At 41.6% G+C, this 461,373-nt stretch carries 489 protein-coding genes, 1 tRNA gene, 4 pseudogenes, 2 riboswitches and 2 other annotated features (2 of these 498 only partly in view); of the genes and pseudogenes, 339 read left to right on the forward strand and 155 right to left on the reverse strand.

Features of this window, described 5'->3' with window-relative positions:
• The 3 genes from helD to G6R08_RS16605 all read left to right on the forward strand — a co-directional run.
• Positions 1–1,119, forward strand: partial view of an RNA polymerase recycling motor HelD gene (gene helD, locus G6R08_RS16595; RefSeq protein WP_240339755.1) — the end only. The gene continues 1,152 nt to the left of window position 1, outside the view; the window shows 1,119 of its 2,271 coding nt (coding positions 1,153–2,271); the start codon falls outside the window, past its left edge; its stop codon occupies positions 1,117–1,119.
• A 66-nt stretch (positions 1,120–1,185) separates the two neighbouring features.
• Positions 1,186–2,010: an aldo/keto reductase gene (locus G6R08_RS16600; RefSeq protein WP_163529443.1), complete on the forward strand. Its 825-nt coding sequence runs from the start codon at positions 1,186–1,188 to the stop codon at positions 2,008–2,010.
• 154 nt (positions 2,011–2,164) lie between these two features.
• Positions 2,165–3,679: an FAD-dependent monooxygenase gene (locus tag G6R08_RS16605; protein ID WP_163529444.1), complete on the forward strand. Its 1,515-nt coding sequence runs from the start codon at positions 2,165–2,167 to the stop codon at positions 3,677–3,679.
• A 92-nt stretch (positions 3,680–3,771) separates the two neighbouring features.
• On the opposite strand, the gene rlmN is transcribed toward G6R08_RS16605, so the two are convergent.
• On the reverse strand, positions 3,772–4,857 hold the full coding sequence (rlmN, locus tag G6R08_RS16610; protein WP_163529446.1) for a dual-specificity RNA methyltransferase RlmN: 1,086 nt from the start codon (positions 4,855–4,857) through the stop codon (positions 3,772–3,774).
• 1,082 nt (positions 4,858–5,939) lie between these two features.
• Between rlmN and G6R08_RS16615 the strand changes: the two genes are divergently transcribed.
• The 7 genes from G6R08_RS16615 (at position 5,940) to G6R08_RS16645 (ending at position 14,762) form a co-directional block, all read left to right on the forward strand.
• Positions 5,940–7,685, forward strand: coding sequence for an ABC transporter ATP-binding protein (locus G6R08_RS16615; RefSeq protein ID WP_163529448.1), 1,746 nt, complete (start codon positions 5,940–5,942; stop codon positions 7,683–7,685).
• Positions 7,682–9,712, forward strand: coding sequence for an ABC transporter ATP-binding protein (locus G6R08_RS16620; RefSeq protein ID WP_163529450.1), 2,031 nt, complete (start codon positions 7,682–7,684; stop codon positions 9,710–9,712). Before G6R08_RS16615 ends, G6R08_RS16620 begins: the two co-directional genes overlap by 4 nt.
• 33 nt (positions 9,713–9,745) lie before the next feature.
• Positions 9,746–10,576: a S1C family serine protease gene (locus G6R08_RS16625; RefSeq protein WP_163529452.1), complete on the forward strand. Its 831-nt coding sequence runs from the start codon at positions 9,746–9,748 to the stop codon at positions 10,574–10,576.
• Between the two features lie 373 nt (positions 10,577–10,949).
• Positions 10,950–11,687, forward strand: a complete 738-nt coding sequence (gene sigI, locus G6R08_RS16630; protein ID WP_163529454.1) for an RNA polymerase sigma factor SigI — start codon at positions 10,950–10,952, stop codon at positions 11,685–11,687.
• Positions 11,684–12,865: an anti-sigma factor domain-containing protein gene (locus tag G6R08_RS16635; protein ID WP_163529456.1), complete on the forward strand. Its 1,182-nt coding sequence runs from the start codon at positions 11,684–11,686 to the stop codon at positions 12,863–12,865. Before sigI ends, G6R08_RS16635 begins: the two co-directional genes overlap by 4 nt.
• Before the next feature lie 80 nt (positions 12,866–12,945).
• Positions 12,946–13,344, forward strand: coding sequence for a DUF1499 domain-containing protein (locus G6R08_RS16640; protein ID WP_163529458.1), 399 nt, complete (start codon positions 12,946–12,948; stop codon positions 13,342–13,344).
• A complete protein-coding gene (locus G6R08_RS16645) occupies positions 13,341–14,762 on the forward strand; it encodes a dihydrolipoyl dehydrogenase family protein (protein ID WP_163529460.1) in 1,422 nt (473 codons plus the stop codon). The genes G6R08_RS16640 and G6R08_RS16645 overlap by 4 nt, the downstream gene beginning before the upstream one ends.
• A 33-nt stretch (positions 14,763–14,795) precedes the next feature.
• Here G6R08_RS16645 and G6R08_RS16650 read toward each other — a convergent pair whose 3' ends face one another.
• On the reverse strand, positions 14,796–15,395 hold the full coding sequence (locus G6R08_RS16650; RefSeq protein ID WP_163529461.1) for a TetR/AcrR family transcriptional regulator: 600 nt from the start codon (positions 15,393–15,395) through the stop codon (positions 14,796–14,798).
• Positions 15,396–15,569: 174 nt separating this feature from the next.
• On the opposite strand from G6R08_RS16650, the gene G6R08_RS16655 reads away from it, so the two are divergent.
• The 3 genes from G6R08_RS16655 (at position 15,570) to G6R08_RS16665 (ending at position 19,288) form a co-directional block, all read left to right on the forward strand.
• On the forward strand, positions 15,570–17,132 hold the full coding sequence (locus G6R08_RS16655; protein WP_163529463.1) for a GNAT family N-acetyltransferase: 1,563 nt from the start codon (positions 15,570–15,572) through the stop codon (positions 17,130–17,132).
• A gap of 99 nt (positions 17,133–17,231) precedes the next feature.
• Positions 17,232–18,650, forward strand: a complete 1,419-nt coding sequence (locus G6R08_RS16660; RefSeq protein WP_163529465.1) for a GAF domain-containing sensor histidine kinase — start codon at positions 17,232–17,234, stop codon at positions 18,648–18,650.
• Between the two features lie 2 nt (positions 18,651–18,652).
• Positions 18,653–19,288: a response regulator transcription factor gene (locus G6R08_RS16665; RefSeq protein WP_163531374.1), complete on the forward strand. Its 636-nt coding sequence runs from the start codon at positions 18,653–18,655 to the stop codon at positions 19,286–19,288.
• 60 nt (positions 19,289–19,348) lie between these two features.
• Here G6R08_RS16665 and G6R08_RS16670 read toward each other — a convergent pair whose 3' ends face one another.
• Positions 19,349–19,582, reverse strand: coding sequence for a YhdB family protein (locus tag G6R08_RS16670; protein WP_163529467.1), 234 nt, complete (start codon positions 19,580–19,582; stop codon positions 19,349–19,351).
• Between the two features lie 179 nt (positions 19,583–19,761).
• Here G6R08_RS16670 and G6R08_RS16675 point away from each other — a divergent pair, with 179 nt between their 5' ends.
• The 5 genes from G6R08_RS16675 to G6R08_RS16695 all read left to right on the forward strand — a co-directional run bounded on the left by G6R08_RS16675 (position 19,762) and on the right by G6R08_RS16695 (position 24,155).
• Positions 19,762–20,229 carry a hypothetical protein gene (locus G6R08_RS16675; RefSeq protein WP_163529469.1) on the forward strand — a complete coding sequence of 156 codons (468 nt, stop codon included), beginning with the start codon at positions 19,762–19,764 and terminating at the stop codon, positions 20,227–20,229.
• 171 nt (positions 20,230–20,400) lie between these two features.
• Complete coding sequence (locus G6R08_RS16680) at positions 20,401–21,000, forward strand: YhcN/YlaJ family sporulation lipoprotein (RefSeq protein WP_163529471.1); 600 nt, start codon at positions 20,401–20,403, stop codon at positions 20,998–21,000.
• Between the two features lie 175 nt (positions 21,001–21,175).
• The gene (locus G6R08_RS16685; RefSeq protein ID WP_163529473.1) at positions 21,176–22,597 is read left to right on the forward strand and encodes a SpoVR family protein; all 1,422 of its coding nucleotides are present in this window, start codon (positions 21,176–21,178) and stop codon (positions 22,595–22,597) included.
• Positions 22,598–22,794: 197 nt separating this feature from the next.
• Positions 22,795–23,685, forward strand: a complete 891-nt coding sequence (dat, locus tag G6R08_RS16690; RefSeq protein ID WP_163529475.1) for a D-amino-acid transaminase — start codon at positions 22,795–22,797, stop codon at positions 23,683–23,685.
• Between the two features lie 32 nt (positions 23,686–23,717).
• A complete protein-coding gene (locus tag G6R08_RS16695) occupies positions 23,718–24,155 on the forward strand; it encodes a hypothetical protein (protein WP_163529477.1) in 438 nt (145 codons plus the stop codon).
• Positions 24,156–24,351: 196 nt separating this feature from the next.
• Here the strand turns inward: G6R08_RS16695 and G6R08_RS16700 are convergent, their stop codons facing one another.
• Positions 24,352–24,990, reverse strand: coding sequence for a YczE/YyaS/YitT family protein (locus tag G6R08_RS16700; RefSeq protein ID WP_163529478.1), 639 nt, complete (start codon positions 24,988–24,990; stop codon positions 24,352–24,354).
• A gap of 132 nt (positions 24,991–25,122) precedes the next feature.
• Here G6R08_RS16700 and G6R08_RS16705 point away from each other — a divergent pair, with 132 nt between their 5' ends.
• On the forward strand, positions 25,123–25,890 hold the full coding sequence (locus G6R08_RS16705; protein ID WP_079529225.1) for a (S)-benzoin forming benzil reductase: 768 nt from the start codon (positions 25,123–25,125) through the stop codon (positions 25,888–25,890).
• A gap of 58 nt (positions 25,891–25,948) precedes the next feature.
• Positions 25,949–26,941, forward strand: coding sequence for an aldo/keto reductase (locus tag G6R08_RS16710; protein ID WP_163529480.1), 993 nt, complete (start codon positions 25,949–25,951; stop codon positions 26,939–26,941).
• A gap of 515 nt (positions 26,942–27,456) precedes the next feature.
• Here the strand turns inward: G6R08_RS16710 and G6R08_RS16715 are convergent.
• On the reverse strand, positions 27,457–28,422 hold the full coding sequence (locus G6R08_RS16715) for a S66 family peptidase (RefSeq protein WP_163529482.1): 966 nt from the start codon (positions 28,420–28,422) through the stop codon (positions 27,457–27,459).
• A gap of 158 nt (positions 28,423–28,580) precedes the next feature.
• Here G6R08_RS16715 and G6R08_RS16720 point away from each other — a divergent pair, with 158 nt between their 5' ends.
• Positions 28,581–29,141 carry a GNAT family N-acetyltransferase gene (locus tag G6R08_RS16720; RefSeq protein ID WP_163529484.1) on the forward strand — a complete coding sequence of 187 codons (561 nt, stop codon included), beginning with the start codon at positions 28,581–28,583 and terminating at the stop codon, positions 29,139–29,141.
• Positions 29,131–29,469, forward strand: coding sequence for an ASCH domain-containing protein (locus G6R08_RS16725; RefSeq protein WP_163529485.1), 339 nt, complete (start codon positions 29,131–29,133; stop codon positions 29,467–29,469). Before G6R08_RS16720 ends, G6R08_RS16725 begins: the two co-directional genes overlap by 11 nt.
• A gap of 57 nt (positions 29,470–29,526) precedes the next feature.
• On the opposite strand, the gene G6R08_RS16730 is transcribed toward G6R08_RS16725, so the two are convergent.
• Both G6R08_RS16730 and G6R08_RS16735 read right to left on the reverse strand, forming a co-directional pair.
• Complete coding sequence (locus G6R08_RS16730) at positions 29,527–29,691, reverse strand: hypothetical protein (RefSeq protein WP_163529487.1); 165 nt, start codon at positions 29,689–29,691, stop codon at positions 29,527–29,529.
• 24 nt (positions 29,692–29,715) lie between these two features.
• Positions 29,716–30,318 (reverse strand): TetR/AcrR family transcriptional regulator, encoded by a 603-nt coding sequence (locus tag G6R08_RS16735; protein ID WP_163529489.1) that lies wholly within the window; start codon positions 30,316–30,318, stop codon positions 29,716–29,718.
• Positions 30,319–30,595: 277 nt separating this feature from the next.
• Here G6R08_RS16735 and G6R08_RS16740 point away from each other — a divergent pair, with 277 nt between their 5' ends.
• The 8 genes from G6R08_RS16740 to G6R08_RS16775 all read left to right on the forward strand — a co-directional run bounded on the left by G6R08_RS16740 (position 30,596) and on the right by G6R08_RS16775 (position 37,297).
• Entirely contained in the window at positions 30,596–31,654 is a 1,059-nt protein-coding gene (locus G6R08_RS16740; RefSeq protein WP_163529491.1) for an ArsR/SmtB family transcription factor, read from the forward strand.
• A 1-nt stretch (position 31,655) separates the two neighbouring features.
• Positions 31,656–32,891, forward strand: coding sequence for an MFS transporter (locus tag G6R08_RS16745; protein WP_163529493.1), 1,236 nt, complete (start codon positions 31,656–31,658; stop codon positions 32,889–32,891).
• Between the two features lie 157 nt (positions 32,892–33,048).
• Positions 33,049–33,714: a reverse transcriptase-like protein gene (locus tag G6R08_RS16750; RefSeq protein ID WP_163529495.1), complete on the forward strand. Its 666-nt coding sequence runs from the start codon at positions 33,049–33,051 to the stop codon at positions 33,712–33,714.
• A gap of 43 nt (positions 33,715–33,757) precedes the next feature.
• Positions 33,758–34,342 carry a histidine phosphatase family protein gene (locus G6R08_RS16755; protein WP_163529497.1) on the forward strand — a complete coding sequence of 195 codons (585 nt, stop codon included), beginning with the start codon at positions 33,758–33,760 and terminating at the stop codon, positions 34,340–34,342.
• A gap of 28 nt (positions 34,343–34,370) precedes the next feature.
• Positions 34,371–34,988, forward strand: coding sequence for a YdbC family protein (locus G6R08_RS16760; protein WP_163529499.1), 618 nt, complete (start codon positions 34,371–34,373; stop codon positions 34,986–34,988).
• Positions 34,989–35,600: 612 nt separating this feature from the next.
• The gene (locus G6R08_RS16765; RefSeq protein ID WP_163529501.1) at positions 35,601–36,032 is read left to right on the forward strand and encodes a hypothetical protein; all 432 of its coding nucleotides are present in this window, start codon (positions 35,601–35,603) and stop codon (positions 36,030–36,032) included.
• Positions 36,033–36,197: 165 nt separating this feature from the next.
• Entirely contained in the window at positions 36,198–36,530 is a 333-nt protein-coding gene (locus tag G6R08_RS16770) for a PadR family transcriptional regulator (protein WP_163529503.1), read from the forward strand.
• On the forward strand, positions 36,527–37,297 hold the full coding sequence (locus G6R08_RS16775) for a DUF1129 family protein (RefSeq protein ID WP_163529505.1): 771 nt from the start codon (positions 36,527–36,529) through the stop codon (positions 37,295–37,297). Before G6R08_RS16770 ends, G6R08_RS16775 begins: the two co-directional genes overlap by 4 nt.
• A 47-nt stretch (positions 37,298–37,344) precedes the next feature.
• On the opposite strand, the gene G6R08_RS16780 is transcribed toward G6R08_RS16775, so the two are convergent.
• The 4 genes from G6R08_RS16780 to G6R08_RS16795 all read right to left on the reverse strand — a co-directional run bounded on the left by G6R08_RS16780 (position 37,345) and on the right by G6R08_RS16795 (position 41,106).
• On the reverse strand, positions 37,345–38,445 hold the full coding sequence (locus tag G6R08_RS16780) for a DUF2515 domain-containing protein (protein WP_163529507.1): 1,101 nt from the start codon (positions 38,443–38,445) through the stop codon (positions 37,345–37,347).
• 159 nt (positions 38,446–38,604) lie between these two features.
• Positions 38,605–39,099 carry a L,D-transpeptidase family protein gene (locus tag G6R08_RS16785; RefSeq protein ID WP_163529509.1) on the reverse strand — a complete coding sequence of 165 codons (495 nt, stop codon included), beginning with the start codon at positions 39,097–39,099 and terminating at the stop codon, positions 38,605–38,607.
• 118 nt (positions 39,100–39,217) lie between these two features.
• The gene (guaC, locus tag G6R08_RS16790) at positions 39,218–40,201 is read right to left on the reverse strand and encodes a GMP reductase (protein WP_163531375.1); all 984 of its coding nucleotides are present in this window, start codon (positions 40,199–40,201) and stop codon (positions 39,218–39,220) included.
• 107 nt (positions 40,202–40,308) lie between these two features.
• Entirely contained in the window at positions 40,309–41,106 is a 798-nt protein-coding gene (locus G6R08_RS16795; RefSeq protein ID WP_163529511.1) for a helix-turn-helix domain-containing protein, read from the reverse strand.
• A 526-nt stretch (positions 41,107–41,632) separates the two neighbouring features.
• Between G6R08_RS16795 and G6R08_RS16800 the strand changes: the two are divergent.
• From G6R08_RS16800 to G6R08_RS22165, 3 genes and pseudogenes are all read left to right on the forward strand, one after another.
• A pseudogene (locus G6R08_RS16800) lies at positions 41,633–42,424 on the forward strand (DUF2935 domain-containing protein).
• 230 nt (positions 42,425–42,654) lie between these two features.
• A pseudogene (locus G6R08_RS22515) lies at positions 42,655–42,744 on the forward strand (alpha/beta fold hydrolase); the annotation flags it as partial.
• 16 nt (positions 42,745–42,760) lie between these two features.
• On the forward strand, positions 42,761–43,213 hold the full coding sequence (locus G6R08_RS22165; protein WP_240339756.1) for a hypothetical protein: 453 nt from the start codon (positions 42,761–42,763) through the stop codon (positions 43,211–43,213).
• 352 nt (positions 43,214–43,565) lie between these two features.
• On the opposite strand, the gene G6R08_RS16810 is transcribed toward G6R08_RS22165, so the two are convergent.
• Positions 43,566–43,778, reverse strand: a complete 213-nt coding sequence (locus tag G6R08_RS16810) for a DUF3006 domain-containing protein (protein WP_163529513.1) — start codon at positions 43,776–43,778, stop codon at positions 43,566–43,568.
• A 168-nt stretch (positions 43,779–43,946) separates the two neighbouring features.
• On the opposite strand from G6R08_RS16810, the gene G6R08_RS16815 reads away from it, so the two are divergent.
• The 5 genes from G6R08_RS16815 to G6R08_RS16835 all read left to right on the forward strand — a co-directional run bounded on the left by G6R08_RS16815 (position 43,947) and on the right by G6R08_RS16835 (position 46,118).
• Positions 43,947–44,813, forward strand: coding sequence for a ComEC/Rec2 family competence protein (locus tag G6R08_RS16815; protein ID WP_163529515.1), 867 nt, complete (start codon positions 43,947–43,949; stop codon positions 44,811–44,813).
• Between the two features lie 195 nt (positions 44,814–45,008).
• The gene (locus tag G6R08_RS16820; protein ID WP_240339757.1) at positions 45,009–45,197 is read left to right on the forward strand and encodes a hypothetical protein; all 189 of its coding nucleotides are present in this window, start codon (positions 45,009–45,011) and stop codon (positions 45,195–45,197) included.
• A gap of 162 nt (positions 45,198–45,359) precedes the next feature.
• Positions 45,360–45,563, forward strand: a complete 204-nt coding sequence (locus G6R08_RS22520) for a hypothetical protein (RefSeq protein ID WP_163529519.1) — start codon at positions 45,360–45,362, stop codon at positions 45,561–45,563.
• A 68-nt stretch (positions 45,564–45,631) separates the two neighbouring features.
• Positions 45,632–45,739, forward strand: coding sequence for a hypothetical protein (locus G6R08_RS16830; protein WP_163529521.1), 108 nt, complete (start codon positions 45,632–45,634; stop codon positions 45,737–45,739).
• A complete protein-coding gene (locus tag G6R08_RS16835) occupies positions 45,732–46,118 on the forward strand; it encodes a pirin family protein (protein ID WP_163529523.1) in 387 nt (128 codons plus the stop codon). Before G6R08_RS16830 ends, G6R08_RS16835 begins: the two co-directional genes overlap by 8 nt.
• Positions 46,119–46,314: 196 nt before the next feature.
• Here G6R08_RS16835 and G6R08_RS22390 read toward each other — a convergent pair whose 3' ends face one another.
• Positions 46,315–46,611 carry a hypothetical protein gene (locus G6R08_RS22390; RefSeq protein WP_338035442.1) on the reverse strand — a complete coding sequence of 99 codons (297 nt, stop codon included), beginning with the start codon at positions 46,609–46,611 and terminating at the stop codon, positions 46,315–46,317.
• 286 nt (positions 46,612–46,897) lie between these two features.
• Positions 46,898–47,083: a hypothetical protein gene (locus G6R08_RS16840; RefSeq protein WP_163529525.1), complete on the reverse strand. Its 186-nt coding sequence runs from the start codon at positions 47,081–47,083 to the stop codon at positions 46,898–46,900.
• Between the two features lie 104 nt (positions 47,084–47,187).
• On the opposite strand from G6R08_RS16840, the gene G6R08_RS16845 reads away from it, so the two are divergent.
• Positions 47,188–48,021 carry an STAS domain-containing protein gene (locus G6R08_RS16845; protein WP_163529527.1) on the forward strand — a complete coding sequence of 278 codons (834 nt, stop codon included), beginning with the start codon at positions 47,188–47,190 and terminating at the stop codon, positions 48,019–48,021.
• An 852-nt stretch (positions 48,022–48,873) separates the two neighbouring features.
• A complete protein-coding gene (locus G6R08_RS16850; RefSeq protein ID WP_163531376.1) occupies positions 48,874–49,827 on the forward strand; it encodes a calcium/sodium antiporter in 954 nt (317 codons plus the stop codon).
• Between the two features lie 141 nt (positions 49,828–49,968).
• On the opposite strand, the gene G6R08_RS16855 is transcribed toward G6R08_RS16850, so the two are convergent.
• Positions 49,969–50,517, reverse strand: coding sequence for a P-II family nitrogen regulator (locus G6R08_RS16855; protein ID WP_240339758.1), 549 nt, complete (start codon positions 50,515–50,517; stop codon positions 49,969–49,971).
• A gap of 621 nt (positions 50,518–51,138) precedes the next feature.
• On the reverse strand, positions 51,139–52,005 hold the full coding sequence (locus G6R08_RS16860; protein ID WP_163529529.1) for a DMT family transporter: 867 nt from the start codon (positions 52,003–52,005) through the stop codon (positions 51,139–51,141).
• 155 nt (positions 52,006–52,160) lie between these two features.
• Here G6R08_RS16860 and G6R08_RS16865 point away from each other — a divergent pair, with 155 nt between their 5' ends.
• Positions 52,161–52,439 (forward strand): hypothetical protein, encoded by a 279-nt coding sequence (locus tag G6R08_RS16865; RefSeq protein WP_163529530.1) that lies wholly within the window; start codon positions 52,161–52,163, stop codon positions 52,437–52,439.
• A gap of 64 nt (positions 52,440–52,503) precedes the next feature.
• Here G6R08_RS16865 and G6R08_RS16870 read toward each other — a convergent pair whose 3' ends face one another.
• On the reverse strand, positions 52,504–53,961 hold the full coding sequence (locus G6R08_RS16870) for a SulP family inorganic anion transporter (RefSeq protein ID WP_240339759.1): 1,458 nt from the start codon (positions 53,959–53,961) through the stop codon (positions 52,504–52,506).
• Positions 53,962–54,166: 205 nt separating this feature from the next.
• Here G6R08_RS16870 and G6R08_RS16875 point away from each other — a divergent pair, with 205 nt between their 5' ends.
• Entirely contained in the window at positions 54,167–54,658 is a 492-nt protein-coding gene (locus G6R08_RS16875) for a hypothetical protein (protein WP_163529534.1), read from the forward strand.
• 41 nt (positions 54,659–54,699) lie between these two features.
• On the opposite strand, the gene G6R08_RS16880 is transcribed toward G6R08_RS16875, so the two are convergent.
• From G6R08_RS16880 to G6R08_RS16890, 3 genes are read right to left on the reverse strand one after another with little or no spacing between them, the layout of a single operon-like run.
• Positions 54,700–56,352, reverse strand: a complete 1,653-nt coding sequence (locus tag G6R08_RS16880) for a putative ABC transporter permease subunit (protein WP_163529537.1) — start codon at positions 56,350–56,352, stop codon at positions 54,700–54,702.
• A complete protein-coding gene (locus tag G6R08_RS16885) occupies positions 56,345–57,067 on the reverse strand; it encodes an ABC transporter ATP-binding protein (protein WP_163529539.1) in 723 nt (240 codons plus the stop codon). Before G6R08_RS16885 ends, G6R08_RS16880 begins: the two co-directional genes overlap by 8 nt.
• Before the next feature lie 59 nt (positions 57,068–57,126).
• The gene (locus G6R08_RS16890) at positions 57,127–57,633 is read right to left on the reverse strand and encodes a GNAT family N-acetyltransferase (RefSeq protein ID WP_163529542.1); all 507 of its coding nucleotides are present in this window, start codon (positions 57,631–57,633) and stop codon (positions 57,127–57,129) included.
• A 93-nt stretch (positions 57,634–57,726) separates the two neighbouring features.
• On the opposite strand from G6R08_RS16890, the gene G6R08_RS16895 reads away from it, so the two are divergent.
• Both G6R08_RS16895 and map read left to right on the forward strand, forming a co-directional pair.
• Positions 57,727–58,281 (forward strand): sugar O-acetyltransferase, encoded by a 555-nt coding sequence (locus G6R08_RS16895; RefSeq protein ID WP_163529544.1) that lies wholly within the window; start codon positions 57,727–57,729, stop codon positions 58,279–58,281.
• Between the two features lie 94 nt (positions 58,282–58,375).
• Positions 58,376–59,128 carry a type I methionyl aminopeptidase gene (gene map / locus G6R08_RS16900; RefSeq protein WP_163529546.1) on the forward strand — a complete coding sequence of 251 codons (753 nt, stop codon included), beginning with the start codon at positions 58,376–58,378 and terminating at the stop codon, positions 59,126–59,128.
• Positions 59,129–59,172: 44 nt separating this feature from the next.
• Here the strand turns inward: map and G6R08_RS16905 are convergent, their stop codons facing one another.
• The 4 genes from G6R08_RS16905 to G6R08_RS16920 all read right to left on the reverse strand — a co-directional run bounded on the left by G6R08_RS16905 (position 59,173) and on the right by G6R08_RS16920 (position 61,691).
• Positions 59,173–59,373, reverse strand: a complete 201-nt coding sequence (locus tag G6R08_RS16905) for a cold-shock protein (RefSeq protein WP_079529278.1) — start codon at positions 59,371–59,373, stop codon at positions 59,173–59,175.
• 232 nt (positions 59,374–59,605) lie between these two features.
• Complete coding sequence (locus G6R08_RS16910; RefSeq protein WP_079529279.1) at positions 59,606–59,806, reverse strand: cold-shock protein; 201 nt, start codon at positions 59,804–59,806, stop codon at positions 59,606–59,608.
• Positions 59,807–59,996: 190 nt separating this feature from the next.
• Positions 59,997–60,848 (reverse strand): hypothetical protein, encoded by an 852-nt coding sequence (locus G6R08_RS16915; RefSeq protein ID WP_163529548.1) that lies wholly within the window; start codon positions 60,846–60,848, stop codon positions 59,997–59,999.
• Between the two features lie 18 nt (positions 60,849–60,866).
• Positions 60,867–61,691 carry an alpha/beta fold hydrolase gene (locus tag G6R08_RS16920; RefSeq protein ID WP_163529550.1) on the reverse strand — a complete coding sequence of 275 codons (825 nt, stop codon included), beginning with the start codon at positions 61,689–61,691 and terminating at the stop codon, positions 60,867–60,869.
• 96 nt (positions 61,692–61,787) lie between these two features.
• Here G6R08_RS16920 and G6R08_RS16925 point away from each other — a divergent pair, with 96 nt between their 5' ends.
• Positions 61,788–62,555, forward strand: a complete 768-nt coding sequence (locus G6R08_RS16925) for a cobalamin-binding protein (RefSeq protein WP_163531377.1) — start codon at positions 61,788–61,790, stop codon at positions 62,553–62,555.
• Here G6R08_RS16925 and G6R08_RS16930 read toward each other — a convergent pair whose 3' ends face one another.
• Positions 62,556–63,386 carry an MBL fold metallo-hydrolase gene (locus G6R08_RS16930; RefSeq protein WP_163529552.1) on the reverse strand — a complete coding sequence of 277 codons (831 nt, stop codon included), beginning with the start codon at positions 63,384–63,386 and terminating at the stop codon, positions 62,556–62,558.
• 150 nt (positions 63,387–63,536) lie between these two features.
• Positions 63,537–64,946, reverse strand: coding sequence for a Na+/H+ antiporter NhaC (gene nhaC, locus G6R08_RS16935; protein WP_163529554.1), 1,410 nt, complete (start codon positions 64,944–64,946; stop codon positions 63,537–63,539).
• 433 nt (positions 64,947–65,379) lie between these two features.
• Here nhaC and G6R08_RS16940 point away from each other — a divergent pair, with 433 nt between their 5' ends.
• From G6R08_RS16940 to G6R08_RS16955, 4 genes are all read left to right on the forward strand, one after another.
• Complete coding sequence (locus G6R08_RS16940) at positions 65,380–66,117, forward strand: AzlC family ABC transporter permease (RefSeq protein ID WP_163529556.1); 738 nt, start codon at positions 65,380–65,382, stop codon at positions 66,115–66,117.
• On the forward strand, positions 66,114–66,407 hold the full coding sequence (locus G6R08_RS16945; protein WP_163529558.1) for an AzlD domain-containing protein: 294 nt from the start codon (positions 66,114–66,116) through the stop codon (positions 66,405–66,407). Before G6R08_RS16940 ends, G6R08_RS16945 begins: the two co-directional genes overlap by 4 nt.
• A gap of 64 nt (positions 66,408–66,471) precedes the next feature.
• On the forward strand, positions 66,472–66,876 hold the full coding sequence (locus G6R08_RS16950; RefSeq protein WP_163529560.1) for a hypothetical protein: 405 nt from the start codon (positions 66,472–66,474) through the stop codon (positions 66,874–66,876).
• 81 nt (positions 66,877–66,957) lie between these two features.
• A complete protein-coding gene (locus G6R08_RS16955; RefSeq protein ID WP_163529562.1) occupies positions 66,958–67,491 on the forward strand; it encodes a GNAT family N-acetyltransferase in 534 nt (177 codons plus the stop codon).
• 172 nt (positions 67,492–67,663) lie between these two features.
• Here the strand turns inward: G6R08_RS16955 and G6R08_RS16960 are convergent, their stop codons facing one another.
• The gene (locus tag G6R08_RS16960; RefSeq protein WP_163529564.1) at positions 67,664–68,536 is read right to left on the reverse strand and encodes a cation diffusion facilitator family transporter; all 873 of its coding nucleotides are present in this window, start codon (positions 68,534–68,536) and stop codon (positions 67,664–67,666) included.
• A 314-nt stretch (positions 68,537–68,850) separates the two neighbouring features.
• Here G6R08_RS16960 and G6R08_RS16965 point away from each other — a divergent pair, with 314 nt between their 5' ends.
• Positions 68,851–69,093 (forward strand): IDEAL domain-containing protein, encoded by a 243-nt coding sequence (locus G6R08_RS16965; RefSeq protein ID WP_163529566.1) that lies wholly within the window; start codon positions 68,851–68,853, stop codon positions 69,091–69,093.
• Between the two features lie 177 nt (positions 69,094–69,270).
• Positions 69,271–70,146 (forward strand): M15 family metallopeptidase, encoded by an 876-nt coding sequence (locus G6R08_RS16970; RefSeq protein ID WP_338035443.1) that lies wholly within the window; start codon positions 69,271–69,273, stop codon positions 70,144–70,146.
• An 87-nt stretch (positions 70,147–70,233) separates the two neighbouring features.
• Here G6R08_RS16970 and G6R08_RS16975 read toward each other — a convergent pair whose 3' ends face one another.
• Positions 70,234–70,854: an NAD(P)-dependent oxidoreductase gene (locus G6R08_RS16975; RefSeq protein WP_163529569.1), complete on the reverse strand. Its 621-nt coding sequence runs from the start codon at positions 70,852–70,854 to the stop codon at positions 70,234–70,236.
• A gap of 89 nt (positions 70,855–70,943) precedes the next feature.
• Here G6R08_RS16975 and G6R08_RS16980 point away from each other — a divergent pair, with 89 nt between their 5' ends.
• Positions 70,944–72,239 carry an MFS transporter gene (locus G6R08_RS16980; protein WP_163529571.1) on the forward strand — a complete coding sequence of 432 codons (1,296 nt, stop codon included), beginning with the start codon at positions 70,944–70,946 and terminating at the stop codon, positions 72,237–72,239.
• Between the two features lie 44 nt (positions 72,240–72,283).
• Here the strand turns inward: G6R08_RS16980 and G6R08_RS16985 are convergent, their stop codons facing one another.
• Positions 72,284–73,201: a zinc dependent phospholipase C family protein gene (locus G6R08_RS16985; protein WP_163529573.1), complete on the reverse strand. Its 918-nt coding sequence runs from the start codon at positions 73,199–73,201 to the stop codon at positions 72,284–72,286.
• Positions 73,202–73,501: 300 nt separating this feature from the next.
• Here G6R08_RS16985 and fumC point away from each other — a divergent pair, with 300 nt between their 5' ends.
• Both fumC and G6R08_RS16995 read left to right on the forward strand, forming a co-directional pair.
• Positions 73,502–74,893, forward strand: coding sequence for a class II fumarate hydratase (gene fumC, locus G6R08_RS16990; RefSeq protein ID WP_163529575.1), 1,392 nt, complete (start codon positions 73,502–73,504; stop codon positions 74,891–74,893).
• 126 nt (positions 74,894–75,019) lie between these two features.
• A complete protein-coding gene (locus G6R08_RS16995) occupies positions 75,020–75,217 on the forward strand; it encodes an alpha/beta-type small acid-soluble spore protein (RefSeq protein ID WP_079529295.1) in 198 nt (65 codons plus the stop codon).
• A gap of 130 nt (positions 75,218–75,347) precedes the next feature.
• Here G6R08_RS16995 and G6R08_RS17000 read toward each other — a convergent pair whose 3' ends face one another.
• Positions 75,348–76,445 carry an ABC transporter ATP-binding protein gene (locus tag G6R08_RS17000; RefSeq protein WP_163529577.1) on the reverse strand — a complete coding sequence of 366 codons (1,098 nt, stop codon included), beginning with the start codon at positions 76,443–76,445 and terminating at the stop codon, positions 75,348–75,350.
• Positions 76,446–76,567: 122 nt separating this feature from the next.
• The gene (locus G6R08_RS17005; RefSeq protein WP_163529579.1) at positions 76,568–77,467 is read right to left on the reverse strand and encodes a PucR family transcriptional regulator; all 900 of its coding nucleotides are present in this window, start codon (positions 77,465–77,467) and stop codon (positions 76,568–76,570) included.
• A gap of 114 nt (positions 77,468–77,581) precedes the next feature.
• Here G6R08_RS17005 and G6R08_RS17010 point away from each other — a divergent pair, with 114 nt between their 5' ends.
• On the forward strand, positions 77,582–77,863 hold the full coding sequence (locus G6R08_RS17010) for a metal-sensitive transcriptional regulator (RefSeq protein ID WP_163529581.1): 282 nt from the start codon (positions 77,582–77,584) through the stop codon (positions 77,861–77,863).
• Positions 77,864–77,913: 50 nt separating this feature from the next.
• Here G6R08_RS17010 and G6R08_RS17015 read toward each other — a convergent pair whose 3' ends face one another.
• Positions 77,914–78,093: a hypothetical protein gene (locus tag G6R08_RS17015; protein ID WP_163529584.1), complete on the reverse strand. Its 180-nt coding sequence runs from the start codon at positions 78,091–78,093 to the stop codon at positions 77,914–77,916.
• Positions 78,094–78,248: 155 nt separating this feature from the next.
• On the opposite strand from G6R08_RS17015, the gene G6R08_RS17020 reads away from it, so the two are divergent.
• From G6R08_RS17020 to G6R08_RS17030, 3 genes are all read left to right on the forward strand, one after another.
• Positions 78,249–79,385: a DUF445 domain-containing protein gene (locus G6R08_RS17020; protein ID WP_163529586.1), complete on the forward strand. Its 1,137-nt coding sequence runs from the start codon at positions 78,249–78,251 to the stop codon at positions 79,383–79,385.
• Between the two features lie 84 nt (positions 79,386–79,469).
• Positions 79,470–79,829, forward strand: coding sequence for a YlbF/YmcA family competence regulator (locus tag G6R08_RS17025; RefSeq protein ID WP_163529588.1), 360 nt, complete (start codon positions 79,470–79,472; stop codon positions 79,827–79,829).
• A 125-nt stretch (positions 79,830–79,954) separates the two neighbouring features.
• A complete protein-coding gene (locus tag G6R08_RS17030) occupies positions 79,955–80,725 on the forward strand; it encodes an enoyl-CoA hydratase (RefSeq protein ID WP_163529590.1) in 771 nt (256 codons plus the stop codon).
• Positions 80,726–80,758: 33 nt separating this feature from the next.
• Here G6R08_RS17030 and G6R08_RS17035 read toward each other — a convergent pair whose 3' ends face one another.
• Positions 80,759–80,944: a YhzD family protein gene (locus tag G6R08_RS17035; RefSeq protein ID WP_163529592.1), complete on the reverse strand. Its 186-nt coding sequence runs from the start codon at positions 80,942–80,944 to the stop codon at positions 80,759–80,761.
• 155 nt (positions 80,945–81,099) lie between these two features.
• Here G6R08_RS17035 and G6R08_RS17040 point away from each other — a divergent pair, with 155 nt between their 5' ends.
• The 4 genes from G6R08_RS17040 to G6R08_RS17055 all read left to right on the forward strand — a co-directional run bounded on the left by G6R08_RS17040 (position 81,100) and on the right by G6R08_RS17055 (position 85,136).
• Positions 81,100–81,999 (forward strand): ABC transporter ATP-binding protein, encoded by a 900-nt coding sequence (locus G6R08_RS17040; RefSeq protein WP_163529593.1) that lies wholly within the window; start codon positions 81,100–81,102, stop codon positions 81,997–81,999.
• Positions 81,992–83,236, forward strand: a complete 1,245-nt coding sequence (locus tag G6R08_RS17045) for an ABC transporter permease (RefSeq protein WP_163529595.1) — start codon at positions 81,992–81,994, stop codon at positions 83,234–83,236. Before G6R08_RS17040 ends, G6R08_RS17045 begins: the two co-directional genes overlap by 8 nt.
• A gap of 117 nt (positions 83,237–83,353) precedes the next feature.
• Positions 83,354–84,289 carry a WD40/YVTN/BNR-like repeat-containing protein gene (locus G6R08_RS17050; RefSeq protein ID WP_163529597.1) on the forward strand — a complete coding sequence of 312 codons (936 nt, stop codon included), beginning with the start codon at positions 83,354–83,356 and terminating at the stop codon, positions 84,287–84,289.
• Positions 84,270–85,136: a hypothetical protein gene (locus G6R08_RS17055; RefSeq protein WP_163529599.1), complete on the forward strand. Its 867-nt coding sequence runs from the start codon at positions 84,270–84,272 to the stop codon at positions 85,134–85,136. Before G6R08_RS17050 ends, G6R08_RS17055 begins: the two co-directional genes overlap by 20 nt.
• Positions 85,137–85,369: 233 nt before the next feature.
• Here the strand turns inward: G6R08_RS17055 and G6R08_RS17060 are convergent, their stop codons facing one another.
• Together G6R08_RS17060 and G6R08_RS17065 are read right to left on the reverse strand one after the other, a co-directional pair.
• On the reverse strand, positions 85,370–85,675 hold the full coding sequence (locus G6R08_RS17060) for a monooxygenase (RefSeq protein ID WP_163529601.1): 306 nt from the start codon (positions 85,673–85,675) through the stop codon (positions 85,370–85,372).
• A 33-nt stretch (positions 85,676–85,708) separates the two neighbouring features.
• A complete protein-coding gene (locus G6R08_RS17065; protein ID WP_163529603.1) occupies positions 85,709–86,635 on the reverse strand; it encodes a DsbA family protein in 927 nt (308 codons plus the stop codon).
• Between the two features lie 171 nt (positions 86,636–86,806).
• On the opposite strand from G6R08_RS17065, the gene G6R08_RS17070 reads away from it, so the two are divergent.
• The 4 genes and pseudogenes from G6R08_RS17070 (at position 86,807) to G6R08_RS17085 (ending at position 88,967) form a co-directional block, all read left to right on the forward strand.
• On the forward strand, positions 86,807–87,361 hold the full coding sequence (locus G6R08_RS17070; protein ID WP_163529605.1) for a TetR/AcrR family transcriptional regulator: 555 nt from the start codon (positions 86,807–86,809) through the stop codon (positions 87,359–87,361).
• Positions 87,362–87,523: 162 nt separating this feature from the next.
• A pseudogene (locus tag G6R08_RS17075) lies at positions 87,524–87,610 on the forward strand (YnfA family protein); the annotation flags it as partial.
• A 55-nt stretch (positions 87,611–87,665) separates the two neighbouring features.
• Entirely contained in the window at positions 87,666–88,178 is a 513-nt protein-coding gene (locus tag G6R08_RS17080) for an RDD family protein (protein WP_163529608.1), read from the forward strand.
• A gap of 66 nt (positions 88,179–88,244) precedes the next feature.
• Positions 88,245–88,967, forward strand: coding sequence for a class I SAM-dependent methyltransferase (locus G6R08_RS17085; protein WP_163529609.1), 723 nt, complete (start codon positions 88,245–88,247; stop codon positions 88,965–88,967).
• Positions 88,968–89,194: 227 nt separating this feature from the next.
• Here G6R08_RS17085 and G6R08_RS17090 read toward each other — a convergent pair whose 3' ends face one another.
• Positions 89,195–89,494 (reverse strand): hypothetical protein, encoded by a 300-nt coding sequence (locus tag G6R08_RS17090; protein WP_163529611.1) that lies wholly within the window; start codon positions 89,492–89,494, stop codon positions 89,195–89,197.
• A gap of 629 nt (positions 89,495–90,123) precedes the next feature.
• Here G6R08_RS17090 and G6R08_RS17095 point away from each other — a divergent pair.
• The 10 genes from G6R08_RS17095 to G6R08_RS17140 all read left to right on the forward strand — a co-directional run bounded on the left by G6R08_RS17095 (position 90,124) and on the right by G6R08_RS17140 (position 101,087).
• Positions 90,124–90,525 (forward strand): nuclear transport factor 2 family protein, encoded by a 402-nt coding sequence (locus G6R08_RS17095; protein ID WP_163529613.1) that lies wholly within the window; start codon positions 90,124–90,126, stop codon positions 90,523–90,525.
• A gap of 80 nt (positions 90,526–90,605) precedes the next feature.
• Positions 90,606–90,864, forward strand: a binding site (T-box leader).
• Between the two features lie 97 nt (positions 90,865–90,961).
• Complete coding sequence (locus tag G6R08_RS17100; protein ID WP_163529615.1) at positions 90,962–92,194, forward strand: MFS transporter; 1,233 nt, start codon at positions 90,962–90,964, stop codon at positions 92,192–92,194.
• Positions 92,195–92,273: 79 nt separating this feature from the next.
• Entirely contained in the window at positions 92,274–92,813 is a 540-nt protein-coding gene (locus tag G6R08_RS17105) for a GNAT family N-acetyltransferase (RefSeq protein WP_163529617.1), read from the forward strand.
• A gap of 46 nt (positions 92,814–92,859) precedes the next feature.
• Entirely contained in the window at positions 92,860–93,414 is a 555-nt protein-coding gene (locus G6R08_RS17110) for a GNAT family N-acetyltransferase (protein ID WP_163529619.1), read from the forward strand.
• 236 nt (positions 93,415–93,650) lie between these two features.
• Positions 93,651–94,898, forward strand: coding sequence for a metallophosphoesterase family protein (locus G6R08_RS17115; RefSeq protein ID WP_163529621.1), 1,248 nt, complete (start codon positions 93,651–93,653; stop codon positions 94,896–94,898).
• Positions 94,895–97,819, forward strand: coding sequence for an AAA family ATPase (locus tag G6R08_RS17120; protein WP_163529623.1), 2,925 nt, complete (start codon positions 94,895–94,897; stop codon positions 97,817–97,819). Before G6R08_RS17115 ends, G6R08_RS17120 begins: the two co-directional genes overlap by 4 nt.
• 80 nt (positions 97,820–97,899) lie before the next feature.
• On the forward strand, positions 97,900–98,460 hold the full coding sequence (locus tag G6R08_RS17125) for a GbsR/MarR family transcriptional regulator (RefSeq protein WP_163529625.1): 561 nt from the start codon (positions 97,900–97,902) through the stop codon (positions 98,458–98,460).
• Positions 98,461–98,598: 138 nt separating this feature from the next.
• Positions 98,599–99,543, forward strand: coding sequence for a 3'-5' exoribonuclease YhaM (gene yhaM, locus G6R08_RS17130; RefSeq protein WP_163529627.1), 945 nt, complete (start codon positions 98,599–98,601; stop codon positions 99,541–99,543).
• 24 nt (positions 99,544–99,567) lie between these two features.
• Positions 99,568–100,833 carry an MDR family MFS transporter gene (locus tag G6R08_RS17135; RefSeq protein WP_163529629.1) on the forward strand — a complete coding sequence of 422 codons (1,266 nt, stop codon included), beginning with the start codon at positions 99,568–99,570 and terminating at the stop codon, positions 100,831–100,833.
• Positions 100,834–100,889: 56 nt separating this feature from the next.
• Positions 100,890–101,087 (forward strand): sporulation YhaL family protein, encoded by a 198-nt coding sequence (locus G6R08_RS17140; RefSeq protein ID WP_338035444.1) that lies wholly within the window; start codon positions 100,890–100,892, stop codon positions 101,085–101,087.
• A gap of 68 nt (positions 101,088–101,155) precedes the next feature.
• On the opposite strand, the gene G6R08_RS17145 is transcribed toward G6R08_RS17140, so the two are convergent.
• A complete protein-coding gene (locus tag G6R08_RS17145; RefSeq protein ID WP_163529631.1) occupies positions 101,156–102,169 on the reverse strand; it encodes a peptidylprolyl isomerase in 1,014 nt (337 codons plus the stop codon).
• A gap of 196 nt (positions 102,170–102,365) precedes the next feature.
• Here G6R08_RS17145 and G6R08_RS17150 point away from each other — a divergent pair, with 196 nt between their 5' ends.
• On the forward strand, positions 102,366–102,449 hold the full coding sequence (locus G6R08_RS17150; RefSeq protein WP_079529326.1) for a YjcZ family sporulation protein: 84 nt from the start codon (positions 102,366–102,368) through the stop codon (positions 102,447–102,449).
• A gap of 51 nt (positions 102,450–102,500) precedes the next feature.
• Here the strand turns inward: G6R08_RS17150 and G6R08_RS17155 are convergent, their stop codons facing one another.
• Together G6R08_RS17155 and G6R08_RS17160 are read right to left on the reverse strand one after the other, a co-directional pair.
• Positions 102,501–102,683, reverse strand: coding sequence for a hypothetical protein (locus tag G6R08_RS17155; protein ID WP_079529327.1), 183 nt, complete (start codon positions 102,681–102,683; stop codon positions 102,501–102,503).
• Positions 102,684–102,895: 212 nt separating this feature from the next.
• On the reverse strand, positions 102,896–103,444 hold the full coding sequence (locus G6R08_RS17160) for a DUF3267 domain-containing protein (RefSeq protein WP_240339760.1): 549 nt from the start codon (positions 103,442–103,444) through the stop codon (positions 102,896–102,898).
• Between the two features lie 233 nt (positions 103,445–103,677).
• Between G6R08_RS17160 and G6R08_RS17165 the strand changes: the two genes are divergently transcribed.
• Complete coding sequence (locus G6R08_RS17165) at positions 103,678–104,010, forward strand: DUF1878 family protein (protein ID WP_163529633.1); 333 nt, start codon at positions 103,678–103,680, stop codon at positions 104,008–104,010.
• A 481-nt stretch (positions 104,011–104,491) separates the two neighbouring features.
• On the opposite strand, the gene G6R08_RS17170 is transcribed toward G6R08_RS17165, so the two are convergent.
• Positions 104,492–105,007, reverse strand: a complete 516-nt coding sequence (locus G6R08_RS17170; protein WP_163529635.1) for a GbsR/MarR family transcriptional regulator — start codon at positions 105,005–105,007, stop codon at positions 104,492–104,494.
• 277 nt (positions 105,008–105,284) lie between these two features.
• Here G6R08_RS17170 and G6R08_RS17175 point away from each other — a divergent pair, with 277 nt between their 5' ends.
• The 3 genes from G6R08_RS17175 to G6R08_RS17185 all read left to right on the forward strand — a co-directional run bounded on the left by G6R08_RS17175 (position 105,285) and on the right by G6R08_RS17185 (position 108,324).
• Positions 105,285–106,487 (forward strand): quaternary amine ABC transporter ATP-binding protein, encoded by a 1,203-nt coding sequence (locus tag G6R08_RS17175; protein ID WP_163529637.1) that lies wholly within the window; start codon positions 105,285–105,287, stop codon positions 106,485–106,487.
• Entirely contained in the window at positions 106,471–107,322 is an 852-nt protein-coding gene (locus G6R08_RS17180) for an ABC transporter permease (protein ID WP_163529639.1), read from the forward strand. The genes G6R08_RS17175 and G6R08_RS17180 overlap by 17 nt, the downstream gene beginning before the upstream one ends.
• 72 nt (positions 107,323–107,394) lie before the next feature.
• Entirely contained in the window at positions 107,395–108,324 is a 930-nt protein-coding gene (locus tag G6R08_RS17185) for a glycine betaine ABC transporter substrate-binding protein (protein WP_163529641.1), read from the forward strand.
• Between the two features lie 90 nt (positions 108,325–108,414).
• On the opposite strand, the gene G6R08_RS17190 is transcribed toward G6R08_RS17185, so the two are convergent.
• The 3 genes from G6R08_RS17190 to G6R08_RS17200 all read right to left on the reverse strand — a co-directional run bounded on the left by G6R08_RS17190 (position 108,415) and on the right by G6R08_RS17200 (position 110,099).
• A complete protein-coding gene (locus G6R08_RS17190; protein ID WP_163529643.1) occupies positions 108,415–108,819 on the reverse strand; it encodes a YtxH domain-containing protein in 405 nt (134 codons plus the stop codon).
• A 171-nt stretch (positions 108,820–108,990) separates the two neighbouring features.
• Positions 108,991–109,521, reverse strand: a complete 531-nt coding sequence (locus G6R08_RS17195; RefSeq protein WP_163529645.1) for a tryptophan transporter — start codon at positions 109,519–109,521, stop codon at positions 108,991–108,993.
• Positions 109,522–109,664: 143 nt separating this feature from the next.
• Positions 109,665–110,099 (reverse strand): HIT family protein, encoded by a 435-nt coding sequence (locus G6R08_RS17200; protein WP_163529647.1) that lies wholly within the window; start codon positions 110,097–110,099, stop codon positions 109,665–109,667.
• 150 nt (positions 110,100–110,249) lie between these two features.
• Between G6R08_RS17200 and G6R08_RS17205 the strand changes: the two genes are divergently transcribed.
• From G6R08_RS17205 to G6R08_RS17215, 3 genes are all read left to right on the forward strand, one after another.
• Entirely contained in the window at positions 110,250–110,993 is a 744-nt protein-coding gene (locus G6R08_RS17205) for an ABC transporter ATP-binding protein (RefSeq protein ID WP_163529650.1), read from the forward strand.
• Positions 110,986–112,200, forward strand: coding sequence for an ABC transporter permease (locus G6R08_RS17210; protein ID WP_163529651.1), 1,215 nt, complete (start codon positions 110,986–110,988; stop codon positions 112,198–112,200). The genes G6R08_RS17205 and G6R08_RS17210 overlap by 8 nt, the downstream gene beginning before the upstream one ends.
• A gap of 313 nt (positions 112,201–112,513) precedes the next feature.
• Complete coding sequence (locus G6R08_RS17215) at positions 112,514–113,221, forward strand: EcsC family protein (RefSeq protein WP_163529654.1); 708 nt, start codon at positions 112,514–112,516, stop codon at positions 113,219–113,221.
• Here G6R08_RS17215 and G6R08_RS17220 read toward each other — a convergent pair.
• Together G6R08_RS17220 and G6R08_RS17225 are read right to left on the reverse strand one after the other, a co-directional pair.
• Positions 113,218–114,393 (reverse strand): M20 metallopeptidase family protein, encoded by a 1,176-nt coding sequence (locus tag G6R08_RS17220; protein WP_163529656.1) that lies wholly within the window; start codon positions 114,391–114,393, stop codon positions 113,218–113,220. The two genes, G6R08_RS17215 and G6R08_RS17220, sit on opposite strands and share 4 nt — an antisense overlap.
• A gap of 212 nt (positions 114,394–114,605) precedes the next feature.
• Positions 114,606–115,046: a ferritin-like domain-containing protein gene (locus tag G6R08_RS17225; RefSeq protein ID WP_163529658.1), complete on the reverse strand. Its 441-nt coding sequence runs from the start codon at positions 115,044–115,046 to the stop codon at positions 114,606–114,608.
• Between the two features lie 319 nt (positions 115,047–115,365).
• Between G6R08_RS17225 and G6R08_RS17230 the strand changes: the two genes are divergently transcribed.
• A complete protein-coding gene (locus tag G6R08_RS17230) occupies positions 115,366–115,791 on the forward strand; it encodes a disulfide oxidoreductase (RefSeq protein ID WP_163529660.1) in 426 nt (141 codons plus the stop codon).
• Entirely contained in the window at positions 115,791–116,282 is a 492-nt protein-coding gene (locus tag G6R08_RS17235; RefSeq protein WP_163529662.1) for a thioredoxin family protein, read from the forward strand. Before G6R08_RS17230 ends, G6R08_RS17235 begins: the two co-directional genes overlap by 1 nt.
• A 33-nt stretch (positions 116,283–116,315) precedes the next feature.
• On the opposite strand, the gene G6R08_RS17240 is transcribed toward G6R08_RS17235, so the two are convergent.
• Positions 116,316–116,825 carry an antibiotic biosynthesis monooxygenase family protein gene (locus G6R08_RS17240; RefSeq protein WP_163529664.1) on the reverse strand — a complete coding sequence of 170 codons (510 nt, stop codon included), beginning with the start codon at positions 116,823–116,825 and terminating at the stop codon, positions 116,316–116,318.
• Positions 116,826–116,918: 93 nt separating this feature from the next.
• On the opposite strand from G6R08_RS17240, the gene G6R08_RS17245 reads away from it, so the two are divergent.
• From G6R08_RS17245 to G6R08_RS17265, 5 genes are all read left to right on the forward strand, one after another.
• Positions 116,919–119,087 carry a transglycosylase domain-containing protein gene (locus tag G6R08_RS17245; RefSeq protein ID WP_240339761.1) on the forward strand — a complete coding sequence of 723 codons (2,169 nt, stop codon included), beginning with the start codon at positions 116,919–116,921 and terminating at the stop codon, positions 119,085–119,087.
• Between the two features lie 153 nt (positions 119,088–119,240).
• On the forward strand, positions 119,241–120,275 hold the full coding sequence (hemE, locus tag G6R08_RS17250) for a uroporphyrinogen decarboxylase (RefSeq protein WP_163529669.1): 1,035 nt from the start codon (positions 119,241–119,243) through the stop codon (positions 120,273–120,275).
• A gap of 14 nt (positions 120,276–120,289) precedes the next feature.
• Positions 120,290–121,225 carry a ferrochelatase gene (gene hemH / locus G6R08_RS17255; RefSeq protein ID WP_163529670.1) on the forward strand — a complete coding sequence of 312 codons (936 nt, stop codon included), beginning with the start codon at positions 120,290–120,292 and terminating at the stop codon, positions 121,223–121,225.
• Positions 121,226–121,228: 3 nt separating this feature from the next.
• Positions 121,229–122,638, forward strand: a complete 1,410-nt coding sequence (gene hemY / locus G6R08_RS17260; protein ID WP_163529672.1) for a protoporphyrinogen oxidase — start codon at positions 121,229–121,231, stop codon at positions 122,636–122,638.
• Between the two features lie 253 nt (positions 122,639–122,891).
• Complete coding sequence (locus G6R08_RS17265) at positions 122,892–123,917, forward strand: LacI family DNA-binding transcriptional regulator (RefSeq protein ID WP_163529674.1); 1,026 nt, start codon at positions 122,892–122,894, stop codon at positions 123,915–123,917.
• A gap of 547 nt (positions 123,918–124,464) precedes the next feature.
• Here the strand turns inward: G6R08_RS17265 and yhfH are convergent.
• On the reverse strand, positions 124,465–124,593 hold the full coding sequence (yhfH, locus tag G6R08_RS17270) for a protein YhfH (protein WP_176142493.1): 129 nt from the start codon (positions 124,591–124,593) through the stop codon (positions 124,465–124,467).
• A gap of 116 nt (positions 124,594–124,709) precedes the next feature.
• On the opposite strand from yhfH, the gene G6R08_RS17275 reads away from it, so the two are divergent.
• The 3 genes from G6R08_RS17275 to G6R08_RS17285 all read left to right on the forward strand — a co-directional run bounded on the left by G6R08_RS17275 (position 124,710) and on the right by G6R08_RS17285 (position 128,184).
• A complete protein-coding gene (locus tag G6R08_RS17275) occupies positions 124,710–125,456 on the forward strand; it encodes an MBL fold metallo-hydrolase (RefSeq protein ID WP_163529676.1) in 747 nt (248 codons plus the stop codon).
• A gap of 57 nt (positions 125,457–125,513) precedes the next feature.
• A complete protein-coding gene (locus G6R08_RS17280) occupies positions 125,514–126,515 on the forward strand; it encodes a lipoate--protein ligase (RefSeq protein WP_163529678.1) in 1,002 nt (333 codons plus the stop codon).
• A 139-nt stretch (positions 126,516–126,654) separates the two neighbouring features.
• Positions 126,655–128,184: a fatty acid--CoA ligase family protein gene (locus G6R08_RS17285; RefSeq protein ID WP_163529680.1), complete on the forward strand. Its 1,530-nt coding sequence runs from the start codon at positions 126,655–126,657 to the stop codon at positions 128,182–128,184.
• A gap of 419 nt (positions 128,185–128,603) precedes the next feature.
• Here the strand turns inward: G6R08_RS17285 and G6R08_RS17290 are convergent, their stop codons facing one another.
• Complete coding sequence (locus G6R08_RS17290; RefSeq protein ID WP_163529682.1) at positions 128,604–129,068, reverse strand: DUF3939 domain-containing protein; 465 nt, start codon at positions 129,066–129,068, stop codon at positions 128,604–128,606.
• 212 nt (positions 129,069–129,280) lie between these two features.
• Between G6R08_RS17290 and G6R08_RS17295 the strand changes: the two genes are divergently transcribed.
• Complete coding sequence (locus G6R08_RS17295; protein WP_163529684.1) at positions 129,281–129,808, forward strand: competence protein ComK; 528 nt, start codon at positions 129,281–129,283, stop codon at positions 129,806–129,808.
• Between the two features lie 26 nt (positions 129,809–129,834).
• Here G6R08_RS17295 and G6R08_RS17300 read toward each other — a convergent pair whose 3' ends face one another.
• A complete protein-coding gene (locus G6R08_RS17300; RefSeq protein WP_163529686.1) occupies positions 129,835–130,203 on the reverse strand; it encodes a YhjD family protein in 369 nt (122 codons plus the stop codon).
• A 210-nt stretch (positions 130,204–130,413) separates the two neighbouring features.
• On the opposite strand from G6R08_RS17300, the gene G6R08_RS17305 reads away from it, so the two are divergent.
• The 6 genes from G6R08_RS17305 to G6R08_RS17330 all read left to right on the forward strand — a co-directional run bounded on the left by G6R08_RS17305 (position 130,414) and on the right by G6R08_RS17330 (position 139,956).
• On the forward strand, positions 130,414–131,061 hold the full coding sequence (locus G6R08_RS17305; RefSeq protein WP_163529688.1) for a TVP38/TMEM64 family protein: 648 nt from the start codon (positions 130,414–130,416) through the stop codon (positions 131,059–131,061).
• 43 nt (positions 131,062–131,104) lie between these two features.
• Complete coding sequence (gene lepB / locus G6R08_RS17310) at positions 131,105–131,659, forward strand: signal peptidase I (RefSeq protein ID WP_163531380.1); 555 nt, start codon at positions 131,105–131,107, stop codon at positions 131,657–131,659.
• 406 nt (positions 131,660–132,065) lie between these two features.
• The gene (gene addB / locus G6R08_RS17315; RefSeq protein ID WP_163529690.1) at positions 132,066–135,584 is read left to right on the forward strand and encodes a helicase-exonuclease AddAB subunit AddB; all 3,519 of its coding nucleotides are present in this window, start codon (positions 132,066–132,068) and stop codon (positions 135,582–135,584) included.
• Positions 135,568–139,287, forward strand: a complete 3,720-nt coding sequence (gene addA / locus G6R08_RS17320; protein ID WP_163529692.1) for a helicase-exonuclease AddAB subunit AddA — start codon at positions 135,568–135,570, stop codon at positions 139,285–139,287. Before addB ends, addA begins: the two co-directional genes overlap by 17 nt.
• Positions 139,265–139,558, forward strand: coding sequence for an HNH endonuclease (locus tag G6R08_RS17325; protein WP_205439436.1), 294 nt, complete (start codon positions 139,265–139,267; stop codon positions 139,556–139,558). Before addA ends, G6R08_RS17325 begins: the two co-directional genes overlap by 23 nt.
• Positions 139,559–139,602: 44 nt before the next feature.
• Positions 139,603–139,956: a DUF1516 family protein gene (locus G6R08_RS17330; RefSeq protein ID WP_163529696.1), complete on the forward strand. Its 354-nt coding sequence runs from the start codon at positions 139,603–139,605 to the stop codon at positions 139,954–139,956.
• Positions 139,957–140,369: 413 nt separating this feature from the next.
• On the opposite strand, the gene G6R08_RS17335 is transcribed toward G6R08_RS17330, so the two are convergent.
• Positions 140,370–140,792, reverse strand: coding sequence for a hypothetical protein (locus tag G6R08_RS17335; RefSeq protein WP_163529698.1), 423 nt, complete (start codon positions 140,790–140,792; stop codon positions 140,370–140,372).
• A gap of 353 nt (positions 140,793–141,145) precedes the next feature.
• On the opposite strand from G6R08_RS17335, the gene G6R08_RS17340 reads away from it, so the two are divergent.
• Positions 141,146–143,944 (forward strand): pullulanase, encoded by a 2,799-nt coding sequence (locus tag G6R08_RS17340; protein WP_240339762.1) that lies wholly within the window; start codon positions 141,146–141,148, stop codon positions 143,942–143,944.
• Between the two features lie 295 nt (positions 143,945–144,239).
• On the opposite strand, the gene G6R08_RS17345 is transcribed toward G6R08_RS17340, so the two are convergent.
• The 3 genes from G6R08_RS17345 to G6R08_RS17355 form a co-directional block, all read right to left on the reverse strand.
• Positions 144,240–144,650, reverse strand: a complete 411-nt coding sequence (locus G6R08_RS17345; protein ID WP_163529699.1) for a hypothetical protein — start codon at positions 144,648–144,650, stop codon at positions 144,240–144,242.
• Between the two features lie 101 nt (positions 144,651–144,751).
• Positions 144,752–145,162 (reverse strand): DUF3021 domain-containing protein, encoded by a 411-nt coding sequence (locus G6R08_RS17350; protein ID WP_163529701.1) that lies wholly within the window; start codon positions 145,160–145,162, stop codon positions 144,752–144,754.
• Positions 145,159–145,617, reverse strand: a complete 459-nt coding sequence (locus G6R08_RS17355) for a LytTR family DNA-binding domain-containing protein (protein WP_163529703.1) — start codon at positions 145,615–145,617, stop codon at positions 145,159–145,161. Before G6R08_RS17355 ends, G6R08_RS17350 begins: the two co-directional genes overlap by 4 nt.
• A 392-nt stretch (positions 145,618–146,009) precedes the next feature.
• Here G6R08_RS17355 and G6R08_RS17360 point away from each other — a divergent pair, with 392 nt between their 5' ends.
• The 5 genes from G6R08_RS17360 (at position 146,010) to G6R08_RS17380 (ending at position 150,603) form a co-directional block, all read left to right on the forward strand.
• Positions 146,010–146,726 carry an FAD-dependent oxidoreductase gene (locus G6R08_RS17360; RefSeq protein WP_163529704.1) on the forward strand — a complete coding sequence of 239 codons (717 nt, stop codon included), beginning with the start codon at positions 146,010–146,012 and terminating at the stop codon, positions 146,724–146,726.
• A 212-nt stretch (positions 146,727–146,938) separates the two neighbouring features.
• The gene (locus G6R08_RS17365) at positions 146,939–147,508 is read left to right on the forward strand and encodes a hypothetical protein (RefSeq protein WP_163529706.1); all 570 of its coding nucleotides are present in this window, start codon (positions 146,939–146,941) and stop codon (positions 147,506–147,508) included.
• A gap of 28 nt (positions 147,509–147,536) precedes the next feature.
• Positions 147,537–148,742, forward strand: a complete 1,206-nt coding sequence (locus G6R08_RS17370) for a hypothetical protein (protein WP_163529708.1) — start codon at positions 147,537–147,539, stop codon at positions 148,740–148,742.
• An 84-nt stretch (positions 148,743–148,826) separates the two neighbouring features.
• On the forward strand, positions 148,827–149,876 hold the full coding sequence (locus G6R08_RS17375; RefSeq protein WP_163529710.1) for a DUF1835 domain-containing protein: 1,050 nt from the start codon (positions 148,827–148,829) through the stop codon (positions 149,874–149,876).
• 55 nt (positions 149,877–149,931) lie between these two features.
• Positions 149,932–150,603 carry an HAD hydrolase-like protein gene (locus G6R08_RS17380; RefSeq protein ID WP_163529712.1) on the forward strand — a complete coding sequence of 224 codons (672 nt, stop codon included), beginning with the start codon at positions 149,932–149,934 and terminating at the stop codon, positions 150,601–150,603.
• A gap of 104 nt (positions 150,604–150,707) precedes the next feature.
• Here G6R08_RS17380 and G6R08_RS17385 read toward each other — a convergent pair whose 3' ends face one another.
• Positions 150,708–152,234, reverse strand: coding sequence for a BCCT family transporter (locus G6R08_RS17385; protein WP_163529714.1), 1,527 nt, complete (start codon positions 152,232–152,234; stop codon positions 150,708–150,710).
• A 393-nt stretch (positions 152,235–152,627) separates the two neighbouring features.
• On the opposite strand from G6R08_RS17385, the gene G6R08_RS17390 reads away from it, so the two are divergent.
• From G6R08_RS17390 to betB, 6 genes are read left to right on the forward strand one after another with little or no spacing between them, the layout of a single operon-like run.
• Positions 152,628–153,698 carry an amidohydrolase family protein gene (locus G6R08_RS17390; RefSeq protein ID WP_163529716.1) on the forward strand — a complete coding sequence of 357 codons (1,071 nt, stop codon included), beginning with the start codon at positions 152,628–152,630 and terminating at the stop codon, positions 153,696–153,698.
• A 1-nt stretch (position 153,699) separates the two neighbouring features.
• Positions 153,700–154,059 carry a Rieske (2Fe-2S) protein gene (locus tag G6R08_RS17395; protein ID WP_163529718.1) on the forward strand — a complete coding sequence of 120 codons (360 nt, stop codon included), beginning with the start codon at positions 153,700–153,702 and terminating at the stop codon, positions 154,057–154,059.
• Positions 154,060–154,080: 21 nt separating this feature from the next.
• Positions 154,081–155,082, forward strand: coding sequence for an NAD(P)/FAD-dependent oxidoreductase (locus G6R08_RS17400; RefSeq protein WP_163529720.1), 1,002 nt, complete (start codon positions 154,081–154,083; stop codon positions 155,080–155,082).
• Between the two features lie 3 nt (positions 155,083–155,085).
• The gene (locus G6R08_RS17405; RefSeq protein ID WP_163529722.1) at positions 155,086–155,670 is read left to right on the forward strand and encodes a chromate transporter; all 585 of its coding nucleotides are present in this window, start codon (positions 155,086–155,088) and stop codon (positions 155,668–155,670) included.
• Positions 155,671–155,675: 5 nt separating this feature from the next.
• Positions 155,676–156,206, forward strand: coding sequence for a chromate transporter (locus G6R08_RS17410; RefSeq protein WP_163529724.1), 531 nt, complete (start codon positions 155,676–155,678; stop codon positions 156,204–156,206).
• A 16-nt stretch (positions 156,207–156,222) separates the two neighbouring features.
• Complete coding sequence (gene betB, locus G6R08_RS17415; RefSeq protein WP_163529726.1) at positions 156,223–157,689, forward strand: betaine-aldehyde dehydrogenase; 1,467 nt, start codon at positions 156,223–156,225, stop codon at positions 157,687–157,689.
• Between the two features lie 290 nt (positions 157,690–157,979).
• Here betB and G6R08_RS17420 read toward each other — a convergent pair whose 3' ends face one another.
• The 6 genes from G6R08_RS17420 to G6R08_RS17445 are packed head-to-tail and all read right to left on the reverse strand — an operon-like array spanning position 157,980 to position 159,866.
• Positions 157,980–158,198, reverse strand: a complete 219-nt coding sequence (locus tag G6R08_RS17420; RefSeq protein WP_163529728.1) for a spore germination protein — start codon at positions 158,196–158,198, stop codon at positions 157,980–157,982.
• A 48-nt stretch (positions 158,199–158,246) separates the two neighbouring features.
• Positions 158,247–158,621 carry a spore germination protein GerPE gene (locus G6R08_RS17425; protein ID WP_163529730.1) on the reverse strand — a complete coding sequence of 125 codons (375 nt, stop codon included), beginning with the start codon at positions 158,619–158,621 and terminating at the stop codon, positions 158,247–158,249.
• Positions 158,611–158,820, reverse strand: coding sequence for a spore gernimation protein GerPD (locus tag G6R08_RS17430; protein WP_163529732.1), 210 nt, complete (start codon positions 158,818–158,820; stop codon positions 158,611–158,613). The genes G6R08_RS17425 and G6R08_RS17430 overlap by 11 nt, the downstream gene beginning before the upstream one ends.
• A complete protein-coding gene (gene gerPC, locus G6R08_RS17435) occupies positions 158,817–159,356 on the reverse strand; it encodes a spore germination protein GerPC (protein ID WP_163529734.1) in 540 nt (179 codons plus the stop codon). The genes G6R08_RS17430 and gerPC overlap by 4 nt, the downstream gene beginning before the upstream one ends.
• Positions 159,357–159,404: 48 nt before the next feature.
• Positions 159,405–159,635 carry a spore germination protein GerPB gene (locus G6R08_RS17440; RefSeq protein WP_163529736.1) on the reverse strand — a complete coding sequence of 77 codons (231 nt, stop codon included), beginning with the start codon at positions 159,633–159,635 and terminating at the stop codon, positions 159,405–159,407.
• A gap of 12 nt (positions 159,636–159,647) precedes the next feature.
• On the reverse strand, positions 159,648–159,866 hold the full coding sequence (locus tag G6R08_RS17445; RefSeq protein WP_163529738.1) for a spore germination protein: 219 nt from the start codon (positions 159,864–159,866) through the stop codon (positions 159,648–159,650).
• 92 nt (positions 159,867–159,958) lie between these two features.
• Between G6R08_RS17445 and G6R08_RS17450 the strand changes: the two genes are divergently transcribed.
• Genes G6R08_RS17450 through G6R08_RS17460 form a run of 3 tightly spaced genes read left to right on the forward strand, consistent with a single transcriptional unit; the run spans position 159,959 to position 162,862 of the window.
• The gene (locus G6R08_RS17450; protein WP_163529740.1) at positions 159,959–161,149 is read left to right on the forward strand and encodes a DUF418 domain-containing protein; all 1,191 of its coding nucleotides are present in this window, start codon (positions 159,959–159,961) and stop codon (positions 161,147–161,149) included.
• Positions 161,150–161,162: 13 nt separating this feature from the next.
• The gene (locus G6R08_RS17455; protein WP_163529742.1) at positions 161,163–162,353 is read left to right on the forward strand and encodes a DUF2157 domain-containing protein; all 1,191 of its coding nucleotides are present in this window, start codon (positions 161,163–161,165) and stop codon (positions 162,351–162,353) included.
• Entirely contained in the window at positions 162,350–162,862 is a 513-nt protein-coding gene (locus G6R08_RS17460; protein WP_163529744.1) for a GDYXXLXY domain-containing protein, read from the forward strand. The genes G6R08_RS17455 and G6R08_RS17460 overlap by 4 nt, the downstream gene beginning before the upstream one ends.
• A 283-nt stretch (positions 162,863–163,145) precedes the next feature.
• Here the strand turns inward: G6R08_RS17460 and G6R08_RS17465 are convergent, their stop codons facing one another.
• A complete protein-coding gene (locus G6R08_RS17465) occupies positions 163,146–164,339 on the reverse strand; it encodes an ornithine--oxo-acid transaminase (RefSeq protein WP_163529746.1) in 1,194 nt (397 codons plus the stop codon).
• 161 nt (positions 164,340–164,500) lie between these two features.
• On the opposite strand from G6R08_RS17465, the gene G6R08_RS17470 reads away from it, so the two are divergent.
• The 3 genes from G6R08_RS17470 (at position 164,501) to G6R08_RS17480 (ending at position 169,233) form a co-directional block, all read left to right on the forward strand.
• Positions 164,501–164,860, forward strand: coding sequence for a YisL family protein (locus G6R08_RS17470; protein WP_163529748.1), 360 nt, complete (start codon positions 164,501–164,503; stop codon positions 164,858–164,860).
• 252 nt (positions 164,861–165,112) lie between these two features.
• Complete coding sequence (asnB, locus tag G6R08_RS17475) at positions 165,113–166,957, forward strand: asparagine synthase (glutamine-hydrolyzing) (protein WP_163529750.1); 1,845 nt, start codon at positions 165,113–165,115, stop codon at positions 166,955–166,957.
• Between the two features lie 764 nt (positions 166,958–167,721).
• Complete coding sequence (locus G6R08_RS17480; protein WP_163529752.1) at positions 167,722–169,233, forward strand: alpha-amylase family glycosyl hydrolase; 1,512 nt, start codon at positions 167,722–167,724, stop codon at positions 169,231–169,233.
• 57 nt (positions 169,234–169,290) lie between these two features.
• Here the strand turns inward: G6R08_RS17480 and G6R08_RS17485 are convergent, their stop codons facing one another.
• On the reverse strand, positions 169,291–170,151 hold the full coding sequence (locus G6R08_RS17485; RefSeq protein WP_163529754.1) for a DegV family protein: 861 nt from the start codon (positions 170,149–170,151) through the stop codon (positions 169,291–169,293).
• 187 nt (positions 170,152–170,338) lie between these two features.
• On the opposite strand from G6R08_RS17485, the gene G6R08_RS17490 reads away from it, so the two are divergent.
• Positions 170,339–171,190: a YitT family protein gene (locus tag G6R08_RS17490; protein ID WP_163529757.1), complete on the forward strand. Its 852-nt coding sequence runs from the start codon at positions 170,339–170,341 to the stop codon at positions 171,188–171,190.
• A 131-nt stretch (positions 171,191–171,321) separates the two neighbouring features.
• Positions 171,322–172,140 carry a BsuPI-related putative proteinase inhibitor gene (locus G6R08_RS17495; RefSeq protein ID WP_163529758.1) on the forward strand — a complete coding sequence of 273 codons (819 nt, stop codon included), beginning with the start codon at positions 171,322–171,324 and terminating at the stop codon, positions 172,138–172,140.
• A gap of 53 nt (positions 172,141–172,193) precedes the next feature.
• Here G6R08_RS17495 and G6R08_RS17500 read toward each other — a convergent pair whose 3' ends face one another.
• Positions 172,194–172,457, reverse strand: a complete 264-nt coding sequence (locus tag G6R08_RS17500; protein ID WP_163529760.1) for a NifU N-terminal domain-containing protein — start codon at positions 172,455–172,457, stop codon at positions 172,194–172,196.
• Between the two features lie 133 nt (positions 172,458–172,590).
• On the opposite strand from G6R08_RS17500, the gene G6R08_RS17505 reads away from it, so the two are divergent.
• Entirely contained in the window at positions 172,591–173,418 is an 828-nt protein-coding gene (locus G6R08_RS17505; protein ID WP_163529762.1) for a DUF2785 domain-containing protein, read from the forward strand.
• A 49-nt stretch (positions 173,419–173,467) separates the two neighbouring features.
• Here G6R08_RS17505 and G6R08_RS17510 read toward each other — a convergent pair whose 3' ends face one another.
• The 3 genes from G6R08_RS17510 to G6R08_RS17515 all read right to left on the reverse strand — a co-directional run bounded on the left by G6R08_RS17510 (position 173,468) and on the right by G6R08_RS17515 (position 174,748).
• A complete protein-coding gene (locus tag G6R08_RS17510) occupies positions 173,468–173,680 on the reverse strand; it encodes a DUF3813 family protein (RefSeq protein WP_163529764.1) in 213 nt (70 codons plus the stop codon).
• A gap of 2 nt (positions 173,681–173,682) precedes the next feature.
• Entirely contained in the window at positions 173,683–173,823 is a 141-nt protein-coding gene (locus tag G6R08_RS22000) for a hypothetical protein (protein ID WP_176142496.1), read from the reverse strand.
• A 100-nt stretch (positions 173,824–173,923) separates the two neighbouring features.
• Entirely contained in the window at positions 173,924–174,748 is an 825-nt protein-coding gene (locus tag G6R08_RS17515) for a Cof-type HAD-IIB family hydrolase (protein ID WP_163529766.1), read from the reverse strand.
• 191 nt (positions 174,749–174,939) lie between these two features.
• On the opposite strand from G6R08_RS17515, the gene G6R08_RS17520 reads away from it, so the two are divergent.
• The 5 genes from G6R08_RS17520 (at position 174,940) to moaD (ending at position 177,421) form a co-directional block, all read left to right on the forward strand.
• Positions 174,940–175,704 (forward strand): alpha/beta fold hydrolase, encoded by a 765-nt coding sequence (locus G6R08_RS17520; RefSeq protein WP_163529768.1) that lies wholly within the window; start codon positions 174,940–174,942, stop codon positions 175,702–175,704.
• 75 nt (positions 175,705–175,779) lie between these two features.
• Entirely contained in the window at positions 175,780–176,091 is a 312-nt protein-coding gene (locus G6R08_RS17525; protein ID WP_079529396.1) for a metal-sulfur cluster assembly factor, read from the forward strand.
• A gap of 115 nt (positions 176,092–176,206) precedes the next feature.
• A complete protein-coding gene (gene mobB, locus G6R08_RS17530; RefSeq protein ID WP_240339763.1) occupies positions 176,207–176,731 on the forward strand; it encodes a molybdopterin-guanine dinucleotide biosynthesis protein B in 525 nt (174 codons plus the stop codon).
• On the forward strand, positions 176,724–177,191 hold the full coding sequence (locus G6R08_RS17535; RefSeq protein WP_163529772.1) for a molybdenum cofactor biosynthesis protein MoaE: 468 nt from the start codon (positions 176,724–176,726) through the stop codon (positions 177,189–177,191). Before mobB ends, G6R08_RS17535 begins: the two co-directional genes overlap by 8 nt.
• Complete coding sequence (gene moaD, locus G6R08_RS17540) at positions 177,188–177,421, forward strand: molybdopterin converting factor subunit 1 (RefSeq protein ID WP_163529774.1); 234 nt, start codon at positions 177,188–177,190, stop codon at positions 177,419–177,421. Before G6R08_RS17535 ends, moaD begins: the two co-directional genes overlap by 4 nt.
• A 68-nt stretch (positions 177,422–177,489) precedes the next feature.
• On the opposite strand, the gene G6R08_RS17545 is transcribed toward moaD, so the two are convergent.
• Together G6R08_RS17545 and G6R08_RS17550 are read right to left on the reverse strand one after the other, a co-directional pair.
• Positions 177,490–178,296 carry an undecaprenyl-diphosphate phosphatase gene (locus G6R08_RS17545; protein ID WP_163529776.1) on the reverse strand — a complete coding sequence of 269 codons (807 nt, stop codon included), beginning with the start codon at positions 178,294–178,296 and terminating at the stop codon, positions 177,490–177,492.
• Positions 178,297–178,447: 151 nt separating this feature from the next.
• Positions 178,448–178,621 carry a YjzD family protein gene (locus G6R08_RS17550; protein WP_163529778.1) on the reverse strand — a complete coding sequence of 58 codons (174 nt, stop codon included), beginning with the start codon at positions 178,619–178,621 and terminating at the stop codon, positions 178,448–178,450.
• A 137-nt stretch (positions 178,622–178,758) separates the two neighbouring features.
• Between G6R08_RS17550 and G6R08_RS17555 the strand changes: the two genes are divergently transcribed.
• Entirely contained in the window at positions 178,759–179,310 is a 552-nt protein-coding gene (locus G6R08_RS17555; RefSeq protein ID WP_163529780.1) for a hypothetical protein, read from the forward strand.
• 77 nt (positions 179,311–179,387) lie between these two features.
• Positions 179,388–180,344, forward strand: a complete 957-nt coding sequence (locus G6R08_RS17560) for a BMP family ABC transporter substrate-binding protein (protein ID WP_338035445.1) — start codon at positions 179,388–179,390, stop codon at positions 180,342–180,344.
• A gap of 380 nt (positions 180,345–180,724) precedes the next feature.
• Here G6R08_RS17560 and G6R08_RS17565 read toward each other — a convergent pair whose 3' ends face one another.
• A complete protein-coding gene (locus G6R08_RS17565; protein WP_163529781.1) occupies positions 180,725–180,934 on the reverse strand; it encodes a hypothetical protein in 210 nt (69 codons plus the stop codon).
• Between the two features lie 245 nt (positions 180,935–181,179).
• Between G6R08_RS17565 and G6R08_RS17570 the strand changes: the two genes are divergently transcribed.
• Positions 181,180–182,121 (forward strand): beta-ketoacyl-ACP synthase III, encoded by a 942-nt coding sequence (locus G6R08_RS17570; protein WP_163529784.1) that lies wholly within the window; start codon positions 181,180–181,182, stop codon positions 182,119–182,121.
• Positions 182,122–182,139: 18 nt separating this feature from the next.
• Positions 182,140–183,381 (forward strand): beta-ketoacyl-ACP synthase II, encoded by a 1,242-nt coding sequence (gene fabF / locus G6R08_RS17575; RefSeq protein WP_163529785.1) that lies wholly within the window; start codon positions 182,140–182,142, stop codon positions 183,379–183,381.
• 80 nt (positions 183,382–183,461) lie between these two features.
• On the opposite strand, the gene G6R08_RS17580 is transcribed toward fabF, so the two are convergent.
• Positions 183,462–184,445, reverse strand: a complete 984-nt coding sequence (locus G6R08_RS17580) for an LCP family protein (RefSeq protein WP_163529787.1) — start codon at positions 184,443–184,445, stop codon at positions 183,462–183,464.
• Positions 184,446–184,607: 162 nt separating this feature from the next.
• Between G6R08_RS17580 and G6R08_RS17585 the strand changes: the two genes are divergently transcribed.
• Complete coding sequence (locus G6R08_RS17585; RefSeq protein ID WP_163529790.1) at positions 184,608–184,820, forward strand: YuzI family membrane protein; 213 nt, start codon at positions 184,608–184,610, stop codon at positions 184,818–184,820.
• 78 nt (positions 184,821–184,898) lie between these two features.
• Positions 184,899–185,660 carry a DUF3603 family protein gene (locus tag G6R08_RS17590; protein WP_163529792.1) on the forward strand — a complete coding sequence of 254 codons (762 nt, stop codon included), beginning with the start codon at positions 184,899–184,901 and terminating at the stop codon, positions 185,658–185,660.
• Positions 185,661–186,406: 746 nt separating this feature from the next.
• Here the strand turns inward: G6R08_RS17590 and trpS are convergent.
• Positions 186,407–187,402, reverse strand: coding sequence for a tryptophan--tRNA ligase (gene trpS / locus G6R08_RS17595; protein ID WP_163529794.1), 996 nt, complete (start codon positions 187,400–187,402; stop codon positions 186,407–186,409).
• A gap of 55 nt (positions 187,403–187,457) precedes the next feature.
• Positions 187,458–187,686 (reverse strand) — a binding site (T-box leader).
• A gap of 65 nt (positions 187,687–187,751) precedes the next feature.
• Positions 187,752–188,120 (reverse strand): DUF3899 domain-containing protein, encoded by a 369-nt coding sequence (locus G6R08_RS17600; RefSeq protein WP_163529796.1) that lies wholly within the window; start codon positions 188,118–188,120, stop codon positions 187,752–187,754.
• A gap of 189 nt (positions 188,121–188,309) precedes the next feature.
• Here G6R08_RS17600 and G6R08_RS17605 point away from each other — a divergent pair, with 189 nt between their 5' ends.
• The 9 genes from G6R08_RS17605 to spxA all read left to right on the forward strand — a co-directional run bounded on the left by G6R08_RS17605 (position 188,310) and on the right by spxA (position 199,025).
• Positions 188,310–189,977, forward strand: coding sequence for a peptide ABC transporter substrate-binding protein (locus G6R08_RS17605; RefSeq protein WP_163529798.1), 1,668 nt, complete (start codon positions 188,310–188,312; stop codon positions 189,975–189,977).
• A gap of 293 nt (positions 189,978–190,270) precedes the next feature.
• Positions 190,271–191,953: a peptide ABC transporter substrate-binding protein gene (locus G6R08_RS17610; RefSeq protein ID WP_163529800.1), complete on the forward strand. Its 1,683-nt coding sequence runs from the start codon at positions 190,271–190,273 to the stop codon at positions 191,951–191,953.
• A gap of 161 nt (positions 191,954–192,114) precedes the next feature.
• A complete protein-coding gene (opp3b, locus tag G6R08_RS17615; protein ID WP_079529412.1) occupies positions 192,115–193,041 on the forward strand; it encodes an oligopeptide ABC transporter permease in 927 nt (308 codons plus the stop codon).
• An 8-nt stretch (positions 193,042–193,049) separates the two neighbouring features.
• Positions 193,050–194,180: an oligopeptide ABC transporter permease gene (opp3C, locus tag G6R08_RS17620; RefSeq protein WP_163529802.1), complete on the forward strand. Its 1,131-nt coding sequence runs from the start codon at positions 193,050–193,052 to the stop codon at positions 194,178–194,180.
• A 15-nt stretch (positions 194,181–194,195) separates the two neighbouring features.
• Positions 194,196–195,254 carry an ABC transporter ATP-binding protein gene (locus tag G6R08_RS17625; RefSeq protein ID WP_163529804.1) on the forward strand — a complete coding sequence of 353 codons (1,059 nt, stop codon included), beginning with the start codon at positions 194,196–194,198 and terminating at the stop codon, positions 195,252–195,254.
• Positions 195,251–196,195, forward strand: a complete 945-nt coding sequence (locus tag G6R08_RS17630) for an ABC transporter ATP-binding protein (RefSeq protein ID WP_163529806.1) — start codon at positions 195,251–195,253, stop codon at positions 196,193–196,195. The genes G6R08_RS17625 and G6R08_RS17630 overlap by 4 nt, the downstream gene beginning before the upstream one ends.
• A gap of 183 nt (positions 196,196–196,378) precedes the next feature.
• Complete coding sequence (locus G6R08_RS17635; RefSeq protein WP_163529808.1) at positions 196,379–197,587, forward strand: putative glycoside hydrolase; 1,209 nt, start codon at positions 196,379–196,381, stop codon at positions 197,585–197,587.
• A 155-nt stretch (positions 197,588–197,742) separates the two neighbouring features.
• Positions 197,743–198,321: a GNAT family N-acetyltransferase gene (locus tag G6R08_RS17640; protein WP_163529810.1), complete on the forward strand. Its 579-nt coding sequence runs from the start codon at positions 197,743–197,745 to the stop codon at positions 198,319–198,321.
• 308 nt (positions 198,322–198,629) lie between these two features.
• Positions 198,630–199,025, forward strand: coding sequence for a transcriptional regulator SpxA (spxA, locus tag G6R08_RS17645; protein ID WP_079529418.1), 396 nt, complete (start codon positions 198,630–198,632; stop codon positions 199,023–199,025).
• A gap of 105 nt (positions 199,026–199,130) precedes the next feature.
• Here spxA and G6R08_RS17650 read toward each other — a convergent pair whose 3' ends face one another.
• Positions 199,131–199,793: a TerC family protein gene (locus G6R08_RS17650; RefSeq protein ID WP_163529812.1), complete on the reverse strand. Its 663-nt coding sequence runs from the start codon at positions 199,791–199,793 to the stop codon at positions 199,131–199,133.
• A 280-nt stretch (positions 199,794–200,073) separates the two neighbouring features.
• Here G6R08_RS17650 and mecA point away from each other — a divergent pair, with 280 nt between their 5' ends.
• The 3 genes from mecA to pepF all read left to right on the forward strand — a co-directional run bounded on the left by mecA (position 200,074) and on the right by pepF (position 203,910).
• On the forward strand, positions 200,074–200,778 hold the full coding sequence (gene mecA, locus G6R08_RS17655; protein WP_163529814.1) for an adaptor protein MecA: 705 nt from the start codon (positions 200,074–200,076) through the stop codon (positions 200,776–200,778).
• Between the two features lie 93 nt (positions 200,779–200,871).
• Positions 200,872–202,035: a competence protein CoiA gene (locus G6R08_RS17660; RefSeq protein ID WP_163529816.1), complete on the forward strand. Its 1,164-nt coding sequence runs from the start codon at positions 200,872–200,874 to the stop codon at positions 202,033–202,035.
• 66 nt (positions 202,036–202,101) lie between these two features.
• A complete protein-coding gene (gene pepF, locus G6R08_RS17665) occupies positions 202,102–203,910 on the forward strand; it encodes an oligoendopeptidase F (protein ID WP_163529818.1) in 1,809 nt (602 codons plus the stop codon).
• Between the two features lie 466 nt (positions 203,911–204,376).
• Here pepF and G6R08_RS17670 read toward each other — a convergent pair whose 3' ends face one another.
• Genes G6R08_RS17670 through G6R08_RS17680 form a run of 3 tightly spaced genes read right to left on the reverse strand, consistent with a single transcriptional unit; the run spans position 204,377 to position 206,299 of the window.
• Positions 204,377–205,264 (reverse strand): ClpXP adapter SpxH family protein, encoded by an 888-nt coding sequence (locus G6R08_RS17670; RefSeq protein ID WP_163529820.1) that lies wholly within the window; start codon positions 205,262–205,264, stop codon positions 204,377–204,379.
• Positions 205,261–205,662 carry a globin domain-containing protein gene (locus tag G6R08_RS17675; protein WP_163529822.1) on the reverse strand — a complete coding sequence of 134 codons (402 nt, stop codon included), beginning with the start codon at positions 205,660–205,662 and terminating at the stop codon, positions 205,261–205,263. Before G6R08_RS17675 ends, G6R08_RS17670 begins: the two co-directional genes overlap by 4 nt.
• A 55-nt stretch (positions 205,663–205,717) precedes the next feature.
• Positions 205,718–206,299: a CYTH domain-containing protein gene (locus G6R08_RS17680; RefSeq protein ID WP_163529824.1), complete on the reverse strand. Its 582-nt coding sequence runs from the start codon at positions 206,297–206,299 to the stop codon at positions 205,718–205,720.
• Positions 206,300–206,468: 169 nt separating this feature from the next.
• Here G6R08_RS17680 and yjbM point away from each other — a divergent pair, with 169 nt between their 5' ends.
• The 3 genes from yjbM to G6R08_RS17695 are packed head-to-tail and all read left to right on the forward strand — an operon-like array spanning position 206,469 to position 208,807.
• On the forward strand, positions 206,469–207,107 hold the full coding sequence (gene yjbM / locus G6R08_RS17685) for a GTP diphosphokinase (RefSeq protein ID WP_163529826.1): 639 nt from the start codon (positions 206,469–206,471) through the stop codon (positions 207,105–207,107).
• A gap of 15 nt (positions 207,108–207,122) precedes the next feature.
• Entirely contained in the window at positions 207,123–207,932 is an 810-nt protein-coding gene (locus G6R08_RS17690) for an NAD kinase (RefSeq protein WP_163529827.1), read from the forward strand.
• Positions 207,929–208,807: an RluA family pseudouridine synthase gene (locus tag G6R08_RS17695; RefSeq protein ID WP_163529829.1), complete on the forward strand. Its 879-nt coding sequence runs from the start codon at positions 207,929–207,931 to the stop codon at positions 208,805–208,807. Before G6R08_RS17690 ends, G6R08_RS17695 begins: the two co-directional genes overlap by 4 nt.
• 214 nt (positions 208,808–209,021) lie before the next feature.
• Here the strand turns inward: G6R08_RS17695 and prpE are convergent, their stop codons facing one another.
• Both prpE and G6R08_RS17705 read right to left on the reverse strand, forming a co-directional pair.
• Complete coding sequence (gene prpE / locus G6R08_RS17700) at positions 209,022–209,762, reverse strand: bis(5'-nucleosyl)-tetraphosphatase PrpE (protein WP_163529832.1); 741 nt, start codon at positions 209,760–209,762, stop codon at positions 209,022–209,024.
• Positions 209,763–209,841: 79 nt separating this feature from the next.
• Positions 209,842–211,014 carry an FtsW/RodA/SpoVE family cell cycle protein gene (locus tag G6R08_RS17705; protein WP_163529834.1) on the reverse strand — a complete coding sequence of 391 codons (1,173 nt, stop codon included), beginning with the start codon at positions 211,012–211,014 and terminating at the stop codon, positions 209,842–209,844.
• Between the two features lie 180 nt (positions 211,015–211,194).
• Here G6R08_RS17705 and mgtE point away from each other — a divergent pair, with 180 nt between their 5' ends.
• Positions 211,195–212,559: a magnesium transporter gene (gene mgtE, locus G6R08_RS17710; protein WP_163529836.1), complete on the forward strand. Its 1,365-nt coding sequence runs from the start codon at positions 211,195–211,197 to the stop codon at positions 212,557–212,559.
• A gap of 50 nt (positions 212,560–212,609) precedes the next feature.
• Here the strand turns inward: mgtE and G6R08_RS17715 are convergent, their stop codons facing one another.
• On the reverse strand, positions 212,610–213,614 hold the full coding sequence (locus G6R08_RS17715) for a DUF3231 family protein (protein WP_163529838.1): 1,005 nt from the start codon (positions 213,612–213,614) through the stop codon (positions 212,610–212,612).
• A 27-nt stretch (positions 213,615–213,641) separates the two neighbouring features.
• Positions 213,642–214,709, reverse strand: a complete 1,068-nt coding sequence (locus tag G6R08_RS17720) for a DUF3231 family protein (RefSeq protein WP_240339764.1) — start codon at positions 214,707–214,709, stop codon at positions 213,642–213,644.
• 253 nt (positions 214,710–214,962) lie between these two features.
• On the opposite strand from G6R08_RS17720, the gene fabI (G6R08_RS17725) reads away from it, so the two are divergent.
• From fabI (G6R08_RS17725) to G6R08_RS17740, 4 genes are all read left to right on the forward strand, one after another.
• Complete coding sequence (fabI, locus tag G6R08_RS17725; RefSeq protein WP_163529839.1) at positions 214,963–215,739, forward strand: enoyl-ACP reductase FabI; 777 nt, start codon at positions 214,963–214,965, stop codon at positions 215,737–215,739.
• A gap of 299 nt (positions 215,740–216,038) precedes the next feature.
• Positions 216,039–216,572: a CotO family spore coat protein gene (locus tag G6R08_RS17730; RefSeq protein ID WP_163529841.1), complete on the forward strand. Its 534-nt coding sequence runs from the start codon at positions 216,039–216,041 to the stop codon at positions 216,570–216,572.
• Positions 216,573–216,717: 145 nt separating this feature from the next.
• Positions 216,718–216,939: a hypothetical protein gene (locus tag G6R08_RS17735; protein WP_163529844.1), complete on the forward strand. Its 222-nt coding sequence runs from the start codon at positions 216,718–216,720 to the stop codon at positions 216,937–216,939.
• Between the two features lie 487 nt (positions 216,940–217,426).
• A complete protein-coding gene (locus tag G6R08_RS17740) occupies positions 217,427–217,816 on the forward strand; it encodes a spore coat protein (protein WP_240339835.1) in 390 nt (129 codons plus the stop codon).
• A 721-nt stretch (positions 217,817–218,537) separates the two neighbouring features.
• Here G6R08_RS17740 and G6R08_RS17745 read toward each other — a convergent pair.
• On the reverse strand, positions 218,538–219,023 hold the full coding sequence (locus tag G6R08_RS17745) for a CotY/CotZ family spore coat protein (protein ID WP_079529437.1): 486 nt from the start codon (positions 219,021–219,023) through the stop codon (positions 218,538–218,540).
• Positions 219,024–219,220: 197 nt separating this feature from the next.
• On the opposite strand from G6R08_RS17745, the gene G6R08_RS17750 reads away from it, so the two are divergent.
• The 5 genes from G6R08_RS17750 (at position 219,221) to G6R08_RS17770 (ending at position 221,379) form a co-directional block, all read left to right on the forward strand.
• On the forward strand, positions 219,221–219,454 hold the full coding sequence (locus G6R08_RS17750) for a hypothetical protein (RefSeq protein WP_163529846.1): 234 nt from the start codon (positions 219,221–219,223) through the stop codon (positions 219,452–219,454).
• 66 nt (positions 219,455–219,520) lie between these two features.
• Complete coding sequence (locus G6R08_RS17755; protein ID WP_163529847.1) at positions 219,521–219,847, forward strand: DUF1360 domain-containing protein; 327 nt, start codon at positions 219,521–219,523, stop codon at positions 219,845–219,847.
• 74 nt (positions 219,848–219,921) lie between these two features.
• Entirely contained in the window at positions 219,922–220,059 is a 138-nt protein-coding gene (locus G6R08_RS22170; protein ID WP_240339765.1) for a hypothetical protein, read from the forward strand.
• 73 nt (positions 220,060–220,132) lie between these two features.
• Entirely contained in the window at positions 220,133–220,438 is a 306-nt protein-coding gene (locus G6R08_RS17765; RefSeq protein WP_163529851.1) for a hypothetical protein, read from the forward strand.
• 35 nt (positions 220,439–220,473) lie between these two features.
• Entirely contained in the window at positions 220,474–221,379 is a 906-nt protein-coding gene (locus G6R08_RS17770; protein ID WP_163529853.1) for an MBL fold metallo-hydrolase, read from the forward strand.
• Here the strand turns inward: G6R08_RS17770 and G6R08_RS17775 are convergent.
• From G6R08_RS17775 to G6R08_RS17790, 4 genes are all read right to left on the reverse strand, one after another.
• Positions 221,366–222,040: a DUF421 domain-containing protein gene (locus G6R08_RS17775; RefSeq protein WP_163529855.1), complete on the reverse strand. Its 675-nt coding sequence runs from the start codon at positions 222,038–222,040 to the stop codon at positions 221,366–221,368. The genes G6R08_RS17770 and G6R08_RS17775 overlap by 14 nt on opposite strands.
• 104 nt (positions 222,041–222,144) lie before the next feature.
• Entirely contained in the window at positions 222,145–222,573 is a 429-nt protein-coding gene (locus tag G6R08_RS17780) for a GNAT family N-acetyltransferase (RefSeq protein ID WP_163529857.1), read from the reverse strand.
• Positions 222,573–223,088, reverse strand: coding sequence for a YjcG family protein (locus tag G6R08_RS17785; RefSeq protein WP_163529859.1), 516 nt, complete (start codon positions 223,086–223,088; stop codon positions 222,573–222,575). The genes G6R08_RS17780 and G6R08_RS17785 overlap by 1 nt, the downstream gene beginning before the upstream one ends.
• Before the next feature lie 46 nt (positions 223,089–223,134).
• Positions 223,135–223,857, reverse strand: coding sequence for an alpha/beta hydrolase (locus G6R08_RS17790; RefSeq protein WP_163529861.1), 723 nt, complete (start codon positions 223,855–223,857; stop codon positions 223,135–223,137).
• 227 nt (positions 223,858–224,084) lie between these two features.
• On the opposite strand from G6R08_RS17790, the gene G6R08_RS17795 reads away from it, so the two are divergent.
• Positions 224,085–224,157, forward strand: a tRNA-Val gene (locus G6R08_RS17795).
• Positions 224,134–224,661, forward strand: a complete 528-nt coding sequence (locus tag G6R08_RS22175; RefSeq protein ID WP_240339766.1) for a nucleoside hydrolase — start codon at positions 224,134–224,136, stop codon at positions 224,659–224,661. Before G6R08_RS17795 ends, G6R08_RS22175 begins: the two co-directional genes overlap by 24 nt.
• Positions 224,662–224,835: 174 nt before the next feature.
• Here G6R08_RS22175 and G6R08_RS17805 read toward each other — a convergent pair whose 3' ends face one another.
• The 3 genes from G6R08_RS17805 to G6R08_RS17815 form a co-directional block, all read right to left on the reverse strand.
• A complete protein-coding gene (locus tag G6R08_RS17805) occupies positions 224,836–225,945 on the reverse strand; it encodes a M24 family metallopeptidase (RefSeq protein WP_163529863.1) in 1,110 nt (369 codons plus the stop codon).
• A gap of 29 nt (positions 225,946–225,974) precedes the next feature.
• Positions 225,975–226,736, reverse strand: coding sequence for an arylamine N-acetyltransferase family protein (locus tag G6R08_RS17810; RefSeq protein ID WP_163529865.1), 762 nt, complete (start codon positions 226,734–226,736; stop codon positions 225,975–225,977).
• A gap of 107 nt (positions 226,737–226,843) precedes the next feature.
• Entirely contained in the window at positions 226,844–227,443 is a 600-nt protein-coding gene (locus tag G6R08_RS17815) for a trimeric intracellular cation channel family protein (protein ID WP_163529867.1), read from the reverse strand.
• A gap of 147 nt (positions 227,444–227,590) precedes the next feature.
• On the opposite strand from G6R08_RS17815, the gene G6R08_RS17820 reads away from it, so the two are divergent.
• The 3 genes from G6R08_RS17820 to G6R08_RS17830 all read left to right on the forward strand — a co-directional run bounded on the left by G6R08_RS17820 (position 227,591) and on the right by G6R08_RS17830 (position 231,620).
• Positions 227,591–228,742, forward strand: coding sequence for an ArgE/DapE family deacylase (locus G6R08_RS17820; RefSeq protein ID WP_163529870.1), 1,152 nt, complete (start codon positions 227,591–227,593; stop codon positions 228,740–228,742).
• A 399-nt stretch (positions 228,743–229,141) separates the two neighbouring features.
• A riboswitch (glycine riboswitch) is annotated at positions 229,142–229,221 on the forward strand.
• A gap of 102 nt (positions 229,222–229,323) precedes the next feature.
• On the forward strand, positions 229,324–230,406 hold the full coding sequence (gene serC / locus G6R08_RS17825; protein ID WP_163529872.1) for a 3-phosphoserine/phosphohydroxythreonine transaminase: 1,083 nt from the start codon (positions 229,324–229,326) through the stop codon (positions 230,404–230,406).
• Between the two features lie 14 nt (positions 230,407–230,420).
• Positions 230,421–231,620, forward strand: a complete 1,200-nt coding sequence (locus tag G6R08_RS17830; RefSeq protein ID WP_163529874.1) for a phosphoglycerate dehydrogenase — start codon at positions 230,421–230,423, stop codon at positions 231,618–231,620.
• A gap of 252 nt (positions 231,621–231,872) precedes the next feature.
• On the opposite strand, the gene G6R08_RS17835 is transcribed toward G6R08_RS17830, so the two are convergent.
• Both G6R08_RS17835 and G6R08_RS17840 read right to left on the reverse strand, forming a co-directional pair.
• Entirely contained in the window at positions 231,873–233,561 is a 1,689-nt protein-coding gene (locus tag G6R08_RS17835; protein ID WP_163529876.1) for a GMC family oxidoreductase N-terminal domain-containing protein, read from the reverse strand.
• A 6-nt stretch (positions 233,562–233,567) separates the two neighbouring features.
• The gene (locus G6R08_RS17840; protein ID WP_163529878.1) at positions 233,568–234,170 is read right to left on the reverse strand and encodes a hypothetical protein; all 603 of its coding nucleotides are present in this window, start codon (positions 234,168–234,170) and stop codon (positions 233,568–233,570) included.
• Positions 234,171–234,627: 457 nt separating this feature from the next.
• Between G6R08_RS17840 and G6R08_RS17845 the strand changes: the two genes are divergently transcribed.
• The 3 genes from G6R08_RS17845 (at position 234,628) to G6R08_RS17855 (ending at position 235,954) form a co-directional block, all read left to right on the forward strand.
• A complete protein-coding gene (locus G6R08_RS17845; protein ID WP_163529880.1) occupies positions 234,628–234,825 on the forward strand; it encodes a hypothetical protein in 198 nt (65 codons plus the stop codon).
• Positions 234,826–234,829: 4 nt separating this feature from the next.
• Positions 234,830–235,396 carry a nucleoside/nucleotide kinase family protein gene (locus G6R08_RS17850; RefSeq protein ID WP_163529881.1) on the forward strand — a complete coding sequence of 189 codons (567 nt, stop codon included), beginning with the start codon at positions 234,830–234,832 and terminating at the stop codon, positions 235,394–235,396.
• Positions 235,397–235,465: 69 nt separating this feature from the next.
• Positions 235,466–235,954 carry a DinB family protein gene (locus G6R08_RS17855; RefSeq protein WP_163529883.1) on the forward strand — a complete coding sequence of 163 codons (489 nt, stop codon included), beginning with the start codon at positions 235,466–235,468 and terminating at the stop codon, positions 235,952–235,954.
• 126 nt (positions 235,955–236,080) lie between these two features.
• Here G6R08_RS17855 and G6R08_RS17860 read toward each other — a convergent pair whose 3' ends face one another.
• On the reverse strand, positions 236,081–236,347 hold the full coding sequence (locus G6R08_RS17860) for a hypothetical protein (RefSeq protein ID WP_163529885.1): 267 nt from the start codon (positions 236,345–236,347) through the stop codon (positions 236,081–236,083).
• Positions 236,348–236,505: 158 nt separating this feature from the next.
• On the opposite strand from G6R08_RS17860, the gene G6R08_RS17865 reads away from it, so the two are divergent.
• Positions 236,506–237,381, forward strand: a complete 876-nt coding sequence (locus G6R08_RS17865) for an AraC family transcriptional regulator (protein ID WP_163529887.1) — start codon at positions 236,506–236,508, stop codon at positions 237,379–237,381.
• A gap of 54 nt (positions 237,382–237,435) precedes the next feature.
• Here the strand turns inward: G6R08_RS17865 and ymzB are convergent, their stop codons facing one another.
• Entirely contained in the window at positions 237,436–237,792 is a 357-nt protein-coding gene (gene ymzB, locus G6R08_RS17870) for a protein YmzB (protein WP_240339767.1), read from the reverse strand.
• Between the two features lie 198 nt (positions 237,793–237,990).
• Between ymzB and G6R08_RS17875 the strand changes: the two genes are divergently transcribed.
• Together G6R08_RS17875 and G6R08_RS17880 are read left to right on the forward strand one after the other, a co-directional pair.
• A complete protein-coding gene (locus G6R08_RS17875; RefSeq protein ID WP_163529889.1) occupies positions 237,991–238,920 on the forward strand; it encodes an MBL fold metallo-hydrolase in 930 nt (309 codons plus the stop codon).
• Between the two features lie 69 nt (positions 238,921–238,989).
• On the forward strand, positions 238,990–239,511 hold the full coding sequence (locus G6R08_RS17880) for a nitroreductase family protein (protein ID WP_163529891.1): 522 nt from the start codon (positions 238,990–238,992) through the stop codon (positions 239,509–239,511).
• A 315-nt stretch (positions 239,512–239,826) separates the two neighbouring features.
• Here G6R08_RS17880 and G6R08_RS17885 read toward each other — a convergent pair whose 3' ends face one another.
• The gene (locus G6R08_RS17885; protein ID WP_163529893.1) at positions 239,827–241,203 is read right to left on the reverse strand and encodes an aspartate aminotransferase family protein; all 1,377 of its coding nucleotides are present in this window, start codon (positions 241,201–241,203) and stop codon (positions 239,827–239,829) included.
• 174 nt (positions 241,204–241,377) lie between these two features.
• Here G6R08_RS17885 and G6R08_RS17890 point away from each other — a divergent pair, with 174 nt between their 5' ends.
• On the forward strand, positions 241,378–242,238 hold the full coding sequence (locus tag G6R08_RS17890) for a MurR/RpiR family transcriptional regulator (protein WP_163529895.1): 861 nt from the start codon (positions 241,378–241,380) through the stop codon (positions 242,236–242,238).
• Between the two features lie 50 nt (positions 242,239–242,288).
• Here G6R08_RS17890 and G6R08_RS17895 read toward each other — a convergent pair whose 3' ends face one another.
• Positions 242,289–242,492 (reverse strand): hypothetical protein, encoded by a 204-nt coding sequence (locus G6R08_RS17895; protein WP_163529897.1) that lies wholly within the window; start codon positions 242,490–242,492, stop codon positions 242,289–242,291.
• Positions 242,493–242,980: 488 nt separating this feature from the next.
• On the opposite strand from G6R08_RS17895, the gene G6R08_RS17900 reads away from it, so the two are divergent.
• From G6R08_RS17900 to G6R08_RS17910, 3 genes are read left to right on the forward strand one after another with little or no spacing between them, the layout of a single operon-like run.
• Positions 242,981–244,237 (forward strand): DNA polymerase IV, encoded by a 1,257-nt coding sequence (locus G6R08_RS17900; protein ID WP_163529898.1) that lies wholly within the window; start codon positions 242,981–242,983, stop codon positions 244,235–244,237.
• A gap of 14 nt (positions 244,238–244,251) precedes the next feature.
• Positions 244,252–244,479 (forward strand): WYL domain-containing protein, encoded by a 228-nt coding sequence (locus G6R08_RS17905; protein WP_163529900.1) that lies wholly within the window; start codon positions 244,252–244,254, stop codon positions 244,477–244,479.
• Entirely contained in the window at positions 244,479–244,817 is a 339-nt protein-coding gene (locus G6R08_RS17910) for a YolD-like family protein (protein WP_163529902.1), read from the forward strand. Before G6R08_RS17905 ends, G6R08_RS17910 begins: the two co-directional genes overlap by 1 nt.
• Before the next feature lie 15 nt (positions 244,818–244,832).
• Here the strand turns inward: G6R08_RS17910 and G6R08_RS17915 are convergent, their stop codons facing one another.
• On the reverse strand, positions 244,833–245,507 hold the full coding sequence (locus G6R08_RS17915; RefSeq protein WP_163529904.1) for a DUF421 domain-containing protein: 675 nt from the start codon (positions 245,505–245,507) through the stop codon (positions 244,833–244,835).
• Between the two features lie 169 nt (positions 245,508–245,676).
• Here G6R08_RS17915 and G6R08_RS17920 point away from each other — a divergent pair, with 169 nt between their 5' ends.
• Genes G6R08_RS17920 through G6R08_RS22005 form a run of 4 tightly spaced genes read left to right on the forward strand, consistent with a single transcriptional unit; the run spans position 245,677 to position 249,700 of the window.
• Complete coding sequence (locus tag G6R08_RS17920; protein WP_240339768.1) at positions 245,677–247,236, forward strand: spore germination protein; 1,560 nt, start codon at positions 245,677–245,679, stop codon at positions 247,234–247,236.
• Entirely contained in the window at positions 247,233–248,339 is a 1,107-nt protein-coding gene (locus tag G6R08_RS17925) for a GerAB/ArcD/ProY family transporter (protein ID WP_163529906.1), read from the forward strand. The genes G6R08_RS17920 and G6R08_RS17925 overlap by 4 nt, the downstream gene beginning before the upstream one ends.
• Positions 248,332–249,513, forward strand: coding sequence for a Ger(x)C family spore germination protein (locus G6R08_RS17930; RefSeq protein ID WP_163529908.1), 1,182 nt, complete (start codon positions 248,332–248,334; stop codon positions 249,511–249,513). The genes G6R08_RS17925 and G6R08_RS17930 overlap by 8 nt, the downstream gene beginning before the upstream one ends.
• 19 nt (positions 249,514–249,532) lie before the next feature.
• Positions 249,533–249,700: a hypothetical protein gene (locus G6R08_RS22005; protein WP_205439437.1), complete on the forward strand. Its 168-nt coding sequence runs from the start codon at positions 249,533–249,535 to the stop codon at positions 249,698–249,700.
• 44 nt (positions 249,701–249,744) lie between these two features.
• Here G6R08_RS22005 and G6R08_RS17935 read toward each other — a convergent pair whose 3' ends face one another.
• A complete protein-coding gene (locus G6R08_RS17935; RefSeq protein ID WP_163529910.1) occupies positions 249,745–250,047 on the reverse strand; it encodes a hypothetical protein in 303 nt (100 codons plus the stop codon).
• 175 nt (positions 250,048–250,222) lie between these two features.
• On the opposite strand from G6R08_RS17935, the gene G6R08_RS17940 reads away from it, so the two are divergent.
• From G6R08_RS17940 to ilvA, 10 genes are all read left to right on the forward strand, one after another.
• A complete protein-coding gene (locus G6R08_RS17940) occupies positions 250,223–250,516 on the forward strand; it encodes a holin (protein WP_240339769.1) in 294 nt (97 codons plus the stop codon).
• A 427-nt stretch (positions 250,517–250,943) separates the two neighbouring features.
• Complete coding sequence (ilvE, locus tag G6R08_RS17945; protein WP_079529482.1) at positions 250,944–251,849, forward strand: branched-chain-amino-acid transaminase; 906 nt, start codon at positions 250,944–250,946, stop codon at positions 251,847–251,849.
• A gap of 391 nt (positions 251,850–252,240) precedes the next feature.
• Positions 252,241–253,956: a biosynthetic-type acetolactate synthase large subunit gene (gene ilvB, locus G6R08_RS17950; protein ID WP_163529912.1), complete on the forward strand. Its 1,716-nt coding sequence runs from the start codon at positions 252,241–252,243 to the stop codon at positions 253,954–253,956.
• Positions 253,953–254,474 (forward strand): acetolactate synthase small subunit, encoded by a 522-nt coding sequence (ilvN, locus tag G6R08_RS17955; protein WP_079529484.1) that lies wholly within the window; start codon positions 253,953–253,955, stop codon positions 254,472–254,474. The genes ilvB and ilvN overlap by 4 nt, the downstream gene beginning before the upstream one ends.
• 238 nt (positions 254,475–254,712) lie before the next feature.
• On the forward strand, positions 254,713–255,744 hold the full coding sequence (gene ilvC, locus G6R08_RS17960; protein WP_163529914.1) for a ketol-acid reductoisomerase: 1,032 nt from the start codon (positions 254,713–254,715) through the stop codon (positions 255,742–255,744).
• Positions 255,731–257,272: a 2-isopropylmalate synthase gene (locus G6R08_RS17965; RefSeq protein ID WP_163529916.1), complete on the forward strand. Its 1,542-nt coding sequence runs from the start codon at positions 255,731–255,733 to the stop codon at positions 257,270–257,272. Before ilvC ends, G6R08_RS17965 begins: the two co-directional genes overlap by 14 nt.
• Positions 257,273–257,285: 13 nt before the next feature.
• Entirely contained in the window at positions 257,286–258,392 is a 1,107-nt protein-coding gene (gene leuB / locus G6R08_RS17970; RefSeq protein WP_163529918.1) for a 3-isopropylmalate dehydrogenase, read from the forward strand.
• A 23-nt stretch (positions 258,393–258,415) separates the two neighbouring features.
• On the forward strand, positions 258,416–259,834 hold the full coding sequence (gene leuC, locus G6R08_RS17975) for a 3-isopropylmalate dehydratase large subunit (RefSeq protein WP_163529920.1): 1,419 nt from the start codon (positions 258,416–258,418) through the stop codon (positions 259,832–259,834).
• 3 nt (positions 259,835–259,837) lie between these two features.
• Positions 259,838–260,425 carry a 3-isopropylmalate dehydratase small subunit gene (gene leuD, locus G6R08_RS17980; protein ID WP_163529923.1) on the forward strand — a complete coding sequence of 196 codons (588 nt, stop codon included), beginning with the start codon at positions 259,838–259,840 and terminating at the stop codon, positions 260,423–260,425.
• Between the two features lie 20 nt (positions 260,426–260,445).
• Entirely contained in the window at positions 260,446–261,435 is a 990-nt protein-coding gene (ilvA, locus tag G6R08_RS17985; protein WP_240339836.1) for a threonine ammonia-lyase, read from the forward strand.
• A 98-nt stretch (positions 261,436–261,533) separates the two neighbouring features.
• Here the strand turns inward: ilvA and desB are convergent, their stop codons facing one another.
• Entirely contained in the window at positions 261,534–262,589 is a 1,056-nt protein-coding gene (gene desB, locus G6R08_RS17990; protein WP_163529924.1) for a Delta(10) desaturase DesB, read from the reverse strand.
• Positions 262,590–262,940: 351 nt separating this feature from the next.
• Between desB and G6R08_RS17995 the strand changes: the two genes are divergently transcribed.
• The 5 genes from G6R08_RS17995 to ppsA all read left to right on the forward strand — a co-directional run bounded on the left by G6R08_RS17995 (position 262,941) and on the right by ppsA (position 270,580).
• Positions 262,941–263,933 carry an ABC transporter substrate-binding protein gene (locus G6R08_RS17995; protein ID WP_205439438.1) on the forward strand — a complete coding sequence of 331 codons (993 nt, stop codon included), beginning with the start codon at positions 262,941–262,943 and terminating at the stop codon, positions 263,931–263,933.
• 145 nt (positions 263,934–264,078) lie between these two features.
• Complete coding sequence (locus G6R08_RS18000; RefSeq protein ID WP_163529928.1) at positions 264,079–266,106, forward strand: iron ABC transporter permease; 2,028 nt, start codon at positions 264,079–264,081, stop codon at positions 266,104–266,106.
• Positions 266,107–266,154: 48 nt separating this feature from the next.
• Positions 266,155–267,114, forward strand: coding sequence for a diaminopimelate epimerase (gene dapF / locus G6R08_RS18005; RefSeq protein WP_163529930.1), 960 nt, complete (start codon positions 266,155–266,157; stop codon positions 267,112–267,114).
• Between the two features lie 21 nt (positions 267,115–267,135).
• Entirely contained in the window at positions 267,136–267,534 is a 399-nt protein-coding gene (locus G6R08_RS18010) for a secondary thiamine-phosphate synthase enzyme YjbQ (protein ID WP_163529932.1), read from the forward strand.
• 430 nt (positions 267,535–267,964) lie between these two features.
• Entirely contained in the window at positions 267,965–270,580 is a 2,616-nt protein-coding gene (gene ppsA, locus G6R08_RS18015) for a phosphoenolpyruvate synthase (RefSeq protein ID WP_163529934.1), read from the forward strand.
• Between the two features lie 147 nt (positions 270,581–270,727).
• Here ppsA and G6R08_RS18020 read toward each other — a convergent pair whose 3' ends face one another.
• Positions 270,728–271,966 (reverse strand): YeeE/YedE family protein, encoded by a 1,239-nt coding sequence (locus G6R08_RS18020; RefSeq protein ID WP_163529936.1) that lies wholly within the window; start codon positions 271,964–271,966, stop codon positions 270,728–270,730.
• 195 nt (positions 271,967–272,161) lie between these two features.
• Between G6R08_RS18020 and G6R08_RS18025 the strand changes: the two genes are divergently transcribed.
• Entirely contained in the window at positions 272,162–272,401 is a 240-nt protein-coding gene (locus tag G6R08_RS18025) for a hypothetical protein (RefSeq protein ID WP_240339770.1), read from the forward strand.
• Positions 272,402–272,637: 236 nt separating this feature from the next.
• Here the strand turns inward: G6R08_RS18025 and G6R08_RS22525 are convergent, their stop codons facing one another.
• Together G6R08_RS22525 and G6R08_RS18035 are read right to left on the reverse strand one after the other, a co-directional pair.
• Positions 272,638–273,114, reverse strand: a complete 477-nt coding sequence (locus G6R08_RS22525; protein ID WP_163529940.1) for a 3D domain-containing protein — start codon at positions 273,112–273,114, stop codon at positions 272,638–272,640.
• Between the two features lie 172 nt (positions 273,115–273,286).
• Positions 273,287–273,796, reverse strand: coding sequence for a hypothetical protein (locus G6R08_RS18035; protein ID WP_163529942.1), 510 nt, complete (start codon positions 273,794–273,796; stop codon positions 273,287–273,289).
• A gap of 664 nt (positions 273,797–274,460) precedes the next feature.
• On the opposite strand from G6R08_RS18035, the gene G6R08_RS18040 reads away from it, so the two are divergent.
• The 3 genes from G6R08_RS18040 to zupT all read left to right on the forward strand — a co-directional run bounded on the left by G6R08_RS18040 (position 274,461) and on the right by zupT (position 277,559).
• Complete coding sequence (locus G6R08_RS18040) at positions 274,461–275,432, forward strand: FxLYD domain-containing protein (RefSeq protein ID WP_163529944.1); 972 nt, start codon at positions 274,461–274,463, stop codon at positions 275,430–275,432.
• 11 nt (positions 275,433–275,443) lie between these two features.
• Positions 275,444–276,580, forward strand: coding sequence for a S1C family serine protease (locus G6R08_RS18045; protein WP_163529946.1), 1,137 nt, complete (start codon positions 275,444–275,446; stop codon positions 276,578–276,580).
• A 172-nt stretch (positions 276,581–276,752) separates the two neighbouring features.
• Complete coding sequence (gene zupT / locus G6R08_RS18050; protein ID WP_163529948.1) at positions 276,753–277,559, forward strand: zinc transporter ZupT; 807 nt, start codon at positions 276,753–276,755, stop codon at positions 277,557–277,559.
• 41 nt (positions 277,560–277,600) lie between these two features.
• On the opposite strand, the gene G6R08_RS18055 is transcribed toward zupT, so the two are convergent.
• From G6R08_RS18055 to yfkAB, 3 genes are all read right to left on the reverse strand, one after another.
• On the reverse strand, positions 277,601–278,185 hold the full coding sequence (locus G6R08_RS18055; RefSeq protein ID WP_163529950.1) for a YgjP-like metallopeptidase domain-containing protein: 585 nt from the start codon (positions 278,183–278,185) through the stop codon (positions 277,601–277,603).
• 453 nt (positions 278,186–278,638) lie between these two features.
• A complete protein-coding gene (locus tag G6R08_RS18060; RefSeq protein ID WP_163529952.1) occupies positions 278,639–278,752 on the reverse strand; it encodes a YjcZ family sporulation protein in 114 nt (37 codons plus the stop codon).
• A 102-nt stretch (positions 278,753–278,854) separates the two neighbouring features.
• Complete coding sequence (gene yfkAB, locus G6R08_RS18065; protein WP_163529954.1) at positions 278,855–279,973, reverse strand: radical SAM/CxCxxxxC motif protein YfkAB; 1,119 nt, start codon at positions 279,971–279,973, stop codon at positions 278,855–278,857.
• Positions 279,974–280,119: 146 nt separating this feature from the next.
• Between yfkAB and G6R08_RS18070 the strand changes: the two genes are divergently transcribed.
• Both G6R08_RS18070 and G6R08_RS18075 read left to right on the forward strand, forming a co-directional pair.
• Complete coding sequence (locus G6R08_RS18070) at positions 280,120–280,986, forward strand: SDR family oxidoreductase (protein WP_163529955.1); 867 nt, start codon at positions 280,120–280,122, stop codon at positions 280,984–280,986.
• A gap of 12 nt (positions 280,987–280,998) precedes the next feature.
• Positions 280,999–281,733, forward strand: coding sequence for an alpha/beta hydrolase (locus G6R08_RS18075; protein WP_163529957.1), 735 nt, complete (start codon positions 280,999–281,001; stop codon positions 281,731–281,733).
• A gap of 232 nt (positions 281,734–281,965) precedes the next feature.
• Here G6R08_RS18075 and G6R08_RS18080 read toward each other — a convergent pair whose 3' ends face one another.
• From G6R08_RS18080 to G6R08_RS18095, 4 genes are read right to left on the reverse strand one after another with little or no spacing between them, the layout of a single operon-like run.
• Positions 281,966–283,426: an aldehyde dehydrogenase family protein gene (locus G6R08_RS18080; protein ID WP_068446345.1), complete on the reverse strand. Its 1,461-nt coding sequence runs from the start codon at positions 283,424–283,426 to the stop codon at positions 281,966–281,968.
• A 56-nt stretch (positions 283,427–283,482) separates the two neighbouring features.
• Positions 283,483–284,412 (reverse strand): NADP-dependent oxidoreductase, encoded by a 930-nt coding sequence (locus G6R08_RS18085; protein ID WP_068446343.1) that lies wholly within the window; start codon positions 284,410–284,412, stop codon positions 283,483–283,485.
• A 29-nt stretch (positions 284,413–284,441) separates the two neighbouring features.
• On the reverse strand, positions 284,442–285,476 hold the full coding sequence (locus G6R08_RS18090) for an NADP-dependent oxidoreductase (RefSeq protein WP_163529959.1): 1,035 nt from the start codon (positions 285,474–285,476) through the stop codon (positions 284,442–284,444).
• Between the two features lie 7 nt (positions 285,477–285,483).
• On the reverse strand, positions 285,484–285,909 hold the full coding sequence (locus G6R08_RS18095) for an organic hydroperoxide resistance protein (protein WP_068446338.1): 426 nt from the start codon (positions 285,907–285,909) through the stop codon (positions 285,484–285,486).
• Positions 285,910–286,059: 150 nt separating this feature from the next.
• On the opposite strand from G6R08_RS18095, the gene G6R08_RS18100 reads away from it, so the two are divergent.
• From G6R08_RS18100 to G6R08_RS18110, 3 genes are all read left to right on the forward strand, one after another.
• The gene (locus tag G6R08_RS18100; protein ID WP_068446336.1) at positions 286,060–286,506 is read left to right on the forward strand and encodes a MarR family winged helix-turn-helix transcriptional regulator; all 447 of its coding nucleotides are present in this window, start codon (positions 286,060–286,062) and stop codon (positions 286,504–286,506) included.
• Positions 286,507–287,405: 899 nt separating this feature from the next.
• On the forward strand, positions 287,406–287,756 hold the full coding sequence (locus G6R08_RS18105; protein WP_068446334.1) for a DUF952 domain-containing protein: 351 nt from the start codon (positions 287,406–287,408) through the stop codon (positions 287,754–287,756).
• Between the two features lie 319 nt (positions 287,757–288,075).
• A complete protein-coding gene (locus G6R08_RS18110; protein ID WP_163529961.1) occupies positions 288,076–288,351 on the forward strand; it encodes a hypothetical protein in 276 nt (91 codons plus the stop codon).
• A gap of 156 nt (positions 288,352–288,507) precedes the next feature.
• Here the strand turns inward: G6R08_RS18110 and G6R08_RS18115 are convergent, their stop codons facing one another.
• Positions 288,508–289,611 (reverse strand): IS4 family transposase, encoded by a 1,104-nt coding sequence (locus G6R08_RS18115; RefSeq protein WP_163529962.1) that lies wholly within the window; start codon positions 289,609–289,611, stop codon positions 288,508–288,510.
• Positions 289,612–289,887: 276 nt separating this feature from the next.
• On the opposite strand from G6R08_RS18115, the gene G6R08_RS18120 reads away from it, so the two are divergent.
• The 6 genes from G6R08_RS18120 to G6R08_RS18145 all read left to right on the forward strand — a co-directional run bounded on the left by G6R08_RS18120 (position 289,888) and on the right by G6R08_RS18145 (position 293,116).
• Positions 289,888–290,079 (forward strand): DUF6366 family protein, encoded by a 192-nt coding sequence (locus G6R08_RS18120; protein ID WP_163529964.1) that lies wholly within the window; start codon positions 289,888–289,890, stop codon positions 290,077–290,079.
• A 114-nt stretch (positions 290,080–290,193) separates the two neighbouring features.
• The gene (locus tag G6R08_RS18125; protein ID WP_163529966.1) at positions 290,194–290,988 is read left to right on the forward strand and encodes a phosphotransferase; all 795 of its coding nucleotides are present in this window, start codon (positions 290,194–290,196) and stop codon (positions 290,986–290,988) included.
• 210 nt (positions 290,989–291,198) lie between these two features.
• Positions 291,199–291,567, forward strand: coding sequence for a hypothetical protein (locus G6R08_RS18130; RefSeq protein ID WP_163529968.1), 369 nt, complete (start codon positions 291,199–291,201; stop codon positions 291,565–291,567).
• 26 nt (positions 291,568–291,593) lie between these two features.
• The gene (locus G6R08_RS18135; RefSeq protein ID WP_163529970.1) at positions 291,594–292,124 is read left to right on the forward strand and encodes a hypothetical protein; all 531 of its coding nucleotides are present in this window, start codon (positions 291,594–291,596) and stop codon (positions 292,122–292,124) included.
• Positions 292,125–292,247: 123 nt separating this feature from the next.
• On the forward strand, positions 292,248–292,457 hold the full coding sequence (locus tag G6R08_RS18140; RefSeq protein ID WP_163529972.1) for a hypothetical protein: 210 nt from the start codon (positions 292,248–292,250) through the stop codon (positions 292,455–292,457).
• Between the two features lie 437 nt (positions 292,458–292,894).
• A complete protein-coding gene (locus G6R08_RS18145) occupies positions 292,895–293,116 on the forward strand; it encodes a hypothetical protein (protein ID WP_163529973.1) in 222 nt (73 codons plus the stop codon).
• 85 nt (positions 293,117–293,201) lie between these two features.
• Here G6R08_RS18145 and rpsN read toward each other — a convergent pair whose 3' ends face one another.
• Entirely contained in the window at positions 293,202–293,471 is a 270-nt protein-coding gene (gene rpsN, locus G6R08_RS18150; protein WP_240339772.1) for a 30S ribosomal protein S14, read from the reverse strand.
• A 163-nt stretch (positions 293,472–293,634) separates the two neighbouring features.
• Positions 293,635–293,735: riboswitch (TPP riboswitch) on the forward strand.
• Between the two features lie 77 nt (positions 293,736–293,812).
• Between rpsN and thiT the strand changes: the two genes are divergently transcribed.
• From thiT to G6R08_RS18190, 8 genes are all read left to right on the forward strand, one after another.
• Positions 293,813–294,385 (forward strand): energy-coupled thiamine transporter ThiT, encoded by a 573-nt coding sequence (gene thiT, locus G6R08_RS18155; RefSeq protein WP_163529975.1) that lies wholly within the window; start codon positions 293,813–293,815, stop codon positions 294,383–294,385.
• Positions 294,386–294,510: 125 nt separating this feature from the next.
• Positions 294,511–295,380, forward strand: coding sequence for a DUF1028 domain-containing protein (locus G6R08_RS18160; protein ID WP_163529977.1), 870 nt, complete (start codon positions 294,511–294,513; stop codon positions 295,378–295,380).
• A gap of 18 nt (positions 295,381–295,398) precedes the next feature.
• Complete coding sequence (locus G6R08_RS18165) at positions 295,399–296,160, forward strand: sporulation protein (protein ID WP_163529979.1); 762 nt, start codon at positions 295,399–295,401, stop codon at positions 296,158–296,160.
• 136 nt (positions 296,161–296,296) lie between these two features.
• Positions 296,297–296,884: a DUF2087 domain-containing protein gene (locus G6R08_RS18170; protein WP_163529981.1), complete on the forward strand. Its 588-nt coding sequence runs from the start codon at positions 296,297–296,299 to the stop codon at positions 296,882–296,884.
• Between the two features lie 57 nt (positions 296,885–296,941).
• Positions 296,942–298,120, forward strand: a complete 1,179-nt coding sequence (locus tag G6R08_RS18175) for an MFS transporter (protein ID WP_275897939.1) — start codon at positions 296,942–296,944, stop codon at positions 298,118–298,120.
• A gap of 194 nt (positions 298,121–298,314) precedes the next feature.
• Positions 298,315–300,267: a methyl-accepting chemotaxis protein gene (locus G6R08_RS18180; protein WP_275897940.1), complete on the forward strand. Its 1,953-nt coding sequence runs from the start codon at positions 298,315–298,317 to the stop codon at positions 300,265–300,267.
• A gap of 361 nt (positions 300,268–300,628) precedes the next feature.
• Entirely contained in the window at positions 300,629–303,580 is a 2,952-nt protein-coding gene (fdhF, locus tag G6R08_RS18185) for a formate dehydrogenase subunit alpha (RefSeq protein WP_163529986.1), read from the forward strand.
• The gene (locus G6R08_RS18190) at positions 303,573–304,040 is read left to right on the forward strand and encodes a helical membrane plugin domain-containing protein (RefSeq protein WP_163529988.1); all 468 of its coding nucleotides are present in this window, start codon (positions 303,573–303,575) and stop codon (positions 304,038–304,040) included. Before fdhF ends, G6R08_RS18190 begins: the two co-directional genes overlap by 8 nt.
• A 44-nt stretch (positions 304,041–304,084) precedes the next feature.
• On the opposite strand, the gene G6R08_RS18195 is transcribed toward G6R08_RS18190, so the two are convergent.
• The gene (locus tag G6R08_RS18195; RefSeq protein ID WP_163529990.1) at positions 304,085–304,567 is read right to left on the reverse strand and encodes a DUF456 domain-containing protein; all 483 of its coding nucleotides are present in this window, start codon (positions 304,565–304,567) and stop codon (positions 304,085–304,087) included.
• 163 nt (positions 304,568–304,730) lie between these two features.
• Positions 304,731–305,738: an aldo/keto reductase gene (locus G6R08_RS18200; protein WP_163531390.1), complete on the reverse strand. Its 1,008-nt coding sequence runs from the start codon at positions 305,736–305,738 to the stop codon at positions 304,731–304,733.
• 192 nt (positions 305,739–305,930) lie between these two features.
• Between G6R08_RS18200 and G6R08_RS18205 the strand changes: the two genes are divergently transcribed.
• Positions 305,931–306,824, forward strand: a complete 894-nt coding sequence (locus G6R08_RS18205; protein WP_163529992.1) for a TetR/AcrR family transcriptional regulator — start codon at positions 305,931–305,933, stop codon at positions 306,822–306,824.
• A 64-nt stretch (positions 306,825–306,888) separates the two neighbouring features.
• Here the strand turns inward: G6R08_RS18205 and G6R08_RS18210 are convergent, their stop codons facing one another.
• From G6R08_RS18210 to G6R08_RS18225, 4 genes are all read right to left on the reverse strand, one after another.
• Entirely contained in the window at positions 306,889–308,121 is a 1,233-nt protein-coding gene (locus tag G6R08_RS18210) for a cytochrome P450 (protein ID WP_163529994.1), read from the reverse strand.
• 104 nt (positions 308,122–308,225) lie between these two features.
• The gene (locus G6R08_RS18215) at positions 308,226–308,462 is read right to left on the reverse strand and encodes a ferredoxin (RefSeq protein WP_163529995.1); all 237 of its coding nucleotides are present in this window, start codon (positions 308,460–308,462) and stop codon (positions 308,226–308,228) included.
• A 279-nt stretch (positions 308,463–308,741) separates the two neighbouring features.
• Positions 308,742–309,071 (reverse strand): ArsR/SmtB family transcription factor, encoded by a 330-nt coding sequence (locus G6R08_RS18220; protein ID WP_163529997.1) that lies wholly within the window; start codon positions 309,069–309,071, stop codon positions 308,742–308,744.
• Positions 309,068–309,496 carry an SRPBCC family protein gene (locus G6R08_RS18225; protein ID WP_163529999.1) on the reverse strand — a complete coding sequence of 143 codons (429 nt, stop codon included), beginning with the start codon at positions 309,494–309,496 and terminating at the stop codon, positions 309,068–309,070. Before G6R08_RS18225 ends, G6R08_RS18220 begins: the two co-directional genes overlap by 4 nt.
• A 267-nt stretch (positions 309,497–309,763) precedes the next feature.
• On the opposite strand from G6R08_RS18225, the gene G6R08_RS18230 reads away from it, so the two are divergent.
• The 5 genes from G6R08_RS18230 to G6R08_RS18250 all read left to right on the forward strand — a co-directional run bounded on the left by G6R08_RS18230 (position 309,764) and on the right by G6R08_RS18250 (position 313,809).
• Positions 309,764–310,519: an AAA family ATPase gene (locus tag G6R08_RS18230; RefSeq protein ID WP_163530001.1), complete on the forward strand. Its 756-nt coding sequence runs from the start codon at positions 309,764–309,766 to the stop codon at positions 310,517–310,519.
• A 707-nt stretch (positions 310,520–311,226) separates the two neighbouring features.
• Positions 311,227–312,144, forward strand: a complete 918-nt coding sequence (locus G6R08_RS18235; RefSeq protein ID WP_163530003.1) for a DMT family transporter — start codon at positions 311,227–311,229, stop codon at positions 312,142–312,144.
• A gap of 138 nt (positions 312,145–312,282) precedes the next feature.
• Complete coding sequence (locus G6R08_RS22530; RefSeq protein WP_420810426.1) at positions 312,283–312,426, forward strand: DUF3953 domain-containing protein; 144 nt, start codon at positions 312,283–312,285, stop codon at positions 312,424–312,426.
• 58 nt (positions 312,427–312,484) lie between these two features.
• The gene (locus G6R08_RS18245; RefSeq protein ID WP_163530007.1) at positions 312,485–313,057 is read left to right on the forward strand and encodes a nucleotidyltransferase family protein; all 573 of its coding nucleotides are present in this window, start codon (positions 312,485–312,487) and stop codon (positions 313,055–313,057) included.
• Between the two features lie 95 nt (positions 313,058–313,152).
• Positions 313,153–313,809 (forward strand): HAD family hydrolase, encoded by a 657-nt coding sequence (locus G6R08_RS18250; protein WP_163530009.1) that lies wholly within the window; start codon positions 313,153–313,155, stop codon positions 313,807–313,809.
• A 293-nt stretch (positions 313,810–314,102) separates the two neighbouring features.
• Here G6R08_RS18250 and G6R08_RS18255 read toward each other — a convergent pair whose 3' ends face one another.
• A complete protein-coding gene (locus G6R08_RS18255; protein ID WP_163530010.1) occupies positions 314,103–314,972 on the reverse strand; it encodes an SDR family oxidoreductase in 870 nt (289 codons plus the stop codon).
• A gap of 96 nt (positions 314,973–315,068) precedes the next feature.
• Between G6R08_RS18255 and G6R08_RS18260 the strand changes: the two genes are divergently transcribed.
• The 5 genes from G6R08_RS18260 (at position 315,069) to G6R08_RS18280 (ending at position 320,335) form a co-directional block, all read left to right on the forward strand.
• Positions 315,069–316,031, forward strand: a complete 963-nt coding sequence (locus tag G6R08_RS18260; RefSeq protein ID WP_163530012.1) for a helix-turn-helix transcriptional regulator — start codon at positions 315,069–315,071, stop codon at positions 316,029–316,031.
• Between the two features lie 118 nt (positions 316,032–316,149).
• The gene (locus tag G6R08_RS18265) at positions 316,150–317,616 is read left to right on the forward strand and encodes a protein adenylyltransferase SelO (protein WP_163530014.1); all 1,467 of its coding nucleotides are present in this window, start codon (positions 316,150–316,152) and stop codon (positions 317,614–317,616) included.
• Positions 317,617–317,968: 352 nt separating this feature from the next.
• Positions 317,969–318,559, forward strand: coding sequence for a DeoR family transcriptional regulator (locus G6R08_RS18270; protein WP_163530015.1), 591 nt, complete (start codon positions 317,969–317,971; stop codon positions 318,557–318,559).
• A 54-nt stretch (positions 318,560–318,613) separates the two neighbouring features.
• Positions 318,614–319,228: a copper resistance CopC family protein gene (locus G6R08_RS18275; protein WP_163530017.1), complete on the forward strand. Its 615-nt coding sequence runs from the start codon at positions 318,614–318,616 to the stop codon at positions 319,226–319,228.
• A 3-nt stretch (positions 319,229–319,231) separates the two neighbouring features.
• Entirely contained in the window at positions 319,232–320,335 is a 1,104-nt protein-coding gene (locus tag G6R08_RS18280) for a copper resistance D family protein (protein WP_240339773.1), read from the forward strand.
• A 34-nt stretch (positions 320,336–320,369) separates the two neighbouring features.
• Here G6R08_RS18280 and G6R08_RS18285 read toward each other — a convergent pair whose 3' ends face one another.
• Positions 320,370–321,290, reverse strand: a complete 921-nt coding sequence (locus G6R08_RS18285) for an SDR family oxidoreductase (protein WP_163530019.1) — start codon at positions 321,288–321,290, stop codon at positions 320,370–320,372.
• Positions 321,291–321,439: 149 nt separating this feature from the next.
• Here G6R08_RS18285 and G6R08_RS22010 point away from each other — a divergent pair, with 149 nt between their 5' ends.
• The 13 genes from G6R08_RS22010 to G6R08_RS18345 all read left to right on the forward strand — a co-directional run bounded on the left by G6R08_RS22010 (position 321,440) and on the right by G6R08_RS18345 (position 334,857).
• Complete coding sequence (locus tag G6R08_RS22010; protein ID WP_205439439.1) at positions 321,440–321,613, forward strand: hypothetical protein; 174 nt, start codon at positions 321,440–321,442, stop codon at positions 321,611–321,613.
• A 638-nt stretch (positions 321,614–322,251) separates the two neighbouring features.
• Positions 322,252–323,091, forward strand: coding sequence for a sulfurtransferase (locus G6R08_RS18290; protein WP_163530021.1), 840 nt, complete (start codon positions 322,252–322,254; stop codon positions 323,089–323,091).
• A gap of 18 nt (positions 323,092–323,109) precedes the next feature.
• Entirely contained in the window at positions 323,110–323,532 is a 423-nt protein-coding gene (locus tag G6R08_RS18295; RefSeq protein ID WP_163530022.1) for a DUF1801 domain-containing protein, read from the forward strand.
• Between the two features lie 233 nt (positions 323,533–323,765).
• The gene (locus G6R08_RS18300) at positions 323,766–324,200 is read left to right on the forward strand and encodes a MarR family winged helix-turn-helix transcriptional regulator (protein ID WP_163530024.1); all 435 of its coding nucleotides are present in this window, start codon (positions 323,766–323,768) and stop codon (positions 324,198–324,200) included.
• A gap of 6 nt (positions 324,201–324,206) precedes the next feature.
• A complete protein-coding gene (locus tag G6R08_RS18305) occupies positions 324,207–325,415 on the forward strand; it encodes an MFS transporter (protein WP_163530026.1) in 1,209 nt (402 codons plus the stop codon).
• Between the two features lie 152 nt (positions 325,416–325,567).
• Complete coding sequence (locus G6R08_RS18310) at positions 325,568–325,999, forward strand: DUF2935 domain-containing protein (RefSeq protein ID WP_163530028.1); 432 nt, start codon at positions 325,568–325,570, stop codon at positions 325,997–325,999.
• A 549-nt stretch (positions 326,000–326,548) separates the two neighbouring features.
• The gene (locus G6R08_RS18315) at positions 326,549–328,027 is read left to right on the forward strand and encodes an MFS transporter (RefSeq protein WP_240339774.1); all 1,479 of its coding nucleotides are present in this window, start codon (positions 326,549–326,551) and stop codon (positions 328,025–328,027) included.
• Between the two features lie 140 nt (positions 328,028–328,167).
• Positions 328,168–329,013 (forward strand): AraC family transcriptional regulator, encoded by an 846-nt coding sequence (locus G6R08_RS18320; protein ID WP_240339775.1) that lies wholly within the window; start codon positions 328,168–328,170, stop codon positions 329,011–329,013.
• 22 nt (positions 329,014–329,035) lie between these two features.
• Positions 329,036–330,196, forward strand: coding sequence for a Gfo/Idh/MocA family protein (locus tag G6R08_RS18325; RefSeq protein ID WP_163530031.1), 1,161 nt, complete (start codon positions 329,036–329,038; stop codon positions 330,194–330,196).
• Between the two features lie 61 nt (positions 330,197–330,257).
• Complete coding sequence (locus tag G6R08_RS18330) at positions 330,258–331,268, forward strand: Gfo/Idh/MocA family protein (protein ID WP_163530033.1); 1,011 nt, start codon at positions 330,258–330,260, stop codon at positions 331,266–331,268.
• Positions 331,265–332,125: a sugar phosphate isomerase/epimerase family protein gene (locus G6R08_RS18335; protein ID WP_163530035.1), complete on the forward strand. Its 861-nt coding sequence runs from the start codon at positions 331,265–331,267 to the stop codon at positions 332,123–332,125. The genes G6R08_RS18330 and G6R08_RS18335 overlap by 4 nt, the downstream gene beginning before the upstream one ends.
• Positions 332,126–332,164: 39 nt before the next feature.
• Positions 332,165–333,238, forward strand: a complete 1,074-nt coding sequence (locus G6R08_RS18340) for a Gfo/Idh/MocA family protein (protein WP_163530037.1) — start codon at positions 332,165–332,167, stop codon at positions 333,236–333,238.
• 401 nt (positions 333,239–333,639) lie between these two features.
• The gene (locus G6R08_RS18345; protein ID WP_163530039.1) at positions 333,640–334,857 is read left to right on the forward strand and encodes a helix-turn-helix domain-containing protein; all 1,218 of its coding nucleotides are present in this window, start codon (positions 333,640–333,642) and stop codon (positions 334,855–334,857) included.
• Positions 334,858–334,902: 45 nt separating this feature from the next.
• On the opposite strand, the gene G6R08_RS18350 is transcribed toward G6R08_RS18345, so the two are convergent.
• The 4 genes from G6R08_RS18350 to G6R08_RS18365 all read right to left on the reverse strand — a co-directional run bounded on the left by G6R08_RS18350 (position 334,903) and on the right by G6R08_RS18365 (position 338,694).
• Positions 334,903–336,567 carry a M4 family metallopeptidase gene (locus tag G6R08_RS18350; protein WP_163530041.1) on the reverse strand — a complete coding sequence of 555 codons (1,665 nt, stop codon included), beginning with the start codon at positions 336,565–336,567 and terminating at the stop codon, positions 334,903–334,905.
• 49 nt (positions 336,568–336,616) lie between these two features.
• Positions 336,617–337,210: a CalY family protein gene (locus G6R08_RS18355; RefSeq protein ID WP_079529571.1), complete on the reverse strand. Its 594-nt coding sequence runs from the start codon at positions 337,208–337,210 to the stop codon at positions 336,617–336,619.
• 76 nt (positions 337,211–337,286) lie between these two features.
• Entirely contained in the window at positions 337,287–337,844 is a 558-nt protein-coding gene (gene sipW / locus G6R08_RS18360) for a signal peptidase I SipW (RefSeq protein ID WP_163531393.1), read from the reverse strand.
• Complete coding sequence (locus tag G6R08_RS18365) at positions 337,819–338,694, reverse strand: DUF4047 domain-containing protein (RefSeq protein ID WP_163530043.1); 876 nt, start codon at positions 338,692–338,694, stop codon at positions 337,819–337,821. The genes sipW and G6R08_RS18365 overlap by 26 nt, the downstream gene beginning before the upstream one ends.
• Before the next feature lie 359 nt (positions 338,695–339,053).
• Here G6R08_RS18365 and G6R08_RS18370 point away from each other — a divergent pair, with 359 nt between their 5' ends.
• Entirely contained in the window at positions 339,054–340,850 is a 1,797-nt protein-coding gene (locus G6R08_RS18370; RefSeq protein ID WP_163530045.1) for a M3 family oligoendopeptidase, read from the forward strand.
• Positions 340,851–341,114: 264 nt separating this feature from the next.
• Here the strand turns inward: G6R08_RS18370 and shc are convergent, their stop codons facing one another.
• Positions 341,115–342,989 carry a squalene--hopene cyclase gene (shc, locus tag G6R08_RS18375; protein ID WP_163530047.1) on the reverse strand — a complete coding sequence of 625 codons (1,875 nt, stop codon included), beginning with the start codon at positions 342,987–342,989 and terminating at the stop codon, positions 341,115–341,117.
• 97 nt (positions 342,990–343,086) lie between these two features.
• Between shc and G6R08_RS18380 the strand changes: the two genes are divergently transcribed.
• The 7 genes from G6R08_RS18380 to G6R08_RS18405 all read left to right on the forward strand — a co-directional run bounded on the left by G6R08_RS18380 (position 343,087) and on the right by G6R08_RS18405 (position 350,110).
• Complete coding sequence (locus G6R08_RS18380; protein ID WP_240339776.1) at positions 343,087–344,232, forward strand: DUF2515 family protein; 1,146 nt, start codon at positions 343,087–343,089, stop codon at positions 344,230–344,232.
• 16 nt (positions 344,233–344,248) lie between these two features.
• Positions 344,249–344,605 carry a CBO0543 family protein gene (locus tag G6R08_RS22535; RefSeq protein ID WP_420810410.1) on the forward strand — a complete coding sequence of 119 codons (357 nt, stop codon included), beginning with the start codon at positions 344,249–344,251 and terminating at the stop codon, positions 344,603–344,605.
• 335 nt (positions 344,606–344,940) lie between these two features.
• Complete coding sequence (locus tag G6R08_RS18385) at positions 344,941–346,116, forward strand: MFS transporter (protein WP_163530048.1); 1,176 nt, start codon at positions 344,941–344,943, stop codon at positions 346,114–346,116.
• 254 nt (positions 346,117–346,370) lie between these two features.
• Entirely contained in the window at positions 346,371–346,601 is a 231-nt protein-coding gene (locus G6R08_RS18390) for a hypothetical protein (RefSeq protein WP_163530050.1), read from the forward strand.
• Between the two features lie 459 nt (positions 346,602–347,060).
• Positions 347,061–348,800 carry a M14 family metallopeptidase gene (locus tag G6R08_RS18395; RefSeq protein WP_163530052.1) on the forward strand — a complete coding sequence of 580 codons (1,740 nt, stop codon included), beginning with the start codon at positions 347,061–347,063 and terminating at the stop codon, positions 348,798–348,800.
• Between the two features lie 489 nt (positions 348,801–349,289).
• Positions 349,290–349,649 (forward strand): hypothetical protein, encoded by a 360-nt coding sequence (locus G6R08_RS18400; protein ID WP_163530054.1) that lies wholly within the window; start codon positions 349,290–349,292, stop codon positions 349,647–349,649.
• Between the two features lie 152 nt (positions 349,650–349,801).
• Positions 349,802–350,110, forward strand: a complete 309-nt coding sequence (locus G6R08_RS18405) for a DUF3892 domain-containing protein (protein WP_163530056.1) — start codon at positions 349,802–349,804, stop codon at positions 350,108–350,110.
• Between the two features lie 150 nt (positions 350,111–350,260).
• Here G6R08_RS18405 and G6R08_RS18410 read toward each other — a convergent pair whose 3' ends face one another.
• The 4 genes from G6R08_RS18410 to G6R08_RS18425 are packed head-to-tail and all read right to left on the reverse strand — an operon-like array spanning position 350,261 to position 352,728.
• Positions 350,261–351,277 (reverse strand): TolB-like translocation protein, encoded by a 1,017-nt coding sequence (locus tag G6R08_RS18410; protein WP_163530057.1) that lies wholly within the window; start codon positions 351,275–351,277, stop codon positions 350,261–350,263.
• A 10-nt stretch (positions 351,278–351,287) separates the two neighbouring features.
• The gene (locus G6R08_RS18415) at positions 351,288–351,530 is read right to left on the reverse strand and encodes a hypothetical protein (RefSeq protein WP_079529580.1); all 243 of its coding nucleotides are present in this window, start codon (positions 351,528–351,530) and stop codon (positions 351,288–351,290) included.
• 14 nt (positions 351,531–351,544) lie between these two features.
• Positions 351,545–352,408, reverse strand: coding sequence for a permease prefix domain 1-containing protein (locus tag G6R08_RS18420; protein WP_163530059.1), 864 nt, complete (start codon positions 352,406–352,408; stop codon positions 351,545–351,547).
• On the reverse strand, positions 352,405–352,728 hold the full coding sequence (locus G6R08_RS18425; protein WP_163530061.1) for a PadR family transcriptional regulator: 324 nt from the start codon (positions 352,726–352,728) through the stop codon (positions 352,405–352,407). The genes G6R08_RS18420 and G6R08_RS18425 overlap by 4 nt, the downstream gene beginning before the upstream one ends.
• Positions 352,729–352,946: 218 nt before the next feature.
• On the opposite strand from G6R08_RS18425, the gene G6R08_RS18430 reads away from it, so the two are divergent.
• The 11 genes from G6R08_RS18430 (at position 352,947) to G6R08_RS18475 (ending at position 362,077) form a co-directional block, all read left to right on the forward strand.
• Positions 352,947–353,159 (forward strand): helix-turn-helix transcriptional regulator, encoded by a 213-nt coding sequence (locus tag G6R08_RS18430; RefSeq protein ID WP_163530063.1) that lies wholly within the window; start codon positions 352,947–352,949, stop codon positions 353,157–353,159.
• Between the two features lie 2 nt (positions 353,160–353,161).
• Positions 353,162–353,461, forward strand: a complete 300-nt coding sequence (locus tag G6R08_RS18435; RefSeq protein WP_163530065.1) for a permease — start codon at positions 353,162–353,164, stop codon at positions 353,459–353,461.
• 98 nt (positions 353,462–353,559) lie between these two features.
• Complete coding sequence (locus G6R08_RS18440) at positions 353,560–354,663, forward strand: IS4 family transposase (RefSeq protein ID WP_163530067.1); 1,104 nt, start codon at positions 353,560–353,562, stop codon at positions 354,661–354,663.
• Positions 354,664–355,175: 512 nt separating this feature from the next.
• Complete coding sequence (locus G6R08_RS18445) at positions 355,176–356,279, forward strand: endonuclease (protein WP_163530069.1); 1,104 nt, start codon at positions 355,176–355,178, stop codon at positions 356,277–356,279.
• 157 nt (positions 356,280–356,436) lie between these two features.
• Positions 356,437–357,987, forward strand: coding sequence for a multicopper oxidase family protein (locus tag G6R08_RS18450; RefSeq protein ID WP_163530071.1), 1,551 nt, complete (start codon positions 356,437–356,439; stop codon positions 357,985–357,987).
• 275 nt (positions 357,988–358,262) lie between these two features.
• The gene (thrC, locus tag G6R08_RS18455; protein ID WP_163530073.1) at positions 358,263–359,369 is read left to right on the forward strand and encodes a threonine synthase; all 1,107 of its coding nucleotides are present in this window, start codon (positions 358,263–358,265) and stop codon (positions 359,367–359,369) included.
• Positions 359,370–359,441: 72 nt separating this feature from the next.
• Positions 359,442–359,711 carry a hypothetical protein gene (locus G6R08_RS18460; protein WP_163530074.1) on the forward strand — a complete coding sequence of 90 codons (270 nt, stop codon included), beginning with the start codon at positions 359,442–359,444 and terminating at the stop codon, positions 359,709–359,711.
• A gap of 427 nt (positions 359,712–360,138) precedes the next feature.
• Positions 360,139–360,540, forward strand: a complete 402-nt coding sequence (locus G6R08_RS18465) for a hypothetical protein (protein ID WP_163530076.1) — start codon at positions 360,139–360,141, stop codon at positions 360,538–360,540.
• 452 nt (positions 360,541–360,992) lie between these two features.
• Complete coding sequence (locus G6R08_RS18470; protein ID WP_163530078.1) at positions 360,993–361,481, forward strand: hypothetical protein; 489 nt, start codon at positions 360,993–360,995, stop codon at positions 361,479–361,481.
• A gap of 39 nt (positions 361,482–361,520) precedes the next feature.
• A complete protein-coding gene (locus G6R08_RS22395; RefSeq protein ID WP_338035446.1) occupies positions 361,521–361,715 on the forward strand; it encodes a hypothetical protein in 195 nt (64 codons plus the stop codon).
• Positions 361,694–362,077, forward strand: coding sequence for a GNAT family N-acetyltransferase (locus G6R08_RS18475; protein WP_338035447.1), 384 nt, complete (start codon positions 361,694–361,696; stop codon positions 362,075–362,077). The genes G6R08_RS22395 and G6R08_RS18475 overlap by 22 nt, the downstream gene beginning before the upstream one ends.
• A gap of 219 nt (positions 362,078–362,296) precedes the next feature.
• Here G6R08_RS18475 and G6R08_RS18480 read toward each other — a convergent pair whose 3' ends face one another.
• From G6R08_RS18480 to G6R08_RS22310, 4 genes are all read right to left on the reverse strand, one after another.
• Positions 362,297–364,399, reverse strand: a complete 2,103-nt coding sequence (locus G6R08_RS18480; protein WP_163530080.1) for an SA1320 family protein — start codon at positions 364,397–364,399, stop codon at positions 362,297–362,299.
• The gene (locus tag G6R08_RS18485; protein ID WP_163530082.1) at positions 364,392–365,345 is read right to left on the reverse strand and encodes a DUF1672 family protein; all 954 of its coding nucleotides are present in this window, start codon (positions 365,343–365,345) and stop codon (positions 364,392–364,394) included. The genes G6R08_RS18480 and G6R08_RS18485 overlap by 8 nt, the downstream gene beginning before the upstream one ends.
• Positions 365,346–365,598: 253 nt before the next feature.
• Entirely contained in the window at positions 365,599–366,153 is a 555-nt protein-coding gene (locus G6R08_RS22305; protein WP_163530084.1) for a DUF1672 family protein, read from the reverse strand.
• Entirely contained in the window at positions 366,129–366,494 is a 366-nt protein-coding gene (locus G6R08_RS22310) for a DUF1672 family protein (RefSeq protein WP_163530086.1), read from the reverse strand. Before G6R08_RS22310 ends, G6R08_RS22305 begins: the two co-directional genes overlap by 25 nt.
• A 427-nt stretch (positions 366,495–366,921) precedes the next feature.
• Here G6R08_RS22310 and G6R08_RS18500 point away from each other — a divergent pair, with 427 nt between their 5' ends.
• The 6 genes from G6R08_RS18500 (at position 366,922) to G6R08_RS18525 (ending at position 372,999) form a co-directional block, all read left to right on the forward strand.
• A complete protein-coding gene (locus G6R08_RS18500; RefSeq protein WP_163530088.1) occupies positions 366,922–367,479 on the forward strand; it encodes a DUF488 domain-containing protein in 558 nt (185 codons plus the stop codon).
• A 495-nt stretch (positions 367,480–367,974) separates the two neighbouring features.
• On the forward strand, positions 367,975–369,564 hold the full coding sequence (locus G6R08_RS18505) for a Vga family ABC-F type ribosomal protection protein (RefSeq protein WP_163530091.1): 1,590 nt from the start codon (positions 367,975–367,977) through the stop codon (positions 369,562–369,564).
• A 490-nt stretch (positions 369,565–370,054) separates the two neighbouring features.
• Complete coding sequence (locus G6R08_RS18510) at positions 370,055–370,990, forward strand: ketopantoate reductase family protein (RefSeq protein WP_163530092.1); 936 nt, start codon at positions 370,055–370,057, stop codon at positions 370,988–370,990.
• Between the two features lie 181 nt (positions 370,991–371,171).
• A complete protein-coding gene (locus G6R08_RS18515; protein ID WP_163530094.1) occupies positions 371,172–372,188 on the forward strand; it encodes a DUF3231 family protein in 1,017 nt (338 codons plus the stop codon).
• 165 nt (positions 372,189–372,353) lie between these two features.
• Entirely contained in the window at positions 372,354–372,584 is a 231-nt protein-coding gene (locus G6R08_RS18520) for a nucleotidyltransferase domain-containing protein (RefSeq protein ID WP_163530096.1), read from the forward strand.
• 64 nt (positions 372,585–372,648) lie between these two features.
• Entirely contained in the window at positions 372,649–372,999 is a 351-nt protein-coding gene (locus G6R08_RS18525; protein WP_163530098.1) for a nucleotidyltransferase substrate binding protein, read from the forward strand.
• A gap of 95 nt (positions 373,000–373,094) precedes the next feature.
• On the opposite strand, the gene G6R08_RS18530 is transcribed toward G6R08_RS18525, so the two are convergent.
• On the reverse strand, positions 373,095–373,253 hold the full coding sequence (locus tag G6R08_RS18530) for a YfhE family protein (RefSeq protein WP_163530099.1): 159 nt from the start codon (positions 373,251–373,253) through the stop codon (positions 373,095–373,097).
• A gap of 241 nt (positions 373,254–373,494) precedes the next feature.
• Here G6R08_RS18530 and G6R08_RS18535 point away from each other — a divergent pair, with 241 nt between their 5' ends.
• On the forward strand, positions 373,495–374,598 hold the full coding sequence (locus G6R08_RS18535; protein WP_163530101.1) for an NADH:flavin oxidoreductase: 1,104 nt from the start codon (positions 373,495–373,497) through the stop codon (positions 374,596–374,598).
• Positions 374,599–374,682: 84 nt separating this feature from the next.
• Here G6R08_RS18535 and G6R08_RS18540 read toward each other — a convergent pair whose 3' ends face one another.
• Together G6R08_RS18540 and G6R08_RS18545 are read right to left on the reverse strand one after the other, a co-directional pair.
• Positions 374,683–375,699, reverse strand: a complete 1,017-nt coding sequence (locus tag G6R08_RS18540; protein ID WP_163530103.1) for an HAAS signaling domain-containing protein — start codon at positions 375,697–375,699, stop codon at positions 374,683–374,685.
• Positions 375,686–376,045 carry a PadR family transcriptional regulator gene (locus G6R08_RS18545; protein ID WP_163530105.1) on the reverse strand — a complete coding sequence of 120 codons (360 nt, stop codon included), beginning with the start codon at positions 376,043–376,045 and terminating at the stop codon, positions 375,686–375,688. The genes G6R08_RS18540 and G6R08_RS18545 overlap by 14 nt, the downstream gene beginning before the upstream one ends.
• A gap of 241 nt (positions 376,046–376,286) precedes the next feature.
• Between G6R08_RS18545 and G6R08_RS18550 the strand changes: the two genes are divergently transcribed.
• The 9 genes from G6R08_RS18550 to G6R08_RS22015 all read left to right on the forward strand — a co-directional run bounded on the left by G6R08_RS18550 (position 376,287) and on the right by G6R08_RS22015 (position 385,130).
• On the forward strand, positions 376,287–377,033 hold the full coding sequence (locus tag G6R08_RS18550) for a gluconate 2-dehydrogenase subunit 3 family protein (RefSeq protein ID WP_163530107.1): 747 nt from the start codon (positions 376,287–376,289) through the stop codon (positions 377,031–377,033).
• Between the two features lie 18 nt (positions 377,034–377,051).
• Positions 377,052–378,791, forward strand: a complete 1,740-nt coding sequence (locus G6R08_RS18555) for a GMC family oxidoreductase (protein WP_163530109.1) — start codon at positions 377,052–377,054, stop codon at positions 378,789–378,791.
• A gap of 114 nt (positions 378,792–378,905) precedes the next feature.
• Positions 378,906–379,124, forward strand: a complete 219-nt coding sequence (gene tatA, locus G6R08_RS18560; protein ID WP_163530111.1) for a twin-arginine translocase TatA/TatE family subunit — start codon at positions 378,906–378,908, stop codon at positions 379,122–379,124.
• 20 nt (positions 379,125–379,144) lie between these two features.
• Positions 379,145–379,888 (forward strand): twin-arginine translocase subunit TatC, encoded by a 744-nt coding sequence (gene tatC / locus G6R08_RS18565; RefSeq protein WP_240339777.1) that lies wholly within the window; start codon positions 379,145–379,147, stop codon positions 379,886–379,888.
• Between the two features lie 670 nt (positions 379,889–380,558).
• Positions 380,559–381,266 (forward strand): MerR family transcriptional regulator, encoded by a 708-nt coding sequence (locus G6R08_RS18570; protein WP_163530113.1) that lies wholly within the window; start codon positions 380,559–380,561, stop codon positions 381,264–381,266.
• A gap of 166 nt (positions 381,267–381,432) precedes the next feature.
• Positions 381,433–381,873, forward strand: coding sequence for a hypothetical protein (locus G6R08_RS18575; RefSeq protein ID WP_163530115.1), 441 nt, complete (start codon positions 381,433–381,435; stop codon positions 381,871–381,873).
• 419 nt (positions 381,874–382,292) lie between these two features.
• A complete protein-coding gene (locus G6R08_RS18580) occupies positions 382,293–384,632 on the forward strand; it encodes a penicillin acylase family protein (protein ID WP_163531396.1) in 2,340 nt (779 codons plus the stop codon).
• Between the two features lie 97 nt (positions 384,633–384,729).
• The gene (locus G6R08_RS18585) at positions 384,730–384,921 is read left to right on the forward strand and encodes a hypothetical protein (RefSeq protein WP_163530117.1); all 192 of its coding nucleotides are present in this window, start codon (positions 384,730–384,732) and stop codon (positions 384,919–384,921) included.
• A 41-nt stretch (positions 384,922–384,962) separates the two neighbouring features.
• Positions 384,963–385,130: a hypothetical protein gene (locus G6R08_RS22015; protein WP_205439440.1), complete on the forward strand. Its 168-nt coding sequence runs from the start codon at positions 384,963–384,965 to the stop codon at positions 385,128–385,130.
• Positions 385,131–385,138: 8 nt separating this feature from the next.
• On the opposite strand, the gene G6R08_RS18590 is transcribed toward G6R08_RS22015, so the two are convergent.
• Positions 385,139–385,921, reverse strand: a complete 783-nt coding sequence (locus G6R08_RS18590) for a helix-turn-helix domain-containing protein (RefSeq protein WP_163530119.1) — start codon at positions 385,919–385,921, stop codon at positions 385,139–385,141.
• A 356-nt stretch (positions 385,922–386,277) separates the two neighbouring features.
• Between G6R08_RS18590 and G6R08_RS18595 the strand changes: the two genes are divergently transcribed.
• Positions 386,278–386,604 carry a DUF4181 domain-containing protein gene (locus tag G6R08_RS18595; RefSeq protein WP_163530121.1) on the forward strand — a complete coding sequence of 109 codons (327 nt, stop codon included), beginning with the start codon at positions 386,278–386,280 and terminating at the stop codon, positions 386,602–386,604.
• Positions 386,605–386,670: 66 nt separating this feature from the next.
• Here G6R08_RS18595 and nfsA read toward each other — a convergent pair whose 3' ends face one another.
• Positions 386,671–387,408, reverse strand: a complete 738-nt coding sequence (nfsA, locus tag G6R08_RS18600) for an oxygen-insensitive NADPH nitroreductase (protein WP_163530123.1) — start codon at positions 387,406–387,408, stop codon at positions 386,671–386,673.
• A gap of 152 nt (positions 387,409–387,560) precedes the next feature.
• On the opposite strand from nfsA, the gene G6R08_RS18605 reads away from it, so the two are divergent.
• Positions 387,561–387,911, forward strand: coding sequence for a hypothetical protein (locus G6R08_RS18605; protein ID WP_163530125.1), 351 nt, complete (start codon positions 387,561–387,563; stop codon positions 387,909–387,911).
• Positions 387,912–387,920: 9 nt separating this feature from the next.
• On the opposite strand, the gene G6R08_RS18610 is transcribed toward G6R08_RS18605, so the two are convergent.
• Complete coding sequence (locus G6R08_RS18610) at positions 387,921–388,172, reverse strand: hypothetical protein (RefSeq protein WP_163530127.1); 252 nt, start codon at positions 388,170–388,172, stop codon at positions 387,921–387,923.
• Positions 388,173–388,435: 263 nt separating this feature from the next.
• Between G6R08_RS18610 and G6R08_RS18615 the strand changes: the two genes are divergently transcribed.
• From G6R08_RS18615 to fabI (G6R08_RS18690), 17 genes are all read left to right on the forward strand, one after another.
• The gene (locus tag G6R08_RS18615) at positions 388,436–390,451 is read left to right on the forward strand and encodes a penicillin-binding transpeptidase domain-containing protein (protein ID WP_163530129.1); all 2,016 of its coding nucleotides are present in this window, start codon (positions 388,436–388,438) and stop codon (positions 390,449–390,451) included.
• A gap of 195 nt (positions 390,452–390,646) precedes the next feature.
• Positions 390,647–391,663 carry a ribosome small subunit-dependent GTPase A gene (gene rsgA, locus G6R08_RS18620; RefSeq protein WP_163530130.1) on the forward strand — a complete coding sequence of 339 codons (1,017 nt, stop codon included), beginning with the start codon at positions 390,647–390,649 and terminating at the stop codon, positions 391,661–391,663.
• Between the two features lie 328 nt (positions 391,664–391,991).
• The gene (locus G6R08_RS18625) at positions 391,992–393,605 is read left to right on the forward strand and encodes a long-chain-fatty-acid--CoA ligase (RefSeq protein ID WP_163530132.1); all 1,614 of its coding nucleotides are present in this window, start codon (positions 391,992–391,994) and stop codon (positions 393,603–393,605) included.
• Positions 393,606–393,708: 103 nt separating this feature from the next.
• Positions 393,709–394,779 (forward strand): tartrate dehydrogenase, encoded by a 1,071-nt coding sequence (locus G6R08_RS18630; protein ID WP_163530134.1) that lies wholly within the window; start codon positions 393,709–393,711, stop codon positions 394,777–394,779.
• Positions 394,780–394,942: 163 nt separating this feature from the next.
• Positions 394,943–396,166 carry a bacillibactin exporter BcbE gene (locus G6R08_RS18635; protein ID WP_163530136.1) on the forward strand — a complete coding sequence of 408 codons (1,224 nt, stop codon included), beginning with the start codon at positions 394,943–394,945 and terminating at the stop codon, positions 396,164–396,166.
• Between the two features lie 21 nt (positions 396,167–396,187).
• Entirely contained in the window at positions 396,188–396,415 is a 228-nt protein-coding gene (locus tag G6R08_RS18640; RefSeq protein ID WP_163530138.1) for a DUF421 domain-containing protein, read from the forward strand.
• A 300-nt stretch (positions 396,416–396,715) separates the two neighbouring features.
• Positions 396,716–398,428: a M4 family metallopeptidase gene (locus G6R08_RS18645; protein WP_163530140.1), complete on the forward strand. Its 1,713-nt coding sequence runs from the start codon at positions 396,716–396,718 to the stop codon at positions 398,426–398,428.
• 173 nt (positions 398,429–398,601) lie between these two features.
• Entirely contained in the window at positions 398,602–399,594 is a 993-nt protein-coding gene (locus tag G6R08_RS18650) for a nucleoside hydrolase (protein WP_163530143.1), read from the forward strand.
• A gap of 244 nt (positions 399,595–399,838) precedes the next feature.
• Positions 399,839–399,916, forward strand: coding sequence for a putative holin-like toxin (locus G6R08_RS22540; protein ID WP_420810427.1), 78 nt, complete (start codon positions 399,839–399,841; stop codon positions 399,914–399,916).
• A 373-nt stretch (positions 399,917–400,289) separates the two neighbouring features.
• The gene (gene rfbA / locus G6R08_RS18655; protein ID WP_163530144.1) at positions 400,290–401,222 is read left to right on the forward strand and encodes a glucose-1-phosphate thymidylyltransferase RfbA; all 933 of its coding nucleotides are present in this window, start codon (positions 400,290–400,292) and stop codon (positions 401,220–401,222) included.
• Positions 401,215–402,243, forward strand: coding sequence for a dTDP-glucose 4,6-dehydratase (rfbB, locus tag G6R08_RS18660; protein WP_163530146.1), 1,029 nt, complete (start codon positions 401,215–401,217; stop codon positions 402,241–402,243). Before rfbA ends, rfbB begins: the two co-directional genes overlap by 8 nt.
• A complete protein-coding gene (locus tag G6R08_RS18665; RefSeq protein WP_240339778.1) occupies positions 402,240–403,181 on the forward strand; it encodes a glycosyltransferase family 2 protein in 942 nt (313 codons plus the stop codon). Before rfbB ends, G6R08_RS18665 begins: the two co-directional genes overlap by 4 nt.
• Positions 403,178–403,861 carry a GNAT family N-acetyltransferase gene (locus G6R08_RS18670; protein ID WP_163530150.1) on the forward strand — a complete coding sequence of 228 codons (684 nt, stop codon included), beginning with the start codon at positions 403,178–403,180 and terminating at the stop codon, positions 403,859–403,861. Before G6R08_RS18665 ends, G6R08_RS18670 begins: the two co-directional genes overlap by 4 nt.
• 4 nt (positions 403,862–403,865) lie before the next feature.
• Entirely contained in the window at positions 403,866–404,231 is a 366-nt protein-coding gene (locus G6R08_RS18675; RefSeq protein WP_163530152.1) for an EamA family transporter, read from the forward strand.
• 11 nt (positions 404,232–404,242) lie between these two features.
• Entirely contained in the window at positions 404,243–405,376 is a 1,134-nt protein-coding gene (gene rffA, locus G6R08_RS18680; protein WP_163530154.1) for a dTDP-4-amino-4,6-dideoxygalactose transaminase, read from the forward strand.
• Positions 405,339–407,033 (forward strand): DUF6044 family protein, encoded by a 1,695-nt coding sequence (locus G6R08_RS18685; protein ID WP_163530156.1) that lies wholly within the window; start codon positions 405,339–405,341, stop codon positions 407,031–407,033. Before rffA ends, G6R08_RS18685 begins: the two co-directional genes overlap by 38 nt.
• Before the next feature lie 277 nt (positions 407,034–407,310).
• Positions 407,311–408,090, forward strand: a complete 780-nt coding sequence (gene fabI, locus G6R08_RS18690; RefSeq protein ID WP_163530158.1) for an enoyl-ACP reductase FabI — start codon at positions 407,311–407,313, stop codon at positions 408,088–408,090.
• 62 nt (positions 408,091–408,152) lie between these two features.
• Here the strand turns inward: fabI (G6R08_RS18690) and G6R08_RS18695 are convergent, their stop codons facing one another.
• Positions 408,153–409,625: a flavin monoamine oxidase family protein gene (locus G6R08_RS18695; RefSeq protein ID WP_163530160.1), complete on the reverse strand. Its 1,473-nt coding sequence runs from the start codon at positions 409,623–409,625 to the stop codon at positions 408,153–408,155.
• 124 nt (positions 409,626–409,749) lie between these two features.
• Here G6R08_RS18695 and G6R08_RS18700 point away from each other — a divergent pair, with 124 nt between their 5' ends.
• From G6R08_RS18700 to G6R08_RS18760, 13 genes are all read left to right on the forward strand, one after another.
• Complete coding sequence (locus G6R08_RS18700; RefSeq protein ID WP_163530161.1) at positions 409,750–410,358, forward strand: DedA family protein; 609 nt, start codon at positions 409,750–409,752, stop codon at positions 410,356–410,358.
• Between the two features lie 113 nt (positions 410,359–410,471).
• On the forward strand, positions 410,472–411,398 hold the full coding sequence (locus G6R08_RS18705; RefSeq protein WP_163530163.1) for a manganese-dependent inorganic pyrophosphatase: 927 nt from the start codon (positions 410,472–410,474) through the stop codon (positions 411,396–411,398).
• Positions 411,399–411,484: 86 nt separating this feature from the next.
• Complete coding sequence (locus G6R08_RS18710; protein WP_163530165.1) at positions 411,485–412,192, forward strand: class I SAM-dependent methyltransferase; 708 nt, start codon at positions 411,485–411,487, stop codon at positions 412,190–412,192.
• A 210-nt stretch (positions 412,193–412,402) separates the two neighbouring features.
• Positions 412,403–413,002 (forward strand): hypothetical protein, encoded by a 600-nt coding sequence (locus tag G6R08_RS18715; RefSeq protein WP_163530167.1) that lies wholly within the window; start codon positions 412,403–412,405, stop codon positions 413,000–413,002.
• Positions 413,003–413,159: 157 nt separating this feature from the next.
• Positions 413,160–413,945 (forward strand): alpha/beta hydrolase family protein, encoded by a 786-nt coding sequence (locus G6R08_RS18720; protein ID WP_163530169.1) that lies wholly within the window; start codon positions 413,160–413,162, stop codon positions 413,943–413,945.
• Positions 413,946–414,069: 124 nt separating this feature from the next.
• Positions 414,070–415,860, forward strand: coding sequence for a M3 family oligoendopeptidase (locus G6R08_RS18725; protein WP_163530171.1), 1,791 nt, complete (start codon positions 414,070–414,072; stop codon positions 415,858–415,860).
• Positions 415,861–415,970: 110 nt separating this feature from the next.
• Positions 415,971–416,768 carry an alpha/beta fold hydrolase gene (locus tag G6R08_RS18730; protein ID WP_240339837.1) on the forward strand — a complete coding sequence of 266 codons (798 nt, stop codon included), beginning with the start codon at positions 415,971–415,973 and terminating at the stop codon, positions 416,766–416,768.
• 666 nt (positions 416,769–417,434) lie between these two features.
• The gene (locus tag G6R08_RS18735; RefSeq protein WP_163530173.1) at positions 417,435–417,659 is read left to right on the forward strand and encodes a hypothetical protein; all 225 of its coding nucleotides are present in this window, start codon (positions 417,435–417,437) and stop codon (positions 417,657–417,659) included.
• Positions 417,660–417,746: 87 nt separating this feature from the next.
• Complete coding sequence (locus tag G6R08_RS18740; protein ID WP_163530175.1) at positions 417,747–418,217, forward strand: DinB family protein; 471 nt, start codon at positions 417,747–417,749, stop codon at positions 418,215–418,217.
• A gap of 476 nt (positions 418,218–418,693) precedes the next feature.
• Positions 418,694–419,011, forward strand: a complete 318-nt coding sequence (locus G6R08_RS18745; RefSeq protein WP_163530178.1) for a YqfO family protein — start codon at positions 418,694–418,696, stop codon at positions 419,009–419,011.
• 356 nt (positions 419,012–419,367) lie between these two features.
• Positions 419,368–419,928 carry a GNAT family N-acetyltransferase gene (locus tag G6R08_RS18750; protein ID WP_163530179.1) on the forward strand — a complete coding sequence of 187 codons (561 nt, stop codon included), beginning with the start codon at positions 419,368–419,370 and terminating at the stop codon, positions 419,926–419,928.
• A gap of 239 nt (positions 419,929–420,167) precedes the next feature.
• Positions 420,168–420,497, forward strand: a complete 330-nt coding sequence (locus tag G6R08_RS18755) for a DUF3862 domain-containing protein (protein WP_163530181.1) — start codon at positions 420,168–420,170, stop codon at positions 420,495–420,497.
• 445 nt (positions 420,498–420,942) lie between these two features.
• Positions 420,943–422,550: a catalase gene (locus G6R08_RS18760; protein WP_163531398.1), complete on the forward strand. Its 1,608-nt coding sequence runs from the start codon at positions 420,943–420,945 to the stop codon at positions 422,548–422,550.
• A 123-nt stretch (positions 422,551–422,673) separates the two neighbouring features.
• Here the strand turns inward: G6R08_RS18760 and G6R08_RS18765 are convergent, their stop codons facing one another.
• The gene (locus tag G6R08_RS18765; protein WP_163530183.1) at positions 422,674–423,369 is read right to left on the reverse strand and encodes a Dph6-related ATP pyrophosphatase; all 696 of its coding nucleotides are present in this window, start codon (positions 423,367–423,369) and stop codon (positions 422,674–422,676) included.
• 405 nt (positions 423,370–423,774) lie between these two features.
• Between G6R08_RS18765 and G6R08_RS18770 the strand changes: the two genes are divergently transcribed.
• The 3 genes from G6R08_RS18770 to G6R08_RS18780 all read left to right on the forward strand — a co-directional run bounded on the left by G6R08_RS18770 (position 423,775) and on the right by G6R08_RS18780 (position 427,401).
• On the forward strand, positions 423,775–424,212 hold the full coding sequence (locus tag G6R08_RS18770; protein WP_163530185.1) for a cell wall hydrolase: 438 nt from the start codon (positions 423,775–423,777) through the stop codon (positions 424,210–424,212).
• Positions 424,213–424,447: 235 nt separating this feature from the next.
• The gene (locus G6R08_RS18775; protein WP_163530186.1) at positions 424,448–424,819 is read left to right on the forward strand and encodes an ArsR/SmtB family transcription factor; all 372 of its coding nucleotides are present in this window, start codon (positions 424,448–424,450) and stop codon (positions 424,817–424,819) included.
• A gap of 59 nt (positions 424,820–424,878) precedes the next feature.
• A complete protein-coding gene (locus tag G6R08_RS18780) occupies positions 424,879–427,401 on the forward strand; it encodes a heavy metal translocating P-type ATPase (RefSeq protein WP_163530188.1) in 2,523 nt (840 codons plus the stop codon).
• A 43-nt stretch (positions 427,402–427,444) separates the two neighbouring features.
• On the opposite strand, the pseudogene G6R08_RS18785 reads toward G6R08_RS18780, so the two are convergent.
• Both G6R08_RS18785 and G6R08_RS18790 read right to left on the reverse strand, forming a co-directional pair.
• Positions 427,445–428,358, reverse strand: a pseudogene (locus G6R08_RS18785) (cation diffusion facilitator family transporter).
• Between the two features lie 133 nt (positions 428,359–428,491).
• A complete protein-coding gene (locus G6R08_RS18790) occupies positions 428,492–429,064 on the reverse strand; it encodes a GNAT family N-acetyltransferase (RefSeq protein WP_163530190.1) in 573 nt (190 codons plus the stop codon).
• 131 nt (positions 429,065–429,195) lie between these two features.
• On the opposite strand from G6R08_RS18790, the gene corA reads away from it, so the two are divergent.
• Positions 429,196–430,143 (forward strand): magnesium/cobalt transporter CorA, encoded by a 948-nt coding sequence (gene corA / locus G6R08_RS18795; RefSeq protein WP_163530192.1) that lies wholly within the window; start codon positions 429,196–429,198, stop codon positions 430,141–430,143.
• A 444-nt stretch (positions 430,144–430,587) separates the two neighbouring features.
• On the opposite strand, the gene G6R08_RS18800 is transcribed toward corA, so the two are convergent.
• Positions 430,588–431,148, reverse strand: a complete 561-nt coding sequence (locus G6R08_RS18800) for an FAD-dependent oxidoreductase (protein ID WP_163530194.1) — start codon at positions 431,146–431,148, stop codon at positions 430,588–430,590.
• Positions 431,149–431,223: 75 nt separating this feature from the next.
• A complete protein-coding gene (locus tag G6R08_RS18805; protein ID WP_163530196.1) occupies positions 431,224–431,556 on the reverse strand; it encodes a hypothetical protein in 333 nt (110 codons plus the stop codon).
• Between the two features lie 388 nt (positions 431,557–431,944).
• Here G6R08_RS18805 and G6R08_RS18815 point away from each other — a divergent pair, with 388 nt between their 5' ends.
• The 3 genes from G6R08_RS18815 to G6R08_RS18825 all read left to right on the forward strand — a co-directional run bounded on the left by G6R08_RS18815 (position 431,945) and on the right by G6R08_RS18825 (position 433,221).
• Positions 431,945–432,472 carry an HD domain-containing protein gene (locus tag G6R08_RS18815; protein ID WP_163530198.1) on the forward strand — a complete coding sequence of 176 codons (528 nt, stop codon included), beginning with the start codon at positions 431,945–431,947 and terminating at the stop codon, positions 432,470–432,472.
• Between the two features lie 362 nt (positions 432,473–432,834).
• Positions 432,835–432,975 carry a YrzI family small protein gene (locus G6R08_RS18820; protein ID WP_163530201.1) on the forward strand — a complete coding sequence of 47 codons (141 nt, stop codon included), beginning with the start codon at positions 432,835–432,837 and terminating at the stop codon, positions 432,973–432,975.
• A gap of 105 nt (positions 432,976–433,080) precedes the next feature.
• A complete protein-coding gene (locus tag G6R08_RS18825; protein WP_163530203.1) occupies positions 433,081–433,221 on the forward strand; it encodes a hypothetical protein in 141 nt (46 codons plus the stop codon).
• Between the two features lie 61 nt (positions 433,222–433,282).
• Here G6R08_RS18825 and G6R08_RS18830 read toward each other — a convergent pair whose 3' ends face one another.
• The gene (locus G6R08_RS18830) at positions 433,283–434,635 is read right to left on the reverse strand and encodes a dihydrolipoyl dehydrogenase family protein (protein ID WP_163530205.1); all 1,353 of its coding nucleotides are present in this window, start codon (positions 434,633–434,635) and stop codon (positions 433,283–433,285) included.
• 156 nt (positions 434,636–434,791) lie between these two features.
• Between G6R08_RS18830 and G6R08_RS18835 the strand changes: the two genes are divergently transcribed.
• The 4 genes from G6R08_RS18835 (at position 434,792) to G6R08_RS18850 (ending at position 439,126) form a co-directional block, all read left to right on the forward strand.
• Positions 434,792–436,069, forward strand: coding sequence for a molybdopterin molybdotransferase MoeA (locus G6R08_RS18835; RefSeq protein ID WP_163530207.1), 1,278 nt, complete (start codon positions 434,792–434,794; stop codon positions 436,067–436,069).
• Between the two features lie 18 nt (positions 436,070–436,087).
• A complete protein-coding gene (gene moaA, locus G6R08_RS18840; RefSeq protein WP_163530209.1) occupies positions 436,088–437,098 on the forward strand; it encodes a GTP 3',8-cyclase MoaA in 1,011 nt (336 codons plus the stop codon).
• Positions 437,099–437,282: 184 nt separating this feature from the next.
• Positions 437,283–437,708 (forward strand): YwpF-like family protein, encoded by a 426-nt coding sequence (locus tag G6R08_RS18845; protein ID WP_163530211.1) that lies wholly within the window; start codon positions 437,283–437,285, stop codon positions 437,706–437,708.
• Positions 437,709–437,770: 62 nt separating this feature from the next.
• Positions 437,771–439,126, forward strand: a complete 1,356-nt coding sequence (locus G6R08_RS18850; RefSeq protein WP_163531399.1) for a TrkH family potassium uptake protein — start codon at positions 437,771–437,773, stop codon at positions 439,124–439,126.
• 37 nt (positions 439,127–439,163) lie between these two features.
• Here G6R08_RS18850 and G6R08_RS22315 read toward each other — a convergent pair whose 3' ends face one another.
• Together G6R08_RS22315 and G6R08_RS18860 are read right to left on the reverse strand one after the other, a co-directional pair.
• Positions 439,164–439,298: a YjcZ family sporulation protein gene (locus G6R08_RS22315; protein ID WP_163530213.1), complete on the reverse strand. Its 135-nt coding sequence runs from the start codon at positions 439,296–439,298 to the stop codon at positions 439,164–439,166.
• A gap of 63 nt (positions 439,299–439,361) precedes the next feature.
• A complete protein-coding gene (locus G6R08_RS18860; RefSeq protein WP_163530214.1) occupies positions 439,362–439,574 on the reverse strand; it encodes a hypothetical protein in 213 nt (70 codons plus the stop codon).
• Positions 439,575–440,085: 511 nt separating this feature from the next.
• On the opposite strand from G6R08_RS18860, the gene G6R08_RS18865 reads away from it, so the two are divergent.
• The 3 genes from G6R08_RS18865 to G6R08_RS18875 all read left to right on the forward strand — a co-directional run bounded on the left by G6R08_RS18865 (position 440,086) and on the right by G6R08_RS18875 (position 440,761).
• Positions 440,086–440,310 carry a DUF1659 domain-containing protein gene (locus G6R08_RS18865; RefSeq protein WP_163530216.1) on the forward strand — a complete coding sequence of 75 codons (225 nt, stop codon included), beginning with the start codon at positions 440,086–440,088 and terminating at the stop codon, positions 440,308–440,310.
• A 22-nt stretch (positions 440,311–440,332) separates the two neighbouring features.
• Positions 440,333–440,545 (forward strand): DUF2922 domain-containing protein, encoded by a 213-nt coding sequence (locus tag G6R08_RS18870; RefSeq protein ID WP_079529651.1) that lies wholly within the window; start codon positions 440,333–440,335, stop codon positions 440,543–440,545.
• Between the two features lie 78 nt (positions 440,546–440,623).
• Positions 440,624–440,761 carry a YvrJ family protein gene (locus G6R08_RS18875; RefSeq protein WP_163530218.1) on the forward strand — a complete coding sequence of 46 codons (138 nt, stop codon included), beginning with the start codon at positions 440,624–440,626 and terminating at the stop codon, positions 440,759–440,761.
• A gap of 39 nt (positions 440,762–440,800) precedes the next feature.
• On the opposite strand, the gene lepB (G6R08_RS18880) is transcribed toward G6R08_RS18875, so the two are convergent.
• Positions 440,801–441,322 (reverse strand): signal peptidase I, encoded by a 522-nt coding sequence (gene lepB, locus G6R08_RS18880; RefSeq protein ID WP_163530220.1) that lies wholly within the window; start codon positions 441,320–441,322, stop codon positions 440,801–440,803.
• A gap of 217 nt (positions 441,323–441,539) precedes the next feature.
• Between lepB (G6R08_RS18880) and G6R08_RS18885 the strand changes: the two genes are divergently transcribed.
• Positions 441,540–441,707, forward strand: coding sequence for a Spo0E family sporulation regulatory protein-aspartic acid phosphatase (locus G6R08_RS18885; protein WP_338035448.1), 168 nt, complete (start codon positions 441,540–441,542; stop codon positions 441,705–441,707).
• Between the two features lie 161 nt (positions 441,708–441,868).
• On the opposite strand, the gene G6R08_RS18890 is transcribed toward G6R08_RS18885, so the two are convergent.
• A complete protein-coding gene (locus G6R08_RS18890) occupies positions 441,869–443,047 on the reverse strand; it encodes an aminotransferase A (RefSeq protein ID WP_163530222.1) in 1,179 nt (392 codons plus the stop codon).
• 108 nt (positions 443,048–443,155) lie between these two features.
• On the opposite strand from G6R08_RS18890, the gene G6R08_RS18895 reads away from it, so the two are divergent.
• The 7 genes from G6R08_RS18895 (at position 443,156) to G6R08_RS18925 (ending at position 446,520) form a co-directional block, all read left to right on the forward strand.
• Positions 443,156–443,302, forward strand: coding sequence for an FbpB family small basic protein (locus tag G6R08_RS18895; protein ID WP_163530230.1), 147 nt, complete (start codon positions 443,156–443,158; stop codon positions 443,300–443,302).
• A gap of 244 nt (positions 443,303–443,546) precedes the next feature.
• Complete coding sequence (locus G6R08_RS18900) at positions 443,547–444,368, forward strand: MBL fold metallo-hydrolase (protein ID WP_163530232.1); 822 nt, start codon at positions 443,547–443,549, stop codon at positions 444,366–444,368.
• Between the two features lie 98 nt (positions 444,369–444,466).
• Positions 444,467–445,024, forward strand: coding sequence for an isochorismatase family protein (locus G6R08_RS18905; protein ID WP_163530234.1), 558 nt, complete (start codon positions 444,467–444,469; stop codon positions 445,022–445,024).
• A gap of 106 nt (positions 445,025–445,130) precedes the next feature.
• Positions 445,131–445,301 carry a hypothetical protein gene (locus G6R08_RS18910; protein WP_163530237.1) on the forward strand — a complete coding sequence of 57 codons (171 nt, stop codon included), beginning with the start codon at positions 445,131–445,133 and terminating at the stop codon, positions 445,299–445,301.
• Positions 445,302–445,480: 179 nt separating this feature from the next.
• Positions 445,481–445,675 carry a helix-turn-helix transcriptional regulator gene (locus G6R08_RS18915; RefSeq protein WP_163530239.1) on the forward strand — a complete coding sequence of 65 codons (195 nt, stop codon included), beginning with the start codon at positions 445,481–445,483 and terminating at the stop codon, positions 445,673–445,675.
• 2 nt (positions 445,676–445,677) lie between these two features.
• Entirely contained in the window at positions 445,678–446,154 is a 477-nt protein-coding gene (locus G6R08_RS18920) for a hypothetical protein (RefSeq protein ID WP_163530241.1), read from the forward strand.
• Positions 446,155–446,244: 90 nt separating this feature from the next.
• Complete coding sequence (locus G6R08_RS18925) at positions 446,245–446,520, forward strand: hypothetical protein (protein ID WP_163530243.1); 276 nt, start codon at positions 446,245–446,247, stop codon at positions 446,518–446,520.
• Positions 446,521–446,665: 145 nt separating this feature from the next.
• Here the strand turns inward: G6R08_RS18925 and G6R08_RS18930 are convergent, their stop codons facing one another.
• Both G6R08_RS18930 and G6R08_RS18935 read right to left on the reverse strand, forming a co-directional pair.
• Positions 446,666–447,961, reverse strand: a complete 1,296-nt coding sequence (locus G6R08_RS18930; RefSeq protein ID WP_163530245.1) for a hemolysin family protein — start codon at positions 447,959–447,961, stop codon at positions 446,666–446,668.
• A 186-nt stretch (positions 447,962–448,147) separates the two neighbouring features.
• Positions 448,148–448,537, reverse strand: coding sequence for an SET domain-containing protein (locus tag G6R08_RS18935; RefSeq protein WP_163530247.1), 390 nt, complete (start codon positions 448,535–448,537; stop codon positions 448,148–448,150).
• Between the two features lie 342 nt (positions 448,538–448,879).
• Between G6R08_RS18935 and G6R08_RS18940 the strand changes: the two genes are divergently transcribed.
• The 3 genes from G6R08_RS18940 to G6R08_RS18950 all read left to right on the forward strand — a co-directional run bounded on the left by G6R08_RS18940 (position 448,880) and on the right by G6R08_RS18950 (position 451,011).
• Positions 448,880–449,569 (forward strand): Type 1 glutamine amidotransferase-like domain-containing protein, encoded by a 690-nt coding sequence (locus G6R08_RS18940; RefSeq protein ID WP_163530249.1) that lies wholly within the window; start codon positions 448,880–448,882, stop codon positions 449,567–449,569.
• Between the two features lie 55 nt (positions 449,570–449,624).
• Positions 449,625–450,119: a hypothetical protein gene (locus G6R08_RS18945; protein WP_163530251.1), complete on the forward strand. Its 495-nt coding sequence runs from the start codon at positions 449,625–449,627 to the stop codon at positions 450,117–450,119.
• Between the two features lie 112 nt (positions 450,120–450,231).
• Positions 450,232–451,011 (forward strand): class I SAM-dependent methyltransferase, encoded by a 780-nt coding sequence (locus G6R08_RS18950; RefSeq protein ID WP_163530253.1) that lies wholly within the window; start codon positions 450,232–450,234, stop codon positions 451,009–451,011.
• Between the two features lie 283 nt (positions 451,012–451,294).
• On the opposite strand, the gene G6R08_RS18955 is transcribed toward G6R08_RS18950, so the two are convergent.
• Positions 451,295–451,480 carry an H-type small acid-soluble spore protein gene (locus G6R08_RS18955; protein WP_163530255.1) on the reverse strand — a complete coding sequence of 62 codons (186 nt, stop codon included), beginning with the start codon at positions 451,478–451,480 and terminating at the stop codon, positions 451,295–451,297.
• Positions 451,481–451,651: 171 nt separating this feature from the next.
• Here G6R08_RS18955 and G6R08_RS18960 point away from each other — a divergent pair, with 171 nt between their 5' ends.
• The 4 genes from G6R08_RS18960 to G6R08_RS18975 all read left to right on the forward strand — a co-directional run bounded on the left by G6R08_RS18960 (position 451,652) and on the right by G6R08_RS18975 (position 454,694).
• Positions 451,652–452,506 (forward strand): patatin-like phospholipase family protein, encoded by an 855-nt coding sequence (locus G6R08_RS18960; RefSeq protein ID WP_338035449.1) that lies wholly within the window; start codon positions 451,652–451,654, stop codon positions 452,504–452,506.
• Positions 452,507–452,521: 15 nt separating this feature from the next.
• Positions 452,522–453,232 (forward strand): DNA alkylation repair protein, encoded by a 711-nt coding sequence (locus tag G6R08_RS18965; RefSeq protein ID WP_163530257.1) that lies wholly within the window; start codon positions 452,522–452,524, stop codon positions 453,230–453,232.
• Positions 453,233–453,287: 55 nt separating this feature from the next.
• Entirely contained in the window at positions 453,288–453,689 is a 402-nt protein-coding gene (locus G6R08_RS18970; protein WP_163530259.1) for a hypothetical protein, read from the forward strand.
• Positions 453,690–453,788: 99 nt separating this feature from the next.
• Positions 453,789–454,694, forward strand: a complete 906-nt coding sequence (locus G6R08_RS18975; protein WP_163530261.1) for a chemotaxis protein — start codon at positions 453,789–453,791, stop codon at positions 454,692–454,694.
• A gap of 13 nt (positions 454,695–454,707) precedes the next feature.
• Here G6R08_RS18975 and G6R08_RS18980 read toward each other — a convergent pair whose 3' ends face one another.
• From G6R08_RS18980 to trhA, 5 genes are all read right to left on the reverse strand, one after another.
• Positions 454,708–454,929 carry a hypothetical protein gene (locus G6R08_RS18980; protein ID WP_163530263.1) on the reverse strand — a complete coding sequence of 74 codons (222 nt, stop codon included), beginning with the start codon at positions 454,927–454,929 and terminating at the stop codon, positions 454,708–454,710.
• A 109-nt stretch (positions 454,930–455,038) separates the two neighbouring features.
• Positions 455,039–455,506: a YkyB family protein gene (locus G6R08_RS18985; protein ID WP_163530265.1), complete on the reverse strand. Its 468-nt coding sequence runs from the start codon at positions 455,504–455,506 to the stop codon at positions 455,039–455,041.
• Between the two features lie 76 nt (positions 455,507–455,582).
• Positions 455,583–456,161, reverse strand: coding sequence for an SCO family protein (locus G6R08_RS18990; RefSeq protein WP_163530267.1), 579 nt, complete (start codon positions 456,159–456,161; stop codon positions 455,583–455,585).
• 76 nt (positions 456,162–456,237) lie between these two features.
• Positions 456,238–457,095, reverse strand: a complete 858-nt coding sequence (locus tag G6R08_RS18995) for a metallophosphoesterase (RefSeq protein WP_163530269.1) — start codon at positions 457,093–457,095, stop codon at positions 456,238–456,240.
• A gap of 239 nt (positions 457,096–457,334) precedes the next feature.
• Entirely contained in the window at positions 457,335–457,970 is a 636-nt protein-coding gene (gene trhA, locus G6R08_RS19000; RefSeq protein WP_163530271.1) for a PAQR family membrane homeostasis protein TrhA, read from the reverse strand.
• 254 nt (positions 457,971–458,224) lie between these two features.
• On the opposite strand from trhA, the gene cbpB reads away from it, so the two are divergent.
• The 4 genes from cbpB to G6R08_RS19020 form a co-directional block, all read left to right on the forward strand.
• On the forward strand, positions 458,225–458,674 hold the full coding sequence (gene cbpB / locus G6R08_RS19005; protein ID WP_163530273.1) for a cyclic-di-AMP-binding protein CbpB: 450 nt from the start codon (positions 458,225–458,227) through the stop codon (positions 458,672–458,674).
• A 75-nt stretch (positions 458,675–458,749) separates the two neighbouring features.
• Positions 458,750–460,240, forward strand: a complete 1,491-nt coding sequence (locus G6R08_RS19010; protein ID WP_163530275.1) for an MDR family MFS transporter — start codon at positions 458,750–458,752, stop codon at positions 460,238–460,240.
• A 72-nt stretch (positions 460,241–460,312) separates the two neighbouring features.
• The gene (gene dapD, locus G6R08_RS19015) at positions 460,313–461,032 is read left to right on the forward strand and encodes a 2,3,4,5-tetrahydropyridine-2,6-dicarboxylate N-acetyltransferase (protein WP_163530276.1); all 720 of its coding nucleotides are present in this window, start codon (positions 460,313–460,315) and stop codon (positions 461,030–461,032) included.
• Positions 461,033–461,092: 60 nt separating this feature from the next.
• Positions 461,093–461,373: the beginning of an N-acetyldiaminopimelate deacetylase gene (locus G6R08_RS19020; protein WP_163530278.1), read on the forward strand. 838 nt of this gene lie beyond the right edge of the window; 281 of the gene's 1,119 nt are visible here — the first part of the coding sequence; it begins with the start codon at positions 461,093–461,095; the stop codon falls past the right edge of the window.

Consider the following 461,373-nt stretch of genomic DNA (forward strand, 5'->3'; position numbering starts at 1 on the left):
GAACTGAGACGAAAGAAGAAAATCATTCTTGATAATATAGCCGCCAAATATGATGACGAGCTGGACAAAGCGCTATTCGGGATGAAGGATAAAGCGAAACGGAAAAAGAGAGTCAGTTTCCTGATTACGAGAAAAGAAGAGCGGCTAAAAGATCTAAAGAAACAAGCGCGTACTGCGGTCTCTCGCTATATGAAGCAATTTCCCAAGCACAAGCTGACAACCCTCTACCAAACGATGTTTGAGGAAGAGACGTTTCGTTCGTTAATAAATGAAGATTCCGAGCAAATGGAGTACCTGCGCAAGATGACTCGGCGCTATTTACAGATGAAGCGGCTCCATTCAGAAGATTTGGCTCCATTGCTATATATATTTACTTTTCTAAAAGGGCTGCATGCTGAAGATCAAATGAAAAAAGTAGTCATCGATGAAGCTCAGGATTATAGCTTTCTTGAATTTTATAGTTTGAAAAAGGTTTTTCAAACGGACTTATTTACAATTGTGGGCGATCTTGCTCAGGGAATCTATCGTTATAGAGGCTTAAGAAGCTGGGAATCTCTTAATGAAGTTTTTAGACAGCCAAATTACTTAACGCTGCAAAAAACGTATCGAACGACAATAGAAATCATGGATTTAGCGAATAGGCTGCTAACCTTGATGCCGGAAGACCTGCCCACAGCCGAACCGGTAGTAAGACATGGTCCGCTCCCAACTTTTATAGAAAAACAACCAGGGTGGCAAGAGGCTTTTCTCAATATTGTCAACCAGCTAGGTGAAGAAGGGATGAAGAGTTTTGCCATCGTCACGAAAACGATGAAAGAAACAGCTGCAGTTCACAGCATTCCAGAAATTCGTTCATTACAATTTGAACCGTTGAATGAAGAAACGGAGATGGGAGAGCGGATGATTCTGCCAGCTTACCTGGCTAAAGGATTGGAATTTGATGTCGTCTTTTTGTTCAGTGAAGATGCTCCTTTCACACGAAATGAACTGGATATCAAAGTATTATATGTTGCCATGACAAGGCCGCTTCACCGGTTATATATGATCGGAAATCACCCGGATGATTTTTTATTACATCACTTGAATGAGCCGCCCTATCAGCAGCATTTACTTAACTAAACAAGTTTCAAATGAGTCTGAACGGGGTAAAAATGGTTATGGAAAAAGTAAAGGAGTGTATGGCAGATGAGTCTAACAGATACAACTCAATTATCGAATGGTGTACATATGCCGTGGGTCGGCCTTGGGGTTTATAAAATGGACAGTGGCGATGAAGTGGTCAGTGCTGTTCGTTCAGCTCTTGACCTCGGGTATCGCCATTTAGATACAGCATCTTTTTATGATAATGAAGAAGGGGTAGGTCAGGCTATTCGTGAGAGTGATCTTCCGCGTGAGGAACTTTTTGTAACGACGAAGGTTTGGAATGATGAACAAGGGTACGAGGAGACAATGAAGGCCTTTGACCGCAGTCTGCGTAAATTAGGACTGGATTACCTTGATCTTTACCTCATACATTGGCCGATTGAAGGAAGTTATAAAGATACGTGGAAAGCGTTAGAGAAGCTTTATAAAGATGGCAAAGTGAAGGCAATTGGCGTCAGCAACTTTATGACGCACCATTTGGATGACTTGCTGCAGGATGCGGAAGTGACGCCGATGGTCAACCAGGTTGAATTTCATCCTGAACTTTATCAGGAAGAGATCCTTGACTACTGTAAACAACGTGATATTCAAGTGGAAGCGTGGTCGCCGATTGGCCGTGGCACATACTTGGATAACCCTGTTTTACAGGAGCTAGCGGAAAAATATAAGAAAACACCAGCGCAAATTATTTTAAAATGGGACTTGCAGCATGGAATTGTGACCATACCAAAATCCACCCGCAAAGTGCGTCAAAAAGAGAACGCTGATGTCTTTGATTTTGAGTTGACGGCAGATGAAATGGACAAAATCAATTCCTTAGACAAAAATAATCGTTTAGGACCGCACCCTGATGAAATGGGTAAATAACGACCCTGGATAACCTCACTCTTTGATTAGAAGTGGGGTTATTTCTATTTATCGGTTAAAATAAATATATAGAAGTTACATAACATTCGGGGTGTAAACACTTATAGCATTTGCGGCGCAACTGGCAGGAATTGAATGATAGAGGAGGGGTTGTATGAAGCCTCAAATTTTAATTGCAGGTGCCGGCCCGACTGGTCTTGCCTTAGCATTGAGCCTGGCGAAGCAGCAGGTACCTTTTAAAATTATTGACCAAGAATCTGGACCCGGGGAGGCGTCAAGGGCGATGGCCGTGATGCCGAGAACGCTTGAGTTTTATGATCAATTTAATTTCGCTGATGAATTCGTAACGGGCGGGATCAAGATTGAAGGCGTCCATGTCCATGTAGATGGTAAAGAAAAGGCCCATCTTGATCTTGGGTCGATCGGGGAAGGAATAAGCCGCTTCACGTCGCCTTACAGTTTTCCACAGGATGAGCATGAGAAAGTTTTACTGAAGCAGCTTGAGCGATATGGAGTAGAGGTTGAGTGGAACACAGAGCTGTTGTCTTTTCATGAGACCGATGAGGGGACGATGGCAGTATTGGTTTGTGACGGTGAAGAAAGCGAACAAGAATTTCTTTATATATGCGGATGTGATGGCGCGAGCAGTGCGGTTCGTCATCAAATTCAGGCAGGTTTTCCAGGCGGGACGTATGAACAGGAATTTTATGTGATGGATATGAAGGCCGTAGGAGCGCCTATTGGCTCTCATAAATTAGCGATGTGTATGCACGGGGAAGAGTTTGTTGTATTGTTGCCTGTTCGCAGTAGCGATACCACGAGGGCGATTGGTGTGTTTCCCGATTACATGACAGCAGCTGATAAAGAGATTACGTCTGAAAATCTGGTAGATTACATGCAATCTGCTTTCAGTATAGACGTAAAAGAAGTCAATTGGTTCTCGACATACAAAGTTCATCATCGGGTGGCGGAAGTCTTTAGAAAAGGAAGAGCTTTTCTAGTTGGTGATGCAGCCCATATTCATAGTCCAGCAGGCGGCCAGGGAATGAACACGGGAATTGGAGATGCCATGAATCTTGGCTGGAAACTGGCAGCCGTCGTGCAAGGAAAAATGAAACAAGAGGTGCTTAAAACGTATGAAACCGAGCGAAAGGCCTTTGCGGAACGTCTAGTCGATACAACAGACCGTGTGTTTACACGAGTAGTCTCTAAGAAGAGAGCCAATCGACTGTTTCGAAAAAGAATTGCTCCTCTGCTGATCCCATTAGCGAATCGATCAGATCGAGCCAGAAAAAAGCTGTTTATGACCCTATCTCAAGTGCAGATTGAGTACACAAAGAGCCGGCTGAGCAGGGGAAAAGTAAACGAACTCCAGGCTGGTATTCGACTCCCATATACAGGGGAGAACTATGAAGCTTTACGTGCGTGGGATTGGCAAGTACATGTATATGGTGGAGCCAACTCTGAGCTTCGGGATTTTTGTCAGGACCGCGGGTTGGTGCTTCATACATTCAAGTATGATTCTGCCGCAGAAAAAAGAGGATTTAGCGGAGGAGCCATTTATTTAGTGCGACCGGATGGGCACATTGGTTTTGTGCATCCTGATCGGGACGTGCAAAGGCTTCAGAAATATATGGATGATTGGGGGATCGTCCCTTTCCACGGTTGATGTTGTTTTACTAAGAGTGTGGCTAATGCTTTTAGAAAATAGGAGTTGTAGAACAATAAAAAGAAGCATGAGGCCGGCGCCCCATGCTTTTTTTAATTTGCCTGTAAATTTTTCTTTTTACGAGCTTTTTCCTTTTCGATCTGTTTACTTCGAAGCTGACCGCATGCTGCATCAATATCGGTTCCGTGCTCGGTACGGACGCCGCATCTTATTCCGCGATCCATCAAAGTCTGATAGAAGGTAAGAATGGCTTCTTTTTCACTGCGCTCGTACGGATTATCAGCGACCGGATTGTACGGAATTAAGTTAACGTACGATAAATGGCGCTTATCTTTTAGTAAAGCGGCTAACTGTTCCGCTTCTTTCTTATGATCATTCACATCTTTTAATAAAATATATTCAAAGGTAATACGCCGATTTGTTTTTTCTAAATAGTAATCAATAGCTGGCATTAGTTTCTCTAATGGATAGGCGCGATTGATCTTCATAATTTTCGTACGGAGTTCATTGTTCGGTGCGTGGATGGATAGAGCCAGATTAATTTGGATGCCTTCATCCGCAAACTCGTACATTTTTGGCGCGATTCCACTTGTAGATACAGTGATGTGACGCGCTCCAATCGATAATCCTTTTTGATCGTTTACAACACGCAGGAAATCAATCAAGTTGTCATAGTTATCGAATGGTTCACCGATTCCCATCACGACAATGTGGCTGACACGTTCGTCCTGGCCTTGATCATCCAGATGGTGCTGTACTTGCATAATTTGTTCAACAATCTCGCCGCTTGTTAAGTCACGGTTTTTACGCAGAACGCCACTCGCACAGAATGAACAGCCAATATTGCAGCCGACCTGTGTGGTGACACAAACTGATAGGCCATAGTTAAAGCGCATCAAGACGGTTTCGATCACGTTGCCGTCGTCTAATTTAAATAGGAATTTAACCGTTCCATCTTTTGATTCCTGTTTAATTTCTTCCTTTAATGTCTCTATCGTAAAATGCTGATCGAGAAGATCGATACAGGACTGATTCGCATTTTTCATCTCTGCAAAATCGGTGACACGCTTCTGGTAAAGCCAGTTCCAAACCTGCTTTGAGCGGAACTTCTTCTCACCGTGCTCGATCATCCACTCCGTCAGTTGGTCAAAGGTTAATCCGTAAATGGATTGTTTCATATATACGCTCCTCTATAAAAAAATACGCTATTCCTATAATAATGGATATACAGGCTGTAAACAACCAGTATGGGAAAGTCAGAATCTTATTTTAACTTCCAGTACAAACATTTTAGCAGCTGCGTCATTGGAATAGAAGAAGGTGGTCGGGGAAATAACTCGCTTTCCGTGGGCGTACGGTGAGCTTCCTCAGGCTTCCGCCTTCCGGGATCTCACCCTGTACTATAATCCCACAGGAGTCTCGTCATTTCCCCGACCACCTTACCTAGTAAAAGAAACGGAACGGGTACCTGTCAGTGTAGGAACACTACATAACCATTAATTATGACAGCTTTTATAGGTCTACCTTCATGAATGAACAGTACCGTTAAATTCAATCTCCGTTAAAGGAAGGCCCGATGCTCGTCTGGAGAAGTATCTCCGATTTTTTACTAAATGGTTCCGTAGAGCTCATTATCGAAATGGGAAACTGCGAGACTCCTACGGGAAAGGAAAGGCTGGCGAGGCCCCGGAGGTCGGAGACCGAGGAGACTTGCCGTCTTCCCCGTGGAAAGCGAGTGGTTTTCCATCCCCATCCTCATATTAATAAATACGGAACCTTTATCAATCAGGACAATTTCATAATGACGGAACAGTTAAAACAGTAGAAAGGAATTAATTTCCTTAATAATCTGTTGCATTAATTTTCCGAAAATTGTATAATATATAATCATTGAGAAAAGGAGGTCACGACCATGAAAAAACGAATTGTACGATCCCAGTCCAATTTCATATGGTTCGTGGCCAGCCGGTAAACCTAGTTTATTCCATGAGAATAGGTTCATAGCGGGCCACGTATGTTCGTGGCCTTTTTATGTGTTTGGAAAGCATACGTCACGTACGTATGCTTTTTTTGAGTTTTTAGGCGTCTGTCATAAAGGACAGATCTTTATTTTCTTGGTGGCAAGCGGCTGTGACCGCTTCACATAAATACATGATTACAGGAGGTTTTTATGAAATGAGTAACAAATGGACGCACAAAGAATGGAACGAAGGTTGGAAAGAGAGTGGTTAGCTAGTGAACAGATGAAAGGATGATAGCGATGTTTAGTGTGTTAGTGAAGTTACGCTGGTTTTTTAAGCAATATTGGAAAAGGTACACATTTGCCATTATCGCCTTGATTATCGTAAGTGCGATTGATTTAATCCCGCCAAAATTGGTTGGGATGGCGATTGATGAAATACAATTTAATACGTTAACAATGGAACATCTAATTGATGTGCTGCTTTTATATGGCGGATTGATTATTGCCAGTTACACGATCTCATATTTATGGGATTATACGTTATTCAGCGGAGCGGCTATTATGGAGCGCAGTATGCGTTCAAGACTGATGGATCATTTTCTCAAAATGACTCCGAGATTTTTTCAACGTAATAAGGCTGGCGACTTAATGGCCCGCAGTACAAATGATCTTAAAGCCATTGAAATGACGGCTGGGTTTGGAATACTAACGTTGATCGACTCGACGATCTTTATGATCTTAATCATTGCGATGATGGGGTTGACGATCAGCTTTAAGTTAACCTTAGCAGCTTTGATTCCGCTGCCGATTATGGCGTTTGTGATGAATAAGTATGGCGGTGTGATTCATAAGCGTTTTATGGAAGCTCAGGAAGCTTTCGGGGAATTAAATAATTATGTGCTGGAATCAGTGAGAGGGGTTCGGGTAGTCAGGGCTTTTGTCCAGGAACGACAGGACCAGCATAGGTTTCAGAATATAACTGAAGATGTGTACGGGAAAAATGTCAAAGTAGCCAAGGTGGATGCTTTGTTTGAACCAACCATAACCGTTCTCGTAGGAATCTCTTACACCATCGGCCTTGGGTATGGGGCCTCACTTGTTTTTCACAATGTGATTACGCTCGGTGAGATGGTTTCTTTTAACGTATATTTAGGCATGTTAATTTGGCCGATGTTTGCGGTTGGCGAGCTGATCAATGTGATGCAGCGTGGGAATGCCTCACTGGATCGAGTAAATGAAACGCTGCAGTATAAGCCTGACGTTCTGTCCCCTAGTCATCCGAGAAGGCTCGATTATCCAGATACGATCGAGTTTAAAGGGGTAGATTTTCAATACCCAGGGGCGGAAGTTAAAGGGTTAAGTCAATTGGATGTGTCGATCAAACGCGGTCAGACGATTGGCATTGTAGGGAAGACTGGTGCTGGAAAAACCACACTGTTCAGACAGTTGCTCCGTGAATATCCGGGGCTTCAAGGCTCTTTGCAAATTAATGGCATCGATATCAAAAACTTGGACTTAGATACGACACGATCCTGGATTGGTTATGTCCCACAAGAGCAAATTTTGTTCTCTAAGTCCATTCGCGAGAACATTCAGTTTGGTAAAAAAGGGGCGACGGATGAGGAGATTTATCGAGTCATGCGCTTAGCCCACTTTCTAGAAGATATGAAAATTTTACCGAAAGGGCTCGACACGATGGTGGGAGAAAGCGGGGTTACCCTGTCTGGAGGGCAAAAACAGCGAGTTGCGATAGCCCGGGCTTTCATCATGGACCCGGAAATTCTCATGCTTGATGATGCAATGTCAGCTGTGGATGGAGAGACAGAGGCAGCCATTATCGAACATCTTCGTAAGGAACGAGAAGGAAAAACAACGCTGATTGCTGCGCATCGATTGTCTGCGGTGACTCACGCTGATCATATTCTAGTGCTTGAAGATGGCCGAATTGCTGAGCAAGGTACTCATCAGGAGCTGATGAAGCAAAAAGGCTGGTATCAGACACAATATGATCATCAGCAGCTTGATCGGGAGGTGAAGGAATGAGGAAGCCTTCAACAGAACGTAAATTATTTAATTTTGCTTTATTGTATCGAAGGAATATTGTTATTGGGCTTGTTTGTTTAGTTATTGCGGTTGCTTTAGAGCTTACAGGGCCATTTATTGCCAAGCGTCTGATTGATGAACATATCGTCGGCATTGAGGACCAATGGCATGAAGTTCAGCAGCCTGATGCCTACACGGTTTCTTATAACGGAGAACTGTATAAACGGGCCGACCGTATTGAGGAAAATGATGAAGTAACCGATACGGCAACTATTTTGCAAGTAGGCCGGAATTATATGTTTATTCCTTCTGATGTGCCTCTGACGGGCAGTCGCTCCTATCAAGATGGAGTCGTTACCATTACTTTAAATGGGGAAACGATGAAAGCTGAAGCAGAGCAACTGTCTTTGACAGAGCTGTATCGTTTCTTCGAGCCTGAACAGCGCTCGATTTACTGGCTGCTTGCCATCTATCTCGGGCTTCTGCTGATTGCAGCTGTTTTTCAATTCATTCACACATTTATTCTTCAAAAGACGTCTAATCGTATTATTAAGCGAATGAGAGATGACGTATTTGCTCATATTCACCGTCTGCCTGTGAATTATTTTATCGATCAGCCGGCGGGGAAAATCGTGGCGCGCGTTACAAACGATACAGAAGCGATTCGGGAGCTTTACGTCAAGGTGCTGGCCACATTTGTTACAAGTATTTTTTACATGGCGGGGATCTATGTCGCTCTGTTTTTGCTAGATGTGAAGCTTGCTTTGATGTGTTTGCTGCTGATTCCGATTATTCTGGTATGGATGAGGCTGTATAAGCATTATGGGGGCAAGTACAATAGCGTTGTGCGATCTACCGTTAGTGATATGAATGGGAGTATAAATGAAGCGATACAAGGCATGTCGATTATTCAAGCCTTTCGTCAGGAAAAACAAACGTCGGAGGATTTTGAACGTCTGAATACGAGACATTTCAATTACCAACGTAAACTTGTACGATTGAGTGCTTTAACTTCGTTTAATTTGGTAAATGTATTGAGAAACATCGCTTTTGTTGCGTTTCTTTGGTATTTCGGTTCCTCATCAATTGGCGTGGAAGGAATTGTAACAGCCGGTGTACTTTACGCATTCGTTGATTATTTGAACCGGCTTTTTCAACCTGTAACGGATCTCGTTAATCAGCTGCCGCAGCTTGAGCAGGCTCGTGTCGCTGCTGGACGCGTATTCGAGCTGCTTGAACAACCGGTGGAATCTCAAGACCATGAGCCTGTGTCCCGTTATCGTGGAAAGATTGCCTTTAAACAGGTAACCTTTGCCTATACAAAAGGAGAAGACGTGCTCAAAGATATTAATTTCGAAGTACAGCCGGGACAGACGGCAGCCTTTGTCGGTCACACAGGTTCTGGAAAAAGTTCAATTATGAACTTGTTATTTCGTTTTTATGACCCTCAAACTGGTGAGATCACGATCGATGGCCACTCTACAAAAGAATGGTCACGGCAGCAGGTACGTAGTCACATGGGGATCGTGCTCCAGGATCCCTTTATTTTCTCGGGGACGATTTTGTCGAATGTAACGATGAATGATGAAAAAATTTCCCGGGAAATGGCTATCAATGCCTTGAAAGCTGTAGGGGCAGATCGCTTTATAGAAAAATTACCAGATCAATATGATGCCGTTCTGCAGGAAAAAGGAGATTCTTTATCAATGGGAGAGCGTCAGTTGATTTCTTTTGCCAGGGCACTCGCGTTTGATCCAGCTATTTTAATCCTGGATGAAGCGACGGCGAACATTGATACGGAAACCGAGCAGATCATTCAGAAAGCCTTGGAAGTATTAAAGCAAGGCCGGACGACACTTGTGATTGCCCACCGATTATCCACCATTCAGCAGGCAGATCAAATTTTCGTATTAAATCGTGGTACAATGATAGAGCGAGGAACGCATAGTGAACTTCTGGCTGAAGGCGGCCAGTACTACCAGATGTATCAAATGCAGCAGGGTGCCGTTAAAGCAGGTGCTATGTAGTTCTTATTCTAATGGCTTATGAGGTGTCGACGCATGAAAGACCATGATGATCAAAAGCCGGATATCATTGATGATGATTTATATGAAGAAATAGATGATGAAGAATTATATGAACTTATTCAAGAGGAAAAAAGGCTGGCTTGGGAACGCGAACGGGAAGAGAAAGAGGAGAGAAAATCTAAGCGTCCGTTTCCAAGGTGGCTGTTCTTTCTGATCGCCTTTATGATGATAGCAAACATCATTGCTGTCATTCCGAAAACGTTCTCGATTCCCGCGATTGACTTTTTAGTCACGTCCGCAAAACTCTCTACTAATCCAGACATTGATCGATACCAGGAAGCAGTCGTTGTCGTGGAAGCAGGGCAAAGTAAAGGGACGGGATTCGCGATCGATAAAGAGGGAACGATTATTACAAACCACCATGTGATTGAAGGAAAGAAACGGATCTCTGTCGCTTTCCCTGACGAGGGATTGTTTGAAGCCAAAGTTGTGGAGAAGTTTCCTGAAGTTGACTTAGCTGTATTACAAGCCGAAGGTAGCGGTTTTCCCCATCTTACGTTAGCAAAACAAACGTCTTTTGAAGAAGGGGAGCCTTTTTATTTTATCGGAAACCCGTTAAGCTTCACAGGAATCGCGAATAAAGGGAGGATTATCGACTCTATTACATTAGAAGATTGGAAGCAGCCTGTTTTAATGCTTGATGCACCAATCTATCGGGGCAATTCGGGGAGCCCAGTCATTAATTCTCAAGGAAAAGTGATGGCTGTGGTCTTTGCCACCTTAGATCATGAGGAAAAAGGGCGGGTCGGACTGGCCATTCCTATCGATTATTATTATGAGCGAACAAACCAAGAAACCCCCTAAGTAATAGCTGACGTTTTACTTAGGGGGTTAAATAGGTATTATGAATCATTGTTTTATGGTTCGTAAGACTTATTTTGTGGGCATATTTACGTTCTTAACTTGATAATGGTTATTGCGTAATTCTAAATACCTGTTTTTTGAAATGATTATTTAATAAAATGTAAATCGTGTGTGGTGGAATACAAGTCGAATATTGAGTAAAATTGTCTTGCTCTATACAATATCCACATACCTGCCTTATACAATTAGTGAAAACTACTTCAGTTTTATATGGTTGATACAAAATTGTAATAAAAATGAAACTTTTATTTAAAATACGCCCAAATAGATGAATTTTGAAACGAAAATATTTATTAGCTGGAGGTGATGAAGGTTGATCAGAGGTCTTTTTCGAACGAAGGACACCTCCCTTGATGAACTGGTAGCAGCTGCAAAACAGGGAGACGACAACATTAAAAATGAAATGCTTAAACAGTATCAACCTTTTATCGCCAAAAGTGTTTCTGAAGTATGTAAGAGATACATTGACCCAACGAAAGATGATGAATACAGTATTGGTTTGCTCGCTTTTAACGAGGCCATTGACGCTTATTCCTGTGACAAAGGCAGCTCGTTCTTATCCTTTGCGAAGCTTGTCATAAAGCGTAAAGTGATTGATTATATCCGAAACGAGCAAAAGCGTCTTAAAGTAGTTTCTCTTGACGAAGATTATGTTGAGGATGAACAAATGGAAAATCCTTCAGAGGTAAGAGCAGCGAAAGACCGCTATGTTCTTGAGACCGAAGCGTGGTATCGCAGGGAGGAGATTCGTGAATTTCAGGCTCATTTGCGAAAGTACAAGCTTTCCTTTGCTGAATTAACAGAGGCTTCTCCTAAACATGTGGACGCAAGAGAGTCTGCTATTCAGGTGGCGCGTATCGTTTATGAAAACGATGAGCTTCGTCAGCAAGTGCTTGAAAAAGGTCGGCTGCCCATTAAAGACCTCGTTAATAAAGTAGAGGTCAGTAAGAAAACATTGGAGCGAAACCGTAAATTCATCATTGCTATGGTACTCATCTTTTCTGGTGACTATGTGTATCTAAAAGATTATCTAAAGGGGGTGGGTATGTGAGAAAAGGTATTGTCATGGAGCAAAGCAGATCGTATACGATCGTGATGACAAATGATGGGAATTTTCATAAAGCGAAACTCTTAAAACGGGCTGAAGTAGGAATGGAAGTGTATTTTCAACCTGCCGTCGTTAAACACAAAGGTTTTGCCCAGGTGTTTACGCTGCCCAGGATGAAATTTGTCGCTGTTGCGTTAGCTTTATTGATTGCCTTATTTCCAGCCTATCTATGGTATGGGAGTAACAAAGCCTATGCTTTTGTAAATATTGATATGAACCCTAGTGTTGAACTTAAGCTTAATAAAAACATGCAAGTCATTGATGTGATTCCGCTGAATGAAGACGCGGAGGTCCTATTATCAAAGCTTGAGGATTGGCAGAACGACCCTGCCTCCGAAGTCACCTTTGACATGATTACATTAAGTCAGGAATTAGGTTATATCAATAACCAAAATCAGGTGCTGATTGGGGTAAGCTATGTAAATAAGCATGATGAGGACTTTTCTGCCAAAATTGAGAGCTATTTAGCTAAACAATCTTTTAATTTGTCAATAGCCTCCTATAATGTCCCCAGCCAGTTGAGGAAACAGGCGAAAAAAGAAAAGGTATCGGTTAATGAATTGATGGCAGATTCACTTAGTGAAGCAAAAAACGGTAAATCAGCGAAAGTTACGATTGAGGCTGACGATAAAGCCATTATACAATCCTTTTACAACCAATCAGAATCGTCAAAATCAAACGGAAATAAAATGGAAAAGCCGTCTCAGCAGATCAACCGTGATTCTTCCAAAGAAATGTTCATTGTCCCGAAGGATGAATTTAAGCCTAAACCTTCTCAAGCGAAAGACAAGCAGACTCCTCCGGGCCATGCTAAAAAAAAGGACCATTCACCTCACCCGGGTCAGGCAAACAGAAGTGACCAAGCAGATAAGCGTGCTAATGATCGTCCTGCTTCGGACAAAGAAAAAGCGAACAAGAATCATTCAGCAAAAGCAAAGAATAATCAACATAGCAAACCTGACCCCTCTAAACGAGCTGATGATCATAAACCGGATAAAAAAACGAAACACGATCACAAAAACCAGAAGAAAAGCAAAAATCATAACGGAAATGGCCCTGGCAAAAAGCATAACAATGGCAAAGCGAACAAACAAAAGGGTAATGGTAATGGATCTCACTAACACTTCGGCAGAACGAAGTGTTTTTTTGTTGTTCATTCGGTGAATAGATAAGGGAGGACAGAAAAAGGAGAAGGGTAATCATGACTAAGGAATGGCTGGGAGTTCGAAATGGAGAGTTAGCACCGTGCCCAAATTCTCCAAATTGCATATCTACACAGGCACAGCGATCTAAGCAGAAAATGAAGTCTCTTCCTTTTTTTCGCGATAAAGATGGGGCAAAAAACGTCATCCTGAATATCATCGGTGCAGAGAAACGGACCGAGATTCAAAGCCAACAAGAGGATTATCTGCATGTTGTTTTTACATCAAAGTTTCTTAAGTTTAAAGACGATGTGGAGTTTTACTTTGATCAACTAGAGGAAAGGGTTCATTTTCGCTCTGCTTCAAGAGTTGGCTACATAGATTTCGGGGCGAATCGTAAGCGAATGGAGCAAATCTCCAAGGAATATCTCGACCAAATGAAAGGGGTATCTTCATGAAATTTGATTATCAACTGGCCGTGATCGGCGGCGGATCGGGAGGTTTGACTGTTGCGGCGGGCGCAGCAAGTTTAGGGGCCTCTGTAGCCTTGATCGAACGCAAAACGGAGTTAGGTGGTGACTGTTTACATTATGGATGTATGCCCTCAAAAGCCCTAATTCACAGCGCAGCAGAAGTGCATGTGACAGCAGAGCTGACTGAGCTTTCCAGTGAGCAGTATGATCATTTATTTGCTGTAGCGATGGATAAAGTTTCAAAGGCGGTTGGTGAGGTCCAGGGCCATGATTCTAAAGATCGCTTTCTTAAGTTAGGAGTAGATCTGTTTGAAGAAGAAGCAAGTTTCGTGAATGAGCACACCCTTCAAGTCGGAGAAGATATCATCACGGCAAAACGCATCGTGTTAGCTACAGGGTCATCGCCGGTGGTGCCGCCGATAGAAGGGATGGAGCAAGTCAGCTATTTGACGAATGAATCGATTTTTAACTTAAAGAAGCGCCCTCGGTCACTCGTGGTGATCGGCGGCGGGGTCATTGGGCTGGAATTAGCTCAGGCGATGGCACGGCTGGGGGTGAGTGTTACGATCGTGGAAGCCGGGGATCAGATCGCTGGACAGGAGGATCGTGAAATCGCCCAAATAGCGGAACAGGTAATTGGTGAAGAAGTCTCGATCTTAACGAATGCGACTGTAGATCGTGTTGAACAAGAAGCAGAGCAGGTTGTAGTTCACTTTTCTCAAGACGGAATGCAAGGAAGTATCGAAGCCGATCAGCTGCTGCTAGCAACAGGACGCCAGGCAAATATTGAACGGCTTTCTCTTGAACGCGCAGGAATCAAGACAAAAGATGGTGCCGTTGAGGTTGATGATTGTTTGCGAACAAATCAGAACCATGTTTATGCTATTGGGGATTGCAACGGCTCGATGCCATTTACTCATGCAGCCGGCATGGAAGGGAGACTTGTCGTTTCAAATGCAGTGCTTGGACTTTCAAGGAGAGTTTCTTATCAAAAGGTTCCATGGGTGATCTATTCGTCCCCAGAAATCTATCACTTGGGTCTGACGGAAGAGCAGGCGAGAGAGAAATACGGTGATCAGCTGCTAACATTTAAGACAAAGCTTTCTGATAATGACCGATTTATGGCCGAGCTACAGACTGCAGGATTGGTAAAAGTACTAACGACGAACAGTGGAAAAATTGTAGGCGCCCATGCTGTCGGTCCAGGTGCCGGGGAGTGGATGCAGGAAGTGGGAACGATCCAGAGCTTAAATAAAAAATTTCAGTCCTTATCCAATGTCATACATCCTTATCCAGCACGAAATACTATCGTTTCCCAGACAGCCGATATCTATTGGCGGGAAAAGCTGTTTGACAGTAATCTAAATAGTTTGATCCGCTGGTATGTAAAGAAGTTTAGATAGAAGCTGCCCCATTTTTGTGAAAAAAGGCCAGCTTTAAGAAGGGTCGCCCAGCAATCCGTAGAAGAATAAGTGGGTAAACTCATCGGTGAATCGTTTGATGTCTTCTTCTGTACGATAAAGTTCTTTATGTTTTCGTAAAGCCTGTGCATACATATCGATATAAATCATAATCGATTGATAGGAGAGCTCGTCAGAAATGTATCCTTCATCCTTCCCTTGTTCAATCAGTTCGATGAAAAGCGGGATCGATTCCTCGTTCGTAAAAGAACTGATAAACGCTTTAATTTCAGGATGCTCTGACATGATCGACTGGATAAAGTCAGCGTCCATGTGAAAAAAACTTTCTTTCTCACTGTGGATCATGTGATCGAGTTTCCCTTTGAAATCCAGAGCGGAGCTGTGGAGAATAGCGCGGGAGGATTCCAGTAGATCATAGGCGAATGATTTAATGGTTTCCAGCAGGAGCTGATCTTTCCCGCCAAAGTAATTATAAATGGTTACTTGGGAAACGTCGGCTGCTTTTGCAATTTGCTGGATGCTGACTTTCTGCACGCCATACTTTGAAAAAAGTTCAAACGAGGCTGTAATAATATTATGTTTCTTCCGTTCTTTTCGTTTTTCAAATCCGTTCATAGGCTTCACCTCACTTTTACTATACAATCAGTTATGAACTTAATCAAAACATTCATTTCATAATGTTATAAATAAATCGTAAAGAACGATGATCGAACTAGACAGTTTAGTCCATTATTCAGTACGATAGAAGTGTTTCGCTTCGTAAGACTTTTCATAGAAAGGAACGAACTTATGTCTAAACTTGATTTATCACAATTTGAGAAAAAAATGATTGTACGTAATATGCAAGAGAATGATATAGAACAGATTTTTACGTTGCAGCAGTTGTGTTTTCCAAATATGGACCCGTGGAAGAGGGCTCATCTTGAAAGTCACCTCAGGCATTTCCCTGAAGGGCAGTTTGTGGTCGAATATGATGGCGATATTATCGGAAGCTGTTCAAGTCTGATTGTTAATTTTGACGAATATGATGATAAACATACATGGGATGATATTACGGATGAAGGATATATCACAAACCATGACCCGGATGGGTACAACCTGTACGGAATTGAAGTGATGGTGCACCCGGAATTTCGCAGGATGAAGATTGGCCGGAGGTTGTACGAAGCTCGAAAAGAGTTGGCACGCGAAATGAATTTAAAGAGTATCATCATCGGGGGCCGCATTCCGAACTATCATAAATATGAGCAGGAGATGTCTCCAAGAGAATATGTTGAAGAAGTGCGCAATCAAAACATCTATGATCCTGTCTTAACGTTTCAAATTATTAACGGGTTCACGGTGATGCGTATCAACCCGAATTACTTGCCGGATGATAAGGCTTCATCAAAATACGCTACGTTAATGGAGTGGAATAATATTGATTACCGGGCGCGGACGAAGCGCCACTTTAAGACGAGTCATCCTGTGCGCATAATGGTGATCCAATACATGATGAAAAATATCGACTCTTTCGAAGAGTTCAGCAGACAGTGTGAGTACTATGTTGATGTTGCGGCCGATTATGGATCAGACTTTGCTGTGTTTCCGGAAATTTTCACGACGCAGTTAATGTCTTTTCTCGAGGAAAAGGTGCCATCTCAGGCAGTAAGAAGATTATCTGACTTTACGGAGGACTATATTCGGATGTTTGAACACCTTGCCGTGAAGTACAATGTGAATATTATCGGTGGATCGCATTTCGTTGAAGAAGATGAGCAGATTTATAACATCTCTTATTTATTCAGACGTGATGGTACGATTGAGAAGCAATACAAAATTCATGTCACACCGAATGAGCGCACGTGGTGGGGGATTCAGCCTGGCGATGCGGTGAAAGTGTTTGATACCGATTGTGGAAAAATTGCCATCCAAATTTGTTATGACATTCAATTTCCTGAACTGGCTCGCTATGCGGTGGATCAAGGAGCTAACATTATTTTTGTTCCATTCTGTACAGATGATCGCCAAGGTTACTTGCGCGTCCGCTATTGTGCTCAGGCCCGCGCGGTTGAAAACCAGGTGTATACGGTTATTGCCGGCACGGTTGGCAACATGACACAAGTTGAAAATATGGATATCCAATATGCTCAGTCCGGAATTTTCACACCGTCTGACTTTGAATTTGCACGTGACGGTGTGGTTGGGGAGTGTAACCCTAATGTGGAAACCGTTGTGGTCGGTGATGTTGACTTGGAAGTTTTACGAAGACAGCGAAAGTCGGGTACGGTAAGACAGCTTCGCGATCGCAGGCGTGATTTATTTGAATTGAATTATCATATTGATACAGAAGTTAAACCGGATCGGACGTAATTTTAACTAAAGAGGCGAACCAGCACATGGTTCGTCTTTTTTTTATGTCGTGTTATAATCATTTTAATGAATTTTCACAAATAAGAAAAGGTGATGGTCATGCACGATTCTTCATCGCAGCTGGAAACGTTAAAAAATATAGCTGAATTGTTGAATGAGTCTACAAATAAACAGGTACTCGGGGATGTGTTGAGGAAGTTCATTTCCATGACTGACTTTGAGACGGGGTGGATTTTTCTTGAAAATGAATCGGTAGTGCAGCTTGTGGCGGATGATGGGCTTCCTCCTGCGTTAGCCCGCAATCAGAAGCAACGCATGTGCGGCGAGGACTGTCATTGTGTATCGAGATATAAAAATGGCCGGCTGACAAAGGCGACGAGTATTATTGCCTGTAAGCGGATTGAACAGGTATTGGAAGAAGGGATAGAGGGGACGGAAGGTATTACGCACCATGCGACAGTGCCCTTGCAAACGCCAGAAAGATCGTTTGGCCTATTCAATGTCGCGATGAGACATAAGACAAGTTATTCGGAAGATTTGCAGTTGTTAGAGTCGATTGCGCTGCAGATCGGCACAGCGCTCGAACGAATCGAACGGTTTGAAGCGGAAGAAGAATGGAGCAAGCTGCTCATGAAATCTCATCAGTTGACGAAAAGCATTCAAGAGGCGGATACATTACATAGTTTACGAACCACTGTTGAAGATGGATTACGAGCACTATATCCGGGAGGTTTGATTCGGTGGGCAAGCGTGGAATCAGACGAAGCGGCTGATTCGCCCGGCAGTATAAGTCCGCAACTGATCGGCCTAGAAGGGCGGTCTTTTTCTAAAGCAGAACTGGAGATTTTTGAGCTGGTGAAGGAATATAACAGGGTAGCAGAACGAAAGCTGTTGCTTAGTGAAAAAGAAAAAGCGATAGCCAGGAGAGAGGAAAGGTCGCGGTTTGCCCAGGATTTACATGATTCCGTCAATCAATTACTTTTTTCAATCGTGCTCACTTCAAAGGCCGTGAGCCGTTCGGCTGTCACGGTTCCCACATTAAAAGAGCAAGTAGATTACATTCATGATATTTCCTCACAGGCGTTGAAGGAAATGCGCGCACTCGTTACTGAGGAAAAAGGCGGCCGATTTAAGAAAGGGGTCTTAGCTGAATTACGGTCATACGCGAGTACGATTGGGCTTCGGTGTACCATTGATTCAGAGGGTACGACCTCAATACCTTATGCTATAGAAGAGGGCTTGTTCAGAATTGGACAGGAAGCGCTGCATAATGTTTGGAAGCATGCAGCAATCGGTGAGGTTGAGGTAACGTTACAAAAACTCCCCCATCAAGTGGTGCTTGAGGTCCGTGATGAGGGCACAGGTTTTACGAATGCAGATTGTCACGGTCGCTCCTTCGGGTTATCAGGGATGAGGGAGAGAGCATCGCATCATCGGGGGAAGGTTACGATCACGAGTCAGCCTGAAGGCGGAACGACAGTTCGAGTGGAGATACCTGTAGAAGGGGGAGATAGTTGAAGATGATTAAAATTGTGATTGCGGATGACCATCAGGTCGTGCGAAAAGGACTGGTGTTCTTTTTTCAAACACAGGAAGATATTAAAGTGATGTATGAGGCGGCAAATGGTCAAGAAGTTATTGATTATTTACGTGATCATCCTGTTGATGTCGTACTTATGGATATTCAAATGCCAACGATGGATGGCATTGAAGCAACAAAACAACTTCGCGAACAATATCCGGACATAAAAATAGTCATGCTGACGAGTTTTTCCGACTACGATACTGTCATTCCGGCGATTCAGGCTGGCGCTAATGGCTATCAAATGAAGGACATTGACCCAGACCAATTAGTTAATGTGATCAGGCGTGTTTATGAAGGTGAGACCATGATTGATGCAAAAGCAGCTACTCAGTTGATGACACACGTTACAGGGGCTGGTCAACAGGAAGAGGAGAAGAGGATACAAGATCTCACACGACGTGAGAAGGACGTACTGAAGGAGATTATGAAAGGGTGCAGCAATAAAGAAATTGCCGATCATTTGTTTATCACTGAAAAAACTGTGAAAACGCACCTGTCGAATATCTTCTCAAAATTAGAAGTCCACGACCGAACCCAAGCTGCCCTGTTCGGAGTAAAATATATGCAATAATCGCTGACAATAAATACCACCTCAGGTCATCCAGAAAATGGATGACCTGAGGTGGTTATTTTATACATATTGGGTTGGTTGTGTCGTAGCTTGGGCGTGGTCGATATAGTGTAACAAGCTTTCATGGCTTTCGAGCAGGGTGGTTTCATGTCCTGGGTAGTGAAACGCATGGAGAAATGCTTCTATTTTCTTAGAGAGAAAATGGTCACGGGTTCTTACCATGAGAATAAGCAGTTCATCCCACTCTCCCCAGATCATGTAATGCAATGCTTTGTCATAATCTTGATAATACATGATTTTTCACTTCATCCTTCCTTAGAAAGGATTGTTTTTATTGTCTCCATGAAGGGTAAGAATGAATCAGAAAGTTCTTCACAGAAATGGAAAATTCGACACTATTCATTTTTTCAAAAAGGATTGGTATGATGGTATGGAAATGATTTACTTGGTAAGGATGGAAGGAGAAATCAGTCATGGATGAACGATATTGGCTATGGATTAACCTTGGAGGAGTAAGCGCATTTGGATTGTTTATTTTGATCAGTCTATGTACAGCTATTAACGGACCTGCCCAGGGCGCCCTTGTTATTATCAGTGAGATCATCGCTTTACTTAGTTTTATTTTTGCTGGAGTGACGTTGTATTACATAAAAGATCGGCAGCGCTGGTTTGCGGTTTCGGTACTTTCGTTTATCGGTGTTTGGATCGCATTTGGAATCGGATACGAAGTTGGGGTAGACCAAGACACGAATAATGGCTGGATTTGGTTTTATTTATATTATGTTGTGTTTATTGCCAGCTTGGTCTTGCTGCGATATAGTTACGCCAAAATAAAAGGATTGTTTAAATTGGCGCCGGTATTTTTTATATTTTTTAATGCAATGCTGACTTTATACATGGTAACCATTCACATCTGGTTCATGCTTCCAACAAATGATTGATCACAGCAGTCCTTTCCGGAAAGAAAGGGCTGTTTTTTTATTCGTTTAGGAAAATAATTCAGCAAAACCTTCCTTGCGCCTTGAAGAACTGTGAAATTACATCCATGCAAATTAGTATATAAGTTCTTTCAAGACACATACTACAAATAAGCTTGGAAGGAGGAATACACCATGAAAATAAAAGCAGTTGCGCTTGGTCTGCTCGTTGCTTCTTCTCTTGTTGCTTGTCAAGCTGATGAAGAACAAGGTAATGGCAACAATGAAGGTGCTCAAAACACGAGTTTTGAACGCATGGCTGACGATATGAATGACCAAGGAAATAATAACAATGCAAACCGCGACGATAATAACCGTATGGGTGATAACAACGATGACAACCATATGGGAACTAGCAACGACAATAAGAATGGTGCTGACCAGCATGAGTATGATGTAGCGGAGAAAGCTGCGCAAAACATCGAAGCTAACGTGAAGGGCATTAACGAAGCGTATGTGTTAACGACAAATGATAATGCCTACGTGGCAGCGGTTCTGGGTAACCAGAATGGTGAGGCGAAAACAGAAGTTAGTGACGAGGTGGAGAAGCAAATCACAAAAATTGTTAAGGGTGCAGATAAGGATATTAACAACGTGTATATTTCCACAAATCCGGACTTTGTTGACTTAACAAATAACTACGTGGATGACGTAGGAAATGGTGAACCGATTCAAGGTTTTTTCCGTGAATTTGGCCGCATGACTGATCGTCTGTTTCCAGATGCACAGTCATAATATAAACGGGATTCTCAGCCGAGAGAATCCCGTTTTTTTATGGAAAAAAAATGATATTTAAACACTTCCCCCTTCAGAATTGACCATTCCTCTTCTAATAAAGACAGTTACATTTTCATGTTCCTGGCTGTTCTTTCATATAGTAATGTAGGCAAAGCTTAAGGAGGGGGCATTTTTGAAACAAGAAGAACATCGTAATCTGGAAAAAGCGATACGAGAAATTACAGAAATTGCTGAAGGATTCGGACTCGATTTCTACCCGATGCATTACGAGGTATGTCCAGATGACATTATTTATACATTTGGTGCTTATGGGATGCCGACTCGGTTTTCGCACTGGAGTTTCGGAAAACAGTATTACAAAATGAAGCTGCAATATGATCTCGGGCTAAGTAAAATATACGAGCTTGTCATTAATTCTAATCCGTGTTACGCCTTTTTATTAAATTCAAATAGTCTGATTCAAAATAAACTGATTGTAGCTCACGTGCTAGCTCACTGTGACTTTTTCAAAAACAATGCGCGCTTTCAAAATACGAAGCGTGATATGGTGGAAAGCATGTCAGCTACAGCTGAGCGAATTACGGCGTATGAAAAATTATATGGAAAGGAAGAGGTCGAAGAATTCCTTGATGCTGTACTCGCGATTCAAGAGCATATTGACCCCTCACTTGTAAGGCCGAAGCTGTCCTGGAGTGTGAAAGAGGAGGCAGAAGAAGAGGAACTGAAGGGGCCAAAGAAACCGAGAACCCCCTACGATGATTTATGGAAAATCGGTGAATCGCCGGACCAACAGCCCGCTTTTAAAAAACGTAAAAAATTCCCGCCACAGCCGGAGAAAGACTTGCTTTTATTTATCGAAGAATTTAGTCGGGAACTGGACGATTGGCAGCGTGATATCTTAACGATGATGAGGGAAGAAATGCTTTATTTCTGGCCGCAGATTGAAACGAAAATTATGAATGAAGGCTGGGCGTCGTATTGGCATGCGAGGATCCTAAGGGAGCTGGATTTGACGAGTGATGAGGTTGTGGACTTTGCGAATTTAAACGCGAGTGTTGTCCAGCCGTCTAAAACTCAGTTGAACCCCTATTACTTGGGATTGAAGATTTTTGAAGACATTGAAGAAAGGTATAATAATCCAACTGATGAGATGAAGAAGCATGGGATCGAGGAAGGAACAGGACGGGAGAAAATATTTGAGGTTCGAGAAATAGAGTCTGACCAGAGCTTTATTCGAAATTATTTAACAAAAGACTTAGTCAGACAGGAAGATATGTATTTATTTCAAAAGCAAGGACAGAAATATAAAATTACCGATAAAGATCATGAGTCCGTAAGAGATCAGTTAATTACGATGCGTGTCAATGGCGGCTTCCCTTATCTGACGGTCCAAAATGGCGACTACATGAAAAATGGAGAGCTGTATTTGAAGCACCACTTTGAAGAGGTTGAGCTGGATATATCGTATTTAGAAAAAACGCTTCCTTATATTTATCAATTATGGGGGCGCCCTGTTCATATGGAAACCATCATCGAAGACCGCAACGTAGCCTTTAGTTACAGCGGCAAAAAGATCCAGAAGAAATATCTGTAAATGATAAATTCCCAATAAATCCAATAAAACCCACCTCAGGTCATCCAGAAACTGGATGACCTGAGGTGGGTTTTATTGGGATATTGCCTGGGTATATTGTAGGGTATTGGTGAGATTTTTGATTTTGTTCCTATACGTTATAATTTTTTGGTAAACTAGTCGTTAAACAAGAAGTGAAACTTTAGGAGGTTAAAGTGATGAGTGTATACGATTATGTGCTGACCGAGTCCGATTTTGTTCATAAAGATGATTTGCAATACCCTTTTGAAGAAAGAGGTCTTCAATTTGGGGATGGAATATATGAAGTTATTCGTGTTTATAATGGCAAGTATTATTTAATTGATGAACATGTGGACCGGCTGTACCGTTCAGCTGAAGCCGTCAAATTAAAGATGCCATTTGCAAAAGAGGAGATGTATCAACAGCTGGATGCACTGCTGCAGAAAAATCAAATTCAAAATGACGCTAAAGTGTATATGCAGATCACTCGTGGCTCAGCGCCGAGAGACCATGTTTTCCCTCTTAACGTCAAGTCTAATTTGTATGCTTACGTTCAGGATCTGTCCAGAAAAATGGATTTTATGGCAGAAGGGGTATCCGCTATTACGAGACCTGATATCCGCTGGGATTGGTGTTACATCAAAAGCCTGAATTTGCTGCCAAACGTAATAGCGAAGCAGGAAGCGAGTGAACAAGGCTGCTTTGAAGCGATTCTTCATAAAGATGGGGAAGTGACAGAATGCAGTTCCTCGAATGTGTATCTAGTTCGTGATGGCAAAGTTTTCACATACCCTGCTAAAGAAAATATTCTCCACGGCTGTGTCCGCACACGCATCAAACAGTTTTGTGAAGATGAAAGCATTCCATTTGTGGAAGAATCGTTCCGTGTGGAAGATGTTCAATCCGCTGATGAGTTGTTTTTAACAAGCAGTACGGCAGAAGTGATGCCAATTGTGCAAGTGGATGGAAAAGCTGTAAAGGATAAGCAGGTAGGGTCCATCACAAGAAAGCTGCAGCAGAAGTATGAGCAGGATGCAGGCATTAAAGAATCTCAATCCATGTTTACGCATGTGAAAGCCAGTAAATAAGCAAGCATTCCTGTAGTAATGGAGGTCATTTTTTGAAAAAAATTAACTTGGAAATGAGTCAAGATCAATACGAAAAGCTGGTAGAGACGGTATTTCTAGGAACGTGGGTCGTCAATTCAACACAACTAGAATTGGATGAATCATTTGAAGACGTCCGCAACCTGGTTCTTTCAAAATACAAAGAGGCGGGACTTGAGAATAAGATAACGTATCAGGAACCGTTCGACGTCCATGATCTGGCAGTGGAATATGAGAACGAGCTGCTTGATAACTACGTGGAGGAATACGACGAATTCAGCTTTTGGGATAAACTGGTCGAAAAATTAGCGGAGAAAGAATTAATCAAAGAATTTGGTCCGCTTCCTGAATCGTTAACGGAAGAAATGATGGCCAAACGCGTCCAATACGAAGAAAAAATAGGAAAAGAGCTGGAGGAGCGAGGTCTTACAAACCTTAATCTGAACGCATAAAAAAAAGCGTGAACCCATCGCACAGGTTCACGCCTTTTTTTGCCCCACACGACGTGGGGTAGTTCGGCGTTGAAACATGCCCCACAGGATGTGGGGTAGTTCAGTGTTGGCACAGGACGTGCCGGTTTTAACCGAACTTCCTTGAATGCCGAACTTAGTCGAACTTCCTCTGTTCCCGGTCTTAATTCATAACTTTCTATCGAGGCGATTGCGCTTTTGCACGCCTAGGTTGACTCCAGAGGTTAGCAATCGGCCGGGCTCCTTGATAAGCCGTCTGGATAAAGGGACCTAACAATAAGGCGACGATTAATGTACCGATGCCTACGGGAGCACCCAGCAAAAACCCAATCAAAGCCATTCCAGACTCCGTGAAAATACGGACAGAGCTTTTGGATTGCTTCGTTTTTTCATTCATAATCATCATAAAATGGTCAAGCGGAATACGTGGGAAGGGAGTTCGTAAATAGATCGCAATTCCAACGGCTGTTGCGATCAATCCCAGGGTAAATACGCCCCACTGTGTCCACCATACTTCAAAGGAAGCGTGATCAAGTGTTCCATAAAGAAAAATATCAAGTGTTCGTCCACGTAATATAATGGGGAGTAATGACTCAAATTGAGGCCGCTTCCGTTCAATCCAGGCATTCACGAGAAGCAGAATAACAAATGCAATGATCATTACGCTGCCCACAGTAATCGGTGCGTGTCTCGATATTCCAACGGCCACACTGTCTCCAGGACCTACGCCTAAACCTGATTTAATAATCAGTGCGAGCCCTAGACTTGAAATGACCAGCCCCGCAACGTATATAATAAATAAATAAAAGTATTTCATCGTTGCCACCTTCAGTCTACACTGTACTTTTTTAATCATATACGTTGATTTCCCCAATGTAAACCGTTCATGTTTTTGAACTGAGATAGAAGGGAAATTTAAGAGCAGATAAATGTTAAGGAGGACGACTACATGCAATATGCAATTGTTACAGGAGATTCGAGAGGACTTGGCGAGGCGATTGCCCAACAGTTTTTGGAAAAATCGATTCGCGTTATTGGGGTGTCCAGACATGCTAATAAGAGGCTTCGCCAATTAGCTGAACGGTTGGAGGTGGACTATACACATGTGCCTTGTGATTTTAGTGACCAGGATGAACTCGGGAGAGGGATCAAAGAAGTGATGAGGCATGCTGCAAAAGGGGATGCCCACTTCATTTATCTTGTTAATAATGCTGGAGTCATTGAGCCGATTGAAACGGTGGGAAATTTTCATGTGAAAGATGTGAACCGGCACTTGATGGTTAACGTCACAGCACCTATTATGTTCACCAATTCCTTATTGAAAGAAGCCAATGAGCACGAAATAAATACGTCGATTATAAATATCACTTCAGGAGCAGCGGAAAGATCGGTCCACGGTTGGAGTGTCTACAGCAGTTCCAAGGCTGCCATCAACCGCTTTACCGAAACCACGGCCTTAGAGCAGGAAATGGCCGGACATTCACACAAAGTGTTTGCCTATAGCCCTGGTGTGATTGATACAGATATGCAGAAGGAAATCCGCTCTTCGAAGGAATCGGCATTTGCGGATCTTGATAAGTTTAAGTCCTTGAAAGAGGAGGACAAACTGAATTCTCCTAAAACAGTGGCAGCGGTTTTAATGGATTTGCTAAACGATTATGCTTCCATTGAAAGTGGAAAAGTGTACAAGCTATATGACTTGATTAATAAATCTTAACGTGAGCTGTGTAAACACCGAGTAGATGGACAATTATTTTGAGGAGGGGACGATCGCTATGAATAATTTGCACAAAGCATTAAAAGAAAAAATCGGCTTCGGAACAGCACCTCTAGGAAATATGTATCGCGAGGTTTCAGAGGAAGAAGCTCAAGAAACGATCAAAACTGCTTGGGATCAAGGTATTCGTTATTTTGATACAGCACCTTTATATGGCGCTGGCTTATCGGAAATGCGATTAGGCAGAGCTTTATCCAACTATAATCGAGATGATTATATGATAGGCACAAAAGTGGGCCGTGTCATTTCAAATGAAGTGGAAGAAAAAGAAGGGCTGTTTGAAGACGCACGTAAAAACAAAGTGATTACTGACTACACTGAAGATGCAACGCTCCGCTCGATTGAGCAAAGTCTAGAGCGTCTAAAAACGGATTACCTGGATGTGGTATATGTACATGATATATCGCCCGATTTTCACGGAGATGAATGGATTTCGAAGTTTGATGAGGCAAGAAAAGGAGCATTTCGCGTGCTAACGCGGCTTCGTGAGGAAGGGGTCATTAAATCCTGGGGCATCGGAGTGAATACGACAGAACCGATAGAACTTGCGTTGGAGTTAGATGATGCAAATCCTGACCTATGCTTGCAGGCCACTCACTACACACTTCTTAACCATGATCGCGCCTTACAGCGATTAATGCCTACTGCACAAGAAAAAGATGTAGGCATTGTAGTCGGCAGCCCGTACAATTCAGGCGTCTTACTCGGAGGTTCTCATTACAACTATGAAAAAGCACCTTCCGAAATTATAACGCAAGTAGAGCAATTAAATGAGATCGCCAAGGACCACAAGGTTAGTTTAAAGGCTGCTGCTCTTCAATTTTCAACAGCCCATCCAGCGGTCACAGCCGTTATCCCTGGTTCCTCTCGTCCAGATCGAATCAAGGAAGACCTGACATCTATGAAAACAGAGATCCCGGCTTCCTTTTGGCAGGAATTAGTAGAGAAAGGTTATATCTCTCCGAAGGCTCCGCTGCCAAATAAAAAGTGAGTGATGGAGGTAATTGTTTAATAGCTGAACGACGATAACTCGATTAAGAGGCTGGAACAAATTTGAATAAAGCATATAGTAATCCGAACTATTTTATCAAAATCAGTTCGGATTATTTGTGTGCCAAAAGGATTTACTTCCATCGCTACGTCAAAACACTTCGATTTCTGCGGCCCTCGCGCGTAGTGGGGTCGTTCGGTGTTGGCATATGCCCCACACGATGTGGGGTAGTTCGGCGTTGAAACAGGACGTTTCGATTTTAGCCGAACTTCCTCTTTCCCCGTTTTTAACCGAACATCCTCTAAAAGACGATCTTCCTCAGGCTGTTGCCTTGCGGGATCTCCCCCTGTACTTTAGTCCCGCAGGAGTCTACATATTTTGACTACGCTATTTATCTGGCGTTTATACTATTCAATTTTATTGTTCGATTTTTAACATCATTGCTTTATATATGTCCTGGACTCTGTTCGGGTTTCTTGTGTTTAAAGCGTTTCTGATAGGAGAAACTTCCACAGCTAGTGATGAGTGATAGTAACCGTTACTTTCTCAGCTTTTGCTTCGAGCGAAACTTCGCCACCGATTGGAAAAGTGAATTGCGGTGTCGTATGCCCGAAGCTGGCTTCGGCTACAACAGGAATTCGTGAAAGTTCAGGCTTGGAATGGATGATTTGTGTAAGATCGTGCAGACTGATGTTTGAAGCTTTTTGAAAACGACCAATCACGAGTCCGCGAACTTGATCGAAATGGGGCTGATGGATCAATGATTGTAGATCACGATCGAAAGTAGGAACATTCGTCAGAAAATCATCTTCCAGGAATAATACTTTTCCTTCCAGGGGAGGCATGTATTCCGTACCCTGCAACAGATTTAGTGTACATAAATTTCCACCCATGCTGATCCCCTCAGCTCGTCCTTCATGAATGACAGCATATCCCTCATGGAGATGAAAGCAGCGATTCTCCTGATCCATGAACCATTTATCATCACTCCAGTGATTTGCAGGATTAATATCTACAGGGTTCGAGTTTAAGAACATTTTCTTGAAATATTCTTCGGTGTACTCTATCCCTTTTTCCATTCCAAACGTTGAAAAATGAGGGCCGGAGTAGGTAACTAAGCCCGTTTTTTTGTAAATGGCGTTGGCAAGCGCTGTGATGTCCGAAAATCCACATAATATCTTAGGATTTTCAGCAATGAGCTCATAATCTAAGTATTGTAGCAGCTGATTGCTGTTATAGCCCCCGATCGTTGTCAGGATAGCTTTTACTTCTGGATCTCTAAAGGCATCGTGAATGTCAGATACGCGTTGTTCAATAGCGGCATTTTCATTATAGGCATGCTGGCTGAAGGAAATGGTAAGCCCCATTTGCTTAAAGCGCTGAATGGCAAGATCGCGCTGGTCGTCCGCAATCATAGCCATACTTTCAGCCGGGGAAATAATACGGATCTCGTCACCTTCTTTAAGTTTTGGCGGGATCATCTCTCATCACTCGCTTTCAGTTTTTTTGGAAAATTAATACTATACGTTTAACTATTAACATCATATAATAAGTCTAACTTGTTTAGAAGGACTATTTATTTTTATAGCAATGAGGTACAGACGGTGTTGATTGCCGGAGTAGAAGGGAGAGGATTTTTATGTTTACGATGCAAATAAAGGAAGAGCTATCACTTAAATTACTTGAAAAAAGAGATACAAAAGAATTATTTTCTCTGGTGGAAGAATCAAGAGATTACTTGAGAGAGTGGCTGCCGTGGGTAGATGACATGCAACGTGAAAAGGAATATGAGCCCGTTATTGAACTGTGGTTGAAACAATTTGCCTCTCAGGAGGGACTTCAGGCAGGAATAATTTATAAAGGCAAATTAGCAGGAGTTGCTGGCTTTAACAGCATTGATTGGGCAAACAGAAAAGCGAGTATTGGGTACTGGTTATCAGAAAAATATCAGGGGCTCGGAATCGTTACAAACGTTGTGAAGGCACTAATAACCTGTGCTTTTGCAGAGTATAATCTCAATCGTGTGGAAATAGAATGTGGGGTTGAAAATATGAAAAGTCGCGCTATTCCCGAAAGAATTGGTTTAAGGCAAGAAGCAGTTATAAGGGAAGGGGAATATTTGTATGATCATTTTCATGATTTAGCTTTGTACAGTATTCTTGCAAAGGAATGGAGAAAAGGAGACAGAAATGATACATAGAATGGGGTTATATAGCGAATATTTTAAACTGATAAGAGAAGGAACAAAAACTGTTGAGGTAAGGTTATTTGATGAGAAGAGAAGAAAAGTCAATATGGGGGATGTTATTGAGTTCATGAAGATACCTGAGAAAAATGAAACGATTAGAGTCAACGTTGTAGGGTTAAACAAGTATGAAACATTTAAACAGTTGTATGAAGACATCCCCTTTGAAGACTTTGGAAATAAAGGATCGACTTTGGAGAGCATGGTAAATGGTACATATGAAATTTACACACGGGCACAGGAAAAGCAATGGGGAGCACTAGCCATAAGAATTGAACAGTAAGAAATTCGCGGAAACCCGAAATCAAAACATCCATCCGGGCTTCCACACACGAACCAATCAACTTAACTCGTTGATTGGTTTTTCAGCCTTCTTATCCTTTTTATGAGAAGTGATAAAATGCTCAATTTCTTTCTTCGAAAAACCAAGTGCTTTGGCTATCGTCAACAACTGTACCCACTCGTGATCGAGCTGCCCCGATCGTTCTTTTTTCAAAGATTCCATTTGTTCACATATCCCCTAGATTCCTTATTTTGTTTCCCTTGGCACCATTCCATATAGGAAAAAGTCAACGATCTCCTTGGCTAAACCAACAGCTGTCGTTTCATTGGAAAATAGTTTCGTAATGGTGAGTCGCTCGATCGCACCTACTAACACCTGTGCAATTAACTCCATTTTCAATTGGCTGGAAAAATAGTTGTTTTGTTGCTCGAAAATCAAATTTTCGCGAATCTGATCCACCATTGCTGCCTTGATGTTTGTGGATTCTTCTGATTCGTAGAAACCGATTTTCGTCAAATGCGGGTGATCTGCGAAAAATTGTAGAATGGAAGATAGACTGCTGGTGATTCGTTCTGGAAGGGAACCCGTCTCCAGTTCTGGTTCTAACCGACTGTCTGCGGTGAGTTGCTCCAATTTTTCCTGAAAAGATTGGACTAGCTCACTATAAATATGCTCTTTACTTGTGAAATATAAGTAAAAAGTGGGCTGAGTAAAACCAGCTCGTTTTACGATGGTACTGATTGTGGTTTTGTAATAGCCTTTCTCAGCGAATTCTTCTGCCGCAATCGATAACAAGCATTCTTTGCTTTCCACTCCGACTGATCCCTTTTTTCTCCCTCGCGTCCCCATGATGCATGCTCCATTCAATCATATTCGAATAATTCTGTTATATTACTTAGTAGTATTATAATGAGTACTGGTGAAAAAATCAACTATTTTTTGGAAAATTTCACACGTAAATAAAGCGAGTAATCCGCCTTAATAGTGGATTAATTTTTATGCCTCTGAAGCAGTTTGACGAGTACGTTCCTTCAATTACAGGAAATTTCGCTTTTGTTTATAAAAAAGTTCCATAATTATTGAATCTTACGTTCTATATATATAGAATAAAAGCAGAGGTGATAACATGGAAACATTTTCTACAAGTACAAAGGAAAGAGAAACATATCAAGTAGAGCTGAAGCAATCATTGTTATGGGAGTGCGCACTTGGGATAGCAGCCATTACAAATCAATCACTGATTCAAACATTGGATCAACCAGATGATTATTGGAAAGGGATAAAAGATTCGCTGTCTCAAGAGATGAGAGACCACCTTGATTATGTTCAAATGAATAATACATGGAAAACGTTGCTCCAACTATTGCATGAGAAAGATTTCACGACCCTTTCTTCTTTTACCACGTTCATAAACACGTTATCCGACGAGGATTTAAGATTTATTGCTATTCCGTTTTTAGGAAGTGATAAACAGAACTTAAGGTATAAAGCATCAGTTGGGGAAGAAAAGGCGATTGAAACATTAAAAGCTGATACACAAAAAAATACCTTTTTTCCTGCCTACATTGAATTTATTTGCAACACAAAATCAGCTACATTGAAAAGACATCTTATAGAAGTGATGTCAGGGTGGTATCATGCGGTTATTACGCCAGAAGAAGACACCCTTCATGAGTATTTAAAAAGAGATTTAGAAGTTAAGAAGAAAGCAGGAGTAAATTTCAATCCTGAACAGTTTGTGGAATGGGTGACGAATGGGGTTTCTTATCGACCGGAACCGAGTGTTTATAAAGTCCTTCTCATTCCTCACTATATTTACAGGCCTTGGAATGTTGAGTCAGATCTTGAGGGAGTAAAAGTATTTTACTATCCAATAGCCAATGAAAGCATTCACCCTTCTGACAAATATGTTCCGAATCAAATGCTCGTGCAAAGGTATAAGGCTTTAGGTGATGAGGTTAGGTTAAGAATTATCAAGATTCTAGGTGACCGTGAGCTGTCGTTGCAGGAGTTAACAAACGAATTGCTAATGGGCAAGACAACCGTCCATCATCACTTAAAGATATTAAAATCAGCAAGGTTGGTAGCTGTGGAAAAATCAAAGTATTGCGTTAAAGATCAGGTATTAATGTCATTACCTAAGGAACTTGAACAATTTTTAGGGAGGGAATACAGGGGGGATTAATATGGAGAAGTCTACCGTACCATGGTATGCAAAAAAGGAACCTCCTGAGTTTAAGAAAAATGGACAAGTGTTTAGATTCATAGGTGGAAATTTGATTTCTTTTTTTGGGAATCAAATCTATATGATTGCTATTCCTTTAATTGTGTTATCGATAACGGGATCTCCATTGAGTATGGGTATCGTTGCAGCTCTGGAACGTCTTCCTATTCTAACTCAGCCTTTTATTGGTGTACTGGCCGACCGATTTGATCGTAAACTGATTCTTCTATCGTGTGAGTTTGGCAGGTTTATGATTGTTTGTGCTGTAGGTGTTTTGTATATAATGAACTTATTACTTATTTGGGAAATCTATGTAGCATCCTTGCTTGTGGGGATAGTAAGTCAGATTTATAATACATCCCAGTTTGCTTCCATTCCTCGCTTGGTCCAAAAAAGAGATTTACAACTAGTGAACTCCATTAATACCGGAGTTTTTAATTTGGCTGTGTTTGTGGCACCCGCTTTAGGCGGCCTACTCATCAGTCTTTATAACCCGGGTCTTGCTTTACTCTTGAATGGTATCAGTTTTCTCATTGGTTTTATCATTCTGTTAAGCTTGAAAATCGATCAAGATGGCAGCGTATCTAATGGTAATAAGAAGTTTTTCTCTAACATACAAGAAGGTTTTATGTTCGTTTTGAAACAGAAGCCTATTTTTTATACGAATTTGGCCATGCTATTCTCCATTTTTGGAACAACTCTGTTTCTGACCATGTTAATCGTTCACCTCAAATCCACGATCAGTTTGAATGCAGCTGAAATAGGGTGGCTGCTGTCTGCGGGAGGTATAGGTGCTATAGGAGGGTCCTTAGCTTCAAATATTTTGAGAAAAATATTCACTTACAGAACTATATTATTTGTAGCTGGCATAGTTGGCGGCTTCTCCATCATATTGTTCAGTATTTCAGATACATATATATGGTTGGTTATCATGAATGCGATTGGCACGGTCGCAGCTTCTATTATGAGTCCTTGCATTGTAACGATACGTCAGAATTTGACCCCTGGGGACTTATTGGGAAGAGTCCAGGCTTCAAGCCGATTTATGACATGGATCCTAATGCCAGCTTCAGCTTTTCTTTCCGGGGTTCTAGCTGAATATATTGGAACATCCTCGACGATATTTATAGGCGGTATTATATCAATGGCTGCTTCATTGATTTATTTACATCCCTCGTTAGGAAAGGACTGTTCTTGACCATTTTTAAATTGTGTTCCATATACTCCAAAATCCTTTAAGCTCGTCTTAAATCTCCCTGCGTCTCATGAAATAAAATAGTGATTGAATGGGCACAATGGTCTTAGTTAAAAAAAGCCGATGAGCGAAAACTGGTACTATGTAAGGAGGTCCATTAATGAAAGTGAGAATCGAATTCACCTATAAAACACCAAAAGGAACAAACGCCACATTCAGCTCCGAGGAAATGAACGCTGGTAAAGGGATATTACTTGCTGAGGATCTGGAACGTACGGAGCGCGGCAAAAACTTAACCTTTATCGACAGCATGGAAAACTCATGGACTTTAAAAGAGTTGAAAGAATTTATGAAGGAAATCGAAACAGAACCCCACAATATTACGATTTATTTTGACGGCGGCTTTGACCTTGATACAAGAAAGTCTGGCTTAGGCTGTGCGATATATTATGAGCAGAATGGAAAATCACTACGGCTTCGAAGAAATGCTTTAGTGCAGGAACTTAATACGAACAACGAAGCGGAATATGCGGCCCTTCATCTTGGGTTGCGGGAATTAGAACACATGCAAGTCCATGATCTTCCTGTTAGATTAGTTGGGGACTCTCAAGTGGTCATCAATCAATTAAATGGGGAGTGGCCGTGTTTGGAAGAAGAATTGTCCAAATGGGCGGATCGAATTGAAGCGAAACTTAGTCAATTACGGATTCAACCAGAATATGAATTGGTCTCCAGAAAGAAAAACCGGGAAGCGGATCGGTTAGCCACACAGGCATTAAAGGAAATTGAAATAACGAGTACAATTGAGACCGCATCCGATAAGTAATAGTGGATTAAAAGATCTTATTATAGCTAATGGGGAGCTTGAGATGGAAATTTCATTAATAAGACACGGCAAATCTAAACATATAGATAACACACGAATAACCTGCATGGAATATAAGCGCTGGATTGAAAAATATGATGATAGCGGGGTGGCGGAAGAAGAGATTTATCCCGCCTATACTATTGAAAAGGTGAAAGAAGCGAATATCGTGGTGACGAGTCACCTTATCAGGTCAATCGAATCTGCTAAACTATTACATTCTTACAGTAACGTTATTTCGGATTCTATATACATGGAAATCGCATTGCCGACTATTTCCGCAAGCTTACCAGGTGTAAAATTCACTCCCGCAATCTGGACGGTGATCACAAGGTGCTTGTGGTTTGCTGGTTACTCTAAACAATGTGAGTCATTACGAAAAGTGAAGGTGAGGGCTGAAGAGGCAGCTCATCATTTAATCAGCTTTGCAAAAGAACACAATTCTGTTGTTTTAGTGGGTCACGGCTTTTTCAACCTGTTTATTGGAAAGGAGTTACGAAGAATGGGGTGGAATAGTTATACAAAACAATCCAAAACACACTGGAGTTGTACGACATTCTTTTTAAGCGACAAGAAAAGTGGAGAATAGTCTGCTCACGAGCTTCAAGGGGGATGCCATGATAATCAAGTGGATTGTTTGTAACGTGCCAGAATCTAAAAAAGAAGAATTTTCATATGCTCAATCACGATGGAAATCATTGTCTTACATCAAAGGGTTTCTAGGGCAAATAGGAGGATGGGATTCGCAAATGTCATCGAAAGCTGGGATCCTTTCATTTTGGAAGGATTTCAAATCTTACCGTGCTTTTATGGAGAATGATCATGATAAGATTTTCGAAACGATTCGTCAAGCTAATACATACAGAAATATTTCAGTAGAAATCTTTTCAAAAACAGTGACTTTATCCGGCGCCGACATTATAGATTCTTTAAAGCGTGCAACATTTGCGAGGGTGGCAACGTATACAGTTCCTATAACTATGACTGGTCATGTTGAAGAAATGCAAGAAAAATTAGAAGAGGGGCTTTCATACCAGGATGTGTTCGCAAGTGTTTCCAGTAAAGATAAGGAAAATAAGTGCCTCTTGGCTTCCTTTGGGAGAAGCAGGGACTCCTATCAGAAACACGTGGATCATACCTTTTCCTTGTTAAGGAGGCAACCAAATAGCAGCAAAGAATCCCTTGAAATCGCAGAAACCTTACTAGAGTTAGAAGAGGATTGGTTGATTATCTAGCAGAACTTGGCTTAACCATGAATTTGGACATAGAGGAAGGCTTATTAAAGGCAAAGATGTTTGTTCATTATTCTGATTATTGGTATAATTTTACTTACGATAAATCGATTCATCCGGAGGGGAGTGATGAACATCAACTTGGTAATCGCGTTATTAGGAATTATATCTTCTGCTATGTTTCTCTATTATTGGGGAAAATCGGGTTACGATTATGATGGGAAGAAGGAAGAAAATGATTAGTTATCTGTGCTTTGCGCTTTGAGTTCAAAGATATGCTCTTTCAAAATCTCAATGAATCGGGGTGTAAGAATGGGGCTGGCTCTAGGAATCTTTATTACCTTTGTCCTTATCGGGGTCATTCGTGTTTTGCTTGGGATCCCTTCTGCACGCAGTAGATCAAAATCATATCACGATCGTGACTATTCTTAGTTTTTCTAGTTCAAGGGAGTCTTCTTCGTTCAGGCACCATTAGTTTGCGCAAACCTTCTCTTCCCAACTTAATCCTTTCAAAGAATCTGTCTTCCCCTCATTTCACTTTTGGCTCGTCATTTATGAAGAAAGGACAGCATATGCGTATAGAAAGGTCAGGTGAAAAGTTGAGGAGGGGACTCGATGGAAGGAGTTATTTACGTTTTTATCGTTTTCCTGCTTATTTTATTGTTGAGTGATAAGTATGTGAACGGATGGTTAAAGCTAACCCTATTTATGTACTATGGTGTGGTTATTTTTTACTTCTCCAGGGGATATAGCAAGATTATGAGCGATCGAATACAGTATGCTTCAAACAATGAGTATGATTTTAGAGATAAATCGGATGTAGAGGCCTTATTTTCCTTTTGGGAAAAACGATCGGATTTCGTTGATGGTTTTCTGGCGTTTTATTTTCTTCCGCTGCTAGTCTTTCTTGTGTATTCATACTATAAACGTATTACTCATAGTAAAAATGGAAAACAGACGTTTTTGACCTACGTAAGTATGATTCCTGTTACGGTTGTTTATCTTTTACTGCTTCTGTTTTTTGGAATGCTGGGATATCATCCGTAATTATTAGAGATTATTTGGGTATAGTGCCCTTTTTAAAATAAAGGCTTGCTAAAAGCACAGCAGTTCATTAAACTGTAACTATATTGCATTACAATGTAGTTTATTTTTTTGATCAACTATATTGCATAACAATATAGTTGGGTGATCGTAAGGAGAGAGATTAGATTGTCTTCTAGTCAGATTTTAAAGGGGATCCTTGAAGGTTGTTTGTTATCGATAATAAGCAAAGGGGAGATTTACGGTTATGAAATGAGTGAGAAGCTGAATCAATATGGTTTCTCGATGGTTAAAGAGGGCAGCATTTATCCTCTTTTGCTTCGAATGAAAAAGGAAGGATTGGTTATTACTTCACAGAAGAAACTCCCTTCTGGAGGCCCGAAACGAAAGTATTATAAGCTGACGGACAAGGGAGCAGAGGAACTAAATGAGTTTGTTCAAAGATGGGAGCTTATTTCATCAAGCGTGGATCGTTTGTTAAGGGAGGAGGATCAGGGTTGACATTATCAAATCAGAGTCGTGAGTTTCTGGAAAACTTAAGGTTGTATTTAGTCTCCAGCGGAAAAAATGAAGAGGACATCGAAGATATTGTGAATGAACTCGGTGATCATTTATCAGAGGCCGAAAAGCAAGGTAAAAGTGTCCAGGATATTGTGGGGCAGTCACCTAAGGAATATATGGAACAGCTGGGTGGAGAAATGCGCATTGATAGCAAATCAATTGTTAAATATGGAATTTTCCTATTAGTGGGTGCACTATCCTACATTCTGCTTGGCGATGTCATTAATGGAGGAGTCGAGCTATCTGTCATGCAGGCAGTTGGTTATCCGATTATTTTTTGTTTATTTGTCGGACTGATTGTAGGTGTGTTTCGCAATCTTGCCAGCTCTCAACCGGGCAAAATAAAACAATGGACCTTACTTGGCATTCTCGGTATAGTGCCGCTCCTTTTATTATTATGTTTAATCATGTTAAATGAAGCTTATAAGACCCCAACCATTCAGTTTAGTGATGCTGCCAATATTTTAACTGCTGTTATTGCGGTGGCTGTTTTTATAGGAATGTCTTTGTGGAGCAAGACATGGATTTTAATCATTGTACCGCTTTTCACCTTTGGGCCAGACCTTCTGCTGGGTGAAACAAATCTTCAGGAGAGTACACAGCTCGTTCTGTCCAGCCTGCTTATGTTTGCGGGAATAGGCAGCTACGTTTTCTATGTTTATAAGAAAGAGAATCGGCTTCAGAAAAGGAACGACACGTTCGCTTAGGTCATCTGCAGGGTCAGATTATGAGGAGCACATTTCTGAGTGGCAAATTAGTTTCTTTTATGAAAAAGTGCTTTAGTAGAAGCGGCACTTTCCAGCTCTTTAATGGCCTTGCAGTAGGTCTTCTGAATATTTCCTTTCAACATCTTTACCGGCTTTTTTACAAAATGAAGCATTTTCTTATTCGTAAACCAGTCACCAGGGATGACCGCTTCTTGCTCGAAATCCTCCCACACGCTCGTTAGCGGAGGACTGTAAATCTTAGGCGATATCGGCTTTAGCGAACAAGGATTGCTTGTTAACTCGTGCTTCTCGTCAGGGGCTGTTTCTTTTATAGGATGAAACAGATGCGGCCAAAAGTCACAGCGTGATCCCGTATGGGGATTTGCTTCTGCCCAGTGGACCGTATGCTTCAGACGGCTTTGTGCCGAGAATAATAAAGCGTATAACCCTTTGCCGAGGGTGATGCGTTCATTAACCGAAGAGAAATGATGAACGGCACCTCCTGCTAACGCAGTTTTCTTTTGAGTTGGCGTGTAAGGGAATAAGATATGGTTAAATTCGAACACATCTTGCAGCTTAAACAGGATCGAATCCAGTACGGTTTCTCGATACTGTTTATGTTGAACGACTCGTTCCTCAATGTATTGCTGTTCATTAATAATCAATGCAACAGTCAGCACTTCTTTTGTAGACTCTTCCCAGAATTGACACCAAAAAGGTTCCATGAATGTAGATATTTCCATGAAAGACAGCAGATGAAAGAGAGGGAGGCCGCGTTTTTTACTTTCTTCATACAGCAATAACTGTGGGTAAGCATCTTGAAAAATCAGCCAGTTGCCTCGTTCCAGAAAGGAAAAAAAGTCAGTTTGTTCTTTTCTGGATAGCAGAAAAGGTAAATATTCACCTTTAAGGTCTGTCATATTCCAGCCGGCATTGCGTGAAACCATGTGAGCTAAAAGCGCCCAATGAATTTCGGGATGCTTTTGATAAAAATCGAAGTAGGCCTGAGTACGGGTAACATTATTTCGGTTGTGTTTACGAGTAGCGGTACGGATCTTTTGGATCAATTCTTCTTCCTCAATTGTGAGCTCATGGTGTTTAATAGATCCGGGCTTTTTAATGGTTTTTTTCAATTGATTCGTTACCATCTTCCTCTGCTTCCGTGTCCTATTAAAGATAATCTTCTCCTCCTCCCAACAGTGTTGTATTTATTCACCTGATATGCCTCATGGAAAATAATTGTAATGTTAGTATTCACGTCTCTATTTTCACTTATACAGACAATGGAATCGGAACACAAACTGTGATTATGGATGTATAAAAACAGGGGTACCAATCGGGATGATACTAGCCAGTTCCTCCACATCTCGATTGTACATACGGATACACCCGAGAGATACAGCGTTGCCAATTGAGCTTGGATCATTGGTTCCGTGAATGCCGTAATGCTGTTTGGATAAACTCATCCACATGGTTCCGAATGGCCCGCCTGGATTGGGAGCTTTGTTGATGATAATGTAATGGCCGGTTGGAGTGCCGTGTAACATTCTCCCCACTGCTATGGGATACTGTTTTTGCAGTACACCATTTCTGAATAACTTAAGCTGACGATTCGTTAGCGAAACGTCAATTTGATAAGGAATCGTTTCAATTGGTGGAAATCCTGGTATTACGAGGGGTTGCCCAGGATAAATGAGGTTTGGGTTGATGGAAGGATTGGTGTTTATAATCATTGCGAGCGGTGTCCGATAATCTCTTGATATCTGAGTGAGTGTTTCACCTGGTTTAACTGTGTGAATCAATAGTAACACCTCCATAGAATGTACCGATAATGTAGATTATGAGAAGTGTTACACGAGAGTTAATGGTTATTTCAACTATAAAAAAGGGGCAGCTGTAAATAGCTTGCCCCATTGTCGACTAATAAACTTTGTCCCCATTAAAAATGGAATTTTTCACAACGACATAATCGACATTTCGAATCGCCTCAAGTTTGCTTCCTCCAGCGTATGAAATAGCCGACTGTAGATCTTGTTCCATTTCTTCCAGTGTATCTTTTAAGGAACCTTTGTGCTCTACATACATTTTTTTACCTTCAACATTTTTCTTTTCACCTTTTTGAAATTCAGAGGCAGAGCCGAAATATTCTTTGTACAGCTTCCCCTCTTTTTCAGTAGTTTCACCTGGAGATTCCTCGTGGCCCGCAAACAAGGATCCGATCATGACTATGGAAGCGCCAAATCGAATCGATTTCGCAATATCTCCATGTGTACGAATGCCGCCATCTGCAATAATCGGTTTGCTGGCCGCTTTTGCACACCAGCGTAACGCTGCTAATTGCCAGCCGCCTGTTCCGAATCCAGTTTTAATCTTCGTAATACATACCTTTCCAGGTCCGATGCCGACTTTCGTTGCATCTGCTCCCGCATGTTCCAATTCTCTTACTGCTTCTGGAGTCCCGACATTGCCGGCAATTACAAAGGATTGAGGGAGTTGTGCTTTAATATATTGAATCATCTCGATTACGGCATTGGAATGACCGTGGGCAATATCAATCGTTATAAATTCAGGAGTGATGTGTTCGGCTGCCAGCTGCTGGATGAATTCGTATTCTTCTCGCTTGACGCCGACACTGATTGAAGCGATTAAGCCTCGTGATTGCATATCTTTAATAAAAGCAAGACGTTTTTCTGGTTCAAAACGGTGCATCACATAGAAGTAGCCGCCTTCCGCTAAAGACAGAGCGACTTCCTCATCGATGATCGTTTGCATATTGGCTGGCACGACAGGTAATTTAAATGTATATCCGCCAAAGCTTACTGATGGATCACATTCAGATCGGCTATTTACCACACATTTTGCAGGAATTAATTGAATATCTTCGTAATCAAACACATTTTCCATCATTCACACCCCTAAAAACGAATGTTTTATTGTTTTGGATAAAAATTGTTCGTACATTAGTTAATTTACACGATACAAGTTAAAATGTCAAAGCTATGAGTTAAAAATTACTGCGCATCGTCCAGCCAGTTGTAATAAAGGGTTGATGAATCGGCCATGACTTCTTTTCTCACAATTTGAATAAACGCCTCTTTGAGACCTCCGTAAAAATAGCCGAGGAATGTTTTCTTAATGGTGCCTTGGCGCTGTGCGAACACTGCCCGCTTAAATGTACGATTGATCTGTTCGATGTACCATTCGATAGGCTGCGTAAGGTTTACTTTTTGATAGGCGTGTTGAGCACTTTTCCAGGCTGATAAAATATCGTTTGGAGTTAAAAAAGGTCGGGTAACGGTAAGGAAGGATTCAGGTATGTAAGAGGGAAGGTAATCAGCATCTATGACTGGCGGGCACTGTTTGATTTCCTCTTCTGCGGGTATTTCTTCAGGAGCTGCTTGTTCGTTTGAGGGTGTATCGTGAGAATTGTTTACTGAAGAAGGGGCTGCAGTTTTCGTTTCTACTTCCGGTAATTCCTCAATTCCTTCTGCCTGAAACACGAGGATATTAACGCCGCGTTTTCCGTTCGTCCTTAGGGTGGGTACTCGCTTGAGCAGGCCATTCTTTTCCAAACAATTAATTGCTCGTATCACTGTACTGCGGCTTTTATTTGTTTTTTTCTGAATGGTTTCCACTTTTGCAAAAGATACCCCAGGAAACTTAACTGAATGACGCCATATATATTTTAAAATAGTAAGAGTTCCTTCTGATAACGATTGTTTGTGATGAAACAGGAAGGCCCGTACACGGAGGTCAAGTTCTTTTTTACTGGGGAAAGATTGAAGGCTGCGGATTTCTGCTATATTCATTTCTGGAATTCCTCATTTCGACTGTTCTTATATCTATAATCGAAACAGGTGTAGTAGTAGGTGTCGTGATCGGTCATTTTTTTAAAAAATCTTTGGGATTTATGGTGGTTGTAGTTGTCTGTATTTACTTCAAATCTTTTTATCATCATTGTTTACTCTATGTTTCCGAGCATATTTTTGCCCTATAAGTCCTTATATAGCAGTGTTTTTCGCAGGTTGGTACCGTGTCATCTAGGGTGTCAGATTAGGTGTCAAAGGATAGGGAAAGATGTTTGGAAATTCGCTTTACAGATAGGATGGAGTTGTTACATTTTCGAACAAGTTCAAGTTTTTATAGTCTGCCGGAATTTTTTAGGTTGTGGATGATCCAACTGTTGATTGACAATATAGTTGCTCCGCAATCGGGCAAGATTCTGGAATAACTGTGTTAAACATACAGACGAAATTTCAAAGAATAATTAACTTCACATACAGTTTGCGTTAGTCGAATATAATTTAACTATTGAAACTAACTAGGGGTGAATATATGGCTAATGCGTTTGTTTCACGCTCACTGGATGAAATTCGTTTCTGGTCCAGGATTATGAAAGAGCATGCTTTATTTTTAAGTCTCGGATTTAACTTTAATGATACAAAGTTAATCCAAGAAGCACAGCAATTTATTGATTTATTTGAACGAATTGAACAAGAATTAAGTAGCTTTTCCTAAAATTCCGAACCCCAACGAATCGCAAATTTCAATATTCAAGTGTATCAAGCCGCTACTTCCATATGGGCATATAAACGGAAGGTTCTAGGTTTATCATTACGTTGTGAGGTTAGATCCAACAACTATCCGTTATTACTTGATCACACAAGCCGTGAAGCAGCATACTTTGCTAAACGATTAAAGGATTTAAATGAAGGGAAGTTGCAACCGCTGCCTGAAACTATTATAAAAGAGAATGTTTTCTTTCTAAGAATAATGGCAGACCACTCTAAGTTCATAGGTCACCTTCTCGATCCTTCTGAAAGGAAATTAGTTGATCAAGCTCGGGAATTCAGTCATGATTTTGATCAACTAGTATTTCAAGCCATAGATATGGACTCAATGCGACCTCAATCAGAAACAGTACCACTTTTAGACCAATTTTTAGATCAAAACCGTGTTTCAGTAGCCTCTTTACGTGAGTTCAAGAAAACCGCAAGTGAATTAATAGAGGAATGTAAAATTAAAAGTAATATTCACCCACTTCTAGCAGACCATGTATTCCGTGAAGCTGACAGATTCTTGCACATTATTGATATGTTTGACGAAAGCCTTACTTCAGATAAATAGTAGGTTATTAAGCTAATAGAAGTATCTTGCTTTTTTAAGAACGGGCGCATTTCCGTAAATAAAGGATTTGCGCTTTTTTTGCATGAATGGACCATATTGTGGAATAAGCAGGAATTTTAAAAAGGAAAGCAGAAGTAATTGTAGTTAGGGGAAACATTTAATCTAAATGTGATTCGAATTCCTTTCGTAATCTTGTTGATTATCTAAAAGTTGATTTTCAACTTATTTTTTTGGATTGTCCCGGTCACGGGAAAACACCGTCTTTAAACCAGGAAGAAGATTATATCTTTTCTGCTTTGGTTAAGGGGATTGACCAAGTAGTTAAACAGATAGACAATGGACCAATTTATATGCTGGGACATTCTTGGGGAGCAGAATATAGCACTAAATTACGCAAAAAAATATCAGGAAAAGGTAGAAGGTCTAATATTAATCGACGGGGGTTACGTGTTTCCTGAGCATGAAGAAGGAATGACGAAAGAGAAGGCGCTTACTGCTTGGGAGGAATATATTGAATCTGGTGTTTATTCTTCTTGGGAAGATGTTGTTGACACTTATAAAACATATAAAACATATAAAACATATAAAACAAGAAAATGGGACGACCAGCTTGACCAAATAATAACCTCAAACTTTATCAAGCGAAATGGTAAATTTACTTTAAAAGCAAATAGTTTTAGTCTTTTGTCAACGATAAAAAAAGGGATTGAAAGAATTAAAGTTGTAGGGCTAATAACACAAAGCACAATTTGCATTGGGACTCACCAAAAAAAGTATCAGATGAAATAATCGAGTGGATATCGAGTTTAAAATCAACATAAATGTTATAAACAATAGTGCGCTATTGTGAAACAAAAGTAAGAGAAATGGTACATATTAGTCATTATAATAAGTAGCATCCCTTATTTTTTAATATTTTACGCTTGAGGATCGATAATAAAGCTGTTTAAAAATAGACACGTAAACCCCCATACTGTCGTTTTTTAACAATTTTACTTCCGAAATGACACAGTCTCGACAATACAGAATGAAACAAGGCTGCCGAGACTTTCTCGACAGCCTGAAATTAGAGATTCTGTTTCTGGTTTTTTGCTTTGTTATCTGAAATGGGTGCAGATTCTAGGAGCCAAGTTTGCAAACATTACTTGTTTCTTTTTAACTTCTCTTTAAGTGAATTTAACTCAGCTTTTCTCTCTTTTGTCCTTTTTTTATCTGATCTAATTGTAAAATCAAGGACATCGCCTTCCACGACATTCTCTGGAATTAACGCTAGAGGTACCTGAAATGTCTTCTTATCGTATTCAATTGTAGCCAAATCATCTTCTATCCGTTCTAAAATAATCAATTTGTTCATGGTAACAAAGGACCCTCCTTTATATCTCCTCGAAACAAGCATAGCAAAACAAAGTAAATGTTATAACTTAAAACCTTATAATTATTTTAACATTCCTGTCTTTGAAAGCTCACAAACAAATAGTAACTTTACTAGTGTAGTGAACAATATAAAAAGGAGGACGTTCAAATGAAACTGAATTGTCAAGGAAAATTTTTATTGGCCTTATTTTTAGTTTTGGGATTCTTTTTTCCAATGCAAGAGGCTTACGCTGCTTCTAATCTTCAGGTGCATTTTATTGATGTCGGTCAAGGCGATGCCTCTTTAATTGAACTACCGAATGGGGAGAACTTACTTATTGATGCTGGTGACAACTATGAAGGGGACACCGTTGTCAACTATATTCAACAGGAAGGTGTTTCTCATCTAGAATATGTTGTTGGTACACATCCTCACGCCGACCATATTGGGGGGTTAGATGATGTTATTTATTCAATAAGCGTGGAGAAGGTGTACATGCCAGATAAAACTTACACATCTCAAACCTATGAAGACGTCCTTAATGCTATGGATGACAGAGGTGTTTCGCTATATGAAGCGCAAGCAGGAGTGGCTTTGGTCAATCAAAGGGTCGACGGTAAGAACTTAAAGGTATACATGGTCGCTCCAGTTTATGAAGACGATTACTCAGATACTAATAATTGGTCAACTGTCATTAAAGTAGAGTATGGGTCCACTTCTTTCCTATTTACAGGAGATGCAGAAGAAACAGCAGAAATAGATATGATTAACACGGGACAGAACTTGAATGCGGATATCTTAAAAGTTGGTCACCACGGTAGTGATTCGTCTTCATCGAAAGCATTTTTGGATGCAGTGGATCCTTCAGTAGCCGTCATTTCAGTCGGTGTAGGCAATTCATACGGCCATCCTGAGTCAACCGTTATTAATCGACTCAAAAATCATGTGGATAGCATTTATCGTACAGATGTAAATGGAACAGTTGTCTTTACGACTTCTGGCAGTGGCTGGTTAGTTAACAAACAACCTTGGTGATAGGTGGTCAGCCAACAACGCAATTTTATATTCTATATTAAATGGCAAGTAAGAATTATGCTCTTTATTTATGAATACGATAGGGGCGCTTTTCCCTAATAAGGATAAGCGTCAATTTCACATATAAAGGTTATATTGTGAAATAAGCAGGATTTTTGTTCAGTAATATAGAAAAAGCCATTTGAGAAAAAAGGAGTGGATAACTTGAACACTGAAAAACACTGTCCGAATTGCAATGGAAATGAATTTGAAGAAGCAATAGATTTTATGCCAATTAAACCTAAAAAGACCTCTTTGAGCGGATCTAATAAAATCTATACTTTTTGTTTGAATTGCGGGGAAGTTGCTTCAATAAGAATAGAAAATCCAGAAAAATTTAGATAATGATGACTTTAAATTCGGTTATACCAGCTAATTGCAGAAAAAATATTCCGTAAAAGGGTGCAAATCGGCAATAAGTGAAGAGGTTTTTTCTTCTGCTAGTAAAGTGAGACAATTGCAACTAAGAAGAAAAACTTCAAAGTAAGATTTAAAGGACGGTTCTTGATGAAAAATCATATAAAGGTAAATGGGAAGCTTCTTCAGACAAACAAACGTTTTTCACAATTGAAAGAGAGGCAAAAAAACTGGATCCCTTATGGTGAAGTGAAAAAGTACGTTTTTCGTAAAACCACGAAGATAGTAAAATCCTTTGAAAAACAATACCCCGAGTTGAGTGCGGAAATTGAAGCTGATCATACGGAGAAATAATGTAAAACAGAGTAATAAGTCCTGTTAGGAAAACCAAGTAATACCAGAATGAGGAGATTTTAAGTTATATGTGGAAAGGAGAAATGCTTCATAAAGATTCAACGGGACAGGAAGTGATGGTTTCTCCAGTCAAACACATGATGATGGGAGCAGGAAAAACCTTTTTCCATGACTGAAAAGGCAGAATTTGAGCCTGAAGTTCAGTTTTCCAATGTTCAGGTCAAGGAAAGTGGCGAGTGGAATCTAGTTGCCGAACCCAAGGAAATGAAAGCACCACTTATCGTTAGACAAGAGGTAGCAGTATATGATGTCCATGGCAATAAAGGGGATGTGCTCAATTTGCCAAAAGCCGATGGTATGACACCGTGGTTATATATCATGGATGGCAATGCTGAAGTTGAAGGGCATTCATTAGAAAAAGGTGATGCAATAACGGGAGAGAAAGATGAAGTTTCAACTGTTACTTTATTGGAAGATACAACACTTGTCCTATTTCTTGTTAACTTAAATGCAGAAATGACCTTTGCGGGTAACTTTAGTGGGATAAAAAAATAAGGTATTAATTAACCTAGTGGGGTTACTTCATGACCCCATTATCAATTGCCTCACTGATTTATGTTAGGAGAAATACGAAAGGGATCTACCGGTGCTTTGAGTGTTGTCCTGTTCGTGTTCATAACAAATTTATGCATGTTCCGCGGGCGCGTTTATCGAATAACGCGTCTATTTAAATGGACCAGATTGAGAAGTTTTATTTTGGAATGGGAGGATCAAATATTATAAATAATAGTGTAACGCTTAATGCAGCTAAAAGCCACGCTACCCAAGGCTTCCATTGATGAATAGGTAATATAGAGAATGTTATTAGGTTGAAAATAAAAGACCAAGTAAGTGACCATCCGTAATGATGGGTAATACTTTGGTTATAATAAGCTATTGTTTCAACGGCTTGGTAAACCAGAGACCAAACGATTATCCAACATACTTTTTTTAATATTGACTTAGGAAATCTCCCTAAATACACAACAATGACGAAAGGGCTAATCAAAAATGTTCTTGACAGTACACAAAAGAAAGAATAAATTCACATATTTTGAATTCAAGTCTTAAACATAGGGCGCAATACTGAAGTAACAAGGGTTGTGCCTTATTGCTAAAAAAAGGAAAAAGAACGAAACCTTATCGAACTGAACGATACAACATAAAATTAGGCAAGGGAGGTAGTTTGATTTGAAGATTTATGATGGGAAGCAGATTTATGAATTATGGGTATAGGCTTGGAATGAAAATGTTTCTTTACTTGATGAAATAACATCTTCTGATTGCATGGTTCATCAGGAAAGAACTGATGGGAAATATTCGGATGATAGAAAAGGTTCAGAAGCATTAAAGGGAATCATTACGGATGGATGTGCGTTTTTTGATGATGTAAGAATGACGATTGAAGTGGATCCTATCGTAGAGAAATCATACGTATCAGCACGTTGGAAGGCCAGGGGGACTTTATTGATCCGGTCCACAAAACTGTTCCTCCCTACAGTTAAAAACATCAGTAGGTTCATTCATTGTTCAACATCTATTATGGTATAATTTAAAAAATGAGAATGAGAATGGGGCGATTCATATGGAACTGACTTATAACTATTCAGATCAACTCAAAGAATTTTTCGAGAAAAATAGTCAAATCTTTGAACAAACCCTTTTATACGAAGCGGTGAATGTCAAAGATAAGATTGATGAAATCCTGAGAGTGGGTAACATCGACCTTGTTCACAATGCCCATATCTTAGTTGTTTATGTCATTAATGGTGAAGATGAATCATTGAAGAAGTTCGCCGAACAAGAGGGGATTGCCTGGGCTACCCACTCCATCGCTTTGTCATTCAAATTAGAATGGGTCCATGCTATACGTAGAACGTTGTGGGGATTTATTGAAAAATACTATAAATGGAACGAAAATAAGGAATTGGCCGATTTTTTTCAGCTGGAAACAGATATCAATAATCGGGTGGATGAATTTTTGAATACTTTCTTCATTAGTTATTCCACATATAAGGACTCATTGATCAATGCTCAACGAGAGTTGGTCGAAACTCTTTCCGTACCTATTATTCCTATCGATCCCTCCATTTGCATTCTTCCTCTAGTAGGTTCAATGGATTCCAGTCGTGTAGCAATCCTTAAAGATAAAGTTTTAACAAAGGTTTCTGATTTGGGGATAGAAACATTAATCTTGGATTTATCCGGAATCGCAACGATGGATAATGAAATTATCATTGAATTAATGAAGTGTATAGACGGCATAGCTATGATGGGTTGCAAAACGGTCATCACTGGTTTAAGGAAAGAAATAGTCAAAGAGATGACAAATACGTGTATCAAGTTCAATTACCATACCGAAACCTTAGGTACCTTGCAGAAAGCGTTAAGTGAACATTTCCCCATCCAGCATCATTAGATAAAAATGGCCTCCCCCCCCCTTTTTTTTTAAGACACACAAGGATAACAGGTGCAAAAGTTAAACATCGTTTTAACGTTTTTTCCCAAAGAAGTCTCCCTCTTCAAGCGTGTGAAGGGTGTAGCCCAACGGAAGAACCGTCCCTACGTATTCCTATTATCTATACAGTGAATAAAAAGTTTTTCGGACTGTCGAGACTTTCTCGACAGTCCGAAAAACCTTTTTTACCTATAGTTCTAGATCAAACCTTTATGGCTGACGTTTTCTAGGTTGTTTTTCTTCTTTCCTATCATGTTGCTGTGCGTTTTTATTTGAAAGCTTTTTGTTTCCTTGAGCCATGATTTTCACTCCCCTCACGTTTATTATTTCAAAAACCAGTCTTTTTATTGATTGAAATGAAAGAAAACCTAATAATTTGAGACTGAATAAAACACCTTTTGAGGCTGCTGGTGGGTTTCATATGGGAACTTAAATACTTAAATTCAAGAAAGGACTGGGAAGTTATTTTGTTGAACAAGCTTTCAGCTGAACATATAATAGTTCTTACCTCTTTTTTAAAAGGAGGGCTATAAAAAGGTAACCTCTTTTTTGTTTAAGGCCATCAGCTGATAAAAGCTCTTTGTTTATAAAAAAAGGACGCGCTCCTGAATAAGTATCGGCGTCCGTACCGAACATAAGAGCAATATAATGGAATAAGGAATAGGGGTTAATTTGAATTTTTACATTTGCGAGCCATTAACACTTTTTCACAAGTCCAATCGCAAAAAATCCATCCGGTATAAAAAATTTGCGTCTGAGTAGTGGCTGTAAGAAAATAATAAAAAGATACTATTTGAAGAAGGAGCACAGATGATGGCTTATGTTTTATTAATTGTTGGATTTGCGTTATTGATCAAAGGGGCTGACCTTTTTGTTGATGGGTCTTCCAATATTGCAAGACTTCTCAGGGTTCCGCCCATTTTGATCGGGTTAACGATTGTGGCATTTGGAACAAGTTCGCCTGAGGCGACTGTCAGTATTATTGCAGCATTAGAAGGAAGTGCGGATGTCTCACTGGGTAACGTAATTGGAAGTAATATTTTTAACATTACCCTTGTTGTAGGGGCTGCTGCTTTTTTATTTCCGTTGAAAGTCGAAAATGAAACCATCAAAAAAGAAATCCCATTTACATTACTTGCAAGTGTTGCTCTGCTCATTCTTATGAGTGATATTGCATTGCAGGGCCTTGACAGCAATATGCTTACACGCAGTGAAGGATTCATCTTTTTATTGTTTTTATCCATTTTTATGTATTATGTCATTGAGATTGGCCTAAAAAGCCGGAGAGAAACAGGGGATGAACCGGCCTCTGAAGACATTACCTGGGGTAAAAATATTTTGATTACTATTTTAGGTCTGGCGGCAATTATATTTGGGGGGAATCTGGTAGTAAATAATGGTACGGAAATTGCTTATTCCCTTGGTATGAGTGAAACATTGGTAGGGTTGACGATTATTGCGATAGGAACATCACTTCCTGAACTGGTGACATCTATTTCTGCAGCTCTGAAAAAAGAAAGCGAAATCGCGCTGGGGAATATTGTGGGGAGTAATATTTTCAATATTTTATTTGTACTCGGTGCATCTGCTACAATTTCACCATTAGCAGTGAATGATAAGGTGTTTATTGATGTTATTCTTATGATTGTACTGACTGTTTTATTATTGATTTTCTCAAGGACCAGTTTCAAGATTGGAAAGAGAGAAGGATCGGTGCTTGTTGTCGCGTACATTATTTATCTGGTTTATATTATATTAAGGAATTAATCGAAATAACCGGTCAGCACTTCATAGGCTGACCGGTTTTCTGCTGACGATTATTTATTTAAATACGGTCGACTAGCCATTAATGTTTAGTCACCTGCTTGATATTTTTATTGAAAGAGTGGATGATTAACTGTAACTAAATCACTGATACAAGCCATAAGTATTGTTGATATCCTGAATGAAAATAATTCCGTTACCCGGGTCATCTATCTTGAGCTTTTTTCTAATGGAGGAAACAATCGCATCGGTGCTGTCCCGCTCAGAAAGAATCAGTACTAATTCCTTTTCAGGCTCAATTTCCATCGAAAAAACTTTGCTCGTTTCATGAATTCCAGAGCCTCTGGCATTAATGATTGTGCCGCCTTTTGAGCCGGCTTCTGTTGCTGCGTCGATTACCTCTTCTGCATTTCCTTTTTCGATAATTACTGTAATAGCGTGATACATTTTGTCTGCACCTCTACTTTCCTTCGAACGATCATTCTTAAAACTTCTTGCACCGAAAATTTGATTGATTGAGATAGTAAAAGCTATGCCGTGGTTTGGCTTGTTGAATTTAAATTTCTCACTTAACTTTTCAAGCGCATGATTCGCAGTTGTTTCACTGGATCCCATTAAGATGATTTCTTTTTTTACACTGCTCAATCCCAACATGTCAAGGATACGGCTTTTTACTGTACCTCTTCCAAACAAGCACCGTCCCTCCTGAGATCCCGTACTTTTTAGCTGATTTCATAATCTTACTTCCAAGTCCGGTGTTAGCGATAACGCAAACCAATTCCAGGTCCGTCGTTTCAGTTTTACTCGACACTTCGCTTCACTCCTCCTTTATCTTTTTTCGACTTTAGCTTAAACGCAAGCCCCAGGATGCGATTTAGATCTTTCCCATGAATAATGATATACAGTTAAATAGGGTAACGAGCAGCTTTATTGGAATATGGTGGTATTATTTTGGGTGGAGAATGAATTGAAGATGAAACCCCCGTAGACTAGATCGTAGAAAGTAAAAAATCACAAAAGATTATTCAATCAATAAAGTTTAGAAATAGAGAGGGAACTTGATGAAGAGCCAGGGCACGATATTAAGTATTATTTGTGGTAGGCGGGCTGTTTTCAGAACAAGCTCCAGGAAGCATGTTGATTGTAAAAAAGCCGACTGGTTTTTTAGAAAAACCAATCGGCTGTGTGGATCTATTTATTCAAACTGACCTTACCTTCCTGGCTTGCGTGTAGTTTTTTCATGGCAAATCTTGCTATGGGTTGGGCAATCAGGGCAGTAAAGACTTTTCAAGACTTTTGTATTAGTCGCATGCATTAGGAAGCGGCAGGCTTCGTCTCTTTATTATTTTTTATAAACATATAAAAGGAGGCTCCGAAAATAATAATGTAGCCGAGAAAGCTCATCCAGTCAGGCACCTGATTAAATAAAAAGATACTAATCACGGCAGTGTAAACGACCGTCGAGTAGAAAAAGATTGAAATTTCTCGTGCTGGTGCAAACTTATAGGCGATTGTTAAGCCAAACTGGCCGATCGTAGCAAATGCTCCTGCACCTAACAGGTAAATCCATTGCTTCGTTGACATCGGCTCATAAAACGCAATGGTAAAAGGCAGCAAGGAGACCGTCGTGAAGAAGGCAAAGTAGAAGACAATTGTATAAAATTGTTCCTTGCTCCCAAGTACACGGAGCAGCGTATACGCTCCAGCAGCAAATACCGCCGATAATATTCCAATAATATAAGGGATGACCTCCACAGAGAATTGTGGTTTAATTACAAATAATGTACCGACAAATGCGACCAGGATCGCGGCGATTTGATACGTACGTGCTTTTTCTTTAAGGAAAATCGCTGAAAAAATAATCAAAATAAACGGACTTAGTTTGTTAAGCATTTCAGCGTCTGACAATACCATATGATCTATGGCATAAAAAAATAAGACCATTCCAATGGTACCTAGTGCTGATCGGGAAAGCAGCAGACCTTGATTCTCCTTTTTACCAAAGATCCTCTCCTTATTATAGACGACTAAGATAAATGCAATGACCGCAGAAACGATGTTTCGCATAAACGTTTTCTGTACAGTAGGCACGTCTCCAGACAGCTTGACGAGTGCTGCCATCATGGAGAAACCAAACGCTGATATTAATAGTAAAATAATTCCTTTGTTACGGTCGCTCATAAATTCTTCCTCCATTACGTCCTATCATTGGCCAGATTCACCTTTCCTATCCTAATATAAGTAAGGGAAGAAAGAAAGTATTGTGTTTCTACAAGATAAAGTGAGGGAAGGTTAACTACATACTAAAGTATAGGACAGGGAAAGGAAGACGGCGATTGATTTGTTCTCATCCTGTGTTTACAACTAAAAGAGTTATTGACCATAACCAGCAGCATTTCGTTGAAGAGGAAGCTTACATCGAATTATATGAAGATGCCGTTATCACGCCAACTGCCAAGTTTAAGATAGAAGATGTACACGATGTATCTTATCGGAATTTAACAGGGACGTATGGTTTTTTTTATTTGCACACGATTAAAGGAGTCTATCCATTCAAAGTAAAAGGATCTCCGGATGTGTGGATGAAAGAATATAAGCGTGTGCAGGTTAAATAATAACGATTAAATTACTAAAAAAAACGGCCTCACAGTCAATCTGTGAGGCCGTTTTGCATATAGGCTAAGAGGCTTTTGCCTTATTTTGATAAGCAGCCAGTCGATTGACGAGGTCCGAACTAGCTTCGTTGAGACCGATGATTTGGACAGATTTATCATTTTCTTCAAACTTAGTAACCAGCTTATCTATGGCTGCGACAGCAGAATCATCCCACACATGGGCTTTGGTAAAATCAATGTGGATTTCTTTCGCGTCTGCTTGAGGGTCGATTTGAGTCATTAAACTTTCAATAGAAGCGAAGAAAACTTGTCCGCTGACGAAATAAGTCATGGTTTCAGCCTGTAGACTCTCCTCCACATGCACTTTGGAAATCTTGGCCACGAAGAAGATGGCACTTAAGATAACACCAGCTAAGACACCGATGGATAAATTGTGGGTCAATACAACCGCGATAACGGTCACGACCATAACCACAGAGTCGGAGATTGGGTTTTTATGAAATTTCGTTAAAGAACTCCAATCAAATGTGCCGATCGATACCATAAACATAACGCCGACTAGAACGGCCATTGGAATCTGGACAAGCAAGTCATTAAACGAAATTATCAAGAGCATCAGGAACACTCCTGCAACTAACGTTGATAAACGCCCGCGTCCGCCTGAGGACACGTTAATAACGGATTGTCCAATCATGGCACAGCCCGCCATGCCTCCGAAAAACCCTGAGGTAATATTAGCAATTCCCTGGCCGCGAGCCTCTTTGTTCTTGTCACTCACAGTGTCTGTAAAGTCATCAACAATTTGCGATGTGAGTAAAGACTCGAGTAAACCTACGAATGCTAAAGCCAGAGAGATCGGAAAAATAATTTGCAGCGTTTCAAATGTTAAGGGAATATCTGGAATCAGAAAGATCGGCAGCGTACTCGAAAGCTCACCCATGTCTCCTACTGTTTTCAGAGATAACCCTCCAGCAACTGTGATGATCGTCATTAAGATAATCGCAATAAGTGGGGCAGGTACAGCTTTTGTAAATCTCGGGAGAATATAAATAATCGCCAGAGAACCAGCTACCATTGCATACATTACCAAATTAGCCCCTTCAAAATGCGGGAGCTGAGCTGTGAAGATTAAAATCGCAAGGGCATTCACAAAACCAATCATAACGGACCTCGGGATAAACTTCATAAACTGACCGATTCGCAATACTCCTAAGAGAAATTGAATGATCCCTGTTAAAATCGTTGCGGCCAGAAGATACTCCAGTCCATGATCTTTGACCAATGTGACCATAAGCAAAGCCATGGCCCCAGTAGCGGCAGAAATCATCCCAGGACGGCCGCCCATAAAAGCAATAACGACAGCGATACAGAAGGAAGCGTACAAACCTACCATGGGGTCGACTCCAGCTATGATAGAGAAAGCGATTGCCTCAGGGATAAGCGCCATAGCGACAACCATGCCTGAGAGCACATCGTTTTTTACGTTTCCAAACCATTGTTGTTTAATTGTAGCAGTGTTCAATGCTACACCTCTTTCCATAAAAATTGACACGATCGCATTCGTGCCTGAATCCGACAAGAACGAGACAAATTATATCATGTATGACAGCAGATGCCTAGCTGAATTTGAATAATTTTGTTAGAAATATGTCCCAAAAAAACGAAAGGTTTGAGGTTTATGAAAGCTGTTCATGTGATATGAAGAACAGTAAAGGAGGCTTCAAAAAATGAAAGCATTATTGTTAGGTGTTTTGACGTTATCCATTTTTCCTTTAGGCAGTTTTGATGATGCGGAAGGAGACTCAACAGAGGCAGAGCTAACGAAATCAGAAGCTAAGCAAGTACTTGCAGATTACGAAGAGGCGTTGAAGCATACCATTGAAGTCACATCCGATGAAAATCAAAACAATGACTACAATTCTATTGAGGAAATGGAAGAGTATCTTCACAACTATATGTCTGTTGATATGGCTGAAGGGTTTACAGACAGATTCTTTAAAGAAACGAATGGCGAAGTAACCGTGATCCCCCAAGATGGACCGATGACATTTAATCATTCAGAACCTATCGACTTGATGCAAATGGAAGAAGGCGAGTACCAGGCGGCCCAAGAGCAAAACAGTGAGCTCAGTGGACACGTAAATAATACATTTACCTTGGAATTTGATGGAGAAGGATGGATCATCCAGGACATGAAAACGGAAAGATTGGGAGAATAGTAGACAAAAGCTAGCCCCTCAAGACGAGGAGGCTAGCTTTTTTATGAAGAGAATAACGAATAGAAATGTTTCTCAATCATTGTCTTCAATATTCGATTGCTGATTAAGATAAGAAGAGTTAAGGTGCCAAACAATATAACTGTCGTCATCCATATCCCTTCAATTCCGTCTGCATTCCACAGGATCAAAATCAGCGGGGCGAAAATAACGACTTCGACAGCAAGGGCTAGAAGACCGATGAAACGCCCTTTGAAAACCTCCCGTTCGTCTGTCCAATGTAGATTTGGTGTATATAGGTCGAGAATTGTTCCTATGATGCTCGTAAGCCAATTGATCAAAAGCGAAAGTATGATCCAAATCAAGGTGATCATGGCGGGGATGTTAAAAAGGAAAGCCATGATCAGCAGGATGACGAGGCTGAGAAAGTTGATGAAAAAGGACGCTAGAATTTTGCTCAGCATGACTGACTCTGCGCGAATCGGCATGTATAAGTGGTTAAACCAGCTCTTCCCATCTCGTGAAACAGAGGAGATGGCAGCAGGATTAATGCCCAGAATGAACACTGTAAAGCCAACCATGGTTAATATAATGGTTTTTCCTTGCCACGAATTAACCACTGTACTGATGCCTTGAATGGAGCCGCTTGTATCCATGATAAGAATGATAACGAATAATACCGGCAGCAGCAGCGACTGCACGATAATCTGTGTGAAAAAGGTGGGGGTACGAAGCATGATTTTCATTTCTCGTACCCAGCTAGAATAAAGCACGTTTTTCTTCTGGATTTTCTTGGACATCTTTGCCGGACTGATCGCTTTCTTAGTTCCGCCGGAAAGGCCCAGAACTCCTTTGAAGTACAACTTTTGCCCTGTTGTCATCATGAAGATGAGGGCGACAATAGAGAGAGCACAAGTTAATAAAAAATATCCTGCCCCTGCGATACTCATCGGTTCGGTTAAACTGATGGAGCTGAAATAGGCAGGTGGATAAAATTTTGTCGTCATCTGCAGTAAACCATTTTGTTCGGCTAACAGTTGGGCCAAGTTGGAGCCTGGATTTGTCTCAGAAGAATTGAGGCGGATGACGATGTTAATTCCTATCACAAAAACAAATGTTAACAAACCGGCGAACACTTTTATTCGGTCTTTATTTTTAGACAGGTTAAGAAAACGCATGACAAACATAATAAGGACCGCTGTTACCACAAACGGAATAACTGGTGTAAGCAGCCAGAGGATGAAACCGAACAGGTAATACACTACCCCTGCATGGCTGTGCAATCCGTATATAACCAGCGAAGGGGCTAATACAACCAAGTTAGTCAGATATAACGTTAAAAAGGGAACCGCTGACTTGCCCAGTATAATTTGATAGGGCTGAAAGGGCAGTGCCACAAATGATTCTACGTCTTCAGCAAAATAAAATGAGCTTAAGATCGTCCCAACGCTAATAAATACGAAGAGAATCGATGTGATCACAAACAGCAGGCCAAGAATGACACTTTCGTTTCCGCTGGGGGCTAATACACCATACATTGAACTGATGAGGCCGTTTACTATGTATAAGATAAATAATGCAGCAGGAATCGCGAAAATCCCTAGAAATACATATCCCAGTTTTTCATTAGTGCTTTTGCCCACTAGAGAAAGCTGCATTTTGACCATAATTCGGATCAGTTTCCACGTTTTAGCCATTTTGCGTCAGCTCCAAGAACACTTTTTCTAAGTTGTCATCCTCTTTGAACTGTTGCTTCATGTCAACCATATTTCCGATGAAATCAAGCTGCCCATTCTTAATAATAGCCACTTCATCACACAACTGCTCAACGACTTCAAGTACATGAGTTGAGAAAAACACGGTCTTTCCTTTGCTGGCATGTTCACGCATCATTTCCTTTAACGTATAGGAAGCTTTCGGATCAAGTCCAGTGAGCGGTTCATCGAGAATCCAAACATCGGGATCGTGAAGTAAAACGCCGCAGACAACAATTTTCTGTCTCATGCCATGGGAATAGGTGAGGATATGATCGTTTAACGCCCCGTAGATACTGAACTGTTTCGTATAGTAGTCGATTCTTTCACGTCTGACATCAGTCGGGACTCCGTAAATATCCGCCACAAAGTTTAAGTATTCGATTCCTTTTAAACGTAAAAAGATATCCGAACGGTCGGGGACATAGCCGATCGTTGTTTTGGCTTTCATAGGGTCTTTGGTTACGTCAAAACCGTTAACGTTAATTCGTCCGGTCTCCACTGGGAGAATGCCTGTCATCATTTTAATGGTGGTGGATTTTCCAGCTCCATTTGGTCCAAGAAATCCGAAGATCTTCCCGTCTGGAACTGTAAGTGATAGGTTGTTTACAGCTCTGTGGCCTGGGAATTGTTTCGTTACTCGTTCGATCTCAATCATAAAGAACGCTCCTTTTCATTTCCATCTATTAGAAATACGAGTGAAGGAGGGGAGATGTTTCAATCTTCAAGAAAATACTCCATTTGAATTTCATCTAAATAGCGGTCCTTGATTTTAATGGCTTTATGTTCTACCCCATATTCATGGAAACCGACCTTTTCGTAGAGCATTTTTGCGGGCAAATTGTCTTTGACAACACTAAGCTGAAGTACTTCAATTCCAATCCCTTTGGAGAATTGGATAGCTTTCTCAAGCAGCTTTTCTCCTGCTCCCTGCCCTCTGCATTCGGGATGGACATACATAGCAAGAATAGACGCCTTATGAGCAAACTTTTGATGAGATTCCTTTTGCAGCGTGACATTCCCGACAAGCTTCTCCTCGATAAACACACCAAAAGTATGGGCTTTGTCCGAGTTAAGCCGTTGAGCAGTCGTCTCAATCGCATTTGGCTTGTTCTTCTCTTGTTCGTAAGTGGTGATAAACGCATCGGGATTCGTTTGAAGGGCTTCTAACCTTAAAGTTCGATATGCATTGGCGTCACTTCCTGAAAGTGGTCGAATAATCATTTGCAGATTCCCCCTTTGATTTCAAATAAGAATAGCGAAGTTGTATGATAATGTAAAGAGGGAATAGATATTTTATAAGAAAAAGGTGATCGTATGACGGAAAAGGAAAAGATGCTGAAAGGTGAACTTTATCAATCATGGGATGAAGAGCTTGTTCTCGAGCGAACACGAGCGAGACAAATTGTGTATTCCTTTAATCAATCAAAGCCAACAGAGAATCATCACAGGGAGCAAATGCTTGAGAGCTTGCTTGGACGTGCAGGGGAAGAAGTCTTTATCGAGCCATCATTCCATTGCGATTATGGCTATAATATTAACGTTGGAGATCAATTTTTCGCCAATTTCAACTGTGTTTTTCTGGATGTTTGTCCGATTACAATGGGTGACCGCGTGATGCTTGGACCGAACGTACAAATATACACGGCGACACATCCTATGGACCGGGAAACGCGGGCCAGCGGTCTTGAGTATGGCAAGCCTGTTACGATTGGCAATGATGTATGGATTGGCGGCAGTGCCATCATTAACCCAGGTGTAACGATTGGTGATAATGTAGTCATTGGTTCAGGAGCGGTCGTGACAAAAGATATCCCAGCAAATGTATTTGTCGGCGGCAACCCAGCTAAAATTATTCGCGAAGTAGAGTAAGGGCGAATACTGGTCGAAGCCGGGTTTTTTCGTTATCATATGATAGGATGAAAGCATATATTTATTGTGAAATATCAGGAAAGGGTTTGGAGCTATGATTAAACGAAAAAGTAAGCGTGAAATAGAGTTAATGCATGAAGCAGGTAAGCTGCTTGCTAACGTGCACAAAGAGCTTCGTCAGTTTATTAAACCAGGCGTTACTACGATGGAAGTTGAGAACCTTGTAGAACGTTATTTAGCAAAACATGGAGCAACTGGAGAGCAGAAGGGATATCAGGGATATGAGTTTACAACCTGTGCCTCCATCAATGACGAGGTCTGTCACGGTTTTCCGAGGGAAGAAAAGCTTCAAGAAGGAGATATTGTAACCGTCGATATGGTGGTCAATTTAAATGGAGCACTAGCGGATTCGGCCTGGACCCATCCGGTTGGTAAAATTAGTGAAGAGGCAGAACGGCTGCTGGAGGTTACGAAAACATCTCTTTATAAATCGATTGAGCAGGCACAGGTCGGTAATCGGATCGGAGATTTAGGCCATGCTATTCAGTCTTATGCAGAAGGGGAAGGTTATTCAGTTGTCCGCGATTTTACGGGTCACGGCATAGGAGAGACGATTCATGAAGATCCATATATTCCACACTTCGGCCAGGCAGGCAAAGGAGCGCGACTTAAGGAAGGAATGGTCATTACGATCGAGCCGATGATTAACATTGGCGGCTACCAAAGCAAGATGGATCAAAATAATTGGACAGCACGCACGGTTGATGGCTCCCTTTCGGCTCAATATGAACATACCATTGCGATTACGAAAGACGGACCGCTGATTTTAACCGATCAGGATCAATAAACTAACCAAAAAAAGCTCCCATTTAAGGGAGCTTTTTTCATATATTACTGCTTTTGCACGTTAGCAGCTTGTGGTCCACGCTGACCTTCTTGGATTTCGAAGTTTACAACTTGACCTTCTTCAAGAGACTTGAAACCTTCTTCTTGAATAGCGGAGAAGTGAACGAATACATCGTCTTGACCTTCTACTTCGATGAAACCGAAACCTTTTTCTGCGTTAAACCATTTTACTGTACCTTCAACCATGAAAAATACCTCCTGAGTGGATCTTTAGCCACAATGTATTACTATTCTTGCTCTTCACATTCAAGACGAAAATTACTTTGAAGCAACTTCTGTTCTATGAATCGTTTCCGAACAACAATAACTGCTATCAGTATAACAAATGCACTAAATAAATGATACTCCTAACGGCAATTAATTGAAAATATTTGTAAAACAAAAAGACTCCCAAATAGGGAGTCTTTTAAAAGCTTACTTACGCTTTTTGAACGTTAGCAGCTTGTGGTCCGCGTTGACCTTCTTGGATTTCGAAGTTTACAACTTGACCTTCTTCAAGAGACTTGAAACCTTCTTCTTGAATAGCAGAGAAGTGAACGAATACGTCGTCTTGACCTTCTACCTCGATGAAACCGAAACCTTTTTCTGCATTAAACCATTTAACTGTACCTTCAACCATGAAGAATACCTCCTGCGTGGATTAGATCCACAATGTATTACTATTCTTGCTCTTCATATTCAATCAAGACGTATCGTTATGACGCATCTTCTCTGTTATGAATCATATCGAACAACAATAATTAATTTTTATTATATCAGATGGTTTTAAAAAAAGAAAGCCCCTCGAGAAATTTTTTTGGAGGTGGTCTTTACGGCTGAACAAAATAAGCGTTATCCAGCACATCATAAAGGGTTTCTTCCATGAAATTTGTGACACGCTCATCCGAAATAGCAGAAAGTTCACATAATGTGTTTCCTTGAGTTAGCAGGTGCTTCACGGCTGTCCATCCTACAAATATAGCTTCATTGAAATAACCGGAGGCTCCTCGACCTTTCGTAAAGGAGTATAAAGCTTCGTAATCATCCCGTTGAATATGAGGGAGCAGGTTAATCATAATTCGGTTTGGCTCTTGATTGCATACTTCCAGCCAGGAATAAGACGGCGCTGGCAGAGCCAGCGTTGTGTGAACTTTTTCAGCCGTATGTAACGCTATTCCTTCCTGAAGTGTAATGTGCCCAATACTTTTTGCCAGCGGATAGGCGGTCCCCGATTTCTGGCAATGGATGACTCGTGCGAGTTCTTTTGCAAGATCCATTTGCTGCATCTCTCTCTCAATTGGATAATAAAGAGTTAAGTGCTCTTCCTCATCTGTTTCAAAAAATGGATCCGATTCGAAATTCCCTACAAAAAAGACGATCGACATGTGAAGGGCAGAGTCGTAATCTAATTCTTCTTTAACGGCTTGCAGAAGAGAGAAGATTTCTTCATGACTAGGTTCGAAATGTTCAATGTGGTCAACAGCTTGAGCATACTTGGGGAAAGCATAATCTAACATGTCACGCGCAAGCTGGTCGTCTTGCATATCTGGCTGCGTTACCGAATAACCGTAAAGCTCTTTCCATAGTTCAAACCTGGTATCAGGGGCTGCGTCTGATGTGACAGCTTGATGATAAAAAGCTAAGAATTCATCTCGTAAATGGGTGATCTTGATGATATCCAACGGTTCTCCTCCTTTGGTTTAGTGACTTAAAAAGTCTAAACGTTTTGCCCAGACATTTGGAGCTTTAGGGCCAATCCAAATTAAGTGGCTATCAGATGGTGCATCATAAATTTCACAGTTCTGTGTGTTCGACTTCAGTAGAATGGCTTGTGAATAAGGAACACTTTTGTCTTTGCGTGCGTACATGCCGAGTATGGGAGCTTTGATTTTACTCATATCTGCTAAGTCATGTTTGATATCAAGTGAAAAACCATGGCCTGATTGGGAATCAGCCAGCATGTTATAGATGAATCTGCGGTCATTTAGGGAGAGACGTTTATAGAGATCATCTACTTCTTCTGTAGTTAGAGAAGCGAGTATATTTTTCATAACCATATCTGGACAAACCTTTAATAAAAATTTAATGATTCCCCAGGTAGCTTTCTCACTTGGCCCAAACAATAAGCTAGCACGCGTTTTTGTTCCGAATTCCCAGGGGGCTGTTACAGCGGCTTCCATAACCAATTTCTCCACCCGATCAGGGTAGTAAGCAGCTAACGCAATTCCCGTAGGTCCTGCTGAGGAGACGGCAATGACAGCAACCTTTTCTATGTGTAAGTGATCTAAAACGCTTACAATTGTTTCAGCAAATTCGGCTGCAGTCCGTCCGGCAGAAACTTCGGTTGAATCATAGCCAGGTCGGGAAATGGTTAAAAGCGAAAACCCTTCATAAATTAAACTTCGGTGGGATAAGTCAGTATCTCTTGAGCAATGCCCACCTTTGAGGAGCAGGATGGTCGGGCCGGTTCCTTCATATGAGAATTCTACGATCCCTTTTGCTGTATCGAATAATGTGGCGGCCACGTGATTCATCCTTTCTTAACTTTTTTCTTAACCTAAATATAAGCTATAATGGAATAAAATGAAACATCAGAGGATTCTGAAAAAGGGAGTGATTGTATTCGAATTGTGTCGATTTGCCCCAGTAACACTGAAATTGTCGCGTATTTAGAGCAAGAGGAGATGTTGGTTGGTGTCGACAATTATTCTGATTTTCCTGAACAGGTGATGCAATTACCGCGCCTTGGGCCGGACTTATCTATCGATATAGATGCAGTAGCTCAATTAAAACCGGACCTTGTACTGAGTTCGCTAAGTGTGCCGGGAATGGAAAAAAATATTGAAGGATTGCGGGAACATAACATTCCACAATTGATTTTAAATCCGGGATCTCTACAGGAAATTGCCGCAGATATTGAGGAGGTAGGAAAGGCTATCGGATTGCCAGAGCACGGGGAAAAGAAGGCAAAAGAATTTTTACAGGAAATTGAAACGTATCGTGCTAAAAGCAATGCCAAGGAGAAAAAGCCGAGTCTTTACTGGGAGTGGTGGCCTAAGCCTATTTTCACTCCTGGACAAGGAAATTGGTTAACAGAAATAAGCGAATTAGCTGGCGGTGTCAATTTATTCGGCGAAGAAAAGGAAGCAAGTGTGAAGACCGATTGGGAGGATGTAAGAGAACGGAATCCAGATCACATTTGTATGGTGTGGGTCGGAGTGAAGGAAGAAAAAATGAATCCGGACCTTTTAAGAAAAAGGCCCGGATGGCTTGAGATGAAAGCGATCAAAGAGGACAAAATCCATGTCCTCGAGGAATCGTTATATTGTCGTCCGAGCCCAAGGCTGCTGGAAGGGTTAAGAAAAATACACAGTATCCTTCAACCATAGTTAGTGTGGTTTATTTTGATGAGCGGGAATGGCATAATCTTTAAAGTTGATTGCTAGTTGTGAAAGCTGCTCCTGCATAAGTTCTCCTTCCATAGGCAGACCATGTCCGGAAAGAATCAATTTCGGGTTTAAGCTGGCTAACTTTTTAGCGGATTTCTCGGCTTCAAGCCAATCGTGAGTAAAATAAGCTGGCGGTCCGTGAATGTGCTGGTGCTGGATGAATACAGCCATACTTGACTCTTGTTTGACGGTAATAACGGCATCACCTGAAATCAACGTGCGGTCACGATCTCTGAATAAAGAAACGTGACCAGGTGTGTGACCTGGTGTGTGAACAATTCTCCAGTCATCCATATGTGGAACCGTACCATCCTCGGGAAGCGGATTAACCCACTTACCTAAGTGGACGGGGTCTCTCGGAAAAAAGGGGGACAATAGAGAAAAGAGTCCACCCCCGATTGTTGAGTTGGGGATAGGATAGGTTTTTTCTCCCGTAATATATGGCATTTCATTGGGATGAGCATAGATCGGAACATTCCATTGTTTAGCGATCTGTTTCGCGGAACCTATATGATCAAAGTGGCCATGAGTCAGGATGATCGCTTTAGGCGGATGGGATCCGAATCGCTTTTCAGCCGCTTCGATAATGCGTTTGCCATAGTGAGCGACACCACAATCGACTAAGACCCAGTCATTTGATTCTTTTTGCCCTATAAAGACGACGTTTGCGATTAAGGTTCTGTAAAAAGCAAGGTCGTCTAAAACTTGTTCGGCCTCTGCATGGGCCATGTGCCAGCCATCGTCCATGAGGGACTGTTGCTCTTTATCCATAACAAACCGCTCCTTTTTGATTAGTCTGCTGTTACAGGGGCGGTTCTATTCATCAGATGAGGGCAGGGTATGAATTTAGTGATTTAGCAGAATTGCTGCCGCGTTTGAAGACAAAATAAAAGCAGACCGCTTTGTGGGCGGTCTGTTCTTTTAGTTGGCATTTTTAAATGATTTAGCTGAAGTAGAGGCTGTGTGCGTCAGCGTTTTACCAGTAAGACCAAATAGCATCGTTAAAATAGGGGAGAGCAGGCAGAAAAACGCGAACGGAAGATAGTCCAGCACCGGGACTCCCAGAACTCCGGATAAAAATACACCGCATACGCTCCAAGGAACGAGCGGATTGATGACGGTTCCTGCATCCTCAAGAGTTCTTGATAAGTTTTTCTTAGCTAAATGAGCCTTTTCATAAATAGGCTGATAAGCTTCCCCTGTTAATAAAATCGATAAATATTGTTCTCCTACTGCTATATTTACGCCGATTGCTGTAAGAGCCGTTGATATTGTGATGGATCGGGCCGATTTCAAGGCTCCCTTAATTTTTTCCAAAATGGAAGGGATTACTCCTGTTGCGAAAAAAAGTCCGCCAAGAGCTAAGGCTAATAGAACGAGCGACACAGTAAACAGCATGCTATTCATACCGCCTCTCGATAAAAGTTCGTTGACGGCTTGATGGTTTGTTTCTGCCGTGTACCCGTTGAACCATGTTCCCCATAAATCACCCCATGGCAGAACGCCCCTGATTCCAGCGATAATTGTAGCTGTAAGGCTGGTAATGGTTAAGGATATAAAGGCAGGCTGTTTGCTGATCGTTAACAGGACGAGTATGACTAATGGAATCCATGAGCTCCAATGCATTAAGTTAGAGGCGACTAAGCCCTGCTGAAACGATGATAATTCATTTCCTGACGAACTTTGCGCAGGGGAGAGCACCGCAAATAAAATAAAACTGATCACGAAGGCCGGTACTGTCGTCCAGGCCATATTTTTGATATGTTCAAATAAATCTACTTTTACAACAGTGGAAGCCAGGTTTGTTGTATCTGATAAAGGCGACATTTTGTCACCGAAAAACGCACCAGAAACGACTGCACCAGCTGTTATAGCAAGTGAAATATCTGTGGACTGTGCAACTCCCATCATGGCGACACCCACTGTGGCAGCTGTCGTAAACGAACTTCCCAGAGCTATCCCGACCACGGCTGTTATGGAAAAAGTAATGGCAAAAAACCATGGTCCGCCTGCGATGAGGAAGGAGGCGTTCATTAGAACAGGAATGGTCCCGCTGGCCATCCAGCTGGCGATCAGAATTCCGATCAGGAAGAAGAGCAGGACAGCAGCCATTCCTGATTGCGCCCCTTGAATCATGCCATTTTGGAGCTCACTGAAGGACATTTTCTTTAGGAATCCGTAAGCCAGCGTAACGATAACTCCTAGCAGGATGGGAATATGAGGAACACTTTGTAATTCAATAATAAAGAAACTGATAAGAGCAATAATCCCAAGAAGTAATAACACGGATTCAAAAACTCCTGGCAACTTCTTAGGCTGTAGATGAAGCATCGATAAACCTCCTTTATATAGTCAACGTCAAATTAATATCTTTTTTACTTAAACGCTTTTAAGTGATGAAGTATACGGATACTATATGCTAGGAAACGTGTTTATGTCAACCATTTGAGCGGATCAGCTTACTTTTTTAGTATGGCGGATGAGTCCTGAATCATGTGGAAGGTACGAATCATTCTGTGATTGGGTAGAACTCGTGAAGGTTAGGGCCGAACCTTTCCTTGCAAAGTCAGAAGCCTGCGCCTCAAGGGCCGAATCATTAGATCCTACGGCCGAATTATCGATAGTTAGGGGAGAATCTAAATAAGAGTCGCTCGCCAAAATGCCCTTCATTAAGACGACTTACCGATAAATGAATGTGAATAACTTTATCGTAGCTTCAAAATTGTGTATAATAGTGGAAATTTTCAAGATAGGAGATAGAACAATGGGAACTCAAGTGATAGAAGCCGCCACAGGTACAACGCGTTTACATATGGCCAAACGCGGCATGATTGCAGGTCTTCCTATTATGTTAGGGTATCTGCCGATTGCTTTAACATACGGTGTATTGGCTGGACAATCGGGCATGACAAATATGGAACTTACCCTCATGAGTGTGCTAGTTTTCGCAGGTGCCTCTCAGTTTCTTGCCGTGGGGATGGTGGCGGCGAGCACAGGGGCAATGGAAATCATTATAGCCACATTCGTTCTAAATTTCAGGCATTTTGTAATGAGCTTGTCATTTATGAATCGGTTGAGGGGGATTGCGCTTAGAGCTAAGATACCATTGTCATTAGGGATTACAGATGAAACGTTTGCGGTGTCGATGTTGTATCGAAAAGAAAGCAAAGAGGCTCATGCTTCGTGGTTTTACGCTGCCTTGATTTTGACAGCCTATGTATCTTGGGTGGGAGGTTCCTACCTTGGCGGTGTGCTGGGAGACATTATACCTAGCAGGCTGAGTCAAAGCATGGGAGTCGCTTTATATGCGATGTTCATAGGGCTGCTAGTCCCATCAGTGCGCAAACATTATCGGATTGCACTTGTGGCCATTTTTGCGATGTTGATTAACTTTCTTTGTCAGTGGTGGGGAATGGATCAAGGATGGGCGATCGTGCTTGGGACCCTGATTGGCGGTCTGAGCGGAATATGGATATTGCAAGATGAGGAGGAAGAATCATGATCATTTGGATGATTATCGGCATGGCCGTGGTTACCGCAATTCCACGATTTATCCCGGCGTTCATCATTGATCAAGCTCATTTTCCCAAATGGGTGGATCGTTGGCTGAATGCGATTCCTTATGCTGCTTTAGGGGCCTTGATTTTTCCAGGTGTTTTATCTGTAAAGCCTGATGCCCCGCAAATTGGGGTCATTGCGGCTCTAGTGGCCATTTTATTAGCTTGGGTGAATGTTCATATCATTGGAGTGGTGCTCGGGGCGATTGCGGCTGTCTTTTTCATGACCTTGTAGCACGGTATGGGTGTTTGTGTCATAACGTATAGGGACACTTTTTTTGAAAGGAATTGATGGCGTTATGTACAGACAACTAGGCTTCCCATGGGGATCTCCCGGAGGTGGGCAAGGTCAAGGTGGTCCAGGCGGATTCCCAGGTTTAGGCCCCCCGCCAGGTCGTCCACCACAGGGAGGAACGCAAGGTGCGCCGCAAAATTATCCCCCTGGGCCCCCGCCGGGTGATATAGAGTCATACCCTGATGCACAAGGGTTTAGTGGTCCTGGAGTATATGCTGTGGATCCAGGTTCCATGTATGGATGCTTGTTTCGATTCACCAGAGTACGTTTAAACAACGGACGACGGTTTTGGTTTTATCCCATCTTTATTGGTCGGACATCTGTAGCTGGCTATCGTTGGCGCCCGAACCGCTTTTCCTGGGAATACTTCGGGATTGATACGGATCGGATTTCAAGTTTCAGTTGTTAAAAAAGATGGTGCCACGAGCGTGGTGCCATTTTTTCTGCTACACTATGAATAAATAGATAGATGAAAAAGGGGAGAAGAGAAATGACCCATGTTAGAGTGGCTCGATTTGAGGATGCGAAAGATATTGCTAATATTCATATTCAAAGTTGGAAATCTACATATAAAGACTTGATCGATGAAAGGGATATGAGTAATATCACTCTCGAAAATCGAGTCGTTCTGTGGGAAACCATTTTACGCGCTCCGGTTAATGGACAGATTGCCTATGTGATTGAGAATGATCAACAAGAAGTTATAGGATTTGTGTCCGGTGGAAAAGAACGAACGAAGAATTATGGATATGATGGAGAAATCTATGCCATTTATTTATTGGATGAGTATCAGCGTAAAGGCTATGGGAAGAAGATGATCGCAGCGTTCGTTGCGGCTATGAAGGAAGCGGGATATCAATCATTATTAGTCTGGGTGCTCACGCGTAACCCATCGAGCAATTTTTATCGTGTTTTAGGTGCTCAGCCCGTTGAAGCGGAAGAAGTGACAATTGGTCAAGGCACCTATGAAGAGACAGCCTATGGATGGGAGCATATTAACTCGTTGTTACAGCATTTTTCCTGAAAAAAGGATATTAAAAAAGCTAATCCTCACTTAGTTCAAAACTAAGTGAGGATTTTTTATCTTATATTATAGGAGTAGATGTTATCTGTGATAAATTAAGAATTACCGAGATATATCCGCGAATAGCCTTAGGGGGAAAAACGGTTAGTCTCTCTGACTGCAGGAAGGCTTCTCATTGTTCTTCATAAGGTTCGATATGGATATGAGCATAATAAATCTTCATTTCCTGCTTAAGAAGGTCTTCCACCTCATCCGTAATATCATGGCCTTCCTGAATGGTCAGATTAGGATCAATGTTAATGGTAGCATCTACGAAAATCTGGTTCCCCTGCAGGCGAGCCTTCACATCATCAACGGTTAAAACGGATGGATGGCTAGCAATTACATGGCGAATATCATTAACTTCTACTTTGTTAAAACCGTCACTAAGAGTGTGACTGGCTTCTCTGAAAATATCCCAAGCGGTTTTGCAAATAATCAGTCCTACAATTAAGCCTGCTAATGGGTCCAGCCAATACACCCCTAACTGGGCGCCGAAAATACCTGCTGCAGCTCCGATACTGACGAGCGCATCTGAGCGATTATCCTGGGCGGCGGCATAAAGTGCTTGACTTTTTACCTGGGATGAGAGATTCAAGTTGTAACGGTACACGCCAAACATAAATATAGCTGCCAAGATGGCTGTCCACCCCGTTAACTTAGAGGGTTCGCTGGTTTGACCCTGTATGATGCCCTCAATAGTTCCAATGATAACTTCGATTCCCACGGTCACCATAATGAAGGCAGCCACTAAGGAGGCTATGGTTTCTGCCCTGAAATGTCCATAATGATGGTCTTCATCAGGAGGTTTGCGGGAAATTTTCAACCCGATGAGCACGGCAATGGATGCAATGACATCTGTTGTATTATTAAGGCCGTCAGCTCTGAGAGCCTCTGAGTTTCCGATGGCCGCCACAATAAGCTTAACGGCAGCAAGGACCAAATAAGCGATAATACTTACCCATGCCCCTTTCTCACCACGTTTTATATTTTCGTATTCTCCCATAACATGAGCCCCCGATTTGTGTTTTACAGCATGTTATAGCTTACCAAAGCTAGTTACATTGGGTCTAGAGAAAAAAATCTACCCAGCTGCACATAGCTTGCGGACGGTAAGAATCTTTGTACAAGGTAAACTTTTGAACAGTTCCAGTGTAGCCATGACTACGCTGTATTATTTAATTTTTTTCAGATAAATTTGTTCAAAACAAGGTTTATATTTTAAATTAAAGGGAATTATATAACTAAATATTCAGAAAAATCATTGCGAAATACATTAAAATCCTTCATAATGAAAAAAAGCAATAAGGGGGTATTCTCATGAGAAAGCAAAAGGTTATATACGTATTGCGTCGAAACCCTGGATTCAGGAACCGTGAAGTCACTGCCAAAAGAGAATTGTCCTTCGGGATTCGTTTAGCCTCAAGACTGCTTCTGGATGAATTAAGCTATCAATTTAATAAAGAACAGATAGACAAACAAATTAACTTAGCCATTGATAACGATGATAGACAAGAATTTCACCGTTTGAGTGAAAAATATCAACCCTATACTTGGGAATAGATGATAAAGTGCCACTTATTCAGTGGCGCTTTTTTTGCCCTGCAGGCCTTCATGTCGACCTTTAGGAGCCTTTTCTTTCGTGACTGACCGCATACTCGTCATTATAAATTTGCGTGTACAGGAACTTCTTGAAAATGTTATAGTGAATAAAGATTAAAGGGTTAGGAAGGTATGACAATGATGAAATGGAAGTATATTGTACTAGGTGTGGGCTTAAGCGTGATGCTGTCAGGTTGCTCCCTCGATCAATCCACCAGTTCAGACAATGAGGATAAACAGTCAACGTCAACTGAGCAGACTCCATCAAAAGATGAAGATTCCGCTAATGAACAGAAGCAATCGAATGAAGAGCAAAGCGAGAATTCTGAACCATCCAAAGAACAACAAAAGGAAGAGTCTGAAGAGCCTAATGTTCCAGCTGCTGGGGATAAAGCTGAGGAAAAGAAAGATAGTGATGGATTGACTGTCGTTAACGAACCTAAAAGTATGCATGTTGTGGTTAATAAGCAGCGAAAACTGCCTGACGGATATACACCACCTGACCTGGTGGTTCCGGATGTCCCTTTTTATTTCACTGAGTTTCATCCTAAAAAGCAGATGCGTAAAGAAGCGGCTAAAGCTCTCGAAGAATTGTTTGCTGCTGCCAGCCAAGACGGAATTGACTTAGTTGCTGCTTCGGGGTACCGCTCCTATGAGAGGCAAAAAAGTATTTATCAGCAAAACGTGGCTGAGCGAGGAGAGAAGGAAGCGAATCAATTTTCCGCAAAACCTGGAACCAGTGAGCATCAGACAGGGTTAGCTATGGATGTAACTTCGGCCCAAATGGCGTTTAAATTAAAGCAATCCTTCCGACAGACCGATGAAGGAGCATGGCTTGCGAAAAATGCCCATGAGTACGGATTTATTATTAGATATCCAAAAGGGAAATCCGATATCACTGGGTATTCGTATGAACCGTGGCATTTAAGGTATGTAGGAACGGATATTTCTACAGAGATACACAAACAGGAGGAGACCCTGGAAGAATTCTTTGGATTCCATCCTGCTTCCTAATTTATACATGACAAGTAGGAGCCTGATATGAACGGCGCGTTAGTCACTGTCTAGCGCACTGTTCAGAACGAGGGCTCCTTTTTTCATTCACTCACTTAATCCGACACGTACTTGAGGAAATCGTGCTTTTTTTATTTCGTCAAAGGCAAACTGAGCTGTATCGCCAACGGTTATTTTCTTACCGTCAGCAGGCAGGTAATTGACTTCATGGCGGATACTCCCGGCAGCCTCGCCATCAGGGAGGTATGTAGGACATAAGATCGTCCATGACAGGCCGGATTGGGATAAAGCCTTGAATGCAAATAAATGTTCTTCAGCAGCGAATGTTTGACGCCGCTTCGATTCACTGGTTTGAAACCGATAACTTTTTTCCTCGATACGACTATTTAAAATACCTGCAGTGCCGATAGTTATAATTCTTTCTACATCGTATTTGTCCATGGTCCGAATAATTACAGGCATTGCTTGAGATAGGGTAGTGGTTTTATCCGTGCCGAGTCCACTGAAAACGATATCGCAACCATGTATGGTGGCTTCCACATCCTCGGGGTTGAGCACATCGCCTTCAATAAGATGGGCGCTCGGGATCATTTCCTGAGCCTTGGTACGGTCTCTTACTAAAGCGTTGACTTCAATTTTTTCTTCGGCAGCTTGATTGACCACACGGTTTCCTACTCTTCCGGTGGCTCCAAAAACGGCAATTTTCATCAGTAACACCTCATTATTATGAATTTTGTAAAAATTGAACTATAATCCAGACTGATTTGATAAACTTAATCAAGGGGAGGTGGCATGGAATGAAAAAGAAACCGGTCTTAAGCTGGATGTTATATGATTTTGGGAACTCAGCCTTTGCTACAACCATTTTGGCTGCCGTATTGCCTGTTTTCTATTATGATGTAGCTGCAAAAGGGGTTGAGGATTCCTTGGCCACCAGCTATTGGGGATATTCCCAGTCTATAGCTGTCTTAATCATCGCAATACTTGCTCCGATTCTTGGTGCTATTAGTGATTTTTCAGCAGCCAAGAAAAAGTTCTTAATGTTTTTTGCCTTCATGGGGATGACGGCAAGTGTGCTGTTAGCCTTTGTAGGGGAAGGAGATTATCTTCTAGCTTCCCTGCTTCTGATTGTAGGTACGATCGGGTTCTCCGGCGGCAATGCATTCTATGATGCCTTCTTACCAGAGGTTAGTGATGAAAAATCCATTGATAAAGTATCCTCCTGGGGTTATGCTTTCGGCTATCTTGGAGGTGGAGTACTGTTAGCCATTAACTTGATGATGATCTTAAATTATCAATGGTTTGGCTTGCCCGATACATTGACAGCTACACAGCTTTCGTTCGTATCTGTTGGAGTATGGTGGCTGATTTTTGCCATTCCGTTATTTAAAAATGTGAAAGAAGAGAAAAAGCAGAGGCCCCGGCGCACTTCATCCTACGCCAAAATCGGCTTTAAACGAGTGAGCAGAACGATTAGAGAACTGCCACAATTTAAACATCTGCTTATTTTCTTACTAGCTTTCTGGCTGTACAATGATGGGATATCCACGATTATTAAGATGGCTACCATCTATGGCAGAGATATAGGGATCAACAGTAATTCACTTATTCTGGCCTTATTAATTACTCAATTCGTCGGGATCCCATTTGCCTTTTTATTTGGGTATATCGCTGATAAAATCTCCGCAAAGCGTGCCCTTACACTGACCTTATATATTTATTTAGCGATTGTGGCATTAGGATATTTTATGACCTCTGCTTTGCACTTTTACCTGTTAGCCATCTGTGTAGGGATGGTACAGGGCGGGGCGCAGTCATTGAGCCGATCTATTTTTGGCAAAATGGTTCCGGCTGACCGCCACGCTGAATTTTACGGATTTTATGGAATTTCTTCTAAATTCGCCGCCATCTTCGGTCCGTTCGTTTTTGCACTGGTCGGCCAATTAACGGGATCTAGCCGACTCGGTATTTTGTCATTAATGGTCTTTTTTATCGGTGGAATTGTGTTATTGAAATTTGTTGATGTTGAAAAAGGGATGGTTCAAGCCCGAGAACATACAAAAAACCAACAAAAGACGATAGTTAAAACATAGAAGAGAGCCCCGCGTGCAGCGGGGCTCTCTGAGCTTATTCTGCCTTATACAATAGGATCACTATAGTAATTGTCCAGTTCAAGCGTCAATGGTTTTCCCGTATCATAAGAAATATCCCCGATCAAAGCTTCGATCTCCTCCAGGCGATTTTCCTTCGTACTGCTCCAATACTGCAGAATTCTTTCTATGACCACACAAGCCTCCGCAAAGGCCTTTTCATATAAATCAATAAAAGAAGAAGTGGAAATTTCACCGGTGGCTGAATGCATCCATTCTTGGTTTGTTTCATTTAAGTAGTCAACTTCCTTATCGATCGGTCTGTGTGAAAAGGGAGAAACGAGTGTACCTAACAATTGATTCTTCCATCCAACCGGATCAAATAACAAACGCTGAGCGAGAGCGATGTCCATGAAGGACTGGACCATATAATTCGAAGGGACAGTCTGAACCGCTTGGGGAAATTGAATATAGATTTCCTGCTCGATCCATTGCGCCAGCTTTTTTGCTTCTTGTTTACTCAATCGAATCTGCTTGTGAGCGGGTGTTTTCCATGTTTTCCGATCCCGATAACGGTCCAGTATGATGGTGTCAATGATGACTTCAAGTATTTGATGTTTATGGCCTTCATAGCCAGAACGATAGTGAATATAAGGATGTGTAATACGGTCAAGAATATGATGGGTAACGAAACCGAGAATATAGGCTTGGGACTGATTTTTTTCATGTTTGCCACGTTTAATGATGTTGTGTAAGAAGGAACCGCATTTTTCTGTATGCAGCTTCATTCCAATGTCGGGAACATTTCGATCATTGAGTTTAGGCCAAAAATTGTAATAGAAGAACGGATCGGGTCCTTGAGCACCGAGAGCTAAAAACCGCCCGGATGTTTCGATAATATCGTGGCGCTCAAGCTTGGCACAAACGTCTTCTGCAAACAAAATATGTGTCCAAATATTCGGCATGTCCACACCTCGTTTTTCCTTTATTATAAACTAACATAGAAAAAGAGCCCCGAGGACTCTTTTTCACCCATTTATTTACCCATTGGAAAAGACCAAGCTAAAACTGCATCTCTTCTTGAGAGATCAGCCTGCTTTTCAACTGGTAGCCTTATTCTATAATATGATCAGAAAAATGTAAATAATCAGATAAATTTACTGTGGCATTTTTCAACAAATTCCCCATGCTGATTAATGAATGTTTATAAGAAAATTGATACAATTAATAAGGGATGTTTACACAAGATATAAAGGAGGAGCATCATGGACTATCGAATTGAAAAAGATACATTAGGTGAAATAAAAGTCCCGAGTGATAAGTATTGGGCAGCTCAAACGCAACGGAGTAAAGAGAATTTTCCGATTGGCAATGAGAAAATGCCGAAAGAAATTATTGAAGGGTTTGCCATTCTTAAAAAGAGTGCTGCCAAAGCCAATCATGAACTTGGTTTACTTGAAAAAGATAAAGCGGATGCGATTGGACATGCAGCCGATCAAATTCTTGAAGGTGTTTTAGAGGAACATTTTCCGCTTGTTGTCTGGCAAACGGGCAGTGGTACACAATCTAATATGAACGTGAATGAAGTGATCGCTCATGTGGGGAATAAGTGGCTTGAGGAGCAGGGGAAAGAAACACGTTTGCATCCTAATGACGATGTAAACAAATCTCAAAGCTCTAATGATACATACCCTACAGCACTGCACATTGCGTCAGTCAGAAAGCTTGAGGATGTATTACTTCCAGGTTTAACACAATTAAAAGATACATTAGAAGAAAAGATGGAAGCGTTTAACGACATTGTTAAAATTGGACGTACTCATTTACAAGATGCGACACCGCTAACGCTCGGTCAGGAAATAAGCGGATGGCACCGTATGCTTGAAAAAACCGAAAAAATGCTGATTGATAGTACAAACTATGTAAAAGAGCTTGCGATTGGCGGGACTGCTGTCGGGACTGGTCTAAATGCGCATGTAGATTTTGCGGATCAAGTCGTTTCCAAAATTAATGATGAAACACAGAAACATTTTATTTCTGCACCGAATAAATTTCATGCGTTAACATCTCATGATGAACTGGTTCATGCTCACGGAGCTATCAAGGCATTGGCAGCTGACGTTATGAAAATTGCCAATGATGTCAGATGGCTGGCCAGTGGACCGCGTTGTGGAATCGGTGAAATTACAATTCCGGCCAATGAGCCTGGCAGCTCGATTATGCCTGGTAAAGTCAATCCGACTCAGAGTGAAGCGATCACAATGGTTGCTGCACAGGTGATGGGGAATGATGCAACGATTGGATTTGCAGCCAGCCAAGGTAATTTTGAATTGAATGTATTTAAACCTGTCATTGCTTATAACTTCTTGCAGTCCGCGCAATTACTTGCTGACAGCATGGTTTCCTTTAATGAACGCTGTGTCGTTGGTTTAGAACCAAACCATGAGCAAATTGAAAAGTATCTACGTGATTCATTAATGCTCGTGACAGCATTGAATCCGCACATTGGCTATGAAAATGCAGCTAAAATCGCGAAAACAGCTTTTGAAAAAGACCAAACATTGAAGGAAACAGCTGTTGAACTTGGTTTGCTTACAGAAGAGCAATTCGAGGAATATGTAGATCCAAAGGCGATGACAAAGCCTAACGCCAAGTAACTATATAACGTTTTGCCATGTCCATTCACCTCTAAATAAATTTCCGTATATTGGAATGAAATTTCTGTGATAAAAATAGCAGTACCCGATCATACTACTATTACACAGGACAGGAGGTGAGACAACATGGCTAACAACAGTTCAAACGAGTTAGTAGTACCTGGCGTACAACAAGCTCTAGACCAAATGAAAACTGAGATTGCACAAGAATTCGGAGTACAACTTGGTGCTGATTCTACTTCCCGTGCTAACGGTTCTGTAGGTGGAGAAATCACTAAGCGTCTTGTGTCTATGGCTGAACAACAGTTCGGCGGACAAAAATAATTAAATAATCTGAAGGAGGAGAAAGGGTGCGCCCTTTCTCCTCTTTAATTTTAACCTTCTTTTTAGAACACAGCCTTAGAAAAAAGACGCAGCTGGCAAAATCAGCTGCGTCTTTTAATTGAGTTTAGTTTTAATGGATACGCTGTTCCGTTTCTTTATCGAAAAAGTGGACTTTGTTCATATCAATCGCAAGTTCGATTTCATCTCCACCGTTAATATCAGAACGGGAATCAACCCTTGCAATGAACTCTTGATCATCCAGTTTAGAATAAAGATATGATTCAGATCCCATTAGCTCAGCTACTTCGATGTAGGCTTTAATTTTCTTATCTGGGTTCGCATCGATAAATAACGGTTCATCATGCATATCTTCCGGGCGTACACCGAGAACGACTTCTTTATCAATATAATTCTGATCACGCAATGTCTTTAACTTTCCTTCTGGCACAGCAAGATTTACATCGCCTATTTGAATATGATCCTCACGAAGGGTTCCGGCAAAGAAGTTCATGGCAGGAGATCCGATGAAACCACCGACAAAAACATTTTCCGGCTTGTCATATACTTCTTTAGGTGCCCCAACCTGCTGGATGATCCCATCCTTCATAACGACAAGACGTGTAGCCATCGTCATGGCCTCTGTCTGGTCGTGGGTTACATAGATCGTTGTCGTTTGCAGACGCTGGTGAAGCTTTTGAATTTCGGCTCTCATCTGAACACGTAATTTCGCATCAAGGTTGGATAATGGTTCATCCATTAAGAACACTTTCGCATCACGTACAATCGCACGTCCAAGTGCCACACGCTGACGCTGTCCACCTGAGAGTGCTTTCGGTTTACGATCTAATAAAGCTTCAAGTCCCAGGATATTGGCTGCGTTGTTGACGCGCTGCTCGATTTCTTTTTTATCCATTTTACGTAATTTAAGGCCGAATGCCATATTATCATAAACGTTCATATGCGGATAAAGAGCATAGTTCTGGAACACCATCGCAATGTCGCGGTCTTTAGGTGCCACATCATTCATGCGCTTTTCATCAATTATGAAATCACCGCCCGTTATTTCCTCAAGCCCGGCAATCATTCTTAAGGTTGTTGATTTACCACAGCCAGATGGACCTACAAAAACGATGAATTCTTTGTCATTAATATGTAAGTTGAAGTCATCAACGGCTTTTACTTTCTTGTCATACACTTTTTCAATATTATTTAACTTTAACTCTGCCATGAAAGGTGCCTCCCTGTTTTTTTGAAATCGCTTTCTTTGGTTAATATAAGTTTACCGCAGTGAACAGGAAGGGTAAATGGACAACGTGCACAAAGAATGCTTTCGTAATTTGTGCACGTTGTTTATCGGTCTGCCTCAAGTAAAAAAAGATACGTAATAATAGCGCCCTGAAACTGTTTTATATCAACACCGGTTTTTTCGATAAATTTATCAACGCGATATTGTAAACTGTTTCTATGCATATAAAGCCGTTTAGCTGCCAAAGTCGCATTCGAGCCGGACTCGAGAAAGACTTGAATTGTTTGAAGCAGATCTTGATCATCGCGAACAGTGGAAAATAATGAATCAGAAATCATGGTTCGTTCCGCTTCGGGCATGGATTCAATGTATAGAGATGGAATCACTTCTTGAAAGGTTGCCACAGGACCGATGCTGTTTCGCATGGAGATATGAAAGCATTTCTTTGCCCACTGAAAAAATGAGGGACCTTCAAGTGGTGATTCACTAAATTCACTAAGATAAAAATGAATTTTTGTATAAAAGTCACTCATTAATACATCAATCAGTGGCTGAAACGTAATCGTTTCCTGATTGTTTTCCATGATTTCTTCAATAATGACACCTTGCTGATGATCCTCCCATAGCAGCGGCATCACGCGTGGAAAAAAGGATTGCAATGCTTCCTGAAACGTTTGACGGTCAATGTTTGGATCAGATAAGCAGAAAAATACAAACCTGAACTTTTGAGGCAGTGGTTCGGCCATTAATTCATCTGAATGACCCTGAAGAAAACGGGACCAGGATCGCTCACGAGCCGTTGTTTGATCATCCCGTTTAGAAATAGGAGTTAAAATCAGCTGGAGAAGCTGAACATCTTTTTGGTTGAGCTCTGTTTTTAGAATGGCAATTACCTGCTCATCGCCCGTACGAAAAAGTTGGTACTTATTGGATAGTTCTATACTTTGCTCTTCGACAGCGATTAGCGAGGGGTAGATTTGTTTAAGTTGCTCGATTTTAGTCATAGCGTCCTTCCTTTTTGAAGAAATCTCTACTATTATAGTAATACAAACAGTTATTTCAGCAAACAAAGGATTTTGTATAAAAATACAGGGAGAGAATTGAAGGAGGTTATGGATATGGATCAAGTACAGGAAAGAAGTCAATATGGACCAGAGTCTAAAAATCGATTGAAACGAATTGAAGGGCAGGTTCGCGGTGTAATCAGAATGATGGAAGAAGATAAGGAATGTAAAGAAGTTGTGACCCAGCTGGCGGCTGCCCGATCAGCTATGGACCGTGCTATCGGTTATATTGTAGCAAGAAATTTAGAAACCAGCATAAAACAAGCTCAAGAAAAAGACGATGATTCTCAGGAATATATAGAAGAAGCCGTTAAGATGATTGTCAAAAGCCGATAAAGGATAAGCGCTGTGCCTGGTGCAGGCTTTCAGCGCTTATCCCGTCCACCCTACGATTCTGACTCCGATTGGTTGCCCTCCTCAGGGATCGGATGAGTTTCTCCAATCTGCTCTCTGCCGTAAACTGGCCAAGTAGGTTTCCCTCCAGCCATCCCTTCATTAATCATACGATCCACGTCCAGTTCCAAGCGTTTTTTCCCTTCCGGATCGTAATTTTTCTTATTATGCATGTGATCACCTCGTTTTTATTTTGTCCTAAAATGTTTTCCCTCACTAAGGCAATAATTGGACGTTACTAAGGCGCTTGCACTTTAGTTGTATTGGCATCAGTTGTTTAAGTCATATATAATTGGATCAGTTCTATGACTGAAAAGAGGGAATGCCAATGAATGTTGTTGTTTTAATAGTGGGTATGATGCTAATAGGAGCTGCAATCGGAGGGGTGACGAACCACCTCGCCATTAAAATGCTTTTTCGTCCATATAAACCGATCAAGATCGGGAAGTTTCAAGTTCCCTTCACGCCTGGGCTGATACCGAAACGACGCGATGAACTATCTCGTCAGCTTGGTGAGATGGTTGTAAATCATCTTCTAACGGCAGACGGGCTGCGAAGGAAAATCGAGGGGCCTGCCTTTGAAAACCAGCTAACCACATTTGTTCAAGAAGAAGTAGAGAAGCTGCTGAACAATGATGATTCGATGCAGGCGATCCTATCTTCCCTTGATATCCATCTCGACCAGGAACGTCTGGAAGACTCGATTTCCAGCTGGGTGGAAGAACGATATGATTCGATGATGAGTGGTGTGAGAGAGCGGTCAGCAAGTGAACTGCTACCTGAGGAGTGGAAATCAAAACTTGAGAATAGTGCTGACGAATTCGCTGTTTACATACAGGAACGTGTGAGAATCTACCTGGATAGTTATGAAGGAAAAGAGCGAATCGCTGATCTTATTGACGATTATTTGGACAACCAGGGGTTTCTCGGAAATATGATTTCCTCCTTTATGGGTTCAGAGCGACTTATCGATCGCATCCATCCAGTCCTCCTTAAATATGTTTCAGCCCGGGAAGCTACAGATTGGCTGCAAACCATGATTCAAGCTGAGTTAAGCAAAGCATTGAATCGTCCTGTGGTAGAATTGGAAGATAAGATTGGAAAAACAACTATATCTGAAGCACTCGGTAAGATTGTAAGTAAAGGACTGCCGATGGAGCAATGGCTTAACCGCTCCTTATCCGATTGGTCAAAACCCATTCAATCAAAAATCATTCTCGATGTGATTCCAGCAGTCACGCCTAAGGTGACAGAGCTGCTGGCTTCACAAATGGAGCGAATGATGAACTCGATGAATTTATCCGGGATTGTCGAAGAACAAGTTTCGTCATTTCCCGTTGAACGCTTAGAAGATATTGTTCTTGGTATTTCCAAACGAGAGTTTAAGATGATTACGTACCTAGGTGCACTGCTTGGGGGCTTGATTGGGTTCGTTCAAGGAATAATCGCAGTTCTACTGGGATAAAAAGCTTGTCCTATACATGACTAGACGAGTTTGTTATAGTGGGGAAGGAGTTACTCACTCAATATCTAGGAGGTACGTGAATTTATGGCTAATATTTATGACAATGCTTACGATCTTGAAAAAGCAATTCGTAATAGTGAAGAATTTCAAGGACTGAAGGAAGCTTATGATGCAGTCATGAGCGAAGAGTCTGCGAAGAAAATGTTCGAAGATTTCCGCCAAACTCAAATCACTTTGCAGCAAAAGCAGATGCAAGGCGAAGAAATTAGTGAAGAAGAAGTGGAACAAGCTCGTCAGGTTGTTGAACTGGTACAGCAGCATCCACAAATTTCAACACTGATGGAACAAGAACAGCGTCTGAACACAGTGATTAACGATGTCAGCCAGATTATTACGAAGCCTCTTGAAGAGCTGTACGGTAATCCAGAAGAACCACAACAATAATTATTTTTGCTAAAAAAGTCGTCCCGAGGGGCGGCTTTTTCTTATGTTTATTTAGCGATTTTTGCAGGAATTTTCAAGATATAGACGAATTTTATAGAGTAAGCAAAAAAGCTAAGGAGGATATCATGCGCTTTATAGAAATAGAGCAGAACGATAATGTCATCCATTTACGCCTTAATCGCGGGGAAAAATATAATGCTTTGCACGTTGAAATGCTGCAGGAGCTTGCTGGAGCCGTTCAACAAGTAAAAGAACAGGATGGACAAGTTGTCGTTCTTTCTGGAACCGGAGCTGGCTTTTGTGCCGGCGGTGATATTACAATGATGAAAGAAATTCATAATCCCGACGTTTACGAACAAGTGATGAATGATATCGAGACCATTGTAACAACGATCTATAACATGCCTAAACTTGTGATTGCAGCCGTACATGGTCCGGTGGTCGGGCTGGGACTGAGTTTAGCTTTGGCTTCGGACTACTTGATTGCTGAGGCTGATGCAGATATCTCGATGAATTTTATCGGTATCGGCCTCGTCCCTGACGGTGGTGGTCATTTCTTCTTAGAGCAGCGCCTTGGAACTCATCGTGCCAAACACTTTGCGTGGGAAGGACGAAATCTGCGGGCAAAGGAAGCCTATGACCTTAATATTGTAGATGTTGTCGTCAACGGAGAACTCCATCAGGAAGCGGCTGATTTGGCGTTAAGATGGAGTCAGAGTCCCTTAAAGTCGATGGTGACGACGAAGAAAATTTACCATCAATATCGTCTCGATCAACTCTTGCAGTATTTGGCAAAAGAAAGACAAGCTCAGTGGGAACTGCGGCAATCCGAAGACCATAAAGAAGGGGTAGATGCGTTTTTAGAAAAGCGTAAACCACACTTTAAAGGAAAATGAAAAAGTCGCGTGAGAGCGCGACTTTTTGTAACATTACCTATGGAATAAAACCAGGTGTCCTTCAGGGGCTACACAACGGTGGGTATAATCACTGAATCCATGTTCTTCAAGTTTGTTTCCCCCGATATCCTTGGCCTCTGCATCATTTTCAGCTTCAAATGATTCATCTAATACATTAGTTCCGTCTTTTTCGAATACAGTTAAAAAGTATTTCTTCATTATCGACCCTCCATGAACAAGTCTTCACTACTATATAATTTGTCATGAATGGTCGTTTTTCCTGCCTGATTCTGCATTTTCAAAAAAAGTTCATGAATTATTGAAACTACTGTAAAGATAATTCGTATGTTAAATGGGAAGAGAGGAGAATGATCGTGACGTTAAGATTAAATCATGTAACAAAGAAATTTGGTTCGCATACCGCGGTGAACCAGTTATCGCTAGAGATTCCAGAGAAACAAATCTTTGGGTTTCTTGGGGCTAATGGGGCGGGTAAAACTACGACATTTCGAATGATTCTCGGGTTATTGCAGGAGACGGAAGGGTCGATTTCCTGGAATAACGGAGAGATCGGTTATGATCAAAGTCATTTGATTGGCTATTTACCTGAGGAGCGAGGCCTTTATCCAAAAATGAAAGTGCGTGACCAGCTTGTTTATTTAGCAAAACTTCGCGGGATGAATAAATCTGACTCGCTAAAGGAACTCGATTATTGGCTGGATCGTTTTAAAGTACCGGACTATAAAACGAAGAAAGTAGAAGAACTTTCTAAAGGGAATCAGCAAAAAATTCAATTCATATCAGCCGTTTTACATAAACCAAAGCTGTTGATCTTAGATGAACCGTTCTCAGGACTCGACCCTGTGAATGTGGAAATGCTCAAAGAAGCGGTTGTTGACTTAAAGGAGTCCGGGATGTCGATTGTATTTTCGTCCCACCGCATGGAGCATGTCGAGGAGTTGTGTGAGAACCTGTGTATTCTTCATCATGGGACGCCAGTTGTCCATGGCCACTTGAAGGATATAAAGCGTTCTTTTGGCAAAAAAAATGTTCGGGTGAAAGCTGACTTTGACACGGAATTTTTAAAACGAATACCAGGAGTCACCAAATATAAAGCTTTTGGAGAAGGCTGCAATTTGCAGGTAGAGAGTGAAGACATTTCGCAAAAAATTTTCACGGAGTTAAATGGAAAGGGATTTGTCAGGTCATTCATTCTTGAGGAGCCGTCTCTAAATGATATTTTTATCGAGAAAGTAGGTGCCTCTTATGAATAAATTCTTCATTATGGTCGGTCATACGTTCATGAATCGAGTGAAAACAAAATCTTTTCTGATCACAACGCTTATTACGCTCATTTTAATTACCGCTCTGTCGAATATTCAAACGATTATTGAAACCTTTAGCGGGGAAGATGAGGCTAAGAAAGTTGCTTTAATTAGCGACAATGACGAGTGGAGCAGCACACTTGTCGAGATGGTATCCGTAAATGATGCGTTCACATTAGAACGAGTTGATCAATCTTTAGAGGAAGCAAAACAAGCGGTGAAAGAAGGAACGTATGAATCGGTCGTGAAAATTACAGCAGGAGAAGATGGGCTTCCAAAAGCTGACTATTACGCGGAGCAAATTGCTTCTACTGAAAACAGTGAACCAATCAAGCAAGCACTTCAACAAATTAAAGTAGAAATCGCTACCGAGGAAGCAGGGGTAGATCAAGCGACCTTACAGCAAATCTCCTCCCCGGTAACATTTAATACCATAGCTTTAGAGGAAAGTGCAAAATCAGAAGCAGAACTGGCCCAAACACGTGGGTTGGTATACGTTATGTTGTTCCTGTTATATATGTCTGTCATTATGTATGGAAGTATGATTGCGACAGAAGTAGCCACTGAAAAATCAAGCAGGGTCATGGAAATTTTGATTTCAAGTGTTTCGCCGGTATCGCAGATGTTTGCAAAAATCATTGGAATAGCTCTAGTCGGAATTTTGCAGTTTTCCTTAATTCTGCTAGTGGGGTACCTTGGAATCCAGCAAGGCGGCGGAGGTTCAATGATGGAAGGGTTTGGTTTATCTAATATCCAAGGCTCCGTCATCGCATACGCTGTACTATTCTTTATTTTAGGCTATATGCTTTATGCTACCTTAGCAGCAACACTTGGCTCGCTAGTCAGCCGTTTAGAAGATGCCCAACAGATGATTTCACCAATGATATATCTCATTTTAGCGGCTTTCTTTATTTCTATTTTCGGTCTGAATGCACCAGATTCTACTTTTATAACCGTAACTTCGTATATCCCATTTTTCTCGCCATTAATCATGTTCTTGCGCGTCGGAATGCTGGATATTCCAGTTTGGGAAGTTATCCTTTCGGTCGGAGTCCTTGTCGGATCGATTGCGTTGCTCGCCTGGTTTGGCGCCCGTGTTTATAGTGGTGGCGTACTGCTTTACGGAAAGTCATCATCATTCAAGGATATTAAGAAGGCTATCCAGTTGTCGAAGAAAGAAGGATAAGGTAATGAAAGCCTCCATCTTTAAAGGGTGGAGGTTTCTATTTTTTATTTTGGATAAAGTGACAGAGGTTAACTGGTGCTTTTTAACATATAAATAATAACAGGGTGGGAGACAGAAATGAAGAAATTAATCCTAGGACTAGCTACGATTATAGTGGTTGGCCTAATCACTGGTACTTTCATTTACCAAAATCAAAACCAGAATTCATTGCTACAATTAAATAAGAAAAATGATAGGCTGGAAAAAACTAAATCCCCAAATCAAGTAGAAAAGCCTCAACCTAAGACATTAGAACCAGTAAACAATGACAGAGTCAGCTATACTTTGCAAAACAACGAGTTAAATATTACTTATGACAAAGGAAATAATTGGGTAAAAGTCCCGATTGAGAAAGATTTATTATTTAATGGGGAATACAATGGGAATGAACGAGAATTGATAAATGGGAGTTACATACTGACGGAAGAACGTGCAGCATTTTTATATAAGCAGGAAAAGGTGTTATTAAAATACTCTCTTGATCAAGGAACAACGTGGGAAGAAAGTGAGGTTACAGAAGCATTACCTGCCCTGCGCTTTAGAAAAGTAGACTTTTTAAATGATCGATTTGGATATGTTGTTCTTTCAGGTAATCGAACGATGTCACAAGAGCTTTCTACAGTCTTTTTAACTCACGATGGTGGGGAGACTTGGAAAGAGACAGCATCTCCAGAAACAACGAGATTAATTGCGGATGGTGGTTTTGTAGATGAAAGTACAGGATTTATGTCCTATGGAACGATTAATCCCCAGGAGCCAAGTCTTTATGTTACGCAAGATGAAGGAAGGACGTGGAATAAAGCAGTCATCCATATTCCTGAGAAATATGATAAGGTTTTTGTCCAAGCCGAGTTTCCGGTAAAAGAATACAATCATTTATCTGTTTTACTTAATCAAGGGCCTAATGGTGATTATGCAGGTGGTAAAGTGAAAGGAAAATTTATTTCAAAGGATAATGGGTTAACGTGGGATTTTTCGATGGAGGTACAGCCGAATGGAACAAAACAAGGATAAACTGATTAAAATAAGTGGATGGACTCTATTTATTTTTGCGATTGGGTTTTTCTGTTTACAAGCAGGATATTTACTCGCACATGAAAGATTTCAAGTAGAGTATATTGACAACCGACTATTTTACATCATCAATATTTTATGTGTGATTTGTTTATTTCTTGCCATATTACTATTACTTAGACTAACGAAAAGACTACTATTAATAGTAGCCAGTGTTTTGGGCCTATTTGTTATAGTTCAGGGCGTACTGCTTGTTGACAGTAACCAAGTAATTAAAAATATAACAAGCGTATCACCTGACTTCGAACATGTTTTTTCGATTAAAGAGAATGTGGAGAGTGGAGAGGCGATTTATTATAGATCGTATTATGGTATATTAGCTCGCCCCAAAGAAACTTTGCCAAATGAAATAGGCGGAGAATATAAAGTGGAATGGTTAGCAGATGATATTGCAGCCTTTACCTATAAAGCAGACGATAATACGGTTCAGCAATTCATTGGAACTTACGGCGATCGGGGTAGTGGCAGGTCTTACTATTATGTGGGGCCGGAGATTCATGGAATATGGGAAGGTAATAACATCGAAGTGATAAGCAATACGGATGGAATTTTCGTTACTGAAAATGGTAAAACGGAGTCTTTTGGTTGGGATAACATCGTTCAGTTCGGTACGCTTGCTGTTGTCCTAAAGAAGAGTAATGAAGCTGTTTGGACCATCTCCTTAGATAAAAACTTTGAAGTTCATTCCGATGCTTCCGAACAAACTGTAGGAAACATTAGTTTATATAAAGCAACAATGGAAATGAATCAGTCAACAACTCTGTATTATAAAACTTCTAAAAGATAGGACAAGCTATTTCTCTAACAAGGCTTGTCCATTTTTGTTACAGTATCTATTTTGTAAATCAAATATCATAATGGAGAAGTATGAAAAGCTGAAGAAGCCATGAATTATTACCATGGAACGATATTATGGGGGGCTCGCGGGACATGGATTATGTCTGTGTTACCTGAAAGAGTCTGGGACATATCTAAACCTCTTAAGTGAAAAACACTTTTGTCCCAGACTCTTCCACTCCATTATTCAACAGGGCCATGGGTGATGTTGGTTAACGGTTCATTTACTTCGAAAATTTTCCCGCGGGCGTCTGTAATCCCAAAGCTTGATAAGCGTTCCGTGTGCATGGTCAAATAGTTTTCGGCAGCTTGTTTTGTTTCAAATAAATAGATTCCGCCGGCTTCTTGCTCTGCCTTATTTTCAGTCCAAATTTTCCATATGAAACCCGGTTCGTCATTGATACTGTTCGCTAAGTCAGTGAATGCCTTTGACATTTCCTCGCCAAACGGCCCATCCATTTTAAAGTCGATTTGTAGTACATAACTCATCACTGCACCTTCTTCCTGATAAAATCATCTTATTTATTGTTTCACATAATATTTCTCGTCAAGGACTTCCCGCGCTTCGTAGCTTCCTGGTGTTAGTTCTTTTTCAACAAATGCTTGAAGGTCAGAGGGTTCCACATCATACATCACTTCGATTTCTTTTGCGAAAAGAAGACCTTCTTTATTAAGCAGGTATGATAAGGAAGCTGGTTGACTTGGCTTTGGATCTTCTCCATTTAAGATTTGGGATAGTCCGGAAACGTAGAAATCCAACGGACGATTCCCAACCATTTTTACACCTTTCTGTTCTTCATTGACGATGATAAGGGTTGGAAAACCTCTGACACCCAATTTTGCTGCAAGCGCAAAGTCTTCTTCTAATAATTGCTGTCCCATTTGTTCTTCTGCCTCTTTTACAATTGCCTCTCCATCGAGACCAAGATTATTAACAAGTTCAATCATAACGGACTTCTCGGCAATATTTTGATTGAATGCAAACAGCGCTTCTCTTGCCCGGCGTAAATATTCATAGGCCCTTTCATCATCGTGATATTTTTGAATGACTTTATAGACGCGTGATGGAGGGAAGGATGATTGCACTGGATTGTCAATCATGAGTGATCCATCAATGGGCATGCGCGAATGTTCGCCAATCTCTCTCCAATGTTCTGCAACATCTGCAGGTACTGATATTCCGTTTGCAGGGTCGATTGGTCCGTCATGCCATTTTTCCAACAAACCGCCCATGACGGTATGGAAGTTGAAGTAATGACCATACTGCTCTTTAAAGCGGTGCAGGATAGGTTCAAGTGCCCAGCAATGAGAGCAGATAGGGTCTGTCACATAATAGAGATCAATGGTTTTCTTTGGTTGGTTCAAATCAATAGCCTCCATTGCTTCTTCTTCAGCCGGACCACACACACCAGTCTCTAAATCACAAATCATACTATTGTTTTTCGTCATTTGATGTTCCTCACTTTCCTGGCTTAAGCGAAACCTGTTAGTAAGCCTTCTGTTTGCTTCGTAATTATAGTTTAGTACATAATGAAAAGCATCCATACCAATAGTTCAGTGAATATGTTGTCTATACAACACATTGAAGAAATTGTTGAAAAAGCAGGAGGGATTTCCAATATGAGCGGTTCAAAAACAGATCCCCGAATTTTAAGGACACGTAAATTAATCATGGATGCTTTTATAGGCTTATCGAGTAAAAAGGAGTTCAAAGATATAACGGTTAAGGATATTACAACGGAAGCTATGATTAATCGTGCTACGTTTTATTATCATTTTGAAGATATTTATGACTTGCTGGAAAAGGTATTATCAGAAGAATTGTTAATTAATTTGGATGGTGATATCTATGAGAAAAGCGAATTGAACGAAGAAGTGTTTGTTAGTATTTTTAAAGCCATTACTAATTTTCAAAAGTCTTTATCGTATCGCTGTCATCGAGGTTACGAAGACACGATAGCTCGTATCATTAGAGATCAGCTGGAAATCATCTTTTATAAAATGTTGCTAAAACAACACGTAACGGATGATGATCATGCCCTCAAAGTTACGGCAGTCATGTTAAGTTGGGGGATCTATGGAGCTTCAGTAGAATGGAGGAGAAGCAGCTATACCATTTCCCCGGAGGAATTCATCAAAACTGCCGTCCCTTATTTGAAGAATGGGATTGGGTGAGTCATAGTTGTTGAAAAAGGCGATGCTGTTGTCGAAAAAAGCAGGATAAGGAAATGGAGGTCTCAATCTTGTTAAGGTGGAGGCTTTTGTTATTGTTCGGTCTTTTTTCGCAATTTGTGTGATAAAATTTATGTAATAAAAGGTGGGGGAGTGTGAGGGATAATGACAATCCTATTATTCCTTTTAGCCGGTTTAGCTGAAATTGGCGGCGGTTACCTAATTTGGCTTTGGTTAAGAGAAGGAAAACCATTAAGAGCTGAGGAACACTGAAGTTTGTCAAAACAAATTAGGAGGTTTTGCTCGTATGCCTTACGCTCCATTCAAACTTCGTATATACGCCTTTTTGTTAGATTATATCCTCATTGCAGCATATGGTATTCTCGTTCTAGGCAGCCTTTCCTTCCTATTCGGATCGTATTTTCCTTCTTTATTTTCGAATTCCCCAGTTACAGCTCAATTGACAGGCTTCTTAGTCATGACGCTCCCCGTCTCCCTTTACTTTATTCTGAGCGAATATTCTAAATGGAAAGGGACATGGGGAAAAAGAAAAATGGGCGTCCGTGTTGTGGATGCTAGTGGTCGGCGTATTGACATGAGTCGTTCTATTATTCGAACAGCTGTCAAATTTCTGCCCTGGGAGGTCGCCCATTTTTGTATATGGCGATTAATGCTTCCTGCAGACTTTTCCGAAAGGACGCTTCTGATTATGTTGAGTGCTGTAAATGTCTCCATCCTTATTTACTTTCTTACACCTTTTACAAATAAAAAAAGGAAAAATGTTTATGATTGGGTCTCAGGGACAGCAGTCGTTAAGTAGCAACTCCTCGCTATTTCGTTCGTTTTCTTTCGTACTATGAGTCAAGATGTTGAAGGAGGAAATGAAATGAACAACCCTACAAAAGAAACTTATAACAAACTAGCTCATACTTATCAAAACGATATTGATGAAGCAAGTCCATATAACGCTTTGTATGAACGCCCCGCTGTGATGGCGGCTTTGCCCTCATCATTACAAGGAAAGAAAGTGCTTGATGCAGGATGCTCGGCTGGATGGTATTCTTCTCAATTCATGCAGCGTGGAGCGGAGGTTACCGGAATTGACGTGAGTTCTGAAATGGTGAAGGCTGCGAGTGAACGTGCAGGTGGAAAGGCGACATTTTTCTGCCACGATCTTCAAGAGCCCCTGCCATTTGAGGATGATTCCTTTGATGTAATTGTAAGCTCGCTTACACTTCATTATTTACAAGATTGGACTTCCACTTTTCAAGAATTCAATCGTGTGCTAAAGGTAGGCGGATCGTTTATATTTTCGGTTCATCACCCATTCATGGACTACACCAGACACGATTGTGAGGATTACTTTAAAACCCAATACTTATCCGAAACCTGGAACAAACCTACTATTACAATTGACGTTAGCTTTTATAGGAGACCTATGCAAAGCATCGTGAACGAAACCACTTCCTGTTTCCATCTTGATCAACTGATTGAGCCTCAACCGCAAGAAAAGATGAAGCACGTGAAAGCAGAAGCTTATCGCTACCTTATGACCAGCCCGCATTTCCTCATCGTAAAAGCTGTGTCAAAAAAATCTATGGAAGCATAAAAAAATTCCTGGCCACTGTGCACGTGGTCAGGAATTACACTAACTCTTCATGATGAAACGTTAGATGGATTATTGTTTTCTATTAAAGAAATCAGTGAAAGCATGGAAAATCTCTGTACCTTGGTAAGTAAACAAAGAAATAGCTGTTAATGAAAACGCTGCAATCATAATCAGTCTAAACCATATCATAGTTCATATCCTCCTTTGAAATATATAATGTCTATACTTCAAAGGGAATGGATCAGGAAGTTTGATTGATAAAAGACTGGGTTAAGAAAAAGTAGTCTTCTAATCAATGGTACTAGCGTAATTAGAAAATTCGTTAGTAGAATGATTACAAGAATAAATGGCATGATCACACTAATCGAATAATCATTCCCAGTATTATCAACTGATGGGAATGTGCTATCCAATGTAATGCTCTCCTGAACATCACCTGGAACAAACTGCTGCGTGGTGTCCTGCATGCATAAGAAGGAATAGCTGAGTATGAATAAAAGAAGTGAGAAAGTAAGATATCTTTTCATACACACACTCCCCTCTATAGGTAATATTCCAATTATACATCAGTCGGGTCACGATTAAAAGATGTAAATTTATAACGTCAATGGCTGGCAGAATATAAGGCTCTCTTAGAAAAGGTTCAAAATGGGTTCTTTTAGGTTCTGGGTTTTTTGAATAATTGTATTAATAAACGGCAAGTGGAAAGTTCATTTCGAGATGATTACGAAAAAACATATGGCAAGGGGATTCCTGTGGGGGATGTGCCAACACTGAACGAGGACAGGCAAAAACTAAACATCTAAGGAAAAAGACGAACGATGTGCTGTTTTAGCGGAGAAAATATACGTAGACTCCTGTGGGAGTAAAGGCCTAGGTGAGACCTCGCAGTGCGTCAGCACAAGAAGGCTCAACAGCCGCCCGCGGAAAGCGAAGTATATTTTCGTAGTGGTATATAGGTGCCAATTATAGTTTTTACTTAGTCCGGATTTTCATTTGTTAGAACTATTTTTTCCCAACCTCACGGAAAGCGACTCTATCCCTGCCTCCCCTTAGACATTCGGAATCGAGACGTTTTGAATTCATTGGGCAAAAAGACCTAAAATATGAAATTGATTTAGGCATTAACAGTCAGATTTAAAAGGAGTGAGTCATAATGGGTTATAGCAATGGAGAAAACCGAGATCTAATTATAAGATGTGCGGAAGACTGTGGAAACTCGCCTAAAAAGCAGCAACTAAAGAAATTACATATCGCTGTTGCTGACAATAATACAAGTTTTATTATGGATAGTGTGGCGGAGCAAGTGACTTGGAATATCGTCGGTCATAAACCGGTCAAGGGTAAGGATAGAGTGAAAGAAGCTCTGAAGCAAGAGATCACTGACAACGTGACAGAGATCGAACTCAAGAACATCATCACTCACGGAAAAACTGGTGCTGTTGACGGCACTTTATTATTTGGGGATGGAAAAGTCCTGTCATTCTGTAATATATTCAATTTCACTGGTGCAGGGAAAAACTCAAAAATTATCGAAATAGCTTCATATGTTATATAACCATCCTTTATCCATTATAAATTTTTTTTGGATATAGGATTTACATTTTTTGTTTGTTCATGGATACTATATAGAAATATATACGCGCGATGAAGAGAAGAGTAGGTAAAAAGAATTCTTTAATAGAGAGCTCCAGCTGGTGAAAAGGAGTAAGAATTTGTTTGCTGAACCAAGTCTCTGAGCTTCACATTGGAACCTGAGAGGGGGATAGTGTGACGGGCGCTCCCGTTACTGAGCCAGGGTATAAGCAGACAGCATTGTTTGCCGTACCTGATAAGTTTGGCATGGCGACATGTTAAAAAACTAGGGTGGCACCACGATATCAATCTCGTCCCTGAGACTACAGTCTTGGGGGTGAGATTTTTTATGTTTTTAGCCAAGTAGTTTTAATATGTGTTTTTAATCATTATGTCACAACTTATTGGGGAGGGTCGCCATGTATTTAAAACGAAAATGGATGTCGTGGAAATACCCGTTTCTTCTATTGTTTGGAGTTGGTTTATCTAGCGTAGGCGATTGGATCTATTTAATTGCATTAAATCTTATTATCCTGGATATGACGGGATCTCCGCTTGCAGTGGCCATGCTATATATTCTGAAACCAGCTGCTGTATTGGTTACGAACTTCTTGGCGGGGGGTATGATAGATCGATTGCATCAACGAAATCTCATGGTAAGACTGGATATTCTACGGGCGATTTTAATTGCCCTTTTACCCTTGTTTTCATCTATTTGGGGTATTTATGTGCTTGTATTATTCATAAACATGGCCGGTTCAGTGTTCGCTACAACTTCTATGGTCTACATAACAAAATTAGTGCCGTCTGGAAGCAGGAAGCAGTTTAATTCATTAAGAAGCTTAGTGGATTCTGGAGGATTTCTGATCGGTCCGGCTATAGCTGGTATGTTATTTCTGATCGGGTCCCCCTGGATGGCGATCTACATAAACGCTGTGACCTTTCTAGCCTCCGGTCTAATTATGCTCTGCTTGCCTGAATTGAGGAAAACACCGAAAGCACAATCCGATCGGAAACTACTTTCGTTTGAACTTGTTAAAAGCGATTGGAAGGTTGTTTATAAGTTTAGCAGGAACTATTTCTATGTGATGGCTGTTTATCTATTATTTGGCCTCATGATGGTGATGGCTGCGGCATTGGATTCTTTGGAAGCAGCCTTTTCCAAGGAAGTATTATCTCTGTCAGACGCAACATACGGTTTTCTGGTAAGTATAGCTGGTGCCGGCATTGCCTGCGGCGCGGTTGTAAACACGCTAACGGTTAGAAAGTTGAGCACACAAGTCATGATTGGGGCAGGTTCATTAATGGTGTCAGGAGGATATATTATTTATGCTTTTTCAAGTACCTTTAATACGGCGGCGGTAGGATTCTTTATCCTTTCATTTTCGCTGGCCTTTGCGAATACCGGTTTTCATACTTTCTATCAAAGTAATATCCCGATCGATGTTATGGGCAGGGTTGGCAGCGTGTATGGTTTGTTGGAGGCTGTCTGCATCATTTGTGCAAAAGCAGCATTCGGTGTGGCTGCTCAGTTAATTTCAATCCAAAGCGTTGTGATCGCCGGTTCATTTCTAATGTTAAGCACGACGGTTATTTTGTGGCTCGTAAGCTTTCAATCTGCCAAAAGAATAGCTCATGCATTCGTTAAGTGATTCAATAGATTGGATCATTTGAAAAAAGGACAATAGGTGATTTAGTCGAATTAGGTAAGGGAAGGGAGGAGGCCCCATAATGATGGAAGGAAACCATATTCATATTAGAGAACTGAAGTCCGAGGATGCAGAAGCATTGTTGCATTTGCAAAAAGAAAACCGTGCATTTTTTGAAAAATATTCGATGTTACGTGAGGATAGTTTTTATACGACCAAAGCTCAACTAGACAGGATAAAGAAATTTGAAAAGGGCATAAAGCAAGACAGTGAGTATAACTTTGGGATCTTCAAAAATGAGGACCAGGAGTTAATAGGTACGGTAAACCTTTTTCAAGTCCTGCGCGGCTCATTGCAGAGTGCGATCATTGGATATTTTTTAGACAAACAGCATAATGGGCAGGGCTTTACAACTGAAGCGGTACAGCTGCTGGTGAAATATGCGTTTGAGGAGCTGGACTTGCACCGTGTTGAAGCCGGGGTCATGCCCCATAATATTGGGTCACTGCGGGTATTGGAGAAAGCTGGTTTCCATAAAGAAGGGATCGCCAGGAAGAATGTTAAGATAAATGGTCAATGGGAAGACCATCAAGTATTAGCGGTTCTTAATCCGGAAGATTAGTTTGGACTAGAACTGAATTCATGGGTGAACGTGGGAGGAAGAAACTTTGCTATTTCAAAAAGGAAAACTAGCTGTTCGTAAATTGCACGTACGTGATAAATCATTGTTGATCAAATGGCTTTCTGACCCGAAAGTTCTCAAGTATTATGAAGGAAGAGACAGGTCGTTTAATTTAGATGCGGTCAATCATGAGTTTTATCATGTAAGCGATAATGTAATGAGATGTATCATTGAATTTGAAGCGAACGAAATAGGTTACATCCAATACTATAAGCTGGATAAACAAACAAAAGGCTACTATGGGTATGACGAAAGCCAGTCATTAATTTATGGGCTGGATCAGTTTATAGGAGAGGTTAATTGCTGGAATCGTGGCATCGGCCAATTACTAGTAAATTCGATGGTTGAGTATCTCATTCATCAAAAACAAGCAGATATCATTGTTATGGATCCGCAGGTAGTCAACAAACGGGCGGTTAGGTGTTATGAGAAATGTCATTTTCGTAAGGTGAAAATTTTGACTGAACACGAATTCCACGAAGGAAGATATCGTGATTGTTATCTGATGGAATATCAAAAGACAGACTTTACGAAAAGATAAGATAGTATAAGTACATGTGTTACGCTTTTTTAAATGGGCTACTACTTGAGTCCCAAGGCACGCTTCTTTTTCAAGAGGTGTATCCATTTTTAGTTTCTTATTAACTGAATAAGCAGAAAACATACATGTTCCATTTCTTCAAATTGTGTCATTCTAAGTGTAATTGATTATACGAACGTGCATTCGTTTATTTCTTCTGATAAAATAGAGGAAAATAGTGACGGTGGAGGATAAACATGAGTACAGTTCGATTTATACATAGTGCCGATTTGCATTTGGACAGCCCTTTTAAAGGAAGAAACCAGCTTCCGGATTTGTTGCAGGAGCAAATGCGTGAGGCGACATTTGAAGCGTTTGATCGGTTAATCCAACAGGCGATTCAACATAAGGTTGACTTTGTATTGCTTGTTGGTGATTTGTTTGATGAAGAGACGAGGAGTTTAAAAGCGCAAGTCCGGCTCCGCGAAGGGTTTAAGCGATTAGCGCAGCACAATATTGCTGTGTATCTCAGTTATGGTAATCATGATTATATGCAGGGGATGCGCTACCCCATCACGTTCCCGGACAATGTTCATAGTTTTGAACAAGAGACGGTTCAGGCTCTGCCTTACTACAAGCAGGGAGAGCAAGTGGCTGCGATTTATGGCTTCAGCTATGTGAACCGTGCTGTAGAAGACAGGAAAGCTGAAGAGTTCATCAAGCAGGGAACTTGTCCTTTTCATATCGCCATGCTTCATGGAAGTCTTGAAACAAATAGTGAACATGACGTGTATGCTCCGTTTAAACTTGATGAGTTGCGTAACCGGCACATGGATTATTGGGCACTCGGACATATTCATAAGCGGCAGCAGCTGTCTGATCAACCGCCGATTGTGTATCCAGGCAACATTCAAGGTCGTTCCAGAAAAGAAACCGGGGGAAAGGGATGCTCGCTGGTCGAATTAAGTAAAATGGAAGCGAGACAGACGTTTATTCCGCTTCACAGCTTTACATTTGAGGAAGCAACCTGTTCTGCCGTAGATGTGAACCAGCCGGAAGAATTAGAAGGCTTATTTGCACGAGCTAAACATGAAGCCCGTGCCGAAACTCCCGTAATGTTAAGCATTGTTGTTAAGGGAAATAAAGGACTTTTACAAAAGTGGGAACTGGAAGGGATCGTAAAGGAATGGGTTGAGCTTCTTAACGATTCAGAAGACCTTGAGGGGAAATCATGGGTCTGGATTGATCAAGTTACGATCGTTGACCGCCCTGCTTTTGATATGGAAGAACTTAAGTCCGGGCAGCATTTTGCTGGGGAATACTTGCGACATGCTGACGATCTGACGACAGATGAATTATCCCGACAGTTGTCCCCGTTATATGAGCATCGGCTCGCCTCGAAATATTTAGATTCTCTGACGGACGAGGAGCTGGATGACATTTTATCCCGGGCGAAGCAGTTAGTTGTAGAACAGCTCTTGTCTGAGGAGGAGTCAAAGTTATGAGAATCCTGGACTTCCATATTTACGGATTTGGAAAATGGCGTGATTATTCCATGACATTACCATCCAATAACCTTGTGGTGATTGCTGGTGACAATGAAGCTGGTAAGTCTACCATACGAACATTTATCTTATTTGTTTTATTCGGTTTGCCCCCGAAAAAGCGGGTGCTTTACCAGCCGAAAATGGGCGGCCCCGTTGGAGGGAAACTCACGTTACAAACGGAAGAGTACGGAGAAGTGACAGTAGAACGCGTTCATGACCGTAATCAAGGCGCTGCTGTCTGCCGGATTGCTAATGGCGAAGAGAAGGACGAACATTTTCTAAGAAGCATCACTTCCCATATGTCTCAGGCAGCGTATCAGTCTATTTACAGCTTCGACGCAGAAGATCTGACAGAATTGCATGGCTTAAATGGACAGGAATTAGGAGAGGTGCTGATTAGTGTTGGACTGACAGGATCTGACCTAATCTATCAAACCGATAAACGTATTGAAAAGGAACTTGACAGCCGCTTCAAGCCAAAGGGCAAGAAACCGGTTCTAAATCAGCAGCTTGATTCCTTGGATGCTGCTAATAAACAATGGCTCACTTCTGAACGTGAAGTGGGGCAGTATCAGCAGCTGTTAGATGAACAGCGCGAGTTGACGATGAAGCGAGAGGCATTAGAAGAACGGCTGCATCAGCTTCGCTTAAAACGATCAAGTTTTCAACAGTTGAAAAAAGTGCTTCCTGTTGTTCAGGAGTACTATCAGCTCGTTGGGAAGCTGAAAGAAAAACAGCACAGCTATTTTCCTGAAAACGGTACAGATCGGATGCACCAACTTCAGGAAAAACTATTGCCGTTAGAGAGCGAACAGCAATTTGTTCAGGCGAAACTGTCTGAGGCCAGGCAAAGCCAGGAGCATCTGCAAACCGCTTCTTCAACCGTCCTAAACGAAGCGACAACAATAGCTGAAACGAAAACTGTCTATCATCAAGTTGAACAGGATATTGAGCGGCTGCAGAGCAGTATCGAGACGTGGGAGAAACGAATCCAGTCAGAACTCAATGAATTACATCTAGGTATGGATGCAGCAGCCTTTCGTGAGTTTGATTTTCCCTTTTATATAGAAGAAACGTGGCGAAGCGTCAAACATGAGGCCGATCACATAAATGAAGAAGCGGCTGCGATTGACAAAGAAATGAACGCTTTAGATGCTCAGCAACGGCGTCTCGAAGATCAAATGGAGAATCTCGAGCAAGATCAGCTTGATGCAGAACAAGTAGCGGACTGCCAGCGGGTTGTCCATTCCTATGTGCCATCAGCGTCTGAAGCAGCGGGAGGTTGGACCTCCACCGTGCAGCAAAAACAGAGCGCGAGCCGTCGCATGTTCATTGCCTCCATCGTAGTTCTCGCAGCAGGAGCAGCAGTTGCTTTCATGATCTCGAGCTTTCCGATAATGTTAGTTGGCTTAATCATAAGCGGAATTTGTGCGGGTACGGGTCTTTTCTTCAGGCAAGCAGCTCGTGATTACGAACAGATGCTTGCCAGAATTGGTCAGCAGCCTACACATCGTATAAGTGAGTCGGATTTCTTACATGCTAAAGAGGTAGTTGAACAGTATGAGCGGACAAAAGGGGAGTATGCTCATATCAAGGAGCGCTGGAAGCAAGTAAATCATGAGTCGCTGCTAGTTCATGAGAAACAGCGTAATGTATCTGAGCGGAGAAAACGTTTAACGACACGAATCACCGAACAGACGACAATGTATCCTTTTTTATCCTCATTGAAGCCCACCCATTGGGAGCAGCTCTTTCAGTTGTTAAAACAAACAAAAGAAAAGCAAAAAGACATGGATGCATTGAAGGAAGAGCTTACAGCGGCCCTGCAGAAGAAACAAAAGATCGAACAGGATGCGAAAGCTTTTTTAACAGCGCTGAACTTTGAGGATGTACATACAGACATGTCCGAGAAATATCGTCAACTTGAGAAGTGGATCAAGACACAGCAAGCGTCCATTTCAGAGAGCAAACGTCTTCAAGAAGAGATAGGCCGCTTAGAACAAGACCTTGACTATCTCGACCATCAAATAACACCGTTTGCTGCAGAAAAAACAGAATTGCTTGCAAAGGCCGGTGCACATGACCTGGATGATTTTTATGAAAAAGCGCAAGTGGCAGAGAATAATAGGGAAAGAATGCGGCGTAAGGAGCAGTTAGTTGTTCAAATAGAAGGGGTGTTGAATAAACACGACCAGGAGGCATTTAAGGTCTGGGAAGAGGCAAAAGACCCTTCAGAGCTCGAAGTGGAACTAGAAGAAACTGATCGAGAATTTCAGGCGGCTGTTGAGGAGCAGAACACTCTCATGCAGGACATCGCAGCGAGAAAGCATCGTTTGGATTTACTTGAAAGTTCAGAGCAGCATTCCAAGCATTTGCATCAGCTGGCTAATCAGCGTGATGCCTTTCAGGAACAGGCAAAGGAATGGGCAGTTTATCAAATGGCCTCCAGAATCTTAAAGACCACCAAAACGCGTCATCAGGAGAATCATTTACCATCTGTCATCAAGCGGGCAGAGGACTTTTTTGGACGGCTGACGTTTGAAAAGTACACGCGATTATTTATCGATCCTGAGCTTGGCGGGCTCAACGTTGAAGATCACCTGGGCCATGTGTATGAGACCAGTGAATTGTCGAGAGGTACCGCTGATCAATTGTACGTAGCTCTCAGGCTGGCTTTAGGAGATACCATGTCTGCAGCGATACAGGCGCCATTTATTGTCGATGATGCGTTTGTGCACTTTGATGAGGGAAGACGTGAGGTGATGATGAACCTGCTGGAGTCGTTATCTCATAGCAGTCAAATTATTCTGTTTACTTATCAAAAGGAGCTTGCAGAGAAGTGGCATGGATCCTTTTTGCCTTCTAAACGATATATATGAAGGATAAGGTCGCAAATTGCTAATATTAATGATAAAATGTGTTCAGATTAAAAGATGATATAGCAAATGGAGGGTTTCCATTGCCAGAACAGCATAAACAAGACTGGACAAATTATGAAGAAACCATTGAAAAATTTATTCAGGTGATAGCAAAAAACATGAGCCTTTATGGTGTGACTCCATCTATTGGACGCTTGTACGGGGTGCTTTATTTTGAAGAAAACCCGATGACACTTGATGACATGCGCGCGGCTCTTGAAATGAGTAAGACGAGTATGTCTACAGGTGTACGAGCTTTATCTGATATGAAGATGGTGGAGCCAGCCTTTAAAAAAGGGGTGCGGAAAGATTTATACAAATCGGAGGAAGATTGGTATAAGTCGTTCACTTCCCTGTTTGGAAGCCGCTGGAGGCACCATACAGAAACGAACATTGAAGAAGCGGATGAAGCGATTCAAGAATTATTGCAAATTAAAGAGCAGACAGAGGATGTATCTTTAAAGGAAAAAATAGATCAGGACATTGACCGTCTTCATTATGCCCAGAATTATTATCGCTGGCTTATGCGGTTTATTCATGTTGTAGAGTCTGGGGAAATTTTTCAGTATGTACCTAAGATTGATCAAAAACATAGCGAGTAAAAAGAGGTGTCTAACACCGAGGCAGCCTCTTCTGAGTACATGATATGCAAGACTGTTCCAACTTCTAATCCAAGAATGAGCGCGAGCGGATAGAAGCCTTTTTTGGAATGGTCTTTTTATTTAGGGAGGAGAGTCCATATGAAGAAAGGAATTGCACAGCACAAATTAGGGGAGACATTTGATTATTTTCTATTAATAAAAGCAGCTGCAAAAGGGGTAGCGAGCAACAATAAGCCATTTCTTACATTAATATTAGCTGATACATCAGGAGAAATCGATGCAAAGCTCTGGGAGGCAACCCCAGAGGATGAAGCGCTTTTCCAACAAGGAGAGCTAGTCAAAGTGCAAGGAGATGTAGGTCAATTTCGTAATAAACCGCAGTTGAAGATTCAAAGTATCAGACCCGTGCAGCCGACGGATGGTGTGCAGGCCACTGATTTTATGGCAAAAGCTCCGGTGAATAAGGAAGACTTGATGGAACGATTAACGGAAGCAATTTTTGAGATGAAAAATCCATCCATTCAACGTATTACGAGGCATTTTTTAAAAACCTATCAAGACGATTTGTTAAGCTATCCTGCGGCGGTAAGAAACCACCATGAGTACGTATCTGGGCTGGCGCATCATATTGTCTCAATGTTGAATATAGCGAAGCAATTGACGATCCTTTATCCGGATATTAATCAGGACTTGCTGTACGCGGGAATCATTCTGCACGATCTTGGGAAACTCAAGGAGCTTTCAGGACCAACATCCCCGAGCTATACACTTGAGGGAAAGCTGATTGGACATATTCCAATGATGGTAGAGGAAATTCGTGTGGCTGCTGATGAATTGCAAATCGAAGGAGAAGAGGTCACCATTTTACAGCACATGATCCTAAGTCACCATGGTAAATCTGAATGGGGCAGCCCGAAGCCTCCATTAGTACGAGAGGCTGAACTGCTGCACCAAATTGATATGCTTGATGCAGGTATGAACATGTTAAATCGGTCGCTTAAAAAAGTAGGTCCAGGAGAGTTTACAGAGAAGATTTATGCTATGGATCAGCGTTCCTTCTACAAACCAACGTTTGAAGAATAGATAAAGAATATAGGGGATAGAGAGATGAAGTGGCGGGATTGGGATAGAAATTTGAAGATTCGTTTGTTTGGCGAAGGAACGATGAATATATTATTTTGGGCGTTCTTTCCGTTTATGACGATTTATTTTGAACGATCATTTGGGAAGGATTCAGCAGGATTGCTGTTGGTCTTATCTCAAGTATTTTCAGTAGCCGCAAGTTTAATTGGAGGATATTGTGCGGATCGGTTTGGCAGAAAAAGAATGATGGTGTTTGCGGCTATTGGGGAAAGCGCATCGTTTATTTTGTTTGCTGCGGCCAATTCCCCGTGGCTTAGCTCGCCCATTCTGACCTTCTTCTCTTTTAGTCTGCTCGGTGTGTTTGGGGCACTGTACTGGCCAGCGTCACATGCTATGGTGGCAGATGTTGTGGAGGAGAAACATAGAGCAAGTGTATTTGCTGTTTTCTATACATCGATTAATATAGCGGTGGTTATCGGTCCCATTATAGGAAGCTATATCTTTTATACCCACCGTTTTGAAATGCTCATCAGTGGCGTGATTGTGACAGCTATACTAGCGATGGTGCTGGCTTATTTCCTTGAAGAAACGACCACCGTTAGAGAACGGGTTCAGGAAAAAGGGAAGAAGTGGACAGCTGCATTGTGGCAGGAATTAAGAGATTACAGGGTGATTGCCAGTGATCGAACGTTTCTGTTATTTATCGTAGCAGGGGTACTTGTTTCACAAACGTTTATGCAGCTAGACATTCTAATTGCTGTTTATACAAGTGAGGTCGTACAGGAACAGCCATTCATTCATATTGGCGAATTTACTTGGACAATTTCGGGAGAACGGGCTTTTGGCCTTATTTTAGCTGAAAATGGGTTGCTTGTTGCATTATTTACAGTCCTTGTGACGAGGTATATGAATCGCTTAAAGGAGAAGCGCGTATTTATATCATCGTGTCTTCTGTATGCGTTCGGCATGACACTTTATGGGCTGACACAGAATGTTTGGGTATTTATTGCAGCTATGGGGATCTTCACATTAGCTGAGTTAATGGTAGTCGGTATTCAGGAGAGCTTTATTGCCAAGCTTGCGCCGGAGAACATGCGTGGACAGTATTTCTCGGCCGCATCGTTACGTTTCACATTAGGGAGACTGTTAGCACCCTTCTCGTTAGTCGCTACAAACTATGTAAGTTATCAAACGGTATTTATTTCGATTAGTTTGTTAGCCGTTGGGGGCGCCGTAACCTACGCAATTATGTTTGCGAAAATAGAAAAAGAGGCCTTGTCTAATTCTTGATCATATCAGAGAACGTTGATTCATAGAATAGTGATAAATGGGACAGGGAGGATATCATGATGATCTTTGGTATTCCAGTTTGGGTATATTTCTGTATTGTATTTATTTTTGTAAGTGGTTTTATGGCTTTTCGGGCGATGAGGGCTGAGCAAAAGGTGGAACAGCAATTTATTGAGCGTGAAGGACGAGTCTATTTGAAAAGAATGTATGAGGAGAAAGAAAAGCGTAACAAAGGAGCAAGGGACGTTGGCTAAGCGTTACTTGAGCAGTTGAATAGAAATAAGAAAAGCCAGGTGGGGGATCCCACCTGGCTTTTTTATGCTTATTCACTTGATTTATTTTCTTCAGAGGAACTTTGCTCTCCTTCAGAATTAGATGATTCTTTCTGACCTTCAGAATTACTTTTTTCTTTATTGCCTTCAGAGCTATTTCCTTGTTCAGATCCTTCAGAAGAGTCTCCGCCGCCTTCGCTCTTAGGAGGTTCAGGCTGCTTAAATAAATCTTTGAATTGATCAAGCTTCACATCGATTTCTGCTTCTTGCATGAGTTTATCGATTTTCGCTTGTAATTGCTGCTGGTTTACTTTTTGACTAACGAGTGTACGCTTAATTTCTTTCTTCGCTTCTTCGTACGATTTCACATCTTCAACTTTACGCTTGTCCGTTACTTTAATAATATGATACCCAAACTGTGTCTTAACAGGATCACTTATTTCACCAACTTCTAAACCGTAAGCAGCGTCTTCAAACTTAGGAGCCATTTTACCAGGCCCGAAGTAACCTAACTTGCCGCCTTTTTTGGCTGATCCATCTTTTGAATATTCGCTGGCCAGTGTTCCGAAATCTTCACCGTCTTCAAGCTTTTGCTTCACTTCTTTAGCTGTTTCTTCGTCAGACACTAAAATGTGACTCGCCTGTACTTCGGTCTTCATACGTTCGTAGTATTGTTTCATTTCTTCTTCTGATATATCTACTTCTTCAGCCGCAGCTTGTTCTTGCAGAAGACTTAAACGAATAACTTCCTTAAAGGCTTCTTCATCTGTAAAGCCGGCTTGCTGAAGCACCATCTCAAACTTATCACCGTATTGTTCTTTAAGGTTTTCTAACTCCGCATTGACGGCCTCATCAGAAACCTCATAATTAGCCGCTAATACTTCTTCCATTACTAGCTGTTGTAAAACTTGGTCGCCATGCTTATTTTTAAGCTCTTGATAAAATTCTTCCTTTGTTACTTCTCCTCCGCTTGTTTCTACCACTGTTTTTGAATCTCCAGAGGAACAAGCAGATAATGTAAACACACTTGCTGCAAGGGCAGCCGTTATAGCCAATTTCTTCATGATACGTACACTCCTCGAACAATTTGGTAGTCTTTCTTCACGTAGAGGTTTAACAGCCCATGAGTTAATATAACATATTTTACCTCAGCTATTCCACAAGAAGTGTAAAAAATCAGAAGAAGTCTAGGTGCAGGCCCATTCACATCTGATTTTTATCGCATAGGATGTCATATGTCTCAAGGTTGGGGGTGAGTTTATGAGTTACGGATATGGTGGTGGATTTGCGTTAATCGTAGTTTTATTTATCTTGCTCATCATCGTAGGTGCAGCATGGATGTAATTTGATATGAAAAACAGGCTATGTTTTATATTTGGAACATAGCCTGTTTGATTACATATGGTTGAGTACATCTACATATGAAGTGATCAGCAGAATCGTGATCAATACGTTGATTGTTCGAAATACCCGTGATTGCTTTTCAGTGGACATCTTAGTTTTTAAACACAAGGAATGAGTGAGAGAATTGAATACAAATAAGACGATTAGTCCGTAAATAATAAATACGAATGCCACGATGAAGAACCTCCTTTATTCCTATTAACCTACTCTATCAAAATTTTGTCACCTTGAACAGAAGAAACCTTTAAAGGGCTAGTCCCAAAAATTTAATGGATGGTATATCGCGGATAACTTAATGAATGATATGCTGTTCTCTACGTATAGTAGACAAGCATCTGAAAAAAAGCGCCTGCTCTTATCATTATAAGAGCGGCGCTTATCAATTATTACAACTCTGGTCTTTGAATCAGAATATCGTAGCCGTTTTTAGAATTGGCAATCACGCAGCGGCGCGGTGCTCGCGCAAACTGGTTTAAATAAAGAAAGTCGGGGAGTGAAAGTCCAATATTAACAGCGGCGAATATTACCAGGTAGGCAAAGTAGCCTGGAAAAATCACGCTCATCATTAAAGCCGGTACAGTAATCAGCAAAGTAGGTGCCATAGCCATAATGATTGAAGTTTGTTTAGAAAGCTTTGACGTACATTGATACGTGAAAGTTGGTGTAATTCTGTTTCTGAATTTAAACGTTACGCGAACTCGTTTATATAGTAATACCAATGGTAAAATATGCATAAGCCGATGTATCGCAGGTAAGAGAAATAACCCTATCAATAAGGGAATAAATCCAAGATCAATCATCTGGGTCGTTTTATGGATGATGGATAATGGAAGATAGATTACTAGAAAAGACATTAGTCCAGTTAATAGTGATAGTAAGCAGACACGGTTGAAACCGAACTCTTTGTTAATATTTACTGATTTCCAGCAATTCATGATAGAATCCTCCTTTGCGAAACAAAAATACTGTGAATTGTTTTAAAATATCGGTATGATTAAACTCGTAAGTGCTGTAGAGCTTTATAAGCACAAGACGTATATTAGTATGTTTCGTATGAAAAATCAATAGGTTTTTTACTAAAAAAACATTAATTTTTTTATCCATTTAAAAAGGCTTATAAATACAGTAAAATATCACTGCTGTTGTGGAAAAAGGAGGCAAGAAAAAAGTGGGGAGAGAGGATTCTTATAAAGACCTTCATTTTCAAGTTCATCTCCTTTTGAATGTAAAGGAAATGAAGCATTATCCTTTTACTCAAATGGTCGTCAACCATGGTTTAACTGAAGCGGAATATCTGGAAACGATCAGGTTATTTGAGGAACTTGAACATACATATGAGCAGAACCAGGAGGACGGGTTAATCGATCATTCTCCTCTACTTATTCATTTCGCTGGAATGTTGTGTTATAAAATGCCGGTCGAGGCCACGATCATGGCAATGTATGAAGAGAACATACACCCATCTCTTACTGACCGATTATTAAAGCTAATCCGCATATAAGATGAAGCTGGGACGAATTTGAATTAAGCATAAAGTAATCCGAACTATTTTATCAAAATTAGTTCGGATTATTTGTGTGTAAAGAAAGGACTTTCTACCATCGCTGCGTTTATACTATTCAATTTTATTGTTCGATTTTTGGCATCATTGCTTTATATATGTCCCAGCCTCATCAGCTTATGGAGAAACCCTGGTATTCCGCACCAACTAAACAGAATCTTATCAATAGGATAATTAATGAGCGCGGTGAAAAATGAAAGAAGTAAGAAAAAAATCAGGCTGTCGAGACTTTCTCGACAGCCTGAAGAAGCTGGGCCATAACTAAATTCCTTGAGTGACGAATGAAGTGCTATTTTCGTGGTGGGTCGTATGCACCAATTATAGCCTTTAATTAGTTCAGGTTTTCATTTGATAAAAACACTTTCGTCCAAACCTCTTCTTTATTGATATTAAATTGAAGTGGAGCATAGGCTTGAACATGTCAGGTAAAAGGTATTTTATTAGTAGGTTTGATTTCTTGAAACGTTTTAGAAATAAGGTGATGAAAACTGATCATATCTTCTATACGTTTCTGTAAATGGGTGGCTTCGGTCCCGAGTTGGTCCTGATGAGAGCCGCTTTCCATTTGGTGATCAATAGCCTGAAGGGCAGCCATCTGGTCATGACTGGCATCAAGCCACTTTTGTATATAGGAAGACATAAACTTTCTATATAAATTTTCATCCGCTTGATAAAGGTCTTTTCTAACCCCTTTCTTCCACACACGCTCGACTAATCCTTGATCAACTAAATATCGGACACCGGTGCTCATGGATGTTTTACTTTTCCCGAGGGACTCGCTCATTTCATCTAGTGTCATAGGACGATGATGCAGGTAGAGAGTCACAAACAGGCGGGAATCTGCCAGGGACAGGCCAAACATTTCGAGTGTTTTAGAGAACTCTTGGATAACCTTGGTGTTAAAATGTTCAATAGTCTGATTAGAAGTAAGCACCATTCGATCTCTCCTTGCCAAGTTAGGTTAATTTTACATTACTATACATACCAAAAATTGAAAAATTGCGGATAAAACAGAAAAACGGAGATATTTGTCGGAATCTATAGTGATTTCGTGTTTAAATTACATACAGAATAAACTGTATGTAATTTTTGAACTTATTTTTAAGAATTTATCGTTTGAATTTTATATTGCAAATAGGTTACAGTATATAAGGCGATGGAATGAGTACGTTGGTCGTACAATGATTGAACAATAAAAATATGAGGTGAGAGATGTGCCGATCATTGAAGTGAAGGACCTCTCTAAGATCTTCGGAAGAAATGCGAAGAAAGCAACGAAGTATCTGGATGAAGGTTTATCTAAAGAAGAAATATTAGAAAAGACAGGAAACACAGTGGGTGTTAATCGAGCATCCTTTGATGTAGAAGAAGGTGAAATCTTTGTCATCATGGGCCTTTCTGGAAGTGGTAAATCTACTTTAGTTCGCTTGATTAATAGATTAATTGAACCAACAGAAGGCAGTGTGTACATTGATGGGGAAGACTTGGCGAAAATTGATAAGCAAAAATTAAGAGAAGTGCGCCGGCAGAAATTGAGCATGGTCTTCCAACGTTTTGCTCTGTTTCCTCATCGAACTATTTTGGAAAATGCCGAGTTCGGTCTGGAAGTACAAGGTGTCGATAAGGAAGAGCGGAAGAAAAAAGCGAAAGAATCGCTGGAAATGGTAGGACTTGGAGGTTACATCCAACAATTTCCGGGACAGCTATCAGGTGGAATGCAGCAGCGTGTCGGTTTAGCCCGTGCTCTTGCCAATGATCCGGAAATACTATTGATGGACGAAGCTTTCTCAGCACTGGATCCACTTATTCGAAAAGAGATGCAGGATGAACTGCTCGAACTGCAAGAGTCAATGAAGAAAACGATTCTATTTATTACCCACGATTTAGATGAAGCACTGCGAATCGGGGATCGAATTGCGTTGATGAAGGACGGACGAATTGTACAAGTTGGAACTCCAGAAGAAATTCTGGTTAATCCTGCGAATGAGTATGTTGAGAAATTCGTTGAAGATGTCGACCGTTCCAAAATCTTAACAGCAGAACACGTTATGAAGCGTCCGGAAACGGTAGATGTTGAGAAGCACGGTCCGAGAACTGCACTTGAACGCATGCGCAAAGAAGGCCTTTCAAGCATCTATGTTACTGATGCGAAGAGAAATCTTCATGGTTATGTGACGGCTGACGATGTAGCAGAGGCAGCTAAAAAAGAAGAAAGAAGCTTAAAAGCGATTTTGCGATCAGAAGTTCCACAAGTACAAAAAGATACTTCGATGCAAGATATCTTTACGATTATTCACGATTCAGCAGTTCCTGTTGCAGTCGTTGAAGAAGGAAAGCTGCTCGGAATTATTGTAAGAGGTTCCGTGCTGGCAGCACTAGCTGGAAATGAGGTGAATGTAGATGAAAATAATTCCTAAGTTACCAGTAGCTGAGTGGGTTTCTACAGCTACGGAATGGACAACAGATACATTTGAATTCCTATTTGATTTTATTAAAGAAGACTTTGGACGTTTTATCGAGTTCTTTGCAGAAGGACTGCTAATGGGAATTCCTATTTGGTTATTTATTGTCGTTGTTGGACTTATTGCCTTCTTTATTTCAGGCAAAAAAATCGGACTCACAGCCTTTTCTGTGATTGGACTTTGGTTTATTCAAAACCAGGAGCTATGGCCAGAGCTGATGAACACCTTTACCTTAGTTATATTTGCTAGTTTAATCTCGGTCATCATCGGTGTTCCATTCGGAATCTGGATGGCGAAAAGTAAAGTTGTAGAAAGCATTTTGACACCAATTTTGGATTTCATGCAGACGATGCCAGCCTTTGTTTACTTAATACCGGCTGTTGCTTTCTTTAGTATCGGGATGGTCCCTGGTGTATTTGCTTCTGTTATTTTTGCGACACCGCCAACTGTACGTTTTACAAACCTTGGGATTCGCCAGGTTTCTCATCAGTTAATTGAAGCGTCTGATGCCTTTGGAACAACAGGCTTTCAAAAACTGTTTAAAGTCCAGCTGCCTATGGCTAAGAAAACAATTATGGCAGGTATCAACCAAACGGTGATGCTGGCACTGTCCATGGTCGTTATCGCATCTATGATCGGTGCCAAGGGACTGGGTCAGACAGTTATTACAGGTCTTCAGCGTGCTGAAGTAGGTACAGGTTTTGTTGCGGGTCTTGGTATTGTTATTTTAGCGATTATCATTGACCGCTTCACGCAGAATCTAAATACGCAACGCGGAGATCAAGCTTAATCCATTTGGTTATAGAGGCTTAGACAGCCTTTTGACAATAAATATATTTTATTAAAGGGGAGAACATATTTCATGTTTAATTTAAACTTGAAACGTCTAGGAATTGCCGCAGGTCTTTCACTTACACTTGTGGCAGCAGGTTGCGGATCTTCTGAAGAAGATAGCTCAAACCCAAGCGGAGGAGAAGGTGAAGGCGAAGCAAATTATGGGGAACAATTAGATTACACCATCACAGGTATTGAAGCAGGTGCTGGTGTAGTAGCAGCAGCTCAGAAAGCTGTAGAGGAATACGACAGTCTTGCTGGATGGGAAGTGTCCACTTCTTCCTCAGGCGCTATGGCGACAGCTTTAGGTGACGCTATTGAAAGTGAAGAGCCAATTGTCGTAACAGGCTGGTCACCTCACTGGAAATTTGAAAAATATGATTTGAAATATCTAAAAGACCCTAAAGGTGTATTTGGGGAAGCAGAAAAGATTAAAACAATGGTTCGTAAAGGACTAGAAGAAGATAAACCGAATGCTTATAAAATTCTTGATCAGTTCAAATGGTCTTCAGAAGATATTCAAAGCGTAATGCTTGATATTAATGAAGGAACGGCTCCAGAAGAAGCTGCTAAGGCATGGATTAAAGAAAATCAAGATAAAGTAAGCTCTTGGACAAAAGGTACTGAAAAAGTAGATGGCAAGAGCGTTGAGCTTGTATATGTAAACTGGGATACTGAAATTGCGTCAACGAACGTTGTAGCAGAAGTGTTGAAACAACAAGGATTTGAAGTAACGATTACACCACTTAATAATGGTCCAATGTGGGAAGCTGTTGCGGAAGGTGAAGTAACAGGAATGGTAGCAGCTTGGCTTCCAGGAACTCACGGAGACTTATATGCAGAATATAAAGATAGCCTAGTTGATTTAGGTCCTAACCTGAAAGGCGCTAAAATTGGCCTAGTTGTACCAGCATATATGGATGTTGAGTCTATTGAAGACTTGCAGCCAAAAGAATAGAAACTATTTAAAAAAGCAGCACTCCCATCGAGTGCTGCTTTTTTGAGTTTGAAAGCTGGCATAGTGCAGCTATTATTGTTGAACGTTACCTTATTGATGGTTAACTACTTCATGGCTTGGCTGCGTATCTGAACTCTGTTCAGCTTTCGCTTTTTCCTCAAGGTCTTTTAAGCTCTCTTCAATTTGTTCAAGATAACTTTGAATTTTCTTCTGGTGAGGCTCAACAGTCTGTTTCCAGCTTTCGATCGATGTTTTCACATCTTCTGATAATTCTTTGATAAGTTCAGCGCCTTCCTTAGAGGTTTGGGCAATTTGATCCTTCAGCTGAAACCCTTCTTCTTTCAAGGTCAGGATCGTTGTTTTCAAGTTCTCGCTTTTTAACTTGGCATTTTCACGGAAGTCGCGTCCAGAGGATGGTGTGTTGAGCAATGTATAAGCAGCCCCAGTGACTCCGCCTACTATCATTCCGAGTACAAGTGATTTTGCGTTTGGCATAAAAAAACCCCTTTCCATTCCATATCCTATTTATTATTTTCTCTTAATACACAAGATTGAAACCTAAAATCATGAAAAATGTTTAAAATAATAATCTCCTTAGAGAAAAAGACCACTACAAATGATGTAGCAGTCTTTATATGAATAAATGCTTTGAGACCTTAATTCATTTTATGGCTGTACGGGTAAAGATTGACTGATTCTTGAACGTTTCATAACACGTTGGGCGATCGGATAAATGACCGTCATTAAGACCGTATTGACGACAGCAGTTGGAAGAACAACTGTAGCAAACATTACTGTAAAGCTTGCATCCATAAGTCCGATCACAAATAACACACAGCTTAAGAAAATAGTGCCGCTAATAACTGTTCCTACTGCTGTGAGAACAGGGGCCGTAACCTTCTTAAGTAATTTCCCTAGTGCGATATATAATCCAAAGAAAGATAATGCAGTCAAAGGTTTATCAATTAAGTTAGCTATCTGTCCTCCTGGTACGGTTGTGGTAAGGGCTGAAATAAATCCAGTTGCTACAGATAAAAGTAAAACATACGGCAGTTTTGGAAATAACATAATCCCTAAAAACATCATCGCAAGCATCATATCTGGCCGCATCCCGAAGAAAAACGGCGGCATAATAACATGCAGCACCGCACCAATTCCAATTAACAACGACAGCATAACTAATACACGAGTATTCATTTTGTTCATCTCTCCTCATCTCTTCTAATCTCATCTAGTGGTAGTTCAAAAATTCACTCTTCAGACGTACCCTCTTGGCCGCCTGCAAAAGTATAGCTTTATTATAGCAAAAATTAAGCATCATGCAAAGCTTTCGCAAGTCTCTAATTCTGAATTTTTTGACTAATATTATTCGCGATATGCTGCAGGTCCTCACTCGTATAGTCGTCTGTGTGCACAGTCCATTGAGGTTCAAAACCATCCTCCGCTCCATACCTAGGAATAAGGTGGATATGTAAATGAAAAACAGACTGTCCGGCAGGCTCTTCATTGTTGTTCAAAAGGTTTAAGCCAATGGGTTCAAACGATTGCTTAAGGGCATTGGCGATCTTAGGCACACGTGCGAACAGCTTTTCTGCTACACCTGAATCAGTATGATAAATGTCTTTCGTATGTTCTTTCGGAATAATTAAAGTGTGCCCCTTGGTGACCTGGCTGATGTCAAGAAAGGCATAAACCTCGTCATCTTCGTACACTTTGGCAGAAGGGATTTCACCGTTAATAATTTTGCAAAAAATACAATCATCTACTTGGGTCATGTCCTTCACTCCTTGGTCATATTTGTATAATTATATCATATTTTAAGGCGTTTTCACGAGATCCGTCCTTCTATAGCAGAAAGGTGCAACCCTCTGGAAAAGTGTGATAAAATTTGTGAAGAATGTACGCAATGGAAAAGAGGGAAAACCATGAAATCCTTATTACATATTGATAACCTCCATGGAGGCTATACACATAAAAATGTATTGCATGGTATATCGTTTGACGTGTTTCCAAATGAGATCGTCGGATTAATAGGTTTAAACGGTGCCGGCAAAAGTACGACGATTAAACATGTGATTGGCATGATGCAGGCTAAAAAAGGTGAAGTGGCCATAAATGGCACGACATTTGAACAGAACCCTGAAAATTACAGGCAACAGCTGGCTTATATTCCTGAAATGCCGATCTTGTACGATGAATTGACGTTGTACGAGCATCTTCATTTAACAGCCATGGCTTATAATGTGCCAGAGGATCTCTTTAAGAAAAGACTTGATCCATTGCTAAAAGAATTCCGTTTAGAGAAAAGACTCAATTGGTTTCCTGTCCATTTTTCCAAAGGGATGAGGCAGAAGGTGATGATCATGTGTGCCTTTCTGATTGAGCCTGAGCTGTATATTGTGGATGAACCTTTTGTGGGTCTTGATCCGCTCGGAATTCAATCATACCTGCAATGGATGGATGAAATGAAGGAAAATGGAGCAGGTGTATTAATGTCTACTCACATTTTAGCGACAGCCGAGAAGTACTGTGATCGTTTCGTTATTCTGCATGATGGAAAAATACGCGCTACCGGGACGCTCGATGAACTGAGACAATCGTTCGATAATCCGGGAGCTTCTTTGGACGATATTTATATCGCTTTGACGAAGGAAGAAAACCATGATTGATGCAAAAAAGTTTTGGAATCAGCGCTTTCAGGAACATATGAAGGAAACAAGCCGCTACTTGCGTTATATATTCAACGGGCATATCGCGATTGCGATGATTTTCTTTATATCGGCTCTAGCCTATTACTATCAACAGTGGCTCATGAATTTGCCGGAGTCATTTCCAACCGCATGGATTGTAGGAATCGCCTTCGGGCTTGTGGCCAGCTATAGCCCGGTTCGGACCTTGTTGAAGGAGCCGGACTTAATTTTCCTGCTGCCGGCAGAACATCAGCTTGGGAATTATTTCAAACGTTGTCTGCTCTACAGTTTTGTTATCCAGTTATATTTAATTTTCATTGTGGCCGCCGCATTGGGACCACTATATTTTGCTTCATACCCTGCCCTTGGGACACAGCACTACTTAACGATGATCATTGTTATCCTGATTGCAAAAGGGTGGAACATGCTGGCTAATTGGTGGATGCTGAAGGAACGCAATGCGAATATTCGCCTGACGGATCAATTAGTTAGAGGCGTAATCAGTGTACTGCTGTTTTATTTTTTGGCTCAAGGAGAGTGGGTCTTCGCAAGTGTTGTGACGATATTATTAGTTGCGATCATGTTGTATGCCTACTACTTATCACGAAAAAAAGCCGGACTGGCCTTTGATTTACTAGTCAGTAAAGATCAGGCTCGAATGCGTACTTTTTACAGGATCGCTAACATGTTTACAGATGTTCCTCATTTGAAGAACACCGTGAAGAAAAGGCATTCACTCGTTCGGCTCTTGCTGGCACCAATCAGCTATCGCCAGGATCAAACCTTTACGTATTTGTACCGCATCACGTTTGTCCGCAGCAGTGATTATTTAGGGATGTACTTACGGTTAATGGCGATCGGCGGCCTGGCTATCTGGTTTGTACCGAATTTATGGGTAAAGGTGGCTTTCGCGATTTTGTTTCTGTATTTAAGTGCGTTCCAAATGATGTCACTTTGGAATCACCATCGTACAGTTGCGTGGCTGGATTTATATCCAATTAAACAGGAATGGAAACAAACGGCTATGCTCAAAGGGCTTACCCAGCTTATGGTCGTTCAAACCGTTGTCTTTACGTTGTTATTCGTGATTCAAGCCAACTGGTTAGGAGCGGTAATCGTATTGGCAGGCGGAATCGTGTTTAGTGCAGCCTTTATTCAGGGCTATGTGAAACAAAAGTTAGTGTAGTGAGGCTGGGACATAAATAAAGCAATAATATCAAAAAACGAACGATGAAAAAGTGAATTGTATAAACGCAGATCATTAGCGTAGTTAAAATACGTAGACTCCTGCGGGAACAGCGCGAGTCGAAGATCCCGCAGGAAAGCATCCTTTGCTTTCCGAGGAAGCTGAGGCCGTGCCCGCGGAAAGCGAAGTGTTTTAACGAAGCGATGCAAAAATCCTTTCTTGCCACACAAATAATCTGAGTTGATTTCAATAGAATTGTTCGGATGATTAATTTAATTTTGTCCCAGCTTTATTTTTAGTAGGAGGCAGTTCAATGGGGTATGAAGCAGATGTGTATAAAGAAGCAATGAGATGGAGCAGATCACTGGAGAAGCGCTCTTCCATTATCCAAAGATCATCCAAACGACTACAATCGTCTATTAATGATCGAATCCCAGATCGTGTCCATTCCATTGTTACCGAAAGTGTACGTAAGATGATTGAATTGGCTTTAACTTCTTCCAAATATATTCGTCCGATTGATGTCGAGGAATCGTGGAACTTTCAGAAGCGGGAGGAGCTTGTTTCACAGCGACTGCAAGAATATAAAGGAGCGGCCTCCTGGGAAGGGGCAGGTACAGGTTTTGGAGGATTCTGGCTTGGGGCCGTTGATTTTCCATTGCTGCTCAGTATTAAAATGAAGTTTCTGTTTGATTCGGCTCAGTACTATGGATTCGATGTAAATAAGTATGAGGAGCGGGTGTATTTACTGCATATTTTTATGCTCGCTTTTTCAAGTGATGAAGAACGGGTGAAGGTACGGGATATCGTATTGAATTGGGAAGAAGCACCTGTAGAGCGCAAAGAAATAGACTGGAAGACGCTGCAGATTGAATATAGAGATACGATTGATCTTGCTAAATTATTTCAGCTCGTTCCTGGCTTTGGAGCGATCGTAGGTTATGTAGCTAATAAGCGATTTCTTGAACAATTAGGGGAGACGACAATGAATGCTTATCGTCTCCGCATGCTGAAAGATTAATTATCTTGTTCTTGGAATGAACGAAAGGCTTGCAGCAGTGTTTTAGCTGCATGTAGAAGAGCACGCTCGTCAAAATCAAATTTCGGATGGTGATGAGGATAGGCATGCCCAGGAATTTGCGCTCCTGTAAAGTAGAAAGCACCTGGTTTCTTTTGTAAGTAATAGGCAAAATCTTCGCCTGCCATGGATGGATCCACCTCTTCGCTTTGAAGGGAGGCATCAGCTTGCGGTGCTTCCTGCAAGATCAATTCGGCCTGGGCAGCGTGATTGATCACCGGCGGGTAGCCTTTCTCGTAATCGAATTGGTAGTCGGCACCAGCACTAATACAAGCACCTTTAACGATTTTCTCCATTTCCTCAATAATCAGTTCTTGAACTTCAGAGTCAAATGTACGAACGGTTCCGGTTAAAGTGGCCGTGTCTGCGATCACATTAAACGTTTGACCTGATTCAAACGTTCCGACAGTGAGGACGGCTGTTTTAAGTGGATCAACTTTACGGCTGACTACTTGCTGCAGGGAAGAAACGAGCTGTGAGGCAATCACGAGAGCATCTTTAGTGAGGTGTGGCTGAGCTCCATGGCCGCCTTTTCCCTGGATTTTAATTGTAAAACTATCGGCGCCTGCCATAAAGGGACCTTTAGATGTTTGGATAACGCCCAGAGGTGTGCTTGCCCATAAATGTGTTCCGAATACTGCATCTACGTCATCAAGCACTCCAGTATCGATCATCGCTTTAGCACCGCCCGGAGGAAGTTCTTCTGCATGCTGATGGACAAAAACTATAGTGCCAGGGAGCTGATCTTGAAAAGGCAGCAGAGCTTCAGCTACGCCCAAAAGAGCAGCCGTATGACCATCGTGGCCGCAGGCGTGCATGGTACCATCATTTTTTGACTTATAATCTACTTCATTTTCTTCCTGGATCGGCAGGGCATCGAAATCTGCTCGTAAGGCAACTTTTTTACCGGGCTTTCCTCCAGTTAGTGTCGCAACGATCCCATTTCCTCCGACCTCTTTCTGATAAGGAATGCCGAGTCGTTCATATGTATCTGCGATAAAAGCCGCAGTTTCCGTCTCATGGAAGGAAACTTCAGGATGTTGATGTAAATACCTTCTTGTCTTCACCATGTTGTCATATTGATCGTCAATGGCTTGAAAAATGGAGTCCCACATCTTTATTCCTCCTTCTTGTTCTTTAGTATTCAATATATCAGGGATTCAGAAAAAAATGAAACAAAATAAGCTCGCCATCCGTGCGGTGACTTCAGTTTGTAGAGTAACCTCATTTTTTTAGCACAAATGAACGCTTTCGAAAAGAAAAGGAATGAAAAAATCAGGCTGTCGGGTTCCGACAGCCTGATGCTCGGCACGTAGTGTGCTTATTCTTATGCTTCATGTAAGCGGGAATCTTTTAACAGACGATCAATCTCTTCCATATGGCCTGTTTCATCGGCGATTAAATCGTCCAATTTAATGGATAATTCAGTAAGGTTTAATTCATCAGCTTGTTCTTTACGAATTTCATAGCGTTTAATCGTATCGTATTCAGAATTTCTTGCTTCGACCAACATTTCTTTAACCTCAGATAAAGGTTTAACCTCAGCTGGTTTAGTTGTTGGAGTACCGCCAAGGATACTGATTTTTTCAGCCAAATAAACGGCATGTCCTTGTTCATCGGCTACTTCACTTTCAAAAAACGGTTTAAGAACAGAACGATAAAGCCCGGACACTACTGCAGCATTGTATGTGTACATAATAGAAGCAGCATATTCATGAGCTAAGTCTTCATTTAATCCATCGATTAGTTTCTTCATTTTTTCATCCATTGATTATCATCCTTCCAGGTAAATGATGTCTCCACTAAAATCTATTCCCTGTTCTTTATTCTTTAAACCTCGTTATTACATTATCTTTGTTCTCAAACATAGGATCCATCTACAAAAGGTAGAGAGGAAGGCCGATGGGTTGACCAGCTTCACTATTATTTCCTCGGGAATAGACGATACGGGTTTTGGTAATTAAACTTGGTTTTGGACTTTTTTTGACAATTGGGAAAAGGTGGCTATTTATAAGGCTTATTTAGTTTAATTTCTAAGCAATAACTTGTATAATAACATGTGGAGAGAAGGAGAAGGGACGATCAAAATGAAGAAACAAAGTGAGACTTTGTTATTTATTGCCTGGGCTGGGGCACTTGTGGCTACACTTGGGAGTTTGTTTTATTCAGAAATTTTAGGATACACTCCGTGTGAGCTTTGTTGGTTTCAACGAATTCTCATGTATCCGCTAGTCATTATTTATGGAGCCGCTCTCATTAAGCGGAAAGCTGAAGTGGCTATTGCTGGATTGATTTTGAGTGGGATCGGTATGGCTGTATCGATTTACCATTATTTAATTCAAAAAGTACCGGCTTTTCAATCAGCAGGAGATTCTTGCGGACTAGTTCCGTGTAATGCGGAATACGTGAACTACTTAGGCTTTATTACCATTCCCTTTTTAGCGGGAACAGCTTTTATTATTATTTTCATAAGTCATATCATGATCATTCGGTCAGAGAGGAAGAGCAGCTAATGAAGAGAAATATGATTATATTTGGAACGATATTAGTTGGGTTATTAGTGATCCTGGCTTTTGTGGTCAACTACCAAAACTCCCAGAAAGCTGAAGGGAATCCATACGAAAAGAGTAACTTAGAGCAGGCGACGATCGAACAGCTTGATGATCCTAACTACCAGAATCAGATTCTGCCGGACGAGCTGAAAAAACAAATTAGTTCAGGTGAGCCTACGACGGTTTATTTTTACAGCCCGGAATGTGTGCACTGTCAACGAACGACTCCGGTATTAGTTCCATTGGTACAAGATCTTGGTGTCGATATGAAAAAGATGAACCTGCTGGAATTTGAAAATATGTGGCAGGAGTATGGTATTGAGGCAACACCAACTCTCGTCCATTATGAAAATGGAGAAGAGGTAGCTAGAATTGTTGGATCACAGAAACCTTCTACGTTTGAAGAGTTTTTCCAACAAGAAGTGCTGGACGATGAAAAGCAAGAGTCATAAGAAAAGTGAGCGGCCTAAAGCTGCTCACTTTCTTTATGATTCATCAAGTTGGGTCATATGATATTTAGTGATATATGGCTTGCCATCAATAAAGGACGGTTTCTGTTTGTGATCGGGGCCAGAGTTTTGATGGGCTTTCTCAAAGGCTTGAGAATTCTTCCAATCTTCAAAGCTCTGTTCATTGCGCCATTGTGTAAAGACGACATATGTGTTTCCTTTTAAGGGGCGCAAAATACGAATGGCCTGGAATCCATCCATTCCTTCAACTGTCCCCACCCGTTTCTTGAAGCGGTCCTCAAATAAAGGGCGTCCTTCAGAAGAGACAGGAATGTTATTCATGACTACATAACCAGTGTTTTGTACGTCTCCGGCGGAATCAACGATTTCATAATCGCGGCCTTCTTCAAAGATGGAAGGTTCGTCTCCTTCGTAGTAGGCGACGGTTTTGTCCTGAGCCTGCATGAACAACAGATTGGCTTCTTTGTGCTGTTGATCTAGCTTTGCTAAATAGTTTAATGTACCATTTGTCATAGATACGATCATTTAGAAATGTCCCCTTTCCTGCTTCAGCTTAAGTGTAGCAATTGTGCAGGATCAATCGCAAGTTTTAACGTGATAAGAAAGGATGCACGACGTGTGAACATCAAAGAATACCTAAAAAGCCGTCCAACCTGGATACTCTCTCTTAAATGGCCGGCCATTGCTATAGGCGCTATATTCTTATTGGCTTTAGCCGGGTACTTATTTATTGTTTTTGGCGGAAGATTTGTCGTCTCAGAAAAAGAACTGGTTTTAGATGTGGCCACAACAGTGGAAACAACCGAGGGTGAAGTCATTGAACGTATTTATACGAAGAACCGTACGTTAGTTGATATTTCAGAGGTTCCAGAGCATGTGCAGCAGGCTTTTGTGGCGATAGAGGACAGTCGTTTCTATGAACACGCAGGGGTCGATTTTAAATCGGTTCTGCGTGCGGTATACCGCGATGTTATTGCCATGGGAAAAGTCGAAGGGGCCTCTACCATCACCCAGCAGCTGGCTAAGAATTTATTTCTGTCGAACGATAAATCTTGGATGAGAAAAACAAAAGAAGTAATGGCGGCCATCTACTTAGAAAGAAATTTTACAAAAGATAAAATCTTAGAATTATATTTAAATCGCATTTATTTTGGCAATGGAGCTTACGGAATCGAAGCTGCTTCGCAAACTTACTTTAATAAGTCGGTTTCAGAGTTGACGGTGGCTCAAGGGGCCCTGCTTGCCGCATTGCCAAAAGCCCCTAACAACTATTCACCATTTGAAAATCCCGAGCGGGCTGAGGACCGGAGAAACATCGTGCTTTCCCGAATGGAGGCGCTTGGAATGATCGAGGCTGAGAAAATGGTCAGCTTGCAAGGCGCGACACTTGGGGTCGAAAAACCAGAGGAAGATACGGAAACATGGTCAAACAGTTATGTAGATCTTGTGATCAAAGAGGCAGCAGAGGAGTACCACTTATCCCGTGAGGAATTGAAGCGGGGCGGCTATCGCCTCATTGTCAACATGAATCCCGAGATCCAGGAAATCGCTGCTAACGAAATGAAGCACGGTGAATTTGTTCCAGGTTCAAAAGGCAATGTCGAAGGAGCCTTTACGTTAATGGAGAATGATAGCGGAGCTCTTGCAGCTGTAGTTGGCGGTCGCAATTTTACGCACGGTGATGTGAACCGTGTGACTGTTAAGAAGCAGCCAGGGTCTGTCATCAAACCTCTCGCTGTGTATGGTCCTGCTTTAATGAGTCCTAAATATATTCCATATTCCCTGCTCGTTGATGAGAAACGATCTTATGGTGAGTACACTCCTCGTAATTATGATGGAGAATACGCTGGACTCACATCACTTTATCAGGCGCTCGTTGAATCTAAGAATGCTCCTGCTGTTTGGCTGCTTGATCAGATGGGGATTTCTTATGCCAAAGAGTATTTGAAAGCACTAGGCTTGCCGACAAAAGATCAAGGATTAGCGATTGCCCTTGGCGGATTATCGAGAGGATATTCGCCGTTGCAGCTGACAGAAGCATATCGAAGTTTTGCTCGGGAAGGAAAGGTCACCAATGCTTATACGATTGAAAGAATTATCAATCGGGACGGTGAGATGATTCATCGACATGAGCAGGAAGAACGGCAGGTTTTTGACAAACAAACAGCCTGGTATATGACAGAAATGCTTGAGACGACCGTGTCTGAAGGTACTGCAAAAGCAGGCAGCTATCCGAAAGCCTTAGGGGGAAAAACAGGTACTCAACAGCATCCGACCGTTGAAGGAAAGAATAAAGAGGTGTGGTTTGCTGGTTATACGCCAGAATATACTGGCACACTATGGATGGGATACGACAAGTCAGGAGATGAGTATTATCTATCAGGCGGCAGCTCTTATCCGGCCAAATTAATGAAGTCGATTTTAACCAAGATCGATCGTAAACAAGATCTGGCTGATTCTTTTGTGAAACCTGAAGGGATGAAACAGCTGCCAAAACCGATCTCGCTACCCGTTCTGACAGATGTCGAAGGTTCGATCGGGTTTGGCGGTATTGGCCTGATTCGAGGCACGCTGTCTTGGACACCTGGTAAAGATGATAGAGTTGTTTATCGAATTTACCAAGGAACAGGCGAGGAGAAAACATTAGTGGATCAAGTGACGGGGAAAGGTGAATATCACGTCGGAGTATTGGATGTATGGGATGAGCCGACATTTACTGTCGTTCCTTATGACCCGCTGACAGGACTCGAAGGGAAGCCTTCAAATCCTGTAACCTTAGAATGGTAAAAACGTTTAGTAAAACGTACAAAATCGTGACAATAGGTTCGTTTTCCTATACACAAAGTCCATTAATCGGTATAGTGGAAAACGGATGAAGATGCTCGTGTGGAATGGAATGTTCAAAGGGTTTGAACGCGCACTATAAAGGAGTTATGAATCATGAAGAAAGAATTGAATGATACGATTTTAAAGGCTTTTAGAGGAGAGGAAACAGATTACACGCCAGTGTGGTTTATGCGACAGGCCGGCCGGTCGCAGCCAGAGTATCGTAAGTTAAAAGAGAAGTACTCTTTGTTTGAAATTACCCATCAGCCAGAGCTGTGTGCTTATGTCACACGCCTGCCTGTGGAGCAATATGGCGTTGATGCAGCTGTTCTGTACAAAGATATCATGTCACCATTGCCGGCTATAGGGGTGGATGTTGAAATTAAAAAAGGTATTGGTCCTGTCATACACAATCCTATTAAGAATAAAGCGGATATTGCTAAACTTGGGACGATCGAACCGGAAATGGATGTACCTTATGTACTCGATACAATCCGTCTGCTGACAAGAGAACAACTGAACGTTCCATTGATTGGATTCAGCGGAGCGCCGTTTACGCTGGCGAGCTATATGATTGAGGGCGGGCCATCAAAGAATTATAATAAAACTAAATCACTGATGTACAGTGATCCTGAAGCGTGGTTTATGCTGATGGACAAACTGGCGGATATGACCATTACGTACGTTCGTTCCCAAATCGCAGCAGGAGCGCGTGCGATTCAAATTTTCGACTCATGGGTAGGTGCCTTGAATGAAACAGATTATCGGGCATTTATTAAGCCGGTGATGGAACGGATTTTTAATGAATTGCAGCCTGAAGGCGTACCGCTCATTCTCTTTGGCGTCGGAGCAAGGCATTTAGTCGGGCAATGGGATGACTTGCCAATTGATGTATTAGGGCTCGACTGGAGAATGTCGATTACAGAAGCACGAGAGATGGGCATTACCAAGCCGCTGCAAGGAAATTTGGATCCATCAATTTTACTGGCTGACTGGTCTGTTATTGAGGAACGAACGAAACAAATTCTTGATGAAGGACGCCAGCATCCTGCGCATATTTTTAACCTTGGACACGGTGTCACGCCAGATATCAGTCCAGAAACGCTAAAACGGTTAACCCATTTAATTCATGACTACTCCAAATCATAAGAGGTGGAAGAAAGATGGCAAAAAAACAAATCGGCCTGCTCGTGATGGCCTACGGAACTCCCTATAAAGAAGAAGATTTAGAGCGTTATTATACACACATTCGTCATGGCCGAAAGCCGACAGACGAGATGCTGCAGGACTTGCGCGATCGATATGATGCCATTGGCGGCATTTCTCCTTTAGCGCGCATTACGCAAAATCAAGGCGAGGAATTAGCCAAAGCATTAAATGAGCAGCAAGATGATGTGGAATTTACGTTATACTTAGGACTTAAGCACATTGAACCTTTTGTCGAAGATGTAGTGGAGCAAATGGCAAAAGACGGTATTGAAGAAGCGGTATCGCTCGTATTGGCCCCTCATTACTCCACGTTCAGTGTGAAATCTTACAATGGACGTGCGAAAGAAGAAGCAGAAAAGCATGGGATCACCATTCAATCAGTCGAAAGCTGGTATGATGCTCCCGGTTTTATCGATTACTGGAAAGAACAAATCCTTAAAGAATATGCCAAAATGGATGAAGCGGAACAGGAGAAAGCGTGCTTAGTCGTATCTGCCCATAGTTTACCAGAAAAAATCTTGGAGGGCGGCGACCCTTACCCTGATCAACTTCAGAAAACAGCCGAACTGATTTCTGAAGCGGCTGGGATTACCCAGTATGAAATTGGCTGGCAAAGTGAAGGAAATACGCCAGATCCTTGGCTCGGACCTGATGTGCAGGATTTGACGAGAGAGCTGTATCATGAGAAAGGGTATAGATCGTTTGTTTATGCTCCGGTAGGTTTTGTGTCGGACCACCTGGAAGTCCTTTACGATAACGACTATGAATGTAAAGTCGTTTGTGAAGAGCTTGGTGCGAATTACTATCGCCCGGAAATGCCGAATACCCATCCAGACTTTATCGGCACTTTAGCTGGTGTAGTCCTGGATAAAGTCAACGAACGGGTGTAGCTGATGGCTGAAACTAATAAAGTAGTCATAATAGGCGGCGGAATCTCCGGATTAACCGCTGCTTATTATTTACAAAAAGAAAAGCAGCAGCATAAGCTCCCATTAGATGTCCAGTTAATCGAAGCGTCAAGCCACCTAGGTGGAAAGATCAATACGCTGAAGCAGGATGGTTATACCATTGAGCGAGGCCCAGACTCTTTTTTAGAACGAAAAAAGAGTGCGACACGGTTGGCTAAAGAAGTAGGCTTAGAGGACGAGCTCGTTCCGAATGGAACCGGACAGTCTTACATTTTAGTCAATGAAAAACTTCATAAAATGCCACAAGGGGCTGTCATGGGGATCCCGACAAGAATTCGACCTTTTCTGTTTTCCGGGCTATTTACCCCTGCTGGAAAAATTCGCGCGGCCTTTGATTTAGCCAAATCTAAACAGCAGGCGGGGGATGATCAATCGCTTGGCTTGTTTTTTAGAAGAAGGTTAGGGAATCAAGTCGTTGAAAATCTTATCGAGCCGCTGTTATCTGGCATCTACGCTGGCAACATTGACGATTTAAGCCTGCAGGCAACTTTTCCCCACTTTTATGAACTTGAGCAAGATTATGGCAGTCTCATTAAAGGCTTACGGAAAACGAGAACTCGGCCGCCTAAGAAAGCGAAAAAACCAAGCATGTTCCGGACGCTGCAGCACGGTCTTAGCTCGCTCGTAGACGCCACAGCTGACAGTCTCCCGCCGGGGACGGTTCGGAAAGGACTTCAAGTCGACCATATTGAGAAAAAACAAGATCATTATCACCTTCTGCTTAGTGATGGAACCGTAGAAAAATGTGATGCTGTAGTCATCGCCGCTCCATTTTTTGCGGCACAGCGCATGCTGTCTCAATATGCGTTTATGGATGCTTTCAAAGAAATGAAAGCAACATCTGTCGCCAATGTCGTAATGGCTTTTGACAAATCGGCCATTAAAAAAGATATTGACGGAACCGGGTTTGTTGTTTCGCGAAATAGCAAATTCAGAATTACCGCGTGTACGTGGACCCATAAAAAGTGGCCCCATACAACACCGGAAGGAAAAGTCATGCTTCGCTGTTATTTAGGGAAGCCTGGCGATCAGGAAGTCGTGGACTTACCAGATGAAGAGATTGTTGCGATTGCCTTAAAAGACCTGAATCAAACGATGAATATTACAGCACAGCCTGACTTTTCTCTCGTAACTCGCTGGCATAACGCCATGCCGCAGTATTCCATTGGTCATAAGCAGCGCTTGCAGACAGTAGAGGACGATATGCGTCGTGAGCTTCCAGGTGTTTATTTGGCGGGGGGATCCTATAAAGGAATTGGCTTGCCGGATTGTATCGATCAGGGCGAAGCTGCAGTGGAGGATGTTCTGCACTATTTGAATCTGACTTCGCGTTAGACTAGGCGGCTGCAATCGTGCAGCCGCTTTTTTGCTTGTGAATTTGCTGGGAAAGCCCTAATTGTTCTCTAACTTGGAAGGATTGTTCCGCAGCCAACAGCGATTGTTTCCTAACGCAATGGGATTTTTCCCGATCTCCTCAAGATTGTTCTTTATCTAATGAAGCAGATTTAATTCTTGCATCTTTTGGAATGAATTAGTATCCTTTTGTTATGTAAGCGATTTCAGAATAGATAATTGCAGGAGGAATAGTATGGCTACGATTGAAGATGTAGCAAAGCTTGCGGGGTTATCAAGAACAACAGTGTCCCGTGTGATTAACGATCAACCTTACGTTACAGATGACAAGAAACAGCGAATCATAGATGCTATGAAATCTTTAGGGTATGTCCCCAATTCATCAGCAAGAAGATTACGAAGGCGGTGCACGGAAACGATTGCTGTCCTGCTCCCGCGAGTTACGAATCCGTTTTTCGGGAAACTGATTGAATCCATGGAAAAAGAAGCGTCCAGGAACGGCTATCAGGTGATTGTCTGTCAAACACATGATGATAAACAGAAGGAACTTGATTATTTGCAGTTACTTAAAACGAAGCAAGTAGACGGAGTGGTCATGGCTTCGCTGATTAACGATTGGCAGGATATCGAACCCTATCTCGCTTCAGGACCCATTGTTTTGTGTAATGAATACAGGCCGGACCGTGGAGTAACTATGATTCATATTGATCATAAAAAAGCCGCTTATGAATCCACAGCTCATCTCATTCGTGAGGGATGCGAACATCTCGCTTATGTAACGGGCGGCCATGACACTTTCATAGCCTCAGAGCGGAAAGCGGGTTTTTTAGCAGCACTTGCTGAAAATGATCTTCGGTTTGACCCGAAAATGCAGGTGGACTGGGCTCTTGATGTTGGCGATGGCCAGAAAGTTTTCCAATACTTAATGGAACATCATCCGCATGTGGATGGCGTGTTTACTGGATCGGATGAAGTAGCAGCTGGGATTGTATATGCTGCTAGTCAATCTAAGTGGAGCATCCCAGAAGATCTTGCCGTTATCGGCTTTGACAATCAGATGCTTTCCCTGCTTATGGTTCCTGCCATAACAACGATCGAACAGCCTGTCGAGGACATAGCAGCCAAAACAATCGAAGTATTAGTCGCGAAAATGAATGACAAAGGCCCCGCTCAGGAGCGTCGTTTTGTTTATCCACACGAATTAATTATCAGGTCGTCTACAAACCGAAAACAAATGGTCTCTCAATCCGCACCTTTATAAGCGTGCGGATTTTTAAATGTTAAAATCAATTGGTTTTTGGGAAGAATGAGAAGAGGTTAGGTCCGAATCTTTATGGTTATGGGTAGAATATTTTTGAATATGGGGGAGAACCAATCTGACTTTGGGTAGAATCACTTTGAGTTGGGTCCGAATCATTTATAGGGTAATGAGTTCAATGAAGTTCTGGGAAAAACCGGGAACAAAGGAAGTTCGACTAAAATCCAACGTCGAACGAGGCTGGGACATAATTAAACTTAGTAATTAAAAAGACAACAATGTGCTGTTTTAGCGGAGAAAATATACGGAGACTCCTGCGGGAGGAAAGGCCTGGGTGAGACCTCGCAGTGCGCTAGCACAAGAAGGCTCAACAGCCGCCCGCGGAAAGCGAAGTATATTTTCGTAGCGGTTTATAAGCACCAATTATAGTTTCTATAGTTCGGACTTCCATTTGATAAAACACTTTTGTCCCAGTCTCAAAAAAATAGCAGCTTAGGCAGCTGCTCAGATAGAGGATGTTCCAATTGTATAATTTTGTGGAATAGGACCTTTAACGAGCAGGGGAATTACATTCATCGCATAAATTACTGTAGCAGTCTGCTTGCTCTTGAATGACATTGCCACAGCTTGAACATTGCTTTTTTGGAAGATTACGAAAGAACTCGATAACATTCATCATGATAGATCGCCTCCAAATGTTTATTGTGAATTCATTGTATTATAACAATATGCAAAAATCAATAGGCTGTTATACGACAAATGAAAAATAGTCAAAAAGTTGGAAGGAGTGGGAAAATGAAAGTAACAGTTATCGGATATTGGGGTGGATATCCTGCATCAGGCAGCGCTACATCCAGTTATTTGGTTGAAAAGGATGGATACTCTTTATTGGTGGATTGTGGAAGCGGGGCTTTGTCGAGGCTGCAGCCATTTAAAGAAATCATGGACTTGGATGCGGTGATTCTATCCCATTACCACCAGGATCATATCGCGGATATAGGGGTGCTGCAGTACGCTTGGCTCGTGCAAAATACGATCAATGAGAAGGAGCAGGTCCTGCCTATTTACGGTCATACAGGTGATGAAGCAGCATTCGATAACCTCACACATCAGTATACACGCGGGACGGCTTACAATCCGGAGGAAACCCTTTATCTAGGGCCATTTTCGATTGAATTTAATAAAACGAGCCATCCTATTCCTTGTTACGGAATGAAAATCTGTGATAGTACAGATACAGTTGTGTACACTGCTGATACGAGCTACAACGACGGTTGGGCCTCTTTTGCGAGGCGAGCGGATTTGCTGATCACGGATACTAATTTTTATAAAGGAATGGATGGGAGCGGACCGGGTCATATGACAAGCGAGGAAGCGGCCACCATCGCAAGGGATGCCGGTGTGGAAGCCCTTTGGCTGAGTCATTTGCCGCATTTTGGCCAGCACACGCGGCTGAAACAAGAGGCGGAGGATGTTTTTCAAGGATCGATTCAATTAGCAAAAGAGGGGTTAACGTGGAAGAAGGATCCTAATAAATTGTGAATTTGTGTCGAATCTCGTACAATAGAAGGTGGGTATAAAGCAGGAAAGGATGATTGGATGCTAGTAATCAATCATGATACGAAAAGTAATGATCCCCGCATTAATTTGGCGGTGGAAGAATATGCTTTGAAGAATTTAGATATTGATGAGACTTATTTGCTTTTTTATGTGAATGAGCCTTCGATTATCATTGGGAAAAACCAAAATACGGTTGAAGAGATCAATACGAATTATGTGGAGGAGAACGGAATTCAGGTGGTTCGCCGATTATCTGGCGGCGGCGCAGTTTATCACGATCTTGGGAATTTGAGCTTCAGTTTTATTACGAAGGATGATGGCGACAGTTTCCATGACTTCGCGAAGTTTACCGAGCCTGTTACGCAAGCTTTGAACAACCTTGGGGTAGAAGCAGTGCTGTCCGGGCGTAACGATATTGTAGTGAACGGGAGGAAAATTTCCGGCAACGCGCAGTTTACCACAAAAGGCCGTATGTTTAGCCACGGCACTCTGATGCTTGATTCTGAGATCGAAAATGTTGTTTCAGCTCTTAATGTTAAAACAGAGAAAATCAAGTCCAAAGGGATAAAATCGATTCGCAGCCGTGTGGCAAATATCTCGGAATTCCTTGATGAACCGATCACGATCGAAGAATTTAAAAACCTGATTATTCGTTATATATTTGATGTAGAGGACGAGAAAGATGCCCCTTACTATCACTTAACGGAAAAGGACTGGGAAGAGATTCACAAAATCGCCGATGAACGTTATAAGAATTGGGATTGGAACTACGGCCGGTCACCGAAGTTTAACATTCAGCATACTAAGCGGATTGAAGGAGCAGGAAGCTACGATATTCGCCTTGATGTAGCAAAAGGCTATATCCGTAATGCGAAAATTTATGGAGACTTCTTCGGAATTGGAGACATCGCTGATATTGAAAATGAATTGGTGGAAACAAAATATGAACGCCAAGCAATTTCTGACGCTGTTGCCGATATGGATATTTCTCATTACTTAGGGAAGATCACTAAACAAGACTTTTTAGATATGGTTTATTAACACAGGGACCGACGTTTTAACGAACGTCGGTTTTTGTAATTAGCCATTGTTGCTAATTAATTGTCAGTATTTTATAATAAGAGGGAATATTTAAAATAAAAATGAATGAATACTCATTCACAACAAAGGGGAGCAGTACATGAACTTAAGTGATCAGCTGTCTGTTGTAGCTTCAGCACACCCTTCAAAGCAGGCGTATTTGTTTCAGGGAGAGGGAGCAAGCTACCAGGAGTTTGATGAATCTGTAACAAAATTTGCATGCAGCTTACGTAAACTTGGTTATGGGAAAGGAGATCATATTGCTCTAGTAAGTGGGAATAGTCCGTTGTTCATGATTGGTTTATATGGAGCTTTACGAGTGGGAGCCACTGTAATCCCGATCAACCCGACATATACGGCCGAGGAAATGCGCTATATTTTGAAAAATGGTGATGTGAAGGCTGTCATGACAATGGATGTATTGATGGAGAAATTTGAGCAGATGGATGATGATCTGACTATCTCGCATTACTTTGTAGCTGAAACGAAACTTGGCAGTGCGACTTCTTCTTTATCCGGAAAAATGAAATCGTTTACAAAGACGGTGGAAGAAGGTGACCTTTCTTTTTCAAAGCCTGAATTATCGGAAGACAGCGTAGCCGTTATTCTATACACTTCAGGCACTACCGGTAAACCGAAAGGCGCTATGCTTACCCACAAAAATCTTTATTCAAATGCTAAAGATGTTGCTGATTATTTAAAGTATACCCAGGATGATCGGGTCATTGCCACACTTCCCATGTTTCATGTGTTTTGTTTGACGGTGTCTTTAAACGCTCCGCTTATGAATGGCGGGACAGTCTTGATCGTACCGAAGTTTTCTCCTCAGGAAGTTTTTGAGATTGCCAGTACGCAAAAGGCCACGATATTTGCTGGTGTTCCGACGATGTACAATTACTTAGCTCAAACAGGAAGCGGGCAAACGGAAGCTTTTAAACATATGAGAATTTGTGTGTCGGGGGGATCGTCAATGCCTGTGGCACTGCTGAATAAATTTGAAGAGCAGTTTAATGTGCAAATTTCCGAAGGGTATGGTTTGTCTGAAGCTTCGCCTGTAACAGCGTTTAACCCGCTGGACCGTCCTCGTAAACCAGGATCGATTGGCACGAACATCGTTCATGTAGAAAATAAAGTGGTGGACGAGCTTGGAGAGGAGCTGCCTCCGGGAGAAGTTGGTGAATTAATCGTACGCGGTCCTAACGTGATGAAAGGTTATTATAACATGCCGGAAGAAACAGCTGTGGCACTAAGAGATGGGTGGCTGTACACGGGAGATATGGCGCGGATGGACGATGAGGGCTACTTATATATCGTTGATCGAAAAAAAGACATGATCATTGTTGGCGGCTACAATGTGTACCCGAGAGAAGTGGAAGAGGTTCTGTATGATCACCCTGATATTTCCGAAGCAGCCGTTATCGGCACCCCGGATCCAAATTCTGGTGAAATGGTGATCAGTTTTGTGGTGTCGTCGAATCCAGCTTTGAATGAATCCACTTTAAAAGAGTACTGCAAAGGATATCTAGCTAAATACAAGCAGCCTGCAAGAATTCATTTTATGGAAGAATTACCGAAAAACACTACAGGAAAAATATTAAGAAAAAATTTACGGGAAAAGCTGACAAACTAGCAAATTGTTGGGTTCCAAATCGATGCGTTTTGGGAATCCCGAAAGAGGTTAGGATGTCATAAACTAGTAATGACGCAAGGTTTTGCGGTCTTCCGCAAAATCTTTTCGGTGAATAGGGCAGGAAGATGTATTACAATAGATTTAGATAAGCGATCGCGCTTATTTATTACACACCATTTGTGGTAATGACATCACATTTGGGGGTCAGTAATCATTACTGATGAGTGTAGTTGTGAAGGAGCTATAATCTAGTTTCTTCATACAATTAATTCCCTCACTCAAAAGTTAACCAGTCGTCTCATTGGCCAATGCTCACTAGAGCATTGGCACTTTTTTTGAATTTGAAATGATAAAAATACTCAATTGTAGATGAGATTACTTGAGGTTGGCACATAAGCCCTCAAGGATGCGGGTCAGTATTAGTCCGGTTTTTTGTACGTAATCATAAACTCCTCATTTGTTAAATAAAAATCACGTTCAGGACGCTCTGGTAAAAGTCCTAACCCTTCAAGCTTAAAATAATTGATCTTTTTATAAGGGTCGTTCTCAATCACAGGAGTTTCTTGTGTTTGCTGCATATACTGGTCTACCGCGTGTTGGACGGCATCAATATCATAGGCCAGTTGTTTGTCTTCTTCGGTGAATAGTTCGTAGGTTTCCCGCGACATGTAATAGCGATGTCTAGGGATGCCGTGCAAGTAGGGTGCCAGCAATTGATAATCGAGTGTTAAGTCGTGATTGATTAACACGCTTAGCGGGATTTCGGTTGGTTTATCATCTGCATACTTATGAATGGCCTTCCGTACTTGATCTAATGATAATTCTTTTACCTCAAGGGACTGCTCTTGTTTTGACCGGTCTTTCTGCCTCTTTTTTTTCCACATACACTAGCCCTCCTTTTTAATTTCTCAGGTACAGATCATATTTTAAAAATACCCTTATTCAAGGAATCGTACTCCTGCTAAAAAAGTTTCAATATTTTTGAAAGAATATTTAGACTTTCGGTGAGTTTTTTGGTAAATTTAAGAAGTATAAGTTACTAGTTCCATTTTACAGTGGAAAAAGTCACATGATTATGGAAAGGAAGTTGAGGAATTTGGATTACATTCAAAACAGAGAATATGAGGTAAACCCGCAAACCATGGCTTTAGTCGCCAAGTACGATCGGCATGGGCAGGTGGTTACAAGAGTGATTGAAAGCGAGGAGCAATTTGATTTACCTTTTCATCCTGGTCAAATTATTGATCAATCCTGTCGATATTTTGCCAGCAGCCTTGAAGGACGTATGGCCGGGACTAAGCAAGTAGCTGGATTTACGCATAAGCCTCCCATTGTCATCTCCCAGAAGATGGGCATGTATTTCTTCCCTATTATTTCCCCAAAAAGAAAAGAATGCTCCTGGATCGCCCACAAGTATATTCGTTCTTATAAAGGAGAAAACGATCATACTACGACCATCCATTTTATAAATGGTGTTTCTGTTAATGTTCCGGTTTCTGCAGGGATGATTGCGAACCAAGTCCAGCGAACAGCGCAATTCCGTTTCATCCTTGAGGATCGTCTCAGCCATACGCCAGCAGCCTCTATCTCTCAGCCTGATCGAGTTGCTGAAAATTTAGCTTAAGTGACAAGTACACAGTGTACCCGTAATCACTCGGCAAGCTTATGAACATCTTCCATTAGTTTAAATAAAATACTTTCTACTCTTTTTCGAATGGCTGGATTAAAGTAGTTGCGTTTTTCTTCATAGCCGTGGGCTAGAAATAAAAAAGAAGTAAATGAATCATTGCGTCCTGACTCGATCACTTGCAAGTGCTGATGGTCCATTTGAGCTTTAAGCTTCTGTCGTTCCTTTCTAGCCTTGAGCTCCATTTTGTTCAGCAGCTCCATATATGGTTCTTTAATTTTAAATGATCCGCGCTCGAAATGTTTACGGTCCTGACGAATGACCGCAATGGCCATTGTCAAAAATAAATGATGTGAGGCAATCTCCAATTCTTCTTGTTTTAAGTGCCGCATGAGGCTCCCTCCATGTAATGAGAACGTTTGTTCTTGTTTTATTATATCACGATTTTGAAAAAAGTATGCAAGAATATTTTTCAAAGGTTAAACATGGCAGTGGAGGGGGAAACTGTAGATGGGTTCATCTTTCAGTAGGCAGGAGCCCGTGTATCTATTAAAATAGAAGAAGCATCTGCTGATTTTTCGGTAGGAATAAGGGGCGCCATCATGTATTTATTGAATATAACCGTAGATAAAATAAAAAAATTAGCTGAAGATGATCGCTTGTTCGATTATGTGCTTAACCAATTGGAGCAATTACAGAGTTTCGGGCCGCTGCCTGGAATTATACTGCCTATGTTTGAAGCCTTCTTACCGATCTTGCCGCTTATCGTCTTTGTCCTGGCAAATTCGGTCGTATATGGACTGTTTAAAGGATTTTTATATTCCTGGATAGGGACGGCAGTTGGTTCTATTCTTGTCTTTATGCTCGTTCGTCGTCTAGGTCAGAAGAGATTCTTTAAAATAATTAGAAAAAATAAGCAAGTTCGGCGGGTCATGATGTGGCTTGAGGAGCATGGATTCGGGCCTCTCTTTCTATTAATGTGTTTCCCATTCTCGCCTTCCTCTATCATTAATGTTGTAGCAGGTCTGTCTACGGTGAGCCGCCAGCAATTTATCCTGGCTGTTCTGTTAGGGAAATCTGTTATGATCTTTACGGTAGCCTATGTGGGCAGCAGTATCGCCTCGTTCGCGCAAAACCCGGTCAAGTCGATCGTAGTAGGTGTCTGTATTCTATTGTTCTGGATTCTTGGGAAATTTATTGAAAAAAGACTGCAGCACAAAGCAGAAAAACGTAAAGATCAGAACGGTTAGATTTCTGTTCAGAAGGGTAAAATAGTAGGATAAGAACATGTGGCTGGAGGATAGAATGATGAAAAAATTCTATAAGATCATTCAGGCTGTGCTGGTGGCGTTTCTGTTGGCATTTGTGTTTAAATCTTATTTTTTTGCAAGTTATGTAGTCGATGGGGAGTCAATGGAACCTACTCTCGAAGACGGAAATCTATTGATGGTAAATAAAGTAGTCTATGACTGGCAAACCGTGAACCGTGGAGACGTGATCGTATTTCATGCCAATGAGAAGGATGATTACGTGAAACGGGTCATTGGTGTCGAAGGTGATCACATCGCTTTCCGGAATGATGTATTATATGTAAACGGACAACGCGTGCCCGAACCTTATTTGGATCAATTAAGGCCGGAGGATGGGAGATTATTTACAACCAATTTCACGCTTGAAGAAGTCACCGGGGAAAGTGAAGTTCCTGAAAACCAATTATTTGTGATGGGAGACAACCGAAGAGACAGCTTGGATAGTCGATATTTCGGCTTTGTGCCGACTGAGAGTATTGTTGGAAAAGTAGATGTCTGTTATTGGCCGGTTTCTCAAGTAGATTTACAATTTAACTAGCAGGATCAAACACTGTCCGTGTTCGGGTGGTGTTTTTTTGTGGAAAAATTATTGCAACTGAAAAGGGGGGCAAGAATGAGATAAGGCCGAACATTAGGAGTTAGGGGAGAATTCCCTGGCGTTAGGGCCGAATGACTATGAGTTAGGGAAGAATCCGAATGAGTTACGGCCGAATTCCACCTCGTTAGGGTCGAACCTCCCGGACTCACGGCCGAATTCCACCTCGTTAGGGTCGAACCTCCCGGATTCACGGCTGAATCCCGCATCGTTACGGCCGAACTCACACGAATCCCACATAGCCACGAAGCCGCCCCGCTGAGAGTTCACAACCGCAATGATTGACCAGTACCTCCCAAATGAAGGATACTAGAATAAGAGATAAAATTATCGAAAAGGGGTACATGACATGGCGATACAGTTTTTGCTTGGACGCTCCGGAGCAGGTAAGGGCGTGCGAGTGCTTGAAGAGATTGAAGCAAAATTAAAAGCTGATCCTAAAGGACGGCCGATCATGTATATCGTTCCCGATCAAATGACCTTCCAGCAGGAGTATACGCTGCTGAAACGAGACGGGGTAGAAGGATCGATTAGGGCTCAAGTGTTCAGTTTCTCGCGTCTGGCGTGGCGTGTTTTTCAAGAAACAGGCGGCGGAACGAAGAAGTTTATCAGCTCGACCGGCATACAAATGATGCTGAGAAAGATTGTGGAAGAGCGGACGTCAGAGTGGAGAGTTTTTCAGAAGGCTATTGAAAAACAAGGCTTTATTGAACAGCTTGAAGGGATGATTACGGAGTTTAAGCGTTATAACATCTCGCCGCAAACCTTGCAGTTGCAAATGAATGCTATGGATCAGATCGTCCATAAAACAAGTCATGAAGAAGGATTGCGAGATAAGCTTGATGATTTATCCTACATTTTTGATCACCTCACTGATGCATTGAGAGAACAATACATAGATGGGGAGGATCAACTGCAGCTGCTTGCTGATAAAATTCCAGAAGCCCAATTTTTAGAAGGGGCTGAGGTTTATTTAGATGGCTTCCATAGTTTTACACCGCAGGAATATACGGTTATCGAGGCGCTCTTGAAAAAGGCTGCTCGTGTTGTCGTGTCATTAACGACAGAAATGCCTGAGCTTGAAGAAAATCAAGAGTTGGATCTGTTTCACGAAACGAAAGAAACGTACTTTACATTAAAGCAAATCGCTGAAGAAACAGGGACAGAAATTGAAGGCATTGTGGAGTTGGATCATAATTATGGGCGTCTACATGGTCAACCAGCTTTGCTGCACCTTGAGCGTTATTTTGATCAGCGGCCGGCTCCTGAATTTGAGAGAGAAACACCAATTCAAGTTGCCGAGGCGGCTCATCCCCGGGCTGAGGTGGAAGGGGTTGCCCAGGAGATCCTTCGCTTAGTAAGGGATGAAGGCTATCGTTATAAAGATATGGCAGTGCTGATTCGGGAGCCAGAAGTCTATCATAGCTTACTCGAGACTTTATTCGAAGATTATGGGATTCCGGTATTTATTGATGAAAAAAAGACGATGCTGAACCATCCTGTTATGGAATTGATTCGATCAGGTCTTGACGTGATCGAAGGGAATTTTCGTTATGATGCGGTGTTCCGTTTACTGAAAACAGGACTGATTCCGTCGAATAACCCAACCTTTCCGTTAACAGAGGATGCAATTGATGAACTTGAAAACTATGTATTGGAATACGGGATTCGCCGGCGTGATCGCTGGTTTAGTGAAGAACCATGGATTTATCAGCGGTTTAGAGGATTCGAACAATCTTCTCAAACAGATGAAGAAAAGCAGAAGCAGAAGCGAATAAATGCTTATCGCAGGCAAGTCACGAGAGTGCTGGAACCCTTTGATGAACAACTACGAGGGGCGAAGACGGTTGAAGAGCGCTCCCGAGCGGTTTACAGCTGGCTTGAAACAATGGAAATTCCGACACAATTGGAGACATGGCGTGATCGCTACGATGAAAGAGGAGAAATTGAGAAGGGACGCGAGCAGGAGCAAGTCTGGGACGCGCTGCTGCAGCTGTTAGATGAGATGGTTGAGATGGCTGGAGACGAGGGAATTTCGCTTCAAGTGTTTAGAAGTATTATCGAGAGCGGTCTCGAGTCCCTGACATTCGCTCACGTTCCACCGAGCATGGATCATGTGATAGTCGGAAACGTGGATCGTTCTCGTATCACTGGCATCAAAGCATCTTTTTTATTAGGGGTTACAGATGGGGTCTGGCCGATGAAACCAACGGCAGATGGCATGATCTCAGAACGGGAACGGACGCTGTTGGCCGAAGGCGGTATCAAACTGGCCGACGGTACGAACCGCCAGCTGCTTGATGATCGTTTCTATATGTATTTGGCGCTGACGATGGCCACGGAACATTTATGGCTCAGTTATCCATTAAGTAATGAAGAAGGAAAGTCTAAAGTCCCTTCGCAGATCATTCAGCGGCTCGATGAGTTATTTCCAGCTTTACGCGACAGCCGCGTGCTGCTGAAAGATGCAGATGATGAAGAAGATGCCACACGATTTATTACGAACCCTGTGAAAACGCGGTCCGCTTTAACGTCACAGCTATCCCGTTATTTACGTGGCTATCCTCTTCCTTCTACTTGGTGGGATGTTCTGAATTGGTATATCAAGACAGAGGAAAAGAGCGGTCTTACTAATCGAATTTTACACAGTTTATTTTATAAAAATCAGCCGGTTGATTTAGCACAAGATACGAAGAAAAGGATGTTTGATGGTCCGCTGAAGACGAGTGTATCACGGCTAGAAACGTACCATCGCTGTTCTTACCAATATTTTTCGCGTCACAGCTTGAATTTAGAAGAGCGCAAAACGTACAAGCTTGATGCGCCAGACATCGGCCAGCTTTTCCATGAGGCGTTAAAACAGATTACTGAATGGGTTCAGCAGGAAGGGCGTGACTTTGCCGATCTGAATAAGAACGAAACGGCTCATTATGCTGAAAAAGTGATGACCAAACTTGCACCGGTTTTGCAAAATCAAATTCTGCACAGTTCTAATCGCCATCATTACATTAAACATAAGCTTCAGGGTGTCGTGTCCCGGGCTGCTTTAATATTGAGTGAACAAGCTCGAAAAAGCAGGTTCTCGCCGGTCGGCCTTGAGCTTGGATTTGGGACGGGCAAGGATGCCAAGCTGCCGCCGCTATCCCTCGGGCTGCCGAACGGCCATGAGTTGATGCTGCGGGGCCGCATTGACAGAGTAGATCGGGCCTTGCACGAGCAGGCACTTTACTTAAGAATCATCGATTACAAATCGAGTGAAAAAGGCTTGAATTTAACCGATGTTTATTATGGATTAGCCTTACAAATGCTGGCCTACCTTGATGTTGTATTGACGAATGCCGAGCACTGGCTGGGCGCACCGGCACTGCCGGCAGGGGTGCTCTATTTTCACGTTCATAATCCGATGGTGTCAGGAAAGCAAATATTGGGTGATGATCAGATCGAAGAGGAGATTTTCAAGAAGTTTAAAATGAAAGGTCTCCTGCTTGAAAATGAACAGTTAGTACACATGATGGATACGAGTCTTGAGAAAGGACAAAGTCAGATCATTCCAGCCGGACTTAAAGCCAATGGCGGATTTTATAAAGGATCCAAAACGATCGAAACGGAAAAATTCAACGACTTACGAAGTTACATTCGTGATGTTATGATCGAGGCCGGACAACGGGTAACGGAAGGGGAGGTTGATCTTAACCCTTTTCAAAAAGGACAACAGAGAGCCTGTGACTACTGTCCATTCCGCTCCGTTTGCCAGTTTGATCCTTCCCTTGAGGATAACGACTACCGTAAACTCAAGGAATGGAAGGAAGAAGAAGTCATTCAACAGATAGTGACGAGAGAGGAGAATCGATTTGGTAAGCTGGACTAAAGAACAGGAACGAGCGATCTATACAGAAGGGACCAATGTCCTCGTTGCAGCAGCTGCTGGATCAGGAAAAACGGCGGTCTTAGTCGAAAGAATCATTCAAAAGCTTCTCCATAAGACGGCACCAGTGAACATTGATTCTCTGCTCGTCGTGACATTTACGAACGCCGCCGCTCAGGAAATGAGAAACCGGGTCGGCCTGGCATTAGGGCAAGCGCTTGAAGAAAATCCCGGATCCCAGCATTTGAAAAAACAGCTGTCGCTGCTGCAAAATGCTTCGATTTCCACACTGCATTCCTTTTGTATGGAAGTAGTCCGGAAAAATGCCTACATGCTTGATCTTGACCCAGGGTTTCGGATTGCTGATGACATTGAAGCGGATCTCATCAGGCAGGAGGTTCTGGAAGATTTATTTGAAGACTGGTATGGCAAAGAAGGCGAGGAACGTGATCGTTTCTTTGACGTGGTCGATCGTTTTTCAAGTGACCGCAGTGATTTAGACGTTGAAAAGCTTGTGCTCGATTTATATACGTTTGCGATGCAAAATCCATGGCCTGAACAATGGCTGGACGAAATGGTAGACATGTATAACGTTGATGACGTCGAAAGCGAGGAGGAGCTCGTTTGGCTCTCCCATTTAAAGCGTGATGTCACGAGCCAGCTCAATGCGATCGAGGCAGAGGCCTACCAATTGCTTGAGCTTACGCGTGAACCGGACGGACCGTCAAGCTATGGGGAAACAGCAGACCAGGATTTAGAGATGATTCAACAGGCTAAAGGGGCTCATGCGGTTTCTTGGAACGAACTGCAAAAGGTGATGACAGCAAGCAAATTCCCGGCCTTGTCCCGTAAGAAAATGGACTGTGATGAAGCGAAAAAAGAACGAGCTAAGAGTATTCGAAATGGTTATAAAAAACGTTGGAATGATATGAAAGATGAATGGTTTCAGCGTTCTCTCGAGAGTTATTTAAAAGATATGAAAGAACTTCATCCCGTTATGGAGCAGCTTGCGGTTGTGATTAAAGATTTCCACGAACGCTATCGGCTATTGAAAAAGGAAAAGGCACTCGTCGATTTTTCAGATCTTGAACACTACTGTTTACAAATATTACTGGATGAATCTTCAACAAAAGAACAACCTGTGCCATCGCCTATCGCGAAGAGCTTTCATGATCAGTTCAGTGAGGTGTTAATTGATGAATATCAGGATACAAACCTCGTTCAAGAGACATTGCTCCGGTTGTTAACAGATGGTCAGCAGGCTGGTCACCTGTTCATGGTCGGTGACGTCAAGCAAAGTATTTATCGATTCAGACACGCCGAGCCCTCTTTATTTTTAACAAAATATAAAAACTATGGCGACCAGCCTGAAGCAGGGGAGCGGATTGACCTGGCTCGCAATTTCCGCAGCCGCAGGCAGGTGCTCGATGCGACTAACTATATTTTCCGCCAGCTCTTAGATGAAGAAGTGGGGGAGATGAATTATGAGCCAGAAGCTGAGCTGATTTACAGTAATTCTATCTATGATGATCTAACAACTGAGGACGCCAGTGCCGAGCTGATGATTATCGACCGTGAAGCGAAGGAAGATGAATCGGAGGATGAGGAAGGCTACGAGGATTTAGAAAAAGCACAAATTGAAGCCAGAGCGTATGGCGAGAGAATCCGGCAGTGGCTCGGTCATGGAGAGGAAGCTCCGCTGATGGTCGTGGATAAAGCCACCAGCATGAAGCGGCCCGTGCAATATCGAGATATCGTGATTTTAATGCGCTCCATGACATGGGCTCCAACCATTGTCGATGAATTGAAAAAGCAAGGAATCCCGGTATATGCGGAGCTGTCGACGGGTTATTTTGAAGCAATTGAAGTTAAAATCATGCTGAATTTGCTGAAAGTCATTGATAATCCCATGCAGGATATTCCGCTTGCGTCTGTGCTTAAATCGCCGATTGTCGGACTTGATGAAGATGAACTGATGCAGCTTCGTTTAGAAAATCAAAAAGTAAGCTATTATGAGTCGATCCGTTCCTACTATGGTGATGCTGACACGAGACGCAAAGTGCAAGAGTTTTTAAATTTGCTAAGCAGCTTTCGAGAACGAGCGCGCCAGGGGGCATTGTCTGATTTAATTTGGGATATTTTCCGAGAAACAGGCTACTATGATTTCGTCGGCGGCATGCCAGGCGGTCGGCAGCGCCAGGCTAACTTGAGAGCTCTGTATGACCGGGCCAAATCTTATGAATCGACTTCCTTCCGTGGCCTGTTTCGTTTCCTGCGATTTATTGAACGAATGGAGGAACGCGGAGATGACCTTGGCGCAGCGAAAGCTCTCGGAGAGCAGGAAGATGTTGTTCGGATTATGACGATTCACAAAAGTAAAGGGCTGGAGTTTCCAGTCGTCATCCTGGGAGCAATGGATAAGCAGTTTAATATGATGGATTTACGCCATCGCTACTTGCTTCATAAAGACTTTGGATTTGGTTCGCGCTATATTAATCCAGAGAAGCGGATCATGTTTCCAACACTGGCTTATCATGCCTTAAAGCGCATAAAACTCAGGGAACTTTTAGCTGAGGAAATGCGGGTACTTTATGTAGCGTTAACGAGAGCGAAGGAGAAGCTTATCATGGTCGGAAATGTTGCTTCTTTTGAGAAAAAACAGCAGAAATGGCAAACCTATGTTGATCGGCAGGACTGGGTGCTGCCTCCCCATGACCGTCTGGAGGCAAAATCCTATCTTGATTGGGTAGGAGCCGCGCTGATTCGTCATCAGGGTACTGGGCAGCTTCGCGACGAACAGGTTACGGTCAAAACAGCCGAAGCGATTGAACAGGATATTTCCGAGTGGCAAGTTATACTGAAACATAAGAAAGATTTTGCTGATGTGAGTGAGCTTGAGAAGCAGCGAGACGAGCAGTTACAGGAGCATATTTCGGAGTGGAAGCCGATGCCGACCGAGACAGAAAATGAGTTCATCAATACAAGGCTTAACTATCAGTATCCTCATCAGAAGGCGGCCATGTCCCGTGCCAAACAGTCTGTAACCGAGATTAAACGCCAACGGGAGGTAAAGGATGAGTATTCCAGTGATCAGCTGCTCATTCCTTATCGTGCTCCCATTGCCAAGCGGCCGCGTTTTATGCAGGAAAGCGAACGACTGACAGCAGGGGAGAAAGGGAGTGCCGTGCATACCGTAATGCAGCACATCCCTTTGCACAAAAACCATACAGCTGAAGAAATATTGGAATTTGTTGAACATCTTGTCATGAAGGAAATTTTGAGAAGAGAAGAAGCGGATGTCGTCGATGCTGAAGCGATTGAAGCCTTTTTCCAAACGTCGATTGGCAAGCTGGTGCAGCAGGCAGAACAGGTGGAGCGGGAAGTTCCGTTTAGTTTGACACTGCCCGCCAATGAGGTGTACAAAGATTGGCAAGAACCAACTGAGGAGAGGGTATTTATCCAGGGGGTTATCGATGCCATGATTCCCTATGAAGATGGCTGGCTGATCCTTGACTATAAAAGTGATGGGTTCGATATAAACGATCCGAACGCACCTGAGCAGCTTAAAACGCGATACGAAACGCAGCTGCAACTTTATCAAACAGCTTTAGAAAAAATCTGGCAGCAGCCGGTCAGGAGAAGCTGTCTTTACTTCTTTAACGGCCCCTTACTAGTGGAGGTTGATGGCAGTGGAAAACACGTGTGACCTCTGTGGGCGAACACCAATCACCACGACCGTGCATCATTTGATTCCTAAACAATACGGCGGAGCAGCCGGTCCGACGGCGATGCTGTGCAGCGCTTGTCACCGCCAGCTCCACGCCTTGTTTACAAATGAAGAGCTGGCAGGATTTTATCATACTGTTGAACGCCTGGCAGATCACCCTGATATGGGGAAGTATTTGCGCTGGGTCAAGAAGCAAGATCCAGAGAAGAGAATTACAACGCGTAAGGCGAATCGGAGGAGAAGACGGTAAGGTGGACAGCTTTCGGTTACATTAGAGAATGTGAGGTAAGAGATATGATTATTCATCTTCACTTGGCAGTGGTTATCATCATTATTGGTCTGCTCATCACTGTGAATCATATGAATAATATCCAAAAGAACAGAACTGCCAATATTTTGCTCTATATCATGCGCGCTTCATATGTTGCAGCTGTTTTATCCGGAGGCTTTTCTCTTGGCATGCAGCCGGTGTCTCTTGGAAGCTTGTTTAAAGTGTTTTTGGGCATTAGCAGTATTGGTTTAATCGAGATGTACTTTATGCACAAATCGAAAAACGATACACCGCGGTTTTTACCGGTTTTGTTAATCATTTTCTTAGTTCTAACCGTTATAACGGGACTGCTTCTGCCTCTTGGCCTATCCTTTTAATACGATAAGATGCCAGGACCAGGGATTAATTGATTAGGGCCCTTTAGCCTGACACACGTAAATGTATGTTTTGTCTGGAGTAAGATGTTCTCCAAAAATAAAATCTATACTGAAACTGGCTGATGGCCTTCCCTAATCGAGCAATATAAACGCAAGTGGTTTTAGCTGTTCCGTCAGATCCTGTTTATATATGACGGCATACGAAGTATTCAGTATAATTGCTCAATCCAGTTTAGTGATAACGGCTGCATTGACATTTATCGTTTATCGAAATAAAAAGAAATAGCCACCTGAATCGCTAAAAGCAAGGTGACTATTTCTATAGGAAATCTAAATGAGGCAGCCGCTGATCGTGCGGCATGTAGTTGCTTCGGCCGAGTGTTTGAACACTCGGCCTCTTTTTATTACAGGCTTCATAATCCCTCAATCAGCATACCATCTAGCTCCCGAACTTTGTCATATGACTTTACTAATTGTTCAGGCACCAATGTTCTGCCATATTCCCAGGCATTCGTTTCGATTTCAGATTGAAGAGCTGCTATTTCGTCTTCCTCTCCATACATGAGAGTCTTTATGTCGTGTTTGTTTTTCTTAAAAGTTAAATAATACCCAATCTCGTGATATAGGATAATCTTAACAAGATTTTCATCAGTCTCTTTTATTTTAATTTTACTGAGATATCCATTGATTTGCAGATAATGAAATTTTATCGTGTTCGTCGATACATTATAATTCATAGGCTTACTCAGATCGTTATTAAATTCATAATTTATATGTAAATTGTGCTCTTGTAAGGTATGTTTAATAATTTTCTCGATATCCCATATGTATAGCATGTTATTCATCACTTTCCTTTCGAATATTATTCCATCTCAAAAATTAATGATCTCCTTACTTAATTAATATAATAGAATTTTGCATTAATTGAAATGATTATAGAATTATTAATTGAGGTAGTACAGAATAACGAAATATAAGTGAGCACAAGTTATAGAATTATAAAAGTGTAAATATCAGACTAGTTAAAAAATTTAATTGAAAAGGTTTTCATAAAATGGTAACGTAATTAGTGATGTAAATTTGATAACGAAAGGAGGAACTAAAGAGACTAGATGTTTTTTTTGTCTTTTGTGCAAACGATTGCACGGGTTACCTGAGAATTCGTCATAATTGACAGGGAGAGTGTTTAATGAGAAAAGTAATGAAAAAAAGTGTTCTTATCATGCTGGCATTTGTTATGGTCTATGCATCATCAGGCAGCATTGCTGCTAGTGAATTAAGGAAAGAAACGACATCTAAATCATTAACTGAAGCACCGATTCCAGAGGGTCATATAAGAGTTCATTACCAAAGGGCAGATAATGATTATAGTGGTTGGGGGTTACACCTTTGGAATCAGGATGAGGATAATCCGGCCATTGATTTTGTCGTGGACTGGGCTGATCCTGTTATTTTTGATCAGAAATCTGAATGGGGAGTATACAAAGACATCAAGGTAAGCAATATTAAAAACGGTCTCAACTTTATTGTTCATAAAGGTGATACAAAGGATAATGCAATAGATCGTTCTTTTCCGACATCAGGGGAAAGAGAGTTTTGGCTTGTTCAGGGTCAAGAAAAAGTCTATTTGGAAGAACCTGAAATGGTCAGCGAACCGACATATGCCGAGATTACCAGCAAAAATCAAATTACAGGATACTTAAATGGAAGCGGGGAAGAGATATCACGTGATGATTTACAAATTGTTGATCGATATGGTGAGGAGATCGGATTAAAAAATATCAATGTAAATCAATCACAATTCACGCTTACTACTACTGAAAACCTTGATCTGTTGAAAAGTTATACCGTCTCTCTTAATGGAACAGAAAAATATGCGAGGATTTCTTGGGAATTAATGGACAAGGAATTTGCCTATGAGGGCGACGATCTTGGTGCCACCTTGCATGGTAACGGCGAGGCAACATTAAAGTTCTGGTCTCCACCTGCTACAAATGTTTCCGTCATTCTCTTTGATAAAGACAACCAATATAAAGTAATAAAAGAAAGTGTACCCATGTCTAAGAGTGACAACGGTGTGTGGCAAGTTCAACTTGATCAAACCAATACTGGAATTAGTGACTTGAGCGGTTATTACTATCAATACAAAATAGACGTGTACGGCCAAACGAACGTCGGTCTTGATCCTTATGCAAAATCCATGGCAGCATGGAGCAATGAAGACGGAGACAGCGTTGGCAAAGCTGCGATTGTAGACCCTTCATCGATAGGACCAGCATTAGATTACGCGGATATAGATGGGTTCGAAAAGCGGGAAGATGCTATTATTTGGGAAGCTCACGTCAGAGACTTTACTTCTGATCCAAGCCTCGAATCAGAGCTGCAGTCACAATTTGGAACCTTTAACGCGTTTGCTGAGAAACTCGATTATATTAAAGAATTAGGGGTAACACATATTCAACTGCTTCCTGTGATGAAGTACTATTTTGGAAATGAACTTACCAGTGATGAAAGGGAATTGGAGTATTCTTCACAAGGTAATAATTATAACTGGGGATATGATCCACACAGCTATTTTTCTCCAACGGGGATGTACTCTGAACAACCGAAAGACCCCAAAGCACGGATAGCAGAGCTCAAGAATCTCATTAAAGAAATTCATAAAAGAGACATGGGAGTAATTCTTGATGTGGTGTACAACCACACGGCAAAAGTAAGTATATTGGAAGATCTTGTACCTAACTATTATCATTTTATGGATAAAGAAGGAAACCCTAAGGTGGGCTATGGCGGCGGAAAAGTTGGGACGACGCACGCCATGTCAAGGAAACTAATGGTTGATTCTATTAAGTATTTGGTCGATGAATTTAAAGTGGATGGATTCAGGTTCGATTTGATGGGCGATTTAGATGCTAAAAGTGTACAAATAGCTTATAACGAAGCAAAAACATTAAATCCGAATATTCTGATGATCGGAGAAGGCTGGAGGACATTTGTTGGGGATGGTGGTCCTGAAGATGAAGTCATGCCAGCTGACCAAGATTGGATGGGGCATACGAATGATGCAAGTGTATTCTCCGATGAAATTAGAAATGAATTAAAATCAGGATTTGGTATTGCCGGAGAGCCAAGATTTATAACAGGTGGAGCTCGTGATGTTCAAACCATATTTAACAACATTAAGGCCCAACCAGGAAACGTTAAGGCAGATGATCCGGGTGATGTCGTTCAGTATATAGCAGCACATGACAATCTGACCCTTCATGATGTCATCGCCTATTCGATTAAAAAAGACCCGGCAGAACATGAAGAAGAGATCCAAAAACGAATCAGATTAGGCAATTCCATGATCTTAACCAGCCAGGGAATTGCGTTTCTCCATGCAGGCCAAGAATATGGAAGAACGAAGCAGTGGAAGGGTGAAGACAAGCCCCAAGAGGGAGCAACCTATATGGTAGACCAAAATGGAGAACCTTTTGAACACCCTTACTTTATTGATAACTCCTATGATTCTTCCGACCGAATCAATATGTTAGATTGGAGCAAGATGAAAGGGGAAGGTATTCACAAGGAGACTCTGGAATATACGAAAGGTCTAATAGAACTACGCCGTTCCACGAATGCTTTTCATCTAGGAACAGCGGACAAAGTTAACTCCAATGTGTCGATGATCGAGGCACCGGAAATTAAAGAAAAGGATCTGGTTATTGCTTATAAAGCAGAATCTACTGATGATACTGGGAAATACTTTGTATTCGTTAATGCCGATCATCAAGAGCGTAAACTAACATTAAATGACTACAACCTAGCTGCAGGCAAAGTTATAGTCGATGGTGATGAAGCAGGAAAAGAAAAAGTAAGTGATCGTTCAGGCTTTAAGTTGAATGCCAATGAAATTACATTAGAACCATTAACGACGGTCGTTGTGAAATGTGACTCACCTGGGAATGGGCATGATCCTTGCGAAAAGCCAAATAGAGGAAAATAATAAGCTAGTGAAGGCTCCGCTTTTTCAGTGGAGCCCTGTTTTTTATGCCATTTTTAAAGTGAGATGTGCATCACAACTAGATATTTCAGAATCCAGGCAGGTTATTTAAGAATCTTAATCCGTTATTTCAGAATCATAGGTCGTTATTTAAGAATGAGCCTGCGTTATTTCAGAATCAACAGGCATTATTTCAGAATCCCCGACAAAACACCGCGCTGTAAGCTGATAAAATGATATGCAAGGAACAAAAAATACCATCCCTCAAATGTCGAGTGGATGGCAATTAGGTTTACATTTATAAAGTCTTCGGTTCCTTTTGATAATCTTCCGCTAAGGACTCTTCTTCCTGCTTTAACCACCTTGGAATTAGCCATATGGAAAACAAAGCAACGACAAAATGAACAGGATGAGCAACTATTCCAAAATTCTCTGCTGGAGGATTAGCGATGTCAAAAATAGTCAGCAAAAGCGTAACTCCAGCTGTAAGCAGAAAATAAAATAGTTTTGGCCTCGAGGTTTTTTGAAAAAGTTTAGTAAATATAAGTCCTCCTGTAATGTTTGGAATAATAGAGGCCATCAAAATAGAAAATAAGTTTAATTGGGAAAACCAAAGACCTGTGAATGCACTGATCAAATAAGCTGTCGCCGCAGCTGCAACACCTGAAAGTAAACCAACATACAACCCAATAAGCACACTTCTTTTCATAGTAAAAATCTCCTCTGATTTTTTAAATTCTATATAGAAAAGGATGATTGATCCGCATTCTTCAAGTCTTTTAGACCAGCTGCCGATCGAAACATCACCTATCAAATACGCTTCAAGTCATCATTAAGTTTTCTACATTCATGTTTAAAATAAAGAAAGAACCCAAACCATGCGATACCATAAGTGGTAACAGCAATTATTAGAAAGAGAATGATGTGCTTGGTTTCGGCTGGAATCCAGCCTATGGCTAAGGCTAAAATCAAGTAGAGAATGGCGACGGTGGTGAAATGAAGGGCTGTCTGTTGATAAAGACGTAATGATCGGATTTCAAAATAAAGCGGGGTAACGGTGAATAGCCAGCCGCAAAATATGGAACCTAGTGAGTTTTTCAGGAAAAGCTCTCCGTCAATGAGGCTTTGCTCACCAAAGTAGATCAAAGCGATCGTTGTGAGTGTTGCAATAAATCCGCCAAAGAAAATGCCCATAATGCTTCTGAATAAAAATCTCCTCATGTATTGTCCCTCCTGTTCATTTTTAATAATTTCTTAATCTTTCCGACATAGTGCCTTGAGGCGTATTCCTTCACGCCTGATTTAAAGTACACACAAAGAGTTCCGTTAAAGGATGATTCGAAATGACTTACTTCGTAAAGATTTGCGATGACGGATTTGGAAAGTCGCACGAACTGTATGGAGGGGAGGAATTGCTCGAGCTCATATAATCTTTCTTTTATTTTGAAACTTCCATCAGCAGTGGCTGCTAACACAATATCTCCTTCCGAGTGGAAATAGTGAACTTCAGTTGGTTTTAAAATGTGCTGCCTTTCTCCATCTCTGCCTACAATAAATTCGGTATTCCTCGCATTAAGAAAATCAAGAATTTCGTTAATCGACGCATCGAGTTCCTTACAGTGAATAGTAACTTTTGTTTCTTCATGATCAGGGTCTATATCTAGCGAAATCTTCATGGCATAAATCCCTCCTTCGACTGAGGCTTTCTTAAGGATAGTATAGAGGCGGCGCTTCTAAATGTCACCATGATGGAGATGATACGCAGAATGATTGAAGTAAGATGCGAATTCATCTGTCCAACTTGCAAGGAGAGGCCCTTGGGGGTTTTATAGGCCTAAAGTAAATGAATTTCTGGCCAGTATCCAATAGTACTCGTGCTCATGCAGGCACATTTTTATGACAAAAATAAGGTGACAAATTAAGCTGTCTTGTTTTACATACATAGCTTGAATAAAGTTGCGAAACCTATAAACAATGCCGTTACTAATGGGAGAAATGTTTCTAAACGGAGCTAAAAAATGCAGGCACCTCAGATCTTTAGCTTGCATGAAAAAGGAGCAGAAAACTAATGCCGACCTATTCCATGAAATTATTAAAAAAACAAAAGATAGCAAACGATACGATGGCCTTTCACTGGGAAAAACCAGAAGGATTCGAATTTATAGCCGGTCAATATTGTAAGGTGACCTTAGTTGATCCACATAAGACTGATGATCAAGGCAATGAAAGGGCTTTTTCACTCGTGCATGCTCCGTATGAAAAGGACGTAGAGACAGCCACTCGTATGTCTGACTCGGCCTTCAAACAGGTGCTAAAAAACATGCCGGACGGTACAGAAGTCAAATTTGGCGAACCCCATGGGGACTTTACTTTGCATCAAGATGAATCTAAGCCAGCAGTATTTATTATAGGCGGCATCGGTATAACACCCGTTCGGAGCATGATTGCTCAGGCCACACATGACCAGTTGCCGCACAAGTTGACCTTGTTGTATTCGAACAAAACCCCCGCAGATGCGCCATTTATGGATGATTTAAAAGGATATGCTGATGAAAATCCTAATTTTACATTTGTGCCTGTCATGACTGAAACAAAATCTAGTGAATGGAATGGGGAAAGCGGATTGATCGATGCTGAGATGCTTAAGCGGCATGTTTCAGATGTGAACGTACCGATTTATTACTTATCTGGTCCGCCAGATATGGTACAGGACATGCGCCAAATGCTCGTGGATTCTGGAGTTTATGAAGACTATATTAAAACAGAGGAGTTTTCAGGCTATTAAACGCTGCTCTTTGTTTATCACCTATCGAATTTACGCTTGTAATGTTATTTTCAAAATCCTCCTTTCTTGAGTGTGGACTCAGTGAGGAGGATTTTTTGATGTCGGGATTAACTCCTTCTGTTTCAATCCTAGTAAAAAAGAATGATGTTCGATAAGATGAGAATCAGGCAGACTTTTTACCAAGAAATACAATAGTTGAACAGGAGCGTTTTATGCCAGACTGGAGTTATCATCCATTATTTAAACCTTGGTTAACAAAACTGTCACCAGGGAAATCTAGAGAATTTATTTATAAATCTATGGGCTGCATTTCCTCCATCCCAGGGGGACGATCTTTTATCGAACTGCTCGGTCATTTGCACCCTCCGAACGAGTTAAGTTCCATTGTCGACGGAGTACATTACGCAAGTTCGACCGGTGTGAGTGCACGACTTGATCCAAATGGGACTGGCGCAAAAAGTTTTCCATCATTAGGGGTTAGTGTTATAGAGGTTGGTCCCGTCTCGCTTGCAAATAGCAACGGGAAAGAGCCGATCATGAAGCCAGATAGAGAGGAAATATGGTTCCCCTTGCAAGAGCCCATGAAGACAATTGAGGAGAGCAGGGACCAGATCAAACGGTTTGGGGGGCCAGCCATTGTGACGATGGATGGACAGATGACGGGCTGCGAAGTACTTACAATTATAAAGGTACTTGGTGATATCGTTGACTCATTCTCGATCAGCTTAAAGCAAGCTTATGAGTTAAACAACACTGCTATACATACATCAGAAAGCAGATGAGTTAGAGGTTGATCAGCTTTCGACTTTGATGAGATCATGCCCAATCGCTGGGGTAATTGTAGAACCTCCTAAGATACGGACAGACTCATATTTTACGGAAAGTAAAGGTGCTCACAATTCGCTGCTCAAGGCGGTTCGCACGATTCGATCAGAAGTGTCTCAAACTTGCACGATGATTACGAAGGGGGGAGTAAGGGAACCTATCGATGCGCTTGAGCTCCATCAAGCAGGTGTATCTCTTCTGTTACTGGAGGAGGGGTATGTTTTTTCAGGGCCAGGTTTGCCGAAGCGAATTAATGAACTAAAGTTATCTAATGGGGGCACAGGGAGGAATGATTCAGGGTCTCGATGGGGGCTGCTGTTTGGATTAGCGATTTTGTTTGCTGGTGTCATTGCCTTAGTGTTTAGCATGACTTTAGTCATTTTGCCATATGATGAAGCCTTTATCGGGATGACCCGAGAACAGATAAAAGCGTTTAATCCCAGAATTCTAGCTTTCATGGCACATGATCGAATGGCCCTGGCTGGAACGATGATCAGCGGAGGAATTCTTTACATACAATTGTCCCGAAACGCCATGGTTTATCGGCTGCGATGGGCAAGCCGAGCCTTTCATGTTGCAGCTATAGCGGGGTTCCTTGGGATTTTCGCTTTTATTGGTTATGGTTATTTTGATTGGCTGCATGGATTGTTCTGGATCCTTTTGCTTCCGATTTACCTAAGATGTTTCCTGCTTACAAAAGATTCTCGTTCTCATCCTAATTCGATAAATCTATCGAACCACTCGGCTTGGCAAAAAGCGAATTGGGGTCAGCTGCTATTTGTACTTCTAGGTGCTCTTATTGCAGTAGGCGGGATAGTGATTATGTTCATCGGAATGACCAATGTTTTTGTACCGACGGATATCACTTTTATCTGTGCGACACCTGACATGCTGCAATCACTCAATGAGCGTTTGATCCCTGTGATTGCCCATGACCGTGCGGGTTTTGGCGGAGCATTAGTCAGTGTAGGAGTGTTAGTGCTTCTCATCGCGTTATGGGGGTTCCGTGAAGGAGAGAGCTGGGTATGGAATACACTGGCAATCGGTGCACCGCCTGCCTTTATCGCGGGGATCGCAACCCATTTTGTTATTGGATATACTACTTTTTATCATTTACTTCCTGCCTACTTCCTGATCTTCATTTATGTGCTAGGGTTAGTCTTCTCTTATCCTTTTTTAAAAAGGAAGTAATCGAATGTGTTTGTAAACTGTAGTCCTCAATTGATTGTTTAGATCAACTGTTTATCCTGATAGTTACGAAGGAGTTGTTTGGTAGTGAGAATAAGTGTTGATAAAGTGATGGAATCCCTAAACGAGGAAGAAGCTCAATCCTTGCTGAAACAGGTATTGTTACGGATAGACCTCATTGAGACCACCAGTTACCCAGAAAAGCAATTTGTTACTGATTTACTAGATTTAAAGAGAAGGATTTATGGGGTGCACGATTTTCGTACAAATCCACGGAAAGAATATGAAGATCAAGATGTAAGGAAAATTCATATTGTCTTTGATGAATCCAGTGGAGGGTCACTGGGAGTTGCTCTTAAGAAAAACTTGGGGACAGTTGGTGAAAAAGTTATTTCGTTTCCAGACATACTTTCAAAAGGTCCCGTTTGGCAGTTACATACTCAAGAAGGGGTAAGGAATCGAAAAGATTGGCTGTTTTATCATATTAATCTAGATGAAGAGTACCTCGAGGGCTATGAAGACAAGTTCGCAAAGGTTCGTGAACAAATAGAAGCGATTCCGCCTACACTCCCAATAACGATTTGGTATGGGGATAATGCTCATGAACAGACAGGGTTACGTTTCGCTCTTTATTTATTACAGCAAGCGTCTAATCCAATATTTCTCATTAATTCTACGCACGAGTACAATAGAGTTTTTTCTGACAAGATTAGGAAATATTATCCGCTTAGTACGAGTGAAATCTCTCCAGAAAAGCTAGCTGCAATTTACCACAGGTCTCCAACTGAAGAAGTGGACCCTAAGCAGCGAAAACGTCTGGAGACCGAGTGGAGCGTTCTTTCTTCAAGTAAAGAGAACCTAAGAATCTGGCAAAATGGCCAAGTTGATGCTGTGTCAGAAGATTTCCTCGATGATTTGATCATCAAATTGCTGCGAAACATTCATAAAGAACGGGGAAGCAGTGATTTTGTTAAATCAGCTCGGCTAATTGGAGAAGTGATCGGCCATTCTTCACAGCTTGTTGGAGATGATTTTGTGGAATACAGGGTTAGGCAGCTCATTGTAAACGGAATCTTTGATTTAAAAGGTGTTCCAAAAGCAATGAGGTTTTATGAAGTTAAGTTTCATTCTTCTTGAGTAAACCTGTTTTAAGATAGAAACGTAAGGAAATTTTTATAAGGGAGAGGAAGCAATGTCACACTCTTTAATCTTTGATATGGACGGAACTCTATTTCAAACGGACAAAATCTTAGAATTGTCGCTGAAGGAGACCTTTGATCAGCTAAGGTCTCTCGGAGAATGGGATAAAGAAACACCTATTGATGACTATCGTGAAATTATGGGGGTGACTTTGCCCGAAGTATGGCGAATATTATTACCTAATCAATCAAACAAACTCCGTGAACAGGCCAATGATTTCTTTCAAGACAAGTTGATTGAAAATATTAATAAGGGAAACGGTGCGCTCTATCCGCATGTTAAAGAATTATTTAGTTACTTAAAAGATCATGATTACAAAATATACATAGCTAGTAATGGATTAACGACTTATTTAAATGCTATTGTTAACTATTATCGTCTGGATGCTTGGGTGACGGAAACCTTTAGCATTGAACAAATTCAATCGCTGAACAAGTCCGATTTAATCGCCTCAATCATCAAAAAATATAAGATTGAAAAAGGAGCAGTCGTCGGAGATCGATTATCTGATATCAAAGCAGCTCAGGATAATGGTTTAGTTTCGGTAGGCTGTAAGTTTGATTTTGCAAAAGAAGAAGAACTGTCGCAGGCTGATGTCGTTGTAGAAGATCTGAGTGAGGTAAAAGTAGTTCTAAACAGGGGAGAAGAAAAGGTTGATGCCTGAGTGGAGATGCCACTTTAAAGTAAAGGGTGCTGCAAAATGAGGTGCCAGAATAGAGATAGAAAAAAGGTTGTTCTGAATCGAATCAGAACAACCTTTTTTTACATTCAAGAGGGTTTCTTCTCTTTTACAAGATTTTTTTCTTTCCGTTTTACGGGTGCTACTTCTGCCTTTGCGGCTCGGAAAAAGGAGTACCCCATTAACAGGACGACGATCGAGAATGGAAGGGCCGCAATGATGAGCACATTTTGCAAGCCCTGGGTTCCGCCAAAGTAGACAATGATCGCGGCCATCGCTGATAACGCGAGTCCCCATAGGATTTTTACGGGCCCCGCTGGATTCAGGGAACCATGTGTAGACAGCATTCCTAACACAAATGTTGCTGAATCAGCGGATGTGATAAAGAATATGGCAATGACGAAAATGGTCACTAACGACATCAGTGTTCCGAGAGGATAATGCTGCAGGGTAGCAAATGTTGCTGTCTCCATCGGAAACTGAGAAATAGCCTCGATTCCTTGCTGTTGAAGATTCAACGCTGAAACGCCAAATACGGCGAAAAAGATAAAACAGACGATGGCTGGAACAAACAGCACACCGAGCATAAATTCTTTAATCGTGCGCCCTCTGGAAATACGGGCAATGAAAATACCGACAAACGGAGACCAGGAAATCCACCAGGCCCAATAGAAGATGGTCCAGTTGTTAATCCATGAGCGACTTTCTTCGTTCAGTGGAGCAATGCGAAAGCTCATCTCGAAGAAATTCGCAAGGTAGCCCCCAATTGAGCTTGTAAACATATTGAGGATATATAACGTAGGTCCAACGATCAAGAGGAGGATCATCAGCAGAAATCCGAGAACCATATTGATGTTACTAAGGTGCTTGATCCCTTTGCTGACGCCTGACCAGGCTGAATAGATAAATAGAATCGTAGAAACGACGAGAATGATCAATTGGACGGTGTAATTACTCGGTACATTGAATAGAAAGGCTAGTCCTTCGTTGATTTGGGCCGTTCCAAACCCTAGAGTTGCTGCCACTCCAACAACTGTTGCGACAACGGCTAACGTGTCGATGACGACTCCGGTTTTCCCTGACATTTTTGCTTCGCCAAATACCGGAATGAGGGTGGCACTAACCAATCCAGGGTATCCTTTGTGGAATTTAAAATAGGCGAGTACTAAAGCTACTAGAGCATATACGGCCCAGGCATGAATCCCCCAGTGGAAAAAAGAAAACTGCAGAGCTTCTTTGATAGCTTGCTCACTTCCTTCTTTTGAAACAGGACTGCTTTTGAAAGCGTGTGAGATTGGTTCTGCTGTAGTCCAGAAAACGAGCCCCATTCCCATGCCTGCACTGAATAACATCGCAAACCAGGTTGGCAGACTGAACTCGGGTTTGTCATCTTTTTTACCAAGCTTAATGTGACTGAAGCGGGAAAAAATCAAGTACACACAAAATGCCAGCATCAACGTGACAATTAATAAGTAATACCAGCCAAACGTAGTGGAAATGAATTCTGTTACCTTAGCTGTAGTCATTTGCAGATGTTCTGGTCCCACTACTCCCCAGAGGACAACTAGTCCGCAAATAGCAAGACCATACCAAAAAACGGCTGTTACATTTTTCATCTGATCACCTCTATGTCATGTATTTTTCTATAAAACTGAGATAAATGAAGGGGGTCGTCTGCAACATTTTCAAATGTTACATAGGTTTTATATGAATTGCAAACCCGCTTTCTAAGAAAAAGTGATGGAGGATACATTCTCCTAAGATGCGATAACCCTTGACATTTCAGTTTTTTTCGACACTTTTCCCGGTCAGAAAATTCGGCTGCATATAAATTAAAAAATTTTTTTGTACAAAACATAAAGTTATTACTGAACGTTACTGAGCTTCACTGAACGTCACTGAAGGATCTAAATGCTACTCAGTGCCTCTCAGCGGGTTTGGCAATATGAATGCCTCCCTGATACGATTTGAACTATTCGCGAAAAGCAAACAACAAGGAGGACTTTCCTATGCCAAAGAATACAATCCCACTAGTAGATACGGATATTCACGAACGAGTTCAATATCGAGATCTTTTGGATCGACTGGATGAACCATTTCGCCATTACATTGAAAATTGCCACTGGATTCAAGAAAAACATATGCCTTATACCCAACCGTCAGTAGCGGGTGTGGATCGGGCCGATGCGATCCTGCCTGACGGTCGACCTGCTGGGTCAGATCTCACTTTTATGCAAGAGCAGCTGCTTGATGACATCGGTCATGAGTTCGGAATATTAACAAGTGCTCTCGACCCTTCGCCATCCTCGATGCATGGCTGGCATGAGATGGCCGCAGCCTTGGCGACGGCGTACAATGACTGGCAAATTGAAAACTGGCTGGACAAAGATGAACGCTTATACGGCTCCGTTCATATTGCAGCACAAGATCGTGATGAAGCGGTGAAAGAAATTGAACGAGTTGGTTCTCATCCGAAAATGGTACAAGTATTGCTGCCGATTGACGACATTATGTGGGGTGAACCGTACTACCATCCAATTTTTGAAGCGGCCGAAAAGCACAACTTAATGATTGGTATGCACCACAATGAACCACCTGTCTATTACGGGAAATGGCCAAGATATTTTATCGAATGGCATACCTTAATTCCGACAGCACATATGAAACAAATTACGAGCCTGATGTTCAACGGAGTATTTGAAAAATTTCCTAACTTAGGCTTAATGATGATTGAAGGCGGCTTCACTTTTATTCCGCATTTGATGTGGAAAATGGATCAGCAGTTTCGTGATTTGCGTCATGAAGTTCCGTGGCTGAAAAGAAAACCGAGCCAGATTATGAAAGAACAGGTTCGCTTCACGACACAGCCCGCTGAAGAGCTGACGAAGAAGGAGTTTATGTCACTGCTTGAACAAATGGGGACAGATGAGATGCTGTGTTTTTCAACAGATTACCCTCACTGGGATTACGATTCACCTCATCGTGCTTTACCAAATATGGACCCCGAACTAAAGCGGAAGATTTTCTCAGGAAACGCCAAGAGATTTTATCCTAAATTGCCGAATCCAGAGGAGGGGTAATATGAGAGAACAAGTGGTATGTAAAACATCAGATATTGAGCCAGGGGAAATGAAGAAATCTACTTTTGGTAAGCAGAATGTACTCATTTGCCGCACTCCCGACGGGGAATTCTATGCTTTTATGAATCAATGTATCCACCAGGGGGCGCCGCTTGATCGAGGAATGCTCTGTGGAGCCACAACGGAAGAAAGTAAACCAGGCGACTATGACTATTGCCATAAAGGTGAAATTATTCGCTGTCCGTGGCATGGTAGAGAGTTTGATATTAAAAATGAAGGAAGAATGCTTGCGAATCCTGATAAGAAGATTCCGAGTTTCAAAGTACGCGTAGAAGATGAAGACGTTATCGTTTATAAATAATGAAACAAGAAGGTGTTGACCATGTACAGTTCTGAAAACGTTAGTGATGTGATCATTATAGGGGGAGGCCCGACGGGGTTATTTGCGGCTTTCTATGCCGGCATGAGGGAAATGTCCGTGAAGGTCATGGATAGCTTGCCCCAGCTTGGCGGCCAGTTGATGGCTTTGTATCCCGAGAAGTACATTTATGATGTAGCAGGAGCCCCTAAAGTGTCAGCGAAAGATTTAGTTCACCAACTCGAGGAGCAAGCGAGGCAATTTGATCCGGACATTTGCCTCGAGGAAAATGTTCAGGACGTTGAAAAGCTTGAGGAATGTCTTTTTAAAGTGACCACAACGAAACAGGTGCATTATGCGAAGACCGTGTTGATTACGAGCGGGGCGGGGGCCTTTCAGCCACGTCGTCTCAAACACGAAGCGGCTCAGCTATATGAAGGCAAGAACCTTTTCTATTCGGTGACTGATCTTGAAGCTCATAAAGGCAGCAGGGTCTGTATTTCAGGCGGCGGCGATTCGGCTGTGGACTGGGCACTGATGCTGAAGGATGTGGCAAAAGAAGTAACGCTGGTTCATCGGCGTGATCAATTCAGGGCCCACGAATCAAGCGTTAATCAATTAAGAGAAACAAATGTTCAAATCAAGACACCTCGAGGAATCGATCAATTGGTTGGGACGGATGATTATATTGAATCTGTTGTCTTAAAAGAACCAAAAGGGGAGACGACAGAAAACCTTGAAATTGATTCTTTAATCGTTAACCATGGTTTTCTTTCCAGTCTGGGTGCGATAAAGGAATGGGGATTGGAACTTGAAAAGAACTCCATCGTTGTCAATCAGAAGATGGAAACCAATATTCCGGGAATTTACGCTGCCGGCGACATCACAACTTACGACGGGAAAGTAAAATTAATCGCCACTGGTTTTGGAGAAGCTCCTACTGCGATAAGCCAGATTAAGCATTACATTGATCCGGAGGCAAGAGTCCAGCCGCCTCACAGTACTCGCGTTTTAGGCGGAGAGTAAATTTTGTCACTACAAACCATGAAAAACAACATAGCCGGCCGCGAATTGCTCGTGCTGTTCAGGATCTTTATAACCTTTATGAAAATAAGCCCCCTTACCTTTGGCGGTGGAATTGCCATGATCCCCCACATTGAAAGAGAAATCGTCCGAAAGCGGGGGTGGTTTGCAAAGGAGGATGTCCCAAGCATTGTAGCGATCGCGCAATCAGCACCGGGGTCCATCGCTATAAATGCCTCCATTTATATGGGGCACAAAGTTCAGGGGGTTCCAGGAGCGATAGCCGCCATGGCTGGCATGCTGCTGCCAGCGAACCTGATTATCATTGTCTTAACCTACCTGTATTTAACTTACCAGGATCTTGCCATCGTGCAGGATGCCTTTAAAGGGATACGTCCCGCTATTATTGGACTGATTCTGTATGCTGCTTGTAAAATAGGCAAGTTATCGATTAGTGATCCGTTCACACTGCTGCTGTTCGCAGCAGCTGCTGGTTTGCTTTTCGGTCTGGCTGTTTCCCCTGTCTTTTTAATTATCGGTGGAGGGTTGGCAGGCTGGCTCTACTCCATGTGTCGTCATAAAAGGAGCTGAAACGAATGGTTTTATTCAATCTCTTCGTCGAATTTTTTAAAATAGGCCTGTTCGGGTTTGGCGGAGGGTATGCCATGATTCCGCTGATGGCTCAAGCGGTTCGTGAACATCACTGGATCCCGCAACAGCAGTTCACAGATATTATCGCAATAGCAGGTTCGGCGCCAGGTCCGATTGCGACGAATACAGCATTATTCATCGGTTATCAAACCTCGGGGGTGCCTGGGGCTCTCATGGCAGCCGCAGGAAATTTATTACCGTCGCTGTTAATGGTGCTGCTGTTAATCAAAGTGATAACTAACCATGCTCGTCCGAATGTGTTAAACCGCAGTTTATATGGAATTCATCCTGTCATTACAGCGCTGATTTTATATGCGGGCGTTCGAATGGGAGTCGAGAATGAGTTATTTTCGCAAGCGGCTGAATACTCTCAATATGGAATTATGGTTTTGTCAATCATCCTTTTTTACAAAAAGGTATCTCCTCTTTGGGTGATTGGACTTGCCGGAATCGCAGGTATTCTGATTTATAGTTGATAAGGAGGACTTTGCTATGACAAAAATGTTTATTAACGGCCAATGGGTTGCTGCTGCAAGCGGCCGTACACGCACAATCATCAATCCGTTCAATCAAGAAAGTATTGCCCAAGTGGCAGAAGGGAATGAAACGGATACTCAATTGGCGATTGACGCTGCTAGAGAAGCTTTCGATAAGGGTGGCTGGCGTCATATGCCGGGTTCAGAACGTGGAAAACTCGTCTTGAAAATTGCTGAACTTATTGAGCGTGATCAGCAGGAATTAGCTGAATTGGAAACGCTGGATACAGGTAAAACGATGACGGAAAGTCTGGCCGACATGGCGGATATCGCAGAAGTGTTTCGTTACTACGGAGGGCTTGCTGACAAAGATGGCGGTGAAGTGATCGAATCGCCTATCCCTGAATCTAGAAGTAAAGTAGTCCGCGAGCCTGTTGGGGTTTGTGGGCAGATTACACCATGGAATTATCCATTGCTTCAAGGCTCATGGAAGCTTGCGCCCGCGTTAGCTGCTGGGAATACGCTAATCATCAAGCCTAGTGAGATTACACCATTAACAACGATTAAAGTTACAGAACTAATTGAAGAAGCTGGAATTCCTGAAGGTGTAGTGAATTTAGTGATGGGTTCGGGCGCCGAAACGGGTCAGATCCTTGCTGAGAGTCATTCCGTCGATCTCATATCATTCACGGGCGGCATTGAAACAGGGCGTAAAGTCATGACGGCAGCCGCAGAAAATTTTAAAAAAATTGCTCTTGAACTAGGTGGTAAAAACCCTAACATTGTATTTGCGGATGCCGATTTTAAAACGGCCGTTGACCAGGCTATGAATGCGATCTTTTTCCATGCTGGTCAAGTTTGTTCTGCTGGGGCCCGATTACTCGTTCAAGAGGAGCTTCACGATGACTTTGTAGAAGCTTTAGTGGAACGGACGAAGCAAATCAAACTGGGCAGCGGTTTCGATGACACTACTCAATCCGGCCCGCTTATTTCGAAAGAACATCGAGAAAAAGTAGAGCAATATATTCAGATTGGAATAGATGAAGGAGCTGACTTAGTAGTAGGTGGAAAACGGCCTCAAGCGGAAGAACTCCAATCCGGATTCTTCCTTGAACCAACGATTTTTACGAACTGTCGGTCATCGATGAGGATTGTACAGGAAGAAACGTTCGGTCCATTATTGACGGTTGAACGATTCAGTACTGAAGAGGAAGCTGTACAAACAGCGAATGATTCTAAGTACGGTCTTGCCGGTGCCGTGTGGACGACGGATATCAGGAAAGCAGAACGAGTTTCAAGCGAACTTCGAATGGGAACCGTATGGATTAATGACTTTCACCCTTATTTCGCCCAGGCCCCGTGGGGAGGCTATAAATCCTCTGGAATCGGCCGTGAACTCGGTAAACAGGGACTGGAGGAATATACCGAAGTTAAACATGTATTTGAAAATACAAATCCTGCGCCGCTGAACTGGTTTAAGTAAGATATTAAAAAACATACTAAAAATATAGTGGGCAAGGTCATCGCCGGATGATTTTACCCACTATTTTTCTTTTTAGAGGCATAGACAAAATTGAATGAAACATAGAGTAATCCAAATGATTGAAGTCAGTTCGGTTTACTCTATGTGAAAAGTCATTTTTAGTAAAAATACGAACAATGTGTGTTTTAGCGAAGTATATTTTCGTAGCGGTTTATATGCACCATAGTTCGTATTTCCATTTGGTAAAAATATTTTTGTCCCAGTCTCCATTGAGCATTTGTCAAAAAAATTTATCTGTTGGCGGTCACATTTTGATCATTCACGTCTGGATCAAATGGATTGGTGGAACTGATCCCGTTATTTGTACATATAAAGTCACCCGTATTTAACGCTCCTGAACCGGCATTCGTTTTACTCGTACTTTTAGGTGCAAGATAAAAAGCATCCCCGAAGTTCACGACACCTCCGCCTACACTATTAATACGAATCGGGCCGACTATGGCTGGCATAAAAAGCCCTCCTTTTTTTAGCCTAATGATACAAAGTATGCGTGTTCCCTACCGTTCGTCACTTAGGATTCGGATATGTTTAACGCGGGCATGGGCATCGATGTTGTCAATGCCTCCAATTTGAATAGCTGAAGCCGTAGAGGCCCCAAGTATGAACATGGAGTCAACACAAATTTCGGGATCCACGTGGTGAAAGGAGGTTGAAATCGTAAGAGGAGGGAGCATGGGCGATGGCTCTCGCTGGAAAATAGGGTAAGTAGAAAAGGACACATTATCTTTAATAGTATGAGGCCCCTCTCTTTGTACAGCAATAGCTCGTGAGCGTGGAGTCATTTGGTTTAGGTCGCCAATTAGAAGCCCGGAACCGATGGTAACTGAATTAACATGGGCTGATTGGGCAATAGCGATGCGCTTATTCTTCAACTGGAGAGGCCTCCTCGAAGGTACCTTCCTCTTCTATAGGAACAAATGGACCGATCACTAATGATTCCGGCGGGGTATCAAAAAAGGATTGAAGTCGGATGGTCTCACTGTCGCCAATTAAAAAAACAGAGGAGGAGGCTACACCTGTGACATCAATCTTTCCGACGTGCAACCCGTAATTGTACACGGTGTAATTCATTCGAAATTCTCTCCTTCCTTCGATGTGAAGTATTGAGCCACGGAATGCCGGACTTCCTGGTGTAATTTCTGAACAATCGCGGACGGTTCAAGATCTGGATGCTGATTTTGGTGAAAAGTAAAGCGTTCTGGCAGCTGTTTATTGATATCCGCAATCATATGCTCCCGGTGTTTGTCACCAAGGTGAAGTCCATATTCATTTACATAGTTATCAATATACTGAGGGACCCCGTCCTGCATCAATTCATGAAGATATGGATCAGTTTCAGTTTTTTGAGTGTCTGGGGTGTACAGGTCTTCAAGGATGTTTCCATCTGTTCCATTTGGAGTCAGTCCAATTTGCAGGGTTCCTTCAAGTGTTTCTATTTTTAATTGGTCAAAATGATATTCGATTTTTTCAATTACGGTATTAGGGTGCTGTTGGGATTGTAAGTGTTCGACCTGTTGAGTAAGGCGTTCAATGGTTTGCTGTTGCTCCTGAATTTGCTGCATGACTTGGCTGATCCAATGATTCCATGACTGGTAGTAGTTGTTCAATGGCATTCACCCCCGTACTATCCTATGCGAAAACAACATGATATGTGCCTAGGTTACGGAAAGTGGAACAAGAGTACCAGCAGCCTCCAGTTCTGGAACAGTAACCTGCCCTGAAACTGGCTGAGCTGTTTCACCAGGCCCTGTGTATCCTCCAGTATTATAAAGGTCTGCTTTAGCCTGAATAACTCCAGAACTTCCAATTTGAACAATCGATGAGTTGGCTACCGATCCGATCCGCAAGAAGCGAATCGAAATCGTTTGATGGACAGTCACATTCATTTGATTTCCCTCCTAGGAGTTAACGATTGATTGATCAACTTCTTCCCGATCATTGATGTAGGTGGCTGATCGATCTATATTTACACGAATGCCAGTACCTGTATTAAAGGAACCGCCCCCTGCAAAGGTTTTAACAGAAGCTGCGGGCGCCATGCTGTAGACATCTCCAATGTTGAAGATACTGGAAGTGGACACACTTAGTACTTTTACCATTCCAACTTGTGCGGGCATGATGAAAAACCCCTTTTATATAAATATGAAACTCAAATTGTGAAAATGTCGTAATACAAGTAAAATAAAAGTAATCAGGGGGATCGATAACTATGAAACAACATCCAACACCACTTCAAGAAGCAGACCGGCTCGATTGGATAGATGCAGCCAGAGGGTTCGCAATATTCGGGATTTTTATGGTGAATGTGCCAGCGTTCAATGCTCCGTACTTTTTATATGGGGGAGAGGAGTATTTCTGGTCATCACCGCTAAGTCATAGTGTTCAAACAGTCATCGATATTTTTTTTCAGGCCAGTTTCTACACGTTATTTTCATTATTATTTGGCTTTGGTTTGCAAATGATGAAGGATCGCTTAGATCAGAAAGAAATTCCTTATCGCTCAGTGCTCTTAAGAAGGCTGCTCCTATTAATAGGGTTTGGGCTTATTCATAGCTTTCTCATATGGCATGGTGATATTTTATTATCTTATGGTGTATTTGGTTTAGTGTTATTTGCTTTTTTTCCTGTCTCTTCACGTACACTTTTACTATGGGCATATGCTATGCTTGCATTTCTTGTCATCCCGCTCACACTTTCCTTGTATGCTATGCGGGATCACCTCGGAGGTTTTTATAATCAGGAAGCGATTAATGCCGCCAAACGGAATTATGGGGAAGGAAGTTTACTGGATATATGGCAGCAAAATGCCGTGGACTGGTCGTATGTTAACAATGTAGGCTCCATCCCGTTTCTGGCTTTCAGTCTCATCCCAATGTTTTTGTTTGGCATGTATTTGGCTAGAAAAAGATGGCTTCATACACCCGAGCAATTTTTATCTCCTATGAAACGGTTATGGGCAGTGACAGGGATTATTTTTATTCTGTTTAAAGCCGGTCCTTATTTGTTTGGAAATCCTGAATGGTTCCAGCTTCTTCAGGATAATGTGGGAGGAACTGCATCAGCTTTCTTTTATGTGTTATCTGTTACGCTGTTGTTCAGAACGAATGGAGGGAGGAGGCTTTTAAGGCCGCTAAGATGGGTTGGTCGAATGTCTTTATCCAATTATATCTTTCAGTCGGTGATCAGTTTTTTCCTTTTTTACTCTATCGGTTTGGGGTGGTATGGACAGGTACCGCCCGTGATGAGTGTTTTGATCGTATTGGTCGTATTCACCTTACAAATTATGCTAAGTAAAGCCTGGCTTACAACGTATCGTTTTGGCCCGCTGGAATGGCTTTGGCGGACGTTGACATATAGGAAGAAACAGCCGTTGAAGCGAAAAGGCAAGCAGTCTGCATAAGGGAGGAAGGTCAATGAGACGGATTCAGTTAGAAAAGGAGTCAAAGCATTGGGTACATGATGGCATTATCACAGAACATCAAAGAGACCAAATTCTCAACCGTCATGCTTCACCACAGCACCCATTGTTGTTTACGTTTGCAGCGATTTTCATCGGTCTTGGTTTTTTAACATTTATTGCATCAAACTGGTCCGGCATTCCGGATATGGGAAAACTGTCTATCATCATCGGTTTTTTACTGCTTTTTTCTATTGGAGGCGAGGTCATTTACCGAACCTATTCAAAACCAATGGGACGCAGTCTGTTGCTGCTCGGAATTCTCGTATTCGGAGCAGGCCAGTTTTTAATCGGGCAGATGTACCATTATCACTCCTTTAGTGCTTTACCTTTTTTCATCTGGTCTGCCGCAGCTTTCCTTGTGTTTCTCATATTTTCAGAGCAAAGTTTTTTCATAGCCACCCTTGTGATCTTAACGGTGGGGCAAGTGTATAGCGGATTTGTATATCAGGATTATCATATTGGAATGGGTTGTTTGTTTCTCATTGGATTAGGTTGGTTTGTCTATAAACGGCAGGACCCGATAAGCAGTCTGTTATTTGCGGCGAGCTATTTGATTCAGAGTCTGATTCTGGTTTTCTCTTTACAATTTTCCTATTACTGGCTGATCTTGCTTTTCTTCGCATTGTACATTGTCAGCCACCTCGTACGTGGTCAGTCTCATTTGAAATCGTTTGGCGGCCTCGCTGTTTGGGCGATTTTTATCTTGAATGTATTTCAAGTGTTTCTCTTAGGGCAGGAAAGTGAGCACGTCGAGTATTCAGAGATCTTTTTCCTGATCTGGACCGTGTTCTTTGTTTACGCAGTACTTCAGTCGGCTCTTGAGTCGACGAAGTTTTATTGGATTGACTTAGTCTTGTTTATCCCTGTTTTTCGAATAGGAGCTGGAGATTTCCTTTCTCTATTCATTCTATTTATCTATTCACTTGGCTGGCTGCTGGCTGGGTATAAGCGGGAACGGTCAGAATGGGTAAATAAAGGTACATTTGCTTTTCTCTTCACGACGTTCGTAGCCTATTTTCAACTAGCCTGGGACTTTATGGATCGTTCGCTATTTTTCTTTATTGGCGGTATCCTTCTGTTCTTGCTGAGCTATTTCCTGGAACGTAAGCGACGAGCTATAGGGAAGGAGAGGATAGCGTCATGAAGCGAGTTTACTTCTACATTGTTGTCGGATTACAAGTTTTGTTTCTTGCTGGAATGGCCTATTCTTATTACGCAATGGATGTTTATGGGGAAACTATACGACTGAAAACAGCCCCAGTCGATCCCAGAGATCCTTTCTACGGAGATTACGTCACCTTAAATTATGAAGTAGAACAAATTCCTGAGGAAAAATGGGTAGGTGAATCTCCGGAACGACGTGAGGTCGTACATTTACTGTTGAGTCCAAATGAATCAGGGATCTATGAACTTATTAAAGCCTCTTCTCATTCACTTGCGGTATCTGATGATCAAGTGGTGATCAAAGCGCAGCTTGAGCGGCATAACGAACAACTCAATTTTTATAATGTTAGTATTGGTTTAAACAGGTATTATGTCGAGGAGAATACAGGCAGACAGATTGAGCAGGCAGGAGGGAACCACGAGGTAGAGATTGTTGTAGCGCCGTGGGGACAAAAGAAAATAACAAGCATTGAATCAGTTGACCGTTGATGTAACAAAATATGAAGAGGCTGGGACATAAGTAAAGCAATGATGTTAAAAAAAGAACGATGAAAATTGAATAGTTTACACGCAGATCCTTAGCGTAGTCAAAATACGTAGACTCCAGCGGGAACAGCGCGAGTCGAAGGTCCCGTAGGAAAGCGAAGTGTTTTGATGGAGCGATGGCAGTAACCTTTTCATGCCATACAAATAATCCGAACTGTTGAATTTGTTCGGATTATTTTGTGCTTTATTCAGTTTTGTCCCAGCCTCACTGTAGTAACTTATATTCTTATTTCAAAACCTCTTTGATCTGATCGATCGCCCATTGTAAGTCATCTTTCTCAATTACAAGTGGAGGGGCAAAGCGAATTACATTTTCGTGTGTTTCTTTACATAACAGCCCTTTTTCTTTTAACTTCTCACAGTAAGAACGTGCTGGTTCTGTTAATTCAACCCCGATGAACAATCCTTTTCCGCGCACTTCCTTAATGGCAGGGTTATCGATTTTCTTGAGCTCGTCCATCATATAACGACCAAGCTCAAGTGAACGATCTACTAAATTCTCTTCTTCAATCACATCAAGTGAGGCGACTGACACTGCACAAGCCAGCGGATTTCCGCCAAAGGTAGATCCGTGGGAACCAGGGTTAAAGACGCCGAGTACATCCTTGTTTGCGACCACGCAGGAAATTGGGAAAACACCTCCGCCTAGAGCTTTTCCTAGGATCATCATGTCAGGTGTTACACCTTCCCAGTCACAAGCGAACATTTTGCCGCTTCGTCCTAAACCAGCCTGAATTTCGTCAGCAATATAAAGTACGTTTTCTTTCTCACATACCTCATATGCTTCTTTTAGAAACCCTTCAGGAGGCATGACAATTCCTGCTTCGCCCTGGATAGGTTCGAAAAGGAATCCGGCTGTATTTTCATTAATGGCTTCTTTTAGTGCCTCAATGTCACCGTATGGAATCACTTTGATCCCAGGCAGCATCGGCCCGAAACCGCGTTTATATTCTTCCTCTGAAGATAAAGAAACCGCTGTCATTGTTCGGCCATGGAAGTTTCCTGTGCAGGCAATAATTTCAGCTTTATCTTCGGCAACGCCTTTGACGTCATAAGCCCATCGCCGTGTAGCTTTTATAGCTGTTTCCACTGCTTCTGCCCCAGTGTTCATAGGCAAAGCCATTTCTTTATTCGTCAATTTACAAATTTTTTCATACCATGGTCCAAGTTGATCATTGTGGAAGGCACGTGAAGTCAAAGTGACACGGCCTGCCTGGTCATGGAGCGCCTGGATAATTTTGGGGTGGCGGTGGCCCTGATTCACTGCGGAATAAGCACTCAACATATCCATAAAGCGATTTCCTTCAGGATCTTCTACCCAAACCCCTTCTGCTTTCGCAACTACGATCGGCAGGGGATGATAGTTTTTAGCTCCGTACTCTTGTGTTTGGTCGATGATTTGCTGACTAGATACAGTCATCGTATCCCTCCATTTCAATTAGGCATCAAAATTCATTATAACAGGTTTAATGTAAATTTTCTCACTTATGGAAAAAGTGTTTGAAATGTTTTGTATTAGGAAAAGAAATGTATAAAGTGGTATGATGATTTTGAAAGTGATGTAAAAAGGAGGGAAAACAAATGGCACATTTACATATTACCTCATGGGTAATTGCCTTTGTTTTAGTAGGACTTGTAACGACATTTACTAGAAGTGGAAATGAAAAAGCGGCGAAAATCTCCCATATGATTTTGCGACTGGACTATTTATTGGTTCTTTACTCAGGTGGTTCACTTTTTGCAGCCTACGCCAACTATAATGCACTCGTTATTGTTAAACTGCTAGTCGGTTTGTGGGTGATCACAGCAATGGAAATGGTTTGCATTAAGTACAAGAAGAAAAAGCCTGCAAGTGGATGGTGGACACAGCTTATTATTGCTGCGGTTATCGCCCTGATCCTCGGTTTCGGTTTCTTAGAATTAGGGCTTTTGCCTGCCTAATATAAAAAATTCCTGCATGCCTGTTGGCATGCAGGAATTTTTTTGAAAAAGGGGTTTTATAATTGGTTTGGAACAAATACCCGGAATTTGGGGGACGGGTTATTATTATTCTCAACAATAATGATAATCATTCTCAATAGAAATGTCAAGCTTTTTTCATCACAACCAGCCATTTCATCATATATTGCTATATGGTGCTTTTTTCTGCGTTTTATTGGTTTGCGTCTTTCTGATGAAAAGGATGGTGGTTAAATGTGTGGAATTGTAGGTTGGATTGATTTTCATGAAAAAGAAGGGAATAAGAGAGAAACGATCAACAAGATGGCGAAAACACTTGCTCATCGTGGACCTGACGAGCATCAAAATTGGGTGAAAGGTCCCGCTGTATTTGGGCACAGGCGCCTCGTTGTTGTTGATCCTGCCGGGGGAACACAGCCCATGGTTCGTAAGGCGAATGGAGAAGAATATGTGTTGTGTTATAACGGTGAATTGTATAACACAGACGAGGTAAGAGAGCGATTAAAGGTTAAAGGATGGACGTTCCAATCCCATTCAGATACCGAGGTTGTACTCGTGAGCTATATGCAGTGGGGAAGTCAGTGTGTCGAGCAATTAAATGGAATCTTTGCGTTTAGCATATGGGAGTCAAAAAAGTCGAAACTGTTTATAGCCAGAGACCGTCTTGGAGTAAAGCCGCTGTTCTTCAGTGAGCACCAAGGTGGACTTCTGTTTGCTTCAGAAATAAAAGCGATTTTGGCTCACCCTGCTATTGAAGCTAGTATTTCAGCAGAAGGGGTGCATGAGATTTTGGCTTTAGGCCCATCTCGCACACCGGGTCATGGCATTTTTGATGGTATACATGAACTGCGTCCGGGCCATAGTGCCGTTTTTGAACAAGGGAAACTGACCATCCATCGCTATTGGAATGTGAAAAGTGAAAAGCATACTGATTCGTGGCCGGAGACAGTGGAGCGTGTACGGGAGTTGTTCACCGATGCGGTAGAACGTCAACTTGTCAGTGATGTGAAACTTGGCACATTCCTGTCCGGCGGGGTGGATTCGAGCGCCATTACGGCGATTGCCGCTGATCATTATCAAAAAAATAAAAAAGGTGCATTGCAGACGTATTCGATTGATTACGAGGAGCAAGAGAAGTTTTTCGAGAAGAACGCCTTTCAACCAGATCGGGATAGTGAATATATAAAGCTAATCAGTGATCAAAACAAAACCCATCATATGACGATGGAGGCAAGTGTGGAAGATCTCATTACAAAGCTTTCAAAAGCCGTGGAGTTTCGCGATCTGCCTGGGATGGCGGACGTAGACTCGTCTTTGCTTTGGTTTTGTGAGGAAATTAAAAATCATGTCACCGTGGCTCTCTCAGGGGAATGTGCCGACGAGATCTTCGGCGGATATCCCTGGTTTTATCGGAAAGAGGATCGCGACCGGAAAGGGTTTCCTTGGATTCGATCTCTACATGAACGAAACCAGCTCGTTCGTGATGATTTAAAAAAGGACATCAATATTGAGCAATACATGATGAGACGGTATCAGGAAAGTATTGATGAAACCCCGCTTCTTTATGGGGAAAGTGCAATCGATGCTAAACAAAGACAGTTGTTTTATTTAAATATGAACTGGTTTATGCAAACATTATTGGAACGAAAGGACCGGATGAGTATGGGGGCTAGCTTGGAAGTCCGTGTTCCGTTCAGCGATCACCGTCTTGTGGAGTATGCCTACAATATCCCGTGGAAGATGAAACATTACGGCGATTTGGAGAAAGGATTACTGCGCGAAGCTTTACGGGGAATTTTGCCGGATAAAGTATTGTTTAGAAAGAAAAATCCTTACCCAAAAACATTTCATCCTCAATACACATCTGGGGTGAAGGAGTGGATGAAGGAGATTATTGCTGATTCCCAATCTCCATTGTTTGATCTTTTTGAGCGCAATCAAATCATCAATTTGAATGATTCAGGGGGGACGTCGCTAAATACGCCCTGGTTTGGCCAGCTGATGGCGGGACCACAATTGATTGCTTATTTATGTCAAATCAACCATTGGCTGAAGGCTTACCATATTCAGATAAAGTAGTAGAATCCACTTCATAATTGCTCTTATAAAACGACAACTCTTTTCCGAATAAATTCGAAATGGGCTTTTATCCAGCAGATCTTAGTTTCGGTTTATAAAAGAGTTGATTCCTATCTATCAGTGATGCCCTACAATCGATCCTTCATCCTGAAGACTCAGCATCGAGACACTTAGGCTCTTTACGGTATGAGGGCTCAGATTGGCTGGGAAATGACTCGCTTTCCCGCGGGAGTCTCACCGTTTCCCAGCCAACCCATCTGTTCTGTGATGAACGGAGCCATTTGTTTTCCGAATGAGTCTTCAATGTGCAGAGGGTTTTATTCATCTTGATGTGGCATAATAATCTTGTCATAGAGAGAGTTTCATTTCTCTCATAAGTAGTTATTTTATGTTTTGGCTACTGTGAACCTGGTGTGTTTCCGTTCTTCTCACAAACACAAGGAGGTCTGGGAAATTGCGAGACTCCTGTGGGATGAACATGATAGGTGAGACCCCAGAGGACGGAGTCCGAGGAGGCTCAACGCATGCCCACGGAAAGCGAGTGATTTCCCGGACCTCCTTCTCTATCCAAGGGAACGGAAACATATCTACCTACAAATATTTCAGAATCGAGTATTCAAGATTACTACCCTTAAATTAATTAATTAGTGAAAAATCTGCACAAATGCGTGCGGATTTTTTTATGGAGAAATTTGACGGGTGAGAGGCAAAAGGATACGCTTAAAGGCGGATATCATTTTACTAAAATAGATGGGGGAACGGCGATGAGAAAACTAACAACGATTCTCATGATCATCCCGTTTCTTCTTTTTGGCGCGCTTACGACGGACGCTGCTGAAAAAGAAGAGCGAACTTGGCAAGGAGAAAGCGTCTATCATATAATGGTAGATCGATTTATGAACGGCAGTAACAGCAATGACCACAATGTTGATCCGAAAGACCCGAAAGCTTATCATGGCGGGGATTTACAAGGGGGTATCGAGAAACTCGATTATATTAAGAAAATGGGGTTTACGACCATTTCTCTGTCGCCGATTATGGCGAATGAGTCAGGCGGATTTCATGGCCACTGGGTGGAAGATTTTACGTCGGTAGAGGACCATTTTGGCACATTAGCGGATGCCAAACGGCTGGTGGAAGAAGTACATAAGCGCGATATGAAAATTTTATTTGAATTTATCGTCAATAATACGGGTCAGCAGCACCCGTGGTTGGACGATCCAGAAAAGGAAGATTGGTTTCACGAGGGGGCATCAGAAGGTCAACAAGGCTGGAAGTCAGAGCTGCCTGATTTGAACACAGCGAACCCGGATGTGAAACAGTATTTATTTGAAACTGCTGAATTTTGGATCAATGAGACAGGTGTAGACGGTTTCCGATTAGACAGTGCAGGTGAGGTTTCTAAAGATTTCTGGAGTGACTTTTCTCAGCATGTGAAGTCGATCGATCAGGACTTCTTTTTACTGGGAGAAGTACAAAGCCGTGATTTTCAAAGTATTGCCGAATACCAATCAACTGGGATCGATGCTTTTGTGAATCTTCCGTTTTACCACACAGCATCCGAAACCTTCAAACAAGCGGGACAGCCATTGGATGAATTGTACTCCGTTTGGGAACGAAGCAAACAAGTTGGCGATCCAAAACTGATGGTGAACTTTCTTGATTATGCAGGAAGTGAACGGTTTACGAGAAAGGCTGTTGAAGCGGGGCACAATCCGATCACACGCTGGAAATTAGGGTTAACTTATTTGTTTACTTCTCCTGGAATTCCTTCCGTGTTGTATGGTTCAGAAATTCCCCTTGATGGTGCTGAACCGCCAGCTAATTTAGGGATGATGAATTTTAAAGTTCAGAATGAGGAGCTTAACCATTATCTTGAAAAATTGAATTCGATTCGAAAAGAATTTCCAGCGATCGCAAAGGGAAACTTTATCGAGCTGTATAATCAGGATGGCTTAGCTGTATTCAAGAGAACTTATAAGGACGAAACGATGGTGATCGCGATTAATAATTCGACAGAAACGAGAGTCGCCAATTTGACCAACCTGCCTGAAGACATGCAAATGCGAGGTCTGATGCTTGATGGCCTTGTCCGCCCATCCGATCAAGGAGTGTACAAACTGGGAATGGAACGCGAAACGGCAGATGTTTTTGTGATAGAACCTAACGACGGGCTCAACTGGGCATTTATCGGCTTTGCAGGAGGAATCTTCCTGCTATTTGTTGTCGGAGTTATTGTCGTTAGTGTAAAAAATAAGCGGAGCAATGAGTCATAAGGGCATGCGGTTTTAGAAAAAAGAAACATCAACTGAATTCAGTCGATGTTTCTTTTTCTATTTAGGAGGGGCGTTTAAAAAGAACAAGGCGATTGTTCCTGGGCCAGCATGGGCGCCAATCACGGCACCGATCATGTCAATTTCCACTTGGGTGGCTCCGCATTCGGATTTGATTAAATCAGCCAGTTTTTCAGCCGTCTCAATATTATCCCCGTGACTGATGGCAATCCGCTGCTGCTCTAATTGCTGACCTCTTTCCTGCATAACTTCGACCATCCGCTTTAAAACTTTCTTGGAGCCGCGGATCTTTTCTAAAGGAATCAGTTTCCCGTCTTCTACGTGTAGGAGAGGTTTTATTTTTAAGAGACTGCCGACAAAGGCGGCCGTTTTGCTGACGCGACCGCCGCGATATAAATATTCGAGATCATCAACGGTGAAAATATGTTCCATATGTTCGATATAGTAGTTGCTCACTTCGATAATGTCATCGAAGGATCCGCCATTCTCTGCTAACTCAGCTGCTCTGATGGCAATTAGACCGTAGCCTAAGGAAGCAGCTTTTGTATCAATGACTTCAAACTGGGCGTCAGGATACTCTTCTTTGATTTCTTGTTCAATCATCTTGGCCGTTTGATATGTGCCTGAGAGCTCTGAGGAGAGGGCATAATAAATGAATGGCTGATGGCTCTCAACATATTTCAGGAAGGTTTCCCGGAATAAGTTTGGTGAAACTTGCGAAGTCTTCGGGGCTTCCCCTTCTTTCATTAACTTATAAACCTCTTTAGGGGTAATGGTTTGTCCGTCTTGAAATTCCTGGTCCCCAATGGTTACACCGAGAGAAACTCGATCCAGATTATAGTTATGTAATGTTTCTTCCGACAGATCACTGGCTGAGTCACATAGAATTTGAATCCTCATGTTTATCACCTGCATTCTTTTAATTTTGTTATGTTAAGTTTAGAGTGAAGAACCTGGTTAGTCAAAGTATATTCAAAAAGATGGGATTATTGACGTTCTTTTATGGGAATCCATAAATAAAGGCTTGATTTTAGTTCGTACCGGTGATAAAACAGAATAGTGTTATACGAATGGTAAGGAGGCTGCTATGTTTTCATTTGAATCTAGAAGAATCATAATTGTTATTTTTGGGGCAGTGCTGAATGCGATCTCACTTAACCTCTTTTTAATTGAAGCAAATGTATATGCGAGTGGATTTACCGGGGTAGCCCAGTTAATGACAAGTATTCTTCAAGACTTTTTTAACGTATCCATTGTCAGTACTGGTCTTATTTTATTTATACTTAATATACCTGTTGCCATCCTCGGATGGTTCAAAGTTGGAAAAGGGTTTACGGTTTACAGTGTCATCTCTGTAGCCTTTACAACTCTTTTTCTTGAACTTATTCCGGTGATGCAACTGTCCGAAGATATCATCTTGAACGCTGTATTTGGCGGTGTAATTGGTGGTGTTGGTGTTGGAATCACGCTAAAATGGGGTGCTTCTACTGGCGGTCTGGATATTATTGCGATGATTTTATCGCGAATGAAGGATCGGCCGATTGGAATTTACTTCCTGATTATCAACAGTGTGATTATTGCGGTAGCCGGTTTTTTATATTTACCGGAAAATGCTTTGTATACACTTTTAACACTTTATGTAACAACTCGTGTGATCGATGCTGTTCATACACGTCATGAGAAGCTGACAGCGATGATTATTACGACACAAGCTGCAGATTTAGAAAAAGCTATTCATGGTAAAATGGTAAGAGGGATTACGACCTTACCTGCAAAAGGGGCATTTACCCAGCAGGACAAGAATATGCTTGTAATGGTTATTACAAGGTATGAGTTGTATGATTTGCAGCACATTATTACAGAGGTAGATCCTCAAGCTTTTACTAATATTGTGCAGACGACCGGCATATTTGGCTTTTTTAGAAAAGATGACAAATAGTTGTATGGGAATACCAAAAGGATGTGATGACGCTGAAGAAGCTGTCGCCGATCATGATAGGACTTATGATCATATTGTTAGTGGCATGCTCAGACTCAAATTCGGAATCTACTTCAGGTGGGGATGAGGAAATGAACAAAAAGGACCAACCCGTTGGAAATGAAGCTCCACAGTACAATGTGATACCTTTCATTGAACAACTTGCGTTTGATGCAAGCGTAAAAGCGGATGAAAATCAAGTTAATGTCCAATTCTCGTTAACGAATGAAGCAGATGAAGCGGTGATTCTCGGGTTCAGCTCCAGTCAATTGTATGAAATCACCATTGTGAACGAGGCGGGGGAAACGGTCTATAAATATTCTGAGGGTCAAATGTTTGCCCAGAGTCTGACAACGAAAGAACTGCAGCCTGGTGATAAGCTTGAAGCTGAGGAGCTAGTGGAGAAAGAATTGCCTGATGGCCAATATGAAGTGAGGATGACGTTTTTAGTGGCCACGATCAATGATCAGCCTCTTGAATCTCGTCCTTTTCAAATTACGAAGCCCTTTGCGATAGGGGAAGAAGTTGAATCAAATCCTGACACTGGTCCGGAACAGGAAGCTGCGAATGAGAATTCCTCCCAAGCCGGGGTAAGCCTTGATATGGTCGGTGAGGTTTTTCGTAATTTTACATTAACAGGTGAAAATGGACAGTATAAAGTAACGGGTGAAGCCAATGTTCGTGAGGGGAAGTTTTATTATAGCGTAGATGATGGACATAATGTGCTGGTCGAGAGCAAGGCCGTTGAAGTAGAAAAGGCAGCGCCGGATTGGTCTGAGTTTACGATTCAAATGGACATACCTAAAGATAAGCTTCCAGAACAAGGCGCACTCGTCATGACGATTTATCAATTGGATGAAAACGGTCAGCCTGTTAACCTAAACTATGTTCCTTTAGAAAATTTTGGATAAATGGATAAAGCAAAAGGCTGAGATGTTGGATTCAACGTCTCAGCCTTGCTTGTTTAAAAACCTTTTTCTGTAAGCAGCCCTTCTACTTTAGGTGTCAGAGCTTCCCAATCTGCATCAGGTAATTTATTTACTGTAATGAAGTTCTGAAAGCCAAATACATTATCGACACCCTCAAGTGCCATTAATTCATTCATTACATCATAATCACTGGTTTGTCCGGGCATCACAGATACACTGCCGTCCCCTTTAAAAATAAGAGAATCAGTTGTGAATTTGCGTGCATTCGGGTTCGGTGTTTCTTCAACTTTGATCGCCATAAAAAAGTCCCTCCCTTACTACTTGTCTCACTTATTTTAGCAGAAAAATCTCTTGCACAAAACTGACAGCATTATGTTTGCGTATATTATTAGGCTTTATGGTACAATGAGATCACTTTAAGGGAGGGGTTAAATGGAGACAAAATTGATAGACGTGCTTCAACCCATCAAGGACAATGATTTTACATTGCCTGAGGGGAAGAGCCTGCAAGAACTTACAACTTTGATGCTTCAAAGGATTGGCACTGTTCATCCTGTTCTTCGTGATGACTTGATCCATGAGATTATTACGGCCTTCATTGAACGTGGCCACTATAACAATGAACAGGTAAAGAATATTTTACAATCCGTTTTAAATAAAAATTACTTATTTTATCGAATCGGGAACTCGAAGAAGGAAGAAGACGCTGTCTTTAAAAGAAGTTTCTCTGTTCTGCTCATCCCGCCGATCATGAAGCGGCACCGTGAACACCCGTTTCTAAAGGAAGAAGAGGTACACAGGGTATGGGAAAATTTAAAAAAATATATGCAGCAGGAATCGGATCATAGGGGATATGTCCCTGGCAAGGGATGGGCCCATGCAATGGCCCACGCCGCAGATGCCCTTGATAGTGTGGCTGCCTGTGATGAAATTACCTCAGAGGAAGTCAAACAGATGCTTCCCATTATTCGAACACAATTTTTAATTGACCAGCCTTATTTATTTGATGAAGAGGAACGGATGGTTACGGCGATCTTAACGATGTTTAAAAAAATCGAGCGTCAGGAACGTCTGGAATGGGTGGAGACGCTGCTCTATATACGCGAGAGCTGGGATAATCCAAATGAGGATATTATCATTAATAACTGCAAACATTTATTACGTGCTCTTTATTTCAGAGTCCTTGAAGGGGACCACGATCAACTGCGTCATGTCGTAGAAAACCTGCTTCGTGAATTACGGAAGCAGGAGGCCTACTAAATACAAAAAAGGACCAAACCTGTAAAAAGGTCTGGTCCTTTTTGAATCGTTAACGCATGTTCTGGTGATCGTTGTCCAGCTGCTGTTCTAACTGCTGTAGCTGTTGTTTCTCCTGTTGAGAACATTGGCTATATGCAGATTGAATCGCTTGCTTGGCTGCTTGCATATCTTGCGCATTCGCAGTATGACCACCATTTTGGCGTCTGTTTTGTGTGAAACGGCTAACAGCTTGTTTGGCATTCTCAAATAAGGAATTTTCCATTTTTAAAAGCCTCCTACTGTGTGCTGGTCAGCTTCGATTTCCTTACGCTTAGCGTCAGTCAGCCTCTGGGGCTCCATTTGACTCTCATCAAACGGTTTAACTTCTACCCAGCGTTTTTCTTCATTTTGCTTTTTCTTATCCATGACAAGTCCCTCCTGTCACTAAAAAAAGCCTGAACGCTTTCTTTCGCGTCCAAGCTTAGTATGGCTTGATCCTCTATGACTACTCTAGGTAAAAATTAACTTACATTGCTTTCGTTCTCAACTGCAGGTAGTCACCTAAAAACTCTGCGATGCCATTGTTCTCATTCGTCCCCGCTACGTGATTGGCTCTGTTTTTCAGCTCATCAATCGCATTCCCCATCGCTACACCAACACCTGCATATTCAATCATTTCAAAGTCATTGTCTTCATCTCCAAATGCGATAATGCGATCTTGGGGAATATGAAAGTAATGAGAAATTTTTTCTAAACCAACTGCTTTGTTCATGCCGGCACGGACGATCTCAATAACATGCCATGGCGCTCCCCACTTCCTATGTTCAATAATGGAGGCATGCACATCCAGTTCGTCACGTAAGGCTTGAATTTTATCTTCTTCCGGATGAATAAGCAAGGAAGTCGGGTCTTCCGTTAGGTTGGCTTGCAAACGTCCAATGGTAATCGGGTTATCATCTGTCGTATGGAAAATTTCCATGATCTCTTCATCGTGCTGATCCAAATAGACGTCATCCATTACTTCGGCCAGAATGTTTTTTACACCAAGTTCGTGACAAGTATGAATAATCTTATGAGCAGTACGAACAGATAACGGTGAGTGCAAGGCATCCCATCGTTCATCTTTCGGGTGGTGAATTAAGGCACCGTTAAAGTTAACCATCGGAGTATTTAATCCCAGCTCATGATAAAAATCAATACTGGCCCGATGCGGTCGCCCTGTTGCGATGCATACGATATGTCCTTGTTCGATCGCGGTAAGGACCATCGCTTTCGTCTTTGGACTTATTGTTTTCTCATCTGTCAGTAACGTTCCATCTAAATCAAGTGCAATCAAGTGCTGTTTCGTCATTTTTCTTCACCTCATTTATGTATCGTCAAGTGTAGCGAGTATAAAGGTCATATGTAAACAAATACTATCACGAATACCTAATACTTTCCAAGTAAACATACACAGTGTTACGATTATATATAGTGTACACCATAATTATTAGCCTAATCTTAACAGAAGGTAAAGAATCAACCAGAAAGGATTCGAGCATAATGATTAGCATCTATCGAGAACGTTATAAGGAAATTCCAGTGCTGGTAATTATAGAGGATAGGAAGAAAGACGAAGCCTTGCCTGTGTTTACATATTTCCACGGCTTTACATCTGCCAAAGAGCATAATCTTCCGCAAGCTTATTTGCTGGCTGAAAGAGGATATCGTGTCATTTTGCCCGACAGTCTCTATCATGGCGAAAGAGAGAATGGGATTTCCAAACACGCATTAAATTTTAAATTTTGGGATATTGTGCATCAAAATTTAAACGATTTACAAGCTATAAAAGAGGAACTTGACCATCGAAATCTTATTAAAGACCGTCGATTTGGAGTGGGGGGAACGTCAATGGGCGGTGTCACTACAAGCGCAGCCTTAACCCTTTATCCGTGGATTCAATCGGCTGCTGTAATGATGGGTTCACCTAAACTTGTCGACTTTGCCAAAAAGTTAATCCAAGACGTCGAAAAGACGGGGATTGAGCTGCCGATTGGCGGGGAAGAATTGCATCAGCTCTATCAATCGCTGGAAACCATCGATTTATCTACACAAATGGACAAGCTGCAAGACCGTCCATTATTTTTCTGGCATGGTGATGCTGATCCCGTTGTACCATTTGAGCATTCGTATGATTTCTATAATCAGGCAGTTGAATATTATAGGAATCCTGAGAATATACAATTTCTTCGCGAAGCTGGCCGTGACCATAAGGTAAGCCGTTTTGCCATTAAAGAGATGGTGAACTGGATCGAAATTGTTCTCTAGCAAGGTTTAGTGGTTTAATCTTTGTGAAAATATGTTTATAATAAAGTATGAATTTATGTGAAGGGGGAAGTATTTGTGGATACAGCACTTGAAGAAAATATCATGGGTGCCCTGGAGAATGTGATTGACCCTGAACTTGGGATTGATATCGTAAATCTCGGCCTCGTTTATGGTGCCGACATGGATGATAATGGAAATACAACTGTAACAATGACATTAACTGCAATGGGCTGCCCTTTGGCAGGTCACATCGAACAAGATGTGAAACGAGTCCTTGCTGATCTTCCAGAGGTAAACGAAATAACCGTTAATATCGTTTGGAATCCGCCTTGGACAAAAGACCGTATGAGCCGTTATGCAAAAATAGCTCTCGGTATTCCGGATTGATTTAGAAGGAATACCCCTGCCCTTAAAAGGCAGGGGTTTTTTTCATATGAATAAAAACGCATATGGCAACGTTGAACGACTCTACGCACGCACGAGGAAAAAAGGATGAATGCTCATGACACAGGCGCCAATTTTTCAAATTGTTGGTTATAAAAATAGTGGGAAGACCACGGTTTTATGCTCCCTCATTGAATATGGTTCTTCAATGGGGGATCAAGTAGCCTCTATTAAACGGCACGGTCATCCCCAACCGCTTGAACCGATGCATGACCATACGGATAGTTATCGATTGCAAAAAGCTGGGTCCTTTTTAACAGGAGTGGACAGTGCTAAGAGCTTTCAATTAGAGGTTAATCATAAACAAGTTATGCCGCTTGAGCGGCTGATTACCCTTTATCAATCCTTCAGCCCTGACTTGATCATGATAGAAGGTTATAAAAAAGCACCCTTCAAAAAAGCAGTGATTATAAAGGACGAAACAGATCTTTCTTTACTGGAGCTAGATCAGGTTGCCTTTGTTTTGACTTGGAATGAAGAGTGGACAAGACATCTCGATGTGCCAGTCTATACGATGGAGCAATGGAAACAATCGATTGCGTCTATTTATGAGATCATAAAGAGGAGGGAAGAGAATGAGTAAGCCGTTTTGGATAACCGATGAACCCATTTCAGTAGAAGAGGTCGTCCAGCTTGTTTCACGGCGTGAAGCGGGAGCGATCAATACGTTTATTGGGACAGTGCGGGAATTTACATATGGAAGGCAAACGCTTCACCTTGAATATCAAGCGTATCGTTCCATGGCTGAAAAGAAACTTGAGCAATTAGGTATGGAAATCGAAGAACGCTGGCCGGATGCGAAAGCAGCTATCGTCCACCGAATTGGCCGCTTAGATATAGAAGATGTTGCGGTCGTCATTGCTGTTTCGACACCGCATCGAGCGGATTCTTATGAAGCAAGCCGCTATGCTATCGAGAGAATTAAAGAGATGGTTCCAATTTGGAAAAAAGAGCACTGGGAAGATGGGGATGCCTGGATCGGCGATCAAACAGAAACGAACCCATACCCTGAAGGCGCACCGCAAAAGGAGGATTTGAAATGAATCGAATTTTATTATTTGCTGGATTGCAAGAGAAGGCGGGACAGGAAAGTATTGAGTTGGAGGCAGCAGGGCAAACAATTGAAGAAATCAAGAAGAAGATCGGACAGCGCTATCAGCTTGATCGTCTCCATGAAGCTATGACGGCGGTTAACGAGGAGTATGCAGGCAACGATCACAAAATTGTTGATGGAGATGTGATTGCTTTCATCCCGCCTGTAAGCGGAGGATAATGAAATAAAGCGCACACGATAAATAAGGAGAAAGCAGCTGTAATTCAGCCTGCTTTCTCCTTTTCACGTTAAAGGAAAATCAATACCAATCCTCCGACGATAAAACAATAGATCGCGAAGTATTTTAAGTTTCCTTGGGCCATAATGTTCATGAACCATTTCAATGAAATGTAAGAAGCAAAAATCGAGCCGATAAAGGCTAACAGATAAGGCAGCCAAAGGGTTGAAAGGTCGTCCCCCATTAAATCGCCTACTGATAAAAGCATCGTTCCTAAACTAACCGGAACATAGAGTAGGAAGGAGAACCGCAGTGCCGTTTGCTGTTTCATGCCGATCAGCATGGCGGCGACGATTGTAGCCCCTGACCGGCTGATGCCTGGAACTAATGCGACAGCCTGAGCCAAACCAACGATTAAGGCATCTTTCCATGTTATCATTCCATCGTTTTTGACACCGCGGATATTACGGATAATCCAAAGCGCGAACCCGGTGATAATTAAAGCAATCGCAACGACTTCGACCGTTTTTAATCGATCAAATACATCTTTAAATAATATACCCAGGACACCCGCTGGCACGGTCCCAATGATCAAGTAAAGCACAAAGTCAAAATCATCCTTTTGCCGAGAATCCTTGGTAATCAAATAACCGATTCCATTTTTAAATAAGCGGACGATATCATCCCAATAGATCATAAGGACGGCAATGAGCGATCCGAAATTCACGAGTACTAAAAAGCCGAATCCCTCAATTTCCAAGTTCATCAAATGTTGCACAATGACAAGGTGGCCACTCGACGAAATCGGGATTGGTTCTGTAATCCCCTGGAATAATCCGAGAAACAAATACTTTAATATTAGAAAAAATTCTTGCATGTATGTATCCTCCTTAGTCAGCAAAAAGGGAAAAGCATATAACTAGCTGCTCATCCTTTATAGAGAGGCCTGTGGCCGCCCATTCCCATATTATACAATAAAAAAACGCTGCTTATAATAGTACATAAGCAGCAGCGTTTTCCCGAACTATTTAAGCCTCTTCTTTAATTAAACCTTCACCTAGCGCAAAAGCTGTTCCACTGAACACAATCGTCATTACAACCGTTTGAAGGAAAGAAAAATCCGATCCCGTCATATTACTAATGACATATGCAGTCATTAGGCTTAATAGGAAAGCCCAAACCACTGTCCACACATAACGCATAATAGTCACCTCATTTTTTAGACAATCTTTATTCATCTTATCAGAATCTTGCTGAAAAATAAATATAGAATCGCTTAATTAAGCATGAGGCGAGCCGTTGTCGAATAAAATGTTAGGTGAGAAGGGGGATTACAGACATGGCATCTGTTTTATATAATTGTTTTCACTGGATTGGGTATCATTGCATCCAGCACTTGCTTCAGGAGGGGAAAGAAGTTGTAGGGATTGACAAAATAGATACGGCGCTAAAAGAACATTTGTATATGAATGTCGGCAGGAACAGTAATTTTCAACATTTTAATACAGCGGAGGACCGCGAAAATCATAGTCATCATTCCGATGAGGACCAACGCCTTTACATTTATAATGATATGATCGAATTTTGCCCGAAAGGCAGAACGTCGAATCGTTTGTGTGTGGAGCTTCCTGTCTTATTTGGAGAATGGATGGATATCGAGGCAGATACGTATGAAGAATTTTACGAGAACATGGAAAAGTCAAGAGCAGTTTATGTAGGTGATTATCTTCAGAAAATATTTCATTACGTTCGTAACGGTGATGTGCTGCAATTAAACGAAAAACGGTTTTCACGAGGATCTTTAGCAGGGGTGAAGGATCAACAAAACTTGGAAAATGTATGGAAAACGTATCAGCAATATAAAGAAACCGTAGATCACTTTACGTTCTAAGAAGATTCCGTTTACTTTCCTAGATAAAAACATGTAAGATAAAGGAGGTGAATGAAGAAAAGTAGGAGTGTTTTCCCTTGAGAATATATTCTAGTTTACTAATTCTAATCCTGGCATTGATGCTGCTGACAGGGTGTCAGTATGCGTTTGTGTCTGGTCATACAGATAAAGTCGGCATGCTTGTGGAAACAACGATACACGATCAGGCATGGGGGCAGCAAGGATATAAAGGGTTACAATTGATCCAGGAAGAATATGGGGTGGATGTGTACTTCAAAGAAGGGGTGAAAACGGCACCACAAACTGCTCAGGCTGTAGCTGAACTGGTTGATAAAGGCGCAACCGTTATATTCGGTCATAGTAGTGTGTATGGAAATTATTTTAGAGACCTTCATGAGGCTTACCCTGATGTGCATTTTATTTACTTCAATGGCCAATTTTCGGCAGACAATGTAACTAGTTTAAATTTTAGTGCAGATGCTATGGGGTTTTTTGGAGGCATGGTTGCTGGCAAAATGACGGAAACGAATAAAGTTGGCTTAGTAGCAGCATTCGAATGGCAGCCAGAGGTAGAGGGATTCTATGAAGGAGTAAAATTCCAAAATCCTGATGCTGAAGTGGAGATTGCTTTTACAAATAGCTGGGAAGACACGGAAAAGGCGCTAGCTTTATATCGGCAAATGGAAGAGGATGGAGCGGACGTGTTTTACCCAGCAGGCGACATCTTTAACATTCCTATGATCCGTGCAGCTCAGGATGATGGACACTATGCAATTGGCTATGTATCTGACCAATCTTCCATAGCTCGGAATACGGTGTTGACTAGTACAGTACAGCGCGTTGATCGCGTATATAATGTGGCCATGAACCGCTATGTAGAAGGAGAACTCCCGGGCGATGTCCTGAGCTTCGATTTTCAGGAAGGGGCCATTGAGATGGGAGCCTACAGCCCGATGGTTCCAGCAGAGTTTCAACAAAAGATGGAGAAGGTCGTACAAAAATATAAAAAAACCGGGCAACTTCCTGGACAATAAAGCTCAGAAGCTGACACGCCTCTGAGCTTTATTGTATTCAATAGTTAATTTCATAATGGCTAGAATAAAGACTGGTGGATCGCTTCTATTCGTGTTGAGCCATACTCGCCCTTTTGTTGAACCGAGTAAGGTCCCGTATTCTAAATAGGAGAATAGGGTTGGGAAATCACTCTTTTCCAGGGGCCCCATCCTGCGGGGAATATGCCAACGTCGAACAAACCCTGCGTCGTGTAGGGCCTGTGCCAACACCGAACGAGGATGGGACGTAACTAAAACATTTTTGTCACAACCTCACGGAAAGCGAGTTATTTCCACGACCACCTACTCCTCATCCAGATAATGGAACGGCTGAATTTATCATTCAAAATAAAGGAATCCGTCTATTTCTTGAATTTGTTCACGATGGGCTGAACTAATGGGGAGACGGCTTTCCAGGTTTGTTGTACTTCTTTGGCTAAAGACATCCAATCTGCCTGCTGCTCTTCCTTATTAGTCGATTCACTAGTTTTCATATCCTCAGACTTGTCATTGGAAGAATGACTTCCGCCCCACATGAAAGAATCAAAAGACGAAGGGTTCTCTTTCCTCATTATTTCATCACCTCCCCTTGTATGGTATGCGATAATCATAGAGACTGTAGAAGCTAGGTGCCCAGCAAAACTCCTATTTACCATAACTTGCAGAATAAAAAGATATGAATTAAAATTAGTACCAAGTCATAATATTTGATATAAGGTCTTGTTCAGTTGCAGGTGAAACTAAACAGAGAAGTCACCTGTCAAGTTTTGCAAAATTGAACAAGTACAAGAAGATTACCTTTTAAGGGGATGAAAATATGAATGCTGGAATCATCGGAACTGGCCATTATGTACCAGAAAAGGTACTGACCAATCATGACATGGAGAAAATTGTGGATACTAGTGATGAATGGATTCGGACACGTACTGGAATAGAGGAAAGAAGAATTGCATCTGATGATATGGACACATCTGATCTAGCGTTTCGTGCCGCAGAGAATGCTCTTAAGGATGCAGATGTGAAAGCAGAGGATTTGGACATGATTTTAGTGGCTACAGTAACACCTGATCAGCCTTTTCCATCTGTCTCCAACATGCTTCAGCATCGCTTAGGTGCCACTAAAGCAGCATCTATGGATGTAGCAGCAGCATGCTCAGGCTTTATGTATGGTCTTATTACAGCCAAACAGTTTATCGAAAATGGATCCTATGAAAATGTTCTCGTTATCGGAGTAGAAAAACTTTCTAAAATAACGAATTGGGAGGACAGAAATACATGTGTTCTTTTCGGTGATGCCGCTGGAGCAGCGATTGTAGGTCCTGTAAGTGATGGAAAAGGTATTTTATCCTTTGAATTAGGTTCAGACGGCAGTGGAGGACCTCATTTGTATCAAGGTAAAGAAGATGATTTACTGTATATGAATGGAAGAGAAGTTTTTAAATTTGCTGTTAGGCAAATGCCTGAGTCTTCAGTAAATGTCGTGAAGAAAATTGGGTTAAGTGAACAGGATGTAGACTACCTAATTCCACACCAGGCGAATATTCGTATTATGGAAGCAGCAAGGCAGCGGCTTGGTGTTCCGGAAGAGAAAATGGCTACAGCTGTCAAGAGGTATGGAAATACATCATCAGCTTCGATACCGCTGGCTTTGTCAGAAGAAGTAAAAGCAGGTAAAATAAAAGAAAATGATCTTGTCGTACTTGTAGGATTTGGTGGCGGACTTACTTGGGGCGCCGTTGCTCTCAGGTGGGGTAAGTAATCAAGGAGGAAGATAGTTATGGATAAACGTCGTGTCGTCATTACCGGCATGGGGGCAGTCTCGCCTGTCGGTAACTCAGTCGATGAAATGTGGAAAAATATTAAAGCCGGGTACTCAGGCGTCGGTGAAATAACCAAAGTGAATAAGGAAGATTACCCTGTCAGCGTTGCTGCAGAGTTAAAAGATTTTGATCCATCGTCATATATCGATCGCAAGGAAGTACGCCGGATGGATCCTTTTGTGCAATATGCTATGGTCGCTTCGCATATGGCTGTCGAGGATGCCGGATTAGAAATTAATGAAGACAATGCCACTAGAACGGGTGTATGGATTGGTTCTGGCATTGGTGGTATGAACACGTACGAATCACAGTTTGAAACGTTCCAGAAAAAAGGATATCGTCGTGTCAGCCCATTCTTTATTCCGATGATGATTCCAGATATGGCTGCTGGACAAGTTTCGATTGCGCTAGGGGCCAAAGGAATTAACTCCTGTACGGTAACAGCTTGTGCTTCAGGAGCAAATTCGATCGGAGATGCTTTTAAAGTGATTCAGCGTGGAGATGCGGATATTATGATATCAGGCGGGACTGAAGCCCCTATGAACAAAATGTCCTTTGCCGGATTCGCTTCCGCTCGTGCTCTTTCTTTAAATGAAGACCCGAATACAGCCAGCCGCCCTTTTGACCAAAATCGAGATGGATTCGTCATGGGAGAAGGCGCCGGCATTTTAGTTTTGGAGACGCTTGAATCCGCTAAGAAACGTGGAGCTAAAATCTACGGAGAGCTGACAGGCTATGGTGCCACAGGAGATGCTCATCACATCACGGCTCCTGCCCCAGAAGGAGAGGGAGCGACACGTGCTATGAATCAGGCACTGAATGATGCAAACATCAGCCCTGAAGCAGTGGATTATGTGAATGCTCACGGAACATCAACAGATCTCAATGATAAATTTGAAACAATAGCAGCGAAGTCTGTATTTAAAGATCATGCTTACAACTTATCGATGTCCTCAACGAAGTCGATGACAGGGCATTTATTGGGGGCTGCCGGAGCAGTGGAATCAATTATTTCGCTGTTGGCTATTAATGAAGGAATTATGCCTCCAACCATTAATTATGAAACCCCAGATCCTGAATGTGACCTGGATTATGTACCGAATGAAGCGCGAGAGAAAGTGTTAGACATTGTAATGAGCAACTCTCTTGGTTTCGGAGGTCATAATGCCTCCCTTATTTTCCAAAAATATAACGATTAATGAAAGAAAAATCCCAATGTCCATGTGACATTGGGATTTATTTATACCGCTGTGTTTGTAAAACGCAAATTCTCTTTTTTTTATTCGAGAAATTCTTGAATGGTTTGAGCTGTTTCCTGCTCATCATGTGCGAGTACTAGTCCAACTGGGAAAGGCTTGCGCTGGTTCCACACATTGTCATCCGTCGGAACAGATAAGGTTTCAATATCTTTCGGTGGATTCAGAATAAAGTCTTTTCCAAGTGACAGAATCTTAGACGTTCCCATATTTGTATCCACATACGGCTGAATCGTGCCGATCAAGCGAGGTGCTTTTAATACACCACTAAATGATAAAAGTTCATCTTTTAATAGTTTAATAACCTTTTGCTGTCGTTCAACACGGGCAAAGTCTCCTCTGGCATCTCCGCGGTAGCGGGCATACCCAAGCAGCTCATCCCCATTTAATCGCTGAGTACCTGCTTTAAGATCGATGTTTGTGTCTTTCCCGCCGTTGTAGTGCATATCCTTTTCAATATCAACTTTTACACCATTTGGAGCTAGTGTATTTACAATGTGTGTAAAACCGTCGAAGTCAATGATAGCGTAGTATTCAGGTTTTACCCCAAAGTTCTCTACAATCGTTTTCCGAAGTAATTCGGGTCCGCCAAATGCAAAGGCAGCATTAATTTTATTATATCCATGACCAGGGATATTCACGTAGGTATCCCTCATGATCGAAACAAGTCTAGCTGTCTCATTCTCAGGATCATATTGGGCAATCATAATTGTATCTGACCTCGGTGTTTCACTGCCTCGCTGGTCAACACCCAACAACAGGACATTGGTGACCCCGTCATGATTGTCAACGCCTTCGAAGGCTTCTTTATATTTACTAGACATTTCTTCTAGTTGAACTTCTCCATTTTCACCGGAGACTTTTCCGAGGGAATCCTGTTTTCCCATCATATATTCATAACCTGCATAACCTATAGATGTAATAAAAACTAGGAGTAATGCAGCTACGAACACCCTTCTCTTGCGAAGACGCCGTTTCCGTCTGCGCGTGGAGCGTTTAGCTGTCATACATAATCATCCTTTCTATCTGGAAGCTCCTCCATTAAATTTACCTGTAATTTCGATTGAAGTAAAGAGGAATTATGTATGAAATGCTCGATTATTGGAAGGCATGTCCACCTGCAATTTTTCATACTATAAACAAAGGAAGCAAGATCGGGAGGACAAGCAATGGGACGGTGGTTATTATTTTTAACTGGATTTGGCTTCTCAGTAGCAGGCGGGACCGTGACGATCACCTATTTAAACCTGATTCCTGCTGGTTTAGACTGGATCGAATTCTTACTATTTATCAGGGACCGGCCAGAGTGTTATTTGTTCCCTCTAGGAATATTGCTAATATCCCTTGCACTCTTATTGATGAGTGATTCCTTTACTAAATAATGGTTTGAAAGAATAAAAAAGCCAGTATTGGTCATAATGTAACCTAAAGAGATCACTGTAAGAAAGTGAGGGTGCACGATGCTATATATGCACGATTTATGGGTTAACTGGTTTGAAGGAGAAGAGAATGGTTACAACGTATGCCGATTTCACGAGTGGCGCAAGGAGGATGGAATTGAAATTGTTGATCAAATCCCACTGCTGCTCGTAGAGGATCAGCTTTATGAAAGTATTGAGAATGATCTGCAGGACTTACCCATGTCACTTTTGCAAGATGTACAAAAAAGAACTTATATGAAGAAGAATCAAGAACGGCATACCATTGAATATGCTGCCGTAGTGACGAACGGGCACGATGTCATTGTATTTGATACCTTGGGTTACACACTTCCTGTTAAAAAAAGCAGATTAATTCCGAGACAAGAACGACTGGTTTTTGAAATGGTCCAGGGCAAGAAGCCAGCTACTTACAAAATGGAAGAGGAATTCACCAAAGAATATCATATCCTTTCATTAGAGCCAGAAAAAATGTCAGGCTTAACCAGGCGTGAACGACAGTTGAAGCAATTGTTAATGATGGCCCTTGATCAATTAAAACATTCTGATTATCCTGAAGAAATTCGTTACTGGTTAACAGAATGGAACCCTGTTGAGTATCAGTCGATCAAAGAATTAACGACTGATGAGGCTTGGGACCGTTTGTATCACGGCACATCACATGGCTGGACTATACATCACGAAGAACTCTGCGGGAAACTTGTTAAAGGGCAGCCTTTCTTTGAAACCATTTGGCAAGGGGAATATCAAAAAGCTGAGAAGCATATAAAAAGCCAGAATTGAGTGTTTAGCTCAATTCTGGCTTTGTTTTGTTTGAATTAGTGCTTCGGGAAGGATCCGGGGGCTCAAGGTCCGAATCTCTCTCTATTAGGGGAGAACTCAGCCGCGCAAGGTCCGAACTTCTCTTTATAAGGGGAGAATCCATCGGCTCAAGGTCCGAATCTCCCCTTAAGGAAGAACTCAGCAACTCAAGGTTCGAATCTCTCTCAATAAAGGGAGAACTCAGCCGTGCAAGGTCCGAACTTCTCTCAATAAGGGGAATCCCCGCCGGTCTAGGTCCGAACCTCTTCCTATAAGGGGAGAACTCAGCAACTCAAGGTTCGAATCTCTCTCAATAAAGGGAGAACTCAGCCGGTCTAGGTCCGAACTTCTCTCAATAAGGGGAGAATCCATCGGCTCAAGGTCCGAATCTTTCCCTATTAGAGGAGAACCTGGCTGCTCAAGGTCCGAACTTCTCTCAATAAAGGGAGAACTCAGCCGCTCAAAGTCCGAACTTCTCTTTATAAGGGGAGAACTCAGCCGGTCTAGGTCCGAACTTCTCTCAATAAGGGGAGAATCCATCGTCTCAAGGTCCGAACCTCCCCTTAGGGAAGAACTCAGCCGCGCAAGGTCCGAACTTCTCTCAATAAGGGAAGAACTCAGCAACTCAAGGTTCGAATCTCTCTCAATAAAGGGAGAACTCAGCCGCTCAAAGTCCGAACCACTCCCTATTAGGATAGAACCCGACGACTCCCAATACAGAACATCGGCTATTTTTTCTTCACCCGGCCGAGTCCCATAGCCTTCTTCGCTTTCTTCAACATTTTTTCTGCATGGAAACTCGCATGATCAGCCCCCTGATCTAGCATGTCATCCAGCTCAGCAGAATCGATTAGCTGTTCGTAACGCTCTTGGATAGGTTTCAAAGTGGCGACAACAGCTTCAGCGACATCGGCTTTAAATTGCCCATAGCCGGCATCCTTGTATTTTTCTTCAAGTTCTGCAACAGAAATGCCAGAACAGACCGAATAAATGGTAAGTAAGTTCGCGATCCCTGGTTTATTTTCCTTATCATATTCCACTATCCCCTCAGAATCGGTCACGGCACTTTTAATCTTTTTAGTAATCTTCTTCTCATCATCAAGCATGGAAATGAACGCTTTCTGGTTGGTGTCAGACTTGCTCATTTTTTTCGTTGGCTCTTGAAGTGACATAATTCGAGCGCCTGATTTAGGAATTCGTACTTCTGGCACGGTAAAAATATCATTATATTTATTGTTGAACCGCTGCGCCAGGTTTCGGGTTAATTCTAGATGTTGCTTTTGATCCTCTCCCACAGGAACGATATCCGTTTTATATAACAAAATATCAGCTGCCATTAATGGAGGATAGGTAAGCAGTCCTGATGTCACTCCTTCTTTACCACCTTGTGATTTATCTTTGAACTGGGTCATGCGTTCAAGCTCTCCGATGTAACTTACACATTGCAGCATCCAGCCAAGCTGGGTATGCGCAGAAACCTCTGATTGAATAAACAGTGTAGATTTGTTTACATCGATTCCAGAAGCAACATATAAGGCTGCCAGCGACTTAATATTGTCTCGTAACTTTAGTCGCTCCTGTGGAACCGTAATGGCATGTTCATCGACAATACAGAAGTAGCAATTGTACTCATCCTGTAAATCGACAAAATGCTTCATGGCGCCTAAGTAGTTTCCTAACGTCAGTGTTCCACTAGGTTGAATTCCTGAGAAAATTGTTTTCATTCTCTTCACCTCATCTATTTTTAATAACAAAAAAACATCCATCGCTTCCATGTTAGGAAGGGACGAATGTTTCGCGGTGCCACCCTTGTTACTTTTATGAAAGAAACGAAATGCCGGCAGCAAGTCCGTTTCATGTAAAAGTCAGCTCATATTCGTTATCGCCGAACATACGTAAACATGCTCCCAAGCCCCAGATTCGTTTTATCCCGCTTCACTGTTTACACCAGCCACAGTTTCTCTATAAGCAATAGAATAAAAGTACTCTGCTTGATCTTTGCCGTTTAATTGTTTTAAATATCTTTTAAAAAATTATAGAAGAATTCGATCTTGTTTGCAAGCCCAGGTTGTATTACCTATAATACACGATCAACAAGATAATGGAAAATATCGCTAATATGGTCCCCTGAAATAAGAAGAAACCAGGTAAGGAGCGATGAATGGTTTCGGAAGGAAGAGGACGTTCTTTCCAGTCATCAAGATAATCTTTGTTTCGGGACATTTGACTGATAAATCGGCGCATACCGAACGTTATCCCATTGAATAATCCTCCACGTACAACCCATAGAATCAACCCTGTAAATAAATAAAAACAGGTAAAATAAAATAAAAAGTTTATAAAATGATGAAGATTAGCAGCTGGGGCCCAGATGAAAAAAAAGATCGTACATAAGAACAAGTTTAAGAACACACTCGTCCATTTGCTGCGAACGATGCTCATGAAGTATTCCGCCTTTCTTCTAAAAAACTCCTACACATTATAGCATGTTTTGACATTAATGTTTCTATGAAAATTTAGTTTATTTTCTTAATTTTTTAAATTAGAAGATGCAAAATAATTTGATTAATTGTATAATACGGAACGTGTGTATTTCCCACATAATTTTACTTCACAGGAGGTCATTTCCACATGAAAAACACAAAATGGCTATTGTTGGCTTTAGGGCTTGCAATCAGCCTGCTGCTTGGCGCCTGCTCGGGTGGGTCATCCGAAACAGGAGCATCTGACAGCGGGGATGAGCAACAATCATCTTCTGAAAGCGAACAAGTACTTAATTTGATCGAAACAGCCGAGATCCCTTCCATGGACTCATCATTAACTATTGATGCACTGGCTTCGCAATGGCTGGGCTCAACGAAGGATGGACTGTATCGGCTCGGTCCAGATGGTAAACCAGAGCCCGGGATCGCGAAAAGCCATGAGGTAAGCGAAGATGGTTTAACGTGGACATTCGATTTACGGGAAAATGCGACTTGGTCTAATGGGGATCCTGTAACAGCCCATGACTTCGTATTTGCATGGCAGCGTGCAGTTGACCCGGATACAGGTTCTGAATACGGCCCTTATATGATGGGCGGCGTTATTAAAAATGCGACAGCCGTTTCACAGGGAGAGATCCCGGTTGATGAACTGGGTGTAAAAGCTGTAGATGATTATACTTTTGAAGTAACGTTAGAGCAGCCAACACCATACTTCGAATCCATGACCACTTTCGGTACATTTCTGCCGATGAATGAAGAGTTCGTAAAAGAACAAGGTGACAACTATGCCATGGAGGCAGATGCCTTACTTTCAAACGGTCCGTTCATTATGACGGAGTGGAGCCACGGAGAAGGCTGGACAGTTGAAAAGAACGAAGATTACTGGGATGCAGACAAAGTTAAATTGCAGCAAATTAATGTAAGTGTTGTAAAAGAAACTTCTGCTGCTGTTAATCTTTATGAAACTGGAAAAGTAGATCGCGTCAATCTTTCCTCAGAATTCGTAGATGAATACCGCTCTTCAAAAGAATTTCAAGTCGAAAAAGAGCCTTCAACTTTTTTCCTGAAAATGAATCAGGAAAATGAAATACTCGCAAATAAAAATGCCCGCAAAGCCATTCAAATGGTCATCAACCGCCAGGCTATGGTTGACGTAATTCTAAATAATGGTTCCGTTCCTATAGGTGGAATTGTACCAGGTGATTTTGTTAAACACCCTGAAACAGAGGAAGATTTCAGGGAGATTAACGGACCTCTCATTGAAACAAACGTAGGGAAAGCTCAAGAACTTTGGGCAAAAGCAAAAGATGAATTAGGTATTGAGACAGCTGAATTGCGATATCTTGGCGGCGATACAGAAGTAGCCCAGAACCTTGATGCTTATATTAAAGATCAGCTTGAACAACTAGAAGGATTGAGCATTAAAGTAGAAAGCGTGCCTTTCCAGGTGCGGCTGGAACGAGACAAGAGTATGGATTACGACCTGGAGAATTATGGCTGGGGCCCTGACTATATTGACCCGAATACTTTCTTGAACATTTGGGTGACAGGTCAAGCCAACAATAAAACGGGTTATTCAAGTGAAAAATATGACAGTTTAATTGAAAAAGCAGCGACAGAGCTTGCTTTGAAGCCGGAGAAACGCTTTGAAGCTTTTCTGAAAGCTGAACAATTATTAATTAAAGAGGATGCAGTCCTTGCGCCGCTTTATCAGCGTGCAAGAGCACAGCTTGTAAAACCATATGTGAAAAATGTCACCTCTAATCCGATGGGGCCAGACTACACTTACAAATATGCCTATATTGAAGGCAAATAGGTTTATGGGAGAGTGTTGGCCAGTGTGCCAGCACTCTCCTTTTACTTTTTATTGCTTTTATCTAATAAAGTAGTCCGAAACTCTCCTAAACTTTTAATAGTTAAATTGATTTTCTGTAAAATAAACTAGGTAATTAGTCATGTTTTGTGTTACCTAAACGTAATAATAGCGGGCATTCTGCAATTTTTTTAAAAAAAAGGTAATGCAAAATAGTTAGAAAACTTGTATAATTCGTAATGTGGACAAAACGCCACATCAAAATTCATATTTATTTAGGGGAGGTCATTTTCTACATGAAAAAGACAAATTGGTTATTGCTGGCACTAGCATTAGTGTTAAGCATGTTCCTCGCTGCTTGTTCAGGAGGCGGAGATTCAGAAACTGGATCTGAAGGCGGCTCTGACAGCGGCAGTGATGGAGAAAGTGCATCTGGAGACAGCGAACAGGTACTTAACCTTTCAGAAACAGCAGAAATTCCGACAATGGATTCATCTCTAGCAACTGATGCTGTTGCATTCCAATGGTTAGGTTCTACGAAAGATGGTCTTTACCGTTTAGGTGAAAACGGTGAACCTGAACCAGGAATTGCGAAAAGTCATGAAGTAAGTGAAGACGGCCTTACTTGGACGTTCACACTTCGTGAAGATGCAGTCTGGTCTAACGGTGATCCTGTAACAGCACATGACTTCGTGTTTGCGTGGCAGCGTGCCGTTAATCCGGATACAGGTTCTGAGTATGGTCCATACATGTTGGGCGGAGTAGTTAAGAATGCTTCAGCCATTGCATCTGGTGAAATGCCTGTTGAAGAATTAGGAGCTAAGGCTGTAGATGACTATACATTAGAGGTAACACTAGAAAAACCAGTTCCATACTTTGAGTCTATGACTACATTCGGTACGTTCTTGCCGATGAATGAAAAGTTTGTAACAGAGCAAGGTGAAAACTATGCGCTGGAAGCTGACGCAGTTCTTTCAAACGGTCCTTTCGTTATGACGGAATGGAACCATGGAGAGGGCTGGACGCTTAAAAAGAACGAAGACTACTGGGATGCTGATGAAGTTAAGCTTCAGCAAATCAATGTCAGTGTTGTAAAAGAAACATCTTCAGCTGTTAACCTTTATCAAACAGGTGAGATTGATCGTACAACACTAACAGCAGAATTCGTTGATGAATATCGTTCTTCTGATGAGTTCCGTATTGAAGAAGAGCCTACATTATTTTACCTTAAGATGAACCAGGAAAATGAAATTTTGTCTAACGTAAATGCACGTAAAGCGATTCAAATGGTCATTAACCGTCAAGCGATGGTTGACGTTATCCTTAATAACGGTTCTATTCCAGCAGTAGGGGATATTCCTAAGAACTTTGTTAAACACCCTGAAACTGGGGAAGATTTCCGTGAAATTAACGGCCCGCTTGTAGAGTACAACTTAGAAAAAGCTAAAGAGCTATGGGCAAAAGCTAAAGAAGAGCTGGGCATCGAAACAGCTGAACTTAGCTACCTTGGCGGAGACACTGAAACAGCGCAAAACCTTGATGCTTACATTAAAGACCAGCTTGAGCAGTTAGAAGGTCTTACTATTAAGGTAGAAAGCGTTCCATTCCAAATCCGTATCGAGCGCGATAAGAATATGGATTATGAGTTGCAAAACGCTGGTTGGGGTCCTGACTACATTGACCCGAACACATTCCTTAACATGTGGGTAACAGATGGCGGAAATAACCACACTGGATATGCTAGCGAAGAGTATGATGCTTTAATCAAGAAAGCGAATACTGAGTTAGCAATGGAGCCAGTAAAACGTTTCGAAACATTCCTTAAAGCTGAGAAAATGCTGATTCAAGAAGATGCTGTTCTTGCACCTCTTTATCAGCGTGCACTAGCACAGCTTTGGAAGCCATATGTGAAGAACGTATTTGTTCAGCCAATGGGGCCTGATTACACTTACAAGTATGCTTATATTGAAGGTAAATAATATTTAACCACATATAGGCTGGCTAATAGGGAGAGAGTATGTGTCCAAAAAAGTTGGCATATGCTCTCTTTTTCCCTGCAAAGGAAATATTCTAATAATAGACAAATTTCAGTTAATTTCGACAAAGGTTATGATGGGGTTATTTTTTAGGAGGTGTTCATATGGGACGTTATATATTACAGCGTTTAGTATATATGTTCTTAACAGTGTTTTTAATTGCAACATTGTCATTCTTTTTAATGAAGTTCTTACCCGGCACTCCCCTAAGTGCTGCAGATAAATTGTCAGAAGAACAACAGCAGATTGTATTGGAAAAGTACGGATTGGATGATCCAGTTCCAGTTCAGTATTTTAATTATATGGTTGGACTAGCTCAAGGTGATATGGGAATTTCTTTCCAGTTTGATAATCGTGAAGTGACGGATATTCTTATGACACGTTTAGGACCGTCCATGCAGTTAGGGTTCCAGGCGATGTTTTTCGGAACTATATTCGGTGTATTGCTCGGGTTAGTCTCAGCTCTCTATCATAATGGTCCGCTCGACTATGGTTCTACCTTCGCAGCCATACTCGGACAATCGATTCCCTCCTTTGTATTTGCGGGGATTCTACAGTATTATGTTGGCGTAAAACTAGGATGGTTTCCAGTTGCCCTCTGGGGAACGTGGCAGCATACGGTATTGCCGACAGTAGCTTTAGCTATCTTTCCAATGGCGATTGCAGCCCGTTTTATGCGAACAGAAATGCTTGAGGTTATGGGTTCAGACTATATAACAACAGCACGAGCTAAAGGTATAAATAAATTTGGAGTTGTGTTTAAACATGGGGTGCGTAACGCACTAATTCCGCTTGTTACCGTTCTAGGACCACTAGCTATCGGGTTAATAACAGGAACGCTCGTTATTGAAAATATTTTTGCTGTACCAGGTCTTGGCGAACAATTTGTTAAATCAGTTAACACAAACGACTTCCCAATTATTATGGGTACAACATTATTAATTTCAGTCTTGTTTGTTACGATCGTCCTAATCGTTGACCTATTATATGGAGTCATTGATCCTAGAATTCGACTGTCAGAAGGAGAGTAGTACCTATTATGGATAATCACAAACCAAATAAGGATTTATTTGTACCAGTAGATATTAAGGATGAAGAGAATGAGAAGATAGCCAGACCGGCACTGTCTTTCTGGAAAGACTCTTTCATTCGATTGCGTAAAAATTTCGGCGCAATGGTCGGTCTTGTTGTTTTAATTATATTAACACTTCTCGCAATATTTGGGCCGTATATGAATGATTTTGGACAGTATGATCAGGATTTAACAGTTGCCAAGATGCCGCCTAAGATTGATGGTCTTGGCTGGTTAGGCTTTGATGGAACGTTAAGCACGGTAGAAAGCGCTCCTACTGTAGAGGAAGCAAAAGAGAAAGCACTAATGCGTTTTAACAATCAGGAAGAATATATTGACACAACCATTGTGAGTGAAGGCGGCAATGGCGAACCGGCAGAAGTGGAAGCAGAATATGATGTATATGCTGCGAAAGATGTGAAAGAAAATTATTGGTTCGGTACCGACGGGCTTGGACGTGACCAATGGTCAAGAACGTGGCACGGTACCAGAGTTTCTCTGTTCATCGCGATTGTTGCTACAGCCATTGATATGTTAATTGGGGTTGCTTATGGTGGAATATCTGCCTATTATGGCGGACGCGTCGATAATTATATGCAGCGTGTCATTGAGATTTTAATTGGTGTTCCAAACTTAGTTATCGTTATTTTGATGATCTTAATTCTGGACCCCGGAATAATATCAATCATAATCGCCTTAGCCTTAACGTCCTGGATATCGATGGCCAGGATAGTCAGGGGGCAAATTCTAAAGCTGAAGAACCAAGAATTTGTCCTAGCGTCGCAAACATTAGGTGCTTCTGATAATAGAGTTTTAAGAAGGCATTTAATTCCTAACGTTATGGGATTAATCGTTATTAACACTATGTTTACCATCCCTAGTGCCATTTTCTTCGAGGCTTTCTTAAGCTTTATTGGTCTTGGACTGCCAACACCAATGGCTTCTCTGGGAACATTGGTTAATGCTGGTTTCTCATCTCTGCAAATATATCCACATATGTTATTATTCCCAGCTGTCGTTATCTCATTGATTATGATTGGATTTAATGTACTAGCTGACGGTCTTCGGGATGCATTTGATCCGAAGATGCGCGAATAGGAGGTAGGTGTAATTATGGAAAAATTACTAGAAGTAAAAAATATGCATGTATCCTTTGACACCTACGGAGGTGAGGTACAGGCTGTACGTGGTGTGAACTTCGATCTAAAACGAGGAGAAACACTGGCGATCGTAGGAGAGTCGGGTTCTGGTAAATCAGTTACGACGAAAGCACTCATGAAACTGATTCCTATGCCGCCTGGCCGCATTAAAGAAGGAGAGATTCTTTTTGAAGGCCGCGATCTTACTAAAATGAGCGAAAAGCAGATGCAGAAGATACGGGGAAGAGAAATCTCTATGATTTTTCAGGATCCGATGACATCTCTTAACCCAACGATGAAAGTGGGTAATCAAATTGCCGAGGGCCTTATTAAGCACCAAAAAATGAGTAAGTCTCAGGCCCAAAAGAGGGTTGTAGAATTACTTGAGCTCGTTGGTATTCCCGATGCGCAAAACCGTATGAAGCAATATCCTCACCAGTTTTCTGGAGGAATGCGTCAACGTGTGGTCGTAGCGATTGCCCTGGCTTGTAATCCGAAATTGCTGATTGCGGATGAACCAACAACGGCTCTTGATGTAACCATTCAAGCTCAAATTTTAGAGCTTATGAAAGATATTCAAAAGAAGACTGATTCTGCCACTATTTTTATTACCCATGACCTGGGTGTTGTGGCGAACGTGGCTGATCGTGTAGCGGTTATGTATGCTGGACGCATTGTCGAAATAGGAACAGTTGACGATATCTTCTACAATCCTAAGCACCCTTACACGTGGGGATTGCTTGGTTCTATGCCATCTCTAGACAGCGCAGATGAAGAGCTATATGCAATTCCAGGGTCACCGCCAGATCTGCTTGATCCGCCAAAAGGGGACGCCTTTGCCCCTCGTAACCAATATGCTATGCAAATCGACTTGGAGCAAGAACCTCCGATGTTTAAAGTATCGGATTCTCACTATGCCGCAACATGGCTGCTGCATGAGCATGCTCCGGATATTGATCCGCCTCCGGCTATAAAGAAACGTATGGAAGGCATGGCTAAAACGGCTAAGGCAACGGAAGGTGATCGTGTATGAGTCAAGAAAAATTACTAGAAATAACCAATTTAAAGCAACATTTTAAAACAGGCCGTCACAGTGTCGTCAAAGCCGTTGACGGATTGACGTTCGATATTTATAAAGGGGAAACGTTTGGACTTGTAGGAGAATCTGGTTGTGGGAAGTCCACAACAGGCCGCACCATTATCCGCCTTTATGATGCAACGGACGGCAAAGTGTTATTTAACGGGGAAGATGTTCACGCTAAGAAAAGCCGCGATGATCTTAAAAAATTTAATCGTGAAATGCAGATGATTTTTCAGGATCCATATGCATCCTTAAACCCTCGTATGAAGGTCGAGGATATTATTGCGGAAGGGATGGACATCCACAACCTTGCTGCGAATGACAATGCCCGCACAGACCGTGTGCATGAACTTCTGGAAACGGTTGGCTTAAATAAAGAACACGCGGCTCGTTATCCTCACGAATTTAGTGGCGGCCAGCGTCAGCGTATTGGGATAGCAAGAGCACTAGCTGTGGACCCAAGTTTTATTATCGCAGATGAACCGATCTCTGCTTTAGACGTATCTATCCAAGCACAAGTGGTTAATTTGCTTAAGCAGTTACAAGCAGATCATGGCCTCACGTATCTGTTCATCGCCCATGACTTATCGATGGTAAAATATATTAGTGATCGTATTGGGGTTATGTACTTTGGCAAAATGGTTGAGTTAGCGAGTGCAGAAGATCTTTATAAGCACCCGATTCATCCTTATACACAATCCTTGCTGTCGGCAATTCCTTTGCCTGATCCGGATTATGAACGTAACCGCGAGCGTTTCACTTATGATCCTAATGACCACGATACAAGTGAAGAGCCAGAATTTAGAGAAGTGCGTCCGGGCCACTGGGTATTATGCACAACGAAGGAATATGAGCACTATCAAAAAGAACATGGAACGACTGTAAAAAGTTAGAGAATGATTGAAGAGACTTTGCACTGTAAGAAAGTGCAAAGTCTCTTCTTTTTTTGCAAAGGAATATTCTTCTAAAAAACAGCATTCTTTAAAAATTTCTACAAAAAATGTCATAAAGTACTATCCAATGTGATGGTAATTCTTATATACTTAGGAGAGCATATAAAATAGGAGTAGGATATCATGAATAAGAAACATCTCGTACTCTTTTTGACAAGTCTGCTTTTGGTAGTTTGCGCATTCCCTATACATAACGTAAGTGCAGATGAAGCAGCTCCTAAAGAAGTACAATTGCTTGCCGGCAAGAAACTTGGGCTGAAGACCCTTAAAGTGCCAGAAACTGCAGCCCGCTTTTTGTACGATTCTGGTTTAGATTTTGAGTACCCCGAAGCTGTCCGGGGAATCTATGTAACTGGTCCTTCAGCAGGTGGATCAAATATGGAGGACCTGACAAAACTGGTAGAGTCAACGGATTTAAATGCCATGGTTATTGATATAAAAGAAGACCACGGCAATATCACCTTTGACCCACCGGAAGGTTCTCCTTATGAGGATATAGCGCAGCCTTATATTGATGACCCGCGGGCTATGCTCGAAAAGTTGGAGGAAAAGGGTATCTACCCAATTGCCAGAATTGTCGTTTTCAAAGATTCATTACTTGCTAAGAAACGCCCAGATCTTTCCTATACAAAAAATGGAGAGGTATGGGTGAACGGACGAGGAGAAGCTTTCGTAAATCCATTTATGAAGGAAGTATGGAAATATAATTTGGAGATTGCGAAAAAGGCTGCTGAACTGGGATTCCAGGAGATCCAATTTGATTATGTTCGTTTTCCAGAAGGCTTCGGAACACGTGATGAGGAACTGGAATACAGCCAAGGTGATTATGCGGATTTAGAAATGAGTAACGTGGATAAACGTGTAAAAGCGGTATCTGATTTTGTGGCATATGCTGAAAAGGAGCTAAGCCATTATGATGTGGATGTCTCCGTTGATATTTTCGGTTATGCGGCCACAATTGAAGAAGCTCCCAATATCGGCCAGAACTTTTCGAAAATATCCAGCCATGTTGATGTGATTTCATCGATGATTTACCCGAGTCACTGGGGACCTTTTTTCGGGTTGGATAAGCCTGATCTGCATCCATACAAGACGATTAGCTCGTATGCCAAAATAGAAAATGAAGTCTTAAGTAAACTGGAGGATCCTCCAACATCGCGCCCATGGATTCAGGATTTTGAAGCACCATGGCTCTATTCTGGTCCTGCAAAGCAATATGGCAAAGCAGAAGTGGAGGCGCAAATTAAAGCCTTACAAGAAAATGGTATAAATGAGTATTTAATTTGGAATGCTACGAATAATTACACGCCTAATGTAGATTATACACCGTAGTGTTCTGGCAAAAGCACTGGGGATTCCCAGTGCTTTTTTGATTAGAGAATAGAACAATCGGGAAAGTAAATAATAAGCGTTTTTTCAAATGCATTTAACAATTTTGCAATTATTCTGTATAATGAAAGATGATAATGACTAAAGGGAGTAGATCAATGAACTGGTATGAAAAGTTGAATCAATATTTTCCAGTAGAGGAAATGAAATCACAAGAACACATGGAAGCTTTACTAAAAGAAAAAAGTGAAGTGTATTATAAAGATGAAGGTGAATACCATGTGTTAATGTATGCAGAGTTTAACTCGTTTATTTTCATTGACTATGTGTACGTTTCAGCTGCCTCCCGTGGGCAAGGATTAGGGCATAAGCTTATTGAGAAAATGAAAGCAAAAGGAAAACCAATTATTTTGGAAGTGGAGCCGGTAGACTACGAAGATACTGACTCGGCCAAACGTCTTCATTTTTATCAACGAGAAGGTTTCAAGCATGCTCAATCAATCGGATATTCAAGAAGATCTCTAGCTACAAATGAACCGACTCCGATGGAAATCCTCTATTGGTCTCCTGAAGATGCTTCTGAAGAAAGTATTTATGACCAAATGAAGAAAATGTATGAGGAAATTCATACGTATAAGGACAGCGAATTTTATGGAAGGTCTTATCAACCAGTGGACGAGGTATTAAAACTAGATGAAGATCGTGATTCTGATGATATTCTGAAAGATTTAAAATAATCAAATGGCCAGATGTAATCCCCGGCTTTTTAGGCGGGGATTTTCAATCGTTTGGAATAGTTGAAAATATAACCGAGTACGAAGTATATGTTTTTTGCAAATATCATGGTGGTTAGTGGTACTGCATATAGTACAGTTTGTAAATTTTGCAGGATTATTAGTGATTTACGGTATTTTTTACTTAGGTGTTATAGATTTCAGTTGACATGTGTGTTATAGTTATTATATAAGATTAGATTATACTAATTTTAAATTAATAAGCAGTCAAATAATGAAATACAATACATTTTGAGGAGTGAAGTTTCAGTATGGTAACACTTTATACCTCACCAAGTTGTACATCATGCCGGAAAGCAAAAGCGTGGCTTGAGGAGCACAATATTGCTTATACGGAAAGAAATATTTTTTCTGAACCGCTAACGATCGATGAGATCAAGGAAATCCTAAGAATGACTGAAGATGGCACGGAAGAAATTATTTCTACCCGTTCGAAAGTCTTCCAAAAGTTAAAAGTTGATTTCGATCAATTGCCTATGCAAGACTTGTTTGACCTTATCCAAGAAAATCCTGGGCTGCTGCGCCGACCGATTATTATTGATGATAAGCGATTGCAAGTAGGTTACAATGAGGATGAAATCAGACGTTTCTTACCGCGAAGCGTACGTACTTTCCAACTTAGAGAAGCACAACGCTTAGTCAATTAAAATAAAAAGCTGCATCTCTGATAAATGAGGAGATGCAGCTTTTTTTCTCACGTGCGGTGATTGTTCAGATGAGGGATCTTGTCCATCCAGTCGCTTAAGGTTAGCTTAAGCTGTTTGGGTTTTTTTGTTCATAAAATAACCGAAAGCAATGGTGAGCAGCACTACAAAAGCAGGAAAAATGTAGTGAATGATGGAATTCGGTTCAAGGTATGTTATGATTCTTCGGTCTTCCAGGATCATTTCGCCAGCTGTAAAGGCGAGAATCCCCGCTCCTATATAAATAAGAATCGGAAACTTATCCATTAACAATAAGATAAAACGGCTTCCGAAAATAATAATTGGAACAGAAATCAGCAGGCCGAGAATCACAAGCAAGACTTCACCGTGTGAAGCCCCAGCAATCGCTAGAACATTGTCAAACCCCATGACGATATCTGCAAACACAATGGTCTTTACAGCAGTAAAGAGGTTATCACTACTTTTAATATGTTGCGTATCATCTGTATCAGTTAGCAATTTAATCGCAATATATAAAAGAAGGATTCCACCAATTAAGCGTAGAAATGGTATGTGCAGCAAATATAAGGCCACTGTGGTCAACAGGACTCGGGCAGCGATGGCTAAGCCTGTCCCTAAAAAGATCGCCTTACTTCTTTGATGTTTAGGAAGATTCCTACTTGCTAAAGCTATGACTACTGCATTATCTCCACCTAAAATAAGATCAATTGACACAATGATAAAAATAGGTTCAAGCAAGTCCCAATTCATTCGAGAATCCTCCTACAATTTAATGACAAACGATTTAAAATAAGCTACAATGGGAAGTCAACCTTTCCTAAAAAAGGCTCGGCAATGGTCAAACGTTGAAATCAAGCAATTTGTTTTCCATTTACTGATTCCTGTCATACAATAAAAGTAACATCAATCTTTATAAGTGTTACCCATCACGATGGTTGAAGTTTTTGCCTAACGGGTAAGGTAAAAGTAAGCGTATTAGGGTGAACGATCCCTTCCGCCATACTAAAAGATAGAAGGGAGAGAGACACACATGGAAATCGAACGCATAAACGAAAACACTGTTAAATTTTACGTTTCTTATCATGATGTTGAACAGCTCGGATTTGACCGTGAAGAAATTTGGTACAATCGTGAGCGAAGTGAGCAGCTTTTCTGGGAAATGATGGATGAAGTAAACGATCAGGAAAACTTTCAAGCTGATGGACCGCTGTGGATTCAAGTTCAGGCTATGGACAAAGGTTTAGAAGTGATCGTCACAAAAGCGCAGGTTTCCCAAGATGGTCAAAAGCTCGAACTCCCTAGTGATGACGGCAAATCGATTGATGTACCGATGGATGAGAAACTAGAATCTTTACTTGATGATAAATACAGTGATACAGATCAAAGCGAAACAGAACCAGATAATGAAGAACATGATTCAAAAGAGGGTGTCTTTGAACCATTGAACTTTACGTTACGTTTTAATGAATTTGAAGATGTCATTCAGCTGAGCCATTATATGACGAATGAGCATAATATGGATAATTCTCTCATTCATTTTGAAGACACCTACTATTTATATATTCAATTCAATGATGAAAATATGAGTGATGATCAACAAGAAAATATTTTAAGTCAGCTAATGGAATATGGACATGAGTCTTCTGTAACCATTTATCGTCTTCAAGAATACGGTAAAGTCATTTTCGCTGAGAATGCTTTAACGCAAATTAAAGATTATTTTCCATCCCATTAATAAATGTGCACACTGCATGAAGTGTGCTTTTTTTTGTCTAAAAAAAGGGATTTTCAGCTTTATGGCGAATAGGTTTAGGTGGAGGTGACATTATTGCTGTATGCATACGATCATCATGGAAAGCTTTGCTCGTTATATCAACTGTCCAGAAAACAAATTGAACAGATAAGGCGACAAGTGACGTACTATTGCCCCACCTGTAAAGAACCCCTTCAAATTCGTTCCGGCCTCCATCACATCCCGCACTTTGCCCATTTTTCAACCAGCCAGTGTAAACGAAAATCCCAAGGTGAAAGTGACGAACACGAGTCTGGAAAATGGCTGCTTTTCAAATGGCTGAAAGATCAAGGGTACAAAGTTGAAATGGAATATTTTATCAAGGAAATAAACCAGCGCCCTGATTTGTTTTTCATAAGTCGTGACAAGCGCCGAATTGCAATTGAACTGCAGTGTTCTACTATTTCCCCCGATATCATAGAGAAGCGAACGAATAGTTATTACGAAGCCGGTATCTTTCCTTTATGGATTGTTGGGAGCCGTCACTTCCGGCAAAAAGGAAAGCATCAACTGCTGCACACGACCTTCCATCGCTCACTCCTTTATTACTTTCATCATTCTTACTGTATGTATTACTTAAACGTAAATGCCCAGTCTGTCATAATTGTTGATCATATCCTCGGATTTCAGCATTCTAATTGCTTCGCCAGGTCCCGAGCTTATCTCCTCGACTCCATTACTTTTCCTCAGCTGTTTGCCCCGGCCAGCCCTTCGGTGACATCTTATTTATATTTCTGGGAAAAATACTTGTTCAAACTCCGCACGATCTATCAGAAATCGGTGGGCACAGAGGAGCGTCAATGGCGCCAGTTTCTTTACTTAAAAGGAAAGCATTTCTCGTTAATTCCATCCGTCTGTTGTTTACCTGTGCCGAGTCAGTCCATTTATTCTGTGAAAGTCTATATGTGGCAGACAAAATTTGTCCTGAATCATTTTATCGATCGACCTGTAGGAAGTTTAATAAAGCTCGGACATCGTGATAAATGCTTGACGATCAATCGTTATCAAGCAGACCCTGTGCAAGAATACTTACAATTACTTGAACAGATGGGATATGTGAGAAAGTCTCCTAAAGGAAATTGGATAAAACGAAAAGAAATCACTTTTCCGACTCATATTACCCAGGCTTTGGAAGAAGATAAACTAGTGATGAACGTTTTAAAAAATATGGTGCCCAGACATAATAATGTATCGTTATAGGAAGGATTTTTTACTAAGAGAATCGAATTTTTTAGATGGCGACACAATTTGGAGGAGGATGTATACATGGCATCGACAACAAAACAGTTACCAAAAAGGGAAGAAATCCCTGAGGAATTAACATGGAATCTTGAGACAATTTTTGCGAGTGATGAAGAATGGTATAAGGAATTCGAGGAAATTAAAAAGCTAATCCCAGAGGTACAGGCTTTTAAAGATACACTGGGAAATTCAGCGGAACAGCTGTACCAGTTGTTAACGCTGCAGGATAAAGTATCAAATAGAATAGGGAAACTATTTACCTATGCCCATATGCGCAGTGATCAGGATACGGCCAATTCACATTATCAAGAGATGAATGCGAAAGCGGAAAGCCTTTTGACACAAGTTTCTTCTTCTATGAGTTTTATCGTTCCAGAGATTTTATCTCTCTCAGAAGAGAAGGTTAAGAGCTATATAAACGAGCACAAGAAATTACAACAGTATGAACATACGCTGCATGAGATCCTGAGAAAAAAAGAGCACGTACTAAGCGAAGAAGAGGAGAAGCTGTTGTCGGGGTTCTCGGAAATCGCTTCAAGTCCTTCACAGACATATGGAGCTCTTAGTAATGCCGATTTAACCTTTCCAACGATTAAGGATGAAGAGGGAAACGAAGTAGACTTAACTCAAGGCCGTTTTGTAGGGTTTCTGAAATCCGAAGATCGGGAAGTAAGGCAGAATGCGTTTCAGGCCATGTATGACACGTATGGATCTTTTAAAAATACATTTGCTTCAACGTTAAGCGGCCAAGTGAAAAAAGATAATTTCTTTGCGGAAGCTAAAAAGTATGAGAGTGCACGGGAAGCGGCACTGGATGGAAACAAAATTCCAGAATCCGTATATGATAATTTAATTGAGGCAGTGGAGGAGCGGCTGCCGCTTATGCATCGTTATGTGGCCCTGCGTAAGAAAGTGCTTGAACTAGATGAACTGCATATGTACGACTTGTACACACCGCTTGTGAAGGATGCTGAAATGGAGGTCTCCTATGAAGAAGCACAACGGGTCGTTCTTAACGCACTAGAGCCATTAGGCAAAGATTATGTGGACGTGGTAAGGGAAGGGCTGACGAGCCGCTGGATAGATGTCGAGGAGAATAAAGGGAAGCGGAGTGGAGCCTATTCCTCTGGACATTATGGCACAAATCCGTTTATTTTAATGAACTGGCAGGATGACGTCAATAACCTTTTCACATTGGCCCATGAACTGGGGCATTCGCTGCATAGTTATTATACTCATAATAACCAGCCATACCGGTACGGAAACTACTCCATTTTCGTAGCGGAAGTAGCTTCTACTTGTAATGAGGCATTATTAAACGATCACCTCATGAAGAAAACGGATGATAAGAAGGAGAAACTGTACTTATTGAACAACTTCCTGGAAGGTTTCCGAGGTACGGTTTTCCGGCAGACGATGTTTGCTGAATTTGAGCATGAAATTCATATTCAAGCACAAAAAGGTGAGGCATTAACAGCCGATAAACTGACACAGTTGTATTATGACTTGAATAAAAAATACTTTGGAACTGAGCTCGTTATTGATGAAGAGATCGGGTTAGAGTGGGCAAGAATTCCTCACTTCTACATGGGCTATTATGTATATCAGTACTCAACTGGATATGCAGCAGCCACAACCCTTGCTGAACAAATTCTAACTGAAGGGGAACCGGCTGTTGAAAGATACATGAGCTTCCTGAAGGCTGGGAGCAGTGATTACCCTATTGAAGTGTTGAAGAAAGCCGGGGTAGATATGACCTCGAAAGATCCTATTTTAAAAGCATTGGATGTATTTGAACAGAAACTTGATGAGATGGAAGAATTACTGCAATAAGAATGAATAAACAAGCTGCCTCTTTGACTAAAGAAGCAGCTTGTTTCAATTTATAAATCCGCGAAATTTCTTTCGGTGAAAGACTAAACTGACAAACATATAAATAGAAACGAATAGGAGAGGGGCGGAAATATATAACGGAAACAGGAGCATTAATCCGAAAATGTGAAAGAGAATTAACAACAAAAATAAAGGGATGTAACCCAAAATGACCCATCGTTTCATGACAGAAACCTCCTTTTTATTTACCTTATGAGCCAATCTCTAAATTATTCCCAGAAGTATGCTTCAATTGACAACATTGTGAACAATTGGCTGATCGCATTGTTCATTGCCCACAGGGTTGATATACTTAAATAGTGAAGAAATTCACATTAATGCTGTACTGTGTAACCAACCCCCTAAAAATAGAAGCATTAGCAGCTAACTGCTAATGCTTCCTACATAGTGTTCCTCTATTTTAATTCTACGAATTGATATATTCCCAGAAAGTACCGTATTTCACCGGAACTTCCCGGACTTTTTGTCGTAACACCAGCTTCTTCAATTCTTTTTTTGTTTGCTGTTCTGTCCAATCGTAGACGACGGATATTTCTTTATTTGCGACAAAACGATAATGATGTAAAAACTCTTCCAATTCAGGTTTTACTGCAGGCTTTGGATCTTTTTGAAGCATTTCTTTTAATACTTTCACGTAAACATCATATGAATAAAGGCCGGTAATCTTTAGTCCTGCATCTTCTTCAGATTCGTTAAAAACAACCATCGTTGGTGTGGAATCCACATCCATCTCTTTTGTCAATTTAAAGTCGCATCTCAGAGCTCTGTGTGCAGCATCTGCATGTAAATCTTTTTTAAATTCATTCACATCTAAACGACTTTTTCCAGCACATTCAATGAGAACATCTTCGTTCGAGATATCTTTCCTATCCAAAAACACATATTCCTGCACTTTTCTAAGAAAACGCATACCAGCTTTCTTGCCCTGTAACTCCGCAGCTTTTACTGCTAAGGCTGTTACGAGAGGGGAGGAAATCGGGTTTTCAATCCACACGTCTCCATCACAGCACATTCCTGTTCGTGTTCCTGTTTTATCCCATACTTTCTTGAGTATTTCTCGCTTTTCGGATTTAAACTGCTGCAGGGAAGCTAAATTTCCGCTAATGATGGGACGAATCGTAAAGAAACGTCCGTATTCGATCGTGAGCTTTTTTAAAAACGGTTCAATCGACCAGCATTCAGGACAGAGAGGATCAATAAATACATAAATCTCAATAGGCCGCTTTAGCAAATCAAAATAACCACTAGCGGTATTCTGGTTCCCTGAAAGACTGCTCGTACTTTTCCAACTCACATCGATTCTCCTTTCTCATCTTCTGGTGTATTCATCATATGGTTAGCTGTCATGGTTAAGCGTTCAAACATGAATTGACGGTATGGATCTTGAATGTCAGCTTCTTCGAGGGCTTTTGCCATGCAGGACAACCATGCATCTTTTCTTGTAGGAGTGATCGCAAATGGGAGATGTCGTGCTCTTAGCATCGGGTGACCGTGCTCCTGAATATAAAGAGGGGGGCCACCGAAAAATTGGGTTAAAAATTGTTTCTGTTTGCGAGCGGTTTCCGTTAAATCATCCGGAAAAATAGGGATGAGGTCAGGATGCTGGCTGACGTGTCGATAAAAACAATTTACTAGCACATTTATTTTGTCTTCGCCTATAACTTCATAAATGCTGCCGGGTTTTTCGTTCATATAATCCCTTCCTTGTCTGTTTATTCATTTTAGCAACGGTGAAGGTGGACGGCAACTATTCTGATTTTAGTTTGGCCTGAAAGAACCTTTTTATTTTATTATCTGTCGCTCGTTTAGGAATGTGATAAGAGCTTAAAATATTTGCAAAAACCTGCTCCCCCTGCTGTTTAGAGCTTGCTTCTAATTCCAGTTCATAATCAGATTGCCCACAGTAAAAACTGTGATCCAAAACGACTAGTGTATCGTTGTATGCACGCTCTTGTCTTTTGGTAGTAAGAGCACCGATGTAACGTAGATCGGCAGCTGAAACTCCGAGTTGCTCTAACTGTCTGTTGATTTCGAGCGGTGCAGACAATTGATTCTCCAGCCAGAGCCCGGCTTCTGCTTCTGATAGGGTATGGTGCGTTTCCAAAAGGCCATCAGGGTGAGGTTCCTTCAAAGTCAGTGTCCATGTGTCGTTTTTTTGTCTTATTCTTAAAGCCGCTCCCTTATCGCGCAGCTGGTAGTCATCTGTTTCAAAATAATAATTCGTTTGTTCCACCTGTTCAATCGTGGCAAAATCAAGTTGTTTGTAAAGAGTATGATACTCTTCCTCTGTTAACAGGTTTTTAAATTCAATTTCAATTTCTTGTGCCATAATATGCGTCACCTCTCCTTTAATTATGATTTATAATAGGTTAGAATTGCAAAAGTTAGCCATTATCCATGAGTTAAATTCTGGTGATGGAATAAGATTATGATACAATGTTTGTGAGTCTAAACACACATATGGAATACACAGTTTGGTACATAAAGGTGGTGCTCGAATGAATTGGGATACCTTTTTAGCACCTTATGCGCAGGTAGTTGACGAACTTAAGGTTAAATTAAAGGGAATGCGGCAACAATTTGAATATGAGCGTGAACAATCTCCCATTGAATTTGTCACAGGGAGAGTAAAGCCGAAGACAAGCATTATGGAGAAAGCACGCAGAAAAGCCATTAACCCCGAAGACATGAGGGAAGAGCTGCAGGATATTGCCGGAGTGAGAGTGGTTTGCCAATTTGTAGATGATATTTATTCTGTCGTCACAATGTTGAAGAATCGCAACGATTTCACCATTGTAGAAGAAAAGGATTATATAACTGAAAAGAAGGAAAGTGGATACCGGTCTTATCATATGATCATCCAATATCCGGTTGAAACGATTCATGGAAAGAAAATGGTGTTGGCTGAAATTCAAATTCGGACATTAGCAATGAATTTCTGGGCCACCAATGAACACTCGCTTAATTATAAATATGCAGGTAAGATTCCCACTGATATCCAGGCACGTTTAAAGCGTGCAGGAGAGGCAGCCTTTTTACTCGATGAAGAAATGTCAAAGATCAAACACGAAATTCAGGAAGCACAAAAAATATTTAATCGCAAAGAAGATCAAAAAAGGAAATCGAAGAAACCGTAGAGGGGTGGAAGGCAAATGAAATTCTCTATACTCTCAAAAGGAGATAAAAAGTCGAACGAAATCCGTACAAAAATCAAGAGTTACTTGACTGAGTTTAATTTGGAGTATGATGAGGAGGAGCCCGATCTCGCGATTTCCGTCGGTGGGGATGGAACATTATTGGAAGCGTTCCATACGTACGTTCACCGGCTTGACCGAACCGCCTTCATTGGGGTACATACCGGTCATTTGGGCTTCTATGCGGACTGGATGCCAGAAGAGTTGGAGAAATTGATTATTGAAATCGCACGTACTCCATTCCAAGTTGTTGAATACCCGCTACTTGAAGTAACGATTCGTCCTAAGGGCGGAGGGTCAGAAGATCGTTATCTGGCACTCAATGAGTGTGCCATTAAGACATCAGAAGGCTCTGTGGTATTTGATATCGAAATCAAAGGAGATCACTTTGAAACCTTTCGCGGGGATGGCCTTTGTATTTCTACCCCTTCAGGAAGTACTGCGTATAATAAGGCCCTGGGCGGAGCGATCCTTCATCCTTCCCTTGAAGCGATTCAAATTGCCGAGATGGCGTCTATCAATAACCGTGTCTTCCGGACGATCGGTTCGCCTCTTATCTTACCCGGTCATCACACATGCCTTCTGAAGCCGCTGAATGAGCGCAGCTTTTTATTTACGATTGACCATATTACGAGAACATATAAAGACGTAAAATCGATTCAATGTCGTGTTGCGAAAGAGCGAGTGCGATTCGCCCGTTTCCGTCCATTCCCGTTTTGGAAAAGGGTTCATGATTCCTTTGTCGCAGATGATTATACACCTGAATGAGTTATCAGAAGGAGTGGACCATTGATCAAGTTTCGGCAGGGAAAACCATTCAGAGTTTTCTAAGAGGGGAAGCGCTTTTTTCCAGACAACTGCTCAAAAACGTTAAGACTGGAGGCACAGTGTTAGTGAACAACACTGGTGTTCCTATTTCAACTACGTTATCGGCCGCTGACCGATTAACGGTCTTATTTCCTGCAGAAGTGCGTTCAAAGGTGTTAATTCCGGAGCCCGTCCCGCTTCAGATTGTGTATGAGGACGAAGATGTTCTCGTACTTAATAAGCCAGCTGGAATGGCGGTGTCGCCTACAGCTGATCACCGTTCTGGAACGCTTGCGAATGGAATCGTATATGATTATGATCAGAAGGGCTATGACTATACAGTCCATATTGTCACGAGACTGGACCGAGATACATCTGGCCTGCTTCTTGTTGCCAAACAGCAGTACAGCCATGGGAAACTTTCTGCAGCTGGAGAGATCAAAAGGAATTATACAGCGCTGGTACAAGGCAGCCTCTCCCCTTCATCAGGTATGATTACGGCCCCGATCGGAAGAAAAGCCGGGTCGATTATGGAGAGGGAGATAACGCCAAATGGAAAGAAAGCTGTCACGGAGTATGAGGTGACAGAAGTGTTACCAACTGCTAGCTTAGTTCATATTCGATTACATACAGGGCGTACCCATCAAATTAGAGTTCATATGAGCTACCTGGGCCATCCGCTGGTCGGGGATACGTTATATGGGGCATCGGGCTCGAATATAGCCAAAGGACATGCGTTACATTGTCATCGCTTAGCGTTTAACCATCCTTCTACTGGAGAACAAATTAGTTTTAAGTCTGCACCGCCTCAAGTATGGTTGGATCCGGAAAAATAGGGGGGGCAAGCAGGATGGATAGGGCATTACGCTTGTGCGTTTAGTTGTTATTAATTAGAGCTAGGGGAGTATCTTTTTGAGATAGGTCACTATCTTTTTGAGACAGGGCGTTATCGTACCATGCCAGGTCACTATAAGGTACTCATGTTAAATAGAAGGAGCGGCTCGCAGATGATGCAGCCGCTCCTTCTTGCTTTTTCATTATCCTCAGCTCTTACGCATGATAATTGAACTTTTCCTCGACAAATGGCATAGAGGAAGGGACGCTTACGATCTCTTCCTCCGGGAGACGGAAAGCCGTAAGCTGATTGCCGAATACACAGCCTGTATCAATATTGACGGTGCGATTAACGAAACGTGGTTCATACACGGGAGTGTGTCCGTACACAATCCATGTATCGGCTTTATAAGTTTGTGCCCAGTCTCTACGCTCAGGGCGTCCGTCTGGAAGCTTCTCCCCTGTGATATCTCCATACAGTACAAATGTCCTGATCCGCTTGTTTTCCTTACCAATATCCTCAGCACGAATGCCAGCATGAGCCACCACCGCCCTGACTTCGGGGAGCTGTAAATAAAGCGGGGAGGTCTCAACTAACTCCATAAACATCTGTTTCACTTCTTGCTGTTCTGATCCAGAAAGATTGCGATATTCCGCCGCTGTCGTTTCGAGTCCGTGTTTCTCTTGAACAGGATTTCCTAGAAAAAAGCGGTATAACTTGTTGCAATGATTGCCAGGTACATAGTGAGCTATCTGCTGTTCTATCACTAACTGGTAGACAAACCGAATGGTTTCAATGGAACGGGGGCCACGGTCGGTAATATCGCCTACAAAGACAGGCACTCGCTCTTCTGGATGAATAGGGAGGCCGTCCTCCCATCGATATCCGAGTTGATTAAATAAGTCAATAAGTTCATCGAGACAGCCATGCACATCTCCGATAACATCAAATTGCATAATAACCCTCCTTATCCGGAAAATACCGTACGAAAGCAAAAAAAGGTGGATTATTAGAGCTTTCCACCTTTTTGCATTTCTATTCAAACATATATGTTCTCGTCCGTGATTTAACATTTAAGACAATGCCAATGGCGAGCAAATAAGCGAGTGTAGAACTTCCCCCATAGCTTAAGAAAGGCAGGGGCAGTCCTGTGATCGGCAGCAGTTGCAGAGACATGCCGATATTTTGGAAAACTTGAAACGTGATCATGCCTACGATGCCGACAATGATATAACTGCCGAAGGAATCATTACTTTCCAGGGCAATCTGAATCATCCGATAGAGCAGTAAAAAGAATAAGGTTAGCACTAAACTTGCTCCGATAAATCCGAACTGTTCTGCGACGGCTGTGAAAATCATATCTGTATGACGTTCGGGAACGGAAACTTGGAAGTTACCGATCCCTTTTCCAGTCAGCTGCCCGGATCCGATTGCAGTGATCGATTTAATGAGCTGCAGCCCGTAACCTTGCGCGTATTGCTCTGGTTGAAGCCATCCGTAAAACCTTGAATCGACGTGAGCAAAAATAGATTCCTCTAAATAGTCGGTTACGGCTGTAAATCTTAAGAAAAACATTAAGACGGTTACTCCAATGACTAATAAAACCGAAGCAAGTATGGAAATAAGAATTTTCCATTGAATCCCTGAGACTAGAATTAGGAAACTGGCAATGGCCACAAGAACGAGAAAGGAGCCAAGGTCTGGCTGAACAGCGATTAATCCCATTGGTGGAAGAGAAAGACCGACCAATTTACCTAGCAGTAAAAAATCAGATTTAACGGTTTTCGTGCGATGTTTCTCATGGTGTCTGACAATCACATGCGCTAGCGTGATAACTAGGAAGACCTTGACAAATTCAGCCGGCTGCAGGGTTATCCCTCCAGGAAGACTGAACCAGCTTGTCGCACCTCCTGAAGTAACGATAATTTGTGGCGGGAAATTAAAAAAGAGCAATAAGAGCATAAATACACCAAATCCGTATAAAAACCATACAAGATGGTGAAGCCGGTCATAGTCCATAATCATGACAATGGCAGCTCCAATGCCGCCTAAAATGTACCAAACGATTTGTTTTAAGTATGAGCCCTGGTCCGCTGGAGATAAGAGCGGGTCGAGTGTGTATAAAGTAAAACAGCTTACGATTCCTAATGCGACTACTACGAAGATGATCGTATAGTCTATTGGTGATGTTTGTTGAGTTTCATTCATCTTTGTTCCCTTTCTCTAAACATTCTCTAAAACAACGTGTATCATTGTAAGTGTACAACATTCGCAGACTTTTTTTAAGTAAGGTTTTTCATTTTGAAAAAAGTAACGACATTTATTGACAAAAGTATGGCGTGCTATTAGTATAATAAAAGTTTATAAGAACGAAGGGGAGGGAGACGTATGGAACATTTAGATGATCAAGAGCGCCGCGATGTTTGGAAAACGATTCAAGATGCTTTGTTAAACGATCAAATTGACCAATTCAGGGCAGAATTTCTTGAACTTCATCCATATGATCAGGCGAAAATTTTTGAAGAGGTAGCGGACGATGTTCGGCTGCAAATCTATACGTATTTATCCCCTGAAGAAGTTGCAGATGTGATGGAACATATTGATTATGATGAAATTGAGCCGTTTTTCGCTGAAATGGATCCAAGATTTGCGGCACAGGTTTTTGCTGAGATGTCTACCGATGATGCGGTTGATATATTAAATGAGCTTGATAAAAATAAAGTTGCCAGTTTTTTAACGATTATGGATGATGAAGCAGCCGATGAAATTAAAGATTTGCTTCATTATGAGGAGAAAACGGCCGGTTCGATTATGACGACTGAATTTGTAGTTGTCAAAGCAGGCATGACGATCCGTGAAGCCATGCTGCATTTAAGAAAAGAAGCCCCTGATGCTGAAACCATTTACTATACGTATGTCATTGATGAAGACAAGCGGCTTGTTGGGGTAATTTCGCTTCGTGATTTGATTATCTCTGAAGAGGATTGGTTTATTTCTGATGTGATGAGTGAACGTGTTGTGTCAGTGCCTGTCGGGGAAGATCAGGAGGAAATTGCCCGGATGGTGCGCGACTATGACTTCTTAGCCTTACCGGTTATTGATTTTCAAGAGCATTTATTAGGGATTATTACCGTTGATGATATTATGGATGTTATGGAAGAAGAAGCTAGTGAAGACTATTCAAAGCTTGCTGGGATATCCGATGTGGACAGCCCGGATGAAAATGCGTTTGCTTCTGCGAAAAAACGACTGCCGTGGCTCGTCATTTTGCTGTTTCTCGGAAGTTTAACAGCCAGCTTGATCGGACGGTTTGAGGATACGTTGGATAAAGTGGCGATATTAGCTATTTTTATTCCGTTAATTGCCGGCATGGCTGGGAATACAGGTACACAAGCGCTGGCTGTGGCTGTTCGCGGGCTTGCTACTGGCGAAATTGATAAGCAAGGCAAGTTTAAAATGATTATACGTGAAGCGGGAACTGGACTGATCACAGGAGTGAGCTGTGGTGTGATTATTACGCTTGTCGTTTATTTATGGCAGCACAATTTCTACTTAGGATTGTTAGTGGGGTTATCCATCATGTCAACATTGATCGTAGCGACGCTGGCAGGTTCTCTTGTCCCACTGGTCATGCATCGCTTTAACATTGACCCAGCGGTAGCCTCCGGACCCTTTATTACGACGATCAACGATATCATTTCGATTTTAATCTACTTTGGAATGGCTACTGCATTTATGAACTTGCTAATATGATACAAAAAATCCCGGGTTTCCTTTGATAGGAAAGGCCGGGATTCGTTTTATTATTTTTTAGCTAATTCATCACGGTCTGGACTTAGCGGAGGCTGCTCCATCCAGTTGTTTTCAATCATCAGATTTGCCCCATCTTCGGCATACTTCCCAATTTCCGCGGTCAGGCGTGAGTATTTTAAATGAATGTCACGTCTCATGGTCGTGGCTATACTCGTCCCGTAATACCCAATGCCTATCGCAATTAACGCCGTAATGTGAAACATCATCAGTTTATCGGAAAACGGCGGTGTCGTCGAGGCAGTGACTTCCGAATCCCATGTCACTGCGGCCGGGATATCATCTTTGCTCAGGATACTGCCAAATACTTCGACGTGTTTGGCAGCAATCTTTTTGCCTCTCATCATGTATTGGGTCACTTTTTTGGATTTGGCTGCTTGACTGAAACCAATTAACACAGCCCTCCCTAAACTGTTTCGTTGTATGTTGTCGTAAAGATTCGTGACTTCTAATGAGGTTAACGGTCGTTTCTCCCCAAACCAGCCAGCAAGAAAATGTTTATTAGATACAAATTCAACTTGTTTAGGATAAGGGATATAAGGGGGACGAATATAAAGCCCTTTTGACAACAAGATCTGATTGGCTTTTTTATGAACGTCACCATACTCCTGTAAGCATTCGAGAAAAAAGGCATGGAGATCAGGTCGTCCTGCCAGAGCTGTTGAAACACTATGTGCATTCAAACCTAACTTCCCAAGCTGCTGAACATAAGCCAACATGAATGAATCAGAAAAAAGTCTCGGGGCGTTGATATTGACATCGTCTTCCGTAAAGCCTGCTGGGACTGCGAAGTTTTCCTTGCGCATTAGCTTCGTTAATTTTCGAATATGGGAGTTTGAGATCTCCAAGGTGTATTGCAGAAGACGGCGAATCTCATCATCTTCCACATGGTTCAAAAAATAACGAAGCATGCAAACGGTTAGCGTATCGTTTTGGTAGGACCCCCAAATTTGGGATATCTCAGCTGATGTCATCTGAGTGTTGTGCTCTGCTTCCATTATATAACCTCCCATCGAAAAATCATTTTATTTGAGTGGATTGTTTACCAGTTTATTTCTGTCAGTAGCTAACGGGGGTTGCTCAAACCAGCCGCGATCAATCATCATTTGTTGGCCATGATTCGAGTAAACACCGATTTCCGCGATAAATTTAGCGTACTTGATATGAATGTCATGTCGTAAGGTTCTGGACATGGAAATTCCAATATTCTCAAGACCAAGCTGGTTCGCCAAACCACCTAGATATAACATTAATTTATCGCTAAACGGCGGGATCTTGGAATCCGAAACGTGCGGATCCATCGTCATCGGGGAGGGGATGTTATCGTTGGCTAGAAGGTTGCTTAGCTGGTTTATCATCTTATCCGATAAATCTCTGCCATTCTGGAAATACTTCCTCAACTTTTTAGAGGAAGCCACCTGGCTGAACCCCATCATTAATGATTTGCCTAATATATTCGTAGTAAGGTTTAAGTTCGCGTATTTAATTTCAATCGAAGCCAGGGGTCTGTTTTTACTTGAGAAGTAGGATGTAAAAGAATTGTTCTCTACAAACTCGACTTGTTTAGGATAAGGGATTTTAGGCGGTTTGATAATGGTTCCTTTTTCGGACAAAAGGTGTGTACTTCTTTCGTAAAGCTCATTTAATTCTTCAATTCCCTGACGATAAAAATTGATGATATCCTGCCGGTTGGAACCCGTAAGCGCACGAGCGTATTGGCCGTAGCCGCCGACTGCCATTTGCTGTAAAAAGAAAAGCATGAAGGTGTCGTCGAACAGTTGCGGGGCGCCTTTATGAAGGTCAGATGATCCAAATCCGGCTGGGACGGGAATCTCTTCCTTTACGAAAAGCTCTGCGATCGTTGTGATGTGCCGTTTGGACAGACCTTGACTAAAAAGAAGAAGTTCTTTGACTTCCTCGTCCTCTACGACTTCTATGAAATGTTCAAATATTACAGCATACATGGAATCCCCCATATAATTACTCCATAAGTCTCCCAGCTCCGAGGAAGTAAGCTCGGCATGCTGCTGATGTTCTAAAACCTGAGATTCCAACTGCTTATCTTTGTTTGTATGATGGTCTGCAGCACTCACGATTCGTCCCCCTTTCTATTGATGATGTTTTGTGAAACCTTGTACGACATAACATGATCGATTTATAGTGTGTGTTTATGTGGGAAACATTATTCCTGATGCACCAATTACAACCAGGGATAAAGTCTCTCCTAACTGCTCAGGAAATTGAACACGAGGTGTAATTGTAATTTGTATGAAGATATTATAAAATAGGATCAGGTACTAATAACAAATCATAATACTTAGTAAGACCCCAAGGAGGACTTGTTTTATGAATGGATCTTTAGAAGGCCGCACTTATGTTGTCATGGGTGTTGCGAATAAGCGCAGTATTGCGTGGGGAATTGCACAATCATTAAATAAAGCAGGAGCGCGATTGATCTTCACCTATGCTTCAGAACGATTTGAGAAGCCAGTCCGCGACTTAGCTAACACACTCGAAGGACCGGAATCCCTATTTTACGAATGTGATGTAACGGATGATGAGGCGATCAACCAAACGTTTGCAGCGATTCAACAGGATGTCGGCGTCATTCATGGCCTGGCGCACTGTATCGCCTTTGCCAACCGTGAAGAGCTGAAAGGGGAGTATGTCGACACAAGCCGGGATGGTTTCTTGACCGCTCATAACATTAGCTCCTATTCCTTAACAGCTGTTGCCCGAGCCGCTAAGCCAGTCATGTCTGACGGTGGCGGGATCGTCACTCTTACGTACCTTGGCGGGGAAAAAGTAGTGGAGAACTACAACGTCATGGGAATTGCGAAGGCAAGCCTTGATGCCAGCGTCAAATACTTAGCGAATGACCTCGGTAAACACCAGATCCGAGTTAATGCGATTTCAGCAGGTCCGATTCGTACACTGTCAGCCAAGGGCATTGGCGACTTTAACAAAATTTTAACAGAAATCGAAGAGCGTGCTCCGCTTCGTCGTGCTGTAACTCAGGAGGAAGTAGGCGACACAGCGTTCTTCTTGATGAGTGATCTTTCAAGAGGAATTACCGGTGAAATCATTCACTGTGATTCTGGTTATAATATTGTAGGGTATTAATCTATCCCTGCCCCTGAAGGTAATGTAGCCACATTACCTTCAGGGGCTTTTTTATGACTGAAAAGAGCTTACTCAATGCGTTAGGTCGGAATGTTGCTTCGTTAAGTCGTTATCCTCTCGAGTCAAGGAGGTATATTAATGAGATAGGTCGTTATATTTTTGAGACAAGGCGTTATCGCTTTTCGTTAGGGAGCTATAGATACACTAACCAGTTGTAAGGAATGAAAATGCAGCACATGAAAAGATAGGTGGGCATATACATAGAATGACGACCAAATGAAAAAGGGGAGATACCTTAAATGGCAAGTAAAAAGAAAACGGCAAAACCTCCTGTTCTGTATATTACACAACCCAACCTCGAACCGGCTGAAATATCCATGCAAACGAGTTATCATAGCGATGTACCATCGGACCAATCACCGACCCAGCAGCCATCGTCGGACCAACCGACTTCCTCACAACAACCACGGCGAGTGAATAATTTTCAAAATCAATTGCGGCAAAGGAGCACGTATCGTAAAAAAATAACTAGAAATCAAAAAGATGTACCTAAACAGCAAAATGCGGAGCAGGAGGATCAATCCTCTGACAATAAAGAGAATCGAACAAAATTTCGTGATATGACGATTGAGGAGAAAGTGAAGTATTTCGTTAACCTTCCTGCACAAGTTCCGAAAATGAAATGTGAGGTAGCAACGGCGGAGGAAGGCCAATTCCGCGGATTCATCGAAGGATATAATGAAGGTGTAGTTGAGATGAAAACACTTCAGAAGCCATTCGAACAGCATATAAAACTCCAAGATATTCAATCGATTCGTTTACTTGGATTCTAGGTTCGCACATGAGTACCGACGAGATGACCTCGGCTAGTTTAGCCCGACGTCATCTTTTTTTGTTTTGGAAAATAGACCTCTACCCATAACACCCTAATGGTTTCTGAGTCATATACTATACAAGAAAAAATAGGAGGTGGATGGATTGAGTAACAATAATGAGGATTTCCAGAATATTTCTGGAAGAATTATCGATATGATTGTAGGCTCGACATTGAAGAAACATGGCGTAGAGCTGGACGCTAGTAAAATAGATCCTGAGCAAAGAGAAGAAATCAAAAAAATTGTTGAAGATTTAAGGAAAAGTGCGGACTCGTTAACTAAAAAAACTAGTGAAGAAGATAATAAGGATGAAAAAGATAAATAGATCGCTTAGCTGAAGCCGGATAATGACCTCCATTGTCCGGTTTTTTTATTGGTCACTGTAAAATCATGAATGGTTCTCTCCGTTTAAATCGTTGTTGCTGAAGCCTCGTTGCCGTCACTGGGAGGATAAGGCCGCTAATTTCCAATGATGTTTCGAAAAAGTCATCAATATTTTAAGAAAATAGGTATGTATATAGAGACAATCACCCTTCCCCTTTAAGGTAATCAGCGTAGGATATTATTAAATAGCAAGAAGGAGGTGACGTAACATGGGAATGTCAAGTTATGACAAAAAGAGATTGTTAATGTTGGAAAGAAGAAATAATGAGAAGAATTGGGAAGATCTAGGGCCGGTTACGTGTGAGGATAAGTGTGACGATCATTGTGATTACAAGCACGACAAATGTGACTGTAAATATGAATGCAAATGTGATTTTGAAGATAACAGGGATGACAACTGTCCAAAGTGGAATGCTCTAGACCCAACGATGGAATTTCCTTTTGGGAATAGTATCGATCAGGATGCTGAAGCAGAACTGAAAAATGTGCAGAAATCTTTTGAATCGATTGTGATCAAAGATTCATGCGATGTAGATGTTAGAACAACTGATACGCAATTAGCTGTTAATATTCAGGTGGCCATCCAGGTAGCTATTGCCCTGATTATCAGCATATCAATTGCAGACAGTGAAAGAGCTAACACGATCACACAGGATATAGAAGCACAGTTGAAATCTGCCCAAGTAAACAAACAGCAGACGTATATCGAGAATTCACGCAACGTAACAGTCGCAACAGACGATTCAGATGTTGCAGTAAACGTTCAAGTAGCCATCCAAGTACTAATCGCATTGGTGGTTCGACTAGGTATCTTGTAATGTAATGGTATATTCATGCAAAAAGAGGTAGAGTACCCTCAAAGTTGATGACTAAATCTATTTAAGGGAGATGCCTAACCTCGTAATTTGGCATCTCCCTTTTCCTTTGTTATAGCTGAAAAGGAAGGACTATGTAAAAAGAATAAGAACATGAAGAGTGAAGAGAATCCGATTTCATATATGCATGACCGAGCGATTTGACTGCATAATTGAAAACCCTTCAAGGCCGGAGTCACTTTTATAAATGTTTTAATGAACGGAAAGTTACGGTCGAAAAAGACGGGTTTCTTTTATGTCCCTCCTTCACCGTTTCATAGTCAGTGGCTCGCAATCTTTGAATGAAGTCACCGTTCATCTTGCTCGAAATTGTTCACAAAGTTAAGCATGGAATGCCTTCAGTTTTAGATTACTCTGATTTATCGGGGTGGAGTTGTCCAACATGAGTGTTGGCTAATTCAGTATAACCTTTTTTATACAAGAACATGGCAGGTTATGAAATAGAGGGGGTATCCAACATATAAGGTTGGACCCCCCTCCCTTTCTAACCGTTACTTGAAGTTAAAAAACTGATCAATCATTACACACATGGGTCTTTTAAGCAGCTAAGGGGATTAATAAAGATGACTCCGGTTTAGTACACCGAAGTCTCCTTATAAGTGCATAATCCCTTTACGCTCATTTTTTCATTTGATAGGTTGAAGTTTCCGCATATGACACTGCTTTAAAATAGTGCTGAAACAGCTGGCAGGCAAGTCACGTGGCAGAAGCAATCTAGATCAACTGTAATACATATGCCGGTAGCACTTAAGTCTCCTGTCGCCTGTTCTGCCGGGCAATCATGCTTGCATTCACAATGTTCGTCTTCATCAGGAGAAAGAAGCAATTCCAACGTAGCGCAGCAATCGTCGTCTACATCTTTCACTCGGAAGAAGAAACTTTCTTTGATATCAAAGTCATCACTGCCATTCTCGCAGCGCTTTCCTCCAAACCCTTTAAATGGCTTACATGTTCCTTTGCAGTAAAGAATAACAGGGATGGTATCACGGCCATTTCCTCCGCCGGCACCGCCAACCAAGTCATCGATAGACTGTCTGCATCCGGAATCACAGCAGTTGTTACCAACTACATCATCTTGTGCCGCTTTGATATCTCTAAGGATATCGCAAACACAACTTTCTACATCATAATTTCTTTCTTTACAGCCCATTTATTTAACTCCTTTCTGATTTCCAAACGTATTGACGTATTGTCCTTAATAGACTATGTAATTATGCCCTGTGGGTGTGGGCATCTGACTGTTTTATAAGAATTGCTGAGGAGAAAGGGATGATTGGGCAGGTGACCATACCAAATAATGAATTCAACCATAAAATATCAATGACTTTTAATAAGGAGATGAAATGAATGTCTGAAAAGAAAAAAAAGGTGATCCATGTTAAGGATCTTGTTATTAAAGCAGACAATGTTGTTATCGAACCGCAGCATCACGATAAACACGACAAACATGATAAACATGATAAACACCATGACTGGCGCGATAATGATCCTTTCTTTGGCGGACGCAGAAGGGAACATGATGAGAAGGATAAAGGTCATGATGATGAATCAAGTTCACGCGGAGGGTTTTCCTGGCTCTAATTTATTGGTAATGGTGAGGTCACTACAAGGTAGTGGCCTTTTTCTAACGATTAAGGAGGAAACAACATGGATATGGGATGGTTTGCATTTATCGTATTAATCTTTGCCAGCTTTCGTTTTACAAGACTAGTCGTCGATGATCTTATTCTGGAATGGGCTCGCAAGCCGTTTGAAAAAGTAGTAACTACTACGGATTCAAGTGGTCATTCAGAGGAATGGAGGGAGCCAAGGGGGATAATCGGTGAATTCCTCCACTGTCATTGGTGTGTAGGGGTCTGGTCAGCTTTCCTTATGATTGTTATTTATTATTTGATTCCTTACGGTGAAATTGTTCTGCTGATATTAGCAATAGCCGGTCTCCAATCCATTATTTACGAATGGAGTGAGCACTGATTGGAAAGAAACAAAAGTCTCTCATCAAACTGATGCAGGAAATTGACAAGGAAGTAAATCAATCAGACGGTTTAATGAAGAAACCGGAAAAGCGTTTCACGGAGTGGCAGCGAGATTTTGATGCCTGGGAGAAGCGTTTTTCAAAAAGAATGACCAAAATCGAGAAGGAACTGAATAAGCAAATGAAGAAGATGGAAAACTTTTTTGAATAGTTCGGGTAAGAACAGGAATACTTTTAAGCAAAAGGGGTATCTACTTATATAGAAGGAAGGGGGAGAGGCTTCAATGGGATATATTCTTCCAGTCACTCATTATCAGTATATGGATTATAAGAAACGAGTCACTCAGACGGCGCGATCGCCTTTTGCTTTAGATGCTGTGTTTAAAGCTACTCTCGATCAAAAATTGGGGAACGCACACGAGCAGCAAAGTGAACTTCAAGAAAAAAATGACGTAAAGAATGAACCTTTGCATCCACTATACACTCCAGCGACGATTCACTATCATCCTGTACCCCATACTCAGAACGTTTCAGAAAAAGTTTATTCCAATGTTACCGGTAAAGGGCTTCACTTCAGTAAGAGGGTATAGTCCTATCCCATGCCATCGATCAAGGAGTTTTTCCTATGTCCTTTAAACAAATCAATGAACACTGCTATTACTATCACGGGGCCGTGAACATCGGGTATGTCCATGAGGGAGCGACTGGTCTGCTGATTGATACCGGAATTGATCGCTCTTCCGTAAAAAAAGTGCTCAAGGAACTCAAAGCCAGAGAGCTTCCCTTGACGCACTTATTTATTACGCATGCCCACGCAGATCACTATGGCGGTGCTGCTTATGTGCAAGAGCATTACCACGTACATACAATAGCCCCTGTGCTGGAAGAGGCAATTTTGCGAAACCCTCAGCTTGAACCGCTTTATTTGTTTGGCGGAAACGACCCATTAGAGGAATTGCACAATAAGTTTCTACAAGGTCCAGAGATGCATGTAGATCAAATCGTAACAGAGGGCTCTCTGCCCTTAGGTTCATTACAGGGGGAGATGTATTTATTACCAGGGCATAGCTATCATCAGCTTGCTCTACACATTAAAGGTGTCTTATATGCGGCCGACACCTATTTTAGCGAGGATCAATTGCATAAGCACAAAATTCCATACGTGACAGATGTGGATTTGACACTTAAAAGCCTGCACAAGCTTTTAGAATTTTCCTGTGAAGGGGCTTTGCCGGGCCACGGAGATTATGAAGAGAAATACAAAGAGACCGTTCAGGCAAATATAACGTATCATGAGCGACTCTTGCACTGGCTTGAAACTTATCTGCAGTCACATCCAGAAGGTACTACTCATGAACAAGTTATTTCAGCTATGTGCCAAAATTATGAGGTGAATGCTCCGCAATTTTCGCAATGGCTGTTATTCAGAACGGCTGTCACAGCCTATCTCGTTGCCTTAAAGAAACAGGAGCGGGTACAGGATAGGGTGGAGAATTTTCGCTGGACTTTTTACCCTGCTAATAAGGCATAATAAAAAGCTGTTCACCTGGTGTATATTCAGCCATCAAAATTTGGTCCACACTCGATATATTTTGGTTGCGTAATTCATTTTGCAGCCATTGTTTATCAAATCCGGCTTCTTTCAAGTTATCCCAAATGACTTCTCCATCGCTTATAAAAATACTCGACAACGAAACAGTCGATAAAGGAATATTCAAATCTTTCTTGGTCGGGGTCTGATGCTCTGATTTCTTTAACACGGAGATCGATCCATCAGTTTCAAGTACGGCATATTGTACGTCTTTTATCGTGAACACATCTTTGGATCGCAATAAATGCTGAAGCTGATTAATATCTAATTTATTCTTCTTCAACTGCTTTTTCATGATTTTACCTTCATGAATGACCAGGGAAGGGCTGCCTTCGAGAAGATGCCTAGTCCCTTTGAATTTTTGAGTTATAAGTTCGGTTACGGAGATCAGAATCCCCCAAAGTACAATCATAAACGCCATTTGTCTTAGTCCAACTTCGCCGTCATAAAGAGCATTCCCCACTAGCTCGCCTAATACTAAAGCAGAGATAAAGTCAAAGGGCGTAATTTGAGTAATTTGAGTTTTCCCAAGGATCTTGGTTATAAGAAATAGGGCGACAAACCCAAAAATAATTTCAGCGAACATTTGTAGATAAGCCATACCATCACCTGTTCCTCTAGCGTATTGTCTAGCTATCATTCTAGACGAAAAAGGCGGCTTCTATACAAAAAAGATCTGCCTTTGGTTAGGCAGATCTTTTTCATTTATAAGTCTTTAATCATGGTAACGTGAGGGATGCCGGCATCCATAAATTCTTCAGAAATGGTCCGGTATCCCAGGCTTTCATAAAAGCCTTCCGCATGCGTTTGGGCATTGAGTTTCGCTTTTGAATACCCTTCGTGTTTAATGACGTTTTCCATATGGTGAATCATTTGCTGGCCATACCTATGACCTCTGAGAGCTTTTTCCACGCAAATTCTCTCAAGCTTTGCATAATCTTCGATAAATCGAAGTCTGGCTGCTGCAAAGGGCTTCCCATCCAGGTAGCCGACGAGATGTTTAGCGGAATCATCAAAGGCATCGTGTTCATCAGCTTCTGAGACACCCTGTTCATCAATGAATACATTCCGGCGTATCTGAAAGGCGTCGGTTAATTCTTGAGGATTTCTAACGGTGCGGATATCCACCTGCATTACTCATCACCGAATCGAAAGGTTTCGTAAACACTCCAGGCTCCATTTTCTAACTGATAAAGCAGTTGAAAGCGATCCACTTTGTCTACGATATCAAAGCTTTCCATACTCAAACTTCCATATACATCGGAAAACTCTTCGTCAGACAGCTTTTGCGCAATCGTAATGTGAGGCACAAAAGCGTACTCCTGATTATCAGGCATGGTGCCATTACGTAATTTTTCATTTAGTTGAATAATTGGGTCAGTGGGATTGACTTTTAAATAAATCGTGTTTGTTACAGGTGAAAAAGAACTGACCTTTGTTACTTCTACTGAGAATTGAGATGTATCTTTGGCGATTTTTTCTAACTCTGGAATAACTTCTGCTTCCAGCTTCTTTTCCTCTACTTCAAACGGTTCTTTTAGAGTAATATGTGGTGGAATCAGAGCGTAATGCGGGTCATAACGTTTACGATAAGAGTTCGCTTCATCCTGTACTTTTTTTGATGGAAAAATTGCTATACCATATTTCATTCAGTTGATCCCTCCTAATTCTTTCTTTACACGCTACTTACGGCAATTAGCCAAATATCGTTAATAAAGCTCGTTTGAAATCCTGCTGCCAGGACTTCCAGGTATGGTCCCCAACGAGCTCATGAAACACATAAGATAAAGACTGCTGAGATAAGTATTGTTGTAGATCGAGATTGGGCGTCAGGAAATCTTTAGTCGCCCCATCTGTCGTCTCCACTGCGGTTTCTTTATTCCCAATCGTATGGTAAATCGTCAAGGTTGACAAATCTTTAGCTGATTTTACAACTTCCATCACATGAGGATCTACATAAGGACTTTGCATAATTACATTGCCAAATACGTTTGGAAATCGGGTTGCTGTCATTAAGGCCAGCGTACCTGCAAGTGAATCTCCAACGAGCGTACGCCCATTTCCCATATAGAAACCAGGAAGCTCTTCTTCTAGAAAAGGAACAACTTCCCTTACTAAAAAGTTAACATAATCACCTTGCTTGTTTCCATCAGGATGGTACTTGTCCCGACGATCATGCTTATTATGATAATGAATGCCAATGAAAATTGTGTTTTCAATCTGTCTATCTGCATGAAGCTGATCACTCAGCGTCGCAGCGCGGCCCATCTGAAAGTAGTCGTTTCCATCCTGCATAATACAAAAATGGTATTTATACAGGGGTGAGAAATTTTCAGGCGTGTACACTTTTAGTTTCATTTCTTCATTGAGATACTGGCTGTCGATGCTGTATTCAGTCATCTTCCCGTCTCTCCCCATTTGACCACCTCCTAACATCCGATCGAGTTCGCGCATGGAAATTCCCGTATCGTAAATCGTGTAACGTCTCCCTTTTATTTTATCATATAATTGTGAAAAAAAGGAGAAGGGAACCGATTTGCCCCGTTAGAAAATTTTCAAACTAAAAAAACATCGAAATATGTTGACAATGATGTCATAGCATTGTATATTAATAGTTGTCCTGACAACAAGATGTTACATAATATGATTCCGTAGCTCAGCTGGGAGAGCGCCACCTTGACAGGGTGGAGGTCGTTGGTTCGAGCCCAATCGGAATCATCCATCAAAGTGCCGGAATGGCGCAGTTTCCTATCAAAGGGGAGGCTGCGTCATTTCTTTTGTTTGGGTTTTTCCCTCGCCCATGCTGCTATACGTATATCGGGTTACTGCCATCGTGAAAGGTCAAATGAATTTATAGCCATGTTACGCTTTGGTGAAATTTCTAGTAATCTATCAGAAAAAACTGGGGCTATTGTAGCCGACGATGTTGCTAAAATAGTAGGTGAATTACTAGAATTTTTTGCTTCAACCTATAAAGAGATGTTCGATTTTGATGGCGGACCCGTACATGATGTTTTAACTGTGGCCTATTGTATTGCTCCAGAATTATTTAAGACAAAAGATGTAAATATTACGGTGGAAACGAAAGGGGAACTAACCTCAGGGACAACTCTAGTTGATGTACATGGGGTCACTGGTAGAAAGATTAATGCCAGGTTTGGATTAGGACTTGATGTGGAAGGCTTTTGGGAGCTAATGATTGAATCTCTTAAGAAATACTAGAATCTAGTTTGTAAAGCGGTAACCCCGCATTCTGCTAAATTGCAATGTATAATAGGAGTGTAAAAGAAGGAAACAAAGCGTGAACTGCTTTTCATATAAAAGGTATGATGAACCCGCATCTTAGATAAGAATGCGGGTTTGGTTATCTCTGACAGTAGTAATACCTATGACGTTTTAACCCCCTAAAATTTGTAACTCCCTTGGGAAGGAAGTTAATACCTCAACCTTTCCGCTTTCGTTTATATAAACTTCATCTTCAATGCGTACTCCGCCAAAACCAGGGATATAAATGCCAGGTTCGATCGTAAATACCATACCTTGTTCAGCTGGATCCTCATTCATTTCATGGATCGATGGTTCTTCATGAACCTCGATACCTAGACCATGTCCAACACGGTTATTAAAGTATTTGCCATAGCCGTGGGCATTAATGACGTTTCTCGCTTCGATATCAAATGTTTTGACAGGGACGCCAGCTTCTACTGACTTCACGCCAGCCTGATTGGACTTCAGGACAATATCATAGATTTCTTTTTGCTTGTCCGCCGCCTCGCCAATCATAAACGTTCTGGTTATATCTGAACAGTATCCATCTCTTATAACCCCCATATCAATTAATAGGAAGTCACCTTTTTGAAAAGGGCGATCACTCGGGCTGCCATGAGGGAGAGCCGATTTTTCCCCAGATAATACAGTGGTTGAAAAGGAAGGGCCTTCTGCGCCGTATTTCTTCATGAGATATTCTAATTCGGCAGTTAATTCTAGTTCAGTCATCCCTATTTTTACCTTTTTAATTCCTTCGGCAAGAACTTTTTCAATGATATCGACAGCCTGTTGTACGTAACCCATTTCACTTTCAGATTTTCTTAATCGTTGTGCGTTAATGGATGGTTGGATGTCTACATAAGATGCTTCAGGAAAATGAGTTACTAATTGATTATGCTGATACATGCTTACACTCTTCATCTCAAGACCGAAGGATGTGATATTCTCCCCGAGTGTATCTTTTAGTTTCTTAAATGGATTTTCTTCATCTGAAATCGGAACGACCTGTTTAACAATAGATTCATCAGCAGCTATTTCTTCATCCAATGCGGGAACAAATAAGGTGTATTCCTGGTTGCGGTTATCAACAATTAATCCCATAAATCGTTCGTGTGGATCTGAGTTGAAGCCAGTATAATAGAATACATTTGCAGGTGATGTAATCATAGCCACATCAATATCTTGATTTTCAAGAGATTTTTGCAGTGTTTCTAATCTGTTTTGGTAATTGATAGCCATCGTAAGATCCTCCCATTCTGTTTGCTGAATTATTTATCGTAGTGATTAATATGGATATCGAAATATTGTTCCAGGACAGACGGTTTTTCACTATTGCTGACGTTCGTCTTTTGTTTTTCCTCATGACGAGTGACGATTAAAGAATTTCCTGAAAGTGTAATCCGTCCATCCAAGGTGGCCAATGATACGATTTCCTTTTGGGTAAAGTGGGACTCTGGCGAAGTCTGATTAAAGTGGCAGGCTTTTTCAAACTCTGATAGTTTTCTTGGTTTCATGTCGAGGCGAAATAATGTTTCCCATTCATCTTGGTTATCCTGTCTTTTTAAATCATAAATTTCCTCTTTTATTTTTACCATACAGTACACTCCACTAACATCTTCCCGTGTTTCACCAGTTAAAGGAAGTGGCATCCTAACGGAATCACCGAAACCGACATCCACTAAATACGGCTGGTCCATCTCGACAATAAGGCAAGCATGGCTCCCTTCCATGGTCCAAGAGCCGTCGGGACGCTTAACTGTAGCAGATACAAAACGGCTATTGAAACCAAGGCTTTGTAATAGCCAGTTAAACAGACCATTTAATTCATAACAAAAACCACCACGGCGGTTTAAGACTATTTTTCGGTAATAAGTTTCAACATCTAACGGGATCGGAACATGGTGGATTACGTCCAAATTCTCAAAGGGAACATGGAGCATATGTTGTAACTGAAGCTCTTGGAGCGAATCCAAAGTTATTCCTTTCGCATTATCAAGCCCCATCCGTTGTAAATACTGATCAACCTCCATTACCAGAATCCTCCTTTTGATTATTGAAAATAAACCGTATCATTCCTACTGATTCATTACTTTTATAATATCCAAATACATATTTCTTTTCTTAAAGCTTTAGAGCATCATGACATGGAATGCCGAGGTAATCGCCATTTGAAATGCACGGATAACATCCTCAATGTTACAATCGCAACAAAAAGAATACCTGTTGTCCAAGGTCCCTGGATAATTCCGAGACCAATCATTAATCCGCCAAGTGTCGCCCAGAGGGCATAAATCTCTGCACGAAAAATCATCGGTTTTCTCCCTGCAAAAACATCCCGGATCATACCACCGCCTGAGCCCGTCAAGGTTGCCGCAACGAGGACCGCACTTAATGGTGCGCCGATTTGAACAGCGCTGAGAGCTCCTTGTATTGCAAATGACGCCAACCCCATCGCATCAAAAAGAATACCCCATTTATCCCAATATTGCAGCCACGGATTCGGTAGTATAAATACAACGATATTCGTCAAGAAGACGGCGATGAATAAATCACCTTCTGTCCAAATGTTTTCAATCGGTATGCCAATTAACAAATTACGAATCGTACTGCCTCCAAATGCCGTCGTGAATCCTAACACTTGGACACCTAATATGTCATAATCCTCTTTTATTGCAATTAAGGCACCACTGATGGCAAAAGCAAGGGTGCCTATGATATTAAGTACTTCCCACGTCATTGTATTTCTTCCCTTTTTAAGTTTAATGATATTTTATAACGATTCGTTCATTTTTCCAACTCATGCATGTTAGAAGTACATTTTATGAGAATTTTTGGTCGGTTAACGTAGAAAAATAAAGGGTAGACTGAATTCTGAGGTGATAATATGGATCAAGAACAAGCCAAATCATTTTTAAAAGACATCATTCAAATTAAAAGTGTCAATCCTCCAGGTAATGAAACGGAGGTTGCTGAGAAATTACAAAAGCTTTTTGATGAATACGACATAGAGACCGAACTCGTTGAATACGATGACAATCGGGCTAATTTAATCGCTCGTTTAAAAGGGGAAGAAGATGGGCCCGTCCTTGGACTCACGGGACACATGGATGTTGTCCCTACTGGGGAAATCGAATGGGAACATGATCCTTTTGGAGCGGAAGAAGTAGATGGGAAAATTTATGGACGTGGGACGTGTGATATGAAAAGTGGTCTCGCTGCCTGTGTGTTAGCCATGGTTTCGCTTAAAGAAGAAGGTCTGCCGAAAAAAGGCGAGATAACCCTTTTAGCAACGGTTGGTGAAGAGGCGGGGGCTGTTGGTGCACGTCAACTGACAGAAAAGGGATATGCCGAGCCGTTAGATGCCCTTATCGTCGCGGAACCAACGCAAAATCACATCAAGATTGCTCACAAAGGGGCATTATGGCCGCAAATTATCACACACGGGAAAACGGCTCATGGTTCGATGCCGGATATGGGAACAAATGCTGTGGCCCATATGAATGAAATTATCCATAGGATGTTAGGTGAAGAATTTGAATTAACATACGAGGAAGACGACTTGCTGGGTGGATCTACTTTTAGCATTAACGTCTTCAACGGAGGGTCCAACACGAACGTTGTTCCCGACCAATGTTTCGTGAATATCGACATTCGAACGGTTCCGTCTCAGGATCACAAACAAATCATCGATCAAATCGACCAGATCATACAATCTGCAAAAGGAACATACCCTGATCTTAAGTCGGAAATCCGTATTCTGAACGATCAAACTCCTGTGAAGACTTCAAGTGAGGATCCTTTCGTTAAATTAGTTCAAGACACCGCTGAATCTTCAGGGGGATCAACAACACTTGGGGGAATAACCGGCTACACGGACAGTTCACAATTTACGCATGCAGATAAGGAGTTTCCCGTCATTGTGCTGGGACCTGGGGATACATCAGTAGCTCACCAGCCCGATGAGTATGTTGAAGTCGATGAATACCTGAATAGTATTCAACTCTATAAGGAGATTGCTAAGAAATTTTTGACATAATTTCTTAACAGACCAGGCTTGAATGTCTAAGCCATTCCCGATAAATTTACCTCTATGAAAACGGCTCTTTTTAAAGAGTCGTTTTTAAATAGTTATCTGCTTCCTGGTTCTCTTAAAGACTTTCAATTGATGCCTTTACCTATAAACGAACAAATACAATGAATTAATTTAAAATGTTCGCATTTGACTAAAATGCCTTAAGATTAACAAAGTAAGCGCTAACAATAAGAATACAAGAGAATTGCTAGTTTTTCACCCCTTGATTAGTTGTGCAATATAATTTATAATCCAATAATACAAATTTTCTAACTTTTAAAAAACGAACGATGTTTTCTAAAAGCTGTTAGTTTACAACTATATAATGAGTTTGCGTTGATTGCTATGGGTCGCACTATAGCAGGAGCAATTTCTGGAGAGAATGCAATTCGTTGCATCGCCGAAGGGTTCACAATCTCAGGCAAAGGGACAGGAGGATAATAAATACTTATTTGTTATTCTGACATCTAAAGAGGCTGGGAAATCCCAACCTCTTTTTTTATCATAGTGAGCTCTAATCAATTGAATGAGGGAGTTAGGATAACATGGAGAGAATTTATAATTTTTCAGCGGGTCCTTCTATACTGCCGCTGCCAGTATTAGAGAAGGCCCAGCAAGACTTAGTGAATTACGCTGATTCAGGCATGTCTGTGATGGAGCTAAGCCATCGTTCGGAATTATTTACAAATATTATTACAGAAGCGGAGCAGCTGCTTCGAGAACTGATGAGGATCCCGGAGAATTACAAAGTGTTATTTATGCAGGGGGGAGCTTCGCAGCAGTTTGCGATGGTGCCGATGAATCTTTTGGGCAAAAGTGGCAAAGCGGATTATGTCAATACAGGGTCCTGGTCAAAGAAAGCGATCAAAGAAGCTAAGAAATATGGGGACATTCGCGTGGTCGCTTCTTCAGAGGATGCAAATTTCACGTATATACCAGCTGTCGACAGCAGTATGATTGACCCAGAAGCGGATTATATTCATATTACGACGAATAACACCATCGAAGGAACAACTTTCCACGATATTCCCAATACAGGAGATGTACCGCTAGTAGCGGATATGTCATCTAATATTTTATCGGAAGAAATAGATGTTTCTCAATTTGGACTGATTTATGCGGGAGCGCAAAAAAACATTGGTCCAGCAGGATTGACGGTCGTGATTATGCGTGAAGATTTAATCGGGAAAGCATCTGATAACTGTCCGGCAATGCTCAATTATCAAACACACAGTGACAGCGGGTCTTTATATAACACGCCGCCGACATTCGGCATTTATATGGCAAAGCTCGTTTTTGAATGGCTGAAGGAAGGTGGCGGGCTGAAGGAAATGGAGCAGGTTAACCGTCATAAAGCTCAAACTCTCTATGATTATATTGGGAAGTCAGAGCTGTTCTCATCTCCTGTAGAGAAAGACAGCCGATCGATCATGAACATTCCTTTTGTCAGTCCGTCAGCCGAGCTGGATGTTGCTTTCATTAAGGAGGCAAAAGCCCTGGGGCTTGAGACGTTAAAAGGTCACCGTTCTGTAGGCGGCATGCGTGCCAGCCTTTATAATGCGATGCCGGTTGAAGGAGTTCAATCATTGGTTACGTTTATGAAAGAATTTGAAGATCATTATAAATAAAAGGGGAGATCGTAATGGGGACAGTAACAGTAGATAAATTGAACACGATTAAAACGTTTAATAACATTGCTCAGCGTGGCTTGGATGTATTCGACAAGGTGAATTATACAATAGATAACGAGAGTAAGAGCCCTGATGCCATTGTGGCTCGCAGTTATAACATGCATGAGATGGAGTTTGACAAAAATTTAAAGGCGATTGCAAGAGCGGGGGCGGGAGTAAATAATATTCCCGTTGATGACTGCACTGAACGTGGAATTGTCGTGTTTAACACACCAGGGGCAAACGCAAATGCTGTCAAAGAAATTGTGCTCACCTCATTGATGGCGCTATCCCGCAATTTATTTTCAGGTGTATCCTGGGCTCAGACGTTAAAAGGTAAGGGCGAAGAGATTCCGAGTCTTGTAGAAACGGGCAAAAAACAATTTATAGGGCAAGAAATTAAAGGGAAGACTCTGGGTGTGATCGGTTTGGGAGCGGTTGGGTCGCTCGTAGCCAATGATGCACTGGACTTGGATATGAATGTGGTTGGGTTCGACCCGTTTATTTCGGTCAACACCGCTTGGAACCTCTCCCGCAATGTCCAACGGGCCATGTCCATGCAAGAGCTGTTTGCTTATTCTGATTACATTACAGTTCATGTTCCGTTAACGAAGGATACAAGCGGCATGTTCAATGAAGAAACATTTAACACGATGAAACAAGGCGTGAATATTTTAAACTTTTCACGCGGTGGTTTGGTGAACGAAGAGGATATGGCCGCTGCCCTTGAAAGTGGCAAGGTAGGAAAATATGTGACTGATTTTCCGAATGAAAACATCCTGGAAATGGAAAATGCTATTCCTCTGCCGCATCTTGGTGCCTCTACAAAGGAATCAGAGGAGAATTGTGCGATTATGGCTGCGCGTCAAATACAGGATTTTCTGGATACAGGGAACATTAAAAATTCAGTGAACTTCCCGAATGCGTCACTGCCTTATACAGGAAAGCGCCGTGTGACGGCTTATCATCATAATGTTCCAAATATGGTAGGGCAGATTACGTCTGCTTTATCAAATTACAACTTGAACATCGCTGATATGGTGAATCGAAGCCGGGATGATTACGCTTACACTATGATTGATATTGATAATGAAGTAAATGGAGATATTCTTCCTGATTTAGCGGCTAACATTGAGGCGATTGAAGGAATGGTTTCGGTACGGATTATATAAACAGGTAAAATTAACAGCCAGAACATTTATTGTTTTTTGCAATAATGTTCTGGCTGTTTTTTTGGGTTGTAGTGACGCTGAAAATGAGTTATTTAAGAATTCGGAGCAGTTATTTAAGAATCAGGCTCCGTTATTTTAGAATCCTACTTCGTTATTTAAGAAAACTCTATGTTTACTTCAGAATCATACCCTGTTATTTCAGAATAACGCAGGAAAAACGTCACTACATGTTTGAAAAACGGTTCATGAGATTCAAAAGTATTTTTTATAGATTTGCTCAGCAGTCCTGGTGGCCAAAACCTGAGTGGTTAAGGTCGGGTTTGCACTTCCCAGCCCATTATTGAGGACACTGTTGTCTGCTATAAATAACCGGCTGACTTGAAATGATTCACAGTTTTGATCGACAACATAACCCATTCTCATGGTGCTCATCATATGGATCATCATCCCGTCGGGCCAATCGGAATGGACCACATTTCTTGCTCCGGCCTGGAAAAGAATGTCTGCTGCAATTTTCACTAATTCCCGCTTTTTTCGCAATGTGTTCGCACTTGGCGTATAACGTATCGATGGGATAGGACCATTTTCATCAGAAGCAGTGGCTGAGACCGAGACACCATTGTTCATGTCAACTTCATCATCTGTACAAATTAAGATATTAAGGGATGATTTATAATCTGCCATGAATTCTATTAAATCTTCTCCCATCACACGGCCTTTTTGAATGGAATGTGGTTCTGACTGGTCCATGGCTGATTTGCCTAACGCATAGGTGAAGCTCGCCATTAATCCTGGACTGGTTCCGATCGTTTGGATAGAGCCTAAGCCAGGATAATCCAGCCTGGCACCGGATGTATGGCCGACGAATGGGTTAACTGCAGGACTTCCTAAGATAGCGAGCAGATCTTTTTCATTAAAAATTCCAGTGACCATATCCATCTGATGATTCACAAGCCCGCGGCCTACCCATTCGTTAACGGGCAGGGCGGAATTCAGCCACAAACGGGGGGTTTCGATGGCACCCGCAGCTGCAACAATACAGTCGGAAAATAATTCTTCCTGTTTTCCGGTCCATGTGTTCCTTACTTTCACTCCAATGGCTCTTACTCCTTCGGCAGGGTGGTTTTCTGTGATGATTTTATAAGTGAATGTATTGGGCCGGATTTCCACATTGCCGGTATGTAAAGCTGAAGGTACATAGCTGACATTTGTGGAACGCTTAGCAATTTTAGCAACAGAGGGGCCATGCGGACAGCCGTTTATACAATGTCCCGCGAGTGTACAGCCTTCCATCCATGACAACTGCTCTTCGGAGTAGGATGGGTTAAGAAGTTGTGAATTAGGCGGCAAAATCGCGTTAGGCTGAGGGCGGTATCCTGGAGTTTTAACATCGAAAGTAGTTAGAAGGTTCCAGCCGGCTTTTTTTGCTCCAAAATAAAAAAGTTCTTCTTTAGAGGTAGTAGGGGCGAATTCCACAGGGAGTTCGGCTTCAACTTTTTCGTAATAAGGGGTCAGGTCGCTGTAGGTTAGCGGCCAGTCCCCATCAATAGAAGCTGGAAAGGCGCGGGGGGAATTGGCTAAGTAGTGTTGAGTCGTACCTCCCACGCCTGAATTTTGCCATACAAATCCTCTTTGATGATAGGACCTGTTCCAAGGCGGGTGTTCTCGATTCGCTGGCCCCCAGCGCAGCTTACCTGAAATTTGATCATTCATATTATTTTCTAACTTATTGTAATTCTCCTTAAACAGGACAACATCTAAATCATTCGGGCAACTGCTGGAAACACCCCCTGGCGCGGTATTAGGATGAGGCCATTTCCTATTTCCATACCATGGCCCTGCTTCCAGCACAAGCACCTGTAACCCGAGTTCACCCAGTTCCTTTGCAATAACTGCTCCGCCGCCACCTGCCCCAATTACGATTACGTCCGGTTTTTGCATATAAAATCACTCCGATTTTAAGTTTTGCATTTGTAATAGGTAACCTCTGAAATCTCGATAGCCAAAAGACGGTCCGGGATATTCCGTATAGGACCAGCCGACTGGATACGTACAAAGATGCCTGAAGCTCGGTGGATTACAGCGAGTAACCCCATATCCATACCATTCAGAATAATAGCCGAAATATGTTAATTGATAGATAGAATCGACGGTGATCTGTATGAGGACATGATCATTTTTAAAAGGAACTGGAAGCGTGTCGAGAGGAATCTGCAGATTTAGTAAACGGTCCAGGGCGACGCGTCGGTCCTCCCTGGATAACGTTGAAAAAAGACCTTCGCAAGCAGGGAAAGGTAAATGGCGGCGTTCCTTATAGAGGTGAAAAGCTGCGAAATCTAGAAGGTGGGAGGTTTCGTTTGCTAGTGGTGTTGGCAGACTGTCAAAAGACATCATAAGGTATTCCCAAGTACACAAGTCCACACTGCCATATTGAAACGTCCAACCAGATGAGTATGCCATGATACTGGATGGGATAAGTGTATCAACCACGGCCTTGAAATTTATTTGGGTAGAGTATGGGCATATAGGGTAACAAGCTGATGTGATCATGTAACACCTCTTTATTTACCTATTTAAGGTTATAAATTAGGGATTACATTATATTAGATCTTCTGGAGCGTAAATATGATGAATGAATACTTCTTTTAATATTGAGAGGTCAAAAGGTCGTAATCACGAAATGAATAAGTCCATTATGTAGAAGCCATCTGGCATTAAAAATGTACTGATTATTACTTGAAAAGCGAGTGCAATAATAATACCTACTACTACAACTGCTGTGATTATATCTATAGCTTTAGTCAAAATCGATCCCTCCGTCTTTTTGGTTAACCTCATTATCTTCACAGTAACAAAGTATTTCCTATTATTCGAATAAGTTGTAACCTTTTTGAAGATCTTATGAGAAAATGTCGTCCAAAATATGGTAAAATATAGTTGGTATCAGAAGTGTAGCTATTTTTGTGAGACCGGAGGAAGTTTTATTAAAGCAGGGGGAGTGCTTAAGATGGATAAAAAAATGAAATCGGTGATTGGATTAATAGGCTCTCTTCTTGTATGTTTTTTTGGTTTATACCGCTTACTGGTTGAAGCCTCATCGACTGCTGACTTATTGCTTGTTCCTATAGCGTTTGCGGTATCAGGTTTTATAGGTGTTATTGGAAATTCACGTAATTTATTAAAGTTAAATAACAGGCCAGAGTAAACATATGAAACGATTGGATCGGAGACCAAAAGTCATCTCAATTGCAGCAGTATCCGGTGGGGGCAAGACTACGGTTACGAAAGGCTTAGAAGAGGAGTTACATAATGTAGTGAGCTTATTTTTTGATGAGTACACCTTTGAGAATTCGCCAGAGGATTTAATTGAATGGGTAGAAAAGGGAGCAGATTATAATGAGTGGAACCTAGAACCTCTCATATTAGATGTACAACATTTACTCCATTATGCTGAAAAGCCGCCTACATATATTCTACTTGATTATCCTTTCTCTTATAAAAATAAAGCAATGCGGGAATTTATTGATTTTTCTGTTTATATTGATACTTCCTTAGATGTAGCAATGGTGAGACGACTATTAAGGGATTATCCTGGTGATTCAATTCTTCATGTTCATAATGATTTAAACTTTTATCTGAATCACGGAAGAAAAGGGTATTTGGAAATGGAAAAGTCGATAAAACCAAATTCTGATTTCGTAATTAATGGTGATTTATCATCAGAGGTTATCGTGAACGTTATTATAGATGAAATGAGAAACAGAGGATTGTTTTAAAAAACAATTCCAACTCCATTGAGCTTTATTAAGGTAGTTAGATTCTTCAAAAATTGGGAGTGTGAAGCAATGAATGTTTTGAAAGAACAATACGAATGGATTCGGTTTACAAGAGAAAAACTATTTCAATATTGTGAAACGATAACAGCAGAAGATTATATGTGTGAACTTGATCAATTCGGCTGGGGATCGATACGAAACCTGCATGTACACGTTGCGGAATGTTATCAATCTTGGCTTGGTAACTTTGGTCTGCAAAAAGGCCTTACATTAGTAACGCCGGAACTGGCTGGGAATGTGGAAGATATGAGGGGGATTTTCGAAAAAGTAGATCGGCTTGTCTATGAGTTTCTGGAAGAGTTTGAAGGCCAGTGGAACATTGGTATCTCAGGTCCTGTGTCATGGAAAGAGGAGGAAGAAGAGTTAACTCCTCTTTGGCTCTACACTCATGTAGCTACTCATGAGTTTCATCACAAAGGGCAAATTGTATCGATGAGCAGGCAGTTGGGTAACATACCTGAAGATACCGACCTTATTGAACCAGAGAGAGATAAATAGTTTTTTAGCATAGCTATAAGTCCAGAATGACACGATTTCCTGCTAAGGTCAGCTCGTGTCATTTCTATTTTATATGTAAACGGTTCTTTTACGTTTGATGGAGATCCCTATTTCATATCCGCACGCTTAGACATGCTGCTTGAGGAACGCTAAACCTGCCTGCGTGACTCGGGGATCAGATAAAGAGACATCCAGAAAATCATCTAGCCTTTTGTTTAAGCCGAAACCTGAGGCGAGACGGTTTTTGAGCGTGTGTTCAAGGATATCATAAAAGGATTCTTCACTTAGGTGTCCTTGCCAGCGGTCGACTTGCTTAGGATACTGCTGAATTGCGTCAAGGACTCGTGCGACTTCGCCATTAAATTCCTCAATCGATTTAAAAATGATGAGCACTCCCTTCCCTGTATCCAGGTTACAAGAATTGTGTCGACGTTCATTGCTCAGAAAAACGTATTATTTTTCTTATACCCGTAATCCTGCACAACGAAGCACGAAATGTCGGGAAGGCGTCATCGGACTCTTGTTACTCTTTAAAGGAAGGAGGTCAGCTAATGGATTCGCTAAAAGGTATGAATGAAGCTATCGATTATATTGAAAAACATCTTCTAGACGAGGTTAATTTGAAAGAAACGGCAAGACGTGCGTATTGTTCGGAGTATCATTTCAAGCGAATGTTTTCGTTTTTAGCTGGTGTGTCGTTATCGGAATATATTCGCCGCAGACGACTGACACTGGCAGCATTCGAGCTTAAAAACAGTCAGGAAAAGGTTATTGATATAGCTTTAAAATATGGATATAACTCACCAGATTCCTTTTCCAGAGCTTTTTTCAATATTCATGGCCTTACCCCATCTGAAGCTAGAAAAAATGGCCATTCTCTTAAAGCTTATCCGCGAATGACCTTTCAATTAGCCATTCAAGGAGGAGAAGAAATGAACTATCGAATTGAAGAAAAACAACCATTTCGGATTGTTGGCAGACAGAAAAGGGTTCCGATCATTTTTCAGGGAGAAAATCCGGAGATTACAGCGATGTGGAAAACGTTAAGTAAAGAGGCTATTGATAAACTTAAAGATCTTTCTAATGTGGAACCAGCCGGATTGATTCAGGCATCGACGAACTTTTCTGAAGGCAGGATGGAGGAAAAAGGGGAACTTGACCATTATATTGGCGTCGCCACGACAAAGGAGGCTCCGGAAAACTTCGCCCAGCTTGAAGTACCAGCCTCAACGTGGGCAGTATTTGAAGCGGTCGGACCGTTCCCTGATACGCTGCAAAACGTTTGGGGACGCATTTATTCGGAATGGTTTCCGTCCTCGACTTACGAACAAACAGAGGGGCCGGAAATATTGTGGAACGAGCATATGGATATAACATCCCCAACTTTTACAAGTGAAATTTGGATCCCCGTTGTCAAAAAAGAATAGCTGTTGACTTGCAAAAATCCCCATTCATAGGTGCAGAAGGGGATTTTTGCGTTTCTATTGATCGATCAGTTCAATTATATAGGTTCCGCGCTCTGTGATTAACGAGAAGCGTGTATCGTCAAATTGGTACAAGCTCGTGTCCTCTAGCGGTATTTCGTAAAAAGATGACGGGAGCGGCTGGGGAGCGGGTGATTCTGTTTGAGTGGTTCCCGTTCCATTTAATTGCAGAGCATGCATCGGTTCGTACTCATCGAGTCGCCTCGTATTGGTCTCATATGAGATTGAATCCAGCTGCATCAAAGTTTCGTCGTGATCTTCGAGTTCTTGTTTTGTCACTTTAATGGTTTTACCGCTCCACTGCTGCAGCAATTCGTTAAATTCCTCAACGGATAAGTATTCTCGGTTCATCATAATCCCTCCTGACCTTTAGATTTTCCTAAGAGGCTTGAAATCATACGGAAACAGGGCTTTCGGAAGCGTGCGTGCTTGTACTTTTTGAATTGTCAGACAGACTAATTGACGAAGGCGGTGCAAAACAGCTAAAGTTACCAGTAATAGGAATTACTTATATTTTACTCTAGAACGAGTTTGTTTAAAGGGGAAAGCTGTATGCTGGAAGAAATGACAAAAGGGATCTACAAACTGGTGGTTCAGTTTCCATCAGGGATGCAAGAAGTGAATTGTTATTTGATCGAAGGTGAGCGGGGTTACACCGTCATTGATACAGGCACATACTCTGAAGAGGCCAAGGCGGGCTGGGAGGAATTGCTGAAATCAGGGGTGGCGATCGAAAAAGTTGTATTGACGCATACTCACCAGGATCATATTGGGCTTGCAAGGTGGTTTCAGCAGGAGAAAGGTGTTCCTGTCTATACCTCAACGATCAGTTACGGTGAAATGAAGAAACGCCGTGAAACAAATGTCAGGCGCAACATTGATCGTTTAGTCAAACGTCACGGTGGTCCCGGAGTTCCTGAGGAAATGGCTGATGATTCGTTTATTTACGATTTCGAACCCGATGGTTTTTTTGAGAAAAACGATCAGATTCAGTTGGGCGACGATATTTATGAGACGATTTGGACGCCAGGTCATGCTTGGGATCACGTTTGTTTTTACAATGAAGAGAAGCAAGTGATGATTATTGGCGATCACTTATTAAATCATATTTCCCCTGTGATCGGGCTTTGGCTGGGTGAGGAAAGTGATGTCTTACGGGAATATTACGATTCATTGGAAGGGATCAAGCCTTATCGCGCTCGTGTTGCGCTGCCTGGTCATGGGGAGGCGATCGATCATTTAGCTGAGCGGGTTGATGAGGTCAGGAATAGGCATGATCAACGCCTTCAAGAAGTGTTGGATAGGGTTCAAAATCAATGGAGCACAGCCCATGACGTCTGTCAGGCTATGTATGGAACGTTACATATTATTTTATTCTTAAGTCCTTTCATGGCAACACTCACTCGGTTGATTCATTTAGAAGGAAATGGAAAAGTGGAGCGGAAAACGATCGACGGGAAGGTGTTGTTCCGAGCGTATTGAACGAGTTTCCATAGGCTGCAACAGGGTATAGAACTGAAGAACCTTTCTTTCCAAATGGAGGAGATAAGTATGGAGGTCTTGGAAGCCATCAAGGCAAGAAGAGAAATTACATCTTATAAGGATGAACCGATTCCTGATGATATCTTGCGTCAAGTGGAGGATGCGGGAGTTTTTGCCCCGACAGGCAATAATCTTCCATCTAAACATTTGATTGTGGTGAAGGAACGGGAAACATTGGATAAGTTAGCGGAGACCACCCCCTATATGGCTTGGATGAAAGAAGCCCAGGCAGCTATTGTGGTGGCCGGAAAACCAGAAATTAGCAAATATTGGCTGCAGGATGCTTCATTTGCCTGTGCGTTTATCTGGCTTGAGGCTGTTGAAGTGGGTCTTGGTTCAGCCTTCGGAGCCATCTACCATGCACAGGATCAGCAAGAATCCGCTGAGCGGGAAACGCATGTAAGAAAACTCCTCGGGATCCCTGAGGAATGTCGTATTGTAGCGGGACTAGGACTCGGGTATCCAGACCAAACTCCAAAGCCAAAAAACCACGTACCGAGAGATGAAATCGTCCGTTATGAATCATTTTAAAGAAGGTGTGAAGAAATGAGGTTGTCCCAAAAGTGTAAACCACTTAAAGGACAACCTTTTTACATATAATTACCACCTCAGGTCATCCTTTCATTTCCATTTTCAAAAAAGAGAGTGGTGGATTCGCCTCACCTTATTATCAGCATGTTTTTAGATAGCTCCCTGACGTGATGCGATAACGTCCTGTCTCAAAAATATAGCGACCTGTCTCAAATAGATACTTCCCTAACTCGACGTCATAACGACTTAACGCACAAACATAACGCCGTAACTAAAATTAAGGTCCGCCTGGCAGTAGTTATGGATGCTCTACTCTCAGTTGAGTTTTGACAAGGCTTGTTCATAAGCGGCAAGTGTATCCTGCACTTCTTTTTCCCCGTGAACCGTCGATAAACTGTAGCGATTTAACGGCTTCGTATAAATACCTTCGTTTAGCAAAAGAAAATCCAACTGTTTTCTCATCGAAAAATTTGCTTGTTGAAATTCCCGATGGTTCTGTATCTTTTCTTTATCGGTGATGACTACATTGAAAATAGATCCGAGACCAATTGTCTGCATGGAAATTCCGTGTTTCGCAAACAGTTCGCTGATTCCTTTTTTCAACTGGCGGGTTGTGACCAGAACATGATCCATCTCTTGTTCAAGGACGTGGATGGTGGCGAGCCCGGCAGCTAGAATAGTTGGGTGTCCGTTGTATGTGCCGCTATGGAACAAAACATTTTTTGCTTGGGAGGTTTTACTTTGGCTGGAGTCGAACACATCTGAGTTGGAAGTTGGAGCGCTCGTCATGAGCACGTCTTGCTTTCCTCCTACAATCCCCACCGGAAAACCGCCACCGATTACTTTTCCTAATGTAGTAAGATCAGGTGTGATCCCGTAAGCAGCCTGAGCACCGCCGAGCCCGATGCGAAAACCTGTCTTGACTTCATCAAAAATAAGCAGGATGCCGAGCTCTTCTGTAACCTTACGCAGTCCTTCCATAAAGGCCTGTTCCGCTGGGATAAATCCGCTCTGAATTGGCTCAAGGATTACCGCTGCGATGTCGTCTTTCTTTTTCCGTAAAATCTCTGCTGCAGCGTCAAGGTTGTTGAATGGCAGGACGATGGTGTGTTCCTGATGATATGGGTCGACTCCTTTTGATTCAATAACAGATGACGGCTCCGCAGCGGGACCGGCATTGTCTATCGGAGGATTAACGCTTAAGAGGACTTGGTCATAACCTCCGTGATAGTGACCTTCAAACTTGGCAATTTTGTGCTTGCCTGTGTAAGCATGGGCCATGCGGATGGCTAAAAGGGTCGCTTCTGTACCTGAATTTGTATAACGAATCTTTTCCATACTCGGGTAGTGCTGCATGATTTTGTTCGCCATTTCTACTTCAAGGCGGTGCGGGGTTCCGAATAAAAATGTCCCGTTATCCTCCATCTGGGACTGGATGGCATGAGTCACGGCTGAATGGCCGTGTCCGAGCATGAGGGCGCCGTATGAGAGGAGGTAATCTACATATTTATTACCATCGATATCATATAGATACGCGCCAGCGCCCTGGCCCATAATAATTGGATAAGGGTCAAAGGCTTTAATATTGGCTGTCACACCGCCGGGCATCACATGTTTGGCTGCTGTTGAGAACTCCTTGGATTTCGGTGTTCTGTTTAGGAACTCCGCTAACGCTTCGTTTTTGGTTTGCATAAACACTCCACCTTTCAGAAAAATATATTACTTATTTTATTTATTATGAAATATATACTTCATTTTACATCGATAAAGTAAACTTGTGAATAGTTAATTTCTTTTATATAATTAATATGAAATTTATATTTCATAAATAGCTAAAGAATTTCATAGTAAAGGAATCGATATAGTATGGAAGACAATGTTTATCAGCTTATGGCTGAAAAAATTTCATTAATGAGTAAATCACAGAAGAAAATAGCTTCCTATGTATTGGAAAATACCAGCACCGTCCCATTTCTAAATGTAGCTAAACTGGCGGCGGAAGCTGGAGTTAGTGAGGCAACGATCGTGCGGTTTGCTGTCTTTCTAGGATACTCCGGCTACCCAGAATTTCAGCAGGCTATGCAGCACGCTGTTAAACAGCAACTGTCCACGACAGAAAGACTGAAGTTGTCTTCAGAAATGGGGGAAGGAAGAGAGCAGACGATCTATGATATGTTCCACCATGATCAGGAAAACATTCGCATGACGATGGAGCAACTGGATAAAACAGCTTTTTTCCAAGCGGTTGAAGCATTGCTTGAAGCAAAAACTATTTATATTTCTGCGAATCGAAGTGCCGCTTCACTCGGTGTATTTCTTCAATACTATCTAAGTATTTTGCTAGGCAACACTGAAAGAGTCGGGACGGTGGAAAACAGTGCGGAACAGTTATACGAACTAGGGAAAGGGGATGTGGTCTTCGCGATTAGTTACTCCCGTTATACACGAAGTACGATCAACATGGCAGCTTACGCAAAACAGCAGGGAGCGACAACGATCGCCCTTACCGACTCTTTGTTATCCCCACTCATTCCGCATGCGGATGTGGCATTGACAGCCTCAAGCCAGCTTCCGACATTTATTGATTCTTTTGTGGCGCCTTTCAGTGTAGTCAATGCGCTGGTAGCGGCGGTTGGGAAGGAAAGAAGGAATGAAGTAGAGGAGCGTCTTGAGAAATTTGAAGATATCTGGGATAAGCTGGATATTTTTTATAAGGAAGAAGATTAAATACAAAAACACAACCCTGCATGAGGTTGTGTTTTTTTTCGCTATCCGAGCTATAGGCTCTGATTGTCTTCTTTAGAGTTCTTTAATAACGCCATCGTCTTGCGTACATACGCAAAGGCTAAATAGCCGAATCCGATCGCAAGCAGCCCGCATAGTACCACCCAGGCTCCGTTCAGCCATTGTGGAACAAAGAGGGTAAGGAGCGTTAACAGCACCGCTGCGACCATGAAGGCAGATAACAATCGAACAATCATAAGGATCCCTCCATGATTTAATCTATTTCCTTTATTATAACGCTTCGGAAGTACTTTTGTCGAAGAGGGGGGCTGGAGAAAATTAGAACTAGTTTAAGAAATAGAGGAACTACACTGCATGGTTTTGTTCATCTGTCGCCGCGTCTGAAGGAGTCTTTGGTGAACATGTCGTGTGCTTTGTCGGCTATTTCTAAATAAAAGTCGACGGTTTCCTGTTCATCTTTAAAAGCTTCTGCGACTCCCTCCCTATATGTGTTCGGGCATTCTTTAGGTGATTTGAGGGACAGGTTGTCTGCTTGTCAGGATGATGTAGATTTTCTTGAAAGTTTCCAAATGGTTCTTCTCATCTTGACGGATTTCGTGAATCTGCTGCTTCTTTTCCTCTTTTTCGATTCTGCTTTTTTTAAGAGTGGATTAACTTTCCTGTATACAACGTGAGGCTTCTGGCATACAATAAGAACAAATGTTCGTGCGAAAGGTGAGGAATAATGGACTATTCAATTTATCCTAGAAATGATGTCTTGTGCATTGATATGAGATCTTTCTATGCAAGTATAGAGTGTGTCAAGCGCGGTCTTGATCCGAAAACCGCATTGCTTGCCGTGGTGGGGGATACAAGCAGGCGCGGCAGCATCGTTCTGGCTGCTTCTCCTTCTCTAAAAAAGAAGCATGGAATCAGTAATGTCAGCCGCTTCTTTGAATTGCCGGAGGACCCGGAGCTGGTGATTGCTCCGGCGCATATGGGCGACTATCTGGCTGTATCTGTAGAGATTACAAAGATGATGAAGAATTTTGTCCCCAAAGAAGCGATTCATGTGTATTCAGTGGATGAGTTATGGGTGACAGTGAACGGTTTGCGGACGCTTTATGGTTCTCCTTATGAGATTGCTGAGCTGATTCAGTCCCGGATTCGGGAACAGTTTGGAATTGAGTGTGTCGTCGGCATTGGGGATAATAAGTTTTTGGCAAAAGTGGTCATGGATATTCATGCGAAAAAAGCGAGTGACGGGATTGCCGAATGTCGTTATGAGGATGTCGAGGAGTTGTTATGGCCGTGTGACATCCATGAAATATGGGGGATTGGTTCACGGATGACGAGAAACTTGAATCGTATGGGCATTGTGACGCTCGGGCAGCTGGCGAAACATCCGTTGAAATACTTGAAGAAGAACTATGGGATCATGGGTGAACAATTATATTGGCACGCTTGGGGGATTGACCTCAGTCCCGTCTATGGAAATTTTGTTAAAACGGAACAAAAATCATATGGCCACGGAATTACTTTGCTGAGGGACTATCAAAAAGAGGAGATCTTTGCCTGTCTGCTTGATCTGTGTGAAGAAGCCTGCCGGCGGGCCCGTTATGATGACAAGGAAGGCAGGACTGTACACCTGGGCATCGGTTATTCAACCGAAACAGGGGGCGGGTTCAGTCGATCATTATCTGTGCAGATGCCGACAAATTCTACGATGGAGGTTTACCATATGTGTCTGCGTCTATTCAATCGGTTTTACGATGGCTCAAGCAAGATTAGGAGAGCTTCTGTAGCCCTTACCAATTTGGGAGAAGAAACAGATGTTCAGCTGAGCCTGTTTGAAGATCGGTCAAAAGAGAAAGCACTCGGGGCTGTGATGGACACGATTCGTGACCGCTATGGATCGACAGCTTTGCTGCGAGCCAGCAGCTATACGAGCGGCGGGATTATACCTGAACGCAGTCAAAAAATCGGCGGTCATTACGCCTAAAAGGGGTGAAAGAGATGAAAGGGTTGCTGATTCGTGCAATTGAACAAAAACAAAAGCTGGAAATGATTTATTTGGATGCAGACGGCCACATGTCACAAAGAACCATCAGAGTTCTTGAGGCCAGGGAGGAGGATATTCTTGCTTATTGTTATTCACGGAGAAAAGTGCGAACGTTTAAAAAAGCTAGAATATTGTCTCTAACCCCTTTAATGCTGCAGCGAAGACGATTGGAGGCACAATAATGGAAGATCGAAATCGGGATAGAGGGACAATCAAATGGACATCGCTAATGCTGCCGGAACACGTGGAACTTATTAAAGAAGTCTGGCAGGAAGATGAAGGAGTTCCGAAGAAGATGATCGATGAACAGCAGGCTGAGGAGAATGAGCTGGCTCTCCAGCGTGCAATCCAAGACGGGTTACTCGTCAGGATCACTTATTACAATGGGTTTAATTATAGCGATAGGAAAGCGAAGGTATTGCATCTAGACCCTCATAGAAAAAAGATGTCCTGCATGAGCACCGGCAATGAACGCATAACGATTGAGTTTGAGCAGATTTATGAGGTTGTGCTGGTATAAGGTGGTGAAGATTTATTAGTACGTTTGCACAAATAACCCATCATCTTTCAGCCACTCGGCTATGAAAATCGTTTGGGGATCGGAAATACCCTGGGCGTTAAGTTGTGTTTGTAACCAGACTTCATCAACACCTAAATCAGCCAGTTCATCCTTTAGTACTTTCCCATCCCGGATCAGGGTGACAGGGACATGGACGGAGGTAATAGACATATTGAAATCCCCTTGTGTTGTTTTTTGATACTTCGTTTTTTTCAGGATACTGATGGACCCGTTTGCTTCTAAATAACAAAAAGCTACTTCCCGTAAGGAGAAGGTTTCACTTTGTCTGAGCAAGCTCTGCAGTTGATTCAGGTTCATACGGTTTTTCTTTAATTCCTCCCGATCTACAACTCCATTTTTTATTAAAGCGGACGGTTTTCCTTCAGAAACACCTCGAAAGGGCAGAAACTTTTGCCCAAGGTATTCTACCAGGAATAATAACACTCCCCACAAGCTCACAGAGTAGATAATATAGAGGACGCCAATTTTATGATCGTAGAGGGCGTTTCCCAATAACTCGCCCAACACGATCGATGCGATAAAGGTAAAGGGAGTAATGTGACTAATAATTTTCTTACCGACAAACTTCACGATGATAAAAAGCAGAACAAATCCTATCAAAAGCTCTGTGGTCAGATAGATAAATTTCATCCCTAATAGCTCCTATCTTAGTTGAAAAGTCAACCTTAGGGTTCCCGGTTACAGAGGGTTATACCACTACTTGGGTTCAAGGTGCGAAAACTGTCGATCATGGATAGATTCTCAAGGTATAAAACTTATATAGTAGGTCAACAATTCTATTATGTGAGGGGGATTGTCCGTGTTTTTTAAATCACCTAAAAGAAATAAGACAAAAGAGCAAGATCATTCAAAGCAGGAGGACTTCTCCATTGAATTGTCAACGAGTTTGGAACAGAACATCGTTACGGTTAAAAAAATGCTGGATCAGCCAGGCGATCTGATAACCAGACCTTTTGTTATCGGAGAAACGGGTCCTGCTTTTGCCATTATTTATATAGATGGTCTAACCGATACAAAAGTAATAAACGAAAGTATTATGAAAAATCTCCAAAGTGGAGTCGATGAAATCAGGAAAGGATCTGAGGAGACAGAAACGGCCTTATTAGATAGATTGTCGTATCATTTCATTTCAAGTGCCACTGTAAAAAAGGTGACGACACTAGACGATGCATCACTGGCTATTTTATCAGGTGAAACAGCACTTTTCGTTGATGGGACAGACGAGTTATTAATTATCGATACAAAAGGCTGGGAAGACAGAAGCATTGAACAGCCTGTTTCTGAAGGGACCATCCGCGGACCGAGAGATGCATTCACGGAAAACATCCGGACGAATACGATGCTGATCCGCCGTCGTATTCGGGATGCAAATTTACGGTTTAAATCACATCAAATTGGACGACGCTCAAAAAATAATTTAACGGTTGCTTTTATAGATGGTATCGTTCATCCGGATCTAATCAAAGAGGTTAACAGAAGGCTTGAGACCATTGATTTAGATGATGCTCCGGAGTCAGGTTATATCGAGGAATGGATTGAAGATAGTTTTCTATCACCTTTTCCACAGATGCATAATACGGAGCGGCCGGACAAGGTGGCTGCGGCGCTGACGGAGGGAAAGGTGGCGATTCTGCTTGATGGGACGCCATTTGTTCTAATTGCCCCCGCTACATTTGGGGCTATGATGCATTCCCCGGAGGACTATTATGAACGCTGGATGATCGGGAGCTTGCTGCGGACGTTACGGTATTTTGCTGCGTTTCTTGCTGTTTTTTTACCTGCTTTGTATATTGCACTCGTTTCTTATCATCCAGGGCTGATTCCGTCAAAACTGGCTTTTTCGATTGCGGCGACAAGGGAAGGACTCCCATTTCCCGCTGTAATTGAGGCCTTTTTAATGGAACTTACGATGGAACTCCTTCGTGAAGCCGGGATCCGTTTGCCTAAGCCTATCGGTCAAACAATTGGAATTGTAGGTGGTTTGGTCATTGGAGAAGCGGCTGTGTCCGCTGGTATCGTCAGTCCGGTTATGGTGATTATTGTGGCCGTTACGGCGATAGCTTCATTCTCACTGCCTAGTTATAGTTTTGCGATTTCGATTCGGATGTTGCGTTTTGGATTCATGATTGCAGCAGCCTTTCTAGGCCTTTATGGGATTATTCTTGCTTACATTCTCGTTAATATTCATATTGTCAATTTAAAAAGTTTTGGGATTCCCTATTCTACGCCGTTTGCTCCTGGATTTAAATCAGATTGGAAAGACTTGGTGCTGCGCTTTCCGATCCCAATGATGACCAAACGTCCTAAGTTCATGCAAACAGAAGATGATACACGGATCGATAAGGAGGGCAAATCATGAAGTCATTTGAATATGCCGATGAAGAAATCGGTAATAGTGAAATCGGTTATGTGATCCCCTCTGTTGTCATTGGTGCAGGCATTCTATCCTTACCGCGTGTTTTGGCGGAAGATACGGTAACTGCCGATGGATGGGTGCCTATCCTCGTGGGAGGCGGGATAGCGGTTCTGTTCACCTGGGTAGTGGCAAAACTGGCGTCGCGCTTTCCGAAGCAGTCGTTTCTTGAGTATAGTTCCGTACTCGTTTCTAAACCGCTTGCCTTTGTTCTAACAGCATGTATAGCATTATACTTCATGGTTTTTGCCTCTTATGAAATTCGTTTCGTTGCAACGTTATCGCAACAGTACTTATTCGCTTCGACCCCCAAAGAGGTATTATCTTTCGTTTTTCTGCTTGTGGTCACGTATGCAGTTGCAGGTTCCAGGGTGGCCCTATTTCGATTGCATCAACTTTTTCTCCCTATCATTATCGGCATATTATGTATTGTTTTATTGATGACACTGCCACTTATTGAAGTGAACCATATAATGCCCCTTTTTAAAACAGATTGGAAGGGATACTTGCAAGGAACAAAATCTACGCTGCTGTCTTTTATGGGGTGGGGGGTCTTGTTATTTTATACAGGCTTAATGAATAAGCCGAAAAAAGCCGTTAAGGCGGGTATGATCGGCATGTGCGTACCGGTTATTTTATATGTACTTCTTTATTTATCGGCCATTGGAGTAATGTCGAATACTGTAGCAGCAAACCTCACTTATCCTACCAATGAATTAGCAAAAGTAGTGGAGGTGCCAGGCGGGTTTTTTGAACGGATGGAAATTATATTTTTCACCATATGGGTGATGGCACTTTTTACGTCATCCATTGTATTCTTTGACGTTTCAGTGATGGCCATAAACTCTCTTTTTAAAAAGGTGAAAAAAGTAAAGTTGGTTCTTATTTTGGCGCCTGTTATTTACTTGATGGGTATGCTGCCGCAAAACCGACTCCAGCTTGCAAAAGTAAGTGAGGGTCTTGGATATACGGGCATTTGTGTCTCGGTCATTATTCCGGCATTATTGCTCATTCTGGCTAAGTTTAGGGGGATAAGAGGAGATGGGTAAAAGAACACTTAATATCATGCTGGCTAGTCTATTCCTCGTATTCCTTACTGGATGCTGGGATCAAGTTCAAATTGAGCAGCGCGGTTTTGTTCTTGGTGCAGCGATTGACCTGAAAAATGCTCCCTCAAACGGTGATCTTTCCTTTGCCTTAACCTATCAAATCGTAGCACCTGGAGGTATGGGAGGAGGGAAGGCCCAGGGGCAGAGCGGACAGCAGAAGCCTTTTTTTAACGTGACTGCTCGGGGGGGCAACATGTTTGATATCACGAGAAATATGGCATCAGAAACGAGTCGAACGCCCTATCTCGGACACAACCAATTAATTATTATTTCAAGCGAAGCGGCAAAAATACCTCACGCGTTTGCAAATATATTAGACCTTTTTCTCCGCGATCATGAAATGCGGAGAACCGTGAAAGTGTTGATTGCCGCTGATCAAGCTAAGGGTGTGTTCGAATTCAAATCTCCAACCGAGAAGCTGCCAGTTTCCCACATTGTTTCCATTACAGAAAATGCACGTAAAAATATTGCGATTGCTCCTCCGTTAGAAATTGGGGAGGTTCATGAATATCTGCTGATTGGCAGAAGTGTAGCTGTTCCTCTCATATCCATGTCTTCACAGGATAAAAAGCCCCAAATCAATCGGGCGGCTGTGTATCATGGCCCTTCCGAAAGAATGGTAGATATTCTTAGCAGCGAGGAGACCAAGGGACTGAATTTAATTAAGGGAAAGGTCCAAGGAGGGGCGGTCACGATTGAGGTAGAAGGACGATCGGTCGTTTACGAGATTAGACGTGCTAAATCGAGTATTGTGCCAAAAATTAATGGGAAAGATGATATTAAGTTTAACGTATCGATTGAAACAGAAGGAAGGATTGCAGAATCGTTTGCAAATATCGATTACAAGGATCCTGCTAATGTTTCTAAAGTGGAGAAAAAAGTAGAAAAGGAGCTTGAGCGATTGGCAGCGGTCGCTTTAGAAAAGCTGCATGAGGATTTACAAGTTGATGTATTCGATTTTGGCCGTTATGTAAAAAGGGCTGACTATCAGTTGTGGATGTCAATCAAGGAGGATTGGGATTCAGGAGAAAATTATTTTTCTCAAAGTACCATTACTGTTCAAACAGATACAGTCGTAAGAAGCGAAGGCTCTGTACTGGATACAGAGGAGTAACTGAAGTGGAGGAGAGCACATGTGGGATTATATTGTAGGCCGGTTCCCAACCACAATGATTATTGTTTGTACGGCGCTTTCTTTTCTAATCCCAATGGCCGTATATAAAGTGAATCAAGCTATCCATCAACACGGGGACCCTCCTTGGAAAAAGAATAAAGACAAGCAGACGAATCAATCAAAGTAAATTATGTAAGAGGGCTTTCGACCCTCTTTGTAAATCATCATGATTTAAGTGTTTGGAGAATTGGGGGCATCCTCATAAGGCTGTTCTGTATCTTTGCCTTTTTCGTCATGCGTTGGGTGCGACCCGGGTACTTGCCGCGGCAAATTCTGGTGCAAGTTGCGGTTTTCGTAGGTGAAGGCGCTATAAAACTGCTGATCACCTTCCCATGGGGTTTCCTTATTTTCAACCGGTGCTTTGTCATTAACCGGCGCTCCATAAGCTCCTTCCACAAACTCTTCAGACATTAAAAAGTTACGCTGTGTTTCCACATTTGAGAAATCAGTGTATTGTCTTTTTCTACGTGCCATCCTAACACCTCAAATCATTTGATTTACTTATAGTGTTGCCCGTGATGAGAAAATTTATTATGAGGAGACAGAGGTAGGACAAATGGTAGTTCCTCAACTGTGGATTAGGAATAGAATAACGTAAAGGCAGGAATTATACACTTCCTGACATTCATGAAACAAGAGGGATTGAACCATGGAAAATGAAATCATGCAGCAGGTTCTCCTTTTCACGACAGTGATTAGTCCATTTGTCTTTGGCGTCATTGAAGTAGTGAAAAAAGCGTTTCGGATTCCTAAAAACTATATTCCGCTATTAAGTGTGGGGGTTGGTTTATTAGCCGGGATCGCGGCATTTCCGTTCACAGATATGAGCCTGATGCTCAGAATTTGGGCAGGTGTCGGAGCTGGATTATCCGGAACCGGCCTGTTTGAGATCGTTAAGAAACGTAAAGGTTTTTCAAAACAGGATAGCGATACAGAAGAATAGTCACACGTTTAGTATGCGTGTGACATTTTTGTGACAAAAAAAGAAGGATAAGCCTAGTTGTGATGGGCTGTCTCATGGTAAAGGAGGGCAGAAATAAATTGGGTTTTTGAGATAAATAAGAAAAAAACTCAAACAATAAATAGTTCGGAATCCTTTTCATAGCTTGAATGTAAACGCTTAACTTAAAAAGCGAATAATCTAATAGTTCAGAAAACTTTTTAAAAACCTGTTGACCTTCTGCGAAAATGGAGTTAAAGTAGTCCTCAATCAACTTCATCGCTTTCAAAAGATTGCGCCTAGTTGATTCATGTGGAAGACCGACCCCGGACCCTGACAAATGTAGGGAATTCTTACACAGGGTCCCCCATATTAATTAGTATCTTTGCCCATTTTAAACATTAAACTACTAAAGAAAGGAGTGCTTTGAATGAGCAGCCAGTGGATTTATTTAAGTGGCGAATACGTCGACAAAAGTGAAGCCGTTGTGTCAGTTTATGACCATGGTTTTCTCTATGGAGATGGGGTGTTTGAAGGTATTCGTGTCTATGACGGCAATATTTTCAAACTGGAAGAGCATCTAAATCGTCTCTATGATTCAGCAAAGTCCGTAATGCTTCACATTCCATATGAAAAGGAGGAACTGGAGCAGATTATTGCTGAAACTGTCCGCAAGAACCAACTGGAAACGGCGTACATTCGTGTGGTTGTCTCTAGAGGCGCCGGCAACCTCGGGCTGGACCCGACGAGCTGTGCTGAGCCACGAGTGGTTGTCATTGCCGAAGCACTTGCTTTATTTCCTAAAGAATTATATGAGCGGGGAGTTCGCCTGGCTTCTGCATCAAGCCGCAGAAACAGACCAGATATACTGCCTCCCCAAGTGAAATCATTAAATTATTTAAATAATATCCTGGTGAAAATGGAAGCCAATCAAGTAGGTGTGGATGAAGCGCTTATGATGAACGATCAAGGATATGTTACGGAGGGTTCGGCGGATAACATTTTTATTGTTAAGAATGGCACGATCTACACTCCTCCGGTGTACCTTGGAGCGTTGGAAGGCATCACTCGCAATGCAATTATCGATCTTGCAGAGCAAAAAGGTTATAAAATGAAGCAGGAACCGTTCACGAGGCACGATGTTTATGTGGCGGATGAAGTCTTTTTAACAGGCACGGCTGCTGAAGTGATTGCAGTCGTAGAAGTGGATCAGCGAAAAGTGGGTGACGGAAAGCCTGGAGTCGTTACGAGCCATTTACTATCTGAGTTTAGAAAAATTACGACGACTGATGGCGTTCAAGTTTACCCGTCTAAAAATAAAGAGCAAGTAAGCTAGAAACAAAATTTAGTAAACAACTGAATCCAAAAACTCGAAGACAGGAATAAAGGAATAAGATCAAGCTTTCCCAGAGAGCCGGGGTTGCTGGAAGCCCGGAATTGCTGCTTATTCTGACATCATCCTTGAGTGTCCCGACTGAACGATTTCGTTAAGTAGGTGGGACCAGGTGTTAAAAAAACACCTGTTATCAAAATGAGAGCTTGAAAACGATAAGCTCCTTAAGGCGTACGATTGTACGCGAATGAGGGTGGTACCGTGGAATAACAAGAAGACCTTTTCACCCCTCTTTCTCTCTACCAATCTGTGTAGAAGATAAGAGGGAGGAAAAGGTCTTTTTTTATAGCTAAAGTGATCAACACTATTACTTTTTAGGAGGGATTAAAAATCTATGAAGGCTGAAGCAACTCACAACGTGAAGACAGCACCACGTACGGGAGCAGATTTGTTAGTAGAGGCACTAATCGAACAGGGGGTTGATACATTATTTGGATATCCGGGTGGAGCTGTACTCCCGGTTTATGATGCAATTTACCGAGCTGGAGAGTCATTTGATCATATATTGCCACGTCACGAACAGGGCGCAATTCATGCAGCTGAAGGCTTTGCACGAGTATCAGGGCGTCCGGGAGTTGTAATCGGCACTTCAGGTCCGGGTGCTACCAACTTAATTACCGGAATTGCTGATGCAATGATGGATTCTCTGCCGGTTGTCATTTTCACCGGGCAAGTGGCCAAGGGAGTGATCGGAACCGATGCCTTTCAGGAATCGGATGTGATGGGAATTACCACACCGATTACGAAGCACAACTACCAGGTTCAGCGCATCGAGGAGCTGCCAAGGGTCGTTAAAGAGGCGTTTCATATCGCCACAACAGGGCGCCCGGGACCGGTTGTAGTGGATATCCCAAAAGATATTTCTTCAACCGTTCACGAAGCAAAAGTGGATGCAAGCTTCCACTTACCGGGTTATCAGCCGACACTTAATCCGAATCCGCTGCAAATCAAAAAGTTACATGATGCCTTACTGCAAGCGAAAAGGCCAGTGGTTTTGGCTGGAGCGGGCGTCATTCATGCAGGTGGATCAGAGGAACTCAGCAAATTCGTTGAGACTTATGAACTGCCGGTAACGACAACGTTATTAGGATTAGGGAGTTTTCCAGGCAGCAGCAGGCTCTCACTAGGTATGGCAGGGATGCACGGGACATATACAGCGAACATGGCGCTGTACGAAAGTGACTTGCTCATCAACATCGGGGCACGATTTGATGACAGGCTGACAGGGAATTTACAGCACTTTGCTCCACACGCGAAAGTCGCTCATGTCGATATTGACCCCGCGGAAATTGGTAAGAACGTTGCGACGAATATTCCAATTGTATCGGATGCAAAAACTGCTTTAGAAGCGCTGAATCATCACCCTTCTGGAAAACTTGAACACAGTGACTGGCTCGAAAAAACGCAGTCTAATAAAGATGAATACCCACTATGGCATCAAGACTTTGATTCCGAAATTGCACCTCAATGGCTAATGAAAAAGGTCCATGACTATACGAACGGGGATTCGATTGTAACGACCGATGTCGGCCAGCATCAAATGTGGGCTGCACAGTATTACAGTTTTCACCAGCCTAATCGCTGGGTCACATCAGGCGGGCTCGGAACGATGGGATTTGGCTTTCCGGCAGCGATCGGAGCACAAATTGCCGATCCAAATGCGAAAGTCGTATCCGTTGTTGGAGATGGCGGTTTTCAGATGACGATGCAAGAACTTTCGCTTCTTCAGGAAAGGAAGCTGCCTGTTAAAGTCGTTATCGTTAATAACCAAGCGTTAGGGATGGTAAGACAGTGGCAGGAGAGTTTTTATGATAAACGCTACTCTCATTCGATTATTGAAACGCAGCCAGATTTTGTAAAGTTAGCGGAGAGTTATCAGATACCGGGCTATCGTCTTGATTCGAGGGAACAGGTAGAGGAAATTCTTCCGAGGGTATTAAATGATCCTCATCCAGCCGTTATTGATTGCCGGGTCATTCAAGAAGAAAATGTCTATCCAATGATTGCACCAGGAAAAGGGCTGCATGAAATGATCGGGGTGAAACGATGAAACGTATTGTCACAGCGATCGTTCACAATCGAAGCGGTGTGTTAAACCGTGTAACCGGCTTACTTGCTAAACGGCAATTTAACATTGAAAGCATTTCAGTAGGCCGCACCGAAACAGAAGGCATTTCCAAAATGACCTTTGTGGTGGAGATCGAGGATGAACGAAAGCTTGAACAGTTGACGAAACAGCTGAATAAACAAGTAGATGTCTTAAAGGTTTCTGATATTACAGATAAAGCAATCGTCGCTCGTGAGCTGGCAATGGTGAAAGTCATCAGCAATCCGCAAGTTCGCAGTGAGATCCAGGGTATCATTGAACCGTTCAGAGCAACGGTGATCGATGTCAGCCGTGAGAATACGACGATTCAAGTAACGGGGAACTCCGACAAAGTGGATGCACTGATTGACTTGCTTCGCCCATACGGAATCAAGGAATTAGCGAGAACAGGCTTAACCGCCTTCACCCGGGGCCACCAAAAGCAAGTAGCAGAAATTAAATCTTACTCATTACTAAAATAATTGTTTTTATTGATGAGTTTATGAAAAGTAAACCGATGATATAGAGGTTGATTGGCGCGGAAGGTGCGAGACTCCTGAGGGAGAAGCGGGACAGGTGAGACCCCGCAGGCGCAGAGCGCCGAGGCGACTCACCGCCCGCCCCTCGGAAAGCGAGCAGCTGGAGCAGAAATCAGCCACACTCTCAAATATAGCAAGAGTTTTACGAAATCAACCAAAAAACGGAAAGGATGAATGAACAATGGCACAAGTTTACTATCACAACGATATCAAAGATGAGGTACTAAAAAGCAAAAAGGTTGCAGTAGTAGGATACGGATCCCAAGGACACGCACACGCACAGAATTTGAAAGAGAGCGGTTATAACGTGGTCGTTGGATTGAGAAAAGGGAAATCATGGGATCAGGCCGTAGAAGACGGAGTAGAAGTTAAAACAGTCGCAGACGCAGTAGCTGAATCCGATGTTGTAATGGTGCTGCTTCCTGATGAGCATCAGCCAAAAGTGTATGAAGAGCAGATCAAACCAAATCTAAAAGCAGGATCAGCTTTAGCTTTTGCCCATGGCTTTAACGTTCATTTCAACCAAGTGGTAGCTCCTGATAATGTGGATGTTTTCCTCGTTGCTCCTAAAGGACCAGGACACCTTGTTCGCCGTACATTTGTAGAAGGAGCAGGAGTTCCTTCACTATTCGGTGTGGAACAGGATGTGACAGGGTCAGCCCGCGAAGTTGCCCTAGCGTATTCAAAAGGAATCGGCAGCGGTCGTGCGGGTGTATTGGAAACAACGTTCCAGGAAGAAACGGAAACTGATCTGTTCGGAGAGCAAGCTGTTCTATGCGGTGGACTTACAAGCTTAGTAAAATCAGGGTTTGAAACGCTGACAGAAGCAGGTTATCAACCGGAAGTTGCTTACTTCGAATGTCTGCACGAGTTGAAGCTGATCGTTGATCTCATGTATGAAGGCGGACTTGAAGGCATGCGTTATTCTATCTCAGATACAGCACAGTGGGGTGACTTCGTATCAGGGCCGCGTGTCGTGAATGAAGAAACAAAAGCTCGCATGAAGGAAGTTCTGAATGAAATCCAATCCGGTAAATTCGCGAAAGGCTGGATCCTTGAAAACCAAGCAAATCGTCCTGAATTTAACGCCGTGAATGCCCGCGAGAGCCAACACCAAATCGAGAAAGTAGGGAAGGAGTTACGTGAATTAATGCCTTTTGTTAAGAAATCTCAATCAAAAGAAAAGGATGTGGTCACACATGGCTCACGTTAATGTATTCGATACAACGCTAAGAGATGGGGAACAATCTGCAGGCGTGAACTTGAATCGTTTAGAGAAGATTGAGATTGCTAAACAATTGGAACGGCTGGGTGTAGATATAATGGAGGCGGGTTTTCCCGCTTCCTCCCAGGAAGATTTTGAAGCAGTCAAGGAAATCGCGAACACGGTTCGAAATTGCTCCGTCACAGCCCTTGCCCGGTCGTACAAAAGCGACATTGATACAGCATGGGAAGCGCTAAAAGACGGCGCTGAGCCGCGGCTTCACATCTTTCTGGCTACGTCACCGATTCATATGACGCATAAGTTGAAAAAAACACCGGATGAGGTTGTGCAAACAGCAGTCGAATCAGTTGCTTATGCGAAAGAGAAATTCCCATTTGTTCAATGGTCGGCTGAAGATGCAACACGCTCTGACTACGATTTTCTCGTTCATATTATCGAAAAAGTGATCGAGGCAGGAGCAGATGTGATCAACCTGCCGGATACGGTGGGCTATACGACTCCTGTTGAATACGCCAAACTTTTCAATTATGTAAAAGAGCACGTGAAAAATATCGACCAGGTCACACTTTCTGCTCATTGTCACGATGATCTCGGCATGGCGGTCAGCAACTCGCTGTCTGCGATTGAAGCGGGAGCTGGGCAGATCGAAGGAACGATTAACGGGATTGGTGAACGTGCCGGAAATGCCGCGCTAGAGGAAATATCCGTAGCTCTTGAAATCCGGAAAGACCACTATGATTTTCACACAGGATTGGTCTTGAAGGAAATCAAAAGAACGAGTGATCTCGTCAGTAAGTTGACCGGTATGCAAATTCCGGGCAACAAAGCAGTCGTCGGCCGCAATGCCTTCGCTCATGAATCAGGCATTCACCAAGATGGCGTATTGAAAGAAGCTACGACGTACGAAATTATCACTCCTAACATGGTTGGTATCGATTCCAATAACCTTGTTCTCGGAAAACATTCTGGTCGTCACGCCTTTAAGCAAAAGGCAGAATCACTAGGATTCCAATTGACAGACAGTAAACTGAAAGAGGCTTTTCATTCGTTTAAAGATTTGACCGGCAAGAAGAAAGAAGTGACGGATGGGGACTTGTTTGCGATTCTGACCGATAAACAGACGGAAAGCGAAGATGTAGCGAAATACGAATTGAAAGCATTTCAAGTTCAATATGGCAGTATCAACCGTCCAACGGCTACGATCCTGCTAACGCGACCTGACGGCAAGGAAGCGGAGAAAGCGAGCACAGGTGAGGGTAGTGTTGAAGCGATCTACAACACATTGGATGAACTGCTTGATGAAGAGGTTCACTTGCAAGATTACCAGCTCAGCTCAATTGGCAAAGGGAGAGACGCCCTTGCGGAAGTGTACGTGCAGCTGACTGTTAATGATGTTACAACATCTGGCCGCGGGTCCGCACAAGATGTATTGGAAGCTTCTGCTCACGCCTTTTTAAATGCTGTCAATCGTACACTGCAATCCAATGAACAGCAAGTTAAAAAAGTTCAAGCATAAGGAGGGAAAGCAAATGAAAAAGCATATTGTTCAATTGCCTGGTGACGGAATTGGCCCTGAGGTAACGAAAGCGGCGAAGAAAGTGCTGGAAACGACAGCAGAACAGTTTGGTCATACGTTTACGTTTGAAACACAGGATATCGGAGGAGCTGCGATTGATCATCAAGGAACTCCTCTTCCTGAAGATACTCTAGCTGCCTGCCGTAAAGCAGATGGAATTATGTTGGGCGCAGTAGGCGGACCGAAATGGGATCATCTGCCCGGCCACCTTCGCCCTGAGAAGGGACTGCTTGGAATCCGTAAACAGCTCGGTTTATTTGCAAATCTTCGACCGGTCAAAGGGTTCCCATCGCTTTTACATGCTTCTCCTCTAAAGCGAGAGGTTGTGGAAGGCAGTGATTTGCTAATTGTAAGGGAGTTAACAGGTGGTCTTTACTTCGGGGAACCGCGGGAGCGCCGCAACGACAACACGGAAGTTGTAGACACATTAACTTATACGCGAGCTGAGATTGAGCGGATCGTTGATCAAGCCTTTCAAAGTGCACAGCTTCGGCGCCGCCATCTGACTTCAGTCGATAAAGCGAACGTGCTGGAATCAAGCCGAATGTGGAGAGAAATCGTGGAAGAGAAGAAACACGACTATCCGGATGTAGAAGTAGAACACATGCTCGTTGATGCTGCAGCGATGAAATTGATTACAAATCCGGGCTATTTTGACGTATTGGTTACGGAAAATATGTTTGGGGATATTTTAAGCGATGAAGCCTCCGTACTGACAGGGTCACTTGGAATGCTGCCATCTGCAAGTATTCGCCAGGACGGTCTCGGATTATATGAACCCGTCCATGGTTCAGCACCAGACATTGCTGGTCAGGATAAAGCTAATCCGCTCGCCGCTATTTTGTCAGCAGCTATGATGCTCCGTCATTCTTTTCAAATGAGTGAAGAGGCGGATGAGGTAGAAGCAGCTGTTCACGCTGTGCTACAGGATAAATTTCATACAGCTGACCTTAAGGTAGCTGGTGGGGTTGTAGTAAGCGGAAGTGCTCTTGCTCGAAAAGTATCAGAACAAATGAGTTCACATGATACGACGGAAAATATTATGCGATGTTATGTCTAGCTGGGGAAGGGAGAGGTCTAAACATGGGTCAGCCGAAGACGATTATTGAAAAAATTTGGGATCAGCACGTGGTCCATCAAGAAGAAGATAAACCAGATTTGCTCTATATTGATTTGCATTTGGTTCATGAAGTCACCTCTCCTCAGGCCTTTGAGGGTCTGAGGATGAGTTCTCGAAAAGTACGTCGTCCGGACCGAACGTATGCCACAATGGATCACAACGTCCCGACGGTTCATCGCAATGTGATTAAAGATGCGGTGTCCAAAAAGCAAATGGAAACACTGGAGCGCAATTGTGAGGAATTTGGTATCCGCCTCGCTGATATCAACCATCCGGATCAAGGGATTGTGCACGTTATTGGTCCAGAGCTTGGGTTAACGCAGCCAGGTAAAACGATCGTGTGCGGGGACAGTCATACGTCAACACACGGAGCTTTTGGAGCGTTAGCGTTTGGCATAGGCACCAGTGAAGTGGAGCATGTATTAGCAACGCAATCTCTTTGGCAGGCTTCTCCGAAAACGCTGCAAGTGAAAGTGGACGGTGTGCTCGGTACAGGAGTAACAGCCAAGGATTTGATTCTAGCTATTATTGCTAAATTCGGTGTTCGTTTTGGCACAGGATATGTAATTGAATATACTGGCGAAGCAATCAGGGACTTATCGATGGAAGAGCGAATGACGATTTGTAACATGTCAATTGAAGCTGGTGCAAGAGCCGGACTGATCAGCCCTGACGATAAGACCGTAGAGTATTTAAAAGGGAAGCGCTACGTTCCTGATGGAGAGGAATTTGAAGCAACTGCAGACGAATGGAAAGCGTTAGCGTCAGATCCAGGTGCTGTTTATGATGCGACCGTTGAAATCGACGCAACTAAGGTAGAACCACAAGTGACGTGGGGAACCAATCCATCACAAGGTGTCCCGGTAGGAGCCTCAACACCGGATCCGGCAGCACTTGATGATGAGCAGGAGAGGGATAGTGTACAGCGAGCCCTTGATTATATGGGGCTGCAAGCCAATCAGTCGATCCAATCGATCCCTATTGAACACGTATTTATCGGCTCCTGTACGAATTCGAGATTAAGTGATTTACAAAAAGCTGCGAAAATCGTCAAGGGCGGTAAAGTAAATGAAAACGTCAGGGCCCTCGTTGTCCCTGGTTCACAAACGGTTAAAGAGCAAGCCGAGGCTGAAGGGCTGGATACGATATTCCTAACCGCCGGATTTGAATGGCGTGACGCGGGATGCAGCATGTGTCTGGCCATGAATGATGATATTGTTCCACCAGGCGAGCGCTGCGCTTCAACGTCCAACCGTAATTTTGAAGGGCGTCAGGGGAATGGGTCGAGGACTCATCTCGTTAGTCCGGAGATGGCAGCCGCTGCTGCTTTGGAAGGTTATTTTGTCGATGTAAGAAAATATGCCGCAGCTGTAGGAGGGTAAGCGATGGAACCATTTCAACGACATGAGGGACTGATCTATCCACTTAATCGATCCAATGTTGATACAGATCAGATCATCCCAAAGCAGTTTCTTAAACGAATCGAGCGACAAGGGTTCGGACAGTTTTTATTTTATCATTGGCGATTTCACGATGATGGAACGCCGCGCGAGGACTTTTCGTTGAATGATCCGAAGTATAAACAGGCCACAGTGATCGTGGCCGGTGAAAATTTCGGATGCGGATCTTCTCGGGAGCATGCACCATGGGCGATTCAGGATTATGGATTTAAAGTGGTGATCGCTCCGAGCTTTGCGGATATTTTTTATAACAATTGTTTTAAAAACGGAATTCTTCCTATTGTATTGCCGAAGGAGCAAGTCAATGAATTGTTAAAGCAGGCTGAGGAAGAATCATTGCAAGTGGAAGTGGATTTAATCGATCAGTTTGTAAAAAGTGAAAATGGCGTAAAGTCGTCATTTGAAATCCAGCCCTATCATAAGAATATGTTAGTAAATGGCTGGGACGAAATATCGGTGACACTCAACTATGGAGAAGCCATTGATCGATATGAAGCACAACATGCAAAATAAATCTTACGAGGAGTGAAGACATTGGGGATTTCTTAACATTACCACGGGTGTTTGAGGCGAAGGAACATCTCTATGATGTGGTCCATCAAACACCGTTCAAAACATCAGAAACTTTCAACCAGTCAACAGGAAGCCAAGTGTACATGAAAATGGAGAACCAGCAGAAAACAGGTGCGTTCAAAGTGAGGGGAGCTTCCTTTAAGATTGCTCAATTAACTGAGTCAGAAGCGCGGTGCGGAGTGATTGCAGCTTCCGCTGGCAACCATGCACAAGGTGTTGCACTAGCTGCTGCAAAACGCGGAATTTCGGCGAAGATCTTTATGCCGGAAGCGACACCAAAAGCCAAAGTGCAAGCTACCGAAGCCTATGGAGCCATAACCGTCCTCACTGGTGAATCCTTCCAAGAAGCTTATGGAGCGGCTATGGAGGAGCAAAAACGCTCAGGGGCGACGTTTATTCACCCATTTGACGATGTTGACATTATGGCAGGGCAAGCAACAGTTGCCGTTGAGATGCTGCAGGAACAGCCGGACCTTGATACAATTGTCGTACCGATTGGCGGGGGAGGGCTCATTGCAGGGATTGCTTATGCTGCGAAACAATTGAAACCTTCTATTAATGTTATTGGGGTTCAATCTTCAGAAGCGTCGGCTGCCTGTAATGCTTTTTACAAAACAGGTCCTAAAAAGTTGACCACTGTGTCGACAATTGCGGATGGCATCGCCGTGAAGGAGCCTGGCACATTGACTTTTCGTTATATTAAGAAATATGTGGACGGGATTGTCACAGTCAACGAACAGCAAATCGCCAGTGCGATTGTTCATTTGCTTGAGCGGGAGAAGACACTCGTGGAAGGAGCAGGTGCTGCGGCGCTCGCAGCTGTGTTAGCGGATAAATTAGCCCTATCCGGTGAGAAGTGCGGTGTCGTCGTCAGTGGCGGCAATATGGATGTCTCTCGATTACCCCATGTACAGCAATTGGCTTTAGCCAAACGAATGGTAATGGTTTAAGGTAATCCAAGTCAAAGGCACCACTTCAGCATAAGTCTGAGTGGTGTCTTTATTCATGTAAAAAGCCTCAACCTGGTTATACCAGATTGAGGCGGTAATTAGTCGTCCAACTGTTTTTTAATTGTAATCTGCTCTGGATTTAATCCATTCCCGAGAGATCCGTACAGGCTCCCTTGTGAGGGATCAATTAACTCTCGATTGTCAAAATAAGCCCGCGGTGTTTTCCATAAGGCAACCAGTGCTTTGCTAATCGGCATCTCATGATAGCGCTCCGGCCACATTTTTTTAATATGATGTTTAACCAGCGGATAGTGCTTAGAACTCATACCTGGGAACAAATGATGTTCGGTGTGATATGAAAAATTAAAATGGATGTAATCGACCCATTTCGGGACCGTCACAGTCAGGCTATTCGCTAACGGATCATTGACAGGGACGAGTGGGTTCAAACGGTGGTTTGTTGAAATGTAGCCCATTACGATCAAATTAGCGATCAGTAGTGGAAGAAAGAAGGCAAACAACCACTTTTCCCAGCCGATGATGAACAACAGCCCAATCCAGGTGACCCACGGGAGAATCATTTGCAGCCAAACTTCAGGCTGCTTCTTCGGTTTAAAATCCTTAATGTAAGCAAAAAACATTTTCAGGGAGTGGGCAGAGAATTGAATGGCTAGGGAAGCAAACGCAAAAAAAGCTCGAATGAATAAGGGAAGCTTGTATATCCAGCGAACCAATTTACTTTTGCTCAACCGTTCAAGTGTCGGCCATGCATCGGGATCGTTCTCATCGTGCTGTGTATGAATGTGATGGTTTAAGTTATGCCATTTCCTCCAAAGTTTCGGACCTGTACTGAGCGGCCAAAACGCAATGGCACCTAAGAGGTCCCGAACCCAAGGCTTTTTCACGACCGTACCGTGCAGAATTTCGTGACCTAGGAATCCCATGCCGGCAAAACTCGCCCCAAGAATAAGTGAAATCGGTAAGTAGATGAGCGGGTGCCAATTAAACAGACTAATTAGCAATAAGCCAGTAATCACAATAGCTAAATAGGCTAATCCTCCCCACAGACGTTTCGGAGCAGGTTTAAAGACGCCCTTCGGCATATGTTTAGCGATACGCTTGGCGTACCAGCCGTATGAATGAAAATCTTCCATGAAATTCTCCTTTTTTACGAGACCGGGGAGTTTAAGAGACCTACCGGAATCCTAATTCCTTTAATAGTAGCAAGTGGAGCCATAGGGTGTCAATTAAAACATATAGGCTGGTCTTAATAATAAGTCTTAATAAGACAACGAGAAATTGAGCATTGACACATTTGTGAGTCTTAGGTATGATTACATTGATGATAATGATAATCTTTATCATTTAGCTAGCTGGGCATGAGAAAGAAATAAGATGATACAGGTTGGAAACCCTAACGATACATATATGATAACCTGTTTTGTTCCATAATATATCCATGTTTTTTTCTTAAGATGGCCTATAATAGAAAGGATGGAGAAAAGGTGAAAAAACTCGGATTAATCTGTTTGTTTGCGATGATAGCTGTCTTGGCAGCTTGTAGTGGAGGAAGTGAGAATTCCAGCGAGGAAAGCAGCAATGATTCTCAGTCAAAGGAAGACACACGTTCAGTAACAATTGAGGATGCAATGGGAAAACAGACGATTGAAGGGACTCCTAAGAAAGTCGTTGTTTTAGAATGGACGTACGCTGAAAATCTTCAGGCTTTAGGCATGGAGCCTGTCGGAGTTGCGGGACTTGACCAATATAGCCAGTGGGTCAACGTCGGCATTCCTTTCAGTGATAAGGTGAAAAATGTAGGCACACGTGCTGAGCCAAACCTTGAAGCAATCGCCAGACTCGATCCGGATTTAATAATCGGGGTTAAATTCCGTCATGAACAAATTGCGGATCAACTAAAAGATATCGCGCCTACGGTAATGTTTGCACCGTACTCAGAAGAAAGTGCGAAAAACCAATATCAGAATATGATCGATGAATTCAACAAGATGGCTAAGATCCTCGACAAACAGGAAAAAGCCGAAGAAGTTCTCACGGCTATGAAACAGACGTTTAAAGAACAGCAGGCTCGACTTGAAGAGGCAGGGCTTTCGGATATCAATTATATTATCACCCAGGCGTTTACAGCTCAGAACACTCCAACATTGCGGTTGTTTACCGACAATTCAATAGTCGCTCACGTAATGAAGAACATGGGAATGAACAACGTCTTTGAATCAGACAAGCTGGAGACTTATGGCTATACACAAACTACGGTCGAAACGTTACAAAATTATCAAGATGCCCATTTCTTCTATATTGTACAGAAAGAGGACAACATCTTTAGCAATCAACTGGCCGGTAACCCGGTTTGGGAAGAGTTAGCTTTTGTAGAGGAAGGCCGTACTCACCAGCTTCCTGGAGATACATGGACATTTGGCGGACCTTTATCTGCAGAAGTTCTAGCCAAACAAATTGTAGATTCTGTGGTAAAATAATTTAGGTTGATCGTAATGAACCTTCATGAAGTGAAATCCCGTCTTGATCTTTTCTCGTTCAAGGGCGGGTTTTTGCTTATATACATAGTTTATGTTTTTATTTACTAACCGCCTTGATCCGCTTTTAAGAGAGAGTAGTGATGTTATGAATCAAATGATGAAACAGACAATGATTGGCGTCCTGACTTTTGGAGGCGGGGCTGCTTTGTTGTGTATATTAACGTTTATCCATATTAATCAGGGAAATGTGGCTATTCCAGTTGGGACAGTCATAGAGGCGATCTTTAACCCGCAGGATAACTTAGATCATCACACGGTTCGGATACTGCGGCTGCCGCGTGCTGTGATGGGTATTTTGGCGGGGGGAGCGCTTGCGGTCTCAGGGGTGGTGCTGCAAACCGTAACGAAAAACCCGCTGTCCTCAAGCAGTACGCTCGGCATCCATTCAGGAACCTATTTTGCTGTTGTCCTGTCCACGATCTTTTTTCCGTTTGCGATGTTCGGAAATGGAATTATCACCGCTTTTATCGGAGGGGTCGTCACGTTTCTGATCGTGTACTTGTTATCAGGGGCAGGGAACGCAACTCCTGTACGAATGGTGTTAGCAGGGATGATCGTCACCTTTTTATTTTCTTCCCTGACTTCGGTGCTGCAAATTTTTTACGAAAATGAAGTACAAGGCCTCTTTCTGTGGGGATCTGGCACCTTGGTGCAGAACAACTGGGATGGTGTACAATTTTCTTCCCCGTTTATTTTGGTATCGCTTCTCTTACTACTAATCTATGCTGGAAAACTTAATACGCTGACCCTTGGAGATGATGTAGCGACCGCATTAGGTCAAAATGTCCGTTCCGTCAAATTCATTACAGTTATCGCAGCTGTGCTATTAACGTCTGTGACTGTGAGTGTAGTGGGTCCGATCGGGTTTGTCGGCCTTGTTGCCCCGCATATTATCAAGCTGATCGGTTATCGTTCTCACATTCCGCTGTTGATCGGTTCCTTTATATGGGGAGGCAATGTCCTACTGTTGGCTGACGTCATGGCTAGAATCATTGATCCTTCCTTCTCTGAACTGCCGGTCGGAGCGATTACCGCTCTCGTAGGATCACCTTGGTTAATTTGGCTTGTCCTTCGGATGAGAAATGACAACAATACGGAGGAGAACGGTACGATTATGGCTGGTAAGGCCGCAGCCAATATCTCTTTAACAAAAATTGTTCCGACCCTGTCGGTAGTCATTCTCATCACGGTTTTCGTCAGTATGGCCTCAGGCAATTTCGGCTTTGAGCCTGTATTGACGATCAACGCCCTGTTTGGAAATACGAACGAGTTTATTCGAAATTTCATCCTGGATTTAAGGTTGCCGCGCTCGATGGTAGCCCTGTTCAGTGGGGCGATTCTCGCAGTCAGCGGATTGATTTTTCAAGGGGTGCTGCGAAACCCGCTGGCTGATCCATCTGTAATTGGGATTACATCAGGAGCCGGGGTTGGGGCGTTGACCACCATGTATTTATTCAGCGTATCAGCAGTCTGGATCCCTGTTGGTGCGATGGTCGGGGCTTTCGTGTTCTTTCTGTTTGTCATGATTCTTGGGGCAAAAGCTAACTTTCATCCGACTACACTTGCTTTATTAGGAATTGGTATATCCGCATTTGGCTCGGCGATCATTCAAATATTGGTTGTGCAGGCTGATATGGGCGTAGCTTCTGCCTTAACCTGGCTGTCTGGAACCACATATGCTAGAGGATGGCCGGAATTACTGCAATTCCTGATTTGGCCGGTACTCTTATTTATTCCGATATTAGCGGTTCATATTAAAACATTGGATGTTCTGTCCCTTGGCGATGAAACGGCTAAAGGATTGGGTCTTGGTGTGACATCGGTTCGTTTCCAAATGGCCCTCCTCGCTACGTTACTGGCAGCATGCAGTGTGGCGGCGGTCGGTTCTATCGGGTTCGTCGGCTTAATTGCTCCGCACTTTGCGAGACTGATCGTCGGCAGCGCCAATCAAAAACTGTTACCCGTTACGATGTTGATCGGCGGATTCTTACTCGTATTGGCTGATTTATTAAGCCGGACGCTGCTCGCCCCAAATGAAATTCCTTCAGGGATTTTAGTGGCCTTGATCGGAGCGCCATATTTCTTATGGCTAATGAAACGCCGTTCGGTATAAATGTGCGAAATATGCTATGATAGGTTAAAAATTAAAGGGAGTTTACGTATGATTGAATTTATAAAATGTCATGGATCAGGTAATGATTTTATTTTAATTGATGAACGATCTGAAGCGTATTCGTTTTCAGAACAAGACCGTTATGACCTCTCGATATTGCTTTGTAATCGTGTGGACGGCGTCGGTTCTGATGGCATCTTATTTGTCCTCGACAGCACTAAAGCCGAGGCTCGAATGCGCATGTTTAACTCAGATGGGACTGAGGCTGAAATGTGCGGCAATGGGCTGCGCTGTGTGGCTCGCTATATAATAGAAGAAACAGGTAAGCAGGCGGTGGAGATTGAAACCGACAAAGCTGTGCTTGCTGTAAGTCAAGTCGACCCGATTTACCCAGGAATTGATACATTTTCGGTCGCGATTGAACCGGTTTCTTTTGCTGTCGATTCTTTGCCGATGAATTTTTCTGCCGACGAAGCGATAGATGCTGAAGTGCCGGCACTGTCGAAAGACTATCGTTTCACTGCTTTAAGTGTACCTAATCCACATATTGTGGCCATCGTCGATGAATACCAAGAAGAAGAATTTGCAGCGATCGGGAAAAAAGCCAATCAGCTGCCGGACGTTTTTCCAAACGGGGTTAATGTCAGCTTTATGAAGCTGCTGGCGCCGAACAAAGTGTTTGTACAAACGTATGAACGAGGAGTTGGGTTAACGAATGCTTGCGGAACCGCTATGTCAGCTTCCTCACTTGTCTCAACTTTGCATGGGGGGAACGATCTTGACACGCCGATTGTGGTCATTAATAAAGGCGGACTCGTTAATTGCGTAGTACGTCAAGAAAATGAACGTTATTCGATCCGTCTGCAAGGGAATGCTACCTATGTGTACCGAGCAACGCTTGAAGTTGACTTAGAAAAAATGACTTGGAAACAGACAGATTCAGAAACTTACCAGAAGGAAATTGCTACGTATAAGCAACTTGAGCAATACGCTGCATCACAACTCTGATGGAGGGAGAGATGAAATCCAATGATGAAAACATTCTCAGTAAATACAAATCATCATGATCAAATGGTTGACATCACTCAGGAGATTGCCAATTGGATCAAAGAACAAGGTGTTAAGGATGGTGCGGTTATTGTATCATCCATGCATACGACTGCCGGCATCACGGTCAATGAAAATGCTGACCCTGACGTAAAAACGGACATGTTGAGAAGATGGGATGAAATTTTTCCATGGGAAGATCAAAGAGATAAACATATGGAAGGCAATACAGCGGCCCATATGAAAACGAGTTACGTTGGTCACGCTCAAACCCTAATCATTGAAAACGGTGAGTTGGTATTAGGGACATGGCAGGGGATTTACTTCTGTGAATTTGATGGACCAAGGCGAAGAAAAGTAAGCCTGAAATTGTTGAAGTAAGAAAAAGCGTCAGTTCTTCATTCAAGTGAGGGACTGACGCTTTTTTTGCACCCCGCGGGTGGGTGGGATGGTGTTGTTCCGCTCCTCCTTGTGTTTGTAAGAAGAACGGAAACATTCCAAGTTCACAGTACTCAAAACAATGGAAAAACTTTATATGAGAGAAGCGGTTATTAGGCCACGTCATGATGGATCCTCTGAAAATTGGAGAGCTATTTAGTGTACGAACAGCTCTCCATTCATACGCAAAAAAGAACCTGGACAGTTTTGCCAGGTTCTTTTATATTGCGAACAAACGAACATGATGATATAATCATATCACATCTGTGGTATTCTTAATTCTTATAAATGTGTCCTATTATACTATAAGTATATCATGGCGTTGAGTTCCTGTCAAATGATTTCTCAATTTTATGGCGAGGAGAGATAATGGATGAGTTGTTCTTTAGTTCTCGGTTTTCATGAAATGGAAAAAACGCAGCAAGCGCTCGTTGGTGGAAAGGGGTTAAATTTAGGGGAATTATCAAAAATGGAAGGAGTGCAAGTACCAGAAGGATTTTGTGTTACAACAGTGGGATATCAAAAAGCGATCCAACAAAACGAAAGGTATCATGCTTTATTGGATCAACTAACCATGCTTAAAGTAGATGAGCGAGAACAAATTTGTGAAATTAGCAGGAAGATTCGTCAACTCATTATGGAAGTAGAAATTCCTTCTGATGTTGCGAAAGAAGTTGGTCATTATCTCTCCCAGTTTGGCGAAGAACATGCCTATGCAGTGCGATCTAGTGCGACTGCTGAAGATTTACCACATGCCTCTTTTGCTGGTCAACAAGACACCTATTTAAATATCATCGGAAAAGAAACAATCTTACTGCATATCAGCAAATGTTGGGCTTCCCTGTTTACGGAACGTGCGGTAATTTACCGTATGAAAAACGAATTTGATCACAGCCAAGTTCATTTATCTGTTGTTGTTCAAAGGATGGTTTTTCCACAGGCATCAGGAATTTTATTTACCGCTGATCCAATTACTTCTAACCGGAAGCAACTATCAATTGATGCCAGTTTTGGACTTGGGGAATCACTGGTCTCTGGACTAGTATCTGCCGATTGTTATAAAGTGCAGGACGAGAAAATCATAGATAAGATGATAGCAACTAAAAAACTGGCTATCTATGGACAAAAAGAAGGCGGAACAGAGGCTCAGCAGATTGAAATTGATCAGCAAAGGACCCAAACCCTCACTGACCAGCAAATTTTACAGCTAGCACGACTTGGGAGACAGATCGAGGCTTATTTTGGCTGCCCACAGGACATTGAATGGTGTTTGGTTGAAGATAAGTTTTATATTGTCCAGACTCGTCCCATAACGACTCTATACCCTATACCTGAAACAAATGATCAAGAAAATCACGTCTATATATCTGTTGGACATCAGCAAATGATGACCGAGCCCATGAAACCATTGGGAATGTCTTTATTCCTGTTAACAACTAATGCTCCTATGACTAAAGCTGGTGGAAGGTTGTTTGTAGATTGCACAGCTTCCCTAGCTTCACCTGTTAGCAGAGAAAATTTATTAAATGCCATGGGACAATCCGATCCGCTTATGCAAGACGCACTCATGACTATAGTAGAGCGGGAAGGCTTTATAGAGTCGTTACCGAATGGTGAAAAAGCACCGAGACACAATGAAAATAATGAAGATGCGTCTGAGGGTTTTCTGGAACAAATCGAAAATGATCCTTCAATTGTTCATGATTTGATTAAAAATAGTGAAGCGTCATTAGAAGAGTTAAAACATAACATTCAAACGAAATCAGGACCGGAATTATTAAAATTTATTTTAGAAGATATCCAGCAATTAAAGAAGATATTATTTGACCCACAAGATTTGCTCGTGATTAAGGGAGCTATGGACGCTTCATCTTGGATTAATGAGAAAATGAAGAAATGGTTAGGGGAAAAAAACGTAGCAGACACGCTGTCTCAATCTGTACGAAACAATATTACATCGGAAATGGGTCTGGCACTTATGGATGTCGCAGATGTGATTCGTCGTTATCCGGAAATAATTGATTATTTACAACATGAAAAAGAGGGTAACGTTTTGGATGAACTGATTAAGTTTAATGGTGGCCAAGAAGCCCGAGACGCTATCTATGCTTATCTCAAAAAATACGGGATGCGAGGCAGCGGGGAGATCGATCTTACTAAAGCTCGTTGGAGCGAAAAGCCAACTGCACTTATCCCAATGATTCTTAGTAACATTAAAAACTTTGAGTCTAATGCTAGCAATCGGAAATTTGAGCAAGGGCGACAGGAAGCTTTGAACAAGGAGCAGGAGTTAGTAGAGCGATTGAAGCAATTACCAGGTGGTAAGCAAAAAGCCGAAAAAACAAGACGAGTGACCAGCTTTATCCGCAATTTTATCGGTTATCGTGAATATCCAAAGTACGGGATGATTAATCGCTACTTCCTTTATAAGCAATCTTTACTAAAAGAAGCCGAACGACTCGTTCAAGCAAATGTTATTCATGAAAAAGAAGATATATACTATCTTACTTTTGAAGAACTTCGCGAAGTTGTAAGCACATGTAAACTGGATTATAAGATCATCAGCAAACGTAAAGACGAGTACAAGGTATATGAAAAACTAACTCCTCCACGTGTTTTCACATCTGATGGTGAAATCATTGCAGGTGAGTATAAACGAGAAAATCTCCCATCCGAAGCTATTGTAGGTCTGCCAGTTTCTTCCGGCGTTATAGAAGGAAGGGCACGTGTCATCTTAAACATGGAAGATGCTGATCTAGAAGGTGAAGATATATTAGTCACCCCCTTTACTGACCCTAGCTGGACACCGTTATTTGTTTCTGTAAAAGGGTTAGTAACCGAGGTTGGCGGGTTGATGACCCATGGAGCGGTTATCGCACGTGAATATGGATTACCAGCAGTTGTCGGTGTAGAAGATGCTACCAAGCTGATAAAAGATGGGCAGCGAATTCGCGTACATGGAACAGAAGGGTATATCGAGATATTGTAATTGCTGAATACGTTCAGATGGTAACATTGCTCCGATTCATTTTCGGTGGTTGAAAAGCAATAGCAAATATAAAAAAGCTGCATTTTCCGTTTGGAAAATGCAGCTTTTTACTGTTGGAACGAATTTGTACTGAACACTTAGTACTTTTTAACAGATGGAATCTTTCGGGCTTGGGTTGCTTAATCCGAAGATCGGCCGGATAAACAAGGCCAGATATGTTCCAGCCAGGGCCATAATCGCCCAGACCCAGCCGTGAAGGCTGAAGGAAGCAATGCCGCCAAAATAAGCGCCAATATTACAGCCGAACGCCAGACGTGCTCCATAACCCATAAGAATTCCGCCTAGTATAGACGAGGTCGCTACTCCAGGTTTGATTTTTCCTGGTTTAAAATTACCCTGGAAGCTTGCGGCAATGAAGGCACCTAATATGATCCCGAAATTCATCACACTGGTTGAATCAGCAAGGACAGTTTGATTTAAAGCTTCCGTATTCCCTTGCCAATATCCCCAGCTGGCCACATCTACTCCGAAGGTTTGCAGAAATTTTGATCCCCACAGGGCGAAAGCTGAAGTAATGCCCCATGGATTGCCGCGTACAGAAAGGGTGATCGCGTTGAGGACAGCTAATACAACAGCTGCCACGAGCAACGGCCAAGCACCGCGCCAAATCTTTTTCCATCCTGAAGTCGTCTTCAGCGGAGCCATTTGCGGCGGGGTCTTTTTTCGGGCGATCTTGACTGTGATCGCATAAATACCTGCGAATACGGCGAGGTGCAGCACCCAGCCGCCTAAATAGCCGAGGCCTGTGCTTTCGGCCAGTGAAATCGCTGGGAGGGCAGGCAGTTCGCGCCAAAATATGATGTGGTAGGCACCAAGGACAGAGCCTACGATAAAGCCTAGCAAGGTCAGCACCATAGACGATTGGCCCCCACCAACTGTATAGAGCGTACCGGAAGCACAGCCTGAGCCCATTTGCATGCCGATTCCAAACATAAACGCACCGGCAATCATCCCGATACCAACAGGAGATACATAGCCAGAAGGTGTCGTACCAGTAAAGCTAAAACCGGTTGCGAGGATAATAGCAAATAGAGTTGTTGCTACAGCGAGCATAACCATATGGGCCTGCAATCCCTGCACATTTCCGACTGACATTAATCGTCGGAAGGCAGAAGTAAAGCCAAACTTAGCATATAAGAGAGTAAGGCCAAAGGCGATTCCGATAATAAATAAGATTCCTTGCGTAACGGTCGTTATCGAAACGATTGTTATAAATAAAAGGAGTGCAGCCAGAATACCTAGAATCACTAACGGTTTTTGCACGGGGTTTAATGGAGCAACCATTGTCGTGGATTGTTTATTCCACGGTTTTAATTGGGTAGCCATATTAATCCTCCTTATTCCTAGTTGTAAACTTTGTTTTAAGATCGTCATTATCATAAAATAACTGAACCTATTTGTAAAACTATTGAACTCGAAATCAATTTTTATTAAAAATAGCGAATAATTTTTAAATTTAAGGTTAAATTGTAAAAAGAACGGGTATAGAAATGGATAGTTACATAAAGGATGGTGAATAAATTGGCAACAAGTAAGAAATCATGGCATGTTATTTTCTTGCTGAAAAGTGACCGGGTCGTTGCTCACGATCTTGATTTAAGCGAGGAAATGACAGAACGGGAAACCTCTGAATTTATTGTGAAACAGCTTGAAAAAGGAGAATGGTGGTTTTTAGAAGACGGCGTAGCGATTCACACAAATAGTGTGGAAAGCTTCTATCTAGATAAGGCAGCCAGGCGTACACGTTTCTCACGGGAATAGTTTGATAATAAAGGTAAGGCCAGCTCTCAATAGGAGCTGGCCTTTTTTTGTGGGTTGGATAATGGGTTCTACCCTAAATAAATAGAATTCTCCCCTAAATGAATAAGATTCGGCCGAAACTCTGGAAGGTTCGGCCGAGGCAGTTGAGGATTCGACCCATAACGAGCATTATTCTTCCCTAACAGCAAAAGATTCTTCCCAAGCTGCTATTACCTTGCAAAACGACGTGCCCAACCTCAGGATTCCAGTATTTTTACTTGAATTTGCTGACGTCCAAACTGTAAGGCTTCATCTAGTTCGCTCATGAAGATGTCAATTCGGTTCCCTTCAATTGCACCGCCAATATCTCCTGCAATAGCGACCCCATAACCAGGAACTTTGACTTTAGAGCCCAGCGGAATCACATCGGGGTCAACGGCAATTACTTTTTTGTCAGGATTGGCAAACAGGTCGATGCCCGTATAGGTTGTCCCGCTGCATCCTTCGCAGCTAGCTGTATAAGCTGTTGCCTCAACATTAACGACTCTTTTCACCTTGTCAAATCGTTCATGATTGGATGATTTTTTATCAAGGTCGAGTGTTTTCGTTTCGGCTTTATGAATAACTTCTTCTGCAACTTCATCTGCATGAACAGCTGAAGAAGCTGGATCTATATAGGGTAAACCAATTAAATAGATAAATAGAAATGATAGCGTTATGATAGATGCTCTCATGACTTTTGCCCCCTTTCTTTTTCAGTCACTTGAGCATTATAACAACAGCGAGGACACTAAACAATTAAAAAAGTCCTACAATATGATTGCAGTTCTGTTACAAAACAACCATCCTTTACATGGACAGGAAGGACTTGCTAACTATATTGAAAATTGGCTGTGTAGGGTGTTTCTATTCTTCTAGTTTGTGAACCTTTATCGAGTTAAGAGCGGGCTTGCTATAGATACTATTCTTGCCAAAGTCGACAAAGGCTGAAAGAACGAACTCTTGATCAGGCTTGTCCATAGGAAGGTCAAGATGCATCTGCTCGATTCTGACTTTCTGGTTCCGTTGCAAGCAAGAGTCTTCTTGACGAGTATGCAGTCTTATTTCCCCATCATCATCGATTATTTTGCCCCATCGTTTGAGACCTGACATGGAAGAGGTACTCTTGCCAACACAATCTCCATTCAACTCACCTTCAATGGAAGAGTAGAGAGTGAAGATCAACTCTGGCATCGGTAAATCATTTTGCGTAAGGTTTTCTACCGTGAATTTAAGGTGAATTCGAATGTTTTCATGACGATGGTCGATGATCAGGTTGTGTGTGAAATAGCCGAACACGAGCCTCGGCTGATTCAGCACGCTGTCCAAGTGTTGAACCCGACCGTTTAGCCTGTCTGTAAATCGTTCTCCATTCATTACCTTCATCTCCTTTTAATGATTACTAGAAAAATTGAAGTATTACTAGTATATGAGGGGACGGATGGAATATGGCTTATTTTAATCTAAATGGACCGCTCCTTAAGCAGGAGCGGTCCATGATTATTTATAATAGAAGATCATCGTTCTGTTCGGCGTTTCTTTCCACAGCAGGAGGTGCGCTTCCTAGGTGTTTTTTTCTGAGGGCGTACTTTTTCTGGACGGTCGCTCAATGAGAACACTCCTTTCGAAAAATATGAATCTGAATAGGAAAGACTATTGTTTATCCTATGCATCGGAATAAGAAGGGGCCCGTGTGTTCAACTAATTTGTCAAAAAAGCTAAAAATATAAGTCGAAAATGCTAAAAATGGCGGTCGGTAATAGGGAAAATCATGATATAATGTTCTTGTTATGTTCGCTAATAAAATTAACTATATTTTAGGAAATAAAAGGAGGACGGGCCCATCAAATATTGTGAAGAATGTGGAAGTGGAAATAGCCCGGGCTCGCATTATTGCTCCCAGTGTGGTGAAAAATTAAAGTGTGAAGATTCATCTATTCCCGTGAACTTCGAACCCTCTGCGCATAGGAAGCGGAAGTGGACTATTATTGCACCTCTTCTTACCCTCATTCTTGCTTTAGGGGGAATTGGTCTTACATATATGTATGAAAAGAATGTAAATGAAGAAACGCTTGCGATCAAAAAAGAAGCTGAACAGGCTGCCTTAAAGGGAAAGTATGAAAAGGCTGAGTCGATGTTATCTGAGGCAATCGAGAAACGGCCTGATTTTACAGCGCTTCAACAGGATTTAACAAGCGTGCGTTCTGTTCTAGTTATGAATAATGATCTCAATAAAGTGGCGGAATATATTAAAAATAGCCGGCTGGAAGAGGCCGAAACAAGTTTAGCAACTATTCAAAAACAAATTTATAATGAGCAAAGTCAGCTATCCGTAACGCTGATTCCTAAAGTTGAACGACTAACTTCAAAGATAACAATCGGTGAAATTAACAATCAACTAAAGCATTTGACCAATATTGATGAGTTAGCTGATAAGTTAAATACGCTGTCAGGGTTGGATTTGAAAGAAGCAGCTCGTGCCCGTAGTAAAATTAACGAAAAAATTGTTTCGATTGCTGCTAAAAAAGCGGAAGCGGCCATGGCTGACAAGCAATATAACGAGGCAATCGCTACGGTAGATGAAGGGCTGCAGTACGTCGTGAACAATGAAAAGCTGATTCAATTAAAGAATCGAGTTAAACAGGAACAGCAAGCTTTCGAGCAGCGTCAGGAAGAACGGATTAAGCATGCCATGGAGAAAGCAGCCGAAGAGGATCTTATGAATCGAAAACATGCAGTGAAAGTACTCGAAGTCAAAGCTTCTAAAGATGAGTATGGAGATATCAAAGTAACCGGTGAAATCGGCAGTGAAGCGACGAAAATCGTCAGCTCCATTAAGGTGACATTTGAATTGAAAAATAAAGATGATGAAGTTGTGAAGACGGGTACAGCTGAAGTTTATCCGATGTATGTTAATCCAGGAGACAAGGGCAAGTTTGAGAAAATGTATTATGAGCTTAAAGAAGAAGAAGTAACAGTAAACATTACGAATGTTGAGTGGTACGTAGAATAGGAGGACGGCATATGGACCGAAGATGGCTCATAAGCCTGATTGTGGTGCTCTTATGTATAGGGGCCGGAATTGGGGGCAGTGTTTACGTCAAGAACAGTGTCCCAAAGCAGCTTGAAGCAAGCTCCAAGCTTAGTCAGCCCGTCTCGAAGCAAGACAGTAAGACCATGGCGAAGAGCACTCAGGATATTATTTATGAATCTCAGAAATTGGTTGTCCAAATCGAGCTGGAAAATGGATCGATCGGGTCCGGGTTCCTCTATAATAAACAAGGGGATGTGATCACAAACGCCCACGTGGTGGCTAATGCCAAAGAAGTGACCATCGTCACAGCTGATTCCAAGGAAATGAAAGGGGAAGTGATTGGGATTAGCCGAACGACAGATGTAGCGGTTGTTCGAGTCCCTGGCCTTAAAGATCGAGCCCCTCTGCCAATTGATACGAACTCAGATGTGGAACTTTTGACGGAAGTGCTTGCGCTTGGGAGTCCGCTTGGTTTGCAAAATACGGTCACTACCGGGGAAATCAGCGGTCTTAACCGAAACTTTGAACTCGCGCCATTCACTTATGAAAATGTTTATCAAATTTCCGCGCCGATTTCACCAGGCAATAGCGGCGGTCCGCTGTTAAATGGGAAAACGGGGGAAGTGATTGGCATTAATTCGGCAAAACTTGGTCAGGAAACCATTGGGTTTAGTATCCCGATTCTCGATATCCTTCCCATGGTGAAAAAATGGTCGCAATCTCCTATGAAGGAACTGCCCGAATTTCCTGAGTTGAAGGCTAAGGGGGAGAAGAATACTCCTGTTCATAGCACAGATGCGGATCAAGCCACCTATGTTGTGCAATACTTTTACGATAGTATAAACCAGGGTGACTTTGTGACTGCCTACTCGTTATTAGGAAGTAAGTGGCAAAGCAACACATCTTATGAAGAGTTTCGTGCCAGCTACAACCAGAAACTGTCTGCAAAGATCGATCATATCGTAGCTGACCCTGTAGAAGGGGAGAACGTGGAAGTGACAGCTTTTGTTACAGCAGAAGAAACGAAAACAGGCAGCGTTGAAATGAAAAAATATAAGTACCATTATATAGTTGGCTTCGAAAATGATCAGATGAAAATAATCTCTGGCAGTGAAGAACAAATCTAAATAGAAATGATCCCTTTTGACATAAAAAGGGATCATTTTTTATATTTAATTTGCAAAAAAACTGTGGCGAAACTTTTATAAACACATAAAATGTAACTATAACTAAAAAAGTTGCACTAAGGAAAGTTTTGCACTACACTATGGTTAGGTTAACTAGAAGGAGAGAGGATGTATGGATGAATTATTGCTTGCGTTTGGCCTAACATTAATGGCTGGATTAGCCACTGGAATCGGAAGTGTGCTGGCCTTCTTTACATCGACTACCAACACAAGATTTCTGTCGGTAGCGCTGGGATTCTCAGCAGGCGTCATGATCTATGTATCGATGGTTGAGATCTTTTTTAAAGCCAAAGAATCACTTGTCGGGAGCATAGGCGTCCAAGCGGGAAGCTGGGTCACGGTCGCGAGCTTCTTCGGCGGGATGCTTGTCATTGCCATTATCGATAAAGCTATTCCAAAACAGGGGAACCCCCATGAACCAAAAAATGTAGAGGATATGTCCAAACCTCGTGCTGATGTTAAGAATCAGCAGTTGTTAAAGATGGGAACGTTCACAGCGCTGGCTATTGCGATCCACAATTTCCCAGAAGGAATTGCCACGTTCACTTCTGCCTTGCAGGATCCGTCGCTTGGGATTGCCATTGCGATCGCGATTGCGATTCACAACATTCCAGAGGGGATTGCTGTTTCAGTGCCGATTTATTATGCAACAGGTGATCGCAAGAAAGCTTTCAAATTATCTTTCCTGTCAGGATTATCTGAACCTGTGGGGGCGATCGCTGCGTACTTAATTCTGATGCCGTTTCTTAGTGATACATTATTCGGTATCCTGTTCGCCGGAGTGGCGGGTATTATGGTGTTTATCTCGTTAGATGAACTGCTGCCGGCTTCCCGGCAATATGGAGAAGCGCATTTGTCTATCTATGGTGTAGTGGGCGGTATGGCGGTAATGGCTGTCAGTTTATTATTATTTATATAAACAAAAATGGCTGGGCGGAAACTGATTTCCGCCCAGCTTTATTAGTAAGTTCGTTCTTCGATTAAGTCATCGATTACTGTGGCAATCTTATGTTTGGAGCGTTGAATTAATCGCCAATTTAAATAGATTGTTCGCTTGTCTTTATATCCTAACCTCAGGTTGTCGGGCTCAGGTAAGATTGTCCATTTATGGAAGGTGCTAAACTTTTCCTCTGCCTTTTCTTTCAGCCACTCTTCTTTTACTCGTTCAAGTTCATTTTGCCGGTCTTGCTGTGCGAGTTGTTCAGGGTATGTGAAATAAAACTTCCCTTTGCTAAAATGGAAACTTACCGCAGAGCCTGCTTCCATTATGACTTGATAGGAACGCCCTAAGTACGTGATTCGAACTGGCTGCTCAGTTTCCAATTCGACTGTTTTATAAAGATCATGATGGAGTTTTTGCCATTTCTCCTTCATCCATTGCGTTTTTTTATGTAAAAAGTTTTCTACCTTGCTCGATGGCTTCGCTGCAGGTGCTGTTACCTGTACGCCATTTAAATCATCCAAATAAATTTTAATAAAATGAACATCGGATAATGTTGTTAACGTATACTCAATTTTCCTTTGTTCGTCTTCGATGATGGGCATAATAATCCCCTTTCTTGTTATCTATGAAGTAAGTAATTACTGTTCTTTTCTATATTGAACTTGAGATCAGTGGTTTACCGCTAGGATCTGGTTAAGGTTCTGTATTTTTTAAGTAAAAGGACGAACGATGTGTTGTTTTAGCGGAGAAAATATATGGAGACTCCTGCGGGAGGAAAGGCCTAGGTGAGGCCTCGCAGTGCGCCAGCACGAGGAGACTCAACAGCCGCCCGCGGAAAGCGAAGTATATTTTCGTAGCGGTTTTTATGCACCAATCATAGTTTTTACTTAGTTTGGATTTACATTTGGTATAAACAATTTTGTACTAACCCCACGGAAAGCGAGTTATTTCCCCAAACCACCTTCTTCTCATTACTATTTTAATAGAGAGCGAGAAAGGCGTCAAAACAGACACATAGCCCGAAGACCTATAAAAGAGGTCTCCGGGCTATGAGCTTACTTACATACTGCTGCCCCGATGATAATTAAAAGGATAAATAGAACAATGACCAGGACAAATTCATCACCGCGGTGACGTCTTCCACAACCACAGCCTCCGTAGTACCCCATTAACATCCCCCCTTTTTATCCATACTTTTAATGTATGATTGCCCAGTTAGTCGGTAAAGGCGGATGTCCTGGATAGAAAAAAATTCTTCTAACAGGGAGAATCTATAGGGAGATCTTCGTTTGCCGCTGTTGGAAATCTTCTTCGGGATAATATGTGTTTTTCACTAAAATGTTTGGCCCCAGGCATTTAACGGCAGGGCAATGACAGTTTAAACTGGCCGCCGTTTCGGTCCGGTTCCACGCCTCATAAGCTTCTGGCAAAGATGTATCCTGAATATTGCCAAGCCCAGGTTCATCGCCAAAGTCTGTGACAATAATATCTCCGGTGAAAATGTTCACATTCAAACGAGAGCGTCCATCCGGATCGTTTCTAACGGTAACGTTCTTCTCTTCGTAAAGGCGTTTCAGCAGCGCTAAATCTTCTTGGTTTGAACTGCATGGATAATAGGGTAATGTTCCAAATAACATCCATGTATTCTGGTCCCTGTGATCAAGCAAGCGGATAATCCCTTCCCGCATCTCTTCGAGCGTTAACGTTTCCAGACTCGAGGCAAAATCAACGGGGTACATTGGATGAAGCTCATGGCGAGCACACCCCATTTCCAGCACGTGATCGTGGATTTTTTCTAAATAAGGAAACGTGCGCTTATTTAACATCGTTTCCGCAGACACCATCACGCCTTCTTTTGCAAGACGCTGCGAATTCTCCACCATTCGGTCAAAATATTTCTGACGATTGGCTTCAGAGGGTTTTCGTTCCATATTGGCAAAACCGGTATGAATAAATTCTTCAATCGTTCCCCAGTTATGGGAAATATGCAGAACATCAAGATAGGGAATGATCGGTATGTATCGGTCATAAGGCAATGTTAAATTGGAGTTGATTTGTGTTCGAACTCCCCGCTCGTGTGCATAGGCAAGGAGAGGCAATACATATTGCTCGACAGACTTCTTCGACATCATCGGTTCTCCACCGGTAATGCTCAAAGTTCTTAGATGGGGAATTTCATCTAATCGTTTCAGTATCAGATCAATTGGCAATGCGTCAGGATCCTTATGCTGCAACGTATACCCGACAGCACAATGTTCGCAGCGCATATTGCAAAGGTATGTAGTCGTAAATTCGATATTCGTAAGCGTCATCTCGCCATGTTCATCGACATCCATATAAGCCTCCCATGGATCATAAGAAGGGGATAGCTTTTGTAACTTCTGGTTCATGAAAAACGACCTCTCTTGTAGAAGTATTTCTGAAAATCACTGTCTAGTTTATCATGATTATCCCCTCAATAGGTGGGATTTGTGAAAATCATTCGATAAGCAGGGAATCGTCAGCTTATCTTGAATCATAAGGAAATAGGAGGAAGATGGCTTTGCAAACTACGATCATCATTACAGGAGCTTCAAGCGGATTTGGATTCCAGACAGCGTTAAAATGTGCCGAAAAAGGCATGCATGTGATTGCCACCATGAGAAATATCAACAAAGCAAAGATGTATAAATCAACAGAAATTCCTGAACATGTACGAGAAAACATTGACGTGTGGCCGCTTGATGTAACAAAGGATGACTCCATTGAACAATTTAAGCAGCAGCTCAGCCAACTAGAACGAGTCGACGTGCTCGTCAATAATGCCGGGTTTGCGCTCGGTGGCTTTCTGGAACAGGTTCCGCTTGAATCGTATCGGCGTCAGTTCGAGACGAATCTGTTTGGGGTGATTGCCGTGACCCAGGCTGTGCTGCCGATCATGCGTCAACAAGGAAGAGGAAAGATCCTCAATGTCAGCAGTATAAGTGGTCGTATCGGTTTTCCTGGTTTATCTCCATACGTTGCCTCTAAACATGCATTAGAAGGTTTGACCGAAAGCCTGCGTTTTGAGGTGAAGCCGTTAGGAATCGATGTGTCGCTGATCGAACCAGGTTCCTATGAAACGAATATATGGAACAGTGGCATGGAACTGCCGACAGCCGCCTATGATCCTGAATCACCTTATGCTTTTTATATAAAAGCGTTATGGAAGGCGTTAAACCGTGAAGCACATGACGACCCGGCAAAAGTAGCCGATCTATTGACGAAGCTCGCTAGTCCATCAACCGTGAATAAACTTCGCTACCCGATCGGTCCGGGTGTTCGCATGAATTTATTTTTGAAAAAAGTACTGCCATGGTCCTTGCTGGAACGCACCGTGCTGAAAAAATTACTAGGTAGAAACTGGAGAAACGAATATAGATAGGAGAGATGTGTAATGATGAAAGGCGCTGAACCTATTTTTATAGAAGGAAATGAAATTGGAATCCTGGTTAGTCATGGATTTACTGGAACGACTCACAGTATGCGACCTCTCGCTGATGCCTACGCCAAAGCTGGTTATACCGTTGCTTGTCCAAGGCTGGAAGGACATGGAACGACACCTGAGGACATGGAGGATTCCAACCACGAGGATTGGATTCAATCTGTCGAGGCCGCATATCAATGGCTTAACGAGCGCTGTTCGAACATCTTTGTAGTCGGATTGTCTATGGGCGGAACCCTGACCTTATATTTGGCTGAGAAGTACAAGAAGATCAAAGGAATTGTGCCCATTAACGCGGCGATCGACATTCCATCTATGGAAGAGGTGATGGAATCAGCGGAAGGCCGGTTCGTGGATGCCATTGGTTCCGATATAAAAAAGCCAGGTGTGGAGGAGCTGGCGTATGATAAAACTCCGGTCAATGCGATTCGATCACTCATGGCTTTAATGAAAAAAGTTCATGAAGGGCTTGCTGAAATCCATTGTCCAGCCTTAATATTTGTCTCGGACGAAGATCATGTCGTGCCGCCGGACAATTCCGAAACGATTTTTGACATGATTTTCTCAGAACATAAAGAGCTTGTTCGAATGGAAAACAGTTATCATGTGGCCACGCTCGATAACGATCAAGATTTAATTATTGAGCGCAGCCTGGAATTTTTTCAAATGTATGAGAGGGCTATGTAAGGAACTAAGAGTGTAAGCGGTCTTGGGGAAAAGTCATAGGGAAATTTGGCATTCAAGGAATAATTTTTATTTATATTATCTTGAAATCAAGTCTCCATGAAAAGGGCCATTTAATGGAATAAGGAAAGGTGAGCTCAATTCAATCAAAATGAATCGGGCTCCCTATTACACCTTCGCTAATTAAATTTCTCTGGATAAAAAGGACTTGTCTGTAAAACGTCTATCACAGTACTTAACTAAAAAAGGGACCATAATTACGTTTTTTATGTTGAACAGAAATCCACCTAGTAGTCGTAAATTCCTCAAGCGCCCAGTCTCCGTTAAAACGACCAATCCCTGAATCCTTTTCACCGCCAAACGGCACGTGTGCCTCATCATTGATCGATTGGTCATTTACATGAACCATACCAGTATGAATTCTTCTGGCGACATTTACACCGTTTTCTAAAGAGGCAGAATGAACCGCTCCACTTAATCCATAGGGTGAATCGTTAGCAATTTTAATTGCCTCATCTACATCCTTAAACGCGATAATAGGGGCGACTGGGCCGAAAATTTCATTGCTGGCAATCGGCATATCGTTTGTCACTTCGGTGAGGATCGTCGGCTCAAGGATATTGCCTTCAGTTGTACCTCCCATAACTTTTTTCGCACCAAGTTCCACACTCAGATTAATATCTTTAAGAATACCTTTCAACTGACCTTCGTTAATCACTGGTCCAACATTTGTTTTGGGATCTTCCGGGTCTCCTACTTGCAATTTATCAACTTTATTTCTGAATGCCTCGACAAACTCATTATACCTTGACGCCGGAACCAAGATGCGGTTTGCGGCAATACAAACCTGTCCCTGGTGAAGAAACTTACCAAAGACGGCCGATTCCACTGCATCCTCAATATTTGCGTCCTCCAACATGATGAAAACATTGTTCCCGCCAAGTTCCAATGCTGTTTTCTTTAATGATTTGCCTGCCAGTTCACCGATATGTCTGCCGACTTCTGTTGAACCGGTAAATGAAATGAAACGAGGAATCGGATGTGTGACCATATCATCGCCAATTTCAGAACCACGGCCAGCAACAACGTTCAGCAATCCTCCTGGCAAACCCGCCTCCTCAAAGAGACTGGCAATTAACAGCCCCCCGGTAACAGGGGTGTCTGTCGCCGGCTTAACAACAACGCCATTACCAGTTGCAAGTGCTGCGGCGACTGACCGCATTGTCAGATGCAACGGAAAATTCCATGGGCTGATGACACCTACTACACCAAGTGGCTCACGATATACCCGATTTTCTTTTCCTTCCGTTTTCGAAGGTGTAATCACTCCGTTCATTCTCAAAGGGAAAGTTGATGCTTCTCTTATATCATTGTAAGCTGCTTGGAATTCAACCATTGCTTTTATCCTTGTACTGCCAGACTCATTTACTAACCATCTAATTATTTCTTCCTGATTTTCTGTCATCAGATTGGCTGCTTTCTCAAATATTTGTTGCTTAAATTGAGGTAACGTAGCAGCCCAATCCTTTTGTGCACTTTGAGAAGATTCGTAGGCATCATTTAAATCATCACTGTTCCCTGCCTGAATTTCCAAAATCAACTCTTCGTTATATGGGTTGATATCTTCTAATGTTCGATTGCTTCTACCTTTTCTCCATTCACCGGATATATATAAGTTACTGAAGTCCCTATCCATGGTGTCCCTCTCCTTTATATAGTGGATCGCCATTACGGCTCACCTCTTTTCACGTGTTATTTCACGCTAAGAACAATTTTTCCTTTCGCATGATGCGTCTCACTTAACCGATGGGCTTCCTGAATATTTATAAGTTTCATGACGGTCCCAACATTCGGGTGGATTTCACCTTTTTCAATCAGTTCTCTTATTTTTTCCAGTTGCTCTCCATCTGGGTCTAAGAAGACATAGCCTGCTTTAACACTTTTCTCTTTTGCAAGTTCTTGATCTGGTTGGTCGGCAATTGAAACAAGATAGCCATTTTCTTTCAAAACATCGAAACTCTGTTTTTGGATGTCGCCGCCAAGCGTATCAAATACAATGTCCATATCAGCAAGAACGTGTGTGAAATCTTCGTTGCAGTAATCGATAACTCTGTCGGCCCCCAATGATTTAACAAATTCAACGTTTTTCGTACTGCATGTCGTCGCCACCCAGGCACCGAACGATTTTGCTAGTTGAATGGCAAAACTTCCAACCCCTCCTGACCCAGCGTGAATTAACACTTTGTCACCTTGTTTGATGCCAGCAAAGTCAACTAGACATTGCCACGATGTTAATCCAACAAGTGGAATCGATGCAGCTTCCTCGAATGAAAGGTTTTCTGGCTTTTTTGCAACGAGCTGTTCATCAACAGCAACATATTCCGCATAGGTTCCATTGCGGGTTATATCTGGCCTGGTAAATACCTGGTCTCCAGTCCTAAATTTCGTCACATTCTTTCCTACTTCTTTTATTGTTCCTGCGGCATCCAAACCGAGAATAAATGGAAAGTCATATTGCAGCATCCCTTTTAGATACCCTTCACGTAATTTCCAATCAACGGGATTAACGGAGGTTGCTGCAACCTCGATCAAAACGTCATTGTCTTTCAAATTTGGTTCGTCTACTTCCATATATTTTAACTCATCGATGCCGCCGTAATTTTCGATAATAACTGCTTTCAATTTGGCGCCTCCTTCATAATGCAAATTCTCTATTCCTGGTTAGTTATTTCGTCGTTGACTTTAACAAGTTGTTTGCCAAGGTTTTCACCTTTGAATAAGCCAAGAAATGCCTGCGGAACGTTTTCAAATCCTTCCACAATGTTTTCCTCGTATTTTAAATTACCTTCAGATACCCATTTCGCAAGTGTTTGAATACCCTCATCGAAACGGTCAGAATAATCACCGATAATAAATCCTTTGATTAAGGACCGGCTCTTGATCAGATTCGGCTGGATCCTTGGACCGATATCACCATCTGTGCGGTTATAGGATGAAATAGCACCGCACAAGGGAATGCGTGCAAAGTCATTCAGCAAACTCATTACCGCATCCGAAATCTCTCCACCTACATTGTCAAAATAAACATCCACTCCGTTTGGGCATGCCTGTTTGAGAGAATCATTGATATTACCCGCGGTTTTGTAGTTGACGGCCTTGTCAAATCCAAGCTCCTTCTCCAGAAAAGCGGTTTTATTATCAGAACCGGCAATTCCCACAACACGCGCCCCCTTAATCTTTGCAATTTGGCCAACTATCATTCCAACAGCTCCAGCCGCTCCAGAAACAACAACTGTTTCACCCTCTTGTGGATTTCCGATATCCAGCAAACCGAAATATGCAGTCAATCCAGTCATACCAAGAACACTTAAATAAGAAGATAGTGGCGCTATTGTGTCATCGACTTTACGTACTCCGGATGCTTCGATAACATTGTAGTGTTGCCATCCAAGCATGCCAATCACCTTATCGCCTACACTCAGTTGATCAGATCTAGATTGAACGACTTCCCCAATTATTCCGCCAGATATCATCTCATTTAATTTGTATGGTTCTGCATAAGATTTTGCATCACTCATTCTCCCCCTCATATATGGATCAACTGATAGATATATGGTTCGAACAAGGACTTGTCCATTTTCTGGCGCTAAAACAGCAGTGTTCTTAAATTCAAAGTTTTCTTCAGTCGGCATCCCCTCTGGACGTTTTGACAATAAGATTTGTTGATTTTGTAAATTTTGTGTCATGTTATCACTACTCCAATTCGTTTACACTTAATTTGACCTCAATATTTCCCCGTGTTGCTTTTGAATAGGGGCAAATCTGGTGTGCTAATTCTACAAGTTCATCTGCTGTATTTTGATCAACCTCGGGAACGTGAACATCCAATTGAACAGCAAGAGCAAATCCACCATTTGTATCTTTACCAATGGAAACACTAGCCTTAACCTGTGTTTCACCTATTTTAATTCGTTTTTGTCTAGCTGCCATATTCAGTGCACTATCGAAACAAGCTGCATAACCCGCTGAGAATAATTGCTCTGGATTCGTACCTTCTCCTCCAGAACCACCTAGAGTTTTCGGCATGGTTAATGGCATATTAATATTGTTATCATCTGAAACGACGCGACCATTACGTCCGCCTTTTACTGAAGATGTAGTTGTATACAAAGCTTTCATGATTATCACCTCAAATTAAATTTTATGCAATTAAATTGTGCACAATTAATATTATACACAAAATAAATTTTCGGTCAACATGATAAGATTGACAATAAGTAGAGTTCCATTTAATTTAAAAGAGAAGAATGAAAGGATGAGTTTTTACTGATGAATAAAAATGAGGCAATGAAACTTAGCAATCAACTTTGTTTTTCAATATATTCGCTTTCGCGAGAAATAAATAAAATGTACCGTCCATTACTTGGAGAGTTAAATTTAACCTATACTCAATATCTCGCTTTACTTGTTTTATGGGAAAAAGAAACATGTACGGTAAAAGAGATTGGAGAAGTACTTTATCTTGATTCTGGAACCTTAACCCCAGTACTCAAACGTATGGCTGAGAGAAACCTAGTCAATCGAAAGCGTGATTCTAAGGATGAGCGTAAAGTCTTAATCTCTTTAACAGAGGAAGGATGGGAATTGAGGAATCATGCAAAAGAAATCCCTTCAGAGCTTATTAATAAAAGTGGCCTCACACAAGAGGAGTTCACTAAAACTCTTTCGGATTTCACTACATTGTTAAAACAAATACAGCAAGAAAATTCGAAATAATAATCAAGTTTCGCGATTAAATGTATAGTGAGCGCTACCTATATACCAAAAGACCATCATTCCGACTGTTTGCACAATATAGTCCCGTACCCCAGCTGAAAAACCATATATAAGTGCCAAACAATGCTCCATTTGACAAGTTAAATTGTAACTATTAAGATTCCATTTTTTAATAAAACTCAACAATAGGGTGCCGCTCGACAAGTTCTGTTATAAACGCTGCATAGTGTTTATAGCAGGAAATTAAAACAATTTCAACTTTGCAACGGAGAATGGGAATGACGGAACCATGTTTTTTGAAACCATCTCGTTAATAAATCCTGCATGCGTTAAGGCTGACAGGCTTTGGGTTATGAAGCCGAAAGGCGACAGGAACCGAAAAATAACTGGGTGGATAGTGTTTGATAACATAACTCGAAAGATAGCTGACTTTCAACTGGTGTGCAACATGGGATAAGGCGTTGGTGAATCATTCAAAAGGATGGTAACAGTCGATGAACACTTCAATAAAGAAGTCCGCATTACCATCCCTTACTGACTGGAACAGTATGAACTGGCAAACATTAATCGGTATGTAGAGAGATTACAACAACAAATACACCATGCCGTACACATGGATAAATGTATGCTTGAACCGTATGTGCTGAAAGGCACAAGTGCGGTTCTTAGGGTGGATAGTAATATCCCTGACCTACCCGACAAAAGGGAGCGATAACTTCACCCCCTTACCTATCTGTATAATAAGTCTTGCGCCTTCTTTTGCTTAAAGGGCCATATTCTTGAGGAGGGAAGATCAATAGGTGAAAAGCTTGCTTGATGCTCAACTTGAGGGGAGAAATGTGCAGCCAATGGCATAGCATATAAAATTGATAATGTATTCTTAAAAAAGGAGAACCGAAATGATACTACATATTATTGAAGGCGAAGAATGGATAAAGGCAAAAGAACAGGGGATTTATACACCTGCTAGTATTGTGACTGATGGGTTTATACATTGTTCGACAACTGAACAAGTTATTGAAATAGCCAATTTTTTGTATAAAGGATACTTTGGACTAGTACTGTTGTGCATAGCTTCTAATAAGGTAAATTCCAAGATTGTTTATGAGGATTTATATGAAACAGGAAAATTATATCCGCATATCTACGGTTCTTTAAATGTAGATGCTGTGTTCAAAGTGGTAGAATTTGAAACGAACAGTGACGGAAGCTTTGATTTACCTTATGAAATAAACGAAATTGTAACTTAACTATCGGATGGTCTTCATTAAGTAACTTATGAGTCATTTATACATATATTTTCTACTTTTGTGGTCTTCCAGAATCGGGCGCGCGCGACAAGTTCTGTTATAAACGCTGTAAAGCGTGAAAAACAGGAAATTAATATAAAATAGTTTCAACTTTACAACGGAGGATGGGAATGACGGAACCAGGTTTCCTGAAACCATCTATTTTCAGTCCTACTCAAACGAACGCATTTCCTGAATAAGGATTTGCGTCATTTCTTGTGAAAAGGGCCAGTTTGTTGCATTAACTTTGTGCTAAAATAAATTTAAAGGGGTGGTTCTTTTGAAAATATTAATTGAAGCAGCGGTAGTTATAGTAATTAATTTGTTTGCTATTGTTCCTCTTATTTCCAAGACCGATGAGGAAGACATAGGAAAAAATATTAAGCACTTGAAAAAGCACCAATGGTTTCAAAACTTACTGAGTAACGAAGGGTATCGAGACTTAATTATTCACGACAACTATGTAAGGAACACTATAGGAAAATTCAATAGTGATAAGTTAGATAACAATTTTTTCAAAACCAAATATCAAAGGAAATTACAAAACACATTGTAGAAAAAACACTAGCGTTGCATTAATATAGTCCAAAAATTCAGTAATCTCATATTTAGCTGTTAAAGTAAAAAAAGAGAACATCCACCTAAACAGGCGATTCTATCCATTTGGTATTTTTATACAGTTAAACTTGAGACAACAGCCATCGCGTCTGTATCAAGGGACACTCCGGAGGGCTTCTTTCCATTCCTGACAAGACTGCCATATCAGGGCTTTCAACCTTCTAGCGACTTTTAATGGGCTTAACTTCGATTGAGTTTCCTGACTATGTAGAACCAGTAAACAGAACGTAATCAATGCGATATAAATCTGGTTTTGAGCGGCTTCCTCATCAAAGCTGAAAAAACGTTTGATTGTGACGTGTTGCTTGATCCATCGAAAGAAAAGTTCAATCTGCCAACGATTTCGATACATTTCAGCTAAGGTTTCAGCCGGTGTTTCCATATCATTGGTCGTAAGCCGAAGAAGATTATGCTTCGTATCCCAAACTTCGATGACTCTCATCTCGGCATCCATCATCTTTTGAAAAGATCCCAGCCGCACGACACGGTCCGATTTAATACGAGGCGAGTCTTCGACTGGGCACGCTTCAACTTCTGTCACGACAGTGTTTTTCTTGATTCGGGTTAAGAATGTATACCCTTCCCGACAAAGCTCATCGAAGCGTTCAAAGTCCATGTAGCCGCGGTCAAACACATACATGACATCTTTCTCATCCATTAAGATGTCCAGTTGATTGTTATCGTGCTCAAGTGCTGGCGTGATGACCGCTTGATCAGGGAACTGGTGGTTATCATCCATAAAAACCAATCTCAAATGAAGTTTTACTCCAGACTTTGTGGTTCGAAAAGATGCCCAGGGAAATTGGTCCTTATTCAGTGTGATTGTCGAGGAATCTATCAAATAGAGAGGCTTTCCGAATTTAGTCGGACCAGATTTCCCTTTGATTCTCATAGATAGTTCAGCGAAAATCGCTGCCAGAATGTCTGAATCGATGGCTCGATGCTTTCGTGATAACTGCGAGACACTAAGCGTTTCAAAACCCAGCTGAGCTTGAAGATTCTTATTAATCAGCGCATCTTCTAACGCCCGAAGGCTGTCTATTTCGTTTAAATGAGCGTAAATCATGAAATGGAGATAGGATTCAAACGAATATTTTTTCGTATACCGGTCCATCTCTTGGATAGGGACAGCTAAATTTTCTAGATTCATTACGTTTACGTATTTACCAAATGACGTTTTTACGGTATTCTTGTCCATGTGAGAGTCCTTTATATTGGATTTGGACAGGAACCCCTGCGCCAACCATTATAAAGGATTTTTTTATGGATCTGAATTAGTTCTGAACATTCAGATATTATTTATGCAACACTAGTGTAGAAAAAAGACAGATCAGTTAGTTTAAACAATACCAACTAATATTAGATTAATTATTATTCCAGAAAAGGGCGCTTTTCTTTAATAAAGATCAGCGTCTAAATTTCGTTTGTAGGGCCATTTTGCGTAATAGAACATAAAACTTTTAAGGGTGATAAAATGGGCAGAGATAACGAAACACCTGAAGAAAGAAGAGAGAGGCTAAGACAAAAAGAATTAAACAATCCTTCCAGTAGTATACGCGGGAGCATTCTTTCTGATTTAGTCGGTGGTTTAGGATGGAAAGGTACTGGAATACTTAATCTGGTATTAATATTAGCTGTTATAATATATGCCATTTTCTTTCGTTAAAGGGGTGCGATTGTTCAATATGGACAATCGCTTTTTCACTAACGAGGCAGGGTTGTTGAGCAATAGGGATTTGTTTAAGAGTGTCTTATTTGTTAATAAGGGGAGGGATTATAAATGTCAAACGACAGGAACGAAGAAAAGCTAGCAGGAGGGAATGTATCAAACGTATATCGTTCGGAAGATACTGTTCGACGAGAATTAAAGCCTGATAGTGTTAGAATTCATAAATTATTGCAGCATTTGGAAAGCAAAGGTTTTGATTATGCACCGAAGTTTTTAGGTGTTGATGAAAAAAATAGAGAGATATTGTCATTTATTGAAGGAGAAGCTGGTAATTATCCTTTGAAAAAATATATGTGGTCTAATGATGTTTTAAAAGAAATAGCAAATATGCTTCGTCTTTATCATGATGCAGTTAGTGATTTTCCATCATTAAGTGAATGGAACCCAATTGACAATACTCCAAATAACATAGAGGTTTTATGTCATAATGATTTTGCCATATACAATATTATTTTTAATAAAGAAAAGCCTGTAGGTATTATTGACTTTGATGTTGCTGCTCCTGGTCCAAGACTTTGGGATATAGCTTACACCCTTTACACATGTATTCCTTTAAGTAGATTTTATTATACCGAAACAGGTGAGGCAGTTTATTATAATCCTGTACATGATGCTGAACGGATTAAAAAAAGAGTTAAATTGTTCTTTGATTCCTATTCTAATGAAGGAATGGAAGAGGGTTATTTAGAAATGGTATTGTTGCGATTAGAAGGATTATGTAAATATATGAGAAGAAAAGCCAATGAAAGGGACAGTGCTTTTCAAAAAATGATAGACGAGGGAAATCTTGAACATTATGAAAAGGAAGTTAAATTCATTCGTGAACATGGAAATGAGTGGATTTAATCGGAAGGGTCGTTGAATTAAGGGGGCTAGATTGAAGGGTTATCTAATATCTCGATTTCAAGTCTTCCAGTATTGGGGCACGATTCTGAAATAATGAATTGTGCTCATTCTTTATGTATAGGGCCATATAATTGAATTACACTTGGTAGCTAAATTGGTTATTTATGTTAAAGTGAGGGTGCTTCATATTGTCATCAATTCAAAGGAGTGATGGTAATCACATTTTCACTAATATTTGGTGTAGTTGTAGGAGCGATTATATTTTTGACGTTCGTTATTCCCGCAATTATGGCTGTTAAAAGGAATGAGAAGGGGGCAGCACCTCGAAAAATTTCATACGGAGTTTTGGGACTGCTGGTTATTAATTGGTTGCTTTTCTTAACTGGGTCTTACGCTTTACTACCTTTGAACATAGCAGAGCGAATCTTTACTCCTGTATGGTTGGTCTTATGTGTGGCGGGGGTATTTGTAGCTGCTTATGAATTTAAAAATAACAAAGGTTTTGCCATACCTGTTGCTGGTTTAACAACCATCAGTTTCTTATTTAGCATTCTTGCTAGCGGAATCTCTAAAATGTAAATCAGAGAATTGGAGGATGTTATTTAATGGAAAAAACCAAGAAATACTTTAAGCCTTTGATGTTGTTAGGAATTATACTAGTAGTTGTAGGTTGTACAAACTCCGAAGAGACGGGAAATAGTTCAGAGAAAAGCGAAGGCGAGCAAAATGTTCGGACTGTTATAGAAAAGTTATTTACTGGACCCAACAAGGAACAGGAAAGGATGTTGGACTACTCTAACGAAGATTTTGAAAAGTTTGCCAAGAGTGTTTCTGAGTATCGAAAAACTTTTAAACCCTATTTAAGCGAAAATTTTTTTGAGAGTTTTGTAAACCTTGCTGGGCCATTGAGGTTCTTATCCATGGCACATCCTAATTATGAGTTGAAAGTTGATGATATAAAGATTGAAGAAAAAGAAAATTATTACGAGTTCACTGTGAAAGTGTCCTATACGAATAGTAAAAGTAATCAAAGTAAAACGAAGAAGGTTAAGGGTCACGCACAGACTAATGAAGAAGGTAAAGTCACAAGCATTAATTATATTAATGCTGAAGAGTTTCGCACCGCATTGGATTAAGGAAAGGAAAGTTAATATGAACGGGCGTAATAATGGAATAAAGGAGCAGCATGAATATATAAGTCGAAGTAGGCAATTAAAGGAACAAAGCGGTGGCTTGAATTCTTTATTAGGAGGCATCATATGAATTTGAAAAAACGGATTGTTTTAAGCCTTGCCTCTGCTGCTCTTATGGCTGTCTTCTCGTTATTACTAAGCACACTAATTAACGATGAGGGAATACAAGTTGATCATTTAATAGGGAGTAGTATAGCAGGGGTTATCATAGGTTTTTGGATCATACCAAGAACTTTGAAGAACTCCCAAGAAAATCATAATGATAGATCTCCCTGAAAAGTGGCGAGTGTTGAGGTAATCATATTTATTGATAAGCAAAGGATTTCTCGTCATAAACAATTCGGTGCCTTTTTACAAAATTGTTAACGTGAGGGTGAATTGTTTTGATTAGCCTCTTGGAAACCTTTAGGGGTATCTTAAAAGGGAGTCATAAGGGAGGAGTGCTCTTCCCAGGTCACAAAACCGGGTAGTAAAGTAAGTAGTTTTAAGAGGTGAGATAAATCAAATATAAGGTAAGACCGCAAAGGCTGTCACTTCTTACTATTTTCATTATCGTGATGTTATGGAATATATTGGAAGGTTGTTATGGAGGTTCTTTATTACTATTTTTATTAGTTTTACTATTAGCTGTAAGTATAGCTTCTATTCGGTTTGAATTTGAAATACAGCAAGACCATTTAGTATATCAAATAATGTTCCTCAAAAAAACTATCATGAAAAAGGAACTTTATCCCAGTCAAATAAATCAATTAAAATTTACACGAGTCGGCTGGTCTCATAAAGCTGCCTTTATAAAAGTAAATAAAGGAATCCACATTCCATTAGCTGTCCTCGAACCCCGCAAAGCGTATGACCATTTAATTGAGTTTGGTGAGGATAACGATATAACAATCTATAAAACGAAAGACTATGAAATTCTAGAAAGAATGAACTGATATTGTTATACAACTTTCGGTCAGAAGTTTCACTTAGAAGGATGCAGCTGAAAAACTCAGAAGCTGAACCAGGCTTCTGAGTTTATTACCAACTGGCTTTTTTGACACCAGGAAGCTGACCTTTATGGGCAAGTTCACGAAACTTAATTCTCGATAGTCCAAACTGTCTCATATACCCATGAGGTCTTCCTGTAACAGCACAGCGATTATGAAGGCGAGTGGGGGAAGAATCTCTTGGTAGTTTGCGCAATGCTTCGTAATCCCCTTCAGCTTTAAGCTGCTGCCGTACTTCTTTATACTTTTCATACGTCACTTGACGTTTGCGTTCTTTTTGTACCATAGCTTGTTTAGCCAATGACCATTCTCCTTTTTTTAAATAGTAATTATTACGATTTAAATTTTATGACTTTATTCTATTTTTGTCAAATAGAGGAGCTGTTTGCCTGGATTGTCATAGTCATTGATAGAATCTTGAGATTGCTTTATAATAGACTCATAGCAAAAAGAGCGAATGAATATAAGCCTTCAAGGGGAGCTTTATGCTGAGAGTGAACAGACTTGTTCAGACCCTTCGAACCTGTCAGTTAATACTGACGTAGGGATGGTGGCTTTTTTGATGGCGATGCAACGGGACTCCTCCATCAGGAAGCTTCCCTGTGGCATCGCTTTTTTGTGTGGAAAAAAGGAGGTAAAGTGATGCGAAGTAAACGTGTGTTGTTTCTAGTTGAGGTAGCGATATTCTCGGCATTGGCCATCTTACTTGATATTATTCCATTTCTTTCATTTAAACTTTGGGCCCAGGGAGGCTCAGTTTCGTTTGCGATGGTTCCCGTATTTATCATGGCGTTCAGATGGGGACTCGGCGGCGGCGTATTGACAGGGCTGCTGCTCGGTTTCTATCAAATTTTATTAGGGGCTTATATTTTGACACCGCTGCAAACGTTTCTTGATTATTTTGTAGCGTTTGGTGTGATTGGGCTTGCTGGACTATTTGCCAAGCCGGTATGGGAGGCAGCTCGCTCGAGAAAGATTAAGAAATTGGCAGTCTGGATTATATTAGGCGCTTTTATCGGCAGTTTGTTCCGCTTCTTCGGACACTTTGTAGCAGGGATTGTCTTTTATGGAGAGTTTGCCCCAGAAGGTCAGCCAGTTTGGTTGTACTCTTTAGTTTATAATGGTGGATATATGCTGCCAGCGTTTATCGTGAGTGCGATTGTATTATGTCTGCTGTTCTCACAGCGGCCGACTTTACTGCTCAATCGTTCGTAAACCAGGAACCTATTTTCACAGCTTCGCGCTATGAAAATAGGTTTTTTCTTTTCTCCAGTAAAAATAGAAAGGAAAATCGTTAAAAAAGGTCGAATAAATGTATAGTAGGAAGGGAGTAGAGGACGATGAACGAATCAAACATTATTGCAACGTATTCTATTGTAGGATTTGATCCAGAAACAGAAGAACTAGGGGTTGCCGTTCAATCGAAATTCTTAGGCGTCGGAGCTGTCGTCCCATGGGCAAAGGCCGGAGTTGGTGCGGTTGCCACACAAGCTTTTGCCAATCCTGCTTATGGTCCCGAGGGGTTGGAGCTGCTCAGCAAAGGATTGACCGCTCAGGAAACTGTCGACCAATTAATCGCTGGAGACGCAGGTGCACCAGACCGTCAACTTGGAATTGTAGATGCGAAAGGCAGAGCGGCCTCGTATACGGGGAATCGCTGTTATGACTGGGCTGGGGGAGTCACTGGTGAACATTATACTGCCCAAGGTAATATTTTAGTCAATGAAGCCACTGTCACTGAAATGGGGCGGGCTTTTGAAACGAGCACAGGTTCGTTAGCAGACCGTTTGTTAAAAGGGCTTGAAGCCGCTGAACAAGCTGGCGGTGATAGTAGAGGAAGACAGTCAGCCGCGATTTATGTCGTGAAGGAAAAGGGTGGTTACGGTGGACTAAGTGATGTCTTTGTCGATTTACGAGTCGATGATCACCCTGAACCAGTTCAGGAATTATCTCGTATTTACAAGCTTCAACAGCTTTATTTTGGGGAATCAAAACAGGAGAATATTAAGGCGCTTGAAGGGGAATTGAAAAATAAGGTCGTTCATCATTTGTATCGGACTGGGTTTTTATCGAACAACGATCCTGATTCAGATGATCTCCACCATTCGCTTACAACGTTTTTGCATAGGGAGAATTTTGAAGCCCGCGAGCAGGAACGTGGGTTCATAGATCTTGAAGTCTATCATTTTCTAGAACAAATGGTTGTATAAAAAGAAAGGGGAATAGAGATGTTTAAAAAATTAATGGCGCGTGCTGGAATTGGAGCTGCCAAAGTGGATACACAGCTCGAGAAATTGGAGTTTCAGCCTGGCGAAGCAGTTGATGGCAAAGTAGTCGTGCAAGGCGGAGAGGTAGACCAGGAGATTGACCAAATTACTGTATTTCTGATGACCGAAGCCCTCAGAGAAGCGGACGATAAGAAAATTAAAGAAACGGTCAAGCTCGATGAATATCGGATTTCAGAGGCATTCGTCATTCGTGCTAAAGAGACGAAAGAGATTCCATTTACGATTGAGATTCCGATCCATGCCCCAGCAACGCTGAACAGGCTTCCGCTGTGGTTTGAAACAGGCCTTGATATGCCAATGGCCCTTGATGCGGGAGATCGTGATTACATTAAAGTTTCTGTTCACCCGTACACAGAATCGATCCTGGAAGCGGCAGAAAGAGACCTTGGTTTTCGTTTGAAAAAAGTAGAGATGGAATACTCAAAAAGGCATGGCTATGTCCAGGAATTTGAGTTTCTGCCTGGTGGTGAATTCAGAGGATATTTAGATGAGTTAGAGTTAATCTTCTTCCTCGATCATCAAGGTGTTCGGGTGTTTATGCAAGTTGATCGTAAAGCTAGAGGGTTGGGCGGTTTGTTTGCTGAAGCGCTGGAAATGGACGAATCCAATATTCAGCTGTACTTTTCTAAGGATGAGCTGGAGGCGGGGGCGTCGTCATTGGCGAAGAAGTTAGGCACAGCTATACGCGAACATGCTGGATAAGAACCAAAATACGGGGTGTTCTATTTTAGATAAGAGCTGCCGGATCAAACCGATCCGGCAGCTTATTTTTTTGACTTTCTCACATAGTTAGATTACTATCTAATTAGATACTTGTTAAAATAAAGGAGGGGAAACGATGCAGTTAAATAAGATGGTCGATTTTCATAAGGCTGTAGGAGATCCGACGCGATTAAGGATTGTGTCACTCTTGCTGAATGGGCCGCTCCATGGCCAGGCGATTGCTCAAAAACTCGGACTGAGACCGCCCACGATTACTCACCATATAAAAAAGTTAAAAGATACTGGGATGGTATATTCACGACGAGATAGAAATACGATCTATTTCCATTTAGATCAAAAGAGATTGGAGTTTATGGCCACAGCGATACTACGAATGGGAGATGAGACTGTGAAGAAAGACGAATTACATGTAAATGAAGCTGAACAGCGTAAGATCCTCAACAGTTTTATTGCAGAAGATGGACGGTTGAAGCAGATGCCGAGTCAACTGAAGAAGAAATTGGTGATTTTATCTTACTTGGTTCAAGGATTTGAACGCGGAAAAGTTTATGAAGAATTTGAAGTAAACGACTACGTTAAACAGTTTTATCACGATTATGCAACTATCAGACGCGAATGGATCATGCAGCAGTTCATGTATCGTGAAAATAATCGATATGAGCTCAACCCGGAAGAGATGTGGCCGATAGTTGTAAAAAGGTGATCATGGTGTCACCTTTTTTATTTGGATAACTAATTAGATATTTATCTAATTTAGGAGATGATAATCATTTTTCTTCATCAGCATTCTTACAAGTATTTATTCTACTCAGGGATTGTGAACGGGGTGGGGGATCGGTTCAGCCAGGTGGCTGTATTAGCTTTATTGCTGGAATTGACAGGATCAGGTTTGGCAGTAGGTCTTTTAATGGGAATGCGTGTTGTTCCTTATTTGGTCTTGTCTCCTGTTGCAGGAAAACTCGCAGATAGATGGGATCGCCGCAAGATGATGATGGTGACAGATCTAGCCAGGGTTCCCTTTGCACTCTCGTTCCTTTTTGTTCAATCAAAAGAAGATCTATGGATTCTCTACTGCAGTATGTTTGTCCTGGCATGCGGTGAAGCCATTTATCAGCCGGTTCGAAAAAGCAGTATTGGGGTGTTGGTGGAAGAGCGGCATTATACAAAGGCGAATGGATTAGAGCAGGTGGTCATCGGGATTGTGCTCATTCTTGGATCCGTTACAGGTGGACTGGTCGCATTCTTTATTGGAAAAGACGTGGCCTTTATCCTTAATGGATGTACGTTCTTGGCAGCTGCCGTTCTGATTTATCCTCTAAAAATTAAACGGCAAAAGTTGGTTCGGTCCCAGTCCGACGTGGTCCAAAAGTCTCGTTATAGATTGGATACAGTGGTTGTTTTTGTCGTGGTAATTCTAGGGGTTAGTGCAGGATTGGATGGTTTATTTAACATTCTCATCAGTTATTACGGATCAGAAACATTCGATATGGGTGAGTTAGGAATCGGTTTGCTGTATGGGTCATTAGGGATAGGGCTTGTACTCAGTTTCTTTATTTCTAATTGGCTAAAAGGAAAGATGCTCCTTATCGGAATCATCACAATCGGCTTGGAAGGAATTTTGCAAATACTGGCCAGTCAAGCATCCGTCATATGGGGAACTGCATTGGCTTTTGCGGGAATCTCCCTTTTAGGGGGAGTTGGTGCTGCATGCTTTGATAGCATTGTAATGGTTAGAACCGCGAAATCCGAGCAAGGGAAAGTATTCGGATTGATAGAATCGTTAACAAATGTCGTGATTGGTCTTACAATGTTCGGAACAGGTTGGCTGCTCGACCTGTTTGCCGCCAGACACGTGGGCTATATAGGAGGAATCTCCGTTGTTGGATCTATGGTCCTTTTTTTTGCTCTCTATCGTCTATATTTTCACAAAATTATATAAATTACTCGAAATATGGTAAAAAAGTATGAGAAAAGGCCGATAAAGAGTATAGAAGAGGGGGAGTGAAAATGAAGCTAGTTAAAAAAGTTTATGGATTTTTTACGAAGAGAATTCAGCGTCAGATTCTTTTTCCGTTTTTATTTTTAATTTTATTAACAGGATTTGTAGTAGCGGGAACAAGTTATTGATTTAGTTTGAACAACACGAAGGAAACGATGACGAAGAATGTCGAGCAGCAAATGACTATGATGAGCGACTCGTTTGATACCTTGTTTGACAGTATCAGTCATAATGTAAATCGCTATGCTGAAAATAGTCAGCTTGCTGACCCGCAGGAAATGAGCGACGAGATTCTTGCGAGTTTTGCCAGTACCAAAGAAGCCAATCCCTACATATTGAACATTTATATGGGGGACAAGGATACGAAGGATATGTTTATTTTTCCCTCTACCGAATTGGGAGCAGATTATGATCCAACGACTCGCCCATGGTTTACGAAATCGGTAGAACAGACAGGGGAAGTTATTTGGACGGAGCCCTATACTGATGCCGCGTCAGGCGATACCATCGTAAGTGCTGCCCGGGCGATCGAACAAAATGGCAGTGTTACCGGAGTTTTTTCGATCGATTTTACGGTGAATACATTATTTAGCATGATTGAAAAAGTAGAGGTCGGTCAGACTGGTGACGCGATGTTAGTTAGTGAAACAGGTATCTATCTGGCTCATCCAAATGAAGAAATGGTCGGTAAATCTGCTGAAAAGGCGCCATTTTATGAGAAGTTAATGTCAAGTGAAGCAGGATCTTATGAATATAGCGAGGGTGGAGAACAAAAGATTATTGCCTTTGCAACGAATTCTAAAACAGGCTGGAAAATGGCTGGGACGGTAAATGTATCAGACTTTGTGGCTCAGGCCAACACAATCATTTTGCCGATTGCGATCGTGCTTGCGGTTGTGATATTGATTTCCTTAGCTATCGCGGTGTTACTGACACGTTATCTCACTAGACCGATTAAGCACTTGCAAAAATTAATGAATAAGGCTGGGCAAGGAGATTTTGCCATTGCTGTGAAGATTGATCGAAATGACGAAATTGGTGAGCTGTCAGAGGATTTTGAGCGCATGATGGGATCCATTCGTGAACTAATTGCAAACGTGAAGTCGTCCTCTAATCTCGTTAGCAGCTCTGCTGAGAATGTGGTCGCCAATGCCGAACAAAATGCCGCGGCTTCAAACGAGATTTCCCGGGCAATACAAGATATTGCGAGCGGAGCCCAATCTCAGGCAGAATATATGGAAAGCAGTGTGAATTCATCGCAAACGCTTGCTTCAACGATTAACGATGTAGTCACTCAAAGTGAACGAATTAAAACACAGTCTGATGAGTTGCTCAATCGTTCTGAAGAAGCGAAGTCGATCGTTGAGAAGCTGCGCGATCACTCCAATCAAACGACGAATATGACGACTGAAATGAAAGAATCGATTCATGAATTACAGGATAGTTCAGAAAGCATTAATCAGGTTGTAAGTACGATCTCAGGTATTGCCGGACAAACGAATTTGCTGGCACTCAATGCCGCTATTGAAGCGGCCAGAGCCGGAGAAGCTGGAAGAGGGTTTGCCGTCGTAGCCGAAGAAGTGAGAAAGCTTGCTGAACAGTCTGAATCGGCGCTGACCGATGTCGCAAAAATGATCCATCATATGCAAACTCGAACGGCAGCCATCGTAGAGTTGATCGAACAAACAGGCGAGGTCGTTGTAGAACAAGAGCAGTCAGTTAATGCCACCGAGCAATCCTTTGAAGGAGTATTTGCGAACATTTCGGATAACGTTCAAGCGATCAATCAGATTATTTCCTCCATGAAGCAAATGGATACAGAGAAAAATCAACTGGTTGCCACCATTGATGAAATTAGTTCTGTAACCGAAGAAACAGCTGCAGGGGCAGAACAAGTGTCGGCATCTATCCAGGAAAGCAATTCAGCAATGGAACAACTCAACCATTTGGCTGAGGAACTTGAAAATGTCGCTTCATCGATGAACGATTCCTTACAAAATTTCAAGCTAGAAGAGAATGAGCAAGACGCAGCAGGAGAAGTTGTGCCGTTAGAGGAAGCGAACGAGTGGAATCAAAAAGCCGGATAATTATTGTGACCCGAACACGGGTCACAATTTTTTAGTGAGGCTGGGACATAACTAATCTTCTTGATGAAAAAACGAACGAGCGTGTTATAAGCACCAATCATAGTTTCTACTTAGTTTAGATTTTCATTTGATAAAAGCAATTTCGTCCCCATTATTGTTTCTTTCTAAGAGGTTTGAGAATACGTGAAAAGGGAATAATTTAGTAAATTGATTGAAGCGAGGGAGGAGCTTATGATCTAGCGATTCGGACGGTCAGTTATTACAGCAGTAGTGACCTTGCCCTATCTATAATCGGGGCAGTGCTTTATGATTGATATAAGAAGTGATTACATTTCATTACATAAAGAAGGAGGAACTTACATTGTTAGAACGAGATCATACAGTTGTAACGATTAATGAAAAGGAATATTTAGCAGATCCAGGCCAGAACCTTGTGGACCTACTCAATACAACAGAAGAGAATGTCCCACAGATTTGTTATAACGAGTCATTGGGCCCTATTGAAACATGTGATACATGTATCGTCCAAGTAAATGGAGAACTGGTACGGGCTTGTGGAACGAAAGTCGAAGCTGGAATGAAGGTTCAAACGAAACTGCCTCATGTACATAAAGCACAGAAAGAGTCGTTGGACCGTATTTTAGAAAATCATGAGCTTTACTGCACGGTATGTGATTACAATAACGGTTCCTGTGAAATTCATAATACGATGGCGGAGTTTGGCCTTGAGCATCAGTCGCGCCCATTTGAACCTAAGCCGTACAACCGTGATGAATCCGGCTCCTTTTATCGGTATGACCCGGACCAGTGTATTCTTTGCGGGCGATGTGTAGAAGTTTGCCAGGATATTGAAGTAAATGAAACATTAACGATTGATTGGGAACGCCAGGAACCACGGGTCATCTGGGATAATGATGTGCCGATTGACCAATCATCCTGTGTTAATTGCGGTCAGTGTGCAACGGTCTGTCCTTGTAATGCCATTATGGAAAAAGGAATGGAAGGGGACGCTGGATTTCTTACAGACCAGCAGCCAGGTATTTTAAGATCGATGATTGAATTAACGAAGAAAGCTGAAACAGGCTATGGGCCGCTTTTTGCAGTGTCAGATACGGAAGCGGAAATGCGTGAAGAGCGGATTAAGAAAACGAAAACAGTGTGTACCTACTGTGGTGTAGGATGTTCGTTTGACGTGTGGACGAAGGATCGAAAAGTTCTTAAAATCGAACCAAGTGCTCAATCTCCAGCTAACGGGATTTCCACATGTGTGAAGGGAAAGTTTGGCTGGGATTACGTCAATAGTGAAGATCGCTTAACGAAACCGTTGATTCGCAGAGGCGACTCGTTTGAAGAGGTAGAGTGGAATGAGGCGATTGCTTATGTCGCTGAACGTATGAAAGAAATTAAAGCTGAAAAAGGTGCAGACGATTTAGGATTTATTTCTTCCTCTAAAGCTACGAATGAAGAATCTTACCTTATGCAAAAATTGTCCCGCCAAGTCATCGGGACGAATAATGTGGACAATTGTTCCCGTTATTGTCAGTCCCCGGCCACTAAAGGATTATTCAGAACGGTAGGGCATGGAGGCGATTCAGGTTCGATCGACGATATTGCTAAAGCAGATCTTGTGATCACGATCGGTTCCAATACGGCAGAGTCTCACCCTGTACTGGCTTCCAGAATCAAACGATCTCAAAAGCTGTTTGACCAGAAACTTTATGTCTTTGATCTGAGAAAACATGAAATGGCTACAAGAGCCGATCGTTTTTATCAGCCCAATTCCGGAACGGATTTAGTGTGGCTGTCAGCCATCACGAAATATATTTTAGATCAAGACTTAGAGGATAAAACCTTTTTAAACGAATGGGTCAATGGATTTGAGGAATACAGAGAAAGCCTGGAGCCATTTACGATGGACTATGCTTCAGATGTAACAGGCATCCCGAAAGAGGAGCTTATCGAAGTAGCTGAAGAAATTGCTTCGTTTGAACGTGTGGCCATTTGCTGGGCGATGGGTGTGACACAGCATACGCTCGGAAGTGATACGAGTACGGCGATTTCAAACTTGCTGCTAGTGACCGGCAACTATATGAAGCCGGGCTGTGGAGCATATCCACTGAGAGGCCATAACAATGTTCAAGGCTGCAGTGACTTTGGCAGTATGCCGAACTTCTTCCCGGGTTATGAAAAAACAGAAGATGATGACGTGCGTAAGCGTTATGAACAAGCGTGGGGAGTCGATCTTCCGAAAGAACCGGGGAAAGATAACCACCAAATGATTGAAGCGATCCATGATGACAACCTTAGTGCCATGTATGTAATGGGGGAAGATACAGGGATCGTTGATGCCAATATTAATTATGTAACCGCCGCCTTTGAAAAACTCGATCTTTTCATTGTTCAGGATCTGTTTTTAACCAAAACGGCTGAGTATGCGGATGTCGTATTACCTGCATCACCGAGCCTCGAGAAAGAAGGCACGTTTACGAATACAGAACGCCGTATCCAGCGTTTATACAAATCCCTGGATCCGCTGCCTGGATCCAAACCAGATTGGGAGATTCTTCAGCTGATTGCAAAAGAACTTGGGCATAACTGGGGCTATGAGCATCCTGGAGAAATAATGGAGGAAGCGGCCAGTCTGACTCCATTGTTTGCTGGTGTCTCCTATGAACGATTAGAAGGGTATAATTCCCTGCAATGGCCAGTCGCTGAAGATGGATCAGATGAGCCAGTTCTTTTCCTCGATGGGTTTCCTTTTGACGATAAAAAAGCCAAATTGTTCCCGCTGGACTTTGAACTGGAATATAAAACAACCGACCACTATGATTTACATGTCAACAATGGCCGTATTCTCGAGCATTTCCATGAGGGCAATATGACCTACAAGTCTGAGGGTATCACACGCAAAACACCAAATGCGTGGGTCGAGGTGTCAGCAGAATTAGCGAAGGAACGAGGTCTGAGCGAAGGAGCGACTGTAAAATTATTCTCCGATGCCGGGGAAGCGGATGGCGTCGTGACGATTACAGATCGAGTAAGAGGAAAAGAACTGTACATTCCGTTAAATGATAATGGAAAGTCAGCTGTTAATTTCTTAACAGACAACAGTGTAGATAAGGATAGTAATACGCCTGCCTACAAGGAAATAGCGGTCCGCATGGAAGTAGTGAAGAAAAAAGGGAAATCACCGATCCCGCCTAATAATCATCGAAGGGGAAATCCAGTGCCGCAAATCAGTGTGCAAGTTCAGAAGAAATGGGAGCGGGATGATTATGAATTCCCAGGAAATCAGGTGAATAAGAATGGCTAAGGCGATTAGACGTGTTAAACCGATGGAAGTGCCTCGTGAGGAACAAATTGAGAAAGATGTGTCTGAAGTAAAAGAAGCTGTTGCTGAGAATAAGGATGCCATATTAAAAGGAATTAAACTGCTTCAGGCGTTGGAAGAAGGCGGGACACTCGATGCCGCCTACGCCTTTACGAAGAAGAAGAAAGAGGCATTAGGTTATGTGGCCAATGAGTTAAATCGTGAGCAATATACACCTTTAATCGAAAACCTTCCGGAACTGATTTTCCTGATTGGCGAACTTGATGTGAAATCGCTTCGTGAAGTAACCGAGAGAATGAACCAGGGAATTGAACAGATGAATACGGGGGATCCAGCTGCCAAAACCTCTGTCTTTGATCTGGCCAAAGCCCTGAAAGACCCTGAAATTAACAGAAGTATCACGATGATGATGCAGTTTTTAAAGGGGATGGGCCGCCAGTAACCAAAAAAGGCTTCTCGAATCTAATTCGAGAAGCCTTTTTTAACTTACAGCCATAATTCAATGAAGAACCAAATAATCATAATCAACTGAATGACGACTTTTGCCACGGATCCACTGAGAAAACCGAATAAAGAACCTAAAGAGGCTTTAAACGCTTCCTCTGTTGAACGTTTTTGAACGAGTTCAACGATGAGAACGAGAATGAAAGGAAGGATGATTAACCCAAATGGCGGGATAATAAACGAGCCGACGATGACACCAATGGCCGCGAAGCGTTCTCCCCATTTACTGCCGCCGTATCGCTTCACGAAATAGCTGTTTGCGATGATATCAGCGACAATTAAAATAACCGTTAAAATGACCATTCCGATCCAGAATAAGACCGATAACTCCTCTCCATTTATAAAGAAAAAGTAAGCGAGAAACCCGAGCCAAAGCACAAGCGGCCCTGGGATAATCGGGAAAATGATACTAGCAAAACTGGCTAGAAACAGGGCAATAATAATAATCCAAATCAGTATATCCATGTAATCGATGTCCTCCTACAGATCATGTACTGTATGTACTATACGTTGTACATCATTCATTAGTTTCAGTCATTTTTTATCAATGACCTCATTCATTCTATCACAGGCATAAGAAAAACCGGACTCATTTAATATGAAGTCCGGCTTTTTCTAGCTATTTACTTTATTTAATTCCTAAGTCCTGTCGATCAGGCGGTGCCATAAATTCTGGTCCGACTGGATCTTTCACGTGTTTTAGGAGAATTTCATCAATATCATGCATGCTTTCTTCATCAATTGTAAAGCTGCTGACTTCTTCAACCGGGTCCAATTGTTCTGGACGGCGTCCGCCCATAAGCGCGATGCCTGAGCCGGGCTGTTGAAGCACCCATTTAAGCGCCAGGTGAAGGACACGTTTGCCGAATCGATCCTGCGCCAGCTTATCTAGTTCTTCTACAGCATTCAAGTATTGGTTGAAACGCGGCTGTTGAAATTTCGGATCATTGTTCCTCAAGTCATCTCCTTTGAATTCTCGATCAGACGTCATTTTGCCTGACAGTAATCCGCGGCATAAGGAACCATAAGTGACAGTGGTGATGTTGTGTTCTTTTGTATACGGCAGTACCTCATCTTCAATACCGCGTTCGAATAAGTTGTACGGAGGCTGTAAGGTGTGAATGGGAGCGGCCTCTCTAAATATGTCCATTTGTTCGGGCGTGAAGTTACTTACGCCAATCGCCCTGATTTTTCCTTGTTTGTACAGGTAATGAAGAGCTTCTGCAGTTTCATGAAGCGGAATCATTGGATCAGGCCAGTGAAGCTGATAAAGATCAATATAATCTGTTTGCAGACGTTTCAGCGAATCTTCAATTTCTTGATGGATGCGCTCTTTGCTTCCATTTCGAAAGACCGTTTCGTCCTTCTGCCATTCCATACCTACTTTAGTAGCAAGCAGGATATCATCCCGGCTGCCTTTCTCTTTTAGCGCTTTGCCGATAATCTCTTCGGAACGGCCGAAACCGTAAGCCGGAGCTGTATCAATCATATTAATTCCTTTATCTAATGCGGAATGGATTGTTTTGATCGATTGTTGTTCGTCCGTTCCACCCCACATCCAGCCGCCTATGGCCCACGTTCCCAGGCCAATTCGGCTGGCTTCTAAATTTGTATTACTTATATTCTGTGTTTCCATCATTCCACCTCCATGCGGCTTAAGAAAATCTTCTCAGTAAATATACCCGGTTTTGGCGATGGTTAATCAGTGTGTTTATTGTTCACCGATACCAGCTATTGCTACTCCCTATCGACATAGCGATGTGTTATGATTGATTACAAAATATTGATCATAATCGTAATTAAGGCAATCATACGAGGTGGTAACCTAATGAGAAGAAAAGATTCTGATAAAGAACGACACATCTTAATAACAGCGATGAAACTTTTCTCATCTAAAAATTATAATCGGACTTCTATGCAGGAAATTGCGGATAGCTGCGGGATTTCAAAGGGGAGTCTGTATGTTTACTTCAAGTCAAAAGAGGATTTGCTTTTAAATATTCTCAAGTATTACTTTCAATATATCGAAGATCAAATCAGGATGGTTGAGCAAGATGAGTCCTTGTCACCAAAGGAAAAATTCTCAAAGGAAATTGAAATTAAATTAGGTCATTATATTGAAAATCAAGAGTTTTACAGACTGCAGGGGCAGGAAATTTCGGGGCTGTCTGATAAAAACATTTACCGGTATTTGCACCAACAAAATATTGATCAGGTGAAATGGTTTGAGCAATATTTAATCAAAATTTACGGGGATCAAATCAAACCCTACGCTGCAGATGGAGCCTTCTTTTTTATAGGGATGATTAGACAATACATGGAATTGATAGTCTTGAATCAGTTTCCGTTACATATAAAAAAGGTTGTTCGATTTTTAATGATTCAAATTGACTCTATAATCAAAGGGTTGTCGGACCGTGATGTTGAGCCGTTAATGAACGAAAATTTATGGGCTTTATACTTGGAAGAAGCGAGTGAGGAAAAGATCCATCCGCTTGAATTGATCAAGCAAATGAAGCATCAGGTAAAAGACGAGTCGGTTCCCGAAACTCAAGGTGAGGAAGCGATTCAATCTCTAACCATCATGGAACAAGAGCTGATGAATATGCAGCCGAGATCAGCTATTCTGAAGGGGATGCTTCGTAACCTTGAACCGATTGATTCGTTAGAGAAGTCAAGGTTGAAGCTTGCCGACAGTCTACAGCTGAACGGGAAAAAATGATGTAATTCCTGAAAGGGCCAAGGTGAAAATATGATTTCACCTTGGCCCGTTTTGTAAGTGCCGTCTATTTATACACGTTTATTGGAAGATGAGTTAAAGACTGCCCAGGAGCTGAGCTTGTTAAATGTTCCTCTAAATCAAACGATTCTACAGGTTTGATTCGAGAAAACTTTTGTAAAAATGTCTTTAAAGCGATCGTTAATTCTAATCGTGCTAGAGGTGCGCCCAGACAAAAATGCGGGCCTTTTCCGAAAGTTAAATGTTTCTTGTTGTTTGCTCGATGAATATTGAGAGAGAACGGGTCGTCAAACATGTCTTCATCAAGATTGGCCGCACTCATCCAAGCAACGACAACATCCCCTTCTTTTAGTTCATGCCCTAACAAGTTGTTGTCTTTTTTAACGGTGCGGTCCCGCTTTGAGCTTTGAAAACGATAGCGAAGCATTTCTTCTACAGCTTTTGGAACCAATTCGACATCATTTCGAAGCTCTTCATAGAGAGATGGATCATCGTAAAGCAATGCATAAAAGGAATTCGCCAGCGCGTGACTCGTTGTTTCAACACCTGCCCCTAAAATAGCCATCGTCGTTCGGACAATTTCATCATCGGTAAACTTCTCACCGTCTACTTCAGATTTTATTAAGTCAGAGATGATATCCTCAGCTGGATTTGATCGTTTCTCAACAACAATAGGGTAGAGGTATTGGTAATATTCTTTGGCAGCAGCTTGTTTTTTCAGATCCATTTCCTCTTGGTTTTCTTTGTCAAAAGGCTGGAATAGGATATCAACCCAGTGTTTAAACTTTGATTGATCTTCTATAGGCACCCCAAATAATTCTGTGATCACCATGCTCGGCAAAGGGGCTGCCAATGCTTCTACGATATCAACAGTAGAGTTTTCTTCAATGTCTTCCACGAGTTCGGCAGCAATCCGCTCAATGCGAGGCTCCCAATTTTTTAAACTGCGAGGTGTAAAAGCTGCCGCTAATAAGGAACGTCTTTTTCGGTGATTCGGTGGATCAACCATCGTTACGTTGACAGCATCGGGAATCGATCCTTCTTTGTTATTGGCCCCCACAGGAATGGTTGTCCTAGATCCCTCACTTGAAAAGACCTCATAGTTACTTAATACTTCTTTTACGTGCTCATATTTAAAAACATGCCACGTATTCGTTTCCTCATTGTAATAAACAGGGTAATTGTTGAGCATTTTTTTGTACCAATCAAGTGGAAAAAACTCTTCTGCACGTGTCTGAAACGATTTGACTTCTTTCAGTGAGATGACTTCTTTATTCATAAAAATAGCTGTCTCCCATCAAAAATTATCCTCACAATTGGTTGAACACTACGAGTCTCTGTTTTTCCTTACAAATAACTTTGAGAAAAGTGAATCATAACGACTTAATCTTGCTCCGAAAAAGGGTGATCGGCTACCTTGATTGCATCCGTGGGGCATTCCTCTAAGGCGTCTTCCAGTTGTTCAACTTTATCCTCGGATATAGGGACAGATCCTTGATTCTGGTCTGTTTTGACGAATGCTAATCCCTCATCGTCAAGATCGAAAATATCTGGAGCCAAGCCCTCACAATTACCACAGCCGATACAAGCTTCCTGATCAATAATCGCGTATTTTGCCACCGCAAAACCTCCCACCTTTCTCAGTTTTTCTTTGTCAAACTTGTCTCTTTATTCGTCATTTTGACTTAATGGTTCTATTTTTGACCAACAAGTCATTTATACCGTAACACACGAATTAATTCTCCATCATGAGTCTTTCGAATAGTTTTTGAATCAGGTTTATGCTCGTATTAGGGGAATATAGGAAGGAGTCTTTTCGTAAATTTGGGACATAGGTAACACAGAAGGAAATGATACAAAAAAAGGTGGCTGACTCAGCAGTCAGCCACCTTTTATAATCTAATCCTCAATGTCCTTTTCAACCATATGTTTCAACATAGAAAGCTTATTATCCCAGAACTTCTCGAAGTAGGAGACCCATTCTTGCACTTCCAGTAATTGGGCAGGCTGAAGAGAATAAATTTTTTCACGACCTGATTTGCGATCAGTTACGAGATCGGCATCTGCTAAAACATTCAAGTGCTTCACAATCGCTGTACGACTGATTGAAAAATGACTGCCTATCTCTTTTATGGAAGAGTCATTTTTCGCAAGCAGTTCCAGCATTTCTCTTCTTGAGGGATCGGCAATAGCCTGATAGACATCATGCTTAGGTGCCGCCGTCATCAACCCTCGACAACCTTTCGCAATCTTTCATTGAGGATGCTTTCCCAGCCATTATTCATCGTATTACGTGTATCCAAATGAGTTTTGTCTGTTGGACGCATCTTATCATCGGGGTGGCCCCAACCCGCGTGAATTAACGTAAATTCCGTTTTCCCCTCAACTTCTTCTAATAAAAAATGTACGACCCAGCCCTGATCTCCCCAGGAAAAGGAAAGTTCCTTAGGCGGGTTTACCGTAAAGACTTTACAGGAGGATGTTTCAAAAGGCGATTCAAGATAAAACTCATGTCCTTCAACAGGCTTTAAATTATTGGGCATAAACCATTCTGCCATGCCTTCTGCAGAAGAGACCGCTTGCCACACTTTTTCTATGGGGGCATCAAAGGTAACTTGTTTCTTAATTTCTGGTACTGTTTGATTTTGATCCATACGTAACCTCCTAAATATAACACCATTTGGTTCCATTTGAATTATAACACCAAATGGTTATATGTCAATTTGAGATAGTGCGGAGTCATGCTTCAGGAAAAGCTAGATACCAGAAATAGACTTATCTAATTGCTGGTGGGTATTGTGAGAAAGAACCATGTCAATTATTTTTTTGATGTGTGATAGAATGAAGCTCAAGCTTATAAACGTTTTGTTTGATTAAAAATAACTCAGCAGGAACTTTAAAGAGGAGGGGGAGTTTGCAAAGTGAAGTTAAACCAAGACACACAGTATATAAAAAGTCTCAAATTAAAACCTGAAGATCTACCCTCATATGAGACTTTCCCTTTTAGTTTACCTGTGATCAAAAATTTTACGGAACTGTTTTTCCATCCCAATGTTACATATATTGTTGGGGAAAACGGCATGGGAAAATCAACACTTCTTGAAGCTATCGCCATAAAGTTTGGGTTTAATCCTGAAGGTGGTACACTGAATTTCAATTTTTCAAGTTATGATTCCCATTCCATCCTCGATCAATACTTGCTTTTGTCTAAAGGGGTGTACAGGCCTAAAGATAGCTTTTTCTTTAGGGCTGAAACATTCTACAATCTTGCAACGAATATTGAGGAATTAGACGAGTTCCCATCTTCAGGACCTAAGATTGTTGATTCATTTGGAGGAAAGTCTCTACACAAACAATCTCATGGAGAATCTTTTTTTGCAGCCTTTACGAATCGTTTTCAAGGGAATGGATTATATATATTAGATGAGCCCGAAGCTGCACTATCTCCCATAAGACAACTGTCAATGCTGACTCGAATCCATGAACTTGTTCAAAAAGGGTCGCAATTTTTAATCTCCACTCATTCCCCAATGATCATGGCTTATCCTAATGCTAAGATTATTGAACTTAGTGAAGAAGGAATGAACGAGACACAGCTAGAAAATACAGGGCACTACAGTATAATGAAGCAATTTTTTGAAGATAAAGAGCGATTATTGCATCATTTGTTTCAATAATTAAAAGTATTAAGACGTAAAAAGAACCTTTATCGCCGCGAACGGTAAAGGTTCTGAATCTGTCAAAAGAAGGGGGAATATTCCCCCTTCCACACCATTATCTTACGTTTATCATTCCCTCTTTATTCAATAATTGCAAGAAAAGGAGTGATTGGTCATATGCTGACACTTGCTTTCATTATCTCGATTATTGCTTTAATTATTTCAATAATAACCCTAAATATCTCTTTGAAAAAACGTAAGAATGACTAATGATTTTTTTTCAAATGAACCAGTACTATTAATGTCTCACCATAAATGGTAAACACGAGCGCTTCTATTGCTCGTGTTTTTTGTTAATTATGGCGTGGGAGCATTTGATTCAAGATCAACTATCCAAAGGAATATCTAGAAAACGTTCATATTTTTGCTTTGTGACGTTTAGTTCATAGATTCTAACAAAATTGACTGTGAAACTGGGGTAAGGAGTTAATTCCTTGTTTGCTGATAGTTCCATATCTTTTAACTGTTGCTTTGAGAGACCAAAGACTCAATACGTTTCAAGTATTCTTCTGGCGGCACGATGCCGATAAAGTACTCCTTTTCCAAGCTTCTCAACCCTTTTTCTCTTATAAGTATGTTATTATCTTACCAGAAAATGCAATTTGAATTTCATATTTGAGAGTACGAATGAAATAGATAAGCAAAACAGGAGAGGAGGGGACAGGATGTATTCCTATCTATTTATGGTGCTGGTGGTCATTATATATGCTGGCAATATTCTTATTGGAAAAGCTATTAACGATTTACCTCCGTTTACGATTGCTTTCATCCGACTGCTGATTGCCTTCCTCGTTTTATTCCCACTTGGATATAAAAAGGCATGGAAATATCGGTTAACTTTTTGGGAAAATAAACAACCGTTCTTAATCATGGCCTTGGCTGGGATCACCTTTTTCAACACGTTTATTTACGGTGCCTTGCAGTTCACAACAGCCACAAACGTGTCTGTATTAGAAAGCGTGATACCTGTTGTGACGGTTATTATTAGTTCCTTTTTGTTAAAAGAAAAATTGAGCTTTATACAATGGTCGGGGATCATGCTCTCCTTACTTGGAGCTGTGTGGGTGGTGTTGGATGGCAGGTTATTTCAACTCACATCTATGGCTTGGAATATCGGTGATGGTCTAATGATTGGATCGATTGTGTCCTGGGCGGTTTATTCAGTCTATGTGAAGCAGTACATGCATCTATTTCCATCGTTCGCTGCCATCCTTCTCATGACAGGTATTTCGGTTGTCCTATTATTCCCGGTTGTGTTAATCGAATGGTGGGTGACAGGAGTCCCTTCATTTAATGGGTCAAGTCATGTGTTAGGGCTGTTGTATCTAGGAATTTTTCCTTCCTTTATAGCGTTAATTTTGTATAATCGAGCAGTTGATGCACTTGGACCTTCCAAGGCTTCTGTGTTTCTGAATTTCCTGCCTGTTGTAACGATGGTTGGTGCCTATTTCTGGCTTGGGGAAACGATTACAGTTATGCAAATGGCCGGGGCGTTGATTGTGATAGGTGGTGTGATTTTAACGACACAGTTTAATAAACCTAGGCGGAGAAAAGTAGATTACAAGAAACAGGAAGTCTTATAGTTATGAACACAAATTCTACAAAGCAGGGTGTTGGGAGGACAGATGTTGCTAAAAATCAGCAGGTTAATCTTATCAGTACTTTTACTTTCTTTATCGGCGTATAGCCTAATCACCAAAGATTTTAGGTTCCTGTCATTGATGAATTTATTTCTAGGCGGGTTGATGATCGTAATGGGAATCGACGAGTTTCAGAAAAACCGAAGAAGTTTCATGGGGTTTTTGTTTATTGGTGCATCTATGTTTGGATTCTATGTTGCGCTACAGGGATTTCTATTGAATTAGAGGCGTTTCCACGAGGAAGAAATGTAGGAAGTAGTACATAAATGGGGATGAATAGACGATGCTTTTCACTAATGAGAGTGATCTTTTACAAATCGTAAAGGAAGACGATCGTATGATGCGTGTCCTGAGAACAGTTAAATCTCTAAACTTACCAGATTGGTGGGTTTGTGCTGGGTTTGTACGTTCAAAGATTTGGGATATTCAGCATGGTTACAGTAGGAATACAACATTGCCTGATGTTGATGTAATCTATTTTGATAAAAACAAAGACAAGACGACGGATATTCTTATAGAAAAAGAACTTCATACCCTTGAACCGGACATTCCCTGGTCCGTGAAAAATCAAGCAAGAATGCATCTTAAAAGTGGATTACCGCCTTACTTATCCTCCGTTGATGCTATATCGAAATTTCCTGAAACAGTGACTTCTTTAGGGCTAAAACTAGATGACGGTTGTCAGATTATCCTAACTGCACCTCATGGGTTGGAAGATACTGTTACTATGGAAGTTCAACCTACACCTCTCTATAGGGAAGGAAAAGGACTAGAAATTTATAGAGAGAGAGTGGAAAAGAAAAAGTGGAAGTCCAAATGGCCAATGGTCGTAGTGATTTACCCAGATAGTCTATGATCTTTTCATAACGTTCTACAAATCAATCTGACTAAATTGCTATCCAAAAGCAGATGCAAGAAGAAAAGGTGATTAATAGAGGAGCGTGGATTTATTTGATCAAGGCTATCCTATTTGATTTAGACGGCACTTTATTAGACAGAGACGCTTCATTAAAGATATTTATAGACAAACAATATGAGCGATCCATTGAATGGCTGGGGCACATTCCAAAGCAACATTACATAAGAAGGTTTATTGAACTTGACAACAGAGGGTACGTTTGGAAAGACAAAGTGTATCAACAACTAGTGAGGGAGTATGATATTGCCGACATAACATGGGAAGAACTGCTTCAAGATTATCTCGATCATTTTAAAGTGAGCTGTGTGCCGTTTCCAAACCTTATTTGGACGTTGGAGCAATTAAAAAAACGGAACTTTATGATCGGAATCATTACTAATGGTAAGGGACAGTTTCAAATGGATAATATTAAGGTTTTAGGGCTCGAAAAGTATACTGATATTATCCTCATCTCAGAATGGGAAGGGGTGAAAAAGCCTGATCCAATTATTTTCAAGAGAGCGTTAGCCCAATTGAATGTCTTGCCAGAAGAAAGTATATTTGTTGGCGATCACCCTGAAAAAGATGTTCAAGCTGCACAAAGAATTGGAATGAAAGGTGTTTGGAAAAGGGACCATCATTGGGCTGGAGATTTCCAGGCGGATTATATAATTGATGACTTGGCAGAACTACTTACCATTATAAAATAGGAAATATAAAGGGATTTTATTTCATTTTAACAGGCGACCTTGCACTTTTCTGGCAAGGTCGCCTGCTTTTGTCCTTTATTTTCGAGAAGTCATTTCAAAAAAGGGTGGTATATTGCGTTAGGGAGCTATGCCTCTGGGTTAGGTCGTTATCGGTTAGCGTTAGGGAGCTATAACCTTCAGTTAGGACGTTATCCCTTCACGTTACGGAGGTATCTTGCTGAGTTAGGGCATTATCTTTTTCTTGGCAAAACGTTAAACGTAAAGTGACCACTATTGAGCACTGCACCCTCATTTTATTTCACATACTTCTCGTAGTAATTTCCCCAGTGAGGCTGTGTCCCGTCTGTATCCTTAAAATCATAAATCTCCGACAGACCCCATGTGCTTAACGTTTCTCCGTTAAACCTTCGGACATCAGGATCTAGGGCAAGTTGCTTTAAGGCTTCTCCAATGTAAAAAGGAGTTTCAGACGCAATAAAGTGTGGTTCAACAGAAGCGCCTTCCTTCCAGTTATCTTCTGTCACTCCAAAAAGATCTAACATGTATTCTGAACGCAAGAATCCTGGTGTTAAGGCGAGCGAGGTAATGTTGTATTCTTTAAGGTCTTCCGCCATAGCATGTGCCATATGGATGTTTGAGATTTTGGCAAGGCTGTAATAGAAATTTCCTCGATATTGGTTATCGGTTCCGTCTGTGATCTCGATGATAAGGCCGTTATTGTTTTTCTTCATAAGAGAGACGGTGTAATGAGAGGTAATGATATGAGATAGAACGGCTTGTTTGTGCAGCTGCAATCCCATCTCTAAGCTGTGTTCACCGATATCTTTGCCCCACTCTGTTAGTGGATCTCCACCCCAGATGTCGTTGACCAGAATGTCTAACTGGCCGTTTTGGTCTTGATTAACTTTTTCTATAAACTGTTTAACTTGTTGTTCGTCAGTGTGGTCCACTTGTACTGGAATGCCGTGACCTCCAGCTTTGGTCACGAGCTCAGCTGTTTCTTCGATCGTTTCACTCCGTTGCATCGGAGATTGTTCGTGTCTGGTTGTACGTCCTGTGACATAGACGGTTGCTTCAGCTTCCCCGAGTTTAATGGCGATGGCTCGTCCTGCTCCTCTCGTTGCCCCGGCTACAATCGCTACTTTATTTTTCAAAGTCGTCATGTTCATCCATCCTTTCTATTTCGTTACGGTTAGTATAAAGTGAATATATGACACCTAATGTCATGATTACATAAAGTTTTCTTAAGGAGTTTACACATGAAAGCGGAAAGAATGATAAAGATCTTAATCCTTCTGCAATACGGAACAACTATTTCAACACCGACGCTTGCACGCGAGCTGGAAGTTTCCGAGCGAACGATTCATAGGGATATGGAATCGTTACATGCTGCGGGCATTCCTATTTTTTCGGAAAGGGGAAAAAGCGGAGGCTGGAGGCTTGTAGATGGCTGGAAGCAAAAGTTAAGCTGGCTAAAAGAGAAAGAAGTTCTGACATTGTTTTTGCCTCATGCGGAAAAGCTTCTTTCTGATTTGAATATTGATGCCTCGATCGTGGAGCTAAAGGATAAGCTGGCATTGTCACTCCCGCAGCCATCGAGAGAGCAAGCTCTTAACCTGTGGGAACGAATCTATGTCGATATGGGAACCTGGAGAGACAAGAGTATTGATCTGTCTCCTGCGATGAACGTTTTGCAAGAAGCCGTCATGAACGAACAGCGGGTAAGGCTACATTATAAAAAAGCTAATGGGGAAACCAAAGAGGTAAGCATCAAGCCTTTAGGGTTAGTAGCCAAAGGCAGTACATGGTATGTCGCGGCTCTGAACGAAAGGGATGACTATCGAAATTACAAAGTGGAACGAATTTTACAGGCTGTCCTATTGGAGGAGTATTTTGAGAGACCCAGCCACTTTAAGCTTGCCGACTATTGGGAGGAATCCAAGAAGGATTTTGTGCAGAACCTTCCTGAATTCCATGTAAAAGTGGAGGCTTCTCCTTCAGCTAGAGAGAGAATCATGTTTACGGGGCGTTTTGTTCAGTCGAGTCATTCTGATAAGCTGAAAGAGAATGGCTGGACGGAAATGGAATTGATTTTTCCGACCGAAGAGGAAGCTGTAAACTTTTTGTTAGGCTTTGGAGATCAATTGAAAGTGTTGTCGCCAGAATATTTAGTGGATAGAATTACAGAACGGGCACGGAGGGTCATTCGCTTTTATCAATAGTGAGGGTCACGAGAAAATGATGTCTGCTTAAAAAATGTGAAAAATCAAAGAGTGCTTCCCGTTTTTTGTAGAAGAATATAGATGGATGAAAAATGACAAACCAAGCAAAGGAGATACGATGACACACACTCAAGAAATTAGATGGAACTTAGACAACAGTTACACCAGTCTCCCGGAATTTTTTTATAAAAAAACTGAGCCGACTCCTGTAGCCTCACCAGAGCTGGTTATCTTCAATAATTCTTTGGCAAAAGCTTTAGGATTGGATGCTGAGAAACTGCAGAGTGAAGATGGTGTAGAGATCTTGGCTGGTAACCAGATTCCTGAAGGTACTGCAACAATATCGCAGGCTTATGGCGGCCACCAGTTTGGAAACTTTACCATGTTGGGTGACGGCCGGGCGGTGCTGCTTGGCGAACAGGTTACTCCTTCAGGTGAACGGTTTGACATTCAGCTTAAAGGTTCGGGCCGGACGCCATTTTCCCGTGGCGGCGACGGCCGGGGGACACTTGGACCGATGCTGCGCGAGTATATCATCAGTGAAGCGATGCATGGACTGGGAATTCCGACCAACCGAAGTCTTTCGGTGGTAAAAACTGGAGAGCCTGTCATGCGTGAAACTGAGCTGCCTGGTGCGATTTTGACTCGTGTGTCTGCCAGTCATTTACGAATTGGTACATTTGAATACACGGCCAATTGGGGTACAGAGGAGGATTTGCGCAAGCTTGCTGACTATGTAATACAGCGGCATTTTCCTAATATTGAGGACAATGAGGACCGCTATCTTGCTTTCTATCAGGAAGTGGTGAAACGTCAGGCTGCACTTGTCGCCAAATGGCAGCTGGTTGGCTTTATTCATGGTGTGATGAACACAGACAACATGACGATCAGCGGGGAAACCATTGACTACGGTCCATGCGCTTTTATGGATGAATATGATCCGGCCACAGTATTCAGTTCGATTGATGTTCAAGGACGCTATGCTTATCGAAATCAACCGCCGATTGGTCAGTGGAATCTCGCTCGCTTTGCGGAAACTCTTTTGCCACTGATTCATGAACAGCAGGATCATGCAGTTGAACTGGCACAGGAGGCGCTTACTGGCTATGAAGATCTGTATCGGCACTATTGGCTTGAAGGTATGCGGAAGAAGCTTGGTCTCCAAACCGAGGAAGATCAGGATGAACCTCTAATTGAGGATCTTCTCGGCATTATGGAAAAACATCGAGCTGATTATACGAATACGTTTCGCGCCTTAACACTAGATAAGCCGGAGGAAACAGCTATGAATGGGACGACTGAATTTACGCATTGGTATGAGCAGTGGCAGGCGAGACTGGATAGACAAGAGCAATCGAAAACATCATCTTATCAATTGATGAAACAATCAAACCCTTCCGTGATCCCGCGCAACCACCGGGTGGAAGAGGCGCTTGAGGCTGCGGTGGAAAAAGGTGACTACAGTGTGATGAAGCGGCTAATGGACGTTCTTTCTGATCCTTATGCGTATTTGCCTGAGCAGGAGGAATATTCAACATTGCCTGAACCATCCAATCGTCCATACCGAACTTTTTGTGGAACGTAATTTTGTAACGCAAGATGATGGCAGATGAAATATAGCATTAGTGTTATTAAGAAGGGACTTCCTAATTTTGAGGAAGTCCCTTTTTTTATAGACTGCTGTGACCTGGAATGTCTAGTGGAATTTTTTTAAGAAAGAACTTTAATCAAATATGACTAGTCGTTCATCAAATTTTCATAAACGAGACAGGCCATCTATTGCATTCACCTTACCGTTCTTTCATAATAAAGTTATAGATTGTTGTAAAATGTTAACTTGAATCAAAATATAACATGATGCATTGAAAGCCTTATCAATTGGATAGTAATGGAAGTATTCAGAAGGAGAGTAAGATATTTGAGGAGGTGAATATTGGATGTTACCAGTGGAACGGCAACAGCGAATTAAAGAACTGATTCAGGACAACCACAATATGAAAATAGCGGAGTTAAGCAAAGTGCTGGGTGTATCCGAAATGACCATTCATCGTGATGTAAAACCACTGATTGATGAAGGGATTGTTATGAAGACCTTCGGAGGAATTACTATCGTTCGTGATGATTCATCAGTTAATGAATCTGATTCGGACGTGTGTGTCTACTGCAGAAGGAGTGTACATGAGAAGTTAGCGTATCGACTGATTTTATCCAACAACAAAATTGAAATGACCTGTTGTGCTCATTGCGGGCTGCTGCGTCATAGGCAGTTGGGGGATAAAGTGATCCAAGCAATTTGCCCTGATTTCTTAAGGTCAACAACGATAAGTGCCCCCTTAGCTTGGTATGTTATGGATACCTCCATTAGCATTGGGTGCTGTCAACCTCAGGTTTTAACATTTGAATGGAGAGAGCATGCGAATAAATTTGTTCAAGGATTTGGCGGAGATGTTTATTCATTTAGTGAAGCCATGGAAGCTGTTTTTCAAAAAATGAATGGTCACGGTCAAAATTGCTGTAAACAACGCTAGCTGCGCTTATTGAAATTCGAAATAATAGGTTATCATTTTGGGAGGGAAGATACATTGAAAAAAGTAGTATTATTAACCATTGTTTGCTTGTTCATGTTTGGAAATTACGTTTATGCTCATACCGGTTTGAAAAGCTCTAACCCGGAAAATGCAAGTACGGTTACAGAAGAATTAAGCGATATCACCTTGACATTTGAGACGCAAATTGAGCAGACTAGCTCTTTTGAATTGCAGAATGCTAATGGAGAAACCGTTGCAGTAAATAATCTTTCAATTGAAGGAAATACCATGACAGGGAGTATTGCTGAGCCGCTTGAAAACGGTGATTACCAGGTAGTCTGGAACATTATTGGAGTAGATGGACACCCGATAGAAGGAGAGTTTTCTTTCACAGTAGACGTTCCTGCTAAAGAGTCTTCTAACGATTCTGGTCAAGATTCTGATCAAGATGTAACGGAATCAACCGAAACTGAAAAAAGCAATCAAGAATCAACAGAAGCTGAAACCAGTGACAACTCAGAGGTGGATGGGGCTAAAGAACAAACGGAAACAAAATCAGCTGAAGAAGAGCAAGGAGGCGGCTCTAACAGTTTAATGATTGGGATTGTTGTTGCATTAGTCATCGTGCTTGCTGGGAGTGTGTGGTGGATGGTGAGGAGGAAAAAGTAGTCTATGTTTTTCCTTACAGTGATCAGTCAAGGGCTTTTATACAGTTGTTTCGCACTGTTAATGGCCTATTTTATTTCTTCTCTTGTTCCATCTGATCGCAAACCAAATCTATTTGTTCCGAAAGCGATTCGCCTGATGGCAGCAGTAGGTATTGCCTTGTTTTCATTTATGCCGATTCTGCAGTTAGTTCTTTACCTGATTCAGGACTATGGTCTAGGTCAAGCATTGCAATCGGTTTTACTTACATTTGAAGTCGGTAAATCTTGGGTTTATACATTCGTCATGTCAATTATCCTGAGTTTGTTTATTCTATTAATCAATGATAAGAAGCATAAGGGCTATTCATTAGTGGGAATAGGGCTGGTCATGATGCTTATTTTCGGACTCGGGTGGTCAAGTCATGCGAGTTCGATTGATCCGGTTAAAGGCTTTGTGGTTCACACCCTTCACTTTACAGCTGTATCTGTATGGGTTGGACTAGTGCTTGTTGTAGGGTGGTTTTCACAAAATACTGCCAACTGGATCCGTTTCCTGAAATGGTTCCATGTGACGGCAATTTGCTGCTTTATTGTTACCCTGCTTTCAGGGCTGCTGCTGATGCAGTTTGTCATGGATTGGCAAGACTATCCGGATACATGGATGGTGTCTTATGGGCAAAGTTTATTACTAAAACATTTACTTATTATCCCATTAACCGGGTACGCATTTATGAATGGCATCCTCATGAAAAAGAAACTTAAAAATGCTCCTGAATTTGACCCAAGGCCATGGACAAAAGTGGAGTTTGTCATCATCTTACTCATTTTCACAGCCACAGGTGCCTTGAGCCAGCAATCGCCTCCGAGCAATTTAGCATCAATAATTGGTTTAGAAGGACTATCACCGTTATTTACCTTGTTTTATGAAGGTCCCCTTAACACTGATATGTCAGTGGAACTAGTATTCGGAGTTAATAGTCTTTTATTAGGTATTCTGGCGATTTTATTTTTTGTCCTGAATATCGTTTCATTTATGAAAAAAATGCCCCCATTATTCTCGTTTTTAATGGTTTCATTTTTTATGTTATCTGGATACTTAGCTTTGTTACTTAGTGTCCGCGTTGTGTAAGTGAATAGAGGAACAATGTCTTGGTTTTTTGTTGTTAATCAAACACTTGTCCTCCGTTTACATGCTGCGTTTGCCCGGTTACATAGCGCGAATCATCCGAAGCCAGATAGACAAATGTAGGGGCAACTTCAAAAGGCTGGGCGTGACGATCCATTAAATTTTCAGCTAGGGGTACTTGGTCAGCAGAAAAGCTTGCCGGAATGAGAGGGGTCCATATTTTACCAGGTGCAATGGCATTTACTCGAATTCCTTTGCTGACCAGGCTTCTTGCTAATGCACGTGTTAAGCCAACGATGGCAGCCTTTGTCGCCGTGTAGTCAATCAATTGGTTATTTCCGTCAAATGCAACAACGGAAGCTGTATTAATGATCGAACTCTCGGCCTTTAAGTATTTAAGCGCTGCACGGGTCGTGTAAAAGTGAGAGTATATGTTCACTTTAAAGGTGTCATCGAACTGTTCATCAGAAATGTCCAATAAGCTTAATTGCTGGAATTGGATGCCGACATGGTTACAAAGAATGTGAAGTTCTCCAAAGGTTTGAATGGTTTGTTCGACAATGTCGATGCATTGTTGTTTCTCTCTAAGGTCCCCAGGCATTAATAAGCAGCGTTGTCCAAGCTCCTCTATTCTTTTTTTCGTTCGATTGGCATCCTCATGTTCATCCAAGTAAGCAATCGCTACATCTGCCCCTTCTTTTGCAAAAGCAATCGCAGCTGCTGCCCCCATTCCGCTGTCACCACCTGTGATGAGAGCGATTTTTCCTTCCAGTTTTCCGCTGCCTTTATAATTAGGGTTCTCGATAATGGGTCTTGGCACCATCAAACTTTCTACCCCAGGCTGACGGTACTGACGTTGTTCCGGAACCGTTAGGGCAATATCCTCATAGCGCGTTATTTTTCCGTAATTCGGATACATAGGATACGCTTGCTTGTTGTGATTATCTTCAGGCTTCATCTGGTTAACGCTCCTCACTAATAGAGATTGTCAGATTACTTTATGTAAATGGGCGATGACTGTGATTGGCTTATTATTGTTAAAATCGTACAGGCTCACGAGTGGGGTAGGGTGAATAGGATTTTATAAAAAGTGGATGGGAGGATGTTATGGTGCAATACTATTACAATCCTGAAGTCAGATTATTATTACTTTCTGATTCAGACGAAAAAGAAAAACTTTTATATGATGAAAATCCTAGTAAATTCGAGGTTCCTAAAATAGGGCCGAGACCGCCTTATTATTATAATCCGAGGTATGAGCCTTATTATCCGGTTATTTAATGTCTATGTGTAAAGTGATTAAGCTTTCTGCAGAATCTCCCTCTCTTCGCTTATAGTTTTAAAAAAAGAGAGGAATTCTTTTATCTTTTATTCGCGAATCGCCCTATTCCCAACAAATAATAGTTGTTATCGTGAGGGTACTATGAAAAGAGACTGGCATTCTCCCGTACACATTGTTGTAAAGTTTCCTACAAGCTGAGAGGCTGGGACATAATTAAACTTCTTAAGTAAAAAGATGAACGATGTGCTGTTTTAGCGGAGAAAATATACGCAGACTCCTGCGGGAGGAAAGGCCTAGGTGAGACTCCCGCGGTGCGCTAGCACAAGGAGGCTGCAAAAGAGGAAGTTCGACTAAGTTCGGCACGTCCTGTGCCAACGTCGAACGACCCCACTACGCGCGAGGGCCGCGGAAAGCGAAGTATATTTTCGTAGCGAGTTATAGGTACCAATCATAGTTTCTATTTAGTTCGGGTTTTCATTTGTAAAAACACTACTGTCCCAACCTCTCTAGTTAAAACCTGATATAGGTTATCTAAAAAGATGAGCAAAGTATGAATTATACACCCTAACTTATAAAGGAATTTTAGCAACAAAAGACGAAATTCTATAACAGGCATAGTAATAGTGGGGTGAAATAAATGATAGAAGAGAATCTTGTCAGCGCAGAGTGGCTGAGAGAACATATGGAAGATGAAAATGTTGTGGTGGCCGACTGCCGCTTTGATCTCAGAAATCCTGAAAAAGGACGTCAAGACTATAGCGAAGGACATATCCCCGGAGCGGTTTATTTTGACCTTGAGAAAGATTTATCAGGGCAGGCAAAAGAGCACGGCGGCAGGCACCCACTGCCACCGATTGATGAATTCGCCGCAAAGCTAAGCAGCGCGGGGATTGATGAGACAAAATATGTCGTAGCTTACGATGATCAGGGTGGGGCTCTGGCGGCGCGGCTCTGGTGGCTGCTGACATACTTAGGCCACGATCGAGCAGTGGTGCTCGAGAGCGGGTATTCAAACTGGGTCGGACAAGGGTATCCGACTACAACTGACGAAGCAACACCTGAAAAAGCTGTCTTTACTCCTAATCCACGGCCAGAGATGGCGGTTGGAATCGAAGAAGTGAAGAATAGCAGCAACGTAGCTCTGATTGATGCCCGCGCACCGGAACGCTACCGCGGTGAAGTGGAGCCGATGGATAAGAAAGCAGGGCATATTCCTGGTGCAGCCAACTGGTTTTGGAAAGAGAACCTCGGCAGTGATGGAAAATGGAAAACTGGAGACGAGTTAAAGAAACGGTTTGAGCCTTTGAAAAATAAAGAAGAAATTATTGTCTACTGCGGTTCGGGTGTGACAGCAAGCGCGAATGTTCTTGCAATGAAAGAGGCCGGCCTTGGTGATGCAGTCAAGCTTTATGTTGGGAGTTGGAGTGACTGGTCTTCCTATGAAGATAATCCGGTAGAAACAGAAGAATCAAAATAACATAGGGGGTCCGATTATATGTATGAATTGAAAACAAAGGAAAACGATAACAGTGTCATCGAGTTTATTGAGAATGTGGAGAGCCTTAAGAAACGCGAAGACGCTTATAAATTATTAGAGATTTTTACAGAAACGACTGGATATCCTGCGAAAATGTGGGGACCGAGTATCATCGGGTTTGGCTCTTATCACTATAAATACGCGTCTGGTCACGAAGGCGACGCACCATTAGTAGGGTTTTCACCGCGAAAAGCAAAAATCAGTTTGTATTTTGCGACGGGTGATACAGAACGGGAACGATTATTAGAAGACTTCGGAAAATATAAGACAGGGAAAGCGTGTGTGTACATTAATAAAGTCGCGGATATTGATGTGAATGTATTAAAAGCGTTAATCAACCAATCTGTGAAGTTTTTAAAAGAAACGTATCCGGAGCAATAAGAAGCTATTGGTTGGACAGGCCAACTTTGTGTGATTATGTATGATTTAATTGCTCTACATATTAATAGATGCATTATATGAAGCAGAAGAGGATGTGGAAATTTCATATCCTCTCTTTTTTTATGTGTACTATTCGTTAGCCTGGCGACTTTGACATTAGATAGTTAACTATGTATAATTCGGTTTATTGGTTAGTTAAGCTAACTAATTAAATCCTGGAGGTGGTAAAAATAATGATGCAGCCCTATAAGCAGTTTTTTTATGCATATAACGCAACATATAGACCCTATGTTAACCAATTAAATCACGAATTAGCCGAATTTCAGTTGTATAGTTCGCAGTGGCGAATTATGCATTTTATTTTGCATAATGGCGGTCAAACCGTCAGTGATATCGCTATCTATCAAAAAGTGGAGAAACCGACTACCACTAAAATGGTGCACAAGTTAATTGAACTTGGGTATTTGCAGGCAAGTGCTGGAGCAGATAAACGAAGTAAGGTGATTCAATTAACGGATAAAGGGGAGGAAATTTGTGACCAGGTTCAAAAGAAAATTAGTCAATTTCAAAGCTACTTATTAGAGGATATTCCGGAAGACGAACAATTGATTGCTGCTCGTCTCTTAGAACATATTTCAGGAAAAATAACAGATTATAGGAAAGGATGAGATCTTTTGGTTAAAGAGAGATTATGGACAAAGGATTTTGTCTTTGTGTCGATCGTCAACTTTGTCTTGATGCTATCCATGTATTTATTATTAGTCACAATGACAACTTATTCCATCAAAACATATGGAGCTTCAGCTAGCCTTGGTGGATTGGTTGCCAGTATATTTGTCATCGGATCGTTGATAGGACGCTTATTTTCAGGAAAAACAATTCAGGACATCGGAAGTAAAAAAATATTAATCATGGGCATTTCTACTTTTTTTATTTTGTCATTATTCTATTTCCTTCCAATTAGCATTTATGCCTTAATCGTACTGCGTTTGGTACAGGGTATTGCCTTGGGGATGGCGACAACAGCTACAGGTACGATCGTTGCTGAGGTGATTCCTTCAAGCCGAAACGGCGAGGGAATTGGTTATTTTAGTATGAGTGTAGTATTAGCTACAGCGATTGGACCATTGATCGGGGTAGCACTAGTTTCGTCCATCGGCTATACGAGTATTTTTGTATTTTCTACCGTGATGGCATTGGTTAGTGTCTTGCTCGGCGTTGTTGTAAAAGCACCAAACATAGAGAAAATAGCTGGTGCAGAAAGCAAAGCAGGGAAGGGATTCAAGTTATCCAATTTCTTTGAACTAAACGCGTTACCAGTTGCCACTTCCATGTTTGTAGCTGCTTTTGCCTATTCAGGAATCTTATCCTTTATCACGGGTTATACGGCAGAAATTAATTTGGTGCAGGCAGGTAGTTTTTATTTTCTTGTGTACGCCGTGGTTATCTTATTAACCCGTCCTATCTCTGGTCCGCTAATGGATAAAAAAGGCGGAAACAGTGTTGCTTATCCCGGGCTGTTGATATTTGCAGTCGGAATGCTTCTTCTTAGCCAAGTAACGACAGGCTGGGGCCTTTTACTTGCTGCTGCCATTATTGGACTTGGCTATGGTAATTTCCAATCTACCTCCCAGGCGCTGGCTATAAAAGTAACCCCCAGACATCGAATGGGGTTAGCTAATTCAACGTATTTTATTGGTTTGGATCTTGGATTAGGTGCAGGGCCGTTCGTATTGGGTTTTATAGTTCCGATATCTGGATATAGAGGTATGTACGAAACACTTGTAGGCTTAATTATTGTCGCTCTAGTTGTTTACTACTTTGCTCATGGCAGAAAAGAAAAAGCTCTGACCCGGCCGCAAAAGGCAGCTGTCAACGAATGATATTTTTGAAATAGGAGTCGCACGGAAGGCGTATCCGTGCGACTCCTTTTCTGGTATCTCAATTTATTTTCTAAATCCTCCATTAATAGTTCTCAATCCATATCCATCTAATATATATGAAATGGAAGATATATTAGATGGAGGGCTGATAAATGCAATATTATTATGGAAATCAGATGCCATTGCGTGTCCTTGATGAGGCGGAGTTTTGGAAACATCAGGAAGAAGAACATACGGTTGTAATTAGAGAACTTGTTCCCAATCTGGAACAACAATATGTTCAGGACTTAAAGGAATGGGAAAAAGAGTTTGCCAAGACACATCAACGAGTCGTCAGGTATATTGAAACCGTAAACCGTTCAAATGGACAAGTTTCTCAAGAGCTATACCAGGATATTTTGCAGCTCGTTTCCTATTGCTTGGAGCAGAGTGATCAATTTATTAACTTTTGCCGTCAACTTATGGAACAAAGTGAACCGATCAGCAGCAATCCAACTGCCAAAGTTGTGTTGAACCATATTATTGTTGAATCAGAATATTTTATTGGAGTGGCCCAAACGATTTTATATCAGTCGAAGCTTTGAACCTGACTTGTGAAGGAAGAAAGGGAATCATTAATTGAGAAATACCTGAATTTATCATTAAAGTTGGATCTATCCTTTAACAAAAGGATGGGTCCATTTTTACTTGGAAGCACAGCGGAACAAAGTTATCATTACGGCTAAGTTTAAGTTTGATGGAGAAAGGTCTGCATAAAGCGAGTTGCAATCATATCAGATAGAGGGGACTTCACACTTTGTACAACGATGTGAAGTCCCCCTTTTTATTATTACCTGTGCAGTTTAACCTCACGGAAATTCGCAACATTTTCATTTTTTAATTGAATTAGAGGGGGTGCTGAATAGAGTTTTTAGTGGTCTATAGTAAGGGTTTTTATTCGGACTATTTATTAAATTCAAAAAACTCTTGAAATTACAAGCGCTTACACGTAACATACAATTAATAGTTTGTTTAGTAAACCAACAAAATAATGAAAGGAGGCTGATTGTTGAGAACGATTAATATGGATGTTTAGTTTGTTTGGATTTTTTTATGAAGTATCTACAACAAAAAACAAAAAAGGGGAGATATCAGTGGCACACAAAACAATGGATAGTGGGTACAAATATAACACAGCTAAATTATGGCAAATTGTATTATTCACTTTGAATAATACATCGACAAACCTTTATTTGTTTGCTTTAACGTTTGTAACTTACTACGCAACAGGTTTTGTTGGATTAGCGGTTTTAGCCGTAAGTACTCTTTTGGGAGCAATGAGGTTCTTTGATGGAATAATAAATCCTGCTGTTGGGTTTATTATAGATAAAACAGAAACAAGATTTGGTAAATACAGACCATTAATAATTATTGGAAATATAATCTTGGCGATTTCTGTATTACTTATCTATGCAACACATTTATTACCAGAAGCAGTAAGATTAATTGCCTTGGTACTATTTTATATCATACACAAAATAGGATATTCAATTCAAACGTCGGTTACCAAAGCTGGACAGACTGTATTAACAAATCACCCTAAGCAGCGTCCATTATATGCGATTTTTGATGGCATTTATAATGTTTTAATTTTTACTGGTGGACAAGTTTTTGTAGCTTCATATCTGGTTGCAAAGTATGGAAGTTTTAACTTAGATTTATTTGCAGAATTAAATACCTACACCCTGATTCTTTCAGGTGTTTTTGCATTATTAGCTGTCATGGCCTTAGGCAATAAAGATCGTAAAGAAAACTATGGATTAGGGGAAGATACTACCGAAACGAATTCTATCCGTGAATACTGGCAGGTTATTAAGAAAAACAGACCATTACTATTGCTTTCACTTTCGGCATCTGCCGATAAGCTGGCTTCCCAACTTATTCGTCAATCAGTTGTAGTGGTAATGTTATTTGGCATTTTATTGGGAAACTATGAATTAAGTGGCACAATGGGCATGATTACAATGATACCGAGCGTATTAATAGCATTTTTTGTAGTGGCGATAGCTAGAAAAACAGGCTTAAAGAAAGCATATCTATCATGTGTTTGGGTTGGTTTTTTGTCTTTAGTTGGGTTGTTTTTTCTATTCCTGATAATAGATAACCCTTCAAGTATTTCTTTAAGTAACATTGGATTAGCAACAATTGTGTTTTTAACATTGTATACGTCAGCAATGAGCTTTGGCTTTCTTCCCACAACACTTGTAGTACCGATGGTTGCAGATGTGTCAGATTATGAAACACATAAATCAGGGCGTTATATTCCTGGTATGATGGGTACAATTTTCTCGTTTATCGATCAATTTGTTTCTTCAGCGGCACCGCTTATTATGGGTGTAGTTGTGGCTATGATCGGTTATGGTTCAGAGTATCCAGGAATAGGGGAACCGTTAACCACTCCATTATTCTGGGCAACCTTAATATTAGCGTTTGGAATACCTGCATTGCTATTAGTTGTATCAATTGTTTGCATGAAATTCTATAAACTTGATAGAAATACAATGGCAGAAATTCAAAAAGGTATTGCTGAAGTTAAAGAAAAAGCAGAACAAAAACGTGCTGCTGATCTATAGTTTGCAGAACAAGGATCAGAGTTAACTTAGAATGCTTTTTAAAAAACACTCTCGGTCAATTTATTATAGAATGTGGACAATTTAAAGCAATGACTTCTACTTAATACATAGTATAAACTTAAGTTAGTCCGCAGAAAGGAATGGTCGGTTTGGATGAATCCCTAATTGCAGTATATCGCGCTCATGGAAATGGGGAATCTTTTGACTATCATTCACATCAAGAATATGAAATTTATTTTTTTCATGCTGGCTCATGCAGGTATCTGATCCACAATAAAATTTATGATCTGGAACCAGGAGATATTATATTAATGGATGGTGTGACACTCCATAAGCCGAACATTCGCTCGAAAAGCGAATATGTCCGCAGTGTTATTCATTTTTCACCAGCATGGATAAAAGGTGTTCTTGAAGAAATGGGAAGCATGTATTTACTAGATCCTTTTAAAAAGCTACACCACTGTTTAATTCGAACAAAGGAAAATCAAGAATCGAATCGTTTAGAAGAAATCGTTTGCCGTCTTGCAGAGTTAAGATGGACAACGGATTTACAGGATGATTATGCAGAAACAGAAATGAAGGTGTTATTATTACAAGCGCTTATTAGTGTTAATCGACTCGGTAAAATAGACTCTATAAAACTATCGAATAACAAAGCAGACAAAACGGAACATGCGGAAAATATCGCTGCTTATGTCCAAACAAATTATATGAAAAAATTAACATTGGACTCGATAGCTGCAACACTTAACCTAAGTAAGTCCTACGTCTCACACGTTTTTAAAGAAATGACAGGGTTTACAGTAATGGAGTATTTAATGGGGTGTCGCTTAACACAAGTGAAATATTTACTTGAAATGGAACAAAGCAAAGCCTTAAAGGATGTGGCAATTGAAAGCGGATTTGAAAGCGTCCCCCATTTCAGTCGTTATTTCAAGAAGAAAGTGGGCGTAACAGCGCGGGAGTACCGTCGTTTACGGCAATAAATAAAAGCGAGGAGAATTGACTATGAAAAAAGTAAGATTAGGTATTATTGGCTTAGGAGCACAGGGTGGTGCTTATGCAGAATTTATCGCAGAAAATAGAGTAACAAACGTGGAAATCGGTGCTATTTGTGATATCGATACAGATAAAGAGGCCGTAGCTAAAGAAAAATATTCAGATGTCCCTTTTTATGATAATTATATTGACATGATTGAAGGCGGTAACATTGATGCTGTTGTTACTTGTGTTCCGCACTACTTACACCCGGAAATGGGTATCGAAGCGTTAAAAAGAGACATTCACGCATTGGTAGAAAAACCAGCGGGCGTTTATACAAAACAGGTTACAGAATTAAATGAATTCGCAGCAACAAAACCGGAATTAACGTTTGGTATTATGTTCAATCAAAGAACTAACGAATTATATCAAAAAGTGAAAGCGGTTATTGATAATGGCGAAATCGGTAATATTCGCCGGACGAACTGGATTATCACTACTTGGTGGAGACCACAAGGCTATTATGACCAAAGTTCATGGAGAGCGACATGGGAAGGTGAAGGTGGTGGTGTTCTTGTGAACCAGGCTCCACATCAATTAGATTTACTACAGTGGATTTGTGGCAGGCCAAAAAAAGTGTATTCTAATGTGAAATATGGTTATCAAAGGGATATTGCGGTGGAAGATGAGGTAACGACATTGCTTGACTATGGTAATGGTGCAACAGGTGTATTTATTACTTGTACACACGACATTATGGGTACAGACCGCTTAGAGATCCATGGAGATAAAGGGAAAATTGTGGTGGACGATAGCAAGAAGGTCACGATTAAACGCATGCATAAATCTGAGAAAGAAATGAGCGATACAATGGCCTGGGCAGATGTTACAAAACTTTTCATGGGTGGGGACCTGTCAGAAGTTTATAGTGAAGAAGTGCTTGAATTCGAAAGTGTCTGGGGCGCACAGCACACTGCGGTCATGGAAAACTTCGCAGCGAACATTTTAGACGGCACCCCATTGCTTGCACCTGGCAGTGATGGGATACATGGTGTAGCTTTAGCGAATGCCATTCATCTATCAAGCTGGCTAGGTAAAGAAGTAGAACTTCCAATTGATGAAGAAGTCTACCTGTCAGAATTAAATAAAAAGATTGAAGCGGGAAGACGTAATCCTGTTAAAAAGTAAGTTTATTGATCTACCCCATTTCTTGAAGGACATGGGGTAGTTTTTAAAGGAGCTTGGATCCATGCTGAAAATAGGAATTATTGGACTTGGTGATATATCTAAAATTCATATACCCGTTATTAAGGATAATCCAAATGTGGAGTTAGTTGCTGTTTGTGATATCGATGAGGAATTAAAGGATACCGTACCAGGGGCAAATTTTTATACCGATTACCATGTAATGCTGGAAAAGGAAACGTTGGATTGTGTCCATGTTTGTTTGCCGCACTATCTTCATTATGCTGCTACGAAAGCTTGTGTGGAAAAAGATATTCACGTGTTTCAAGAAAAACCTTTAGCACTAAATGCAGAAGAAGGCACGGCTTTAGTTGATTTGGAGGATTCCTGCAAGAACATTAAAATATGTGTTGCCTTTCAGAATCGTCTCAATGAAACGTTTGTAAAACTACAGGAGATTGTTGAAAGCGGGGAGTATGGCAAAGTAACCGGCTTAAAGGGACTGGTAACCTGGTTTAGACCAAAATCCTATTACGATGTAAAACCGTGGCGAGGTATCATGAAGCTGGCTGGTGGCGGTGTCATGATTAATCAGGCGATCCACACCTTGGATTTAATGCAGCTTATTGGCGGTGAAGTCGAAACAATTAAGGGGTCGATTGCCAACTTACTTGATTATGGTTTCGAAGTAGAAGATACTGCTACAGCTCATATTCAATTTGAAAATGGTGCAAAAGGGTTGTTTTTCGCAACAGTAACCAATGCGTCAAACTCTTCAGTAGAGTTTCAGGTGATTCTCGAAAAAGGCAAATTAACCATTAAAGACAGTATTTTAACTAGAACAAATGATGACGGGAAGAGGGAAAAGATTATCGAGGATGCAAAACTCCCCGGTGCTAAATTTTATTATGGGGCAAGCCATTCAAAATTAATTAATCATTTTTATTCTTGTATTGAAAATGACTCAGATGATTATATTCACGTGAAGGAAGCGCAAACATCGATGGAAATGATTAGTGCAATTCGTAGATCATCGAAAATTAATGAAGAAATAAAAATGGAGGTAAACCAATGAAAAAAGGAAAAATCGGTGTTCAAATGATGATGCTTAAAGGAAAAGTTGAAGAACTTGGAGCTTATGAAACAATGAAAGAATTACATAAGCTAGGCTTCGGAGCAGTGGAAGTATCACAGATTCCAATGACTGAAGAAAATGTATCGGAGTTAAAGAGAGCGAGCGAAGAATTTGATATAAACATCGCAGCACTATCTGCAGGATTAGAGCCAATGATGCCGGGGGCGCCTGGGGAAACATTAAAGAATGACTTTGATAAAATTATGAAGGATTGTAAAACACTAGATTGTAATTTTGTTCGTATTGGTATGCTTCCATTAACTAAAATGGCCGATAAAGATAAAATAATGGAATTTATCCAGGAAGCTGAAGTTATGGCAAAGCGCTTAGTTGAACATGGTATTGAGCTATATTATCATACCCACCATATCGAGTTCCAGAAATACGATGGAGAATATCTATTAGACCTTATGAAAAACAACACGTCTATACTGGGCTTTGAATTAGATGTTCACTGGATTCAAAGAGCTGGTGAAGATCCTGTGAAAGTCATTCAAAACTATAAGGATCGTATTTCGTTATTACATTTGAAAGATTATCGTATTGGAAAGTTAGATGTGAACGAGGAAGACTATCAAGACTTAGGTAAATTCTTTGGGAAATTCACTAATCTCATTGAATTTGCGGAAGTAGGTGAAGGAAATCTCGATATGAATGCAGTAATTGATGCTGGTCTTGAGAGTGGCGCTCAGTATTTCTTAATCGAGCAGGATGATACATATGGACGTGATCCATTTGATTGCTTGAAAACATCAGCCGATAACTTAAGAAAATTAGGTTATGCAGATTGGTTTTAATTTTAAATAAGATAATTGGTACCAAGGAGTGGATAATACATGAGTAAAGATGGCATGAATTACGCGCCAAAAGGCAAACCCAATCCGGTTGTGAAAGAGGGAGAATTTCCAGTGGCAGCTGCAGCACTTGATCACGGCCATATTAATGGAATGTGCAACGGATTAGTAGAAGCAGGTGCTACACTTAAATGGGTATACGACCCTGACCCTGAAAAAGTGAAGGAGTTTGTAGAACAATTTCCAGGTGTTCAAATTGCAGATTCGTTAGAGCAAATTTTACATGATGAATCCATTAAATTAGTGGCAGGAGCAGCTATCCCTTCTGAACGAAGTGCACTAGGTAATAAGGTTATGGAAGCTGGGAAAGATTATTTCACGGATAAAACGCCTTTTACAACCAAGGCTCAATTAGAAGAAACAAAGTTGGTAGTGGAAAGAACTGGCCAAAAATATATGGTTTATTTCAGTGAACGGCTGCACGTGGAAGGTGCTGTGTTTGCAGGTGATCTTATTAAGGATGGAGCAATTGGAAACGTTATTCAAGTGACAGGATTTGGACCGCATCGCTTGAATGCATCAAGTCGTCCGGAATGGTTTTTTACTAAAGAACAATACGGTGGTATTTTATGTGATATCGGAAGCCATCAGATTGAACAATTTTTATATTTTGCAGGCTGTGAAGATGCTGAAATTTTACACAGTAAAGTCGGAAACTATAATAATCCCGACCATCCAGAACTGGAGGATTATGGTGATGCGACATTACGAGGGGATAACGGGGCCACACAAATTTTTAAAGTGGATTGGTTCACGCCGGAAGGATTAAGTACATGGGGAGACGGTCGTACCTTTATTACTGGGACAGAAGGGACGATTGAAATACGCAAATACGTTGATGTTGCACGCGCGGAATCTGGTGATCATCTTTATTTAGTAAATAAGGATGGCGAGAAGCATTACGAGTTATCAGGCAAGGTAGGTTTCCCCTTCTTTGGTGAGCTTATAAAGGATTGTATTAATCGCACGGAAAAAGCAATGTCGCAGGCACATGCATTTAAGGCTGCTGAACTATGCTTGCAAGCACAGGAGCAAGCCGTGGTTGTAACTAAGTAGACATAATGATACATGATAAACCATCCTTCTTATTGAAGGATGGTTTTAATAGTTTAGAGGGGCTCTATCCTTCCCTATAGGCTTTATTATGCAGCAGGGCTTGTAATAAGTCATATGAAATGAACTCAGAGGCGCCAAAAATGATTGGACAGTTTTGTTTCAGCAGTGTAATTTTTATCCTTCACCAGAAATTTCCTTTATAGTGGAACAAGCCCCAGCCTTCATGTAATATTGTAAGTATATGGGAGAAAAAACCAAAAGTTCAATAGTGTTATACGTGTAACTTAAACTTAAGTTCATAGATTTGATTTTTCTCCCTTGATCATACACTCATAATGCAGTCATAGCTCTGGTAACAAAATGGTTTCTAAAACTCATTACTTATACAAGGGGATCTCATTATGAATGAAGGGAAAATTATTAAGTTTTATCGTGAGCAATCGGGAATGACACAAGAACAGCTAGGGAGGGGAATTTGTTCCGTTACACATATCAGCAAAATTGAACTCGGACAAACTCATTACTCTTCCGAAATCGTATCATTAGTAGCTGAACGACTGAACATTAATATGGAGGCGGAGATCGATAATTTTATAACGGTAAAACAAAAGCTTGATCGTTGGCTTTACGCAATCAGTTTGGAGAGGGAACAGGAGTTTGAAGCGATCAGAAATGAACTCGCGGACAATCCATTCATTGAGATCTCTGAGTACCATTGCTTTTACACCTTATTGTTGGCGCGTTACTGTCTGTTAAAGGATAAAAACGACGACGCCTGTGAGATTGTAAGGAATATTAATGAAAAAACACTTCCTCCCTATGAATTCTATCTATTTAAACATGTTCGGGGGATCCTTCTTTTAAAAAATCAGGAGTATCAGCAAGCTGTTGAAATCCTAAAGTCGATTAACAATGAAATCTACAAAAATCCGGAATACTACTACCATTTGGCAATCGCTTATGAATCCAATGATGCTAAACACATGGCCTATACATGTGCTGTTGAGGCTCTCCAACATTTTAAAGAAACGAGCAATTTCTTAAGGATAATTGATGTAGAAATGCTGCTGTTGATTTTGAAAAGCCAGGATAAACATCACGATTTCAATGAACGGCTTAGAAAGTACGAGGCGCTGATCCAGAGTTGTGAGTTATGTCAGACGCCAGGAAGAAAGGCCAAAGTTCTTCACAATTTAGCTTTCGAATATTATGTTAGGGAGGATTTTGAAACAGCAGGCAGACTTTACAATCAGTCCATGAACCTAAAGAAAGTTAATACTGGTAACTATTTGTTGTCGTTAGAGGGGTATATTCAAAGCTGTGTCAGAGGGAATCTCTCTTATAAGGGTGAACTGTTGAGCCTTGCAGAGAATGCCGTTCAAGCAGCAGAAGAAATGGATGCACCGTTGTTTACATATCTTTTTAACTTGATTATTTATCTAATTCATCACGATCATATTAAGTACTATAGCTACTTAAGTGACCATGCTTTGCCTTTCTTTAAACAATACGGCCATGTTTATTTAGTGAAACGTTCTGAAAAAGAGCTCTTCACCTATTACTCAAAAATTGGACAATTTAAAAAGGCTGTAGCTCTTGCCCAGCCTGTCATGAAATAAGTGTACGAGGCCGCCCGTTATCCGGACGGTCTCGTTTATAAGAAGTTATTCTACACCGACTGCTTCATAGGCTTTCTGCACAGCTTCTACTTCTGCTGAAGATTCACCATAAAGAGCTGTCGCCGCTTCAATGGCTGCTTGACGCATCATGCTGAAGTCAGATGTTGCCGTTAAATATTGGGTGTTGGCTAGATAATAGATTTGTTCGGTTGCTTCTCGTCCAACTCCTTCGACAGTAACTCCGTAATGTGTGCCGCCTTCAGCAACCAGGTAGGCTGCTTTGTTATTGATGCTGGAGTTAATATGCACACCGCCGTTATCCGCCTCTCCTGTGTATCGTTTACTGTAATGGTCTGGATAAGGCCCAGTGAGAGCGTTCGTATAGGAAGCTGGGTCCTTCAACGTACGCAAAGCATCTCCTTCGATATCCGGTGTATAAACATCTTCACCCATCTTCCAATCTTCACGGTCAACCATGGTTCCAAGAATATCAGAGATGGATTCATTTAACGCCCCTGATTCACCTTGGTAAATCAGACTGGAAGTTGTATCTGTCACAGCATGTGTCAGTTCATGAGCGATGACATCTTTTGCTCCAGATAATGGGATGAACGTCTCGCCGTCTCCATCACCGTACATCATTTGTTTTCCGTTCCATGCCGCATTGTTCCATCCTTGTCCCACGTGTACAGAAGAAATCAGCTTCGCACCTTGATCATCGTAAGAGTCCCGCCCAAAAGTTTCTTGATAGTAATCGTAAACGTCAGCTGCATTTACCTGTGCGGACACAGCTGCAGGATCAGAGAAAAACTTATGGTCACTCGTAATTTCTTCGCCTGTATAGTCAGCCAGCTGTGACAACAGATTGAAAATTAGCGGGCTGATATGCTGGGCATGGAATGTGTGAACGCCGTCTCCTCGTGTTTCATCAAATAGGAAGTAGTTTCCTTCTGTGCCTTTGCTCATTTCGAACATCTGCTTTTGACCGAGCACACCTTTTCCAAAGCCAGTCACAAGGTCGATTTCATTGATCATGTTAATCACATCGCCATTTGTAGCGTCAATAAAATAGTGCCAGTAACCTGGTTCAGGTTTTGAAGTAGAGGCCTTCACAAGGTAAGCAAGATGAAATTCGCCGTCATGTTCGTAAATGTATAAGTTGCTGCTAATATCGCCGTCATATTCCTCAACATGACCGATTTTCTTATCGATGGCTGCTTTGGCGATATCTACTGCCTTTTGATCTGAAATGGACGGCTTAGTTGGAATATCTTTCTCTTCTAAATTAGGCACAACTTGTCCAAAAAAAGATGTGACATGATTTTTCTCATTTAAGGTGATCGTTTGGTCTGATCCGTATATTGGAATGTCTTTATATTGTTCCACGAGTCTGAGGTGGTGGGTTCCGCTATCTTTATTTGCTTTTTCCTTCACGACTTTGAAGTTTTGTGCCGCATCTCCTTGTAACTTAAACAATTCACTGTTGGCATTGAGGAAAGCAAACGCGACATCTTTTTCACTGAGCGTGTCAGCTTTCGTTAAGCCTTTTATCTGTGGTGCCTGCCAATTTCCAACGATATAGGAGGGGGTATTGTATTTTTCATTGAATTCAACCTTTTTCTCGCTGGCGTGAACATTTGGGGCAACGGACGCAAACCCTCCCAGTGCAAGGGATAACGCCAATGTAGATGAAACAACTTTTTTATTCAAGATCATTCACTCCCTTAGTAAAATTGGATCGATCGTTCATGAGAACTTCTTATTTTTCTTCGCCATCGCCTTGAGTGGCATTAAACTTCCAGTCTACTTGAAGCTTGTCTCCTTGGAAGATGTTCTGATCTTCACCGTTGTCCACAAACTCAAACTCTACCCATAATTCGTTCGAAGCACCCGAAGTAAGTCCGCCTTTTTGTTCCCATAACGGATCCCACACTTCTCGCTGCACAACATCAGGATCCATGTTCTTCAGTTCGTGTAGTGTCGTTTGAAAAACGGGTTCACTTTCCTTGTCCCAGTTAAAGAGGAAGTTGACTCTGATGTGCTTGCCAAAGTCAGCTGATCCATTGTCACCTTGAGCATCGATGATTTGGTAATCTGTTAGTAGATTGACGGTGTCGATTTTCACACTCCCATCGTTGGCGAGTTTGAATTCACGGACCATCGTGTCGCCAGGTTTTAGATTGCTGACGTCAATAATCTTCTGAGGGTCAACAGATAAATCTAACGTTCCTGCTGCAAACGTATTGTTTGTCGTTTCCGTGTCGCTGAAATACGCAAACGTACCTCCCCCGATTAACGATAAGCCGAGTGATGCCGTAACAACACTCATTCCCAGTTTCTTTTTCATACCCATTTTTAATCTCCTCCCTAGTAATTGTTCTATTAAACTCTTATGTATCCCAGAAAAATACAAAAGAAGAATAACCAAATTAAGCGGAACGTTTTTCAGTTTTTCCATCTATTTCTCTAACAACTTGAAAGATGGAACCGATCGAATACAAAAATAGAATGACTCCAGGCACAATGAGTAATAAAGCAGCACCTGCTTTGGAACTGGCGTAACTTAATAAATACCCAACATATGGAACAGTAAAGTCGACATAATGGCCAATTACGTTCTGTGAAAGAACAGGGGCTGCATCAACGGATTCGTTATGGTCACCTTTAGTGGTATAGATCCACTCACCATCTACCTGTTTCGCGTCGACAATACGGTGGGTGATCAGTTTGTCGTCTTCAGCTCGAAATGTAATGACCTCCCCTTTTTGATAGGTCATTTCTTCTTGTTTCGGCTTGATCGCTATGATCGATCCTGTCTGAAAGGTGGGTTCCATTGAACCAGAGAGCACAGTCTTTAGCTGATAGCCAAATATGGTGGGTTCTCCACCGCTTGTTTTTGAAGAAATAACGATAATAGCTAGACAAATCATGACGCCAATCAAGAGATACGTAACGAGACTGCTAATGATTTTTAAAGTTTTCTTCATCATCTTGAGTGGTTTCCTCCTTTTCTTGATTTGTATTTCCTTTAGCTTCGATAGGTTCTGATAGTTCTTCAGTCGCTGTGTCTTGTTTTTGAGTAGTAGGTTGGCTGTTTTCTTTTGGCGAATTTTCCTTGGTGGATTCAGTTTCTGGTTTTTCATCTCCCTTGGTCGGAGGGTTCTGATAAAAAGTATCATTGGTGGATGACTCTTTCTGTGGAGGTTCTTCTTTGCTATGGTTTTCCTTTTCAGGTTGCTTCTTTGGATTAGCTTTCTTTTCATTCGTTGTTTCACTCTGATGGTCGGCTGCCGGTTCAGGCGTTTGTTCGCGCTCACTGCGTTTTTGTTTCAAGTCTTCGATGGTTTCTTGTAGATCAGTTGATACGCGTTTGATTTGCTGCGAATCTATTTTCTTGTTACATGTCTCATAGAGCTTTTGGATTTTATCGAGGCCAGCTTGTACATACTGAGCTGAACCATTGCCACTGGTTGATGCAGCCCGTTGCTCATATTTTCTAACTTGATCATGAATGGATTTTAACTGTTGGGTCAGGTTCTTGATCTCATCACGCGCCTTTTGTAATGTCACGAGTTTAGCTTCAGCCTGGTGAATGGATAAATCATGAACTGTTATGGCAAGAACATTGTCATAAGCAGCATTTATACGGGTTGATAGTTGTTTCGCCCTTTTTACTAATTCGTCAATGGCTTCAGGAAAAACAACAGCAGCCGTGATGGTTGAGGTTGATGATTCCTGGTCAGAAAATACAGCCTCGGTTTCATCGATGACGGTTGAGGTTAAATAAAAGGTAATGCTGCATAAGCATGCCAGTACAGTTGTTTTTCTAACGTTCATGATTTCACCTGCCATTCTCATACTGCTTATTTATGGGGCCGCTGCCCTTAGGAAAAACCATAAGCTGATTTCCTTAAAGTGTAAATGGGGGGAATCGTCCGTGAATAAAGAAGAGAATCATAGTGAGTTTTGTCACATAACGGATGATTATTCTTATTTCATGAATAAAGCACCACATTAATCCCCCGAATAAGGTATAATTCCTTGTATGGAAAATAGTTCCTGCGACTAGTGTGTTGGTGAAATGGATAATGAAGTAATTGGTAAAAAAGTATCAGTGGAAACAATGAAATACTGGTTTTCAGCACTATGTTTTGGGGTTGAAGAAATTGAGTCTATAAATTATCGGGAGGGAACAAATGAAAGAATCGAAGTTTAATTTTATGTGGGATTTAGATAGCTTGTTCGTAGATGGAAGCGGATCACTTCAATTTAATGAACATGTCAAACACATGGAAAACAAAATATATGAGCTTGAAGAAATGGTTTATCTTTTTGAAACCCCGCAAGAAAAAGACGAAGCATATAGAGTTGCAGCTATAATTGAATACATAACTGACATTGAAAATAACCTGGCACAGGCCAATTCTTTTATATCCTGCCTTCTTGCACAGAACTCACAGGATTATAAGGCTTCAAGACTACAAGGAAAAACATCCTCTATAAATGCTCGATTTGAGTCGAATGTAAAGCGAGTACAAAAAGTCCTCGTAAATACAAATCAACAATTGTGGGAAAAGCTAGTAGATACTGAGATTCTAAAAGAATATAAATTCATATTAAATGATTGGTGTGAACAGGCTAAGTACTACCTTTCAAATAAAGAAGAAAGGTTAGTGTCAGATTTAATGGTTGATGGTTATCATGCTTGGGGAAAAGTTTATAATTCACTTCTCAGTAGTATTAGAGTTCATGTTCAAATCGACGGGGAGAATAAGGAGTTATCAGTTGCTCAAGCAATAAATTTGCGTTCGCATCCTGATGAAGGGGTTCGAAAAGAATCACATAATGCTCTAGAAGACATCTGGACTGAGAAAGAAGAATTATTTGCAAGCATACTTAATCATATTGCTGGGTTCAGGGTACAAGTGAATAAAAGAAGAGGTGTGAAAAACGTACTAGAACAACCTCTCATGGATAATCGTATGAAGAGGGAAACGTTGGATGCCATGTGGAGAGCGTTGAAGCAATATAAAAAACCTTTTGCTAATTACTTAAAACAAAAGGCCAAAATATTTGGTGATAATAAAATGGAATCTTATAATTTCTGGGCTCCCATGGCGCAAAGTCCTTATCAAATAAATTACGAAGAAGCAGTCGGGTTTATTTTGGAGCATTTTAGTCAATTTGGAACAGAATTAGAAAGTTTTTCTCGACATGCATTTGATAACGGCTGGATAGATGCAGAAGATCGCCCGAATAAATCAGCAGTGGCGTTTTGTACAGGGTTTCCGATTTCAGAGGAGTCAAGAGTTTTTATGACATATGGGGGTAGAATCACTGATGTACTAACTTTGGCACATGAACTGGGTCACGCTTTTCATAATCATGCTATGGGACCTGTTCATGCAGTGAATAAACATTACCCTATGAGTATAGCTGAAACAGCTTCAACTTTTTCCGAAATGATCATCTTAGATGCAGCGATGGATAAAGCAGAATCTAGAAATGAAAAATTGTTCCTGCTGGATGAAAAATTAAAGCGTAGTGTGATGAACTTTATGAATATACACGCTAGGTTTTTGTTTGAAGAGAAATTTTACAAAGAACGGGAAAAAGGGTTCGTCTCCTCATCACGATTAAATGTGCTCATGCAAAACGCACTAGATGAGGGGTATGAAGGCTCTCTGGATAACCCATCTATTCATTCCTGGGTCTGGACACCGCATTTTTATCTTACTAAATCACCTTTTTACAACTTTCCCTATACATTTGGATACTTATTTTCTCTTAGTATCTATGCGAAGGCAAAGGAAAAAGGAAGAGATTTTGAAAAAAGTTATTTAGAACTGCTTCGTGATTCAGGGAATATGTCCACAGAGGATTTAGTCATGAAGCATTTGGGGGAAGATATTACATCAAAGTCGTTTTGGGAGAAAGGGATGGCGTTATGCGTGAAAGATGCTGAAGATTTTATTAAACTGAGTTCTATATAATGGCCGGTTATAATGAAGTGTTTCCATACACTGGTGGTTAAAAATTTTGTTTATGGTGTATCGAAAAAAATTTAGGAACGGTCAACTATATGCGGGGGTACGGAACGTTTGGAAGCACATTTTCCTAATGCTGATTAAGAACTTTTTCTGCGTCAGATACTCCTTACAGTAGGTTGACCGTTTTCTTTTGCACATCTAAATGAGCGGAAGGCAAGTGGGGGGCTATACGTGAGTACTGATTAGGATGAGTCAGTTCACTGATGATCAGTCCAACTGTGAATGATATTTTTCAACATATCGACTCAACGTCAGCAATGGCCATATATAATTATAACTATGATAATATATATAAAAGCTGCCCGGAAGTCCTGCCCCTGTAGGATACGTGAAACCCTGGCCGCGTTCGTGTAACTGATATAACAAACAATCGATTCCGCGGTTGATTTCCTCCGTCGGTCCACTGTAAACCGAAATTAATGCGTCTAAAGCCCAAGCCGTTTGCGATGGCGTGCTAAAACTTAGGGGGACATAGTTTTTTTCAATATCACTCTGACAGGATTCACCCCAGCCCCCATCCTTATTTTGGATGCTCTTCAACCACTGAACACCTTTTTCAACCGAGGTATGATCACGTTTAACTCCCACGGCTCTCATTCCTGTGATCGCAGCCCAAGTCCCATAAATATAAGAAACTCCCCAACGTCCATACCACGCACCATTCGTTTCTTGATTTTCCACGAGCCAATTGACGCCGCTTTTAATTTGAGGATGGTAAAGGTTTAAGCGTGCGTCCCGGCCAAGAAACTCCATGGTGCGTCCTGTTAAATCAGCCGTTGAGGGATCTATGCTCGCGGCTTCAGCTCCATCGATCGGCACGAGCTTCAATATTTTTTTATCAGTATTTTTTTCAAAAGCAGGCCATCCACCGTCATGATTTTGCATGCTTAAGGCCCATTTCATTCCTCTAAACCAGGATTGTCTGATGGGTGGAGATTGACTCGCTGTATTCTTTATGGCTCTTAATGCTGCGGTTGTATCATCGACATCCGGGTTCATTGTATTACTATCTGAAAAACCCCATCCTCCTGGTAAAACATAGGGATTATGGATTGCCCAATCGCCATATCTATAATGCTGTTTTTGTAATAGATAATAATTGGCTTTTTGAATCGTTGGGGAAGAACTTTCTACTCCAGCTGTTTGCAGGGCATGGGAGATGAGCGAGGTGTCCCAGACGGTCGAGGGTGAATTTTGTATATGGTCATTCGAACATTGCAAAGACTTTAAACCCCTCACGGCATTTTGGATGACAGGGTCGTCTTTAGAATAACCCAAAGCCAGCAGTGAAAAAATCATTAAAAAGGTGGCACTAAAATAACTATACAGTGTCCCATTCGGTTCAATTCTTCCTATCATAAACCGATTGGCTTTTTCGAGGGCCATTCGATGTAACTCACTGGGTAATCCGATTAACCTTTTGATGCTTTGTGTAATAAAAGACATACTGCCTGATCTGAATTCCTCAAAATAATCATTATCTGAAACACGATGATTGAGTAAATGAGATAAATTAGGGGTTTCTTTTCCCTTCAACACGAACTTTTGATCAGCAACGATTAACATCGGAGCCATATGAACTCGTGCATAGCCGACGAAATCAAAAAAGTTAATCGGGAAGGACTGGGGAAGTAATATCATTTCTATCGGGACAGGAAAGAATTTAGGCCAAGGTAATTGACCGGTTACGGCCAGCATCATTTTCGTCAGTGAAGTGGCTTGATTAAGCCCTCCTTTTTTCATAATAAATTGCTTTGCCATTCGCATGTCCAGATCTTCTTGTTGTTTGTACCCGGAATAGAGGAGGGCATAGTAAGCCTCAATCGTGGCTGAAAGGTTCCCTTCCTCTTCATCCTCATAAAGTTTCCACGTGCCATTCTCGCATTGTTTGGACTGAATTCGGTGAGCCAGCTGGTGTATTAATTCTTCGTCATTTATTTCAAGTGACCTCAATAGAATAATCATATAAGCATCAGTCATCGGAGGGCCTTCAAAACAAAATCGCCAACTACCATCCTCTGTCTGCCTATCTTGCAACATCTCAATAAGATGATTGATTTCTGCCTTCATTCGCTCCTCCATAGGTGATCACTCCTTCATGAGTAATGTATTCATTTGAAAAATTGAATATCACAGTATATGATGAATCGTTTTAACTCTACATATAGAAGGTGAGTCGATGGGAAATAGGCTAATGAAAGGGAAGTTGTTTCTTCATCATAAACTGTCATCAAGTTTGAAAAAGATAAAGAAAAACTTAAAAAACCTTCAGCCCTCCCCAATTTCAGAGGAACAATTAAGTACAGAAGAACAAGATATCATTGATTTTGTAAAAAAGGAAACAGCTCAACTCAACAGCAATAACATCACCAGAACGCAAGGCTATTTAGATTTTTATCGGCAATTTCCTGAAATTCATTGGGCGTTTTTGGGTCATATGGTATCCAGGAATGGCGGATGGAATATGACCGATCTTAAAGGAGATTTCTTGCCAAAAATATTATCGGTTGATGAAAAGCAAAATTTCTTTACTTTCTTAGAACGGGGAAATTGGCTGATTTTTCATGATATTTATCCGCAATTGCTGTTATATCAAGAAAGTATCAGACGGAACACCAATTTATTTTATCTTTTACCTGCCATCGGAGTTTCTCGGTTCATGGAAGTGATATGGAACCACTTTTGGGAAGAAAGTGACGAATATCTTCTGGCCATTGCTCTCGTGATTAATGAACAAAGTTATTTAGAAAAAAGGGTCGTTCAACAGCCGCACTATCAAAAAACAGTGTTAAATACATTAGAATTTAAACTGCAAGATTTATTAAGTTTGAATCAAATCCTTTTTCCCTGCTCAGAAGGAGATAAAATTAAGATCCGCGGTCAAACCATTCATCACTTCGCCTCTTTACACGAACGGATTTTATTAGGCATTCGATTATATAAGCTTCTATTTGAAGAGGGAAATTTCGCTGCTTTTTACAAATGGGCCCTGCAGCATCCTCATACCGGATCGAGAAGGGATTATTGGCCGATGTTATTCAATGATATTAATGAATCTATACCTGGGAAACCGATTAAACGACGAACAAGAAAGTGCCGGTTAAAGCCGGGGTCTCACCGGATCTATAGCCCTCAATTAAAGTATAGTTGGAAAAATGTCGAACATAAACAAGCAGAAGAAGGAGATTGGTATTCAACATGGCAAATTGTCCGATATTTAAAAAAGGATACCCAATTCGTAGATGGGAATATTCAGGATGAATACTGTTACACGTTGGAAAAACTCGAATTCTCAATCCTCGCCAAACAATCGATTACACCTTAAAGGCTTATGGTGTACGATGATATTTGCTTCACTGATCGGGACGTACTTGGACCTTTGGATGGTGGGAGAGGGATATTATGCATTTCCTAACCGGCCGTTTCCAAGTATTTTTTCTATTAATATCTTATTTACTCTTTTGATGTTACCTGTAGTAACGATAGCGGTTATATCTTTGTTCAGAGCATTCACTTCCTTTATACAACGGGGGCTGATCTCTCTATCTATCTTTCTTTTCATCCCAATCTTTGAACACGTCTCCGGTTTGTTTGGTGTTTTCACACATACTGGTGATTGGAATCATCTTTATTCTGGTTTTGGGTACGTCATCTTTACATTCGTCATTTGGAAGTTTTATCTATGGATGTCTTCCTGAAAAGTCTGGTTCCACTATCTCGCAATAGTACGGTAAACATCAATCATTGATAGTTGCAGTCCAATGTGCATGCTTATTGGGCTGTTTTTGGTGTGATGAACCATCTTTTCGGAAACGCTATTGAACAAAAAGGCAGGTTAATAACACAAGTTATGGAGCATTTCATTGTAACAGTGAATGTTTTTTACTATATCCATCATTAACTTTATGGAACATAAAAAAATAGGGAATGACTGTGATACGATAAATAGTGTTGAACTTATTAATACTTAGAGGTAAGAAAGTAATCAAGCATAAAAAAGCCCGGATCAGTTAGAAATGGAGTGAATCTAGTTTTGGAAATGAAAAAAGCATTACCTATTTTGTTTGCCGTGATGTTCTTCGTCATGGTGGGCTTTGGAATTATTATCCCTGTATTGCCATTTTATGCTGAAGAATTGGGGGCTTCTCCTACACAATTGGGACTGCTTATGGCGGTTTATTCACTCATGCAGCTCCTTTTTGCCCCAATGTGGGGAAGGATTTCTGATAGGGTTGGCCGGAAGCCTGTGATCATGATTGGTATATTGGGGCTTTCGTTATCCTTTTTTCTCATGGCCGTTTCTTCGCAGCTTTGGATGCTCTTCGCTGCAAGAATAGTCGGCGGCTTTTTGTCTGCTGCTAACATGCCGACCATCATGGCTTATGTGGCTGATATTACAACAGAGGAAGATCGGGGAAAAGGAATGGGAGTGATTGGCGCTTCGATCGGTCTTGGCTTTATACTGGGACCGGCAATTGGCGGTGTTTTCTCAAAGACTAGTTTAAGCATGCCCTTCTATATAGCTGGAGCTTCTTCTTTATTAACGCTCATCCTTGTGTGGCTTATCTTGAAGGAATCGTTGCCACACGAAAGCAGGGGTGGACAAACTGCTCAAAAGACTTCTTTAAAATATAGTCTGAGTGGATCGATATCGATTTTATATGTTCTGCAATTATTTGTATCTGTATCGTTAGCCGGCCTGGAAGCTACCTTTGCTTACTTTGCTGCTGAAGAAGCAGGAATAGGCACCGTAGAGCTGGGCTATCTTTTTATGATCATGGGGCTGGCTGGAGCCTTTGTACAAGGAGGATTAGTCGGTAAACTAACGAAAAAATTTGGAGAAGGATTTGTCATTCAAATTGGAATCACAATTTCAGCTCTAGGTTTTGGACTAATTCTGCTCATTGATAGTTTTGTAACTGCAGCCGTCTTTTTGACGATCTTCGGGGTTGGAAATGGGATCATCCGTCCAAGTGTTTCCGCTTTATTAACGAAAAAGTCTACAGCAGGGTATGGCAGTACAACAGGTCTTTTGTCTTCCTTTGATTCACTGGGGAGAATCATTGGTCCTCCATTAGGCGGGTGGCTCTTTTCTATCTTCATAGGCTTGCCTTATCTATCAGGGATATTATTATCGTTGATCGCATTTTGCCTGTATCGACTCTATCTCGGACAATCAAAAAAATATAGATCAGCCTCATCATTATAAGTAAAATATTTATTAACAGGCTAAGGGCTAAAGAGGGTACGCAATTCTGACATAGTGAATTGCGTTCTTTTGTTAGGCAGGGCGACATATTTTGAGTACGGTAATTTAAAGTGAAAAAATAATTCGTACTCTCGAACATGTCATCAACGTACGATGGTCATTTAAACATTTTAAAAGGAATCGTACAAGGTTTGGCCAAACTAGTTTAGAAAGATTAAATCGGTTTGTGATCAACTTTTAGGAAGTGAATAACTTTGGGTCACATTGATAAACGCAATCGTCTGGATGAGGAGCCTTTCAGTTATCGAGTCACGAAAAATAATACTGTTTTTATTGATTGGCACAACAAACAAGCAAAGATTCTTAAAGGCAAGGAGGCGGAAAAATTTCTAAACAAAGTTAAGCGGGTTAACGATGGGAAAGAGTTGCAGCTTATGATGGCTAACATAACTGGAAATTTCAAAAGAGGGAATGAGCGGGAATAATAACTTAGGGAGGATCATTAAATGCAGTTTAATTGAGCTTTAGAAAGGCATATGCAAGAACTCAACAGTCTAAAGAACTATCATTTTGCGGTGTTACTCATTCATTATGATGATTTGGATCACGAGGGAAAGCCTTATCATCAGGAATACTATCTTCATCTCGTTTCTAAAAAGGAAATAACGATTGGCTTCTTATCTATAATACATTTATTAAGTAATTATAAGAAAATTTGAAATTAATGATCGAATTTTGAAGGTGTTTTTTTATAAAAATAGAAGGGGAATAAGAAGGACAGTTTTTTTTACGTGCTGCTGTAGGTGACGCGGCTGTTACAGGGGGAGCAGCAATAAAATCGTACAGGAAGTAAGCCAAGGGTCCTCAAGTTGAGGTAATGACTTTAGGAATACATAAGTAAGAAGCCAGTCTTTTCTATGAAACTGTGTAAGGAGGAGTGAAACATGAATAAGAGACTAAAATCAGCGGCGATGCTGATGACCATTTTAATGTTTTTGTCGACTTTGACTAGTACAGGACATGTAAGCGGGGCATCAGTCGATTCGCAAAAACACGAAGATACTACTCAAACAGACATACCAGTGGCAGGGCAGCCAGATTCAAGCTTTACACCATACTATAATAAGATCTACAGCTTGCCTGAACAAGTTGAAGCATTGTATCCGACGCCGGATGTAGAATTTAAGACACCTGGATTCAAGCCAGGGAAATCGAATTTTACGACTCAGCAGGAAATGATGTCGTTTTTACAAAAATTGGACCGTTCAAGTGACGTGATGAAGATGAAAGTCGCGGGTCATTCCCTTGAAGGACGTGACATTCCTATAGTCGTTCTATCAACCAGTCATGGAAATAAGGAAGAGTTTAAGAATAAAACAACTGTAATGCTGGAAGGCCAGGTACATGGGGACGAGCCAACGGGTGGAGAATCCGTACTCGTTATGGCGCAAAAGTTGGCAAAAGAGAAACTTGGAGAGAACGTCCTTGATGAGATTAATGTCATTTTAGTCCCGCGAATCAACCCGGACGGTTCTTATTACTTTCAGCGCCAGACTGCAAATCAATTAGATGCTAACCGTGATCATGTGAAACTGGAGCTCCCTGCTATTCGCACGCTTCATAAGATTTTCAACAAGTATCAACCAGAAGTGGTTATTAGTGCACATGGGTATTTAGGACTTCCAAGTAAATTTCCAAATCCGCAAAAATTACCGGGAATAGGAGAAGAGGGAGCCATTCCTTATCACGATATTCTATTGGCACCTGATTTGAACTTAAATATTCCGAAATCAGTTCGAAAAAAAGCAACAAAATGGTTTGTGAAACCAACGCATAAAGCACTTGAAGAAGAGGGTTTTTCATCCTATCCGTACTATCTGCTTAAGAAGTCAGCTGAGAAACCGACTATCACAGGAGGCAGTCTGGCTGCCGGAATAGACACTAACGCTTACGGTCTCCAACCCGCTTTCACGATTCTAGTCGAAAGCCGGGGTTACGGGCTGGGCCGTGAAACCTTTAAACGTCGTGTAGCTGCATCCGTAACGGCTCACACCAATATCATTAAAACAGCAGCACAACGTGCAAATGCCATCGAATCTGTGATCCAGCATGCTAAAGCGAAAATTACGCGTCAAGGCGAAAAGATAGGGAAAAAAGATAACATCGTTTTGGATAGTAAACGGCAAGAACTCCCGGGTCAGCAGTACCTAGAAGTTGTTGACATTGAGGAAGGGGCAGTCGAACGGATTCCGGTGAATTTTTTAAGTTCACAACAATCGGTACCGACACAGGAAATCGTTCGTCCAACTTCTTATATTATGCCTCCAGCCTATCATGAGATCGCGAAGAAGCTGAAACTGCAAGGTGTCGAGGTGAAAAAGCTGAAGGAAACGAAAGTACTGGAAGTGGAACGCTATAAAGTGACGGATAAAAAAGTGGATGACACATACTATCAAGGTCATCTGCTGACACATGTTGAAACAGATAGGAAAAAGAAAACTTATCGCTTTCCTAAAGGAAGCTATGTGTTCAGCTCTGCTCAGCCAGAGGCTAATCTAATTGCTTTATCACTCGAACCGGAGTCTGAAGTAGGGTATGTCACCTATAACTACCTGCCTGTTAATGAAGGGGACATTGTTCCCGTTTATCGGTATATGAAAGAGGAAAAAATCGTAGAGGATTAATAAACAGACACTTAATACTAGAACCCCTTATAAAGGTCCCTGGGATTCATAGTGAATTCCAGAGGGCTCATGGAGGGACTCCTTAATTTTTCGTAGGGTGGGAAAGTTTCAAGTAACAGTCGTGTTTATGTATTGAACCATATTTTATTGTACATACGACGTTAAGCCATTTATCAAAATTCAAATGTATCTGAGAGTCAGCATCAACACCTCTTTATGTGGAATAAGAACCATTTCCCATGCAAATGCTAACCCCATGAAATTCATGGGGAGGATGGTTATGAGGGAAAACCAGCTTTATGAAGAAATTTATAAACAAAAAGAACAGCTTAGTCATTTGATATCTAATTACTGGAACTCGTACTCAGGTATAGATACCTGGTTTTTTTGGTTTAATATTGCAAGTGTCCTGGTTCCGCTTATCATCTTATACTTTAAAATAGACAAATCTAGATTATTTGAAATCTGCTTTTTGGCTATTCAGTTCACGTGTTATGGTCGAATGTAGATAGCATTCTGTCCAAAAACAATTACCTTGTTCATCCACATACATTATCCTACTTGTTCCCGGTCGGAATTACCGTGACGGCTGTCATTTTCCCGGTTACATTCATGCTGATTTATCAGTATTGCAGGAAAAAAGAGAAAAACTTATACTTGTACGCGACCATTGGGTCTATCGTTTTCGCCTTTGGATTTGGTGGTTTTTCTGATGTGGTGGATTTGTTAAGAATGGCTAAGGGGATGAACTTGATGTATCTTTTCCTCATTGATATAGCTGTTGTTTTCACTGCTCTGTGGATGACAAAACTTTTTCAAAAATTCAAGGACATGCATGGAAGTAAATAACGGAATGGTACATAGAGAAAAATTGCTTAGTAATTAGATCCTAAATACAGAGCAGGATTAAAGCTTAAACTAAAGCCTTTGGTCGAGAGGATGGTTTTCCTTCTATATTTTCCCCATTTCTGAGAAGAATAAAGAGGGAAGGAGGGACGACCATGTCGGATTTTGAGCAAATCTACAAACAGTATAAGGCAGACGGAGAACAACAGGCAGCTCAAGAAAGTCAGAAGCTTTCAAATGAAGGACAAGAAGAAATTGTAGCAGTACGGAAAAATGAGGACGGCGATATCATTGCAGTCCAAACGAACAATGGTCGGGAGCTTGATTATGTTTCCGCTCTAGATGAAGCGAAGCAGGGTCACTTGGCTCATGTCGATGTTTTTCATAAATATGGACGCGACATTTTACGAAGCGAACCGGACGGTATCAAAAGCAATAACCTAGACAACTTACCACCTTTTTAACTGGTTAATAAACTACCGTGTAATGCGGTGGTTTATTTTTTTATGAAAAAGAGACTCTCGATCTCATGCAATTATGCCTTGAAATGTGCAAATATATATTATGTGCAATAATCCAAGTAGTCGGGATTTAATAACTGAATCGTCGAGAGTTCATTTTTTAGGTATTTCAATGATGATTTCGTCTCGCTTAGAGCCATCCTTACTGACTCTCCAGTATTCATAATCAGGCTGCCCGGCAGCAAAATTCTGGTCGACCGTGACGAGTAAGTCTTCGCCTCCTGGAAAGAAAACAGGTGATGTCACGTGTTCATGAAAGTTTGTGACTTGTTTAACATTGTCTCCATTGATGTCCATGGTGAAAACTTCATATAGATACGTGCCATTCTCTGAACTGGTTGCTACATCAGAGAAGGCTATAGTGTTTCCATCAGGCGACAGGGCAGGAGATCCGATGATAGGGCCATTGGCAGCACCTGATTCATACTCGGGTTCTGGCATGACCGTTTTCACCTTTTTCGTTTCTAAGTTTAACCGTTGAACTAAGTCCTTTCCATTATAAAGTGAATACATCACATATTTTCCATCATTCGAGACTTGCAATGATGAAAGACTATAGAGATTGAATGTGGTGATCCGTTTGGATTTGTACGTATCTAGATTCATTTTATAAATATCATAATCCTCAGGAACGAGTCGATCACTGTTATGACTCTTCTGGTAGCCTTCAGCTTTAATAAAGTAGATAAGATTCCCATCAGGAGCGAACACAGCTTCCTTTATGTAATGGTCTATATCTTTTAGAGGCAGGCTTTGTTGTTTTTTGAAGTCATACATCATGAGTTGACTATAAGGTTTCCCTTCTACTTCATATTCTTTGATGTACAAAAGTTTCGTTCCGTCAGGCGAATAGGCTGGCCGAACGAATGAGTCCAAAGTCTGCGGTTGCAGGAGAAGCTGCGCCTTCCCTCCGGAAGAAGGAACTGTATAAAGCGCGGCCTCCCCATCTTTATAATAAGAGAAAATGATTTCTTCTCCATTGGCAGAAAGAACAGGGGAACGTCCAAGCCCCGTACGTTTTTTTGGCCCTTCAGCAAAAGTCCCCATCCAATAAAGCAGAGCGAAGGCGGCAAGGACGATCAATAGAAAGATCGCATTCTTTTTTTTCAAGGACATGTAATCACCTTTTTTCTATAAGATCTTTGGTTGATATGTAGATAACCAGACCCACAAGGATAACGATTACTCCATAAATACCCAGGTGCTGAAAGTGAATCAGCCCTAAAATCAAGGAGACGGTTCCAAATACTATCATGACCATTGATGAAAAGAGCAACTTTTCCATTTGTTTCAGAAATAAAAGAGCTCCGTGTATCAGTAAAAATAGGATAAAAATAGACCAGCTTATTATTTGAATATCCATGACAATTCATCTCCTTACATCGCTGTGACGATGGCAAAAGGGGATACGGATACAAAGATTAAAAATCCAAAACCCACAGCGATTGCAGTTAGGGGGCGGTGTTGGATGAGTTTCATCTGGAACTTAAAGAAAATCAACCAGGCTACGATGCTGGATATAGGGATCAATAGCATCCAAGAGAAGCCACCGAATATTAGAAATAGGTAGGCTATGGATAACCCGGCTGCACAGATCATAATCCCGAAAATGATATTCACGACATAGCTGATCTTCAAGATACTCCGGCTTTTTTTCGTGGTGGTTGTGTTATCTGAGGAGTAATAAGAATTTCGAATGACGAACAATATGCATAGGATGACAACAATTACAAGATAAAACCAGAAAAAAATAGCTTGCTTTCCAGGGATCTGTTCGACAATCATGACATTGAAGCCATTCCACATAGCCGTGATGAGAACTATAACGTTCAAAGACCAGTAGTGGCGTCCCATAAACGCAATATTAATTGCAGATAAAGTGACAGCGCTTCCAATAATCATTTGAATTAACAGCCAGATCGGTTCGACTTCCCCGACTACGAATGTCATGCTTATATAGAAAAAGACAGCGAACAATAGAGTGGCAATTCCAATGACATAAAGCAAACTGCGCTGGTGGGGATAGAGACTTTCCTGAAGTCCATGACCGATCAGGCTCGAGTCCCCGAAATCCTCCAAGGCTTGCTTTTCCGCCTTCTTTACAGAATTTCCTTGATTCATATAATCGTACTTAGCGGACTCTAAATGGGTCAAAAGCTCTTCTTTAATTTCTTCTCGTTCATCAGGCGGACTTTGCATTTGATCCAGGATACGGTTCACATGCTTCTCCATACGATTCATGACAAATCCTCCGATGTTTTCATAATCAGCTCATTTACGCTTTTCCATTGTCCAAGCTTCTGATCGAGAACGGTACGACCTTCTTCAGTGATTTTGTAATATTTTCTTCGGCCGCTAGAGGTTTCTGCCCAATATGAAGTTAACCATTCCTTTTTCTCGAGCCTCTTCAAGGCAGGGTAAAGAGTGCCCTCACTCATGTTGTAAAGGTTATCGCTCTGTTCTTTTAAGTGTTTGACGATTTCATAGCCGTACATATCGTGATTGGATACTACTCCGAGCATAAGGATGTCAATGCTGCCTTTCATGATTTCTCGATCCATCGTTTCGCCCCTTTACCAATATTTGTCGTTAACATTGTATAACGATGTGCATCGTATTGCAAGGGTGTTTGATATTTTTACTATGAACTTTTGTTATGAACATAAGGACATAATAAACACGTGGATTATATGTAAAGTTTCCTTGACGTAAAGTTACCTTTACAATGTAATGGATTTGGATTTGGATTTGGATTTGGATTTGGATTGGGGTTGGTTAATTGAAGAATAAACTTGCTGAATTTAGAAAACAATATTCATTATCTCAAGATAAACTGGCAGAGAAGCTGCATGTATCTAGACAGACGATAATTTCCATTGAGAAAAATAAATATTCCCCATCTTTACCTCTTGCTTTTGAAATTTCCAGGATCTTTGGAGTATCTATAGAAGATATTTTTATATACGAAGAAAAAGAAGAAGGGGGTAGATAAATATGGATTACTCAGCAAGAGCCTTTTTTGTATTAGGGACACTTTTTGGACTAATGGGAGCATTTTTTATAACAGTAGGAATACTAGCCAGCGGTGCCCTGCCATTACAAACATACACAGTATTATCATTGGCCGTCTTAGCTTATAGTATGAGTTATCTTTATCCTCAATTTAAACAAAAAGATGAACGTATGAAATTGATTAGACAAAAAGGAATGTTTTATTCCTTCTTTGCCATGATGTTTTACTTTATTGTAATCCTATCAATACTTCAATTTAACACACTAGTGTTGCATAAATAATATCTGAATGTTCAGAACTAATTCAGATCCATAAAAAAATCCTTTATAATGGTTGGCGCAGGGGATTCCTGTCCAAATCCAATATAAAGGACTCTCACATGGACAAGAATACCGTAAAAACGTCATTTGGTAAATACGTAAACGTAATGAATCTAGAAAATTTAGCTGTCCCTATCCAAGAGATGGACCGGTATACGAAAAAATATTCGTTTGAATCCTATCTCCATTTCATGATTTACGCTCATTTAAACGAAATAGACAGCCTTCGGGCGTTAGAAGATGCGCTGATTAATAAGAATCTTCAAGCTCAGCTGGGTTTTGAAACGCTTAGTGTCTCGCAGTTATCACGAAAGCATCGAGCCATCGATTCAGACGTTCTGGCAGCGATTTTCGCTGAACTATCTATGAGAATCAAAGGGAAATCTGGTCCGACTAAATTCGGAAAGCCTCTCTATTTGATAGATTCCTCGACAATCACACTGAATAAGGACCAATTTCCCTGGGCATCTTTTCGAACCACAAAGTCTGGAGTAAAACTTCATTTGAGATTGGTTTTTATGGATGATAACCACCAGTTCCCTGATCAAGCGGTCATCACGCCAGCACTTGAGCACGATAACAATCAACTGGACATCTTAATGGATGAGAAAGATGTCATGTATGTGTTTGACCGCGGCTACATGGACTTTGAACGCTTCGATGAGCTTTGTCGGGAAGGGTATACATTCTTAACCCGGATCAAGAAAAACACTGTCGTGACAGAAGTTGAAGCGTGCCCAGTCGAAGACTCGCCTCGTATTAAATCGGACCGTGTCGTGCGGCTGGGATCTTTTCAAAAGATGATGGATGCCGAGATGAGAGTCATCGAAGTTTGGGATACGAAGCATAATCTTCTTCGGCTTACGACCAATGATATGGAAACACCGGCTGAAACCTTAGCTGAAATGTATCGAAATCGTTGGCAGATTGAACTTTTCTTTCGATGGATCAAGCAACACGTCACAATCAAACGTTTTTTCAGCTTTGATGAGGAAGCCGCTCAAAACCAGATTTATATCGCATTGATTACGTTCTGTTTACTGGTTCTACATAGTCAGGAAACTCAATCGAAGTTAAGCCCATTAAAAGTCGCTAGAAGGTTGAAAGCCCTGATATGGCAGTCTTGTCAGGAATGGAAAGAAGCCCTCCGGAGTGTCCCTTGATACAGACGCGATGGCTGTTGTCTCAAGTTTAACTGTATAAAAATACCAAATGGATAGAATCGCCTGTTTAGGTGGATGTTCTCTTTTTTTACTTTAACAGCTAAATATGAGATTACTGAATTTTTGGACTATATTAATGCAACGCTAGTGAATTTAACATGATATTCTTAACTGCCATCGAATTACTAAATATATTAATCGCTTTAAATATTTCAACAGTTTTCCTTTCCTGGGTGATATTAGCTAGAAAATATTGATTAGGGGGAATTTACATGGAGTGGTTTTTTCCAGCCATGTTTGTGATTAGCTTTCTGGCAATCTATTTAGTCATTAGCCACGTTAATGAAAAACATTATTATAATCAAAACCTTAATAATTGATCGATGGTAAAGAATGATTAATCCATTGTTACACTTATGAAAAATTCCTCTTTTTTTGAAGGTATAGATGAAGTTTTGCCGAATCTATTCAAAGTATTATAACCCATAATAATAGAAGGAGTGCTTCGAAAAATGAGGAAAATAATTTTATTAATGGTTACTTTTCTGTTCATGGTCACCAGTCCTGTTCAAGGTGCCGCAGTTCTATCTGTACAGGAAGCGCTGAATCAGCCGAACGGTGCAGATATAGCAGTGGAGGGGTACATAGTCGGTGTACCAACGGCGATTGATTATGTGCAGCAAAGTAATTTCACGAGTAACTATGCGCTGGCGCTGGCAGATGACCCAAATGAAACCCAAGTTGATGATATGATTTTTGTAAAGCTTGATTCTGAGTATAGAAGCGAGTATGGACTTGAAAATAATCCAGGAAACATGGGAGATTTCATTCAAGTTGAGGGGACCAGGGATCCTTATTTCAGTCATGAAGGAGTAGAGTATGTCAGCTCGATCACAACTGTTTCCGATGACAATGATGGTGATGGCGGGACAAATCCGACTGGGTATTATGAGAATGCTGTCGGCCTTTCGGGCTCCGCATTAAAACAGGCTCTTCATAATATTATCGATGACCATACTGAATTATCCTATGATGAAGTTTGGGGGGCATTGAGACATACAGACGAGGATCCGAACAACCCGAATAATGTAATTCTGTTATATTCAGGAGAATCTATTTCCGAATATGATAACGGCGGGGGTGTAGATGAATGGAATCGTGAGCATGTATGGGCGAAATCTCATGGAGACTTTGGGACCTCAATGGGGCCAGGGACGGATATTCATCACCTTCGTCCGACCGATGTGACGGTTAACTCTGCACGCGGAAACCTTGATTTTGATAATGGCGGGTCTGCCTTTTCGGAAGCTCCAGATACGTATTATGATGCTGATTCCTGGGAACCACGTGACGAAGTCAAAGGAGACGTAGCACGAATGATTTTTTATATGGCAGTCCGCTATGAAGGAGATTCTGGAGAGCTCGACCTAAAAGTCGCTGATTATGTAGGGACAAGCGGCCCGAGCATCGGAAAGCTGTCTACCTTAAAACAGTGGCATGAAAGCGATCCCGTTAGTGCTTTCGAACAAAATCGCAATGACATTATTTTTAGCGATTATCAAGGCAATCGTAATCCATTTATCGATCATCCGGAATACGTCGAACGGATATGGTAGTTGGCAAGCACGTGGAAATGGGAGGTTTCTTTGCAATTAATTGCACCATGGCACTAGGCGAATTATTCTAGGTGAATCTTATTTTAAGTTTTTTCCAATTATCCATAGCAATTTTTTCCCCTTAAACATCTACTGTTATAAATGCACATTAGAGGGGATGGACATTGTGAACAAAAAACTAAAAAAATTTGTAGATGCCTTGCCAATACCGGAAATACTAAAACCGTTGCGCAAATATAAGGATGAGTCATATTATAAGGTCCAAATGACAGAATTCCGTCAAAAACTCCATCGTGATTTGAGGCCAACACGTCTTTGGGGCTACAACGGACAATTTCCTGGTCCTGTTATTGATGTTCAACGCGGAGAACCCACTCATGTAAAATGGGAAAACAAACTACCGGATAAACATTTTCTACCTATTGATAAGTCTTTTCATAATCTTGAGAAGCTTCCGGAAGTCCGCACCGTTACACATTTGCATGGAAGCCAGTCAAAGCCAGAAAGTGACGGATATCCGGAAGCGTGGTTCACAAGAAACTTCAGAGACACGGGTCCGCAATTTAAAAACAAAGTCTATCATTATCCGAATCATCAACGAGGCGCCACACTTTGGTACCACGACCATGCGATGGGAATAACTAGACTGAACGTCTATGCCGGTCTGGCAGGTATGTACATTATTCGGGATGAACGAGAAGAAAGGCTTAATCTTCCTTCAGAAGAATATGAGATTCCACTCATTATGATGGATCGATCATTCCAAGATAACGGTGAATTGTTCTATCCGTCACAGCCGGATGATCCACAAGAAAACTGGCCCAATCCATCCATCAGACCTTTTTTTATCGGAGAAACAAACCTTGTTAACGGAAAAATATGGCCTTATGTAGAAGTTGAACCGCGGAAATACCGGTTCCGTATCTTGAATGCTGCCAACACTCGTACTTATCAGCTTTTTTTGGATTCTGGTCAGTCATTTTATCAAATCGGTTCTGACGGCGGTTTAATGCGGAAAACAGTTAAGCTGGACAATTTAGCGGTTGAACCGGCCGAACGTTTAGATGTAATCATTGATTTTTCCAAGCATGAAGGAGAAACCGTAACATTGAAAAACGATCTTGGGCCAGATGCCGACCCTGATGATGAAACAGGTGATGTCATGCAATTCAAAGTGACTCTCCCTTTAACATCAGTGGATAGGAGCAGGATTCCTCGGTATTTAACACGCATTCCTTCACTCAGCGAAAACAAGGTTCAACGCATCCGGAACCTGAAACTGGTTGGCTCAACCGACAAGCTCGGCCGTCCATTATTATTGCTTGATAACAAAAAATGGATGGACCCTGTGACAGAAACACCTGAACTAGGCTCAACGGAAATCTGGTCAATGATTAATGTTACCAACTTCACTCATCCAATCCATATTCACCTGATTCAATTTCAAATAGTCGACCGACAACCATTTGACCTTAATCGATATAACCAGGATGGAACCATCAACTTTACAGGACCCGCAAAACCACCTCATCCGAATGAAAAGAGCTGGAAAGACACAGTAGCAGCACCAGCAGGACAAATTACAAGGGTCATCGCCAGTTTCGGCCCATTTCCTGGTGACTATGTATGGCATTGTCATATACTAGAGCATGAAGACTATGACATGATGCGGCCTATGAAGGTGATCGAAACAGATAAGTGGGAATAGGGGAAGTGTAGACCAAATTCTGTAGCGTGAAATTGTTCAATAGCAGGAGTTTAGTTTGACTATAGAAATTAACGAAAAGCAATATCATGAACATGTTAAAACTAATCAGTGGGGGCAACTTTGGAATAAAAGGTTCGATACGAAAAAAGTGTTCAATTAAATCCTAGCTTCACATGATGATTTGTGCTCACATGAAATGAGCTGCCTGTGAGCTTTAGTCTCAAAGGTTGCCCCTATTGGTACAGCGTCAAGTTTTCTAAAGAGGTGAATAGAATATGAGCGAATACAAACTAATAGATTCAGTGACGAATGAGGAATATACTCCAAGTATTAAACGCTGGAAACCTGACCACGGGATTTTTAACGTCAAGCCTTACCCGGTTGATTTTCCCATAGAAGATCTAGTTAATCGACAAATGACGATGTGGAGATATAAAGAAGCTTTACCTTTTCAAACGGACGAAATTTATCGGTCAATTTCCCTTGGTGAAGGGATGACGCCATTGGTTAATCTAGATTCTAATCATCCTAACCTTTTTGTTAAGTTAGATTACTTGATGCCTACGGGGTCTTTTAAAGATCGAGGAGCGGCTGTGCTGGTTGCGAAGGCGAAAGAATGGGGAGCGAAAACCGTTATTGCGGATAGTAGCGGCAATGCAGGGACAGCCATTGCTGCTTATTGCGCGAGAGCCAATATAGATTGTCATGTTTATGTGCCTTCTTCGACTTCTCAGAAGAAATTAGCTCAAACTCAAGCACATGGCGCACAGTTGCATTTAATCCCTGGTTCCCGTGATGATACAGCTGTAGCAGCAAAAGAAGCCGTTGAACGAGATGGAGTTTTTTACGCCAGTCATGTATATAATCCCTTTTTCCTTGAAGGAACAAAGACATTTGCCTTTGAAGTATGGGAACAACTTCATTTCACTGCACCAGATACCTTGGTACTGCCGGTTGGGAATGGCACGCTTCTTCTAGGTGCTTATCTTGGGTTTAGAGATTTGAAAAGAAAAGGCTTGATTGAAGAGCTCCCTAAGATCGTCGCCGTTCAAGCGGAGCCATGTGCTCCAATAGAAAAAGCATTCCGAAACAACACTCGAGTAGCAAGTGTGGAGAACCAGGGCACCCAGGCGGAGGGTATTGCAATTGGGTCGCCTGTTAGGGGAGATCAGATAATAGAGGCTGTAAGGAGTACAAATGGAACGATTATTACAGCACCCGAGGACGACATTCATACAGCTGGTGAAGAGTTAGCGGGTAAAGGATTTTATGTTGAGCCCACAACTGCAGCGACGTTTGCAGCTTATAAACGGTATAAAAAGAATCTCGCGCAGACGGAAACGGTCGTCATGTCGCTGTGTGGATCGGGGTTAAAGAAGTAGCTTAATAAGGTTTGGTAGGTCAAGCCTAGGGTGCAAAGCAAATGAATCGATTTCTACAAAGGAGGCGATGAAATGAGGGTTTTAATGGGCTTGATAAGCGTTATTACTTTTTCACCGCCTATTCCTGATGTTACAGAAGAAGATATTTGTGAAAATATAAGGTTTCTCAAGAAAAATGAGTGGTTTCGAAGGGATCTTAAACATCCTGAGTCCAGAAAGATGATTGTTTCTAACAAAGATGTTCGTTTTGCGATCGGAAAGCTTAATACAAAAAGATTAAAAAGAAATCCTTACAAATATAAATACCAGCGAAAGATACAAAAAGTCATGTGCAAAGCATAGTATGGAGGGCAAATGGGTGTAAAAGATATCCGTTTAGAATGATCAGTATTTCAATAAGTGTGCTATCGCTGCTCTTGCAAAATCTCAGTCTGTTTGATCAAGGCCACATAAAGGATGGACCGTTATTTGTGATCATTTGGGTGCTTCCTATAGCAGCTCTCACTTTTGCTATCGTTACATTTTATAAAAATCAGAATATGAAGGATATTTTATTGATCTTGCTTGCGTTTATATCATTAGTTTATAGGACGGTTTTTATTATAATTGCCTGGACTTTCTTAGGAGCACCTTAGGGTTCAGCGAGATTCATTAGTGAAGAGTGATTAACGTATTCCTCTCTGATTAAGAAGCAATAAGTCAATTTTCAAAGTAATGAACTGGAATAACTTATAAGTATTGGACATCTTCTTATAGGGGAGGCGTTTAAATGAGGAAAAATTATTACGTGGGCGCAGGTTTATTATTATCCTGCTTAATCCTTGGTTTGCTTATGGTACTGAACAATTCATCTAATAATGAGGAGAAAATAACCGTCAATGGTGTCCAGTTTGAAAAAAAGTATATGAAAGATTTAAGGGAGAGGTCTGTTGAGTTAATCCATTTTATTGAAGATGAGTTGAAAGAAAGAGAGGTAAATGTAAGCCTGGAAGGTATTGAATATGACGTTAAACATTTCCCGAGGTTATTGATTTATATGGACTCGAACACTCAGAAAGACAGTCAGGATATTGAAAAAATGGTAAGTGATATTGTCCAAGTAGCACGTACGAAATCATTGTTACAAGAGATTGAAGCGTTTGAAGTTATTGTAAGAGATGCTGAGGATTAAGGTAAAGCATGCTATAGCAAACACTCTCGCTTAAGTGCATTTTAGAAGACAAATCTGAAGGTCCTCTGTAGAGGTAGTCTTTATAGTAGCCTTGCTGTAATCGCTAAAGTTAGCAATATTCCAATGGATATGAGTTCTATAGCTATTTTCTGTTTGTTGGAGAGGTTCTCTCCTTTGAAAAACTTCCAATCTGGATAAAAAAAACATAAAACACGGAATATAATGATTCCTAGCGCAAATAAAACCACGATCAATATTTCCACTTTACCATCTCCTTATATATAGCTGATTTCCTCAAAAGAATATATATAAACAAGTAAATTCAGCAAGAGGCGTCTAACTATAGAATGTCTACGCGGAAGGATATGGCACATAGGACAACCTATCTGTTGTTTGATAGACTGAGGCAAAACTATGGATAATATATAATTAAGGAAGGAGGAAGGTGGACCATGGTAAAAAACAGACTTGTTTACATATTGCTATTAAGTGTTGTTATTTTACAGGGCTGCAATAGTTTAAATGAGGAGAATTCAAAAGGTAAAGTGTTTTCAACTTTTGAAGAAGCTGTAGATTATTATGGGGAAAAAGCAGGGGAAAACCTCGTATTAGTGGAAACTATTAAAGGAGACTTTTTGTTGTTAACTGAAGCACATGGAGATTATTTTTCTGTAGGTGAAATCCAGGAAACAGACGAACAGTACGTAGCAAGAAAACTAACAGCTTCTTTTGACATCAGTACAGTTCGCGGTAATACAGAGGCTAAAGCTATTATTGAGCTGAATATGCCTGACTCGAACACTAACTATTTTGTTGCGCTAGGAACAGATCATATTGAAACGTTTTTGCCATTTTCAGATAATCGTACATTTGAGGTGTTTGGAGAGAAGGATATTGAACACGCCTCTAGTGTGGTTCAGTCTTATAAGAAGCTTAAGTAGCATGCAATTAGAAGCGAATTTAGATTACGGGGTGTTGATTTGGAAGCATTTGATTTAATGGCAGAAACAGAAAGATTGATTGTAAGACCATTGAAGGGAGACGACTATTTAAATTGGATCAGCGAGTTTAATAATAGATTCCCATCCCAGCATAGACATGATAAAGGTCAAATTGATATGAGTGAATGTACAGCGGATGGTTTAATCAACTGGTGGAAAAACATCAAAATTTAGCTTTAGAAGATACAGCTCACGTATTTGGGAGCTTTCGAAAAGCAGATGGCAAGCATTTAGGGATGGTAGATTTCTCTACTTTAGAAAGGATGGACTTCCAATGGGCAAGAATCGGGTACACGATTCATAATCAACATTGGGGAAATGGATATGGGAGAGAGGCCGTAAAACGGGCCCTTCACATAGCCTTTAAGGAACTGGGTTTTCACCGTATCAAAGCACACATAAATACGGACAATGCTGCTTCTGTAAAATTAGCTCAAAGTGTCGGGATGGAATTTGAGTGCGTCAGAAAAGGGTTCATTTATGAATTTGGTCAGTGGAATGACAATGCAGTGTATTACATAAATTCAAATGAATAGTGTTCTTTAGTTGGACTTTTTGCTATCTTAGCTGCTCAGCAAAAGAATATTTCAACAAAAATCGTGAGCTGTTTTTACAATCAAATAGCTCACGATTTTGTTCTTATTATAATCATTGCAATGTATAGAAATGAAACGGCTGAGTTAAGATACTCAAAAATTTGTAAGGATGGAATGAAAGTTATGAATCCCTGAATCTAATAGAAAAGTAGTTATAGATTAGCTCATCGTGCCACGGTTGACTTGCTGATGCAGTAGATTCATATTGCCGAGTGCACTCTCAGATACTTTTCTCAGGGCAACAACCGAATCCGCTTTGTGATCAGATAATTGATAGACAATGTCTTGAAAAAGCATTTCCATTTCGCTAAGGATGGATGTGGCTGCCGTATTATAAAGTTGAACATTGTCGTATCCACCCTCATTAAATAAAGCATCATTTACATAGGGTTTAAAATTCGTCAATAAATCGGGGTAGTTCATAATAAGACTGTCCACACCTTTACGGATGCCTTCAATGTTGGAGGCCAATTCATCTAAGGGCTGCAATGTGTTTGCCACGCTGCTTTTTACTTTGTCATCGAAGTCAGTAAAGATACTAATCAGTGCACCTGGCACGTTTCCATAAAGAGCAATATTGGTCGCTCCTTTTATGAGCCCAGAAAGGATCTCTAATGTGCTCTCAATCGTGGCTAAAAGGCGGCTGAACCCAATTAGCGGGGTTATTAAGGCTGCATATGTTAAAGTTGCAAAGTCTTCAAACGATGTATCCAGATGGATATCTTTCAAATGCATTTTCTCAAGCAGATAAGGTGACTCTTCAATGCTGTAAATGTTCGTTGGCTGAACGGTAACCTTACCATTTACGCCTCCTGTGTTGCCTCCTATAGACTGCCCGAGTGCCTGGTCTTGATGTTCAAAGTTCGTGGCGACATCGTGAACCTGAGTTTGGTATTCCTTTAATTGATGCAGAACTTTATCTTTGTTCCCGTCAATGATTTGAAAATGAGCTTGCAATTCATCAACAACGGCGTCAATAAATAGCTCTTTCCCACCTTCAAACAATTGGGGGATTTTCTCATAGAGGATATGGCCGGCGGCACCCGTCAGTTCATTGACTTTTTCTTTTAAGCTGTATAAGTAATTTCTGACTTCTCCAAACAAACTCTCAACACTAACATTTGTAGAGGTGATATGTTCTATGAGTTCGGCTGGGGGAGAGTTTAAGATGCTATTTAGGAATCTGCATTGATCTTCTGCGGCATTCAGCTTACTGATGAGGGTGTCAATGTGGGACTTGAGAATATTTCCTGTTGTCGTAATTCCTATAAACCATGGACCACCAGCCCATTCGAGAAGTTCAGTAAATATTTCCTGAAGATGATTGACACGTAACGTGAATTGATCCCCTTCATGTTTTACAATCTCGGCAGAGTTACCTAAGTAATCTTGCACTAAACTTACTTTATGAATGACGCGATCCTGCAAAGCTGTGGCCAACATATTCAAGTTTTCTGGATTGATATCGATTCGTTCGGTTTGTCCTCCACCATAAAGAGGCAGTCCCGACCAAATACTCGTCACAATATGTTCATCGGCAGCCATATAAATTTTCCCGAACCCTGGCTGGCCTTTGACTCCAATGGTGTAGAATTGCCCTTCATTTCCGTTGTTAATTCCGTTGCCTTTCATATAGCCGGTATGGTTCGTGGCGATGTGAGCAAGCTCGGGCACACCGTTATTAATTTCATATTGTTTGCCCGGAATACGATGGCCCATATCCAGTGAAACTTCTGTTTTGGTTAAAACGTCGTACTTGCTAAAATAGTTAGTTATGTTGTCGTATGTCTTGTTGGGGTCAACCATCCCGGCGGGTAAGAGAGCAGGGTTAAGGTTAACAGCTTTAACGTCCGGGTTTTTGATGGCTACGGCATTCGTGTAAGCTCCTGCCAAGGAGTTTCCACAAATTGAATTAATTCCGTATCTTTCATCCATTTTGTTAAAGTACTCTACTGCATGTTCGAGTTGGACAGGAGGAACGTCACCGAGTAGTTTGACGTCGGTGACGATATCCTGGTTGTCTCCTGTTCCTGTGTAGACGATGGTAAATTCTTTTGTTATTTTGTTTTGCACTGTCATAGCGTCCACACCTGTAGGGTCTTTATAGTTTGTATCAACTACTCTGTATTTAGTTCCATTTACTGTAATTGGTTGTAGTTCAGTATAATTAATATAGGCATTATACCCTGCTAATTCTACTAAATCTTTATCACTCGGTACTTTTGATTGATTTTGAGGAGATCGTGTAATGGAGTCATTCATTTAAATCCCCCTTATCTAATTCTTTTATAATCATGTTTGGAACAGATCGCTCTAAGGTATTGTCTTGTGTCCCGCTTCCAGATTCTTTATGAATCCGGTTATCATTTAAATACACTCCATATGCCGCGGGAGGTAAGTTATTCATGTTTTCCAAGTCAGTAACTAATTGGTTGAAAATATCTTTACTTGGGTCTACATTTGGCTTTTCCATATACAATTGTATAGCTATATTGTAGCCATTGGGATCAAAGTTTTTGAGATCCAGAGCACTCTTCCATTCTTCTTTACTTCTGTCTGGATTTTCAAGGTACATTTTATATAGAGGATCAAACGCCTCCCCAAACATGGTGATATAATAGTAAGGAGTCATGTAACCTACTCCTCCAACGTTTTCATTTTTTTCTTCACGCACGCCTGTTATAGGGTGTTTGGAGGTGAATTTCTCTAAGTATTTGTCAAGATTCTTTACCTTCTTCTCAAAAACCATGGCATAAAGCCCGCTTTTAATGGCACCTTCAACTTGACCTTCCCGAGTCCATATTTGTTCTGTTAATACTTCCTTGGTGTCTAAATCAATAGGTACAATGGCAAACGTGTATAAGTGAGGCTCTCCGATAGATTCGACAAAAACAGATGCGCCATCAACTGCTCCAACAATATTATGAACCTTGACTTCTGTTTTGTATTTTTCCATAAAGAACTCTTTTATAGCTTTATCAATCTCTTCCCGATGTTTTTCCGCAATTTTATCTGTCTTTTCCCCACTATCAAGAGCATAACCCTGACCCGTATAATCCTGAACGCTTGCGTATATATTCTTATTTTGTTCCCCTTCAGTTGAATTGTTGTCGCCATTTTGGTTATTTCCTGATTCACTCACACCACAACCTCCGATCAATAACGATATTCCGATAGTTAATGTCAATACTTTTTTCTTGTGTTTCATTTCGTTAAGCCTCCCTGGGTAAGGTGGTACTTACAGAGTTATATGTAAACATTCTTATTGTAACAGAGGAAAATTCCATGAATATCCACTTCATTATAATAAAACGGGGAGGCCTTGTGAACATAAGATGGGAAATTAGTAATAACTAACCCCTTTAAGTATCGAAACTAGTGCTTTTCACCTTTGTATGGATAGCTTTTTGCACTAACCTAATATGATTAAAGTGTGAACAAATAATCATTGTCATATTATTTTAATGCTTGATTATTGGGTCGACTAATCCTCTTTCTAACGTATTATCTTTATTTCCATTTCCTGAAGACTTAGATATCATATTGTCATTTAAGAAAATCCCATATGAGCCACTTGGGAATTCTGTTGACTTTTCTATATGTTTGCATATTTCTTCAAATATTTTTTCGTCTGGCTGTGCTTGTTTTTCTTCCATAAATAATTGTATGGTAATAAATATCTTTTCTGGCTCTACAATATCTGGTTGATAAACCTCTTGAAGTTCTTCCTTCGTGATTTGAGGTTTATCCATATAAGCATTATATAAATGCTTCAATGAGTCGCCGGCAACGTCTGCATAATAATAAGGAGTCATCAGGCCGACAGCTCCAGTGTTTTCAATAGCTTCCTCGGTTTTACCGACAACAGGTTTATTCTGCACTACCTCTTCAAGATATTTGTCTAACTGATTAAACGCTTCTTCATTAACCATTCGATAAAGACTTGTTTGGATCGCTTGTTCTACTTGGCCTTCCTGGGACCATACCCCCTCTAATACCGGCTTTTCATCCTGCATAGGAACAATGGCATGGCGTAGGTGTGAAAATGAGGTTCACCTTTAGATTCTACAAATACAGTGGCTCCACCTTGCGCACCTACTACGTTATGAACCGTCACTTCAGTTTTGTATTCTTCCATAAAAAACGTCTTCACGGCTTTGTCTATTTTTTCACGGTGGGCTTCAGCTATTTTGTCTGTTTGCTCACCACCATTAAGGTCATATCCTTGCCCTGTGTAGTCCTGGACGCTTACGTATCTATTCTTTTGTTGGTTATTACCTGATTCGCTCACACCACAGCCTCCGATTAATAACGATATTACGGTAGTTATTGTCATAACCTTTCTCTTGTGTTTCATTCAATTAGTCCTCCTGCCTATGGATAGGTAGCTACACTTTTTTATGTATGTTCTAGTGAAGAAATTCCATGAATATCCACTTCAGTATAATAAAATGGGAGGCTCATGTGAACACAAGAATTAGTCATGAGTCGCTCCTAAAGGTTTCCTTGAAGGACTTCTAACCTTTGTATCTAATGTTAATTTCGGATATTTGAGAATCCTGGCTGGTTATTTAAGAATGACCAAGCGTTATTTCAGAATCAATCCTGGTTATTTCAGAAACATCTAGCTTTATTGAAGAATCTTTTTGAAAGCACGCTAAGTTCTAGCTTTCCAATGAAAATGTAGTAGGGAAGTCTAATAGATGAAGGGACTTTTGCAAAGATAGCTGCGAGGGTATAGTTTTTTAGATCCACACTATTTTATCCGAGAGGGGGTTACGCTTATGAAAATATATACGATTGGGCATTCAGATTATGGCCAGGAGCATTTTCTGAAGATACTGCACACTGCTGATATCAATTTTGTGGCGGATATCCGAGCTTTTCCGGCAAGCCGCAAGTACCCTCAGTTCAAGAAGGAAAACTTGGAGCGATGGCTTAGGGAAGCGGGCGTCGAATACTGCCATTTTCCGTCGCTCGGCGGCAGGCGGAAGCAGTCGGGTCAGATAGGAGAGGGGCTCAATGCTGGGTGGGACAATCGCTCGTTTCATAATTATGCGGATTATACGTTGACTGAGGAGTTTAAGAAGGGAGTGGAGGAACTTAAGGCCCAAGCGGAAGATGCCAACCTGGTCTACATGTGTTCAGAGCGTCATCCGGCGAGGTGTCATCGTTTGATCGTCAGTAACTCGTTGCAGGCGAACGGTTGGGATGTTTTCCACATCGTTGATGATTCAAAAGGGAGTCCTGATCTCATCAGGCATGAATTGGGTAAATGGGGAGCCATGCCGATTATCGAAGAGGATGGCACGGTCGTGTATCCGGAACTGTATGAGGAGTGAGACGTTGTTTAATCACTACTTGATCAGAAAAAAATCCCTGGTATTTGAAGCAGGTTATTTAGAAGTCATACGTTATTTCAGAATGACCGGGCGTTAATTAAGAATCACCCCCAGTTACTTTAGAATCAGCTACCTTTATTTAAGAATCTCCTAAGGAAACATCTCCATTTCAGGGGGATTGACTTCCTTGCCCAAAGCGTAATATGATACATCTATAACAACTCAGCAAAGAGGGTGAACTGTAGGCTCATGAAGAACTAATCCTATTTTTCTCAGAACAAATGAATGATTCGTGACAAAAAAACTTCCATGGGAAGGCTTCTTTTGCATGACATTCATCATCGTTCAGAAATAGGATTGGTATTGATATGTATCCTACACCCCTATGTGTGTATAGGTGTGCCTCCTATTCTGAACGTCTGTCCGTGAATAGGAGGCTATTTTTTGTTCGAAAAAGTATAGTCTCCATCTTAATTAGAAATGGAGATGAGTGAAATGGTATTGATTCATTTACAGGGTATTCGTGTTGAGGTGAAGGATCGCACGTTATTTCACATCAAAGATTTAAGTATTCATCAGGGTGATCGGATTGGTCTGGTGGGACGCAATGGTTCGGGAAAAACATCACTGCTAAGGGTAATGGCTAAGGAAAAAGCACCGGCTGCTGGCACGGTTACACAAAATGCCTCTGTATCCCTGCTTCCTCAGTTGAAACCGCAAGTAAGTCAGAAAAGCGGTGGTGAAATATCGCAGGCTGTTATACATGAGACTTTTTCACAGGAAGCTGACGTATTATTGGCTGATGAGCCGACAACTCATCTTGATATGGAAAACGTGGAAAAATTGGAGCAGCAATTAAAGCGGCGTCAGGAAGCGATGGTGATCGTCTCCCATGATCGAGCTTTTCTGGATGCTCTTTGCAATCAAATATGGGAATTAGAAGACGAGCAAATCCGCATATATTCAGGCAATTATACGGAATATGAACAACAAAAAGAAGCGGCACGTAAACATCATGAAAAAGAATACGAGAAATACATCCATAAGAAAAAGCAGCTGGAAGAGGCCATGGAGCAAAAAGATCAAAAAGCACAGCGAGCGGTGAAAAAACCGAAGAATCTTTCCGGTTCTGAGGCTAAAGCAGCGAAATTGGCTAAACCCTATTTTGCTAAAAAACAGAAGAAGTTAAATCAGGGAGTGAAATCCATCCAAACACGTCTTGAACAGCTGGATAAGGTAGAGAAAATCAAAGAGCTTCCACCGATAAAAATGGCCGTAACTCATGAAGAGTCGTTGAATAAACGTGTCATAATCCGCGGGGAGAAGGTAAGCGGCGCCGCAGGAGATCGGTTGTTATGGAAAGCGTTTGATTTCTCAGTTGCTGGAGGCGACAAAGTTGCTCTCATCGGACCAAATGGGAGCGGTAAGACGACCTTCCTTCGTATGATCCTTGAAGATAAGCAAGGCATTCACATTTCTCCATCTGTTTCGTTTGGCTATTTCAGTCAAATGCTTGAAGTGCTGGAAGTCAATGATTCGATTTTAGACAATGTTAGCAGTACGTCTTCCCAGGATCCCACTTTAATCCGAACCGTCCTGGCCCGGCTTGGGTTTTTTCGGAACGATGTGTTTAAACCGGTTCATGTCCTTAGCGGAGGAGAGCGAGTGAAGGTGGCTTTTGCCAAGTTATTTGTCAGTGATGCCAACGTACTGATTTTAGATGAACCGACGAACTACTTGGACATCGAAGCCGTAGAAGAGCTGGGATCACTGCTTCATGATTATTCAGGCACCGTCATGCTCGTATCCCATGACAGACGTTTGCTAGAACATGTAGCAACAAAGATTTTCGCTATTCATAACCAGCAGATTCACTCCTTTGAAGGATCATATCGCGACTACACACAAGCAGAACCGCAGAAAGATCATGATCCATTGGAGGATCAACTGCTTATGGTCGATACAAAGGTTTCTGACGTGTTAAGTCGATTAAGTTTAGAGCCGTCGGATAAGTTAGAGGAAGAATTTCAACAGTTGTTACAGGAGAAAAATAAGCTCAAGCAGCAATTAGAAAAAAGGCAGTAGTAAACCTGCCAATCCTTATCATCTAAGGATCACAAAGATGTGTACAAGCCCAATTTTCGTGGTATAATGGACATAGAAGGCATAAGATTGAATAAACTAATAAGGCCGTCGGTGTTGTCGCACCGGACGGCCCACAATAGACCGAACCCCATCAAGAGGGCAAGGCTCTAATGAGTAATAACCCCCGTGGCCAGGCTAAAGCACAAGGGGGTTATTTTTTATTGCGAAAACTGAGAATCAAGATCATCAGTGTTGTAAAGTTCACTGAAAACATCAATGTCTCAAACACGCTCATGGCTTCACCTCCCTTCATGGGAAGTGAGCCTGACCCCCTTGGAAGCCGATCTACTGTGTACTCTTAATTATAACATGAAATTCTGAAAATTCCTTTCCATTTCTGTACGGCAGCAATGTGAAAACAGAATAGTGGGAATTCTCACCTCGCGAATGATACTATGAGTGGAAAAGAGTTAGAGGAGGCATTCTTATTATGAATGTGTTAGTACAAGGAGCTGGAGCTTTAGGGGGTTATTTTGGCGGAAGAATGTTGGAGGCGGGATTGGATGTTTCATTCTTTCTGAGAGAAAAACGTGCTGCACAATTACGAAAAGAAGGATTAAAAATAAACAGCCCTGAAGGGAATTTCGAAACAGCAGATGTAACGATTTATACATCTGTGGAAGAAGTCAAAAACATAGACCTGGTGATCCTCGCTGTAAAAGGGTATCATCTTGATCAAGTTATCCCGCAAGTAACAGCGATTGTACGTCAGACTGGTGCCTTCGTGCTGCCATTGTTGAATGGTGTGGAACAGTTAGACAGACTTCAGGAAGCGGTTGGCAGCGAGAAGGTATTAGGTGGATTTGCTTCGATTATGGCCACGTTAAATGAACAGGGCCATGTCGTTCATACAAGCGGAAATAGTGCGGTCAAATTTGGGGCTCTCCATGACGGTCAAGTAGAGATATGTGAGCAATTAGAAGAAGTTAACCGCCTCGTCAATACGAATTTGTTAAGAGAAGAAGATATTAAGAAGCATATGTGGAAGAAGTACATATTTATTACGTCGTTTTCCGGAATTACGTCTGCGATGCAATTGCCGGCAGGTTTTGTGGTTGACAATGACGCATCATTCACTACGGCTAGAAGGGTAGTTTATGAGATGAAATTGCTGGCTGAAATGGAAGGCGTTGCTATTACGGATCAAGAAGTGGAGCACATGGCTGACAAGTTAAAGCGTTTCCCGAAAGAAGCGACATCTTCCATGCACCAGGATATGAGAAAAGGGCTTCCTTTAGAAGTTGAACATTTACATGGAGGCGCGTTCCGTTTAGCTGAGAAGCATGGGGTGACGATCCCTGTTATCGAAACGCTATATGGCATATTAAAACCGTATGAAAATGGAAAAATCGATGGACAGGTATAATGTCATTATTCTAATAAAGCATGCATTCTGAAGTAAGGGTGTATGCTTTTTTCGTGAATTCCTAATTCGTTTCCGGATTACAAGTGCGGCTCCCGGTTTATCATGAAAGAGATCACCTACATAGAACACTTCTTTTTGGAAAAGGTAATAGTAATAGCTTTACCAATTGGAGGTTACTATCGTGGGAGAAGGAAAAAACATACAGCTGACTTCAGCAGAGATTACCCAGCTTTGGACAGCTTACATGAATGATACTGCATTAATGTGCAATTTTGAATATTTTTTGGCAAAAGTGGAGGATAAGGAAGTTCAATCACTTCTCCATCAGGCATTAGATATTGTCCGAAGCAATGTGAAAACACTAACGGGCATTTTTAACCAAGAAGATTATCCGCTACCATATGGATTCAATTTGGAGGAGGATGTCGATGTATCGGCTCCCCGATTGTTTTCTGACACATACTTGCTGAATTACCTTCATGAGGGAGGTCAGGTTGTCTTACAAGCCTATAGCATCATGTTATCTACATCCGTCAGGTCAGATATTTTCAGTTATTTTAAAGAACGTGTGGGGGTCATAACTGAATTCCTTGGGCAAGTAAAGGTACTTTTACTAACCAAGGGACTTTATATCCGATCCCCGTACCTCCCAACGCCTGAAACTTATGATTTTGTTGAAGACCAAAGTTTCCTCACTGGTTACTTTGGAGAGAGAAGACCATTGGTAGGTACAGAAATGTTAAACCTTTACACTAATTTTCAAAGGAACGCGTTAGGCGTAGCTACGATGATTGGATTCAGCCAGGTTGCAAAATCAAAAGAGGTGAGAAAATTCCTCGTCAGGGGTAAAGAAATAGCTGCCAAACATTGTGAAGTATTTGGCTCAAAAATGCGCGAAGATGATATCCCTATGCCTATGACATGGGAGACAGAGGTTACAGACTCCATTACTTACACGTTTTCTGATAAGTTAATGATGTTTTATTCCACGGCTTTAATTGGCTTGAGTGTAGGTTATTATGGTACTGCAATGGCCATGAGCCCGAGAAGGGATTTAGGGGTCATGTACACCAGGTTAATAGCCGAAATCCTAAAATATGCGGAGGACGGAGCTAAGATCATGATAAAAAATGGCTGGATGGAGGAACCGCCAAGAGCCTTAGACCGTGATGAATTAGCTAATAAAAAAAACAACTAGTTTACAGACATTCTTTGATAAGCTGACGTTCACCTTGAATGAGGTGAGCGTTATTTTTATATAATTGGAATACTACTACCTGAGAACAATTAGTTAGGATACAGCTATCTGAATCACCTATGTGGATATGCTATAATGAACAAAAACGGAAAAGGAAGATATCTAATGGACGATCATCTAACTATTCGGGGGCAAGCTCTTAATGAGTTAAGGGAGTTAGTCGTTGATCATTTTTCTTCAGAACAGGTTCGCGTCTATTTATTCGGTTCATGGGCTCGGCAGGAGGAAAAGCAAAGTTCAGATATTGATATTGCTATCGATTCTGTAATTCCTTTAGATGGATCAAAATGGAATCAGTTGATAGATGTAATAGAAAATTCTACGATTATAGGGTAGATGTTGTAGATTTACGACTTGCAAATTCAAAGCTTGTTCAAACAGTAAGAGAGGAGGGGATCTTATGGAAAGATTACGCCGCCGGTTAGAATCTGCAGAGAAAGCACTGTCTTCACTTGAAAAATTGGTTGTACTTGAAAAGCTGACTGAGGTAGAGCGGGATGCGGCCATTCAACGTTTTGAGTTTTCCTTCGAAGCTTGTTGGAAAGCAGGTAGACAGTATTTATATGATATCGAAGGGCTGGATATCGGATCCCCTAAGAGTGTCATCCGGAGCAGCAGGGAAGTAAATCTATTCAGTGATGAGGAAACGGTAACGGCATTGAACATGGTGAATGAAGAAGCAGCTGTAAATTGCAGGTTTGGGTGGAAAGCGAAGTATATTTTCGTAGCGGGCTATAATCACCAATTATAGTTTCTGCTTACTTTTCATAAAAACACTTTTTGTATCTCCTGATACGCTCTTATAAAGATAAAAAAAGCAGCCTTAAAAAGCTGCTTTTTATCATATTATCTCAAGTTTGGATTTTCACTTTTAGCTTCTTTAAGCTTGGATTTACGATATCCACCAGCAATATCCGCTTGCTTAAATTCTTTCGCATAGTTTACTTCTTGAGCGTCTGATGGCTCGTTTCCTGCAACAGGCTGATACTGTATTTTTCTTCCCATAGTATTCATCCTTTCTAGTATATCTCGTTACATAAATATTTTCCCCGATATGTTAAAGACTAAACATATGCCAACAAATTCATTTATAATCAGCCGGAGGCAGGGGCTGTGTTCTTGGCAGGGAGAGTCTGCTGTTTTGCATGTATCTTTTACATAGTCGAGTGCTCGAAGTCAGATTTCTTTTCTTCCTGAGTAGAGTTTGACATAATGATTCTGCATTAAGGAATGAGGAGGATATCAATTGAGTTCTAATACAGATACAACTGAACCACTATTTCAATCATTTACGAGTGAAAAAATAACCCTGCCAAATCGCACGGTAATGGCGCCGATGACCAGAGGTTTTTCACCCAATGGAGTTCCAGGAGAGGATGTGGCAGCCTATTACCGCCGCAGAGCTGAAAATGGGGTTGGGTTAATCGTCACAGAAGGAACGGGGGTTAACCATCCGGCTTCAGTTTCAGGTGCCAGTATCCCGTTATTTCATGGAGAAGAATCACTGAATGGATGGGCAAATGTAGTTAAGGAAGTTCATGAGGCTGGCGGGAAAATTGTACCGCAACTCTGGCATGTGGGCATGACTCGTAAAAAAGGAGATCTGCCGAACGAGGAGGCGAATCCTGTTGGACCATCAGGACTGAGTCTGGATGGGGAAAAGGTTACAGAGCCGATGACTGAAGCAGAAGTAGAAGAGATGGTGAATGCTTATGCTCAAGCGGCTGCTGATGCTAAACGCCTGGGATTTGACGGGATTGAACTCCACGGTGCGCATGGCTATTTAATTGATCAATTTTTCTGGAAACAAACCAATCAGCGAACGGACCGATATGGTGGGGACCTTGTCGGAAGAACTCAATTTGCGGTTGAGGTGATCGAAGCTTGCCGCCGTGAAGTCGGACCTGATTTCCCGATTATCTTTCGGTTTTCTCAATGGAAAATGAATGATTATAAGGCCAAACTTGCTGAAACATCGGATGAATTGGAGCAGTTCCTTACACCTTTAGTAGAAGCGGGCGTCGATCTTTTCCACTGTTCAACCCGCCGTTTCTGGGAGCCGGAGTTTGAGGGATCAGAATTGAATTTGGCTGGGTGGACGAAGAAGTTGTCAGGTAAGCCGGTAATTTCTGTAGGATCAGTCGGACTTGATGGAGAATTCACAAGCTTTTCTGGAGCTGAGACCACTAGTTTGGATGGTCTGATGGAAAAACTTGATCAGAGTGAGTTTGATTTAGTAGCCATTGGACGCTCACTATTAATGGATCCAGAGTGGGTGAGGAAAGTTCGTGATGGCAAAGAAGATGAACTAGCACCTTTTGATAAAGCTGCTCTTAAACAGTTATATTAATTGTCCTGTATCTCCTTATATTTAGAAAAGAAGGTGTTTTACCAGTAAAATTTACTGGTGAAACACCTTTTTTGTCTGTAAATTCTATTTCAGCTTTGCCTTGCGAACTTTGATAAATCCAGCAATTAGGTCCAAGAGTAAACCAAAAACGAGGAAAATCACCGTCCAGAATGTAAGCTGTTCCCAGATTTGGCGGACTACATCATAGCCTTCACTTCCTTTTGTAATCAAACCATATTGCATCAGTTCATTCATGAAAGTTGGATTCCAAATTTGCGATTTTGTAATTATGAAGAGAATCAGGGCGATGACGATGAAGTTAACTATTGCAGTAAACGTAACAAGTTTGTATGTCCATTTTTCATAAACTAACTTCAAGCATTCTTTTACAATACCGGCTCCAAAAATAATGAACGCTAAGATGAAGAGGGAGCCGTAATGGGCTTCGTTTAAAAATGGAACGACCCCTGCTAATTCGTTATTTTGAAATATCCAGATGCCAAAGTATTCAGTGGAGAAGGTCAGCATGATAATGAGCAGTACATAAATGACAATTCCAGTAATCGGTTCGCTTCGTTTAATCTGCCGCTTCTCTTCAGGCACTGGTGGAAGGGATGATGGTTTCCATCCTTTTTCTAACTCCAGCTTTTCCATCCTGCCGTCACTAAAATACCCTGCCAGTGCAAAGCCAAAGGTGGTCCAGCCAAAAACCATTGGGAAAACCACCGTAAAGAAGGAAACGATGTAGCTGACAAAATAGTCAAGAATATTCACTGGATTGAGAATTACTTGGATGACGAAAACGAAGCTATTTACAGCAATTGTTGAAATCAATGCTATTTTCAGCACCAATATATACAAGTCATAAAGCTCCGGACCGATGACATACTTTTTTGAGTCCCTGTATTTTCGCGCTAAACTCCTCGGGTGGCCCAGTTCTACTAACACACTTTCTACGTCTTGCTCGATTACTTCCCCGTCCTGCACACGCTCATCCAGCATATCCTCAATCAAACCGCGAAGTTCATCCGCCACGTCCTTTCGTTGTGATTCCGGAAGCCGCTTACTAACCGCGTAAACATATCGGTTAATGATCTCCATTTTCTTCTCCTCTTTCCTTTATTAAATATTCCATACTTGTGACCATGTTTTGCCACTCCACGAGCAGTAAATCCAAGACTTCCTTCCCGAGTTCACTTAACAGGTAATACTTTCTAGGCCGAGTCTCATTCGTATCCCATTTGCTTTCCAAGAGCCCTTGCTTCTCAAGTCGTCTTAACAGAGGATATAAGGTTCCAGGTACAACAGAAATCCCTTTTTCTTTTAACGTTGTAACAAGAGAATATCCATATTGCGCCTGGTGGAGCTGGCTTAGAGCTCCAATTGTAATGGTTCCTCGTCTTAATTCCTGCATTAATTTATCAAGATGTTTGTGTGCTTCGCTCATTTGATCAGCTCCTGAAATTATTATACTGTATGTCATACACTATTGTAAATAGACCATTATTGTTCATTGCTTTTTATTTTGTTTGGCATTTCATCGTTACAGCTCAGAGACTTTATAGATGATAGTCTGTTTGAAACAGATTTCTATCAATTTTTTATATAAATGAAACTAGTATATATTTCCTTTTAAGTGGCAAGAGTGTTACAAACAGCAATTAAAACCATTTGCGGGAGGTAGAAAGATGGCAGAACGTTCGACTATGTCTCGTCGCCGGTTCATTAAAAACACCAGCTATGCAGCTGGAGGTGCTATCGGCGGCGGGTTTATCGGTACACTTATAGGTAGAAATCTTTTAGATGATAATCAAGAGGTTAAGAAAGATTCAAAGACTGAGTCACTTCCTGATTTCAATCACGCACTCATGCATTTTACAAACCAAAAAGAATTTCAACTACTCAGCGCAGCAACGGAAAGAATTTTCCCTGAGGATGATAATGGTCCAGGTGCCATTAAACTGGGTGTTCCGTTTTTTATCGACCATCAGTTGGCCGGGTCTTACGGTCACAATGATCGAGAGTATATGCGCGGTCCATTTTTTCCTGGATCTGACTTTCAGGGTTATCAAACTCGGCTTAAGCGCCATGAAGTATTCGATGTTGGGATTAAGGCGATTGAGAAAGAAAGTAATAAAGAATTCGATGCAGCTTTTGTAGATCTTGAAGGAAAACAGCAGGATCAAATTTTGCAAAAGTTTCAGGATGGCGATGTCAAATTAAAAGGGGTTACGGCAACGACCTTTTTTGAATTGCTGCGTTCCGCAACGCTAGAAGGGGCGTATTCAGACCCGCTTTATGGAGGAAACGGCAACATGAAGGGCTGGATGATGAAGGAATTTCCAGGCAACTATATGAGCTACCTTAATGAAATTGGCAAAGAAGAATTTATTAAAAAAGAGCCTCGAGCGTTGAGAGCACATATCAAATCATAAAGGAATGGAGGAATATATGTGGCGACAACATTAGATAAAGTGGAAGTAGTGACAGTAGGAGTGGGATGGACAGGCGGTATTATTGCGGCAGAACTCGCCAAGCAAGGTGTCAAAGTAGTTGGTCTTGAACGAGGAAAAGAGAGGACTACAGAAGATTTTCAACACATTCACGATGAGTACCGTTATGCGATCCGTTATGAATTGATGCAGGATTTATCAAGAGAAACGATTACATTTAGGAATAACAGAGATCATCGCGCCCTGCCGATGCGTCAGCTCGGTTCCTTCCTGCTTGGCGAAGGACTTGGCGGGGCAGGCATTCACTGGAACGGGCAGACATGGCGTTTTTTACCTTATGACCTTGAAATTAAGTCTATGACCGAGAAGAAATATGGGGCTAATAAACTTGGCAGCGATTATAACATTCAAGATTGGGGCATCACCTACGAAGAGCTCGAGCCCTATTTTTATAAATTCGAGCAAACGGCGGGGATAAGCGGAGAAGAAAATGAGTTCAGTGCACCAAGAAATAATCCTTATCCGAACCCTCCGATGAAGGAAACTCCGATTACGAAGCGGTTTAAAGATGCTGCCAAAAAGTTAAAGCTCAGTCCTTTTCATATGCCGTCGGGGAATATGTCCCAAACGTATGAGAATCCAGATGGGCAAACCATTGCTCAATGTCAGTACTGTGGGTTTTGTGAACGGTTTGGCTGTGAATACGGAGCCAAGTCTTCCCCAATCGTGACAGTGATCCCGACTGCCAAACAAACCGGCAATTTCGAATTACGGACACATGCGAATGTAACTGAGGTCATCTATGACGGTGATAAGGCGACAGGGGTAAAATATATTGATTTGCAAACAGGGGAAGAATTTATTCAGCCTGCTGACATCGTCGTGCTGACAAGCTATGTGATGAACAATTCCCGTTTGTTGTTAAACTCCGGCATTGGCCGTCCTTACGATCCGGAGTCCCGGACAGGAGTGATTGGACGAAATTACTGCTATCAAATCCTGCCTGGTGCAACAGCCTTTTTTGAAAATGAGAAATTTAACACCTATATGGGAGCGGGGTCGCTCGGGGCTACGGTTGATAATTATAATGGTGATAACTTTGATCACGCCAATGTAAACTTTATCCATGGCGGGTCGATTTCAACGACCCAGACAGGACAGCGTCCGATCAACAATAATACTGTTCCTAAAGATATACCGAACTGGGGTCAACAGTTCAAATCCGAGTCAATTAAATACTATCACCGCAACTTATCTATTGGTGCACAGGGTGCTTCCATGCCCCATCGCGACAATTACTTGAGCCTGGATCCGGATTACAAAGATATTTTTGGAGATCCGCTTCTTCGCTTAACCTATGATTTTACGGAACAAGATCGAAATCTGCACAATTATCTCACTGAAAAATGTGTAGAGATTGGAAAAGAAATGGGTGCAGATAGAGTTGAACCGAGAGAAATCAGCGACCATTATAGTATTGTCCCTTATCAAACTACTCATAATACGGGCGGTGTCATCATGGGAGGCGATCCTGAAACATCCGCGGTCAATAATTATTTGCAAATGTGGGATGTTGACAACCTATTTGTAGTTGGCGCGTCAGCATTTGCTCATAACGGCGGCTACAACCCTACGGGGACGGTTGGTGCTCTGGCGTACCGGGCAGCTGATGGGATTAGTAAATATCTTCAAAACAAAGGCCAATTGGTCAAGGCAGCACAAAACAGCGAACATGTCTAAATGAATGTATGCATGATGAGAGCAAGACTTTTCAGAGCCAGAATGTACTTGTAGCACACGTTCAACCTGCTTAAGTCTTCTGGCTCCATACTATAGTAAAAAGGAGCGGTCACGATGGGTTTTGCAAATATAGGCATACCAGGTTTGATTATTATTCTAGTTGTTACTTTGATTATTTTCGGACCTAAAAAACTACCTGAAATCGGTTCGGCATTTGGCCAGACATTATCAGAGTTCAAAAAATCAGCAAACAGCCTGATGAATGATGAGGAACATGATCAGAAGAAAAAGGATGGCATCTCTGAAGATGGGAAAAAAGATCATTCATCTTAATTGTCTAGGAGGAATCGATCATGCAAGAAGCACACTTAGAGAAACAAGCAGTGGAGGAAGATGAACAGACACTGGTCGAACATATTACCGACCTGAGAAAAGCGATAATTGGTTCGTTGATCTTCTTTGCTGTCTGTTTTGTTGCTATTCTAGTTTCCATTAACTATGTCATTCCAATCGTTACAGACGGAAACGAACTAGTGATGCTGGGCCCACTTGATGTGGTAAGGTTTTATACAGGAATAGCGGGAAGCCTTAGTCTTGGCTTCTCAGCTCCATTTATAGGGTACCAAGCTTGGAAATTCGTTAAACCGGCGATGACGACGAAAGAAAGCAAAACAGCTTTGTCGTTTATCCCAGGTATTTTAATTAGTTTTTTAACGGGGATCGCTTTTGGTTTTTTTATCGTGTTTCCGACTGTCTATGGGTTTCTTATGGGCATTGGAGATCAAAATTTTGAGATGATGATTACAGCTAAAGAATATTTTTCTTTTATGCTGATGACAACGCTGCCGCTTGGTTTTCTATTTGAGGTACCGCTTTTACTTATGTTTCTGACAGCCATTGGAATCGTAAACCCTAGTCAATTGAGGGGGATGAGGAAGTATGGGTATCTCGTGATGGCGATTGTTTCCGCCCTGATTACACCACCTGATTTACTTTCTCAACTCATAGTACTTATTCCTTTAATTGTGTTATATGAGCTGGGAATAATGCTTTCGAATGTAGTGTATCAGCGTAAGTGGGAAAAGAATGAGCAATAGGCCCTGCACGACGCAGGGTAGTTCGACGTTGGCACAGGACGTGCCGTTCCTAGTCGAACTTCCTTTTTAGCCTCCTCGTGCATATAACCGCTACGAAAATATACTGCGCTTTCCGCGGGCGGCTGTTGAGCCTTCTTGTGCTGACGCGCTGCGAGGTCTCACCTAGGCCTTTCCTCCCGCAGGAGTCTCCGTATATTTTCTTCGCTTAAACAGCACTTCGTTAGTCTATTTACTTAAGAAATTTAATTATGTCTCAGTCTCATTTAGCTTGTAGAGCTTCTCTACAAGCTTTTTTATGTAATCGTACATAAACTGATTTAAATGATTGCTTTAAAATGGAAATTTAATCAGAATATGGGGTTGGTTGATCCACACGAAGAAGCAAGTGGAACGAAGTGTGTATCAACGGCGGACCCTGATGGTATTATCTATGTGAATACAGTAAACCCAAAAATTGGGCATATTAGACTTTCCCGACAGCCTGAACATGTCATGGTGGGGGAGTTCTTTTTTACAATAATATAGATCCGTGAATTTTTCACCATATCGCTTTCCAAGGATTCCTTATAATGTGGGATGATAGACTCCTGCTCAAAATCGAATCGCTAGGCGATATGCTCTTGTCAAAATCGCGTATAACCTTCATATTTAAGAGAGAAGGAGGTTCGACATGCGACACGATATCAAACCTAATGAACGAGCTTTCACTACTAAAGAGGTGGCAGAAGAACTAAACATCGCAACCCCGACTGTTCGAAAGTATGGACAGATTTTAGAACGAAATGGTTATGAGTTTTTTAAAGATGGGCATCGACGTATATTCGTGCGTTCTGATATTGAATCGCTTATAGCGTTACGCGATACGGACAGGCCGGCTGACGATACAGCCAAAGACCTTGCTGACCTGCAAAAAGAAAGGTTGGAAGGGACTGATGATACACAGGTAGCGGTATCCGATACATATGACAATTCTCTCCAGGATCCTCATCAATTAAAAGAGTTCTTACTGTTTATATCTAATGAACTTGCAGCCTCACGCGAAATGAATGTGCAGCTTTCGAAGGATATATCCGAACTGCAAACAACAGTTTCCCGACTGCGCCAGGACCATCATGCCATCAGTTCAGGAGTCGGAAATTCCACACAAAAGATGAATATGAAAATAGAGAAAATGATGGAACAGCAGCAGACCCAATATGAAACACTGCTGCAAGAGGAGCAGGAAAAGAACGAATCCTTGAAAAATGAACTGCAAACCATCCGCAATGAACAGAAAGAAGTTTGGCGTTCACAACAGAATTTTAATAAACGTATAGAAGAGTCGGTAAATAAACCTAAAGGCAAATGGGATTGGCTGTTCTCCTTATTCGGCAAATAAATGAACTCAAATTGGGACGCCCCGCCGCTGGCATCAATCTTTACACTTGAATCATATTTTTGAATTCAAGTGTTTTTTTGTTTGACGTTTAAGGCCCCGACAAGAATACAGCCATGCTGGAGTTATCTTGCATAGTATAGTAAAAAAGTATAAGTGGTGAGAAAATATGTGTGATCAACCGTCCTCTTGTCATCAGCCTGTATATGGCTCTCTCTATGGATTATCTAGTAATTTTCTTACACCAGTGAACCATAAACCGATTGAATTTGTTACGGCTGGCCCTACTTCTGGAATGGATGCTGATCCCGTAACCAACTCGATAACCGTCAATAGTCCTGGTATTTATGAAGTCGAGTTTTCCTTAACGAATAGTGTATCTAATTCAGCAGGCACATTCCTTCGTTACAGCATCGTCATTAATGAAAATATTCAATTCATCGGGAGTCTATACTTCTCCAATAGTACAACAGCTACCAACTTTTATAACGGTTCGAAAAAAATGTTATTGAATTTAAATAGTAATGATATCATTACTGTTGTACCAAATGGCATTGTTGGAAACAATCAATATTTAAACCCAGAGTTAATTGTAAAGAAAATCATTTAATTGCCCCTAACCCACACGAGGCTGGGACTAAAGTGTTTTTATCAAATGAAAATCCGACCTAATTAAAAAACTAAAATTGGTGCAGATAACCCTCTACGAAAATATACTTCGCTTTCCGCGGGCGGCTGTTGAGCCTTCTTGTGCTGACGCACTGCGAGGTCTCATCTAGGCCTTTTCTCCCGCAGGAGTCTCCGTATATTTTCTTCGCTAAAACAGCACTTCGTTCGTCTTTTTATTCAAGAGATTTAGTTATGTCCCAGCCTCGTGATTTTTTTAGTTCCCTGACAGTGATCTATCAATATTTGACAAATTCAGTTGTGTAGTAAACAGAAAGTTTCGAGTATAATTGAATCAAAAGTCACACAAAAGGGGATGACCATGTGGAAGCTTTAGAAACCACCTATCCAGATAAGAAAAAGATGAAACGGTGGAAAAGGGTCAGCCTGATTATTGGAATGATCGTCTTGATCCTAATAGTCAGCATATTGATTTTTGTAAACGGTTACATAAACCGAAGTCTTCCTGAGATTTCCGGGGAAATAAATATCGAAGGGCTCCATGAAAGTGTCAGTGTGACAAGAGATGAACATGGGGTGCCGCATATTAACGCCAGCAATGCCCATGATTTGTTTATGGCGCAAGGGTTTGTGCAGGCACAGGATCGATTGTTTCAAATGGAGCTCTCGAGAAGGCAAGCTTCAGGGACGTTAAGTGAAGTGATTGGAGAGGCTACTATTGAGCAGGATAAGTATTTCAGAACATTGGGACTTCGGAGAGCGGCTGAAGCTTCGCTGCCTATGTACTCAGAGGAAGCAATGCAAAGTCTTAAAGCGTTTGCTGAAGGTGTAAATGCTTATATGGAAAAAGCTATCGAGGAAAACAGTCTGCCGCCTGGGTTTGCCTTGATGGGGATTGAACCTGAACCGTGGGATCCTGTTGATTCATTAACCATTGGCAAGTACATGGCTTTTGATTTGGGTGGTCATTGGGAACGGCAAGCATTTAATTATTATTTACTGAATAAATTCCCTGAAGCAAAAGCTCTTGAATTATTTCCGACGTATCCCGATGATGCTCCAACGATTTTAAACGAAGCGGAGACGGTCAATGTAGCAGCTAGCTTTAAGGACGCCATCATACCGACAGAGTTTAATGGCAGCAACAACTGGGTGCTCAGCGGGGAACGAACGGCTTCAGGTTTTCCGCTGCTAGCTGATGATCCCCACTTAGGTCTGGCTACACCGTCGATATGGTATCAAATGCACTTACATTCACCGGAATATCAAGTGTCAGGGGTGATCTTTGCCGGAATTCCCGGGATTATCCTTGGTCATAACGAGGATATCGCCTGGGGCGTGACGAATGTCGGTCCTGATGTGCAGCAGCTTTATATAGAAAAAAGAAATCCAATACAGCCGAATGAATTTTTGTTTGAGGGAGAATGGGAGCAAGCTAAAGTCATTTCGGAGCCTATTAAAGTAAAGGGCGAGGAAACAATCGATTATAAAGTCTTGGAGACTCGGCACGGTCCCGTAATTAGTGAATTTGCTGAGAAAAGCGGGGAAGACGTTGTGATGTCGCTGCGCTGGACGGCACTAGATCCGACTACGGAACTGGAAGCTGTATTAGAAATCAATCAGGCCAGCAATTGGAAGGAGTTTGAAGCGGGATTGGAGAAATTTCTCGCTCCTGCACAGAACTTTGTTTTTGCTTCTAAAGAAGGCACCATTGCTTATAAAGCAAATGGACGAATTCCCATTTATGAAGATGGAGATGATGCTTTGCTGCCGCTAAGAGGATGGGAGCAGGAAGACGAGTGGCAGGAGTATATCCCATTTGATGAGCTGCCAACGACTGTTAATCCTGAGAAAGGGTATATTGCGACGGCTAATAATAAAGTGGTTAGTGAGTCGTATCCTTACCATATTAGTCATAACTGGGCTCAGCCTTATCGTTATCAGCGGATCGTTGAGATGATCGAGACAAAAGAAGAACATACAATGGACAGTATGAAGGCGATGCAGCTCGACGTAAAAAACTTACAAGCTGTTGAGTTTTTGCCGTATATGGTAAAAGTGGCAGGTAACGGGGAGGATGAGGCTGAGCAGACAGCCTTAGATTTGCTGAAAAAATGGGAATATCAAGACCTCCATACTTTACCGCAGCCGCTCATTTTTCACACATGGATGGAAAACATAGAGGCCACGCTTTACAATGAAACGATTCCGAAAGACATGCAGGAACTTTTTCACGGAATGGGGCAAACGACGGATGAATTACTGAGAGAGGTAAGAAATGGCGGAAGCTCGATCTGGATTGAAGAAGCAGGCGGGATCGAACGAGCATTGCAGGAGTCTTTAAGTGTGACCATTGATGAATTATCACAGCAATTTGGTGAAAAACCAGAAGAGTGGGCGTGGGGTGAAGCTCATGCTGTCGAGTTCACCCATCCGCTTTCAAGCATTGCCATCCTGGAGCGGTTTTATAATCCTGGTGATCCTGTTCCTGTCAGCGGCAGTCGTGTGACCGTAAGAGCGGCCGGTTATAATGACAACGGGATCGTCAACCACGGTGCTTCCTGGCGTTATGTAATTGATTTAGCGAATCCGTCGGAAGCAGACCATGTGGTTGGACCAGGGCAATCCGGCCATTTCCGAAGCAAGTGGTATCACGATCAATTGCATGATTGGGTGAACGGTGGATACCATACGACAGATATGAACGATTATACGGGGGATGTTTTGAAATTAGTCCCATAAAGATATAGGAAGGTGTTCTCAAACCATGTTTGTGGACGCCTTTTTTCGATGATGAATATAAGGTAAATTATGTTAAAATGGAAAGCGGGGTGTGAACATGTCTAAGTATGAAACGGATCGTTCTACATCGTTTAACGATGCAACTGAACATAAACAAAAAATAGAAGGGTACCCAAGTGGCGGAGGCGGACGGATGCCGCTTGTAATCAGGCTGATTGGCTACTTTATCTTTGGCGGGATCTTCTTAATGTTGCTCATAGCTGTAGGTGCAGCAATTTTCCTTGAATAATCATGAAGTGCTTATTTTAATAAAAAAAGGAATGTGAATGTATGTCGGATTTTATAGTTATTTTTTTCTTAACACTGGTTAGTGTCGTTGTTATTCATTTTTTCTATTATCGACTTGTTATCAATAAGGGCAGGGTGTTCACCAAAAATAGTGTGGTTGTCTTACTTATTCAAAGCCTCGTCATTACGATACTGCTGTCCTGGATGTAAGCCTACTCCTAGTCTTCTAACCAGTCGTAATAAAGGTTCGAGCTGTCGGCCATCACTTCTTTGCGAACCGTTTGAGTAAACATTTGCTTCAATCCACCGTAAAAATATCCGAGGAAATTCTTCTTAATGGTTCCTTCTCGTTTCGCAAAAATCGCTTGCTTGAAGGTTTGATTAATCTGTTCAACATACCATTCAATCGGGTAGGTAAGATTTACATATTTGTAGGCGAGTAAGGCACTTTTCCATGCTGACAAAATTTCGCTGTGTGATAAAAATGAACGGGAAACGCTGATAAAGGAGTGTGGAATGTAAGATGGCAGAAAATCAGAATTGACTGTGGTGGTATTATTCTTCTGATCATGTTTGTTCATTACGGGCTCCGTGTCAGGTGAAGGTTTTTCGATAGGAGTCGTTTCGCGGGGTGTTTCTACTTCGAACTGTTCAGGTTCAGGGAGAGATTCGGTCTCGTCAGTAAGAAATACAAGGATGTTGACACCGCGCTTACCATTTGGCCGGGTCGTCGGAACGCGTGTAAGTAATCCTTTCTTTACTAGGCAATTAATCGCCCGAATCACTGTGCTGCGGCTTTTGTTGGTTTTGGTCTGAATGGTTTCCACTTTTGAAAAAGAAACGCCAGGGTACTTAACGGAATGGCGCCATATGTATTTTAGAATCGTCAGAGTTCCCTCTGATAAAGCTGGTTTATGATGGTACAGGAAGGCTCGGACACGAAGGTCTAATTCTTTTTTTGTCGGAAATGGTTGAAGGCTGCGGAGAGTTTCTATATTCATAGTGATCATGTCCTCTTTTCGATCGGGTTACTTCTATAATCGAATGAGAGGATAGGTTAGGTGTCGTGTTTGATATAAAAATTTTTAAAAAAATGATGTAGTAGTAGTAGTCGTTCATTATTTATTTCAAATCTTTTTTTATAATCTTTATTTCTTCTTTGTTTCCGATGCGATTATTAACCGAAAAACCGTATTGTATCAAGGGTTTCTGGAGTTCAGTGCAGTGTCATATACCGTGTCATGTGGGGTGTCAGAATTCTTAATCGTTTTTATAAAAAATTAGAATGAAGGAGGGATTACAAATTGTAGAATGGTATTTAATATCCATATTTTCAATACTGGTTATTCTTCTAAATATGGTAATCGATAAAAAATTACGAAAGAAACTGGATATTCAGAAGTCGAAATTCTTTGATCGCTATAAGAGGAAGCATCCTATTCAAACATGGGGGGAGTCTCTTCTCATGATCCTTATGGTGGCAGGGACTGGTTACTTTGGCTTCATGAAAGAGGGTTCACTAGATTCAGAAGTCTATTTTCTATTATTCTTCATAGTTTTTGGCAGTTTTCGAGCTGCAATGGAATGGATGTTTGCACGTGAAAAGAAAGAACATATTTTCACCGTCACTTCAGTTATTTCATGCTTTGCTGTCCTAGTTTTTGTGTTAAGCATTAAGATGTAATGTTCTACATAAAAAGGAGCCTGTTTGGACCGCAAACTGATCCAAACAGGCTCCGCTTTTTTTCGGCTATCGTTTATTAAATCCTTTCTTCTGCACAAGGTCTGTTACGTCCATGCGCATCGGTTTCGTAAAACGGCGGATCATTTGTTCAGACCACGTGTCTTTCCTTGTGTTCGTAGAACGAGATTGATAATAGCCGGCAATCTCTTGATCAAATGCTGCTACATCTTCTTCATAGGACGGATATTTATTTTCTGCATAAACCGCTGAAATCGGCAGGCGTGGTTTCAGCTCAGGCTTATGGTCCGGCGTTCCAATGGCCATCCCGAACAAAGGAATGACGTGCTTAGGAAGCTCAAGAATCTCATCTGTTCGTTCCAAGTTATTGCGAATACTTCCGAGGTAACACATGCCAAGCCCCATAGATTCAGCAGCAATGGCCGCGTTCTGAGCAGCGAGAGCGGCATCGATTGCTGCGACTAAGAAATGCTCACTGTTTTCCAAGTTCGCAAGAGATGCTTCGTATTGTTCACTCTCAGCCTGGGCAACTGGCCTTTTTAGGTCTGCACAAAAGATTAACAGGTGGCCATTTTGTGTTACGTGCGGATGGCCGCTAACCTCAGCCAAGGCAGCCTTCTTGTCTGGATCGGTAATCCCTATGATCGTATAAGCCATCATATAGCTTGAGGTCGAAGCTTGCTGGGCTGCTTTAATAATCGTATGGATTTGCTCGTCTGTTAATTTTTTATCGGTAAATTTACGAATGCTGCGGTGGTTTAATAACGTTTCAATGGTTTCATTCATTCGACTTCCTCCAGTAATATGTGATCATGAAAAAAGGATAACATAGGAAGTTATGAATTGCTGTATTTATGCATCTACATTGAACGATAGAGGGATTCACCACACATATGTCGAAAGAATAAAGAACATACAGTATGGGATGGTGAACTCTTTTGACAAATATTTATAATTTTGATTTTTACAAGGTGAGAAAAGAAGTAAAAGGAGTCACCAAAAAGAGGACGACGGTGTATGAGATTTACTTGTCCACCGTGAAATTTGTTCATAAGCATGGAAAAGGTTCATATCATAACAATGCGGAGTACTTGACCACTCAAACGAATATGCGAAAGTTTTTCAATGGAGATGAGTCGGCTCTGTCGCGTGTGCTTGAGGATCTTATGAATTACTGGGAAATCGGTGGAGACAATGGAGAAAAACTGATGAGGACAGCAGTGTTTGAGGAGTTTCCCACCCTCGGTCATGTATGCACCTTTATCGAAAGCAGGGTGAAAGATTCGTAAGACTACATATTATAGCCTTACAACCTCTTTTGTTTTCTTTTTGTTAATGGCACCCATGTAAAACTCAACAATTCCGATGGCAAACATAAATGGGCCAAAGCTGTGGGCGAAGAATGGACTGATTACCAGATGGAGTATGCCGGCAATGAGCAGCATTCGGTATGATTTTTGTTTGAACGCCAGATAAGCACCGAGCAAGCTGACGACAAAGACTACTAACAGAATTGGTGAAAGCCAGGCAAGTTCTTGCATCCAAGCCATATATAGCACCTCCTATTCATAAGTTAATTGAGGATAGTTTCATAATATTACCACTTGCGGGCAGCGCCTTTCAACAGCGAAAAACGTCTAGTTTTGCTAGATCATCGAAGCGATTTATTATAGAAGAAAGCGGCCAGTTTCTCATGCTTTTTATTTAGAACGGATTTGGTATAATGAGTCTAGGGAAATATGAAGAATGATGTCAAAAGACACCTTTTTTAAAAAATGAATAAGAGATTATAAGCAGAAATAAGGGGGAGAACATGAGAAGCGCACTGGTATCATTATTGATTATCTTATGCATAGGACTTGTCGGCTGTTCCGAACAGCCGAATCCAGAAACAACCTTTAAGAAGTATATGAAGGCATGGGAAAATCAAAAATATGAAAACATGTATGCATTGCTTGGTGAAGAGTCTAAGGCTCAAGTTAAAAAAGAGGATTTTGTAGAGCGTTACAAGACAATTTATGAAGGAATTCAGGCGAACAACCTCAAGGTTACATATAGTCTGCCCGAGGAAGAGGTTGAGTATAAACAAGATGAACCTGCGAACTTTGATTACAATGTGAGCATGGAAACGCTGGCCGGGTCGATCGAATTTTCCCATAAGGCCAAGCTTACCTTTGAAGAGGGGGAAGAGGCAGAGAAGTGGGGCATAAGCTGGAATCCTTCGATGATTTTTGCCGGAATGGAGAAAGGGGACGAAATCTCCGCCCAAGTGTTGAAGCCGGAACGAGGGGAGATCTTTGGTGTAAATGGTCAGGGGCTGGCTGTAAATGGCACGGTTGTGAACGTTGGACTCGTTCCTGACTGGATGGAAGAAGATGCTGAACAAATGAAGGAAAAGCTGGCTGAACTGTTGGATATCTCCGTTGAAACGATTAACGAGAAGCTAGATCAATCATGGGTTCAAACAACCTCCTTTGTTCCACTTACTTCTATTCAAAGTGATAATGAAGACCTTATTGAAAAAATAAAGCCATTGAAGGGTACGAAATTTCAAGAGAAAACCGCTCGCGTCTATCCTTTAGGAAAAGCGGCAGCTCATTTGACGGGTTATGTCGGGTCGATTTCAGCAGAGCAGCTGGAAGAGCGAAAAGGTAAAGGATATACGTCGACCAGCACGATTGGAAAAGCGGGTCTTGAACTTGTGCTTGAGGAAAAACTGCGCGGTCAAGCTGGCGGAGTTGTAGCGATCGTAGGTAGTGAGGGCAATCAACGTGAAGTGTTAGCGAAACAGGAAGCTGTTGACGGAAAAGATGTGACACTGACGATAGATGCAGAGGTGCAAAAGTCTGTGTACAATCAATTAAAAGGCAATGCTGGCTCCTCTGCAGCGATTCACCCCCAAACTGGTGAGGTGAAAGCACTTGTCAGCACACCTGCGTATGATCCTAATCAATTTATCTTAGGAATGACATCTGAACAATATTCCGAGCTACAAAATGATCCACAGAAGCCATTGACAAACCGTTTTAATAACACGTATGCCCCCGGCTCTACATTCAAGCCAATTACGGCCGCAATTGGTTTAGAGACGGAAGCCATTGATCCTGCCGAAGAGATGTCGATTCCTGATCGCTCCTTTTCTAAAGAAGGCTGGGGAGATTACTCTGTAAACCGGGTCGAGAGTGCGAACGTAGATAAGTCTGTTAATCTGCGGGATGCGTTAGTTCGTTCGGATAATATTTATTTTGCCCGCACGATTCTTGAAATTGGCGGTGAAACCTTCCTAGAAGAAGCGAAGGATTTTGGATTCTCAGAGGAGATTCCATTCACCTATCCGATTACCCCTTCGCAAATTACAGGGAAAGACGGATTTGGTAACGAAATTGAACTGGCTGACACGGGGTACGGCCAAGGAGAAGTGGAAATGAGTACACTGCATCTGGCTCTTACCTATACTCCCTTTGTGACAAATGGGATTCTGCTTGACCCCGTTCTTATGAAAGACGAGGAAGCAAGCACAGCCTGGCATGAAAATGTGGTCAGTAAAGAAACCGCTGCGATTCTTCGTAAAGACTTGAAGCAAGTCGTTAATAATCCGGAAGGCTCAGGGTATGAACCTCAAATTGAAGGGCTTAGCTTGGCAGGAAAGACAGGAACAGCAGAGCTGAAGAAATCTCAAGATGCCGAGGGACAGGAAAACGGCTGGTTTGTCGCCTGGAATACGGACGATCCTCGTTTGCTTGTTGCGATGATGATTGAAAATGTACAGAATGGCAGCCATGAGGTTGTTCCCAAAGTAAAAAATGTATTTCAAGAACAGCTGCAATAGCTGATCGGCACCTGGTTTTACTCATTTGTAAAATCAGGTGTTTTTGTTAAGAAAAAATCTGCTATAATAAAGCTATTAAACAGAAGGAGTTGATGTGTTATGACAAATCTTATTGTAAACGTCCAACCAACCATCCAAACATCAAATGGAGGGCACAGCAACTCTTAATGTCCTCCAAAATACAGGAGGAATTCGGTGAATCATTTTTTTGTACATGACTTTTTTAAGCAACAAGTAAAAGAAGACGCTCTTATCGGGAGAATTACGAGGGCATCGCAAGAGATTTATACGGTACGGACGAAGACGAACTCCTATACAGGCACCTTGTCGGGCAAATTCCGCTATGAGGCGGAGCAATCGCATCTGTGGCCGGCTATAGGTGATTGGATCGTTTATGAGCCCTATGATCAAAATAAAGCCAGAGTTCATCGCGTGTTAAACAGGCGTACCGTATTATCACGCAAAGCTGCTGGGACGGGAAATGACGAGCAGATTATCGCGGCGAACGTGGATGTCGTATTTATTGTCACGTCACTAATCAAGGAATTTAATGTCCAGCGGATCGAGCGTTACGTGATGCAAGTGTATGAGAGCGGGGCAAGACCAGTGATCGTCTGCACGAAACAGGACTTATGTGAAGATGTCATGGGAAAACTTGCTCAAGTTGAACGGCATGCTCCAGGAGTTCCTGTCTATACCGTGAACAACCTCGATGGTAGTGGAGTTGATGAGCTGAAACAAGAATTGATAACGGGAGAAACGATCTCACTGATTGGATCTTCTGGTGTTGGCAAATCGACGCTTCTGAATCGGCTGATGGGGGAAGTCGTCCAACAGACGAATCAAGTCAGGGAAGAAGATGGCCGCGGCCGTCATACGACAACGCACCGCGAGTTATTCTCACTGCCAAACGGAACGGTGGTCATCGACACACCAGGGATGAGAGAATTACAGCTCTGGGGTGAAACCGCCAATGTCGATGCAACGTTTTCCGACATTGAGAACTTGAGTCAGCAGTGTAAATTCCGTGATTGTTCGCATGACAAGGAACCAGGCTGCGCGGTGACGAAAGCGATCGATGATGGTGGGCTGGCATCAGATCGTTTGAAAAATTATAATAAACTGCTTCGTGAAGTGGAACGATTGAATTTGAAGGAAAAATACGGCACTCATCGGACGAATCGGATCCTTCATGGGCCTAAAAGTAAATAAAGTTATTTTTTTCATAAACGCAAGGTTGTTCCATCTGAGTACATGAAACTCGTGACTCATGGGGCAACGATTAAAAAACTCCCTATTGCTGCTGGACGGAAGTGGCTGTAGGGAGTTTTTCCCCCCGCCTAATAATTTATAATTGAATTTTCAAAATAATTAAGATATAGTAAAATTAGACAGAAATAGTTTCACTTCAAGATAACTGTTCATAACCGGTTTCGTTTAAAAATGTGAAAAGGAGGAGAGCAAGCTCAGTGAAATAACTACATTTTTGTAAGCGCTGTCAAAAGGTTGTTTGTAGACGTTTTTACCAGGGGAGGAAACTATGATAAACAGAGTGTGGACAAAACATTATCCTGAGCATATTAAGAGTGAAGTCGAGATTCCGAATCTACCGCTTACCAGCATACTGCAGCAGGCTATCGATCGTTTTCCAGATAATCCAGCGCTATCTTTTTATGGGAATGAAATCACGTATAAAGAGTTAGGATTCCAAACAGGTGCTTTTGCGTCTGCATTGCAGCACAACGATGTCGTCAAAGGGGATCGCGTGGCGATTATGCTTCCGAACTGTCCCCATTATGTGATCAGTTATTACGGGACGTTGAAAGCTGGTGCTGTAGTCACGCAAGTGAACCCGATGCTTGTAGGCCGAGAGCTGCAGCATATATTATCAGATTCTGGAGCCGAAACGATCGTGATCTATGCTCCGCTCTTACCAGTTCTTGAGAAGGTAAAGCACAACACGTCTATCAAAAATGTAATTGTTGTTGAATTCAATGGTAAGTATAAGCCCGTAAATGATGAAAGGGAGTTTTCTGCTTTTTTACAGGAATCTAACGGAGCACTGAAAGCTGTGTCGATCAACCCTGCTGAGGATCTCGCTGTCCTGCAATATACAGGAGGCACAACGGGGCGCTCAAAAGGGGCTATGCTCACACACCGGAATGTAGTGGCGAATGTTGTACAGACGAATGAATTTTTCAAAGACGAAGTGGTCATGGGACAAGAGCGATATTTGACGGTGATTCCACTTTTTCACGTGTTTGGCATGACGTCCTGTATGAACTTGTCGATCCTCACGGGGTCAACGAACATTATGCTGCCGCGCTTTGAGCTTGAGGAAGTGCTGCAAACGATTAAGAAAGAGCAGCCCACCTTCTTCCCTGGAGTACCGACGATGTATGTGGCGATCACTAACCATCCAAAAGCCGAGGAATATGGCATTGACAGCATTCGTGTGTGCAATAGCGGCAGTGCCCCAATGCCGCAGGAGTTAATGCGCAATTTTGAAGCGAAAACGGGTGCGAAGGTTTTCGAAGGTTACGGTTTATCCGAAACTTCTCCTGTAGCGCATTGTAATCCACTGTTTGCCGAGCGAAAGCCTGGAAGTGTTGGAATCGGTGTACCGTCCACAGACTACAAAATCGTTGATGTTGGCGAGGGAATTGAAGAGGTGCCTGCGGGGGAAACGGGGGAAGTGATTATCCGCGGACCGCAAGTTATGAAAGGGTATTGGAACATGCCAGAGGAAACGGCTCTTGCCCTTCGTGACGGCTGGCTTTACACAGGAGACATTGCCCGTGTTGACGATGAAGGGTATTTGTACATTATTGATCGCAAAAAAGACTTGATTATTGCAAGCGGCTATAACATTTATCCACGTGATGTCGAAGAAGTCCTGTATGAGCATGAAGCGGTACAGGAAGCCGTGGTTGTCGGTGTTCCTGACCCTTATCGTGGTGAAACTGTGCGTGCGGTCGTTGTGTTAAAAGAAGGGCAATCAGCAGCAGAAGAGGAGTTGATTGCCTTTTGCCGGCAAAATATGGCTGCCTTTAAAGTGCCTCGCGAGGTTGAATTTCGGAAGGAGCTTCCGAAATCGAATGTGGGTAAAATATTAAGAAGAAGTATTAGAGAGGAAGCAACGAAAAAGGTATAAACTGGCCTTCCCTGAGAAAAGAAGTCCCCGATAAAGGGACTTCTTTTGACTTTTCAGAATTATTATTTTACTTTTAACAAGTAGAAGAGTAAGGAGGAAGTCCATGAAACATTACAAGATTGCTGTTATCCCTGGGGACGGGATTGGTAAAGAAGTTGTCCCGTTAACACTCGATATTCTGCAGCAGGCAGCTGAATTATATGGTGATGTAAGGTTTGATTTTACTGAGTTTCCATGGGGTTGTGATTTTTATCAAAAATACGGCATGATGATGGAGGAAGACGGCATAGAGCAGCTCGACAAGTTTGATGCGATTCTGCTCGGGGCTGTCGGTGATCCCCGTTTAGTTCCGGACCACATTTCGTTGTGGGGATTGCTGATTAAAATACGCAGGGAGATGGATCAATCCTTGAACATTCGTCCAGCCAAATATTTTAAAGGTTTGGCTTCACCCCTGGCAGCTCCAAAAGAATTCGACATTATGGTCTGTAGAGAAAATAGCGAAGGAGAGTATAGTGAAGTTGGCGGACGGATACATAAGGGAGCAGATGAAGTCGCCATTCAAAACGCTGTTTTCACTCGAAAAGCTACGGAACGGGTGATGAGATACGGATTTCAACTGGCCGCACAACGAAAAGGTAAATTAACAAGTGCCACGAAATCAAATGGGATTGTTCACTCCATGCCATTTTGGGATTCAGTTTTTGCCGAGGTGAGTCCAGAGTTTCCAGAGATTAAAGCTAATCAGAATCATATTGATGCGCTGGCCGCGTTTCTTGTTTCGAAACCGCAGGAATTTGATGTGATTGTCGCCAGCAATTTATTTGGCGATATTTTGACGGATATCGGTGGTGCGATTATGGGCAGTATCGGGATAGCTCCGGCGGCGAATCTGAATATTACCGGAGAGCATCCTTCGATGTTCGAGCCGGTTCATGGATCGGCTCCGGATATTTATGGAAAAGGGATCGCCAATCCAATTGGTCAGATTTGGACTGCTAAGATGATGCTTGACCATCTGGGAGAAGTCAATATGGGAGCCAGCCTATTACAAGCTATTGAGGAGACAACAGCTGCCGGAATTAAAACGGGCGATATTGGCGGTCAGGCCTCCACGGAAGAGGTCGCAAAAGAAATAGGAAAACGGCTTAAAGTAACACCTGATAGAGAATAAATGCTTGCTGCTCCAAAGCGACAAGAGGACCATTATTGGTTCTCTTTTTTTATGCATCTAAATTGAAATTTTTGTAAGAATAGATGGTGTTCTCCTTGTTCATAATAAGCGTTACAGTGCCTACAAGTTGTATGCAGGCAGAGTTGAATGTGGAGGGACATCTATGAAGAAGAAAAAGTGGGATCTCATTGCGTTAGCATCCATTCCTCTGGTTATGACCTTGGGTAATTCCATGTTAATACCAGTTTTGCCTATCATTGAAAAACAAATTGGTATTTCCGCTTTTCAATCTAGTTTAATTATAACTGTGTACTCGGTCGTGGCCATTTTACTTATCCCGATTGCCGGTTATTTGTCGGATAAGATCGGCAGAAAGAAAGTCATTATACCTAGTTTAATTATTACTGGGATAGGCGGAGCCGTCTCAGCCTTTGCTGCATGGAAAATGGAAGATCCCTATTTCTTAATTTTAGTCGGGAGATTTTTGCAAGGAATCGGTGCTGCTGGAGCGTTTCCAGTTGTGATTCCGACTGTTGGGGATATGTTTGATGATGAGAAGCAAGTGAGCGAAGGGTTGGGATTGATTGAAACATCCAATACGTTCGGAAAGGTACTCAGCCCTGTAATTGGTGCTTTATTAGCTGTTATCATTTGGTATATTCCATTTGCCTCCATTCCGATCTTATCGCTGCTGTCGATCCTGTTAGTAATGAAATTCGTCAAAGTACCGAAGAATGATGAAAAGAAGGAGACGCGATTTTCTGAGTTTATAAAATCCGTGAAAAAAGTATTTCATGATAATGGGCGATGGGTCATATCGATTTTCATGATTGGCTGCATTAATATGTTTGTCTTATTTGGCTTTCTATTTCACCTATCTTCCATACTTGAAGATGAATATAATGTGACGGGTGTTTACAAAGGATTGCTGCTTGGAATCCCGTTGTTATTTTTATGTATTGCCTCATACATTTCCGGTAAGAAAATTGGAGAAAATAAAGTCGTCATGAAATGGGCGATTGTCCTCGGTAATGGAGGTACTGGAGCGTCACTTTTTTTCATGAAACATGATACAAACTTAGTGATGCTGATCACTTTATTGTCGGTGGCCGGAATTGGGATAGGATTGTCATTGCCAGGGCTTGATGCTTTAATCACAGAAGGAGTAGAAAAAGACGTGCGAGGGACTGTTACGTCGTTATACAGCAGTATGCGGTTCCTTGGAGTGGCAGCAGGTCCGCCTGTTATCGCGATTTTTATGGACAGGTTCCCTGATATGCTCTACCTCAGTTTGGCGTGTTTAAGCGTGATCGCTGCGTTAGTCACACTGATTGCCGTTCGACCATCATCTTCTGAGAAGGAGACACAAGTTTCTGTAGAACAGTAATTTTGCGAGGGAGTTAGCCTCATGGATTGTTCGGAACTTTTCATGAGAGTGATCCATTTATTTGTGGTGTTATATGTGCTAGCGAGAATTTTAAACAAGAAACTTATTTCGCAAATGGCTTTCTTTGACTTTATCGCGGGGATCACTCTGGGGTCGATGACAGTGAGCATTACGTTTATAAAAATGAATCCCCGTTTGGAAAGGGATCATCGCGTTGCTCGTATTTGCTGCCATCATAATGCTGATTGATTTACTCATTTTAAAAAGTTTTCGGATGCGAACGTTGTCGTAGCACAAGTTGATGAGTTGGATAACGTGTATATTGATACTAGGCCAGATGTCACCAATTTTGCCAGTGATGAATAATCGTTAAAAACACTGTTTTGTACAGTGTTTTTTTAATGCGTAATTTGTAAATAGAGGTAAAGTCATGTGGATATTTACCTATAAAGGTTAAATTCTGACTATTAAAATAGTTCCTACTATTCTTTTAATTATGATAATCTTCTCCTATACTAGACACTATATACTTGAATAGGAGGAGTTTATTTGAAAAAGAGAAAAGTTTTACCTGTAGCTGTACTGTCTTCTGCATTGTTTGTGGGAGCGTTTGCGCCAACACAGGCGTTTGCTGTTCAACCCACGGGTCCCTCTGATGTTTCTGTTGAATCGATGGCGGCACAATTTCAGAAGTCAAAAGGAAATAAGCCCATTTTTGTTGTAGAAAAACAAGCAGACAAGCAGCAAGTCACTAAAGCGAATGCGAAAGCGGCAGTGAAACATCTGGCGAAAAATAAAGACACATTCAAGATTAAGAATCCACAGGCAAGCTTTAAACCTGGACAAGTTAAGAAAGATGATCTGGGGATGACTCACGTGACTCTTCAGCAGACGAAGAATGGAGTCCCTGTAGAAGGAGGTCAAGTGATCGTTCACTATGATGAAGAAAATACCGTACAATCTGTAAGTGGTCATTTCAATCATGGTGTTGAAGAGACGGAGCTATCAATTCAGGCAAAACTTACTAAAAAGCAAGCCTTGACCAAAGCTAAAGAGGAAGTGGACGCGCCCGAGCAGCTGCCTTACACCCCATCAAGCGAGCTTGTCATCTATCCATTTAAAGATCAAAATCAGCTGGCTTATAAGGTAAACGTTAATTTTCTCGGCAATGAGCCAGGAAACTGGTATGTATTTGTAGACGCGAAGAGCGGCGAGGTAATTGATAAATATAATGCACTGATGCATGCAGATGGGTTTAAAACAGCAACAGGTTCTGGACTAGGAGTGCTGGGTGACCATCGGAAACTACATATCACTCATAAAAACGATAAAACTGATGACAAAAAAGGCACACAATTTTATTTATATGACAATACTCACGAGAACTTAGATGGAATCTATACCTATGATATGAAGAATTCATGGGGCAGCGAGGATTTCACACTTCCTGGTGTCCTTTACTCGAATAATAGCGCGTCCTTCAAAGATGATTATGACCGCGCAGCTGTCGATGCTCATTATAATTCGGAGGAAGTATATGAGTATTTTCTTGAAGAGCATGATCGAAACTCTTTGGATGGCGAAGGAATGGCGATTAAATCTTCCGTCCATTTCGGGCAAAATTATAATAATGCCTTCTGGAACGGCCAGCAAATGACTTATGGTGACGGAGATGGAGATTTCTTCATTTCCCTGTCTGCCGGACTTGACGTGGCCGCACACGAAATGACGCACGGCGTCACCACTCACTCAGCAGGGTTGCAATACCGCTTCCAATCCGGAGCTCTAAATGAGGCGTTCTCCGATATTTTTGGAGCATTAGTGGATGAAGAAGACTGGGAGATCGGGGAAGATATCATGGGTGAAGAAGCGAAAGCATCTGGCCGGACTTCCTTGCGCAGTCTGAGCAACCCGAGTAAATATTCCGTTGATCCAGAACTTGTTCCATATGGAAATGGGGAAGGGAAGTACCCTTCACACATGGACGAATATTACGATCTTCCTCTTGACCTGGACAACGGCGGGGTTCATATCAACTCGTCCATTATCAACCATGCTGCCTACCTGACCGGGGAAATGATTGGGAAGGACAAGCTCGGCCAAATCTATTACCGCGCTTTAACAGTTTACCTGACTCCAACTTCTGACTTTAGCCATGCAAGACAGGCTCTGATTCAATCGGCTATTGATATTTACGGAGAAGGCAGTACAGAGGTAGAGGCAACAGAAAGTGGTCTAAACCAAGTAGGCATTACGGAATAATATCGTGATTGCTCCAGGTGCTTACCGCCGGCTGCGCTCGAGGGTAAGCGCCGATAAATCGAGAGCACATGCAAAATCATCTCTTATCATTGCGATAAGAGATGATTTTTTTGCAAGACAATGGTTGTTGCGGGCATAACGCTTTGTTCATAGGTTATCTTGAGGTGATAATTATGAAAAAAGTGATCTTGTTCGCTGACACAGGTATAGACGATGCGATGGCCTTAATTTATGCGCTGAGGAATCCTGATATTGATTTATTAGCTGTTGTGAGCGGTTATGGAAATGTGGAACGCGAGAAAACGTATCGAAATGTGGAGTATATACTGGATCTTGCTGACCGTAGTGATATCCCGGTGATTTCCGGTTCTACGCGTCCGCTTAACGGAGAGGATCCTGTCTTTTTTCCGGATATTCATGGTGAAGAGGGGCTCGGTCCGATACAGCCGCCGATTCCCGAAGAACGTTATGCCAATCGTACAAACTTTAGTAAGTTGTTTCGAATCATTAAAGAGGACGACCCAAATGAAATTACGATCGTAAATGTTGGTCGTTGTACATCTCTGGCCATAGCCTGGTATTTGAACCCTGAGGTGATGGGGGATATAAAGGAAACGTATGTCATGGGGGGAGCGTTTTTAGTGCCGGGCAATGCGACAGCGGTTGCGGAAGCAAACTTTTATGGGGATGCGATCGCGGCAAATTATGTATGTCAGCAAGTACCTGATTTAACCGTTATCCCATTGAATGCAACGAGAGAGGCTCTGCTGACGCCAAGGGATGTAGAATTAATCGATGCCCGCACAGACTCACCACTGCTCGATATCGTCGAGCCTATCCTTGATTTTTATTATGAAGTGTATCAAGAACTGGAACCTGGTATTGAAGGGACGCCACAGCACGATCTCGCTGCCTTAGTGGCCACTCTAGAGATCCCGAGAATGTTCACGTACGAAAAGAGAGAAGTCCGGGTGCAGCATGAGGAAAGCTACGCGAATGGATTGAGCATTGCTGATTTTCGCCCTGGAACAACGGATTGTTCAGGTGATGGCTGTGTTCGCATTGCCACAGATTTAAATCGTGACCTTTTTGCTAATCATGTCATCGAAGTGTTGACGAACCAGAGGGGACGACGGAAACTTAGGCACAGAAGGCAAAAAAAATAACACAATGTGTGTTGTGTTTGACAGGACTCGTTTAATTCTTAATGTGATTGTCTATGCTGAAGCGTAGGTGCACATCAGCTGTAGGTAAGATAGCGATATCAAGACTAGTAAATTTTTACCAATACCTTTTTATCAATTTTCGAAAAATTGGAAATATATCGCATCTTTTTCTAATCTTGTGATATACTCAAATCGCAAGTCCTATTCTCAGAATGAGTTCATCCTCTCGAGGGAGGTGGTAACTGTGAGTCCGTTTGAAGCGATAAGCCTCATGTTGAGCTTTGGAATGCTGATAGCGGTAATAATCCACAGAAAGCAATAAAAACTTGTTTCGAACTCATTCTGACCTGATCCAAGGTGCCCCAACACCTTGGGTTTTTTTTATTACCACTCTGATTATATCGTGCTTTTCACTCAGTATCAAGATAATTTTTATGTCGATTTCATGTCGAGAAAGTATTCCTTGAGTTAGACACATATCTTTAGAGTATTTATTTATTCTTAAATGTATACTTCCTTTTTAAAAAAACAGTAAAACGTGTTCAGTCTCTTTTATGTAAAACGTAATTTCAGCGAAATATTTAGTCATAAATTCGTAATGAAAACTTAAGTTTAATTTTCGGCGGCGGGGAAATAGAATAGTAGTAAATCATTTCCATGTAGTTTCCATCACTTTTTAAAGGACGGTGGTTGTAATGAAAGGGATCATTTTAGCTGGAGGAAGTGGAACGAGACTGTCTCCAAGTACAAACTGTATTAATAAACATTTACTAACGGTGTACGATAAGCCGATGGTGTACTATCCGTTATCGAATTTAATGTTAGCCGGCATCAAGGAGATTCTGATTATCAGTACCCCCGAGGATGTTCCGCGTTTTGAGAAGCTGTTAGGCGACGGTTCTGCGCTTGGACTCTCAATCGAGTATAAAGCGCAGGAAGAGCCGAATGGGATTCCTGAAGCCTTTATCGTCGGGGAAGATTTTATCGGAAATGATGACGTTACGCTGATTTTAGGTGACAACATTTTCTATGGTCAAGGCTTGACGAACATCTTGAGAAAAGCTGTCCGCAACCATAAAGGGGCCACCGTTTTTGGTTATCGTGTCAAGGACCCGGGCCGATTTGGAGTGGTGGAGTTCGATGATCATCAGAAGGTCGTCTCTCTTGAGGAGAAGCCTGATGATCCGAAGTCCGATTTCGCGGTTACAGGGTTATACGTGTATGATAACCACGTGATCAAGATGGCGAAGAAGCTTAATTTCTCTGCTCGAGGCGAGCTTGAAATCACCGATGTGAATAAAAAATATTTGGAAAAAGGCCAACTCGATGTCGAGCTGCTGGGAAGAGGGTTTGCCTGGCTTGATGCAGGGACACATGAATCGTTATTTGAGTCTTCGGAGTTTATTAAAAATATTGAAAAGCGACAAGGGTTTAAAATCGCTTGCATCGAAGAAATTGCTTACTATATGGGTTACATTTCTAAGGAACGTTTGTATGAAACAGGCGAGACTATGAAAAAGAACGAGTATGGCCAATACTTGATGGAGATTGCCAATCGCAAACATGTGCAGCAGTATTGGGACCAGATTGACCAGAATCCGGTGTTAGGACTGATTGAGAATGAGTAATAAAGCACTTTTAGTGACAGGGGGAGCAGGGTTTATCGGCTCCAACTACATCACATCCTTTTTGGAAAAATATCCAGACCGGCAGCTCGTTAACCTCGACAAGCTTACCTATGCCGGCAACGTGGACAATCTGTCAGCTGTGAATGAACTGGATCGTTACCATTTTGTTCACGGAGATGTGGCAGATGAAACGGTCGTAAGCAAGTTATTCAGAGATTTTGACATTGAAGGCATCATTCACTTTGCCGCTGAATCTCACGTCGATAAATCGATCATGGATTCAAACCCTTTCATTTTGACAAATGTGCTGGGTACTGGAGTCCTGCTGGAAGCGGCTCGTAAGGATTGGGATGCAAAAGGGGTGCTGAAGGAAAGAAGATTCCACCATATTTCGACGGATGAAGTGTATGGATCATTAGAAGCAGAGGGGAAATTCACTGAACAGACCCCTTATAATCCCCGTAATCCGTATAGTGCCACGAAAGCGGCGGCCAATATGCTCGTAAAAAGCTATTACACGACCTACGGCATGAATGTGGTGCTTTCAAGCAGTTCGAATAATTACGGTCCGCGGCAGCATGATGAAAAACTGATCCCGACGATTATTCGCAAAGCCCTAGAGCTTGAGCCAATCCCTATCTATGGCGACGGCATGAACGTCAGGGACTGGTTGTATGTGGGTGATCACTGTCAGGCTATTGATCGGATTTTTCATGATGGCAAAGCCGGAGAAAGTTACAATGTGGGCGGTGGGAATGAACGAACAAACTTAGAGCTGACTCATTATATTTGTGATCAGTTAGACAAAGTGAAGCCACACCTTTTAGCGGAGAAAAATCTCCAGAGCTTTCGTGAATTGATCACCTTTGTAGACGATCGCCCGGGACATGACAGGAGATACGCTGTTGATGATGCTAAAATCAGGTGTGAACTAGGCTGGTCGCCTCAGGTCAGTTATCTCGATGGTTTGAAAAATACAGTCGAGTGGTATGTAACGAAATGGGAGGAAGTCTTGCAATGATCTCAGTTGTCGTTCCTATTTATGGGTGTGATGGATGTATGCACGAACTGTGCACACGCATCCAGCAAACGATGGCCCATATGTCTATGAACTATGAAATCCTGCTTATTAATGATGCCAGTCCAGATCAGTCCTGGGGAACGATACAGCAGCTAAGTGAATCAAACCCTCATATAAGAGGGTTTGATTTGTCGAGGAATTTTGGTCAGCACCGAGCGATTACAGCTGGTCTTGACCTTACGCGAGGAGATTACGTTGTCGTGATGGACTGCGATTTGCAGGACCAGCCGGAAGAAATCGAGAAATTGTATAAAAAGGCATTAGAAGGTTATGAAGTAGTCTTTGCCACACGAGTTGTCAGGCAGGATGGATTCTTCAAACGCTTATCTTCTAAACTCTTTTATAAAGTCTATGATTACCTGACAGACCGCTCCTCTGACTATACAATTGCTAACTTTAGCATTTGTTCACGAAATGTGATTGATAGTTACCGGAGAATGCGGGAACAGAATCGATTCTTCCCGCTGTTTATTAAATGGATGGGATTTAAAACGACGAGTATCCCTGTCGAGCATAGTAAACGGTCTGAGGGGAAATCTTCGTATAACTTAAAGAAAATGGTGACCTTGGCTACCGATGTAATTATCTCGCAGTCGAACAAACCATTGAGATTGTCGATTCAATTTGGGTTTCTAATTTCATTAGGATCCTTTTTGTATGGGATGTACTTAATTTTTAAATACTTTTTCTTAGCCCAGCCTGTCCCGGGGTGGACCAGTGTGATGGTGTCCCTCTATTTTATCGGAGGCTTGATATTCTTTAATTTTGGCGTATTAGGGCTGTACCTTGGCAAAGTATTTAACGAAACTAAAGGAAGACCGCTCTATATAATCAGAGATGTAACCAATGAACAGGAACGGGATGAGGTGACAGGATGACGCACTATTTGAAGCAAACACCATGGGACGAAAGAACGCTCGAGATTCCTACGTATGAGTTAACCTCTGCGGAGCCGGAAGCGTTTGAGCAAGCGGAGCAGACAGAGGGCCATTTTACGGTAAAAGTTGACCCGTTACTGGATAAAGAAAGGTTGGATCAGTATGGGTTTTATTACACCGACACTTTGATTACCCCGGTTTGTAAACGGGATCAGCTGCGTGTTTATGAAAAAGAGGGCATCACGATTTCGTCGTCGGGTGACAAGCAGACGATTTTGGACATTGCCCAGCAGGCCTTTGTGCATGGCCGCTTTCATAGAGACTTTCAGATTCCTAATTCGCTTGCAGATCTAAGGTATGCCCGCTGGCTTGAGGATCTGATTGATCAAAAACAAGTATATTACCTTTACTTTCAGGATGAGATTGCAGGTTTCTTTGGCTTTGACGGAAATAAGGTCCTGCTATTAGGCATGGATCAAGCCTTCACAAACCGCGGGCTGGCCAAACCGTTTACGAGCCAGGCCTGTTTAAGGCTGTTGTCGCTCGGCTATGAGGAGTTATTTACGTCTGTATCAGCTATTAATATGGTTTCTTTAAATCTATTTACCACTATAGGGTTCAAGCTAAAAGGGTCGGTTGATGTTTATCATAAACTGAATGGAAAGCTTTTGACGGACTAAGATCATGGGCTATTTTTATATTTTGGGGACCATTGTATTTACAGTTTATGGCCAGCTTATGCTGAAGTGGAGGATTGAAAAGTACGGAAGTCTTCCGGCAGATGTGAAAGATAAAATCCTGTTTTTACTGCAGCTGCTTCTTGATCCATTGATTTTGTCAGGGTTTCTATCCGCTTTTATCGCTTCGATATTTTGGATGGGGGCTATGACAAAGTTTGATATTAGTTATGCTTACCCATTCATGAGTCTTTCTTTTGTACTTGTATTCGTTCTATCTGTACTTCTGTTCCAGGAACCCGTTACGTTATATAAAGTAATCGGGCTGGGATTTATCGTAACAGGCATCATTATAACGAGCCAATCTGTGTGAGGTGACGAGCTGTGATTCCGTTTAATAAACCATGTGTGTTGGGCAAAGAGAAAGATTATATAAAAGAAGCGATTGAACATAATCATAAACTTTCGGGGAATGGGCCATTCGGAGAATCTTGTAAAAGCTGGCTGGAACAGCAGCTGGAATGCCCGAAAGTCCTGTTAACCCCTTCATGCACAGCTTCTCTTGAAATGGCCGCGATCTTACTTGATATCAAGGAAGGGGACGAGGTGATCATGCCCTCGTACACCTTTGTTTCAACGGCTAATGCATTCGTACTGCGAGGGGCGCGTATTACGTTTGTGGATGTTGATCCAGTGACAATGAATATTGATCCAGAGCTGATTGATCAGGCTGTGACCGAGCGTACAAAAGCTGTGGTCGTCGTTCATTATGCCGGGGCGCCTTGTGAAATGGAACCGATTATGGACATCGCTGATCGGCATCATTTGTATGTTATTGAAGATGCGGCTCAGGCGCTGATGAGCACGTACAAAGGCAAGCCGCTCGGTACATTTGGCCATTTTGGCACATTAAGCTTCCACGAAACGAAAAATTATACGTGCGGGGAAGGCGGAGCCTTGCTCATTAATGATCCGGCCTATATTGAACGGGCAGAGATTCTTCAGGAAAAAGGGACTAACCGCTCCCAGTTCAAGCGAGGTCAGGTGGATAAATACACGTGGCAGGACATTGGTTCTTCTTTTTTGTTGAGTGAATTGAATGCCGCTTATCTCTACGCACAACTAGAGGAAGCGGGAACGATTTTGCAGGACCGTATGAAAACATGGGATTACTATAAACAAAGTCTTGAACCGCTTGTCAGGGGCAACGTGATCGAGACCCAGCCTGTTCCTGCGAATGGGGAACATAATGCTCACATGTTTTACCTGAAGGTGAGGGACGAATCAGAACGTGCTGCTTTGATCGCTTATTTGTCAGACCAAGGCATCATGGCGGTCCCTCATTACGAGCCTTTGCACTCTTCTAAAGCTGGAGCAATGTACGGCAGGCTGACAGGAGAAGATACGTACACGACAAGAGAAGGCGAAAGACTGCTGCGATTACCTTTATATTTTGGTATGAAGAAAGAGGTCGTCGAACATGTTGTCCACCATATCGAGAACTATTTCCATTCATAAATGGGCCGCATTGGCCTGTTTACTTATAATTGCTTATTTATTGCCTTATTTTATCCTTGGTGAAGATACGCATATTCGCGTTCATGATAACTTGGATTCAAACATCGTCTGGTATAAAATGCTGGCGGAAAGCGGACAGATCTTCGCTACGCCTAGTACCACACTGCCCTATGCGATTAACGGACTGCCACGCAGTGCTTTATCTTCAAGCCTTGATTTGATGGTCTGGCTTTACGTCTGGTTTGAACCGTTTACGGCGTATACCATTAACCAGACGATCATGCGATTTGTCGCTTTTTTTGGGATGTATGGATTACTGCGCTACTTCTTTCGATCCAATCAAAGATCGAATCTGATTGCTGCCGGGTCAGCGCTTTGCTTCGCTATCCTGCCCTTCTGGCCATCAGGAGCCCTGTCAATCGCCGGGCTGCCTATAGCGCTATGGGCTTTTCTCAAGGTTCGAGAACATGGTAAGCATACACCTGTTGGATACTGGCTGGTCATTGGCCTGCTGCCTCTTCATTCCAGTCTCATCTTATCGTTTGTGTTCTTTCTATCGTTAATGGCACTGCTGTGGGTCATTGATTGGATTCGAATGAAGCAGGTCAATGTGGCTTTTTTTCTGGCTCTTGCTCTCATGAGCTCGATTTATTTGATCAAAAACTATCTTGTCATCATCTCGATGTTCTTTTCAGGAGGATTTACATCCCATCGAGCTGAGTTTGATCTTGGTCACAATAGTTTCGGGGATACGCTGAACCTGTTCAGTGAAAATTTTCTAACCGCCCACACCCATGATATGAGCGTTCATCTCCAGGTGATTTTGCCGGCGGTCGTGTTAGCTGTTTTCGTGGCCTTTTTCAAAAAGATACGGTTTGATTACCTGGCGCTCGCGATGCTGGCGAATTTCCTGCTATCTCTCTGGTACGCGTTTTGGTATTGGGAAGGCATGCGCGTTCTTAAGGATGCATCGATGATCTTTAATACGTTCAATTTCAGCCGCATCCATTTTCTTTCACCGGTGATTTGGTATATTGCCTTTGCACTGGCTTTGGTGATCTTATTGAAGCATGTTAAATGGGGAAAATGGATCGTTGCCAGTTTGCTCATTTTGCAAATCATGGTCCTATTCCCGCTAAATGAAGAAACAAAATACAGCCGAATCGGGACACCCACTTTCGAAGGGTTCTATTCACAAGAGCTGTTTACAGAAATTAAACAATATATAGGCAAGGACCCAGAGGACTATCGCGTTGTCAGCATAGCGATGCATCCGACGATCGCACAATATAATGGATTGTATACATTGGATACGTACAATGTCACGTACCCTTTATCCTATAAACATCAATTTCGCCAGATCATCGCACCAGAACTTGCAAAGAACCAAACACTGGAAAGCTACTTTGATACATGGGGCGGAAGACTGTACATGTATGTAGCTGAGCTCGGGAAAGATTACATGTTCAGCAAAAACAGTGATGAAGTCATTGACCAGCTTGACATCAATACAGACCAGCTGCATGAGATGGGCGGTGATTATGTACTCTCAGCACTTCCGATAAGCAATCATCGGGAATTGGGACTCGTGTTTGAGCAGTCCTTCGAGAACGCATCCTCTCCTTGGAAAATTTATTTGTATCGAGTTGATGTCTAACTCTTGAGGGCATCCTATTTGCGAATGAGGCTGGGACATAAGTAAATCTCTAAAGTGAAAAGACTAACGAAGTGCTGTGTAAGCGAAGTATATTTTCGTAGCGGTTATATACACCAATTACAGTTTTACTTAGTTCGGATTTTCAATTGATAAAGATACTTTTGTTCCAACCTCAGGTCATTCAAGAGCAACAATTGGCAACAGCGTAGAAAATTGTACGGTCAAGAACACGGAACTGTTATAATGTAGAAGAAGTTTTGCCGAAGGAGGATTTTTTATGGAAGATTTATTGCAGTTAAAAGGAAAACATATTGTCATTATGGGCGTGGCCAATCAAAGAAGTATAGCTTGGGGTGTCGCTAAGTCTTTGCATAAAGCTGGAGCCAAACTAATTTTTACATACAGAAAAGAACGTTCGTTTAAAAAATTGGAAAAGCTGCTGAACGATACCGGGATCGGTGCCGAACTTGTGGTGCCTTGTGATGTGAATGAGGATCAAAGCATTCAGCAGGCTTTCGAACAGATAGGTGAGAAATTGGGTGTGATCCATGGTCTTGTCCATTCTGTTGCCTCAGCGCCGACGGAGGATTTAAAGGGTGACTTTATTGATACATCAAGGGATGGATTCGCGGCTGCACAGGACTCAAGCGCGTATTCACTTGTAGCTGTCACAAAAGCAGCCAGACCATTTATGACGGAAGGCGGTTCGATTCTGGCGATGAGTTATTTAGGAGCAGAACGTGTCGTAGGCGGATACAACGTGATGGGAGTGGCGAAAGCTTCGTTGGAAGCCTCTGTCAAGTATCTCGCATCTGAAATTGGCGGCGATCAGATTCGCGTTAATGCCATTTCAGCCGGGGCTATCAGGACGATTTCTGCCAAGGGCGTTCCTTCTTTTAATGAAATTCTTCATCAAATTGAAGAAACGTCGCCTTTAAAGCGCAATGTAACCCAAGAAGACGTTGGGGATATGAGTGTAGCGATGATGAGTGCCTTATCAAGAGGGGTAACTGGTGAAATCGTCTACGTGGATTCGGGCTACAATATCCTTGGCTGATAACTGGACGCCCTCTTGCATGAAAGGGCGTCTTTTTTGTGGTTGGGACAATTGCCGATTTTTTATTTTCCACGGGCATTGATTTCAAAAGCAACTCGGACTCCCGATTCAATGGCCCCTTCCACCCAGCCATGAAACGAAGAAGTATGTTCGCCAGCAAAGTGGAGCCTCCCTTCCGGCGTGCTGATGGCATCACCAAAATAGTTAATCTGATGTGGCGAAAACAGTGTGAAACATCCTGCTGAATAAGGGTTTTGAGCCCAGTCGAAAGCGTAGGCCTGCAAGTATTGCTGATAGACAACAGGGCCGTAGATTTTGGCTAAATCTTTCAGCACATAATACACAAAATCGGATTTTGTCAAACTAGTCCATAGTGAAGCGTTTTGCCCCCAACTGTAACTGGCGAGCAGTACCCCAGGGCCAGGACAGCCCTCGTTATGACTGGGAACATAGGAAAACGTGGTAGGTAAATCGGTAGTTGCGTTGCCTACGTTCATTTGTTCCCAGAACCGATGTGTAAACTCCATCGCAATCTTTATCGCGGGGACGCTCGGCAGGGATCGGATTGCTTGCCATTTTTTAAAGGAAATCGATTGATAAGGCTGGACATCAATAAATTGAAAAACTGTAAACGGCATTGCTATAATGCTATAGTCACCCACAAAACACTCCCTCTCATCTGTCCGCGGGTTTCGTGTTTCGACGGTGACGCCGTTGCTGGATTGGGTAATACGTTCGACCTTATGGTTGTATCGAATGTCCTGATGCAGTTCAGGAAGAAAAGACTTCGGAAGCTGATCATTGCCCCCGCAAATTTCGAAAAACTGAGTATCTGCACTAAAGATCGGATAAATGATGTCAGTCAGAATATCGACGAAAGAGAATTCTGGAAATCCTTCGATCCCGAGCAGGACCATAATCATCCGGATGGCCACGGGTGAAAGAGAAGGACCAAGGGGGTTATTTCGTAAGTAGTCGCCCATAGAGTAGTTAGCGAACTGTTCTTTTAATGCTTCTTGTTCCTGCGGCGAACTGCTGTTATACAAGTCAAGAAAGGGCTGTACGGCTGATAAAAATAACTCAGACGCCGTTTGACCTTTTTCCCATTCTTCAAGGGGAAATTGCAGCACATCCGGGTGCTGTTCGTAATATTGTCGGGTGGTCAGAATGTTATTTACATAAATCAAGTCTTGTGGTGTACTATTGTTAAATTGATTCACACGGAGCCCGAATCGCTTAACATACTCAAATACCAGAGAGTGAGTGCTGGGAATGCGCATGGCTCCAAGTTCAATGTAATTGTTACAGGCAAACGGTTCACGCAAAGTGAAAACTTTGCCGCCGGGGCGGTCATTCGCCTCAAGCACAATCACATGATGACCAGCCCGTTTCAGCAAAGATGCAGACACAAGCCCCGCCATCCCGGCACCAGCGATAATGACGGTTTTGGGTGGACCAGCAGGTGGTAAACCATTTCTAATTATTGTCATCATATCATCGGGATAGGTTAAGTCTGCATAGTTTTTCATGGACATAGACATCCCTCCTTTTTCCATTTTACGAAAAGGACAATGTAGTTATGCCAGCTTCACATGTGCATAGTGAGGGATGAAACGAAACTGTACATCGGATTAAATTATTAGGAGGTTCAACACCACTATGGAGGATTTACTGCTTTCCATTATTAATGATTATGGATATATAGGAATCTTTGTATTAATTGCTCTAGAAAATATTTTCCCCCCGATCCCATCAGAAGTGATCTTAACGTTCGGCGGGTTCGTCACAACGAATACCCCCTTGTCGGTGGTAGGGGTGGTTATTAGTTCAACGCTTGGTTCGGTATTCGGAGCAGTCGTTTTATATGGAGTAGGATTGCTGCTTGATGTCGAACGCCTGGAGAAAATTATAGACAGATGGGGAAAAGTTCTCCGCTTAACGAGGAAGGATATTTATAAAGCTGATGCCTGGTTTGACAAGTACGGCCCCTGGACAGTATTCTTGTGCCGTTTTGTTCCGCTCATCCGCAGCCTGATTTCCATTCCGGCCGGGATGTCCAATATGAATTTCGCGGCCTTTCTTGCCTTAACAACGCTTGGTACATTGATTTGGAACACCGTGCTTATTCTAATTGGTGCCTCTGTCGGAGATTCCTGGCACAGCATCGTCAACTATATGGACATCTATTCGAATGTCGTGTATGTAATTCTAGCGATTGTGTTTGTGCTAGTAGTGATCTGGTATGTAAGAAAAGTGAGAAAAAGGTAAGCAGGAAGGAACGTCCACGCAGACAATTTGAGATCGTGGACGTATCCTCCTTTTTATTTTATAATCGGTACGGAAGCTTATCTACATATTATGTTATAAGGAGTGAAAGCACGTTGAGTAAAACCTTAATATTTGGCCATAAAAATCCAGATACAGATACGATTTGTTCGGCAATCGTCTATGCCGATTTGAAGAAAAAGCTCGGATTAGATGTGGAAGCCGTACGCCTAGGTGAAGTAGGAAGCGAAACTCAGTTCGCATTAGAGAAATTTAACGTGGAAGCACCGCGTCAAGTGGACACCGTATCCAACGAAGTGGATCAGGTGATCTTAGTCGATCATAACGAACGCCAGCAAAGTGCTGAAGACATTGATAATGTCCAAGTTCTTGAAGTCATTGACCATCATCGGATCGCCAACTTCGAAACAAAAGGACCACTTTACTACCGTGCTGAACCAGTTGGCTGTACAGCCACGATCCTGAATAAACTGTATAAAGAAAATAACCAGCAAATCAGCCAGCCTATGGCAGGATTAATGCTATCGTCTATTATTTCTGATTCCTTGCTGTTTAAATCCCCAACGTGTACAGAACAAGATGTGGAAGCAGCAAAAGAGTTAGCCGACATTGCTGGCGTAGACGCCGAACAGTATGGATTGGACATGCTTAAAGCAGGTGCAGATATTAGCGATAAGTCAGCTGCCGACTTGATTTCCCTTGACGCGAAGGAATTTTCCATGGGAGATTCAAAAGTTGAAATTGCTCAAGTCAATACCGTTGATACAGCAGATGTACTGGCTCGCAAAGGCGAGATTGAATCCGCAATTGAAGGTGTTATACAAGACAAAGATCTTGACCTATTCGTATTTGTCATTACTGATATTCTTACCAATGACTCCACTGTTGTGGCTATTGGCGAGAAGCGTGATGTAGTCGCAGATGCTTTTGGCGTAACTCTTGATGGGAACCAGGCTGTTCTTCAAGGTGTTGTATCTCGTAAAAAACAAATTGTACCACCACTTAATGAAAAATTACTATAAGATTGAAAAGGGATCCGCAGCTCTTTGAGGTGCGGATCTTTTTATACTGTAATAGAATCCTGTTAGTCTAAAAAGAGGTGAGTGTGATGAGCAGAACTGAGTCGAAGGCGAAATTAGATTTAGAAAAAGTTATTTTTATCGGTAGAACATATGAAGAATATATGAAGATGTTTTCACTTTCCGAAGATCTCTTAGAGGGGAAGAAAATATTAGATTGTCCAGCTGGAGCTTGTTCTTTTACTAGTGTTGGTCAAAAAAAGGGACTGAATATTACGGCTTGTGATATTGTCTACGATCATTCCTTAGAGGATCTTAAGAGCAAGGGGCAAGAAGATATAGCACATACCATGGAGCACATGGAAAAAGCCAAAACCAATTACATATGGGATTATTTTAAAAACATTCATCACCTAAAAGAACACCGACAAAGAGCACTGAATGATTGTGCTGCGGACATGGGTGAAAATAGCCAAAGATACATACCAGTTGACCTGCCTCATCTCCCTTTCAAAGACAAGGAATTTGACATTCTGTTATCTGCTCATTTCTTATTTACTTACGCTGACCGTTTGGATTTTCAATTTCATCTGGATACACTTAAAGAGCTGCTTAGAGTAACGAAAGAAGAAATTAGGATTTTCCCTTTAGTGGATCTAGAAGGAAATAAATACAAGCATTTAGATAAGGTTATAAGGTATTTGATTGATAACGATTGCTTAGTTAAAGAGGTAGAAGTTCCCTATGAATTCCAAGCTCAAGCTAATTCCATGCTAAAAATCAAAAAGATGCATTAACTTGAAGGGCAGCGGTAACGTTGCCCTTTTTCTGTTAAATGCAAGCAATAGATCTCTACGTAATATTGGAATACTAAATATCAGTAAGTTAGTTAAAAGTATTGAAACATTTCCTTTTTTAAGCCGTCTAATGATTTAAGAAGTACATCTTCTGTCCAGTAATTAGCTGCGGAGAAGGCGATTTACGATAATATTTCAATGGAGGGCTACATGAAGAAATTTTGTGCGCTAATTGTGATGTTAGTATTTTTAAGTGGATGCTCGACTCTGAACAATTATCTAGGTGAGATAGTGATTCACAGCAATGATGAAGCTGAGATAGGTGAGCATCCTTCTGAGTTTGTCATTAATCAACAAAGAAATGGAATTCTGTATGGATATGAATTTATTGGAGTACCAAACGAGTATGGAATCTTGAATGTGCCTATTACGACAAATGAACCAACTGATTTTTATATCTATTTTTGGGGTGAAGAGGGAAAATATGCTCAACAAGACTTAAGCATTATTGCAACACATAAAGAAACAATGGAAAAAGTTATAACGGATAAGACTGTCATAAAAAAACAAAACGGTAAATTAGAAATTCCGAAATCTGAACAGCCTGGACTCATTCCTTTGAATTCTAAATTTAACCCAAAAATTGTACAGAAGGATCCTGTTGCAGTAGGCATAACAGAATTAACTTTTCCAACGGCGGGGGACTGGAGAATAGATATAATGAAAGAAGATAAGCTATATGCCAGTGTTTCGTTAGAAGTTGGCAGCAGCGAAGCGAATTTAGAAAAGCTTTATAAAAAAGCTAAGTAATCATGCTCTCTGTGCTTAGTGAAGGAGTTCTTCTATAATACGGATTAGCATCCATTTTTTATCTAAGGTTTGTAATGATATTGGGCAAATAATAACTTGAAATAATTGTATTTAATTGGTTCGATTACTCCAATAGTAGATGAAGGAGATTTTTATTATGGCTTATGTTCGGCACAAGGATATCGTTGGGAAGCTTTATATACCTAGTGAAGAAAAAAGTAATCATATTGGTATTGTGTGGCTCCCAGGGTTACCTAATAAGCCGACTGTTGAAGATATGGGACAACCACTTGCGGATTTAGGATTTACTGTTCTTCAAGTACGTTATCCCGGAAGCTGGCAAAGCTATGGAAATTTTGGCCCTTCATCATCACTTGAAGGTGCATTATTAGGTCTAGAACTCTTATCAGACGGTAAAACATTGAACTTATGCAGCCAAACTGAAGTAGTGTGGAGTATAAAGCACCTTGTATTGATTGGGAATAGTTATGGTGGAGGAATAGCTGTTTCAGCTCTTGGTTTATCTGGTTTGGCAGATGCGGCTATTGCTCTTTGCCCTTTATTAGAACCAGAATTTCAGAACGCTAACACATCGCTTTCAGAAGATGACCTTTCAATACTTTATCCGTTTTTGAGGAAACACCATAAAAATATCTTCAGAAATTTAAGTGAGGACGAATGGAATGATTTTATCCACGGAAGCCATTTCTCAATACCCTCAAATTATTTGGAAGACTTAAAGGAAAAACATTTACTCTTAATTCATGGAACTGATGATAAATCAATTCGTTATGATCATACGGAAAACTTTTATAACAAACTAAGAGCTGTTGGTTCAAGAAAAGTTAACCTTCTTATAAAAGATGGAGTTGGTCATGGGAAAAGATTGCGACTTGTTACAAGGAATAATTGGATAGAATGGATAACTTGCTTATTCAACTAAGAGCGCACTTATTTAATAAGACGCTCTTTTTTAATTCACCTGCTGAAGACTATAATTCGAAATAATGAAAAATATTCCATATTCCTCTATAATGGAAGAAGTATGAGTTATGGGAGGGAGTATATTGGAAAGTTTACGTACGAAAAAGTGGAATTTAGACCGCATATACCCGGGTGATGGAGTAAGCCCGATCAAAGACCAAATACATGAAGTCATCTTACATATTGATCAGACACAAAAAGATTTAGAAAATCAAACACATCCGACCGAAATAACTAAGATAGTAGAGATGATCGGTCATGTACAAGACCTTTATACGAAAGTTTTCGACATAGATGAATATATCATTTGTCTATCATCAGAAAATGTCCATGAGCCAGAGGCGCAAACACTTAACGACCAGAGCAACCAAATGAAGTCTCAGATGGATATATTACTACTCACTTTTGGTCAGTTTCTTGCAAGTATAGCAGAAGATAAATGGCACGCATTGATCCAACGCTCCGAAGTTGAAGGCATAGAAACCTTTTTAACGGAACAAAGACAGAAGGTAAAAGACCAGTTGAATCCTGAATTGGAAAAAGTAATCCATTCACTTTCTATTCATGGATTTGCCGGTTGGGAAGACCATTATGAACAAGAATTCGCTAATCTTACTGTGCCTGTGAGTAATGAAGAAGGCAGAAAAAATATTCCTTTCGATACGGCATTTATGCGTGCGATGCTTTCAAGCGACCGAGCGACAAGGAAAGACATCGCCTCATCGATGACGAAGGTTTTTCATGAAAATGAAGAGCGTTTTGCTTCGATTTTTAATCATTTTGCAGGTTATCGTAATGAGGTGTACCAGCTAAGAGGATGGTTGAACCCTTTGAAAGAAATGTTTGAGCAAAATCGAATTGGTGAAGCTTCTGTTAACAGCATGATGAAAACACTCCATGAACACAAATCCTTACTGCACCAATTTTTAAAAAGAAAAGCGCAGTTGAATCAAGTAGAAAACTTGAGTTGGTATGATATTTATGCTCCAACCTTCACTACTAAGACTACACTTACTTATGATAAAGCAGCAAACATCGTTACCCAGCAATTTTATAGCTATAGTGAAAAACTGGGTGAGTTCGCTGATAAGGCTTTCAAAGAAGGGTGGGTTGATGCGGAACCTTCAGATTCTAAGCGGCACGGGGCGTTTTGCGCATCGTTACCGAATTCGAAAGAAAGTCGTATTATGCTATCTTTTACAGGTTACTATCAAGATGTAGTTACCCTTGCTCATGAATTAGGACATGCTTATCACAATTCGCTCCTTCATGAAACGCCTGGTTTTGCGCAGCAAGCCGGAACAGGCCTGGCTGAAACAGCGTCGACTTTCGCTGAAAACTTAGTTCTGGATGCAGCAATAGATTTAGCAGAAACCGAAGAAGATCGATTATCACTGCTAGAATTAAAAATTACCAATGGTTTAAAATACATTGCTTACATCCCTGCAAAGTTCGAGTTTGAACAAAAGTTTTATGAAAAACGTAACAGCCGCAATCTTTCAGCAGCTGAACTGGTTGATCTAATGGAGAAAACTGAGAGAGATTGGTTTCAGGATTCTTTAGATGAAGTAAATGCACATAACTGGATGACCATACCACATTTCTATGATACGGAAAAAGCTTTTTACAATCTTCCGTACACCATTGGTTATTTGTTCAGTAACGGTATTTATTCTCTATATTTATTAGATAAAGAAACGTTCCCCGAACAGTACGACCAACTTCTAAAGCATTCTGGAAATCATACGATGGAGGAATTGGGAATCAAGTATTTAAATCATGAACTGAACTCCCCGTCTTTCTGGGAAGCTTCCATTAGACCTTTAGGGGAAGCGATTCATAAGTATCTCGAACAAACGGAAGCATATATATAAGAAGGCCGACTCAACATTTGTGCAACACGTAACTCTCGGAGGGGGCTGCAAAAATAAATAAAATAATCTACGACTATTATGTTGAAAGAGTAGGAGAAGGTGAACCTGTAATATTTCTCCCTGCTGGAGGCTTCTCTGGCAATGAAGGACTTAATATAGCAAGGTATCTTCGCGATAAGTTTGAAACCCATTTGATAGACTTACCTGGCTTAGGTAAAAGTCAAGGGATCGAAGGACGAATTACGCCTTTAAAATTAGCCGAATGGGTAAAAGAGTATATGGATCAAAGTCAAATAGATAAAGCTTTCCTTATTGGGCATTCTTTAGGCGGAGCGATCCTTTTAGCTTTTGCTATTTATTATCCAGACAGAGTGTATAAACTAATATTATTGGACGAGGGTCACAAACCATTTCCTAGAATCCCCAAATCTGAGTTTGGTTCATTTGCGTATGCATTTCCTTTACTAAGTGTATGTGTACAGCTATTTGGGAAGTATTTTCTGAACAGACTAGCACCGTTTTTTATGCAAGATAACGAACAGGGAAAAGACGATTTTGCAGTTAATGTAAAAGAATTTTGTGATCGTGTTGCAATTGAAGAAAATGAATACATTAGAATTGCAATGAAAAATCCTGGTGAGTTCTCAGAAAACGGACTTAAATTAATGTTTGGTTATTACAATCTCAATCTCCCTAGTATGCTTAAGAAAATAAAAGTGCCGACCCATTTAATTTATGCCACGTTCGAAACTATTCATGAAACAGAATACAAACGCACCGGGAAATACATACAAAAATTTAAAGATAGCAATCTTCCTATTGAATATTCCTCAGTTAACAGTGGTCATTATGTGCATTGGAGTAGTGTTTTTCCATGGAAAGATTTGAAGAAATCCTTAAGTGATTAGAACATAATGTAGTGTAAGAATTTTCGGCCTTTCTTTAGTATAAACGGAGTTGGGGGCGGGTTTATTTTTGATTTCATAGTGCTTTTTGGAGTAGCGATTGTTGGCGGAATAATTGCAGTCATTGGCTCGATCATTGTTATAGGGAGAAAAATTTCGGAACCTAAAAGGGATCTCCAGCGAAAAGTTAATAAGCTTGAAAAAGAAGTTAATCGTTTGAAAGACAATCAATGATTTTACTTTGGTTTTGAATTCAAAAGTTATTAGGTGGAAAGCAAAAATAGAGCTGTAGACTAAAGGTGGGTTGCTTTGATTTATATTATAGGATATCTCTTACTGTTTTCATTGTTATTTTACACTGCTCAAGGTTTTATATGGAGTATATTACAGCCCTTTTTAGGTGACGACATGACAATCTTACATATTATTCTATCCTACTTAATACCAATTGTGATCGCAATAATCATAGGGGTAATAGTTTACTATCTTCTTGTGTCTGCAAAGCAAATGCTGAAGAGTTTGTAAGTTTTCATTTTCTTTGAGCATGTTCGGATGAGAAAAAATGTACTTAAAATAATTTCTATCTGCTGATTTATTACTTACTTCTATATGTATAAGCTGTCTTTTCAGATAATTAATACTAGGCCTGATAGACGAGGAGGAGGGATCATGAGAAAAGTAACATTTATTTTAGCAACAATAATTCTTGGAATAGTAATTTATACTTTAATTATTGGCAACGATTTTCTAATGCCTTTTATACCTTTATTTGCTGGCATTCTAATGTTAACAACCGGGGTGGAACAAGTTAAAAATAACAATAAACATATAGAGGGTTATATAAGGTTAATTACATCCTTATGTTTTTTCTTCTTCTTTATTTCCCTTATTTAAGCGTTACCAACTTATCCAGAACTACTATAATGCAAACGTATATTCTGGTATTGTTATAGTAACAAACTATTAAAGGTTGGTGTTTTGATGAATTCAATAGAATTATTAAAATTAAATCTGGCTGAAGTAAGGCGAAGAAGTATTAAGGTTTGGTTGGAAATACCTGAGGATACATTACATTGGAGGCCTGATTCAGAAGCAATGACATGTTTGGAAATGGTGCGGCATGTATTGGAAAGTGAGCATTATTATCATATGGCCATAAAAAATAAGGGAAGTCTAACCGAGTTTAGGTCTCCTTTTGAAGACCAACCCTTAGATTCAGTAAAAAAAGAACTGGAATTTGCATCCCCATATCGCAACGATTTCTTAGAAACAGTTTCAAGTTATAGCGAGACAGATTTATCAAGGATCAATATTGATCGTTCTAACGTGGGGTATGTTCGAAGTTTAGGGGATATGCTTTTACGAATCGCATACCATGAATCTATACATACAGGTCAGTTATTAGACTATCTTCGTACAGCTGGTGTTCATAGAGCTGATATCTGGGATTAGGGGAAAATAGTGTGGTTGCCACAAAAGATACTATTCTCAATGCTTATAGGAGTAATATTATTTAGTTCAAATCGCTAGTTAGAATGAGAGGTTAGGTGGCAGATTATTGGAAGGATTGGATCTAAGTTTCAATAATAAAAAAGTAATATTTTGGTTTGCTATTGTCATACCAGTAACTATTATTTCAATTTTGTTGTACATTTTTTTACCAAGGGATTTTTATCTCATTCCAACATTACTACCTATAGTTGCTATTTGTGTTTATTACGTATTGGTATCTTTGGCTCGAAACAAAAAAGAGTGAAGGATTGATTGGATTAATCAGTCGGGCCGCAATTCTAAAAGTTGGTCACCTTCATTGAAGCAATGGGAGCGTAGCAAGTTATTCTTGAAGGGCTTGCAAGAATTGAAGATCGTTTGACTGATATCACTAACTTTCTTGAAATTGAAAGGTGATAAATAGGGTGATATAACTAATGGATTTTAAAAATGTAAAAATCGAAGTATTATTACCAGAAGACTTTATAAAGAGTCTTAGGGATAAGTTGAATGATCTAGGTGTTTTGACTGTAGGCGACTATGACAATGTTATTTCTTACTCTGAAAGCAAAGGATATTGGAGACCTTTAAAAAGGTCAAAACCATTTAAAGGGATACAAGGAGAAATTTCTTTCGGAACTGAATGTAAAATGGAGTTTAGATGCTCATACGAGGATATCGAAGAAGTTAAACATATTATTAGAACTGTGCACCCATATGAGGAGCCAATCATAAACGTTATACCACTTCTTTAAGAAGGCATCTGCAATTTTGTTCGATATCTTAAGCAAACGAGGGAGCAATTGAAGGTACAGTAGGGAAGTTTTTTATGAAGAAAGAATAAGAGAGCTTTATCCGGAGTTAGAAATAAACCAAATTGAAGTGAATGATATTGGTCAAAATAATGATGTGTTAAATATTGAAATACACTAGGTTTCAGATTCCCATAATACATAAGTGACAATAAAAAAATTATCCTTTGATAGTGGAAGCCGCTTTGTCATTACAGCTTTACTGATAAAAAGTGTAAAGGATAGTTGCGTTAATAATCATAGAATAATACTAGGTGACATTGCAATAATCGTTTTTAGTAAGGGGGGGAATTGTTTAAATGAAAAGAATTTCACTAACAATGGTGAGAAAAGATTTGTTGAATATTCCTAAATATAGACTTCCAGCTGGATTTCGAATTAGATTGTTTAGAAAAGGCGACGAACACAACTGGGCTAGAATTGAAGCAAGCGTAGATGAATTTTCAAATGAGGATTCTGCACTAAAACACTTCAATAAAGAGTTTGGACCACATATTGATGAAATGACAAAGCGTTGTGTATTCATTGAGAATGAAAACGGCGAGGAAATAGGAACAGCTACAGCATGGTATGGCGACTTAAAGGGCGATGGCGAAATATCTGGCAGGATACATTGGGTAGGTATTGTTCCTGAATATCAGGGAAGAAAACTTTCAAAACCATTACTTAGTGCAGCTATGAATCTTTTGGGCCGTCACCACTCAAAAGCTTACCTTACTTCTCAAACTACAAGTTTTCAAGCCGTCAATATGTATCTAAACTACGGATTTGAACCTTTCATTACATCTCACAGTTGTTATGAAGCCTGGTCCTTGTTGAAAGATACTTTAAATCGAGAAATATTGGATAAAAATGGCTGACTTTCTATTAAAAATATCATTCATTTCTGTAAGAGTAAGCCACCCATCTGGGTGGTTTATTTTATTTGACAGTTCATATTTTTCAGATCCATCAATAGACCTTCTATTTGCTGGTGTCTGTCTGAAATACAGCACAACAAAAAGCAAATATCTCAAAAGTAATTTGAAAAATTTTACTTTAATTGAAACCGGTTTCCTTTTAAATCCGTACTACTGATAACGAAGGATGGGGAGGAAGTATGATGAAGAATAAAAGTTCCCCCAGGTTATTTGTTGTAATGTGGTCACTGCTTTCTTTTGTTTCTCTAATAGGGTGTTCGGAGGAAAGTGAGCGTATAAACGATGAACTGATTACTTTGCAGGAATATAGTCAGCTAGAGCGCGGAATGACTTATGAGAAGGTTGTTAAGATAATTGGCGGTGAAGGAAAAAGTATGAGCGAAAAGGGAGAAGGTAAAACGGAACAAACATTAAACTATGTATGGGATGGGACAGCTCCTAACTCATTTGTATCGGTGAGCTTTCAAGAAGGTAAGTTAGTAACTACTATGCAAAAAGGTCTTAAGTAAGTCCCACTGGAGCTGTTCTATTATTACTTAGAACTTAATAGGGGAAGTTATTCAAACAGACGTTTTGACCTTTCTAGAGGAATTACAATTGTAATTTATGCTTCAATAAAAAGAGAAATAATCCAACAGGGTTGTTTCTCTTGTTCCATCATCCTTGGAAGCTGCACCAAAGGTTGTTCATAAGGTAAATCGGTCGCTATAAATATTATGGAGCCATATTTTAAAGGGTTTGTATATTTATGTCGAGATTGTAAAAGTTATACTTAAAGGACGGAACAAGTTGGTAATCCATCACCTTCTCAATTGATTATGGGAAATTTAACCATATTGTTTTTCGCTCCTATCATTCTTAAATCTAATTTAGAAAACTGACAGGCTTGCTATTTTAAAGGAGGTTTTTATTTTGTCGGAGAAAAAAGGTAATAAAGCTTCAAATGGAAAGGACATGGAGCGTGAGACGTTAACGACACGTCAGGGACGTCCTGTGACGGATAACCAAAATATCCGTACGATTGGAAATCGTGGTCCAGCCACACTTGAGAATTACCATTTTATCGAAAAGATCTCCCATTTTGACCGGGAAGAGGTACCGGAGCGTGTGGTACATGCACGAGGATCTGGAGCTTTTGGATATTTTGAAGCGTACGGGAAGGTTGGAGATGACCCAGCAGAGAAGTATACTCGCGCGAAAGTGTTTTCGGGTGCTGGGAAGAAAACACCACTAATGGTTCGTTTTTCAACAGTGGCAGGAGCAAAAGATTCACCGGAAACAGATCGGGATCCACGTGGCTTTGCGATAAAAATGTACACGGAAGATGGAAACTGGGATCTGGTAGGGAACAACTTGAAAATTTTCTTTATTCGTGATGCGATGAAGTTTCCTGATATGATTCACGCATTTAAAGCTGATCCTGCTTCGAACGTGCCAGATCCTCGGCGGATGTTCGACTTTGTTTCCCGTTCACCAGAGGCTACGCATATGATTACATTCGTGTTCTCTCCGTGGGGTATTCCAGCTACATACCGCCATATGCAGGGTTCTGGTGTAAATACCTACAAATGGGTAAATGACAAAGGCGAGGCTGTGTTGGTGAAGTATCACTGGGAGCCGAAGCAAGGTATCCGTAACTTAACACAAGAAGAGGCAAGTGCTATTCAAGCGAAGAACGTCGCTCATGCGACACAAGATTTATATGAAGCGATTGAGAACGGAGATTATCCGGAATGGGAGCTCTTTGTGCAAATCATGGAGGATGACTATCATTCGGAACTCGATTTTGATCCGCTCGATGATACAAAACTTTGGCCGGAGGATAAATTCCCATGGCTGCCAGTGGGACGTATGGTCCTTGATCGCAATCCAGAAGATTTCCATGCGGAGATTGAGCAGGCTGCCTTTGGTACAGGGGTTCTTGTGGATGGAATGGACTTCTCAGATGATAAAATGCTGCAAGGTCGTACCTTCTCATACTCCGATACGCAGCGCTATCGTGTAGGTGCCAACTATTTAAATTTGCCTGTGAACGCATCGAAAGCGTCTGTTCGGACGAACCTTCATCGCGGCCAGATGGACACCCGCGACCCGAAAGAGTCTGGAGATAATCCACATATTAACTATGAGCCATCGATGGTGGGCGGCCTTCAGGAAGCAAGTGATGAAGATCGACACCCGCACCGCCCAACGTTTAATGAGGCAGCTATGAGTGCACCCATTGATCGTCCCAACAACTACGGTCAAGCGGGCGAAACGTACCGCAGCTTTGAAGATTGGGAGCGCGATGAATTAATCAATAACCTCTCCGATGCGCTTGCGATATGTGACAAGCGAATTCAAGAAGCCATGGTTGAACACTTCACACAAGCCGATGAAGAATATGGCCGCCGTGTGAAGGAAGGAATCGAAAAGAAAGTGAAAGAAATCCAGGAAATGAAAGACGAAGACAAAGTTCCAGGCCGTAAAGCCATTAAATCAAAATATGGAGAAGGTTCATTAGCTGAGAACGAAGCAGCAAAAGATGCAGTGAAGAAAAGCCACGAATCTGATCCTTATTAATAGAGGGTGCAGCGAGACAGTAATTTGTCTAAAATCCTTGTAACCTTTTCGTGAAAAGTATAGAGATTAAACTATTTACAGAGCCTGTTTTGAAGATAACAGGCTCTGTATTTTTTCATTGAATTATGACATCCGATCTAGCTCCAAAGGCAAAAACGCATATTCTCCATGCTTTATAATTTCACATTTACGAACCGGAACAGGGTGTTTAAAAATCGGGCCATCTATTACAGTGGTATGGAATTCGCCACCTTCTCCGCATGGGTCAATCCCACGAGCTTCAAGCTCCTTCACGTATTCGTGGGTTAACGTTCGTCCTAGATCGTACTCTCGCATTCCTAATGATAGATTAACCGTTACAATGATCGTTAAAAATCCTAGATTAATGAACTCTTCGACAGCTTCACGATGATTCATTTCCCATAAAGGCATCCCAAGCTTTAATCCAGCATTCTTCGTAACTTTATCATGCCAGCAGCCATGAGCAGGCATATCTAAATCTCCTGTTACTAACACTTCTGATCCTTTATTTTTAGCTGTTTCTAAAAGGCGTATAAATACTTTTTCATAATCTGTCCAACTTGCAGCGGCAGTATATACTGGCAAACCTATAGATTCAGCTTGAACACGTATGAGTTCCGGCGGCATTCCATGGGATCTGGAACGTTTTCCTTCTTCCTCCAGCATGACGATCAGTCCAACCGCTTCTCCAACCTTCGCTGCTTTATATAAAGCTAAGACACTATCTTTTCCACCGCTAAATGAAGCTATAAATTTATGCCCGCGAGCATTATTTTTCCAATCCATTACTTTTGCCATTCATATCTTTCCCCTTTATTCTAATGACTTTTTTCACGATTTCTTTCCTTACATTATTTCATATTTTATATGGATTGTGCCTTTTATTTATGAAGAGATCATGATCATGGAGTGTTTATTAAAAATAGTTATAGAGATTTGACTTCAGCGTTATTCGAGCAAAATACGGATGGAATAGTAAAAGTAATCCCAAACACTTCCCACATGTTACATTGGGATGATCCTAATTCAGTAGTTGACGAGATAAGAAAAAACTGGTCACATTCATATTGAAGTAACGGAGACTGAACAAGGGTATTGCCACTTCTCTATTTTGCCGATGAAAAAGATAGCATCATTTTAAACATAAATAATTTCATGACATTAATTTAGGCTTTTTTCATACAATATTTTGGGGTGAAAAAAATGTCAATCGTAAAATACACAAGTAAAGATGTTGCTCTAATGGCAAGGATGATGAGAGCCGAAGCCGTAGGGGAAGGGAAACAAGGAATGTTGTATGTCGGAAATGTAATTGTTAATCGAGATAAAGCTGATTGTTTAGATTTTGGTGATGTAAGAACAATTCGTGAAGTCATTTTTCAAGTACAGGGAGGAAATTATTCTTTCGAAGCAGTGCAAAAGGGAAGTTTATTTTATAAAAGAGCGAGAGATGTTGAGAAAAGATTAGCAAGAAAGAATTTGAATTTTTGGAGACAGCACCCGGCAAAATATGCGCTTTGGTATTTCAATCCATTTGCTGCTGAATGTCCTCCAACATGGTACGGTGAGCCTTTAACGGGCCGGTTTAAAAATCATTGTTATTATGAACCGGCAGCGGGAACATGCCCTAGTGTTTATTGAGTTATGATAGTATTTCTCTAGTTTTAAAGATGAAGGCGTTGACTCATGAAGATAAGGGTGCCAAGAGCTGAAGACGTTGAGCTTAATAATTTTGAATACAACTTCTCGTGGAAAGAGCGCAATTCTAAGTAGTGAATTGCGCTCTTTCTTTGTGTCCAATTATTGACAAAACTCAGAAAGGTACATATGCTAGTTATATAAATAATCAAACAAGTATTTGAATGTAGGTGATGAAATGTCAGAGGAAATTTTGAAAAGCAGTACAAAGGATACGTGTGATACGTTTTGTTTTGATGAACAGAAGGTGGAGCGGCTTCAACCTCAAATAGAGGAGGTTGAAGGAGTAGAGTTAATCTTTAAAGCGTTATCCGATGCTACACGACTCAAGATAGCGTATGCCCTAACGTTAGATAAGGAATTGTGTGTGTGTGATGTCGCGAATATTATCGGATCAACTACGGCTACAGCTTCTCACCATTTGCGCCTATTACGGAATATGAGATTAGCCAAGTATCGCAAAGAAGGCAAATTGGTATTCTATTCCTTGGCAGATGAGCATGTCCACCAGCTCGTTTCGATTGCCATGATTCACTCTAAAGAAGGATAAAAGGTTAACAAGATATCTTATAAACTGAAACATTTATCGGGATTAGTGGAGGAATTGATATGAGTAACAAACGAGAACAAATTCATAAAAATTGTTGCACAGGTGAGGAGTGTTCATCAGAGGAAACACAAACAACTGCAGTCACGGAAAGAACTCCTTCATGCTGCGAAGAGGAAACTCAAGTAGCAGCTCCATCTTCTGCTTGCTGCGGGAATGATGATTGTGCGGAAGATGACTTAACCATTAGCCATGGACAAAGTGGAAACTCGCTTGAAACATTGGAGTATCAGGTGAAAGGGATGGATTGTCCTTCTTGTGCGGCTACCATTGAGAAAGGGCTTAAGAAAACAAAAGGAGTAGAGACGGTTCAAGTCAACTACAGTACTGGTAAATTGACTGTCGAGGCTGATTTTTCCTTAGTTTCAGAGCAGATCCCGAAACAGGTCCGAAAATTAGGATTTGAGGCAGAGTCTGTTCCTGCGAAGACTAGGAAGACTATGCAAACCTATACGGTAGAGGGAATGGATTGTGGTTCCTGTGCCATGACGATTGAAAAGCACCTTACTAAAAACCCGAAGGTAAATGAGGTACGTGTGAATTTTTCTACAGGGAAAATGCAAATTGACCACGATACCACTGACGAGAATGTGGTAAAAGAGGTAGAAAAAGCTGGTTTTAGCGCTTCTCTTGAATCAAGCGGGGGGAAACAAACAGAAACGACTGACAAGAAGCAAGGAGTGTCTCTAACAACCCTTTCAGGTCTCTTCTTAGCCCTTGGATTCATTGTTTCTTTTGCTGCCACTACCCCAACTGTAAGTACGGTTTTGTATGGCGCATCCATAATCATTGGCGGCTATAAGCCAGCAAGAAGTGCTTTTTATGCTATCAAAAGTGGATCACTAGATATGAATGTACTCATGGCATCAGCAGCCATTGGGGCGGTATTGATTGGTGAGTGGTTTGAAGGAGCCATGGTTGTTTGGTTGTTTGCATTAGGAAATACATTGCAGAACCGATCCATTGAACGAACAAGGGAATCGATTCGGAGTTTAATCAATCTTGCCCCTTCTGAAGCTTCCGTAAAAATCGGGGATGATTTGGTACGTAAACTTGTAGAAGACGTTTCCGTAAATGATACGATCGTGATCAAACCAGGGGAGAAGATCCCCCTTGACGGAAGGGTTATTTCAGGATCTTCAAGTGTCAATCAGGCTCCCATCACAGGAGAATCAATGCCTGTTGACAAGAAACAAGACGATACGGTTTACGCGGGAACGGTAAATGAGAGTGGATCATTAGAAGTTCACGTTACGAAATTAGTCGAAGATACGACGATTGCAAAGATTATTCATCTTGTAGAGGAAGCCCAAGAGCAAAAGGCTCCAACCCAAGCGTTTGTGGATCGTTTTGCAAAAATTTATACACCGATTGTTTTCGGCCTGGCTTTACTACTGATGTTTCTTCCTCCTTTAATAGGACTTGGGGCTTGGGGAGAATGGATTTATAAAGGAATTGCATTATTGGTCGTTGCATGTCCTTGTGCTTTAGTCATTTCGACCCCAGTAGCCATTGTATCGGCGATTGGAAATGCCGCTAAAAATGGCGTTTTAATCAAAGGAGGTACATTCTTAGAAAAAGCAGGAGCTATCAAAGCGATGGCTTTTGATAAGACAGGGACTTTGACAGAAGGGAAGCCCAAAGTTTCCGAAGTGTTATCTTTACATGGCGATCAAGAGGAACTAGTAAGGATTACACGAACCATTGAAGAACACTCTACCCATCCGATCGCTCAAGCAATCTCGTCCTATGCTGCTGAACGGAACATTGCTGTGAGAAATGGAAGATCCTTCAAAAACCTTGTCGGCAGAGGGGCCCAAGCCACCATAGACGGAGTGGAGTACTTCGCTGGCAATCCTAAGTTGTTCCACGAAATGAATGTGTCTCTGACGGATTTAGAAGATCGGATTCAGTCCTTACAGCAGGAAGGAAATACGCTCGTACTGGTAGGGACTCGTTCAGAGGTTGTAGGAGTGATCGCTGTTGCTGATCCTACCCGGGATATTGCCGTTCAGGCCATTCAAAAGCTAAAGAGTGTTGGCTTGGAAGAAATGGTGATGTTAACGGGTGATAACGACGGAACAGCTAAGAAAATTGCGGCCCAAACCGGCGTCGATCGTTACTTTGCAGAATTGTTGCCGGAGGATAAGGTGACAGCGGTGAAGAAACTTCAGGAAGAAGGAAAAAGTGTGGCGATGGTCGGTGATGGCATAAATGATGCTCCAGCTCTTGCGACAGCTGATCTTGGGATCGCGATGGGTGGTGCTGGAACGGATACGGCCATGGAAACTGCTGACATCGTTCTCATGGCGGATAACTTAGAAAAACTTCCTCATACGATCAGTTTGAGCAGAAGAGCCTTAACAATTATTAAACAAAACGTATGGTTCTCCTTGCTGACCAAATTCGCAGCCCTGCTATTAATTTTTCCGGGGATTTTAACGTTGTGGATGGCTGTATTAAGTGACACCGGTGCTGCATTGTTGGTGATCCTCAATAGCATGAGGTTATTAAGACAGAAATAGGGGGAGGCCACCCTATTTCTCTTTTTTTGCTTCAATAAATGCCTTAATCTTTCTTTTCATTCCAAACCGAGTGATTTTCTTGATGTTTAAGATTCAAATTTTCATCCTCAAGCTGAAGAGTTGTGTGTTCAATCCCAAATTCTTCTTTTAAAATCTTGGTGGCTCGTAGAAGAACGTCGTCACGGTCACTATCCTTCTTGACATCTAAATGCCCGCTCAATCCAGGATAGCCAGAAGTGATGATCCAAACGTGTAAATCATGGATATTCTCAACACCTGGTATGTTTAACAATTGGGTATGAACCTCTTTCATATCAACGGTCTCTGGCGTCCCTTCCATCAATACATGAATCGAGTCCTTTGTAATCCGCCAAGCACTGACAATAATTAGAACGGATACAATTACACTAGCGATGGGATCTGCAATGTTCCAATTTAAAAACAGGATGAGTAACGCAGCTATTATAGCTCCAACCGATCCCAGAAGATCACCAAGGACATGTAGAAAGGCACTTCGCATATTTAGGTTTTCCTTCGTATCACCTTTGCTTCTTAGAATCCAAGCCACAACAATATTGATGATTAGCCCCAAAGATGCAATCCCTAACATTCCATAGCTGGCAACGGATGGGGGTTCAAAGAATCGTTGGAACGCCTCGTAAAAAATATAAATGGAAATAGCAAACAACGTTATGCCATTAAATAACGCAGCTAATACTTCAAATCGCTTAAATCCATACGTCTTTTCTTCTGTAGCATCCTTATCTGCCATTTTAAAAGCTAACAAACTTAAACCTAAGGAGAAGAGTCGCTTAACATATGGCCTGCATCAGATAGCAAGGCAAGACTATTCGTAAATATACCACCCAGAAACTCTGCAATCATAAACCCACTAATGAGGATAAAGGTAATTAATAATGCTTTCCTATTGGCTGAATGACTGTGGTTACCTGACATGCATAAGTTCTCCTTTCTGCTTGCATGGTTATTATTTGTCATGATAACTAAATCATTCGCTTTGGTAGTTCTTTAATAGCCATACCTCGTAGAATTGCCATTAGCGGACCATTGCCAAGCTTCACTTGCAACTTTATCTGCCAGCCTGCCATTCTTCCCGAAGTACGCCCATCCGAATGGAGTCGTAATATCTCCCTTCATGAATACGGCATTTCCGCATACGGCCTTCAAGTTTCATGCCCAGTTTTTCACCTACACGCATCATGCGTTGATTTTTTGACCACGTTGTTAACCCTACTCGCGCTAAAGGAAGCTGGGTAAATAAATAGTCAATCCAGAGAGTTAAAGCTTCTGTTCCATATCCCCCGTTCCAATAGTTCACATTATAAATGCCAATTCCCACCTCTAACCATAGAGAAGGTTTGTGTTCCCAATAGTAAGTGACAGTACCGATAATGGTATCGTCAACTTCAATGATCAACCGGGAGTCTGGTTCTTGCTGTTTCAGCCGTTCTTGTCTGGCGTGCTCATGACTGCGATAGGTTTCTAGGGTGTGAGGTTCTAAAGGGTAATAGGGGGCGTCCCATTTTTTCCACTCGGGTTCTTCTTCACCGTATATTAATTCCCACAAAACGGGGATGTCTTGGTCAGTTATGCTGCGTAATGTGACAAGTTTCCCTTCAATTTGAATCGGTTGAACACTCATGCAGATCAGTCACCTTTCCGAAATATGCTGATTCTATCGTACCACAGCTTTATAATGGATCGAAGGTTTTATCAGAGTAGGGAGGGGGAAGGCTACATACTAGTTGATGTCCAAGCTTAGAGGGTGGTAATATGGTAAAGTTTTATGGATATTCCAGTGTACATGGGTGGAGGGAAGGGGATTCCTTAGATGAACTCGGTGAGCTGGAGATGGAGTGGTACTGGGTCGATTTTGCCGGCCCGTCGGAACAGGAGATAAACCTGCTGCATTCGTTTTTTCACTTTCATCCACTGGCCATCGAAGATTGTATGCATGATTTGCAGCGGCCAAAACTCGATTATTATGAAGATCACACGTTTTTTGTGTTCCATTCGTTAGGAACCAATATAGACAAACAAGAGATCGATGTGTTTCTCGGGGATCATTTTATCGTCACCTATCATAAAGAGCCTTCTGAAATCATTCAGGCGGTGGAAAGCATGCTGAAGCGAAGTCAGACTCACCAGGACAAAGATGAGTATTACGTGTTGTATCAGCTGCTTGATAAGGTGGTCGATCATTATTTTCCGATTGTGTATGAAATTGAAGATCATATCAATGAGATTGAAGAGAACACGAAAAAGCTTTCCATGGAACAGCTGCTGGAACAGTTATTTGATCGGCGCGGTGAATTGCTGAAGCTGCGGCAAACGGTGCATCCGATGCGTGATTTACTGTATCGCATGTTAAATACGCATCATTTGGAAAAAGTCCATCAGCGAAAAGAGTACTTTACCGACATTTACGACCATTTGCTGAAAGTGGCTGAAATGATTGCTTCGAACCGAGAAATGACACAGGATATTCGTGACAGTTACTTATCGTTAAACTCACACCAAACGAATCGAACGATGCAGATTCTGACTGTGATCTCAGTGATTTTTATGCCGCTTACCTTTATCGTTGGGGTGTATGGCATGAACTTTATGTTCATGCCGGAGCTTAATGAAAAGTACGGGTATTTTTTCGTGTGGGGGATAATGATTACGATGGCTGTCGGAATGTTTATCTGGTTTAAGCGAAAAGGATGGTTTGACTAACATGGTCCGGGGATTATTCCTCGGACTTTTATCAGACTAAAGCCGTACATTTTTTTCACTCTCCGGACCGTTACTGAAATGCGTTCTGCTTATTATAATCGTGGTATCAACCATGAAGGGGTGGATATCGATGATTAACGTATTCGAAATATCACTACTAATAAAAGAACGCCGCTTTAAGTAACCACCAGGAAGGGGAGAAAAAACAGAATAAGACGATTCGAGGATATATCTTCATTTTCGCGGTTATATTCTAATAATTGCTGATAAATTTTACCAATCGCGGTAATACCGAAGTTATCGCGGATAAACAGCTTCCGCCATAACTCGCAATGAAAAATCCTCTCTTATTTCTAAACTAAGAGAGGATTAGCTTTAATCATACAAAAGGTTCATAGACGTTCTCGACAGCCTAAGAGACCTGCACAAGACACCTTTTCTGGTTTACTTCATCATATCGTGGTCAACATAACGCTCTCCGTTTAATTCACTGATCACATTAATGGCAACTCGTGCACCGTCACCTGCTGTAACGATTGTATGTACACTTACACCTGCCACCGTACCTGCCGCCCAGACTTTAGGTTTTCCCGTACGTCCTCGTTCATTCACCTTGATTGTTCTGGCGACTCGCGGTTCGGTTCCTTCTGTCGTGTCAAGACCGAATTGTTCCGCCGCTTTAACGGACATGCCTGTGGCAAAGATGATATGGCTGGTGTCGAAGTTGCCTTGTTCCGTTTGGATCGTATAAAGTTCAGCATCTTCATTAATCTCCTGCACTTCAGCTTCGACAAGTTCAGCTCCAAATTTTTTCGCTTGTTCCTGGCCATCCTTTAGAAGCTTTGGTCCCTCGATTTCTTTAACGCCATAATGATTTTCAACCCAGGCTTTGGCTGTGATACTTTTTCCACTATCAAACATCACTACTTTTTTACCTGCTTTAGCCGCGAATATGGCCGCACTTGCCCCAGCCGGTCCGGCTCCTATTATTGCAATATCGTACATGGGATCCACTCCTTATTTCTTTTTTCATATTTAGAATAATAGAAAAATTCCAATTCCGCAACGCGAAGATCTGTGTTAAACAGTGATGGAAGCACACTGATATATTTGAGCAGGGTCATACTGCGTTCGGCAGCTTATGTTATCAATAGCTTCGTTGAATTCATTTAAAATAACCTCGTAAGTTCCAGCTGCATTTTCTCCATCAATAATCATTAACACCGGCTCATCTACATCCATAAGCAGGAAAAAAGATAACAATTTCGGTAAATGGCCTGCATCAGCTATGAGGTTGTGTTGATGAAAATATATGTTTGTTTTATCCTTCGTTGAATGCTTATATATATTCATAATTTGATTTGTCTTGATCGGATTTTTTAAATGAACATGGTATGAGGATAAATGACTCACTTCATCACCTCCATCTAATCATTTTGTTATAAATACATTACCCCGGCTTATATAAAGATAAACTTTGTATCTTGAATCCATGACGACTTCAGTGTTCATAGATCATTTCCTGAAAGCCGCTCTCAGCTATGCTCTTCGTCAATATCACACCTGACCACAACAGTCGCTTGCTGGTCTGCATAGGATAAAGCTAAGCCCCTGCGAATTCCGTTACTCACTCTACAGTTTCCTTCGAGGAATTCTAGGGAATACCTCCTATGTGGGATCGTTTCTTCATTACTGAAGTCGTAAACTTAGAGTATTTATTTGCCTCGTGTAAGGCGTCATATTTGAGACCGCTACTTGGGCATGCTATAGTCATTATCAAAAAAATAAGGAGGTGGGGAGGATGAAACGTGTAACCCTAGTCGATATTTTTAATCAACGCATAACACAAAAATATTTACAACGATCTGGTATTAACCATGCTGTTACGGTGGCTGAAAATGCGTTCGACATGGCCTTTGACGCCAATGTGTCGCTCGACTTAGCCACAAAATCCGCCTTGCTTCATGATATGGGTCACTATGAATGGTACAGAGATGGCAAGTGGGATTATGAGGAGTACCGGCGTCATGATATCCACGCCATCAAAGGAGCAGAGAGAGCTCATAAGTTATTGATCAGATTAGGGGAGGACCGCCTCGTTGCTAAAGAGGTTTCCTTAGCCGTGCTGCTCCATACCGATAGTTATTTACCTTTTGAATTAACAGATCAGCGAACGCCCTTACAACATGTTGTTGCAGAAGCAGATGCTTTGGATGAACAGCCGGGAGGTCAGCATCATTATAAGGAAATGGAACCGAGTGAAGCGATCGAACGTCTTCATAAGATAGATAAGAAGATTGAAAATATGCAGCCTTCGGATAACGAATAATAGAATTATTGTAACATTTTTCAGAAAAGTGCTTTACTTTTTCCGGGACATTCTATATAATTTCCAATGTAAGTAAAATTTACTAATGAAAGCGAGGTCGATTAGAATGAAAAACATGATGACAGTACCAGTTCAAGCTAATTGTATAAAATCGACCTGCGCAAACGAATCAATCTAGTTTTTTACGGGATAAATGTATTCATACTTGCTGCAGGCGGTGCATATTGTAACCCTGTGGCTTTTTTAATGGAAAGAATCCCTCTATGGAGGCTGATTCTATACATTTTTTTGTCAAGCCACAGGACCCCTGTGGCTATTTTTTATGTAAAAAACTACCATTAACATGTAAGGAGGTGAGTTGTATGACGATACACTTTTTATTATTTTCCATTCATATTCAAAGAAGGCCAAAAAAACGTAGCGATATCCAGCATTCTATCTACAAATCAACAGCTTATGACAAGTTTCTCGACAGAAAAGCTCGTATGACCAATTTTTACTAAGATGGGGGTGTATAAGATGGCGATTATGAGAAGAATTGTATTTATGGCTTGGTTGAACGTAGAGAAGGATACGGCATAGTTACGGAAGCGAAAGAGGTGATATCGATGAGAATCAATATGATTATTTTCACGATCAGCATTGAAAAAAGGTCTGCTGATTGGCGTGACGACGCTGAACGGAACAAGTGTCGGCACATTCATACGAAAATAGAAGAAAACAAACGTAAACACTTATATATAGGATAGAGAAGAGGGTGTCCCAGAAGTGTAAGTAACACTTCTGGGACACCCTTTCTTTTATAAGAACTTAAAAGAAGCTTGGAATATCACTTTCTGCAGTTGGGTACCCCCAGAGCATATTTCTCAGATCAGATTTTGTCATTTTCTTTTCAATAGCAGCCGTAAATAGGTTAATCAGATGGTCGCCATGACTCGATAGGACATGGGCTCCGATCAACTCATCGGTAAACGGGTTCATCAGTAATTTTACATATGCTCCGTCGTCGTTCATCCGTTTATAGGTGAAAAAGGAATGAACGGTTCTTGATTGAACTTCGTAAGGAATCTTTTTCTCCTTAGCTTCCTGCTGAGTGATCCCGACTGAACCAAGAATCGGGTACGTAAACACGACAGAAGGGATGGCTGAAGTGATCAGCGGCTGTTCTTGCCTGTCGACTAGATGATGCATCAGTCGTTCAGCTTCCTCTCCCGCTGGCGGGGTTAACGCTTTTAATCCTGAATCGGCCACATCCCCTGCAGCGTAGATGTGCGGCTGGGAGAGTGATTGAAAGTTATGGTTCACTTTTACTCCCTTCTCCGTTGCTTCTACCCCGGCCTCATCCAAGTTCAGTGCTTCAAGGTTCGGCTGACGTCCTGCGCCATGAATGACGAGGTCTCCTTTGATTTCATGTTCATGATCAAACTTCTTCACACGTATACTGTAGCCGCCACTATTGAGGTGTTCAATTTCTTTCACCTCTGTACCTGTGTGGATGTCAACGCCCAGGTCTTTTGTATGTTCAATCAGTTTATTGGAAATTTCGGTATCGACAAAGTCGAGAACATGCTTGCCACGGTGCAGAATGACCACATCTTTTCCGAGTCGGGCACATAAATGCGCGAACTCAAAAGAAATGTAGCCGCCTCCAACAAAAACAACCCGATCGGGTATATCTTCAAGTTCAAAGAAATCGTCGCTTGTAATCATGTGCTCGAAACCGTTAATCGGCAAAGGAGCGGGACGGGCTCCTGCAGCAATGACAAACTTCTCCGCGGTAATATTCTCCTCACCGATTTTTAAGGTGTGAGGATCCAGAAATTCAGCTGTCCCATGATAGGTGGTAATTCCTTTTTCTTTTAAGGATGTTTCGACAGATTCAGCTACAGGATCGGTAAATGAATCTTTGTATGCCTTTAAATCCTTCCAATTTAGGCTGAATTCTCCGGATATTCCTTTTCCCTTTAAACGCTTCGCATCTTCATAAGCTTCCATCACACCCGTTAGAACCCTCTTCGGATCACAGCCTCTTTGCGGGCAAGTGCCGCCGTAGGGCCTTGCATCAACAATGGCTGTTGAAAGTCCTCTTCTTTGTGAAATGGTTGCAGCTGTGCTGCCTGCTACTCCTGTTCCGATGACAATGACGTCGTATGTAGTGTTCATGAATTAGTTTCCTCCTTTAAAGCTTCTATATAATCTCATACCCCTATATGGACCGCAAGAAACCCATCATTAAAGTACATAAATTTTGAAATTATTGAATGATTCCGTTATGGTCAAAAAAAGACTATATTTTTAAACGGGTAAAGGGTGAGGAAGATGAATTTACATAGAAAACCGATTCCTGTAGAAGAAGCTGTCCAACGTGTAATGGAGCACAAACCGCAGCAAAAGTCAGAAGAGGTACGATTGGAAGACAGTTATGGGCGTATTCTTGCCGAAGATATTAAGGCAACCCATGCTGTCCCCCCTTTTAACAAATCACCATACGATGGATTTGCCATCAGAGCAGCGGACACAGCCAAAGCCAGCAAGGAATCTCCAGTCGGCTTTGTCGTAACAGAAACGGTGGCGGCCGGGCATCGAGCCAGCCGCGCTCTTGAAAGCGGGGAAGCAGTCAGGATTATGACTGGAGCGGAAATTCCTGAAGGAGCCACTTGTGTGGCCATGTTTGAAATTTGTCAAACAGAAGAGAAGGCAAACGCAACGTATATGTCCATCAAGCGCAGCATGGAAGATGGACAGAACATAATCGAACGAGGGTCTGAGACAGAAGAAGGCGAGGTGCTCGTCTGTAAAGGAGAAATCATCAACCCAGGTATTCAAGCTGTTCTGGCTACCTTTGGCTACGCTAAGGTTCAAGTCTACCAGCAGCCCCGCGTTGGTGTATTTGCCACAGGGACAGAGCTGCTTGATATTGATCAGCCGCTTGAGCCAGGAAAGATTCGGAATTCCAATGCTTATATGGTGCTCGCACAAATCGAACGGAGTGGGGCAGAGCCTGTTTATTTCGGCAAGCTTGCCGATGACTTTGACACATGTTACGAGGCTGTTCGCCAAGCCTTATCAGAAGTGGATATTTTAATCACCACAGGAGGCGTGTCTGTTGGTGACTATGATTTAATGCCAGATATTTATGAAAAACTGGGTGCCGACGTGCTATTTAATAAAATTGCGATGAGACCCGGCAGCGTAACAACCGTTGCCGCGCTCGGCCAGCAATTGCTGTTCGGGTTGTCGGGAAACCCTTCTGCTTGTTATGTAGGGTACGAACTATACACACACCCGTTTATTCAAGCGTATTTAGGGAATCAGCGAGTATATCATAACGTGATCGATGCCGAGCTAGGAGCTGATTTTCCGAAACCGAATCCATTCACGCGGTTTGTACGTGGATTCGTACGTTATGAAGAGGGAAAAGTTTGCGTTTACCCAGCTGGAATTGATAAATCTGCTGTCGTTACCTCTCTCGCACATTCTAATGTTCTGATCGTGTTACGGGGAGGAACAAGAGGCTATCAACAAGGCGACGCGGTGCGTGCTATACTTTTAGAAGACACTAAAGGGACAGAGTCGTTTCAACTATACAGCAGCTGATGAAAGGAGCAATCTAGAATGGTTCAATATGTGTTGGATAAATACGACCGACCAATGAAGGATTTGCGAATATCGGTCATTGACCAATGTAATTTCAGGTGCACATACTGTATGCCTGCCGAAATATTCGGGGATGATTATCGGTTTATGCCCACGGAGGAATTACTCAGCTTCGATGAAATTGTTAGACTGGTCGAAATCTTTGCGAAGTTCGGGACTGAGAAGGTCAGACTTACCGGCGGCGAGCCGTTAATGAGAAAAAATATGGATCAGTTAGTAGCACGATTGAAGCAAATTGATGGCATTAAAGATATTGCGATTACGACTAACGCAATTTTCTTAGTCAAGCAAGCCCAGAAGTTAAAAGAAGCTGGACTTAATCGTGTTAATGTTAGTTTAGATGCCATTGAAGATGAAGTGTTCCAGCAGACCAATGGACGCGGAATTAAAACAAGTCCTGTATTAAAAGGAATTGAAGCGGCCCGTAAAGCAGGCCTTGAGATTAAAATCAATATGGTCGTGAAAAAAGGGATGAATGAAAGTCAAATTCTGCCTATGGCGAAATATTTTAAAGAGACAGGCGATACGTTACGGTTTATTGAATTTATGGATGTGGGCAACCACAACGGCTGGAATATGGACACGGTCGTATCCAAGCAGCAGATCATTGATACCATTCATGCGGAAATGCCGCTGGAACCACTAGAACCGAATTATTATGGAGAAGTGGCGAACCGCTACAAATATAGTGACAGCGAGGCTGAAATTGGGGTAATTTCATCGGTCACCGATGCCTTTTGCAGCAGCTGTACACGAGTGAGATTATCAGCGGATGGCCAATTATACACCTGCTTGTTTGCTAGTGAAGGCTATGATATCAGGAACATGTTAAGAAACGACAGCAGTGACCAGGAAATCATTTCAAAGCTGATTAAAATCTGGACGAAGCGGGATGATCAATATTCTGTGGAAAGGGCTGAAGGCAAACCAACTAAGAAAAAAATCGAAATGTCCTATATCGGCGGATAGGTTGTAGAAAGCAACCCTAGAAAAATAAGCACCCATAGTGAGCCGCTAACTCAGTAGGGGCTTATTTTTTTTGAAGAAAGCTCAAGTGCGCCTTGTTTGACTAAAAAATAAGTGACTGCTTTACTCCAATCAGCTTCGTACTCTATAATGATAAAGATAGAAAGCCAACCTGGAGGTGCAATTTGTGAAAACATTTAAACTTGTGTCGCTTGATATCGTAGAAGAGAAGAACGACGATCTGACACAAAGAAGGATAAAGTTGAGCGATGGGTTGATTATTAACCGAGAAGACGACAAAGGACGCTGGGTTGTGGAAGCTTATGTAGACCGCAGTTATGAAGAGTACTTTCAAACAATCCAGGATAATGAAGAAGAATTGATGATTCAAGTTAAAATTACGAAAAGAAGCAACCGACTCGCTACCTTTCTCGTAAAAGTTATTGATAATAATATTATTGGGGATTATATGAATGTGATCTTTATGGGGAACATCATTGATCGCCGACGGGAAAATATTGAAAAAGTGTTAAAGACGCTAATGGATGAAGGGTTCCAGGGCGATGAGTTACTTGAGGAATTTAAACGCCGCGGGGATGAACAGAAGGGGTAATTCTCCGGGGATACATATTATTTATTACTGAGTGTAGTTTTTAAAGGAGTATATGCTTTATGATGTGGGTGAGAAAACGTAGCCTATGGTGGCTCAATAAGCTGTCACCGTTTCAATTAATTGCGCTATTTTATTTGTTTGCTGTGACAATTTCGTCAATTTTAATTGCTTTGCCGGTAGCCCATCGGCCTGGAGTGGATCTTGCTTTTATTGATATTTTATTCACGGCAGTAAGTGCTGTAAGTGTAACGGGATTGACCACGGTGTCAACGGTAGAAACATTCAGTACGACAGGGATCTTTATCATCGCTTTCGTTCTGCAGTTTGGCGGGATCGGGGTGATGACCCTGGGGACAATGGTCTGGCTGATTCTTGGAAAAAAAATTGGCTTGAAAGAGCGACGGCTGATTATGGCTGACCAGAACCAAACCTCTTTCCAGGGAATGGTCCGAATGGTTAAGCAGATTGTCATTGTCGTTTTACTGATCGAGCTTATCGGGTTCTTGGTATTAGGGACGTATTATTTGCAATATTATGACCCCGCACAAGCCTATTTGCATGGTTTTTTCAGTTCAGTCAGTGCCACGACGAACGGTGGTTTTGACATAACCGGGCAGTCGTTAGTTCCTTTTCAGAATGATTATTTCGTGCAATTCATTCATATGGTACTCATAATTGCTGGGGCTATTGGATTTCCCGTATTAATAGAAGTTAAGCAGTATCTCTTTAAGCCCACCCATAAAAAAATACAATTTACGTTGTTTGCCAAGCTCACGACATTCACTTTTTTTGCCTTAGTGGTTGTAGGGGCATTGATGATTGCTATCTTTGAATACAATCACTTTTTCGCGGGAAAAGATTGGCATGAAATTTTATTTTTCTCGTTGTTTCAATCGGTCACAACGAGGAGCGGGGGATTGGCGACGCTCGATATCAGTGAGTTTTCAGGCCATACGCAGCTGTTCATGTCTGCCTTAATGTTCATCGGTGCCTCTCCTAGTAGTGTAGGAGGCGGGATTCGTACAACTACGTTTGCCCTCGTTATTATTTTTATTTTAACGTTCGCCCGCGGGGAAAGTCAGATTAAGATCTTTCGAAGGGAAGTTCACAATGAAGACCTAAACCGTGCGGTTGCTGTTACGATGATGGCGATGTTAACTTGTTTTGGAGCGGTGCTCGCCCTGACTATAAGTGAACCCTATGATCTGAATAAACTTATTTTCGAAGTCTGTTCTGCCTTTGGTACGACGGGATTGTCGCTTGGCATTACAGCTGGGTTGTCTCCTTTTGGCAAAGTCGTCCTCATGCTGCTGATGTTTATCGGCCGAATCGGGATTCTCACCTTTTTGTTCACATGGAAAAAAGATCGAAAAACAAAAAATTACAACTATCCAAAAGAGAGAATTATTATCGGGTAATAAAAACTGTACACAGCCTTTTGCTGTGTACAGGTCATCACATATATAAAATGGCCCCTACAATAATTAAGAGGATGAAGAGAACTACAATAAGGACTAAGTCGCTAACACGAAATCGGCCACCCAAGTTGCTGTACCCGCAATTACCTCCATATAGGCTGCCTCCGTGCATAAGCTCACCTCCAGTTGAATCTACACAATAGCCTATGCGGAGGCAGCAAGGCTGTATGGGTTCCTACCCATTTACAGAAGAAAATTCGTCCATACATTCGGTTTTGGATACGGTAATAATCTTAGATTGATGATTGTTAAGGTCTTTTACATTGGAAAATGAATTTTCTTCATCGAGCTCATTACACCAGTGATTCACGTTATCGTTTTTCAATTCGTTAATGAGCAGCGGGGCAGATAAATGATTTGGGCTTGATATACGCTGATTCGCATTCATGTGAACGCCTCCTCTTCACTCATTATGCCCTGGACCCTTTTGTTCTATTTACATTTTGTGATACGCTTATACAAAATTCGAGAAAGCGCTATCTTGGTGAAAACGGAGCTCTCTAAAAATTTCCCGGGGAATGAAGCAGACGAGTTAGTACAATCTATTGTATAATAAGGGAGAATTAATCCTATAACCTTAAACGTTCTTCAAAAGGAAAACACAGTGAATTGTAAAAGAGGAAGCACGCATGTTGAACTTTTGCTACAATAGAAGCGGTGAGGAGGTGCTGGTATGGAAGCCATCATTATGTTTATTGTCTGTGTGGTCATTTTAGTTGGATTTATGGGATTCTGTATTTTTGATCGTGGGTAAATCCGGCACATAAAGCAACATCCATCATACACAGTAAATCAAGGAGTAAACACCTGAGGTCAGGGTGTTTGCTTTTTTTTTATGAAAAAATAGACACCTGCCTGACGGTCACCTTCGATTATAAGAGTGAAAGGAGGTGATCAACATGGCGGTAACAGCAGACAAAACGAACTCCCAATTGCAGCTCGTATTCGAAAACGGAACAGATGAAAAAGGAAATGTGAAATACCGTACGAAATCGTTCAATAACGTGAAAATGGATGCTACAGCAGAACAGCTTTATAACGTGGCAATTGTCCTTGTGCCATTGCAGCAACGCTTGCTATTGATGATTGAACGTAATGATTCAGCTATTCTAACGAACCTATAATTCGTAAAAAGGAGGAGTACAGATGAAGAAGCTAGAGCTTAAATTTCTGAATGAAGAGGGAAGTATTGTAACAATTTCCCTTGATGAACCTGTTGAGCCGGTAGATCAAGTTGCGATTCATGCAGCGATGGATGCCGTTATTGCTGAGAATTGCTTCTATTCCAGCGGAGGAAATTTAGTGGAGAAAAAGCAGGCTAGGATTGTAGAACGCAACGTGTTCGATATTGAGTTATAAAACCTAGTCACACCAAATCGGCCATTATGAAGATATGCTTCATAATGGCTTTTTTTATGGAAGAAAGGAGTGTCAGAAATGGATACTTGGCTGCCATTCATAACAGATGTTGGCTTCCCTATTGCGGTCACCTTTTATTTATTACACCGTGTGGAAGGAAAACTCGATGATCTGATTGAATCCATCCATCATCTTCCTGACAAAATGAAAGGATAGTAAAAAGCGCGCCAGCTTTTAATAAGCGGCGCGCTTTTTTTATTGTGTTAAGCTGATTTCATCAAATGGATAAATAATAAGTTCTGTTCGACCGATGATTTCCTCTTCTTTAATAAATCCAAGTCCATTACGACTGTCTTTACTAATTGCCCGATTATCTCCCATCACGAAGTACGTGTTATCAGGTACTTTAATTGGCCCAAAATCTCTTGTTTCCATAATGGCTTCTTTACTTAAAAAGTTCTGTTCTCGTTTCTGACCGTCAATATAAAGCTGGTGGTTTCGAACTTCTATTGTATCGTTCGGCTTTCCTATTACCCGTTTAACATAATTTTTAACAGGACGGTCAATAATGACGATATCACCATAAGAGGGCTCATCAATATAGTAAATAATTTTATTAAACATGACGCGTTCTCCGCTCTCAAGCGTAGGGTTCATGCTAGCCCCCTCAACGATTGAAGTAGCGAAGAAGAAAGTACGCAGTATAAAGGCAAGGACGACGGCGATAGCAATCGCTTTAATCCATTCCAGCCATTCTTTCTTAGCTTGTTCAGACAATCTGAATCTTCCTCTCTTAATCATGCTCGAACATCTTTCATTTTATCATACGGGTATAAAAATGAAACATTGTTGAGAACTGTAATCAAATTTTAACATCCAGCCGATCGTAATAATGAAAATTCAGTGAATCTTTTGAAATGTTGCTTTTAATTCTTTGGGGTGGTGAAAGAGTATGGTAAAATATAGTCTATATTCGCATACGCTAGGAGGTACGATGATGGAAAGTGATCAGCAGGATCAACTCATTTTTAAAATTGAAGAGTTACGCAGGCGTATGACAGAGACAGCGTTAGAAGAAGGATTTTCAAGTGTTAAATCAGTGCGAATGAGTCAGGAATTAGACTATTTATTGAATCAAATACAACAAAAAAATGAAGCATAATAAAGAGGTTGGACAAAATTAAATTAAGTATAAAGTAATCCGAACTTTTGAAACAAGTTCGGATTACTTGTGTGCCAAGAAAGGATTTTATACCATCGCTCTGCTATGAATATTGTTGCACTGCGTTGGCCCTACACAACGCCGATCTGTGTACAACTTTCTCAGTCTTGTCTACTGGGCGCTTGCGCTTTTGCATCCATAAATTGTTCTAGCCTGTCCAGCCCTTCTTGTAAGGTGTCCATTCCATAAGCATAAGAAAGCCTCATATAGCCATTTCCATACTGAGAAAAAGCGTCTCCGGGGACGAGAGCGACTCCCGCTTCTTCTACCAGCTGTACAGCTTTATCAAATGAACTCATTCCTTCTAACGGAAACTCCGGAAAAACATAAAAAGCTCCATCAGGCACTTGATAGCGCAGCCCCATTTGGTCGAGCCGATCTAACACGTAAGCCCTTCTTTTTTCATATTCTTTTTTCATATGAATCGGGTCGGACTGGCCGTTTTCGATCGCTTCAAGTGCGGCATACTGACTAATTGAAGTGGCACAGGACACATTGTATTGATGAACTTTAAGGATATGCTTAGCCAACCAGTTTGGGGCCAGCAAATAGCCGATTCGAAAGCCTGTCATCGAATGTGATTTCGACACCCCATTTACGACAATCACGTGATCTCGTACAGAGGGAAGAGAAGCAATCGATGTATGTGGGGCCGAATACGTCAGTTCGCTGTAAATTTCATCAGCTATCATAAATAAGTTATGTTCCTTGAGGACTGCTGCGATCGATTTTAATTCCTCATTTGATAACGACACTCCAGTCGGGTTGGATGGATAAGGCAGAATGACACACTTCGTCTTTGGTGTCACGGCCTGCTCAATTAAATCAGCTGTGAGTTTGAACCCGTTCTGGCTCGTGTCTACATGCTTAGCCGTCGCTCCTGCTAGTTTGATAAGCGGTTCATACCCTGGATAAACCGGCCCCGGAAGCAGTACCTCATCTCCAGGCTGTAAAATCGTTCTCAGCGTAATATCGATCGCCTGGGATGCCCCAACCGTTACAATCACTTCATCTTCGGCTCGATATGATAACTTGTATTTTTCCTGGACATGACGGCTGATCGCTTCCCGCAGCTCCAGCAGCCCGGCATTGTGCGTATAACTCGTGTGATTGGCATCAAGTGCCTGAACGGCCGCCTGCTTGACGTGATCCGGTGTCGGAAAATCCGGCTGCCCAATGGTTAACGACACAACATCTTCATATTGACTAACCATATTAAAAAATTGTCGAATCCCCGAGATCTGTATCGTTGCTAGTTGTGGATTAATAAAACGCTCCATATTGTCGCCCCCAAATTAAATGTTAACAAAATGTTCAAACAATTAAGATTTATTACTTTCTTTATTTGATATAATGAAAGTGTAGTAATTGAGAAAGGAGTTTGTGTCATGAGACCCAATCGAATCTCTTTTGAAGAGCTGGTCAATCAAAATAAAGAACAGCTCATGAATGATCAACAAGCCTTAGAACAAATCGACAAGCAGATCGATGAAAAAAGAACGAAAACTACGGATAAATCTAAATTTGTAAATTGATCATATCATAGTGAGAAAGCAGCCGCATAGCGTGGCTGCTTTTTCTGTGTGCTATGCATGAGCTGTTCTTTGCCAATATGCAATAGACCAAAATTATGTGCAATTATACGATCGCATCCTTTTTAATTTTCAGAAAAGATTGAAATTAAATGGAGCTGTGGTACGATTTAAGAATCAGAATAGTCTTTGAAATTCCATAAGTAACAGGACTTGGCAATGAGAGATAGGAGAGTGACATAGAACGATGATCGATGTATATGAACGAGAGGGCGTAACCTGTGTAGAGGGCAAGGTCGTCAAGTCTGGACGCAAATCGGGTATGATTTATTCCTTTTTAACAGACGGTATGGTGATCGATACCGGGCCACAAACTCTGGAATCTGAGTTGACCTCCTTTTACGAAAACCAATCAATTGAACAAGTCATCTTAACCCACAGCCATGAAGACCACACCGGAGCAGCTGCATGGCTGCAGGAAAGCCGAGATCTCCCCATATATATTCATGAAAAGGGAGTGAGTACATGTGCCGAATCTTGCACATATCCGAAGTATCGTCAGCATACCTGGGGAATCCGGGAACCATTTACTGCCCACCCGATTGGAGAGACGGTTCAATCACGACACGAAGACTGGCGGGTCATCTATACACCAGGTCACGCCGATGACCACATCGCACTGCTTCATGAAAAAACAGGGAGGTTGTTCACCGGTGATTTATACGTAATGCCGAAAACAAAGGTCATCATGCAAAATGAATCGATCCCCCTGATCATGAACTCGATTCGAAAACTGCTTACTTACGATTTTAAGTCGGTATTTTGCTGTCATGCCGGCTATATTAAGAATGGGAAAGACATGATGAAACAGAAGCTTGAATACCTTGAACATCTCTGTGAGGAAGTAAAACACCTCCATAACATTGGGCTTACCATTGTTGAAATCGATCAACAGCTTTTTCCGAAAAATTATCCTATCATCGAAATATCTGAAGGTGAATGGGATTCCCGGCATATCGTCACTTCTATCCTTTCTGAGGAAAAACTGAGTAATGAAAGCTGTTTATAGCGACTACTTCCAGTTATCCAACACAATCCATGTACTCTATTTAGGGGAAGTAAGTTTGGATTTCAGCATGTAAAATAAAATGAAGAGGGGTTATCCTATTGAAACAAGCTTTGTTAGTTATCGATGCTCAACAAGAATTAATGGAAGGTAATGAGGAAGAAAAGGCTGTATTTCAAAAAGAAAAGCTCGTTGAACATATCAACTTGGTTATCAATAAAGCGGTAGAATCGGAATCATTAGTTGTTTTTATACGAGATAAAGATGTTGCAGAGGGCAAAGGGGAAGGGTTTCAGATCCACCAGGACATAGAAATTCCGGATGGAGCGGAGATCTTTGATAAAGAAGCAACAAACTCTTTTTATGGAACCCAGCTGTTGAACTATTTAACAGAAAAAAAGGCAGAGCACCTAGTGATTATGGGGTGTAAAACAGAACATTGCGTGGATACAGCAGTGAGGACGGCCACAGTCAATCATTTTGATGTCACGTTAGTACAGGATGGTCATTCAACGACCGATTCCTCAACGTTGTCTGCCGAGCAAATTATCATGCATCATAATGAAATTCTATATGGCCATTATAATGTCGATAATTTTTCTGATGTTAGAAGGGCACAGGATGATTTATTTCAGCCGAGGCACAATGAATACCGGTAGATTATAAGGAAGGAGCTTCGCCAATTAAGAACCTCCTATTTTTTCATCTAGCTTATGTAAGATGTTCAAGAGTTATTTAACCATTGTAATGAGGGAGTGAGTGGGAGTGGGCCAAGTTCTTCTATTTGGCGTGTTGTTAACCTTATTTCCTTTCGTGACGATCAAACAGCTTAAAGACGAGTCCAGAACTCAAAAAATCTTTCATATTGGTTCACTGCTTGTGGGCATCACGCTGCTTATCTTGTTTTCAATCCAGTTTTCTACCTACCTTGATTAGATAGTTATTTCAAAAGGCTAGCTACAAAAAGAGGGCAATCCTGATGGAGGGATTGCTCTCTCTTTTGTTCTATAAAATTTCAAGTCCACTAATAACCATTATTTGCAATTTAGTGCGTTGGTAATGTAATATATATATAACATAATGAAACATATATTTTCCCTAAGATAGGTGAGTTAATGACGAACAAAATAAAAGTGGCAAGAGTGGAAAAAGGACTTACCCAGTCTCAGCTTGCCCAAAGGGTAAAAGCGACAAGGCAAACAATTGGGTTGATTGAAAAAGGCAAGTATAATCCTAGTTTAAATTTATGTATCTCCATTGCCAGGGAACTCGATAAAACTTTGGATGATCTTTTTTGGGAGGAATTATAATCATGGTGCGTTCTTTTCTAAATTATCTTCTGCCTGATGATGAATACAAACGTATTCGTATTTTATATTTTTTAGCTGAAGCGGCAGTGATCGCGACGGGGCTGTTGTTTGTGTATTCATTTGTGAATCTTTATTGGTTACAATGGGAATTTCCTAATGGTACGTTTACTGCCCTTTTAACAGCAGTGGGGGTAATGATTTATACATATGTGCGTTATAGTATTTCGGGCATCGAACATACTAATGTCTCCAATCAAAAGCAATACACTAGGCAGGGACGGGTTAATTTGAAAAAAGTTTTACTTTTTGGCTTATTACTTTTTGTTTTTACTCTCATATCTAAAGGTGTCCCTGACAGCTGGTTGGAGGCTCTTGATATCATTGGTCCAACAGTATTAGCTATGATCTTCATGTTCACGCTTGACTACATTTCGCTTAAACGCTCTTATAAGAAAAATAGAGAAATATTGGATGATTAGAACTTTTTTTTTAAAAGAGTCAAGTTGATTTTACTCCATAATAGATGAAATACATGTTTAAGAATGATTGGATTCAGAAGGGAGAATTGGATGTTTTTTGATTATTTAGACTTAGCATTACTAGCAGGAATCGTTTATTTGCTTCGAAAGATTATTGATTTGGATGGTCGTGTGAAGGGATTGAAATATACTTTGGATCAGGTCACTAACACTATGACCTTGCCGGAAAACCCAATCAATAACGAATTGCGCGAACTTATCGCAGAGGGTGAGGATATAAAAGCAGTTAAAAGAACGAGGGAAACTCTAGGACTTTCTCTAATAGAGGGAAAGAAGTATGTTGATGAATTGAAAAATGAACAATGAACAATAAATTAAAAAGAAATAGCCAGCTGCTCCGAAATGTGAGGTGACTATTTCTTAACTATTTTCAACTGCTGCTTATCCGTTAGCAAAGGCAGTTTCTGCGACCGAGTGCGCTGACACTCGGTCTTTTTTTATGTTTTCAAAATTACTGTGATTCGTTTGCTGACCACACTTTGACTTTTTTAATTTGATCGTCAATCATTTTCGCTACCTTAAAGTGGTACAGTTCCTGCGAGACGGTCGTGCCTTCTTTTGCATCAATATTCTGATTTAAAATCCAGCCTGAAATAGTATCGACACTTCCGTTTTTTAGTTCAAGGTCGAAGTATTCATTAACGGATTGGATAGAAGCTTTCCCGTCCAAAATATAGGAACCATCCTCGAGTGGTGTGATCTCTCGCTCTTCATCCTGGTCGAATTCGTCCCTAATATCTCCTACAATTTCTTCAATTATATCTTCACTCGTGACCATGCCCGATGTGCCGCCGTATTCATCCGTCAGGACAACGAGATGGGTCCTTTCTTTCTGCATTCTTATTAATAAATCATGAATCGGTATATTTTCAAAAACTTTCGAAACAGGACGAATGTATGGCTCTAGTGATTCGACCTGGCTCCAGTCTTTATAAAACAGTTCTTTTAAATGAAGAATACCGATAATGTGGTCTTTATCATCACGATAAACTGGATATCGTGTGAAACGCTCCTTGTCCATGAATTGTAAAGATTCTTCAACGGGATCCTCGATATCAACTACAGACATATCTGTACGAGGAACCATGATTTCTTTTGCCGTTCGATTGTCAAATTCAAAAATGCGGTCGACATATTCAAATTCTGATTGATTGATTTCACCTTGCTGATAGCTTTCCGACAGAATATGACGCAGTTCTTCTTCAGAATGAACTTCTTCGGATTCTTTAGCGGCGTGAAAGCCGAATAAACGTACCAGCGCATTTGCTGAACCATTTAATAGCCAGATTAGTGGATACATGATTCTACTGTAGAGAATTAATGGTCCCGAAAGCATTAATGTAATCTGTTCGGCCCTTTGTATGGCAATTGTTTTAGGTGCCAGTTCTCCCAGTACAACATGTAAATAGGTAATGACAAAGAATGCAATTATAAAACTAATGGTATGGCTAACTGTAGAAGGTAAATCGAATCCAGCTAGTAAGGGATGAAGGAGTGCCTCCAAAGTCGGTTCACCTAACCACCCTAATCCCAGAGCGGTTATCGTAATCCCCAGCTGGTTAGCAGACAAGTAGTAGTCTAAATTGCCTGTTACCCGAAGAGCATTCAGGGCTTTTTTATTTCCTTCGGCTGCCCTTGACTCTAATCGTGTTCTTCTTACCTTTACAATCGCAAATTCGCTTGCAACGAAAAACGCTGTTAGAAAAATTAACACCGCTACCGCTGCAAGCCTAATCGACGTTTCCATAACATATCCCCTTTGTATCATTGTTGGTGATGATAGCGTCACCATTTCTTATTTTACAGTAAATGACGTTACTTTTCTATTTTTGTGATTAGTTTCAAAATAATTCAGTATCGATAATAGAGGAGTCGTGAAAAAGGATGGTATAAAAAAACACCCAGGGAATGGGTGCATCCTTCGGTCAATCATTTATTCCTCTTCTCCCTCTTCGTTAAACCAAAGTGGGGAGTCGTTCTCAACTTCTCCATTATAGTTAATAAAGATTTCTTCCCCTGCTTTAATATCCTTATAAGCATAGAAATCGAACGAGTCGTTGTCAAAGTTAACCCTGTAATCTGCATTAGGCTGATACGAATGATTGAACATCATACCATACCCTAAAAGAAAGGCAGTGTGGTTACTGCCATACTCAAATGCATAATCGGCAAGGTACGTTTTCTCAATATGCTTATGTTCCTCATTTGGATAAGGAAGCACTGGTGCTTCGTGAATGAGTTCATTTTTTGCAATATCGCGAGTGGCGAATACGCCTTTATCAGATTCGTCATCAGTAATTGTGGAAGTTCTAACTTCTATCAATATTTCACCTTCGTCCTCTTGTCATTGTATCTTTCGTTCTTTAGTTTGACAGGTTATAGGGAAGAAATCAATTGTCGCAATATTCGATTTTAGGTATTGTACTCCTTAATTTGTACTTAGAGTTCATTATGAAATTTCACAAACACAATAGACTGATTGGGGAGGAAAAATGGAGGTGACTCTTGAATTTAGTTTAGAACAACGTTTTAGCGAAGTAGATTTTCGCAGCGGTTTATATGAACCAATTATAGTTTTTACCTAGTTCGGGTTTTTATTTTATATAAACATTTTTGTCCCAACCCCATTATCGTATTTTCAAATGGCTTGAAAGGGAGCGAATTTATGCGGCAGATTATTGCGTTAGGCGGCGGGGGTTTTTCGATGGAACCAGAAACCCCTTTGCTAGATACATATATATTAAAACAGGCCAATAAAACGATTCCTAAGATATGTTTTATTCCTACCGCTAGTGGAGATTCAGATCATTACATAAAAAGGTTTTATAACTTTTTTAAAAATCAATCGTGTGAACCTTCTCATCTTTCTTTATATAATCCCCCTACTAGAGACTTAGAAACTTTTATTCTAGAGAAGGATATTATTTATGTTGGAGGAGGAAACACGAAAAATCTATTGGCTCTATGGAAAGAATGGAAGCTGGATAACATGTTGAGACAAGCATGGGAACAGGGGATTGTCTTAGCCGGTATTAGTGCTGGATCTATTTGTTGGTTCGAGCAAGGAATAACAGACTCATACGGTACTGGTCTTGAACCGATTACATGTTTAGGGTTACTAAAAGGTAGTAACTGTCCTCATTACGATGGAGAACCGGAACGAAGAACGATGTATCAAAAATTTATTAAAGAGAAAAAGTTGTATGGTGGTATTGCGGGAGATGATGGAGTTGCTCTTCATTATATTGATCAAGAATTAAATAAAATTGTTAGTTCAAGAAAAAATGCTAAAGCTTATAGAGTTAATTCTGATAGTGAGAAGGTACTGCCAACACATTTTCTTGGTTCTAATTAGTCTAAACTCGCAAATTAACGGTTCTCCTTTTTTTGCTGGAGGGGGAGAAGAAGATTTGAAGAAGGGAAAAATAGTATTCTTTGTAGCCGAAATCTGTATGTTCTGTGGAATTCTTTTTGTATTTAATTATTTGTCTTTTGGAAACTACCATGCTCCTTTTGGTGTTAATTTTGAAGAAATGGACAATAGAATTATGATTGAGAAATATGATTGGAAAGGCAGTGTGTCCAGTCAATATATTCTAAGAGAATCGCGCCTGGATATTCCTAACGAAAAATTAGTCGAAATTGAGGTACTGGAATATGAATTTAAGGAAACCTTTGCTACAGTGGTGACTTTAATTTTGGCTTTGCTATTCAGCATTTGTTTCAAAGTTTTCTCAGTGAAATTTAATATTCCACTCAAGAGTTTACATATATCAGCCGCGTGGTCTCGGATAATTCTCACTTTAGTAATAGCAGGCTTTGTGGCTATATCGGTGCGGACAGGAATTAATTATAACGATTTGATAATGGAAAGTGAGAAGCTGCTAAACGAATTAGGAACTTAATAGTTACTTTTGAAGCCATCGCAACCAAAGAGTAAATTTTTATAAAAAAGGCCGATGAAGGCTCAACATCGAATACTAAAAGCAGTGAATTTTTATGAAAGGGTGATGACCCATGGATACTACACAACATAATAGTAATGCTTGGGACAAAAAAGTTGAAGAAGGTGCTGCCTACACTAAACCTGTAAGCAGTGACGTCATTGAAAAAAGTAAAGCTGGTGAGTGGGAGGTTACTGTAACAACAGAAAAATCAGTACCGAGAAATTGGTTTCCGGCATCATTAAAGGGGTTGAAAATTCTTTGCCTGGCTTCAGGTGGAGGGCAACAAGCCCCGGTTCTAGCCGCTGCAGGTGCGGATGTTACTGTTACCGATATTTCTAACAAGCAGCTGGAGCAGGATGAAGAGGTTGCTAAGCGTGATCAGTTAACTTTGAAAACAGTCCAAGGTGATATGTCTGATTTGGGTGATTTTGATGATGAATATTTTGATCTAATCGTTCATCCAGTTTCTAATTTGTTTGTAAAAGATGTTCGGCCTGTCTGGAGAGAGGCGTCGAGAGTTTTAAAAAATAATGGAATACTGATTTCAGGGTTTACGAATCCTCTTCTATGGATTTTTGACGATAGCCAGGAGAGAAAAGGTATTCTTGATGTAAAACATCCTGTCCCTTCCTCTACGTTAGATTATATGTCAGAAGAAGATGTTCAGGATTTTATTAACTCTGATCAAACCATCGAATATGCCCATACTTTGGAAGATCAACTTCAAGGTCAAATCGATGCAGGGTTTGTCATTTCGGGTTTTTATGAGGACGATTTTGGCGGGACTAGAGTTTTGGACAAGTATATAAAAACGTTCATGGCAACAAGGGCAATAAAATTAGTCCGGTAGTTGCGGCTCTAATAAAGGAACGAGGGAATGAATGACTGATATAAAAGAAATGGGTTTTACATGTGGGGCAAACGCGTGCATCCCTGCTTATCGAATGTTATTTTAGAATCTTAGTGAGTTATTTAAGAATTCGTCCAAGTTATTTAAGAATCACCTATCGTTATTTAAGAAACACAGCCGGTTACTTCAGAATCATCACTACTTATTTCATAATCATCCCCTCAACCACTCAATAATCAAAAACATCCACCCTAACTAGAGCTAGGAGTGGATGTTTTTTAAATTACTGTGTTGTCTCCTTCAATTCATACAAAGGAACTTCCTGATAAACGTTCGGCTGGTCAACAGGATGAATGCGGGCAGTTTCGCTTCTTTCAATCACTTCTTCAATATAGATTTGGCGCTCCTCGTGAGTGACATCAATCATCTCGGGGGAGTGGAAGATTTCTTTGGCGCGTTCTTTGTTCATACGTAAAAGTCCTCCTTTTGGTTTGAGGTTAATTTTTGCTTGAAGTGACATTTGTATGCACATATTTTTAGCAGCCGCCTTTTAAATAATTGATGTAGCGCTTAATTCGGATTACTTCAAAGAAATGGTTATGAGCGTTATAATTTTTTACATAGAAAAAGGAGGTTGACGGTGTTGGATCGAACAGGTTTAGTTTTAGAAGGAGGAGGAATGCGCGGGGCTTATACGGCAGGAGTTCTTGATTTTTTTCTTGATGAAGCGATCCATTTTCCTTATGTGGTAGGAGCCTCAGCTGGTGCTTGTAATGGCAGTTCTTATGTGGCTGCGCAGCGGGGCAGGAATTATGAAGTGATGGTGAATTATGGGGATCATCCCGAGTACATATCGTTCAAACGGATGTTCACAGAGCGACAGTTGTTTGGGATGGATTTTATTTTTGATAAGCTTCCTAATCAGCTTGTGCCGTTTGATTATGACGCCTTTTTATCCCGAACGACAGAGTTTGTAGTGGGTACGACAAATATGCGAACGGGTGAGCCGCAATTTTTTAACCATTTCCCTGACAGGACAAGCTTACTTAAAGTGATGAGGGCGTCAAGTTCGCTGCCGCTCCTAGCTCCAAGTATTTCTTATTTAGGGGAAGAGCTTATGGACGGCGGAATAGCTGATCCGATTCCGATCAATCCGTCGATTGAATCGGGAAATAAGAAGCATGTGATCGTGTTGACGAGGAATGACGGTTATATTAAAAAAAGGATGAAAATGGATTGGTATTTCACCCGCAAATATAAAAATTTCCCGAAGTTTGCACATGCTTTACGAATTCGTCATCAAAAATACAATGCGACACTGAGAAAAATTCAGCAGATGGAAGAAGCTGGCGAGGTGTTTGTGTTACGCCCTCAAGCCCCATTGCAAGTCAGCCGCATCGAGAAAAACAGACAGCGTCTGCATCAGCTGTACATGCAAGGTTATCAGGAAGCTGAGCAGCAAAGTGACCAGCTCGCAAAATTTATCCAAACGTAACAGAAGGAGGCTCACATGGAGCAAACTCAAATGATTAAGGACGCGATCGTGAACGAATTTAAGTCTCATCGAAATCCTGCTCAGCAAGAGGCGATGGAGAAGTATATGAAAAATCAGTTTCCCTTTTACGGAATCAAGACGCCGGAGCGGTCGAAGCTCGTGAAGCAGTGGCTGAAATCTCATGCTTCGATCACCTATAGTGAACGAGTGGATACGGCTTTGTTACTTTTTCAAGAAGAAGAAAGAGAATGCCATTATGCAGCTCTCGCGTTACTTGAAAAAGTCTCTAAACAGCCTCCTGTCTCAGCTATTGCGGTTTATAAGCAATTACTGACGTTAAAGCCCTGGTGGGACACGGTGGATATGATTTCCAGCAATTTGTGCGGAAACTATTTGCTGCATTATAGGGAGGAGTTACCTGTGATTACGGAAAGCTGGGCTCGTTCGGAGCATCTGTGGGTGCGGAGAGCGAGTCTGCTTAATCAGCTTAAATTTAAAGATCAGACAGACGAAGTGCTGTTGTATCAAACGATCCATACGGTAAAACACGAGAAGGAATTTTTCATTGAAAAAGCTATCGGCTGGATCTTGCGCGAGTATAGTAAAACAGCCCCTGAGTCTGTGATTGCTTTTATCGAATCAACAGAGTTACGTCCTTTAAGTAGGAGAGAAGGGCTGAAGTGGATGAAAAATAAGGGGTTATATCCTGCGGCAGAAAAGGTATAGATTGGAAACACAACGATCATAATGGGGGTAACTACACAAAAGTGAGGGTCCTATTATGAATCAATGGGTGGATGTTTCTTTCTTGGATCGAGTCATTCAATGGCTTGATCAGGACGTATTGCAAATATTTGGATTGAACGGCATGCATATTCAATTTGTCCTCGTCTTTCTGCTGACAGCCAGCATCATGTTTGTGATCAAACCGATTATGGAATGGCTGCTTGTTAAGCAATGGTTCACGTTGCTCGGGTACAGTATTACGGCTGTTCTGGCATTTTGTTTCCTGCAAATGGTTGATCGTTATGCGATGGGCACGGAATCCACCTTTCTGCCATCCTATTATTGGTCTGTCAGCTTGCTTGCGATCAGCAGTTATGGTGCGGTTCGAGTGATTGCTGGAATAACGAAGGTGATTATGGTGAGATGGAGAGTCCGCTCTAAGAAACGTGTGGCTTAAAAAAATATAACTTTTGCTGCGGAAAATACGTTCGTTCCTTTCTTTAGTTGTGGTATAATTTACCTAACTAGAAGCTTTATAGAGAGGGAAGGGAAGCGGATGCAGAAAGATCAAGGAATCTTATTAGAAAGTGGTACAAATGAGCTGGAAATTGTGGAGTTTAGTGTTTCTGAAAGCCGGTTTGGGATTAATGTGATTAAGGTAAAGGAAATATTAAATCTAGTACCTGTTACGAAAATTCCTCACTCTCATCCAGCCGTTGAGGGGATCATAGATATTAGGGGCGAGGTTGTCCCGGTCGTGGACGTTGCTCATGCATTAGGGTTTGAGGGTTCTGCCAACCCGCAGCAGGACAAGTTTATTCTTACTGAGTTTAATCAAACAAAAATCGTTTTTCATGTTCATACGGTTACACAGATTCATCGTATTTCCTGGGAATCGATTGAAAAGCCAGGAACGATGTATCAAGGATTAGAGACAGAAATTACCGGTGTTATTAAAAAAGAGGGCGACATGTTGCTGTTGCTGGACTTTGAGAAGATTGTGGCGGATATTAGTCCGGAATCAAGCTTAAACAAAGCTGATATTCGCGTACTGGGTGCACGGGAGCGTTCTGACAAAAAGATTCTTATTGCCGAGGATTCAGGGTTGCTGCGCGGGCTGCTGCAAGAAACACTGGAGGAAGCTGGTTACATACATACGACATCATTTGAAGATGGAAAGGCCGCCTATGATCATCTGGCTGAACTGGCAGCTGACGGGAAGAGCATACGGGAAGAATATCAATTGGTGATCACAGACATTGAAATGCCGCGGATGGACGGTCACCATTTAACCCGTCGAATTAAGGAAGATCCACAGCTTCAACAACTTCCGGTCGTCATTTTTTCGTCCTTAATTACGAATGACCTCAAGCATAAAGGGGAGATCGCAGGGGCCGATGCCCAGATCTCAAAACCTGAAATAGTGGAACTAATCAAGATCATTGACCAGCATATAAAATGAAAAACCGCTCCACTTAGGAGCGGCTTTTTTCATTTTCCACCTTTTTAAACAGCGTATCATGCCAGTCATAAGCTTGTTGAGTGATCGTTTCTGGTTCAGAGCCATACGGATGAGATTCTCGGATGATGCTTTTCTCATGTTCTGTTAAATGTTCATAAGAAGATCTTAATTCCGTAGAATATTCCACATATTTATTAAGCTGATACAGAAAATCGTCCATAGGATTCATGGTCATAAATAATCACCCTCCTAAAGGTACCTATACCTTATTTGGAAGGTCTTGAAACATGGATCGTCTGAAAAAAGAGAGTAAGGGCTGTTGCCTGGCTCTCTTTATCTCTAAATTATCGTTTGGGACGCTGGTTCCACGGGGCAATATGCTGCTGTCCAAGCATGGACAGGTTAGGATGGGAGGAAGGTGAGTAAGAAGTAGGGGCCTTTTCGTGGTCCCAACCTAAATAGTTGTACAACGTTCGCTTTGCTCTCGACAAGGAGAGTTTTGGTTTCGGATTGCGATACGATTGGTCTACCTTGCCAAGGTGCTTTAACTGGTTGAAATCTTTCTTTTCAGCTGGAATATGAAAATAGTATCCACCGACCTCTATAAGAAGTGTGGAATGCTGTTTACTCAGTTTAGGATGGTCTGAAAAATGCAAGCCAATTTTTTTAGCTCTTCGTTCCTTTATTAATTTAGTAATGGTTGATTTTTTAATTTCATAAAGATGTTTAGGTTCAGGGGCGGTTTTCGCGTGCCGATTGACGATAAATAGTGATTCGGCAAGTTCACGGTTGGACAACTGTTTTTCTCTCATCAATGTTCTCCTTTCTAGACGACTACATGACCATTGTATGAATATCATGGCTGAATGGTCTATTTTGCAAAATTGTCTATGACTTTAACTTCTTTAAATCTGCTATAATTTGGTCGATTTCGGCCGCTTTCATCCCGCTGTACTGTTTAATCACGTCACCCTTAGGTGTAACTAAATAAAAGCTTGTCCCATGCGCCACCTGGTTAGAACCCTCCATTTTTGAGACAGGAGATTGGAACGATTTAATCGATAATTCCTTAACTTCATGGAATGTATAGCCGGTTAGAAAACTCCACTGATCGTAATCGGGCTGATAGGCATCCGCAAACTCCTTGAGTTTCTCCTGAGTATCGTGTTTGGGATCAACGGAAAATGATACAAGTTTTACATCATCAAGATTTTCTTGTTTCAAACGCTGCTGTAAATGCGACATATTTCCTGTCATCGGCGGACATACGGTTTCACAACTTGTGAAAATAAAATCAGCTATCCAATAGTCGCCTTTTAGATCCTCGGGTAAGTTCATCTTTTCACCACTTTGCGTCGTAGCGGTAAATTCGCCCACTTCTCGGGACATATTTTCTTCAATTGGGGAGCCGCATGCTGTTAGAAATAGCAGTCCACCTAGAAAAGTGAACAATATGAAATTCTTCATAATTTATCCTCCATCAACTGGTAGTTCTTTTATTCTATCATGTACCGAGCTTCTTTCAGGCAATGTCACAAAAATGTTAAAGCTTTGCTTGGAGGTGAAAAACTGAGTATTCAGGACGGCACATAAATCGATACGGCAGGCGGGTTGTTCCAATCCCCTTACTTACATAGAGGGTGAGAAGCTCACTAATCGTATATTTTCCTTCAATGTAGGTCTCTGCATAAGGCGGAGTGACGAGCGCTCCTACGAATGGAAGTTGAATCTGACCGCCATGACTATGGCCGGACAGCTGGATATCAATCCCATGTTGCTGCATCTGGTCTGCTACATCAGGCTCATGTACGAGCAGCATTGTAAAAGGATCCCCCTCAATTTGAGCAGTAGTTGCTGAAATATTGGGTGATCCAAGCATTACATCATCTAAACCAGCCAGTGCGAAGCTATCCTGTCCATTATCGACCATTGCCACACTATTTTGCAGCAATTGAAATCCTCCATCATCCATAACAGCTTTTACTGTCTCCGTTCCATATCCCCCATGGTCATGATTACCGTAAATCCAGTAATTTCCATAAGGTGTCTTCAGTTTCTGGAGCAACTGTGGAATCCTCTGATCAAATCGATACGTGTGCGGCTTATCTACAAGGTCACCGGTAAATACGATTAAATCTGCATTCTCTGCATTTATTGTATCAATTAATTGCTCAAATTCTGTTAAGTCATAATTAAAACCAATATGAGTATCAGAAAATTGGACAATCTTAAAATCATTAAACGAACGCGGTATGTTTGAATGGCTGATCGTATACTCTTTCCTATCGAGCATGTGTGGTTCAATATGACGGGCATAGTAATAGCCCCCGCCGCTTAGTCCGAGCAGCCCTAATCCGCTTACTAGAAATTTCTTTATGAAGCTGCGTCGTGTTAATTTCATGTGAAGAATCCCTTCATAATAAATACTCCCGCTATTATACCACGTTCCATTCTGTTCGATAAGAATAAATGGCTGCGAAAAAAATATAGAAAATGTACAGAAATTCGGGGACAGGAGGACGAAATAGGAAGGGGCGACGGTATGATGTTTACAGGCGCTCACCGCCGGCCTTGCCCGGAGGTGAGCGCCGATAAAACCATAAGAAAAACCGCTGCATGGCACAGCGGCTTTTTACTAGTTTACAAAATATAAAGAAATACGGTGAAAAAATGAAGGATCGATCCGCTGAGCACCAGTAAGTGCCAGACCATATGGTGATAGGTAAAACCTCGCCATACGTAAAAGATCGCACCTATTGAATAAACGAGTCCGCCTAACACGAGGAGAAGAATCCCGGTGGAGGAGACAGCCTCGGTGAGCGGCTCCCAGGCAAGAACGATCAGCCAGCCCATGAGCACGTAAAATACAGTCGATAGTACGACGAATCGTTTAACGAAAAAGATTTTGAAGATGACTCCCGCAAGCGCAATTCCCCATACTACTCCAAATAACGTCCACCCGAGTGTACCCCTTAGCGGCACGAGGAGCAGGGGAGTATAGGTCCCTGCAATAAATAGGTAAATCGCTGAGTGGTCAAAGATTTCAAACAGATCTTTGACTTTTCCTTGGGGAAAGCTATGAACAAGAGTGGAAGAAACATAAAGAACGAGCATTGTAATTCCGTATATAGTCACGGAAACGATCTCCCATGCATTTCCTCCTAAGCTGGCAAATACAATAAGCAGAGTGAGCATAGCTATACTTAATATGGCCCCAACACCGTGAGTGATGGCGTTTGCGATTTCTTCACGTTTTGAAAAAATGTGTGTGCCCATGTCCGTTCATCCTTACTTAAAGCATTTCTATTTAGTATAGACGCTTCAGCTCATTTTATAAAGTTAAATTAATTATGAGGTTTACCTCCATAAGAATTCTGGGTAATTGAAGGGTGAGCAAACCATGTTTAAAGGGTCAAAGAATGTCGAATATTGCGTTAGTTTGACTTTCCTATCTATGTTACTATTAGATTACATGCGTGTGAGCGTTATTTCTTGCTCCTTCAATTGTTTGCCAAAAAGGAGTGGTGTTTATGGTAAGTGTACAAAGTAAAAAGCTTGAAATTCCATTAGTTGAAGAGTTAATGATTCCAGCAGAGAAAGTCGCTCATGTTCAGATAGGGAATCCATTAGATCATGCTTTGCTCGTTCTGGTGAAAACCGGCTATTCGGCTGTACCTGTCGTCGATAAAATGTACAAATTTAAGGGAACCATCAGCAAGACAATCATTCTTGAAGAAACGCTCGGGCTCGAACAGTTTGAATTGAATCGATTGAATGATATGACAGTGAATGAAGTGGTCGATGAAAGTGTTCCGTGTTTGCATCGAAATGATACGATGATTGACGCTTTACACAAATTGATTGATCATCCCTTTATTTGTGTTACAAATGATGAAGGAGAATTTGACGGGATAATTACGAGGAGAACCATTTTAAAACAATTCAGCAAACATTATCATGAATCATGGAAAAGAGTATAGTGAAAAAATAACTCAAATATATGGAAGAATGGCGCCTCTTGCAGGCGTCTTCTGTTTGTCTGGGGATGATGGCGTATGGAGGAAGTTCAGCAATTACAACAAAAGCGAAAGCGCGGACTCGTATTGGCCTCAATCATGCTGGCGATGTTTCTGGCGGCGATTGAGGCAACGATCGTGTCTACAGCTATGCCGAGTATTGTAGCGGATTTAGGCGGATTCAGTTTGTACAGTTGGGTTTTCTCTGCTTATTTGCTTACAAATGCCGCTACAGTACTTCTGTTCGGAAGACTCGCCGATATTGTAGGCCGCAAGCCGATATTTCTGATCGGAATCGGATTGTTTCTGACAGGGTCCACGATGGCTGCACTGTCCCAGACAATGTTATTTTTAATTGCGGCGCGGTTAGTGCAGGGGCTTGGAGCCGGTGCTTTAATGCCGATTGCCACGACGATCGTTGGAGATCTGTACACGAAAGAAGAACGCGCCAAAATTCAAGGTTATTTGTCCAGCGTCTGGGGGATTTCAGCTGTATCAGGACCGCTGTTAGGTGGTTTTTTTGTGGATGTATTAAGCTGGCCTTACGTGTTTTGGATGAATATTCCACTTGGGTTACTAGCGATCATCGGAATTGTCTTGTTTTTCAAAGAAGACAAAACACAGAAGAAGCAATCGGTCGATTTAGTCGGTTCATTGTTAACGATGGTGGCGGTCAGTCTCTCCATGCTGATTTTGGTGGAAGGCGGGGTGGGTATCCCCTGGCTGTCTCGTGAAATGGGAATTTTAATCGTGCTGGCCATGAGTAGCTTTATCATCTTTATATTCCATGAAAAGAGAGCATCCTCGCCGATGATGCCCTTTGAAATTTGGCGGGTGCGTGCGATTAAATACGCCAATTTAACCTCACTGACTTCTGGAATGATCTTAATTGGCGTTTCCAGTTATTTACCGGCCTTTGTGCAAGGGGTGATGGAGAAGTCGGCAACAGTGGCCGGGTTTACCCTGACGACAATGTCGATTGGCTGGCCGATCGCGTCAACGTTAGCGGGAAGACTGATTTTAACGATTGGCTTTCGGGCCACTTCGATTCTTGGCGGTATTTCGCTCATTGCTGGCGGGGGGATCTTTTCCTTGTTGTCACCTGAACGCGGTCCGGTATTTGCGGCCATGGGCTCCTTGTTTATTGGAATTGGAATGGGTCTTTCCACGACGTCATTTATCGTTTCCATTCAGAATGCTGTGAAGTGGGAGATGCGAGGAATCGCTACTGCTACAAATATGTTTATGAGAACACTCGGCAGTGCGGTTGGAGCCGCGCTGTTAGGCGGGCTGCTCAATAACCGAATTCAGGCTGCTTTGAATGCCTCTCATTTAAACGATCAGTTCTCTGTGGATTCGACGAACTTGTTATTAAATCAGGAAAGCAGAAGTGAGTTAAGTGAACAGGCCCTGCACGTTTTGAAAGATGGACTGACGTCTGGTTTGCAGCTCGTCTACATTGGATTGCTGGTATTAGCGATCATCAGCCTGATTTTAATTTTACAATTGCCAAAGGGAAATAAGACATAAATTCTTGTCACGATAACAGTGCTTTGATAAAGTAAAGAATGTAATTAACTACGTGCCTGAAGGAGGATACATATGAAACAAATGGATGCAAATGAGATTATCTCATTTATTTCAAATAGTGAAAAATCAACACCTGTTAAAGTTTATGTGAAAGGAAAGGACCTTTCAACACTGGACTTTGGTGATGATGTACGAGACTTTATTACTGGTGATTCAGGGGTTCTTTTCGGAGAATGGAAAGCAATTGAACCACTACTAGAGAAGTATAACGATCAAATTGAAGACTACGTGCTTGAAAGTGATCGCCGAAACTCAGCGATTCCGTTATTGGATACGAAAAAAGTAAACGCTCGTATTGAGCCTGGTGCTGTTATTCGTGATCAGGTTGAGATCGGTGACGGTGCAATCATCATGATTGGCGCTTCTATCAACATTGGTTCCGTAGTTGGAGAAGGAACGATGATCGATATGAACGTCGTCATGGGCGGTCGTGCAACTGTCGGAAAAGACTGCCATATCGGCGCTGGAGCTGTTTTAGCAGGTGTAATTGAACCACCTTCCGCACAGCCTGTTGTGATCGAGGACGAAGTAGTCATCGGGGCTAACGCGGTCGTTCTTGAAGGAGTGACGGTTGGAAAAGGTTCAGTAGTCGCAGCCGGAGCGATTGTAACCGAGGATGTTCCTCCGAATACGGTAGTTGCCGGGACACCAGCCAAAGTGATTAAGAAGATTGATGATCAAACGAAATCGAAGACAGAGATTAAGAAAGAACTCCGCAAACTCGATAACTAATTTTCTTAAGACCTTGCTACTTAAAAAGCAAGGTCTTTCCTATAAAAGGAGGCTTAGTGAATGTTAAAAGATTCGGAACTCATCCAAATACGCAGAGATTTGCATAAAATCCCTGAGCTCGGCTTTCAAGAAGTGAAAACACAGGCTTACTTATTATCGATTATTAACGAATTGCCTCAAGAGCACATAACGGTGGAAACGTGGAAAACAGGTATTTTTGTAAAAGTAGAAGGGCAGGACCCGAAAAAAACAATTGGGTATCGTACCGATATTGATGGGCTGCCTTTAACGGAAGAAACAAGGTACCCTTATGCTTCCACACACGAGGGTCAGATGCATGC

The sequence above is a fragment of the Halobacillus ihumii genome, assembly GCF_902726645.1.
Lineage (GTDB): Bacteria > Bacillota > Bacilli > Bacillales > Halobacillaceae > Halobacillus_A > Halobacillus_A ihumii.

Excerpts from the sequence above, each read along its gene's own strand:
- G6R08_RS16600 (WP_163529443.1), top strand. The coding sequence starts at position 1,186 with ATGAGTCTAACAGATACAACTCAATTATCGAATGGTGTACATATGCCG.
- G6R08_RS16605 (WP_163529444.1), top strand. The coding sequence starts at position 2,165 with ATGAAGCCTCAAATTTTAATTGCAGGTGCCGGCCCGACTGGTCTTGCC.
- rlmN (WP_163529446.1), bottom strand. The coding sequence starts at position 4,857 with ATGAAACAATCCATTTACGGATTAACCTTTGACCAACTGACGGAGTGG.
- G6R08_RS16615 (WP_163529448.1), top strand. The coding sequence starts at position 5,940 with ATGTTTAGTGTGTTAGTGAAGTTACGCTGGTTTTTTAAGCAATATTGG.
- G6R08_RS16620 (WP_163529450.1), top strand. The coding sequence starts at position 7,682 with ATGAGGAAGCCTTCAACAGAACGTAAATTATTTAATTTTGCTTTATTG.
- G6R08_RS16625 (WP_163529452.1), top strand. The coding sequence starts at position 9,746 with ATGAAAGACCATGATGATCAAAAGCCGGATATCATTGATGATGATTTA.
- G6R08_RS16640 (WP_163529458.1), top strand. The coding sequence starts at position 12,946 with ATGACTAAGGAATGGCTGGGAGTTCGAAATGGAGAGTTAGCACCGTGC.
- G6R08_RS16645 (WP_163529460.1), top strand. The coding sequence starts at position 13,341 with ATGAAATTTGATTATCAACTGGCCGTGATCGGCGGCGGATCGGGAGGT.
- G6R08_RS16650 (WP_163529461.1), bottom strand. The coding sequence starts at position 15,395 with ATGAACGGATTTGAAAAACGAAAAGAACGGAAGAAACATAATATTATT.
- G6R08_RS16655 (WP_163529463.1), top strand. The coding sequence starts at position 15,570 with ATGTCTAAACTTGATTTATCACAATTTGAGAAAAAAATGATTGTACGT.
- G6R08_RS16660 (WP_163529465.1), top strand. The coding sequence starts at position 17,232 with ATGCACGATTCTTCATCGCAGCTGGAAACGTTAAAAAATATAGCTGAA.
- G6R08_RS16665 (WP_163531374.1), top strand. The coding sequence starts at position 18,653 with ATGATTAAAATTGTGATTGCGGATGACCATCAGGTCGTGCGAAAAGGA.
- G6R08_RS16670 (WP_163529467.1), bottom strand. The coding sequence starts at position 19,582 with ATGTATTATCAAGATTATGACAAAGCATTGCATTACATGATCTGGGGA.
- G6R08_RS16675 (WP_163529469.1), top strand. The coding sequence starts at position 19,762 with ATGGATGAACGATATTGGCTATGGATTAACCTTGGAGGAGTAAGCGCA.
- G6R08_RS16680 (WP_163529471.1), top strand. The coding sequence starts at position 20,401 with ATGAAAATAAAAGCAGTTGCGCTTGGTCTGCTCGTTGCTTCTTCTCTT.
- dat (WP_163529475.1), top strand. The coding sequence starts at position 22,795 with ATGAGTGTATACGATTATGTGCTGACCGAGTCCGATTTTGTTCATAAA.
- G6R08_RS16700 (WP_163529478.1), bottom strand. The coding sequence starts at position 24,990 with ATGAAATACTTTTATTTATTTATTATATACGTTGCGGGGCTGGTCATT.
- G6R08_RS16705 (WP_079529225.1), top strand. The coding sequence starts at position 25,123 with ATGCAATATGCAATTGTTACAGGAGATTCGAGAGGACTTGGCGAGGCG.
- G6R08_RS16710 (WP_163529480.1), top strand. The coding sequence starts at position 25,949 with ATGAATAATTTGCACAAAGCATTAAAAGAAAAAATCGGCTTCGGAACA.
- G6R08_RS16715 (WP_163529482.1), bottom strand. The coding sequence starts at position 28,422 with ATGATCCCGCCAAAACTTAAAGAAGGTGACGAGATCCGTATTATTTCC.
- G6R08_RS16720 (WP_163529484.1), top strand. The coding sequence starts at position 28,581 with ATGTTTACGATGCAAATAAAGGAAGAGCTATCACTTAAATTACTTGAA.
- G6R08_RS16725 (WP_163529485.1), top strand. The coding sequence starts at position 29,131 with ATGATACATAGAATGGGGTTATATAGCGAATATTTTAAACTGATAAGA.
- G6R08_RS16730 (WP_163529487.1), bottom strand. The coding sequence starts at position 29,691 with ATGGAATCTTTGAAAAAAGAACGATCGGGGCAGCTCGATCACGAGTGG.
- G6R08_RS16735 (WP_163529489.1), bottom strand. The coding sequence starts at position 30,318 with ATGGGGACGCGAGGGAGAAAAAAGGGATCAGTCGGAGTGGAAAGCAAA.
- G6R08_RS16740 (WP_163529491.1), top strand. The coding sequence starts at position 30,596 with ATGGAAACATTTTCTACAAGTACAAAGGAAAGAGAAACATATCAAGTA.
- G6R08_RS16745 (WP_163529493.1), top strand. The coding sequence starts at position 31,656 with ATGGAGAAGTCTACCGTACCATGGTATGCAAAAAAGGAACCTCCTGAG.
- G6R08_RS16750 (WP_163529495.1), top strand. The coding sequence starts at position 33,049 with ATGAAAGTGAGAATCGAATTCACCTATAAAACACCAAAAGGAACAAAC.
- G6R08_RS16755 (WP_163529497.1), top strand. The coding sequence starts at position 33,758 with ATGGAAATTTCATTAATAAGACACGGCAAATCTAAACATATAGATAAC.
- G6R08_RS16760 (WP_163529499.1), top strand. The coding sequence starts at position 34,371 with ATGATAATCAAGTGGATTGTTTGTAACGTGCCAGAATCTAAAAAAGAA.
- G6R08_RS16765 (WP_163529501.1), top strand. The coding sequence starts at position 35,601 with ATGGAAGGAGTTATTTACGTTTTTATCGTTTTCCTGCTTATTTTATTG.
- G6R08_RS16780 (WP_163529507.1), bottom strand. The coding sequence starts at position 38,445 with ATGGTAACGAATCAATTGAAAAAAACCATTAAAAAGCCCGGATCTATT.
- guaC (WP_163531375.1), bottom strand. The coding sequence starts at position 40,201 with ATGGAAAATGTGTTTGATTACGAAGATATTCAATTAATTCCTGCAAAA.
- G6R08_RS16795 (WP_163529511.1), bottom strand. The coding sequence starts at position 41,106 with ATGAATATAGCAGAAATCCGCAGCCTTCAATCTTTCCCCAGTAAAAAA.
- G6R08_RS22165 (WP_240339756.1), top strand. The coding sequence starts at position 42,761 with ATGGACCAATTTATATGCTGGGACATTCTTGGGGAGCAGAATATAGCA.
- G6R08_RS16810 (WP_163529513.1), bottom strand. The coding sequence starts at position 43,778 with ATGAACAAATTGATTATTTTAGAACGGATAGAAGATGATTTGGCTACA.
- G6R08_RS16815 (WP_163529515.1), top strand. The coding sequence starts at position 43,947 with ATGAAACTGAATTGTCAAGGAAAATTTTTATTGGCCTTATTTTTAGTT.
- G6R08_RS22520 (WP_163529519.1), top strand. The coding sequence starts at position 45,360 with ATGAAAAATCATATAAAGGTAAATGGGAAGCTTCTTCAGACAAACAAA.
- G6R08_RS16830 (WP_163529521.1), top strand. The coding sequence starts at position 45,632 with ATGTGGAAAGGAGAAATGCTTCATAAAGATTCAACGGGACAGGAAGTG.
- G6R08_RS16835 (WP_163529523.1), top strand. The coding sequence starts at position 45,732 with ATGACTGAAAAGGCAGAATTTGAGCCTGAAGTTCAGTTTTCCAATGTT.
- G6R08_RS16845 (WP_163529527.1), top strand. The coding sequence starts at position 47,188 with ATGGAACTGACTTATAACTATTCAGATCAACTCAAAGAATTTTTCGAG.
- G6R08_RS16850 (WP_163531376.1), top strand. The coding sequence starts at position 48,874 with ATGGCTTATGTTTTATTAATTGTTGGATTTGCGTTATTGATCAAAGGG.
- G6R08_RS16860 (WP_163529529.1), bottom strand. The coding sequence starts at position 52,005 with ATGAGCGACCGTAACAAAGGAATTATTTTACTATTAATATCAGCGTTT.
- G6R08_RS16875 (WP_163529534.1), top strand. The coding sequence starts at position 54,167 with ATGAAAGCATTATTGTTAGGTGTTTTGACGTTATCCATTTTTCCTTTA.
- G6R08_RS16880 (WP_163529537.1), bottom strand. The coding sequence starts at position 56,352 with ATGGCTAAAACGTGGAAACTGATCCGAATTATGGTCAAAATGCAGCTT.
- G6R08_RS16885 (WP_163529539.1), bottom strand. The coding sequence starts at position 57,067 with ATGATTGAGATCGAACGAGTAACGAAACAATTCCCAGGCCACAGAGCT.
- G6R08_RS16890 (WP_163529542.1), bottom strand. The coding sequence starts at position 57,633 with ATGATTATTCGACCACTTTCAGGAAGTGACGCCAATGCATATCGAACT.
- G6R08_RS16895 (WP_163529544.1), top strand. The coding sequence starts at position 57,727 with ATGACGGAAAAGGAAAAGATGCTGAAAGGTGAACTTTATCAATCATGG.
- map (WP_163529546.1), top strand. The coding sequence starts at position 58,376 with ATGATTAAACGAAAAAGTAAGCGTGAAATAGAGTTAATGCATGAAGCA.
- G6R08_RS16905 (WP_079529278.1), bottom strand. The coding sequence starts at position 59,373 with ATGGTTGAAGGTACAGTAAAATGGTTTAACGCAGAAAAAGGTTTCGGT.
- G6R08_RS16910 (WP_079529279.1), bottom strand. The coding sequence starts at position 59,806 with ATGGTTGAAGGTACAGTTAAATGGTTTAATGCAGAAAAAGGTTTCGGT.
- G6R08_RS16930 (WP_163529552.1), bottom strand. The coding sequence starts at position 63,386 with ATGGATAAAGAGCAACAGTCCCTCATGGACGATGGCTGGCACATGGCC.
- nhaC (WP_163529554.1), bottom strand. The coding sequence starts at position 64,946 with ATGCTTCATCTACAGCCTAAGAAGTTGCCAGGAGTTTTTGAATCCGTG.
- G6R08_RS16940 (WP_163529556.1), top strand. The coding sequence starts at position 65,380 with ATGGGAACTCAAGTGATAGAAGCCGCCACAGGTACAACGCGTTTACAT.
- G6R08_RS16945 (WP_163529558.1), top strand. The coding sequence starts at position 66,114 with ATGATCATTTGGATGATTATCGGCATGGCCGTGGTTACCGCAATTCCA.
- G6R08_RS16950 (WP_163529560.1), top strand. The coding sequence starts at position 66,472 with ATGTACAGACAACTAGGCTTCCCATGGGGATCTCCCGGAGGTGGGCAA.
- G6R08_RS16955 (WP_163529562.1), top strand. The coding sequence starts at position 66,958 with ATGACCCATGTTAGAGTGGCTCGATTTGAGGATGCGAAAGATATTGCT.
- G6R08_RS16960 (WP_163529564.1), bottom strand. The coding sequence starts at position 68,536 with ATGGGAGAATACGAAAATATAAAACGTGGTGAGAAAGGGGCATGGGTA.
- G6R08_RS16965 (WP_163529566.1), top strand. The coding sequence starts at position 68,851 with ATGAGAAAGCAAAAGGTTATATACGTATTGCGTCGAAACCCTGGATTC.
- G6R08_RS16970 (WP_338035443.1), top strand. The coding sequence starts at position 69,271 with ATGATGAAATGGAAGTATATTGTACTAGGTGTGGGCTTAAGCGTGATG.
- G6R08_RS16975 (WP_163529569.1), bottom strand. The coding sequence starts at position 70,854 with ATGAAAATTGCCGTTTTTGGAGCCACCGGAAGAGTAGGAAACCGTGTG.
- G6R08_RS16980 (WP_163529571.1), top strand. The coding sequence starts at position 70,944 with ATGAAAAAGAAACCGGTCTTAAGCTGGATGTTATATGATTTTGGGAAC.
- G6R08_RS16985 (WP_163529573.1), bottom strand. The coding sequence starts at position 73,201 with ATGCCGAATATTTGGACACATATTTTGTTTGCAGAAGACGTTTGTGCC.
- fumC (WP_163529575.1), top strand. The coding sequence starts at position 73,502 with ATGGACTATCGAATTGAAAAAGATACATTAGGTGAAATAAAAGTCCCG.
- G6R08_RS16995 (WP_079529295.1), top strand. The coding sequence starts at position 75,020 with ATGGCTAACAACAGTTCAAACGAGTTAGTAGTACCTGGCGTACAACAA.
- G6R08_RS17000 (WP_163529577.1), bottom strand. The coding sequence starts at position 76,445 with ATGGCAGAGTTAAAGTTAAATAATATTGAAAAAGTGTATGACAAGAAA.
- G6R08_RS17005 (WP_163529579.1), bottom strand. The coding sequence starts at position 77,467 with ATGACTAAAATCGAGCAACTTAAACAAATCTACCCCTCGCTAATCGCT.
- G6R08_RS17010 (WP_163529581.1), top strand. The coding sequence starts at position 77,582 with ATGGATCAAGTACAGGAAAGAAGTCAATATGGACCAGAGTCTAAAAAT.
- G6R08_RS17015 (WP_163529584.1), bottom strand. The coding sequence starts at position 78,093 with ATGCATAATAAGAAAAATTACGATCCGGAAGGGAAAAAACGCTTGGAA.
- G6R08_RS17020 (WP_163529586.1), top strand. The coding sequence starts at position 78,249 with ATGAATGTTGTTGTTTTAATAGTGGGTATGATGCTAATAGGAGCTGCA.
- G6R08_RS17025 (WP_163529588.1), top strand. The coding sequence starts at position 79,470 with ATGGCTAATATTTATGACAATGCTTACGATCTTGAAAAAGCAATTCGT.
- G6R08_RS17030 (WP_163529590.1), top strand. The coding sequence starts at position 79,955 with ATGCGCTTTATAGAAATAGAGCAGAACGATAATGTCATCCATTTACGC.
- G6R08_RS17035 (WP_163529592.1), bottom strand. The coding sequence starts at position 80,944 with ATGAAGAAATACTTTTTAACTGTATTCGAAAAAGACGGAACTAATGTA.
- G6R08_RS17045 (WP_163529595.1), top strand. The coding sequence starts at position 81,992 with ATGAATAAATTCTTCATTATGGTCGGTCATACGTTCATGAATCGAGTG.
- G6R08_RS17050 (WP_163529597.1), top strand. The coding sequence starts at position 83,354 with ATGAAGAAATTAATCCTAGGACTAGCTACGATTATAGTGGTTGGCCTA.
- G6R08_RS17055 (WP_163529599.1), top strand. The coding sequence starts at position 84,270 with ATGGAACAAAACAAGGATAAACTGATTAAAATAAGTGGATGGACTCTA.
- G6R08_RS17060 (WP_163529601.1), bottom strand. The coding sequence starts at position 85,675 with ATGAGTTATGTACTACAAATCGACTTTAAAATGGATGGGCCGTTTGGC.
- G6R08_RS17065 (WP_163529603.1), bottom strand. The coding sequence starts at position 86,635 with ATGACGAAAAACAATAGTATGATTTGTGATTTAGAGACTGGTGTGTGT.
- G6R08_RS17070 (WP_163529605.1), top strand. The coding sequence starts at position 86,807 with ATGAGCGGTTCAAAAACAGATCCCCGAATTTTAAGGACACGTAAATTA.
- G6R08_RS17080 (WP_163529608.1), top strand. The coding sequence starts at position 87,666 with ATGCCTTACGCTCCATTCAAACTTCGTATATACGCCTTTTTGTTAGAT.
- G6R08_RS17085 (WP_163529609.1), top strand. The coding sequence starts at position 88,245 with ATGAACAACCCTACAAAAGAAACTTATAACAAACTAGCTCATACTTAT.
- G6R08_RS17090 (WP_163529611.1), bottom strand. The coding sequence starts at position 89,494 with ATGAAAAGATATCTTACTTTCTCACTTCTTTTATTCATACTCAGCTAT.
- G6R08_RS17095 (WP_163529613.1), top strand. The coding sequence starts at position 90,124 with ATGGGTTATAGCAATGGAGAAAACCGAGATCTAATTATAAGATGTGCG.
- G6R08_RS17100 (WP_163529615.1), top strand. The coding sequence starts at position 90,962 with ATGTATTTAAAACGAAAATGGATGTCGTGGAAATACCCGTTTCTTCTA.
- G6R08_RS17105 (WP_163529617.1), top strand. The coding sequence starts at position 92,274 with ATGATGGAAGGAAACCATATTCATATTAGAGAACTGAAGTCCGAGGAT.
- G6R08_RS17115 (WP_163529621.1), top strand. The coding sequence starts at position 93,651 with ATGAGTACAGTTCGATTTATACATAGTGCCGATTTGCATTTGGACAGC.
- G6R08_RS17120 (WP_163529623.1), top strand. The coding sequence starts at position 94,895 with ATGAGAATCCTGGACTTCCATATTTACGGATTTGGAAAATGGCGTGAT.
- yhaM (WP_163529627.1), top strand. The coding sequence starts at position 98,599 with ATGAAGAAAGGAATTGCACAGCACAAATTAGGGGAGACATTTGATTAT.
- G6R08_RS17135 (WP_163529629.1), top strand. The coding sequence starts at position 99,568 with ATGAAGTGGCGGGATTGGGATAGAAATTTGAAGATTCGTTTGTTTGGC.
- G6R08_RS17140 (WP_338035444.1), top strand. The coding sequence starts at position 100,890 with ATGATGATCTTTGGTATTCCAGTTTGGGTATATTTCTGTATTGTATTT.
- G6R08_RS17145 (WP_163529631.1), bottom strand. The coding sequence starts at position 102,169 with ATGAAGAAATTGGCTATAACGGCTGCCCTTGCAGCAAGTGTGTTTACA.
- G6R08_RS17150 (WP_079529326.1), top strand. The coding sequence starts at position 102,366 with ATGAGTTACGGATATGGTGGTGGATTTGCGTTAATCGTAGTTTTATTT.
- G6R08_RS17160 (WP_240339760.1), bottom strand. The coding sequence starts at position 103,444 with ATGAATTGCTGGAAATCAGTAAATATTAACAAAGAGTTCGGTTTCAAC.
- G6R08_RS17170 (WP_163529635.1), bottom strand. The coding sequence starts at position 105,007 with ATGGTGCTTACTTCTAATCAGACTATTGAACATTTTAACACCAAGGTT.
- G6R08_RS17180 (WP_163529639.1), top strand. The coding sequence starts at position 106,471 with ATGAAAATAATTCCTAAGTTACCAGTAGCTGAGTGGGTTTCTACAGCT.
- G6R08_RS17185 (WP_163529641.1), top strand. The coding sequence starts at position 107,395 with ATGTTTAATTTAAACTTGAAACGTCTAGGAATTGCCGCAGGTCTTTCA.
- G6R08_RS17190 (WP_163529643.1), bottom strand. The coding sequence starts at position 108,819 with ATGCCAAACGCAAAATCACTTGTACTCGGAATGATAGTAGGCGGAGTC.
- G6R08_RS17195 (WP_163529645.1), bottom strand. The coding sequence starts at position 109,521 with ATGAATACTCGTGTATTAGTTATGCTGTCGTTGTTAATTGGAATTGGT.
- G6R08_RS17200 (WP_163529647.1), bottom strand. The coding sequence starts at position 110,099 with ATGACCCAAGTAGATGATTGTATTTTTTGCAAAATTATTAACGGTGAA.
- G6R08_RS17205 (WP_163529650.1), top strand. The coding sequence starts at position 110,250 with ATGAAATCCTTATTACATATTGATAACCTCCATGGAGGCTATACACAT.
- G6R08_RS17210 (WP_163529651.1), top strand. The coding sequence starts at position 110,986 with ATGATTGATGCAAAAAAGTTTTGGAATCAGCGCTTTCAGGAACATATG.
- G6R08_RS17215 (WP_163529654.1), top strand. The coding sequence starts at position 112,514 with ATGGGGTATGAAGCAGATGTGTATAAAGAAGCAATGAGATGGAGCAGA.
- G6R08_RS17220 (WP_163529656.1), bottom strand. The coding sequence starts at position 114,393 with ATGTGGGACTCCATTTTTCAAGCCATTGACGATCAATATGACAACATG.
- G6R08_RS17225 (WP_163529658.1), bottom strand. The coding sequence starts at position 115,046 with ATGGATGAAAAAATGAAGAAACTAATCGATGGATTAAATGAAGACTTA.
- G6R08_RS17230 (WP_163529660.1), top strand. The coding sequence starts at position 115,366 with ATGAAGAAACAAAGTGAGACTTTGTTATTTATTGCCTGGGCTGGGGCA.
- G6R08_RS17235 (WP_163529662.1), top strand. The coding sequence starts at position 115,791 with ATGAAGAGAAATATGATTATATTTGGAACGATATTAGTTGGGTTATTA.
- G6R08_RS17240 (WP_163529664.1), bottom strand. The coding sequence starts at position 116,825 with ATGATCGTATCTATGACAAATGGTACATTAAACTATTTAGCAAAGCTA.
- hemE (WP_163529669.1), top strand. The coding sequence starts at position 119,241 with ATGAAGAAAGAATTGAATGATACGATTTTAAAGGCTTTTAGAGGAGAG.
- hemH (WP_163529670.1), top strand. The coding sequence starts at position 120,290 with ATGGCAAAAAAACAAATCGGCCTGCTCGTGATGGCCTACGGAACTCCC.
- hemY (WP_163529672.1), top strand. The coding sequence starts at position 121,229 with ATGGCTGAAACTAATAAAGTAGTCATAATAGGCGGCGGAATCTCCGGA.
- G6R08_RS17265 (WP_163529674.1), top strand. The coding sequence starts at position 122,892 with ATGGCTACGATTGAAGATGTAGCAAAGCTTGCGGGGTTATCAAGAACA.
- yhfH (WP_176142493.1), bottom strand. The coding sequence starts at position 124,593 with ATGATGAATGTTATCGAGTTCTTTCGTAATCTTCCAAAAAAGCAATGT.
- G6R08_RS17275 (WP_163529676.1), top strand. The coding sequence starts at position 124,710 with ATGAAAGTAACAGTTATCGGATATTGGGGTGGATATCCTGCATCAGGC.
- G6R08_RS17280 (WP_163529678.1), top strand. The coding sequence starts at position 125,514 with ATGCTAGTAATCAATCATGATACGAAAAGTAATGATCCCCGCATTAAT.
- G6R08_RS17285 (WP_163529680.1), top strand. The coding sequence starts at position 126,655 with ATGAACTTAAGTGATCAGCTGTCTGTTGTAGCTTCAGCACACCCTTCA.
- G6R08_RS17290 (WP_163529682.1), bottom strand. The coding sequence starts at position 129,068 with ATGTGGAAAAAAAAGAGGCAGAAAGACCGGTCAAAACAAGAGCAGTCC.
- G6R08_RS17300 (WP_163529686.1), bottom strand. The coding sequence starts at position 130,203 with ATGCGGCACTTAAAACAAGAAGAATTGGAGATTGCCTCACATCATTTA.
- G6R08_RS17305 (WP_163529688.1), top strand. The coding sequence starts at position 130,414 with ATGTATTTATTGAATATAACCGTAGATAAAATAAAAAAATTAGCTGAA.
- addB (WP_163529690.1), top strand. The coding sequence starts at position 132,066 with ATGGCGATACAGTTTTTGCTTGGACGCTCCGGAGCAGGTAAGGGCGTG.
- G6R08_RS17325 (WP_205439436.1), top strand. The coding sequence starts at position 139,265 with ATGGCAGTGGAAAACACGTGTGACCTCTGTGGGCGAACACCAATCACC.
- G6R08_RS17330 (WP_163529696.1), top strand. The coding sequence starts at position 139,603 with ATGATTATTCATCTTCACTTGGCAGTGGTTATCATCATTATTGGTCTG.
- G6R08_RS17335 (WP_163529698.1), bottom strand. The coding sequence starts at position 140,792 with ATGCTATACATATGGGATATCGAGAAAATTATTAAACATACCTTACAA.
- G6R08_RS17340 (WP_240339762.1), top strand. The coding sequence starts at position 141,146 with ATGAGAAAAGTAATGAAAAAAAGTGTTCTTATCATGCTGGCATTTGTT.
- G6R08_RS17345 (WP_163529699.1), bottom strand. The coding sequence starts at position 144,650 with ATGAAAAGAAGTGTGCTTATTGGGTTGTATGTTGGTTTACTTTCAGGT.
- G6R08_RS17350 (WP_163529701.1), bottom strand. The coding sequence starts at position 145,162 with ATGAGGAGATTTTTATTCAGAAGCATTATGGGCATTTTCTTTGGCGGA.
- G6R08_RS17355 (WP_163529703.1), bottom strand. The coding sequence starts at position 145,617 with ATGAAGATTTCGCTAGATATAGACCCTGATCATGAAGAAACAAAAGTT.
- G6R08_RS17360 (WP_163529704.1), top strand. The coding sequence starts at position 146,010 with ATGCCGACCTATTCCATGAAATTATTAAAAAAACAAAAGATAGCAAAC.
- G6R08_RS17365 (WP_163529706.1), top strand. The coding sequence starts at position 146,939 with ATGCCAGACTGGAGTTATCATCCATTATTTAAACCTTGGTTAACAAAA.
- G6R08_RS17370 (WP_163529708.1), top strand. The coding sequence starts at position 147,537 with ATGAGATCATGCCCAATCGCTGGGGTAATTGTAGAACCTCCTAAGATA.
- G6R08_RS17380 (WP_163529712.1), top strand. The coding sequence starts at position 149,932 with ATGTCACACTCTTTAATCTTTGATATGGACGGAACTCTATTTCAAACG.
- G6R08_RS17385 (WP_163529714.1), bottom strand. The coding sequence starts at position 152,234 with ATGAAAAATGTAACAGCCGTTTTTTGGTATGGTCTTGCTATTTGCGGA.
- G6R08_RS17390 (WP_163529716.1), top strand. The coding sequence starts at position 152,628 with ATGCCAAAGAATACAATCCCACTAGTAGATACGGATATTCACGAACGA.
- G6R08_RS17395 (WP_163529718.1), top strand. The coding sequence starts at position 153,700 with ATGAGAGAACAAGTGGTATGTAAAACATCAGATATTGAGCCAGGGGAA.
- G6R08_RS17400 (WP_163529720.1), top strand. The coding sequence starts at position 154,081 with ATGTACAGTTCTGAAAACGTTAGTGATGTGATCATTATAGGGGGAGGC.
- G6R08_RS17410 (WP_163529724.1), top strand. The coding sequence starts at position 155,676 with ATGGTTTTATTCAATCTCTTCGTCGAATTTTTTAAAATAGGCCTGTTC.
- betB (WP_163529726.1), top strand. The coding sequence starts at position 156,223 with ATGACAAAAATGTTTATTAACGGCCAATGGGTTGCTGCTGCAAGCGGC.
- G6R08_RS17420 (WP_163529728.1), bottom strand. The coding sequence starts at position 158,198 with ATGCCAGCCATAGTCGGCCCGATTCGTATTAATAGTGTAGGCGGAGGT.
- G6R08_RS17430 (WP_163529732.1), bottom strand. The coding sequence starts at position 158,820 with ATGAATTACACCGTGTACAATTACGGGTTGCACGTCGGAAAGATTGAT.
- G6R08_RS17440 (WP_163529736.1), bottom strand. The coding sequence starts at position 159,635 with ATGAATGTGACTGTCCATCAAACGATTTCGATTCGCTTCTTGCGGATC.
- G6R08_RS17445 (WP_163529738.1), bottom strand. The coding sequence starts at position 159,866 with ATGCCCGCACAAGTTGGAATGGTAAAAGTACTAAGTGTGTCCACTTCC.
- G6R08_RS17450 (WP_163529740.1), top strand. The coding sequence starts at position 159,959 with ATGAAACAACATCCAACACCACTTCAAGAAGCAGACCGGCTCGATTGG.
- G6R08_RS17455 (WP_163529742.1), top strand. The coding sequence starts at position 161,163 with ATGAGACGGATTCAGTTAGAAAAGGAGTCAAAGCATTGGGTACATGAT.
- G6R08_RS17460 (WP_163529744.1), top strand. The coding sequence starts at position 162,350 with ATGAAGCGAGTTTACTTCTACATTGTTGTCGGATTACAAGTTTTGTTT.
- G6R08_RS17465 (WP_163529746.1), bottom strand. The coding sequence starts at position 164,339 with ATGACTGTATCTAGTCAGCAAATCATCGACCAAACACAAGAGTACGGA.
- G6R08_RS17470 (WP_163529748.1), top strand. The coding sequence starts at position 164,501 with ATGGCACATTTACATATTACCTCATGGGTAATTGCCTTTGTTTTAGTA.
- asnB (WP_163529750.1), top strand. The coding sequence starts at position 165,113 with ATGTGTGGAATTGTAGGTTGGATTGATTTTCATGAAAAAGAAGGGAAT.
- G6R08_RS17480 (WP_163529752.1), top strand. The coding sequence starts at position 167,722 with ATGAGAAAACTAACAACGATTCTCATGATCATCCCGTTTCTTCTTTTT.
- G6R08_RS17485 (WP_163529754.1), bottom strand. The coding sequence starts at position 170,151 with ATGAGGATTCAAATTCTATGTGACTCAGCCAGTGATCTGTCGGAAGAA.
- G6R08_RS17490 (WP_163529757.1), top strand. The coding sequence starts at position 170,339 with ATGTTTTCATTTGAATCTAGAAGAATCATAATTGTTATTTTTGGGGCA.
- G6R08_RS17495 (WP_163529758.1), top strand. The coding sequence starts at position 171,322 with ATGAACAAAAAGGACCAACCCGTTGGAAATGAAGCTCCACAGTACAAT.
- G6R08_RS17500 (WP_163529760.1), bottom strand. The coding sequence starts at position 172,457 with ATGGCGATCAAAGTTGAAGAAACACCGAACCCGAATGCACGCAAATTC.
- G6R08_RS17505 (WP_163529762.1), top strand. The coding sequence starts at position 172,591 with ATGGAGACAAAATTGATAGACGTGCTTCAACCCATCAAGGACAATGAT.
- G6R08_RS17510 (WP_163529764.1), bottom strand. The coding sequence starts at position 173,680 with ATGGAAAATTCCTTATTTGAGAATGCCAAACAAGCTGTTAGCCGTTTC.
- G6R08_RS22000 (WP_176142496.1), bottom strand. The coding sequence starts at position 173,823 with ATGGATAAGAAAAAGCAAAATGAAGAAAAACGCTGGGTAGAAGTTAAA.
- G6R08_RS17515 (WP_163529766.1), bottom strand. The coding sequence starts at position 174,748 with ATGACGAAACAGCACTTGATTGCACTTGATTTAGATGGAACGTTACTG.
- G6R08_RS17520 (WP_163529768.1), top strand. The coding sequence starts at position 174,940 with ATGATTAGCATCTATCGAGAACGTTATAAGGAAATTCCAGTGCTGGTA.
- mobB (WP_240339763.1), top strand. The coding sequence starts at position 176,207 with ATGACACAGGCGCCAATTTTTCAAATTGTTGGTTATAAAAATAGTGGG.
- G6R08_RS17535 (WP_163529772.1), top strand. The coding sequence starts at position 176,724 with ATGAGTAAGCCGTTTTGGATAACCGATGAACCCATTTCAGTAGAAGAG.
- moaD (WP_163529774.1), top strand. The coding sequence starts at position 177,188 with ATGAATCGAATTTTATTATTTGCTGGATTGCAAGAGAAGGCGGGACAG.
- G6R08_RS17545 (WP_163529776.1), bottom strand. The coding sequence starts at position 178,296 with ATGCAAGAATTTTTTCTAATATTAAAGTATTTGTTTCTCGGATTATTC.
- G6R08_RS17550 (WP_163529778.1), bottom strand. The coding sequence starts at position 178,621 with ATGCGTTATGTGTGGACAGTGGTTTGGGCTTTCCTATTAAGCCTAATG.
- G6R08_RS17555 (WP_163529780.1), top strand. The coding sequence starts at position 178,759 with ATGGCATCTGTTTTATATAATTGTTTTCACTGGATTGGGTATCATTGC.
- G6R08_RS17565 (WP_163529781.1), bottom strand. The coding sequence starts at position 180,934 with ATGAGGAAAGAGAACCCTTCGTCTTTTGATTCTTTCATGTGGGGCGGA.
- G6R08_RS17570 (WP_163529784.1), top strand. The coding sequence starts at position 181,180 with ATGAATGCTGGAATCATCGGAACTGGCCATTATGTACCAGAAAAGGTA.
- fabF (WP_163529785.1), top strand. The coding sequence starts at position 182,140 with ATGGATAAACGTCGTGTCGTCATTACCGGCATGGGGGCAGTCTCGCCT.
- G6R08_RS17580 (WP_163529787.1), bottom strand. The coding sequence starts at position 184,445 with ATGACAGCTAAACGCTCCACGCGCAGACGGAAACGGCGTCTTCGCAAG.
- G6R08_RS17585 (WP_163529790.1), top strand. The coding sequence starts at position 184,608 with ATGGGACGGTGGTTATTATTTTTAACTGGATTTGGCTTCTCAGTAGCA.
- G6R08_RS17590 (WP_163529792.1), top strand. The coding sequence starts at position 184,899 with ATGCTATATATGCACGATTTATGGGTTAACTGGTTTGAAGGAGAAGAG.
- trpS (WP_163529794.1), bottom strand. The coding sequence starts at position 187,402 with ATGAAAACAATTTTCTCAGGAATTCAACCTAGTGGAACACTGACGTTA.
- G6R08_RS17600 (WP_163529796.1), bottom strand. The coding sequence starts at position 188,120 with ATGAGCATCGTTCGCAGCAAATGGACGAGTGTGTTCTTAAACTTGTTC.
- G6R08_RS17605 (WP_163529798.1), top strand. The coding sequence starts at position 188,310 with ATGAAAAACACAAAATGGCTATTGTTGGCTTTAGGGCTTGCAATCAGC.
- G6R08_RS17610 (WP_163529800.1), top strand. The coding sequence starts at position 190,271 with ATGAAAAAGACAAATTGGTTATTGCTGGCACTAGCATTAGTGTTAAGC.
- opp3b (WP_079529412.1), top strand. The coding sequence starts at position 192,115 with ATGGGACGTTATATATTACAGCGTTTAGTATATATGTTCTTAACAGTG.
- opp3C (WP_163529802.1), top strand. The coding sequence starts at position 193,050 with ATGGATAATCACAAACCAAATAAGGATTTATTTGTACCAGTAGATATT.
- G6R08_RS17625 (WP_163529804.1), top strand. The coding sequence starts at position 194,196 with ATGGAAAAATTACTAGAAGTAAAAAATATGCATGTATCCTTTGACACC.
- G6R08_RS17630 (WP_163529806.1), top strand. The coding sequence starts at position 195,251 with ATGAGTCAAGAAAAATTACTAGAAATAACCAATTTAAAGCAACATTTT.
- G6R08_RS17635 (WP_163529808.1), top strand. The coding sequence starts at position 196,379 with ATGAATAAGAAACATCTCGTACTCTTTTTGACAAGTCTGCTTTTGGTA.
- G6R08_RS17640 (WP_163529810.1), top strand. The coding sequence starts at position 197,743 with ATGAACTGGTATGAAAAGTTGAATCAATATTTTCCAGTAGAGGAAATG.
- spxA (WP_079529418.1), top strand. The coding sequence starts at position 198,630 with ATGGTAACACTTTATACCTCACCAAGTTGTACATCATGCCGGAAAGCA.
- G6R08_RS17650 (WP_163529812.1), bottom strand. The coding sequence starts at position 199,793 with ATGAATTGGGACTTGCTTGAACCTATTTTTATCATTGTGTCAATTGAT.
- mecA (WP_163529814.1), top strand. The coding sequence starts at position 200,074 with ATGGAAATCGAACGCATAAACGAAAACACTGTTAAATTTTACGTTTCT.
- pepF (WP_163529818.1), top strand. The coding sequence starts at position 202,102 with ATGGCATCGACAACAAAACAGTTACCAAAAAGGGAAGAAATCCCTGAG.
- G6R08_RS17675 (WP_163529822.1), bottom strand. The coding sequence starts at position 205,662 with ATGAACGAAAAACCCGGCAGCATTTATGAAGTTATAGGCGAAGACAAA.
- G6R08_RS17680 (WP_163529824.1), bottom strand. The coding sequence starts at position 206,299 with ATGGCACAAGAAATTGAAATTGAATTTAAAAACCTGTTAACAGAGGAA.
- yjbM (WP_163529826.1), top strand. The coding sequence starts at position 206,469 with ATGAATTGGGATACCTTTTTAGCACCTTATGCGCAGGTAGTTGACGAA.
- G6R08_RS17690 (WP_163529827.1), top strand. The coding sequence starts at position 207,123 with ATGAAATTCTCTATACTCTCAAAAGGAGATAAAAAGTCGAACGAAATC.
- G6R08_RS17695 (WP_163529829.1), top strand. The coding sequence starts at position 207,929 with ATGAGTTATCAGAAGGAGTGGACCATTGATCAAGTTTCGGCAGGGAAA.
- prpE (WP_163529832.1), bottom strand. The coding sequence starts at position 209,762 with ATGCAATTTGATGTTATCGGAGATGTGCATGGCTGTCTCGATGAACTT.
- G6R08_RS17705 (WP_163529834.1), bottom strand. The coding sequence starts at position 211,014 with ATGAATGAAACTCAACAAACATCACCAATAGACTATACGATCATCTTC.
- mgtE (WP_163529836.1), top strand. The coding sequence starts at position 211,195 with ATGGAACATTTAGATGATCAAGAGCGCCGCGATGTTTGGAAAACGATT.
- G6R08_RS17715 (WP_163529838.1), bottom strand. The coding sequence starts at position 213,614 with ATGGAAGCAGAGCACAACACTCAGATGACATCAGCTGAGATATCCCAA.
- fabI (WP_163529839.1), top strand. The coding sequence starts at position 214,963 with ATGAATGGATCTTTAGAAGGCCGCACTTATGTTGTCATGGGTGTTGCG.
- G6R08_RS17730 (WP_163529841.1), top strand. The coding sequence starts at position 216,039 with ATGGCAAGTAAAAAGAAAACGGCAAAACCTCCTGTTCTGTATATTACA.
- G6R08_RS17740 (WP_240339835.1), top strand. The coding sequence starts at position 217,427 with ATGGAATTTCCTTTTGGGAATAGTATCGATCAGGATGCTGAAGCAGAA.
- G6R08_RS17745 (WP_079529437.1), bottom strand. The coding sequence starts at position 219,023 with ATGGGCTGTAAAGAAAGAAATTATGATGTAGAAAGTTGTGTTTGCGAT.
- G6R08_RS17750 (WP_163529846.1), top strand. The coding sequence starts at position 219,221 with ATGTCTGAAAAGAAAAAAAAGGTGATCCATGTTAAGGATCTTGTTATT.
- G6R08_RS17755 (WP_163529847.1), top strand. The coding sequence starts at position 219,521 with ATGGATATGGGATGGTTTGCATTTATCGTATTAATCTTTGCCAGCTTT.
- G6R08_RS22170 (WP_240339765.1), top strand. The coding sequence starts at position 219,922 with ATGAAGAAACCGGAAAAGCGTTTCACGGAGTGGCAGCGAGATTTTGAT.
- G6R08_RS17765 (WP_163529851.1), top strand. The coding sequence starts at position 220,133 with ATGGGATATATTCTTCCAGTCACTCATTATCAGTATATGGATTATAAG.
- G6R08_RS17770 (WP_163529853.1), top strand. The coding sequence starts at position 220,474 with ATGTCCTTTAAACAAATCAATGAACACTGCTATTACTATCACGGGGCC.
- G6R08_RS17775 (WP_163529855.1), bottom strand. The coding sequence starts at position 222,040 with ATGGCTTATCTACAAATGTTCGCTGAAATTATTTTTGGGTTTGTCGCC.
- G6R08_RS17780 (WP_163529857.1), bottom strand. The coding sequence starts at position 222,573 with ATGCAGGTGGATATCCGCACCGTTAGAAATCCTCAAGAATTAACCGAC.
- G6R08_RS17785 (WP_163529859.1), bottom strand. The coding sequence starts at position 223,088 with ATGAAATATGGTATAGCAATTTTTCCATCAAAAAAAGTACAGGATGAA.
- G6R08_RS17790 (WP_163529861.1), bottom strand. The coding sequence starts at position 223,857 with ATGGGGAGAGACGGGAAGATGACTGAATACAGCATCGACAGCCAGTAT.
- G6R08_RS17805 (WP_163529863.1), bottom strand. The coding sequence starts at position 225,945 with ATGGCTATCAATTACCAAAACAGATTAGAAACACTGCAAAAATCTCTT.
- G6R08_RS17810 (WP_163529865.1), bottom strand. The coding sequence starts at position 226,736 with ATGGAGGTTGATCAGTATTTACAACGGATGGGGCTTGATAATGCGAAA.
- G6R08_RS17815 (WP_163529867.1), bottom strand. The coding sequence starts at position 227,443 with ATGACGTGGGAAGTACTTAATATCATAGGCACCCTTGCTTTTGCCATC.
- G6R08_RS17820 (WP_163529870.1), top strand. The coding sequence starts at position 227,591 with ATGGATCAAGAACAAGCCAAATCATTTTTAAAAGACATCATTCAAATT.
- serC (WP_163529872.1), top strand. The coding sequence starts at position 229,324 with ATGGAGAGAATTTATAATTTTTCAGCGGGTCCTTCTATACTGCCGCTG.
- G6R08_RS17830 (WP_163529874.1), top strand. The coding sequence starts at position 230,421 with ATGGGGACAGTAACAGTAGATAAATTGAACACGATTAAAACGTTTAAT.
- G6R08_RS17835 (WP_163529876.1), bottom strand. The coding sequence starts at position 233,561 with ATGCAAAAACCGGACGTAATCGTAATTGGGGCAGGTGGCGGCGGAGCA.
- G6R08_RS17840 (WP_163529878.1), bottom strand. The coding sequence starts at position 234,170 with ATGATCACATCAGCTTGTTACCCTATATGCCCATACTCTACCCAAATA.
- G6R08_RS17845 (WP_163529880.1), top strand. The coding sequence starts at position 234,628 with ATGGATAAAAAAATGAAATCGGTGATTGGATTAATAGGCTCTCTTCTT.
- G6R08_RS17850 (WP_163529881.1), top strand. The coding sequence starts at position 234,830 with ATGAAACGATTGGATCGGAGACCAAAAGTCATCTCAATTGCAGCAGTA.
- G6R08_RS17855 (WP_163529883.1), top strand. The coding sequence starts at position 235,466 with ATGAATGTTTTGAAAGAACAATACGAATGGATTCGGTTTACAAGAGAA.
- G6R08_RS17865 (WP_163529887.1), top strand. The coding sequence starts at position 236,506 with ATGGATTCGCTAAAAGGTATGAATGAAGCTATCGATTATATTGAAAAA.
- ymzB (WP_240339767.1), bottom strand. The coding sequence starts at position 237,792 with ATGATGAACCGAGAATACTTATCCGTTGAGGAATTTAACGAATTGCTG.
- G6R08_RS17875 (WP_163529889.1), top strand. The coding sequence starts at position 237,991 with ATGCTGGAAGAAATGACAAAAGGGATCTACAAACTGGTGGTTCAGTTT.
- G6R08_RS17880 (WP_163529891.1), top strand. The coding sequence starts at position 238,990 with ATGGAGGTCTTGGAAGCCATCAAGGCAAGAAGAGAAATTACATCTTAT.
- G6R08_RS17885 (WP_163529893.1), bottom strand. The coding sequence starts at position 241,203 with ATGCAAACCAAAAACGAAGCGTTAGCGGAGTTCCTAAACAGAACACCG.
- G6R08_RS17890 (WP_163529895.1), top strand. The coding sequence starts at position 241,378 with ATGGAAGACAATGTTTATCAGCTTATGGCTGAAAAAATTTCATTAATG.
- G6R08_RS17895 (WP_163529897.1), bottom strand. The coding sequence starts at position 242,492 with ATGATTGTTCGATTGTTATCTGCCTTCATGGTCGCAGCGGTGCTGTTA.
- G6R08_RS17900 (WP_163529898.1), top strand. The coding sequence starts at position 242,981 with ATGGACTATTCAATTTATCCTAGAAATGATGTCTTGTGCATTGATATG.
- G6R08_RS17905 (WP_163529900.1), top strand. The coding sequence starts at position 244,252 with ATGAAAGGGTTGCTGATTCGTGCAATTGAACAAAAACAAAAGCTGGAA.
- G6R08_RS17910 (WP_163529902.1), top strand. The coding sequence starts at position 244,479 with ATGGAAGATCGAAATCGGGATAGAGGGACAATCAAATGGACATCGCTA.
- G6R08_RS17915 (WP_163529904.1), bottom strand. The coding sequence starts at position 245,507 with ATGAAATTTATCTATCTGACCACAGAGCTTTTGATAGGATTTGTTCTG.
- G6R08_RS17925 (WP_163529906.1), top strand. The coding sequence starts at position 247,233 with ATGAAGTCATTTGAATATGCCGATGAAGAAATCGGTAATAGTGAAATC.
- G6R08_RS17930 (WP_163529908.1), top strand. The coding sequence starts at position 248,332 with ATGGGTAAAAGAACACTTAATATCATGCTGGCTAGTCTATTCCTCGTA.
- G6R08_RS22005 (WP_205439437.1), top strand. The coding sequence starts at position 249,533 with ATGTGGGATTATATTGTAGGCCGGTTCCCAACCACAATGATTATTGTT.
- G6R08_RS17935 (WP_163529910.1), bottom strand. The coding sequence starts at position 250,047 with ATGGCACGTAGAAAAAGACAATACACTGATTTCTCAAATGTGGAAACA.
- G6R08_RS17940 (WP_240339769.1), top strand. The coding sequence starts at position 250,223 with ATGGAAAATGAAATCATGCAGCAGGTTCTCCTTTTCACGACAGTGATT.
- ilvE (WP_079529482.1), top strand. The coding sequence starts at position 250,944 with ATGAGCAGCCAGTGGATTTATTTAAGTGGCGAATACGTCGACAAAAGT.
- ilvB (WP_163529912.1), top strand. The coding sequence starts at position 252,241 with ATGAAGGCTGAAGCAACTCACAACGTGAAGACAGCACCACGTACGGGA.
- ilvN (WP_079529484.1), top strand. The coding sequence starts at position 253,953 with ATGAAACGTATTGTCACAGCGATCGTTCACAATCGAAGCGGTGTGTTA.
- ilvC (WP_163529914.1), top strand. The coding sequence starts at position 254,713 with ATGGCACAAGTTTACTATCACAACGATATCAAAGATGAGGTACTAAAA.
- G6R08_RS17965 (WP_163529916.1), top strand. The coding sequence starts at position 255,731 with ATGGCTCACGTTAATGTATTCGATACAACGCTAAGAGATGGGGAACAA.
- leuB (WP_163529918.1), top strand. The coding sequence starts at position 257,286 with ATGAAAAAGCATATTGTTCAATTGCCTGGTGACGGAATTGGCCCTGAG.
- leuC (WP_163529920.1), top strand. The coding sequence starts at position 258,416 with ATGGGTCAGCCGAAGACGATTATTGAAAAAATTTGGGATCAGCACGTG.
- leuD (WP_163529923.1), top strand. The coding sequence starts at position 259,838 with ATGGAACCATTTCAACGACATGAGGGACTGATCTATCCACTTAATCGA.
- desB (WP_163529924.1), bottom strand. The coding sequence starts at position 262,589 with ATGGAAGATTTTCATTCATACGGCTGGTACGCCAAGCGTATCGCTAAA.
- G6R08_RS18000 (WP_163529928.1), top strand. The coding sequence starts at position 264,079 with ATGAATCAAATGATGAAACAGACAATGATTGGCGTCCTGACTTTTGGA.
- dapF (WP_163529930.1), top strand. The coding sequence starts at position 266,155 with ATGATTGAATTTATAAAATGTCATGGATCAGGTAATGATTTTATTTTA.
- G6R08_RS18010 (WP_163529932.1), top strand. The coding sequence starts at position 267,136 with ATGATGAAAACATTCTCAGTAAATACAAATCATCATGATCAAATGGTT.
- ppsA (WP_163529934.1), top strand. The coding sequence starts at position 267,965 with ATGAGTTGTTCTTTAGTTCTCGGTTTTCATGAAATGGAAAAAACGCAG.
- G6R08_RS18020 (WP_163529936.1), bottom strand. The coding sequence starts at position 271,966 with ATGGCTACCCAATTAAAACCGTGGAATAAACAATCCACGACAATGGTT.
- G6R08_RS22525 (WP_163529940.1), bottom strand. The coding sequence starts at position 273,114 with ATGAGAGCATCTATCATAACGCTATCATTTCTATTTATCTATTTAATT.
- G6R08_RS18035 (WP_163529942.1), bottom strand. The coding sequence starts at position 273,796 with ATGAATGGAGAACGATTTACAGACAGGCTAAACGGTCGGGTTCAACAC.
- G6R08_RS18040 (WP_163529944.1), top strand. The coding sequence starts at position 274,461 with ATGTATGAAAAGAATGTAAATGAAGAAACGCTTGCGATCAAAAAAGAA.
- G6R08_RS18045 (WP_163529946.1), top strand. The coding sequence starts at position 275,444 with ATGGACCGAAGATGGCTCATAAGCCTGATTGTGGTGCTCTTATGTATA.
- zupT (WP_163529948.1), top strand. The coding sequence starts at position 276,753 with ATGGATGAATTATTGCTTGCGTTTGGCCTAACATTAATGGCTGGATTA.
- G6R08_RS18055 (WP_163529950.1), bottom strand. The coding sequence starts at position 278,185 with ATGCCCATCATCGAAGACGAACAAAGGAAAATTGAGTATACGTTAACA.
- G6R08_RS18060 (WP_163529952.1), bottom strand. The coding sequence starts at position 278,752 with ATGGGGTACTACGGAGGCTGTGGTTGTGGAAGACGTCACCGCGGTGAT.
- yfkAB (WP_163529954.1), bottom strand. The coding sequence starts at position 279,973 with ATGAACCAGAAGTTACAAAAGCTATCCCCTTCTTATGATCCATGGGAG.
- G6R08_RS18070 (WP_163529955.1), top strand. The coding sequence starts at position 280,120 with ATGGCTTTGCAAACTACGATCATCATTACAGGAGCTTCAAGCGGATTT.
- G6R08_RS18075 (WP_163529957.1), top strand. The coding sequence starts at position 280,999 with ATGATGAAAGGCGCTGAACCTATTTTTATAGAAGGAAATGAAATTGGA.
- G6R08_RS18080 (WP_068446345.1), bottom strand. The coding sequence starts at position 283,426 with ATGGATAGGGACTTCAGTAACTTATATATATCCGGTGAATGGAGAAAA.
- G6R08_RS18090 (WP_163529959.1), bottom strand. The coding sequence starts at position 285,476 with ATGACACAAAATTTACAAAATCAACAAATCTTATTGTCAAAACGTCCA.
- G6R08_RS18095 (WP_068446338.1), bottom strand. The coding sequence starts at position 285,909 with ATGAAAGCTTTGTATACAACTACATCTTCAGTAAAAGGCGGACGTAAT.
- G6R08_RS18100 (WP_068446336.1), top strand. The coding sequence starts at position 286,060 with ATGAATAAAAATGAGGCAATGAAACTTAGCAATCAACTTTGTTTTTCA.
- G6R08_RS18105 (WP_068446334.1), top strand. The coding sequence starts at position 287,406 with ATGATACTACATATTATTGAAGGCGAAGAATGGATAAAGGCAAAAGAA.
- G6R08_RS18115 (WP_163529962.1), bottom strand. The coding sequence starts at position 289,611 with ATGGACAAGAATACCGTAAAAACGTCATTTGGTAAATACGTAAACGTA.
- G6R08_RS18120 (WP_163529964.1), top strand. The coding sequence starts at position 289,888 with ATGGGCAGAGATAACGAAACACCTGAAGAAAGAAGAGAGAGGCTAAGA.
- G6R08_RS18125 (WP_163529966.1), top strand. The coding sequence starts at position 290,194 with ATGTCAAACGACAGGAACGAAGAAAAGCTAGCAGGAGGGAATGTATCA.
- G6R08_RS18130 (WP_163529968.1), top strand. The coding sequence starts at position 291,199 with ATGGTAATCACATTTTCACTAATATTTGGTGTAGTTGTAGGAGCGATT.
- G6R08_RS18135 (WP_163529970.1), top strand. The coding sequence starts at position 291,594 with ATGGAAAAAACCAAGAAATACTTTAAGCCTTTGATGTTGTTAGGAATT.
- G6R08_RS18140 (WP_163529972.1), top strand. The coding sequence starts at position 292,248 with ATGAATTTGAAAAAACGGATTGTTTTAAGCCTTGCCTCTGCTGCTCTT.
- G6R08_RS18145 (WP_163529973.1), top strand. The coding sequence starts at position 292,895 with ATGAAAAAGGAACTTTATCCCAGTCAAATAAATCAATTAAAATTTACA.
- thiT (WP_163529975.1), top strand. The coding sequence starts at position 293,813 with ATGCGAAGTAAACGTGTGTTGTTTCTAGTTGAGGTAGCGATATTCTCG.
- G6R08_RS18160 (WP_163529977.1), top strand. The coding sequence starts at position 294,511 with ATGAACGAATCAAACATTATTGCAACGTATTCTATTGTAGGATTTGAT.
- G6R08_RS18165 (WP_163529979.1), top strand. The coding sequence starts at position 295,399 with ATGTTTAAAAAATTAATGGCGCGTGCTGGAATTGGAGCTGCCAAAGTG.
- G6R08_RS18170 (WP_163529981.1), top strand. The coding sequence starts at position 296,297 with ATGCAGTTAAATAAGATGGTCGATTTTCATAAGGCTGTAGGAGATCCG.
- G6R08_RS18175 (WP_275897939.1), top strand. The coding sequence starts at position 296,942 with ATGATAATCATTTTTCTTCATCAGCATTCTTACAAGTATTTATTCTAC.
- G6R08_RS18190 (WP_163529988.1), top strand. The coding sequence starts at position 303,573 with ATGGCTAAGGCGATTAGACGTGTTAAACCGATGGAAGTGCCTCGTGAG.
- G6R08_RS18195 (WP_163529990.1), bottom strand. The coding sequence starts at position 304,567 with ATGGATATACTGATTTGGATTATTATTATTGCCCTGTTTCTAGCCAGT.
- G6R08_RS18200 (WP_163531390.1), bottom strand. The coding sequence starts at position 305,738 with ATGGAAACACAGAATATAAGTAATACAAATTTAGAAGCCAGCCGAATT.
- G6R08_RS18205 (WP_163529992.1), top strand. The coding sequence starts at position 305,931 with ATGAGAAGAAAAGATTCTGATAAAGAACGACACATCTTAATAACAGCG.
- G6R08_RS18210 (WP_163529994.1), bottom strand. The coding sequence starts at position 308,121 with ATGAATAAAGAAGTCATCTCACTGAAAGAAGTCAAATCGTTTCAGACA.
- G6R08_RS18225 (WP_163529999.1), bottom strand. The coding sequence starts at position 309,496 with ATGGATCAAAATCAAACAGTACCAGAAATTAAGAAACAAGTTACCTTT.
- G6R08_RS18235 (WP_163530003.1), top strand. The coding sequence starts at position 311,227 with ATGTATTCCTATCTATTTATGGTGCTGGTGGTCATTATATATGCTGGC.
- G6R08_RS22530 (WP_420810426.1), top strand. The coding sequence starts at position 312,283 with ATGAATTTATTTCTAGGCGGGTTGATGATCGTAATGGGAATCGACGAG.
- G6R08_RS18245 (WP_163530007.1), top strand. The coding sequence starts at position 312,485 with ATGCTTTTCACTAATGAGAGTGATCTTTTACAAATCGTAAAGGAAGAC.
- G6R08_RS18255 (WP_163530010.1), bottom strand. The coding sequence starts at position 314,972 with ATGACGACTTTGAAAAATAAAGTAGCGATTGTAGCCGGGGCAACGAGA.
- G6R08_RS18260 (WP_163530012.1), top strand. The coding sequence starts at position 315,069 with ATGAAAGCGGAAAGAATGATAAAGATCTTAATCCTTCTGCAATACGGA.
- G6R08_RS18265 (WP_163530014.1), top strand. The coding sequence starts at position 316,150 with ATGACACACACTCAAGAAATTAGATGGAACTTAGACAACAGTTACACC.
- G6R08_RS18270 (WP_163530015.1), top strand. The coding sequence starts at position 317,969 with ATGTTACCAGTGGAACGGCAACAGCGAATTAAAGAACTGATTCAGGAC.
- G6R08_RS18280 (WP_240339773.1), top strand. The coding sequence starts at position 319,232 with ATGTTTTTCCTTACAGTGATCAGTCAAGGGCTTTTATACAGTTGTTTC.
- G6R08_RS18285 (WP_163530019.1), bottom strand. The coding sequence starts at position 321,290 with ATGAAGCCTGAAGATAATCACAACAAGCAAGCGTATCCTATGTATCCG.
- G6R08_RS22010 (WP_205439439.1), top strand. The coding sequence starts at position 321,440 with ATGGTGCAATACTATTACAATCCTGAAGTCAGATTATTATTACTTTCT.
- G6R08_RS18290 (WP_163530021.1), top strand. The coding sequence starts at position 322,252 with ATGATAGAAGAGAATCTTGTCAGCGCAGAGTGGCTGAGAGAACATATG.
- G6R08_RS18295 (WP_163530022.1), top strand. The coding sequence starts at position 323,110 with ATGTATGAATTGAAAACAAAGGAAAACGATAACAGTGTCATCGAGTTT.
- G6R08_RS18300 (WP_163530024.1), top strand. The coding sequence starts at position 323,766 with ATGATGCAGCCCTATAAGCAGTTTTTTTATGCATATAACGCAACATAT.
- G6R08_RS18310 (WP_163530028.1), top strand. The coding sequence starts at position 325,568 with ATGCAATATTATTATGGAAATCAGATGCCATTGCGTGTCCTTGATGAG.
- G6R08_RS18320 (WP_240339775.1), top strand. The coding sequence starts at position 328,168 with ATGGTCGGTTTGGATGAATCCCTAATTGCAGTATATCGCGCTCATGGA.
- G6R08_RS18325 (WP_163530031.1), top strand. The coding sequence starts at position 329,036 with ATGAAAAAAGTAAGATTAGGTATTATTGGCTTAGGAGCACAGGGTGGT.
- G6R08_RS18330 (WP_163530033.1), top strand. The coding sequence starts at position 330,258 with ATGCTGAAAATAGGAATTATTGGACTTGGTGATATATCTAAAATTCAT.
- G6R08_RS18335 (WP_163530035.1), top strand. The coding sequence starts at position 331,265 with ATGAAAAAAGGAAAAATCGGTGTTCAAATGATGATGCTTAAAGGAAAA.
- G6R08_RS18340 (WP_163530037.1), top strand. The coding sequence starts at position 332,165 with ATGAGTAAAGATGGCATGAATTACGCGCCAAAAGGCAAACCCAATCCG.
- G6R08_RS18345 (WP_163530039.1), top strand. The coding sequence starts at position 333,640 with ATGAATGAAGGGAAAATTATTAAGTTTTATCGTGAGCAATCGGGAATG.
- G6R08_RS18355 (WP_079529571.1), bottom strand. The coding sequence starts at position 337,210 with ATGGGTATGAAAAAGAAACTGGGAATGAGTGTTGTTACGGCATCACTC.
- sipW (WP_163531393.1), bottom strand. The coding sequence starts at position 337,844 with ATGAAGAAAACTTTAAAAATCATTAGCAGTCTCGTTACGTATCTCTTG.
- G6R08_RS18365 (WP_163530043.1), bottom strand. The coding sequence starts at position 338,694 with ATGAACGTTAGAAAAACAACTGTACTGGCATGCTTATGCAGCATTACC.
- G6R08_RS18370 (WP_163530045.1), top strand. The coding sequence starts at position 339,054 with ATGAAAGAATCGAAGTTTAATTTTATGTGGGATTTAGATAGCTTGTTC.
- shc (WP_163530047.1), bottom strand. The coding sequence starts at position 342,989 with ATGGAGGAGCGAATGAAGGCAGAAATCAATCATCTTATTGAGATGTTG.
- G6R08_RS18380 (WP_240339776.1), top strand. The coding sequence starts at position 343,087 with ATGGGAAATAGGCTAATGAAAGGGAAGTTGTTTCTTCATCATAAACTG.
- G6R08_RS22535 (WP_420810410.1), top strand. The coding sequence starts at position 344,249 with ATGATATTTGCTTCACTGATCGGGACGTACTTGGACCTTTGGATGGTG.
- G6R08_RS18395 (WP_163530052.1), top strand. The coding sequence starts at position 347,061 with ATGAATAAGAGACTAAAATCAGCGGCGATGCTGATGACCATTTTAATG.
- G6R08_RS18405 (WP_163530056.1), top strand. The coding sequence starts at position 349,802 with ATGTCGGATTTTGAGCAAATCTACAAACAGTATAAGGCAGACGGAGAA.
- G6R08_RS18415 (WP_079529580.1), bottom strand. The coding sequence starts at position 351,530 with ATGGATATTCAAATAATAAGCTGGTCTATTTTTATCCTATTTTTACTG.
- G6R08_RS18420 (WP_163530059.1), bottom strand. The coding sequence starts at position 352,408 with ATGAATCGTATGGAGAAGCATGTGAACCGTATCCTGGATCAAATGCAA.
- G6R08_RS18425 (WP_163530061.1), bottom strand. The coding sequence starts at position 352,728 with ATGGATCGAGAAATCATGAAAGGCAGCATTGACATCCTTATGCTCGGA.
- G6R08_RS18435 (WP_163530065.1), top strand. The coding sequence starts at position 353,162 with ATGGATTACTCAGCAAGAGCCTTTTTTGTATTAGGGACACTTTTTGGA.
- G6R08_RS18440 (WP_163530067.1), top strand. The coding sequence starts at position 353,560 with ATGGACAAGAATACCGTAAAAACGTCATTTGGTAAATACGTAAACGTA.
- G6R08_RS18445 (WP_163530069.1), top strand. The coding sequence starts at position 355,176 with ATGAGGAAAATAATTTTATTAATGGTTACTTTTCTGTTCATGGTCACC.
- G6R08_RS18450 (WP_163530071.1), top strand. The coding sequence starts at position 356,437 with ATGGACATTGTGAACAAAAAACTAAAAAAATTTGTAGATGCCTTGCCA.
- thrC (WP_163530073.1), top strand. The coding sequence starts at position 358,263 with ATGAGCGAATACAAACTAATAGATTCAGTGACGAATGAGGAATATACT.
- G6R08_RS18460 (WP_163530074.1), top strand. The coding sequence starts at position 359,442 with ATGAGGGTTTTAATGGGCTTGATAAGCGTTATTACTTTTTCACCGCCT.
- G6R08_RS18465 (WP_163530076.1), top strand. The coding sequence starts at position 360,139 with ATGAGGAAAAATTATTACGTGGGCGCAGGTTTATTATTATCCTGCTTA.
- G6R08_RS18470 (WP_163530078.1), top strand. The coding sequence starts at position 360,993 with ATGGTAAAAAACAGACTTGTTTACATATTGCTATTAAGTGTTGTTATT.
- G6R08_RS18480 (WP_163530080.1), bottom strand. The coding sequence starts at position 364,399 with ATGAATGACTCCATTACACGATCTCCTCAAAATCAATCAAAAGTACCG.
- G6R08_RS18485 (WP_163530082.1), bottom strand. The coding sequence starts at position 365,345 with ATGAAACACAAGAAAAAAGTATTGACATTAACTATCGGAATATCGTTA.
- G6R08_RS22305 (WP_163530084.1), bottom strand. The coding sequence starts at position 366,153 with ATGCAGGATGAAAAGCCGGTATTAGAGGGGGTATGGTCCCAGGAAGGC.
- G6R08_RS22310 (WP_163530086.1), bottom strand. The coding sequence starts at position 366,494 with ATGAAACACAAGAGAAAGGTTATGACAATAACTACCGTAATATCGTTA.
- G6R08_RS18500 (WP_163530088.1), top strand. The coding sequence starts at position 366,922 with ATGAAAATATATACGATTGGGCATTCAGATTATGGCCAGGAGCATTTT.
- G6R08_RS18505 (WP_163530091.1), top strand. The coding sequence starts at position 367,975 with ATGGTATTGATTCATTTACAGGGTATTCGTGTTGAGGTGAAGGATCGC.
- G6R08_RS18510 (WP_163530092.1), top strand. The coding sequence starts at position 370,055 with ATGAATGTGTTAGTACAAGGAGCTGGAGCTTTAGGGGGTTATTTTGGC.
- G6R08_RS18520 (WP_163530096.1), top strand. The coding sequence starts at position 372,354 with ATGGACGATCATCTAACTATTCGGGGGCAAGCTCTTAATGAGTTAAGG.
- G6R08_RS18525 (WP_163530098.1), top strand. The coding sequence starts at position 372,649 with ATGGAAAGATTACGCCGCCGGTTAGAATCTGCAGAGAAAGCACTGTCT.
- G6R08_RS18530 (WP_163530099.1), bottom strand. The coding sequence starts at position 373,253 with ATGGGAAGAAAAATACAGTATCAGCCTGTTGCAGGAAACGAGCCATCA.
- G6R08_RS18540 (WP_163530103.1), bottom strand. The coding sequence starts at position 375,699 with ATGGAGATCATTAACCGATATGTTTACGCGGTTAGTAAGCGGCTTCCG.
- G6R08_RS18545 (WP_163530105.1), bottom strand. The coding sequence starts at position 376,045 with ATGAGCGAAGCACACAAACATCTTGATAAATTAATGCAGGAATTAAGA.
- G6R08_RS18550 (WP_163530107.1), top strand. The coding sequence starts at position 376,287 with ATGGCAGAACGTTCGACTATGTCTCGTCGCCGGTTCATTAAAAACACC.
- tatA (WP_163530111.1), top strand. The coding sequence starts at position 378,906 with ATGGGTTTTGCAAATATAGGCATACCAGGTTTGATTATTATTCTAGTT.
- tatC (WP_240339777.1), top strand. The coding sequence starts at position 379,145 with ATGCAAGAAGCACACTTAGAGAAACAAGCAGTGGAGGAAGATGAACAG.
- G6R08_RS18570 (WP_163530113.1), top strand. The coding sequence starts at position 380,559 with ATGCGACACGATATCAAACCTAATGAACGAGCTTTCACTACTAAAGAG.
- G6R08_RS18575 (WP_163530115.1), top strand. The coding sequence starts at position 381,433 with ATGTGTGATCAACCGTCCTCTTGTCATCAGCCTGTATATGGCTCTCTC.
- G6R08_RS18580 (WP_163531396.1), top strand. The coding sequence starts at position 382,293 with ATGAAACGGTGGAAAAGGGTCAGCCTGATTATTGGAATGATCGTCTTG.
- G6R08_RS18585 (WP_163530117.1), top strand. The coding sequence starts at position 384,730 with ATGTCTAAGTATGAAACGGATCGTTCTACATCGTTTAACGATGCAACT.
- G6R08_RS22015 (WP_205439440.1), top strand. The coding sequence starts at position 384,963 with ATGTCGGATTTTATAGTTATTTTTTTCTTAACACTGGTTAGTGTCGTT.
- G6R08_RS18590 (WP_163530119.1), bottom strand. The coding sequence starts at position 385,921 with ATGAATATAGAAACTCTCCGCAGCCTTCAACCATTTCCGACAAAAAAA.
- G6R08_RS18595 (WP_163530121.1), top strand. The coding sequence starts at position 386,278 with ATGGTAATCGATAAAAAATTACGAAAGAAACTGGATATTCAGAAGTCG.
- nfsA (WP_163530123.1), bottom strand. The coding sequence starts at position 387,408 with ATGAATGAAACCATTGAAACGTTATTAAACCACCGCAGCATTCGTAAA.
- G6R08_RS18610 (WP_163530127.1), bottom strand. The coding sequence starts at position 388,172 with ATGGCTTGGATGCAAGAACTTGCCTGGCTTTCACCAATTCTGTTAGTA.
- G6R08_RS18615 (WP_163530129.1), top strand. The coding sequence starts at position 388,436 with ATGAGAAGCGCACTGGTATCATTATTGATTATCTTATGCATAGGACTT.
- G6R08_RS18625 (WP_163530132.1), top strand. The coding sequence starts at position 391,992 with ATGATAAACAGAGTGTGGACAAAACATTATCCTGAGCATATTAAGAGT.
- G6R08_RS18630 (WP_163530134.1), top strand. The coding sequence starts at position 393,709 with ATGAAACATTACAAGATTGCTGTTATCCCTGGGGACGGGATTGGTAAA.
- G6R08_RS18635 (WP_163530136.1), top strand. The coding sequence starts at position 394,943 with ATGAAGAAGAAAAAGTGGGATCTCATTGCGTTAGCATCCATTCCTCTG.
- G6R08_RS18640 (WP_163530138.1), top strand. The coding sequence starts at position 396,188 with ATGGATTGTTCGGAACTTTTCATGAGAGTGATCCATTTATTTGTGGTG.
- G6R08_RS18650 (WP_163530143.1), top strand. The coding sequence starts at position 398,602 with ATGAAAAAAGTGATCTTGTTCGCTGACACAGGTATAGACGATGCGATG.
- rfbA (WP_163530144.1), top strand. The coding sequence starts at position 400,290 with ATGAAAGGGATCATTTTAGCTGGAGGAAGTGGAACGAGACTGTCTCCA.
- rfbB (WP_163530146.1), top strand. The coding sequence starts at position 401,215 with ATGAGTAATAAAGCACTTTTAGTGACAGGGGGAGCAGGGTTTATCGGC.
- G6R08_RS18665 (WP_240339778.1), top strand. The coding sequence starts at position 402,240 with ATGATCTCAGTTGTCGTTCCTATTTATGGGTGTGATGGATGTATGCAC.
- G6R08_RS18670 (WP_163530150.1), top strand. The coding sequence starts at position 403,178 with ATGACGCACTATTTGAAGCAAACACCATGGGACGAAAGAACGCTCGAG.
- G6R08_RS18675 (WP_163530152.1), top strand. The coding sequence starts at position 403,866 with ATGGGCTATTTTTATATTTTGGGGACCATTGTATTTACAGTTTATGGC.
- G6R08_RS18685 (WP_163530156.1), top strand. The coding sequence starts at position 405,339 with ATGTTGTCCACCATATCGAGAACTATTTCCATTCATAAATGGGCCGCA.
- fabI (WP_163530158.1), top strand. The coding sequence starts at position 407,311 with ATGGAAGATTTATTGCAGTTAAAAGGAAAACATATTGTCATTATGGGC.
- G6R08_RS18695 (WP_163530160.1), bottom strand. The coding sequence starts at position 409,625 with ATGTCCATGAAAAACTATGCAGACTTAACCTATCCCGATGATATGATG.
- G6R08_RS18700 (WP_163530161.1), top strand. The coding sequence starts at position 409,750 with ATGGAGGATTTACTGCTTTCCATTATTAATGATTATGGATATATAGGA.
- G6R08_RS18710 (WP_163530165.1), top strand. The coding sequence starts at position 411,485 with ATGAGCAGAACTGAGTCGAAGGCGAAATTAGATTTAGAAAAAGTTATT.
- G6R08_RS18715 (WP_163530167.1), top strand. The coding sequence starts at position 412,403 with ATGAAGAAATTTTGTGCGCTAATTGTGATGTTAGTATTTTTAAGTGGA.
- G6R08_RS18720 (WP_163530169.1), top strand. The coding sequence starts at position 413,160 with ATGGCTTATGTTCGGCACAAGGATATCGTTGGGAAGCTTTATATACCT.
- G6R08_RS18735 (WP_163530173.1), top strand. The coding sequence starts at position 417,435 with ATGAGAAAAGTAACATTTATTTTAGCAACAATAATTCTTGGAATAGTA.
- G6R08_RS18740 (WP_163530175.1), top strand. The coding sequence starts at position 417,747 with ATGAATTCAATAGAATTATTAAAATTAAATCTGGCTGAAGTAAGGCGA.
- G6R08_RS18745 (WP_163530178.1), top strand. The coding sequence starts at position 418,694 with ATGGATTTTAAAAATGTAAAAATCGAAGTATTATTACCAGAAGACTTT.
- G6R08_RS18750 (WP_163530179.1), top strand. The coding sequence starts at position 419,368 with ATGAAAAGAATTTCACTAACAATGGTGAGAAAAGATTTGTTGAATATT.
- G6R08_RS18755 (WP_163530181.1), top strand. The coding sequence starts at position 420,168 with ATGATGAAGAATAAAAGTTCCCCCAGGTTATTTGTTGTAATGTGGTCA.
- G6R08_RS18760 (WP_163531398.1), top strand. The coding sequence starts at position 420,943 with ATGGAGCGTGAGACGTTAACGACACGTCAGGGACGTCCTGTGACGGAT.
- G6R08_RS18765 (WP_163530183.1), bottom strand. The coding sequence starts at position 423,369 with ATGGCAAAAGTAATGGATTGGAAAAATAATGCTCGCGGGCATAAATTT.
- G6R08_RS18770 (WP_163530185.1), top strand. The coding sequence starts at position 423,775 with ATGTCAATCGTAAAATACACAAGTAAAGATGTTGCTCTAATGGCAAGG.
- G6R08_RS18775 (WP_163530186.1), top strand. The coding sequence starts at position 424,448 with ATGTCAGAGGAAATTTTGAAAAGCAGTACAAAGGATACGTGTGATACG.
- G6R08_RS18780 (WP_163530188.1), top strand. The coding sequence starts at position 424,879 with ATGAGTAACAAACGAGAACAAATTCATAAAAATTGTTGCACAGGTGAG.
- G6R08_RS18790 (WP_163530190.1), bottom strand. The coding sequence starts at position 429,064 with ATGAGTGTTCAACCGATTCAAATTGAAGGGAAACTTGTCACATTACGC.
- corA (WP_163530192.1), top strand. The coding sequence starts at position 429,196 with ATGGTAAAGTTTTATGGATATTCCAGTGTACATGGGTGGAGGGAAGGG.
- G6R08_RS18800 (WP_163530194.1), bottom strand. The coding sequence starts at position 431,148 with ATGTACGATATTGCAATAATAGGAGCCGGACCGGCTGGGGCAAGTGCG.
- G6R08_RS18815 (WP_163530198.1), top strand. The coding sequence starts at position 431,945 with ATGAAACGTGTAACCCTAGTCGATATTTTTAATCAACGCATAACACAA.
- G6R08_RS18820 (WP_163530201.1), top strand. The coding sequence starts at position 432,835 with ATGACGATACACTTTTTATTATTTTCCATTCATATTCAAAGAAGGCCA.
- G6R08_RS18825 (WP_163530203.1), top strand. The coding sequence starts at position 433,081 with ATGAGAATCAATATGATTATTTTCACGATCAGCATTGAAAAAAGGTCT.
- G6R08_RS18830 (WP_163530205.1), bottom strand. The coding sequence starts at position 434,635 with ATGAACACTACATACGACGTCATTGTCATCGGAACAGGAGTAGCAGGC.
- G6R08_RS18835 (WP_163530207.1), top strand. The coding sequence starts at position 434,792 with ATGAATTTACATAGAAAACCGATTCCTGTAGAAGAAGCTGTCCAACGT.
- moaA (WP_163530209.1), top strand. The coding sequence starts at position 436,088 with ATGGTTCAATATGTGTTGGATAAATACGACCGACCAATGAAGGATTTG.
- G6R08_RS18850 (WP_163531399.1), top strand. The coding sequence starts at position 437,771 with ATGTGGGTGAGAAAACGTAGCCTATGGTGGCTCAATAAGCTGTCACCG.
- G6R08_RS22315 (WP_163530213.1), bottom strand. The coding sequence starts at position 439,298 with ATGCACGGAGGCAGCCTATATGGAGGTAATTGCGGGTACAGCAACTTG.
- G6R08_RS18860 (WP_163530214.1), bottom strand. The coding sequence starts at position 439,574 with ATGAATGCGAATCAGCGTATATCAAGCCCAAATCATTTATCTGCCCCG.
- G6R08_RS18865 (WP_163530216.1), top strand. The coding sequence starts at position 440,086 with ATGGCGGTAACAGCAGACAAAACGAACTCCCAATTGCAGCTCGTATTC.
- G6R08_RS18870 (WP_079529651.1), top strand. The coding sequence starts at position 440,333 with ATGAAGAAGCTAGAGCTTAAATTTCTGAATGAAGAGGGAAGTATTGTA.
- G6R08_RS18875 (WP_163530218.1), top strand. The coding sequence starts at position 440,624 with ATGGATACTTGGCTGCCATTCATAACAGATGTTGGCTTCCCTATTGCG.
- G6R08_RS18885 (WP_338035448.1), top strand. The coding sequence starts at position 441,540 with ATGATGGAAAGTGATCAGCAGGATCAACTCATTTTTAAAATTGAAGAG.
- G6R08_RS18890 (WP_163530222.1), bottom strand. The coding sequence starts at position 443,047 with ATGGAGCGTTTTATTAATCCACAACTAGCAACGATACAGATCTCGGGG.
- G6R08_RS18895 (WP_163530230.1), top strand. The coding sequence starts at position 443,156 with ATGAGACCCAATCGAATCTCTTTTGAAGAGCTGGTCAATCAAAATAAA.
- G6R08_RS18900 (WP_163530232.1), top strand. The coding sequence starts at position 443,547 with ATGATCGATGTATATGAACGAGAGGGCGTAACCTGTGTAGAGGGCAAG.
- G6R08_RS18915 (WP_163530239.1), top strand. The coding sequence starts at position 445,481 with ATGACGAACAAAATAAAAGTGGCAAGAGTGGAAAAAGGACTTACCCAG.
- G6R08_RS18920 (WP_163530241.1), top strand. The coding sequence starts at position 445,678 with ATGGTGCGTTCTTTTCTAAATTATCTTCTGCCTGATGATGAATACAAA.
- G6R08_RS18925 (WP_163530243.1), top strand. The coding sequence starts at position 446,245 with ATGTTTTTTGATTATTTAGACTTAGCATTACTAGCAGGAATCGTTTAT.
- G6R08_RS18930 (WP_163530245.1), bottom strand. The coding sequence starts at position 447,961 with ATGGAAACGTCGATTAGGCTTGCAGCGGTAGCGGTGTTAATTTTTCTA.
- G6R08_RS18940 (WP_163530249.1), top strand. The coding sequence starts at position 448,880 with ATGCGGCAGATTATTGCGTTAGGCGGCGGGGGTTTTTCGATGGAACCA.
- G6R08_RS18950 (WP_163530253.1), top strand. The coding sequence starts at position 450,232 with ATGGATACTACACAACATAATAGTAATGCTTGGGACAAAAAAGTTGAA.
- G6R08_RS18955 (WP_163530255.1), bottom strand. The coding sequence starts at position 451,480 with ATGAACAAAGAACGCGCCAAAGAAATCTTCCACTCCCCCGAGATGATT.
- G6R08_RS18965 (WP_163530257.1), top strand. The coding sequence starts at position 452,522 with ATGGAGCAAACTCAAATGATTAAGGACGCGATCGTGAACGAATTTAAG.
- G6R08_RS18970 (WP_163530259.1), top strand. The coding sequence starts at position 453,288 with ATGAATCAATGGGTGGATGTTTCTTTCTTGGATCGAGTCATTCAATGG.
- G6R08_RS18975 (WP_163530261.1), top strand. The coding sequence starts at position 453,789 with ATGCAGAAAGATCAAGGAATCTTATTAGAAAGTGGTACAAATGAGCTG.
- G6R08_RS18980 (WP_163530263.1), bottom strand. The coding sequence starts at position 454,929 with ATGACCATGAATCCTATGGACGATTTTCTGTATCAGCTTAATAAATAT.
- G6R08_RS18985 (WP_163530265.1), bottom strand. The coding sequence starts at position 455,506 with ATGAGAGAAAAACAGTTGTCCAACCGTGAACTTGCCGAATCACTATTT.
- G6R08_RS18990 (WP_163530267.1), bottom strand. The coding sequence starts at position 456,161 with ATGAAGAATTTCATATTGTTCACTTTTCTAGGTGGACTGCTATTTCTA.
- G6R08_RS18995 (WP_163530269.1), bottom strand. The coding sequence starts at position 457,095 with ATGAAATTAACACGACGCAGCTTCATAAAGAAATTTCTAGTAAGCGGA.
- trhA (WP_163530271.1), bottom strand. The coding sequence starts at position 457,970 with ATGGGCACACACATTTTTTCAAAACGTGAAGAAATCGCAAACGCCATC.
- cbpB (WP_163530273.1), top strand. The coding sequence starts at position 458,225 with ATGGTAAGTGTACAAAGTAAAAAGCTTGAAATTCCATTAGTTGAAGAG.
- G6R08_RS19010 (WP_163530275.1), top strand. The coding sequence starts at position 458,750 with ATGGAGGAAGTTCAGCAATTACAACAAAAGCGAAAGCGCGGACTCGTA.
- dapD (WP_163530276.1), top strand. The coding sequence starts at position 460,313 with ATGAAACAAATGGATGCAAATGAGATTATCTCATTTATTTCAAATAGT.